This window comes from Natronorubrum bangense (assembly GCF_004799645.1).
Taxonomy (GTDB): domain Archaea; phylum Halobacteriota; class Halobacteria; order Halobacteriales; family Natrialbaceae; genus Natronorubrum; species Natronorubrum bangense.
The window spans coordinates 2416211-2870683 of record NZ_CP031305.1; the positions used below are offsets into that span (position 1 = coordinate 2416211).

Consider the following 454473-nt stretch of genomic DNA (forward strand, 5'->3'; position numbering starts at 1 on the left):
ACGGCGATGATTGCCAGCGCGGGTGCAAGCATCGAAAACGGCGCGCCCTGCACGATCGGGTAGCGGTTCCCGAACGTCGTCTGTGCCAGCGTCGCGATCCCCGAGACGACGAAAAACGTGCCGATAAACTGGGCAGTCACGTCGGCCGGCATCTCCATCGCACTCGCCAGAATCAGCGGCACCGCGATGTTCGCACCGACCATCGTCAGATAATGCTGGATGCCAAGCACCGTCGACTCACCCAGCGGCGGTCGGTCGTCGATTCCGTACTCGATCTGGTCGCTGACGTCGCGATCAACCTCGTCGCCAGCGCCCCTGTCTACGTCTTTGTCCCCCTCATCAGTCATAGACTCGTCGGATAACGTGCGAGGGGGGTCAAAGACGTATTGATCCACACCGGCGCTGGCACGCCGTAACGCGGTTCGGCGTCACTCGACCGCCAACGTTAGGACTCGTCCGTGGCAGCCTGGTTCGCCGCCGTCCGAACCGTCTCGACCGACAGCGACTCGAGATTGACCAGTTCGCCGTCCGTTTCGTCCGCGACCAGTTTCGAGAGGCCAGCCCGGCTGTCGTCGCCGGCGTCGACGACGATCACCGTCGCCTCGTCGGCCGCGAGCCCGCGTGCAGCCTGCCGTGTCGCCGCCGTCGGGCTCCCGTCGGCGACGTTCGCCCGTCCGTCCGTCACGAGCACGACGACCGAGGCATCCGTCTCCGCGCGCTCGAGCACCCGTCTCGAGGTCTCGAGCCCGGCGGGGAGCGGCGTGCGATCCCCTGACGGTAGCTCTTTGAGGTGGCGTGCGGCGAGCGAGACGCTGTCGGTCGGGGGCAACAGCACGTCGGCGTCGTCGCCCGCGAAGGCGACGAACGCGACCTGATCGCGCTGCTGGTAGCTGTCCCGAAGCAGTTCGAGGACGACGCCTTTGGCGGTCTCCATCGCGGGTCGCATCGAGGCGCTGGCGTCGACGGCGAAGACGATGGTCACCGACGTCTCACCGGCCCGAACCGACTGTCGGAGATCCGCTTTCTCGACGCGCGAACTCCCACGGGCGGCAGCCGATCGGACCGACGCCGCCGCGTCGATGGCACCGTCGCCCGAGGCGGGTTCAGTCCGGACGCGTGCCCCGCGGTTGTCGACGCTTGGCGTCGTACTCGCGCGTGAGCCACCGGCAGCCGTCGAGTCGCGGCTCTCGACGGCCGGCGACTCGAGGTCGGGTGCTCGAGCCTCGCCGACGTCGGCGATTTCGGCGCGCTGCTGGCCGGGAACCAGCGGCTGGGCCTCGTCTTCCCTGTCGCCGTCCTCCCCCTCCTGCTCACCCGAGTCGTCAGTCTCGTCGCCATCGCCATCCCCGTCAGGACCAGTGTCGGCGGGTGACGGCTCGCCACCGGCTGTGTCGCCGCTGTCGTCGGGGCGCTCGTCGTCACCAGCGCCGTCGGGCCCGTCGCTCGAGCCATCACCACCATCGCTTCCGTCCGCAGGCCCCGAATCGGCGTCGTCGTGGCCGTCGTTACGATCCTCGCCGCCGGACTCGTTTCCCGTCTCACCGTCCCCGTCGACCTCCGAATCGCTCTCGCCGTCGGCGTCGTCAGCCTCGTTCTCATCCCCGTCCGACTCCTCCTCGTCAAAGCGGTCCTCGAGGATGTCCTCGAGCTCCGGCTCGTCTTCGAACGGCGTGCTCCGCAGGCGGTGGGGCAGCGCGTAGCGGGCGGCTTCGTAGACGTCCGACTCGATGACTGTCGTCCGCCCCTCGAGTGCGGCGATCGTCTTCGCAGCTCGGGCCGTTGCGACGTCGCCACGGTGGCCGTCGACGCCGGCCTCGAGACAGAGCCCGGCGATCTCCGTTTTAAACTCGGCCGGGAGCGTCACGCTCGAGAGCCGATCACGGGCTGTGGCAAGCTCCTCGCGGCGCGTTTCGACTGCGTCGGTGCACGCCATCGGATCGTCGTCGCCGCGGTCTCCAAGTGCTCGATCGATGATCTCCACGCGGTCCTCGAGGTCTCGACAGCCTTCGACAGTCGCCTGGAGGGCGAAGCGATCACGAAGCTGCGGACGGAGGTCGCCTTCCTCGGGGTTCATCGTCCCGATGAGGGTGAACTCGGCCGGGTGTGAGCGGCTGATCCCATCGCGTTCGACGGTGTTGATGCCGCTCGCAGCAGCGTCGAGGATGACGTCCACGAGGTGGTCGTCGAGTAAGTTCACCTCGTCGACGTAGAGAATGCCGCGATTTGCACGCGCCAGCAGGCCGGGGTCGAAGTCGGCCTCACCGGCCAATGCGTCCTCGACCGAGAGCGTGCCGACGACGCGGTCTCGAGTCGCCCCTAGGGGGAGCGTTACGAGCGGGACTGGTCGCGTCTCGACCGGCAGTTCTGCGGGATCGCGCTCGCGACAGTCCGCACACTGCCGGCTCGGGTCGTCGGGCGAACAGCCGTAGGGGCAGTCGGCAACCGCTTGCTGTTCGGGGAGCAGATCGACAAGTCCCCTGACGGCAGTCGACTTCGCGGTCCCCTTCTCGCCACTAATAAGTGCGCCGTCGAGCCCGTCGTTGGCCGCGACGGCGAGCAGCACGCGTTTGAGCTCGTTTTGCCCGACGATCGCCGGAAAAGGAAGTGACGACAACTTTTTGTCCCCAGCGTCTGCAACCATATTTGAGCTAACACAACAGAGGTTTAAAAACGCGATGACACGGATTGGGATCTACACCGCGACGGAGAACGAACTCGGCTCGATTGGACGGGCCGCCGAGCGCCTCGAGGACGTCGAACTGGTCGTTCGGTCGGAAAGCGACCTGGATGACGAGGCCGACATCGAGGAGTTCGTTGAGGAATTGACCGACGCCACGGCAGCGATTTTCTGGCTGCACGGCGCCGAAGACAGCATGCCGGGCTACGAGTATGCGACGGCTACCCTCGAAGAGGCGGGGGTTCCCCTGATCGTCAAGGCGACCGGCGACGCCTACGCCATCGAGGACACGACGGTCAGTGCGACCCATCGTGACCTCGCCTACGAGTACCTCGAGAAAGGCGGGACGATCAACACGGCGAACCTGTGTCGCTTCCTCATCGCCGAGTACGAGGGCCGCGACGTCGACTACGACGAGCCGGCGACACTCCCAACGGAGGGAGTCTACCACCCCGACCATCCGGGCATCGAGTACGAAGGCCTGCTCGAGACCCACGACCCCGACAAGCCGACGGTCGCGGTCTGGTTCTACGAATCCCACTGGACCCACGAGAACACCCGCTACGTCGACGCCCAAGTTCGGGCGCTCGAGGAGCAGGGTGCGAACGCGCTCCCGATCTTCTGTAATCCGGCGACGGATACGGACGAACAGGAAGACGCTGAGTGGGTGACCGACACGTGGCTGATAGACGACGCGGGCAAGCCGATCGTCGACGCCGTGCTCTCTTCGTTTATGTTCTCGCTCTCGATGGACGAGCGCGGCCGCAGCGCCAGCGATGAGGGCTCGAGTGCTGAGGACGTCTTCCTCGACCGGCTCGGGGTGCCGGTCTTGCAGACGGTCACCACGATGCGCTCGCGCTCGCGATACGAATCCAGCGACACCGGCGTGATGGGCTTCGAACTCGCCCTCTCCGTGGCACTGCCGGAGTTCGACGGTAACGTCATTACGCACCCCATCTCGGGCAAAGAGCGCACCGACGACGAGGCCGGCATCGGCAGCGCGCCGAAACACCACTACCCGATCGATGACCGTGTCGACCACGCGACCCGGCTGGCAGTCAACTGGGCACAACTACGACACACGCCGAACGAGGACAAGCAGATCGCTGTCGTCCTCCACAACTACCCACCGAGCGACGACGGGATCGGGACCGCCTTCGGACTCGACTCGCCCGAGTCGACCGTGAACCTGCTCGCAGAACTCGAGTCTCGAGGGTACGAGTTAGGCGGCGATATGCCCGAGGACGGCCAGACACTCGTCGAGAAACTGACCGCCCAACTCACCCTCGAGGACCGTTGGGTCGCGCCCGAGGACGTTCGCGACCTGTCGGTCGACGTGGTTTCCGCAGACACCTACGAGCAGTGGTTCTCGGATGCCGACGAGCGATTTCAGGAGAATATTCTCGAGGAGTGGGGTGACGTTCCGGACCGGCCGTTCGCGATTCCGGGCGTCGAGTTCGGCAACGTGCTCGTCACCGTTCAGCCCCCACGTGGGTTCGGCATGGACCCTTCGAAAGTGTACCACGACTCGGACCTGCAGCCACCCCACGACTACTACGCCTTCTACGGCTGGCTCCGAAACGAGTTCGAGGCCGACGGGGTCGTCCATCTGGGAACCCACGGCAGCCTCGAGTGGCTCCCCGGCAAGACTGTCGGGCTCAACGGCGCAAGCGCGCCGGATCAGCTGATCGACGACATTCCGAACGTCTACCCCTACATCGTCAACAACCCCGGCGAGGGGACCCAGGCCAAGCGGCGCTCGTATGCCGCCATCGTCGACTACCTCACGCCAGTTATGCGAAACGCCGGCACGTACGACGAGCTATCCGAACTCGAGGAACTCGCCAACCAGTACCGAGAGGCCGGGATGGAAGACGCCCGTGCCGACGACGGCGAACATCTCGAGGGTCTCATGCGCGAGACAGTCGAGGAGTTGGATCTCGCGGTCGAGTTGGGTATCACAGGTACCATCGACGAGAAAGCCGACGTTCGCGGCCCCGACGAGGCCGGCTCGACGCTCGCTGAAGGCGACGTCGAGGGCGATGCGCTCGAAATCGACGATCTCGTCGAACGGATTCACGAGTATCTCACCGACGTGAAGACGACCCAGATCCGACTCGGGCTCCATACGATGTCCGAGCCGCCGGAAGGTGAGCGTCTGACCGAGTATCTCGTCGCGCTGACCCGCCTCGAGAACCCCGGCGCGCCGAGCCTGCGCGAGAGCGTGGCGGGCGCACTGGGCGTCGACTACGAGATGATGCTCGACTCGCCGGGAACGTACGACGACGCGCTTGGCATGACGTATGCCGAGGCCGCCGACGTCGTCTACGAGACCAGCGTCGACTTGATCGAGACGCTCGCGGCGAACGAGTTCGACGTCCCCGTCTCGGAACGCGAGATGCGGTCCGACGACGTCTCGTCCGAGCGCCGCGAGGACGAGGCTCGTCAGACGAAGTCTGACGGTGAGGTCAACATCAACCTCCTGATCGTCGACCTCGAGACGATCGGCGACGCGCGGGCGAAGCCAGGAGCCCACGACGACCTCCGGAAGGCCCTCGCGTACATCTGTGAGGAGGCCCAGCCCCGCGTGCAGGGTGCCGAAGACGAGATCCCGAGAACTGCGGACGCACTCTCGGGTGAGTACGTCCCGCCAGGCGGGTCGGGCGCGCCGACTCGCGGCGGCGTCGACTTGCTGCCGACTGCGCGGAACTTCTACACGCTCGATCCGCGCAAGGTGCCGGCGAAGGCCGCCTGGCAGGTCGGAAGCGAGGTCGCCGAGGGCGTCCTCGAGCGCCACTACAGCGAAAACGACGAGTACCCCGAGGAGATCGGCGTCGTGGCGTGGGGGACCCCCACGGTACGAACCCGCGGCGAGACGATCGCGCAGGTGCTCGCGATGATGGGTGTCGAACCCCAGTGGACTGACGCCGGTCGCATCGACGACGTCGAGCCGATCTCACTCGAGGACCTCGACCGACCCAGGATCGACGTTACCACGCGCGTCTCCGGGCTGTTCCGGGATGCGTTCCCTGCCGCGGCGGGTGTTATCCACGACGCCGTCGACGCCGTGGTCGACCTCGACGAACCCCACGAGATGAACTACGTGAAGAAACACGTCGAGGAAGAGCAAGCCGACCTCGAGGACGACGGGCTGGACGAGAAAGCGGCCCGAAAAGCGGCGAAACACCGCGTCTTCACGACGAAACCCGGTGGCTACGGAGCCGGCACGAACAAGGCCGTCGACGAGGGCAACTGGGACGACCGCTCGGATCTCGCAAGCGTTTACGTCCAGTGGGGCGGCTACGCCATGGGGTCGCGCGGCCGCGTCTCCGACGCCCACGGCGCCTTCGAACGGCGACTCTCGAGTGTCGACGCGACGGTCAAACTCGAGGACACGATGGAGCAAGACGAGTTCGACTCCTCGGACTGGTACGCCTTCCACGGCGGGTTCATCTCCGCGGTGTCGGAGATCTCGGGCGAGGAACCCGCCTCGTACGTGGGTGACTCCTCCGATCCGGATAACGTGGACGTCTACACCAACGAAGAGAAGGTCCGCAAGGCCATGCGCGCCCGCGTGCTCAACCCCGACTGGCTCGAGTCGATGGAAGACCACGGCTACAAGGGTGCTGGCGATCTCTCGACGACGGTCGACGTGACGCTGGGCTGGGACGCCACGACCGGCGTCGTCAGCGACACGCTCTGGGAGGAGGTCGCCGGAAAATTCGCCTTCGACGAGGATCGCCAGGAGTGGATGCGCGAGGTGAACCCGTGGGCGCTCGAGTCCATCACGGACACCTTACTCGAGGCCATCGAGCGCGATCTTTGGGACGCCGACGACGAGACGGTCGATCGGCTGCGCGATCTGAACCTCGAGGTCGAAGGTGATCTCGAGGCGCGGACGACCAATCCGGCGATGGAGGTGACGAACGATGACTGAGCAATCGGAGTTCGAGGACGAGTACGCCGATCTGGGTGCGACGACCCAGAACGCGATGGATATCGCGGAGACGAGCATGGATATCGTCCGGCAGTTCGTGCCGGACGAGACGCTGGCCGACCGAATTCGACAGAAGTCGGTCCACTCGATGGGCGACATCGAGTTCCAGCATCTGATCAAATTTACGGGATGTGACGGGATCGGCGACGACGAGGACGCCCCCGTTCGCGCCGGCGCACGGGCCGTCCTCGAGGAGGCGACCATCGTCACCGATATTACGATGTCGAAAGCCGGGATCACCGGCCGCGGCCACAACTGTGAGAAGCGCAAGGCGATCGGTAACGGGGCCGAACTAGCGAAAGAAACAGGGATGACACGGACCGCAGCTTCGGTGCTCGAACTCGACAAACAGGGCGTCTACGACGGTGCGATCGCCGTGATCGGCAACGCCCCGACGGCCGCGTTCGCGCTTGCAGACTGTATCGAAAACGGCACACGCCCTGCGGCAATCGTCGCGACGCCGGTCGGCTTCGTCAAAGCCGAGGAGAGCCGCCAGCGCATCCGCGAGGTCAGCGAGGCCTACGACGTGCCGGCGATAACCAACGTCGGTCGCCGCGGCGGCAGCGGACTGGCAGCCGCGCTGACGAACGAGCTGATCCACGTCGCAAAAGACGCCCGGACCGAGGATCTCGAGTTAGAGCTCGACGCCGAGACGCGAGCGGCACAAGACGGAGACCACGCGACCGAGGGCGAGCAATGAGCGACGAGTACGATCTCGAGTCGGGGCCGGATCCGGCGACGTTCGCCGCGGCAGTGCCGGAGCCAGATATCGATGAGGCGACTGACGACCCAGTCTACGCCGTCGGCGTCGGGCCGGGAAATCAGGAGTTTCTCACGCCCCGCGGCAGGCGGGCACTCAGCGAGGCCGACGTCGTCGTCGGCTTCACGACCGTTGTCGAGTTCGTCGAGGACCTGACCGACGCCGACCTGCTGACCTGTGGCTACAAAGACGAGGCCGAAGCGCTCGAGGCGTTCGGCGAACGTGTCGCAAATGGCGAGTCGGGAACGGCCGTCGCGATGGGCGACCCCAACCACTCGGGGTATCAGTTCGTCGGGAAAGTCCAAGACGCCGTGGAGCGCGCTTCCACGAGCCCTGACTCGCAGGCTCGTCAGGACGCCATAGAATGTGAAGATCCAGAGACACCAGTTCGCGTCGTCCCCGGCATCTCCTCGATCCAGATGGCTGCAAGCCGTGCCCGAACGCCGATGGAAGACACCGAGTTCGTCACACTGCACAAAAGTGGCGACCTCGAGGCCGATATGGACCGGCTCGCCGCCGCCGTCACCGAGGACGAACGCCACCTGCTCGTGCTTCCACGGCCGTACGACCGGATGCCCGGCGATCTCGCCCAGTTCCTGCTCGAGGAGGGAGCCGAACCGGACCTCGAGGCGCTGGTCTTGGAGAAGCTGACCCACGAGGACGAGCAAATTCACCGCTTTACGCTTGCCGAGCTATCCGAACACGCTGGTGGCAGCGGCGAATCCGAGACGCCGTTTTCGGACCTGATCGTGCTGGCGGTTCGACAGCCAGTATCGGGGTAGTCCAGCGCGTACACGCGCTCTCCGTAATAAAAAGGCGAAACTGGTGAGTGGACGAGTTAGCCGTGAATTCCCATCGCTTCGATCTGTTCTTGATATCGATTCCGGATCGTCACCTCGGTCACCTGGGCCACATCGGCGACCTCGCGTTGGGTCTTTTTCTCGTTGCAAAGCAACGACGCGGCGTAGATTGCAGCGGCGGCGTAGCCGGTGGGTGACTTGCCCGAAAGCAGTCCTTCTTCGGCCGTTTTCTCGATGATTTCGTTGGCCTTCGTCTGGACTTCTTCGGAGAGTTCGAGTTCAGAACAGAAGCGGGGAACGTACTTTTTCGGGTCGACGGGACGCATCTCGAGGCCGAGTTCCTGTGAGATGTACCGATACGTGCGACCGATCTCCTTGCGTTCGACGCGGGAGACTTCCGAGATTTCTTCTAAACTGCGCGGAATCCCTTCTTTCCGACAGGCAGCGTACAGCGCGGATGTCGCGACACCTTCGATCGATCGACCGCGGATGAGGTCTTCTTTGAGCGCGCGGCGATAGATCACTGACGCGACCTCCCGTACCGAGCGCGGGACGCCAAGCGCCGAAGCCATCCGGTCGATCTCGCTGAGTGCAAACTGGAGGTTCCGTTCGCCTGCGTCTTTGGTTCGGATGCGTTCTTGCCACTTGCGCAACCGATGCATCTGGCTGCGCTTTTTCGAGGAGATAGAGCGGCCGTAGGCGTCTTTGTCCTTCCAGTCAATCGTCGTCGTCAGCCCCTTGTCGTGCATCGTCTGTGTCGTCGGCGCACCGACGCGGGACTTTTGTTGCCGTTCCTGGTGGTTGAACGCCCGCCACTCAGGACCGGGATCGATCTTTTCTTCCTCCACGACGAGCCCACAGTCTTCACAGATGAGCTCACCCCGGTCGGAGTCTTTTACGAGATTTTCCGATTCACACTCAGGGCATGCACGAACCCCTTCCTGATCCTCGGTCTCGTCCGTCTCACGCGTTCGCTCCCGCTGGCGGGTGGACCGTGTCATCGCACTTTTATAGTAGTATCACCAACGTATATAAACTCTTGGGTCGAGTTTTCATCCGTTGTCGCTAATTGCCCGAAATCAGGCCACACAGCGCTTCAAGGACAAGGTTTACAATTCGGAACCGGAAAGACTTTATCCGATTCTGGCCGACAACAGCCACGAATGCCGGTTATCGAGTGCGACGTCGAGGCCGCTCGAGAACGACTCGAGGATGCAGGAGTAGCTGTCGAATCGGGAAACACCGACCACGAGCGCTGGCGAGCAAGCCGTGAGGGCGCGACAGCGGTCGCCTACGACGATAAAATCGTCATCCAGGGTGAGAACCCACAGGATATCGAGGCACTGCTGCGCGAGGACGGCGGCCGCGCGCACGTCTATTTTGACGGTGCCTGTCGCGGCAACCCGGGCCCTGCAGCCACCGGCTGGGTGATCGTTACTGGCGACGGCATCGTCGCCGAAGGCGGTGAGCGGATCGGGACGACGACGAACAATCAGGCCGAGTACGCGGCACTGATCTCGGCACTCGAGACGGCCCGCGATTACGGCTACGACGAAGTCCACGTTCGCGGTGACTCTGAGCTGATCGTCAAGCAGGTCCGCGGAGAGTACGATACGAACAACCCGGAACTGCGCGAACAGCGTGTCACCGTCCACGAGCTGCTGTCTGCGTTCGATGAGTGGACACTCGAGCACGTCCCTCGTGAGATTAACGCTCGTGCCGACCGTCTGGCGAACGAGGTGCTCGATCAGGGATGAGCGCTCTCACGGCGCCTCACAGACGAGGCGGCGACGGCTCGGCGACGAGACCAGCAAGGGAAAAGTCCTCGAGCGCGTACGGATCAGTATGACCGATTCGAACGAGCGCCAAAGTGGCGCCGATGGGGCCGACAACCCAGAAGTCGATGCAGTCGACGCCGGCCACGAAGAGCTCCCTGCCGATGTCGTCGACGAAGCCGAACGACTCACTCGCCTCACGCGGACGACTCCCGATGAAAGCGAGGCACAGGCCCACGCACAGCGACGGGCCGAACTCCTCGAGGACCACGATTTTACAGCCCGTATTCGCGACGATGATGGTGACGACGTGCTCGTGCTCCATCCCGAGGAGTGGCACGACAAGGCAGAAGGCGTCATCAGGACCGATCGTATCGACGATCTCTCCCGTGCAGTCGAGGTCCCACTAGAAGGAACTGGCGACCCCGACGACTGGGACGTCGTCGACGCGCACAACCGAGAGCTTGTCAAACAGGTGCGAGCGAGCCACGGCGATATCCATGGCGACAACGCGACCGCACTGGCCGATTTCGTCGGCAACCATTATGCAAAACAGATCGAAGCGATGACCGACGAGGAGCTGTCGGAGTTTCGGACGGAGTACTTCGTGCGAAACAGCTGGCCATCGGACGAGCAACGAGCCGTGATCGACGAGTCGATCAGACTCGTCTACGAGACTGCCGAAGAGCCGATGCCTGACACACAGATCCGGTGAATCGCCTCGGAGTCACGTCCTGAGGGATTCTTCGATACCGCGTGATGAAAAACTGCTTCTGGTGGAGTTGGGGAGTCGCGTTCAGTAGCTGTTCTCGACGATCTCGTTGATCTCGTCGGCGCGGTCGTCGCCCGTGACGACCTTCGAGAGCGTCCATTCGATGCCGTCGAGGACGGCCTCGTAGCCGTCGTCGGTCAGCGAGTACTGGTTGGTTCGCTTGTCGAGTTCGCTCTTCTCGACTAGACCGAGGTCGACGAGCTCGTCGAGGTTCGGGTAGAGACGTCCGTGGTTTACTTCCGTTCCGTAGTAGTCCTCGAGTTCGCGTTTGATCGCCAGGCCGTACATCGGCTCTTTAGCGAGGATGACGAGGATGTTGTTCTGGAACGCTGTAAGCTCGCGTGCAATACTCTGTCCGTCGGTGATTGATTGTGCCTCTGACATACTTTTGCAAATGTCATCAGACTATTTAAGACTTGCCAACCATTCGCCACTCTCGACCAATTTATTTTCGATGTATTGGCTACGCTGTCGCCGGATATTGGTGGATTGTAACCGAACGGCGTCTTGTCGTAATCTGATGACCGTCGTCCCGAACATGACACTTGATTACGAAAGTACTTTTTGATCGACCGTGGACTGCAGAGCGATGGTCGGCCGCTGAGATGACCTCGAGCCCGGACCCAATGCGCCGGAAGCGATCGATGCCAGTGTCGATCGACCTGATAACGTTTTCCACGCCGGGGCTCCACTGTTGTTTTCGTCACGACCTGATTCACGGCAGTTATACGCTCGCGTCTGGCTCATGCATTATGAGCATGAGTAATTTTATCTGGTCGGACGGGGTATATCGACCTGTTATGGCAGCAACCAACCCGTCCCCACGAACGTCCCAGGCAGACGACACCGACGACGCCGGTGTCGGTATGGCCCACCTGACGGTCGTCCCCACGAACTTCGATGCCACTGTGGACGACGACAGCGACGAGTAGCCCTCTCACACCCGAAGGCGGCAGATCTCGCTGTTGTCTCGCTCAAGGCCGCGACGCCGGCAGTCATCCCGAGTCACGACTTCCGTGTCACGTCGATGCTGTTTGATCGATATCGTAGTCATGACTCCGTCGTAGACATTCTCAATAAAGTGTCCCGAAACGAACCTTCTTGTATACGGTTGAACTACGTCCGTCCATGGGTTTGTTCGATCGACTGCGGGGTGACGGTGCCCCCAGAGTCGCATTTATCGGGGTCGACGGCGTGCCGTACAGTCTTCTATCGGAAAACGAGGACCTGTTTCCGAACTTCGCAGCGCTCGCCGACGAAGGAACGGCAGGCGAGATCTCGAGTATCGTGCCGCCCGAATCAAGCGCCTGCTGGCCATCGCTAACGACCGGGATGAACCCCGGTGAAACCGGCGTCTACGGCTTCCAGGACCGGGAGGTCGGCACCTACGACACCTACGTCCCGATGGGGCGTGAAGTGCAGGCCGACCGTGTCTGGGACCGTATCCAAGAGGCTGGCCGACAGGCGACCGTCATGAACGTCCCTGTTACCTTCCCACCACAGCGAAACGTTCAGCGGATGGTCTCAGGCTTTCTCTCGCCTGGACTCGACAAAGCAGCCTACCCGGACGACGTCCGTGACCATCTCGAGTCGCTGGACTACCGGATCGACGTTAATCCGAAACTCGGCCATCAGGAGGATAAAGCCGAGTTCATCGAGGACGCTCATGCGACCGTCGATGCCCGCTTCGAGGCGTTCAAACACTACATCGAGGAAGACGACTGGGACCTGTTTTTCGGCGTGTTCATGACGACCGACCGGGTCAACCACTTCCTGTTCAAAGACTACGAGCACGACGGCGACTACAAAGACGAGTTCCTCGAGTTCTACCAAAAGATCGACGACTACATCGGTCGGCTGCGTGAGCTGCTGCCGGAGGACGTCACCATGATCGTGGCCTCCGACCACGGCTTTACCAGTCTCGATTACGAGGTCCATTTCAACGCATGGCTTCAGGAGGAAGGCTGGCTCTCGTTCAACACTGACAGTCCAGAAGAGTTAGGCGACATCGCCGACGACACCACGGCCTACTCGTTCATCCCCGGTCGGTTCTACCTCAATCTCGAGGGCCGCGAACCGCGTGGCTCGGTCTCCGAGGAGGAGTACGACGAGGTTCGCGATCAGCTCAAAGCCGACCTCGAGGCACTCGAGGGGCCAAACGGCAACAAGGTCGTCGACCGAGTCGTCGAAAAGGAAGCCGCGTTCCGCGGCGACCACGACGATATCGCGCCGGATTTGGTCGTCATCCCGAACAACGGCTTCGACCTCAAATCCGGGTTCAAAGCCGACTCCGACATCTTCACTACTGGTCCCCGAAACGGGATGCACAGCTTCGACAACACGTCGCTGTACGTCGACGACGCCGACGTGACGATCGATGACGCCGACCTGTTCGACATCACGCCGACCATCCTCGAGTTGATGGATATCGAGTACAGCCGCGGGGATTTCGACGGCGCAAGCCTGGTCTAGTACCCGCCCGCCGACTCGACCCTTGCCGTTCGGGCTTGGAATGCTCTCGACTCGAGCCCACCGTGTTCGACGACAGCGGCTTCGGCAGTCTCAGAAACATGGCGGACCGTTTATCATTCAGGAACGGGAATCGATCGCTATGCGCTCGTCCCGGACCGGCTCTCGGATCGCCGCCGCCGGAGTGGTCGTCGCGAATCTGGTTTCACTGGTCGGCGTCGTTTTCTTCGGCTGGACGCTGCACTCGCTGCTGGTGATCTACTGGCTCGAGAGCGGCGTCTTGGGGATGGCCTACGTCGCGAAGATCCGTCGTGCTGAGGGTACGGACGATCCCGACGAACTGCCCGCGTGGGAGATCAGTTCGGTCGGCGACACGGCCCCACGGACGCTCGAGTCGTTCGTCGGGAAGCCGAATCGGGCGATCGCGAGATACTTTGGGACCTATTTCGGCGCGTTCTGGCTCTTCCACGGCGTGTTCGTGTTGTACGGACTGCCAAGCGAGTTTCCGGATATGGCAACCGCGTCGCCGTCCGCGGTCGTTGTCGCGGCTGTCCCCCTCGCCATTTACCATGTCCTCTCCTACCGCCTCAACTATCTCGGTGCACGGGAGTTCGAGCGGAACGGCCCGGTAACGCTCATGGTCGACCCTCTCGAGCGCATCGTCGTCTTGCACGTGACGATCGTCCTCGGTTCGATCCCGCTCGAGTGGTTCGGCGCACCGACCGGCGCTGTCGCCGTGATGGTGCTCGTGAAGACGTCCTTCGACCTCGAGGCCCACCGGCGGGAGCACGAACGAGCCCGCCAGCGGACAGCGACGGCGTCCACGGCGAACTGAGACGGACTCCTGTACCGATGTGTCGGCACAACCGGGAGACGGGTCGCGATCGCACCGGCACTGACAGACACGTCCGAGATCGGTGTGCCCGGCCTCGAGCAGGGCGGCCGTGATTCGAGTCCGTTTTCCGCCCGGCACCGAACCCTCGAGCATGGAAGAAATTATCCACGCTCGAGGTCACGAGCACGTCACCGCCGAGCACTCGAGCACGTTCGAGGTCACGACCGACGACTTTCTCACCCCCGCCGGAGACTGCATCCTCGCAATCGAGGCCGACCGCGCACCCGCCGACTTCGATCCCGACTTTATTGCGGCCTGCCAGGATCGGGAGGCGACGATTACGGTTACGATCGAGGCCGGCGGCCACACGGACTCGGTGTCGGGACGGGGCGATCCCGACCTCGAGTTGACGAACGAGCGGAGTCTGGTCGGCCGAACGAGCGAGTACGTCGACGACCGGACGATCATGAACGACGCACCGTTCGCGGCCGAGGGATTCGATCGCGACCTCGTCGCCGCGTTAGCCGACGGCGCCGAGGCGACGGTGACGATCACCGTGGAGTGAGCGCGATCGCGGTCGATATGTCCGTGCTGTCACCGCGTCGTCACCGGTGACTGCCTACGGCCTGTTCGTGCAGTTCGTCTTCTGCCTGCCACGCGCGGGGTCGAAGCGCAATCCCGACGGCGACGAGGTAGAGTGCGACGACGATGCCAGTCACCAGCAGTCCCGGCAGCGGGCCGATCGCTGCGCTGTCCGGCCACGGCTGGGTCGCGAACGCGACGACGTGGATCCCCCAGGCCCCGAGCATGACTGTGAACAGAAACAGGTAGATCCGTCGCAGTCGGTGGGCGACCGACTCCTCGAGGGAGATCTTAATAACTGGTCTGCGGTAGTCCTGGCCGAGCTTTTGACGCCAGTCTGGATCCTCGAGCCCACCGGAGGCGTCGAGACCGTACGCGAAGACGTTCCGTTGGAGCATTCGGACTCGGCCTCGCCAGAGGTCGTAGCCACGATAGCGGTGGGCTTCGATGAACAGGAACGCGACGAGCGCTGTCGTCCCGAGCAAGACGATGTAGTGAGGGTTGGCCTGACTCGAGAACGCCCACGTGATGATCGCGCTCATAACGATCACCGCCCAGTTCGTCGTCTGATCGAGCCGTTCCCGCCAGACCTGCATCCGGTGGACCTCGCCGCGATAGAGGTGTGCCAGTGACGAACTCGGCCCCATCTGCTCCTCGAGCAGTCCGCCTCCGACTTCGCGGTGTTCGGCGTCGGTTGGATCGATGTCTTTCGTGGATCGCTTCGCCATCGTCTCCTATATGCGGCCGGAGTGCGAAAGAACGTAGTGATCCTGTCGGCTGGTCGACCACAACCGTTAGTTCGCCGGAACCACGAGACACCGCACGGATGGTCACAGACTCTCGTGCCGAAGCCGTCGTGAATCGCCTTGCCCATCGCTACGGCGATCGCGGGTTTCCCGAACACAACATCGACGGCGGACAGAACGCGGTCACGATCGATGACGATGAGTCGATATTCTGGGACCGGACCGGTGACAGACAGGATGCGTTCGACTGTCTCGTTCGGACCATTCTGAGCCAGAATACGAGCGACAAGGCGAGCCAACCAGCCCACGACGCGCTGCTGGCGACGTACGATGGCGACGACATCGACCTCGCCGAGTCGCTTGCAAGCGCCGACCAGTCGATGCTTGCCGAAACGATCAGTGGTGCTGGCCTGTACAACCAGAAGTCCGAGACCATCATCGATACCGCGGCGTGGGTCCTCGAGGAGTTCGGCTCCGCCGCCGCGTTCGATCGCTATGTCAAAGACGAGACCCCGTCGGTCGTCCGCGAGACACTACTCTCCGTTCGCGGCGTTGGTCCCAAGACGGCCGACTGCGTATTGCTGTTCTCGGGTGGCCGATCGGGTGTCTTTCCCGTCGACACGCATGTCCACCGTATCTATCGGCGCATGGGTATCGCCCCACCCGACGCCGACCACGAGGCCGTTCGCGAAACCCTCGAGCAAGACGTCTCCGCAGCCAAATGCGGCTTCGGCCACACGGCGTCGATCCAGTTTGGCCGTGAGTACTGTACGGCCCGCACGCCCGCCTGTCTCGAGGACCCCGACGCCTGCCCGATGGGGGATATTTGCGATCAGGTCGGCGTCTATCCCGAAACAGGAGAGGTCGTCGATCCGGCCGACGTCGGCGAGTGAACACGGCGCGATGTCGGTCTGGAGCTCCCGATCGTCGTCCGAACCCGATCACCGTCTTTATGCAACTCTGATTTATCCACTGAAATGATGGTTTCATTCACCGACGACGAGCGAGACGCAGTCTACAAGACCATCTACGCCCGTCGGGACATCCGCCGATTCAGAGACGACCCGATCCCTGAGGCTGTCCTCGAGCGACTCATTCAGGCGGCCCACCACGCCCCGAGTGTCGGCTTCTCACAGCCCTGGGACCTGATCGTCGTCCGCGACGACGAGACGAAAGTCGAGATCGCCGAGATCGCCGACCGCGCCATCGCGGCCGCTCGAGAAGGCTACAAAGAGCCGACGAGATCGGAGTTCGCGGCGTTGAAACTCGAGGGGATCCGCGAGTCGCCGGTCAACATCTGCGTGACCTGCGATCCGACGCGAGGGGCACCTCACGTGCTCGGCCGGAGTTCGATGAAACGGACCGACGTCTACTCGACGTGTCTGGCGGTCCAGAACCTCTGGCTGGCTGCGCGTGCGGAAGGTGTCGGCGTCGGCTGGGTGAGCGTGCTCTATCCCTACGAACTGCAAGACGTACTGGGTATTCCACCCCACGTCAAACCGGTTGCGTATCTCTGTCTGGGCTATCCCGAGGACGGCTTCCCCGAAGAACCCGTCCTCCAGCAGGAAGGATGGCGTGAGCGACTCGACGTCGACGCGCTCGTCCACGAGGGCTGCTGGGAGGGTGATCAGTCGACTGACACGACAGACGGTGCGCGATGACTGGCGACGGGTCGCCGTCCGGATCGCGTCGAACCGCGCACCCATCAGCCGATCTGGTGTGCAGTGACGTTCAGTGGCTACTATAGGCAACGGCGACTGGACTCTGGCGTTCGTCGAGGTCCACAACGGTTTTATGTCAGTATCCGGGTAGAACCGGGGCACCAATGGCTGCAGACCCTGATGGGGTTGCAGAGACGAGCGAGACAGTTTCCGAACCAGCCGATCGTTCGCCGACGACATCACGTCGACAGCTGCTTTCCGCGACGGCGGTCGGCTCGGCCACCGCGCTCGCAGGCTGTGCCGAACTGCTCGGCAGCGAGTCGGGCCTGCGTGTGATGGTCTGGAGCGGCAACTACGCCGACCGATTCGAGGAGGGTCTCGTCTCCCAGTGGGAGGCGGAGCACGACACCGACATCCATATCGAGCGCGGCTGGGACGGCGTCTTAGAACAGATTCGAAACGCACCCGAGGACGACCCACCGTTCGACGTCACCGTCGCGGAGGGGAATTTCTACTACTACGGGCGACAGGATGACCTCTTCGAGCCGATCGACCGGGATAACATCTCCAACGAGGACGAGATTATGGACTTCTTCACAGAGATTCGCGACCCCGAGTACGGGATGCCCGTCGACGGCGCGCCCTGTACGATCATCCACCGCGAGGACGCCGACGTCGACCCCGAGACGTGGGCCGACCTCTCCGGCGACGCCGTCGCCGACAGCGAGGGCGTCGGGATCGACACCGGCTTCTGGTGGTACCCGATGTACGCCGCGGCGCTCGGGATGGGCGAGGAAGGCGACGCAGAAGCGATGTACGACGACGGCAACCACGAGGAGATCCTTGAGGCTGTCGAGGACTGGGGCGTCGACGAGTGGGCCAGTTCCGGCGAAGACATCTGGCAGGCGTTCGACAACGGCGTCATCGACGTCGCCCAGTGGTACTACGACCAGACGGCATACGATATCGACGACGAAGAGGGACTGACCCACACCATGCCCGAGCAGACGACGGGCTGGATCAACAACTGGTGTGTCGTCCGCGGCACCGACAGACAAGACGAGGCCGAGGAGTTCATCGATTTCCTGCTCGACGCCGAGGTCCAATCGGCGTGGGCCGAAGACCATCCGATGATGTTCAGCAACGAGAACATCGAGTACCCCGCAGAACTCGAGGCGGACCTCCCGACGACCAACGAGGAAGCGAAGAACATCGCGTTCCCCGACTGGAGCTTCCTCTCGGACCACGCCGGTGAACTCTCCGAGGCGTTCGACAGTATGCAACACTCGTCATAACCGAACCACTTCCATACCACGCTATTTCAACTGTTATGTCCACCATCACCTTGCAGGGACTCGAGAAGCGATACGGTGAGACCACCGCAGTCGAAGACGTCTCGGTCGAGATCGACGACGGCGAACTGCTCTGCCTGCTCGGACCGAGCGGCAGCGGCAAGTCTACCACGCTGCGGATGCTCGCCGGCCTCGAGACGCCCACCGAGGGCGCGATCCGACTCGACGGCGAGGACGTTACCGATCAGCCCGCCTACGACCGGAACACTTCGACGGTGTTTCAGGACTGGGCGCTGTTCCCGCACAAGACAGTCCTCGAAAACGTCGCCTTCGGGCTCAAGATGCGCGGCATCTCGACCGACGAACGCCACGAACGCGCCGAGTCGATGCTCGAGCGCGTTCAGATGGCCGGCTACGGTGACGAGGATCCGACGACACTGAGCGGCGGCCAGAAACAGCGCGTCGCGCTCGCGCGGTCGCTTGCCGTCAATCCGGACGTCTTGTTGCTGGACGAGCCGCTGTCGAACCTCGACAAACGGCTCCGAGAAGACATGCAGATCGAGCTTCGCGAGATCCACGACGATCTCGAGGAGACGTTCGTTCACGTCACCCACGACCAGGACGAGGCGTTCACGCTCGCCGACCGTATCGGCATCATGAACGAGGGCGAACTGATACAGGTCGGCGATCCGAACGAGGTCTACGAGAACCCGAAGAACCGTTTCATCGAGGGTTTCCTCGGAGACACCAACTTCGTCGACGCGACAGTCGCGCGAACGAGCGGGGAGGCGGTCTACGTCGAGACGGAACTCGACGCCGAGTTGATCCTTCCGAGCGACGGCGACCACGGCCTCGAGTCCGGCGACGAATTGACGCTTTCGCTGCGACCGGAGATCCTCTCGATCGACCGGGGAGAGCCCGACGCGGCGACGACCGCCACCGCCGACCAGCGGGCGGTCACCGATGGCAGCACGACCAACGCCGTCGCGGGCACGGTCGCGAACGTGATCTACCGCGGCTCGACCGTTCGCTACTCCGTGTCGATCGACGGCACGTCGGTGTTCGCCGAGCGAACGGACGCGAGTTCGGGGTCGCTGTCGTCCGGCGACGACGTGACTCTCGAGTGGAACGGCGAAGACGTCCTCGCGTTCCGCGCGGACGGGAGCCGCATCTCGCTTCGTGAGCCATGACGGAGACACTGTCCACTTCGACGTCAATGCTCCAGAATCCGATCAGCGCCGCCCGGTCCCGTCTGGCCGCCCAGTCGGGGTCGCGTCGCGCGCTGTTGCTCATGGCACCGCTGATCGCGTTCGAACTCCTGATCTTCGTGATCCCGTTTGCGATCCTGTTGCGAATCAGCTTCGCCGCTCCCTCGAGCGACGGGGTGTACGTCAACGGAACGTGGTCGCTCGAGGCCTACCGGCAGGTCTTCGCCAGCGACCTGATCTGGAGCGTTATCGGCTACTCGTTCCGACTCGGTCTCATCGTGACGGTGCTGTCCGTCATGATCGGGTTGTTCTACGCGTACGCAATCTGGCGCTCGAGCGGGCTCATGAAGTCGTTGCTGCTGTTCTCGGTCGTCCTCCCGTTGTTGACGACGTTGGTCATCCGGACGTACGCCTTCGATCCGCTGTTGCAACCCGCTGGCCTGCTGTACAGCACGACCGGCGTCGTTATCGCACAGCTGTACATCGTCCTTCCGTACGCCGTGCTGGCGATCTACAGCGTCATGGCGACGACCGATTGGCACGTCGTCGAGGCCGCCCGCGACCTCGGAGCGAGTCGGCCGCGGTCGGTTCTCGAGGTTGTCGTGCCGCAGGTGATGCCGGGAATCATCGTCGCGGCAGTGGTCTCGTTCGCCTGGAGTGTCGGGGCGTACGCGGCACCGGAACTCCTCTCGAACAACATCACGTTCGCCATCTACGTCGAGAGCCTGATGCTCGGCGATATGAGCTATCCCACTGCAGCCGCGCTGTCGGCCGTCATGCTCGGGCTGATGTCGATCTGTATCGCCGTGATCTTCGGCGTCCTCAACCGATTCGGAGGTGAGTTCGAACTTGCATAGAGAACCCGTCGAAACCGTCGCGTTCCGCGCCGGCTACCTGGCGCTGTTCGCGCTCATGATCGCACCGCTGTTGGTCGTCATCGCAACCTCGTTCTCGGAGGGTGCCCGGATCGCGTTCCCACCCGAGAGCCTCTCGCTGGTCTGGTACGGCGAGTTCTTCGACAGCATCCGCTGGCTCGAGGCCTTTACGAGCAGCATCGTTGTCGGCGTCGGCACCGCCGCGCTCGCGACGTTGCTCGGCGTGCTCGGCGCGTTCGGCCAGGAGTTCGACGACGGGCCGCTCGGAACCGTCGTGGCGCCGCTGGTCCTCATCCCGCTACTGATTCCGCCGGTCATCCTCGGCATCACGCTGCTGATGTACTTCAACGAGGGTGGGTTTCGGGGCTCGTACGCGAGCATCATCCTCGCACACACCCTGTGGGCGACGCCACTGGTCTACTTCGTGATGCGATCGGTGTTCAGCCGCTTCGACTGGCAGCAACTCGACGCCGCCCACGACCTCGGCGCGGGTCCCGTCCAGTCGTTCGTCCATGTCGTGCTCCCGAACGTGAAACACGGCGTCTTCGTCGGTGCGCTGCTTGCATTTATTATCAGCCTTCAGGAGTTCGTGATGGCGCTGTTCCTCTCGACGTCCCGCACGGAGACGATTCCCGTCCTGGCCTGGACCGAACTCCGACAGGCAATGGATCCGATGGTGAGCGTCGTCTCGACGTTCCTCATCCTCATGTCGCTGGGCGCGCTCGTGCTGGCGGTGATCGCGACGAACCTCGAGTGGGTCTCGAAGCAACTGTCTTGACCAGCGCGCTCGGTCACGGACGTTCCGCCACTGTACTCGAGTCGGTCAGCGTCGCGTGGTACGGACTGCTGTGTCAGTACTGGGACACCCGCAGACGGCTCGCGGATGTGGAGCTTTCGCTACAGTAGACCGCACGAGGCGGTACCGAACTCATCTCGTCACGACGACGTCTGAAGAGCGTTCTGGTATCTGCCGGAGTGATCGGACTTTATTTCGCGTCGCCAAACATCGCCCATGGTCAACGTCGGAATCGGACTGGCGGTTGGAGCGCTACTGTTGTTCGGCGGCTGGGTCGTGACAGCGGGTCTCGCGACGCGGTCGGTTTCGGCCGTGAACGCGGTTTTTCTGTCCTACGTTGCGAGTCTCGGGATCATCGGGATCTACGTGTTGCTGGCTCGGCGACCGATCACCGGGACCCAGACGGATCTCGTCTTCGCGTTGCTTTCCGGAGTGTTCCTCGCGATCGGGACGGTGAGCTTCTACGGCGCGCTCACGCGGGGCGACATGGCGATCGTGTCGGCGATCGCGGCGCTCTACTTTATCGTTCCCGTGGTCGTCGACGTCGTGTACTTCGAGACGAATCTCGGTGCGACGAATCTCCTCGGTCTGGGACTCGCCGTCGTCGCTGTCGTCCTCATCACCGTCTGAATCGGGGGCGTGTTCACTCACCACGGCGCTCAGACAACGTCCTGCCCCGTTGTACCGAAAGTCCCGCTCGTCTTCGTTCAGCCCGGCACGATCGGCGAGCGTTGGAGCGGACAGCAGGCAAAACACGGCCGCAAGCGGTGTGTCCGCGCGGGTTCTATCGAGCGTTAGAGAAACCGGAACGTCTCGAGGTTCTTCGGCGCGAACGTCCGCATATTGTAGTCGTGATACAGCGCGCTCGAGAGATCTTGTGTCGAGCGTTCGTCGCCGTGGACACAGAGCACCTTCTCGGGGCGTGGGTTCATCGTCTTGACGAAGTTCTCGAGGCCGGCTCGGTCGGCGTGGCCCGAGAAGCCGTCGACGGTTTCGACGTCCATGTTCAGCGAGAGGGTCCCACGTCCACCGCCGTTGTTGCCCATGGCACCGACTTCGCTTGTTGGGATCTCGTCCCAGCCGCTCTGGATGCGTCGACCGAGGGTTCCCTGAGCCTGGTAGCCGACGAAGACGAGCGTCGAGTCCGGATCGGGGCCGATGTGGCCGAGCCAGGACATGATCGGGCCGCCGGTGACCATCCCCGACGTCGAGAGGACGATACAGGGGCCGCCGTCGGCGACGTCCTGGCGCTCTTCCTCGCCGGCGTCGATATGGTTGAACTCCTCGGCGAGGAACGGGTTCTCGTCGTCGTGGAAGATCCGATCTCGGAGGTCGTCACGCAGGTACTCGGGATAGGTCGTGTGGATCGCTGTCGCCTCCCAGATCATCCCGTCGAGATGGACTGGCATCGAGGGAATGTCGCCGCTGCGCATCGCCTCCTCGATGACGAGCATGATCTCCTGTGATCGACCGACGGCGAACGCCGGGATCACGACCTTGCCGCCCTTTTCGTGGGTCTTGTTGATGACTTCCTTGAGTTTCTCCTCGGAATCCTGCTGATCGGTCTGGTAGTCGTTGCGACCGCCGTAGGTCGACTCGAGGACGAGCGTCTCGACGCGGGGGAAGTCGTTGACAGCACCGTTGAACAGGCGGGTGTCGTCGTAGTGAATGTCGCCGGAGAACGCGACGTTGTAGAGGCCGTCGCCGATGTGGAAGTGCGAGACGGCCGAGCCGAGAATGTGGCCCGCGTTGTGGAAGGTGAGTTTGACGTCGGGAGCGATGTCCGTGACATCGCCGTACTCGAGCGGGATGGTGTGTTTGATCGCTTCGCGAACCTGCTCGCTTTCGTACGGTGGTGCACGGCCTTCTTTGGCCGCGACGTCGAGGTAGTCGAGCGTGAGCAGCCCCATCAGATCCCGCGTTGGCTCGGTACAGTAAATCGGGCCGTCGTAGCCGTATTTGAACAGGAGTGGGATGAGCGCGGAGTGGTCGAGGTGGGCGTGGGTGAGGACGACGGCGTCGATGGTCTGGGGTCCTGCGCCAAGCGCCTCGGGTGCGTGGAGATATGGGACCTCACCTTCTGCACCGGGCTTGTCGCCACAGTCGACGAGAATCCGTGTTTCGGGTGTCGAAAGAATAAACGACGCGCGGCCGACCTCGCGGCAACAGCCAAGCGTCGTGATACGGACGTACTCGTCGTCGGACATCTCCTCGCGGTGGATCTGCCGGCCGACTTTCTCCAAAATGTCCCGTCGTTCGTCACGTTCCTGTTTGAGGAAACTGCGGACGTTCGAGACCGTCGAGGACTCGATCGGCGGCGTTCGGACGACTTCGGGCGTCCAGCCAACGTTTTTCGTAATATCACGGAGTGTCGAGCCATGGCGGCCGATGACCATCCCGGGCTTTTCGGCCTCGATAACGACCTCGCCAGTGTCGGCGTGGAAATCGAGGTCCGTGACGCCTGCTTCCTCGGGGATGACACCCATGATCTCCTCGCGGGCCTCGTTGGGCCGTGAGAGAACCGACGGATCAGGTCGGATGGTAATCCGTTTCCGAAGCTTACTCGCGAGTTTCCGAACGAGGTCACCCTGCTGGGCGAACTTCTTCGGATCGCGCGTGTAGACCACCAGTTCGGGGCCTTCATATTTCACCGAGGAGACCGAGATATCGTTCGGTAACTCGCTCGTGATCTCTGCTTTCAAATCGTCAAGTTGCTGCTCTACAGTACTCATAATCGCCGATTGTGGCTTGCGTGAACTCGCCGCCGGGAGCCGGTGTCCGGTCGGTCCGACGCGACTAGGAACTGCGACTCGAGAACAGCCAAGCGACGATCGCTGTCTGCTGATCTCGATGTCAGTGATCCATGCTGTCGTTGTGTGACAACAGTGATCATATACCGTCCAGTATCCCAAATCATCGCGTTATACCGTGTGTACGAACACGCTCCCAGGTCGGTTATCCTGGTTCGTGCGGGAAGATTCCAGGGAGAACCCGCTTATTCGACGCTACTGCTTGCGCGGTATAAAAAGCTTCGCAAACATCAGGATGATCCGTCACAAACAGGGGGTATGGAGCTCACACCGGAGCGTGTCGTGACGGAGCGAAACTGGGTCGCAGACCGTGCTGAAACCGTCGTCCCGGTCATTAATCACGTCCGCGATGATCTCGGAGCAATCTTCGAGACCGATGTCGATCACGTGACCGAAACACAGTATCTCGAGGCAGTCGACGCCGTCTTCGCCGACGGTGATCTGGCGGTCAACGTCGCCGCGATGGTTGCGATCCTCCGAGACCTCGACGTCGAGGGCGACTATCCCGGCTTCGTCGTCGACGAGATCCTCGGCCGCGAGCTCGCGGCGACGATCGCCGGCACCCAGCCCCTGCGGACACTCGGCGAGGCGACCTTTCATTACGCAGACCTGCAGGTCCACGGCGACGAGGATGAGAACGCGGGTGTGGACGATCTCGAGGCGGCACTCGCAGCCGGCTTTCAGGAACGGCTCCCAGGCTGGAACTGGACCGAACGCGAGAGCCCGTTCAGCGTCGGCGACCGATCGGCGAACGCCGAGTAAGCGCCGGCTCGAGTCGATGGCTTGGCGAGAGAGTCAAGCGGTTCGCTGCGGGAGAGACGCGACGTTACTCGTCGTCTTCGCCGTCGCGTTCGTCGTCAGTGTCCTCCTCGGCGTCGCCATCGTCTTCGCCCTCTCCGTCTTCTTCCTCGAGTTCTTCCTCAAGTTCCTCTTCGAGGTCGTCCTCGTCCAGCTCGGGCTGTTCTTGTTGCTGTTGTTGCTGTGCCTGCTGTTCGAGGATCAGGTCGTAGGCATCGCTGCCGTACAGCACGGTGACGGGGCCGCTTCGGAGGGCGCTGAGGATCGCCTCGTCCGGGCCGTCGATCAGATACAGCCCAGCACCCTCAGTCGTGGACTCGTCGATCTGGATGTCTTCGGCGTCCGCATAGCTTTCGAACTCCTCGATCGGTTCTTCTTGCAGCTCCTGGGCGCGCTGTTGGAACTCCGCCTCGTCGATCTCGCCCGCCTCGAGGTCGTCGTAGAGTGCTTCGACGTCCTCTTGGTCCGGTTCGACGATGGCGGTCAGCCGCTCGTCGGCCTCGTCATCGCTCAAGAGTCCGAGATCGGTACAGCCAGCAAGTGATGCGGCAGCGCCGGTGCCGGTGAGTTGGAGAAATCGACGGCGGTTGTGTCCGTTCGTCATTGCGTCGAACGCATGGACGAACAGTCATAAGGGTTTTTGATATACGCTAACTCAGCGGTCGTCTCCCACTCGCTCCGCTGGTCCGGACCGCTTTTAGTTCCGCGACAGCTACCCCGTTGCAGTGACTTCCGGCACACCGACATCGTCAGCACGGGCCGTAACGCTCGAGCAACCCACACTCGGGGCGGCCTGTGAGGCCATCGCCGACGCGCTCGAGCGCGAGGCGTTGGTGACCGTCTTCGGCCGCTGTACCGTCGACTACGAGGGCCGTGCCTCGAGCACGCTCGAGGCGGGCGATCGCCACGTGATGCTCAAACCCGACGGGGCGGCGCTGGTCCACACTGACGAAGGCCAACAGCCAGTCAACTGGCAGCCGCCGGGCTGTACACACGACGTGTTCTGTGACCGCGCCGGCGACGATATCGACGCAAACGGTGCGGAAACGCTCGTCCTCGAGAGCGGGCGACCGACGCCCGACGAGCGACTGTGCGTTCGCTTCCAGGACGTCTTGCAAGTCTCGGCGTTTTCGGGAACCGACGAGAACGAGCTCACGCTGTCGGGAACTGAAGAGGACCTCCGACAGCGAATCCTCGAGGAACCGACGCTGCTCGAGGCGGGCTTCAGGCCGCTTGCGACCGAACGCGAGACGGCCGCCGGTGCCGTCGACATCTACGGTGAGGACGCTGCCGGCCGAACCGTCGTCGTCGAACTCAAACGCCGCCGCGTCGGCCCCGATGCAGTCGGCCAACTCCGGCGATACGTCGACGCCTTAGAACGCGATCTTCACGCCGACGCCGACGTCCGCGGGATTCTGGTCGCGCCCTCCGTGACGGATCGCGCCGATCGCTTGCTGGTCGATCACGGCCTCGAGTTCGTTTCCCTCGAGCCGACGAGCGAGTAGGGCGGCGCTGGCTGCGCTGGGCGCAGTGACGTGACGTATCGGTCTGTTGGTGGCCTTCCCTCGCGAGCAACAAAGACGTTACAATCAGCGCGACCCTGTCATGACCCCATCTGTCCGGTCGCCGCTTCACTCCTCGAGCAGCCGCTGCAATCGGTCGAGTTCAGTCAGCGCCTCGACCGGCGTGAGATGGGCGAGCTCGAGGTCGCGGAGTTCAGAAGCGACAGCGGGCGGGACCGCGCCGCCATCGGCTGTCGCCTGTGTCAGCGCGCTCGAGTCGGTGCCCCTGGCTGTCGGTTCAACGGTGTCGTCCGATGGCTCCGCGGCTGCTGAGACCAGTTCCCGCGACCGTTCGACGACGGCTTCGGGCACGCCCGCAGCGGTTGCGACCTCGACGCCATACGACCCCGTCGCCGCGCCGGGCGCGATCTCGTGGTGGAAGACGACCTTGCCGTCGTCCTGCTCAACTTCGAAGTGGAGCGTGAACGCGGCCTCGAGATCGGCCGTAAGCTCGGTCAGCGGGTGATGGTGGGTTGCAAACAGCGTCGTCGCACCGACCGCGTCGTGGATGTGCTCGGTGATGGCTTGTGCGATGGCGAGGCCGTCGGCGGTCGACGTGCCGCGGCCGACCTCGTCTAACAGGACCAGCGAGCGCTCGTCGGCTTCGCGCAGGATCGTCGCGAGTTCGTCCATCTCGACCATGAACGTCGAGCGCCCGCCCGCGATGTCATCGCTGGCCCCGACGCGGGTGAAGATTCGGTCAACGGGCGTCAGCCTCGCAGCTTTCGCGGGAACGAAGCTCCCGACCTGTGCCAGCAGGACAATCTGTGCGACCTGTCGCATGTACGTCGATTTGCCAGACATATTCGGCCCCGTGATCACCGCCAGCCGCTGATCGTCGGTCAGGTGTGCGTCGTTGGGGACGAACGACGCTTGCGTACGCTCGACGACGGGGTGGCGACCGCCCTCGATGTCGATCTCGATGTCGTGCTGGTCGTCCCCGATGATGTCGGGGCGGCAGTAGTCGTACTGTGCGGCGACGGTCGCAAGCGAGACGAGCGCGTCGAGCGTGGCGAGCGCGTCGGCAAGTCTCTGCACGCGTTCGACCTCCTCACCGATCGTTTTCCGAACGTCACAGAAGAGGTCGTACTCACGGTCGTCGGCCCGCTCTTCGGCGCCGACGATCTGGTCCTCGCGGTCTTTGAGTTCCGGTGTGACGAATCGCTCGGAGTTTTTCAGCGTCTGGCGGCGCTCGTAGTTCTCTGGGACGGCGTCGAGGTTCGGGTTCGTCACCTCGATATAGTAGCCGTGCACCGAGTTGTAGCCGACTTTCAGCGAGTCGATGCCGGTTCGTTCGCGCTCGCCGTCTTCTAAGTCATCGATCCACTGTTTCCCCTCGCGGGCGGTCGTCCGAAGCTCGTCGAGTGCGTCGTCGTACCCCTCCGCGATGATGTCGCCCTCGGTGATCTCGATCGGCGGCTCGGTGACGATGGCGTCGTCGATCAGCTCGCGCACGTCGACGAGCGGGTCGAGATCTGCGTGCAGTTCCTGCAGTCGGTCACAGTCGGCGTCGGCGAGTTGCTCCCGGATGTCGGGCACGACGGCCAGCGTCTCCCGAAGCGACCGGAGGTCTCTCGCGTTCGCCCGTTTGCGAGAGATTCGGCCGATCAGCCGCTCTACGTCGTAGACGTTCCGAAGCAGTTCGTGAAGCGTCTCCCGACGCTGGACGGCAGCGGTCAACTCCTCGACGGCATCCAGCCGTGTCTCGATCCGGCGGGGCTCGAGCAGCGGCCGGCGAAGCCAGTCTCTGAGCTTTCGGCCGCCGAGTGCACACGCCGTCTCATCCAGCACGCCAACGAGCGTCGCCTCGTCGTCGCCGTGGACTCCACGAGGCTCGAACAGTTCGAGGCTGCGCAGCGCGACGGCATCCAGCAGGAGGTACTCGCGAGGGTCGTAGCGAGTGAGGCGCGTGATGTACTCGAGTCGCTTTTGATCCGGTTCGTCGGCGTCCGTCTCGGTCGGCGTCTCGCGCTCGCCTTCGTGGTCGCCGCCGCGGACGTACTCCGCGTAGGCGAGCAGTGCGCCACAGGCTCGAATCTCGGTCTCGCTCGCGAGCAAGGCGTCGGGGTTTCGAACGTATCTCGAGAGCATGTCTCTTGCGCGCTCGTGGTCGAACGCGGCCGCGTCGAACGGCGTCACCATACAGTGCTGGTCGAAGACGTCAGCCGGTGCGTCCGGGCCCACGACTGCCTCCGACGGCTCGAAGCGGCTAATCTCGTCGGCGATGGCGTCGCTCGAGTCCGAACTCGTCGCTACAAAGTCGCCCGTCGAGACGTCGAGTAAGGCGAGTGCGAGTTCGTCAGTGTCGCGCCCACGAGCGAGCGCCGCGACGAAGTTGTTGTCGTCGTTGGCGAGCAGTTCGTCCTCGGTGAGCGTCCCGGGCGTGATGACGCGCGTGACGGCGCGCTCGACGATTCCCGGTGACTCGCCGGGCGCTTCGACCTGATCCGCGACGGCAACCCGATACCCCGCCTCGAGCAGCGTCTCGATGTACGATTCGGCGTTGTCGATCGGAATCCCGGCCATGGGATACTCGCCGGTGGAGTCCTCGCGGCTGGTCAAGGCAATCTCGAGCAGCCGTGCGGTCCGTTCGGCGGCTCCACAGAACGTCTCGTAGAAGTCCCCCACCTGAAAGAGCACGATCGCGTCATCGTAGCGCGCACAGAGATCGTGATACTGCGCCATCATTGGCGTCAGCTCGTCGCGTTTCTCGGCCATCGCTGCAGGCGGGCCAAGCGCCGGATCCATATGGGGAACCCACCTTCGAACGCGGAAATAGCTTGCTGGATCGACCGCGGTTGCAGTCCCGGTGAAACTGTTCTAATTGAGTTATTGTCACGAAACGAGAAACATGTATTACGCTCGACTGCAGAAAGGGACCTGCGCAGTATGAGTTACCGTTCGTCAGCCACGAGCCGGATTGTCGTGTGTCTCGTGACTGTGCTGCTCGTCGGTGTCGGGATGGCAGGTGTCGTGACAGCGGCGACACCTGCCAACGGCTCGATAGCCCTAGAGACAGACACCGACTCGGTCGAGGACACAGTCGACGGACCGACTGGTGCGCTCGAGAACACGACGAACGACACGACTGCGGATCTCAAAGAGGCGGTCGATGAAACGAGTAGCGATCTCGAGAAGACGACAGACGGCACCACAGACGGTCTCGAGGCCACAACCGACCGGACGACGGACACGCTCGAGAACACCACCAACACCCTCGATGGGACAGTCACTGAAACGACGGACACGCTCGAGACCACCACCAACACGACTGTTGCTGGCCTCGAAAGCGACCGTGGAGCATCGACCACGATCGACGCGCCAGTTGTCGGACTCGAGGCCAGCGTCGACCGTTCGATGAGCGACACACCCGAAAGAGCGGATGCCGCCGAGGCCGCAGCCGACAGTGGTGCTGACGGGATGCCAGCCGGTGGAACCGCACCCGCGACGGATGCCGTCCTCGTCGGCCTGTTGGGTGCGATTACCGCCGCTAGTGCTGGCGCGTCTGCAGGCACCGGAGCGGCAGCCGGTGCCGGCACGTCGGCCGGAGCGGCTGGCGCTGGCGGTCTGAGCGGGCTGGTGGCCAACTGGCTCACGCACTCGAGTGGGCTCCGTCTGCTCCGGCGTGTCGGCTCGGTCGTTCCCTGGGAGCTCGCCCCCATCTTCAAATACAGCCGGTACGACGATTCGGACCCACTCGAGAACGAGCATCGTCGAACCGTCTACGAAACGATCGCATCCCAACCGGGTGTGTATCTCTCGCAGATAAGCGACGACAGCGACGTCGCCCTCTCGACAGTCCGCCACCACGTCCGCATCCTCGAAGCTGAGGGACTGGTCGCTACGGCCAAAGTGCACGGCAAGCGCCGATACTATCTCGAGGCCGACGGCGAGAGAACAGTCACAACTCCTGATGGCACCGTCGGTGTCGAACTCCACGCTGCCCTCGCAGAACCCGCAAAGCGCGAGTTGCTCGAGACGCTCGCGGCCCTCGGACCGGTCTCCAACGGCCGACTCGCCGACGAACTCGAGTGCGACCCGAGCACTGTCTCACACCACCTCACTGCGCTCGCAGCCGACGACCTGATCGTCCGTGAGCAAGACGGACGATCGGTCAGCAACGACCTTACGACCGATGTCGAGACGGTGGTTCGTGATCCAGAACACGCACTCGAGGACGACTCGGGTGGAACGTCGGAAGTGCTGGCAGACGACTGAGACAGGCATAGATGGCTGCTGCTGTCGGTGTTCGTCGTGTCGAAAAAATCGGTGTCGTCGTTGTCTGCGCTTAGTCGTCCGTGGCGACGTCTTCTTCGTCGACGTCGACCGCGGTCGCCTCCTCTTCGGCGACTTCTTCGGGGTGTGCCTCGAGTGTCGTCTTCTGGATCTCGACGCGGCGCAGCGGGTAGATCGTCTTGGCTTCGCCGTAGATGCCCGAGGAGAGTCGTCCCTCGACAACGCTGTCGATGAGTTCCTCGAACGAGCGCTCGGCGGCGGCCTCTTCGATCATCTCGACCATCGTCTCGCGGATGGCTTTCTCCTGGCTTGCGTCGGCCTTTTTCGTCGTGAAGGCGACGGGCTGGATCTGAACACGGTAGTCGTCCGTCGTCAGGACGGTGACGTAGGCTTCGATCTTCGAGGCACCGCGGCGGACCAGCGAGCGAAGGTAGTCACGGGTCAGGGAGTGTTCCTTGAACTCCGTGTAGGCGCTGTCGCTGCCGACGTCGGTGATTTTGAAGGTCAGCTTCGTGTTGTTCTCGCTGGCGTTGTTGTTCAGTTCGCCAAGCGTCGTTTCGATGGTTCGGTCGTAGACTTTCTCCGGTTCGTCAGCGGGGGTTTCGCCGAGTTCCTGCCGGTCGAACTGCTCCGGTGCCAGGACGGTGTACCACCGCTTTTCCTGTTTTGCGCGTGAAACTGATCGTTCACTCATTGTTTGGTAGTGTCTCTTGATCGCTGTCGGACACAGGGCCCGTGTCCGTCGGTTGGTCGTGCTGTCCCGCTCGCGTCTGCTCGATGACGTCGACTGCGACCTCGAGATTGACGACGTAGTCGTCGACCGTCGAGTGGAGTCCGCCAGTGGTCTCGCGGTCGATCCGCGTGACGACGGCCTCACCATCGTCGGAGACGATAGTCTCCATCTCGTCTGTGTTGTCCGGGTCTATTGCCCGCACAACGAGTTCCGGCTCGTCGTGAGCCGTTCGAATGGTCGCGTGTCGGCTCATCGTAACTCCCTCACTGCCTCGATGATCGTCGCGTTATCCCTGGCTGAATCGTACCGAAGGTAGCCACGCCGATGGCCGATATCGTACTCGGCCCTCGAGTCGCCCTCGTCGCCGAGTTCCCGGGCAACACCCTCCACAGTCACGCCGAGCGGGTCGTCGCCCCGGGTCACGATCGCTGCCTCGGTGCTGTCGGCATCGGCCGACTGCTGTCGTCCCTCGCCGATAGCGAGGACGGTCGGCTCCGGCGAGCGACACGCTGCAGCGATCCGTGCGACTGCTTCGACTGGCCCGTCGTTGATCTCGACGACGAACAGTCCGTTATAACGACTCGTCGACGCCGTCTCGAGTGCCGTGTGAGCGCGACGGCCGTACTCGCGCCAGACTGCAAGCGCCGGCTCGTGGACATCGTGGCCCAGTGCGAGCGCAGCGCCCGTCCCTGGATCGGTTCGGGCCGTCGCCTCGAGCACGTCGGCGTAGCCGCCGACCGTCTCGAACGTGTGATCTGGCGTCGCATACGGGCGAAGCGCCCGCTGGATCGTCTCTGCGGTCGCCGCAGTCGCCGCTTCAGCACCGACGACGTCGAGTGCGACACTCGAGCCAATCGCTCGATGGTCGTCGGTCGTGAGCGTCTCGGGAGCGTCGAGGTCGATGCCGAGTCGCGAAAGCGCGTCGCGCGTCGCGTCTGGAGTACCCGACCACGATGCGTGCAACCGTGTCGTGTGGGCGAGTCCGTCGACTGGGTCTGCGGTCGGAACTGCAACCCCTGGTCGGCGGGACACGAGCCCGCGCTCTTGGGCGGTCTCGAGCACCCATTCGCTCTCGCCGGCACCCGGCTCGATATCGGCGGCGACGAGGCCGGCGAGTGCGAGCACGGACTCCGGATCGGTCCCGAGTTCGCGAACACAGTCGAGTGCCGCGAGTGTGGCTGGTCGGTCGGCCGTCTCGAGTCGCGTCACGTCCGTATCGATCGCACCGATTGCGATCGTGACGTCGTCTGCTGCCGGCGTTCGGTCGCGAACGCGTGCCGTCCGCGCCGCGACGGTCCGGTCAACGCTCACCTGAAACGGCGTCTCGTGCTCGGCCAGTGCCCTCGCGAGGAGGCCACTCGCCGCGAGCGCGTCGCCGTCGGCTCGCGCGACGATGTGGACGAAGCCCGCGCTCTCGAGTGTCCTCGAGACGGGGGCAGACGTCGATTCGACGGACCGGCCTTCGGTTGCCATGGAGCTAGTGCTTACTCTTCGATGAGTTCGACGGCGACGTCGTAGGAGTACGTGAAGTCAGGCTCAATCTCGTCACCACGGTAGTAGTCGACGAGGCGGCGAACCTTCGATTCCGTGTTCTGCAGGGCGCGTTTGTTCTGGTAGTCCTGCTGGTTCTGCTGGATGTGCTCGCGCAGGCGCACGGCACGTTCCATCAGGTTGTAGAGGTCCTCGGGAATGTCCGACTTCGCGTCGTTCTCCTCGAGAATCTCGGTGAGCTTCTTGCCGGTCGCCAGCTTGACGTCCGGAATCGGCGTGCCCGTGACACCTTCGTCACGCAGCTTCATGCCGATCTGGCTTGGCTCGTAGCCCTGCTCTGCTAGTTCGACGACTCGGTCTTCGATCTTGTCCGAGTCGACGTCGCTCCACTCCGGCGGTTCGTCTGCCGCTGGCTTGTCCGATCCGGACGAGCCACGACGGCGGGTGTGCATTCGTGCCATTGGTCGAGGATAGGAACCGCACTGACCGCTCCGTACGCAACAGTCGGGTCGGCCGACTGCCGGTGCACTTCCGCAATCCCAAGCCATCCGAAACAGTGGATGGCACAGTCGGATTTGCGGCCGTGCGCTTCCCATGCCTGCTTTCCGTCGAACGGACTAAAGGGTTTCTAGACCGTGCTCGCGACCACGACTCTGCCGTCGACAGCTCTCGGCTGGACGCTCGCGTTCGGTTCCAGCTGGCCTGTGGCCTCGCGTCGTTTCGGCGATGACCGCCGATCGTCTCGTATGTGTGGTAACGACAGGGTTGGCTCGAGCGTTTCGAGGGGTTTATCTATTCCCCGGAGAAACGATTGAATGCGAACGAGGGCTCGTAGATCAGGGGTAGATCACTCCCTTGGCATGGGAGAGGCCCCGGGTTCAAATCCCGGCGAGTCCACTATTTTCGCGGCGAACAAATTCGTGAGCCGCGCAACTCGTCGTCGAAGGTGGGATTTGAAGCCCTGGAAGTCGCAGCGCGAGCGAAGCGAGCGACCGTCTTCCTTCGGGTTCAAATCCCGGCGAGTCCACTTCTCTCCGCTCGCTTCACTTGCTCCGATCAGTAAACTCGCTGAACATCGCAAACAAAAAGTGGTTGCTCAATCCCGGCGAGTCCCCTATTCTTGTAGTGCGAACAACCCAGTAAACACTGCTTTTCCGATTCGGTAGTGGCCTGTTTCGGCGTATTCGGTGAGCCGAAGGGCCACGCTACTCGAGTCTCGAGCCGGCTGCAGTTGATCTGTTCGAGTGTTTCGACACCCTGATCGGAGACCACATCGCACGGATGCCGACCGGCAGCTCGTGGCGATGCACCGCAATGGTTCGGGCGACGTCGAACGGGTACTCGAGGCCGATCTGGATCCAAGTTCGGTGTCTCCGGTAGCGGTGATGGAGACGATTTCGACTGTGGCCGACCGCGAGCAAAAATTGTCAGCGGGCTAGCAGTAGTACACCCAGAAGGGATGCTCGTTCGTACATTCGACTTTCGTGTACTCACCAAATGCAGCGACATACGGGCTCACTTTTAGTTCCACGTCCGCTCCAGGGACGGTGATACTGATGGTTTCTGCACATTTCGGGCACGCAACGTCCTGTGTCTCTGTTAGTTGTGTCATGGTTCCACTGCTGGGGCTGGTTTGTCGGCACGCATCGAGATGCCCATCATACGGTATTTCTGACAGGCGTTCACCGCCTGGTCCGAAATGGACTCGTGTTTCTCGATTCCCACGCCGCGGGTGATGTGCTGGTCTGGACTCATTGGTCTGTCATTCCCCATCAACGGTTGCTACGAGAAGGTGGGTGAGGTAGCTATCTGATGACAGTTCAGCAGTTGCTGCCGTTCGTGCACCTGTTGCACACGTGTCACCAGCTGAGCGACAGCTCGTGCGTGAGACCACGTATCGAGAGACAAGATCCAGATCGAAAGTGAGGACTCGACCAGTGTAAGCCGACACGACCATCGCCGGAAGTCAGTCCACGATGCAGGCTGCTGTGAGTGGGCGAGCGTTGTCCCGGCCGGACGAACACTCCGATTTGGCCCACGCTCGAGTGACCGGTATGTCGGTCACGACTACCACTTGAACCGCCCCGCTATCGGCGTCGTAGCCACTGACTACGGTCCGGTCGTCCAGTAGGTCGACGCTGTACGGCGGCAGCTCGTTGTGGGCCGAGATGGAGAGAGGGCACTCGAGAGCCCCGGAAAATGGTCCTGATTGATCGCGTGGCTGTCTTTCACGACGCGTTGCGAATCGATGAGCGCCGTCTGCATACCCGCGTTGATCGACACGCAGATATCCCCGGTGGCGTCGCCTGTGTGGGGTTTTCCATGGACGATTGGCCTGTGATCCGACTAGTCGGACGCCTTCCTCGTCGAGTTCCGACTATTGCAAGCCTAGATCACAAACAGCTGCCGACAGGCCGCGAGCGCTCACTCGTCGTCTCGAGCCGCTTGCGCCCGCTCCCGTGCTGTTTCGATCTGTTCGTCCAACTTCTTCACGACAGTGTATTTGAATTCGTCGGGCATCTGGCCGTACTCGACGTCGACGGTCACCATCGCATCGCAGTCGTCGACGATTTCCGGAGCCCACTTCCCACGTGCGAGTTTCGACTCTTCCGTGACGACTGCGGTGCCGTCCTCGAGATCGATGAAGGCGGTCACTGTGTTCCAGATCTTGGGGTTGCTCGTGGTTGCCTCATCAAACAGTCCCTCGAGTCGTGATTCTTTGATCGGCTCGGCTGCGACCTCATCACGCAACCCCTCGAGGGCGTCGGCAAGCGCCTCGTACTCGGCTGCGGTCCCCTCGGAGTCGTCGAGAATCATCGACGCCACCCCGCGTCGTTGGTGCTGGTCTGCATCTGTATGAGACGGTTGTGGCTGGATCCCCAAGACTCCCGCCTTTCGGTCGACAGCCGCGCGTGACCGATTTGACAGCCACTGCACACCGCATCCTACGACAGCGATGGTCTGTTACTCGGTTCAGTTGGCACTCGTCTGCGTGCTGAAAGACAAGATGAGTGTCACGCCGGACAATATCTCGTATTTCATGAACGTAAATCGTGTCACACAGAATAGAATTTATTGAAACGAACCGGTCAGGTACACCGTACGCAGACGACGCGTGTACCGCCGGGTGAGTAGTGACAACGTAGTTAATACCGGTCCGCCCAACGAGAGAGAATATACTCGCGGCCACGACAACAGAGTTCGTCATGAATCCATCTCACTCGAGGTCGACTCGAACGGTAGCGGCACAGCACGGGCAAGATCGCCTGATCGTCGATGTGGTCGAGGCGTTGGCCGAGGCAGATCGGCTTGACCCCTACGAGGTCGAGTACACCCTCTATGAGCACATCAACCCGGAGGTCCTGACACAGTTAGCTGGTGACGAAGGTAACACGTGGGAGTTTACCTTTGAGGTCGCCGACCACGAGGTGACGATCACAAGCGATGGCCAGCTGTTTGTCGACGGTGTTCTCTGTCGAACCGACCTGACACTGCATCAGTCGACGGCGACGTGTACCTGCGGCTAACACGTCAACCCGGCGCAGGCTGTGAGTCAGACGGCGACTCACAGCAGCAGCGACAGGACTGCGAGGACGAGAAAGAGTACTACCAGCCACTTGGCGATGGACATAGTGACACCTGCAACGCCGGTCGCGCCGAGTGCGCCGGCGATGATCGCGATCACGAAGAACACTATTGCGAGTTCTAACATAGCTACTGTAAGACGCGTTCGACGGAAGTGAATTCGGCCTGAATACGCCAAATCGGATGCGCACTGGTCTGGCCGCGTGTTGTCACAACTGGTCCGATGGCGACACGCAACGCAGGGCTGTCGTGTGAACAGGGCCGTTCAACCGCTGGTTGTCACCACATGGGCGCTGTCGGAGTGCGCACACGACCGTGGAGAACACCGTCGGAACTCTCTGCGGGTAACGCGAAGACGAGAACCAACTGCGTGTTCACCTGCTGTAACGCTCGTTGTCTGTCGGCCGTGGCTCGTCACTCGCTGAGATGTGATCGGTACCCTTTCGGTTCGAATCCACGCCGACAGATAACTCGTTTCCGGCCGACAGAGATCGCACTGATCTGTCCGTCGTCTTCCATCCCGTTGATGACCTCCGCCAGATGCTCGTCCGACCAGCCAGTTGCTTCTCGAACAGTCGACTGATCGACACGGCCGCCACGTTTGACCAACAGCCTGAGAATTTTGTCCTCGTCCGGCAGGTCCTGTTCATCGACACCGTACTCGATCTCCTCTGCATAACTCAGTGTTTCGTCACCGGTTTCGTCGTCTGACTTCTCGGCCGTGGACTCGTCGTCCGCCGCTTCGTCCGTCGACTCCGACGACCAGAGAGACGAAAGCCGGGCCCAGAGTGCATTGAATACCATTGTTGATCACTTTCCGTCGAAACGATCGCTACTCGAACGCGTCTCTACGTTAATTTCGTGTTTCATATATTATCTATCCCTGTCGCTGGCGGTTACGGTATGAGTATCGTAATGCTTCTGTCGGCGAATAGCGACGGCCTTGCGACCCGCAAGTCAGTTATCACATCACCGATTCGACACACGCGGTGAGTCGGTATCGCGCTCACGATCGATCACGCATCTGATGGACGCCCTCGTCGACGGTAGACGCGTCTTTACGTGTGGTAACGACGACGTCGCTGTCGACTCGACCACCGAAGACGCCGTTGACACCGGTTGCAGGTGTAACTGCCTCGAGGTGGTCGCCAATCGCCGACAGGCGCGCGTACTGGTGTCTCTCGGTCTGCTCGAGAGACCCACACGACACGCAGTGTTCGAGTTCGACGCTCGTCATAGCTGAGGATTCACCATCCCAATACAAATCAGTTCGGTCGCGAATTCCGTTCTCGTGTCGATGAACAAGCAGCTTAGTGCTCGACGGCCGCCGGATACGTTTCTGCGAGTGCAGTCAGTGCCTCGTGATGGTTCGTCGAGTGGGGTGCTGTAAGCGGAGAGACGCTGATCCGTCCCTCGACGACGGCCCGACGATCAGTCCCGTCGGGGTCGGGCAGCGTTTCGGGATCCATCTGTTCCCAGACGCGGTCCTTGAGATGCACCCGATTCCCGTCGCGTTCGGCGTCCATCTCGTAGCGTTTCGAGGGTCGCGTAACCTCGAAGGGAGCGGGCTCGCCGTCGGCAAGCGGGACGTTGACGTTGAGATACGCGGCATGATCGAAGACGCCAGCTCCGAGGGCGTGGTCGACGAGATAGCTCGTCACGCGAGTGGCTTCGGCATAATCGTCGACGCCGAGATCGATATCGCGCAGCGACGTCCCGGGGGCGGGAACGTACATTGAGGTGGCGATAGCAGGGACGTCGAAAAAGGCTGCTTCGACGGCGGCGCTGATCGTCCCCGACCGGCCAAGGACGTACTCGCCCAGATTCGCCCCCTTGTTACAGCCCGCGACGACGATATCCGGAACCGGGCCGAGTTCGGCCAACCCAGCGACGACGCAGTCGGCGGGTGTCCCGTGGACGGCATACCCCAGCTCGTGGTCGCTGACGTCAACCTCGTGAGAGATCGAGCGCCCGCAGGCGCTGTGGTCGTTTGCGGGAGCGACGACGGTTACGTTGGCGTGTTCAGAGAGCACATCGTGTAACGCCCGGATGCCGGTACTGTCGATCCCGTCGTCGTTCGTCAGCAGGATCTCGAGGGGGTCGCTCATATCACCGGGTTGGTGTCTAGTGCGAAAAGCCCACCGCTTTTGGGAGTCAGCGGTCCGAAAACTGGGCCGTGATCGTCGAACGACGTCGGCAATGTGACGACCGGGTGAGTTGAGGTGGCGTCAGCCGAGCTGGTCGACGATCGTGTTCTCGTCGACGACCAGATTGTACGCCCCTTCGTCGTCGTTCCAGAGGGCGAGAATCTGTTCGAACGAACAGAGGTCGCCGTAATCGGCCTCGAGGAGCGGTCGATTGAGCTCGGTTTCGTTCGTCAGCACGGCGTAGTGGTCGATCGCCTCGCTCCCGTCGCTGATCTTGAACAGTGGGTTCGACCTGCCAGACCGCCCGCTGTAGTCGTCATCGCTCTCGCTTAGCGAGCGGCTGAGCTTCGCCGCGACGATGTCGATCCGGTTGGTGACGTGGCGTTCCATCTCGGCCATCGTCGCCCAGTCGCTGGTCTCGAGTGCGACGTCGAACCGTCGCTGGCCATCGAGACGTAGCTGCGAGTAGGAGAACTGGACGTCGACGTTGACGAACTCGCCGGGGGCGTGCTCGTCGTCGCCTTCTGGCGTCGCCGCGTCGAGTTTGCGCTGGAAGCGCGGCACCTCGAGGTCGGGGCGGACATCGAACGACCAGCCGCGGTCGGTGGGTCGCTTGCCGGACCAGAGCCGAACCGTGGGGCCGTAGACGGTTACCCGTCTATGCCGGCCGTCGGCGTCGTCGCTGTCGGCGAGCCCCAGTTCGTCGGGTTCCCACAACCGCTCGTCCTCGAGGTCGCGTTCGACCGCGCGAAGTCCGACGCTGGTGTTTTTGTCGGCGGGAGCCATCGCGAGGGCCGTCCCGTCCGGCGCGAGCAGTTCGAGCGCCGAGCGGAGCACGGCCGTCGGGTCGTCGACCTCGCTCAACACGTTACAGGCGAGGATGAGGTCGAAGCCGTCGTCGGGGGCCGTCGGATCGAAGCCGTCGCTGTTGTCGTCGGTGACGGCAGCCGGATCGAACGCTTCTGCGGTCGTCCGGTGGATCGTCGAGTGAACGTTTTGTCCTGTCTCGTCGAGGAGTTCCTCGAGGATGTCCGCGGCGGCGCTGGGTTCGACGGCGTGGTACTCGAGCAAGGAGTCGTCGGGGAGGTATTCACAGAGCCCGAGCGCTGGCCCGCCGACGCCAGCGCCGATGTCGAGGACGCGCATGCTGCGATCTAACAGCCCGCGCTCGGCGAGGTCGTCCAGCGTGTACTGGACGGCGGCGTAGTAGCCCGGCAGGTGGTAGATCGCGTAGCCCGCAGCGACGTCGTCGTCGTACTCGACCGGTCGCCCCTCGAGATAGTGAGATTTGAATCGGCGGACGGTCGACCGGAGGAGGTCGCCGGTTGCGTCTTCGTGCCAGTTGACGCCGTAGCGGTCGGCCAACAGGTCATCGAGTCGGCGTTCGTACGTCGTGGGGAGCTGTCGAACGGGCCCGTGACGTGGTGACACCGGCTCGTCCGAAACGGGGACGAACGTGCCGTCGTCGCGCTCGAGCAAGCCGAGATCGACCGCCATCTCTCGGAGATGCTGGCGAACGACTGCCGGGTGAGGCGAGCCTTCGATGTAGTCACAGATCTCCTCGGGGTCGATCGGTCTGACGTTGCGGAGATATTTGGCGTTCGAGCGGACGGCGTCGCGGTGATCACTCATTCAGTAGGTCCTCCATCTGTCTCGTCGGCAACGGGTTCTCGGTCCATGGTACCGGCGTCGCGACGGGTCCTCACATGGTCGCTCTCGCAGTCGTCAGCGGTGTGGTCCTCGCCGTGCCACTGTTGGGCAGCGTCTCGGTACAGCGACTCGAGTGTCGCCGGGTCGGCGTCGGCGATCGCCGATGCGGCGTCGGCGACCCTGTCGGCTCCATCGAACGTCTGCTGGATATCAGCGTAGACACGCGGCGTCCCGCCGGTTACTTGCTTGGTTAGCTGCCGGAGTCCCTGATAAATCGGTGTCTCGAATCCGTCCGGCACCGACTCGGCAGCGAGGGCAAACGAGAGTACGGCTGCGTGGGTTGCCGCCTGTACCGTCTCCATCGCCTCGTCGTGTTCGGTTGCCGTCGTCTCGAGGGGGTCGTTACCACGCGCGACGAGCGACTCGAGCAGCGCATCGATCGTTGGACCTGGCTTGTCGCTGGCGACAGCGATCGATCCGGGGGCCCGCTCGGGGGCAAACAGCGGGTGAAAACTCGCTCGCTCGAGCGCCGGTGCGTGGGTCGCCATCGCCTCGAGCGGTGGTTCCATCACGCCCGAGACGTCGACGATTGCGCGTTCGGCCCGGCCAGCGTGGTCGGCGATCGCTTCGACGACGTGACCAATCGGGACAGCGATACAGACGACGTCGTAGCTCTCAGTCCCCTCGAGATCGGTGGTTTCGGCGTCGTCTCCAACTGCACCGGCGGCTGCGACGGCAGCGTCTTTGTCCACGTCGGCGAACGTGACCGTGGCGTCCGTGGCCTGACCGAACCACGTCCCCATCTCGCCCGCGCCGACGATCAGTACGTCCATCGACGCCACCTACCTCCCGACGTTGCAAAAGCCGTTCGATCGATCGTCTCGCGGGACCGTCTGCTCGCATGAGATGTCGGCGACGAGGCAAACACCTCTCTCGAATGAGAACGATCGTGGTTATTGATATCATCACCCAATATCTAAGTCACTAGTCTGCATACGAGTCGTATGGGAGCGACCGAACGGCCAACGTTTACATCAGACGCCAAGCGGCGTCTCTACGAGTACGTCGAGCGCAACGGGACCGTCAAGCGACACAAGCTCCTAGACGTCGTGTCGCTCTCGTCAGACGAGTTCCAGGCACATCTCGAGGGGTTGAAAGCCGACGGCTATCTGCAAGAAGAGGGCGGAACGCTTCAGATCGCACTCGAGTTCGGGGCGGTGACGAAACACGAGCGGGACGGTGTCGAGTTCGTCATCCGGCCGGGCCGACAGTCCGACTTCGATGGGCTCATCGAGACGATCCGGGACGTCACGTCGGAGGAGACGTACGTCGTCGCAGAGACCATCGCCGAGGAACTGCTCTATGAAGACACCGTCACGAGACACAACACCGTCAAATCCAGAGTGTTCTTCGTCGCGACGATTGACGGGGAGGTCGTCGGCTGGACCCATCTCGATCTGCCACAGATCGAACAGATGCACGGCACTGCCCAGCAGACAGTCGGCGTCCGCGAGGCCCACCGCGGCCACGGGATCGGCAGCAAACTCCTGAGTCGCGGCCTCGAGTGGGCCGAAGCCAACGGCTACCGGAAACTGTACAACAGCGTGCCGATCACCAACGATCGTGCACTCGAGTTTCTGACCCATCACGGCTGGGATACCGAGGCGATCCGCCGAGATCACTACGCAATCGACGGCGAACTCGTCGATGAAGTGATGATGGCCCGCGAACTCTAACACACACCGCCACACGTCGCCGTTTGCCAACGCCGGCAAGCGACACAGGCTGGGCCGAACTACTTGGGAGGGGAGCCCTGAGTAGCAGCTATGACACGGATCGGGATCGTCGGTGCTGGTGTCGCCGCCGCGGCCGCAGCGGACACGATCGAAACGACACACGAAGACGCGTCGATCACAGTCTTCGAGAAATCTCGCGGCCTCTGCGGTCGCGCGGCCACGCGACGCCGTGACGGCATCAGGTACGACTACGGCGCGAACTACGTCAAATCCGCCGACGACCGGGTAGTCGACCTGCTCACGGAGACGCTCGAGACCGATGGGCTCGTCGATATCACGGAGCCGGTCTGGACGTTCGACAGCGAGGGCAGCGTTTCTGCGGGCCGGGCTGCAGACGAGCACAAGTGGACCTACCGCACGGGGCTGACCCAAATCGCAAAACGGCTTTTCGGCCGCACCGACGCGACGATCCATCGCGAGACACGCATCGAAACGCTCCAGCGAGACGACGACGCGTGGCGTCTCGAGGACACTGATGGCGACCAGTGGGGCCCCTTCGACGTCGTGCTCTTGAACCCGCCAGCGCCACAGACGGCCGACCTGTTGCGGTCGGCCGAGTGGGACAGTGACCGACGCGGGCCGCTACTCGAGGCCGTCGACGCCGTCCCTTACCGAACGATCTGGACCGGTGTCTTGCACTACCCGTTCGACCTCGAGGTGCCCTACTACGCGCTGGTCAACACGGACAAAGCCCACGAGATCGGTTGGATCTCACGCGAGGAGTGCAAGCCAGGTCACGTCCCCGACGGCGAATCCCTGCTGATCGTTCAGGCCAACCACGAGTGGTCGGTCGACCACTACGACGCCGATCCCGACGCGAACCTCGAGGCGCTTGCGGAACTGAGTGCGGACGTACTGGATGACGAGCGCCTGCTCGAGCCGGACTGGACGGATCATCAGGGCTGGCGCTACGCTCAGCCTGAGGCCGCAGTCGACCGGGAGCCGCTCCGGGAAGCCGAAGCCGAGGGGCTGTACTGTCTCGGCGACTGGGTCGCCGGCGAGGCGCGAGTTCACGCTGCGTTGCGCAATGGGCTCGAGGTCGGCGAGCGTGTTGTGAGTGATGAGTAGGACGTGGGCTGTCACGTCGGGCGACGACGAGCCACTGACTCGCCCACACCGGCACCACTGATTCCCACGTCCTCCCCAACCGATTCGCTCGCGCCGCTGTCGCTCGCTCATCCCTCGCACAGTGTCGGACCACGATTCGCTCGTCGCTCACCGTGGTCCAGCGCGCGCCACCGCAGCAGTCAACGTCGAACCCGCTTCGTACTCGGCAGTTGGCTCGAGGCCCGCGCTACTCGGCAGTTGGCTCGAGGCCCACGCGGTAGTCGGTCAGGTTCTCGTAGCCGTCCTCGGTGACGACGACCAGATCCTCGATCCGGACACCGCCAACGTCGGGGTCGTAGAGGCCGGGTTCGATCGTGATCACGTGGCCGACTTTGAGTTCCCCTCCAGCGGGCGAGACGCTCGGTGCCTCGTGGATATCGAGGCCGACGCCGTGGCCCGTGCCGTGGATAAAGCCGGTCTCGGCGCTGGGATCGCTCCGCAGGGTGTCGTAGCCGGCGTCTTCGATCACATCACAGGCGACGTCGTGGACATCTGCGCCGGTGACACCCGCCTCGACGGCCTCGAGGGCGGCCTCGTAAGCCGCTTTGGTCACCTCATACCGTCGTCGGGCCTCCTCGCCCGGGTCGCCGCGGGCGAAGGTGCGGGTCATATCCGCGAAGTAGCCCGTCTCTTTGTCCCGCGGGAAGATGTCGACGACGATCAGTTCGTCAGCCTCGAGCGGCCCACTCCCTCGGTTGTGTGGGTCTGCGCCGTCGGCGCCGCAGGCGACGATGGTGTCGTCGAGGCCACAGCCCTGGCGAAGCAGTGTCACCTCGATTTCGGTCTTGACACGTTCACTGGTGAGTGGCTCGCCGTCGTGGACGAGCACGCCGTCCTCGATGTCGGCAGTCGCGATCAGTGCCTCGGCGGTCGCCATTGCGGCCTCGTTGGCACGCTGGCTCGCCTGGATCTGCTCGCGTTCCCACTCGGTTTTCGTCGCCCGAACGCCTTCGATGATCCCCTCGGGTTCGACCGTGACCTCGAGGCCCTGTGCTCGCAACCCGTCCGCGGTTCCCGTCGGGAACGATCGCGGGACGGCGAGCGAGTCGACGCCGTGGTCGGCACAGAACGCCACGAGCATGCGACATTTCCCTTCGTAGGGGCCGTGGTCGGCGACGAGTTGCTGGTAGTCGTAGGCCGACCGGCGCGTCACCGAGTCGGCGCTCGCGTCTGCCTTCGCACGACCGTACTCAAGACCGGAGACGAGCAGGTGGACGCCCTCGGCCGTGACGAGCGTCTGGTAGGGATCCGGTGCGGTGAAGCCGGAGACGTACCGCTGGTCCGAGTCGGTCCCGTCGGCGTCGATACAGTATCCGTCGATGGCTTCGGCCTCGAGATACTCGCGCAGCGACGAGAGGTCGACGTCTACGTTCATGGGCGGGTGTCTAACGGGCGGCCACATATACTGTTCGCTGTCGTCGGTCACAGAGCCCAGTTCGAGGGCGGACACCATGGTTCGATTCAAACCCATATTCTTATCAACAAATGCGATTATCTGGCGTACATGAACCGTCGACGGGTCCTCGCAGCAGGGGCCGTGGCTGCACTGGCTGGCTGTGTGAGCTACACTGCCGATGGCGATGACTCACCCAGCAGCGACGAACTCGTTCAGGACGCAATCGAGACACGAAAGCGGATGACTGACCTCACAGCCCGTCGGACGATGACGGTCGAAACGCCCGACGAGACAACCGAGCGGACGGAGGCCGTCGCACGGCAGCCGCCGGCCAAACAGCGAATCGAGGTGCTCGAGTCGACCGATCCGAGCGTCTCGGGTGGATCGATCACGGTGACGAATCGCGCGGAAACGTGGGAGTACAATCCCGAGACTGAAACGGTCGACAAACAGTATCACCCGAACAAGGTCGACACCGATCGAACGCGGCTCGTCCTCGAGGCATTACTCGAGAACAACCGGCTGGGATATGAGGGTACGGCGACTGTCGATGGACGCGACGCACATATTATCGAAACGAAGCCGCCGGTCGACGATATCGGGCCGACGATCGACCTCGTCGTGGGGGACACGACGTTCGTCGTGCCGCTGCGAGCGACGGGGGATCTCGAGGAACTCGACGTCTCCCGGACCATCTGGATTGACGACGAGTATCGGTATCCGATCAAGGAGGAAAACACGATCAGCGACGACGGCGAGACGCGCCACCGCGTTGCCGTCACCTACGAGGAGTTAGCGATCGATACGGGACTCGATCCGGAAACGTTCACCTACGAGCCGCCGGCGGACGCGACCGTCGTCACCGACGGCCCAGAACCGGAGGGGGTCTTCGAGACCCGTGTGGCTGCCGAGGAGATCCTTCCGTACAGCCTGCCGGAGCCGGATGTGCCGGACTCCTACGTGCTCGACCGAATCACCGTCGTCACAAAAGGCGAGGGGTTCGGGACGACCACGACGCTGTGGTACAACGACCCGAACGTGATCGCTCGCGAACTGTTCGTCGTCGTTCGTAACGTCCAGCGGTTCAATCCGGACGCCCTCGAGGAGACCGAGATCGACGGCCGAACGGCCTATCGTCGAGACGGACGAATCCAGAGCGTCTTCTGGGTCTGTGAGGAGCTGAACTACGAGGTCTCGAGTCTGACCGACGACACACCGTTGCTCGAGATCGCGGCTTCGATCGGCTGTCCGTAAGCACCCGACCGGCCCGCAGCGAGTGTGCGGATCGGTACCGGTAAGGCAGGCCCATCCCACAGACAGAGCATGAACGTCACGATCACGCCCTCGAGCCTGCAGGGTACGGCACAGGCACCGCCATCGAAGAGCTACACCCACCGAGCGATCCTCGCCGCAGGGTATGCGGGCCAGACGACAGTCCGCGACGCGCTCTGGAGTGCCGACACGCAGGCGACCGCGCGGGCCGTCGATCTCTTCGGTGGGGCCGTTTCGCGGGCCGACGACGGCACGCTCGAAATTGAGGGCTTCGACGGCCAGCCTGACGTCCCCGCGGACGTCATCAACTGCGACAACAGCGGGACGACGATGCGGCTGGTCACGGCCGCCGCCGCCCTCGCCGACGGCACCACCGTCCTCACTGGCGACGAGTCGCTGCGCTCGCGTCCACAGGGCCCGCTGCTCGAGGCGGTCGCCGACCTCGGTGGCGAGGCGAAAAGCACGCGCGGGAACGGCCAGGCCCCGCTGGTCGTCACCGGCCCCATCGCCGGCGGCGAGGTCGCGATTCCAGGCGACGTCTCCTCGCAGTACATCACTGCCCTGTTGATGGCCGGCGCCGCCACCGACGACGGAATCGACGTCGTCCTCGAGACCGAACTCAAGTCCGCGCCGTACGTCGACATCACGCTCGAGGTGCTCGAGGCCTTCGGCGTCGACGCACACCAGACGGCCGACGGGTTCTCGGTCGAGGGCGGCCAGTCATACGATCCGGTGGGCGGCGAGTACGCCGTTCCCGGCGACTTCTCGTCGATCTCCTACCCGCTCGCCGCGGGGGCGATCGCCAGCGAGGACGGGATCCGCATCGAGGGTGCCAACCCAAGCGCACAGGGTGATACAGCGATCGTCGACATCGTCGACCGGATGGGGGCCGACGTCGACTGGGACCGCGAGGCGGGAACGATCGACGTCTCGAGTGCCTCACTGTCGGGGATCGAAGTCTCCGTCGAGGACACGCCGGATCTGCTGCCGACGATCGCAACCCTCGGGGCCGTCGCCGACGGCGACACCCACATCACGAACGCCGAACACGTCCGCTACAAGGAGACTGATCGCGTGAGCGCGATGGCCGAGGAGTTGGGCACAATGGGCGTCGCGACGACCGAGGAGCACGATTCGCTGACGATCCACGGCAGCGAGTCGACCCTCGAGGGCGCGACCGTCTCCGGCCGGGCCGACCACCGGATCATCATGGCGCTCGCGCTCGCGGGGCTGGTCGCCGACGGCGAGACCACCGTCGAAGGCGCTGACCACGTCGATGTCTCGTTCCCCGGCTTCTTCGACCTGCTCGAGGAACTCGGGTGTTCGCTCGAGCGCCAGTCCTGACTCTTCCGTTCGCTCGAGTCGCGATTCGATAAGTACGTGTGTCAACTGAGTGTTAAAGCTTATTTTACTATTAAACCAACCCATATTATGGTCGATGTGAATAGGTTTCAGTTCGTTGTAGTCTTCGGCATTGCTCTCCTTGGTATCGGGTTGGTCTTTAATCCGTTTTATTTGTATCCGAACGGCGGGGGTGAGTGGGAGAGGACGTATCACGTTACGCCGATAGAAAACGAAACGATGGCCTCCCAAGCGCTAGGTCTCTCCGAAGAGGTGCTGGGATGTCCGAGTGACCGACCGTGTGTGTTAGAGCAGCAGATTCTTGAGGACGGTTCCGTGGAATCCGACGTTCCAGTGTACGGAGACGATTCGCCGTGGTACTCCGTCGTACGAACCGCGAACGGAACGTACGTTCCGGAGCGGGGAGTGGAGGATAACGAAACCGTGCTAACGCTAGAAGAAGTTACTGCGATGGAAGCCGTCGAAGAAATCGCCGTCCCTTCCGATGAACGACCGGAAGAAGTCCGCGAAGCCGTTACAACCGGATCGGTCACCGTCTACAGTGAGACGGTTGAAACGTTCGAACGAAATGAGGTACTCGAGCACGACGGAGAATACTATTACCAGACGCGAACAAGGGGCAGCTCGCACTGGACGGGCGATGGCAGCCTCGCTCAAGTCAGAGCCCTCCTCTTTCTCATCGGGGGCGGATTAGTCGCCTATGCCGGGTGGCGGTTCAAAGAACTGTCTGACTGATAAGAGGCGATTCTTGATTGATAACTATGGTTCCTGAACTTTTGTTATTTTCACACGTTAATATAAATAAAGAGGTCGTATTACCAATAGCTGCTAACAGTGGTCGGCCTCGGATTCGGTTGTCGCCTCAAAGCCGTCCTCGAGGACGAACAGCTCTGTCGCCGGGCAGGGGTCGTCGAACGACGTGGCTTCGATGTCGGGGGCGTCGACGGCCGTGTCGTCGACGGTGACGGTCACGTCGAACTCGTTTCGCCCGTGGAGGAAGACGGCGACGTGGGCCTCGGGGGCGAGGTCATAAGAGCCGCCGGTGGAGATCGAGCCGTCAGCGGAGTCGACCTCGAGGCTGACGGCGTGGCGCTCGTCATCCAGATTCCAGAGTCGGATGCGATGGGGTGGGTCGTCGCTTGACTGCGAGCCGATGACCGAGCGGCCGACCGGGTCGTCCGGGTCCGACGGCGGTTCGACGGTCGTCCCGTCGCCAGTGTTCTCTGACTCCCGATCGTCGTCAGTTCGGTCGTCACCCGCTCCGTCGGCGGCGCTCTCGGCGTCCTGTTCGTCCGACGACTCGCTGAGGGAGAGACAGCCCGCGAACGCGGCAGCGACACTCGAGACACCGACGGCAGCGAGCAACGATCGACGATTCATAGTGTATCCCGTCAGACAGGGATCAGGATAAAGGACGTTGGGCAGGCCAGTGCCGGTGTGGGAAGTGTCCGTGGGCGCTCGAGTGTGTGCCGTGGTGTCCGACAGTATGAATCCTGCACCGCTAAGTGTCCCCGTCACTGAGAGTGCCGTAATGAACGGCAACCGCTTCGGTCGCCTCTTCCAGGTGACCACGTTCGGCGAGAGCCACGGGGAGGCGATGGGCTGTACAATCTCGGGCTGTCCCGCCGGCCTCGAGTTGACAGAAGAAGACATTCAGAAAGACCTCGATCGGCGTAAGCCGGGCCAGTCGATGATCACGACCAGCCGCGGCGAGCCCGACGACGTCTCGATCAAATCGGGGATTCAGGACGGCTACACGACGGGGACGCCGATCGGACTGGTCATCCAGAACAAAGACGCCCGCTCGGGCAAGTACGAACCTTTCATCACCGCGCCGCGACCGAGCCACGGCGACTTCACGTACTCGGCCAAGTTCGGCACGCGAAACTGGGGCGGCGGCGGCCGCTCCTCGGCTCGAGAGACGGTCAACTGGGTCGCTGCGGGCGCGGTCGCGAAGAAACTCCTCGAGCGAGAGGGGATCCAACTCAAGGCCCACGTCAACCAGATCGGTGATATCGAGGCGCCCGACGTGAGCTTCGAGGAGATGCTCGAGCACTCGGAAGAAAACGACGTCCGGTGTGCCCATCCCGAATCGGCCGAGAAGATGCAGAACCTGATCGCCGACTATCAGGAGGAAGGCGACTCCATCGGCGGCAGCATCGAGTTCGAAGCACGGGGTGTTCCTGTGGGACTCGGCGCGCCACGTTTTGACTCGCTCTCCGCACGACTCGGGCAGGCCATGATGGCCGTCCCGGCGACGACGGCGTTCGAGTTCGGCATCGGCACTGAGGCTGCCGAGTGGACCGGGAAGGAGCGAAACGACGACTGGGAGTTCGACGACGAGGGCAACCCCGTCCCGGTCGAGAACGACCACGGCGGCATTCAGGGCGGTATCTCGAGCGGCGAGCCGATCTACGGCGAAGTCACGCTCCATGCACCCACATCGATCCCAAAGAGCCAGCAGACGGCCGACTGGGAGACGGGCGAACTCAAAGAGGAGAAAGTCATCGGTCGCCACGATCCCGTGCTCCCGCCACGTGGCGTTCCCGTCGTCGAGGCGATGCTCGCGCTCACCCTCGTCGACTTCATGCTGCTGTCGGGTCGACTTAACCCCGACCGCGTCGACGGCCAGCCCGGCACGTACGACACGGACTACCATCCGAGCAACCCGCGAAACGAGTGAACGGCCGTACTAACACGACACACAGACGGGTCGATGACCTGACAGCTGTCGTACCGTGTCCGTGTCGCGGCTCTGTTAGGCTTCTCGAGTGACCACGTGCTTCAGTTCTCTCCTCCCGGTCGCTCATTTTCACGACGAACGTTCCGAACGGAGACACAATCCCGTTGTACCATGGTGTGGTAATTGCTAGCATTTATATTAGGGATTGTGGTACGGTATTATGCACCATGGCCGATTTCGACTTAGCAAGCCAGGAGGGCCGACTCGAGGCGCTACGACGGATGGTAACTATCCGGGCGTTCGACGAGGAGGCGGGGGATCGATTCGCAGACGGCGAGATACCGGGGTTCGTCCACCTGTATATCGGTGAGGAGGCGGTCGGAGTCGGCACCTGCGCCGCGCTCGATCCGGACGACTACATCGCGAGCACTCACCGGGGACACGGCCACTGTATCGCGAAAGGGCTCGATCCGAAGTATATGATGGCCGAACTCTACGGCAAGGCCGACGGCTACTGTAACGGCAAGGGTGGCTCGATGCACATCGCGGACGTCGACGCCGGGATGCTCGGTGCGAACGGCATCGTCGGCGCGGGGCCACCGATGGCGACCGGCGCGGCGTTGTCGATCGACTATCAGGACCGCGACCAGATCGCGGTCGGCTTCCTCGGCGACGGCGCCGTCGCCCAGGGGCAGGTCCACGAAGCGATCAACATCGCGGCGACGTGGGACCTGCCCGCCGTCTTCGTCATCGAGAACAACCACTACGGCGAGGGGACGCCAGTCGAGGACCAGCACAATCTCGACAACCTGAGCGACACGGCTCAGGCCTACGACATTCCCGGGCTGACCGTCGACGGGATGGATATTACCGCCGTCGCCGAAGCCGTCTCGGAGGCTCGAGACCGCGCCAGAGCGGGCGACGGGCCGACGATCGTCGAGGCCGAGACCTACCGCTACCGCGGCCACTACGAAGGCGACGAAGAACCGTACCGCGACGACGCGGAGATCGAACGCTGGCAAGAGCGCGACCCGATAGAGTCGTTCAGAGATCGACTGATCGACCGCGGCGAACTCACCGGCGAGGAGTTCGACGAGTTGCAGGCCGACATCGAGGCCGAAATCGATGCCGCGATCGAGTTCGCCCAGGACGCTCCAGCGCCAGAACCGCACGAGGCCTACGAAGACATGTTCGCGGAAATGCCACCGGAGATCGAACGCTTTGCCAGCGCCGCCCGCACGGACGGCGGCCGGCCAGGAGGTGACCGATAATGACTGCACAGGTAGAATCCGAACTCGAGACTGAAACCGAGGAACTGACCGTCAGAGAAGCGATCCGACAGGCGATGCGCGAGGAACTCGAGCGCGACGAGGACGTTTTCCTCATCGGCGAGGACATCGGCGTCTTCGGCGGCGTGCTCGAGGTCACGGGCGATCTCTACGAGGATTTCGGCTCGGAGCGGATCAAGGACACGCCGATCAGCGAAGCCGGCTTCATGGGGGCAGCGACGGGTGCGGCGGCAACCGGCACGCGGCCGGTCGTCGAACTCATGTTCTCGGACTTCGCCGGCGTTGCGATGGAACAGATTATGAACCAGATGGCGAAGATGCGGTATATGTTCGGCGGCAAAGCGGAGATGCCGGTCACCGTCCGCACCACCGAAGGCGGCGGCATGGGTGCAGCGAGCCAGCACTCGGGGACGGTCCACTCCTGGATCGCTCACTTCCCCGGCCTGAAAGCCGTCGCCCCCGGCACTGCGGCCTCGGCAAAGGGCCTGACGAAAGCCGCCATCCGCTCGGACGACCCCGTCTTCGTCTTCGAAAATAAGATGATCTACGAGCAACGAGGCGCGGTGCCGACCGACGAGGACTTCACCATCCCGATCGGCGAGGCCGCCATCGAACGCGAGGGTGAGGACGTCACCGTCGTCGCGACCCAACGGCTCGTCGGCGAGTCGCTCGAGACGGCCGAAAACATGGCTGACGACACGAGCGTCGAAGTGATCGATCCACGGTCGCTGTACCCGCTCGACATCGACACCATCGTCGAGAGCGTAAAAAAGACCGGCCGACTCATCGTCGCCGACGAGAGCCCGCTGTCCTACGGCACTCACGCCGAAATCGTCGCCCGCGTCCAGGAGGAGGCCTTCTTCAGCCTCGATGCGCCGATTCAGCGCGTCGGCACGCCCGACACGCACATCCCGTTCAGTCCACCACTCGAGCAGGAAGTCCTGCCCAGCGGCGACGACGTCCGTGAGGCGATCCGGCGGGTGACATAGCCATCGTGAGCCGCGTCGGACTGATCGTCAACCCCGCTGCGGGCCGCGACATCCGGCGGCTCACCGGTGGCGCGAGCGTCGTCGACAACTACGCGAAGCGTCGGGTTGCGACCTGTGTCCTCGAGGGGCTGACAGCGGTTTCCGAGCCGCCGGACGCGCTGGTTATGCCCGACAGACGAGGAATCTCCGACCACGTCCTCGAGGAGGCTCCCGACGACCTCACTGTCGAGACACTCGAGATGCTCGTCGAGAGCACCGCAGCCGACACACGCCGGGCAGCCACCCGGTTTCGCGAGGATGATGTCGACGTCGTCGTCGCGCTCGGCGGTGACGGAACGACTCGCGATGTCGCCTGCGAGATCGGTGACGTGCCCGTCGTCGCCGTCTCGACCGGAACGAACAACGTCGTGCCGACGGCCGTCGACGGCACCGTCGCGGGCGTCGCTGCGGCACTACTCGCGACGGGTGCGGTCCCGGCGGCCGACGCGACCACGCGCCACGGGATGATCGAGGCCCGCGCGGAGACCGCAGGCGGTACACAACGGCTCTCGGCGCTCGCGGCCGCCGAGGTGTCCACACAGTCGTTCATCGGAACGCGGGCGCTGCTCGATCCCAGTGATCTTCGCGGTGGCGTCGTCTCGAGGGCCCACCCAGGCGATATCGGGCTCGCCGCCATCGCAGGGGCCGTCGAGTGCCTTGAGCCGACCGAACCGGGCGGTGTCGCCGTTCGGTTGACCGATCCAGACGGCGCCGCGCGGACCGTCCGTGCAGTGCTCGCTCCGGGCGTCACTGCGACCGTCGGCATCGAGTCACTCGAGCGCCTCGAGTGGAACGAGCCCGCCGAGTTCGACGTTCCCGACGGCGTCGTCGGGGCCGACGGCGAGCGCGAACTCGAACTCACCGAGACGACGGTCGAACTCACGCCCGTCCCCGACGGCCCGCGACTCGTCGACGTCGATGCAACGCTTTCGGCCGGTGTCGAGGACGGCGCACTCGAGCACGCCGGTCGGCTGCAGTCGACTGAGGACTGATCGCTGATAGAACGGTTCACTCACTCGAGAGTACTGAAAACACTATTTTACCCGGTGTGGACAGCCAACTATGGTTGGCAATTCCATACCACAGTTAGACGTCGAGATCCCGGAGCTCTCACAGGTCGCGTTTGTCGTCGAAGATCTCGAGGATGGGATGGACCGTTTCGAGGGGCTGCTCGGGGTCGGCCCGTGGCAGGTGTACCGGTTCGAGCCGCCGGCGTTGACTGACCGCACCTTCCGTGGGGAGTCCCACGAGTACTCGATGCGGTTGGCGCTGGCCCAGCTCGGCGAGACGATGCTCGAGCTCATCGAGCCGCTCGAGGGGCCGAGCATCTACACCGAACACCTCGACGAGCATGGCGAGGGGCTCCACCACGTCGCCTGTTTCGCGTTCGAGGACCCACACGCCGTCGTCGAGACGTTCGAAGACGCCGGCATGCCCGTGATCCAGAGCGGGAACTTCGACGGCGTCGAGTACTGGTACTTCGACACCGCCGACGAACTCAATGGGACGATCTTCGAGACCGCGGCCAACGTCGATTCGATTCCCGAACCGGAGATGACCTATCCCGAGTGAGCGGACGACGGCGTCAGACCCGTTCCCAGCTGATTTCGACCTCGAGATCGTCTCGAACCAGCTGTGAGACGTGACAGCCCCGTTCGCCGAGATCAATGAGTCGATCAAGGGTGTCGTCGTCGGCATCGGACTCGAGTTGAACCGTCGCTTCAAGCTGTTCGACACCGCCGTGTTCTGGCTCAGCCGTCGTCGTGACGTCGATCGCGCCGATCGGCGTGTCGCGCTTGCCGGCCTGGAACCGGATGCTCAGTGAGAGACACGCAGCGAGCGAGCCGAGGAAGACGTCGACCGGCGTCGGCCCCGTTTCGGTGCCGCCGGCCTCCTCGGGCTCGTCGTAGCCCCACTCGAACGAGCCGGCTTCGATCGTCCCGGCCATGCCGTCGGGGTTGCGTGCCGTGACCGTGCGCTCGGGCATCTCCGTTGGCGCGCCCGCTTCTGTGCCGGCCCCGGCGCTGATTTCATCGGGCAGCAGCGCCCATGGCTCCTCGAGGTGTTCGACGAGGCTCTCAAGGAAGCGGGCGGCGTCAGCCCCGTCGACGATGCGGTGGTCGAAAGAGAGATCGAGCGGAAGCTGTCGTCGCCACTCCACCTCGTCGTTCGACCCACGTGTGGGGACCTCCGAAATCGCGTTGACGCCGAGGATGGCGACCTGCGGCGGGTTGATGACCGGGTCGAACGACTCGACGCCGAGGACGCCGAGGTTCGTCACGGTAAACGTCCCACCCTGGAGGTCGTCCATCGTGTACTCGCCCTCGAGGGCCGATCCAACGAGGTCGCGCCGTTCGTCGGCGATCGTTGCGAGTGACTTGCTCCCCACGTCACGCAACACGGGTGCGATCAGCCCGTGTTCGACGTCGACGGCGAGACCGACGTTGTGTTCCGCCCAGAGCGTGTGGACCTCGTCCTCGAACGTCGCGTTGAATTCGGGATGGTCCTCGAGCGTCGCCGAGATGGCGAGCACGAGCAGATCCTGAATCGAGACATCGGTCTCGAGGGCGTCGTCCGCGGCGTCGGTGGCGTCGAACAGCGCCTCGGCGTCGGCCTTGCGGTGGACTGTGACGTGCACGGCTTCCCGATAGCTCTCGCCGAGGCGGGCGGCGATGGTCTGGCGCATCCCGCTGAAGGGGCGTGTGTCGACCGGCGTTCGATCGCCGCTGCCGGCCGCATCTTCCACGTCGTCTTCAGTGATCGACCCCTGATACCCCGTCCCCTCGACGGTCGTCAGATCGACGCCGAGTTCGTCGGCGCGCTTGCGTGCCCGCGGGGAGGCGTTGACGTCCGCTTCGGCGGCCCCACCTGATTCGGCGGCCGCCTCGACGTCGTCTTCGGTGATCGAGCCCTGATACCCCGTCCCCTCGACGGTCGAGAGGTCGACCTCGAGTTCAGCGGCGCGCTCGCGAGCCCGTGGCGAGGCCTGCACCTCGCTGTCGGCCGTGTCCGTCGCGGCTGCCGTCTCGCTCGCTGGACCGCTGTCGGCGCTTTCGGCCGCCGATTCGTCGGCTGCTGGCTCCTCGGCCGCTGTCTCGCCGGTCGCCTCCTCGATATCAGACGACGCCTCCGCCTCGAGGTCGGCAATATCAGCGTCTTCGGGCGCGACGATTCCGATCGGCGTGCCGGGTGGGACCGTCCCACCCTCCTCGAGATACGTCTCTCTGAGGACGCCGTTCTCTCGAGCCTCGACCTCGGCGATGCTCTTTTCGGATTCGACTTCCGCGATTACCTCGCCCTCCTCGACGGTTGCACCCGCGTCGATCCGCCACTCGAGCAGTTCGCCTCGCTCCATCTCCAATCCCAGCTTTGGCATCCTGACGATATAAGCCATGAAATACCATACCATAACAATCACATAAAGCGTGCCGGTAGCTCCGTGGTCGCGAGACAGTCCTGGCGGCGCTGGTCGAAGTGGCCAGTATGGACTCGACACTCGGTTATCGAATACGCATAGTTTCGCATGATCTTTCCATAAGGTTCACACAGTCGTGCTGGGTACTGGATGATTGTTCATTCTTCACGATAGATATATGGTAATGTATAGCAAAGGCTTTAGGTTCAGTAGGGCAAAATTCCGGTACGGTTGGCCCACAGGCCACTGATTTACCTATGAGCGACGACGAACTCATCTGGCGAATCGCAGGCGGTTCCGGAGACGGAATCGACTCGACGAGCCAGAACTTCGCAAAAGCGCTGATGCGCTCGGGGCTCGACATCTTTACTCACCGCCACTATCCGTCGCGGATCCGCGGTGGCCACACGTACGTCGAGATTCGGGCCGCAGACCACGAGGTACAGTCACGCGGGGACGGCTACAACTTCCTGCTCTCGCTGGGCGACTCCTTCGCCCGCAACCCGCAGGAAGAGGCCTACTACGGCAACGAAGAGATCAAGCCACTCTCGGAGAACCTCGACGAACTCCGAGAGGGCGGGATCATCGTCTACGACGAGGGCCTCATCAGCGAGGACGACGTCGAGGCGATCAACCTCGAGGAACGTGCCGAGGAAAACAACTGGCACGTCTTCCCGGTCGACCTTCGTGGCCTCGCCAAAGAACACGGCCGAGAAGTCATGCGTAACACCGCTGGGGTCGGTGTCACGGCCGCGCTGCTCGATATGGATCTCGAGCACATCGAGAATCTGATGTCGGACGCGATGAGCGAGGACATCCTCGAGTCGAACCTCGAGATTCTCCACGAAGCCTACGAGATGACCCTCGAGGAGTACGACTTCGAGCACGAGCTGCGTGCCCCCGAAGGCTCCCACGAGACCGAGCAGGCGCTGCTGTCGGGCTCGAACGCGATCGCCTACGGTGCGATCGACGGCGGCTGTCGGTTCATCTCCGGCTACCCGATGACGCCGTGGACGGACGTCTTCACCATCCTCAGCCAGAACTTCCCCGACATGGGCGGGATCTCCGAACAGGTCGAAGACGAGATCGCGGCCGCCGCACTGGCCGTCGGTGCCAGCCACGCTGGCGTCAAGGCCATGTCCGGCTCCTCCGGCGGTGGCTTCGCGCTGATGTCCGAGCCGCTCGGCCTCGCCGAGATGACCGAGACGCCGCTCGTGCTCGTTGAGTCGATGCGTGCCGGTCCCTCGACCGGGATGCCGACCAAGCCCGAACAGGGCGACCTCGAGTTCGTGCTCTACACGAGCCAGGGAGACTCCTCACGCGTCGTCTTCGCACCCGGCACCATCGAGGAGGCCTACGAGCAGACACGACTCGCCTTCGACATCGCCTGGGAGTACCAGATCCCGACGATCATCATCTACGACCAGAAGCTCTCCGGCGAGAACACGAACGTCGACGTCGAGTTCTTCGACCGCGAGCCCGAACCCGGACTGGGCACGACGCTGACCGAGGACGAGCTCCTCGAGGCAGCCCACGACGCTTCCGGCAAGTTCGAACGCTTCGGCTACGATGACAACGAGAAGAACGTGAGCAAACGGTCGCTGCCCGGCCAGAAAGGCGGGCGCTACCTCGCGACCGGGAACGAACACTCGCCCGTTGGCCACATCAGCGAAGATGCGGACAACCGGGTCTACCAGATGACGCGCCGTATCGAGAAACTCGACTCCATCCGCGAGGAACTCGACGAGGAACACCCCTCGAACCAGACCTACTACGGCGACGAGACGGCCGACTACGGCATCATCACGTGGGGCTCGAGCCACGGTGCCGTTGCCGAGGCCGTCGAGCGCCTGAACGATGACGGCCACTCGGTCAAAGGCATCACCGTCTCCGACATGATGCCGTTCCCAGAGGCCGAGATGACCGAGTTCTTGGAGAGCGTCGACGAGGCGATGGTCGTCGAGATGAACGCGACTGCCCAGTTCCGCGGCCTCATCCAGAAGGAACTCGGTCGCTTCGGCGAGAAACTGACCAGCCTCCTCAAGTACAACGGCAACCCGTTCGAACCTGCCGAGGTCGTCGAGGGCTACGAGGTCAACGTCGCCGAAGAGGAGCGTGAACCGACTGCACAGGTCCGAATCGAACCCGCAGCAGGTGACTAACCATGAGTGCATTCAACGCAATCGGAGAGGAGCGAGAGATCGACCGGGACGAGTTCACCCCCGGTGTCGAACCACAGCCGACCTGGTGTCCGGGCTGTGGTGACTTCGGCGTCCTGAAGTCGCTGAAGCAGGCCCTCCCGGAAGTCGGCAAGACGCCAGAGGAAGTGCTGACGGTGACCGGGATCGGCTGTTCGGGCAAGTTGAACAGCTATCTCGACACGTACGGGTTCCACACCATCCACGGCCGTTCGCTGCCCGTGGCCCGTGCCGCCAAACTCGCCAACCCCGAACTCGAGGTCATCGCCGCTGGCGGTGACGGTGACGGGTATGGCATCGGTGGCAACCACTGGATCCACACGGCCCGTGAGAACCACGACATGACCTACATCGTGTTCAACAACGAGATCTTCGGCCTGACGAAGGGCCAGACCTCGCCAACGAGCCCGAAAGGCCACAAGTCGAAGACCCAGCCATCCGGCAGCGCGAAGACGCCGCTTCGTCCACTGTCGATGTCGCTGAACGCCGGTGCGAGCTACGTCGCCCGCACCGCCGCGGTCAACCCGAACCAGGCCAAAGAGATCATCAAGGAAGCCATCGAACACGACGGCTTCGCCCACGTCGACTTCCTGACCCAGTGTCCAACCTGGAACAAGGACGCACGAGAGTACGTTCCGTACATCGACGTACAGGAGTCTGACGACTACGACTTCGACATTACGGACCGTCGTGAGGCCGCTGAGATGATGCGCGAGACCGAGGACGTCCTCAACGAGGGCACCGTCCTGACCGGCCGGTACTACGTCGACGAGGACCGCCCGTCCTACACCGAAGAGAAGAAGGCCATCGGCGAACTGCCCGACCAGCCACTCGCTGAGCGCTACTTCGACGACGACGCCGAGTGGGAGCGCAGCTACGACCTGCTCGACCGTCACAAGTAACGGTCGGCAGTACCCTCACTGGACGGTTCCATTTTTCGCGATGTGGACTGCTTGAGCGAGTACGTAGTCACAACTGCGCCGAAGAGTTGCCCGAACGGAAACTGCTCGTTACACGGTAAGTACAGACGAGGGTGCGACCAGGATACTTGATCGCAGTACCGGAGAATACCTCGGGGTCCGCCCCGAAGTATGTTACAGGAGCGGTGAAGTGCGAGACGGTCTCGATGACTGTCGTTCAGCAACTGGTCGAAACCTTCCGAACGCAAGCACTTACCCTCAACCCGACGCAGGGACAGGCCGTGTCGCCGGCCACGAGCGAGCCGACCACAGTAGTGTCAGCAGCAATCAGTGATGGGTCTGAACTGGTCGACGGCTTCGCTACCCTGCTCGAGTCCTTGGAACCCCACAGAGAGAGACTCTCGATCCGTTTTTCCGGATAATCAGAGAAACCGCCGAATTTATTCATTATCTTGCATAGCGTCGGTATGCCTACACCCATGCAATCGAGCGTGATCTACAGCCAAATCGTACAGTTTCTACCCACCTTCCCCGAGGGCCGCCGATGAGCACGTCCTCGAGGGCCGGCCGCGTCGGCAGCCAGATTCGCAGCAGAGCGGGCCACGGGACATCCCGTGTCCGAAAACCTGCGTTTTACCTTTTGACGGTCGCATTCGTGGCGTTCCTCCTGTTCGCCTTACGGGAGGCGATGGCGATGGTCGTCACCGCGTGGCTTGGCGGCTACGCCTTCCCCATCCATCGCGTCCATCACGTCATGATCGGCGGTACCCTGGCGGTGTTCGTGGCGACGGTCGCCGTGCAGTTGTACCGGCCGTCGAAGCGCGTCGGGGCGTTGCAGGCGGCACTCGCGTTCGCCGTCGCTGCGTTCGTACTCACTGTGATCGCGTCGGGACTCATGGCCGCCGGTGAGATACTGGTGTTCCTCGTTCCGGTCGTGCTGATCGCCCTGTTGCACCCTGCCCGTGGCGAACTCCTGCCCCGACTCGAGGGAGCCGACCGCCGCGTCCTCGCCGTCGCGGGCGTCGGCGCGATCGGATTCGCGGCGCTCGCCGTCACCGAGTTCGTCAACCACACCACGCTGGCCGACGAGCACGTCACTATGGGCCACTACGAGTTCATGCTGTTCGGACTGGTCTCGATCGGTCTGTTCGGCCTGCTCGGCGCACTGAAGCCGACTGGATGGCGGATCCCGCTCTACGCTGCCGGCGCACTGGCGCTTCTCTTTGCCGCCAGTTCGCTCGCATTCCCCGGCGGCGAACAGGGTTCGAGCCTCGGCACCGTCGGCGCGCTCGCAGTGCTACTCTGGGCGATCGCGCTACTCGGCGTGTCGGAGTACGTCGAGCGCGGCGACTCGAGTGAACCGCCGGCGGACAACGCGGCGTCGGCCTGAACGCGAGACGGGAAGGTTCAGCGACACCACACGTTTTTCCGGGGTCCGAATCACGAGCATTTCCAAGAGTATAGTAGCCGCTGACCGTCATTACACACCCCACCGCACGACGGGAGCGCGGTTCGGAGCGTGCGCGGTTCGGAGCGTGCGCGGTTCGGAGCGTGCGCGGTTCGGAGCGTGCGCGGTTCGGAGCGTGCGCGGTTCGGAGCGTGCGCGGTTCGGAGCGTGCGCGGTTCGGAGCGAACGAAGTGAGTGAGAACCGCGGATAGCGAACGGGGAGGAACGACCCGTGAGCGAACGAAGTGAGTGAGAACCGCGGATAGCGAACGGGGAGGAACGACCCGTGAGCGAACGAAGTGAGTGAGAACCGCGGATAGCGAACGGGGAGGAACGACCCGTGAGCGAACGAAGTGAGTGAGAACCGCGGATAGCGAACGGGGAGGAACGACCCGTGAGCGAACGAAGTGAGTGAGAACCGCGGATAGCGAACGGGGAGGAACGACCCGTGAGCGAACGACGTGAGCGAGAACCGCGGCCAGTTCGATGGGTGTGTAACCCGTTTCCGTTGTTACTATAGCGACCTGCTACTCATGGAGCCACTCCCATTCACTGTCTATCAAGAGCGGCGTGCTGACGACAACCCTCTATACTCAGCAGGCAACTCCGCTCGTCTATTGTGGATTTCAATTAACCGGTAGTGCGGAGTCGCTTTCTGCTCACGGCTTCGCCGTTCGTACGGTCGGCGGAACCTTCGGTTCCGCACTATCCTCGAGCGCAAGCGGGAATGTCCGTCCAGTCAGCCTACTAGGGATACCGGACTCAACACTCGAGGCTCAGCGACTCGCCGACTGCAAGCGCAACGTCTGTGTCGCCGATAGCGTCGCTGACGAACACCGAGTAGTACAGCCCGTCACACGACCACTGGAGTTCCGTCCCTTGTTCAGTGGTCTCGAGCGTGCCCGCCACCTCACCGACGCTGATCGAGTCGCCGTCGGTCGCGAACGCTCGAGGGCCGTCGCTCGTGGTGACCGTCACTGACTCGCCATCTCCGTTGGGATAGAAGAGCGACACCTGTCTGCGGTCCTCGTCGTGGAACTCGTAGCTGCTTGCGCCGTCGAAGGCAACGGCAGCCGGCAGCGCGTCGGCTGACGGCTCGGCGACCGCGAACGGGGCGGCCGTCTCGGCGTCGGCGACCGTGTCGTACTGCTCGATCGTAGGGAAAGCGAACCCGGTTTCGTCGGCATCGTCGTCATCGGCGACTGTTGGTGGCTCGAACAGGTCGTCTGCGAGGCCCCCGTCGATCGACAGATTTCGATACGTCGTCGTCAGTTCGATGCCGTCGCCGGCGATAGTGTGTTTGACGGGGAACAGCGTCTCCTGCTCGAGCCAGAGTTCGACTCGGTCGGCGCTTCGCTCGTCGGGGTCGGCTTCGGTTGTCTCGAGTGGGAAGACGTACTCCGTCTGGGCGACCTGAACGCCAACTGAGCGCTCGATCGTTTCGTTCGCTGGTGGCTCGAACTCGACGCGATAAGCGTCCTGACCGTCGAACTGCACCTCCTCGAGAGCGGTCACGTCGTAGGCGTCGAGATATCGTTCGGGCTGGGCGGAGAGCCCCTCGAGAAACGAGGCGTCCGGATCGCGCTCGTAGCTGCGGATGGCGTCGCGCTCGAGGTCGTGGACGTATCGGTCGGTGCCGTCGCTAACGATGACCAGTTCGCTGCCGTTTTCGGTGGTCTCGATTCGACTGGTGCCGTCCGCACGGAGCCAGACCGTTTCGGTACGCTGGCTCGTCTCCCCGTCGATCGTTTCGTTGATTTCGACGGTTGCTGAGAGCTCGTCCGGTGGTGTCGTTTCTGCGAGACGATCCTCGAGGTGGGCCTGTGAGGGACCGGCGTCCGGAACGGCAACACAGCCGGCGAGCACCACGGTGAGAAACAACGCAGCGGCGACGCGGAGGGGAATGTGGTCGGGAGCGGGAACGCGCATGTCAGGAACAATTACAGTCAACCCCTATTATGTCATCGGCTCGAGGGCGGCGGGCCGATGACGCAGCCCAGTGGCTCAGCCGTCGTACTCGCCGCGGTAGCCGACACCACGTGCGAACAGTTTCGTCAGGTAACTCAAGACGAGCAGCGAGACGAGCAGCCCACCGAGCGCAAAGGGGTGAAAGCCGTAGATCATCTCACGGATTGCATAAGCGACGACGAGCACACCCATGAACAAAGCGGTGCCGCCAGCCCACCGAGAGACGTACGCCGGATCAACCGATTCGTCGTAGTTGGCGTGGAGGTCAGCGCGTCCGCGGATGGCGATCACGTAGCCGAGATACAAAATGGCGAGGCCACAGAGCAACCAGACGGTCCCGCTGATGATGTTCGCATCAACCATGTCGTTCTCCCGAAACTGGGGTCACTGAGCGAATAAGTCCGACGGTCTCGCAAGTGCGGACTCGAGCAGATGCACAGACCGCTTGATCCCGGCGTATCCCGGCGCTTCCGTCGGGTTACCGGTCGTTTTCGTATACAAAAGATATTTTTCCGTCCGAGCAAAAGAGAGTAGCATGAGTACACAGGCGACAGAAGATCGCATCCTCGAGGTGCTCGAAGAGGATGCTCAGGCGTCTTACGCCGAGATCGCCGACCGGGCGAATGTCTCGAAACCAACAGTTCGAAAGTATATCAATCAACTCGAAGATGAAGGCGTTATCGTGGGCTACTCGGCGGATATCGATCCGAAAAAGCTCTCGAGCAAGACGATCGCGCTGGTCGGCTTCGACGTCGCAAGCGAACGCTACGTCGAGGCGACGAAAGCGCTCAGAGCGCTCGATGAGGTCGAAGCGCTGTACAGTTCCAGCGGCGATCACATGTTGATGGCAGAGGTTCGCGCCGAAGACGGCGACGAGCTGGGCGAGATCATCTCGGAGACGCTGCTCGAGATCGAGGGAATCACGGCCGCGCATCCCTCGTTCTTACAAGAGCGGCTGAAGTGAGCCTGATCGAAGAGCGTTGATCGCCAAAAGGTCGGGTTCTGAGACAGTGTATGGCAGTCCCGTTTTGACGCCAGCCGCCGTAACGATGGGTAATGGCAACGTACGAACGCCGGACAACGGTCGATGCACCGCTCGAAGACGTCTGGCAGTTTCACTCGCGGATCAGTGGCCTCGAGGCATTGACGCCGGACTGGATGGGGTTGCGCGTCGAGACGGTGGTCGGGCCTGATGGAACGCTGGATCCAGAACTGCTCGAGGAGGGAGCCGAAATCTCGCTCTCGATGCGACCGTTTGGCGTCGGTCCACGTCAGTACTGGACGTCACTGATCACGGAGCGCGAGCGAGCCGACGGGAGTGCGTTCTTTCGCGATGAGATGGTCCACGGCCCGTTCGACCACTGGGAGCACACACACTCGTTTTACGCCGACGGCGATCAGACGCTCCTTCAAGATCGCGTCGAGTACGAACTGCCACGTGGCGGACTCGAGGGAGTCACCTGTGTCGGCGACGGGATTACAGCGGCCTCGAAGCTCGGCTTCGAAACCATGTTCCGGACGCGCCATCGGATGACGAAAGCGCGCCTCGAGTAGCAGATACTGCCGGACACGATTCACGCACCGATCGTATCTCACGCGTCGTCTCTTTTGGCGCCGACTGGTTGCGTGCGGTCGGCCGTTCACTGACTGCTGTCTGGCAGTATGAACCACGCTCGTTTTGCCGATCGGGCCAGTACGAATAGCTATGGCGAAACTCGATGGACGGCCCATCGGACGGCGGGGCCTCCTTGGCACGCTTGTGGCAGGCACAGCAGCCGGTGTTGCGGGCTGTCTGAACGGGGACAGTGACGATGGCGATGACCATGTCGACGGCGAAACCGCTGCCATCTCCTATGATCCAAACATTGACGAGCACCCGGGCGACGATCCGATCGAGTTCGAGTCGTCCCACAGCTGTGCCATCTGTAACATGGCGACGACCGACTACCCTCGGTGGCAGAGCCAGCTCGCACACGAAGACGGGACAGGCGCTGTCTTCGATACACCGGGGTGTCTGTTTGCCTACCTCGTCGCAACCTCGTCTGACTCGTCGGTCGCTGGGGCGTGGGCCACGGAACACGAGACGACCGAACTCGTCGACGCGACCGACACACACTTCGTCCTCGTCACTGACGCGGACGCGGCCGACGACCCCATGGAGATCAACCCGCGCGTGTTCGCTGACCACGACGACGCCGTCGCCTACCTCGAGGAGTGGGATGCAGAGGAACTCACCGAAGACGACATCGTCGGCCTCGAGGACGTCGACCTCGAGATCGCGTCGATCTATCGCGGCAACCGGCTCTGAGGCGGGCCGTCGGGTGGTTGTTGCTGAACTCGTCTCACAGAGGCCTTTCGCAAGGGGTTTGAGTCGCTCCATCGTGTGCTGGTGACGTGTACGCGTCCGATCTCGAGGTAACGCCGGCTGTCGCCCTTGCCGGTGCGGTGTTTGCGGCGAGTACCAGCGCGATCTTGGTTCGCTGGAGTACTGCCCCGAGTTCGGTCGCGGCCTTCTACCGAGTGCTGTTTACGACGGCGATCGTCGCTCCTGTCGCGTTGCTATGGTATCGTGAGGAGTTTGCCCGCCTCTCGCGGCGTGATCTCGGCCTTGCTGTCGTGGCCGGTGTCGCGCTGGCGATTCATTTTGCCACGTGGTTCGAAAGCCTCAATCATACGAGCGTCGCGGCGAGTGTGACCATCGTCCAGTCCCAACCCATCTTTGTCGCACTCGGAGCCGGGCTCGTCCTCGGCGAACGGATCAGCCGCGAGACCGTGGTGGGGATTACCGTCGCGATCGGCGGCGCAGCCGCGATGTCGCTCGGTGATGCCGGTCAGGCACCCATCTCCGATGCAACCCTGTACGGCAACTCGCTGGCCCTGCTCGGCGCGATCACCGTCGCGGGCTACGTGCTTGCTGGCCGGTCGATTCGCCAGCGTGTCTCGCTGTTTCCCTACGTGACCGTCGTCTACACCGCCTGTGCGCTGACGCTGTTCGTCCTCGTCGGCACGCAGGGCCACGCGTACGTCGCCTACCCGGCTCGTGAGTGGCTGCTCTTTCTCGGAATGGCAATCGGCCCCGGCGTTTTCGGCCACACCGTCATCAACTGGGTGTTGAAACACCTCGAGTCGGTCGTGGTCAGCGTCGCCTGGCTGGGCGAACCCGTTGGCGCGACGCTACTCGCGCTCGTCTTGCTCGAGGAGGTACCAGACACAGTGACGGTGGTCGGCGGAGTGGTCGTCCTCACGGGCATCTACGTAACGACGATCGAGCGAGAACGACGCAGGCCGATAGACTGATACGGTCTGCTGTACCGATGTACCGCCGAACACCAGCGGCGGGTCGGTGATCGGCGGGACGTGACGACAGCAGTCCGTATGATCCGACGACTGGCGTCAGGAGCCGCTATCCCGAGCCCGTCGAGAGATGTGCTTTGCCGGCCGCAGTGATCGCGTACACGCCGCTCGAAACCTGGCGAACGTAGCCGTCCGCGTGCAGTTCGCGACACGCCGCTCGCACCGTCAGTGGATGAACTCCGAGCGCTGCCGCCAGCGATGAGGTGTCGACTGGCCCACGCTCATCGAGGATGGACAGGAGCTTTTGGCTCGAGCAAGAGCACATCGTGGGAGCAAAGAACACGATAACAGTTAGCGTAATGCTTTCGGTGGAGGCCCCTTCTGTTGACATCCTCCCCGTTCTGAAGGGCGAGGTTTTGGGCCTGTTCATCCCATAACTCCGAAATCGTGGTATCGTGTCCCTGCGATACGATACCGTACTGTCCGGTAGGGATCCGTTTTTTACCACGCAACATGTACAAACTGATATGAAAACCCGTGAACTGACACTGCACAAACAGCTGTGTGGTATGTCCACACTGGACACATCACGACAGCCGTTCGATTGGCTATGAGACGGCGTGAACTCCTCGCTGCGACAGCGGGTATATCGGTGCTGGCGGGCTGTCTCGACGATGGATCGGAGCCCGCTGACCAGCTGGACGACACCGACGAGAGCGACCCACCGTTCGAGATCCGGACCGTCGATGCGCCCGGAAGCGAGGCAGGGACAGTCCAGATCCCACAGGCGGGACGGGTCATGCTGCTCAACTTCACCCGAACGCGCTGTCCGACCAGCGAGGGGTTGCTGTCGGCTGTCGGTGACACAAGAGACGACCTCCGACGAGCCGACGTCGACGTCATCTCTGTCACCGACGGGAGCGCTGGCCCCCAACCGTCACCGGCGGAACTGGCCGATTGGTGGCGCGAACACGACGGAAGTTGGACGATCGGAATCGACGAACGCGGGTTGCTCAACGACCACTACGAGATCCGTGGCTTTCCGGTCGTCATGGCTATCGATGGCGCTGGCGAGGTTCACTGGCGCAACGACGGCCCGACGGCAGCAAACAACATGGTATCCGGTGTCCGGACGGCACTCGAGGCAGAGGAGGCAGAACGGCTACCGCTGTGAGGATGGCGACGGCTCACGCCCCGTGAGCTTCGGATACGACTGTGCGCCACCGCTCGAGTTCCGTGCTACGAGCGTCGCGACCGCGGCGGTTCCGCCGATAACTGGCCGTCGTCGCTCTTCGTAGGAGAGGATCGTCAGGTCGAGACACGCCCGAAGGAGGTCGTTCGATCGGTACCGATACCGATCACTCGAGGGGCCGACCTCGAGGGGATCACTCGAGCGAAGATGGTGTTCGTAAACGAGCACACCGCCCGGTGTAAGCGCCTCCTTGAGCGCCGGCAGATGCTCGAGTGCAGCGAAGAAACTCACCGTAATCACGTCATACTCGCCGACAGGCCAGTCGAACTCGTCCAGGTCCGCTCGCATCCAGTCCACCTCGACACCGCGCTCACCGGCACGGTGTCGTGCCTGCTCGAGGGCGACGTCTGAGATGTCGATCGCGTCGACGTCGTAGCCATGCTCGGCGAGAAAGAGTGCGTTTCGCCCGTTGCCAGTCGCAACGTCCAGCGCACGACCATCTGGCAGGGTCGAGAGCCGCCGCTCGAGTTCCGGGATCGGATCGTCGGGGAGTTCGAAGTCGACACCACTGTACTTCTCGTTCCATCGGTCGCGATCGTCGGTCATAGCGGTATGCACGGGCGAGACCTATTTGATCGTTGGCACCTCGAGACACGCTCCCAACATCGGACTGTGTGGTCCAGACACCACACTCGTTCGTCTGTTCCACAAATGAACCAGTGGACCCTTTGGCGTTGAGGACGTAGCTACGTGTATGCAACGTCTCTCGCCACACTCGCCTGAAACAGGCTGTCGATGGGCAGCGGTGGTGATCCGATGAACCGGCGTGAACTCATCGCCGGGATCGGCAGCCTTGGCGTCCTCGGCGGTGCCGGTGCCGTCCTCTGGAACGGGCTCCCATCGTTCGGGGACAACAGCCCGGGGTCAGCCGACGACGAGAGCACTGGCGACCCACTCGAGGTCGAAACGATCGATGCGCAGGGAAGTGAGGCGGGCTCGATCACCGTGCCGGACGACTCGGTCATGGCTATTATGTTCTTTTCGACCGGCTGTGGCAGCTGTCAGACCCAGATGCAAGAACTCGGCCCGGCCCGTGAGGAGCTCGCCGACCAGTACGGTGATGCCGTCCGGGTCATGTCGGTCACCTACCAGACGCCCGAAACGAAACCCGAAGACGAACTCCGCGAGTGGTGGACCACCCACGACGGGGACTGGCACATCGGCTACGACTCGGGACTTGCCACTTCGTACAACGTCGTTGGCTTTCCCGTGACGATCGTCGTCGATACGAACGGCGAAAAACAGTGGGAGGAAAACGGCGTCCAGAGCGCCGATCAGATCGTTGGGGCTGTCGAATCCGTCCTCGAAGCGGAGGCGGAAGCCGAAGCTGAGGCGGCTGACGAAGACCCGGACACCGACTCTGACGAGACGGGTGACGGGACTGCAGCCACGATTACGAGCGCGTAGGAACGCCCTCGAACGGAGCCGATTCAGGCGTTTGCCTGCCAGGTTCGGATTCGATCGGCGCTGACGCCTTCGACGTCGTCGGCGACGGCGTCGGGATCAGCCTCGCTCAGATCGTCGATACTTTCGATACCTGCGTTCGCGAGCTTTTCGACCGTCTTGGCACCGACCCCATCGAGTGCCTCGAGATCGGAGCCAGTCTCGCTCTCACGGGCCTGGAACTCCTGGTAGTTACAGATCGGACAGCCCAGCTCCCATGGTTCGTCGCCGCTGTGGATAACGAGCTCCGGAAGTCCGTGTTCTTCGCAGTGGTCGTCTGTAACCTCGATATCGCCACGTCGGGGCAGCGGTAGCGAGTACTCACAGTCGGGATACCGTGTACAGCCGACGAGACGCGAGCCGCTCTGGAGAGTCTTGATGGCGAGTTCCCCACCGTGCTCGTCACCACAGTCGGGACAGTCGCCCAGAATCGGCCCTTCGCCAGCATCTTCGGCCTTACAGAGCGGACAGCCGTGGACGAACGTCTGGCGACCGGCAAGCATCTTGATCTCGTTCAGACCATGCTCCTCACACTCGCGCTCCATGATCAGTGGCTTGCCAGTCGACGGCAGCGGCAGCGTGTACTCACAGTCTGGGTAGCCATCACAGCCGATGAAATGCGAGCCGTGGCGGCTCCGCCGGACGAGCAGGTCCTCGCCACACTCCGGGCAGGGGCCCAGTCGCTTGTCGTCTTTGAGCGACTTGCGAAGATGGTCGCCGATATCTTCTCGTGACTCCGCGAGATTCGCGAAGATCTCTTCTAACATCTCACGAGACTCGTCGGTGACGTCGTCCAGCGTCGCTTCGCCCTGTGCGATGGCATCCATATCCCGCTCGAGTTGGGCGGTCATCCCCTCGCTGACGACCCGGTCGGCGTACTCCTCTGCGGCCTCGACGACGGCCATCGCGAGCCGAGTCGGCCGTGGTGGATCGCTTTCGACGTAGCCTCTGTCGTACAGTTTTTCGAGGATATCGTGGCGTGTGGACTTCGTTCCCACGCCGAGATCTTCCATCGTCTCGATGAGCCGCGACTGGCCGTATCTGCGGGGTGGCTGGGTCTCTTTCTCCTCGAGTTCGACACCGGAAAGCGACAGCTCCTCGCCCTCGTCGACGTCGGGCACGAAGTTTTCGGTCGTACTGAAGTAGGGATAGACCTCGTGATAGCCCGGTTCGACGAGGCGCTTGCCGTTTGCCTTGAGTCGGTAGTCGTCGACCTCGGCGACGACTTTGAGGTGTTCCCAGACGGCTGCGTCGGCGACCGTCGCGAAAAAGCGCCGGACGACGAGTTCAAAGATCTCCCACTCGTCGTCGCTGACGTCGCCTCGAGTTGGAATCTCGCCGGTCGGATGGATCGGCGGGTGGTCGGTCGTCTCCTCGTCGCCCTCGGTGGGGACGATCTCGTCGGCCTCGAGCAGCGACTCGGCCGACTCGCCAAGCGTCGAGTGGCCGACGAAGTCATCAAGCAACTCCTCGGGCTCGAGGTCGTCGGGGTAGACGGTGTTGTCTGTTCGGGGATAGGTAACATACCCTGCCGTGTAGAGCTCCTCGGCGATCGACATCGCCCGTTTTGCTGTGTAGCCGATCGAACTCGCCGCGCGGATGAACTGGGTCGTGTTGAACGGCGTCGGTGGCGTGTCGGTTCGGGTTCGGCGGGTAACGTCGACGACCGTCGCGCTGTCGTGACTCGAGAGCGTGTCGTAGACTTCATCGGCGACGGCTTCCTCCCAGACGCGTTCCGCTTCGTTGTCGTCCTCGTCGCGATAGAAATACTGGGCTTCGAAGGCGTCGGTGTCGTCGTCTTTCTCGAGGTCGGCAAACAGCTCCCAGTAGGATTCGGGATCGAACGCTTCGATCTCGCGTTCGCGGTCGACGATCAGCTTGAGCGTCGGCGACTGAACCCGGCCGACCGAGATGAAGTCGTTGCCGAGCTGGCCGGCAGACAGCGAGAGAAAGCGGGTGAGCGACGCGCCCCAAATGAGGTCGATAATCTGACGAGCCTCGCCCGCGGCTGCCAGATCGAAGTCGAGTTCGTCCGGTTCATCGAATGCGCTTTGAACCTCGTTTTCCGTAATCGAGGAGAACCGAACGCGCTGGATCGGGACGTCCTCGTTGACGTCGCGGACGATTTCGTAGGCCTCCTTGCCGATGAGTTCACCCTCGCGGTCGTAGTCCGTCGCGATCGTGACCCGTGTGGCCTTTCGCGAGAGAATCCGCAGCGTCGCGACGATGTTCTCTTTCGTCGCCGTCTTCTCGACGTCCGCGTCGATGAGTTCGGCGGGTTCGACGTCTCGCCAGTCGGAGTACTCCGACGGGAAGTCGACGCCGACGACGTGGCCCGACAGCCCCACACAGCGCTTGCCACCCCACTCGTAGACGTTGACGCCGTTCTCACGGCTCGAGTCGTACGTGCCGCCGCTCAAAATGTCGGCGATCCGCCGTGCGGCGTTGTCTTTCTCCGTAATGATCAGTTCCACGGCGGCTCACCTCCGGTATCGGTCGGTCCCCCCGGCTGTGGGCGAGTAGTCTGCATCGTCGGCGGCTACGGCTGAAGTTCTGATAACGCTTTCGCCAAAACCCGCCGACAGCGCGGGTATGCGCGTACTCGAGCGGTCGCGCGTGTGCGAGATGATGTGGCTGGCTGTGAGAGTGGCAGTGCCGGCAACGGACCCGGGGAGCCAAGCGCTTTTCACGGAACCGGGACTCACTCGTAGCAGACACAACGTGGGAGAGACGGAGACAGACCGCAAGCGCGTCGATATGACTACGGGGGCGATCCCCCCGAAACTACTGGCGCTGGCCTGGCCGTTGGTTCTGGGCAACCTCCTCCAGACGTTCTACAACCTCGCCGATATGTTCTGGGTCGGTCGCGTGAGCAGCGAGGCCGTCGCTGCCGTCTCCCTGATGTTTCCGCTCTCGTGGCTGTTCGTCTCGACGGCGATCGGTATCACCGCCGCGACGATCGCCTTAGTCTCCCAGTACGTCGGCTCCGATGATGACCGACTTGCCGACAAAGTCGTCGGCCAGACAATCTTGCTTACGCTTGCCGTCTCGACGGTTCTTGCGGCGCTCGGACTCGCCTTTCGGCGGCCGCTGCTCACCCTCATCGGTGCGCGCGATCAGGTGTTCGTCGAGGCGCTTGCCTACATCGAGGTGATCTTCCTCGCGCTGCCGCTTACCTTCTTGTTCTTTGCGTTCCGCTCGTCGCTGCAAGGCGCTGGCGACACGAAAACGGCGATGTGGCTCGTGGTCGTCTCAGCGGGTATCAACGTCGTTCTCGATCCTTTTTTCATCCTCGGCTGGGGGCCGTTCCCCGAGATGGGGACCCGCGGTGCCGCCGTCGCGACGTTCATTGCTCGTGGCGTCGCCACCGTTGCCGGCGTCTACATCCTGCTCGACGGCCGGTTCGGTGTTCGGCTGCGCCTCGAGGATCTCACCCCCGATACGACTATTCTCCGACGGCTGGTCGACATCGGTACACCCTCGACGATCGACGGCTGGGCGCGCAGTTTCGCATCGGTTGCGATGGCCGGCTTCGTTGCCCGGTTCGGCGCAGCACCCACAGCGGCGTACGGGATCGGTGTGCGGCTGATGTCGGTCACGTGGGCCGTCTCGGGTGCCGTCGGAAACGCGACGGCGACCGGCGTTGGCCAAAACCTCGGCGCGAAGACACCTGACCGTGCCGCTGCTGTCACGCGAACGGCGACCGCGGGGACGATGGTCCTGATCGGTGCCGTCGTCGTCGTACTTCTTGCGTTCCCCGCACAGGCAATACGAATCTTCGTCGACGATCCCGATGTGATCGCCGAAGGCGTCGTCTTCTTGCGAATTATGGCTCCTTTCTGGGCGCTGTTTGCCGGCGTGATGGTCATTCAGGGGGCGTTCCGCGGCGCTGGCAACACGAAAGAGGCGATGGTCCTCTCGTTTCTCTCGCGGTGGGTCTTCCGGGTTCCCGTGGCGCTCGTGCTCGCCTTCGCCTGGAGCGTGACGATACCCGTTCTCGGCCTCGAGATCGCCGCTCTCGACTGGGGAGTCAACGGGATCTGGTGGGCCTACGCGTTCGGAATGGCTGTCTCCTTCGTCGTCGCCGTCGGCTGGTTCCGGCTGGGGACGTGGACCGAGAGCGTCATCGACGACGACACTGAGTCGGACGCGAGTGCACCATCCCGCCCTCGAGGCGAGCAGGCGGCGGACGACGGCGACGTGGAATCGATCGATGACTGATCAGCGACTGGGGAGCCACTTTCGCAGCGTCGGGCTGAACTCCGCGGCCATCTGGGCATCGGCGTCGGTAAAAGCATCCGTCGCGATCAGCGTCAGCAGATAGGTGCCGACGACGACGACCGGGAGCACCCCGGCTGTGACCGTGTCTGACTCGAAGAGATAGACGACGGGCACGCCGGCGATGGTCGCGGGGACGCCGGCACCGACGATTTTGGCGAAATCCCGCGTGAAGGGATGGATGCCGTCGAGATAGTAGATTTCGACGAGGGTCAGGCCGCCAACGAGAAAGAGCGCCGTCGCTGACCCGACCGCAGCCCCCTCGATGCCGATGATCGGGACGAGCGCGAGCGAGACGAGAAAGTTCGCGCCGAAGAGGACGAGTGTGTTGGCGAAGACGATCCGAGAGTAGCCCAACCCCTGGAGTAGCGAGCCGTCGGGGCCGCCGAAGGTGACGTTAAACAGGAAGGCCCCCGCGAGCAGGATGACGACGGTGCTCGCTTCGGCGTACTGGGGCGTGTAGAGGACGGCGAGATACGAACTCGCACCGAGCGAGAGGAAAATCGCAATTGGGAGTGTGATCGCGGCGATCCAGCGAGCCATGATTCGGAAGCGCTGTTCGACGAGGTCAATATCGTCTCTGGTTTCGGCGATCAACGGTTTGAACACGGGCGATAGCGAGTTGAAGATGATCATCAACCCCGAGCCAAGCATGTAGCCGACGCGGTAGATACCGACGTTATCCGACTCGAGGAAGTAGCCAAGGACGAAGTAGTCGACGTGGCCCATCAGCACGAAGACGACGCTGGTCATCGCCAACGGGAGCGAGTACGTGACCAGTGGCCCTGGCGCGACGAGTTCGATCTCGGCCGACAACAGGTTCCACGCCTTGTAGGTGAAGACGGCTGCGCCGACCGTGATCGCGACGAACAGGCCAACGACGTAGCCGCCGATCAGTCCGAGCAGCCCGAAGCCGGCAAGCAAGAGCCCCGCAGTGACGACAAATCGGACGATGGGCCGAACCAGATCGCGCATCAGCACCCGGTACTGGAGCTTCTTGATGCTGTAGTAGGAAGTCAACAGAATGTTGTAGATCGCAAGCATCGGAATCGTGACCGAGAGGAACAACAGCGCGACCCGCATCGATGGCTCCTGAAAGAGTTCGCTGATCGACGCCGCGCTGAACGCGAGTGCGAACGCAACCAGCGACGACGTGACCAGCACGGTCGCCGTCACCTGAACGATCACGCCCTTTGCCTTCCCGCGTTCGTCGTCGGCCAAATACTGCGGCACGAAGTAGTCGATCGCCAGCGGCAAGCCGAGGTTCGCAAACACCTGCAGAAACAGAATCACGGACGTCGCCAGCACGAACAGGCCATACACCGAGGGGCTGACGAACCGGGTCATCAACATGACGATCGCAAACCCCAACACCCCTTTGACAACGTTCCCGGCGAACGTGATGCTTCCCTGCTTTGCGAGCGTTGACACCCCTTCGTCGTGGTCTGGGTCGGCGTCCGAGTTGTGTGGCCCGTGAGCAGAACCAGCGTCTGGATCGATCATCGCAGCTCGTGTCTCCGTGTGCCCGCCCGGTCGTTCACGTCAGTCAACGGCGTCACCTGCTTACACAGATTCACCCACCCACGAGACTGATTCCATCGAGTCGAGACTATGCTCGGTGCCATCAGACCCCCGTTGCTGGCTCGAGTTCGTACGTCGAGACGTCGGCTGCGTCCTCGCCGAAGCGAGGGAACTCGACGTCGAATGCCCACTGCTCTCTTGAGTCGTCTTCGACAGTGACGCTCTCGATGACGGTCTCGAGTACCTCACCGTCTGCGTCCAAAAATGTGGCCCGAATCTCGATATATGAAAGTGTCCGATCCCCAATGTTTCTGACGGCACCCCAGACGACCACCCGCTCATCTTCAGTGTCGGGGTTTTCACGCACGAGATCGTCCCAGACAATCTCGACGTCGCCAGGTTCGGTGATCTCCTCGCTGTTATCCTCGAGGAAGTCGAGACAGCCAGAGACCGGAACGAGGACGGCACACGCGAGAAACGCACGACGATGCATCTGGCTACTGTAGACGAGGGCGAGTCTTCAGCGTTCGGGTCGTCGTGGCTCCGACTTCGTCTGTCGTCTCGTCGTGCCAGCCGATCTCAAAGGCCCCATTCATGTCAGGCTATCGCCTCGACAGACTTTTAACTACCCAATCATACCACCTAGTTGTATGAGCGAATTTGAACAGTTCAGTCAGGTCGGTGAAGCAGATGTAACGCGTGCAATCGGACAGGAGTGGACCGAGGAGTTCATGGACTTCTCGGACTCGGACGTCATCATCGTCGGCGGCGGCCCGTCCGGGCTCACGGCCGCCAAAGAACTCTCAGAGCGTGGCGTGAAGACGATGGTCGTCGAGAAGAACAACTATCTCGGCGGTGGGTTCTGGCTCGGTGGGTTCCTGATGAACAAAGTCACGGTTCGCGATCCCGCCCAGAAGGTCTTGGACGAACTCGAGGTGAGCTACAAACAGTCCCAGGACAGTGAAGGGCTGTACGTCGCCAACGGCCCCGAGGCCTGTTCCGGGCTGATCAAGGCCGCCTGTGATGCGGGCGCGAAGATGCAGAACATGACCGAGTTCACGGATATCGTTATCCGGGAGAACCACCGCGTCGGTGGCATCGTCATGAACTGGACGCCAGTCCACGCCCTGCCCCGCGAAATCACGTGTGTCGATCCGATCGCCGTCGAAGCGGATCTGGTGATCGACGCGACGGGCCACGACGCGATGGCCGTGAAGAAACTCGACGAACGCGGTGTCCTCGACGCACCGGGTATTGCCGACGCCGAAGCGAACGCGACGGGGATGGACCAGACAGGCGACGACAGCTACGGCGCACCCGGCCACGACTCGCCCGGCCACGACTCGATGTGGGTCGGCAAAAGCGAGGACGCCGTCGTCGAACACACCGGGCTCGTCCACGAGGGGCTGATCGCGACCGGGATGGCCACCGCGACGACCTACGGGCTGCCGCGGATGGGGCCGACGTTCGGTGCCATGCTCGTCTCCGGGAAGCGTGCCGCACAGGTCGCCCTGGACGAACTCGAGGTCGACGCCGACCCGGTCGAACTAACCTCGCGTGCAGCGCCAGCCGACGACTGACGAACGATGGTCGACAGCGTCGTCCTGTATCGTGCCCCCTCGACCGTCGTCGACGTCGACGAGCTCGGCGCATGGCTCGAGGCCCGGATCGATGCCGAAGTCCTGGTTCGAGACCGGTTTCTCGACGTCCATCGCACTGACGACCTCGCCGAGCGATTCGCCGTGGCACGGGTCACCTCGCCGTACGACCGCGAGACGGGCAATACGATGCTCGGGACGATCCGCTACGAGGAACGTGCCCTCGAGCAGCCCAAGCGTGAGGGCGGAGTGCTCTACGATGGCATTCAGGTGCAGCGAGCGCTCAACGCCGCCCTCCCCGCCGACGAACGCGGCCTCGAGACGCTGCACGTCCCGATCCTTGACCGAGCGATTGGCACGTGGGGTGACCACGACGGGCGCTGGCACAAGCGCGTGAACGTTCTCGGTTAGCCCGCGCTCGTCTCGGTACCGGGGCTGTACGAAGCGCCCGCCAAGCCCGAGGCCTACTACAAAGAAAAGCAGCGCCACGCCCTGCTGTCGGGCGACGCGCCGCCGCGGGAAGTGCTCGAGAATCAGGTCGAGGGTGATTTTCTGGTCGAGAACGATCCCCGATCGACGGACGCGCTGAAAGGCTACGTGTTACAGCCCTACCACTACCTCGAGACCGGCGAGGCGTTTTGTGACCGAGCAGGGTGTCGCCTGTTCAACGCCCACTACCACGAGGACCTGATCGAGGCCCAGTTGCGCGACCCACCGTTCTGTGCGGCCCACGCGCGCCTGTACGGCGACTCGTGATGACGCCCCGTCGGACGGAAACCGGTGCCCTCTTTTCCCCGACTCGAGTTCGACAACGTACAATGAGTGAACCGTTTACCGTCGACGTTCCCGTCCGATTTCGCGACCTCGATCCCCTGAACCACGTCAATCACGCCGTTTACGCGAGCTACCTCGAGACCGCCCGCGTCGACTACTTAGCGGACGTGGTCGGGATGTCCGGCGACGACCTCTCGTTTGTCGTCGCAAATCTCGAGATCGGGTACGAACGGCCGATCGTCGCCGGTGACGACCCCACGGTCGCGCTCTGGGTGTCCAGACTCGGCGACTCGAGTTGCACGATGGAGTACGAGATCCGTGTCGACGGCGACGTCGTCGCGACGGCCGAGACGACGATGGTTCATATCGATTCCGAGACGAAACAGCCGTCGACGATTCCCACCGAGGTTCGAGAGCCGGTGCTCGAGTACGAGGACATAGCGGAACAGCCGTCGACACAGTCCTGAAGATCGGCCGTCGATTACGACGCCTCGAGTCGGCCACCAGTCAACCGAACGACCCCAAAGACGTGTGTCTCGTCCGCGACAGCCACAGCCCGCTCGCGGAGGCGGGCGTGTGCCGCGTCGATCTTCTCGTCGAGTTGCAGATGTGGCTCGTTCTCGTAGCGCAGTTTCGTCGTCGGCGGCGTCGAGAGCACGACGATCGCTCGAAAAACGGCGTTGACCGGCGGCGCGTACCACGCCTCGCTGCGGGCGGCGTTGGCGAGGACGACGTGGCCCTCGGGGTCGACGAGTTCACACCAGTCGTCGACCGCATCCGCGGGGTCGGCAAGCATCCCGACGACGAACGTCGCGAGAACGGCATCGACAGACGCCTCGTCGTCGATACCCTCCAGTGGCGGCCGCGTGGCGTCACCTCGGACGACGTGGACGTTGTCGTACTCGCTCGTCAGCGCGCGCGCTCGCGTAAGAACTGGCCCCGTAAAATCGATCCCGATAACGGTTCCCTCAGGGCCGACCTGCTCGCGCAAATAGGGCAGGTTCGCGCCCGTTCCACACCCCATCTCGACGACGGTGTCGCCGGACTCGAGTTGACAGGCAGCGGCCGCTCGCCGCCGCAGCGCCGGAATGCCGGGCGTTCGACGTGCGATGACGTCGTAGAGGCGCGCCCAGCGGCCGTAAAACGCCTGTGCATCCTCGGGCTCCATGCGCGCCTCGAGTGTCGAGCGAAGCGAATCCATCTCAGATCAGCGAGCGAATCGTCTCCGCAACCGACTCCGCGTCCGGCCCCAGCACGTAGATCAGCGGCTCGATTCCCATCCCGCCGGTCTGGTAGAGCACGGTCGCTTCCGGTTGGTCTTCGATCACCGCACCGACGCTCGAGGCAACGTCGCCCTCCTCGTCGAACTCAGCGGTGACGTGGCCGCGTTCGGCCAGCGTATCGAGCAGTTCTGGATCATACGTGATGTTGATCGCCGCCGACGCATCCGCGCCGTGGCGACGCGCAGCGAGCAACACTGTCGCGACGTGTTCGGAGACGCCGAACTCGGGGTCTGCTGGCACCGTTGCCTGTCCTTTGACATCGAAGATTCGTCCCGGGACACCGGCGACGTCGTCGATATCGTCGACGTCATCTGCGTCGGGTGTACACGCGACCAGATTCGAGCCAACTGCCGGGACCAGCCTCGTAAAACCGCTTGCGTTCTCGAGACTGCGAAGGCCTCGCCGGAGCGAGGAGAGAACGCGCTCGCTGGTTCGCAACTCGCTGTCAGGGTCGTGGACGCGGAAACTCGAGCCGTAGTCAGCGAGTTCCGGGACGGCGTCTTCATGCAGCTGTGCTAAGAGGTCCCCGCCGGCCTCGAGGTCCCGAATCAGGACTTCAATCTCGATCAGTGCCTGCACGGGGGTGATGTCGCCGTCTGCGAGTCCGTCGGCGAGTTCGGTGACGAGCGCGTCAACGCGCTCGTCGGCAGCGATGCGATCGTTCGTGGTGACGTCGCCGTGGGCGTACTTCGAGACGGCGCTCTGGCTGATTCCGAGCATCCCGGCGACCTCACTCTGGGTCAGGCCGCGCTCGCGGAGTGCACCGGCGAGCAACGACCGAACAGTCGGTAAGAACTCCTCGACGACGATCTCTTCGACGAATTGCATCTGTTTGGTGTCGGTATGATCGCCTACCGGATAACTGTGGCCCTCGTCGCTGAGCGACGTCCTCGGCGCGTGCTGTTCGAGGATGTTCGACACGGACAACTAGACGGATTCATGCCGTCCTCAAGCCTGTTCGAGTTGCTGGTTCCCAGTACGCATACCGGCTGTCGGTCAGTGGCGGTACGCATTCGTTCGCACTGACAGTGACCAGCGCTTACTCGTTTCGCTCGAGTTGGTCGCCGCCGAACTCGTCGTCGCTCTGGATGCGTGAGGCCTGCGGGCCATCTTGATCCTGATACTTCGAGCCGCGGTCGCTGCCGTAGGGGCGTTCGGCTTCGGTCTTCAGCTCCGTAAACGTCAGCTGGGAGATCCGCATGCCGGGCGTGAGCGCGACGGGTGCGCTGCCGAGATTCGAGAGTTCGAGCGTGATCTGGCCGCGATAACCGGGATCACAGAGGCCGGCCGTGGCGTGGACGACGATGGCGAGTCGGCCAAGCGACGAGCGTCCTTCGACGTGGGCGATCAGATCCGCCGGGATCTCGACGCGTTCGTGAGTCGTCCCCAGCACGAAATCACCGGGATGGAGAATGAAATCGTCGCCGTCTTCGACGATCGTCTCGGTCACGTACTCGCCGACCTCGCGCTCGGAGGTGGGGTGGATACAGGGGATGTTCGTCCGCTGGAACTCGAGAAACTCCTGGCCAAGCCGGAGGTCGACGCTTGCGGGCTGAATCTGGAGTTCGGGATCGTCGAGGGGGTCGACGACGAGGTCGCCCTCCTCGAGCCGTCGCAGAATGTCTGCATCGGAGAGGATCATACCCGACGAGTCGAACGGTGGGTGTGTAAACCGTTCGATCCAGCTTACTCGAGTGCGGCGTCGATCTCGACCATCGGATTCGTCTCGGTGAGATCGATCTGGTCGCCGTCGACGAAGACGGCTGGTGTCCCCTCGACGCCGTTGGAGCTGCCGTAGGATTTGTCGTCTTCGAGCAGCGATCGGTGGCTTTCCTCCTCGGCTGCCTCGCGGGCCGCGGCACCGTCGAGATCCAGCTCGTTGGCGACCGTTTCGACTGCATCGTAAGAGTACGAGCCCAGATAGTCGTAGATGTCTGCCGCAAACGCCCAGAACGCGTCGTTGCCCTCGGTCTTGTAAATCTCGCGTGCTGCACAGGGGATCGCCCACGACCAGGTGTCATCGAGGAAGGGATAGTCCCGGTGTTCGTATCTGATCTGCCCGGTTTCGATATACGCGTCATCGATATCCGGGAAGACCTCTTCTTTGAAGTACCGACAGCTCTGACAGGAGAAGTCCTCGTAGACGGTCACCGTCACGTCGGCGTCGGGATCGCCCAGGACGGGTGGCTCCGGTGGATCCTCACTACCGAGACAGCCCGCAACTCCGGCTCCGATGCTGACAGCCGCGGCCGTGCCGAGAACCGTCCGTCGCGTGAGTTTCATGTCGCTAGCTATCGATTCGGCGTAGAAATACGTACCGCCATCCACTCAGGAGCCGGTCCTCCGATCGCCGACGCTTTATCGGTCGCCCTCGAGTGTCGGCGTATGAAACAGGCCATCGTCGCTCGCACCGACATCGGCATGGGACAGGGAAAGCTCGCCGCACAGGTCGCCCACGCGTCGCTGTCGGCCTACGAAAAGGCAGACAGCCAGCTTCAGAGCCAGTGGAAAAGCGGCGGCCAGAAGAAAGTCGTCCTGAAAGGTGAGAGTGAGCGGCAACTGCACGAACTCGCCGCAATCGCCGACAGCAACGGGATTCCACACGCCATCGTCAGAGACGCCGGCCACACCCAACTCGAGCCCGGCACTGTCACCACGCTGGCCGTCGGCCCGGCGGCTGACGACCGCGTCGACAGCGTCACCGGCGACCTCTCGCTGTTCTGAACAGCGCTGCCAGCGCTGTCGATCGATGCCGCCGGACGCCGACACTGTACTGTTTTCGTACTGTCACCACCAGTAGATACTTCTCGCCAAGACAACAAGTTACAGCCACAATGTCTGTGCTCTCAACAGAAGACGAAGGCAAGTTCCTGATGGATATCCGTGGCGAACAGATCGGGATCGTCACCGAAGTCGACCCGATCGAACAAATCGCCTACGTCGATCCCGAACCGACGCTCACGAACGCGTGGCTCCAGAGTCTCGGTCGTGGCGATGCCGGCGAAGACGACCTCGAGATCCCAGCCGAAAACATCGAGACGATCACCGACTCGGAGATTCGCGTCGACGCAGACCTCAGCAGCGAAGCCTGATTTCGGACCGACTCGTTCATGTGGGGGGTTGGGACTCGAGTAGCGCTACCTCGAGAACGAACCGATTTATTCCCGGCAGCCAAAGCGCAGCCAAGCATATGCGCCCGGCACATCCCACAGAGCAGGCCGTCGGTATGGAGCACTACGTCAGCGACACCGACGGTATCGGTGGCCACCTTCGCGAGGACGACGAGCACTTCCGCGTGCGCGAACTCGAGCGTTTTTCGACCGAGCCGGTCGACGCGAGCCTCGACGCCTACCCGCATCTCGTCTTCCGGGTGACGCTGTCGGGATGGGACACCAACGATTTCGCGAGCCGACTGTCGGACGCACTCGGCATCTCTCGAGAGCGAGTCAACTGGGCCGGCACGAAAGACAAGTACGCGGTGACGACGCAGCTGTTTTCGGTGTACGGAGCCGACCCTGCGGACCTCCCGGACGTCAACGGGGCCGAAATCGACGTGCTCGGCCGGGCCGGCCGCTCGCTCGAGTTCGGTGATCTGGCGGGCAACGCCTTCGAACTCGTCGTGAGCGATCCCGCCCAGCCCGCAAACGTGGCCCAAATCACGGACGAACTCCACGCCTTCGGCGGCCTCGAAGACGAGGACACTGAGGGCACCGTCGTCGGCGTCCCCAACTTCTTCGGCCAGCAGCGCTTTGGCAGCCGTCGCCCGGTCACCCACAAAGTCGGCCTCGAGATCGCTCGTGGTGACTGGGAGGGGGCGGTGATGGCGTATCTCGGCAACCCAACCGACGCGGAGCCGGAAGGGACCCAAGACGCCCGCGCGTTCGTGCAAGAAACCCGCGACTGGCAGGAAGCCCTCGAGCGCTTTCCCAACCGGCTGCGATACGAGCGTTCGATGCTCCACGGGATCACCGAGTGCGACGGCGAGCCGGGTCCCGAAGACTTCCGCGCTGCCCTTGAGCGCGTCCCCTCGAATCTCCAGCGGCTGTTCGTCCACGCCGCCCAGTCGTACGCGTTCAATCTGATGCTCTCAAAGCGCCTCGAGCGCGGGCTCCCGTTCGACCGGCCCGTCGAGGGCGACGTGGCCTGTTTCGCCGACACCGACGCGCCCGCGGGCCTCGAGTTACCCGACACGGATCGCCTCCAGCGCGTCGACGAGCGCCGCGTGCGATCCGTGACCCGCCACTGCGAGCGCGGCCGTGCGTTCGTCACCGCCCCGCTCGTGGGCACTGACACCGAGCTCGCCGACGGCGAACAGGGCGAGATCGAACGCGCCGTTCTCGACGACCTCGGCCTCGAGCCCGCCGATTTCGATCTGCCCGGCGAGTTCTACTCGAGTGGCACCCGTCGGGCGATCCTCGTCCGGACGCCCCTCGAGTACGAGACCGATCCGCTAACGCTCGAGTTTTCGCTGCCGAAAGGCTCGTACGCGACGGTGGTTCTGCGGGAGTATCTGAAGGTCGACCCGGTCGATCTGGGCTGATCACTCGAGACGGGATCGAATGGAACTGAACGGACGGATGCACACTAACGCCGACAACAGATCATGATTGGAACGGATCAGGAGACTGACCTCGTCGACTGGCAGAAAACGGAGCGTGATGGGACGACGGTGTACGAACTCGAGTACAGCGCACCAGTCTCGGAACCGACAGGTCGGCCACGGACGCTGTTCGGGGCCACCAGCGGCGGCACCGTCCCGGCCGCCGAGCAGTCCGTGCAGTTGCCCGATGGCGAGCGGATTCCCGTGACCGACGTGACGTTCGAGGCGGAGGGAACCACGCTTCGGATTCGGCTCGAAGAGCCGTCACTGCTGGCCCGACTCCGGCGAGCGCTTCCGTGGTGGACTCGTGCGTGAGACGATCTGCTGTACCGATCTCCAGCACGGGATCGGTGATCGACGGTCACTGACCCCAGCAGTCGTATGAGCGGTTCCGTCGAACGGGGCCGGTCGACGACGGCTTCAGCTCAGCCCCGATCGGAGCACGGTACCGAAGCCGGCAGCCCCGATACAGAACGCGATGAGGCCGCCGATCCCCGTCAGCGTGAGCACGCCGTTAAGTCCCGCAGCGACGAGCAGGGGTTTCAGCCAGCTGTCTCCGCGGCCGATGAGTCGCTCGGCGATCGCGAGGTAGGCGATCACCGACCCGATCGCCCACAACAGGTATACGACGAGCAACAGCGGGAGGGCAACGAGGATTCCGATAATGGTGATGAAGAAGACGAACGCTAGAATCAGCACGGCAACCAGCGCGATGAGACCGTAAACGAACGAGCCGATGGGTTCGTCAAGCACGTCACCCATCATCCGCTCGGTGTACTCGGGGACGACCGCGATCATGATCGCGCCGACGATCAGCGTCGTGAGGAACGCGCCGACGGCACCCCCGGCGAGATTGTCGGCTGTTCCGATGCCGATATCGACACTGGGACCTGCCTGTGCGACGAACAGCGCTGTCAGTGTGGACTGTGCGAGGACACTCATAAATACGAACAACTCCCCGCAGGAAGTTAAACGACCACGTTGATGATCGCCCTCGAGAACCAGTCGACGCGGTCGTGCTCACGAAACATCGGCTGCTCGCGCCCTCGAGAATATCGCATCCTGTCCGGCGTGTAAAGCGGTCGTCACCGAGAGTTCGCGATACGGCCGCGTGGGACGAAACTCGCAGATAGAAGGTGTCAGGAAACTAACAGCGTCGAATAGATACTCGTATCCAGTCCCATCCCTAACACGGACTGTATGGACGAGCAGCCGGACATTCTCCTGACGAACGACGACGGGATCGACGCGCCGGGCATTCGCGCGCTGTATGACGCGCTCACCGAGGTCGGCTCAGTCACCGTTATCGCCCCGGACCGAAACCAGAGCGCCGTCGGCCGGTCGTTATCCTACGGTCGCACAAGCGACGAGGCGGACGACCCGGACGGGTTCACGCTCGATCTCGAGGAGAGTTCCTTTACCTCGCCAGTTCCCCACACCGACCACGAACTGGGCTACGCCGTCAACGGCACCCCCTGTGACTGTGCCATCGTCGGCGTCAACGCCCTCGAGTCGTCCCCTGATCTCGTCGTCTCGGGCTGTAACGCCGGGGCGAACCTCGGGGCCTACGTCTTCTCGCGGTCAGGGACGGTTAGCGCCGCGATGGAGGCCGCGTTTCTCGGCACCCCGTCGATCGCGGTTTCGATGGACACACTCGGCATGGAAAGCGACCTCGAGCCCGCGGATTTCGAACACGCCGGCGAGATCGCTGCGACGCTGGCACGGGACACACACGAGACGGGCCTGTTCGATCGGATCGACTACCTGAACGTCAACGTTCCGCGGCCGGATCTGGAGGGCAACGGCGTCGCGTTGACGCGCCCGACCGAAATCTACGAAATGGACGCCACCTTCGAGGACGGCGGCTTCCAGCTGACCAACCGGCTCTGGCAGCAGATGGCCAACCGGGACATCCCCGATCCCGAGGACACCGACCGCCACGCACTGCTCGAGGGCCAGGTCTCGGTATCACCGATGCGAGTCCCCTACGATGTCGTCGAGACCGATGCAGTGCAGACCATCCTCGAGCGGGTGCTTTGACAGTCGTCTCGAGACGATCGAAAACACGTCAATTTTACACGCCCCGCACGAACTGGCAGTATGGAGTGTCGCCACTGTGCCTCGCCGCTCGAGAAACCCGGCGACTACTGTCTGGTCTGTCGGGAGCGAAACACCGAAGCGGTCGTTCTCGAGGCGGGGCGCGAGCGGGCGACGATGACGATGCTCGCGGGCGACGATGACGACGATCCGACGACGGCCACGCTCGACGATCCGGTGCTTGGTGAGACGACGATCACGACGACGCCCGAAGACGGCGAGAACGAGATCGTCGAACTGCGAAACTTCGCGGGCCGAATCGGTGACGAAATCCGGCGTAAACGACCCGAAGAGGTGTATGCGGGCGGCGAGCGGGACGTTATCCGGGCCGTCCGTGAGGACATCCACTTTCCGTGCTATCGCGTCGACGACGCAGAGCCCGTCGAGGCGGTCCTCGAGCGCCGTGGCAATCGCGCCCTCGACGTCGTCCAGACGCCGCCAGCCGAAAAGATCGGCGGCAGCCACACCACCCTCATCGGTGGCCGCACGGGGATGCGGGCGATCCACACCGTTGCGGACCACCCCCACGTGAAGAAGGTCATTCCAGGGCCGATCGACGCCGGTGGGAAGGGGTCCCAATCAGGGCTTCGCGCGAAGGTAACCCGCGCCGACGACGGCGGCAACGTTCGCATGCTCTTGCGAGACGGCTCGAGTGTGCAGGAAAACCGCGTCGTGACGACCGCCCGCGACCGGGAGATGGGCGAGATGATTCGGGACGATTTGAACGAGGTCCTGACCGACGCTGAGTTTCAGTAGTTGACGGCCGTCTCGAGAACGGCCCACTCGCTCGAGGGAGTGTCGTCGGTTACGGCGACTCGTCGTCGGGAGCTTCGTCGGGACCTTGGTCTGGTGGTTCGTCGGCTGGTTCGGCAGGTGGTTCTGTGGGCGGCTCTGCTGGGGGATCAGCCGGTGGTTCCCCAGGCGTGTCCTCAGGTGGCCCAGGTTCTTCAGGTGGCTCTTCGGGCGTGTCTTCAGGCGGTCCTGGCTCTTCTGGTTGCTCTCCTGGCGTGTCTTCAGGCGGCCCTGGCTCTTCTGGTTGCTCCTCGGGTGGGTCCTCAGGCGGTTCGGTATCCACTTCGGGTTCGGTCACGGTGATCTGAACCGATGCTGTGTCGTCGTCGGTTCGCACGGTCGCGGTTCGGTCGCCGACATCCGCCGGGGTCGTCTGGTATGTCAGCGATACCGAGCCTGTTTCGTCCGGGTCGAGCGACACCGACTGGCTGGCAACACTCTGTTGCTGGTCGAGATCCAGCACCACGACCGTCTCGCCAGCTTCGCCGCCGACGTTCGTCAGGTCGGCAGCAACCTCGAGCGTGTCCCCACCTTCGACCGAGTCGGGTGCGCTGACGCTCGAGATCTCGATCGTCGCCGGCTCGAGGGGTTCCTCGACGGTCACCTGTGTCGTCGCCTCGTCGTCCTCGCTGCGGACCGTCACCTCGAGGTCGCCGACGTCTTCGGGCTGGGTCTGGTACGACAGCGTCACGGTGTCACTCTCCCCACCCTCGAGGTCGGCCTGCGTGGTGTCCACGACCTGCGCACCGACCTCGAGTGAGAGTTGCTGAGACCCCGCCGCACCGCCGACGTTGTCGACGTTGACCGTCACCTCGAGCGTCTCACCGGCCACCACGGGGTCGGTCGCCTCGAGGATGGAGACCGAAAACTCCGGCTCCAGATCGAGATAGTCCCCGGCGGGCTCCGTTTCGGCCCGCAGCGTTTCGTCGTAGAGATACGACGAGAGATCGACTTCCCAGACGAGTCGCTCGTCGTCGGTCTCGGGCGTCCACTCAACGGTGAACGTGTGGGACCCAGGCTCGAGCGTGGGCGGTTCGTCCGGGGTCGTCCCGGCGACGAACGCGCCGCCGAAGAGGTCGAGGTCGTTTGGGTTCTCGTAGCCGAACGTCACCACCAGGCTGTCGTCTTCCTCGGGCGTGACGTCCTCGAGGTCGATCGTCGGCTGCTCGGGCCGTCGTTCGTCGACGCAGTCGTTCGGGTTGCTCTCGCGGATTTCGTCCGGGCCAAACCAGTTGACGATGATCGTTCCGATGGTCGACCCGAAGCCGTCATCCGGGAGTCCGACGACGACTTCGTCGTTGGTTTCGTCGACGACTCCGTCACCCTCACCGATCTCGAATCGGATCGTTCCCGAAAACGGGGCGTCGATTTCGTCGCCGACCGTGATCCCGTGATGAGCGTTCCCGACACCCGCCGAGTCGATGAACAGCGTTTCGACGGTCAGATCGTCGCCGTCGTCGAACGCGCCGGAGACGGTGGCCTGTGTACAGTCGGCGAACTCGATCTCGAGTTCGTCGTCATCTTCGTCATCGGTGCCGTAGACGAGAACCGTGCGTTCGTCCGCGGCGACGGGGCTCTCGACGCGAACCGGGAACTCCTGGTCGTCCTCGACGAGCGCCGTCTCGAACGACATCGTAACCGTCTCGCTGTCGCCTGGCTCGAGTTGCACCGAGGCGGTGTCCACAACGGTCGGATCGTGGCCGACGACGAACTCGAGATCCTGCGTGACGGCGACCGCGCTCGCGTTTTCGATCTCGGCGGTCACTTCGAGGACGTCACCGGCGTCAACGGGATCGTTCGTCTCGGTGATCGTTATGCTCACCTCGACGTCGTCCGTGCCGATCACCTCGACGTCACGGACGGCTGCGTCGTCGTCGCTTTCGACCCGCACAGGGAACGTCTGCGTTCGCCGGACAAGTGCCGTTTCGAACTCGAGATCGACTGTCTCGGTGTCGCCGCCGGCAACGGTCACCGACTGGCTGTCGACGAGTTCGGGGTCGTGACCGACGATCAGTTCGATCTCCTGGGTCGTCTCCGACTCGGCGGTGTTCTCGAGTGTCGCCGTCACCTCGAGGACGTCGCCGGTCGCAACCGGGTCGTTCGTCTCGAGGCTCGTCACCGAAAGCGGCGGCTCGTCGACGTAGACGAAGACCAGAACCTCGTCCGAATCACCCTCGGTTTCGATCCGAACTGGAAACCGCTGGGCGGTCTCGACGACGGCGGTCTCATAGCCCATCGTGATCGTCTCGCTGTCGCCCGGCTCGAGTGAGACGTCGACCGTCTCGACCACCGTCGGATCGTGGCCGACAGTCAGCTGTACCTCTCGGGTTAGCCCTGTGCCGTGGGTGTTCTCGACGTCGGCAGTCACCTCGAGAAACTCGCCTGTCTGGACCGGCGAATTCGTCTCGGTGATCGTTACGTCCAGCCCGACGTCGTCGGTGCCGATCACCTCGACGGTTCGCTCGTCGGTGCTGTCTTCGGCTTCGACCCGCACAGGGAACGACTGGGTTCGTCTGACGGCCGCCGTTTCGAACTCGAGATCGATCGTTTCGGTCTCGCCAGCGCCGACAGTCACCGACTGGCTGTCGACGAGTTCGGGGTCGTGGCCGACGATGAGTTCGACATCCTGTGTCAGTTCGGAGCCGGTCGTGTTCTCGAGTGTCGCCGTGACCTCGAGAACTTCGCCGGCGTCGACGGGATCGTTCGTCTCGGTGATCGTCACGGCCAGCTCCGCGTCAGGTTCGCCAACGTCGTCGATCACCCACGGGCTCTCGGACGTGTTGGACCCATGTTCGTCGATCACCCAGACAATGATCGGACAGCCGTGACAGCTGCTCTCGAGGGTGAGCGTCGCGGTGTCCTCGCTGCCGCTCACCGCCGTTTCGCCGAGAATGACGTCTGCGTGCCCGAGCCACCAGACCACCCGCTCGAGTGCACCGTCAGGGTGAGCGACGTCAAGTTCGAGGTCGATTGGGTCGTCGGGGTCGACCGCGATCGAGTCGTCGGCCGGCCGTTGCCCCTCGATGGTCGGCGCTGCGGTTCCGGTTTCCGCCACGGTGACCGTCCACATCGCTCGAGTGCGGTCGTCGTCGCCGACGGCGGCGGCGACCTCGTAGGTGCCAGCATCGTCGAACGTCGTCTTCCAGTAGTCGGCCCCTTGATTGCCGTAGTACGCGCTGTGCCAGGGTCCCATCGACCAGCCGGCGTACGCTCCGTCGACAAACCACTGCGTTTGACCACCGTACTCTCCCAGCGCATCCGATTCAACCTCGAAGAGTACTGTGGTTCCTGGCTGAACGGTGAGCTCTCGGTCCGGCCGCGTCTGTGTCGCGTCGAGTTCGTCGACCGCAAGGACGTCGACCGTCTGCTCGGCCGCGTCGCCATCGACCTCGAACCGGACCGTGACCGTCTCATCCTGCTCGACCGGAGACGTCCGGAAACTGAAGTAGTCGAGCGTTCGGCTCTCCCCGGGATCGACCGGCGTCTCGATCGTCGACCGATGCTCATCCTCGTAGAACGCGTCGACGACCACTCGAACCGGCGTGGTGCCGGTGTTTTCGACTTCGACCGTTACCTCGAGCAGCGACCCACCTTCGACGGGCGCGTTCGTCTCGAGGATTCGTACCTCGGTAGCGCCGTCGTCTTGGACGGCACGGCCCCGTCTGATCAGCCCCCGTTCGATCGCTTCCACACTCCCCGTAAGCGTCGCCGCCAGACCGCCACCGGCAGCGAGATAGCTGCGTCGCCGCATGATATCAGTTACCACGACAAACGATATAACCCATTGTGGGGGTTCTCCTGACCGTTATTTTTTGCGACGAGATGATCGCGAAACCGACAGGCGAACGGACCGTCAGACGACTGCGCTTGCCTCGAGCGACCGCAGTCGTGATCGGTGGCACTCCGACTGATCGAGTGAAACGGTGCGAATACTGTCAGTATCCGATGGAAGTGACACTGTCTGCTGGTTGTCAGTCCCTTATCTGGGCAGACGTAATGAGATATAATTAGCCATGCTCGAGCGACCAGATGCCGTCCTGGCTGCGATTCCGCTGCTTGCGGTAAGTGGACTCGTCGTTCGATCAGCGATCGCGATGACGGGCGTCGCGACGGGGCTTCTTGCGATCCCACTTGCACCCGTCGGCTATCTCGCTGCCCTCGTGTTCGTCTTTCGGGAGCTACTTACCGGACCGGTCGCAACGGCAGCGGCCGAAACCTGAGACGTGTTCGCTGGCGGCCCCGCCGCGACTCAACAGGTTTAAGAATCCGCTGGGGATAGCTAGTCCTACTATGGCCAAGAAAGGAATAGTCGGTAGCGCGGGCCGCTTTGGCGCACGCTACGGTCGCGTTGCCCGACGTCGCGTCAGTGAGATCGAAGACGACATGCAAAACGCCGAGGTTGACGGCGACTCCGTCACCCGTGTCGGCACCGGTATCTGGAAGAACGAAGAGACCGGTGAAATCTTCACCGGCGGTGCCTACCGCCCGGAGACGCCTGCCGGCCGCACTGTCAAGCGTTCGATCCGCGCCGCACTGGCAGAAGACGAATAACGACCACGGATACTGATTCAGTATGAGTTACAAATGCTCTCGCTGTAAGCGCGACGTCCAGATCGACGAGTACGGCGGCGTTCGCTGCCCCTACTGTGGTCACCGCGTGCTCCTGAAAGAGCGCAGTCGCGACGTCAAGGAAGTCGGCGTTCAGTAACCGCGCGTGTCTTCTCACGACGCGACCCTCGAGTTCGAGTATGAGACCCCGTCTCGTGCTCAACTCGTCGCCGAAAGCGTCAGCCGCGAGATCGGCGAGATCGATGACGACCGCTCCCAGACAACCATCGAGCACCAGCAGTCGGTCGTCCGAATCGAGATCGCCGCCGCGGACGTAATCGCCCTGCGAGCAGCACTAAACACCTGGTTTTCGCTCGTCGATGTCGCCGAACGGACGGCTACTATCGGCGAACGCACACTCGAGTCGTCGTAAGCAGAGTGTCGATTCGAGTCACGCTGTGTGTCCAACTCAAATCGCAGTCGCACCGCACTGACCGGCACTGGGTGCCGGATTGTGGTTTTTCTGCGCTCGCCGGACAGGACGGTCGCGACAGTCGTTATAGTAACAACTGAAACGAGTGACACACGCATCGCACAGCCGTCGTGCGATGCGGTGTGCAGTGGCGTTCAGTGGCTACTATCGCCTGTGCTATCAGTCGCCACATCACGGCCGCGACGCCAACATCCGAATACGCAGTTGGACTGTGCTTGCTGGGGCGCGCTGATCGACGACAAAGCTTGGCTTTATCCGTCCGGAGGGCGACGGTCGAGATATGCAAGGTAATCTACCGCCGGAAGCACAGGAGAAAATCGAACAGCTGCAGGACCTTCAGGAGACGGCTCAGACGGTCGCCGTCCAGAAACAGGAAGCTGAATCGAGCCTCACCGAGGCCGAAAACGCCCTTGACGAGCTCGAGACCATCGACGAGGAGACGCCAATGTACCGTAAGGTCGGCGAACTGCTCGTCGAGACGGAGTACGACGAGGCCGAAGACGACCTCGAGGACAAGGTCGACTCCCTCGAGATCCGCCTCGAGACCCTCGAGAAACAGGAAGAGCGCGTTCAGGACCAGTTCGAAAGCCTTCAGGGCGAGCTCGAAGAGCTCCTCGGCGGCGGCATGGGCGGCGGCCCAAGCCCGGCAGGCGGCCCAGGCGCTGGCGGCGCATAAATGCAGACTGACGAGCCGACGGCCGACGACGTCGTCCAGACGGCGTCGGATGCTGCGGAAGGCTACGTCTTCTCGCAGTACAAACAGTCGGCCGTACGCGATCTCGACGTCACCGTGACGTTCGAGGACGGCGTCCTCGAGGTCGACGTCTATCTCAACGCACCCGGTGACGAGGAGACGGCCGATCCCGAACAGGTCGCCGACGACGCCGCACTCGCGGCGCGGGAAGCGGTCGACGAACTGTTCGGCGAATAAGCGAGTGGTCGGTCGACGGCCACACATGCCGTTTTCGGCACAGCACTGAACCAAGAGCGCGCCGCTTGTGGAGCCGAACGGACTCGCTGCGGTGCCGTTGAAAGACAGCTCGAGAGCGACTGCACCGAGAGCGATGTCGCCGGTTACAGCCAAACCGATGGGCACACCGATCGCATCGCCGCCGTGCGATGGACCCGTACCGTGAGTTGCAACGGCGACTGGAGCCCGCAGGTAAACTCAGCGCGGCGGGGCCAGCAACTCGATCGGATGCGGAACGTCGCGCTCGAGCAGCGTCTCGAGCTGGTCGCCACACGATGTCCCGGAGGCGACGACGGTTTCCGCCGTCTCGAACTCCTGGGCCAGTCGGTCGCCGACGTCCATACTTAGCTCGTAGTACTCCTGTTTGTATCCGAACGAGCCGGCCATCCCACAGCACTCCACACTCGAGGTCCGTGGGTCGTAGCCACAGCGCTCGAGCAGCGCCGTCGTCGGGGCCTCGAGGCCGAGCGTCCGCTGCTGGCAGTGGGAGTGGTAGGCGATCGACATAGCTTGCTCGTCGGTCCCGCCATCAGCGGTCGCAAGCGCGTCCGCGTCGGCTCCGTGCTCGAGGAGGCCGTAGACGTAGTGACACACCTCGTAGCTGTTGTCCCGGAGGCGCTCGAACGAGCGGTCGGGCAGCAAGCGCTCGTACTCGCGGTGGAACGCCGCCAGCTCGGACGGCTCGATGACAACGAGATCCCGGCCGGCATCGAGGTCCTCGACGACGGCGCCGTAGAGGCGACTGGCCTGTCGATCTGCCGTGGCGACCATCCCCTGTGACAGCGGCGCGCGGCCGCTTTCAGGGAGATCGGGAACGCTGACCGGGACGCCGAGTGCCTCGAGTGTCCTGACCGCGGCTTTCCCGCGGCCGGTGTCGACGTAGTTCGTGTAGACGTCGGGGTAGAGGACGGCCTCGCGGTCGACGTCGGCCTCGCTGGCTTCGGACGTGGCGCGTTCTGCGCGGCGTCTCGAGGTCGCCACGCCACCTCGAGCCTCGAACCAGTCGACGAGCGTCTCGCGCTGGAAGCTCGGTAGGTCGCGACGCTGGTCAATGCCGAGGGTGGACTCGAGTACTCTGCGAGCAGGGCCAGTCTGGGCCAGCCAGTTCGAGACGGGTGCCGTCGCGGAGCCGAGTTTCGCGACGGTGCCAATGTTCCCGAAGAACCGCTTGCCGAGGTCGAGGCCACCAGTCTCGGCGTCAGGTGTGAGACCATCGACGAGGAAGTCGTACGACTCGCCATTGCCCTCGCGATTGATGCGATCTCTGACGACGGTGTTCATCCACGGGATATCGATTTTTACCGGACAGGCGTTGACACACTGTGAACAGCCCGTACAGAGGTCGTTGAACTCAGCGGCGCTCTCCTGACCGTGGACGCCGGCTTCCCAGCCAGTGGCGATGCCGCCCGAATACGTCTCGCCGCCGAAGGCGTGACCGCCGACGGCCTGGAAGTTCGAACACGAGTTCGAACAGGCACCACACCGAATACAGTACAGCGTCTCGCGGAGCAGATCGTCCTCGCGCATGTCCATGCGGCCGTTGTCGAGCAACACGAGGTGGAACTCGCGGTCGGGCTCGGTGCCTGCAGACGATGTATTCGCGTCCGCGTCCGTGCCCGCGAGGGGCCGGTCTGGGGCGTCGAAATCCAGTGTCGGCGACGCAGTCGGCGGCGTCAGCATCGTCACGTACTGGGAGATGGGCTGGCCTGTCGCGCTTTTTGCGATCAGGTCGACGAACGGCTCGAGGTCCCGAACCGACGGAATCAGCTTCTCCACGCCGGCGATGGCGACGTGTGTATCGGGTGTGACGGCACACTTGCGGGCGTTGCCCTCGTTCGTGACGAGCGCCATCGTTCCCGTTTCGGCGACGACGAAGTTCGCACCCGTGATCCCGACGTCGGCCTCGCGGATGCGTTCGCCCAGATAGTCGCGGGCGAACCGCGTGAGCGATTCGGCCGTCTCGAACGGCTCGTCGGGGTCGAAGCGCTCGGTGAACAACTCGGCGATCTCCGGCTGGCTGATATGCATCGCCGGCCCGACGATGTGGGAGGGTGTGTCGTCTGCGACCTGCAACACCCACTCGCCGAGATCCGTCTCGTAGACGTCGGTGCCGTTGGTCTCGAGTGCCTCGTTGAGGTCGATCTCTTCGGTAGTCATCGACTTCGATTTGACGACGGATGGCTGGTCGCCGTCCACAGGAGTCGATCGGTCGGCAACGACATCCGAAACGTAGGCGTTCGCGTCCGCAGCGTCGTCGGCGACGTAGACCGTCCCGCCGTTTGCTTCGACTGCTTCCCGAACCGTCTCGAGCAACTCGGGGAGTCGGTCGATCGCCTCTTCCTTGATCGCTCGTGCATCGGCCCGCAGCGTCTCGATATCGTCCGTCTCGGCGTAGGTCTGTGCCTGGCGTGCACTCATCGCACTCGAGTGGGCGTGGACGGCCTCCCCTTCGGTCTCGAGGAGCTGTCGGATCCGCGCGGCCGTCTCGCTTCGGGAGCCGGGCTGGTGGGTTCGCTCTGCCATCGTGCTCACCGATCCTCCAGAACGATGACGCTGACTGTCCCAGGACCGTGGACCCCGTGGACGAGGTCGCCCATGTCCGCCGTTGCGCTCCGGCCAGTCGCGAAGACGATGCTCTTTCGATCGGCGAAGCAGTCCTCGAGGCGGTCGAACCCGGCTCCGAGATCCGGGACGACGTCGCTCGCAGCGACGACCGCGACGTGGTGGTCGGGGTAGAGGCTGATCGGCTCGTCGCCCACAGCTCGAGATTCGATGGCGACAGTGCCGTACTCGGCGATCCCGAACGTGGCAGGCGTGACGCCAGTTCGTGCTGCCTCGAGGTCGCCGGCAGTCGGTCGCGTCGTCACTGATTCCGGTTGCGAGGCGCCGTCAAACGGGAGGGGGACACCGACAGCAGGTGCCTCGAGGACGGCCGCGATTCGCTCAGTCGCATCGACTGCCGGCACTCGTTCGACGCCGACCTCGAGAGACTCGAGGGCGCGTTCGAACCGGCCGACGGTATCGATTGTCATCAGATACCACATTCGAACCGATGATAAATAGACTGGCGGTCGCCGACACTGACTGACTCGGGCAAATCGATACGCGCCGCTCGGGCCGAATGATCGCGTAGAAAACAGTCGTGATCGGCGGTGGCTACGCGCTGTCAGTCACTGCATCGCTTTGACCCAGCCGGGAACGGACGCCATGCCGTCTTTGTCCTCCCAGCCGTGTTCGCGGAGATACGTCTCGAGGTCCGTAAACTCGAAACCGAGCTGCGCCTCGAGCGCGTCGATATCGGCGCTGTAGCCGACCTCGTTGAACCACTCGCACATCACGGTGAACTCCTCGCCGAAGCTGTCGTAGGCGTCCTCGATCGGGACATAGACCGGCTCGACATCGACACCGGTGACGTTCGAGAGCGTCTCGGCAGTCTCGGCAAGGGTCAACTCGTCGCCGGCGAGTTCGACGTGCTCGCCAACGAACGCGTCGGGGTTTTCGAACGCGACCGTAGCCGCGTGGCCGACGTCGTCAACGTCGATCATCTGGAGGGCAACGCCTTCCGCGAGTGGCAGCGCGAGCTGACCGTCCTCGACGATATCCTCAGCGAACGCCTCGAGGTTCTGGAAGAAGAACACAGGCTGGAGGACGGTCATCGGCAACTCGAGGTTTTGGGCGTGCTGGTCGATTTCGTCGGCCGAATCGAAGTGGGGGACGCCGGTGTCTTTCTCGTGGCTCCCGACGCCGCTGAAGACGAACTGGTCGACGCTCGCCTCGCTTGCGACGTCGGCGATGTTCTTTCCCTGCTGGACCTGCGTCTCGTAGCCTTGGGTCCAGAAGTTGGTGACGGCGAAGACGGCGTCGACGTCGGCGACGTGAGGTTCCAGGGACGATTTGTCGTTCAGGTCTCCTTCGACCACTGTCACACCCTTGTCGGCCAGTTCCTGTGCGCGGTCGCCCGAGGCGTCACGGGTCAGCCCGGAGACGTCGAAGTCGGTGTCAGCCTCGAGGAGGTGTTCGACGACCGATCCGCCCTGATTGCCGGTCGCACCGGTAACGAGGACGCTCGTGGTCATCTCAGTCCACCTCGCCGAAGCACGTGGCAGTGAGTGGAGACGAGACGACCGTGGTTGGAACGGGACGTGAAACTGGTTTCATTACGTTATCTGATTCGCCTTGAAACCTACATATACACTTGGCGACATGAGCGATACTAGCTTACACCGATGTTACCACATTTTGCTGAGAATACACGTTGGTGATGATTGCAGCTGTGGCTACGCTGGTGGACAATCCACTGAAAACAAAAAATCGGTAGCGAGTGAGTCGCTACTGTTCGCAGATCTCGAGGAAGTTCTCGAAGATCTCGTCGCCCTCTTCCGTGTGGGCAACCTCCGGATGCCACTGGACGCCGTAGAGATCACGGTCGGTATCGCTCATTGCTTCGACACCACAGACGTCGCTTTTGGCCGTGAGCTCGAAGCCGTCAGGCAGTTCTTTGACCTCGTCAGCATGGCTTGCCCAGACGCGGGTTTCGGGGTAGAGCGATCCCGTCAGTGGGTCATCCTCGTCGAGAATGTCGACGTTGACATCGGCGTAGCCGCCGTACTCCCCGCTGCCGACACGGCCGCCCAGTTCTTCAGCGATCAGTTGCATTCCCAGACAGATTCCGAGGACTGGCATGTCTGCCTCGAGGTAGTCTGCGGATTTCCCAATTCGGTCCATATCCGGGCCACCCGAGAGGACGACGCCATCAGCGTCGACGTCCTCGGGGGGTGTCTCGTTGTCGAGCAACTCCGTTTCGACGCCGAGGTCGCGAAGCGCGCGGCGCTCTAAGTGGGTGAACTGACCGTGGTTGTCCACCACGACGATCTTCGTCATTGACTGGCCATAGCCAGTCACCCGGTAAAAACGGTCCGGAACGCGTTCTGTGAGGGCTAGTGACCCGAATCGATCCGACCAGCGCACGCTCGTTGGCCCTGGAGCCAGCAAGTTTCGTCTGTCCACTAATCGCTCACGCTACTTCAGTTTCTCACTCATACTCTCTAAAATACTGGGTTTTTCAATCACTTTTGTGAGGTATACCAAAACGTTCATACATGCACCAGCAGTATTTGTAGATATGACACTCGAGGCCGAGTCGGTGGGCAGTCAGCCGGACAACGACGGCACTGTCGTCGCGGCAGTCGACGAGATCGATGGTCGATCACACCTCGTTATCGCCGATATTACGCGAGATGATGTGTGGCTCTCGATGCCGGAGCGAGCGGCTGTTTCGCTCGAGACGTGGCGATAGAGAGGAAGGTCAGTGTCGTCGTCTATGGTTCCGGTACGTTTATACTCGTTTCACCGGAGAATACACGTATGACAGTCGATCTCAGTGAGTTCAAGCATTCGTCGTGGATCACTGCGGGCGGAACAGTGGTCGGATATTTGTTGATTCTTGCCGTACTGACGGTGGCACTGTTTGTTATTCCGTGGCTGGTCTTCGCGGCGCTATAGCGCCACAAAACGGGTCGTAGCGCTCTGTTGTTCTCGAGTCGTACCGTCGGATCGAGCTGTCGCTCGCTCTTGACGGTGAGAGAACAGAGAAAAACGGCCGGTTCAGGCGAAGGTTTTCGAGACGTCTTCGGTTTCATCCGAGTCAGCCTGGACCTTCTCCCAGGCGTTACGGAAGTCTTCCATACGGATCTCGGTTCGCTCGTCGCGGATGGCGAACATCCCGGCTTCCGTACAGACGGCCTTGACGTCGGCACCGGAGGCCTCTTCGGCTTCTTCAGCCAGTTCCGCGAACTCAACGTCGTCGGCGACGTTCATCCCACGGGTATGGATCTCGAAGATGATTTCGCGGCCTTCCTGGTTGGGCTTTGGCACCTCGATGAGGCGGTCGAAGCGGCCAGGACGGAGGATCGCGCGATCGAGCATATCGAAGCGGTTCGTCGCGGCGATAATGCGGATCTCACCGCGTTCCTCGAAGCCGTCCATCTCGCTTAAAAGCTGCATCATCGTCCGCTGGACCTCGGCATCGCCCGACGTTTTGGACTCCGTTCGCTTGGCAGCGATGGCGTCGATCTCGTCGATGAAGATCACGGCGGGTTCGTGCTCGCGGGCGACCTTGAACAGGTCGCGGACGAGCTTTGCACCCTCGCCAATAAATTTGTGGACCAGTTCCGAGCCGGCCATCTTGATGAAGGTGGCGTCGGTCTGGTTGGCGACTGCCTTGGCGAGCATCGTCTTCCCGGTTCCCGGCGGCCCGTAGAGCAAGACGCCGCTCGGTGGGTCGATCCCGACATCGTCGAACATCTCGGGCTTCTCGAGAGGCATCTCGACGGTCTCGCGGACTTCTTGCATCTGCTCTTCGAGCCCACCGATATCCTCGTAGCTGACATCGGGACTCTCGGTGACTTCCATCACGCGGGCACGCACGTCAGTCTCGCTCGAGAGGCTCTTGACGATAGACAGCGAGTTGTTGACGGCGACCCGGGCGTCTGGGTCGATCTCTTCACGGAGTTCGTCGGTGACCTCCGTCAGCGCCTCCTGGTTGTTGCCGTGCTGTTTGATAATGACGCCTTCGTCCGTGATTTCCTGGACGGTGGCGACGAACAGCGGGGACTGCTTGAGTTTCTTGTTCTCGTGTGTGAGTCGCTCGAGTTTCTGCTGGTACTTGTTATTCTCGGCGTTGGCATCGAGGAGCTTGTCTCTCATCTCCTCGTTTTGCGCCTCGAGGATCTCCAGCCGTTCCTCGAGCGCCTGGATCTTCTCCTGTTGGGACGCCTCGTCCTCGTCGTATGGGAGGTCGACGTCGTCCACAGTGTCGCTCATCACCCGTCTCTTGGGTGTTGCTTCATAAGAGGCTTCGGGTAGGGGTGCACTTACTCACAAAATATAACCAATGTGCATTTATCGAAACAGAAAATATTATCACTCTGTATTCGAAACGGTGAGGTGATGAGTGCTTCAGAGTCGTTGGGACACGAGGCCGAACCGAGGGGAACGTGGGATGACGTCAGAGAGCTACCACCGAGTGCGAAACTCGTCGCAAAGGTCCTCGAGTACAACGACACGATGACCCAACAGCAGATCGCCGACGAGACGCTCCTGCCGTCTCGAACCGTTCGATACGCACTGAACCGCCTCGACGAGGAAAACGTCATCGACTCTCGATTTTCCTTTTCCGACGCTCGTAAACGACTGTACAGTCTCGACATCCAGGAGTAACGCGCGTTCTGTCCGAGGCAGCTGCCCCCCGTTTCACACTCGAGTCTGTCGTTCGTTCACTTTCACTCCAGTTACAGAATCCCTTTAGGACGCGCTTGCCAAACACATGGCAATGACGCGGGTACTACATACGGGCGATACCCACATCGGGTACCAGCAGTACAACTCGCCCGATCGACGCCAGGACTTTCTCGAGGCGTTTCGTGACGTGGTCGACGATGCGGTCGCCGACGACGTCGACGCCGTGATCCATGCCGGCGACCTCTTTCACGACCGCCGTCCGGGACTGGTTGATTTACAGGGCACCGTCGAAATCCTGCGAACGCTCGCTGACGCCGACATCCCCTTTCTCGCCGTCGTCGGCAACCACGAGGGTAAACGCGACGCCCAGTGGCTCGATCTCTTCGCCGACCTCGGCCTTGCGACGCGACTCGGTGCCGAACCCGAACTCGTCGACGACGTCGCCGTCTACGGACTGGACTTCGTTCCCCGATCGCGACGGGACGACCTCGAGTACGAGTTCGCCCCCGTGCCCGAGGCAGCCGACCACGCGGCGCTGGTGAGCCACGGCCTGTTCGAGCCCTTTGCCCACGCCGACTGGGACACCGAGCGACTGCTCACCGAATCGACGGTCGAGTTCGACGCCGTCCTGCTCGGAGACAACCACAAACCCGACACCGCGGAACTGCACGACACATGGGTCACCTACTGTGGCTCGACCGAACGTGCAAGCGCAAGCGAACGCGAGGACCGAGGCTACAACCTCGTCGACTTTACCGACGACGCCGTCTCGATCAGCCGCCGTGGCCTCACTGAGACCCGCGAGTTCGTCTTCGTCGATGTCGACCTCGAAGACGGTGAAGGCGTCGACCGCGTTCAAGAACGCGTTCGTGAGTACGACCTCGAGGACGCCGTCGTCATCGTGACGATCGACGGTGAGGGCCGACCGATTACGCCAGCGACAGTCGAGACGGCGGCCATCGACCGCGGGGCACTCATCGCCCGCGTCAACGACCGGCGAGAGCTGCCCGACGATGACGAGGAGCTATCGGTCCGCTTTGCCGACCCCGACGCCGCCGTTCGCGACCGTGTCCGCGAACTGGGGCTCAGCGACGCTGCCCTCGAACTCGACGAAACCGTTCGAAACGACGAGCTGGTGGATTCGAACGTCCGCGAAACCGTCGAACGACGCGTCCGGGAGATTCTCGAAGAGGACACAGCCGCATTCGACCCTGCTCCCGAGCGCGAGCCCGACGACGAGGACGTGACGACGGTTGCAGACCAGCTTGCCCACGGCGACGAAGACAGCGCGGAGACGACCACGCCAGAAGATGAGACAAGCGACGAGTCCGCAGACACCGCCTCGCTGGGTGATTTTGCATGAGAGTCGACCGTATCCGGCTACTGAACTTCAAATGCTACGACGAAGCCGAACTCGGGCTCGAGCGCGGTGTGACCGTCGTCCACGGCGTCAACGGCAGCGGAAAATCGACGCTGCTCGAGGCCGTGTTCTTCGCGCTGTACGGCTCGAAGGCGCTGGACGATCGCACCTTAGACGACGTGATCACGACCGGCGAAGACGAAACTGAAGTCGAACTCCGGTTTACCCATGACGGTCGCGAGTACCACATCGAGCGCCACCTCAAACTCAGAGGTGATCGCGCGACAACGGCGAAATGCGTCCTCGAGACACCTACTGAGACGATCGAGGGTGCACGCGACGTTCGCCGCGAGGTGACCGAACTGCTCCGGATGGACGCCGACGCGTTCGTCAACTGCGCCTACGTCCGCCAGGGCGAGGTCAACAAGCTGATCCACGCCTCGCCGAGCGATCGCCAGGACATGATCGACGACCTCCTCCAGCTTGGCGCACTCGAGGCCTACCGCGAACGAGCCAGCGACGCTCGTCTCGGCGTCAAGACAGTCCTCGACGGCCAGCAGGAAGTCCTCGAGGATCTCCGCAAACAGGTCGAGCAGAAAGAAGAGAAGGAGCTTCACAAGCGCCTGAACGGCCTCGAATCCCGTCAAAACGACGTTCGCGAGGATATCGATCACTTCGAAACGCAGCGTGAGCAGGCACGAACCACCCTCGAGAGCGCCGAAGACGTCCTCGAGCGCCACGCAGAAACGCGCGAGGAGGTCGCGACGCTCGAAGACGAGATCGGGGAGCTGCGCTCGAAGATTTCCGAAACCGAGCGCAAACGCGAGAGCGCGAAAGACGAGATTCGGGATCTCGAGGACCGACGCGAGGAACTCGCCGCGGAACGCGACGAGCTGCTGGCCGAGACCGATCTCGAGAGCCCCGACAGCGACGCCGTCAACGCCCGTCTCGAGACACTCGAGGCACGCGACGATGAGCTCCGTGATGAGCTCGAGGAGGTTCGAGTATCGATCACGGAGACCACGAGCGAAATCGAACGTCGCCGCGAGGCGGCCGCCGACCTCGAGTCTACGGCCGAGGCTGCCCGCAAGCAAGCCGACGACATCGATGCCAAACTCGAGGCCGACGCGGATGCGATCGAGGATCGTGAATCGAAGGTGGCGGATCTCGAGGCACAGATCACCGCTGCACGCGAGCGATTTACCGATGCGCCAGTCGACTTCGGTGAAGCCACTGCCCATCGCGACTCGCTCGAAGCACAACGGGAGCAGTTGACCGACGAGATCGGTGACGTCACCGCCGATATCAGGACCGTCAAGAACGCGATCGAGGAGGGCGAGCGGCTGCTCGAGGAGGGGAAGTGTCCCGAATGTGGCCAGCCCGTCGAGGACTCACCACACGTCGACGTGCTGGACGACAAACGCGAGGAACTCGCGGAACTCGACGATCGACGCGAGGCCCTCGAGGCCGACCGCGACGAGCTCGACGACCGACTCGAGCGCGCCGAGGAACTTTACGAGGCCGAACGGCAGGTCGATCGACTCGAGGAGAATCGGAACAACATCGAGCAACTGCTCGCGGAGAAACGCGAGACGCTCGCGGAGCGACGCGACCAGCGCGAGCAGCTACGCGAAGACGCCGAGGCGAACGAGGCCGACGCCGAATCGAAACGCGCCACTGCCGACGACCTCGAGGCCGAGGTCGACGACCACCGAGCCGAACTCGGCGCGATCAACACCGAACGCAGTGAGATCAAAGACGCTCTCGAGTCACTCCAGCGTCTCGCCGACATCGGCGATGAACGTGCCGACCTCGAAACCGAAATCGACACGCTGCGCGAGCGCCGCCAAGACTGGCAGACGATGAACGACGAGCGCCGCGAGGCGCTCTCGAGCAAACGCGACCGCAAGCGCGACCTCGAGTCGGAGTTCGACGATGAACGCGTTGTAAGCGCCCGTGAAAACAAACAAAACGCCGAGAACTACCTCGAGAAAGTCGACGCGAAACTCGAGGAACTCGAGGAGAAACACGCCGACCTCCAGAACGCGATTGGGGCCGCCGAACGGGAACTCGAGGAGCTCGAGGAACTTCGTGAGCGTCTCGAAGCCGCCGAGACACGTTGTGAGCACCTCGAGTCGCTGTACGACGAAGCCGAGACGCTACAGGCGACGTATGGCGATCTGCGAGCGGAGCTCCGCCAACAAAACGTCGAGACGTTAGAACGGCTTCTCAACGAGACGTTCGAGCTGGTCTACCAGAACGACTCCTACGCGGCGATCGACCTCGACGGCGAGTATCGGCTGACCGTCTACCAGAAAGACGGCGAAACGCTCGAGCCCGAACAGCTCTCGGGTGGCGAACGGGCGCTGTTTAATCTCAGTCTGCGGTGTGCGATCTATCGGCTACTCGCCGAGGGGGTTGAGGGAACCGCTCCGCTGCCGCCGCTGATCTTGGACGAGCCGACAGTTTTCCTCGATTCAGGCCACGTCACGCAACTGGTCTCGCTGGTCGAATCGATGCGCGACCTCGGCGTCGAACAGATCGTCGTCGTGAGCCACGACGAGGAACTCGTCGGGGCGGCGGACTCGCTCGTTCGCATCGAAAAGGATTCAACGTCGAACCGCTCGCGACTCGAGCGCGGTGAGCCACCCGAGACAGCGCTGCTCGCATCCGACTGACCGAGACACTGTCTTCCGAGAGCAGGGGTGAGTTTTAGCCCCGAGAAACCCGTCTCAATTGCTGTCAGCGGTCTCGCTCGAGTGCGCTGCGGTCGTCGTTGATTCGTAACCGTCACCCATCGAAACTCGTTCGAGCGCTGTCGCACATGTCTCGGTCGTCCGATACCCACGTTCGCCGCCAACTTCGACCGTTTCGAGCAGGCCAGCAGCCGACAGCACCGTGAGTCGGCCGTGGAGATCACTCTCACAGAAGTCGTACGCGTCGAGCAGTGTTCGGATCCCAAGTGGACCGCGGTCCTCGAGCTCGACCAGCAGGCCAAGTGTCGCCTCGTCGTGAACGTTCGTCAGGAGCGTCCGAACCGGCTCGGTGACGGTACGGGCAGCCGTCTCGAGAGCGGACTCGTCGACGGCCTCGAGGCGGTCGTTCTGGATGTAACACTCGTTGCCGTTCTGTGGATCCCGAACGAGACTTGCACGTTCGGAGCGTTTAAGAAGCAGATACCGTTTGCCGGTGTCGTCGTGAACGGTTTTCATGATCGGGTATGATCGTCCGGTGGCGGACGTTCGGTGACCGCCATTGAAGTAGTTTCGCCTGCACCCTATTCCATGGGTTCCGTGGGACGGTCGGCATCGTCGTCATCCGCTGGCGCAGTGGCGTCGTTCGTTCGTTGGAACACCCGATAACGATAAACCGCGAATCCTGTGAGGACGAGGCCGGCGGCCACCAGATAGGTGCTGTACGTGACTTCGCTCTCGAAAATGAAAAAGAGGAGTCCGAGTGCAAAGGCCAAGACCGCTGCGTTGACGACGAGTACCAGCGCCCAGAACTGTGTCAGCAGGTCGCTGTCGACATCGGTCTCGGAACCTGATAGGCCGGAGACGCTTTCATCTTCTTCGAATTCCGATTTGAGATCCGACCGCAGATCTGACCCTGCGTCTTCGGTCGAAATCCGGGGAATGGTAATGGAGTCGCTGTCGGGGTCTCTGAACTCCGCTTCAGGATCGTACTCGTCGGGTTCGTTCTCGGTCCGGTCGGATACCACAGGTGAACGGAGGACAACGATCCCAAAAAACGTTCGCGTTCGACCGTCTCGGCTGTAGTCGACTGACCGTTTCACACTGCTGGCTCTACTGTGTCTCGACGCAATCACACCCATCCGGCAGGGTGCGCTAGAATGGATGCCAGCCGACGGCGTCAGGCGACTTCTGCCAAAGAGAACGTCTGGGAGGTCTCAACCCACGCGAGCGGATTCTCGGCGTCATAGAAGACGACACCATCATCCGTTTCATAGGACTCGACCGTCGCGGTGCCCGCTGGTTCACTACGTGGCTCGCTTCGATCCGTCGTGTCGTCGTTGACGTGGGTGGACACTTCAATCACCTATACTCGTGGTATGTGTTACCACATTATATGTCTTGCTGCACCTGCAATACTCAGACAGGTCAGCGGAGTCAACGAATTGTGGGGGTTTTTATCCAGCCACTGCCAACTCCGATACCATGACTGAGGCGGGCCAAACCGGACTCTCGGAGTTTTCTCAAGAGCCCGACGAGCGACCGGACGAAGAGGCAGTTGCCGTCGCGGGCAACGGTGGATCGAACGCTGGCGAAGTGATCGACGTCATCGAGGAAACGCTCCCCGAAGCCGACGGCGACCTCGAGCTAGCCGTGATGCAGGTCGACTACACCATCGCCGGCTACGGCGACGAGGAACGACCGATCATGCACGTCTTCGGCCGGACGCCCGACGGCAGCTTAGAGCACGTCCAGGTCGTCGGCTTTCAGCCGTACTTCTACGCGCCGACGGACTCACTCGAGCGCCCACCCGAAGAGCAGTACGATCGGCTCACTGGCAGCCGCGACGTCGATGCAGACGGTGAGCCCTACGAGAGTATTCGTGGCGAGAAACTGACCAAAATCTTTGGCCAGACGCCGCGAGACGTCGGGCAAGTGCGTGATGAGTTCCAGCACTTCGAAGCCGACATTCTCTTCCCGAACCGGTTTCTGATCGACAAAGACGTCCGCAGCGGCATTCGCGTGCCCGACCGCCGGGCCGAGGACGGCTCGCTGGTCGTCCCCCACGACGAGGTCGAAGCCACGGACGTCGACGCCGACCCGCGCGTTTGTACGTTCGACATCGAGGTCGACGACCGCTCGGGTTTCCCAGAGGACGGCGAGGAGCCGATCGTCTGTCTCACCAGCCACGACTCCTATCGCGACGAGTACATCATGTGGCTCTACGAGGCCCCGATCGGCGACGGCCCGATCCCCGACGCGATCACCGACTACGAGCCAATCGAGGGCGAGCTCGAACACGAGGTACGGGCCTTCGAGGACGAAGAAGCGATGCTCGAGGCCTTCGTCGACTACATCCGAGACACCGACCCCGACGTCCTGACGGGCTGGAACTTCGAGGATTTCGACGCCCCCTATTTCCTCGACCGCCTCGAGGAGCTCCAGGGCCCCCACCACGACTACGATCTCGAGATCGATCGCCTCTCTCGAGTCGACGAGGTCTGGCGCAGCAACTGGGGTGGCCCCGATATCAAGGGCCGGGTCGTCTTCGACCTGCTGTATGGCTATCAGCGGATGGTGTTCTCGGAACTCGATTCCTACCGGCTGGACGCCGTCGGCGAGGCCGAGTTGGGTGTGGGGAAAGAGCGCTACGCCGGCGACATCGGCGACCTCTGGGAGGACGACCCCACCCAACTGCTCGCGTACAACCTTCGGGACGTCGAACTCTGTGTCGAACTCGATCGCCAACAGGAGATCATCCCGTTCTGGGACGAGGTGCGCTCCTTTGTCGGCTGTAAACTCGAGGACGCCCCCACACCCGGCGACGCGGTCGACATGTACGTCCTCCACGAAGCTCACGGCCGTTTTGCGCTGCCCTCGAAGGGCCAACAGGAGGCCGGCGAGGAGTACGAAGGTGGCGCGGTGTTCGACCCGATTACGGGTGTCAAAGAGAACGTCACCGTCCTCGACCTGAAGTCGCTGTACCCGATGTGTATGACGACAGTCAACGCCTCGCCGGAGACGAAAGTCGACCCCGACGAGTACGACGGGGAGACCTACGTCGCTCCCACCACCCCCAAGCCGATCCACTTCCGCAAGGAGCCCGACGGTGTCATGCGCGAGATGATCACCGAGTTGCTCGCCGAGCGTGAGGAGAAGAAATCGCTGCGAAACGAGCACGAACCGGGTTCACTCGAGTACGAGCAGTACGACCGCCAGCAGGGTGCCGTAAAGGTGATCATGAACTGCTTTACGCCGGACACGGACGTCTTGACTCCCGACGGCGTGCGCAATATCACTGACCTCGAGATCGGCGACGAGGTGTATTCACTCGACCCGGAGACGGAGCAACTGGAGATCAAGCCAGTCGTCGAAACCCACGCCTATCCCGACTACGACGGCGAGTTGATCGACATCGAGACGAGCAAGATCGACTTCCGTGTCACGCCGAATCACCGAATGCTCGTCCGAAAGAACGAGACGAACGGGATCACCGAAGACGAATACGACTTCGTCGAGGCCGGCAATCTCGATCGGGCGACGAACTACGAACTGCCCCACGACTGGGACGGGCCGGATGGTGAGGAACTCGAGCACGTCGATCTCACGGAACTGATCGACGGCGAGTACGAAGTCTGGGTTCGACCGTCCGTCCACGGCCACACGTTCACCGCCGAGCTCGGGTGGACACCGCGTCGCGTGCCGAAGGCTGATGTCGGGAAGACGGGCTACGTCTTCACCGCCGAGGAGTTCGAGGAACACCGCGAATACATCGAAGAGGTCTGTGAGATGAGCTACATCCACCGTGAATCCGGCCGAAAATGGATCCCACGGACCTACGATGGCGACGACTTCCTCGATCTGCTCGCGTGGTTCGTCACGGAAGGGAATATCTACACCTCCGAAGACAAACAGTTCGGCGAGAACTTCCGCGGGTCGGCGACGACGATACAACTCGCACAAGACAAACTGCCTGTCACTGACGGTGGTGTCGACCACCACACGACGATCGGCACCCTGCTCGACGAGATGGGATTCGATTACTACGTCGACGACCGCTCGTATTCGGTGACGTCGAAACTCCTCGGAAACCTCCTGACATCGCTCTGTGGCGATGGCAGCTTCGAGAAACAACTCCCCGGCTTCGTGTTCGAGTGCAGCCGTCGGCAGAAACGACGATTCCTCGAGGTCCTGATCGACGGTGACGGCGATCGACAGACGAACGCGTGGCGATACACGACCTCGAGTGAGCGGCTTCGCGACGACGTGCTTCGGCTCTGTGCACATCTCGGACTGACGGCCAACTACAACCGCGATAGCGGCTCGTGGCGAATCTACGTGACCGAAGGTTCGAAGAACACACTTCGAATGCACCGCAGTTCCGCCCAAAGCACGGCCGAAAACGGCGTCTACTGCGTCACCGTTGCGGACAACCACACGCTGCTTGCAGGCCGGAACGGCACGTTCCAGTTCGTCGGCCAATCGTTGTACGGCGTGTCCGGGTGGGAACGATTCCGTCTCTACGACAAAGAGGCGGCAGCCGCGATTACAGCCACCGGACGCGAGGTCATCGAATTTACCGAGACTGCCGCAAACGAACTGGAGTATCAGGTTGCATACGGTGACACCGACTCGGTCATGCTCGAGCTCGGCCCCGACGTCCCGAAAGACGACGCCCTCGAGCAATCGTTCGAGATCGAGGAGTACATCAACGAACGCTATGATGACTTCGCGCGCGACGAGCTCAATGCGGAGTTCCACCGCTTCCAGATCGAGTTCGAGAAACTCTACCGACGGTTCTTCCAGGCAGGCAAAAAGAAACGCTACGCCGGCCACATCACGTGGAAGGAGGGCAAAGACGTCGACACGATCGACATCGTTGGCTTCGAGTACCAGCGCTCGGATATCGCCCCGATCACCAAGGAGGTCCAGCATAAAGTCATCGAGATGATCGTCAAAGACGGCGACGTTGAGGGGGCAAAAGAGTACGTCAACGGCGTCATCGAGGACGTCCGTACGGGCGACATCTCGCTCGAGGAGATCGCCATCCCGGGCGGAATCGGCAAGCGACTCGACAACTACGATACCGACACGGCACAGGTTCGCGGCGCGAAGTACGCGAACCTGCTGCTCGGCACGAACTTCCAGCGTGGCAGCAAGCCCAAACGACTGTATCTGGATCGTGTCGATCCGCGCTTTTTCGAGCGACTCGAGGCCGAAGAAGGGTTCGATGCCCGCACCGATCCGCTCTACGGCGCGTTCAAGCGCGACCCCGACGTGATCTGTTTCGAGTACGACGACCAGATTCCCGAGGCGTTCGAGGTCGATTACGACACGATGCTCGAGAAAACGCTGAAAGGGCCGATCGAACGCATTCTCGAGGCGCTCGGTGTCTCGTGGGAGGAGGTCAAAAGCGGCCAAGAACAGAAAGGCCTGGACAGCTTTATGTAATCGAACCGGATTTCGGAACGCAGAGACCACCGACGACGACCCACTTCTACGCTGCAACTGTCGCTCTACAGGAATCCCCCAATACGACGGGTTCTACCTACCTATCACGGTCAAAATACGCCGAAACGCAGCTTCAGTTTTCGTTTTCTTAAATAATCTTCTCCAATCGGGATCGTATCCAACCGGATACGAAACCGTTATGAGTCATACGACCCACGGTTTAGATGACAGAGTACTATGGCACGTCTCGAACTAAACAACCTGCACGCGGAAGTAGCAGAAGGCGACGAGAAGATCCTCGAGGGCGTTAATCTCGAGGTTAAGTCGGGAGAAATTCACGCTCTGATGGGGCCAAACGGCTCCGGGAAGTCAACAACTGCGAAGGTCATCGCTGGCCACCCTGCCTACGAGGTCACCGAGGGCGAGGTCCTGCTCCATCTCGAGGAGGGCGAGTTCGGCGAGGAGATTGAGATTGACGAAGACCAGCGAACCTGGAACCTGCTCGACCTCGAGCCAAACGAGCGTGCCGCGCTCGGGATCTTCCTTGGCTTCCAGTACCCAGCCGAGATCGATGGCGTCACGATGACGAACTTCCTCCGCACGGCGCTCAACGCCAAGATCGAAGAGCGCGAAGAGCTCTTCGAAGGCGAGGATGACGACGCAGATGAAGAAGAGGACGAAGGCTTCGAAACCTCGCCGATGGAAGGCCCCGCAGACGAGGGCGAAGTCGGCGTCGCCGAGTTCCAGCAGATCCTCCAGGAGAAGATGGAAGCGCTCGACATGGATGAGCGATTCGCCCAGCGGTATCTCAACGCTGGCTTCTCTGGCGGTGAGAAGAAACAGAACGAGGTTCTGCAGGCCGCCATCCTCGAGCCGTCGATCGCCGTGCTCGACGAGATCGACTCCGGACTCGACATCGACCGTCTGCAGGACGTCTCCGATGGCATCAACGCACTACGCGACGAGGAAGGCACCGGCATTCTTCAGATCACACACTACCAGCGTATCCTCGATTACGTCGAGCCCGACCACGTCCACGTCATGCTCGACGGCCAGATCGCCAAAAGCGGCGACGCTTCGCTCGCGGCGGAACTCGAGGACAAGGGGTACGACTGGGTCCGCGAAGAGGTCTACGGCACCGCGTAACCGACTTCGGCTAGAACAACGGTAATAACCCTACAGCCGTAACCATATACACAATCAAATTATGAGTTCCGAACAAGATCACCTCAAAGAAACTGACACTGAAGCGCGGTTCGAGTTCAAGAAAGAACAGAACGCCGCGGTGAAGTCCGACAAGGGACTGACCGAAGAGGTCATCCGTATGATCTCCGAGGACAAAGACGAGCCAGACTGGATGCTCGAGCGCCGCCTGCGCGCGCTCAAGCAGTACCAGAACATGCCGCTGCCGACGGACTGGCCCGGCCAGCCGGATTTGACCGAACTGGACATCGAAGAGATCGTCCCGTATATCCGCCCGGACGTCGACAAGCGCGAAGGCGTCGACGACTGGACGGAGCTGCCAGACGAGATCAAAGACACCTTCGACAAACTGGGCATTCCGGAAGCCGAGAAGAACGCGCTCTCGGGCGTCGGTGCGCAGTACGAGTCGGAGGTCGTCTACCAGAACATGCAAGAACAGTGGGAGGAGAAAGGCGTCATCTTCATGAACATGGACCGCGCGGTCCAGGAGCATCCCGAGCTCGTCAAGGAGTACTTCATGACGACCTGTGTCCCCCCAAGCGACAACAAGTTCGCCGCGCTGCACGGTGCAGTTTGGTCCGGCGGCTCGTTCGTCTACGTCCCAGAGGGCGTCACGGTCGAGATGCCGGTCCAGGCGTACTTCCGGATGAACTCGGAAGGGATGGGCCAGTTCGAGCACACGCTGATCATCGCCGAAGAAGGCTCCGAAGTCCACTACATCGAGGGCTGTTCGGCACCGAAATACGGTGCACACAACCTCCACTCCGGCGGCGTCGAGGTCTTCGTCGGCGAAGACGCTCACGTTCAGTACTCGACGGTGCAGAACTGGTCGAAAAACACGTTCAACCTCAACACCAAACGCGCGATCTGTGAGGCAAACGGGACGATGGAGTGGATCTCGGGCAGCATGGGTTCGAAAGCAACCATGCTCTACCCATGTACGATCCTCAAGGGTCGTGGCTCGACGGACACCCACATCACCATCGCCTTCGCTGGCGAGGGCCAGAACATCGACACCGGCGCGAAGGTCTACCACAACGCGCCCGACACGAGCTCGACCATCGAGTCCAAGTCGATCTCGAAAGACGGCGGCCGCACTAACTACCGCGGGCTCGTCCACATCGCCGACGGTGCCGAGAACTCCTCGACTGCGGTGGAGTGTGACGCGCTGATGTTCGACAACGAGTCGACGTCGGACACCATGCCGTACATGGAGATCGAAGAGTCGAAAGTCGACGTCGCCCACGAGGCGACCGTCGGCAAGATCGGTGACGAGGACATCTTCTACCTCCAGAGCCGCGGGCTGGACGACGACGACGCCAAGAAGATGATCGTCGCCGGCTTCATCGAACCAATCACGGAAGAACTGCCGATCGAGTACGCCGTCGAACTCAACCGTCTCATCGAACTCGAGATGGAGGGAAGCCTCGGATAATACATGAGCGCAGGAACACAGGCACACGCCAATCTAACCGACGAACAGGTACGCGAAATTAGTGGGAACCTCGGCGAGCCCGAGTGGCTCTTAGAGATCCGTCTCGAGGCCCTCGAGGCCCTCGAGGAGCTCGATATGCCTGACGTCATCCGGACGCCGGGTCGAGACTGGACGAACCTCCACGAACTCGACTTCGAGTCGCTCGTGGACCCGCTGAACGCGGCCGAGAACAAAGACCAGGTCGGTCCCGATACGGTCGAGGTCCTGTCGTGGGCCGAAGCGGTCGACGAGCACGAGGCGCTCCTCGAAGAGCACTTCGGCTCGATCGTCGATCCCCAAGAGAACTACCTGACGGCGCTGTCGACGGCACTGTTTAGCACGGGAACGGTCGTCTACGTCCCAGAGGGCGTCGACGCCGAGGACGTGACGATCCGGACCGAGCAGAACTCCCGCTCGCTGTTCAACTACACGCTCGTCGTCACCGAGGAATCGTCCTCTGTGACGATCTTAGAGCGCCAGTCCACTGGCGAGGAAGCCGAGGAGCAGTACTACAGCGGCATCGTCGAAGTCGCCGCCGGCGAGAACAGCTACGTCCAGTACGGCAGCCTCCAGAACCTCTCGGAGGACGCCTACAACTTCACCGTCAAGCGCGGTGTGACGGACACGTACGCGACGATCGACTGGATCGAGGGCAACCTCGGGACCAAGCTGACGAAGACCGAGGTCTCGACGGAGCTCAACGGTGACTCCTCGGAGACCCAGATCGTCGGTGCGTTCTACGGTCATAACGACCAGCACTTCGACCTCGATATCAAGGTTTGGCACCGTGCCGAGCACACGACTGCCGACCTCGTCACCCGCGGCGTCACCGACGACGTCGCCCGCTCGGTGTACGAAGGCGTCCAGGACGTCGGCCGAGATGCCTGGGACACCAGCTCCTACCAGCGCGAGAACACGCTGATGCTCTCCGACGAGAGTGAGGCCGACGCCTCACCGAAGCTGATCATCAACAACCACGACACCGAGGCCAGCCACTCCGCGACGGTCGGCCAGATCGATGCCGAGGACCTGCTGTACATGACCTCCCGCGGTGTCGACCCCCGTGCCGCACGCAACATGCTCGTCGAAGGCTTCTTCGTGCCCGTTCTCGAGGAAATCGACGTCGACGAACTGCGCGAGGACTTGTCAGACCTCGTTGCTGCGCGTCTTCGCAAGCGAGCGTAGTCGACGGATAGGCGAAGCAGTTCGCCCCAGCGAACTGTCTTCGAGCGAGAAACGACGCGAGCCGCGAGTAACGAACGCTTCTTTCTGACCGAATGATGCTACTGTTCGAGTTCACCTTGGCATAGGCGAACGGCTGTATCTCGACCATCGTCAGCCGGCGCTGTCTGCCCAACGTCGTCGCTACGTCTGACGACGACTTTTGTATGATGATCTGGTACTCTGGAATGATGCGAGCCCTCTCCGTCGAACTCGAGGACGATCTCGTCGACGTACTCGAGGCCGAGCGAGAACTGTTCGGCTTCGAAAGCCGTCAGGCGTACGTTCGCTGGATCATCGAGCACCGCGGCTCGATCGAGGCCGAACAGACGCCTGATAACGACGGCGATCGAGACCGGCTCCTGGCAGAACACGGCGATCGACTCAGCCGACTCGAAGAACGTGTGGCGGCGATATCGTCACCGGCCGATCGAGATGGAGCGCAGACGACTGGCAGAACGGAATCAGACGACGAGACGGCAACGGAAGCCGACACGAGCAACTCGGATAGAGACACAAACGCAAGCGACGAGCACCGCGGCTGCCAACGCCAGCACGACGTGGCACCGAAAACGACGCCACAGACACCCGAATCGGTGCTCGAGGTCCGTGGCTCACCCCGAACGGTTCGACACGGTCCCAGTTCGACGGACCAACAAGACGACGCGATCACTGCGACGGAAGACCAGCCCCCCTCGAGTTCGGATGATGGGACAGACGACGGTTCGGCGGCGGAGTTCGAGCGAACAGCCACCACCGCCTCGACGCTGTCACCGGAACGCGTCGCACGCATTCCGGAGGACCCGGTGATGGAGGATGCCGGTGTGCTTGGCACCGTCGAGTCCGAGCGACTCGACGAACTGTCTCGACGAGCGGTTGCAACGACACGCAAGCGTCTGAACAGGGAGATCCAGACTGGCCTTGAGTACACCGCTTCGACACAGCTCGCTGGGGATGGGATCCGTCCCGGCGAAGATCTCGCCGACCTCGAGGCGCTATCGATTCCGGGCCGTTCAGCCGAGATACTCGAGCAACGTCGCCGCGCTGTCGGTCGAGCGCTCGCGTACGTGCGAGACGAAGGATCGGCGCGCCGATCTGACTTCGTCGAGGCGCTCTATTCGGAGTGTTCGGCTGGCTACGAGACGGCAGATGGCTGGTGGCGATGTATCAAGGCAGGGCTGAAACAGGTCGATTGCGTCGATGGTGGTGAAGGCACACGCGTCTGGCGGTACCAGCGGTGATTCGTCAAGGCACCAGACCGTGTTCAACACGGACGCCCCCTCTCGAGTCGGAGATGGCCTAAATGAGTGCCGGCAGACCCGGGCGAAGACACCGAGTAGGGACGGTTAAGTATCAGCGGCCCGGACAACGTGGTATGAGTTTGGGACAGCGCGTCTCGAGCGACAACCAACTGACCCGACTCCTCCAGATTGGGGTCGTCCTGGAGGAACTCGTCGAGTCACGTGCCGCCCACCATCTCGACTCGCTCCCCCCGGAAGAGCGGGCCGCAGTCGATGAGGCGGTCCGAGAGTTGCTCATCGAGGCCGCAGCGGAGTCGGCCGACCATCGCGAGCGACTCGAGACGCTGATCGAGGACCTCGAGGCCGAGACGGTCCCCTACGAGGAGATCAACACGCTGGTCGATGCCCGATATGGGCCACCAGAGGACACCGATGGCGTCCTCTATGATCAGCTGGCAAACGAGGAGACGGCGTACAAGTTCTATGACGATTTGATCGAAGCGATCGAGGCCTCCGACACCGAGTTCGCCATCGATCGTGATCGACTCCTCGAGACCCTCTCTGGAATTCGAGAAGAGGAACGTGAGGGTGTCGAAGAAGTGACCAAGATCATGGAGCAACGAGCATGAGCGTGCGGCTGACAGAGGCGGCTGATGCACCAATCGCGGTGCGCCGAACGATACCGCAGCGGACACGCTTCTGTATGGACGCCCGGATGCTGTCGCCCCGGCGAACGATTACCGCGACAGGCGGTCTCAACGGAGGGACACAATGAACACCGCAGATCAGTATCTCAAGGCGATCTACCTCGCACAGCGAATTGAAGAGGGCCCCGCATCGACCGGTACGCTCGCGGACTTACTCGAGGTCAGTCCAGCCAGTGTTAACGAAATGATCGGCAAACTCGAGGACCGAGGGTTTGTCGACCACGAGAAGTACAAGGGTGCGAGCCTGACTGACGAGGGGATCGAACGCGCACACAACGCCCTCCAGACGTACTGTATCATCGAACGCTTCCTCGCGAACGTCCTCGAGGTCGATGAGTTCCGCGAGGAAGCCCGCGCGTTGGAGAGCGTTATCGATGATACTGTCGCGGAACGCCTCGACACGATTATCGACCGGCCCTGTGACTGCCCGGACTGTTTCGACCCCGAACTGGACTACTGTGAACGGCTCGAGGTCAGTCCTGACGGGCGTGCAGACTGAGTCGCTACCGATCGTCCGCGCGCTGAACACGCTGCTCTCTTTGACTTGTGCCTCGAGCGAGTCTACGACTGACCGAACCGTACGTATCGACGGCCAACGAGCGCTGCAATAGCGAGTGCAGCGACGACGGTGAGACTAACCTCGAACGGGAGTGTCCACAGCCCGCTGTCACCATCCCAGTCGGCGTCGAAGACGGCTGCATAGTAGGCTGCGATCGCCGCGCCGTGGACTGCAAGGAGAATCTCACGGTTGTTCTCGAACGCATTTTCGTTCCAGTTGGCGCTTCCGACGACGGCAACCTCCCGATCGATCACCACGCCTTTGGCATGGATCTTCTCGAACTGGTCGGTTTCCTCGACGAGTCTGGCCTCGAGCGGGAGCGAGTCGTCGGCAGCCAGCTGTTGTAGCTCCTGTGCAAGCGCTTCGTTCTCGGCTTCGTGGTACCACGCCGAATCAAGGAGGATCTCGACGTCGACACCACGACGAGCAGCGTCGATCGTTGCCTCGAGAACGGCGACGTCGTCGCCGATACTGGCCTGCTTGACGAGTATTTCGTCGTCGGCTTCGGCCAGTAGCTCAGACAGTCGTCGTTCGGCGTTGTCCGGCGCAACGAGGAGTTCGACTGTATCGACAGGGGCTGTCGTCGGCTCGTGTTCGGTTGGCAGTGAACGAGTTGCCGTCCCGTCGCTGTCATCGTCGACGAACGAAGTCGTTGCCCGGTGGCTCGAACCGGATTCGGTGTCCCATCCCTCGTGGTCGGCTCGAAAGACCGTCGCGAGATCAGCCGCGAGACGCTCGTTTTCGAGTCGGATACCCCAGCCGCGACTCGAGGCGCCGCCGATACCCGAGGGCTTCCAGTTCTCGCTCGTGACGAGGACCGTGTCGTCGGCAACAGCGTACTTCGGGTGATGGTACCGGTACCGAGCACCCTCGCCACCGATGACGCGGACGTCGACACCGCCAGCCTCGAGTGTCTCGAGGACTGGTTCGGTCGCCTGTGGCGTGCCCCCAACGGGGCCAGACTCGAGGAGGACCGCGACGTCGACGCCGCGGTCGGCCGCCGCGACGAGTTCGTCTGCAATCTCACTCGAGGTGAACGTATAGCCCGCAAGCAGCAGTCGATCGTCGGCTTCCGCGAGCGTCTCACGTGGGATGCCGGGCGCGTCGGGGAGGACAAACGCCGTCGCCGCATCGGCATCGACACTCGACACCGGGAGACAGGTCGCGTCTCGAGGGTGCCAGTTGCCGTCGGCTGGATCGGGTGGCTGTGAGTCAGCAGCGACCGCGCCGCCGTCGGTTCGGTACCACCGCTCGGCTGTCGGTGCACGGTCGTACGAAACCGCGTCGACTGTTGTCGTTCCGTTTCGAAGCGTGAGGTCGTCGCCGTCGACGGCGAGGCGGAGTGTGCCGTCGAACTCGAGCACAGGGTGGTCAGTGAGCCCATCGGTCGCGTCCGGATCGGCACTCAGTGCGATGGGTCCAGAGACGGTTTGGTTGGGAAGGGCAGCGGTCGTGTGTCCATCGGTGATCGTCCAGTTCTCGAGTGACGTCGCTTCGGGCGTCTCGAGGACGAGATACTCGCCGACGTTGCCATCGGTGGTTGGATTGGGGTAGAGTTCGACGATTCGGGGACCAACAGCGGTGGTGTTCGTCGCTGTTGCCGTCTCGTTTGGCGTGCTTGTCGGCCCGGTTACGCTGGGCGGACAAGATCGGTTGGTTTCGAGTGTGTGGGTTGGTTCGGTCGACGAGTGCTCGTTCGTCGCAGGCTCGGCCGCCGTGAACCCGACTCCCGCAGTCACGGTGATGACGAGCCCGACGGCACCGACCGCGGCGAGAACGACGTAGGCGAGCCGTCGGCGTTCCATTGGGCCGTCTGGCCGCTCTTTCTGATATAAACCCTTGGCTCAGTGGCGGATGGTGAACGCTGTCCGTCGAACGGATACGCGAAAAATCGATTCGATTCCGACCGTCAGGCTGCCGGCTCGGGAGAGACCTTCTCGGCTTCGACCTGGACGAGGTACGCGCGGTCGTCGCTGTAGCCGGCGACGACCTCGAGGGCCTCGGCCGTGCCGATCGTGTTGAGTGCCCAAGCAGCGCTGGCGCGAACACGGTCTTCGTCGTCGTCGGCCAGCACGTCGGCGAGTGGCTCGATGGCACGGGTGTCGCCGATCAGGCCGAGTGCGCGAGCGGCCCAACTCCGGACGTCCGGATTCTCGTCGACCAGCTGGTTGGCGATTGGCTGAACCGCCTCCTCGGACCCGACCTCACCGAGCGCTCTGAACGCTGGCTGCTGGAGGTTCGGGTTTGAATCGACGTAATCGAGCAGCGTTTCGACGACCTCGTCGTCGTCGACGCCGATCTTGCCGAGGATGCTCATTGCGGCCGTATCTCGGCGGTTAGCCTTCTGAAGCATTGGCTCGATCGCTTCTTCGGGACCCATTCGCTCGAGCGCCTCGAGACAGTGTTCCTCCATGAAGTCGGAGTCGAACGTCTCCAGGGCGAGCAGGATCATCTCGACGTTGCCACGCTTTTCGTGGACTTTCAGCGCGTGCCACTCCGGTGGGAAGTCTTTGATGTGGTCGAGCACGTCGTAAAAGCCCTCTCTGCGCATCTGTTCGCGGACCTTGAGGTCGGTCCACTCGGTGGCGTCGTCGATGTCAGACTGGAGGTCGTCACAGCACTCAAGGAGGCCGGCGATCGTCTCGGCGTCGTCGTCGGCATCGAGTGCGGCGGCCTCGACGGCGTCGACCGCATCCTCGAGCGTCGCCTCGAGCTGGTCAGGGACATCGTCGCCGTCGGCGGCTCGTGTCACGGACGCGTCGAGCAGGTCGTTGAACGTCTCGAGGAAGTCGTCGACAGCTGCGAGCAGCTCCTCGTCGCCTTCCTCGGTCCAGCGGGTGCCGGTGATCGTGCCGCTGGCGCTTTCGATTTCGCTGACGACGTCTTCGCCGTAGGGACCGCGCTGGTCCTCGAGGTCGGACTCGAGATCCGAAACGTCGCTGTCGATATCGTCGTAGCGCTCTTGTAGAACTTCTTCGGGCGCTGGCTCCTCGTCTTCCTCGTCTTCCTCGTCGTCGGTTTCGGGTGGCTCCGGAATCTCGAGGTCGTCGAACGCGTCGCGAAACGTCTCGAGATCGGCTTCGACGACGTCCAGATCGTCTTCGGTGTCGGCTGCCTCGAGGTCCGCGTCGAGGCGTTCGACATCGTTCTCGAAGGACGCGAGCTCGTCGCGAATCGCCTCGAGGTCGACTGGTTCCTGTTCCTCTTCGGCGTCCGCTCCGTTGTCATCTGCTGACTCGTCGTCGCTCATGACATCACCCGGGTGCTGAAACGACGTCGACGCGTAGCGGTGTGCATACATTACGGTCGTGTCAGGACCGTCCTAAGCGTTTCCATGCAGTTCGGATGTCTCCGGCTGTGTGTCCTCACGCCAGTAGAGCCACGGACTGAGTGTCATGTAGGCGATCCCAAGCGTCAGCAGGGCGTACGGAAACGTCCGACCAGCAAACGACGGGATGAGTATCGCGAGTGCATGGACGACGCCCATGATCGCGGCGTCGCGGGCGAAGAGGTCAGGGTATCGGATTCGCGAGACCATCAGATAACAGAACGCGCCCGTGACCGCGAGGACGAGCCACGGCTCGGTTTCGCCCGCGAGAATTGCCGCTCCGAGAATCGTCGCCGCGAGTGTCGTCTGGACGCCTTCGGTACAGCTCCCGCTGACGTCGTACGCGGTGTACATGCCGAGCCGGGTGACGGCCATGGCGACGAACAGCCCACAGATCGCAGTGACCAGCAGTAACTCGGTTGTCACCGCATCGAAGCCGATGTTGAAGCCGTCGGTAATGACGACGAAGGCGAGGACGGCAGGGGCGACGGCGAAGGAGGCGACGTCGGCAAGCGAGTCGAGGTAGGGGCCGGCGTCGGTGCCGCCGTACCGCCGCGCGAGTATCCCGTCTAACCCGTCTGCAATCGCGGCAAGCAAGATCAGTCGCGCGGCAAGATCGATGTCGACAAAGGCGATGACGACGGCCACAAACCCCAGTGCAGCGTTGGCGATCGTCACCGCGTCGGCGACACCCAGTCGCCCGACGAACCGGGGGAGCATACTCGCGGATTCGACGTGCAGCTACCTTACGTGTTTTCGTTTGCGAACGCAATCGCTCGAGTTGGGTTGGCGTTCGACGATCGAACCGGGGCCGTTATATCGCGACTCTCCTAACGCGTTCACATGAACAGGCGCGTCTATCTTGCCGCCGTCGGGACCGCAGTCTCCGCCGGCCTTGCGGGCTGTTCGGCCGTTCGTAGCGCCTTCGAAGACGAGCCGTGTGGTGGTGACGAGTGTACGATCGGCATGAGCCGAAACGAGTTCCTGCCCGACGAGTACGAAGCAGACGTCGGTGAGACCGTCGTCTGGAAGAACACGAGCGGAGCCGACCACACCGTCACTGCCCTCGAAGAAAACATGCCAGACGAAGCGGAGTACTTCGCAACTGGTGGCTACGAGGACGAGGAGACGGCGCGAAACGCCTGGCACGACAGCACCGGCGGTCGGCTCGGCACGCGCGAGACGTTCGCACACACCTTCGAGGTGCCCGGAACGTACACCTATATCTGCGAACCACACGTCAAAGGCGGCATGATCGGGCGGATTATCGTCTCCGAGTGAGTGTCGCAGCTCGATTTTCGCGAGCGTACTGATGCCGATCCTCGGGTAATCAGTCCCTTCTGTCCCGACTCTCGTTGCTGGTAATGACCTCGAGTAACAGCCGCTGACTCGAGTGCAAACCACCGCAGTCTGTCGATGAGTATTATTCCTTTTTCGAGTATATTTCCATATGTATATGATTTGAGACAGTTAGTTGCTGGATAACAAATCAGCCGTTTAGGCCGGCTTCAGGGCATAAAATGCCGTATGTCATCTGGTCACTGGGTAGGATATGACATACGGCGGTCAGAATCCTCCATGTTTATACATCGGGCTAACGGTGGTCTATGTATATGTCCGAAACCGGGGCTGAGACCCGTCCGCTGGTCCGGCAGCTTCCCGATCCAAAGACAGCGTCGAACGTCCGGTACAATCCATCGCTTGCAGAACTTCGAGAACTTGCGGCCGACGACGAGACGACGACCGAGTTCGGTTCGCCGTCGTACGTCAGCGAGTATCGATCACGGAGTTCTGATCGGACGAAAAACACCATCGATCACGAGTTTTCCGACCACGATCACGAACTTGTCGACGAAGCAATCGAGCTCGCCGGCGATCGTGAACTGGTCTGTGTCGACCGTCTGATGGGCCGTCATCCGGAGGCGTCCTTCTGTTGCCGTCTCTTCGTCCCTGTCGAGCACGCCCGGATCGCGCTGGCGTGGGCGAACCTGTTCGAACCGACTGACGGCCGCGAACCCGATCTGTACACGGTCCAACTGCCCGACTACGACGAAACGGCGATCCGCATCCTGCCCGATGAAAGCTTCACTGCGGTGTTAGGCAGCGACTACACCGGTGAGGCCAAGAAGTCGTTCCTCCGGCTGTTTATGCGCCGGATCAAAGAGCAGGGCGGGCTCGGCCTTCACGCCGGCAGCAAGCGCGTTCGCGTCCGCGATGACGACGACGAACTGCGTACTGTCGGGCAGGTGTTCATGGGGCTTTCGGCGACCGGAAAATCGACGCTGACGTCTCACGGCTGCTGGCTCGAGGAGCCTGAAGACGCCACCATGCTTCAGGACGACGTCTGTGGCCTCCTGCCGGACGGCTCGGTCCCCGGCAGCGAAGGAAAAGGGCTGTTCATCAAAACGATCGGCCTCGGCGAAGACGAACAGCCTGAACTCTACGAGGCTGCAACCGACGAGTCGGCAATCCTCGAGAACGTCGCCGTCGACGACGATGGGACGGTCCACTTCGAGGAAGACCGCTACACTGCAAACTCCCGTGCGATCATCCAGCGCGATCAACTCGAGAGCGCCGACGAAGAGATCGATCTCGAGCGGATGGATCAGGTCTTTTTCATCACGCGAAACCCGCTGATGCCGCCGGTCGCGAAGCTCAACGACGAGCAGGCAGCCGTCGCCTTCATGCTCGGTGAGTCGATCGAGACCAGCGCTGGCGATCCGTCTCGAGCGGGCGAGTCGATCCGTGTCGTTGGCACGAACCCCTTCATCATGGGTCCTGAGGGCGAGGAAGGAAACATCTTCCAGGATCTTATTGATGAGCTCAACGCCGAGTGTTTCGTCATCAACACGGGCTATCTCGGCGCGAAATCCAAAGATATCGGCGTCACTGAATCCGTCACGGTGCTGACCGAAACTGCACGCGGGACGATCGAATGGACCGACGACGACCGAACTGGGCTGACGATTCCCGAATCCGTTCCCGGACTGGACATCGAGGAGTACTACGTCCCCGACCACGTCGAGGACTACGACGATGCGGTTGCAGAGCTGCGCGACGAGCGACGTGCGTATCTCGAGCAGTTCGACGAACTCCGCGACGAGATCAAAGACGCCGTCTACTGATCGACACAGCGAGTTCGTGTCGCGGACGATCCCTGTTTTGACGTGTTGACCGTCTCTTTCGGAGGATATGTGGCGTTGCCGAACAGGAATACTGTTATATGAGTGCAGTTCTCACCTCCAGTAATGAGTCCACAGGTACGAACGCCGACGGCCCGCGTTTGCGAACGGTGTGGTCGAGCAGAACAGTGGGATAGCGACCTCGAGGCCTGGCAACTCGCCCGTGAAGATGGCGAGAAGCAGGTCGGAAACCCACACTGTCTTCACGAGTGGGATATCAACGGAACGTTCAATCCAGTCGCTGAAAGCGACGGCTGATCACACGAGTAGCGGTCGACGAGAGACAGCAGATCAACCACCCGACAGCTGTCTTTGCCGCACGCGATGGGAGCGACGCGCGGATCTTTTTTGCAGTGTCGTGCGTATTCAGCAGTATGCCAACCGTCTATATTACGGTCCCACCGGCTGCTGCCGACGAAATCGCGGAAACACTGGTCGAGGAGCGGCTTGCGGCCTGTGTCAACAGTGTCTCGACGACCTCGACCTATCGCTGGGAGGGCGAGATCCACCACGACGACGAGATCGTCTTGCTCGCAAAGACGACGGATGACGCCTACGGCGAACTGGTCGACCGCGTCCAGACGCTCCATCCACACGACGTTCCGTGTATCGAGCGATTCGACGAAGCCGACGTCCTCGAGTCGTTCGCACAGTGGCGAGCAGAAAGCATCGACTGATCGCCTGTCCGTCCCCACACACCGACCGCCACGGTACGCCGTCACAGGCGGTGACTGCCCGAAAAAGCAACCCTTAAAACTCGCGCACGGGTTATCACGGATATGGCTGGAACCATCGAAGTGCTCGTTCCGGGTGGCCAGGCCAACCCTGGCCCACCGCTCGGTCCCGAGCTCGGACCGACCCCCGTCGACGTGCAGGCAGTCGTACAGGAGATCAACGACCAGACGGCCGCGTTCGACGGCACAGAAGTGCCCGTCACCGTCGAATACGACGACGACGGCTCGTTCGACATCGACGTCGGTGTCCCACCGACGGCCGCACTCGTCAAAGACGAGGCTGGATTCGAGACTGGCAGTGGCGAACCACAGAAGGACTTCGTCGCTGACCTCTCGGTCGACCAGGTCAAAAAGATCGCCGAGCAGAAACACCCAGACCTGCTGGCCTACGATACGATCAACGCAGCAAAAGAAGTCGTTGGCACCTGCGCCTCGATGGGTGTTACCATCGAAGGCAACGACGCTCGAGACTTCAAGCAAAAAGTCGACAGCGGCGAGTACGACGACGTGCTCGCGGCAGACGCGTAATCGGTTCGGACGTCGACGCCGGACGAGACCGTTTTTTGACGTCAACCGTCGAGCCGCCGGTCTGTGCTCCCTTTGAGACGGACCCCTGTCCGTCAGTTGTGACCTAACCCGGCGCTTTCGGTCGCGTGCAACCGATAGCGGAGGCCGTCTCACGACAGGCAGTGGCTACGCAGCCGTCACTGCATGATCGATGTCGCAGGGACTGTTCACTCGGCCTGGTTCTGGGGGCGTCAGATCTTGTTTGCGGGCGGGACGGTTCGCTCGTCAGGACTGGTCGAGCTACCGGACCCGAACAAGACGCGGACACCAGCGCCGACACCAAGTGCCCCAGCAAGAACGGCAGCGGCGACGGTTGCAGCTATCGAGAAGCCAACGAGACCGCTAAGAACGCTCCCAGCGATAACGCCAGCCCACAGCCGGTCGACGCCCACACGAGCTGCGATAGAGTGGCCAATCGCGACGATACCGAGTACTGTCAGTATCGGGATTACAGTGAGACCGATGACAACCAGAACAATGCCGAAGAACGTCCCGAGACTCGTCCCGATGATGAGATACCCCGTCGCAGTGACGCCAGCAAGAACGAGCAGGCTTGGCAGTCCGATGCAGAGCGAGATGACTGGGCTCCGTCGCGATTTCGTCACCGTTCTCGGACCGTACCCCTGAAGCAATCCGAGAACGACCAGAGCGACGACGAACGTCGCGACGAACTGTACACCCGCCCGCTCGAGCGCGCCGAGTGAGTGGTACGTCTCACCGTCGATTCCACTGAGCACGAGCGGTCCGACCGACTCGAGTGTCATCGGAACGATGGTCGTATATAAATCTAACGGCCACATAGTTCAAATCTATACCTTCATGTTCAATAATATTTTCGGTTCTTAGAGTCATTTTTATGCGCGATCAGCGCAACGGACAGCGTCTCGAGTGTAGAGCCAGAGATGTGTCTCTCGGTAGCAGTCATCGACCGTGTCGTTCGGTGTCAGCGCCCGCTCCGGAGTGTCGCTGCAGGACAGTTCGACGGGTTTAAGTTCGACATGCCACTTCGTTCAACAGAGACAGGCATTGCCTGTTTCACTGACCCGTAGGAGCATTCCTGCGTACTACGGAGGTGAACGATGGCAGATTCGGATATTAAAACCGCAGTGGCTCGCGCACTCGAGGAGTCGCCCGATCGGAACTTCACCGAAACGGTAGATCTCGCGATTAACTTGCGCGACCTTGACCTGAACGAACCGTCGAACCGTGTTGATGAGTCTATCGTCCTGCCGTCCGGAACCGGCCAGGAGACAATCATTGTCGTTATCGCTGAGGGCGAAACCGCTGTCCGCGCCGAAGAGGCTGCGGACGACGTGCTCTCGGTCGACGATGTGGCCGATCTGGACGATGACGAAGCCAAGGATATGGCTGACGAGACGGACTTCTTCATCGCTGAAGAAGCGATGATGCAAGATATCGCCCGGCACCTGGGTACCATTCTCGGTCCTCGAGGGAAGATGCCGGACCCGCTCTCGCCCGACGACGACGTCGTCGAGACTGTCAACCGGCTCAAAAACACCGTGCAGCTTCGCTCCGGCGACCGACGAACGTTCCACACGCTCGTTGGTGCCGAAGACATGGATGCCGAGGACATCTCGGACAACATCGACGTTATCTTGCGTCGCCTGCACGCTGACCTCGAGAAGGGGCCCCAGAACATCGACGCCGTCTACGTGAAGACGACGATGGGGCCGTCCGTGGAGGTGGCCTAGAATGAGCGCACAGGCTGAACGCAAAACCGAGAACCTTCCCCAGTGGAAGAAAGAAGAAGTCGACGAGCTCACGTCGCTCATCGACAGCTACGAGAGCGTCGGTATCGTCGGCATCGCTGGCATTCCGAGCAAGCAGCTCCAGGACATGCGCCGAGACCTGCATGGCACTGCTGAGTTGCGCGTCAGCCGCAACACCCTGCAGGTCCGTGCCTTAGAAGAGACTGGACTGGACGACCTCGTCACCCACATCGAAGGGCAGGTCGGCCTGATCGCGACGGACGACAACCCGTTTGCCCTCTACAAGGAACTCGAGGCGTCGAAGACGCCCGCTCCGATTAACGAGGGCGAAGTCGCCCCGAACGACATCGTCATCCCCGAGGGTGACACCGGTGTCGATCCGGGGCCGTTCGTCGGCGAACTCCAGAGCATCGGTGCAAACGCACGCATCGAAGAGGGTTCGATCCAGGTCATGGAGGACTCGACGGTCTTAGAGGCCGGCGAGCAAGTCTCCGCGGACCTGTCGAACGTCCTCAGCGAGCTTGGGATCGAACCCAAGGAAGTCGGGCTCGACCTGCAGGCAGTCGTTGCCGAAGGCGTGCTCTTCGACCCAGAGGACCTCGATATCGACATCGAGGCCTACGAGAGCGACGTGGCGACGGCCGCCGCTCGCGCTCGAAACCTCTCGGTCAATGCGAGCTACCCGACCGAAGCAACTGCACCAACGCTCATCGCCAAAGCCACGGGCGAGGCCAAGAGCCTCGGCCTGCAGGCGGCGATCGAGGACGAAGCCCTAATGCCCGACCTCGTCTCCAAGGCCGACGCACAGCTGCGTGCGCTTGCGGCCCAGATCGACGACGAGGACGCCCTGCCTGAGGAACTGCAGGGCGTCGAGGCCCCTGCCGCACCGGCAGCGGCCGACGAGGGCGAGGACGAATCGGCAGACGACCACGACGACGCTGAGGCCGACGACGCCGACACCGACGATGACGATGACGACGAAGACGGTGGCGGTGGCGAAGGACTCGGCGCAATGTTCGGATAATCAACGGAGGATTTACCAATGGAATACGTATACGCTGCACTCATCCTGAACGAAACGGACGAAGAGCTCAACGAAGACAACATCACTGGCGTGCTCGACGCTGCTGGCGTCGACGTCGAAGAATCCCGAGTCAAGGCGCTTGTCGCCGCACTCGAGGACGTCGACATCGACGAGGCAGTCTCGGAAGCCGCTGCCGTCCCCGCTGCAGGTGCCGCCGCAGGCGGCGCAGCCGCAGGGGCTGCAGACGACGGTGAGGAAGCCGAAGAAACCAGCGACGTCCCAGACACGACGGACGAAGACGAAGACGACGACGAAGACGACGACGCCGGTGGCGAGGGCCTCGGCGAACTCTTCGGCTAAGTCGCGACGCGACGACACAGTTCAATCCTGATTTTTTTGGCCCAGCGTCCGTAGCGGTCGCTGTCAAGAGTTGAACCCGAAACGAGTGCCATCTGAGTGTCACGAAATGCCACGAGACAGCCGCTAGCGGAACAGGTAGTCCATGACCAGTCGCTTGAGGAGCCCGTCCTGACGACCCTCGTGGGTCTGAACCATCACCGCGGTGCAGTCGACGGAGTCGATCAACTGGTTTCCGGGGCGACCGAGGAGACGGCCGCTGATGCCCGTTCGGTCGGCACCGATGACGAGCAGGTCGGCAGGGCGGGCAAAGCGAGCCAGTCCTGCTACCGCGTCGTCGGCCTCGACGATCGTCGATCGCGTGGGAACGGTACAGATCGAGATCAGTTCGTCGTGATACTCCTCCATCGTCCGTCGCTGTCTGTCGGGTGGATCAGCGGGGATCGCTTGCAGGAGGTTGATCTCGGCACCCGTCTCCTCGGCGATCGCGTCGGCCAGGAGTAGTTTGAGCGGGTCGTAGGGACCGCGGTTCGCGACGACGGCAATCTCGTCGGCCTCGTCGAACTCGTCGTCATCGACCAACATGACGTCACAGGGAGCGTTCTCGAGGATCCACTCGGTTTCGCCGCCAAAGAGGCGGCTGTGGAACTCGGCGACGTTTCGCTCGAGGACGAGGAGATCGCAGTTCTCGTAGGTGGCGAAGTCGACGATCGCGCGTCGGTGGTCTTCGCTATCGATTTCGCGATACTCGATGCGTGTCGGTAGCTGCTCGAGAGGGGCGTCCGTCTCCGAGGGAGGGAGGTCGACGCCGCCGGACGTTCGAGCGGGTGGGTCGAGTTCATCCGTCGGGAACCACGACGGCGCGTCCTCGGGATCCGACGGAAACCACTCGGGAAGGTCTCGGTCGACGATTTCGGGATGTCGCTCGGCGAAGACCCGGTGTGGGACGTCGACGAACTCGACGACGGAGACGGCAGTGGTTCGGACTCGACCCAGGTCCGTCGCCATTCGGAGCATATCTCGTTTGGCGTCGGTGGAGGTCTCCTCGGTGATCGCGACGAGCGCGTCGTACTCGGCGTCGCTCTCGAACAGTGCTCGAGTTCGCTCGACCGCGGATGCACCGATGTTCCGTCGGACGGCGTCACGAGCGGCACCTTCACGATCGACGTTGTGGCGCGCATAGACGAGGTAGTAGACGATCGAGACGACGGTAATGAAAATCGCACCGGCAAGCGGGACCAGTCCCACTTGCGTGAGGACTACGAGCCCGCTTCCCATCCCGAATAGCTGTATCCAGGGGTACCACGGGCAGACGAAGGCGGGGTCGTAGTCGTCGACAGCCCCTTCGCGAAAGCCGATTACGGTGAGATTCACCAGAATGAACACGATGATCTGGAACGCGCTGCCGAACTTGGCGACCTGGTCGATCGGCAGGAAGGTGATCATCACGACGATCACGGCGCCGGACAACGAGACAGCAAGCGCTGGTGTGTTGAACCGGGCGCTGATCCGCTCGAACTGGGGCGGGGCGAGTCCGTCTCGAGCCATCGCGAAGGGAAAGCGCGAGGCCGAGAGCAGTCCGGCGTTCGCCGTCGACGCGAGAGCTAAAAGCGCAGCGATGACGACGGCAGTCACGCCGATCGTCCCGAGCGTTGCCTCGGCGGCCAGTGCCATGATCGGTCCCTCACCGTCGCTTTCGAGTTGGCCGGCCTCGATCGCACCGGTGACGTCAACGATGCCAATCGCAACGTACACGACAAGCACGTAGAGCACGGTGGTAATCGCGAGCGAGCCGATCATCGCCCGCGGAATCGTTTTCCCCGGGTCTTTGACCTCTTCAGCGACGGCAGCGATTTTGATCACGCCTGCATAGGAAATGAATACGAGTGCGGTCGCGGCGAGAAAGCCGCCACTTCCGACGTCGAAGGAGCCGGCAGTTCGCTCGGGGGCGCCGCCACCGACACCGCTCACGACGAACCAGGCCATCACGAGGAGCATCAGGCCGACGATGACGAACTGCAGACTGCCGGTGCTTTTCGTACTGACGACGTTGATGGCGGTGAAAAACAGGGCGAGTCCGACCGCAAGCGGGAGGATGTAGTTGCCCAGCTCCGGTGCGACGAACACGAGATACGGCACGCCGCCGATGAGCGCAAGCGCTCCCTTGAACGAGAGCATGAACCAGTTGCCGACTCCGGCAATCGTGCCCAGCAGCGGCCCCATTCCGCGTTCGACGTAGACGTACGAACCGCCGTCTTCCGGCATGGCCGTCGCCATTTCGGAGGCGCTAAGTGCCGCCGGCAGGACGAGAATCCCCGCGAGGAGAAACGCACCGACAACGGCCGGCCCGTCGACAGTGACGTAGGCAACACCGGGAAGAATGAAGATGCCGGAGCCGACCATCGCACCGATCGCAACAGCCATCGTCGCTGGCAGACCGAGGTCACGGTTGAGTTCGGTCGTCACGGATCGATCACCCACTTCGTGTCGCGACTGTGAGTACGATCGTTGATCTGTTCAGGGATATCGTGAAACGGAGGCACGTGCTGTATGTGCGAACTGAGTGTGTAAGGGACTCACACCTTACTGTGTTAACATATTCACGGTCGGTGATCAGTTGGGGCAACCAGCCGGAGAAAACGCGCCTCGAGCGAGTGCAAACGGCCCTGTTTCGGGGAGAGAACAGTCAGCGCGGGATACAATCAGGCGTCGTTAGCTGAGAGATTCGGTGAGAACGCTGAGAAGGAAAACGGCGATTGCACAGCAGAACGCAATGCCGCTGGCCACGACGACTGGGACCGCGACAACCGCCTGCGAGTGATACGGGTCGACACCGGCGGCGACGAGCGTTTCTACGGTCTCGACACCGGCGTAGCCGACGCTCGCGAGGACGAGCGTGGCGACGACTCCGAGGAAGCCGCTCCCGAAGCCGATCCCGGAAAAGAGCCCCTCGATTCCGACCAGCGACCACGCCTGCTGCTCGGTGATGCGATCGAGCCGATCGCGGTACGTGGCGGTGGCGGCGAGGCCGACGCTCGCCACGACCAGACAGCAGACGCTAAACAGCACCAACGCCGTAAGCGCAACGCGCGAAGAGATCGGATCGACCCCGAGATGCTGCTGGCGGACGGCAGGCGGTAAAAAGAACAGGATTGGAAGCAACGTCGACGACGCGAACAGGAGGTAGCTACAGCGGCGGATTTTCTGCGGGATCGACCACCCACTCAGTAGCCCGCGGCGGGCGCGGAGAAACTCGTACTCCGATCCCTCCAGAACGAGTTGCGTGTACTTGTCATGATCGTGCATGCGGCCTGAGCGGCCGATGGATAGTGCCGATTATAGCCTTTTTGGATCGGCGACAACCGACCTGGCGTCGGTCGAGCGAAAACAGACGAAGAGGAGATGATGCGTGACGAAGGCGGTGTTCGCGAGGAGGACAGACAGTAGTTGAGAGCAGATCTCACAGCGAGGACGGGCCATGACAGGGACGCACGACTCGAAAAATGGAAGCGACGCGATCGCGGAGCGGGTTCAGGTCCGGATACGGACCGCTGTACGTCCGTTCGGCCCAACCGTGGCGTCACGGTTGGGCTGACAGATCGGTACAGCAGACCGGCTCAGTCGTCAGCGGGCGTTCCGGCTCCCGATTCCGGCCCTGCACCAATGGTGAACGTCGACGGCTGCTTTGCGATCACCGCTTCGTTCGCGGCGACCCAGCGCAGCAGGAGGAACGCGAAGACGTACTTTGCACCGATGTCGAGGAAACTGTAGCCCCACGACGTGATCGCCACGTCGAGGATTGCCAGCCCTTCCGCGCCGAGCGCCCAGAAGATCGGGTAACCGAACCAGAGCACCACCGTCAGGATCTTCAGCAGGTTGAAGATCTCGGCGGTGTTCGCAGCCTCGGCATCTTTGGGCCACTCGACCAGCAGGACGTAGAGCACGACGATGAAGAACGTACAGCTGATGAAGTACCAGAACCACCGAATGGCGTAGGAAGACGTGGTCATCGCGGCCGCAAGGCCGGTCACGCACATCGCGATGTCAGCGGTGATGATCGTAAAGAGCTTCGTCAGGTTCGTCCCTGCGAGCAATCCGAGTGCAAGCAGGATCATCGGGGTCGAGAGCGTCCACGTGAGATACCGTCCCCACATCGTGAGTACCTCCTCACCCGCCAGGGCGTGTCCGCTCGGCATCTCCAGGAAACTTATGGTCAGCCCGGAGGCGAGTCCGGTGTAGCTGGCAATCGAGACCAGCGGCACCATCAGCGTCGCTACCCAGATGAGCTGGGCTCGTGGGTCTTTGACGTTCCGACCCATATAGACGAACAGGAGGATCGCGATCCCCGCGAGGGCAATGTTGGCCCAGAACGAAGCGTTCAGGAGCGTATCGTCCTGTACGCTCTCGTAAATCTCCGTCTGGGTCATCTCGAGCGGGACAAGCTGTGCGTACGTTGCCATCTCTGCCGCGATCGTTTCAATCATGCTACAACAATACTGACGACCCGACGGTGGATAATAGTAAATCCATACTAGTAAGGGACCGCTCAAGCGGTGGCAGCGGCCTCAATCGCTGCCGATAATACCAGAGAACAAGACATTTCACATCTCCTCTCCGTGCGTGTCTCCGGACCAGTGATAGCAAATTTCTCGAAAACACCACCAGGATTCGTGACGTCGGGAAAGACACTCCTGAGACACCGTCGAACGGATCCCCAGCGATGCTGTCTCCATACAGGGAGGGCTAACTAGTATGGTATCCGTTTGTTAGGTCTCCATCACCTACGATAAGTATATGAGTAACCAGTTGGTCGGAGCCGGGGGAGTCGGTGTTAGGCCTGACGTCACGGCACCGAACGAATATCACTCCGACCGATCTGCAGCCGACACGAACACCGCGTTCGCCCCCACTGTATGAGCGTCGCACTGACCTATCTGGGCGTCCACGCGGTGTTCGTCCTTCCGCCGATCATCGTCCTCGGTTGGCTCGGCCTGCGCCGAGACGGGTTCTGGTGGAATAGACGGGCTGCCAGCGGGCTCGCGATCATGCTCGTCCTCGCGGTGACCTACACGACTCCTTGGGACAACCTGTTGATCGCGGAGGGGGTCTGGTGGTACGGAGACGGAGCCGTGGTGGCGACCATCTGGCACGCCCCGGTCGGGGAGTACCTCTTTTTTATCTTACAGCCGATTCTGACCGCACTCTGGCTCTTTCACGTCCTCCAGATACCTGATCGCTCGCTGTGGATCCCCTGGAAACACCGCCTCCTCGGTGCTATCGCGGGACTAGCTGTGGGCGGACTCGGCTGGATCCTTCTCGGGACGACGTCGACGTTCTATCTCGGCGCGATCTTGCTCTGGGCCGGTCCGATTCTCGCGATCCAGTGGGCGTTCGGACTCACGGCGCTGTGGGACGTCCGCCGAAGGACGCTGCTCGCCATCGCCGTGCCGACGCTGTACCTCTGGATCGTCGATCGGATCGCAATCGGGCTCGGCGTCTGGGTCATTTCCGACACGCATACCACGGGCCTGACGCTTCTCGGGCTCCCGATCGAGGAGGCGCTGTTCTTCCTCGTGACAAACGTCTTCCTCGTTCAGGGGCTCGTCTTATACGTGTGGACGCTCGATCGACTCGACAGCGACACGACCATTCAGGACGTCCGGAGCCGTCTCGCAGACCGGAGCGATGCCGGATAACACGACGACGCTCGAGCGGGCGACTGGTCCAGTGACGTGGTCCCGGGCTCGAGACTGGGCCAGCGTGGTAAGCCTCGCAGCCGGCGCGATGACGGTTCTCGCCGGACTCGCGATCGTCGCGGTAGCCGGCTCGCTTCCGCTCTGGGTCCAGTTCCTGCCCCTTCTCGTGAGCGTGCTTGTGCTCGGGCTCCCCCACGGAGCAGTCGACCACCTCGTGCTTCCGCGAGCCCGTGACGAGCCGGTTACTCGTCGATCGCTCGCAGCGATCGGCCTGTTGTATCTCACGGTTGGCGGGGCCTACGCCGTCGTCTGGGTGTTCGCTCCGGCGACCGCGTTCGTCCTGTTTATTCTCCTCACCCTGTTTCACTGGGGACAGGGCGATGTCTACGCGATGATCGAGTTGATCGGCGTCGACTACCTCCAAGGTCGGGGCTCACGTTCGCTTACCATCCTCGTTCGGGGCGGACTCCCCATGATCGTCCCGCTAATCGCCTTTCCGGAGCAGTACGCGCTCGTCGCGGAAACGCTCGTCGGACTGTTCGACCCTGCCGCCGCGACGGCGCTCGAGCCGGCGTTTCAACCGGGAGTCCGCCTCGCCGTCGGCCTCGGGTTCGCGCTCGCGATCGTCGCCGCACTCGGGCGTGGGCTCGCCCACTCGGGAGTGTCGGCCCCGTGGCTGATCGACGCCGGAGAAACCCTTGGGCTCGTTGCCCTGTTCGCCTTCGTGCCGCCGATTCTCGCGATCGGGCTCTACTTCTGTCTGTGGCACAGTCTCCGGCACATCCTTCGAACGATGCTCATCGACGACCGAGCCGTGGCGGCGCTGTCTCGCGGTGCAGTGGGCAACGCGAGCCGTCGGTTCATCAGGGACGCAGCCCCGCTAACCGGCGGTGCGATCGTCGTTCTCGCCACGATTGCGCTGCTGGTTCCGCAGACGCCCGCCACCGTCCCGCAGATCGCGGGGCTGTACCTCGTCACCATCGCAGTCCTGACGGCCCCACACGTCGTCGTTGTCTCGCTGCTCGATCGAGAGCAGCAGTTCTGGGCCCCCGAAACTGCGTGACTGGTCACGATCGAATCCGCTTCGGGTTTAAATCCGATGGGGAAGCCAGAGTGATCGATGGCCACACCCGGAGTCGAGTTCGTCACCGATCCCGCCACGACGCTGCAGTTGCTGGCCTGGATTCTCGGCGGTGCGGCGCTTGGTGGCCTGAGCGGCCTGGTTCCCGGCCTCCACGCGAATAACTTCGCGCTCTTGCTCGCCGGCTTCGCGCCGTCGATTCCCGGCCCACCGCTGTTCGTCGGCTGTGCGATGCTTGCGGCCGGCGTTGTCCACACCTTTCTGAACGCCGTCCCCGCGATGGCACTCGGCGTCCCCGACGCCGAGATGGCCGTCACTGCGTTACCGGCCCACCGGATGGTTCTCGAGGGACAGGGCTACGAAGCGATTCGACTCTCGGCGCTCGGCAGTATCCTCGCTGTCCTCGCAGCCGTTCCGCTGGCGTTACCGATCACGTGGGGTGTGACGGCTGTGTACCCGACGATTCGGGATAATCTAGCGCTCCTGCTGGCGATGGTCGTCGTCGCGCTGATCGCCTCCGAACGGACGTGGCGTGGCCGCGTTGGTGCCATCGTTTCGTTCGCCCTTGCCGCTGTTCTAGGACTGCTCACGCTTGATTTCTCTCCGGACGCGCCGCTCGAGGCCGGCGGGATGCTTGCACCCCTGTTTGCCGGGCTGTTCGGTGCGCCGGTGTTGATCGATGCGATCCGCGGAAGCGGGATCCCGCCACAGCACGGCGATGCCATTGCGATGTCCCACCCGCTCGTCGGAATAACGGCGATCGCCGGTGCGCTCGCGGGTGCCGTCGTCGGCTACATTCCCGGGATTTCGGCGGCGATCGCTGCCGTCGCGGTCCTGCTATTCGTGCCCGGGCGCTCCGGCGACAGGGGCTATATCGTTGCGACGAGCGGCGTCGATACGGCGAACACCATCTTCGCGCTATTCGCGCTGGTCGCGATCGGCCAGCCCCGAACCGGCGTGATGGTCGCCTTCGAGAGCGTCGACGCCCCGCTCGAGGTACCGATCTTGCTCGCGGGTGTCGTCCTCGCGGGGCTGCTCGGGTTCGTGCTCGTGATCGTCGTCGGGGATGCGTATCTCGAGGCTGTCGGCCGGATCGCCTACTGGAAGATTTCGGTCACTGTCCTCACCCTCCTGTTAGCCCTCTCGTATCTGTTTACCGGTGTCATCGGGATCGTCATTTTCTGCGTCGCGGCCGCGATCGGGATGGTCCCGATCCGCTTCCGTGCGCGGCGGGTCCACCTGATGGGTGTCTTGATCGGCCCGTTGCTGGTCGGCTTCTAACACCGTACAGGGCCTGTTAACGGTGTGTGTTTACACGCCAGCGCTGGCTGCTCGAGAGTTCGGCACGACGGTGTGCGTTCACGGCTGACTCGAGTCCCGTGTGGCCGATACGAGGGTCTCGACACGCTGACGTGAGACCGGGTTCGTCGTTTCCCCGCCTGCTTTGAGCGCTGTACCGACGATGACGCCGTCAGCACCCGCCTCGAGACAATCGCCGACCGTCTCGCTCGTCACGCCGCTGCCGACAAAAACGGGGGTCCGCTCCGGTGTCGATGTTCGGTCCGCCAGCACGTCCGCGACTCGCTCGACGTCCTCGAGTGCAGTCTCGACACCAGTTCCGGGTCCCGAGACGATCACGCCGTCAGCCATGCCACGTTCGGCTGTCTCGAGTGCGGCCTGCTCGAGATCCCCCTCGCCGACCGGCGTCGCGTGTTTGACATGAACGTCCGCGAGGATGGCGACGTCGGCCTCGAGCCGATCGCGAAGCCGGAGCGTCTCGTGGGCCTGTCCCTCGAGGAGGCCCTGATCGGTCGCCGCAGTGCCGACGTGGACGTTCACCCGGATAAAGTCGGCCGCAGTGGCGGCGGCGATCGACAGCGCCGCGTCGGCGTCGTTTCTGAGCACGTTGATGCCGAGCGGGATGTCCACGGTTCGCTGCAGCGCCGACGCCAGCGCAGTCATATCTGCGACGACGTGGGCCGGAACGTCTTCGGAATAAAACGGTGTGTCGCCGAAGTTCTCGAGCACGATGCCGTCGGCTCCGCCAGCCTCGAGTCGGCGGGCGTCCTCGAGCGCGCGAGTGCGGACGGCATCGCGGTCGCCGTCGAACCCCGGCGCGCCGGGGAGGGGTGGGAGGTGGACCATCCCGAGAACGGGTCGATCGGCGTCGAAGCGATCGCGGAGGGGTGTCGGTGTGGGCATAGCGGTGGTGTGGGCTCGAGGGCCAAAAGCCCGCACGATAAGTGACCAGACGAGATCGGTTCCTCAGCCAGTCGACGGCTCAGACGACAGCTGGCTGTCGTAAAACCGGGTTCGTGCGACCAACAGATACGCAAGGACGACGAGCGGGACGGCGACGAGTGGCACGTAGCTGAGACCGAAGACAGTCACCCCGAGTGCCTGATTGAGAAGCAATAGTCACGAGGGACACGACCATCCAGCAGTCGTTCGCGGGCTCTACGTCCGTGATCTCGAGTATACGCACCGGGTCCAACTCGCACCCCGGTGTAGTGACGCGTGGTGGATTCAGACGCGAGGAACGCCCGAAGGGTGGGCCAGCTGTCACCGTTGATAGTCGAGCCTACGACACCCCAATGGGTAGTCAATAGTCCAACACCGGGAGCCAGCATCACGAACAGCTCCGCTCGAGCCTCGAGGCGGCAAGGCCGGCCCCGTCCACGACCGTTTTGCCGTCGCCATCGAAACACACGCGCGATGACCGATTTGTTTACGCCACTCGAGTTGCGCGACCTCGATATCCCCAACCGGATCGCCGTCTCACCGATGTGCCAGTACTCCTGTGAGCCCGACGGGCTCCCGACGGAGTGGCACCGCGTCCACCTCGGGAGCCGCGCCGTCGGCGGTGCCGGCATCGTCATGACTGAAGCCACCGCCGTCGAACCGCGCGGGCGAATCACGCCTCACGATCTGGGTATCTGGAGCGACGAACACGCCGACGCGCTCGAGCCGATCACCGCGTTCATCCGCGAGCAGGGTGGCGTGCCGGGGATTCAACTGGCCCACGCGGGTCACAAGGCGAGCAAGTGCCGTCCGTGGGATGGCAACCTCCCGATTCAGCCCGGCGAGACCGACCCCGACGGCGCGTCGGGCTGGGAGGTGCTCTCGCCGTCGCCCGACGCGTATCCACCGTTCGACGGCGACCGACCCGCAATGAAACGAGCCGACGCGGACGACATTCAGGGTGTGATCGACGCCTACCGGGCCGCAGCCGAGCGATCGCTTTCGGCCGGCTTCGAAATCGCCGAGGTCCACGCGGCCCACGGCTACCTGCTTCATGAGTTCCTCTCACCCGTGACGAACCACCGGGCGGACGAGTACGGCGGGAGCTTCGAGAACCGCACGCGCCTGCTCCGTGAGGTCGTCAACGCGGTCCGAGACGTCTGGCCCGAGGACAAGCCCGTCTTCGTCCGTATTTCAGGTACCGACTGGCTCGAGGGACAGGACGCGTGGGATCTCGACCAGTCCGTTCGACTGGCTGACGATCTTGCCGACCGTGGCGTCGATCTGATCGACGTCAGTTCGGGCGGACTTCACCCTGATCAAGACGTTCCCGGCGGGCCGAACTTCCAGGTGCCACTCGCCGAAGCGGTCCGCGAGGGTGCAGACGTCGCCGTCGGTGCAGTCGGCGGCGTCACCGAACCCGAGCAGGCCGACGCACTCGTCCGCAACGGCCGTGCCGATGTCGTCCTCGTCGGCCGGGAGTTCCTCCGCGATCCGTACTTCGGGCTCCGAGCGTCCGACGACCTCGAGGACGATCCGATGGCGTGGCCGGAGCAGTACCGACGGGCGGTTCAGTAACGCACTGACTGCTGGGCGACTCTCTCAGTCATCAGTCCACTTGATCGAACAGCCTTGCGAGGGCTGCCACTCGAGGTCGACTGACTCGCCCGCGAGCACCGCCTCGATCGCCTCGCGAATGTGGAACCGCGTCGGCTCGTCGTCGGGATTGAGCGCATCGTCGAGGCGGCCCTGATAGACCAGCTGAAATCCATCCTCGGTGTTTTCGAACAGGAACGGATCCGGCGTACAGACCGCGCCGTACGCTCGAGCGACCGCCTGGCTGGCGTCGCGCAGGTAGGCGTCGTACTGGATCGTGCCGTCGTCGACGTACTCACGCATTGCCTCGAGGGAGTCGTCGGGGTACTCCTCGGCGTCGTTGGGGTTGATGCCGACGACGGCAACGTCGTCGTACTCGTCAGCCAACTCGTTTAACAGATCGAACTTCGCTTTCGCGTACGGGCAGTGGTTGCACGTAAAGACGACCAGCAGCGCCTCGGCGTCGGCGAACGACTCGAGGGAGTGGGTCTCGCCGTCTGCCCCCTCGAGTTCGAACGCGGGGGCCGCGTCGCCGGCCGCGAGTTCGGAGTCGGATTCTTTGAGTACCATGGTCGTCGGTTCCGGACCTGCGGTCTTAAGCACCTCGCTGGGCTGTGGATTCGAGCAACAGGCTGTGCCAGCGGACGGTCAACACGACCTACATATTTGTACCCTCCGTGAGATCGATCTCATATGCAAACGCTCGAGGTCACAGACGACCAGTACGCTGCCATCCAGTCGCTTCGCGAAGCGATCTCCGAGGACGTCGTCGGCGAGTACGGCTTCGTCCGCGAACGCGATGCCGTCCAGTTCCTGCTCGACAATCTCGACGACGACGCGGCTGTGTCCGTCGAGACGACAGTCGAGTCCTCGGCGACCGACGACGTCGCCGCTTCCGTCGGGGCCGCAATCGAGGGCGAGACGGATCCACACGCCCTCGAGGAAGTCTCCTACGTCGAAGACGAGTCCGTCACGGACGACGCCGAAGTCGAAGTCGAAGCCGACCCGGACCCCGAGACCGAGACTGGCAGTGATTCGATGGGCGAGTTGAAAGGCGACTCGAGTGATAGCGAAGCCGACGCCGAGGAGCGTGACGACGAGAGCGATGCTAGGAACGAACCCGACTCCGGTACCGACGGCGATGAGATCGGTGTCGATGCGTCCGGCGGTGCCAGCGGTGATGCCGACGATGACGATATGTTAGACGAGATGATGAGCCTCCTCGAGACCCACGACGACAAGTGGGGCGAGGCCACGTCGGCGGACTACCGCTACAGCGTCGAGTTACCCGACGGCACGACGGAACAGGTCCAGACGAAAGACGACGTTCGGGCGCTGTTGTTCAAAAACTACCGGTAGGCTGTCGGTGTGCGATCCGGATCGCACGCGAGTCCAACTGTTCAGTGACGATCGAACAACGGTAGAACTTTACTCACGCTTGCATTTCTGGGAGATATGAGCGAACGCGAGGTACTCGAGTTGCTTCGTGAGAACGCGCGCTATTCGACGGCGGATATCGCGCGAATGACCGGCCTCAACGAGTCTGAGGTCGAGACCACGATCGAGGAACTCGAGGCAGCAGGTGTGGTTCGTGGATATCAAGCGGTCGTCGACTGGGATAAACTGGAAGACGAACGCGTCCGAGCCGAAGTCGAGTTGAACGTCACGCTCGACCGCGAGACGGGCTACGACGACATCGCAGAGCGCCTCGCACGGTTTCCCCAGGTCAAAGCCTTACGGCTGGTCAGCGGCGACTACGACTTCGATATGGAAGTCGAGGGCGACTCCATCCGCGAGGTTTCTCAGTTTATCAGTGAGAAGGTCGCACCCGTCCCCGAGATCACCCAGACGGTCACACACTACGTGATGACTTCCTACAAAGAAAACGGGATCGAGCTCGGTGACGGCGAAGACGACGAGCGGCTGTCGTTCTCACCCTAATCATGACGTTCGAACTGTCCGAACGCGTCCAGACGGTGCCGCCGTCGGGGATCCGACGGTTCTTCGAGATCGCCGAGGAACGCGACGACGTCATCTCGCTTGGAGTCGGTGAGCCCGACTTCTCGACGCCGTGGGCGGCCCGCGACGCCGCGATCACCTCTCTGGAGCAGGGCAAGACGTCCTATACCGCGAACCGGGGGATGCGCGAACTCCGCGAGTCGATCGCCGACTACGTCGCTGACCGCTTCGAACTCGGCTACGATCCCGACGAGGAGATCATCGTCACCGCCGGGGCGAGCGAAGCCGTCGACCTCGCCTTCCGGGCGTTCGTCGATCCTGGCGACACGGTCGCGATCGCCCAGCCATCTTACATCTCCTACGAGCCCGGCGTCATCTTCGCCGGCGGCGAGGTGTTGTCCGTGCCGACGACGGAAGAAGACGAGTTCCGACTCACCGTCGAGGGCCTCGAGCAAGCGGGCGCGGACGAGGCCGACATGCTCGTGCTCTGTTACCCCAACAACCCGACGGGCGCGATCATGACCGAGGCTGACCTCGAGCCGATCGCGGAGTTCGCCCGCGAGCACGATCTGATGGTCCTCTCCGACGAGATCTACGCCGAACTCACCTACGACGGAAACGAGCACACCTCGATCGCGACCCTCGAGGGAATGCGCGAGCGAACCATCGTCTTCAACGGCTTCTCGAAAGCCCACGCGATGACCGGGCTGCGACTGGGGTATGCACTCGGCCCCGCCGAGGCCATCAACGCGATGAACAAGATCCACCAGTACACGATGCTGTCCGCGCCGACGACGGCCCAACACGCCGCCCTCGAGGCGCTCGACTCCTGTGAAAAGGACGTCGAGGACATGGTCAACGAGTACGACCGCCGTCGCCAGTTCGTCCTCTCGCGATTCCGCGAGATCGGCATGGACGTCTTCGAGGCGAAAGGGGCGTTCTACTGTTTCCCCGAAGTGCCCGAGGGCTTCACGGCAGAGGAGTTCGCTGAAGGCGTCCTCCGCGAACAGGGCGTCGCAGTCGTCCCCGGCGACGTCTTCGGCGCGGGTGGCGAGGACCACCTGCGGATCTCCTATGCGACCGGGCTCGACGATCTCCGGAAGGCCTTAGCCCGGATCGAAGCGTTTGTCGAGGAACACGCATAGTCCAGCGCCCTCGAGAGAGCGCGGTTTTTGACTCGACCTACGTGTCCGGATAGTGCTGTTCCCAGGGTCGGGCGCGCTCGAGTGCCCTTGCAGCAGCGAGCACGTCCGACTCGGCGTAGCGGCGGCCAACGACCTGCAGCCCGACCGGGAGCCCGTCGTCGGTGAGGCCGGCAGGAACCGACGCGGCCGGGTGGCCCGTGAGATTGAACACCCACGTGAGCATCGCGTCAGTCGGAATGCCGGCGACCTCGTGGCCGTCGATCTCCGTCGGGTAGCGATCGCGCAGGTGTTTGCCGTACGGTGGGACAGTCAGTGTTGGTGTCACGAGGATGTCCGCGCCCTCGAGTGCCGCCTCGATCGCGTCGTAGGCTTCGACACGGGGCCCGTTCGCGAGTCGTTCCTCGAGCGGGTCCAGATCGGCACCCAGCGAAATCGTCGAACGGACTGTCTCCTCGACGTCGGCCGTCTCGAAGTCGATGCCGTACTGTTCTTCGACCCGGGTCGCGACCGCCGCGAAGTAGCCGCCGACCTGCGTGTAGTAGGCCCGGCGAAGCACGTCGACGTCGGGGAGCGAGACGTCGACAGTGTCGACCGCCGCGCCGGCAGCCGCGAGGTCATCGACGGCCGCCTCAACCGTCTCGCGGACGACGGGAGCAACGGGCTGGAGATTCAGATCCGGACTGTACGCGACCGAGAGGTCGTCTGTCGGTCGCTCGAGCGCCTCGAGGACGTCGTCGTCACCACGGGGGACGCTCAGTGGATCGCGATGATCCGGCCCGGCCATGATCTCGAAGCCGAGCGCGACGTCCGCGGCACTGCGGGCGATGGGGCCGCCGACCATGAACGGCGAGTGGCTGTCGAACGACTCGAGCCGTGAGTTCGAGGGGATGCGTCCGAACGAGGGTTTGAGTCCGATGACGTTACAACACGACGCCGGAACCCGCAGCGAGCCGCCGATATCCGAGCCGGTCGCGAGTCTGGCGAGGCCGGCGGCGACTGCCGCTGCCGACCCGCCGGAAGAGCCACCCGCCGACCGCTCTCTGTCGAACGGGGTCGCCGTCGCGCCGACGAGCCGGTTGTCGGTTTTGATCGTGTGGGCAAGCGCCGGCGTGTTGGTCGTGCCGACGATCACCGCACCGGCGGCCTCGAGGCGTTCGACGGTGATCGAATCCTCCGTGGCGACGTTCTCGGACAGGGCAGCGAGTCCGAGCGTGTTTCGGACGCCGGCCTTGCGGTCCCGGAGGTCTTTGATCGCGACCGGCACGCCGTGAAGCGGGCCGAGATCCTCGCCGGCGGCGGCCGCACGGTCGGCTTCGCGGGCCCGTTCCCGGGCCGACTCCTCGAGCACCGTGACGTACGCGTTCAACTCCTCGGTGGCCCCGATTCGCTCGAGCACGTCGTCGACGACGGCTGCCGACGACATCTCGCCGTCCCTGATCGCCGCCGCGAGGTCGCGGAGAGAGGTAGTGATAGTATCAGCCATGATGAGTGTGACCATGGCCGTCGAGATAAATCCACGGACAGCGACGTAACTGGCTGCCGACGCAAACGCTCAGACGACGTTTCGTTCCACTCGAGCCGACGATGTCTTGAAGCGGTCGCTCGAGAGCGCCGTGGGATCGACCAGCGACAGTTCGCCGTCGGTGACGAGTTCGGCGACAAGCGTCCCGGTTGCGGGAGCGTGCTGAAAGCCGTGGCCCGAGAAGCCGGCGGCGGTAACGAAGCCAGGAGCCGTCTCCTCGACGATCGCAGTTTCGTCCGGTGTCACCGCATACAGGCCCGCCCAGCCGCGCTTGATCGCCGATTCGGGGCCGAAGTAGGTCGTCCAGTCGGCAACGGTCTCGAGAGCCTCGACGGCCCAGGGGAACGCCATCGATCTGTCGTAGCCGTCGGGATCACAGGCGGGATCGGCGTCGCCGACGTGGCCGCCGACCAGCGCGTCGCCGTCGCGATCCGGCCGGAAGTACGTGCCGCTCTCGAGGTCGATCGTCAGCGGATCGGTTTCGGGAACAGGCTGACCGGGCTCGACGACAGCGATCTGACGGCGTTTCGGGGTGATCGGTAGCTCGCAGTCGGCCATCGCCGCAACCTCGCCGGCCCACGGCCCCGCGGCGTTAACCACGAACTCGGCCTCGAGCCGGCCGTCAGGCGTCTCGACACCGGTTACCCGACCGGCGTCCGTTCGGATCACGTCCACGACCGGCGTCTGTGTCCGGACGTCGACACCCTCGTCGGCCGCTGCCTGCGCATAGCCCTGCAACGCGAGGTGTGGGTCGGCAACGCCGTCCGTCGGGGAGTACGTCGCTGCGACGAACTGCTCGTGGTCGACTCCGGGGCAGTGGTCCCGTATCGAATCGGGCTCGAGCACTTCGCTTGGAACGCCGCGGTTGTTTTGCATGGCGACCGCCTCCTCGAACCGCGTCGCCGCCGCCTCGCTCCGGGCGAGAAAGAGATAGCCGATTTGTCGGTAGTCGATGTCGATGCCGAAGCGCTCCTCGAACGTGTCCCAGACGCGCATGCTCTCGAGGGATAGCTCGACGTTGATCGGCGTCGAAAACTGTGCGCGAATGCCGCCCGCGGCCCGTTCTGTGCTCCCCGAGCCGATCGAACGCTGCTCGCAGACGACGACGTCGACGCCGCGGGTGGCGAGTTCGTACGCAGTTGCCATCCCGACGACGCCGCCGCCGATCACGACTACTGTCATGCTATGACGAATCACACGTTTGTGGATAAGCGTTCGGTCGAGTCTCGAACGCGGCGGCGAACGGTCCGGATGACGTCGGGACTGGCTCCTCGAGCGCCGATCGATCCGCAACGGGTCCGGTTCGATCGGTCGAGGATGGTCAGACGACTAAAGTAGCCGACCGAGTATGTGCGCGTATGGTTCGCGTGCTCTCTGATGCAGATGTCGCGTCGGTACTTGATCTCGAGGCGCTGCTCCCGATCGTCGCCGACGCTTTCGAGAAACAACGAGCGGGCGCGGTCGAGCGCCCTGAACGACCCCACTACCCGATCGGGGCGGGTCTCGACCCCGACACACCTGACGAGCCGACTGGCACCGGGCTCTGTATGCCCGCCTATATCCACGGCAACGCCTACGTCGCGACGAAGCTCGTCACCGTCTGCGAGGACAACCCCGAGCGCGGGCTGCCGACGGTCACGGCACAGCTGACACTTGCCGACGCTGAAACCGGCCAGCCAGTCAGCTATCTCGCGGGCAACCGGATCACCAGTGCCCGAACGGGCTGTATCGGTGGGCTCGCTGCCCGCGAACTCGCCGTCGACGGGCCGCTCGAGTTGGCAGTGATCGGCGCGGGCACGCAAGCGCGTTGGCAGACGCGAGCGATCGCCGCCGCCGTCGGCGTCGGCCGACTCGACTCGATCCGCGTTTACTCGCCCAGTGACTCCCGACTCGAGTGTGCTCGTGACCTCGAATCGGACCTCAGTGTCGACGTGACGCCAGTCTCGAGTCCACGCGAGGCCGTGGCGAACGCCTCGGTCGTCGTCACGACGACGACGAGCACTGAACCCGTATTCCCGGGCGAGGCCCTCGCTGACGGGGCGCTCGTGGTTGCCGTCGGGGCGTACACGGCCGAGATGCGTGAACTGGACGATACGACGATCGAACGCGCGTCTCACATCGTCGCCGACGTTCCGGAAGAGGCCAGCGAGACCGGTGATCTTCGAGGCCACGACGACCTCGAGATCCGCTCGTTCGGCGATATGTTGGCTACCGACGACGGCCGTCAGTCGCCGGACGAGATCGTCGTCCTCGCAAGTGTCGGGAGCGCGGTCTTAGACGCTGCAACTGCCGAGTTCGTCTTCGATCGATCCGAAGACGCCGACCTCGGCACGACGGTACCAGTATGAACGTCATGGGCTCGAACACCATCGCAAACTGATGAGTGGTGTTGCGTACCATAGCGGCTCCCGGCCACGACACTGAAATAGCCACTCCGCAAAGTGGGGTCCGAGTAGCTGCCGATGAGTGATCTGACAGTGCGACCCCACAGCAACCATCTCGGAGGGGGTGTCCAACGGGTGCCGAACGGCGACGGAGGGCGAGACCGATGACGATTCGCTCAATTCCTGTTGCCGATCGTGTCACCGACGCCTTCTTCGCACTCGATACGGACTTTCGCTTTACTTATCTCAACGAGCGCGCCGAAACCCTGCTGAAACGCCCTCGTAAGGAGCTGATCGGCCGCGTGATGTGGGATGAGTTCCCACAGACTGTCGAAACTCAGTTCCCCGATGGGTTTCATCGCGCGATGGACGAGCAGATCACCGTCTCGTTCGAGGTGTACCACGCCCAACTCGAGACGTGGTTCGAGGCCCGCGCGTATCCGTCCGAAACCGGCCTCTCGGTCTACATGCGCGACGTCACCGAGCGAAAATCACAGGAGACGACGATCGCCCAGCACGCCGCCGTCGTCGAGGCGGTCTACGATGCGATCCTCACGCTTGATCGCAACCGCGAGCTCGTCACCGTCAACAGCGCCATCGAGGAACTTCTTGGCGCTGATCGTTCGGACCTCATCGGCGAACACGTCGAAACGCTGACCCAGCAAGCAGGGATCTCAGACGACGATGCCGTCGAAATCGGTCGTGCGATCACCGACGTCGACGTCGGCAACGCCGACAGACGCCAGCTCGAGGTGGCGTTTACTGCTGCTGATGGGAGCGATCGAGTCGGCGAGTTTCGGTTCGTCCCGATCGAAGACGACCACGCGACCGTCGCGGCCGTTATCCGGGACGTCACTGACCGCCACGAGTACGAACGCGTCGTCACGTCGCTGCACGAAGTCACTCGGTGGCTTCTCGAGTCGGACGACCCCGAAGAGATCTGTGCAGTCGCCGTCCACGCCGGCAGCGACCTGCTCGATCTCCCGATCAGCGGCGTCTGGCTGCTCGACGACGAGCAGGGGTATCTCGATCCCGTTGCCGGAACCGCCGGCGCACACGACGAGTTCGGTGGGCTTCCGCGATTCTACCCCGGCGAGGGACTCGTCTGGGACGTTTTCGAAGGCGGCTCGGTGGAGCGCTTCGACGACCTCGAGTCGATTGCGGAGCTCTACAACCCTGAGACGACGCTTCGATCGGAGATCATCGCTCCCATCGGAACCCATGGTGTCCTCATGACTGGGGCGCTCGAGGCCAATCAGTTCGACGAGACCGACGTCGACCTCGTCTCGACGCTCGTCGAGAACACGCGCGCAGCGCTCGACCGAGCCAATCGTGAGCAGGTTCTTCGGAACCGAACAGCCGAACTCGAGCGTCAGACAGAACGGCTCGAGTCGGTTGCCGAGATCCTCTCAACCGACTTGAAACAGCAGCTGTCTACCGTCGCAAACGCACTCGAAGACGATGCCGACGAGTGGGAGTTCCCGCTCGCGGAGGATTCGGTCGAAACCACGCTCGATCGCGCTGAACGGCTCGTCGACGACGTCCGCGAGTTCGCCCGAAACGCCTCGGCCGTCGGCCCTCGGTGTCGGATCGATCTCGAGGAAGCAATCGAGAGCGCACTCGAGCAGTCACAACTGGACAGCGCCCACATCGTCGTCGAACGGCCAGCAACGCTTCGGGCCGACGCAGACCGATTTTCCCACCTCCTCGAGACAGTGTTCGACGATGTGGCGGCTCGCGCCGACGGCGAGGTGACGATTCAGGTGGGGCTTCTTGGCGTCGACGAGACAGCGTGCTCCCGTGGTGTGTTCATACGGGACGATGCGACCGAGATTCCGCCGGCGGCTCGTGAGCCACCGGCCGAGTCGACGACCGGAGGCGCAGTCAGTGCGCCAGCCAGTCCTATCGACGGGCTGGGGCTTACCCTTGCCAGAGCGATCGCCGAGGCCCACGACTGGACGTTGACCGTCGATACCGGCGAGAATGGTGAGACACGGTTCGAGATCCGTGACGTGACGACCCTCGAAACGCAGTCCTGAATCGTACTACGGTGTGGGCTCGCACGTGAGGTCCTGATAGAGTCGCCGATAACAGCCCTGGTCGAACAGCTCCGTCATCGTCTCCTCGACACGAACACGACACACTGCGAGTTGGTCCTGAAGACGCGCGTACTCGTCGCTCGATTTGCGTTCGGCAGCGGTTTTTTCCGCATCGAACAGGGCCTTTGTCGAGGCGAGTGCGAAAAACTGCTGGAGCTGTTCGTCGTAACTCGAGCGCAACACCAGTTGCTCGACAATCCGGAGCAGTTCGTCTTTCGAGACTGGTTTGACGAGGTAGTCGTCGACCGCCGCCTCGATGATGTCGAACGTCGGTTCGACAGCGGTGATCATCGCAACACGACACTCGAGGTCGCGCTCTTGAAGCATCGTCAAAAGCGCCTCACCGGATAATCCGGGGATCCGTCGGTCGAAGAGAACGACGTCGATCGTCCCGTCGATTACAGCTCGCGCCGTTTCACCATCGGACGCCATCTCGACGTCGTACGTCTCCTCGAGCCAGGTCGTATACAGGCTCGCGAGGTCGGGTTCATTTTCGACGATCACGACGGACGTCGTATCAACAGTCATTCTACAGTCATCCCCAAAGAGTAGTTCGTTTCCTGAATGTGACTGATAGTATATCAAAATACCGGGCATCGGAAATTGCCGATCCGAGCAGCGCTTACTCGAGGCCGTTTTCGATGGTCGAGCGGTGTTCGTCGACCGTCGCGGCGTCCGTCGTGATCGTCTCCGATCCAACGTCGATCGTCAACTCGCCGTCGTCGGTTGCCGTCCCGAGTTCGACGACCGGGGCGACGCCGTCGAACGCGTCTGTGACCGTTTCGGGCGACTCGGTCTGAATCAGGACTCGACCCGGCTGTTCGTGGAAGAGGACAGCCGATTCGTCTCCAGCGTCGGGGACGGGAAGCGAGACCTCGAGACCGGCTTTCTCGGTGACCATCTCGGCAAGCGAGACGGCGAGCCCACCGTGGCTAACGTCGTGAACCGCAAGCGTCGACTCGTCGTTCGCCACGTCGGCGAGTGTCTCGACGACGGCTGCGGGGTCGGCCGGCAGTTCGGGGAACCCGTCACTGCCGTCGAACTGGGCGAGATACTCCGAGCCACCGAGCCGAAGGTCGCCGGCCTCGAGGCCGACGTCGCCGACGAGCAACAGCGTGCCTTCCGATTCGACCGACAGCGGCGGGGCGTCGTAGCCGTCTTTCGTCCCGACCATCGCCAGCGTCGGCGTCGGCGGGATCGGGCCGGCGACGGAGTCGTTGTACAGCGAGACGTTCCCGCCGACGACCGGAGCCGAGAGCGTCGAACACATGTCCGCGAGCCCGTCGACGGCGCCCTTGAAGCCACCGTACACATCGGGTTTCTCTGGGTTGCCGCCGTTGAGACAGTCGACTGCGGCAAGCGGTGTTGCGCCTTTGGCTGCGATGTTCGTCGCGTTCTCGAGGGCAATCGCTTTGGCACCTTCGTAGGGCGCGACGGCAGTCCAGTTCGGTGCCGCACCGGAGGAAATAGCCAGCCCTTGCCCGATCTCGCGGCTATCGCCGCTCGATTTATCCGCGGAGTGTGGCTCCGCGCTCGCTTCTCGGACGGCGATAATCGCCGCGTCGTCGCCCGGCCCAACGCTCGTGCGGACACCGACTTCGTGGTCGTACTGTCGGTAGACCCATCGTTTCGAGGCCGTGTTCGGACTCGAGACGACAGCGTCGAACGCCTCCTCGAGGTCGACTGCGGGCAGGTCGGTCTCGGGCTGGTCGACGGGTTCGCTCTCGAGGTCGTTCATTGGCGCGCCTTCGCCAAGGAAGTAGGCGTCGACGTCGACGACCGTCTCGCCCTCGAACGTGCAGGTGTAGTTCTCTTCGGTGACCTCACCGATAACCGAACAGCCGAGGTCGAAGCGTTCGGCGATCTCGCGGACACGATCGACGTTGTCGGGGTTGACCTCGTAACACATCCGCTCTTGAGATTCGGCCAGCAGGATCTCTAAGGCGTTCATGTTCGGCTCACGCTGGTGGACGCGCTCGAGTTCGATGTGTGCGCCGAGGCCGCCTTTGGCGACCAGTTCGCTCGAGGCACCGCCGAGGCCGGCGGCACCGAGGTCGCGTGCGGATTCGATTAGCTGCTCTTCGACGAGCTGTTCGTTGGCCTCGATCAGCAGCTTCTCGGCGTAGGGGTCGCCGACCTGGACAGCCGGTCGATCCTCGGTTTCGGCGTCCTCCGCTAAGTCCTCGCTGGCGAAACTCGCACCGCCAAGGCCGTCACGACCGGTGCCGTTGCCGACGAGCACCAGCTTGTTGCCGGGCTCTTGAGCGACGGCGGTGACGAGGCGTTCCTCGTCAGTGAGGCCGACACAGGCGACGTTTACGAGCGGATTGCCCTCGTAGTCGGGGTGGAAATCGACGCTGCCCGCGACCGTGGGGACGCCGATACAGTTGCCGTAGTGGCTGATCCCTTCGACAACGCCTTCAAAGAGGTACTTCGAGTGTTCGTCGTCGAACTCGCCGAAGTACAGCGAGTCCGCGAGCGCGATCGGATAGGCACCCATCGAGAGGGTGTCCCGGACGATCCCGCCGACACCCGTCGCGGCCCCATCGAACGGATCGACGTAGGAAGGGTGGTTGTGGCTCTCGATCCCCATCGTGATGTAGGTGCTCGAGCCGTCCTCGTCCTCGTCCTCGTTTCCGGGCAAGGCAACGACCGCCGCGTCGTCACCCGGCCCGATGACGACCTGGTCGCCCTCGCTGTCGAACGCGGAGAGCAGCGGTCTCGAGGAGCGGTACGCGCAGTGTTCACTCCAGAGGTTCTCGAACAGCGCCGCCTCTGCCGGCGTCGGCTCTCGCCCCAGCTCAGAAACGACGAGCTTGTGGTCCGAATCGGCAAGACTCATTCATGTCGGTGATGGAAGTCGGGTAGTAAAGGGGTTTCTATATACACGTTCGTGTATCGTTTCTGCAACTGTGAGTGGTGTGCAGTAGCAAGCCATTGCTCACACGTCGCTCGTGAGTAAGTCGGTCAACTGTCTCGAGGCCGACGACTGCCAGTACGAACCGCTGTGGACCACCTGGAAAACAATTGGCGACGAAACCAGTGGTGTCAACTCGCGTTCGCTCGGCGCAGACGGTCTGTGGTCACTGTCTCCCGGCACACCCGCGACCCGCCATGCGGGTGCACCAGAACTGACCGACAGTACTCCGTCTCAGTGCTCGAGTTCGGCGTCCTCGAGCCACGAGCCAGCCCAGCACTCGATTTCGTCAAAAACCGGCTCTAAGGACTCTCCTTTCGCGGTCAGGCTGTAGTAGGTGGCGATCGGGGCGTCTTCCTCGATGCGACGTTCGACGAACCCCATCTCCCCGAGATCGTCGAGCACGCGCGAAAGCGTGCGTGCGTTCGCCCCAGTCGAGCGCTTGAGTTCGTTAAATCGCTGCTCGCCAGCCAGCAGTTCGTGGAGGACGGCAAGTCGCCACTGTGAACCGATCTGCTCGAGCGATTCGATGACGGGACAGGCGGCGTTCTCGTCGCGGGGTTCAGTTTGTGGAGAGGACATTGAGACGTTCTATCGTGACTACGTCGTGGCCGTCTTTAGTGGTTCGGGTCCGAACCAGCTAACACGGCGTTAGCAGGACACACGGGAAGGCGCGTTCAGTCGGCGTCGAGGACTGACTCGAGTCTCTCGAGTGCCCGAAGCGAGATCGGCGCGGAGCCGACAGCGTGCACCGGGAGTTCGAAGATGACTCGACATCGATCCGCAGTGAGTGCTTCGACCCGGTGGGTCGCGGCAGGAACACCAGCGACACACCAACTCCATCGACGATCCGAATCCGAGTAGTCGGTGATCCGAAATGGGACCCACACGCCGGACACCAGCACGTGGCCAGTCGTCCCGAGTTGTATCCGACGCTCAGTCGCCTCGACACCGGTTACGAGCGGTGCCCAGTCTGGCCATCGAGCGGTGTCGACGAGGAGATCCCAGGCGTCAGCTGCGGGGACAGAAAGCACGTGTGATGCCTCGAGACGGCGACCGTCCCGCGTGTGTGCGGTCTGGAGGCGAGTCATGTGTACCGACTGGTACGTCGGCCGTGGACATGGAGGTTTGCACCGCCACGGATACTGTCTCGTCTGGCGGCCCGCTCGTCGACGCGTCCACGACGCATACTGTTTTTTGACCGGCGCGCATCCGTCCGGTATGGAGTATACGACACTCGGTTCGACCGGGATGGAAGTCAGCCGGCTCTGTCTTGGCTGTATGAGCTTTGGCTCGAGTGACTGGCGCGGGTGGGTGTTAGAAGACGAGGAGAGCAAAGCCATCATCGAGCGGGCGATCGATCTCGGAATCAACTTCTTCGATACGGCGAACATGTACTCGAAAGGCGAGTCCGAGCGGATTCTCGGCGAGGCACTCGAGGGCTACCGCGAGCAGTCGGTCGTCGCGACGAAAGGCTACTTCCAGATGCGCGAGGACGACCCAAACTCGGGCGGACTCTCCCGAAAGGCGATCGAACAGGAACTCGACGCCAGCCGCGATCGGTTAGGGATGGATACCATCGATCTCTACCAGATCCATCGCTGGGACGACGACACGCCGATCGAGACAACGCTTCGGGCGCTCGACGACGCTGTTCGGCGGGGCCACGTTCGCTACATCGGTGCCTCGTCGATGTGGGCCCACCAGTTCGCCGACTCGCTTTATACGAGCGACCGGCTGGGACTCGAGCGATTCGTCACGATGCAAAACCACTACAACCTCGTCTACCGGGAGGAAGAACGCGAGATGTTACCGTTCTGTGAAAACGAAGACATCGGCGTCATGCCGTGGTCGCCACTGGCGCGTGGCTATCTCACCCGGCCGCACGCGAAGATCGACGCGACAAAACGCGGCGAGACGGAAGAACACATGTACGACCACCCCTACCGCGATGGCGGCGGCCAAGAGATCAACGAACGTGTCGCCGAAATCGCCGCTGATAAGGGCGTAACGATGGCCCAGATCTCGCTTTCGTGGCTGTTGCACAAAGAGTGGGTCGACGCACCCATCATCGGCACGACGAGCATCGAACATCTCGAGCAGGCCGTCGACGCCCTCGAACTCTCGCTGTCGTCGTCGGAGATTGCCTACCTCGAGGAGCCCTACGAGCCGGTGGCGGTTTCTGGCCACGACTGAGACGGACTACTGTCGGCAGTGACCACCGATCACCGACTTTGCCGCTGGTGATCGGGACAGCACACCGTATGACTGACCCGCTTCTCGAGGACAGGATCTCCATTGAAAACGGAAATCCGAAACGCGTGCTCGAGTGACGACACTGCTTCGGGTTTTCCGATGTGATATTTGTCATCGGTAAACTGATTCTGGTTACACGGACCCAGCATATTGGGAAAGAGTAATTAGAGTTCGTTACAACAGGTCGACCAGCGACGACCGGATCCGCCGTCCACGCAACCGAGACGTCAGGCGTCCGGTCAGCGAAGCCACCCCAGCATAATGCCACACACGAAATTCGATTCGACATCGTCGACCGCAGAGGGAACGAAAGCGCAGTCCGCGAGCGAGGGAACTGATCAGTCTACCGAGACAACCACGACCTGCCCCGAGTGCGACGGCCGACTGATCGTCCGGGACGATCAGACACACTGTGAGGACTGTGGTCTCGTCGTCGACGAGGACCGCATCGACCACGGCCCGGAGTGGCGTGCGTTCAACGCCACTGAGAAGAACGAAAAGTCCCGGGTTGGTGCACCGACGACGAACATGCTGCACGATCGCGGTCTGTCGACGACGATCGACTGGCAGAACAAAGACGGCTACGGGAGCACCCTCTCCGCCCGAAAGCGACAGCAGTTTCAGCGGCTCCGAACCTGGGACGAACGGTTCCGCACGCGTGATGCCACCGAACGGAACCTGAAACACGCCCTCGGTGAGATCGACCGGATGGGCTCGGCACTCGGGATCCCGGACGCCACCTTAGAAACCGCGAGCGTCATCTATCGCCGCGCACTCGAGGAAAACCTGTTACCCGGCCGATCGATCGAAGGGATGGCGACAGCCGCGCTGAACGCTGCCGTTCGACAGACGGGCGTCCCGCGGTCGATCGACGAACTCGCAACCGTCAGCCGGATCGACTACCTCGAGGCAGCCCGCGCGTACCGATATCTCGTCAGAGAACTCGAACTCCCAATGGCACCGCCGGACCCGCTCGAGTATCTCCCGCGGTACGCGTCGGCGCTCGAGATCACAGCCGAGACGGAACGGCGCGCCCATGATCTCCTCGAAGGCGGAATGGAGGCAGGGCTCCACAGTGGGAAACATCCCGTTGGTCTCGCCGCTGCTGCGATCTATGCGGGGAGCCGACTGACAGGGGAAACGCTCACACAAGACGACGTCTCGGATGCGATCGACGTCAGCAAGGTGACGATCCGGAACCGCTACCAGGAACTGCTCGAACACGAGATCACGACGTCCGACTCCACTGCTGCGGACTGATGCGACAGCAGCCACAAACGTGTCGCTCGCAGATCACGGGCCGTCGGTCCACAACCACCGACTGGGCCCACAAGAGCTGAGGCGGTTTGCCACCCCGAACAGCACACCGTAACGAACGAGTCGGCGTGAGCGAGACGGCCCTCGAGACGCGCCCACGCGTAGTTCGCAGTGTTTTGGAAAACGCGGCCGCACGCGCGCTCGTGCTGATCAGGAAAACCGAGAGGCGATATCCGCTTCGGTGATGATACCGACCGTTTCGCCGGCTTCAGTGATCATCACGGCCTTGTAGTGCTCGAGCAGATTACTGATCTCGTCCAGGGTCGCATCTTTCGAGACCGTCGGAAAGCTTTCGCTCATGTGTTCTTCGATGGACTCGTCTCGCACTTCGGAGTCGAGATGGACGAGGTCGCTCTGGCTGATCGAGCCGACGGGGATCCCATCCTGAATCACGGCCAGCTGCGAGTAGGCTTCCTCTTCCATCTTTCGGGCGGCTTCCTTGACGGGGTCGTCGGGCGAGACGTTGACGACGGCTTCGTTCATCAGGTCGTCAGCGCGGACGACGTCGCTCTCGGCTTTCTCGAGTGCGTTGACGATTCGACGAAGCGTCGAGAGTCGCGGGTCAACGTCTCCGCCTTCGATCCGGGCGATCAACGGCTGTGAGACGTCGGCCTTGTCCGCAAGTTCACTCTGGGTGAGCCCGAGTTCGGTTCGGCGCTGGCGGAGATCCGCGGACGTCGGGAGTTCCATACGGTTGGATAACTGCGGGTTATAGAAAATCCTTTGGGTCAGACCCAAATTCGCTGCCGTCCGCGACACGCGGGCGTGCGTGCCTGCGATGGAACACTCAGTCTTCGTCGGGAACTTCGATAACCTCGACGACCGACAGCGGAACGTCCCGCAGTGCGCCGCCGACTTCGCTCTTTGCGATCCGAGAGGCGTGCTCCTCACCATCGGCGTTGAAGACCTCCATCTCGAGGCCAAGTCCGACGAGTGCGGTGTCGGCCGCAATAAACGCCGAGTCGAATGGCTCGCCACAGGCCGGACAGCCTGTCGCACCGACCTCGACTTCGACGTAGTCCATATCTTCGCTGTTGAGTCGTTTCCCGGCTTCGCTGACGGCGACGCCGATCGCGTCGTCGATCTGCTCGACGTCACGAACCAGCCATGCCGCTTCCATCGCGACGATGTAATTGGTCATATGTCGTCGTCGGCCCGGGGGACCACCTGTCTTGCGATTCGTCTCGAGCAGCGATTCCACTCCACGCTGGCGATGCCGTTACTGTCGTGTGTCGAGTCCATCGACAGCCGACGCTGAAAGCCGGCACCGACGTGAACGAGCACAGTGTGCCATTCGAGTTCGACGCGCTCGCGGTGCGCACGTGAGCCGGATAATGCTCATACGTTATGAGAATTGTGCGAGTCGATTGTCACCTGCTTAGTCGGATCTCAACTCGAGTCCGCCTCGAGTTTCCGAAACTGAAAGTAGATCTTAATCGCATGACTGCGTCGACCCGATTCAACGACACTGATCGGTATGCTCTGCACGAGTCAGTAATGTTTATATACACCCCTCGATTGGGCCACAGTGAACGTCGATGATATCCCGCGTGTACCACGCGACCCTGTTCGCACTGTACCAGCTGTGCATTGTGATCGGTATCGCCGCAATGCCACTCGCAATCGCCGCCCGCCAAGCTGGAGTCACCCTGCCGATCCACCGCATCCTCGCAACCATCGAGGAAGCCTACGAAGCAAACAGCGCACAGATGGAGTAGTCACGCCGGGTCACAGGTCGGAACGACGCCGCGATTTTTCTCGTCGACTGACGCCGAGAGCGAGCGGGCTGTCGGTCTGGCCGCGGAAGAAAACCGGAAACCCCCGTGGTGACCGCCGGTGTTTTATACCGTGCCGGTCGTAACGTTCGGTCAATGCGAGCACCTCAACATAACTCGGATTTTTCCCGCACCGTCGACCAGTTGGCCGACGACCCGAACCCCTACGAGCCCGAAATCGGTTCGATGCCGAAAAACGATCTCTCGCGTGCTGATCTGGACAATGTCAACAAGACTGGCACGACGACGATCGGCATTTCGACCGCCGACGGCGTCGTCATCGCGACGGACATGCGCGCCAGCCTCGGCGGCCGCTTCGTCTCGAACAAGAACGTCCAGAAGGTCGAACAGATCCACCCGACCGCTGCGCTGACCCTGGTCGGCAGCGTCGGTGGCGCCCAGTCGTTCATCTCGAGTCTCCGTGCCGAGGTCAACCTCTATGAGTCCCGTCGCGGCGAAGACATGAACATCGACGCGCTCGCAACGCTCGCCGGGAACTTCGCCCGCGGTGGTCCGTTCTTCGCCATCAACCCGATTCTGGGCGGCGTCGATCACGAGGGCTCTCACGTCTACAGCATCGATCCCGCTGGCGGCGTCATGAAAGACGATTACACCGTCACCGGCTCGGGGATGCAACTCGCCTACGGTCACTTAGAGCAGGCCTACGAAGACGACATGTCCAACGAAGAGGCAAAGACGGTCGCCGCTCGCGGCATCAAATCCGCCGTCGAGCGTGACACCGGCTCCGGGAACGGTGTCTTCCTCTGTGAGATCACCGACGACGGCGTCGACATCCACGGCCACCACGACTTCGACGAAGTGCTGTAACTCGGCTCCAACCGACCGATTTTTGCGTTCATGTACTGGCCCAGCGTTTGCTTCCCGTCACGAGAGTCCCTCTTCTCGGCGTCAGGAGAGCGAAAACAGGTGACTAGTAAAGCGGCCCAAAAACAGCCGTCAGTCGCGACCACGTGACTCGTTACGCTCAGTCCAACTGTGTTGCCTGCTCGAGTTGTGCCTCGGAAACGTTGGCCTGCTCGAGTTGGACTGCCTGTCCCGTCTCGCCCGAGCGGTAGATGGCATCGATCACACGCTGGACTGTCAGTGCCTCCTCGACGGTGTTCGTCTCGGGAGTGTCTCCCGTGGCGACAGCCTCGAGGAACTGCTCGTCCTGTTCGCTGTAGCCGGTCAGCGACGAGTCACCGGTGAGCGTCACGTCAGCGTAGTGGTCACAGCCAGCCGTCCCCGTCTCTAAGATCTCGAGGTTGGTATCGCCGATGTCGAACTGGGCGCCACCCTCGGTGCCGCGGATCCGAAAGTCCATGCTCTCTTCGCGGTTGGTCGCCCACGCGGCCTCGAGTGAGATCGTCTGGCCATCGGCGGTGCGGATGAAGGCGCTGACGGAGTCGTCGACCTCGTAGGTCTCGGCTTCCGCGTCCCAGTTGTCGCCGAATCCGTCAGGGTCGGCGTACCCCTCGTCGCGTCCGAACGTCGTTCTGGTGGTGCCGGAAACCTCCGTGATCTCTGGGAAATCGAGCGCGTAGAGGGCGAGGTCGAGTGCGTGGACACCGATGTCGAGCAATGCGCCGCCGCCAGCGAGTTCGGGGTCGGTAAACCACGAGCCGGGGCCGGGGACTCCACGTCGTCGAACGTAGTTTGCTTCGACGTGGGTGAGCGTGCCGAACCGTCCGCGGGCGTGGTGTTCGTCGAACATCGCCATCGACGCGGCGTGGCGATTGTGAAAGCCGACCATACAGATGCCGTCCGCGCTGGCTGCCGTCTGCACGATTCGTTCGGCACTCTCGAGGGAGTGAGCGAGGGGTTTCTCGACGAGGACGTCACAGCCAGCCTCGAGTGCATCGACGGTGATCGGTTCGTGAAACCGGTTTGGCGTCGTGACGATGACGGCATCGACATCGTCGTCGGCGACGAGTCCCTCGTGTGTTTCATAGGTCGTCGCACCGAACTCGTCGGCAAAGCGCTGGCGTTGCTCTTCGACGAGGTCGGCACCGGCGACGACGGTCGCGCCGAGATCCGTGATGCTGCGTGCATGGAGATGCCCCATCCCTCCAAGGCCGACGATCCCGACACCGATTCCGGTCCGACTCGCGCTCATCGAGAAATCACCGATTGTTGATTGACCACCGCGAATGTGTCGTAAGAAACTATCGTTTGCGTGCGATCCCAGTCCATATGGAGAGGCAGTCGGCGATCGAAATAAGAGTTATGACTGATTAATCTGCACTATTGGCCAGGAGTTTGCATCATGACGGATTGTAATGAATGTATTTGGCCCATTAGTTGTTATAATTGTATATTTTAAACTGACTCTCACGGTTGATTACCAGCCGGGCTAAGCGGCTGGCCGTCGACAATAGGGGTAATGGCGACAGTCACGATTTGGAATGAGTTCCGTCATGAACGCGAAGACGAGGATGTCGCGGCAGTCTACCCGGATGGCATTCACAAAACGATCGCAGATGGACTTTCCAACGACAAGGAGATCGATCACCACGTTCGTACGGCGACGCTCGAGGAACCCGACCACGGCCTCACCGAGGACGTCCTCGAGGAGACGGACGTCTTGCTGTGGTGGGGCCACGAGGCCCACGACGAGGTCGATGATGCCGTCGTCGACCGCGTGCAAGAACGGGTGCTCGAGGGGATGGGGTTGATCGTCTTGCACTCTGGCCACTACTCGAAGCCGTTTAAACGGCTCATGGGAACCACCTGTAGCTTACAGTACCGCGAGGACGGCGCGACCGAACGGCTCTGGGTCGTCGATCCCGGTCATCCGATCGCCGACGGACTGGATGAGTCGTTCGAGTTGCCCCAAACCGAGATGTACGGCGAGCCGTTCGACGTTCCCGAACCCGACCGTCTGGTGTTCGTCAGCTGGTTCGAAGGCGGGGAGGTGTTTCGCAGCGGCTGTTGTTACAGACGCGGCAGCGGCCGACTCTTTTATTTTCGGCCTGGTCACGAGACGTATCCGATTTATGAGGACGACAACGTCCGGCGAGTGCTTTCTAACGCCGTCGACTGGGCGAGTCCGACCGACGGCTCGCCGCGAACGTTCGGCGAACAAGAGTGACGACGGCGCGATGTCGATTACCCACTTCGCTGCGTGTCGACCAGTTCGACGACCATCTCGAGGTCGACTCCAGTCGCTGCCTCGAGTCGCTCGCGCACCTCGTCGACGAACCCGGACGGCTCCCGTTCGCCCGGTGGCCGCTCGACGAGGACGGTGACCGACGGCTGCCCGCCGGTGTAGACGTCTACGAGTTCGTAGGCGACGTCGCTCTCTCGGAACTGCAGATCGCCGAACGCAGGGTCGTCGCTCATCGCCTCGAGTTCGGTCTTGACGTCGTGTTCGACGGCGGCAGTCTGGTAGGTGCCGTACGTGACACCGCCGAGAACGACCGACAGCAGCCCGATCGCGACGAGGAGCACGACGATCCGCGAGCGCAGCTGTCCGTAGGCACGCTGGATACGATCAGATCGGTCCGGACGGTAGCCCGAGACCCACAACAGGATCAGTGCGGTGAGGTTGATCGACAGGAGGTTCACGAGAGCGAGCGTGCCCGCGGTGACGACCACCATCGGATGCCCCCAGGCGATACCGAGTCCAGCGGTGGCCGCAGGCGGGACGAGTGCAACGGCGATCGCGACGCCGACGAGCACTGACCCGACGTTGCGGGTGAGACTGACGACCCCGGCCACGCCGGAGCCGAGTGCGAGAAAGAGCGCGAGCACGTTCGGCGTGATCCGTTCGGTGATCTGCGGAACGGTTGTGATATCGAACCCGGGCGGGAGCAACACCGTCCCCCTGAGCGTCCAGCCGATCGCCGCTGCGGTGGCAACCGAGACGACGAGCCCGGCGACCTGCAAGCCGACACCGCGCGTCGCGAGCCCGTTGTCGTCGACGACGACGCCGACGCTTGCAGCCAGTGCCGGCCCCATCAACGGAGCCACGACCATCGCCCCGATGATCGTCGCTGCGGAATCGAGTAACAACCCGGCCGTCGCGATGGCCGTACTCACCACGAGCAAAATGAAGTACGTCGATGCGGCAGGCGCGAGATCCGCTGCCCGTGCCTGTAGTTCCTCTCGAGAGATCCTGGTCCCGGCGAACTGACCAGTCAACTCGTCCGTGCGGTTCGAGACGACCGTCTCCGTAGCCGTGACGACCGTGTACGAATCCTCATCGAGGCCGGCGGTTCGAAGTGACGAGAGAAACGGCTCGACAGCGGCTGGCGGCACGGGAACCGAGACGAGCGCCTCGAACTCCCCGCGACTCGTTTCCTCGGTGACGGCGTAATCGAGGCCCATCGCCGTCGCCGTTTCGAGGACGAGATCGAGTTCGTCCTGTGGGACGAACACCTGTACGAGACGCATACGCCTGCTACGACGGATGCGGACATAGGCTGTCGCCACCATTGACATCCTCCTCCGCGTAAACGCGGAGGAATCCCAAGCGGTGGGAGTTTCAGGTTCGCAACCATGACTCCGCCACTTTGCGGGAGTCCGCATCTAACCCAGCCGTCGTGACGGTGGCTGCCTGGCCATGCCAAGTGGCCGTTACTCCTATCCTCGGCGTCGTCGACGTTCGTGGTTGTTTTTGCCCGGCGAACGCTGAGTCAGCGTCAACAGACTCGGAGGTATCGTGGGCTTGTTGAAACAGGAGGCACGCGACCGCACTCTTCTGGAATGCGGTGTTCACCGCCTGCCTTTCGGATACTGCCTCGTTACATGGGCGGACAGGCCGTCGTCCGAGAGACTGTATCTCTCGTGATCACGAAAATCTCCGATTTTCGAACGACCTCCGAAGGTCGTTCGGAATCCGCTTCGTTCCGACCTAACCTTACCGATGTATAGCGATTCATGTAACTTGAACGTTGGGATTGAAAACTCGGCTATGTTCTTGACGGTGGAACGTGGCACTAAGTGATGGCGCGTATCCACGGCCTGAAGGCCGTGGTATTGCGCCTGTTCAGCGTATAAAAGAGTGTCAGGACTCCGTGTCAGTGCTTTCGGCCACAGGGTTGTGCCGAGGGTCGGCCGCATCGTTCGTCGGGCCGTCACCAGCAGCGAGAAGTGAGCGCGTCTCCGCCGGAGCACGCACAGACGCGACGCTATCAGAACTCGTGGTGGCCTTCGTCCGTGATGACACCCTCGAGCAGCGAGGTCGGTGTCGCGTCGTAGGCTGGGTTTTCGACGGCGAAGCCGTCGGCTGGTTCGGGCATGACCTCACTCCCTGTCCGGTATTCGTTTTCGAAGACGAATCCTTCGGTGACGATTTTCGACGCCGATCCGAGGACGGTCACCGGGACGTCGAGTTGACTCGCCGTCGCCGCGATCGGGAACGTGCCGACACGGTTGTACAGCGTCTCGTCGACGATACAGTCCATGCCGACGACGACACGATCACACTCCTCGAGATAGACGCCGTGTGCGCTGTCGGTGATGAGCGTGGTGTCGACGGCGTCGATTTCGGCTAACGCTCGCGCCGTCTTGCGACCGATGTAGCGCGGGCGAGCCTCCGTAACGTAGACCTCGAAGGACTTGCCATCTTCGACCGCTTGCTCGATCGCCTCGAGCACCGTCGAGGAGTAGTCGTGTGTCAACAGCGTCGCGCCGTCCTCGAGATGCTCGACGGCGTTTTCGGCCGCGAGTCGCTTTCCGGATTCGACCCGTGAGATGACCGTGTCAATCGTCTCCTGTGTGCGCTCTTTCGCTGCGTCGACGCTCTCTACGTCTGCATCGCTCACGTCGCTGACGACCTCTCGCACTGCGTTCTGCAGTGACGCATGCGAGGGGTTCGCTCGCCGCAACACTGTCCCGTTGCGCTCGAGCGCTCGAACGTACTCTTCGACGGTAGCAAACTCCCGATCGAGCAAATCCTCGAGCGCCCGTGTCGCGTTTACGGCCACTACTGAGGAGCTGTGCGTCTGCATTTCTTGGATCTCCTCGACCGTCTCGTCGATCATACCTGCATGGATTCCCGTGACCGCAAAAGGTGTTCCGGGTATCGTCAGCGACCGCTGTTGACGATCGCTTGCAAACGACTCATACGAAATGCTGTACCGGTGTCCCGGCACGACCGCAGAACGGGTCGGGGTCGCGCCGAAACTGACGGACAACGGTTCGTCTCACACAAACGGGCGTTTTCATGCGGACGAGCCACGACATCGGAGGGCCCGCCCGGAACCACACCCGGTTTCGCGTCTCCCGACAAGGGCCGTGGCTCCGCGCTCGCCTCTCGAACGCTGGTCAGCATCCAGCACCGGTCTACTGTCGCCAGTACGGAGTAGGATCAGTGATCAGTTCGAATAGCATCACGTTGCACAGATCAACGATATTCATGTGTTACAATCACAACCCCTGTACGGTCAGTATACTATCCGCTCAAACGGATACCGTGGCAGACTCACGGCCTCTTGGCAACTAGTTTGACACATCGTCGTCGAACCCCTCGAGCAGACGGACCCGTTCACGCGTTGCTCCCGTTCGGTCAGATTACTTCGATTGACTGTCACAGGAGCGATCGACGGGCTGTGCTATTCCACATATAACAAATCGTCAGTGTGGATTCAAACTGTGACGTACCGATGGACCGACGAAGCTATCTTGCGTCAGGATTGTTGGTTGCCCTCGCTGGCTGCACAGAACTCGGCAGCACAGACGAAGCAGATGCCGAAGACGACCCAGGCGAGGCCGACGACGACAACGATCACGAACCGAACGGTGACGACACCGACAGTGAAACCCCCGGACTGACCGGCACGTTCGACGATTTCGAAGACCTCGACGAGTGGGAAGCGTTCCAGGGCATCGGCTCGATCGAAGCCGATACCGACCGCTCTTACAGTGGCTCACAGTCGGCACACCTCGAGCCCGATGAGGAAGGACAGGTCCGTGTTCGCCGAAGCCTCGACGAGCCGATCGACGTCTCGGACGTCGTTCCTGGAATCGCTATGACTGCCGAAGATCGGAGTATCGTGCGAATCCAGCTTCAGGACGAAGACGGCGACTACATCGAGTACAGCCAGCAGGTGCTCGGCGATATGCCACTGGCTCGGAAGAACTTCGGTGTTACTCGCATTCGGGGCGATCCCGACCTGAGCGAGGTCATCGTGTTGCAGGTCATCTGCTGGTTCGGTGATGACAGCGACGGAGAGCTGTGGATCGATGACTTCCATTTCGTCCCCAACACCGACTCGGGGAAAGTCATGCTCCAGTTCCACGGCGGGTACGAAACACACTACACGGAGGCGCTGCCGCTCCTCGAGGAGTACGATCTCACGGGGACGACGTTCGTCCCGACAGACCGAATCCGTGCCGACGTCGCCGTCGAGGGAGACCGACTCACTCGTGATCAGGTCGGCGAACTCGCCGACGCTGGCTGGACGATTGGCAGCCAGTCGGCCAGTGGATCCCAGCTCAGCGACACCGAATCGTACGGCGACGACCTCGAGTCGAACATCACCGATCCGATCGACTGGCTCGAAGACGAGGGGTACGACGACGGCGCTCGATTCTTTGCGTTCCCCGGCTCGACGTACACCGAACAACCGTACGAGCTCGTTCAGGAGAACTACGACCTCGCGTTCGCCGGAAATGCCCCTGCGCAGGGGTATGCGGGGAATCCGCATCTCTGTTCACTGGCCACCAGCCCCGACCCTGGCGAGGCAACGGAACTGCTTGACTGGACTGCCGAGTGGGGTGGAATCACGAGCATCGCGTTCTATCAGATCGACGACGAGAGTGTGCTCACTGCACTCGAAGAGACTGTGTCCTACCTGAGCGAACTCGAGGAAGCGGGTGAGATTGAGGTGATCACGCCCGCGGAGATGGCCGACAACTACGTCTACTCCGAGTAACGCGCCGAGAGCCTCGCACCACCCCGGCGAACAGTATACGGTCTCGAGGAACCTAGGGCCGGTGATGACCGTTTCTGTCCGATACACCTGCCCCCACTGTGACGCTGTCGTGACTCTCGAGCGACCGCCAGATCTCGCCGATCGATCGGTCACGAAGCTCTCCCAGCCGGGTTGGGAGTATGCGACACCCGACGACGACGAGCGCGAGTCAGCCGATGGTATCGCCTTCGTCTGTGGCGACGACGACGTCACCGACCGCGAGGGCACCCCAATCGAGGGCTGTGGCCGCCCCTTTTACCTCAACTTCGTCCGCTTCGAGCAGGGCGTCGAACTCGAGCCGGACCCGGCGACCTACGGCGGCCCGCGCTTCGACTTTAACGGGTAACGGTTTCGGCCCTCGTCTCATGCGAACACAACCCTTTTCGACAGCGGGGCCTACCTCCGGGCATGGACGAAACCGCCGTTCGCGACCGCCTCCGGACGGTCGACGATCCGGAACTCGGCGACGATATCGTGTCGCTCGGACTGGTCAACGACATCACCGTCGACGGCGAGCAGGTCGACATCGATCTTGCACTCGGTGCGCCGTACTCGCCGACAGAGAGTTCGATCGCCAGTGAGATCCGTGAACTGCTCGTCGAGGACGGCCTCGAGCCCGACCTCTCGGCCAGTATTCCAGACCGAGACGACTTCGACAGCGAGGAGCAGGTCCTCCCGAACGTCAAGAACGTCATCGCCGTCTCCTCCGGGAAGGGAGGGGTGGGCAAATCGACCGTTGCGGTCAACCTCGCTGCCGGTCTCTCACAGCTGGGGGCCCGCGTCGGCCTGTTCGACGCTGACGTCTACGGGCCGAACGTGCCGCGAATGGTCGATGCCGACGAACCGCCGATGGCGACCGAAGACGAAACGCTCGTGCCACCCGAAAAGTACGGCGTGAAGCTGATGAGCATGGCCTTCCTGACCGGAAAAGACGACCCCGTCATCTGGCGTGGGCCGATGGTCCATAAGGTCATCACGCAGCTCACCGAGGACGTCGAGTGGGGCCATCTCGACTATCTCATCGTCGACCTCCCGCCGGGCACGGGCGACACCCAGCTGACGATGCTCCAGACGATGCCCGTCACGGGCGCTGTGATCGTCACGACGCCCCAAGACGTCGCCCTGGACGACGCGCGAAAGGGTCTCGAGATGTTCGCCGAACACGACACCATCGTTCTCGGTATCGCGGAGAACATGTCGACGTTTGCCTGTCCCGACTGTGGCGGCGAGCACGATATTTTCGATGCCGGTGGCGGCGAGCGGTTCGCCGATGAACACGAGATGCCGTTTCTCGGCTCGATTCCGCTCGACCCCGTCGTCCGCGAGGGTGGCGATGGCGGCGAGCCGACTGTCTTACGAGACGACAACGATACTGCCGACGCCTTCCGGACGATCACCCAAAACGTCGCGAACAACACCGGGATCGTCCACCGACGCAACGTCTCTCAGACGAGACGCAACGAAGCCGTCTCGAGCGATCGATGACCACGGACGGCAACAGCGACGCTGCTGACGGGGCAAAAGAATCAGACTCCAGCCCACCGTTGGAAGCCGATTCCGAACGGGTCGGGCAGTTGCGTGCCGTCGCCGACGACATCCGTGGCGACACCAGTGAGAGCAAACAGCTCGCAAACATCCTCTATCGAACCAGCGATCTCTACGACCCCGACGAGGAGATCACGCCCGAAGAGATCGTCCGAAATGTCAAATTCATCCTCGAGGTCACCGAACGCGGCGGCCTCGATCGCTGATTCCGCCAGTTGGCCGTCAGTTTCCCCAGGTGGACGACGCTCATGGGCGTCTCAGTCCCCGCCACACGAACGGGGCGGCTGCCTCAGCCGCGTCATTTTTGCGAGCGCGCTGCTACACTCGAATGTGGACGCAAATCAGCGAACTCGAGCAAACCCCTACGGCATGGACGAGTCGTGTCGGAACTGTCCGGCACTCTGTGAGACACGGACGCAAGTCGTCCACGGCTACGGCGACGTCGGTGCGGACTTCCTGTTCGTCGGCGAGCGACCGACTGAAAGCGCAGACGACGTCGGCGTTCCGTTTGCAGCTCTCCCTGGCAGCGAGGCGACAGCCGACGACACGGGAACAACTCTTCGACGACTCCTCGAGCGACTCGGCCTCTGTGATTCGACCTCGCCGATCGACCAGCCCATCCTCGAGAACGCCTATCTGACACACCTCACCCGCTGTCGCGACTCCGACCGAACGCCGACTGACGGGGAAGTCGGCAACTGCGAGCCGTTCCTCAACGCCGAAATTCGGTCGATCAATCCACACATTCTCATCCCTGTCGGGGAACGAGCGTTGCAGGGACTCGGTGACGAGTATACGACGACACCCACCGACGAACTCGCGTTGCCGGACGACCACGGGCGGCGAATCCGTGGCCGCGGCTTCGAGCTCGTGCCGATGATCGAGCCACATGAGCAGTCTGCCGAGCAAACGCAGGCGTGGCTCGAGGCGTTCGTCGAACTGATGGCGTCGGATTATCGCCAGACGAAAGGACAGCGGAGTCGATAGGAACGGACGAACCGTGACGAACGGTCGCAAAAAGCGGTGGCCGGTTACCAGTACGGCCCCTCGCGCCACTGTTTTGATCGGGCACCGAGAGCGATCAACGCGCCGACGACAACGACGGTGACCGCCAACACGGCGACCGTTGGTGCAAGATACGCGCTGGTTGACTCGAGTACGACACCGTCGACGAAGCCCCAGCCGCCAAGCACTGCTAGCCCGGCGACGACCAGCGCTCCGAGGAGCCCGACCGAGCCGGGTACTGTTCGTGATACTGCGTGGTCCTCCATAATCGACTGCAGACACCGCAGTAGTATAATTCGTCCGGCGAGGCGGCTGGTCGAACATTCCGGTGGCGCTATCGCGCCGCCAGAAGCGCCGCGTTCAAGAGTCACGCAGCCCGAACACAGCACATGATCGTCGTCGTTCCGGTCGACCCACCTCGAGACGGACTCGCGTTGTCGTCGCTCACCGAGCAAACGCCTCTCACCGCTGCCGAAGCGGTCACGCTCTACGAGGCCGCCGTCATCGACGTCTGTCGAGCCGTCGATGCCAGCGGCGGCGAGTTGCTCGTCAACTACCGTGACGAGACAACCCTCCCCGACGAGTTCGCCGGCGGCGACCCCGAAGCCGAGGTTCGTGCGCTCGTTACCGACGCGCTTGGTGATCTCGAGACGGAGTCCAACGACGGCCCACACAGCGACGAGCGTGTTCGATTCGAGAAACAGGTCGGCTCGAGTCGCAGCGCTCGAATCGGCAACACCGTCACCCACTTACTCGAACGCGAAGACGCGAGTAGCGTCGGTATCCTCGAGCCGACGGCTGCGCTGGTCGGTCGAACCCAGATCGACGGCGCGGCGATGTCGATCCGCCGCCACGACGTCGTCCTCGGCCCATCTTCGGGCGGGCAGCCGTACCTTGCAGCGTTTAGCGAGCCGATTGACTTCACTGACGCCTACGCTGGTTCCGAACTGGCGACGCTGGCCACCCGCGCAGACGAAGCTGGACTCGGAGTCGGTTTTGCCCCGATGCTCCCAACCATCGCAACGCCGGCTGGCCTGCGATCAACGCTTGGGCTCCTCGAGGCACGCCGAATCGCCGGCACACCGGGCGCTGAGGCAACGGCAGCTGTCGTTGACGACCTCGGGCTGACGATTGGGGAGGATGGTTCGCTCGAGCGATCGTAACCGACAACCCTTTTTGACCGGACGGAAAAGGAAGCAGTGAGGTGGGGTGGCAGAGCGGCCCAACGCGGTTGCCTTGAGAGCAACTGGCTGACAAGCCTCATGGGTTCAAATCCCATCCCCACCGTTGCTGTCGCGAACAAATTCGTGAGCGACAGCGACGTCAGTGGGATTTGAATGAGGGAAGTCGCAGCCCGGGAAGCGAACGAAGTGAGCGACCCGGAACGTCTTCACGTGGTTCAAATCCCATCCCCACCGTTTTTCGCGAACAAATTCGTGAGCGACAGCAACGTCAGCGGAATTTGGGGGAGATCAGTCGCGCGCAGCGAGGGTGTCTGGGCGTGGTTCACATCCCATCCCCCAGTTAGACAAGACTCGAGCAGTTTGACATCCACCCACCTGAAGTCGTGGGCGTTCTCTGTGTAACACAACAGATCTCTTCGCATCGCTATCGGCTCGAGACAGCACAAAAAAGACGACTCGAGAAGGAAGCCGTCGGACCGTGGTTACTGGTAGGAGAGTTCGAGGGTGCGAGCGCGCTCGAGTAAGTCCGCGTCGTAGTACTCTTCAGTCTGCTCGGGTCGGGTGTCGTCGATCGCTCGGACCTGCAAGATCGTGTTGCGGAAGACCTTGAACGTGGCTTCGTCGACCATCTGGCCGTCGAGGGTCACTGCGCCAGTCCCCTCAGCTTTGGCTTCGTTGAAGCGCTCGATCTTGCTCACGTCACGCTCGAGTTCCTCGGGCGTGGGCATGTGAACGGTGTTGGCCTGAATCGTCTGTTTCGGATACAGCGACCACGAGCCGTCGAGGCCGAGGTGGGCTTCGTGTTCGACCTGGTCGGCGTAGGCGTCGGCGTTGTAGTAGGTCAGACCAGCGCGCTCTTTGAACAGGTCGTCGAACGGGCCGCCGATCGAGAGGAGGCCGCCAGCGCTGGCTTCGTTCGAGAGCGCCTCGAGCAGGCCGTCCCAGCGTGGCCGACCGTCGCCGAGGTCTCGAGCGCCGAGTTCGGCGGCGTAGTCGACGGGACCGAAGACGAGCGCGGTGAGCCGGGACTCCTCGCCGAACTTGGCAATCTCGCGCAGATCCGAGCGAGCGCGGCCGGTTTCGATGATGATCGAGAGCTTGATCGAGCCGTCGGCGTAGCCGTGTTCGGCCTCGGCTTCCGCGACGACTTCAGCGGCTCGTTTGACGTCCTCGACGCGGCCGACCTTGGGGACGACGACGCCGTCGAGCTCGTCGCCAATCTCGCCGACGAGCTGATCGATCTGTTCGCGACCGCGGTCACGGAAGGAGGCGTCCTCGTAGCTCCACTCGACGCGGGGCCAGATCTCGCCGGGGAAGTCGTACTCGGGAACGAGCTCGATCGTGTTCTCGAGCCCTTCGTCTTTCATATTCGGCGCGGTGCCGTCTTCCATGTCGGGGACGAGCCAGTCGGGAGCCTGGAACCCCTCAGCTTCGAGGCCCGAGCGGAGGTATTTCGCCGAGTCGTCTTTTGGAACGGCGGCCGGTGCAGTCTGGAACGTTCGGCAGAGTCGGATGTCGTCAGTCATGTCTGTGAGTTCGTAGTTGTCTGCGTGCGATTATGATGTTCGATCGTGTTAGTTAGAACGCTTTTGGATTTCCGCCGTGCGTGTCCCCGAGTAGACAGGCTCGTCGTCCTGATTGAACGCGATGTGTTCGAAGGTGACAGTGCCTGCCTGCTCGCTCGAGGCGTCGTCTTCGGCCGAGAGCACACGCGTAAAGGCGTAGACGGTGTCGCCGACGGCGACGAACGTGTGGAACGATTCGTCGTCGAAGCCGACCTCGCGCCAGGTCTGCTCGTCCGAGCGAGCGTGACCCAGCGCCGTCGAGCGGGTGACATCGCCATAGGTGACGATGTCGCCGGATGGCGAGTCGCTCATCACGTCGACGTTGTGGTGTTGTTTTGCCGTGTTGAGCGTCGACAGTGGAAGCTGGGCGACGGTGACGTCGTCCTGTGTGCGGCCGCGTTCGTGGCGGTAGGCGACGGCTGCGTTTTCGCCGTCGGCTTCCTCGAGTGCGGCCTGGAAGTCCTCGAAGTAGCCTCCATCTGGCGTGATGAACTCCTCGGGGAGGTCGGGGCCGTCGTCGGCTTCGGCAGCTGCCGCGCCACTTCCGTCGGTCGCAACGGGCTCGCGACGTGGGATCATGTTCGTCCGTTCGTACGAGCACAGCACCTCGCCGGTCTCGGCGTCTTTGCCGCGAGTGCGCCAACTAACGATGCCGTACTCGGGACGGGAACTCGAGGTCGCCGTGTTGACGACTTCGCTTTCGACGTGGAGTTCGGTACCCGCATACACCGGCGCTTCAGGGAAGCGGACGTCCGTTCGGCCGAGGAAGTAGCCGCCTTTCTCACTCAGGTCCTCGACGGTGATGCCCAGCGTCGCCGCCGTCAGGTAGTCCGGATGGATCGGTGGCTCGTCGTAGCCACGGGCCTCGGCCGCATCGGTTCGCCAGTAGGCTGGGTCGTGGTTGAGCGTCTGGCCCATCCACTGTTCGTTGCCAAACCGGGTGAGCGTGAGTCCGGGGTCGTGCTCGATGACGTCGCCGTCCGCGAAGTCCTCGAAGCAGTTGCCCTTCTCTTTGGTTTCGACCTGTTCGAGTGCCTGTGCAAACGTGTCGGGATCGGTCCAATCAGTCATCTGCAGTAATCTCGTCAGTCTCGGTCTGTTGGTCTCGCTCGCGGCGTGCGATCGTGCGTCGCATCTCGTTTTCGACGATCATGTAGCCCTCGTCGAAGCCCATACCGGGCTTTGCGAGTGTCTGTGCGGCGTCCGTCGCGAGGGCGACGTGGGCACAGGCACGCGCAGAGGTTTCCGTTTCGTTGCAGGTCCCGCCGAGATAGGCACGGGTGTCGGTCCCCTCACAGTAGCGAACTGCCTGTCCGCTCCGGTGAATGCCACCAAGGTCGGGAGTTTTGATCTGCACGAGGTCGGCTGCGCCGGCGTCGACGAACGCTTGGACGTCCTCGAAGGTGTTACACCACTCGTCGGCGACGATGTCGACATCGACACCGGCCGCCTCGAGTCCCTCGCGAAGTTCGACCATCGCTGCGATCTGATCTTCTCGGTTGCCAACGTCCATCGGCCCCTCGATCTGAAGCGGGTACGGCGCGGCGGCCTCCTCTAAGGCGGCGAAGTAGTCGACCACTTCGTCGCGGTCATAGGGACCGTCGAAGATCTCTCCGATCATGCCGTAGACGTCGATGTGGAATCGGGGATCGTAGTCGTCGGGGCCGAGCTCCTGAGATCGCTCGACGAGCCACTCGACGTACTCGAGTAAGGTCTCGCCGTTTTCGCCGATCTTCTCGACGCTGTTGATGAGCGCGTGGGGCAGGACGGGAACGCCCTTGACGAACATCTTCTCAGTGTTGTTGTAGCGGTCGTCACCGGACTGGCCGAAGACGGGCACCGGTTCGGTTGCCGGCTCCGTACCGAGTGCATCGGCCATCACGTCTGTCTGCGTGGTCTGTTCGGCTTCGGCGGCTGCGGCGAGCAGCGCCTGGGAAACACCGTATCGGATCGCCGTGTGCAGACGGTCGCCCTCGACTTCCATCTCCTCGAGCGTCTCAGCGTTGTCGAGGAAGTCGGTCGCATCGCGGCCGACGAGTTCGTCGGCAACAGGGCCCTCGATAACGGGAGCGTACTCCTCGGCTTTGAACAGCGGATCACGCCCGCCGGCACCGGAGTACTGGACGGCGGTACAGTCACCGCGGACGACGGTGCCGTCCTCGAGTTCGATGTCGACGATGATCGACTCGCCGGCTTGTCGGATTTCGTCGAAGCCCTCGGTGACGGGCTCGCCCACGTAGGTGAAGCCGTCGTGTTCGGCACCTTGCTTGATCGCGCGCTGGTCGTCGAAGAAGAACCCGGAGTAGCCGGGCGTTGCGTATATGCCTGTAATATTCATAGTTTCACGTCGCCCTGTGGGCGACCGATGAGTTTGCCGTCGCTGATCGCGTCGACGTCGTCTGCAACCATCCGGAACGACTGTTTGCGGCCCTCGGTGTCAGCACGTTGGGCGAGTCGCGCCTTGTGAATCTCTTTGATATCGTCGTCCATCGCGAGGTCGGCCCACTCGAAGATGCGGACGCGACCGTCGTCGTCTCGGGCCGGTAACACAGCCCCTTTCGCACTGTCGCTGGGTGCGAAGGGAACGTCGAGGGCACCGGAGTCGAACGCCTTGAGCGTCCCCTGAACGACGTCGCCGTCGCCGTGTTCGAAGACGGTGTCCATCAGACACCGGGTCTCGCGCTCGATGAGGTCCTGTTCCTCTGCGATGCCATCGATGTCGATCTTCTGTTCGATGGCCATATCGATGACCTGGCGTGTGGTGCGCAGGCCGGCGGAGTTCGCCTCCATCGTCGGAACCCCTTGGAACTCCTGTGGGGATTTCGTGATGACCTTATCTGGCTTGGCGATCGCGGCGGTCATCCCGCCGAAGCTGATGACTCCGTTGGCGCGGGCTTCGTCCGGCGGGAACCCGCCCATCCACTCGTGGAAGACAGTGGTGACGACGACTTCGTCGGGCAGATACTCGTTGCCCAGCTTTTTCAGCGCGTTCAGGGCGGCGACGTCTTGGACGACGTTACCGACCTGTCCGTAGCCGAGCGTGATCGAGCGCACGCCCTGTGTCGCTGCGAGCTTGCCTTCGATCAGCATGACCGCGATTGCGATCGATGGTGGGACAAGCGTCCCTGTGAGCGGACCGAACGGCTCGCGGTTGATCCGCACGCCGCGTTCGGTGTAGGCCCCGGCTAGCCGGTCGACGAACTGCCAGCGCTCGATCGTTTCCTCGAGCCCATGGCGTTTCGTGTACGGAATGTTGTAGGAAATCGGGCCGCCTTCGAAGCTCTGGAAGCCACCTGCGAAGGTGATCGCCGCCAGCAGCCGGGCGTCCGGGGTGCCGTGGCGAACTTCGATCGGCGCGTCGACCGCGTCGATCAGCTTCCGACAGCCATCGACGCCATGGTTGACGGCCGGGAAGCCGTTCAACGTGTCGTCGCCCGTCTCGCGGGCTTTCTCTAAGCCCTGCTGGGCTTTCTCGTACTCGTTGTCTCGCGTGTACGAGTCGATCGTCGTCGGGAGGAGGTCTGCCTGTCCCTCTTCGTGAAGATATCTCAGGAGCTCGATCTGGTCGTCAAGCCGGGGAACGCCGGCTCGAGGCTGCAAGAGCGGCTTGTCAGCCGACTCGAGGACATCCGCGAATCGCTTGTGGTCGGGCAGCGACTCGTGGTATGCGATGGCGTCCTCGAAGTCGACGTCGTCGCCGGTGTGCCAGTTAGACCGGATCTCCTCGTCAATACGCCGTAGCTCGTCGGAGGGAATACGTTCGTCTCGTATCATCTAGGAACTGATAGTGGCGCGTTCCGACTCAGTCGGTGTAATCTGCAGGTCCTGGCGAAGCGCTTCGATCGCGTCTTCGGAATCTGTCTCGGAGTCGAAAACACGGTCGAATCCAAGCTCCCGGAACGTCTTTCGGGTTTGCTCGAAATCGTCCTGACCGACGGCGAGGTTGCCACCGATGTAGGTGACTGCGTCGACGCCTGCTTCCTCCAAGACGTGATGGAATCCCTGACAGTCCTGCTCGGCGTGGCCGTAGAGCGAGGAGACCAAGACGGCGTCAGCGTCGTGGTCTACAGCTGCCTCGGCGAACTCCTGCTGGGAGGTCTGGACACCGAGGTTAACAACGTCAAAGCCTGCTGCACTGAAGGCCTGCTCTAGGATTGTGATTCCAACGACGTGGGCATCGGAACCAATCACGCCGAGGACGACCGTTTGGGACATCGTATGCAGAACCATGAGGAACACCACTATAAACCTAATGATCTTCCATGATCATACTCCTTAAACATCCTAACAGCGTCCCTATGTTACGATCTAACAAAGTTCATGATCAATAGTAAGGATTTAGGTGCTGGTATCGCAAGGACTCGTACATGGGAGCGCTTTCGAATCTCCGTGTGCTCGATCTGACCCAGGTGCTTGCTGGGCCGTACTGTACGATGTTACTCGCGGACATGGGTGCAGACGTGGTCAAGATCGAACGACCGGGCGGCGACCTTATCCGCTCGAATCCGCCGTTCGTCGACGACCCCGAAGCGGAAGCCTACGGTGGGTACTTCCAGAGTGTCAACCGCGGAAAAAAGAGCATCGAGCTCAACTTCGGTGACGACGAGGACCGCGAGGATTTCCTCTCGCTCGTCGAAGAGGCCGACATTGTCGTCGAAAACTATCGTGCGGGGACGATGGAGAAGTACGATCTCGGCTACGAAACGCTCACCGAGTACAATCCAGAGCTCATCTACTCCTCGATCCGTGGCTTCGGTGACCCACGCACGGGCGAAACACACCGCCAGGGACAGCCCTCGTTCGACCTCATTGCGCAAGCACTCGGCGGCGTCATGGAGATTACTGGACAGGAAGACGGCCCACCGACGAAAACCGGACCCGGCGTCGGTGACCTCTTTACTGCGGCGCTAAACTGCGTCGGCATTCTCGCGGCGGTCAACCACCGCGAACAGACTGGCGAAGGCCAGTACGTCGACACCGGCATGTACGACTCGATGCTGAGTTTCACCGAACGCGCGATTTACCAGCAGTCCTACGCTGGTACCCCTCCGACTCGACAGGGCAACTCCCACCCCACCCTGTTCCCCTACGATGCCTTCGAGACGGACGACGGCTACACTGTCATCGCCGCCTTCGGCACCAACCACTGGGAGGAAGTGTGTGCGGCGATGGGACGCGAAGACCTTGCCGAGGAGTACCCAACCGCGGCTGACCGCCTCGAGAATCGCGACGCGCTGCGCGAAGAAATGGCCGCATGGACGGCCGAATTGACCAACGACGAACTCATCGACACACTCGAGGGCCGAGTTCCCGTTGCGCCGGTCCAGACGACCGAGGAGATCTTCGAGGATCCGCACGTTCACGCGCGTGACATGCTCGTTCCGGTCGAACAACCCGGTGCTGACCGTGACGTCGAGATTGCCGGCAATCCGATCAAGATGTCCAAGACGACGCCCAAACCACGCGGCCGCGCGCCGCTGCTCGACGAACACCGCGAGGAAGTGCTCGGCGACGAAGCCGAAACGACAGCCGACGACTGAGAGACGGTCCAGCTGGGCGGATCAGTAGACCGCCGAACACGTTTTCTGGTGGGCAATTGCCACGGCGCTTGAGCAGTCCAGTCTGACCAGTGACCTCTGTAGGTGACAGTTCGAGGCGGACTCGAGGAACTCGTGATCGACGAACGTGCTGACGAACGGATGGACAGACTGAGGAGGAAATCGCTCTCGACGGGTGAACTGCTGAGAATCGTACCCGATCACACGACCACGAAAACCCACTTGCAGCGGCCCGCTCTGTCAGCCAGAACCAGGAGGCGAAAACAGCACGTTCGTAATCTCGACAACCGCACTCCACGTCGCTGGTAGCCAGTCGGATTCGACTAACGACATCCAGAGCGGACTCGTCTACGAGGACTCGAGTATATCGGGTGGGGCATGACAGCCACAGGGCGACGCAATGGCTTCATCCGGCCCGATCACGGTCACCATCGACAGCAGCGAGCCACAGACCGAACAGCGAGGCCGCGACGAGTCGGCCGACTCATCGTCGTCGCTGGCCTCGAGATCGGTGGTCACCTCCATCGATCCCACTGTTTGAGGCGGCTCATCGGTAGACGTTTGGGGCAAACAGACCGTCGCGCGGGATGGGAGACTCCCGCTGAGGAGGATCCAATCATGATATGTCTCGTACACAGTCAGCGATGGCCGTCGACTCGAGACGGCCGATAATCGCTTCGTTGGGCGTTGAACTACCCACACCGGGTGGAACACACGTGCGGACGTGTGTGCCTTTGGGCGCAGGGTTTCGTTCGCTATATTCGTTTACAGCGACATATATCTGACGGTGATTATTATAAGCAACTGAATGACACCCTCGAGCTAGCTCTCAGATGACCGACACGGACATGATGCTCGAGATTCCAGACGAAAGCCACTCCTCGTCGGAACCGCATCCGAACATCGTTCCCGCTGTTGTCCACCAGCCCGATGTTATCGCATTATTAACCATTATATCAATATCGTAATGCTTTAGCCAGATCAGATGGAAGGCGTTCGTATGACTCGACAACGAGTTACGGAAGAGCCACAGCCAGTGAGGAAATGGAACGACGTGTTCACAGCCATCTCGGCTGAGCCACGCCGTCAACTCGTCGCCTCACTGCTGGATCAACCGACAGCTCAGTCCGTTTCGTTGCCGGACGGCGCGACGCCAGCGACGTCGTTCGGTGATCGAGACACACTTCGACAAGAGCTCCACCATCGTCATCTGCCACTGCTAGCAGACATGGGATTTATCGAGTGGGACACCGACCCGCTGGTTGCCTCTCGAGGCCCACGATTCGAGGACGTCGCCGTCGTGTGCAAGTCCTTACACGCCAACGCAAGCGAGATCCCTGAGTCGTTGCTCGAGGGAAGCCACTGGCTTGAGTGAGAGTCACAGCAAACGAAACAGCGCACGTTCTGGTGGCCTTGGAACGATGTTGGACGTGCTACTGACAGCACGTGTCCCCCGTAAAATGAACCCGCACTCGAGTCACAGCCTGCGGCGATTCACCGGGCCGAAAATCCTACTCCGCCTCAGTCTCGTCCGAAAGCTGGCCGGCAGCACACGCTTGTAGCACCTGCCGCACGTGAAAGTCCTTTTCCGCAGGGTCAGTTTCCGCTAGCGCTTGCTCGAGATGTGCCGTGCATTCGGGACTGAGTTGCCTGTTTGAGGTCATCTCGTCCGGTCATATCGCATCGAATGTAAAAAAGATAGTCCCGTCAAGTACCGGATCGACCCCCGGCATCTCGAAGCGATATAGTAGCCACTGCACGTCACTGCACATCTGATCGCACGATGGCTGTGCGATCAGCGTGTACATAGTTGCAGTTGTTACTATCGCTGACCGACTGCGACCACCCACCCACACGGCTGCGGTCAGAAACCGACCCAGTCAGGCGACCGCGCCGTACCGAGGCGACGATGGAGAGTAACCCTTTTGCGGGACCCCTACACACGTTCCCATATGGACTGGCCACACGATCCCGACGGAGAGCAAGGGAGCGAAGGAATGCGAAAGTTCGACATGCGGATCATCGCTGACAAAGTCGACGAGGAGGAGGACTTCCCGCTCAACCGTGACGAGTTCGTTGCCGAGCACGGCGACGACCCGATCCGGATCAACCACGAGACGGTCGTGCCGATGAGCGACATCTTCGAATACATCGATGACGAGGAGTTCGAGACGATCCTCGACATGCACAAAGCAGTCGGCGCCGCAATGCGGGCCGGTGACTTCTGGGACTACCACCCACAGGGTGCAGACCCGGAGAAGAAACACGCCTAACTGTCGGCTCGAGCCGATCGACTGTCGCGTTTTCGACTCCCATCACGAATCTGGATTACGTATCACTTATACGACGCCGTTCGAAAGAATCGATCACCGTGACTAATACGCAGGTGACGCTCTTTCAGATCGACAACTACGGGCCGTGGACGGTGACACCAGAGCCACGCAGGGAGGCAGACCTCCAGACGCTGCAATCCCGGCTCTATGCCGACATCTCCCAGTTCGTCGGCAACCGTGACGGCTACGTCTTTTTCACCCGTTTCGATAACATGGTCGCCGTCACGAACGGCTGCTCGTTCGAAGATCACGAACTCCTTCAGGAGTCCGTCGGCAACCGCTACCCCGTGACACTCAGCCTCGGTGTCGCGACCGGTACGAACCCGGTTCAGGCACTTGCAGACGCAACAACACGTATTCAGGACGCCGGTAGCGCACAGGACAAAGACCGACGAGAGTGTCTCGAGGGACGGGTCATCGATGACGTCCACCGAACCGACGAAGACGTCCAGATCGCGCATTTCGACGTCGTCAACGCGACTGGCCAGTACACTGATGAGCTCAACGCCTTCGATACGTTCATCGAGATCGAGCAGGGGTATGCGGAGCTCATGCGCCACATGCGCTACGCCCACAACAGCCTCTCCTTTTTCGTTGGCGGCGACAACATCATCGTCGTCTGCCCGGATCTCGAAGAAGCCGACTACGAGGAGGCGATTACCCATGTCGAAGAAGCAGTCGATGTCGAGTTGCAGGTCGGCGTCGGGCGTGGAAAGAGCGCACACGATGCTGGCTTCGCAGCGAAACACGCGCTCGAAACGTGCCGTGCCGACGGCACCCGCGTCGAACTCGAGTGGTAGGCTGCTCGAGACGGTGAGTCACGGATCTTCGTGGCGAATTTGCTTAAGTGTAGTGGAGGTAGCTTTTAGCCCATCTATGGGTATTGTTCACATATGGAATCGGAACTGTCCGTCAGGGATATCCTGGCGACTGAATACGTCGGTGTGAGCGAGTCAGACTCCGTCCGCGGCGCAGTTGCGCTCATGCGCGAGGAACGCGCGAGTTGCGTGCTCGTCGTCCGCGGGAGCGAACCAGTTGGTATTATGACCGAATGGGATGTCCTCGGTGTCGTCGGCGACGGCCACGAGCCCGATGAGACGACCGTCGGTGACGTGATGACCTCGCCAGTCATCACGTTCGGTCCGGATCGGTCGCTCACCGATGTTGCCAGCACGATGGCTCGTGAAGACATCCGCAACGTCGTGGTTGAAGACGACAGCGGCGTGGTGGGGCTAGTGACTCAACGAGACGTCATCGCCGCTGCGGGATCGTTCCAGGCGACGATGACGCCGCCACGGTCAGGCAATCCGACACTCGAGGAGGAACGGCCGATCGACGAGCGTTCCCCCCAGTCGACCACTCTTGCCGGCTCCGACCACGAGTCACCGGTGCGTTCCAACGGCGACGAGTACTCGACGCAGGGTGTCTGTGAGGCCTGTGGCTCGCTTGCGGACTCGCTGTGGGATGCGAACGGACAGTTAGTCTGTACGGACTGTCGAGCGGTTTGAACGCCCCTGTCGACCCGCTCGCGCCAACGGTGGCGCTGTCCTTCCGCTGGCTGCGCCGACAGACACCTGTGCTATGCTAACAGTCATCGACATCGATCTCTCCGATAGAAAGACCTTTCGGGGGCCGCGGTGGACTGGTCGATAATGACCGATACCCTCGACGACCTCGACGTCGAAGGGACCACCGTCGGCGTCCGCATCGACGTCAATAGCCCTATTGGTGACGACGGCATGCTCGCCGACGATGCCCGACTACGCGCCCACGTTGACACCCTTTCGGAACTGATCGAGCGAGGCGGCCGAGTTGCCGTCCTCGCCCACCAGGGTCGTCCCGGTGGTGATGAGTTCGTCTCCCTCGAGTCACACGCCGACCGACTCTCTGAACTGCTCTCACATCCCGTCGACTACGTGGATGCCACGTTCAGCAACGCTGCTCGCGAGGCCGTCAGCGCGCTCGAAAATGGCGACTGCATCGTCCTCGAAAACACGCGTTTTTACAGCGAGGAGTATATGGAGTTCGAACCAGAACGGGCCGCTCGAACCCATCTCGTACAGGGACTGGCCCCGGTACTTGACGCCTACGTCAACGACGCCTTCGCCGCGGCACACCGATCACAGCCGTCGCTCGTCGGCTTTCCAACCGTTTTGCCCGGCTACGCCGGCCGCGTGATGGAGTCCGAACTCGATACCCTCGGCTCGATCGAAGAGACACCTGAACCACGCATCTACGTTCTCGGTGGCGCGAAAGTTCCCGATTCGATCGACGTCGCCTGGAGCGTCTTGGAGAAGGGGCTGGCCGATCACGTCCTCACTGCCGGCGTTGTCGGCAACGTCTTTCTCATCGCCGACGGGGTCGACCTCGGCGACGCGAGCTCTGACTTCATCTACGATCAGGGCTACTGGGACGAGATCGATCGCGCCGCTGACTTGCTCGATGCCTACGGCGAACAGGTTGCACTCCCGCGTGACGTTGCCGTCGAACGCGACGGGCAGCGACACGAAATCGGCGTCAACGCCTTGCCACCACAGGACGGCGAGGCCGCGATGGACATCGGCAGTTCGACGCTTGCTTACTACGAGCGACTGCTCGAGGATGCGGGCACGGTGATCCTCAACGGGCCGGCCGGCGTCTTCGAGGACGAGGCTTTCGAGACGGGAACACGGGAGCTCTACAACGCGGCGACAGCTGTCGAGATGAGTATCGTCGGCGGCGGTGATACGGCCTCGGCGCTGCGCCAACTCGGCGTCGACGGCTTTTCGCACGTCAGCACCGGCGGCGGTGCCGCGTTGCGGATGCTCACTGCGGAACCGCTCCCTGCCGTGACGGCACTCGAAAATGGACCCACACAGCAACAGCCAGCCGACGATTGAACACGCGTCTCAAGACGACATCGAAGCAGTCACGACGCTCTGGGTTCGGCTTGCCCGTGACCAGCGCACCTACGACTCGTCCGTCCGAGCTGCTGCCAACCGGGAGACGATGCGCGAGACGCTCACGGCCCACCAGATCAACGACGGCCTGCTTGTTGCTCGCCTCGGTGGCAATGTTGTCGGCTTTGCGTCGTTTGCCGTTGAACACGGCTCGCTCGAGCTCGATGCCACCCGTGGCCACCTGTCGAATCTCTACGTCGACCCCGCCTTTCGCAACCACGGGATCGGCACCGCGTTGCTCGAGGCCGTCGAGAACGCGCTTGCCGACCAGGGTGTAGACATCCTTCTCCTCGAGGTGATGGCCGATAATGAGGCTGCACGGCGATTTTACGCCCGAAAAGGGTACGACGATTTCCGAGTCACAATGCAGCGCTCACTCGAGGGCGAGGACTCATCGGAAAACGATACACATTCAAAGGAGGACCGCTAATCGAAAACTGCGCCAGGGGAGCATGGGTGGTTCATGCACTCGACTTGTAATCGAGACTCCCGGGGTTCAAATCCCCGCCCTGGCTTTTCAATTCGCGAGCGACGCAACCGACATTCCGGCGATTCTCTCTGATCGTTCGACGCGCAAGCAGCCGTAACCGAGTGAAAACCGGAGACGTTTCGACTGTACCGCGTGGCTGTCCACGACCACCAGGAGTGTCATCGCTGGCGAGCGGTTTGGTCAGGGTTGAGACGCGCCGTTGTGCTGCGTGACCGGCGTGGTCGCAGGACGGTTCATGATTGTGTCGGCGCTGGCCGGTCGTCGCCGTCTAAAAGACGAGGGGCGATGTCTCAGAGTGAGAACTCCATTCGTGGCAACGACTGGTGTTCTGCCCCCGTCCTCAGCACGAACGTGATAGACCCTGATAATTCCACATCCAAAGCATGTTGGGTCGGCCGTTTAGAAGGATTCGGTCTCGAGGCCAGCGCCATCGGGGTCGATGCCGGGCTCCACGAACTCCCACAGCGGTTCGGCGGTGAACGTTCCATCAGCCGTGATTACCCAGGGAATGAGCTGACAGGAGTGACAGCGACCGCTGTCGACGGAGAGCGTTGCTGTATCTGACGCGCCCGAGACGTCACTCACGCCAAGGATCCGATCCGCCTGGGTGAGCCACCAGACGACACGCTCGAGGTTTCCATCTGGGTCACTGACGTCGATCTCGAGAGTCATTCCCCCGGGACTGATCTCGAGAGGGCCAGGGGCTGGTCGCGCGGTGTCGATGGTTGGGTCTTCGAGCCCTGTCGGCGTGACGGTGATCGTCCAACTGGCTCGGTACTGCTCGCCGTCGACGTCGACACCAGCGACCACCTCGTAGGTCTCGTCACGCTTGTCGTGTCCGTCACTCTCGAACGTCTCCTGCCAGTAGTGGGCTGCCTGTTCGACGTAATAAACTCCCTGCCATGGATCTGCCAGCGTGTCGCCAACGTTCTCGCCGTCGATCCACCAGGTGGTCGTCTGAACGGCATCGGGGTCGACAGCACCGACTTCGAAGTGGACTGTCGTCTCCGGCTGGACGGCTGGTTCGGGGTCGGGAAACTGCAGTTCAGGGTCCAGTTCGTCGGTCGCACGAATTCCAACGGTGCGTTCGTCTGTCTCGCCGTTGGCGTCGGCCCGAACCGTCACCTCGTCGTCTTCCGGGACGGGTTCGGTCCGGTAGCTCGAGGGAAACGGTCGCTCGGTCTCGCCGGGGCCGACGGTGAGTGTCACGTTCCCTGCCGGCTCGCCATCGACGGTGTACTCGATGGTTGGACGGATCGACTGATCGGTCGGGTTCTCGACCTCGACGGTCCACTCGAGTACTGCACCTCCCGTAACGGTCTCCGGAATTTCGACGATACGGACGGCGACTGGGGTGTCCTCGTGGTCAGCTGTCGTGTCACTGTCGGTGGTCATATCACTGTCGGCTGCAGTGGTGTCGGCTGGTTCACTGGCAACTGTTTGCTTCCCGATGTGTGCTGCTGGGACGATACTCCCAGCCGCAACCGTTTTCAAGATCGTTCGTCTGTTCACAGGTCTGCCCTCATATCGGTTCCCAACCCGAAATCACAGCATAAGTGCGTGCCACCGTTGTACAGTCAAATCGGACATTTGAATCATGTGATCACTCCTGTATCTTCGATGGTGGGGCCTACTGGACTGTTGTCCGTGCATAACACTGGGGACGACGGGCAGCTGTTCGACGGCGCAGTCGGTGGCTGATTCAGACGAAACAGCCGAGAAAACGGAGCGGAGAGCGGTTTTTGATCAGCCTACACGTCATCTCTCGACTCGGGCCTCTCCCGAGAGCGCGTCGACGTGGACCTGCACCGTCTCCGAATCGGTCTCCAGAGAGACGGTCCAGACGGCACTGATTCGATGTGGCTTCTCGAGCAGCGTGATGTCGTCCGCCTCGAGTTCCTCGACATCGGCTGTCAGGGTCGCTCGAGCGATCCGTTCGGCATCATCGGCGTCGTCGATCTGGATCTCGTCGGTCAGGCGCACGGTCACGACGGGGACGTCGGCCATTCGGACGACGCGTTCGGTGACGCTGCCGACCAGGAGTCGATCGAGCCCCGTCCGGCCCTGTGTCCCCATGATGATCATGTCGATATCGTGGTCGTCGGCGTACTCGAGGATCTCCTCGTGTGGGACGCCCTGCTCGACCGCCGTTACGGCCTCGGCACCGCCCCGGGACGCTTCGGCCTCGATTCGATCGACAGCGCGATGGGCAGCGGGTGTCGCTGCATCGCTCTGGAGCGTTCCGAGCGGCCCCTCCGGCACGATCGAAAGTGCGTGAATCGTCGCATCGAAGCGATCTGCGATCGTCAGGCCATGGGTGATCGACTGACGAGTGCCATCGCTCCCGTCCGTCGGAATGAGAACGTCCTGATACATTACAACGACGTTTGGTACACAGACATAAATACACCGCCGGCTGTTGCTGTTGGTCGCTCGAGCGGAGAGCACGAGGGCGGACGGCACCCCCGACTTACTCGGGACGAGCAGGTCGAGCGCCAGTCGACAGCAGCGTCGATATCCGCGCGTTCTCTTTGATTCGCAAGCCGCCGTCGGCGACCGTTAGTGGGATCAACGGCAGATGTGTGGTGACCAGTACCGAGGGGTGTGAGCCGCCACGAGCCAGCAGTTCGTTCCGCGGCTGAAGCTGCAGCGGTTCCTCGAGGCCGGTCAGAAACTCGTTGTGCTGGATGACGTACTGGCCGCCCTCGAGGTCCCACCAGCCGAACTCGTCGTCGGGCTGTCGGAGGTCGGTCGCCACTGGCTCGAGGTCGGCATCCTCGAGTTCGTCGCCCCCGAAGTCCAGCTGGCCGGGAGCAGCGACCTCGTAAACTGCGCTGACGGTCAGATCGATACCGTGTTCGTGGACCTGTTCCGGTTCGTAAACGAGGTTATCGACGACCTCGGCGAGGGGGTTTTCGACAGACATTTCGGTTGTCCTGACGGTTCCGAACGGGAAAAACGTGTCCTCGAGTAGCGGCGTGAAGCCTCGATTCGAGCCGTGGCCACGATCGGATTCGACTGAACAGATACACATATGCATCGGCGAACCGACGGCACGAACGATGCCACAGCTCGAGTCCATCCGTGTCTATCCGATCAAATCCCTCGACGGGGTGTCGATCACCGAGGCCGAGATCGTCACGAACGGCGGGCTGTCGTGGGATCGGCGGTATGCGATCGTCGAACAGTCACCGGATGCGATGGCAGCGACCGAGCCGAACGACCGGTATGTCAACGGCAAGCGAGAGCGTCGACTCCATACACTCGAGGCGACCTACGACTTCGAACGGGAGACGGTCACGGTCGGTGAGCACGGTCACGACGAGCGACAGACGTTCCACCTCGAACTCGACCGAGACTGTTTCACGGCATGGCTGTCAGACTACGTCGGCTACCCGGTCGAACTCGTTCGCAACGACGAGGGCGGGTTCCCGGACGATACGGATGCCTCGGGGCCGACGGTGATCAGTACGGGCACACTCGAGGCAGTCGCCTCGTGGTACGATGGGATCGACGCTGGCGAGATGTGTCGTCGGCTGCGGCCGAATCTCATCCTCGATGCGCCCGCGTTCTGGGAGGACCGACTCTACGACGCTCCCGGACGGGTCGTCCCGTTCGATATCGGGTCGACCACGCTCCAGGGGGTCAACCCGTGTCAGCGGTGTGTCGTCCCGACGCGGGATCCCGAGACAGGCGAACCGACCGAGGACTTTCAGGAAACGTTCGTCGAACGTCGGGAGGCGACCCTGCCCGAGTGGGCCAGCGAGGCGTGGTTCGATCACTACTTCCGGCTGATGGTCAACACACGCGTTCCCGACGACTCCCTTGGGGCGATACTCGCACTCGATGAGTCGGTCACTGTCGGGGACTCGGTGACGGCACACTCGGCGGAGTGACCGAGAACTCGGTTCCGCTGTCGGACGAGCTGCACTCCCGGCGTCTCGGTGCACCTGCGACCGCCCTGCAGGCACACCGGCACTGACTGACAGCAGTCCGTATCAGTCTGCCTCGAGCAGCCACCGATAGCGCGGATGAAGCCACGACCAGTCCTGCTCGACGATCCAGTCGCGAAGCTGTCTTCGGTTAGTGATTCCCGGGACAGTGTCGGCCAGTTCGGATGGCGACCCCCCTGTAACCGGCTTGTATGCGATCGATCGTGTGGCTGTACAGTAAAACGAGGCCCGCGTACAGTCGTTTTGGAGCCCGATCAGATAGCGATTGATCTGATCCTCCCCGAGGAGATACGCACTCACTCGACCGGCGTCAAGGCCGTCGCCCTCCTGACGGACAGCCAGAATCGCCGACTCGAGATCTGTCTCGAGCTGGCGCTCGTACCCGTATCCCGGCACCGGTGTACGTCACGCGGGTGGGCCGGAACTGATACCCAGCCGACGGGAGCAGCTCACGGCTGGTTTTCAGTTCTGGTATTCGAGGCCAAAACGCAAAGAGGACTGTCCGATTTGCCGTTGCCATGGAATACGGTCTCGATATCGGTCCAGAGGCGATCCGAGCGGCTGTCGAGGCGTCAAACGGGGTGGCGATCGAATCGGTTCGTCCGATCGTCGTTCCAGCCGACGAGGAGAAAGCCGAGTCAGCAGGGACGGAAACGGGTGATGAACTGTTCGTCGAGCAGGACGAGACGCGGTATGCGGTCGGGCCGACTGCAAAAACCCTCGCCGATGCCGAGGGTGAGACGCCTGCAACACTGTTCGCAAACGGTGTCCTGTCGGAAGCTGGGTACGCCGGACCGGCACTCGAGACGCTCGTTGACGATGTCCTCGAAATCGACGATGCAGTCGATGGGCGGCTCTGTTATACGACTCCGGGACCGCTGGTCGACGCGGACGATCCGACCGACACGCATCGCGATACTGTCGCGTCGATCCTCGCCAATCGCGGACTCGATGTCACACCGATCAGCAGCGGGTTTGCCGTCGTCTACGACCAGTTCACTGACGACAACTACACTGGACTCGGCATCCGTCTCGGCCCCCAGACCACGAGCGTCACACTCGCATACTACGGCGTGCCTGCACTGGCGTTCTCGCTTGCAAAAGGGAGTGCGTGGGTCGTCGAACAGGCAGCCACCGAGACAGGGCACGAGCCAGCACAGGTCGAAGCCACGCTCGAGCAGTTTGCCCTCGATCCCGACGCGGCAGCAGGCGAGATCGAGGCTGCGCTTGCCGCGGCCTTCGACGCGTTGATCAGTGACCTCGCAGCAGCGCTCGAGACAGAAGCCAGCGAGAACGATGTCCAGCAAGGGTTGGCCGTCCCGGTCGCACTCGCTGGGTCGGGCGTAGTCGATGGACTCGAATATCTCCTTGGCGGTCGGTTCGATGCGGCACCGCTGCCGTTTTCGATCCGGGGCGTGCGACTCGCCAACGATCCAGCCACAAGCGCTGCCAGAGGCGCACTCGCGGCCGCCAAAGACGGTGTCGACGCCCACGAGGCTGTGACGTGGTCGCCAGCCGACGTGAACGACACCGGTGGCGACGTCTCCACGGCGATACCCGCACCGACCGGCGAGACGACGCTGTCGTTCGACGATCCACTCGACGACGGCACCGACACAGAGCGCGCTCGAGCGGATGCCGCGATCGATCAGCTGTTCGCCCGTCTGGCCGACCGAGACGATGAGATCCAGTCGGTTCGAGCCGACCTCGAGACAGTGTTCGACGATCTCGAGTCCATCGAAGCGGAGACGGCCAGCGCCGAGACGGTCGACGCCCTCGAGGACGACCTCGAGTCGGTCACGGACGGGCTGTCGGACCTCGAAGCCGAACGTGAGCGTTACACGAGCGACCTCGAGACTCTGGAGGGCGAACTCGAGGGCGTATCAACCGCGTACGACGCTCTCGAAGACGACGTCGATTCTCTCGAGTCGGCGCTAACAGACGATTTCGACACGCTCGAGGCGACGATCGAAACCCTCGAGACAACAACCGCGGACGAACGGGCAGCGCTCGACGATCGAATCGGCGACCTCACGGCCGATCTCGAGGCAGTTGCTGAGCGCACTGACACGCTCGGGGACCAGTTCGAACGGCTGCAGGCGTCGGTGGAGACACTCGAAGAAACAACTGCGTCAGCGACTGCCCTCGAAGCGGTCTCGGAAACGGTTTCGGAACTCGAGGCCGAACTCGACACTGTCGACCGGCACGGAATTCGAATCGACGGCCTCGCGGGCCGACTCGAGGAGCAGGCACTCCGGATTGGCGATGTCTCGGATCGATTCACAGCCCACGCAGAGCGAGCTGACGAGGAACGTGCACAACTCGAAGGCGATCTCGAGTCGATCGACTCAACACTCGAAGACGAACTCGAGGCCGTCGATAGCGGCCTCGAGACCATCGATGAACGGGTCACCGAACTCGGTGTCGACCTCGAGGCGACGACCATGGCTCTCGAGGACGCCGAAGAGCGACTCACATCGACGGCTGGCCACGTCACGGCGCTGGACGACGAGCTGGCTGCCGTCCACGACTCGTTTCGCGACCGCACTGCCGACCTCGAGACCCGTCTCGAGACCACACAGGAGACGGTCGGTGGCCTCGAGACGACGGCAGCTGACAGCGATCGGGTGACTGCCATCGAAGCCGAACTCGCGACCCTCGAGACGGAACTAGACGATCTCACGCAGACGGTGTCGGCCGTCTCGGAGACCGTGGCTGGACTCGAGGAACGAACAGCACCCGCAGAGACGGTCGACGCCCTCGCTGCTGATCTTGACGCGATCTCAGACGACCTCGACAACCGCCTCGAGAGCGTCGATGATCGCATCGAGGCTATCACAGGGAAGCATGACGGCCTCGGCGACCGAGCCGAGCGGCTCGACGACCGGACGAGCGATCACGCGAACCGACTCGAGGCGCAACGCGAGACCATCGACGACCAAGAGAGGCGACTTGAGACGGTGCTGACCGAGGTCGACGATCTCAGGAAACTGCTCGAGGATGGCGCTGACGAGCCGGTCGAGACCCAGCTGTCGACGCTCGAAACACGTGTCGACGCCATCGAATCAGGGCTGGAGACCAACCGGGATGACGAACTCGAGGCAATCCAAACAGCCCTTGAGACACTCCAGGATCGAATGCAGCGTCGAGAACAGACTGCGACAGACGAGACGCAGGCTGTCGTCACTCCGCTCGTTGCTGGCGGAGGCGGTGCCGGCGTCGTCGCTGGCAGTTCGCTCGTTCTCACCGGTGCTGGGGCTGTCGGTGCGGGTGCAGTCCTGCTCGGACTCGTCCTCATCGGTACTGCGGTCGCACTCGAGCGCTGACCGACGCTGTGGCTGCCCTCACCCTCGCTCCCGAGAACGCTGTCGGCACTCCGGCTCGGCGCGTCGCCGACTCGACTACTCCCGGATCAGTTCGACGTTTCGCATCTCGCCTCCACATCGCCGACAGGTGCTGAGGAGTGCATCCATGACCGTCTCTCGATGGCCACAGCCGACACACTCGTACTCGAGTGGTTCAGTAACAGACATGAGGGTATCTATGTAATGGGGTGTGTTAACTCTTTTCGTGGTAAACTGGGAAACAGCGGGTTCTCGACGCCAGCTTACGCACACACTACTCGAGCAGCCAGAGCAGCGTTGCGAGTCCCGTGGCTGTGATGAGCGACGCTGCGAGCAGCCAGAACGCGGGCTGGAAGCCGGCCGTTTCCGATAGCGTGCCGACGATCGCGGGTGCGACGGCGCCGGCAGCCATCAACATCGTGCGGACCACTCCGAGGCCACCGCCGGCGACGTCGTCGGGGATCGTAGACATCAGGTACGCACCCCGTACAGGTCGAAAGCCGTGCGAACCCACCCCGACGGCAACGAGTGCAGCGCCGAGGACAACCGGACCGGCGATTCCAGTCAGCGAGATGAACGCAACCAGTGCAACGGACGCGAGACCGAGCATCGCGACAATGATCGGGAGCCGGCCGATTCGATCGCTGAGGTCGCCGGTGGCGAGCTGGACCAGGCTCGCAAGAAAGAGCGCGCTGTAGAGCAGTCCTGCGGCTGCGTTCGTCAGCCCGGCCTCCTGTGTCAGATACAGCGGTGCAAACGCCACGAACCCGTTGTAGGTAAACGAAAACAGGATCGTCAGGAGTGCAAACACAGAAAATCGCCAGTCTCGAAAGAGCGTTGCATACTGGCCGACGCCGGCAGCTGAAGCTGCGGTCGGCGCAGCGTCACCTTCGGACTCAGTTGGCATCCGTCGTGGGACCCGAACCCGGAACAGCACAGCAAGGCCGACTCCCGCGAGTCCGGCGAGCAGGAAGATGAGCCGCCAGCTCTCGCCGAACGCAAACGAAAGTCCCGCAACGGCGACGACTGCAGCGGGTGCAAATACGCCGCCGAAGGCACCGAACGTGTCGAGGACCCCAAGCGCTCGGCCCGTCCGAGACGGGTAGGCTCGAGACAGCAACCGGACGGCGACGGTCTTGTGAGCGCCAGTTCCAGCACCCATGACGAGCATCGCCCCGACGAGGACGAGAAACGGGGAGTCGACGACCAGCGCGAGCGACGCGACCGCTGCGACGAGTGCACCAGTGGTAATGACGACAACCGATCCGAGTCGGTCTGCGAGCACGCCGGAGGGAAACTGCATGGCAGCGTAGACGAGCATGAAGCCGGTGAACGCCATCCCCAGAACCGCGTTTGACACGCCATAGCTCGCCTGAAACGGGTCAAACAGCGGCGGAAAAGCGTACCGAAGGAACTTCCCGAGAAACCAGATCGCTGCTGTCACCACGAGGACGTCGTAGTGGGCGAGCCGGCCGGCCACCCCTCGACTCGTGTCGTTCACGTTCAACAGTAGATCGGTGGGGGAACGAGTACGCTCCGATTCAGCGACTCGAGTCTCGCCTTCGGTCGACAGCGTGGACTCGAATCCGTAGCTGCCCTGCCGCCTGTGACACTGCCCCGAGCGGCCGACAGCCGCGCTCTCGGGAGCGAGATCGAGAGAGAGCACGCCGAATAATAGTGGTATTAAATACCATATACAGGTACTAGTTCTTAACCGAGTACACTTATATGGATTCTTCTGCCAAGAACGGATAGCATGGCAGTGAACACCACCGCAGACTGGAACGACCCGATCAGCTGTCCGTTCTGTGGCGACGAACTCGAGTCACCTGGTGCCGGATTCGTCGATCATATCGATGCCAACGCAGACTGTGAGGACGGGTTCGAGCAGTGGCGATCGAACATCGCGAGCGATCTCGCTGGCGAGTGGTCCGGGTAGAGGCGTTGCATCCAGCCCGGCGGCGACAACTGCTGCGTGCTGACCGCTTTTTTGTTCACCGTCCTCGAGACGGATACGCCACCAGCGCTCAGCCGTACCGCTTCACACGTGGACGGCGTGTTGGAACCGAAATCGACCAGCGACTCCAGCCATCGGGCAACGGGTGACACTACCAGACAACCGTCAGTACCGGCCCGATCGCGCCTCACGGCTCGTCGCCGACGGCGACGATCGTTCACGTACGATCGGTTCGTGAATATAGTATGTCGGTTCGGCTGGCGCCCCATGTCGCCCCATACTGAACATCTGTCCAATACATTAGGATACATCTGCTTCTCTATCGAGATAAGTGCGCTAGAAGAATACCAACGCAACCGTTTTTGTGGCATGAGTTAACAACCCACTATGACTCAGATCGACCCGTACACGCCGTCCCGACCGTACTACGAATGCACCGTCTGTGGGTTTCGAGACGTGGGCGATTCAAACTAGGTAGCGAGGCGGATTCCCCGCCCCACCGTGGGCGGGGTTGAAGCCGACACCCAACCCTGCCTTTTATAAATCAATAGCACTTTATTGAACATGTGGCGTCGGACGAGTACCACCGTCGAACACTCATCACTCGCCTCACCCTCCGTAATGACGAGGATGAGCAACTGCTCCTTGACACAATCGAAGAGTGGCTCGACGGCTGCAACATCGCAAGTACCCTCGCGTGGAACACTTGCCACACCAAGTCCGACGTGCGACAACTCGCCAAACAACAAATCAAGCAGGAAACCAAGTTAGGCGACCAGCACGCCACGCTCGCCTGCCACGAAGTCGCAGGCGCAATCAAATCCTGCATCGAATGCCGCAAAAACGGAAAGAAAGCCTCACAACCACAGTTCACAAGCCGGTCGATGACATTCGACCGCCGCACACTCACCGTCTTCCCCGACCAAGAAACGGTCACACTCACCACGCTCGGAAACCACAGTCGCGTCCACGCTGACTTGTCTCTTCCCGAAGCCGAAGATGGATACCAGCGTGTGTATCTTGATAGTGATGAGTGGGAGTACACAGAATCCACACTCCACTATCGAGACGGTGATTGGTACATTCATCTTGGCTATCGAACACCAAAAGAAGACGACGATTCCGAGTCACCGACCGAGAACGGAACGGTTCTCGGTGTTGATCTCGGCGTCAACCAAATCGCTGTGACGAGTACAGCTCGCTTCTTCGACGCAGATGAACTCAACCACTACCGCCGCGAGTTCGAGAAAACACGTGGCAGTCTCCAGCAGACCGGGACGCAATCCGCACACCGAACCATCGAATCCCTATCCGGCAGGGAAGAACGATACGTGAAACACGTTTTGCACAACGTGGCGAACGGTATCATAGAAGAAGCACTCGAACACGACTGCGACGGTATCGTGTTCGAGGAGTTGGACGGGATTCGAGAGGACTTGCCAGAAGCGGCGTGGCATTCGGAGTGGGCGTTCCGCAAGCTGAAGGACTTCGTGGAGTACAAGGCGGAGTTTGAGGGCTTGTTCGTGGATACGACGAATCCTCGAAATACGTCGAAGCGGTGTAACGAGTGTGGGTTCACGCACGACGATAACCGGCACGCTGGGCAGTTCGAGTGCCAGTCGTGTGGGAGGACGAATCACGCGGATTACAATGCGGCGAAGAACGTTGCGGAGTTGTATCTCCGGCGGGGCCATCAGTCGTCCGGTCGGAGGAGCGTCAGTCAATACGCTCTGAAGTCAGGAGCGAGGACGCCGAGTTAGCCAGATACACTGGCTCCCCCACTCTTGGGGTAGAGGCCGAGTTCACTGACAAGCCCCGCGCCACCGTGCGCGGGGCAGTTGACTCGCGTTCTGTCCGGACTGTGGTGGCCGCACGCAGAATATCGCAGTCCCTCGAGAGTAGTCGCCTGTCAACAGAAGTTCTCCCACCGCCGGCTCCCATCAGTACCGGAGCGACCGCGTCCGTCGGATGGGTGCAAAACCCGTTTCAGTCGAGTGACTCAGTCGAAATCCGGCAGATCCTCCGGCGGTTCGTACTCGGCCTCCCAGTCGATATACTCGTCTTTGAGTATTTCCGAGACGATCTGTCCGAACTCGGTTAGTTCGGCGTTGATCGAGGAGACAGTTCCCCACGTGTCGAGGTCGGGATGGTACTCCCGCGCCTGCCAGTCTTCGGGGATGCCGGGGGCGTGATAGCCGACGCGGTCAGCGAAGTCGTCCCAAAAGAAGTCAAACCCCGCGAAAAGATCGAGGTCGCGGGCAATCTCGTACGCCCGTTCCTCGAGATCAGTATCCACAAGCCACTCTTCGAATGCCTCCTCCCAGGCCCCTTCCTCGAGAAACTCCTGCAGTTCCTCGCGGCGGTAGTCGATGTCGGCTCCGTCTGCACTGATCGTTGCGTCCTCGTACTCGTTCGGATCGACGTACTCCAGTTCCGGTGGCTCGGGGGGTTCGACCTCGAGTGTCATAGACAGGGGTACGGACGGTTTGCGGATAAGAATTCCCTCCCCGGAACGACGCGTTTTCGAGCGACCGGTCAGCAGCCAACGTCCCGCTCCTGGCGAATGTAGCCGATCCCCACAGTTATTCCGACACAGTCCCAACACGTCACTATGGGCAGCGAGCGCGGCGGAACGAACTATAGCCTCACGGAGATCTTCGCCATCAAGTTCGTCCTTGCCGATATTCTGATCATTGCCGTGTTGCTGTTTGCCGGCCCGCTGTATGCCCTCGCGATCACGGCGCTGCTCGTGGTGAGTGTCTTTCTCGTCTGGTATCTCACCCAGCGCGTTGGTCCTGTCGGCACCGACACGACCGACTCGAGTCGATCGGACCGCGAACGCGACCCCGTCACGAAACTCCAAGATCGGTATGCAGCCGGCGAACTGTCCGACGCCGAGTTCGAAGCCAAACTCGAGCGGCTGATCGACGCCAACGAGCGGGCCGACGCCGCCGGCATCGAGACGGCGGACCTAGAACTCGAACGCTCGGAGTGACCGCGGATCCCCACGGCTGATTTCCCCGAACCCAACACTCAATCGACAGCCAGCCCTAGCAGTATACAATGACGAGCTACGAGGCGGCGATCCTCGACGTCGACGGCACCATCGTTCGAGGCGAGGAGCTGCTCCCGAACGTAACCGACGGCCTCTCTGCCCTCGATGACGCCGGCATCGATCGACTGCTGTTCTCGAACAATCCGACCCGTGGAAGCGACCACTACGGCGAGAAGCTCGAGCCACACGGAATCGCGATCGATTCCGACAGCGTCCTTACCTCAGCGACGGTCTCGGCGACGTATCTCGCAACGACCCATCCCGACGAGCGCGTGTATCTCGTCGGCAGCGAGCGACTCGAGACGATCCTCGCGGACGCGGCCGTCGAACTCACCGACGACCCCGAGCGCGCCGACGTCGTCCTCGGGTCGTTCGACAAAGCGTTCTCCTACAGTGCGCTCTGGGAGGCGTTGCGTGCACTCGATGATGACGTGCCGTTTTATGGAACCGACCCCGATGCGACGATTCCGGTCGACGGTGGGTTGATTCCCGGCACTGGAGCGATCCTCGCCGCAATGGAGGCCGTTGCCGGCCGAGAGCCCGACGCGATCCTCGGCAAACCGTCCACGATCGCCGCCACGGCCGCAATGGACCGTCTCGAGGCGGCGCCCGAACAGACGCTGGTCGTCGGCGATCGCCTCAACACCGATATCGAACTGGGGAACCGAGCCGGCATGACGACCGCACTCGTTCGGACTGGCGTGACAGATCAGACGACACTCGAGACGTCGCCGATCCAGCCGGACTACGTTCTCGACTCGCTTGCCGACATCGAGACGCTGCTGTAAGCGAGCCAATCGCCCGCTTGTGACTGGCGGACAGGCGTGGGAGCGCTGCACAATGTGGGTCTGAGAGACATACTTATCCGTGATAGTCTCGATAGTCGTCATATGGACTTTGCGGACACGAAAGCCCACGTCAAACACGTACTGCTTCGAGCGCGATACGCAGCGATTGGAGCCGCAGTCGGGGCCGCGATCGGTGCCGTCTTCAGTCGAAACGCCGCGAGCACTGGCGGTGCGATCGGTGCGCTGGCCGGTGCGACAGTCGCAGATACGCGCGATACTGCGAGTACGTTCCTCGAGGACGCCAAGGAAAAAGAGTTCGTCCCGCTGTCGAACGGCGACGACGAGCAGAACTGACAGCGTCGGAACCAGCGCCATCCGCCACCGGTGGTGGCAACAGTCGTCAGTAGACGAGAAACGGCGTGACCGTGGCCGATTCGCACTCGAGTCGGCGGTCGACGATCTGTCCGTCTTACTTCCTTTTGGTCCGATACTGGTAAAAGTCCACGTCGAGTTGAATCGTTAATGAGCGATGCAGGCGACGCCGGCGTGCCAGAGCCCCCGAAGCCGCCAACGGACGAACAGGGGTCTGTCCACGTTCTCGGGACAGCACACGTCTCGCAGGCGAGCGTCGATGACGTACACGAAACGATCGATCGTGAAGACCCAGATGTCGTCGCCGTCGAACTCGACGAGGGTCGATATCGACAGATGCAAGGCGGGACACCGGACGATATTGAAGCCAAAGACCTCCTCTCAGGCAACACCGTCTTCCAGTTTCTGGCCTACTGGATGCTTTCGTATGTCCAGTCACGCCTCGGCGAGCGGTTCGACATCGAGCCCGGAGCGGACATGCGGGCCGCCATCGAGGCCGCCGAGCGCAACGAAAGCGGTGTTGCACTCGTCGATCGAGATATTCAGGTCACGATCCAGCGGTTCTGGCGTCGGCTATCTGTTAGCGAGAAGCTGAAGATGGTCGGCGGACTCGCCCTCGGAATTACCGATCCCCGGACGATCGGGCTCACCTTCGGTGCCGTTGCCGGGCTCTTGGTCGGCTTTGTCTTCGCTGCCTTTCTCGCACCGCTGCTCGGGCTTGGCGACCTCCTCTTGCTTGGTGTCACCGGCTCGACGACGCTTCAGTATGTGGGCGCGACCATAGGTGGTGCCATCGGCGGTGCGTTCGTCGGGTTGCTCTTTCTCCCCTCGCTTGAGACGAACAGCGGGTCGGCTGGCGGGCTTCTCGACGGGCTTTCGATACGGATCCTCGCAGGCGTCGGTCTCGGGATCAGCGCCTGCCTGGCACTGGTCGCAACTGGAACCTTCATTGGACCGTTTTCAGCAGGCGCGTTCGAAAGCGCCGGCATCTACGGGATCCGCGGGACAGTTGGTATCCTCGCCGGGCTCGGCGTCGGTGTCGCCATCGGTGGCCTCCTCGGCCTCGTTCTCGATGCCGGCAGCAGCGACGTCGAAGACGTCGACGAGATCGACATCGAAGAGATGACCGACGGCGACGTTGTCGCCGCGATGATGGAGGAGTTTCGCCGGTTTAGCCCCCGCGGCGCAAACGCCCTGATCGACGAACGTGACGCCTACATCGCGAATCACCTCCACGAGCTTCGCGACCAGGGGTACGACGTCGTCGCCGTTGTCGGTGCCGGCCACAAAGCCGGGATCGAACGCCATCTCGAGAACCCATCACAGATTCCTTCCCTCAAGTCGCTTTCGGGGACTGCGTCCAAGCGACGATTCTCGCCACTGAAGATCGCCGGCTATCTGGTGATGATCGGCTTCCTCGGCTTTTTCTTCCTGCTGATTATGGCGGGCGTGCAGGATACGTTCTTGCTCAAGCTGTTTGGAGCCTGGTTTCTGTTCAACGGGTTCTTTGCGTTTACACTCGCCAGACTCGCTGGTGCACGCTGGACCAGTGCCGGCGTCGGCGGCTCGATTGCGTGGCTAACCAGCATCAATCCACTGCTGGCCCCCGGCTGGTTCGCTGGCTACGTCGAACTCAAACACCGGCCAGTCAACATTCGAGATATCCAGACGCTCAACGAAATCGTCGGTGACTCCGAGCGGCCGGTGAGCGACGCCATGAGCGACATGTTCGATGTCCCGCTGTTCCGGCTCATTATGATCGTTGCGTTGACCAACATCGGGAGTCTGATCGCGACCCTGCTGTTCCCGATCGCGGTGTTGCCGTGGCTCGCTCCCGAAATCGGCGGCGTCGACGCTCTCTTTGGTGAGCTTCTCACCGGTGCTGAAAACACCCTCGAGTTACTCAGAGGGCTGTTGACATGAGCGTGCGAACACGCCGGCAGCCGGAGCCGGAACTCTCTTTCAGCGACAAGGAACTGTTCGACCTCGCGCTGGCCTGGATTACACTGAGTGTCGCGTTCGCGCTGTTGCTGGCGCCGATTCACCGCTCACCGGTCACTGTCGGCTACTTCGGTGCGATGGTCGGGCTGAGTTTCGTCACCGTCGGCGTCGCCTTTCTGTTGCACGAACTCGCTCACAAAGTGGTCGCGATCGAGTACGGCCAGGTCGCGGAGTTCCGTGCAGACTACCAGATGCTGTTTCTCGCGGTCATGAGCGCACTTATTGGCTTTCTCTTTGCCGCACCAGGGGCTGTCTACCACCGGGGCCGGATCACGACGAAACAGAACGGGCACGTCGCGCTCGCAGGACCCATTACAAACCACCTGCTTGCACTGGTGTTTTTCCCGCTTATGTTGTTTCCCGGCATTATCGGGACCGTTGGTCACCTCGGCGTGCTCATCAATCTCGTCCTTGCCGCGTTCAACATGATCCCGTTTGGCCCCCTCGACGGGAAAACGGTCCTCGAGTGGAGCAAGCCAGTGTTCGGCGTCGTGTTCGGCCTGAGTCTGGTGTTGGTCGTCGGCTTTTATTTGACGTTTGGGTTATTCTGAGACGCGCTCGATGGGCCGGCGGCCGACCATGCAACCGGTGATCTTTTGCTCACCCCGAGAGGTCGTTCAGACATGACCGATCCAGCGGACGACGATGCTGCAACGGAACAGCTCACTTACGCCGACACCGGCGTCGACATCGAAGCCAGCGAAGACGCGACTGCAGCGCTGCTCGAGGCCTTTGGAAGCGATCTGACGACCGAGTACGCGGGCCTGATCGACATCGGCGATCGCTATCTCGCCCTCGCGACTGATGGCGTCGGCACGAAGCTCATGGTCGCCGAAGCCATCGAAGACTTCTCGACGATCGGCATCGACTGCATCGCGATGAACGTCAACGACCTCGTCGCCGCGGGCGTCGAACCCGTTGCGTTCGTTGATTACCTCGCGATCGACGAACCCGACGACGACCTCACCAACGAGATCGGCGAAGGGCTCGCCGTCGGTCTAGAGGAATCCGGCATGACGCTCCTCGGCGGCGAGACAGCTGTCATGCCCGACGTCGTCACGGGCTTCGACCTCGCAGGCACCTGTGCCGGCCTCGCCGGCAAGGACGAGATTCTCGAGGGAGAGGCACAGGTCGGTGACGTCCTCGTCGGCTTTGCCTCGAACGGCATCCACTCGAACGGCCTCACGCTCGCTCGCGAGGCAGTCACGCGCGACCACGAGTACACCGACGCGTTCCCCCACGACGACGATCGGACGATCGGCGAGGAACTGCTTCGGCCGACGCGGCTCTACACGTCTCTGCTCGAGCCAATGCGTGAACACGGTGTTCGTGCGGCGGCCCACATCACGGGTGGTGGCTGGACGAACCTGCTCCGGATGGGCGACCACGAGTACGTGATCGAGGATCCGTTCCCGGCCCAGCCGATCTTCGAGTTCGTGCAGGCTGAAGGGAAGGTGACGGACGAGGAGATGCACCGAACGTTCAACATGGGCACCGGCTTCGTCGTCGCCGTTCCCGAAGACCGTGCCGAGGCGCTCGTCGCCGACACCGACGGGCAGATCATCGGCCACGTTGAAGCGGGCAACTCGGTCGAGATCCGCGGGCTCTCGCTGAGCTGAGCCTGCGCATACGACGATCGCACAAAGCCGTTTCCGGCGCTGGCGAGGCCTAGTTGTGTCCAGTTGCAACCGAAACGGGCCGTCTGTCCCCGCTATCGAATTATCTGTTCTTCGACACCATCGTGCTCGAGGATACCGCAAACGCAGTCACAACAGCCGGTGCGACGAACACAGCAGCGAGGGGAGAGACAGCAAAAAGCCGCGGAGTGCGCTGCCGTTCTCGCTTGGGGGTGCGGTCAACCGTCAGGAGACCGTCTGGCTGCTGTCACGAGTCATCTCCGGTCTCTGAAAGTGGAGAAGCAGTTGGAACGGACTCGAGACGGCGATCCTCACTTCTGACGGACTGCTGCCCGTCAGTTCCGACGCGACCGCGTGCAGTCTTGCGATTGTGCTGGGAAAGAGGGACGGCAGACCGTGTTAGACCGCCTGAACGGGTGTCTCGGTGAGACGGATGACCCGGTCGGTGACGCTCCCGAGTGGCGTTGTCCGGTCGTTGGTCGCTCCCCGACGGCCCATCACGATCAGGTCGGCGTCGTTTCGTTCCGCATGGGTCGTGATCTTTTCCCACGGAAGCCCTCGGCAACACTCACAATCGACCTCGAGGCCGAGTTCATCGGCACGTGCTTTGATTTCGTTGAGCATCTCGGTGGCGTCGTCCTCGAGTTTTTCGTGTTCGGCCTCGACGCTTCCAAGCGCCGGCGGTCGTCCGTGGCGACGTTCGTCGACGACGTAGAGACACACTACTTTTGCGTCGTACTGGTCGGCGAGGTTGAGGCCCTGTTCGACGCCGCGGGCTGCCTGTTCGCTGCCGTCGGTCGGAATGAGGATTGTATCGTACACTATTAATCACCTGCGTAGTAGTTGGTGACCGTACATAGTAAAACTACTACCAGTTCTCATCTCATAGAAACAAGAATCTAGGTTCACGCCACCGGTTCCGACGGACTCGCAGGCCACCGTGGGGTAGAGTGCCAGTCGAGGAACGCGGTTTCTCAACTCGACGCCGCGGTGTCGGCAGTCGCTGCGCGGATCGTCTCGTACTCATCGTCGCTGTATGCGATCAGACGCACATCCTCGAGTGACGCTGGCTCGTATACGTCGATCGTTTCGCCGATGATCTCGGCACCGTCGGCGAGGTCGAAGCCGGCGACGCCACAGCCAAGCGCTGGGATCACGAGCGATCGGCAGCCGAGTTCGTCAGCTCTCTCGAGCGTGTTCTGGGTCGCATCGCGGATGCTCTCAGCGGTCGCCTGGCCGTCGCCGTAGTGAGGCATTGCAACCGCATGGATGACGTAGTCGGCGTCGAGGTCGTAAGCGTCGGTGACCGCGACTGCACCGAGTTCGATCGGTCCGTTCTCCATGGCCTCCTCGTTGATCTCTGCGCCTGCGCGCCGCCGAAGTGCGCCAGCAACACCAGACCCCATTCGGAGACTCGTGCCGGCGGCGTTGACAAGGACGTCGGCTGACTGTGCAGCGATATCTCCCTGAATGACGTCGAACTGCATACATGGGGGTACGAGAGCGACTGATTTCAAGCTGGGCCGTGAAATCGTCTGCGCGTCGGCCCCACCGTGAAGTTAGGCCAACCAAAACCTTTTTAGATTTAGGCTCGCCTAACTCCTCCTAATGGACGCACCCGTCCGCAGAGAAGATACCGAATCCGACGAGACAGCCGAGGAGCCGACGGCGATCGTGACCAGTCACGAAACCCGACCCGGCAAAGTCGTCTTTACCGAACGCGACAACACCGACGGCTGGATCGCAGCCGATTGCGTTGTCGACCTCGAGCGCTGAGCCGTTTCATCGATCGAGAACGACTCCCCGACGCGTGAGGCCCCCCATAGCGGACGGTTTCTGACGGTGGCTTGTATGTAACGCCGTGGATTCGTGATCGATCTGTCGTTCGGCCAGTGACTGTATCCATGTTCAATGTTCTCGAGTCGCATCCAAACGAGAAGCCGTCGTCGGTGAATTCATGCGATAAATACCATAAAATGTCTCGCGATAGAGTATGACTGATACGCCAACTGGTAAAAACAGCGTGTGACATCCAAGTGAAGAACATACCGTTCAGCACAGGAGAAAGAATGGGCACACTGACTGTCTGCTATTTTTACTGAACCAGCCCGCTTATTCGGGGTTGCCGAGCAGATCTGACCAATAATAAAATAGCAAGATGATAATTGCCATTAGAAACCCGGATAGAACTCCAGAGACGAGGGGGTCACCGAAGAGACGAGAGACGAATCCTATTGCTATTGGCAAAATCAGTAGAAGTAGAATTGATTGCTTGAGGGTGAGTGCAGTATCTATCTCAGTCATCATCTGATAATAACTACTCTGCTACGTATTCTCTTCGCCGTTCAGTTTGCACTGTCATTGATCTTTAGCTAAACCTCAGCGGTCGGTTGGATGGTGGTAGCGAGTTGTTCTTGGAGGATTGGTCGTTGCTTGTGGATCTTCTGAGCGTCTTCGATCAGTCGTTGTAGCAGTGGCGGCGGTGAGTAGGCGAGATATTCTCTCAGTTCACGGAGGATGAGCTGGGCGTGCGACCGAAAGGTCGCCGCCCAGCGTTCCGGCGGGAACACGATCCCATCATCAGCGTGCTCGATGACCAGCCCGAGCAAATCACGACTCACGACCAATGATAACAACGCTGCGTACAGCAGAATCTCTACGATATGCTTCTTCGTTGTGTCGAACTTGTCTAGCTCGTACTGAGTCTTGAGTTCTCGAAACAACAGCTCTACTTCCCATCTACATCGGTAGATCGTCGCTAGATCGGCCGGGAGAAACTCTTCCCGAGACAGGTTCGTGATGTACAGATGATAGTCGTCGTCGTCCTCGTTGCGGACGCCGACGACGCGGAACCGTTTCGTATCATGTGACTGCGTGCCCGCGTACTCTCGCCGGTCGAACTCGACCTCGACTTCCACGTCGATGTATTTGCGGGAAAGGTCGTCGACGATGTCAAAGATTTTCTCGCCTTCCAAGGGAATGGCGCGGCCGCGCCATTCCCGTAATTCCTCGGTTACAACCGGGTTTGCGCTCTTTTTCAGCCGGCTAACAAAGTAGCCGTCGTTCTCGTCGATCAACGCGAACCGCCGGTACTTGAAGTAGGCGAGATCGAAGATCGCTAATCGTTCTTCCAGCCACGAACCTGTGTTGAACAACGTGCTGTCATGCGTTTTCTCGTCTGTGACGCTGAAGTGTTCGACCGTCTGATCAGTGACGTTGTGGAGCAGGTGGAGCTTCGCTCCAGCCTGCTCCTCGTGACGTGCTTTGTACTCTTCAGAGAGCAACTCGTGCAACCGCAGGACGGTTCCATCAGCGATCATCACGTCCCGAAAGCGGTCGAACTCATCAGAGACGGTGTGAGGCACAGCGACCTCGTCGAACCCGTATTCGACGAGGTCGCGGAGGTACTCTGCGAGTGTCGGAGTCAACCGCTGATAGAAACCACCCGGAGAGATCGACTCGTCAGCAGTGGAGTTGTAGGTTCGTCTGAAGGCTGCAAGCGTTCGGCTTTCGCCTGCGGCGAAGCCGAACGCAAACGACCAGACAAGTGGCGGGAGCTGAAGCTTCCCCTCGCGCTCGACCACGCCGACACCTTCGGCGTGGTCTTCGAGTGCTTCAGAAGGAAGGAGGTTAGTGAGACGACGTTCAATATGACGTGAGGAGGGTTCTGTGTGCACAGCTGAATCCTCCTCATTCCTTCCGAAAAGTTGTCCCGATAAGCCGCCGCAGTCATGCGATTCTTCGCTTAGCTAAAGACGGATGAGTTTGCACTGTCTATTCAACACGACTTCCGAAACCGATCACCAACCAAGGGTTTCAGTCAGTCTGTTGCTACGTCCTCTAACCCTACTGAACAGTTGTTTCGATAGCTTCCAGTTCATTTTTCCGGAATGACGACGGTGCCGCGTTCGGATTATTCTCTTCTAAAGCGCCGATTTTCCACAAGATTCCGGCCCGCATTTCTGCTTTCGGAGGCAGGCGTCCGCTCGTCTCAACCTCATACTCCACCGCATCACAAATTGCGGCTAAGTCCTCTTTCGTGAACGCTGCCGATCCCTCTCGCTCGAATCGCCCTACAGCGACCCTGATTTCATTTCGGAGTTCATCAACGGTTTGTGCCATACCTGTCACGACACGCACCGACATTGTCTTTGTTCCGGTCAAACCCCGTTACAGACGATGGCCCCGGAACCGGATAGAACGTTCAGCCGTTGTTAAACACAAGCAACAGCCGTGGTTCAGCTGTTGTTAAACACAAGTAACAGCCGTGAGTCGAGTCTCTGCTGGCTCGGTTCTCTAACTCGTAGAAAAACAACCCGTGAGCGGTCGCCGTCCGACTCGTTACTTCGTGGCCTCTTCGAGCACCAGCGTGTCGTCTTCGAGGTAGTGCTCGAAGTGGTGGCCGTCTTCCTCGAGCGTCACGAGGATTTCACGCAGGATTTCAACGGTGGCGTAGTCGCCGAGGTTTTCTGCGAGTTCGATGCTGTTGCGCATCGACTCGATAATGTCGCCGTACATCTCGAGGTCGTTTTCGAACATCGTGCGGACATCGTAGACGTCCTCGCCCTCGAACTCAACGGTCGCTCGCCGCTCCTGAGCGGTCGGCCCGGAGACGGGGACGCCGCCGAGAGCCTGTGCGCGCTCGGCGATGATGTCTGCGCCTTCCTCGACGTGTTCGTAAGCCTCTTCGAGGAACTCGTGAAGCGGCAGGAACTCTGCCCCCTCGACGACCCAGTGGTGCTTTTTGAGCTGGTGATACAGCACGTATGCGTTTGCTAGTTCCGTGTTCAGCGCGTCGACGATCTGTTCGGCTTTCTCTTGCTCGAGTCGAAGGCTGTTCTCTTCGACGGAGTCGGCCTGTTGGCGGACGGTCTTCTGGGTGCTCATCGTACGTTATCGATACACTCGCATCACACTTAAACGTTGCCCATGACAGAATAATTTTTCTGTATATAGAAACTGCCCTTCGTGGCTAAGAATACTATGTTGTTCTTTCTGCAAGAGAAACGAGTTTCGGAGTGGTAGTATACACTCGTTTGTATTTTTTCAAGTATGAGTAAACATTTTTAGTATGGAGGTCCAAGGAGTGAGTATGGCAACGAGAGTCGCACAGCGGAGAGAGCGGATCTACGTCGATGGGGAGTGGCTCGAAACCGAGAGTGTCATCTCAGTCTCGGATCTCGCAGACGGCGGTTCCTTCGCACAGGTCGCCGCCGCGGATCCAGCCACGGCACACGCTGCACTCGAGGCGGCCCACGAGATCAAACCGGAACTGCGCGAGACGACGGTCGTCGAGCGCGCGAAGTGGTGTGAAACGATCGCTGAGGGCCTTCGCGAGCGCGAAGAGGAACTCGCAGAGATCATTGTTCGCGAGGCTGGCAAGCCAATCTCGTCGGCCCGCGGCGAGGTCGAACAGGCCGCGACGCGGTTCGACCGTGCAGCCGAAGAGGCGCGCAACATCGTCAGCAAAGGCGAGTATCGCGAAGGTTCGACCGAGGGCCACGAGGGCTGGCAAGCGATCGTCAAACACGAGCCGATCGGTGCGGTGCTCTGTATCACGCCGTACAACTACCCGCTGGCGACGACGGCATTACAGGTTGCCCCTGCACTTGCCGCTGGGAACAGCGTCCTGCTCAAGCCCGCGAGCAAGACGCCCATCTCGGCAGCGGTCCTCGCCGACGTCATCGCCGACGTCGACGGCATTCCGGACGGCGCGTTCAACTTCGTCCCCGGCGAGGCAAGCGAGATTGGTGATCTCCTCTCGGGCGATGACCGCATCAACGCGATCGCCATGACCGGCTCTTCGGGTGCCGGCAAACACGTCGCCCGCGAAAGCGGCATGGTCAACTTGCATATGGAACTCGGCGGCAACGCGCCCGCGATCGTCTTTGACGACGCCGACCTCGCCGACGTCGCAGGCAACTGCGCGAAGGGGTCGTTCAAGTACGCCGGGCAGCGCTGCTCGGCTATTTCGCGCGTACTCGCACACGAAGACGTCCATGACGAACTCGTCGACCTGATCGACGGGCAGATGGACGCCTGGCAAGCCGGCGATCTCTTCGACGAGGACACCGCGCTCGGCCCGCTTATCTCCGAAGACCAGGCCGACTGGGTCGAGGAACTCGTCGAGGACGCCGTCGAGAAAGGCGCCGAAATCGTCCGTGGCGGCGAACGCCGCGCCCCCGAGGGCGTCCCGGACGATCTCGGAGATCAGTTCTTCGAGCCGACGCTGCTCGCGAACGTCCCCCACGACGCCCGCATCGTCGACGAAGAGCAGTTCGGCCCCGTTGCCGCCATCACGACGTTCGCGGACGAGGACGAAGCCCTCGAGATCGCCAACGGCTCCAACCTCGCACTCGACGCGGCAGTCTTTACGAGCGACTACAAGCGTGCGATGCGGCTGGCCAACCGTATCGACGCGGGCGCGGTCCGGATCAACGGCGCACCAAGCCACGGGCTTGGCGACGTCCCCTTCGGCGGCAACAAAGACTCCGGCATCGGCCGCGAAGGGCTCGACGCCTCGATCCACGAGATGATGCGCAAGAAGAGCATCGTCCTGTAACCGACCCCACTCGAACCCGCTTTCCCCGTTGGCTGCGCGGCTTTGCACCTCCGCTCTCTCGAGGAGCGACCAGCTCCCTCCATCGTGCTTTTCGTTGCATGGTGCTGCCCATGCCGATGACCTATAGTAGCCACTGAAAGTCAATGTACACCTGATCGCACGATGGCTGTGCGATCAGTGTTAAATCGTTTCAGTTGTTACTATACCCGTCCGTGACGTCGTGACTGCGCTGACATCGAACGAGACGATACACAGCAAACAGACACTCAGCGCTTCTGTCACTGATTCTTACAATCCCATGTCGCATAGCACGACCGATGAGTAGGGAATCCGAGATTCTGTCGAGCGGTCTCACAAGCCGATTCCGTGGAAGGGGACAACGACGAAGCCACAAGCACCGCGAGGGCGACATTTGGATTCGAGCGACGAAATGAGAACCGCGGCTGGGGCAGACTCGAGTACGTCGACGGAGGATGAGGACGAACCGGATGTGCTGACGCGTGAGAATCTGGGGCTGCTGGTGGGGCCGCTCGCCTTCGTGATCGTCTACGTGGGAACGCCGTTTGCCATTCCGAGTGACGCGAACGCGGTGTTAGCCGGGACGCTCTGGATCGCGATCTGGTGGATGACGGAAGCAGTCCCGATCCCGGTGACGAGTCTGCTTCCGGTCGCGTTGTTTCCGCTCACTGACGTTGGAACCGTCGCGGATGCCACCACGCCGTATGCTGACCCGATCATCTTCTTGCTCCTCGGTGGGTTCCTGCTCGCGCTCGCGATCGAATACTGGGATCTCCATCGGCGTATCGCACTGACGATCGTGAATCTCGTCGGTGCTAGCCCCGGACGGTTGCTGTTCGGTTTCATGCTTGCAACGGCCGTGCTCTCGATGTGGATCTCGAACACGGCGACGGCCATGATGATGGTCCCGATCGGGACGGCAGTCGTTACGCAGTACGTCACGATACAGGAGACGGACGGGGACGGGCAGACGGAAACAGCGGACGACGACACAACAGCCGAGCACCGCGACAACCCGAATCAGGAGGCGACGATGGCGACAGCAGAGACGGTCCCGGATACCGAGGACCTTCCCCGATCACGGTTCGGGATCGCGTTGCTGCTCGGTATCGCCTACGGCGCCTCGATCGGCGGGGCAGCGACGATCATCGGCAGTCCGCCCAACGCCGTTTTCGCTGGCGTGGCCGGCGCGAGTCTCGGCGTCGACATCGGGTTTTTCGACTGGATGCTGTTTGCGCTCCCCGCTTCGGCGATCCTTCTGGTGGCGACCTGGTATCTGTTGCTGGTGTTGCTCCGGCCGGAACGCGTCCCCGAATCCGGGATCGAGGACGTCGTACAGGCCGAACTCGAGGCGATGGGAGCACTCGGACGCGGCGAGCGCCGCGTGCTGGCCGTCTTCGCGATCGTCGCCGGCGGCTGGATCCTTCGGCCGTTCATCCTGGAACCGATCGTGCCGGCACTGACCGACGAGACGATTGCCATCATCGGGGCGATCCTGTTATTCGTCGTTCCAGTCGATCTCCGGGAGCGGGAGTTCTTGCTCGAGTGGGAGGCGGTTGCAGACCTTCCGTGGGGAGTCCTGTTACTGCTCGGTGCCGGGTTCTCGATCGCGAACGCGTTCCAGCTGAGTGGCCTTGACGAACTGATCGCCAACGCGTTAGCCGTCTTCGCCGACGTGCGGCTGCTCGTGTTGCTGCTCATCATCGCAGGGGTCGTCGTCTTTCTGACCGAGATCAACTCGAATACGGCGACCGCAACGGTGTTCATGCCGATCATGATCGGGCTCGGCGCAACGCTCGGGATCGACCCACTCGGGCTAATGGCGCTCACTGCGCTTTCGGCGTCGTTCGCGTTCATGCTCCCGGTCGCGACACCACCGAACGCGATCGTGTTCGGAGCCGGCTACTTGACCATCCCGGATATGGTGCGAATCGGGATCTGGCTGAATCTCTTGGGAATCGGCGTCACCGCACTGCTGACCTTTCTCTGGTTTCCGTTCGTGTTCGGCTAGGCGTCTCTGGAATCGCCGAAGAACGATCGAATGCGACGTGCTGTCCGTAGATTCGTCCGGACCGCTGTCAGTCATGCCGGTGCACCCGCGACCCGACCGGGAGGTTGGGACCGCAGACCGTATCAAGGCGGCTCAGTCGAGTTCAAGTGGGTCGATCCTCGCCCGCCCGCTCGAGCCAGACAGTCTTCATCTGGCTTGACTCCTCGAGTCCCTCTTCATCGGTTTTCCGACCGAGGCGGGAGGATACCCACCCTGCCGACACGGGGGCCGTCGAATCGACGCTTGAGGGTATCGAAAAGCCGTAATCGAGAGTCGGGGCCAAAAAGCAACACGGGTGTTGCAAGCCGACGGCCTATTTTGGTTCGGTCCCCTTCGTTTTCTATGTTCAGCGACCTTCGGGACGGCCTTTCGTTCGGGAAGACGGTCGTCGATGGGATTCAAGAGAAGAACGTCCCGTTCATGGCCGCGAGCATCGCGTATCAGGCGTTTATCTCGTTACTGCCGTTGCTCGTGCTGGTGTTCTTTCTCGTCACGATCGTCGGCGACGAGACGTTTGCGGCCGAAGTCACGGCAACGACTGAAGACTTCCTCCCTGAAAGCGGCCAGCTGTTAGTCGAAGAATCCCTCGAGGAGTCACCTGCGACGGCGGGATCGTCGATAATCGGACTTGTCGTGCTCCTGTGGGGGTCGCTGAAAATATTTCGTGGACTGGATACAGCCTTTTCGGAGATCTACGGCACCACGAACGAGGGTTCGTTCGTCGACCAACTCCGTGACGCCATGCTCGTCTTCGGCGCGATCGGTGGCGCACTGTTCGTGGCGGCCGCGACGGGCATCCTGTTCGCGTTTCTTCCCGCGATTCCAGGGCTGGGTGTGGTCCAATCGCTCCTGCTCGTGGTCGTCCTCGCAGTCGCGTTCTACCCGATGTACTACTACTTCCCCGACGTCGGCACCTCCCGGCGAGAGGTCATCCCCGGCGTCGTGCTCGCGGCTGTCGGCTGGATGGCACTCCAGTCGCTGTTCCGAGTGTACGTCTCGTTCGCCGCTGATTCGGAGGGCGCAGGCCCAGTTGGTGCCATCCTCCTACTGTTGACGTGGCTGTACTTCGGCGGGCTCATCCTGCTTTCGGGCGCCGTCGTCAACGCGGTCGGGACCGGGTATCTCGAGCCCACTGACGACGCCGAGACGGATGACGATTCAATCGCCACCACCGACCGTGACGCGTTCGTCGACGACCGGACGCGGGAACGTGAGCGTCTCACCGACCGTGCCGACAGGCTCGAGCGTGAACGCAATAAACTCCAGCATGACCTGCACGCCCAGCGCGAACGCCGCTATCAGCTCGAAGACCGAGTGACGGCTCTCGAGGAGACCGCCAGCACGCTCGAGGTCGAAAACGAGCGGTTGCAAAACGAACTCGAGGCCCAGACGCGACAGGAACCGGCGTGGCGACAGTTCGTGCAAGCGGTGCTCAATCGCGTACAGACGTTCAAGATCGCGGTCATCAAACGAGACTGACGGTGATCCCGACGGCGGTGGACTCGATGGGTGGTCATTACGCTCGTTGACGGAGTCGGGACAGCTTAGTAACTCCCGCTCGCACGCACAGTCGTGTCGCGCCCGGTACGAGACGCTCGACGACGGATCGAAAACGAACATCCCGACATCGTTGCGGGCATCTCTCATTGTGCGGATCACGTCGCCGAGCCCTGGGACACCGCCCGGACCACCGATAGCGATGCGGTTTCCAAACGGCTGCAGTCGGCACTCGAGGCGACGGGCCTGCTCGAGCAGCTGCCACTGGTGCTTGCAGACGTCGTCGCGGCGATGGGGTATGAGTTGCGCGCCCAGCCAGTCCCAGCGCCGCCGTACGTCGTCGTCACGAGTCGCGGCCCGATACTGCGAGCGACGATCGAACCGGGGCGGCTCGTCGTTCGGTTCGACGCCTTCGAGGTCGTCCGTGATGACGACCTCGAGCAGCCACCGGCGTATCGACGGCGAGATGGTATCCGACTCGATATATCACTCAGATGATGTTCGGGTGCGGATATTGGTGAAATCTCGCGGCGAGCATTCAGAGTAGCAGTGTTGTCAGAAATCAAGGAAACTATCGTTAGCAGCCGCGCCGACCGACGGAGTCGCTTGGGTTAGTCACTGACACCTCTTCTATACCAGTATCTGTTAGTGAACCGTATGGCATTGTTTCCTGTTAATAATATCGTCAAGTTCATTACCAACAAGTCATAACCAACTGCTGGTAACTCCTCATGACGACAAACCCACACTCGACATCCCGCCGAAAGCTGCTTGCAACATCCGGTTCGATCGCGCTCATTGGCGCCGCGGGCTGTCTCGGTGACGACGACGGAGACAACGGCGATGAAGACAACGGCGGCAACGGCGACGAAACGACAGCGTCGACCATGACTCTTCTCGTGGAAGGCGTTGGTGGCCACGATCACGACGACGGTGACGATCACGACGACGGTGACGACCACGATCACGACGGTGACGATCACGACGACGGTGACGACCACGATCACGACGGTGACGACCACGACGGCGACCACGACGACGACCACGGTCACGGTCTGAGCGACCACGATATCGAGCATGCCTGTGGCCACATGGATTACGACGAGCGCGAGGACCTTACCGCAGGCTCCTCAGAAGACGACGCACCGACGATTTCGGACACCCACCAGCCGTTCGAGGTCACAATCGAAGGTGACAACGGCTACGTCGTCTTCGAAGTTGACGACCACGACGACGATCACGACGACGACCACGACGACGACCACGATCACGATCACGACGACGACACGTTCGCGTTCTTCAGCGACGTTGTCGATTCGATCGAGGTCACCGACGGCCACGTCGAGTACGAAACGGAGGACGTCGACGGGTGTGACGGGATCGAAGAGTACGCCATCGTCGAACTCCACGACGGACGTGCAGTGCTCCGACTTACCGGCGAGTAACGATCTGTCGATCTTCGACTGTCAGTCTCGCACTCGAGCGGCGATTTGCTAACGACTGAAACGCCGGCACCACGCCTTATTAAATCGTCTCGCTGATATAATAATACTTTTAACCGCGTACCACCACCTACTGGTATGAATCTGACACGGCGGTCAGTGCTTGCGGGTACTGGTGCCGTCTCGCTCGGTGCGGTCGCCGGCTGTCTGAGCGAGCCCGATGAGATGGGCAACGAGGGTGGCTACGCCGCCTTCTTTTCGCTCTGGGATTGGGCGAATCAGGTCGCCGACGGCGAACTCGAGTTCGAGAACCCGGTCCCGGCCGGCGAGATGGGACACGGCTGGGAGCCCGACTTCGACCTCACCGCAGACGTCGCCTCGAGTGAAGTGTTCATTTACATGGACACACCCGAATTCTCGTGGGCTCAGGACATCGTCTCCGGCCTCGAGCGCGACTACGGCGACAGCGTCACCGTGATCGACGCGATGAGCGGGATGGGTCCACACCTCATCCCGTTTGGTGGCGCAGACGACGATGACGAGACTGAAGGGTTACCGGAACCGGACTACGACCACGAGTTCGACCCCGACGATATCGTCAGAGAGCGGTTCGACTTCTATGATCTGCGCTCGGAAGACCAACTCGGCTACTGGCACATCGACCACTGGCATGGTGGAGTTCCAGAGGTGCCGGTCGATGGCAGCGTGCCGATCGGAGCCGTGTTCCGAGATTCGGACGATCGGATCGTTCCGCTCGGGCAAAACGAGGCGTTCCAGTTCGACGCGCGACTGGCCGAAGGCGCTCAGGAGGGCGTCATCGAGATCACGTCCTACGGCGACTACGTCGAACTGACGGGCCTCGAGACAGGAAACACAGAGATCATTTTCGAGCTTCGTCACGAAGGCGAACTCGTCTACGACACCGACGCGGCTCCGATGAGCGTCGACGTGGTCGAAGGAGAGGGAGCAAGCGAGTTCCACGACCCACACGCCTGGGTCGATCCAGTCCTCGCACAGGACGCTGTTTCGAACATCGCCAACGGTCTTGCCGAGATCGATCCAGACAACGCCGACCTGTTCGAGGAGAACGCCGAGGCGTACAACGAGCGACTCGCCGAGGTCGACCGGCAGTTCGAGCAACTCGTCGAGGACGCAGACCGCGAGATCGTCGTCTTCGTCGGCCACGACTCCTATCAGTACATCGCCCGGCGATACGGGATCGAGTTCCACACGCCAACCGGTGCGACACCTGACGCCAGTGAGGATTTCGCTGCTGTTGCGAACTTGATCGATATCGTCGACGAACACGACATCGACACCATCCTCTACGATCCGTTCGAGTCCAGTGATCCAAACGACATGGACGACCTCCCGAGCGACGCCGAACAGCTCCTTGAGGGCAGTTCGGCGACTGACGCAGAGCCGCTTAGTCCGGTTGAGGGGACGACGGGCGAATGGAACGAGGACGATTGGGGATGGGTCGAACAGATGGAAGAGATCAACCTCCCCTCGTTGCGCAAGGCGCTCGATGCCGAGTGAGTCCATGCCAGAACCGACCACGTCGGTATCGGCCGAGAGGCCGCCGCAAGATGGAAGAATTAAACGTTCGGACGCTCGACGCTCAACGGAGAAGACAGTGACACCGATCGTCGACGTACAGGACGTGACGTTCGCCTACGGCGAGAAAGTCGCCGTCGAAGACATCTCGCTGACGATCGAGCAGGGGGACTTTCTCGGATTGATCGGCCCAAACGGGTCGGGCAAGACGACGCTGTTGCACCTCATGCTCGGTCTCCAGCGTCCCGATAGCGGCACGGTCGAACTGTTCGGCCAGCCCATCGAGGAGTTCGAGGCAGGCGAGCGGATCGGCTACGTCTCCCAGCGCTCGACCGATCGGGGTGAGACGATGCCCGTGACCGTCCGGGAGGTCGTTCTCATGGGTCGGTTCGCCCATGCCGGGCGCTCGAGGCTCACCGAGGAGGATCACGAAATCGTCGATGAGGCCCTCGAAACGGTCGAGGTCAGTGATCTGGCCGATCGACAGATCAACCAGCTCTCAGGTGGCCAACGCCAGCGGGCCTTTATTGCCCGTGCGCTCGCCTCCGAGGCGGATCTGCTCGCACTCGACGAACCAACAGTCGGCGTCGACGCGGAGTCGCGCGATCAGTTCTACGGACTGCTCGACGAACTCAACCAACAAGGGATCACGATTATTCTCATCGAACACGACATCGACATCCTCACCAAACACGTCAACAAGATCGCCTGTATCAACAAGGAGCTCTACCACCACGGAAAGACCGTCTCGTTCCTCGAGAGCGATGCACTCGCAAAGGCCTACGGCGCGGCCCATGGCGTCGTCGAGCACGATCACCAATGAGCCACGACACGAACAATCCAGCTGAGGCCACGGACGCCGCCGGCGAGAGCGTAGGTGTTCGTGCGCGTCTCCACGCGGTTGGCCCCTCGAGGACGCAGCTCGAACTCGGCGGAATCGCCGCGACCGCGCTGCTCGCGATGGCGATGATTGCGTTTATTACCCTCGACTGGCTTCGTGGCGCGCCCGCTTGGCTCGGCGTCGCGCCCCATGCGGAGTTCCTGTTCAGTCAGTTCCTCATCGTCGGGATGTGGATGGATTTCTACCTCGGAACGAACATCTTCCAGCATCCGTTTATGTGGCGGGCGATCGCGACAGGTGTCCTTATTGGCATCGTCGCCCCGCTCGTCGGGACGTACCTGGTCCATCGGCAGATGGCACTCATCGGCGAGACGCTTGCCCACACCGCCTTTGCGGGCGTCGCCGTCGGTTTGATCTTCGTGGCGTTCGCCGAGGGGACGATGTTGCTCTCACACGTCAGCAATAGCGGCGCGTTGATCCTCATCGCGATGGTCGTCAGCGCGCTTGGGGCGATCGGCCTCCAGTGGCTTACGGCAAAGACGAACACCTACGGTGACGTGCCGATCGCAATCGTCCTCAGTGGCAGTTTCGCCGTCGGAACCCTCCTCATCAGCTGGGGCCGTGAACGTGTCTCGATGGCGATCGACATCGAGGGCTTTCTCTTTGGAAGCCTGACCATCGTCACCGTCGAGGGGGCCCGGATGGTTGCGTTCCTCACCATCGTCGTCGTCGCCGTGATCGTCTTGACCTACAAGCAGCTGCTGTTCATCACGTTCGACGAACAGGCGGCTCGTGTCGCGCGACTCAACGTCGACGGCTACAACACCCTGTTGATCGTCATGACGGCGGTCGTCGTCGTCGGCGCGATGCAGATCCTCGGCGTGATCCTCGTCGCCGCGATGCTCGTCTTGCCGGTGGCCACGGCTTCCCAGATCGCCAGAAGCTTCCGTGAAACGTTGTATCTCTCCGTGCTGTTCGGACAGGCCGCAGTAATCGGTGGGCTGGCGTTTGCGATCTGGGCGAGTCTTCCACCTGGTGGCTCCATCGTCGTCGTCGCCATCGGCTTCTACCTGCTTGCGATCGTCCTCTCGGATCGCTCCGGGATGTCGATCTCGATGCACTGAGTCCGTCGGTCGCTATCGCCTCCCGATTGTCTCGAGGATGGCGCTCCGACGTGACGTATCCGTGCCCAACAGACGGGAGGAGGCCACGGCTTTAATTCCTCTCGCGTCGACCCAGTGAACGATGGGACGGTTATCCGCGTTATTCGACCCCGAGACCGTCGCCGTAGTTGGCGCGACCGACCGCGACGGTGCTGTCGGCCGTGCGATCGTCGAGAACCTCCGTGACGAGTTCGTCGGGGAGGTCGTGCCGATCAATCCGAAACGTGACGAGATTCTCGGGCTCGAGTGTTATTCAGCTGTGTCGAGTGCGCCGCCGATCGATCTGGCGGTCGTCGTCGTCCCGCCCGATATTGTGATCGAGTCGATCCATGATATCGCCGAGGCGGGGACAAAGAACGTCGTCGTCATCACCGCCGGCTTCTCGGAGACTGGCAGTGAAGGTGCCAAACGCGAGCGCCGGCTGCGCGAGATCGCCACAGAGTACGATCTCAACGTCGTCGGGCCCAACAGTCTCGGGATTATGTCCACGCCGAACGATATGAACGCCTCCTTTGGCCCCGAAACCGCGCTCGAGGGCTCGATCTCTTTTATGAGCCAGTCGGGAGCGTTCATCACGGCCGTCCTGGACTGGGCCAACGAACAGGAGATCGGCTTTCAGGACGTCGTCTCGCTCGGGAACAAGGCGGTGCTCGACGAGACGGACTTCATCCGCGAGTGGGGTGCCGATTCAGAGACGGACGTTATCATCGGCTATCTCGAGGGGATCGACAACGGCGACGAATTCATCCGGGCGGCCCGTGACGTGACCGACGAGACGCCGATCGTCCTCGTCAAATCCGGTCGTACTGATGCCGGCGCACAGGCAGCCTCCTCACATACTGGCGCGATCGCCGGCAGTGAGCGGGCGTATGAAGCCGGCCTCGAGCAGGCGGGCGTGATCCGTGCTAACTCCGTCCAGGAGCTGTTCGACTACGCACGGGCGCTGTCAGGACTGTCAGAACCGGACTCGGACGGTGTTGCAGTCGTCACGAACGCAGGTGGCCCTGGCGTGTTGACGACTGATGCAGTCGGTGACGTGCGCCTCGAGATGGCCGACTTCACGGACGAAACGATCGATGCGTTGAGCGAGGCGATGCCCGATGAGGCCAATATCTACAACCCGATCGACGCCATCGGCGATGCCGACGCCGATCGCTTTGGCGAGGCGCTCGATATCGCACTCGCGGATCCGAACGTCGGCAGCGCAGTCGTAGTTAGCGCGCCGACTGCAGTCCTCGAGTATGATACACTTGCCGAGACGGTCATCGAGAAACGTGCCGAACACGAGACGCCCGTCGTCACCTGTCTGATGGGCGGACAGCGAGCACGTGCTGCCGAAGAAGTCTTGCGCGAGTTCGGGATCCCGAACTACTTCGATCCCGCCCGAGCAGTCGCTGGACTCGATGCGCTGGCCCGATACCGCGGCATTCGCGACCAGACGAGCGAGGAGCCCGAACGGTTCGATGTCGATCGCGAACGCGCCCGAGAGATTCTCGAGCGCGCGGCCGGCCGTGACGACAACCGACTGGGCGTCGAGTCGATGGATCTCCTCGAGGCGTACGGCATCCCAACCCCGGATGGCGAGATCGTCGACGACCCAGAGCGTGCACTCGAGGTCGCCGAGCGGATCGACGGCGACGTCGTAATGAAGATCGTCAGCCCCGATATCTCGCACAAATCCGATATCGGTGGCGTGAAAGTCGGCGTCGCCGACGCGGACGTCTACGATGCTTACGAAGATCTCGTCGCTCGAGCGCGCAACTATCAGCCTGACGCGACGATCCTCGGCGTGCAGGTCCAAGAGTTGGTCGATCTCGACGTCGCCACCGAGACGATCGTCGGGATGAACCGCGATCCGCAGTTCGGCCCGCTCTTGTTGTTCGGCCTCGGCGGCATCTTCGTCGAAATTCTCGAGGATACGTCGGTACGTGTGGCCCCAATCGGCGAACGCGACGCTCGAGAGATGATCGACGAGATTCGAGCAGCACCGCTGTTGCGCGGCGCTCGAGGACGTGAACCCGCGGATATCGAGGGGGTTATCGAGACGATCCAGCGACTCTCACAGCTGGTGACTGACTTCCCGGCAATCCTCGAACTCGATATCAACCCGCTCGTTGCCGGCCCCGATGGCGTACAGGCGATCGACCTTCGACTCACCGTCGACACGGAGACCCTATGACCAACACTGAACCCACGGCGACCGACCAGACCGACACCGACAGCGAACCGACCGACGACAGCACCGACACGATCCTCGTTAGCTCGCTAGAGACCAGCACCGGCAAGACGGCTATCACGCTCGCACTCGCCCGGCTTGCACAGCGCGAGGGCGACAGCGTCGGCTACATGAAGCCAAAAGGAACCAGCCTCCAGAGCAATGTCGGGAAGACCCTGGATGAGGATCCGCTGCTCGCTCGCGAACTCCTCGACCTCGACGCGGAGATGCACGACTTAGAACCAGTTGTCTACTCGCCGACGTTCATCGAGCAGGCGATCCGCGGGCGCGAGGACCCAGCGGAGCTCCGAGAGCGCGTTTCGGAGGCGTTCGAAACGCTCGCAGACGGCACCGATCGACTGTTCCTCGAGGGCGGCGGCGAGTACGACATCGGCGGCATCGTCGATCTCACGGATGTTGACATCGCAGCGCTGTTGGACGCGCGTGTTGTCCTCGTCGCATCCTATACCGTCCCCGGCGACATCGACGACGTGTTGGCCGCGGCCGACGCCTTCGGCGACCGTCTCGCCGGCGTAATCTTCAACGACGTTCCAGACGCTGCATACGATCCGCTCGAGACCGATGTCGTCCCCTTCCTCGAGGGGCGAGGGATTCCGGTCTTCGGTGTCGTGCCGAGCGAGCAGGTACTCTCGGGCGTGACAGTCGACGAGCTGGCAGCGGAGCTGGGAGCATCGATGCTCGTCGACGCCGGCGCGGACGCGTACATCGAGCGGTTTACTGTCGGTGCGATGGGCGGCGATAGCGCCCTGCGCCATTTCCGCCGGACGAAAGACGCCGCCGTGATCACCGGCGGCGATCGCGCCGAGATCCACCGGGCCGCACTCGAGGCACCCGGCATTCGGTGTCTCATCCTGACTGGCGGCCACCGGCCGTCGGGAACGATTATCGGGCAGGCAACAGAACGCGGAACACCGATTCTGACGGTGCAGACGGACACGCTGACGACTGTCGAACGTGCTGAAGACGTCGTCCGAAGTGGGCGTACACGCAACGTTGAAACTGTCGACCGGATGGAACAGCTCCTCGGTGACCACGCAGCCATCGATTCGATTCTAGCCGCCGACAGCGATCGCCAACAGTAACACAGCATCGGCAGGTATCTAGACAACACGTTCGGTTTCAGTCTGCAATGACTGTCATGTCTGACCAAGAATTAAGAGTCCACCCTGCATGAGGCCAGACATGGACGATACTCCTCAAGAGATCACCTCTCTCGTCGGACGCGAGGTTTACTCAAACAACGGCGTCTTCGTCGGCGAAGTCGAGGACCTGCGGCTGAACGTCGACGGCGAAGCGGTGACCGGACTCGCACTCGGAAACCTGAACACTGAGCTGTTTGCAGACGCCGCCCACGGCGGACAGGGCATCATCGTTCCCTACCGGTGGGTCCGATCCGTTGGCGACGTGATCCTGATCAACGACGTCGTCGAGCGTGTCCGCCAACCCGACGATGAAGAAGACGAACTGATCGCGTAGTGGCGCGCTAGTTCCCGTTTGACCCTTCGCTGCCATCGACGCCCATCGCGTCGAACAGCGTCCGCTTGACCGCCTCTTCAGTCAACTCGAGCAGTGTATCCCGGGTATCCTCCGAGATCTCGATGCCAGTGAAAATGCCGAGTGGGATCTCTGCACTGGCCTGTGTCGAGTGGCCTGCTGTCTCGCCCATCTCACCGTAGGCGTCCTCGAGCACTTTGCCGATGTTGATGCGGATGTCCTTCGAGCGCCCGGCGAGGAAGATGGTCTCATCGGCGATGCCGAAGACGGCAGTCGTCGTGACGCCCTCGAGATTGAGCAGGTGGCTCGCGGCCTGTGTCAGCGCCTCCCGATCACGGACCAGGCCCGCGTTGGAGACGAGGTGACTCCCCTGCACGTCGCGGTTGGCGATCGCTTCGGCGAGCACATCGAGCGTCTCGGGTGACATCGATGGCGACTCGACTTGTTCTAGGGTGTCGTGGTTCGCAAAGGGATACAGATAGGCCGCGGCGGTGAGGTCGGCGGGGGTTGTGTCGCGTTTGAAATCCAGCGTCTCTGCACGGATGCCATACAGCAGTGCCGTCGCGACTTCCTCGGAGACGTTCATGTCGAACTCCTGAATATATTTCGTCATGATCGTCGACGTCGAGGACATGTTGGGACGGATGTCGACGAACTCGGGTTCGAACTCCACGTCGGATTCGTGGTGGTCGATCACGATGTCAACGGGGAGTTCCATCTCCGACGAGGTCGCGTGATCCACGAGCGCGACCGTATCGTACACCGATCGATCCTCGACTTCGTCCCACTGAACCAGATCGATCCCCAGCAGATTGACGAACGCGCGATTCTCCTGATGACCGACATCGCCCAGATAGATGATGTCCGACTCGATTCCGAGGTGGTCGGCAATCGCCTGAAGCGCCGCCGCACTCGCGATCGAGTCCGGGTCCGGACTGTCCTGGGTGACGATCGCCAGCCGCTCGTCGGTCTCCTCTAACAACTGGGCGAGTTTGCCCGCGTTGTACTCGAGTTCACCCGACTCGAGGGCTCGAAGCGCCGATTCGGCGATCACCGACGACGGGTTGATGACGATGTCCGCGCCAAGTTCCTCGAGTTCGTCGCCGGAGACGGGATCGCTCGCGCGGGCGACGACGAACTGGGTGTTGTCGGCGGCGCGGATGTGTTCGACGGCGCGTTTGTTCGATTCGACATCCGAGGCAAGGATGAGGACGACGTCGCGGTCAGCGACGAGCTCAGCAGCCTCGGGCTCGCGGATGTCTGCGGTACGGGCGTCCAAGTCCTGATCGCGAAGCGACTCAACGCGGCTCTCGTCGCGGTCGATGATGCGGACGTCTTTGCCTTGTTCGACGAGCTCCTCGGCGACGGCGTAGCCAACGCTACCACAGCCCAAGATCGCGTAGTCAGAGATCGACGAGATCGTAACCCCCGTACTCATTGACCGAGTGGTCGGCCCGACCACACTTAACGCTCCCGAAGATTGTTACATCGCAACAGACGGTCTAGGTGACGGGAAAGACGTCCCAGATGTAGTAACGCCTGGTTCTCTCTGCCACAACGCCGACCAAGGGAAACGTATTTTAGGTCCCATCCGAAAGTCGAAGGTACAGGGCCGGTAGCTCAGTCCGGCAGAGCGTCTGACTCTTAATCAGACGGTCGCGTGTTCAAATCGCGCCCGGCCCGCTTTCTTCCTTCACGACTTTGAGTCGCGCTACCCAGCAGACAGCGGGGCGATCGGCTTCGCGCCGACGTTATCCCCATTTTATTTGAGTCACTTAGTGAACGGCACTCGACGGCGTCTGGCATCTACAGTTTAGTTCTCGCGCGCAGACTTCATTCTGTTGATTGCTAGCATTCATCTCTTTGGTCAACGGTGACTCTTATCATTTGACTATAACAAAAGTTTGTACAAAGTGGTTTTGTGTCTCCCACTCCGGCGAGTCCACTACAATTTCACTCGTTTACAAATCGCCTGAAAGCGTCCGGTTTCACCACCCTAAGTCGGTACTGAGGGGGACAGTGAATCCGGCTACCACTCGGACTGTTATCTGAGCGGACAGTATTGCATATATTTGCGTACTACTTCATTCTATCGGGGGCGACAACCGCGTGCGGGATACTACCCAAGAGACCTAAATTATCGGCAGAACTAATGCCACAAAGTTTCCCCATCTAATTTACTAAAAATGAATTATTTAGAGATGTAGTCGGTATTCTGCGAATCAAACATCTATTGTAGACTCACGATCGGCTGTCTTGCATCAGCCGATCGATCGCCCGAACCGCCTAAGGATGTGTCCCACTGCTATATTTGACAAGTAGGCGACGACAATCGGGGATCCCCAAAAGCGGACGATCATGCGCTAGGCTGAGTTCAGATTACGTAGTAGTCTTGGGAGTGACTCGTCCATCAATGAGATAGAATGAAATCGCGCCCGGGCTGCTTTTCTTCGTTCTCAATCAGAGTCACGCTAACCAGATACGTCATGGGGTCAAGGTCCGTGCCGACGTTGTTCTCGTTCTATTTCGTTCGCTAAGTGAACGGCACCTGACCACGTCTGGCATCTACCGTTAATTTATTTCACGTGACGATTTCGTTCCGTTGGTTGTTAGCATTCCACTGTATCAGCATGGGAGACGGTGAAGTATCAGACTTGTTAAGAAATACGATAATCATTCCCTGGTTGTGCGGATTGTGGAAAGTTGATCGATATCCTAGTCCTCATTGACTAGCGTAACTCCTCTAATAAGATCTCAACTGAACTCTCTGATCGAAGATTACCCACTCCAACTTGAGTTATTCTGTTCTCTCGGATTGAAGTTGACACTGGTCTGCAACGCGTTCCGTATCGAACACGAATGTTTCCGTGACCTCATTAGGTACCTCTGTGGCGAGACAGAGTGGCGGAAAGATACAATCAACCCGTGACGGCATTAACTCGTATCACCACACTTGCTACGAAGATATGGGAGAGAAATATCATGGTGAGATTTTCAAATCCCGAATTTAGCGTGTCACTTGTTTGCCTAGCGTGAATACAAATAATGCAACAAAGAATGGACCTAATAGGGACTCAAATGCCATGAGTAATGCCGACCAAAACGTTGCCGGAGAGTAAGAACTTGATCCAATTGTAGAGAATGTTAAAATGCTAAAATATAGGTTTGCTCCGACTACATCGATTATTATACTTGGATCAAGCGATCCATTGATATCGAAGGTAAGCTGACGACCTGATTCCGTCTCATGAACTCCTCCTAAAAGAGGGTACAGAATAAATCCAGAAATCAATGGAATACCAGCAGCCCATGCTGCTGCTTTCCACGGTTGTTCACCATATCCACATGTTATGTCCAAAAATTTATTCTTCCATTGAGAAAGCTTCAAACGCCATTTCTCTCTAGTTCTTAATGTAGATGTTGAGAGATGATGAGCTCTTTTCTTTCTTTTAGCCCTCATCTCATTTATTAGAAACTGTGATGCCGATTGACTATCGCCTTGTCTGGAGGCTCTCTCTTTTGCCTTAATATATGTTTCTACGTTATTTCTCATTTCGAAAGTGTGATCATACAGACTATGTGCTTTACCTGCTTCTGGCCCTGATATTTTTTCTTTTATATATGAATTCACAGTCTTATTATCTATGGAGAAATTATGAAGTTGCCAATCTGCATTCCTGAGTTGATTGTGCATCTGCGTAAAATCGAAATCTGAATAATTTGTATCATTAAAATAAAAATCAGAAACATTATTACTAGTAAATTCAAATCGGACATCCCCTAATGTGGATTGAGATAGGTCATATAGCGTTTTGGCCTTCTCTTGTTGTAAAAGCCTGCCTTTTTTCAGTTCCGAACGAAGAATCCTGACTAATCTATCTGAATTACCCTCGTTAAATACATGGATGTTTGATATATTGCAGTCAGATATATGGATTAGAAAATCGGTTAGAATACAATCCATTCTAAGTTCTTCATCTACTGAAACATCATTAAGAATAATAGATGTCCAAAATTCACAGTCCTTAAAAATCAGATTGCTCCTGAATTCCGATTCATTAATATTAATCAAGCCACCAAACCGCGATCCTGAAAAATCAACCTCTTCATCATAGACCCCCTTCAAATAACTATCTCCCCAAACATCTGTATTTAAAATTTTAATTTCTTCTGACCAGTTTGATCCTGTGAAATGGAATCCTCCTTCTATAGTGCAATTACTGAATGATAATTCAATAGAGGTGTTAACGTCAATTATGTTGACGTGGCCAATAGTTCCACTTTCGATAGTGAAGTCATTGACAAAATCACAGTTACAAATACTCAATTTGTCATTGATAATTGGATGTATGAGTTTAGAAGTATGAATTGACCTCTCTCCAATTTCCCTATCATTGAGGTCTATACTCTTGAATTTCGGTGCGAATATGTCCTTATCTTCACTCAGCAGATCAAGAAAGACTTCTTCTTCTGTCTGCTCATGGTATTCTGGCTCAGAATGGTATTTACAGTAATCACTATTATCTAAAGAATCCTTAGGACATGGAACTCTATCTTCGGTAATTGGTATAGTTCCCCGTTCATGACGCCACTTATCAGGCTGAAATACAGCTTCACACTCAGACATTAGGATATCAGTAGTATCATTTTTATATTAACTTTCGGAATAAGATGGGACTGTTATGGCGATCGTGATCGTCAAAAACGAGCGATCGAACTTACTAGCAAAGTTGCAGCAAGCGAGGGTCTGACGCTTGAACATATAGCTCATACTTAACATCTCGACAACTGACAAACTGGCTGGTGTGTCATGGTATCCGTCGCCAGATCACGTGTCACAGGCGACCTTCTGAACTCGCCTCTCTTCCCGTACCATACCCCCGACATTGTTCCGACGTCAGTGTCGACGATGTCTTCGGGAACGAAATCAACTGCTTCGTGCGATCAGATCCTGCTGCGAGCTCTGAGTGCAATTACGATCCGCTGCTATGTTCCGTCGGTCGCCTTGAGAAGTGCTGTCACTTCGCCTTAACTGAGCTACATCTTCACCAAGTCGTACTTCTCGTGCTGTGGCAGATTCATACTGGTCACGATGACCACATATCGGCCAAAGACCGCCAGCAATCTAGGATCTTACCACCGATCAAGGATCGATCATGGTGATTCTGTGCGGGACTACCGCAATTCTCGGATCCGACCACCACGGCAAGTACGTCTATGAATATAGCGTTGGAGTCATGCAGCAGGCAGACACAAAACCAATAATGGAAGATATTCCGCAACCGTCGAGTGATTCTTACTCAATCGGTGATCGGGTCCGAATCTATATCGGTTCTGACGATTCAGATTCAAGATATCATGGGAAAGTCTGTGAGATTGTCAAAGTACTCAAAGACGATCTTGATGCAGAAACTGGTCGAACCATAGATGCGTACTCGTACATTCTTCGAGATATAGAATCCAACAAGGAGCTTCCAATCTCATTTCGCCATCACGACTTGGTACCAACTAGTGACGGTCAGTAGTTGCGACGACGTTGTTGAAACTCTCAACAGATGACAGGAGCTGGCTGCTGAATACAGAGAATGAGTTCAGCACAGCACCCGTTTTATTTCGCACTACTAATTCAGAACTATCTGAAAGAGAACGTACATACTTAGCGAGTCGGCATGTCCGAGATCATCTGGTTGCTATACATTCCTCTCAGTACATTCTCTCACAAATCCCATATTCAATAGAGATAGGAACCATAATAGGGCAAACTGGATGTACTTTAATATTTGATCGGAGAGTATACCTGTGTATGAGTGATCCTACCGATGGCGAATTTATGTCATTGAACGAGGTGACAGTCAGTGGTGATAGTGATGACCGCACTTTCTCTTTCAATAATTGGAAACCAAAATCACCAGCTATTGATAAGGATGTTTGGAGGTATCGATGTTTAGAACACTACACATCGATATTAGATCAACAATGCCTTTGGTTTTCACGTCCCGACCAATTTGATGATCCATTTGAAGGATCTCTTCCTCGGAAAAATATTGAAGAACGACGCGACAAATATTCATCATTTGTGAAAAAGGATCGTTCTGCGTTTCGTTATATATACCGTTTTGTGACATATTTGAATTGTTGGTATAGTGAAGAGCACGAATCAGATGCTATGTGGCGACTTTATTCTGATGAAGGTAATGCATTAGCAATTAAATCTACACCTTCGAAAATTGAAGAATCTATAAATGCTCCTGATGAATTGATATTTGGGGAGGTAGATTATCGTAATTACGATACCTTCAAAATTGAAACTGAAAACCCAATAGCCCCATTGTTTTATAAACGGAACGCTTTTGAATTTGAGAAGGAATTTAGGCTGCTCACTCACTATCATAGTAGTGATCTCCCAGGCAGCATGTCTGGAGAAATTAAAGAAATACAACCAGAAGGCATCCCTGTTCCAGTTGATGTTGAGAAGATGATTGAGGAAGTGATTATCTCCCCAACTTCCTCAGAGGAATTTATAAATAATGTAGAATCAATAACTGAAGAATATGGATATGATATAACTATAAACTCATCAGATCTATTAAATAAAGAATATGCATTTTTCTAATGGACGTATAGTAGGTCAGACCATATATTGAACTCGTATTATTGAATCCACGTCGTAGTCAGTACAGGGAATCTACTGACCGATCGCCACTTTCGTAGATTGAGCCGAAGCTTGTGCTGCATTCGCGCCCTGTATTCAGCACGACTTGCTGGACGTAATCTGGACCCGATAGAAACTTCAGTGGGATCTTCGCGACGAGTGTGTGACAGACCTCGTGTCTTCTCGAGCGACCCAGACAATAGTTCTCTTGGAGTCAACGCTGAGTTCGACCTTTGCGTTCGGAACTCAATCGCTCTGTCGAAGATCTTCTCCTCTACTCTCGTCGAGCCAGAGAGGACGATCAAGACTACGATCTCGGTATTAGATTGAATCACTTCTCCAATCCTATATAAACAATCAAACAATTTATATCTCAGATGGTTTTGATGGAGACGTAGTGTGCTTATCATCTATCAACGGGCTGTTCTGTCATTGTCAGCATAACGTTTAAGCTGGTAGAGCGCATACGTATAGTCGCATACGAATTTCTCACCCGGAAGCCATTACGCCTCTTCCGTCCCGTCGGAATGCCGCAGTAAGTCACCAACGCCAAAAGCTCTCTCATCCACTGGGTGTCAGAGCTACGGACACAACCGGAGTAGGGAATTTTCCCAAAATACTGGAGACAGTAGCACTCGACCGAGGGTTCGGCTCATTTGATTATGAGGATCAGCGTACTGTTGATCGATGGACGGTGTGGTACGTGAGGGTCGTGAAATCCATCTGGACGAGTTTGCAGCTGTCCTGAACGAACACGTATTGTGTTGTAGTGGGCGTCGTTCTTCTAAAATTGTACGGCTCCGCACAGCAAACGACTCGAAGAAATATTCTATCGAATATTTCCGAGTCTTGACTCACGTTTTCTTTCTTGCCGAAAGAAAACGATCGTCGAAACCGCAGAAGGATGGGTTCCCAGGAGGGTTGAACAGCTCCGCAGCAGACTATAGTAGTTCGAAAACCATCCGTTGATTTCAACTGGAGCGTGTCATAGAATCCAACTCATAGCTTGAGCATCTCACGTCCCGGACCGTGTCCTCGCTCGTAGTTGGTGATTGCAATGACGATCCGAAGACACAGCGCAACGAACACTTCTGTTCGTGCGTGGACGCGGCCTCGGGCGCAAACGTGCCCGAGGCCGCAGTCCTTGACTGCATCGTTGGTTCGTTCGACTCCTGTCCGGTTGTTGTACGTCTCGTCCAGAATGGATTGTTTCAGCTGAACGTCCTCGCTGTGTTCCTCGATTCGGTCTTCGACCCTGTACTCGATGTTTTTCGGGTCGTCAGTGTTTCGCGGATTATATGGTGCGATTGGTACGACTCCCGCGGCCAGCAGGTGGTCGTGCCAATCGAGGATGTCGTAGGCACTGTCTCCAAGCATCCAGATCGGTGTATCGACGGCGAGCGCGTCACGGGTGACGCGCATCGCCGTCTCTTGGTCTGCTTGTTTGGCCTGGGTGAACTCCGCCGCGATCGGGATCTTTGTGCCGGTTGAGACGATCGTACAACCGAAGCCGTAGTAGTACTCTTCGGCTGTTGGATCGTAGTTCCATGAGGCAGCGTCGTTGTACTGGATCGCTTCGACGTGGGTCGAATCGATGGAGTACGTCGAGTCGAGCAGGCCGCGGGCGGCGGCCTGCTCGACGAGCCTGTCGAAGACGTCGTCGATGACGTGTTCGAGGTCGGTGAGAAACCGATCAATCGTGTCTCTCGATGGCGGTTTCTCAAGTCCGCAGTAATACCAAGCGAGGCCGTGCTGGAGTTCTCGTGCAACCGGTCGTGTGCCGTAGATATCCTTGTAGTAGCAGTGCAGAAAGCCGCGAAAGAGGTCTGGTGGCTGGTGAACTCGTGTTCGCCCCCTCGAAGCGGGGGCGAACACGTCGTACTCCAGTAGAAACTCGAACTCAAGGTGCTTGAACAGCGGTACTGTCTCGGTAGCCGCGACATTCAAGAAGTCGTCTACCGAAGCTACGTCTTGCAGGGTTGCGCTGGTGCTGGACACACTTTCCGCACCCTGCTGCTTCGTACGTGACGCTTTCTATGACACGCTCTTCAACTGAATAATAGACTACTCGTTCCGTGTTACGTTTCTACGGTACGAGAAGTGGTTGCTTCCAACTCAGCATATTTTTCTAGTACGAGTTTGTCCGCGCCGACTGGATACCCGATTGGCTATGACAGCGTCAACGTCAGCCTCAAGTGAGGTCGTTTTGCGCCGATTAATTGATTTAACCAACAATCACAATCGTAGTCTACTGTGTTGGTTAAATTCGAACGGATCCCACACTTCACGACTAATAACATCGAGGTTCATTTTGAACAGGACTGGATCTACAACGAGTGCGATCACTTTCCTAGCGACACGAGTATCCAATTCGATTCATTATCCTGCTAAATGACACAGCCCTGAAGATGGTACAGTCGTGAATGGGAGCAATGGACGAAGAGAAGAAGGGAGCTCTGGTAGAGATGCTCGTCGCAAATTCACTCCCAATTCGTATGATGGAGAGTGAAACCGGGAGCGACGAAGACGATTCCCACGATTTTTCCACCCTCAAGCGCGATTCACTCAAAGATCTGAAATACAATTATGCGATGCAGCGCCTCATCGTCGATTACTTCAACTACGACTCGATGCAGGTTACTGTCAACGATCTCCAGCAATCGGTGATGACTGCACTGATGGATTTGGCGAACGATCCATTGGTACTTGAAGAGTTCACTGGGAGAAAGACGAGCGAAAACTCGGATAAATCGAACCAGGTGCCACCAGACCTGCCCGTACAAAAGACGGTAGAAGATGACGGACTTGTCGAGGTGTTCTCGGCCAAAATGGATGTTCTCAAACGGAGCTGGGGAGAGACGTCGTCTCGTGAGTTCACCATCTGGTTCCCCTGGCATATCTGTTGGGGTGACGATCCGTCGGCGTTCGAGATGTACGGACATACGTTTGAATCCGCCGACCAGTCCGAATGGCGTCCCCGTCTCGAGGAAATTGCACGTGGACCGGACGTGAGCGGTGGTGGATACATCCTCAAAGAAATCGAAAAAGGGAATTACGACGTGTGGAAGACGACGATCTCAAGTCGAACTCCGCGGTGGGCGATGCTTCGGTTCAAGAATGCGCTCAAAATTCTCTCGGCACAATTGAATCACTCAGCGTACTTTATGAAATCCCAGACGAGGGCTAATCGGTTGGGACGAATGTCGGGAGATACGAGGGGTGGTGGCCGATGGACGGCGATCCAGCGCCCGTTTGGGGTGTTCTACGTTGATGAATACGTCGACGAACGCCCCTACACCCCTCACTGGGGAGCAAACGTGTATCATCGTGGCGGACACCCTGAGGTTCCTCTCGACTACTCATCGCTCATTGATCGCTTTGATACCCATCTGCCTTTTGAGAACCTCCGGGTTGGTCACGAACCGTTGCTCCATGACGTCTTGGTCGACTATCAGCAGGGACTCACAGAAACTGACCATCGACGCTCGTTCATCAATTTCTGGCGAGTCATCGAGGAATTGTCGCTGGCCGGTCAGGGACAGAAGGAAGTGACAGTTGAGCGCGCCCTATTCGCGTTAGAGTTGGTTACAGACGGGGATTACGATCCGATTTTCGAACGGGTTGCCAACGAAATCTGGGAGGTTCGAAACACTCGAACCCACGAGACAGGGTGGATTCACATCGGTACTGAGCACGAGATTGTCGCGAAAGTGCTTGCCGATGCGATGATCGGGCTATACCTGACCGAGTTCGTAGACACGGACGGCGACATTGATAGATCAAAGACACGTCGTGTCTTCAAATGGGCAACGAAGTCAGATACGACCAGAGAAGAGACTCAAAAGGCGTTGAACACCCTCAACCGCCTTCATGATGAGTGAGAGACAGGTAAGGGAACGTACTTGCTCGGATTAGTGCCATTCCTACCACAGATTCAACTCTGATAGACTTACGCCGGGCGTCTATCACTCCGAATCCTTGTGCGACCACGATTGGCTCATAACCGACACTCGCTGCCTATTCAACACGAGTGCTGAGACCTATTATCAGCTGGTGGTTCCACAGATCCGGTGGTATACTCTGGCATAACTAGCAGTCGAGCTCGTAGTAGCCTCTGGGCCACGATACCTACCGTTTCAAAACCTAGAGACTCCGGCGCTTGATCGATACCCACGTCTTGATGATGCGTCTGCGATCGCTCCAAACTGGAGTTCTGCTTTAGTCATGCCATCGTGCACATTCACCTCTGGATCAGCGCTGCCGACATGGGGCAGTTGGTTACCCACGTATCTTGCAATTGGATTTGCAGGCTCTCTATTTTTATCAGCCGGAAATACCTTGAGATCTGTGTTCGGTGAGTCATCAACACGGACTGCACCAGACGGTAGCTCGTTTATATCTGGATCAAATTCCCGAAGGTTTGATGGGAGTTTCTCCTGTGCCCGACAGACTATCGCTTCTAAATCCGTCCGGAGTCCGTTAGCATCAGTCTTGTCTGCCCAGACGATTAAGTGCCAGTGTGGCACACCGTTCGTCCCAGTCCCTGCCTCGATTAGCGCATACTCTGAGCTTCGCTTCTGTCGAAGTCGGTATTTAATCGTTTGAGCTGCCCCATCTATTGCCTCCGCAAGAACCTGCTCATAATCCAGTATCGGTCCATAATTGGGGTCTACAGGACTATATTTCCCAAAAATAGTGGCCAGTCCGACTCGAGGGTTGTCAAATTCCGCGCGGAACGTTCTGTCGGCTTTGTAGATCGTGGCCATTTTCGACTTAGCCCTCTGCCGAAGCCCGCCCGTGTATCCATTTGCGTCCGAACTTGCTTCCTCACCTATGCGGTGGTTCTGATACCTCTCCAAAGCTGTCTCCCAAGATACGGGACAGCCATCATCGGAAAGGTACCGATCTGGGAGCCCATCTGCGAGCGACTCTGAGGCGAATGAGATCTTACTTGGATATACGGATGTGCCTGGGGAGGCAACGGCAGTATCGACTCCGACGGTATCCATCTCAGACTCAGACATTGATCATAACCCAACCAATCCTTTCGGCGTCTTGTCACTCGAATCGAGTACTGATTCGATCGGGACCGATGTGTGACCGTCGCTGGCGTGTAACCTTCGGTGTTTTGACGTTTCTACTACACGAACAGTACTGGGAAGATCCAGTTTAATTCCCAAACTTTCCGGAGTTGAAAACAAATGGTGTATCTCCGTATCTTCACAAAAGACGTCGCGAGAGTCGTTTTCAACAAGGGCTACGAGTTGGTGTTCACGGACCAGCGTATCGCTCTCTGTATCAACGTAGGTAGTGTAGCCTCTCTTATCAGTAAATTTTCGAATCATTGCGACAAACGGCTGGCCACGATCGGATAATAATCGACGCGCGGTATTTGATCAGTCTGCAGTCTGTACCAGTGGGGTCCTGAGAAGAGCACTGCAGTACCGTGGCCCAGGATTTTGTGTCTGTACTTTTCGCTAATATTCTATCTAGTATTTTGTAATTACCATGAATCTGTTTTCAAATATCGGGTTTGTTCAGTTTTCATTGGCAGACGTCTCAGATAGCAAATCTAGCGCATCGGAAATAGTCACATGGAGTGCTGTTTTAGCCGGTAACTTCTGATACTTCCCATGTACGCGGTGAATTTCTTCCAGTTTGTTAGCTGGCACGGTGATAGTCGATTTCGAGTTGTCAGACATTGCGACAGCGAAGAGGCGATCTACGGACGAATCTCCGCGAGATTGGTGTCCTGTTATCTCACTATTACATCTGTAGTCCAAGCGACTAATAAATGCGAACCATGCAGGTAATTACCCCGGCGTTGGGTTCCGTGGTTGGTGATTTTCGCGAGTTTTCACCCCCGACCTGCTCCATACGAATTTCAACTCTCTTTAAAAAAACGAGGCGGTGAATTCTAGTCCCAGAATTAGAGAACAGTCACCTGGAAGAGGGCCGAAGTTGCGGAACCCGATCAATTTTCACCTCGATCTCTAATTGAGCTCGGACAGATTCTGATCTCCCAAGAGGGTCGGCCGACTGGACGTCCTCTTCCGTCTGGACCCACCACTCGGCCGTCTCTCAAGAGCCTCAGGCCGGTGTAAGACGGCCTGCTGTCTCGAGCGGACCAACCTGCCGACTTAGTCCTCAACCGCCTTAGACGGCTCTTATTTCCGTCACAAACCTCTCTCAATGATATCGGGGTCGATCAGGCCCACCCCCTATAGCACCTCTCCTTTCTGCGGTTGCGGTGGGCGCGAGTGCCAGATGGACGGTAGCCCGGAACCCGCAGCGTGAGCGAAGCGAAACGCGAGGGAAAGCCCGGACCGTAGGGAGCACAGCGCAGCGAGCGACCGGCCTCGTTCTGGCCAGGGAGCGCCCAGTACCGTTGAATGTATACAATTAGCTATTCCCGAGTGTGTCAAACACCACCACAGTCAACCCGAACTATATGCACATGAAGCACTATATTATTGCAATATTGAATTTACAAATCTGATATATGTCTCGAGGTCTATTCTATCATCATGGGTCAAAAAGCAGAGCAAGACAACCCAAAACGGAAGACTGACCGAACAACTGATCTTGTGGTTGTAACTGATGGAGCATCGAAAAATAATCAGAATCAAGAAGATCGTCGAGGCGCTCTCGGCTACATAGTTGAGGAGAATAACGAGTGTGTCCAAGAGCACAGTGAGCTGTTAGGGCAAGATCCTGAGTGGACGAGCAATCGTGCCGAGTATCAAGCAGCTATCGAGGCACTCAACTGGGTTCTCTCGAACTATGACCCAACTAGTTGCTCGGTTCGGCTCCTATCTGACAGCGAGTTCATGATCAAACAGATCGAAGGAGAGTACAACGTAAACACCCCGGGTATCAAGCCCTACTTTCGGGAAGTCACCGCACTCATCGAAGAGTTCGACCAGTTTGAGCTGGAACATCGGTCAGAAGAGCCCGGAAACCGAATCGAGCGGGCTGACGAGCTCGCTGGTTTGGCTTTCGATGATTAATAGGAGGACCGAGGGTGTCATAGACATCTTCCTACAGCATTGATTACACCGACGTCTCGGTGAATTACCTATTTTGGACGGACGCCTTCAAGTTCACCTGGGTCACCAAGTGAGTCAATTAATCGAGATTCCCAATCCTCAGCGTTGGCACCTTGAACGATGCCCACAAGATCAAAGTCACCTTGAGTACTGATACCCTCATCTATCAGTTCGACACCTTGATCAGCGTAGTCTAACACTTCTTTCCAAATCTCAGATTCATCAGTTTTTTCACTTTCGACTTTCACCATTTGGTAGACCAATTCGATAGTCTGACGGTGTTCTTCTGGAGTAATGTCGGATAGCTTTATGAAATCCTGGCTTCGTTCTTCTGCATTAACCGTCTTCTGTTCTCCATGGAAGTATCCGTAGATCACACCGAGACTGAACAGTTCATAGTTATATTTGAAGATAGTATTATCCTCATCGCCATCTTCAACCAAACGTTTGTAGATATCCTGTCGAGCAGTTTTGAGTGTTCGAGCCATTAGTCATCCCCCGTGATCATTTTAGCCGATAGTTCTACCTCATCGATCTGAGAGGATTCCTGATCACCATCTCGATGATTGATCTCGTAGTGTTTAGAGGTCCGCTTGGCAATATGGTCTATGTCACTTCCTTCAAGTTCGTTTGGTTGATAGAGAATCATCACCTGGTCACTGAAGTTATGATAGTAACCGAGGAGGTTATTCTTGTGTGTCGGATCCAAACGACCGATCGGTGTATCGACCACTACTGGGGCATTTCGGGTAGCGTATTTGCTTAGACCGGCAATGAACGCATACGCAATTATCTGCTTTTGACCCTCACTAGGTCGCTGTTCGGCAATTGAACGGGACGATTCTTCTGTAAGAACGCGAAGTTCGTAATTCTCTGTGATTCTGAGTCCCCGGTAGTAGTTCGGCCGGTTCGTGAGTTTCAGGAATGTTTCAGAAGCATGTTCTTCAACCGTTTGACGCCGGTTATCGACCAACTCGCCACGGATGTCAGACATAGCATCACGGCAACGCCCGGTAAGTTCGATCAGTTTCTGATAGCGTTCTTCTTCCTCAGATGCCTCTTTTTGTGACGAAATCCGTTTCCGCAAGGAATCTCGTTTATTATTGAGTTCGCCAACCCGTTTTTGATAGCTCTCGACTTCACTTTCTAATTCCTCGATTTCCGCTTCAAGTTCCTCTTCTTGATCTTTGTAATCTGAGAGGTGCTTACGCTCGATTGTCTCAAGTTCCTGTTCAAGAGTTTCTTTGCGGTCTTTAAGATCGCTCTTACGAGTTCTAGCTTGGCGGATATCCTTCTGAAGACGTTGATACCTGTCAAGTTCCTTTCGAACACCGAGATTAAGCCCCTCACTTGCTTGGTCCAACAGCCCCGCAATCTTTCGTCGTTCTGAGGACTGAAGTTCCTTATATCGGTCAAGTAAATGCTCGCGGTGATCTGAATCACCGTCAAGTGGTTCTCCACAGATACAGTGGTCTCGTCCTAGAACGTCATTGATCACATCCGCTTCATCGGTTGTTCCTTCCACATCGTAGAGTTGCTGAATAGTCCCGGCACAGACTGCTGCCATTAATGGTCCGGCCCGCCGGCGAAGTGTGTTCCTTTCGGTGAGTTTATCATCGAGATCTTTATTAACAGTCTGTAAATTCTCGGTAACTTTTTCAAGATCCTTGCGCTTGTCATCTCCTTCCTCGATCGTCTCTAGTTCCGACTGAATGTCTTGAAGCTTCTGGCGTTTTGTACTGATCTTATCCTTTGTCTCTTGTATTTTACCGCCGTCCCCGTTCGGGCCCTCCAGTTCTTCCTTTTTATCGAGTATCTCCGTTAGGTCAGACTGGAGTTCTTCGACTTCGGCGACCGTAGACTCTATTTTTGCGTATTCACGTTCATAGTTCTTTTCTCGCTTCTTCAGATCGCTGACCGCATTTTCAATCTCTTTGATTCCTAGGACAGTCTCGATGGCATCTCGAACCTGTTTATCATTTGCCTCCTCAAATTTTTCAAGTTGCTCAGCGTCAAAGAAAAAGAAATCAGCGACGTTCTCCGGAATGAATTGGTTGATGAATCGACTATAATTGTCCCGTCGGTCGTCATTCCCTACAACTGTATTCCCATCAGCATCTGATACTCGAATAAAGAATTGGTCAGCTGACCGATCATCTTCGTTTGCTACCTGACTAAATTCGACACCACGTTCGATGGTGTATACGTCCCCACTATCATCAACAAACGATATTTCTACTTTTGAAACCCCATCTCCATCGGTTGCAGCTTTCCGGTTGATAAATTGGTCTCGCTGTGAACGTTCGTCAACTCCATGTAAACAATATTTGATTGCAGTATGGAAGGATGTCTTCCCAGTGTCGTTTTCCCCTTTTACCAACACCAATGGCTTTTCCTCTTCGGTATACGGTTCGACTTCAACCGTCCCATAGAACGGCATGAAGTTCTCAAGTCTTATTCGTGTAATTTTCATATTAGTCTTCGCTCACGTGAGATTCGATCGCTTTTTGCACGTCCTTGTGAATCGATGAGCGGCGGTCCATTCCCACAACTTGGCTTTCCGCTTCGTAGATCTCAGCCAGTAAATCAGCAGGCACATCGTGCTTCTGTGCATATTTTTCAATTAAGCGATTGATCTCCCCACCATCCACCTCATCGTTGTATTCCATATCACGACTAATTGTCCTGACCCCTTCTAAACTTTTGTCACATATACCGGCTGTTATTTCCGTTCCATACTGAGCTCCATTGTCTCGTCTTAGCTTGAAGAAGATTCTGGCAGACCATTCTCAAATGGGTCTGGTGGCTCAGTTGTATAAATTAGTGTTTTGAACTGTTCTCCATAATTTGCGAGTTCTTTTGCGAGCTGTACTTCTGCTTTTTCACCGTTTCTAGCAGCGTCCATGAGTAATTTTGCCCGACGAAGCTCCTGTTTGACAAGTTTCAGGGCAGTTTCATCATCAGGCTGGGCATTGATCCCAGGGAGAACCAGCATATCGTATATCACAGCATGGTCTTTACTATCTGATGTTCTTAGCACCCTTCCCCTTCTCTGAATGAATTCACGTGTGTTTGTAGAACTAGAGATAATGACCGCTGTCGGACAGTCAGGGACATCAACTCCCTCATCCAAACACTTGATTGCTAATAGATAGTCAATAGCTCCTGTCTCGAACTTGTGAAATGCGGAAGCCTGCTCATCTGCTCGATCCGAGACGTATACGCCGTAACTCTTGTTTCGATGTTGTAGCTCCTGTTCTAGTTCGTCTATCTGGCTATTATCTTCACAGAAGACGATAGCAGGTGTTGGATGGTCGGTATCGAGAAACGCACCAAACCGGCTGGGCTTTCGGATAGCACTCTTTTTAATTTGGGCACGCTGTCTGAGAAGTTGTTCACGCTGGTTATAGAGATGTTTTGGTGGTGATTCAGAGGATTTGAGTTGTGCCTCGATACTTCCAAGTTGGTTAGAATACTCGAGATATTCGTCAAACTCCTCTGTCGTTAATTCACACAACAGCGGATGGTATTCGTACTCTGCCAGATATCCATTCTCGATGGCGTTTTGTGTGCTAAATCGAAACGGTTCATGGTTGCCGAAGTAATTGTAGATCGCTTGGGTACCTTCCTCGTCCCACTGCCTGTTTGGTGTTGCTGATAATCCAAGCCGACGTCCAGCTTCGATCTCTAAGGTTTTGCGGAACTGAGATGAACCTATTCCGTGGACCTCATCAATTATTATCTGTAGACGTTTTGATGGGATGTGATCAACAGCACGACGGAAGGCATCGCTCGATGCAGTGTGTGGGGTCGTAATGAGGACTGTTCGGTTCTCTTCAGCGATTTCGTTCAAATCACCGATACGGTACGGATCAACGATGCTCAGTATTTGACTACGCCAATCCTCTCGACCGGTACACTCGAGAACCGATATATCGGGACCGAACACATCCGGCAGTTCGTCTAACCACTGGTCAACTAATACCTTAGTTGGAACCACGATCACTGTGAGCCGGGTATCTGCCTGTAATCGGGCTGCTCGGAGAGCTGTGTAAGTTTTTCCTGTACCGGTTGCCATAGCGAAGATGCCACTGTAATCATGATTTTTCCACCAGTTGATCGCATCTTCCTGGTGGGGCCAGAGATCTTTTTGATCATTATCTGTATAGGTGTCCCGTCCTTCTTCGGTGAGAAAGAGGTTGATTGCTGGCAAACCATCGATAGTGTCCGGGCTTCGGGCAGTAACACTCTTTTCTACGGCCTCAGGTAGGTTATAGACCTCTACTTCAGGATCCTCGTTGTTCCACAGTCGGTCAAAAGCATCCTGTTTGTCCTGAATCCGTTTGTCTTCACGACCGATCCACGAACGGAATACCTCAAACGATTCGTAGTTATCTGTCCAGCCAGACTTAGTTTCATTAATTGATCCAGCAAAAGCTATCCGGTTACAGTCATGGTCTTCGATTACCCCGATCTTCTCATGATATAACCGGTATGGGTTTTTCTGTTCATCTTCTGGCATATATGCAACTTTGATGTCAAGATAGCCTTGTTCAAGCATCCAAGCCATACATTTGAACCGATCCGTCTGGAGATACTGATCTACATCCTCTCCTTCGATTCCTCTTTTCAAAGCGTCTTCAAACACCTCTGTATTGTCAACACTCTTGGTGTACTCTTTGAGGATCTCTAAGTCATCATTGCTGAAACGAGGGCTAGTCAGTAAACGCATCTGACCCTCATTCTCAATGAGACCGGCAATACCCTTACCCGCTATAGCAAGTGACTTGCTGTCGAAAAAACCAGCTGCACGATCATACTTGTGAGCTACTGATAGACAGGGGATATAAAACCGATCTAATAGCTCACCTCCCGTACGATAGCTTCGCTTAAGAGAAAGATCTGCTAACGACGACGGGGTTGTATCATCCGAAACCATTAATTTCCAATGGACAATCCCTCATGCTGTCCAATAAATACTTGGTGAAAGATATCTTCTACCAGGATCATACCCATTAGAACTCTATAACTGAGAAGTATGTTATAGACGAGGCGCGTCACGACACTCGGTCAACTAATCTTCACTTTCGCCTCGGTTTCACAATCTTATAGGGGAAGGGCAAATTGGCTTATAATAATGGGAACTCGATCGAGCAGTGATGAGAACGAGCAATCGGACCCCCACAAAACTTCTGTGTGGGAGTACCGATCCTTAGACGACATCTACCAAGAAATTCGAGAAACATATCTAGCAGATAATCGGCCTTGGGTCATCGGTTACAGCGGGGGAAAAGACTCGACAACAACCGTACAACTGATCTGGAAGGCGATTAATGAACTTCCCGAAGACAAACAAACCAAACCAATATATGTCATTTCCAGCGACACTCTCGTTGAAACACCCAAGATTGTAAACCATATAACTACCTCATTGCAGAAGATTAACGAGTACGCTGAAAAAGAGGATGTACCTTTCTCAGCTCAGAAGGTCTATCCAGATGTAGATGATTCTTTCTGGGTCAACCTCATTGGTCGCGGATATCCAGCACCGAACCAGACCTTCCGCTGGTGTACTGAGCGACTGAAGATTGATCCCGCAGACAACTTCATCATGGACAAAGTTTCTGAACATGGTGAAGTCGTCGTCATCCTGGGTGCCCGGAAATCGGAAAGCGCCACCAGAGAGCAGGTGATGAACCTTCACAGTATTGAGGGAACAAATCTTGCTCGCCACTCGAAGTTCGCAAACGCGTTCGTCTATACCCCGATCGAGGACTGGCTAACCCAAGACGTGTGGAAGTACCTGATGAACGATCCATGCCCATGGGGGAAAGATCACGATGAGCTAGCAACACTCTATAACGAAGCCGACGATGAGTGCCCGATGGTGATCGATACCAGCACACCATCCTGTGGTAACAGCCGTTTTGGCTGTTGGACCTGTACTGTCGTTGAAGACGACAAAGCGATGGAGAATATGGTTGATGGAGGCGACGTCTGGATGCAACCGCTTCTCGAGTTCCGTAACTTTCTAAAATCCACACAGGTACCGGAACAGAAATCCAAGTACAGAGAGCCAAAAGGGCGCCAACATGGCCGTGTGAAAGCCAAGACCAATGGAGGAGACGGCATTATTCCCCGGGCATACAAGCACGAGTTCCGAAAAGACCTCCTCCGGAAATTGCTCGAAACAGAAAAAGAGGTTAATGAGCTTCGAGAGGATAATGAAGAGTATCTTGATCTTATCCGGGATGAAGAGCTAAAAGAGATCCGGCGACTCTGGCGCACCGAGGAGGCTGATTGGGAAGACTCTGTGCCGAAAATCTATAACGATGTCATGGATGATGATCTCGACTGGGTTCATGATGACCTCGGTTCGTTCAGCACTGAAGAGGCAGAAGTGTTAGAAGAGGTCTGCGCACAGTATGATGTTCCCGAGAAACTTGTGAAACGACTCCTCGATACAGAACTGCAACACCATGGAATGAAACGTCGTGCTGCGATCTATAACAAAATAGATAAGATCTTCCGGGAGGACTGGCGCTCTATTGAAGAGATCACTGATGAATATGAGAGTGAGGATCCTGAGAACTGGCAGTACGATATCGAATATGAAGAGATGATGGGTCAACTCGATAGATGAAGCTCAATCGCTTGGTTATTACTGATTACGGGCCGTACAATGGGACAAATGAGCTGGCTCTCAGCACGACTAACGACGAGCCAATCGTATTGTTTGGTGGGATGAACGGTGCTGGGAAGACGACACTATTTAACGCAATTCAGATCTGTCTCCATGGTCGAAGTGCGTTTGAGGATCGCATTAGTCGACAGGAGTATCATAACCGGGTCAGATCAAAACTTCATTCGTCAAATGGTGAAAAAGCGGACAAGGCATCTATCAAGCTTGCATTCGAGTACGGAAATCTCGGCGACACCGAAGAGTACGTTGTAGAACGGAGCTGGCGAAACCGTGGTAAGTCTCTCGAAGAATCGCTTAGTATTATGCGAAATGGGAGCAAGCTCACCGATCTTCGTGAAGACAACTGGGAGGACTTCCTAAAAGAGCTTATTCCCCCCGGAATCTCACAGCTCTTCTTTTTCGATGGTGAGAAGGTACAACAGTTAGCGAGTGCGATTGAGGAAGGCGACGACTTTGAGGAAGCACTTCTCTCCCTTCTTGGTTTAGATCTCGTAGAACGTCTTGATGCTGACCTCTCGATATATCTCTCCAGCAAACTCGACGAAAGTGGTCACGAAGATCTCGCAGAGGAAATCGAGTCTCTCCGACACGAAAAAGCCGATCTTGAAGCAGAGTACGAGCAACTCGAGGCGAAAATAGACCGGCAGCGTCGCGAGATGGACGAGATCACAGAACGTATCGAAAAGAAAGAAACCGAATTAGCACAAGAGGGGGGTGCATTCGCAAAAGAACGTGACTCGTTGAAACAACGGCGGAAGGACCTGGACGAGAAAATCGATGACCTCGAAGAACAAATTCGGGAAGTCGGACGCAACGCCTACCCATTCGCGCTCGTTCCGGAACTTTGCCAAGAAGTTGTTGACCAGCTCAAAAATGAACAGAAGGCCGAAACAGAGGCTGCAGCAAAAGCACGAGTCGTAAACGAGCTTGATTCCCTGTCGACCGAAGAAGAACTATGGACCGACTTCGATATTCCAGACGAACAGAGAACTGATGTGGTCCAAAAATTGCAACTCGAACTTGCACAGCGATTTGAGCCTGAAGACGACTCTGAACCTCGGCTCTCAAAAGATTTCTCCGACCGTCAGCAAGAGCAAATGCACAGAGTTGTTGACGATGCTCTGAATGATGTTCCAGAAGAACTTCAAAAGTTGACTGGAAGGCTTGAACAGCTAAACCGGGAGAGACAGGATACGGTTCAACAGTTACAGCGTGCTCCTGAACAGTCCGTGATCTCACCGATCCTGAAGGACATTAACGATCTGAATCAAGAACAAGGGAAGCTGCAGAACAAGATTGAGCAGCATGTTGATCGGCTTGAAACGCTTGAAACAAAGATTGGTCAGCTCGAGAGTGATCTCCAGAAAAGAGAAGATCAACTCGAGAACTTAGAAGATGTCTCCGAACGTGCGGAGCTCGCAGGACGCACTCGAAAAGCAGTACAAGATTATCAAGAAGCACTAGTCCGGAAGAAACTCCGACGACTTGAATCAGTTCTAACTGAGCGGTACCTACAGCTCACTAATAAGAACGAACTCTACGACAACATCATCGTAGACCCTGATGAGCTTACAGTCGAGATTGAGACGGTAAACGGTAACCGGAAAGACCAGTCGGAGTTATCTGCTGGTGAACGGCAGATATTCGCAACGGCGATGCTCTGGGCACTTGCTGAGATCTCCGATCGGCCACTCCCCTTCATTATTGATACACCATTGGGACGTCTTGACAATGAGCATCGAAGCAATCTAGTCGAACGGTTCTTCCCGGCTGCATCACATCAGGTCCTTCTGTTCTCGACGGATACCGAAATCACCGAAGAGTATTACGATCGTATTAGCGACGATATTGCTCACGAATATCACCTTCGACACGGCGATTATAGTGGTCAGACAGAAATCAAACCAGGATACTTCTGGTCCGACTACGACGATGAGACAGAAATATCCGAGATAGAGAAAAACTCCCAAAAACGTCTTCCATTCAACAATGAGTAAAGACCTCAACCGCGTCCAGATCGATGAAAGTGTCAGTTACAAACTTCGGAATCTGGGGAAAGCAACTGGTATGACACCAAACTATATTGCCCGGATCGGTCTGACATACTCACTTGGTGAGGATAGGCCACCCAGTATGGAAGAGTATGATAAAGAAGGAAAGGAGTTCAACCGGTATACGCTTCTGGGAGAGCACGATGCAATGTACATTGCACTTGTCAAGAAGCGAATGTTGAACGAGGGGTATAACCCAGAAACTGAGTTGGAAGATTACTTTCTTGCCCATCTCAACCGCGGAATCGAAACACTGTCCGGGCGAATAAGCAACCTAACCGACCTCTATGACTTGGTTCCAGGCGAAATAAAGGATAGAGAGGTGTCTGCGACGGAATCATGACTACAGATTCCGGTCGAGAAGTCTACCTCGATCATCACGCGACAACGCCGGTGGACAAACGGGTTGTAGAAGCGATGCAGCCATACTTTACCAAACACTACGGAAACCCGGCCAGCAAAGCTAACCACTCGATTGGACATACCGCTAGCAAACGTATCGAACAGGTCCGCGAACAGGTTGCCGAAGGAATCGGTGCCCGGACTGGGGGCGAGCCCGTTGCTAAATCGATTATCTTTACCAGCGGTGCGACTGAATCCAACAACCTTGCGGTCAGGGGGTTAGCCGAACATGCACAAAAAAACGACGCAGGATCACACATCATCACTTCCAAGATAGAGCACGAGGCAGTTATTGAGCCGTGTAAGTATCTGGAAGAGAAGGGGTTCGATGTGACGTATTTGTCCGTCGATGAGTACGGACAGGTGGATCCGATGGCAGTACGTGATGCGATTCGAGACGAAACATTCCTAGTCTCAATCATGGCTGCAAACAACGAAATCGGAACGATCAATCCGATTAAAGAGATCGGTTCTGTTGTCGACGACTATGAAGATGTGTGGTTCCACACGGATGCTGTACAGGCTATCGGTGCGGTTGACATCAATATAAACGAGATGGGAATTGATCTAATGTCAATATCTGGGCACAAAATCTATGGTCCCAAGGGGATTGGCGCTCTCTATACAGATCTTAAAATCAAGAATAAGATTGAGCCACTCCAGCTTGGCGGTGGCCACGAAAGCGGGAAGCGCTCAGGAACACCGAACGTTCCTGGGATCGTTGGACTAGGGAAAGCACTCGAGTTGGCCGTGGAAAACCGCGAAAATCGTGTTAAACACGTTGAACATCTTCGCGATCAACTGTGGAACCGTCTCTCCAACGAGCTCGATAACATAATCTTGAACGGTCATCCTGAGGAACGACTTCCCAACAATCTAAACGTGAGTTTTCCGAACGTGAATGTTAAAGAATTGGTACGTATGTCTTTGACGGAACATGGTGTAATGGCTGCTCTTGGCTCAGCCTGTGCAAGCGGTGAAGATACCTCACATGTACTAGAACAGATCTCGGATGATGAAGATCGGATCAAAGGGGCAGTTCGTTTCGGTCTCGGAAAAGACCTTACCAAGGAAGACATAGAATACGCTGCTGATGTAATAATCAAAGAAGTAGAATTGACAGAGTCTATCTTCGGGTGAGGGTTTGCTAACGGATCACTGCCCTCTCCTATTATAAAATTTACAATAACCCAAAACTTCGGGAGACTGAGACGCCCATATATTTCCGTTTAGTAGAAGCAATGAGCGGTCCATTAGCCTGATTCAGTAATCTTCAAAAGGTATTCATCATTTTATAAAAGAAACTCTTCTGTTGGCTTGCTAGAGACATCTACACCGAAACTGGTGGTGGCGGTTTGAGGCAAAATTTATAATATTGGGTAATTCTCACCAAGATACAGTATTATTGAGTACTGTTTACTCTCAGTAGAATTAATACCGTTACTTGAATTTGATCAAGTAGTACTACTTTGTATGCCAGGTACAAAGACAGTACAGTTTACTGGTGAATCAAATCAAATTGAATTGCATAACAAGTAGTCATTCTATATGAACAGTCTCGTTGGATATAAAATCAGATTACATAGGGTCACTAGGTAAATATTTCTCGTCGATATCAGACTTTGGTACCGAAGACCTGAATGGGTGCCCACCCCATGCGTCGGTTGTGGCTGAGTGGAGTAGTTCGTCACGTGCCATCTTGTCTACGTCACGTAGATGGGGTAGTTGGGTAAGGATATAGACGGCACCTTGGCTATTTTGCCCTGTATAGCTCTTTTCGCTCAGTAGTGTTTCCCGATCGGCATACGGGATCGATTCATCACCGTTTCCGCGGATTTCGACCGCTCCTTCGTCGGGCCGATTTCCTCTTCCGTCGTCAGGTGCGTATTCGCACGAACTAACGAAGGTGTCCACCACAGGATTGAACAGACTTTCAGAGACGTCGCCATCGATATAGACCAGTAGGTGGAAGTGCGGAGTCGCTCGCTCATCAGTTCCAGCGTATACACCAATATATTCCCATTCATCGGGGTCAAACGGTGCATCCGGTGCGTCCTGAATGCGATAGCGTAGTTGTCTGATCGTCTTGTCAACGGCCTCTCCGAGAGTAGTGAGCATCATAAGTCGGCCATCAGGAATCGGAGATATACGAAGCGACAACAGAGCAGTCGTCGGGTTGCCATACGAATCAAGCAACTGCCGATCGATAGCCATTCCTCGCATATACTGGTGTTTCGCGTGATGTTGTCGTCCCTTGTTCCATCCGTGTCTGCTTGCTGTTGTACTCTCCCCATGACGTAGCTCGATATATGATCCGACAGCCTTGAAGTGAGTGAGTGGTGATCCATCTTCGGCAAGATATCTGTCTTTGTCGACCACATCAGCATCCGGTGCGATCGGTTCGTATAGGGAATAACAGTCAGATGTTTCTCCCTCGAGTGGTTCCGCAGACCCATATTTATCGTGAGTAACAGGACGATCTTCCCACTGATCCAGCTCGGCATGCTCGTTTTCGACTGATGACCCTACGTAATCTGATTCGTCAGTTTCGATGTCCTCTGAGTCAAAACACGAACTGTCTTGATCACTCTGAGAAGTGTCTCTCGAATCTGGATCTGGAGATCCATTGCCCGGTAAATTATTATCCATGCGACAGTCCGCGAAGCCGGGCAGTCGGCGTCTATATGTAATAGTTCGCCAATAATGAATTACTCGGTTACACTCATGTATTCCTTGGGGGAATAATAGACTCAGTAAATCCAAGAGAATTGACTCGAGCTCAAGTCCCTCTATTTATTCAAAAAGGAAAGTACGCGAGAACGGAGGAGCTAATAAATATCATCGGTATCAGACGATCGTATGCAAGTGACCAATTTAATTTTAATTTTTTGTAGTTCCATAGGTAATTAATACGCTCCGGATAGTCGTCTTACTCACATGTACTTGTCACATGATGCTATAAAAGAGGAAATGAAGCGCCAACTGATTGAACATGGGGGTATCCCTGAACCATTGATTGAGACTGAAACGGCAATATTCCGTCCTCATTCCAGTGGGTGGCGTCGACCAGATATCAAGCTATTTGGATATCCACATGAGTTTAATGGTATAGCATTCGAAATAAAAACGGAAACGTCGAAGGATGCCAGATTAAGCGCCCTACGACAGTTGATTACTTACCGGCTCGGTAATTGGCACCCCGTTATTGTCGCTGAAGAGGATATATATGAAGGAAAGTTAAGTGGAAAGATAAATCATCGAGATATTGCAATATATATTGGGGCAAGCTATGTCGAGTTAATATCTAAAAGTCCTCCAGAATTTAGTATTAGAGTTGATCGCACGCCTAATTCTATTGGGCTGCCCCATCCAATTGGAAAAGATGACTTTGCGGAATGGTGTCTGTAAATATCTGAAAATCATCTCGATGTCCACTCGAGTTCAAACATAACAGAATAACTAGAGATGTCGACCGGTTGGGCGTCCCTTCTGTTTGGCCCCATCACTCAACTGCCCCCCGAGAGTCTCAGGCCAGCGTCAGACGGCCTGACGTCTCAAGCAGTCCCACCCGCCAACTTTCTCTTCGATCGCCTCAGACGGCTCTTATTCTCGTCTCAACGTCTTTGGTATGGACCACAAGCGACTCTGTCGGCGAAACCGTAATGTGGGATCGTCACAGTGGTTCGCTTCTTGAACTGCTTGGCGACGACAGCATCCACCGGAACAGGGCTCGTACTGTGGAATCTGGAGAATGTCCATTGAGGGTTAGGTTGGCGGACGTAACTACGCAAGGCCTTCTCGACCAGGAGTCAGGTATGAGCTCAGCATTGCCCGAATAGTTACAACCAATCTTTCAAATTCAAAATACCCGAAAGCAGTATGACGGCAGTGAAGAGAAGAGCAAACTCAGTCGAGACGACAAAAAGTTGGACTGTGAAGCCCGCGAGGAAGGCCGTCAGCCCGGCCATCGTCCGCATGGTCCGCTCGGCCTGAATGTCCATCTCGTCGCTCCCAGGCTCGCTATTGTCCGTCCGCTGTGCGATGAGATACCGGCCATGCCAAGAATTCGTAGCGATGATGACAGAACCCTGGAGATTGAGTAGGATGCCGTACGTTTGCAACGGCACCGGCCGGATAAGCCAATGAACTGCACTGCCGAGCAAGATGGCAATCACCAGCAACCGGCCAATCCGACGGAAAATATACTCACTAAAGGTAGTTCGGAAGTGGAAAACAAGCCGATCTTCGGCTTCGTGTACCGTTCTCTCTTGGCCGTCATAGCTCTCTCTGGCCTCAGTGTAATCCATGTTCCGAATCAAGCGTCTGATCGCCCTATCTCTGGCATCAAAGGCTCGGGTGAAGAATCGGGCCATGGGACCAGCGGATTCGCCGTTATCCGACTCCCCGGCACTCGTGTCTGCATTTTCTTGAGAAATTGTAGTCATGGATATACCGGAGTTACTGAATAATTTACCCTCTGATATGAAGGCCTGTAAACCAGAGGGCTGTGTTGAATCGCCATACGGCGTTGAATTTCATTGTTTGACGGCCTGCTTGATGTTATAGACGACACACATCATGGTAATTTCACGAAACTCTCGATACCAGGTACGTGCTCGCACGGCGTAGCCGAGCGAGCGCTTGACGGATGAATTGACGGTTTCGGTCATTGACCGCTGAGCGTACCGATCTTCGTCAATGCGGGCGTTGTGTGCGTGATCGTACGGAGCGAAGATCCGGTGTTTGATCAGTGGGCGAATGTCGAGTTCACGTAGTCGTTCTCGGAGCTGTTGCTTGTCATAGCCTTTGTCAGCGGCAAGTGACCGCAGATCGCCCGCATTTCGGCGGGCGATCTGCTCGGCGAGGTCTGCGTCGCTCCCTTCTAACGTCGTCGAACAGTGGAGATCGAGAACGGCTTGCGTTGCTGTATCGACGAGTTTTGTGACTTTGAGCGTTTGAACGCGGTAATTCGTTCGTTGGCAATAGTGGCGGCTCGCACGATCACGTTCGTAGAATGTTGCGTCGATAGCAGCGTGTTCGGATGGATCGTGTAGCTGCGCCGACTGGCGCAGCAACACTCGACAGACGCTCATACTGATTCGGTCGAACGCCTTACACAACGTGGATGGTGAGGGGAGATCGGCCGCGCTGAGGCCGATCTCCCCGGTTATTTGTGGCATCTCCTTGAGTAGGTCAATCGTCATTCGGTAGGACGCATCGAGGTAAATCCGCAGACAATGTAGGGAAACGAGGGCATAGTCGGCGAATCCGCCGCCCCGGAAGGTGGCGGCGGATTCGTCTCCATCACCAGTGACTCTTTGAGCGACCGGCACAACTTCCCCAATGAAGCGGGAGATTTGGGTCATGGACAACTCGACTCTCCCGCTTCAACTCCTTTGATTTAGCGAACCATTCCGCCGCCGTCTAGTGATTCAACATAGCCAACCAGAGTGAAAATGAAAAGTGACAACTCGGCTGGACAATCGTGAGTTGCTCTGTGATACGAGACTGCTATAGAACGATTCACATGGCGTTCCTTTCGCTCCATCTGGATTGAACTGTCCGTTCACTACAGCTGCGAATCTAACGCTGGAGATTCTATCAGCTATCTATGATTTTGGCAGAGTCATGTTGAACATACAGCGCGTATCTCGCATGGACGAGAGTGGAGGGGACGAGATCAGCAGGTCGGTCAATACATTCACTGGTTTTATTTTCGATTTGCCTCCTATGACACCAAAAGGAAGCGGGAAAATCATATACTTGTTTTACACTAATTCATTAATAGGCACTAGCTGGCCGTCGCCCCATTACACCAAGATTAGAAATGACGTCAAATAAATCTCTAGAGGATCTAGAAGAACAGTATAACGAGAGCAAAAATGAATCACTCACCGATCTTGAAAACTCATATCAAGAGTATAAGATACTTGGGTCTGACGAAGATTTCTCAGCGAAGATCACGGATGCTTGTGTCGATGAAAACATATATTTAGAATTTTCACTCACAGACGGAAGCAAAATAGTAGTCAATATTGAGAGAAACCTAGAAGGGCTAAAAAATCTCTACAGAATTTTTGAAGCAGTTGGACAACCTCTTCGTGACGATCTTCGATTACTCATAGGAGAAACTGTTAATGTGCAGTTCGAGAGTAAACAGATGGAACACATCTTCGTCGGCGACAAACGAGAAGTCAAATTAGATGTGCTGGACACTCCGAAAAATCTCGATCTAAATAATGAGTCCACTCTACCAGATGAGATCATAGCAGCCACGAAACGTCGTGTGAGATACGAAAGGGAAGAGGCCGAGATACTCCGGTGTGACGTGATTTCGGCATATCCAGAGGATAAAAGGTTAGTTCTAGAATTTGATTTATTGGGGGAAACTGCATTATGGTCAACTCCGGTACCTGATGGTCAGAATATGTCTGGTTCTACGTTTGAGTCCGTCGTAGAAATGGTGGGACATGGGAGTGTTCAACAAGTTGTAGAAGGAGAGGTGTATGTAATCGAAAAAAAGAAGATCCCCATTCCACTTGTTGATGCACCGAATATAATAGGAAAGTTTGAGGAATGGAAGAGTACGTGGGTCATTTTCGGCACGCGAAGTGATGCAGAAGAGTGTCTAGAGTTAGATGTGAGTTCTGCTACTGCGGAATCATCCGAACAAGCGGACCAATCGGCAGCAACGCAGGCCGAACACTATGTCCCCCGTGGTAAAATCAAAGCATTCCTAAATGAACTTCAACTCGGAGAGAGCATCCGATACGTCGGTAAAGGCGGTCCAATAGAAATCGAAAGAGGCGGAGATACAGAAATAGTCACAAGTATGTCTGGTCTTGAACGGATTGCGATTACTAGCGACAGAGTGATATTAAAAAGCTCGCAGGTTACTGGAGACGTCTATTACAAACTGTCCTATGACGAATTACGAGGAGCCGACCTCAAAACAGGGATAATAAATAAGAAGATATCCCTCAGAACCGGATATGGGACATATCATATTAAAATAAGTAATCCAGATAAAGAGAGTTGTAGAGAGATGGTCGATTTTATCAAGAAACAGGTCTGCTAAGCAGAGGAGTCAGCGGTTTTAAAGTGAAACAAGCGTGGTAACCGTGCTGAACCTCTGTATTCAGCACGCGATTCCTGCCAGTTGCTGAGGGTCTCAACAGAGCCTGGGAAGACTATGTCGATGACTTCGAGTCTCATTTTCATGAGTGAGAATGCTCAATTGGCGCTGATCGACGTCTTAGTAGTGGATAGCAAATTCGATTCCCCAGCTAAGATTGATCATGTTGACTTTGGATGGAACCAAGACAAGCATAAGAGTGAATCAATAACAATTCATTTTTGTATCTAATCTCGCAGCATACTACTGGCATAAGTCGTAGCTGGATCTGAGAACGCCTGATACGGTTTGCTGTAACGATTTACCCCTGATCACCGACCCGTCACTGGTGATCGGCGGTAAATGACTACAGCAGTCCGTATGAAAGCCTGAATTCTGAATTATTTGAGTATATGTTTAGAGTCGCTCGAGATACTGCTCTCTATTTTGCCTGCGTTGTTCCTTATCTCGTGCGTCATAGTGCAGATCCAACGTCTCCGTTGACAGAGACATGCGTTGAGAGCAAATCTCGGCCGGAACGTCCTTCGAGAGATGATGCGTGATCGATGACCGTCTCACTGGGTGACTCGATATAGAACTAGGACACTTGCTGTAACCACCGTACGTCGTCGCTTCGCATTCCTCTGGATCTCGATCGTGTGGGCACTCGGTTTTTATCCAACAGGGACGTGTAACTTTGTAACAAATCTTCGTCACACTCTGATAGTGCATTCTCCCGTGATTCGAGGCGATCAGCGGTTCTCGTCCGTGATTGTCTGTAACACTTGGACGCTGGTTCTTGGTCCAGTCGTTGAGCGCATCGACAAGTCGCTCGTCTTTTACCGTAACTTGACGTTCCCCTCGCTCTCCTAGCTTCAAACGAGTCCCCTGCTCAGGACGATGCTGAAGGTCGAGATAGCGCTCATTTGGATGCCAGTCTGAGACGTCCAACGCTCGTAGCCCACTCCGTCGCATTCCACAGTGATACAGCGTGTGGAAGATGATATGTGCTGTTGAGGCCCACTCGTAGCGACAAAGGTAGTTGATTACATCTTTGGCTCGTTCACGCGAGATAGCGATGTCTCGAGCTTTATCCTGTGAGCTCACATTGGGTATTACAACCTTGTCGGCGGTGCTCTCCGACACGAGATCAGCCTGTTCAGCCCATCTGAGAAACACTCGGAGTGTGTGGAGATGTTGTTCGATAGTAACGAGATTGCAGTCAGGTGCGGACTCTCCATTTGTCCTCCAGTTCTTGTACCGCTGAAGGTCGAAGCCGTCGAGTTCGGTGAGAAACTCGATTGATTCCTGTTCGGCCCACTCGACGAAGTATTCGAGCCTATAGCGATGATTGTCTAGCGTCGACTGTGCTACGTCGTGGCGTGATGATAGGTACTCTTCTACGGCCGTTTCGGGGGAGATTTCGTGCAGCCTTGTCATACCGGATCCGTCCGCTCGCGTCCGGCAGATGGTGATCGCCTCAGGTGATTGGCGGAGTTTGATGAACTCGGGGGGAAGCAGGGCCAAGTTGTCATCGACAGGCCTAGAGGCCCTGGGTTTTTGGCCGTCTTCCGCGACGCGGAAACGGCCCTACCGATCGGCCCGCGCAGCCCTCGAGCAGGCCGATTATGCATCCCGGCGAGTCCACTTCTAATTTACTCGCTTGGAAATTACCCGACAGCGTCCGGTGTTATGCGCCGGTTTTGATGGGCACAATGAATCCAGCTATTACTCAACCGATTGTGCGAGTGTCCGCATAAATCAAATTAGTAGGACTATTAAAATCTATCACCGTGTGATGATTTCAACAGAGCCTCAATTCTATTTAGCAGCGCTCCGAGCAGGATTCGACGATGATAAACTGCTTCTCGAGGAAATGTGTGAGGCTGGATACGGGTACTTCGATTAAATCGTCTTCAAATACCCTCGTCGCTTTTCCATCTTCTCTTTTTCCGTCATCTCATTGTAGTGCTTGTCAAGCACATCTGAGCTCACGTCAGCGCGGTCAGACACTACCTCCTTTGGTACGTCTGATCGGATCATATGTGTGATAGCCCCTCTACGAAGTGCGTGTGGGCTGACCGCGTCGTCACACTCATGGATAGAGTTGTACGCGTGTGGTGACGAGGAGCACGAGCATTCCTCGTTGACAAACTGGGGTGCAGTTACCCAGTATGTCTGTTTGCGGATGTTGCTTTTACTGATCCGGCCATAGTTTGTCGCGACGAGAGGTGTCCGGTCGTGATCGTCTCGTTTGCCAGGGTGGAGATGCTCGATCCAGTCCTCAAGAACATAGCACGTCTCATCTGAGATTGCAACATACCGTTCCCCACCAGACTTGTTTTTCAGTGGGGTACCGTAGTCCGCGCGGTGAACGACGCGGATATATCCTTCTTTCAGATCGACATCGTCGACGTCAAGGGAGCGGAGAGTACCAGTGCGCATCGCCGTGCGCCACAACAGGAGAAAGATAACATGCCGTCTGCTCGCATGCTCAAATCGCTCGAGGTGCTCGAGGATAGCATCAGCTTGATTGGCCTCGATCATCACGGAGCGAGCGTTTTCGCCCTTATCGAGCTCAGGGATATCTACCTTTTCGTGGAGATCAGGCTCAACAGCGTCGATTGACTCCCATAGTTTGATAGCTTGTTTGATCGTGCTCAGTTGCGTTCGGACACTAACCCTGTTGAGATTGCCATCTCGCTTGCGCCAAAGGCGATACTGGTGGAGTTTTCTTCCAGTAAGCTCGTTGATATTATCTATCTCCTGTTCATTACACCAGCGGATGAAATGTGAGAGTCGCATCCGATGTGCGCGCTGACTCGATTTAGCGAGCTCATCCGCGCGGTGGTTGTGATACATTTCGACACCTTCTTCTGGATCAAGTGGCTCGAGATTTGTCATTTGCTAATCCAGATGCCAGCGATAGCCGACTCGGTGCGCGCGTGAAGTGAACGTCGACGGGGAAGGTCGCCGTAGTCAGCATCAACTAGACTTCTGCCTCGCGCACGACAGTGATCAAACGCGATGTTCCATTGCGGGGCACCACTGTGTCCCGCAGGTACTCTGGCACGGTGTCGGGCCCCCGCGCCCGAGCACCGCGCCCGGGTGAAATCGCGCCCGGCCCGCTTCTCGCCGCGAGCAAATCCGCGAGCGGCGAGCATCGGAACCGGCGGGATTTGAACTAGACCAGAAAGGCGCAGCGCAGCGAGCATTTCTGGGCGTAGTTCATAATCGCGCCCGGCCTGCTTTTGCGATACGCAAACCCGCGGGCAGCAGCGATCCAACTCAGCCTCCTTCGAGGACAATGAGTCGCCGAGTTATAAGACCGCCCACACCGTACGTCTCGAGCGAGTATGACTGTCACCGACGAGGGAATCACGTTCGAGCGACTCGGCCACGCAAGCAAGCGACTCGAGACCGACGACGGGCGCGTCATCTACGTTGATCCGTGGAGTGACGTCCTCGAGGGCGAGCCGGGCGACGGCGATGTCGTCTTTATTACCCACGACGATTTCGATCACTACGATCCGGACGGGATCGAGGCCGTTGCGGGGCCGGACGCTACGGTCGCAGTCTACGAGGCCGTCGACACCGACGAGCTCGCGTTCGACGTCGTCGACCTGCCCCTCGAGGGCGAGACGACCGTCGACGGGATCGACGTGCAGACAGTGCCCGCCTACAACGATCCTGAGGGCGACCATGTCGACGACGACGGGAACCCGTTCCATGCTGAGGGAGAAGTGATCGGCCTCGTCCTCGAACTGTCGGGGACGACCGTCTTTTTCCCGTCCGACTCGGACGCACTCGAGCACCACGAGACGATCACCGCGGACGTCCTTGTCCCACCGATCGGCGGCCACTTTACGATGGATCGCCACGAGGCCGCGGACCTCGCTCGACACATCGAGCCTGAACTCGTGTTGCCAGAACACTACGATACGTTCGAGCCGATCGAAACCGACGCCGAAGCCTTCGCCAAGGAACTCGAGGCCGATGGGATTCGCGTCGAACTGTTCTGAGGGCGACTGCTGCGTTACGGCATCGACCGCCCGGTCGCGCGGTCGAGCGTTGAATAGTGCTGTCCGACAGCATGAAACGCAACTGACCCAACGCGTCTGCGGCCGAGCTGAGCCTGGTCGAACAGCTCTTGTATCCACTGCGTGAAGCCAACCGTAATGAATCGAGAATCGACGCTCCGGGTTGTCTGTCTCGCCGGCTCGAGCGATTCGGGAAAAACCACGCTCGTCGAGCAACTCGTCCCGAAACTCGCCGAGTACGGACGCGTCGCAACGGTCAAATCGATCCACCATGATATCGAGATCGATACGCCGGGAACCGATACCCATCGCCACCGAACGGCGGGTGCTGAAACCGTCGTCGGCATTACTCCCGAGCTGATCTTCGATATCAGCACGCACGGAAAACGGGACCCACCGTCAGCACCCGACGGTGACCGGCTGCTCGAGTCCGATGACCACGAACTGCAGGCGCTTGCGAGCACGCTCGCCCGACTCGAGCGACGGGGGTATGCGTTCGTCGTCGTCGAGGGCTTCACAAAAGCTCCACTGCCGACGATTCTCGTCGGTGACCGCGATCCGGCTGCAGTCGGCGGCGAGATCGTCGGCCGCGGAACGGACAGTCTCGACGAGCTCTTGGAGACGATCCGGACACTCGAGCCACAGACGACCCTCGAGTGAGCCACCACGAATCAGATCGGACCGACGGGTTCGGCTGACCAAGACATGATCGCGCTCTAACATCAGATGTCGAAGCCAGCTGACTTACCGTCTCAGCACTTCTCGGAGCGGTGTTCTCGTCTACGTCGTCATCTCGTCGGTGGCTATCGAGACGGCCGTCGACATCGAACGAGCCGTCCGCTCAGGCATCTGTCGAGGCAAGCGACTCGAGGAAGCCGTCCGGACGAGAGCATGATCGACCCGGACGACGACTCCGTGAAATTGACAGCAACCGTGTCATTCGCTACTGTCGTTGCTAATCTCTTTGGAAATGGGATTATGTGGATCCCGCTTGTACCATTGTTTGAACTCATGACCTCAATCGCAGACATCGAGATTCCGGCCGATGGAACCGGAACTGGCGAACTGTTCGAAGCAGCCCCGTCATTGACCTGTGAAATGGAGCGGGTGATCGCCTCGAGTGGGCACGGACTGTGGCTCTCAGGGCCATCACAAGACACGATCGAAACCGCGATGGACGACGCGAGTGCCATCGGCGCATACTCAGTGATCAACAGCGACGACGACAACGACCGGTGGTTGTACGACATCGCGTTCGAACCCGACACCATCGATCTCTTCGAGGTCGTCCTCGAGGAGGGTGGAACCGTACTGAGTGCCTCGGCCTCGAGCAACACGTGGTTGCTGAGCATCCGGTTCGCTGATCGTGAAAGCGTCAGCTCACTTTACGACCGGCTCGACAACGACAGCCTCACCCCAACGGTCGTCCGGCTGTTCGATCTGGCCGAAGAAACCAACTCGCAGTGTGGGCTCACCCCTCGACAGTACGAAACGCTCGTCGCAGCGATCGACCACGGCTACTTCGAGATCCCGCGCGAAGTATCGATGCAAGAGCTCTCCAAAGAACTGGATATCTCCCATCAGGCCCTCTCGGAGCGGCTTCGTCGGGCCTATCGCGCCCTCGTCACATCGGAACTAAACGTCTCCGAAGACGAAACTGTCGCGCCGCCGATGCCGTCGGACTGAGGCGAACGCGGCTGTTGGCCACCAGTCGTATCGAGGCCATCACACGGCAGCTCGTGACGGTTCAGGCACCGTCCTCAGTTTCGCCCCCACTCGATGTTTTCATGATAGTTCCTTCCCTCCCGACATCAGCCGCTGGAATGGCTTCACTGACGAACGGCTGCTCGCTCAGGAGCCAACGAGTACCATTATGTGTGCTGACAGTAATCAGACAGTCGTGAACGTCGACATCGAAGACGGAGTCTGTCAGATCGCATTCGACCGACCGGGGGCGCTCAACGCGCTGACGAAAGACACCGCCGTCGCGCTGGCTGAGACGATCGAAGACGCCTCAGTCGAGGAGTATCACGCGATCGTTATCACCGGTGAGGGCGATGCCTTCAGCGCCGGCGGCGATCTGCAGGCGCTGTCACAGGCGCCTGAATCAACACGAGAGGCGTATGAATCGATCACCGACACGTTCGGCCGCGTCGTCGAGGCGATGCTCGAGTGTCCCGTTCCGATCGTCGCGAAGGTCAACGGGGACGCCATCGGCGCTGGGTTGGCAATCGTCGCCCTCGCGGACATCGCCTACGCTTCCGAGGACGCGACGTTTTCCTGTGCGTTCGTCCGCGTTGGGCTGATCCCGGACACCGGCGGCACGTTCATGCTGCCACAGATCATCGGCCTGCGCGCCGCAAAGCAACTCGCCTTTACCGGCGAGTTCTTCGGTGCCGAGCGGGCGGCCGACCTCGAGTTAGTCAACGACGCGATCCCTGCCGCAGAACTCGACGACCGGGTCGAGGAAACCGTCGCCCAACTGCGAAAGCGGCCGACAGAGATCATTGGCCTGATGAAACAGGCCATGCACGAGAACATGAGCCGCCACTGGTCGGAGGCCATCGACTACGAGAACCTGTTGCAGGTACAGGCTCGAACCTCCGACGACCACGAGGAGGGCGTTAGCGCCTTCCTCGAGGGACGAGATCCAGAGTTCAACACGTAATCGTTCGGTCCGTACGAGCGGATGTGAGAACGGACGCGTCACCACTCGAACCGCAAGCAAGCCACCGCAAGCACCACCATCTTCCTTTTCTTTGGCGTTATCTATACTGCAATGTCTCCAGAGTTCACTGACGACGACATCGGCAAGACTGTAGTTAACGCAAACGGCGAGGAGGTCGGCATCGTCGCGGACGTCGAACACGGGACGGCTCACGTCCAGCCGGATCCAGGAGTGACAGACACGATCAAGGCGAAACTCGGCTGGGGCGGTACCGACGAAGACGCGTATCCGCTTCAGGAGAGTTCGGTAGCGCAGGTGACGGATGATCAGATCCATCTCGAGAGCGACCTCTCTGGAAGCGGCGGTGGTGCAATCAGCGCCGGTGATTCCGCCGGGAGAGAATCAGACACTCGAACGGAGAGGGACCGCGACACAGATATGCACGATGACGATCTCATCGGCGACGACGATGACGACCTGATCGGCGACGATGATGAGGGACTCACCGACGATGATGACGACCTGATCGGTGACGATGACGAGGGATTCACCGACGATGATGACGACCTGATCGGTGACGATGACGAGGGATTCACCGACGATGATGACGACCTGATTGGTGACGATGATGAGGGATTCACCGACGATGATGACGACCTGATTGGTGACGATGATGAGGGTCTCACTGACGACGATGACGACCTGATCGGCGACGACGATGACGATCTGGTCGGCGACGATACCCGGTGAACCGACACGGAACTCGAGTACACGGCTCCTGAGGCGTGTTCTCTGTAAGCCGAATCAGGGTCAAATGGTTCGAGACGCCAAGGCGTCTCGCTAGTCACAGACGTTCCGTATCGATCGACAGTCTGTTTTCGAAAGTAGAGATCCCGTTACGCTGAACAGTTCTCGTCGTCGAACTCGTTATCGGACGGTTGACGGTCATACTCGGACGAGACGTCCTTGTCTTCTCGTGGCATCTCGTCCTGTTCGGCGTCGTGGTCAGCACCCCGTTCGGAGCCGCCGGACTGTTTGATTTCCGTGGAGCGTCGAGGACCAGTGGATTCGCTGCGGCCACCTTGTTCCCGTCTCATTGACTGCTGCTGTCGATACTGATGACGGCCGTTGCGTTCGCTGTCGATCCGCTGTGTGGACCCGTCCTGTGAACGGATTCGGTCGGAACGTGGCTGTTCAGACTGTCGCCGCTGAGGTGGTTGACTGAACTCTCGACCCCGGTTTCGCTGTTCCTGCTGTCGTCCACTCGGTGGCTGATCGATTCTCTGCTGGTGCTGTCGTGGAGGTCGTTCCCCCTGTCGGGGCGGCCGCCGACCTTGCTGTGTCTCGTGGCCAGCTTGTTCACGCTGTAGACCATACTCCGACCGAGGATGCTGGGGCTGGGGCCCAGACTGTCTCTCCGTCGCCGTTTGTCGAGGCCGTTGCTGAGGAGGTGAACCGGACGGCTCTCCGCCGTATGAGTCTGCCTGTGTGACCCACTCGCCGGTCTGTGCGGGCAGTGGCCGCTGTTGGGTCTGGTCGCTCATCTGCTGGGCCGGCTGTTGCTGGTCTCGCATCCGTTGGTCATCCAGCTGCTTACGGGGCTGTTGACTCGTCATCTGCTGGCCGCCAACCGACTGCATCTGCGATCCCGACTGGCCACCCTGTCGTGTCGACTGCGGTTGCGATGTTGCGCGTAGTCCCTTCTCGAGGGCCTGTTCCATCTCCAGCATGACGGTCTCGAGGCCCTCCAGATAGCGCTCTATCATCGACTGTGTGAGTTGCTGGCCCACCATGCCCTGTAGCATCGACCTCGTCATTTCGAACCCCTGCTTTTGGGCCGTCTCCTGCCATTGCATCGCACTCAGGGTCATCTGTGCCATGTTTCGCTGCAGCTCCATCGCCTGCTCGATCGCTTCCTGGCCCTGATTCATCTTCGTCTGTTGAATTTCTGCGGTCGGCGCTTGCTGTGATTGCTGGTGGTCTGTCATTCAACTCACTCGAGGATGGACTGATCCTCGTTCGTCACGCACGGGGGCAAAGAGTGGTATAAAGACCCCTGTCAGTTCCGTTTGGAAGGCCACACCCAACGTCTGAAACAACAACACACATTCAATCGGCTTCGAGAAGCAACGGCCAGCACAACGCTGCTTGCGTGCGCTTGTCTCCGACCGACCGATCAGCGTGTTTCTAGAGTAACAACTGAAATGGTTTGCACACCGATCGCACAGCTGTCGTGCGATCGGGTGGGAACTGACAGTCAGTGGCTCCTATCGGTGGCAATCGACTCTCCATCGAACACCAACTGGAGTAACCAGTTCTTAGAACAGCCACTGCGCGGCGTCTCAAGCGTCTGTATCAGGATCGCCGTGTGTTACACCATCTCGTTCGTCGGCCCGCATGCGCCGTAGTGCTCCCCGTGCGTTGCTCGCCTCATAGCCAAAGAACACGTCGTTCCCGTAGGCTTCGGCGACCTCAGCGGCGTGGACCAGGTTGTCGATATCGATGTTTATCGCGTACAACTCGATATTAAACGGCGTCTCGAGTGCGCTTTCGAATCCCTTCGCGATCGTCTCGAGCCAGTAGGTCGTCTCGTAGGCCATATCGTACAGCGGCACGACGAACTCGTCGACGTGTTCTTCGACGGCCTCGAGGTCGATGCCGGCGCGCTCATAGAGATGGCCGGGATAAGGGTCGGGGTAGAGCGTCATGTAGACGCGGCCGGGGATGCGGTCGGCGGCTTCCTCGACGAACTCGGTGATGACGCTGGCGCGCCACTCGAAGCGGTCCTCGTACTCGCTGGCCTTGAACGACTCCTCACAGACGCCACACCGACAGTACTCCGGTCGTGGGAACCCGATGTCGTCGAGTCGAACGTCCTCGTTGGCCTCGACGCAGTCGTCGATAATCTCGAACAGACCCTCACGATAATCTGCACGGCTCGGGCAGATGTAGGCCCAGTCGAAGTATTTCCGGTCCCGCGTGGCCGGGCGGCCGAAATCGTCGACGGCGACGAGCGACGGATCAGCGTCCGCGGCAGCGTTGTCGCCGAAACAGGACACCATGTTCACGCCGTCTTCGATCGGTTCGGTAGACCGGCCGGTCACGTCTTTGACTTCGTAGAACCCGCGGTCGAACTCCGGCCACCGGACTTCTTCAGCGTTGCGCGTGACGACACCGTACATAGGCTACACTACGGTGGCACCGCCGTAAGCCGTTCGGAATCGTGACGGGTGCTATCGATGCGACCGACACTCGCTGTACACCGCATCGCACGACGGCCACACGTACGTCTGGATTACTGTCGAGGCGCTACTGTGTCCGGTGTCGGTCGCACAGATCACGAGCGACTACGAAAACGGGATAGAACTATCGGAGATTGCTCCAAAACGTGTCTGTCTCGGTGGCCGGCAGTCGGTTGCGAACGGACCCGGCCACGCGGTCAGAACTGTCGTGCCACGGATCGTGGCCGACGAGACGTTATTCGACTGGTTCGTACTCGATCTCTTCGATATCGACGTCGGAAGAGCCGCCGGAGACGACTTTCCAGAGGACAGCGATAACGAACAGGGCAACCAGGATTTTGACTGTACGTGACATGTACGTTCGACTGGTGGGCCGGTGCACACTTAGATATTCTGGATGGTTCTCTGGGAGCGAACAGCGGACGGGCCATGACAGTCCCAGCACCCGAACAACGGCCTCTCGAGGGAACGCCGTATCCGAAATCGAGAGCCGTCGGTGACGGCTGACAGCCACGCCGGCCGCAGTCAGGTGTCGATCAGCGACGGAATCTCGTCCCTGACGATCGTCCCGCAGTAGGCACACCGGACACCATCGTCGAGCACCTCGAACCGGGAGGCGACCGGTTCGTCGCCGGTCGAGATACACGCCATGTTCGGACACGAAAGGACGCCTTCGACGACATCCGGCCGTTCGACACGGTGTTTCTCGACCACTTCGTAGTCGCGGACGATGTTGATCGTTGCATCCGGGGCGATCAACGAGAGCACGTCGACTTCGTCCTGACTCAGTTCGCGGCCCTCGACTTTGACAATGTCCTTGCGGGCAAAGCGATCCGACGGGACGTTCATTCCGACCGAGACCTCCTCGCCATCGCTGCCGTCGATGCCGAGGATCGCCAGTACGTTCAGCGCCTGCCCGCCACGCACGTGGTCGATGACGGTCCCGCTGCTGATCTTGCTCACTCGCAGTTCGTGGTCGTCGTGGCCGTCGTGGTGGTCGTGGTCGTCACTCATCAGTCTCACCTTGAGTGTGGTTTTCCAGCAGCAAATCAAGCAACGCCATCCGGACCGGGATGCCGTTGTGAGCCTGCTCGAAGTAGGCCGCGTGGTCGGTGTCGTCGATCTCCGGGGCGATCTCGTCGACGCGTGGCAGCGGATGCATCACGGTCAGTTCGTCGCGTGCGTCCTCGAGCGTCTCGAGGTCGATCTGATACTCGCCGGCGATCTTCTGATACTCGTTTTCGTCGGGGAACCGCTCGCGCTGGATTCGGGTCACGTACAGCACGTCGAGCGAGGGGAGAACCTCCTCGAGCGAATCGTGTTCGCGGACCTGTGTCCCGTTGCCCTCCTGATGGAGGTCGTAGACGACCTCGCGTGGCAGCTGGAGACTCTCTGGACTGATGAAGTGCTGGCGGGTATCGAAGTTCGTCAGCGCGTAGGCAAGCGAGTGGACGGTACGGCCGTATTTCAGGTCTCCCATGATTCCGATAGTGAGATCGTCCAGCCCGGCGTTCTCTCGGATCGTATACAGGTCGAGCAGCGTCTGCGTCGGATGGTGGCCTGCCCCGTCGCCGGCGTTCAACAGCGGGACGTCGACGAACTCACTGGCCATGGTGGCCGACCCCTGTTTTGGGTGGCGCAAGACGAGCGCGTCGGCGTAGCCTTCCGTGACGCGGACGGTGTCAGCGAGCGTCTCGCCTTTCTTGACGCTCGAGGACTCGATCGAGCCCATGTCGACGACGCTGCCGCCGAGGCGTTTCATCGCGGTCTCAAAGCTCATTTTCGTTCGCGTACTCGGCTCGAAAAACAGGAGGCCAAGTACCGAGTTCGCGTGGCGATCGGCGACGGCCGACGGGTCGGCATCGATCTCGGCTGCTCTGTCGAGGACGGTCTCGATGTCCGCCCGTGAGAGTTGTTTGCTCGTGATGAGGTGGTCGTGGCGCATTCGTTCGTGTTGGCTCTTGCCGAGCCCTTGAATCTCTCCATTCGAACTCGCCACGACTCGAGTGACACGTGATGGCAACGACACAGAGCGGGTTCCGGTACCACCATTGGTGTCGGTCGAACCCATCGTTGTCTGCACACAGTATTCTTAAATAACCGATTCAACATGAAACCAAAGAGTTATTCGGGCGCTGCAGTAACTGGTCACAATTGAATGGTCGGGCGGCTAGATACCGGAATCGACGTGCTGGATCGGAAGCTCGACGGCGGGTTGCCACCGGGATGTATCGTCGCCTACAGCGCCGATCCAGCCAGCCAGTCCGAACTCCTGTTATACGAGCTCACGGCCGCTCGCGGCACGCTGTATCTTACGACCGAACGATCCGACGACGCCGTCCACCACGCCATCGATGCCTCCCCATCGGTCGTCGGCAGTCCGACCGTCCGACAGGTCACCAGCGATGATCCACTCGAGGAAGCAACCCGGCTCATCGGCGCGTTACCCGACGGTGCGAACCTGATCATCGACACGATGGATGTCTTGGAGCGAACCGACAGGGACGACTACATCGACTTCTGCAACGAGCTCAAATCCCAGATGCTCGAGACCGGCTCGATCGCGGTGTTACACTGCCTGAAAAGCGGGCACACGCCGGCCAACCGAACCCGAACCATCCACGCGGCCGACGCCGTCTTCGATCTCCGGACGAAGATCGCCGGCAGCGAACTCGAGAACCATCTCACGATCCCGAAGTTCCGCGGTGGCGGCCAGCCGACTGAGGCGATCAAACTCGAACTCACGGAAGAGGTGGCGATCGACACGAGTCGAGACATCGCCTAGTCTGGGGCCGGCTACAGCAACTGTCTTGCTATCGAGAGCGGTCGTGTCGACGACTGCTGGTGCTCGTCGCTGGTTATCGAACGGAGAAGAACGGAACTGGAGTTACTCGTCTGCGCCTTCGAGTTCGTCGACGATCTCGTCGGCATCGATGTCGGCGTCCTCGAGGGCTGCCTCGATGTCCTCGTCGCCCATGCCACCCATGCCGCCCATCATGCCGCCCATACCGCCCATGCCCATCCCGTCGATGGTCTCCTGGACGATGACGCGGTCGACACCGATCTGGTCGATGATCTGCTGGCCGATCTGCTGTTTGCCCATCATCCACTGCTGGTTCATGGTCATCTGGGGCGTGGCCTCGAGGTAGACCGTCTCCTTCTCGACGGTTTCGGTCTCGAACTCTGGCTCTGCGTCCTCGTCGTCCTCATCGGGCTCGACGGGGACCTCCTCTTCGACTTCGTCCGTCTCGATCCAGAGCTCGGGCTCCATCCCGAGGTACATCTCGAACAGGCCGGCGGCCTGCTGTTCGCGGTCGTCGACCTCGTCGAGGATTTCGTACTCGTACTCGACGTCCTCACCCGCAAGCGGGTGGTTGAAGTCGACGCGAGCGCGGCCGCCGATGATCGTGCTGATGTAGCCCTGCTGGCCGTCGACCTGCACGTTCGCACCGGGGTAGCGGTCGTCCTCGTCGATCTTCTCGGCGCTAACGGTCTGGACATCGTCGGCATCGTACTCGCCGAAGGCCTCTTCGGCGGGGATCGTCACGGTGCCGGAGTCGCCGACCTCGCTGCCGACGAGTGCCTCTTCGACGCCGTCGAAGATGTGGCCCTCGCCCAGCACGATCGTTCGTGGCTTGAACTCCTGGCCCTGGTCGTCGACACCCTCTTCCTCGGCGACGTCGGGGTCGGTCGTGTCGACCAACTGGTCGCCGTCGGCGGTGTATGCGGTGTAGTCAATCTCGACGAAAGCGCCGTGTTGAAGCCCCTCGGCTTCCTCAGCGTCTTCGTCGGCTGCTGCTTCTTCGACGTCATCGGCCTGCTCCTCGAGCTCGGCCTCCTGATCCTCGGTCATACGTTGTACGTCCCGCCGTCTACATTTAAGGTCGACGTTTTTGCCCCGGAACGACCGATACTTACGACCGCTTCCCGTGGCCTCGGCCATGTACGAAGTCGAAACGAAGGTTCCTGCCGATCTCGCAGCCGTTCGAACACAACTCGACGAACTGGGCGCAACTCGAGAGCGGACCGTTGTGCAGGCGGATACGTACTACGACGCCCCCCATCGCGAGTTCGTTGAAACCGACGAAGCACTGCGGATCCGCCGGGAGTCGACCCCCGAAGCGGGCACCGACGAGACGTGTGTCACCTACAAGGGACCTCTGCTGGACGGCGAATCCAAGAGCCGCGAAGAGTTCGAGACCGCAGTCGGCGATGGCGAGACGATGGACGCCATCCTGACGAATCTGGGCTTTGCGCCCGCCGCGACGGTCCGCAAAGAACGCGAACGGTTCGCGCTCGAGGGGTATACGATCACGCTCGATGCCGTCGACGACGTCGGCGAGTACGTCGAAGTCGAAACCGACGTCGAAGCCGAATCAGACCTCGAAGCTGCCCGCGAAGGAGCCTACGACGTCCTCGAGCAACTCGGTCTCGAGCCGGATGACCAGCTTCGGACATCGTATCTGGGGCTGTTACTCGAGTCCTGAGTGGAGCGTCCACACTGCAGGCGTATTACTTGTAAGCATTTTTCACACCTATTCTGTTTCCGCAAGTTATAGAACCACGGTCCGCCAATTCCCGGTAATGAGTGAGCGGAACATCCGAGTCGAGCCGATCGACCGACAGGCAGTCGAAGACCAGGAAGTAGAGATCGTCGAGCGGAAGGGGATCGGCCACCCCGACTCGATCAGCGATGGAGTCGCCGAGGCCGTCGCCGGGGCGCTGGCCCGGGAGTATCTCGACCGCATCGGCAAAGTGCTTCACTTCAACACCGACGAGACTCAACTCGTCGCGGGCGAAGCCGCACCTGCCTTCGGCGGCGGCGAGGTCGTCGACCCCATCTATCTGCTGATCGTCGGCCGCGCGACCAAACATTACGACGGCCAGACCATCCCCGCCGAGACCATCGCGCTGCGAGCCGCCCGTGAGTACCTCGAGTCCGAGATTCCACAGCTCACCGTCGGCGAGGATATCGTCGTCGACATCAGACTCGGCGAAGGCAGCGGCGATCTGCAGGACGTCTTCGGTGAGGATGAGGTAAGTGTCCCGATGGCCAACGACACGAGTTTCGGCGTCGGCCACGCCCCACTGACCGAGACCGAACAGATCGTCCTCGAGGCCGAGCGTCGACTCAACGGCGAGTTCGCCGATGAGAACCCATACGTTGGAACGGACATCAAAATCATGGGCAAACGCGAGGGCGACGAGATCGACGTCACCGTCGCGGCGGCGATGGTCGACGAACACATTGCCGACCTCGATGCGTACGCCGAGGCCGTCGAGTCCGTTCGCGAGTTCGTCGCCGAGGTGGCAAGTGAACACACCGACCGCGACGTCACCGTCCACGTCAACACGGCCGACGACTACGAGGAGGGCTCGATCTATCTGACCGTCACCGGCACCTCCGCCGAACAGGGCGACGACGGCTCCGTCGGTCGAGGCAACCGCGCGAACGGCCTCATCACGCCCAACCGCTCGATGTCGATGGAAGCGACGAGCGGGAAAAACCCCGTCAACCACATCGGCAAGATCTACAACCTGCTCTCGACCGAAATCGCCGAGGAAGTCGTCGGCGAGGTCGACGGCATTCGTGACCTGCGCGTGCGCCTGCTCTCCCAGATCGGTCGCCCAATCGACCAGCCCCACGTCGCTGACGTCCACGTCGTCACCGAAGCGGGCGTCGAACTCAGCGACGTCGAAGCCGAGATCGAAACGATCGTGGACGCGGAACTCGCAAACGTCACCGACATCACTCGTCGCGTGATCGACGGCGAACTGACGACGTTCTGAGAACGGCCTGATCGACGGGGTTCGTTTTTCGGCGAGCTAGAGCAGCCAGTCGTATCCCTCGAGGACGGCTCGTTTGCCGCCAGTATCGATGATCTCGCCGTGACCGGGAACGACCCGATCGAACTCCCACGCGAGGACGTCCTGAATCGATCGGCGAAACGACGCCTCGTTTGCGATCGTGAGTCGGAACTCGAGCGGCGGGCCGATCTGCTTGTACACTCTCAGTGCGCGAGCCACGAGCCGAGTCGTGAGCGGGCTCCCCTCGCCGATGTGGAAGCCGACGTCGCCGAGAATCACCGTTCGACTCGGGCGATGGACGTAGGCGAGTTCGGTGAGCCACCGGTGGCCGACGATCGCGACCTGATCGATGTCGGGGGCCCACCGTGGGTCGGGCGTGTCACCCAACAGCTGATCGAACTGGAGGTCGGGCCGCCGTGCGGGGAGTCCGGGTGCAGCCAGCAGTTCGGCATTGGGGTAGACAGCCCGGTACTGTTCCATGTAGAGATGCCCGTGGAGTTTGCTCGCCGGTGCAACGAAGCGAACGTCGCCGAGTTCGTCAAGCGCCGATTGCAGTTCAGGGGTCAGTTCAGCCGGTGACTGGACGAAGAGCCCGCCGCTCGAGAGTCGAATCACGGTCATGATACGGCCGATCTCGAGGCCGAGAAACCGGAGCGGTTCTTCGTACGTCCAGCATCGGTCGCCTCGCTGCTTGAGCATGCGTGTTCTCCCTCGTCACACGCGGATATACGTGTTCGCCGACTCACTCGAGGTGGACAACAGGCGAAAGGGAAGACAGCCACAGGGGTCGATGCACGCGTGCCAGGCTACGGATTGCGGTCTGGACGTTCGATGACCTTAGCGACAGTGAGAATGGCGTCCACCTCAGGGGGTGTGCCGGTGACTTCAACGACCCCCTCCTTGGGGTCGTACTCGATGTATTCTGCTTCGGACGCTTTTGGCAGATCTGTATGACGGAGGCTACATTCAACGCGTTCGAACAGTTCTTCCGGAATCGATGCTCGGACGCCATCAGTCTCCCACTCAGCAACTTTCTCAGCGACTTCATCTATCGGAACTGGCCCATCTTGTTGCTCGAGATAATACAACGCGTACCGTCGCCGTTCTTTGCGTAGCAGTTCAAACACCCGGTCTAACGATACCACGTGGATTACTATGCGTCTGCATATGATAACGCTTGTCGCGGGTAACTGTCTCAAGTAGTCCGCAGCCGATCGAGGCTGGCCTGCGGCGTGGGGGCTCCACGTTCGAGTGCGGTCTCGAGACGGGAGCGGCGTGTCGTGTCGTGACCGAGTGATCACCGCTTTCGATAGGCCCATTATTCCACGCCTGTCAGAGACGCGTAGCGAGTTTCGACTCGAAACAGCGCTCGAGAGCGATTGCCAGTGTCCCTGCCATCAGCCAGTTCGAACCGGATCGTCCTCGCCGTCGTCGCGAGTACCTTCTTTGTCGGCTTCGGCGGTGGCGTCATTTTCCCAATCTTGCCGAATCTGGGCGAGGTGCTCGGTATCTCGGCGTTCATGGTCGGACTCATCCTGAGCGCGAACCGATTTACCCGACTCGTCGCCAACGCGCCAGCCGGTGTCCTCATCGATCGCATCGGCACCCGAAAACCGTTCATCGCCGGGCTCGCGATCGAGGCCGTCGCGACGTTCATGTACGTCGTCGCGATCATCTCGCCGCTGCCCGAGTTCTGGTTTCTGATCGCTCGGATTCTCTGGGGGATCGGCAGTGCGCTCGTCTTCGCGACCGCGTACACGATCACGGCCGATGTTAGCGAGGCCGACTCGAGGGGGACCAGTATGGGCATCGTTCGCGCCGGCATCACGTTCGGCTTTCCCGCGGGCCTCGTCCTCGGCGGCGTCGTGAGCGACCTCTGGGGGAACGTCGAGGCGTTCGTCCTCGCGGCTGCGTTCGCCGGCCTCGCGAGTGTCATCGCCTATCTGATCGTCCCCGAAACCCACGTCGAAGACGAACAGGAGTCGGTCAAGCCGTGGGATCTCGAGACGAGCGTCCCGGCCCTGACGATCGGGCTCGTCAACTTCGGGCTCTACTTCGCATACATCGGCGTCCTCTTTTCGACACTCGTACTCTTGCTTGGCGAGCGCGGGATCACCATTTTCGGCCTCGATGCACAGGGCTCCTCGGGAATGTTGATGGCTATTACGGTACTTTCGGGTTCGGTATTTACCCTCGGTGGCGGCGCGTTGAGCGACTCTGTCGGCGCGCGCGTTCCCGTCATGCTCGCCTTTCTGGTGACCTCGTGTGTCGGCTTTGCCGTGTTAGCCTTTGGCTCGAGGTTCGAGGTTCTGGTGCTGGCGTGTCTCCTGATCGGAGCCGGACAGGGCGGCGTCGGTGGCCCGCTAACGGCGCTGCTTGCAGATCTCACGCCCGAAGAACGCATCGGTCGCGCGATGGGGACGAACAACGTCCTCGGCGATGTCGGCGGTGGTCTCGGACCGCTCGTCTCGCTGCCGCTGATCGACGTCATCGGATTCGAGGCCATCTATGCGATCAGCGCCATCGTGCCGATGCTCGCCGGAATCGTCCTCGTTGCCGGAATATACGCCCACACGGGTCGTCTGAGTCCGACGATCAGTGAGTCGATCAACTAACCGTGATGGGTTCTCACACGCGGTTCTCGGACGCTCGCCTCGTAATCCCCTTATAGCCCCGATCATCTATGCCAGTTCATGCACCCGCCGGGAGCCGATACCGTCCTCATCCGCCACGGGGACGTCAACACGAAAAGTAATGCGGTCAAGCGGTACATGGGAGAGTTGCTCGTCGAGAACATCGAAGCGCTCCTCGAGGACCGCTCGATCCCCGGCGATGTCGAAAAGGGCTGGAACCGGCCGCTGATCTACACGACCGAAGCCGCCGTCGAGGACGCGACTGCGGCCGCAGCGGACGCGTTCGGCGTCGTCTCCGCAAGCCCCACGCTGACCGTCAGCACCGAAAAGGAGCAGATTATCGAGGCGCTCGTCGAAACCGCCCACGCGTGCTACGACGGGGGGACGTTCGCCGTCGACGCGCGCCGAGCCGACAAGACGCTGCCCTACGACAGCGAGGACCTCGCTCGAGACGCCGGCAGCGCGATCTGGGACGCCGTCGAGGACGAGTTCGAGCCCGAAGTCGACCTCGATGACCCGGATCTCACCTTCGGCGTCGAAGTTCGGGAGGAGGGTACGTTCATTTACCTCGAGCACGTCTCCGGGCCGGGCGGCCTCCCGCTTGGCGCACAGGAGCCGGTAATCGCGCTGATCAGCGGCGGCATCGACTCACCCGTCGCAGCCTATGAGATGATGCGACGTGGCTGTCCCGTCATCCCAGCCTACGTCAATCTCGGCGACTACGGCGGCATCGACCACGAGGCTCGCGCGATGGAGACCGTGCGAAAACTCTCGCGGCACGCGCCCAACTACGATCTACAGGTCTACAAGATCCCCGGCGGCGAGACGGTCGACCTGCTAGTCGAGGAGATGAATCAGGGACGCATGCTCTCGCTGCGGCGCTTTTTCTACCGGGCCGCCGAAACGCTCGCCGAGCGCGTCAACGCTAACGGGATCGTCACCGGCGAGGCAGTCGGCCAGAAATCGAGTCAAACTGTCCGCAACCTCGGCGTCACCAGCAGGGCCACCCGGCTGCCGATCCACCGGCCGCTGCTCACCTGGGACAAACAAGATATCGTCGCCAAAGCCCGCGAGATCGGCACGTTCACCGATTCGACGATCAACGCCGGCTGCAACCGCGTCGCCCCCGACCGCGTCGAAACCAACGCCCGCCTCGAGCCGCTGCTTTCGGCCGAGCCTGACGACCTGCTCGAGCGCGCTGCAGACGCAGCGAAGAACGCGGCCCTGATCGAGCCCTGATCCGTAACCGACATTACACAGACGCACCGACCACAGACTAGAATCGTGACTCGCGTCTGTCTCATCGGGAACGACAACTGCAATCTCCAGTACGAACTCCTCTCCCGGGAGACGTCCCGCGAGGCCCTTGCAACGTACGATCTCACGCGCCCATTCGAGAACACAATCGCTCTCAGAACAGTCAGCGTCGGCGCTGCCGTCTCACTATTGAACGACCTGAACTGGTATCTCACCCGCTTTGTCGACGAGGCCCTCGTCCAGGAACCGAGCATCAGCGACGACGAGTGGCTCTCACGGTCACTCGCCGAGCAACTCCGGAACGGGGCCGTCGAGCCGGACGAGACGGCCGAGTTCTGCAAGATCTACGGCCTCGAGCGCGTGGCCGACACCGACAGCGAGGACGAACCGAAATCAGCTGCGACCGACGGGGATGACTCGAGCGAGACCGAGCGTGCACGGAGCGAGCCATCCTCAAGACTCGTCGAACCGCTGTACGTGCGCCGAACTGCGGGCGAACTCCCCGACTACGATCTCAGAGACGTCGACGAGACGCTCGTCGTTCGGCTTACCGAAGCCGAACACTCGCCCTAAAAACCACACAGTCGAGTGGATGCGAGATCAGGCTGTCTCGTGGGCAGTGCCGTCTTCGCGCTCGCTCGCGGTGTCGGCAGCAATCGCTATGCTGTGTTCCTGACCATCACTGTCGACGATCGTCACCGCTGCGCTAGGTACTTCACCGTCGAACGTGGCCCGCACGAGCTGGCCAATGGTGATCAGCTGTGTGCCACCGAACCCGTCTGACCCCGACGAGATCTCGCGGACTGCTGCCGCAACGACGAGCTCTGGCTCGCTGTCGTCCTCGTGTGCGACTGTAACTGTCTCGAGGGCCAGTTCGTAATCGAGACGAGGCGCGTCGGCCTCGAGTGCGAGCAGGGCACTCTCCTCGAAGTCAGTGTCGTCGACGAACTCGGTTGGCTGCTCATCGTCGAACTCACGAGCGTCGAGCCACCGTTCAGCGCGGGTCGAGCTACTGAGAAGCGTCGCATCTGGCTCCGTCGGAACGTCGGCGTGACTGAACGAGACGGTCTCGTATGCGTCGTCCTCACCGCTCGCTGTGTCGTCGGAAGCTGTCTCATCGTCGCCGTCGGTGTCGGCCCCATTGTCGTCCGACGAGGCGAGGCCGGCGTCGTCGAGACAGCCAGCGGCGAGGGTAAAGAGACCCGCAGTGCCACACAGGAGCGTTCGTCTGGAGGGATCAGTCATTACTCGAGAGAAACACGACGGCAGATAAAAGGGATTTGTAAGCTGAAAGGATGATTTCCGCTGCGTGGGTTTCAGAGACGCTCCAACTAACGTGGGGGATACGCCGTTTCGTCAGTCGAACAGCCCGGTCGAGAGATAGCGCTCGCCGCTGTCCCAGAAGACCGTCACGACGAGCGGACAGTCGTCGGCCGTCTCGCCGCCGTCAGCTTCGGGCGTCGTCGGCTCGTCGAACGCGCTCGAGATTTCGGGACAGGTCTGGTCAGGGTCGGCGAGTTCCCGGGCGATCCGCTGTGAGACGAGACTCGTCGCCCCACTCGACTGGCCGACGAGGACACCTTCCTCGCGGGCGAGACGTCGACACTCGTCTTCGGCATCCTCGAGGCGAGCCGTCTCGACGCGATCGATCAGGTCGAGATCCAGGTTGTCGCTGACGAAGCCGGGACCCATCCCTTGGAAGTCGTCGTCGCCGGCTTCGCCCGTCGAGAGGACGGCGTTGCGCTCGGGTTCGACGGCGATAATCTCCATCTCGGGGAACTCCTCACGGAGCCGACGGCCGGTGCCCGAGAGCGTCCCGCCGGTGCCGACACCGGCGACGAAAGCGTCGATTTCGCGGTCGCCGACCTGCTCTACGATCTCCTCACCAGTCGTCTTGTAATGTGCCTCGGGGTTGGCCGGGTTCTCGAACTGGCCGAGCTGGGTTGCGCCCTCTGCCTCGAGTTCGTCGGCACGCTCACGGGCAGCTGTCATGTCGCCGTCGACCAACTCGAGGTCGGCTCCGTAGGCGGCCATGATCTGGCGGCGTTCTTTGGACTTGCTCGCTGGCATGACGATCGTCAGGTCGTACTCTCGAGCAGCACAGACCAGCGCGAGACCGATCCCCGTATTGCCGCTGGTGGGTTCGACGAGCCAGTCGCCGGGTTCGATCACGCCGTCGCGTTCGGCCGACCGAATCATCTCGAGGGCTGGGCGGTCTTTCGCCGAGCCGCCGGGGTTGAAGGATTCGACCTTCGCAGCGACGGTCACGCCCTCCGGCGAATCGACCCGGACGAGCGGCGAGCCGATCGTGTCCAGAATGCTTCCCTTCATTACGGATCGCTAAACAGTCGAGACGTATACTGTTTGCTGTACCGGGTGCGATACCGTTAGCTTGCCAGCAGTTATTTATTGAAGATACCTTATCAATCATAATGTCTTGGAGAACAGTACCAGAAGCGCCCCCCGGAGAGATACACAGTGAGAGTAAAACTAATTTGATATTTCATACCTCTCTAAGTGGCCACCACGTATTTATCATCTACATCATAGTAACCAGCATGAATAGTTCTCAGCAGTTCGGGTCCGTGGGGTATAGTAGTGGGGTCGACGCGACGGAACTCGTCGATCGAATCGGACTCTCCGAGAACGAGATTGAGTGGCGAAAACAGTTCATTGAGTTCTCAGACGAGGACGTCGAGCGGTTACGCCGCTACGAGGAGACGTTCACCCGGCACGGCGACGACGTTGCGGATATGTTTTATGAAAAAATCGAGGAGAATCCACAGGTACTCGAGATCCTCGAGCGCTCACCACGGAGCATCGAACAGCTCAAATGGTCCCAACAGATGTACCTGGTGACGCTTGCAACGGGGACGTTCGATCAGGAGTATTTCCAAAACCGGGCGCGGATCGGGAAGCTCCACGACATGCTCGAGATGCCGGTGAAACATTACATCGGCCAGTACGGTATCTACTACAATCTCCTGTTGCCGATCATCTCCGAACAGATCCAGGACGATATTTCCGCGGCGATCCGTGACGCGATCGAGCGTCAATCAGAGCTTCGAGACGACGAGGACGACAGCGGCGGCCGACTATCGTCGCTGCTCGGCCGCGGCGGCGACGATGAGGGCGAAGACGAGGCGTTTGACACCACGATTTCGGAACTCGAGGACGAACTCTCGGTTCGGATCGACGAGCGCATTGACGAACTGCACTCACTGTTGAAGATTATCAACCTGGACATGCAGGTCGCGATCGATACGTACATTGACTCCTACGCCGACGTCGAGGGGCTGTTAGACCACCAGCAAGACGTCACGAGTAGAGTGTCCCACGCGCTGCAAGATATTTCACTGGCGGGCGAAGCAGTTGCGACGAGCGTCGACGACATCAGCGAGTCGGTCACTGCACAGTCCCAACAGACGAGCCAGGCGTCGACGGAGATGCAAAACATCAGCGCGTCGATCGAGGAGCTGTCGACGACAACCGATACGATCGCTGGCCGTGACGACGAACTGCTCGACGCCGTCGAAAGCAGCGAGGACCACTGCGAACAGGCAACGGAGTCGGTGGTCGAACTGCGCGAGTCCGAAGCCGACATTCGCGAGGAGGTCGACGCGTTCAAATCGATCGTCGCCGAGATCGAGACGCTCAACGACGAGATCGCCGACACCGCAGAGAAGACGCGGATGGTCGCTGTCAACGCGAACGTCGAATCCAAGCGATCGGGGGAGACTGGGAACTTCAACGTCGTCGCCGACCAGTTCCAAGAGCTCTCCGAGCAGATGACACGCCGAACGAAACAGATAGACGAACGGGTCGAAACGCTCCGCGAGCGGGCCGAAGAAACGCTCAGTTCGATCGAGACGAACCAACAACGGGTCGACACCAGCCAGCAGGAACTGTCGGAACTGACCGACGACCTCGACGACGTCCGTGAGAGCACGAGCGAGTTCATGCTCGACGTCGACGAACTCTCGTCGCTGATCGATGCCCAGGCCTCGAGTACACAGGAGATGACGACCCGAATCGAGACGATCGACGACGAAGCACAGTCGATCAACAACGACGTCGAGACCGTCACCGGCGAGATCGAAGAGCAGTTCTCGAAAGTGGAGATGATCGAAAGCGTCCTGACGGAACTCACTGAAGAAAGCCAACAGCAGACGGCTCGCTACGACCAGCGGACGGCATACAGTAACAACTGAACCGATTCACGCCAGATCGCACGAAAGCGCTGCGATAAGATTGGAGTGATGTAACTATCGGACTCGAGACCCCATCAAACACTGTGGAAACAGGACGGTTAAGCCGCCGGACACGCTACCGGCGGGTATGAGTCTCGAGACCATGCAACCAAATCCGACGTGGGACGCCGCGTCCTACGAAGCGGCTGTCGACACGCTCACAGCGCACAACGACGAACTGGTGTACAAAGTCTGGGGTGGCGACTGGTGTAAGGACTGCCGGAAACTGCTGCCCGATCTGGGCGCGGCACTACAAGCTGCCGGCGTTCCCGACGACCGAATCGAGGAGATCGCCCTCGATCAGGACAAGCAGGGTCCCGGTGTCGAAGAGTACGACATCGAGTACATTCCGACGGTCGTCGTCGAAACCGACGATAGCGAGGAAGTCGTCCGATTTGTCGAGTCGGAGGACCTGCCGCCGGCCATCTGGCTCGCCGAGCAACTCGACGACGCGCTGTAACCGGCCCGAAACGGTTTCGACGCGGATTTTTCGACGCCGATGTGTCGGCGTTAGAACGGACTTTCAGGTCCGTCGCTTGTCGTCTCGTCAGCCGTGGTTGCGCTCGTGTTCCCACCCAGCCACTCGAGGGCGTCCTCGACATCGCGGGTCGGCGGCGAACACGTCCGGCCACGACAGACGTATAGCGTCGGTTCGCCGTCACGCGCCTCACGGCCGGCCCAGATCGCCGGCGCGTCCGCGAGCCCTAACTGCTCGAGCCACGCCTCGAGTCCGTCTTCAGTCGGTGGCCGGCGTGCGAACAGCCGGTCTGGACGGTACGTCTCGGCGAAGCGGTCGCGCCATGCGTCGGGCAGTTCGTCGGCGGCGACGGTGATCTCGAGGGCACCCGACTCGAGCCGATCGGCGGCCAGACAGAGCGAAGCGTGCTGGAGCGGGTTCGCCTCGATGCGGTTGGCGTGGGTCTCGAGGACGGTCGACGCGATTGCCTCGAATGCCTCGCTGTCGCCGGCAAAGCCGTCGAGGGCGAGCAGCGTTTCGACGGCGACGCCGGCTGCCGAGGGCGTCGGCTGGTCGTTCAATTCCTGTGGCCGCGTGACCAGCGACTCGCCGCTTTCGGGGGTGAAGTACAGCGTCCCGGCCTCGGCGTCCCAGAACTCCGCTTCGATACTGCGAGCTAACTCGAGTGCAAAGGCGAGGTGGTCGACCTCGCCGGTGGCCTCATAACAGCCCACCGCAGCGCGCGCGAGGAACGCGTAGTCCTCGAGATAGCCATCGACGGCGACGTCCCCGTCCTTATACCGTCGCGACAGTCGCTTTTCGTCGGCGTCCCAGAGTCGGTCCCGGACGAACTCGAGGGCGTCGACAGCGGTCTCGGCATATTCGTCGTCGCCCAGCACCAGCGCTGCCTCGGCGTAGGTCGCGATCATCAAGCCGTTCCAACTTGCGAGGACCTTCTCGTCGCGGTTCGGTCGCGGCCGCTGCTCGCGGGCCTCGAACAGCCGTTCGCGAGCGGCCTCGAGTCGCGTTTCGACATCCGATTCCTCGAGGTCGAACTCTCCGGCGAGACTCGAAATAGACTGTACGCGATTCGGCTGATTCTGCCCTTCGAAGTTGCCAGACTCGGTGATGTCGTAGCGCGCACAGAAGAGGTCGGCGTCAGTTTCGTCCGCGAGCACCTCGCTGACCTCCTCGGGCGTCCAGACAAAGAACGCGCCTTCCTCTCGCTCGCCTGTCTCCGAATCCTCGCTCTGGGCGTCGAGCGTGCTGAAGAAGCCGCCCTCGTCGTGGGTCAGTTCCCGCTCGACGAACTCGAGGGTCTCGGCGACGGTCTCGGCGTAGCGTTCTTCGTCCGTGAGCTGGTAGCCCGCAAGCAGGGCGCGGGGGATCTCGGCGTTGTCGTACAGCATCTTCTCGAAGTGGGGGACCGTCCAGTCCCGGTCGACGCAGTACCTGTGAAAACCGCCGCCGACGTGGTCGTAGAGGCCGCCATCGATCATCGCGTCGAGAGACTCCTCGAGTACCTCGAGATACTCCTCTCGACCTGTCCGATCGAACGCGCGGGCGAGCACTCGGAGTCTGGAGGGCTGTGGGAACTTCGGCCCGCCGGAGCCGAAGCCACCGTACTGGCGGTCGGCGCTGCGCACGGCCGTGTCGGCTGCCGCCTCGAGGGCGTCGCTCGAAGGGGGCTCGGCGGCCGCAACAGTGTCTGGCGTCTCCTCGAGTTGATCCGTCGCTGCGTCGGTCCACTGCTGGGCGCGGTTTTCGACCTCGTCGCGATCCGTCTCCCACGTCTCGGCGAGACGCTCGAGGATATCGAGGAAGCCGGGCTGGCCGCGTTTCGATTCCTTGGGGAAGTAGGTCCCGATGTGGAACGGTTTGCCCTCGGGCGTGAGCCACGCCGAGAGCGGCCAGCCACCCCGGCTGGTGACGAGCTGGCAGACGGTCATGTAGATGCTGTCGACGTCGGGGCGCTCCTCGCGGTCGACTTTGATCGGGACGAAGTTCTCGTTGAGCATTTCGGCGACCTCCTCGTCGGCGAAGCTCTCCGACTCCATGACGTGACACCAGTGACACGCCGAGTAGCCGATCGAGAGGAAAATCGGCACATCGTGTTCCTTGGCCGTCTCTAAGGCCTGTTCGTCCCACGGCTGCCAGTTAACGGGGTTGTCCGCGTGCTGGCGCAGATACGGACTCTCCTCCTCGTCGAGGCGGTTTCGCTCGGTTGGCTGGTCCATACCCTCGGCTACGGTTGGCAATAATAAAAGTCCGGCGTATATTACTAGGAACGCCCGTTCTGAACACGAAACCAGTCGGGTCGGCGGCGACAGTGTCGGCCGCCGAAACCGATGGTTCGTTACTGCGTCTCTTCCTGAAGCAGTTTGCGGAGCACGAGGTGGAGCACGCCACCGTTCTCGACGTACTCGACAGCCATCGGCGTGTCGACCTGTGCGGTCACGTCGAACTCCGTGGTCTCGCCGTCGTCGTCCTCGGCGGTGACGGTCAGCACGGCGTTTGGCTCGAGGCCATCCTCGAGACCCTCGATGGAGTAGTGCTCGTCGCCCTCGAGGCCGAGTTCTTCCCAGCCCTCACCGTCCTCGAACTGCAGGGGCAGGACGCCCATGCCGATGAGGTTGTCACGGTAGATGCGCTCGTAGCTCTTGCCGATGGTCGCGCGGATACCGAGCAGGTCGGTTCCTTTTGCGGCCCAGTCACGGCTCGAGCCAGTTCCGAGCTCTTCGCCGGCCATGACGATCAGCGGCGTCTCCTCCTCGCGGTAGCGCTCGGAGGCTTCGAAGACAGTGGTCTCCTCGCCGGTTGGGTGGTGGATCGTGTAGCCACCTTCCTTGCCGTCAAGCAGCTCGTTTTTGATGCGGACGTTCGCGAAGGTGCCACGCATCATGACTTCGTGGTTCCCACGACGGGAGCCGTACGTGTTGAACGCGTACGGTTCGACGCCGCGCTCTTTGAGCCACTGCCCGGCAGGCAGGTCCTCGCTGAACGGTCCAGCGGGGCTGATGTGGTCGGTGGTGACGGTGTCACCGAGCGTCAGCAGCGCACGAGCGCCGTCGACGTTGTCGACGCCGGGTTCCTCGAGCGGGAAGTCCTGGAAGAACGGCGGCTCGCGGATGTACGTCGACTCTGGGTCCCAGTCGTAGACCTCGCCGGTTGGGGCGTCGAGCGATTCCCAGCGCTCGTCGCCGTCGTAGATGCTCGAGTACTTCTCCTCGAACATGTCGGGGGAGACGCTGTCGTGGATCGTCTGTCGGACTTCCTCGGTGTCCGGCCAGATGTCCTCGAGGAAGACCGGCTCGCCCTCGTCGTTCGTGCCGATTGGCTCCTCTTCGAGGTCGATGTCCATGCGACCTGCGAGGCCGTAGGCGACGACCAGCGGTGGGCTGGCGAGGTAGTTGGCCTTGATTTTCGGGTGGATACGGGCTTCGAAGTTCCGGTTGCCAGAGAGGACGCTCGTCGTCCAGAGGTCGTGCTCGTCGATGGCTGCCTCGACTGGCTCCGGCAGTGGGCCGGCGTTCCCGATACAGGTCGTGCAGCCGTAGCCGACGACGTGGTAGCCGAGTTCTTCGAGGTCATCGAGGAGTTCCGCACGCTCGAGATACTCCGTGACGACGCGGCTGCCGGGTGCGAGGCTGGTCTTGACGTACTCGGGCACTTCGAGACCCTGCTCGGCGGCGTTGCGTGCGAGCAGACCGGCCGCGACCATCACGGACGGGTTCGAGGTGTTCGTACAGGACGTGATCGCGCTGACGAGGATGTCGCCGTGGCCGATCTCGATCTCGGTGCCGTCCTCGAGTTCGACGGGAACCTTCTCGTCGAGCGATGGAGTCTGCTCGGCGACGAGGCCGCCGTCGCTTTCAGCAGCGCCCGATGGGAGGACACCCTCTTCCTCGAGCAGCGTTGGGAAGTGTTCGTCCAGATCGCCCATTGGGATACGGGCGTGGGGCTTCTTGTGGCCGGCAAGGCTTGGTTCGACTTCGCCGAGGTCGAACTCGACGACCTCGGTGAACTCGGGGTCCTGCTTGCCGAAGAGGCCCTGTGCCTCGAGGTATTCGCGAACGAGGTCGATATGATCCTCGTCTCGACCCGTGAGTTCGAGGTACTCGAGGGTCTTCTCGTCGACGGGGAACATGCTGATCGTCGAGCCCTGTTCGGGGGCCATGTTCGAGATGGTCGCACGGTCTGCGACCGACAGCTCGGCAACGCCGGGGCCGAAGAACTCGACGAACTTGTCGACGACGCCGACCTGGCGGAGCTTCTCGGTGATGTGAAGCACGAGGTCAGTCGCGGTTGCGCCCTCTGGGAGTTCACCCGACAGGCGGACACCGACGACTTCCGGCAGGCTCATGTTGATCGGCTGGCCGAGCAGTGCGGCCTCGGCCTCGATGCCACCGACACCCCAGCCGACGACACCGATGCCGCCGATCATTGGGGTGTGGCTGTCCGTACCAACGAGCGTGTCGGGGACGAGCCACTGCTCGCCGTCGACTTCGCGCTCGTGGACGACGCGGCCGAGGTGCTCGAGGTTGACCTGGTGGACAATCCCAGTTCCTGGGGGCACCACGTTGAACTCGTCGAACGCCTGCTGGGCCCACTTGATCGCGCGATAGCGCTCTTCGTTGCGCTCGTATTCGATCTCGACGTTTTTCTCGTAGGCGTCCGAGGTGCCGAAGTGGTCGACCTGCACGCTGTGGTCGATCACGAGGTCACAGGGGACTTCGGGCTCGACGACCGTCGGGTCGACGCCCTTGCGGTCGGCGGCCGAGCGAAGTGCTGCGAGGTCGACGACTGCGGGCACACCAGTCAGGTCCTGCAGGACGACACGCGACACCGTAAACGGAACCTCGGCGTCCGGCACGTCAGGTTCCCACGACGCCGCTGCGCGGATCGAGTCGGCGTCGATCTGGTCGCCGTCGGCGTTTCGAAGCACCGACTCGAGCAGAATCCGGATGCTCACCGGCAGTTTCTCGAGGTCACAGAGGCCCTCCTCCTCGAGGACCGTCAGGTCGGCCATCTTGTACGTCTCGCCATCGTGTTCGAATTCCCGGATCGCATCCGAGAACGAATCGGTTGCCATAGGTGACTTTCGAACCGGGGGGTTTTCAATCTCCCGAGAATCTGCTGTAGAATCATTATATACTCTTCAGTATCACCATGTGTTGTAGTATCATGAACTGGGGCTCGAGCCCCGAGAACGTGTGTGCCAGTCCAGCACACACTCATGATCGTCGGTTAGTGTGTGCCGGTCACCGGTGACAGGGAATCCGCAACAGAGTCACTACACACTCGCCGTCTGGGGTGTGCAGCGTCGGTCAGTGATGGCTGCAGCGGCAGCAACGGACCCACTGCTCGCTGTACACGCTCTATCGCGCGCAAAAAAGGAAGGATCGACGCGCCGCGTTAGCCTATGATACCGTTGTCGTTTTCTTCGTCCTCGGGTTCGTCCTCGGGTTCGTCCTCAGGCTCGTCCTCGGGTTCGTCCTCAGGCTCGTCCTCATCTTCCTCATCTTCCTCATCTTCCTCGGCGTCGTCACCGGTCGCACCGAGCGTCACCTCGACCAGGTTTAGTTGCGTGTCACGGAAGTCGCCGTCTTCTCCCATCGTTGCCGTATCGCCGGCGCTGAGGTCGGCATCCTCCGTGAACACGAGTCCCCACATTGGGGCTTCCGTACCGAAGTCGTAGTTGATGACGAAGACGTCCCAGTCGTCCGGATCGTCGAACACGTCGTCTTCCGAGCCGGACTCCTGGAGCAGTTCCTCTCTCGAGGACGTACTCAGTTCCGTGACGACGTCGAAGTCGGCACCGGGGTGGTAGTCGTCGCCGTACACGAGCACGTCGCCCTCAGCCTCACCGTTATCGTCGTCGTCGTCTTCCTGAGCAGCGACAGAACCGGATGTCGCGCTTGCTCCGAGAGCGGCCGCCGTCGTGGCGAGCGCTCCTTTTTTCATGAACGAGCGTCTGGAGTCGTCGAACAGTTCGTTAGTTTCTTCTGTCATGTCTCTCACCTAAGTCCCCTGTTGGGGGTAGACGTCCACTTGTGCCAATTCTCGCATAAGTGAGCCCCATTGTTTCACCGTATAAGACGAACTGAAATCGAAGGATATACCGCTCATACACCTCTGAGGCTGTATTTCAGCAGTTCACGACACGGCGGAAAATCGTGTCAGCAATGGTTGTTTATTCGGGGAAACGGGACTCATGCGGACGGTTCGGTTCCGTTGCTCCTCGTGACTGATAACGGTCAAATACGATCCATTTCGATCGTACTGTACTCCTGCGTGTCGATGTCCGATTCCTCGCTCTCAGGGTCTCCTTCCCGGTTTTCCGGTAGCAGCGGTACGATCCTGAACGCCTCATACAGTAAAACAAATGCTTTCCTCAGACTGTCCACGAGAAAATCATCACGGAGGACTAGTCACAGTCCAGTACTGTCCGTCGTCCCGAACGGCTCTTTGACTGGACCGCTCGAGCAGCGACGGCAGTCGGCACAGCGGACGTTGCCTGGGCTTGACAACGAGCGTCTCGCTGTTGAAACGGGCGGCTGTACCGTCGCAAGGAAAGAAAATCTCTCGTCAGGGCCAGTTCGGCGTTACATCACGATCCGCATCAGATGCAGTTCGGGGTCACGGATATCACCATCCTCGCCCATCGTCTCGCTGTCACCGGCACTGAGGTCGAGGTCCTCTGTAAACAGGAGGCCCCACGTCGGCGCGTCCGAGCCCAGATCGTGATTGATGATGAATACATCCCAGTCGTCCGGGTCGTCAAACACGTCATCTGCTGACCCCGACGCCTCAATTATATCCAGTTTCGCTGACGAGCTCAGCTGTGAGACGACGTCAAAGTCGACGTCGGGTTGGAAGTCGTCACCGAACACGACAACCTCGTCTTCGTTCTGAGCGACGGCGGCCCCCGCCAACGCCCCTGCGCCGAGAGCGGTTGCCGTCGTGGCGAGTGCCCCGTTTGATACGAACGAGCGTTTTGAGTCGTTGGATTGTCCGTCACTGTTTTTTATCATATCTCTCACGTTGGTCCCCAAGTTGGGACAGCCAACCCTTGCTTTAATTTTTCATAAATGAGTCGTATTGTTCCATCACTCAATCCGAGCTATAATCGAAGACCAACGCTAATGGCGAAAATATACGGACGCATGTCCACATATATCTCTTTTGATCGATCTCATACTGTTCGGTCGGAACGTGCTTTGAGCACGCCTTTCGCTCTATCGAATGCGTTGCCAGCGGGCGTCGAGTGCCGGTTGACCTGTTCGCGGTAGCTGCCGCCTGTGGAACTCGACTTCGGAACGCCACCGGTGCATAAACGTTTGCTAACACGTGACTCAAACTCCTTCAGCGAACGAAACAACTGGTTTCCTCGGACCGTCGCTCAGCAACTCGAGCAGAAATTCGAACGTGTCTCTGCCTTCGCCCACGGCTTCAGTCGGTGGGGTTTTGCTGGTGACAGACCAGCGCCCGGTACAACCGGTCATCCCCACGTCGGGGGTTCTTCGACCGGCTGCCGGGGTTCGGGCCGACCCAGTAGGCCTCCGACCGGGACAGTGGCTTTGACAGGCTCGTCTCGGACTCGGTATCCAATCTTTCGGACAGAATACCGATCGAGCTTACAGGCTTCAGCCGTAGGCTTTCGCTGTAATCCTGAGCTTGCGTCGTTCGGGCTCTGGGATTCGCCGCTAAAACAGAAAATTGTGTGGCCAGAAAGAGAACACAAGTCCGGTGGCAATCCCATGAGAAGCGTGAAGGAGCCACCGCTGTCTCACGACGACCCCATCACGCTGTGTCCAGTGTGAAAGAAAGAACCAGCCGCTGCCCGTCACAGTCCCCGGTCCGGTCACTCGTGGCGGGCGTACTCCACGAACGCGAACCCATCGCGTTCGTCACGCGAAACCGCCCGAAACGATTCCCGGTCCCAGTCAGGAAACACGGTGTCGCCGTCGGGTTCTTCGTGAACCTCGGTGACGATTAGTCGGTCGAGGGCGGGCAAGAACTGCTCATAGATGGTCGCGCCACCGGCGACGAACACGCGGTCAGTGTCGTCGTGGCGCTCGCTGGCTGCCCGGTCGGCCGCCTCGAGTGCGCCCTCGAGGCTGTTCGCGACGATAGCGTTCTCGGGCGTCTCGAGGTCTCGACTCGTCAGGACGATCGTCGTCCGCCCCGGCAGCGGTTCGCCAAGCGCCTCGAGAATACCCTCATAGGTGACCCGGCCCATGATGACCGGGTGGTCCATCGTCGTCTCCTTGAAATGCTGCAGATCCGCGGGAATATGCCAGGGCATCTCGTCGTCCTTACCGATAACGTCGTTGTCCGCGACGGCAACGATGCCGACGAGTTCGCGGTCGCTCTCGAGGTCGCTGTCCCCGCTCATTCGGCCACCGAAAACGTGAGCCCGTCGTGGCAGTCGTAATCCTGCAACTCGACGTCCTCGTAGGCGAGGTCGTCGATCGTCGCGTCACCGATCTCGAGCGTTGGGCGCTCGAGTGGCTCTCGAGACAGTTGCTCGAGCAGACCGGGGACGTGATCGAGTCGCTCGTCACCCTCGGCTTCGGCTGGCGCGTTGGCCTCGAGCCACTCGCGGACGGCGAGATAATCCTCGCGCTCGTCGACGTCGGCCAGACGAGACTGCAGCGCCTCGAGGTTGTCGGCATACCACTCCCCGCGCGCGCCGCGGCCGCAGTAGATGTGGGCGTCGACGACCGTGTGGGCGAAGGTTCCGGGTTCGAAGCCCGTCTGCTGGGCGACGACTTTCGTCAGGAGTGCGTAGGCCGCGATGTTGAACGGGATTCCCAGCGCAGTATCGCCGGAGCGCTGAGTGAGATGGCAGTTCAGCCGGTCGCCCTGAACGTTGAAGACGAACGAGTAGTGACACGGTGGCAGTGTCGAGACGGCCGCGTTCGCGGGATGCCAGGCGTTGACGACGAGTCGACGCGAGTTCGGGCTGTCAGAAAGGGTGTCGACGACGTACTGGAGCTGGTCGAACGTCTTCCGCCCGTCTGCCTCTTCGGTGACCCAGCGGTGTGCCTCGTCGGGCCACGTTTCACCCTCGAGTTGCGCGTCGCCGTCGGGAATCGGATACCGTCGCCAGAACCGGCCGTAGGCGGTGTCGAGTCGCCCCTCCTCGTCGGCCCACGCGTCCCAGATCTTGGTCTCTTCGCGGAGGTTTTTCACGTGTTCCTCGCCGGAGAGATACCAGCACACCTCGTGCAGCATTGAGTTCCAGCGGTAGCCGTCCATCTGTTTGGTCGTCAGCAGGGGGTACCCCTCCTGGAGGTCGACCTCGTAGTGCTCGCTGAACGACGAAATCGTGTCGACGCCGGTCCGATTTGGCTTGTAGGTGCCATCGGACAGGACCGTGTCGACTAACTCGAGGTACTGTTGCATTGTCGCTGCATTCGTATTCCGCAACTAAAACCCACCAGTCTTAACGTTTCAATCTGCCTTCGTATCGACCGGTCCTACTTTCATCACGCTGTCCAGACCGTCTTTGACCCTTGCGCCTCCCGACGACGAGTACGGCAGGGATCGACGAACCCCGCCGCGTAATTCGTTCGCTCGGCCGCGTTCGGGTCAGGTTGTGGCTGTGTCTCGCAGCCGCCATACGTCGAACAGACCGCGGAAGAACAGCACAAAAAATCCGACCAACAACAGGACGGCGAGATTGGCTCCGACGAGGCGAGGAACGGCGACGAGCGTTCCGTCCCGAAGAGCGATGACGAGCCGAACCCCCGCCCAGCAGCAAAACGCGGCAGCGATGTACTGCCAGCTACGGTTCGTCTCGGTGATCTCTCGAAGGGTCACGAGGAGAGCCAGACCGAACAGCGGGATGGTGAGATTGACGACGTTCGAAACCCCGCCGAACCACTCGAGCATCGGCATCAACTGATCGTTCCACCATCAGTACTCTTCTGACATCTCGAGTGCTCACCCGTCCGGATCAGCGTCGAAATCGGCGTCGGCGGGGAACACTCGCTCGGTGATCGAGAGATCGCCATACGTCGCGTACACCCAGACACAGACCAGCACAACGCCGAGGAGCAACCTGACGGTCCACAGCTCGACGCTCACGAGGAGCGACGGGGTTCCGACCCACTCGGCGACGACGACCGACGGCAGCGTTAGTTCGGGATCAGCGGCGAGCGGTTGCTGCTCGAGGCTGAGGGCGGCGATGCCGCCGAAGTGGACGCCGATCGGCAACCCCAGTCGACCGGTGAGGACGTAGGCCGTTGCGAACAGAATCCCGCCGATCGCGCTCGTAACGATGGCCGCGAGACCGCCGCCGAGAACGTGGAGCGCACCGAACACGGGGAGGCTGACCGCGACCGCGACGACGACCGTCGCGCCGATCGATCGCGAGCCGAAGCGAGCGTACAGTCCCGCAGCCGCGTTCGGGATGAGGATCGCGCGAAAAACTACTTCTTCGAACACGTTGTTGACGAGGAGAAATACCAGCACCACTACGAGGACGAGCCCACCAAGCGCCGCTGAGTCGACGCCGACACCCGTCACCGATACGCTGAGCGTTAGATCTCCTCGAGCAGCCTGGTACCCGACCGCTCCTGCACTGGCGGCGACGCCAATGAGGATGCCCGCGGCGAAGTCGGCGATCCACCCGCGGGAGCGGGCGAAGCCGTAACTCGAGACGGGTCGGTGGTCGAGCCGCGAGGCGACGAGCAATCCCGCAACCGCCGAGAGCGCGATCGTGATCGACAACCCAATAAAAAAGCCCGCTGTCGCGACGACTGCCGAGGTTTCGCCCGTCTTCATCCAGGTCTCGAGAACCGATGTGACGACGGTCTCGAGCAATGCGTGACCGGTAACGTAGAGCGCGATGGCGACGATGAGCGGGGCGAGTACTCGCCACGTCGCGCGCAGGCGGGTATCGCTCGAGCCGTACAGAAGCGTGTCGCTGGCGGATCGATTCGATTCCCTGTCGACAGTCGATTCAGCCATGGGTACGAATACCAGATTAACTGCCAAAGACCGTCCATCGCGGCTTCAGAAGGTGAATCAACGCTTACGAATCCGCTCCGTCTCCGTCAGTCTTGTCGGCGAAGTCAGCCAACGCGGCCGCCACGGCCTCGAGTGCAATCACGGTTCCATCGTGATTGCATAGAGGATACAGCAAAACGCGAAGACGTTCGTGACCTGGTAGGTGGTCACGATCCAGAACTGCGAAATCTCGACGAGTCGCGTGACGACCGTCATCGCGAGTTCGGGGACGATGATCGCGGCGAATCCGAGCGCGAGGAATAACATCGGTCGGCTCTGATTCCGTCGATAGCCCTGAAACGCGAGGTAAATGATGGCGAGACCGAGAATGGTCAAGATGATAAAGAGGCTTCCCTGTACGATCGCTTCGATGGACGGGTCGATAGTTGGGATCATGCTCACATCTCCTCTATTAGTCTGGTGAATCGGTCGGCGGCCGTGTCCGTGCGTTCGATACTCAGCTCGAATCCGTCGTCGGTGAGATCGACGGTCAGGCGACGCACGTTCGTCCGGTACACCTTGTAGTGGTTTCCGTCGCGCTCTGGCACCGTCGATGCCACGACGAGGTCGTGCTCGCGAAGCGTCTCGAGGCGCCGGTAGATCGTCACCGTCGAGACGTCACACCGGTCGGCGAGGGCGTTCGCCGACAGCGATTCCGTGCGGGCGTGAACAAGGATGGAACGGGCGACGGAATCTTCTAGAACGCCTCCGATCGTTTCGACATCGCAGTCCTCGCCCATAGTTGACACATCGTTTGCGTGTTCGTAAGGTAAAACCCGCAGCTTCAGGATTTGAAGTCGCGAACGTCAGTAACGAATTCGGCTCGCATCGGAACCCAGCACTTGGAACCAGGGTCACTCCGCACTCGGATACGCCAGTCGCCAGAGTCCCCACGCCGGAACCAGCGCGAACGGAAGGATGTACACGCCCTGAATGACTGTCCCGACCGACGGCGTGGCCGCGACCGCTAGCACGAACCCGAAGACGGCACACCCGGCGAGGGCGACCGCAGCCCCAGCCAGCCGTCGGTCGATCGGTTCCAATTCCGTCGATCGAACGAGCAAATCGAACGTCGTTGCGAACGCCTCGCCGTCTGAGACAGGCCCGAGATCGCGTTCGAACTCGTCGTCGCCCCAACCGATCGTCGCGGCGAACGTCCGGGTGTTGAGCAGGTGATCCGGAAGATTATCGCGGACGACCGTGACGTCCCGAACCTCGTGGAGTGGGACCGACCACTGCGGTTCGTCGACCCACGTATCGTACGCGACGAGTCGGTCCTCGTCCCGGTCGTCGTCCTCGTACCGCCGATACTCGAGCGGGCCGTATCTGAGGACGAACTTCAGAAACTCCACTGCGGGTTGCAACAGGAGCAAAGAGCCGAACGCGACAGCAGTCGCGACCACGACGGATAAGGGCGTGCCGTCGCCGGTAAAAACTGCGAGCAGGACGACCCACGAGATGACGATCCAGGGTGCGAAAAAGAGGCTCCTGAACAGCGTGTGCTGGACGGCAGTGTAGCGCACGGCGGTGTTGTCGGTCGAAAACCGAGCGGTGGGCTCGCCGTCGGGGACGATCGGCGGCTCCGTTGGCTCCGTCGGATCGTCGGGGCCGGCGAGCCAGCCGAGAATGCGGTTCGGGCCGCCGTCCCTGTGGGCGGCGCGAAAAGAAGCCCACTCGACGAGTACCTTGGCGGCGACGAAGCCGACGAGCAGCGCCACTCCGCTGACGTCCTCCGGTATCGTGACCACCATGAGGACGAACACGACGAAAAGCGTCTGTCCGACGTGTGTTTCGGCGACCTCGTAGGCGGAGACCGTCTCGTAGCGGCCGCCACGAATATAGTCGAACCAGCCGTCAGCCGCGCTGGCGGCCACCAGCGCGAGGATGCTCACCAAAACCTCGGGTCGCGTGAGGACGTCCGCGACGGGAATCGCTGTCGCGAGGATGCTCCCGACGGCGACTGCGACCCACGCGAACCCGGTGAAGACGGTGCTAACGAACGGGACGTTCCGCGGATAGATCGGCGGAAGCCACGAAACCAGTTGCGCGCTGCCGCGTCGCTCCTTCAGTTCGTCCGCGACGGTCGGGTCCTTGTGGTCGTTCTCGTCCGTTTCGACTTTCGACGGCTGCTGGGCGAACAGCGCCTTTACCGCTGCCAGTGGGAACGACAGGAACACCTCGAGTGCGTAGACCATCGCCAGCGTCGCCGCGTCCCACCCGAACGCGAGGACGCCCACGAGCGGAAGCAGGTTCGCAAGCAGAATCGGGACGAACCCCGCCCGGGGATGGGTGGACTCGAGGGTGGATGGTGCACTCATCGCCTGTAGCCGTCGCCATCGTCGTCGAGTTTGATAACTTTTCTGAACTGTTTATCGGCCTCAGACGACGATTTCGATGGCCCGACTCTCGAGCACGTCGGGGGGAATCTGGTTTACCTGCGCGAGAATATGCCGAGACCGGCTGTCGACTGGCCGGCGATCGGCACGCGTTCGTACTCGAGTTCCGCAAGCGGTTCGAGCGAGAGTGGTTCGGCAAGGTGTAGCGACTGGCTACTCCGAAGCCGATGTCGTGTCGGGACAGGCCGCAGCCTCGAGCCCATCTTCGAGCGACGCTGGCTCGCCCTCGAGTCGGTACGTGAAAGTGTACGCGGCACTGCCGCCGGAGCCGTGAACGACCGCGACGGTACCGGTGCGTTCGTCGCCGTTGCAGTCCGCGGCGTCGATCCCGTCGGGAAATGCGAACGGGGCGTACGTCGTCTCGAACACTCTCGTTTCCTCCGGCGGGATGACGAGATCGGTTCTGAATTCGGACAGCGGTCGATTCGCGGCGGCGCCGACGACACCCGGACCGAGAACGGACGAGTGATCGAACGAGTCGCTCTGGGGATCGAGCGTCGGGTTCGGAACGTCGCCGTAGATACCGACGAATCCGACGAGCACCGGGGCCGACGTCTGACTCTCAATCTCGAGACGCGCGCGGCCGTCCGGAAGCGCCTCGACGGTGTGGACGTACGCGTGAACCGGCTGTCCGACACCCAGTCGTGCCGACCCTCGGTCTGTTTCGGCGTTCACACGAAGCGAATGCGAGACGCGCGACTCGAGGCGGTCGGGAAAGACGACCGGGAACCGGACGGAATCGCCAGGGTGGTCGACGGTTTCGTACTCCTCGTCGATGCTCGAGTCGGCGAGCATCGCTTGATTCACATCGACATCGTCGTGGAACTCGACGACGAGGTCACGGTCCTCGTACCGGTAGCCGTCGAACACTTCGTTCGAATCTAGCCGTGTCGTCGAAAACGGAACCGATTCAGCACAGTCAGCAGAAAGCAGGATTCCGCCGGTCGCAAGGGTCTGGAGAAACGAGCGGCGTTGCATATTTCGAAAATTGACAGTCGGAAGACGTGTACGTTCCGGTAACACGATCGGAAGACAGATCGTCGGAGTACACACGGCCGTGCATACTTTCACTCGAGGAAAGAGCAACGCTTACAGGTTCGTGCGTTCCGCTATCGACCATGCGAGAGAACGTACTCCTGATCGGCGGCGGTGGCCGCGAACACGCCATCGCTCGCGCACTCGAGGATAGTGAGGCCGACCTCTATGCCTGTGCCGGCAACAAAAACCCGGGCATCGCCCGGATCGCGGCCGGATTTGAGACGCTCGAAACGACCGATCCGGACGCAGTCGTCGACTACGCCGAAGACGTCGAGGCGACGATTGCCGTCGTCGGCCCCGAGGCACCGCTCGACGCCGGCGTCGCAGACGCACTCGAGGACGCGGGCATCTACGCGTTCGGGCCGAAAGCCGACGACGCCCGCATCGAGACGGACAAGGCGTTCCAGCGCCGCTTCATGGCCGAAAACGACATCCCCGGCTGTCCGGACTTCGAGACGTTCGACGACATGGACGCGGCCTGTGACTTTATCGACGAGTACGACGGCGACCTCGCGATCAAACCCGCCGGCCTCACGGGCGGTAAAGGCGTCAAGGTCATCGGCGATCAGGTCACCCCCGAGGAGGGCAAGGAGTACATCCGCGACTCCGATTACGACCGGATCGTCCTCGAGGAACGCCTGATCGGCGAGGAAGTGACGATTCAAGCCTTCGTCGCCAACGGCGCGTTCGAGACGGCCCCCGCAGTCCAGGACCACAAACGCGCCTACGAGGGCGACGAGGGACCGAACACGGGTGGCATGGGCAGCTACTCCGACGCAACCCCGTCCCTGCCCTTCATGACCGACGAGGACTACGAGGAGGCCGTCTCGATCATCGAAGCCACCGTCGACGCCTTAGACGATTACCGCGGCATCCTCTACGGTCAGTTCATGCTCACGAGCGAGGGCCCGAAGGTCATCGAGTTCAACGCCCGCTTTGGCGACCCCGAAGCGATGAACACGCTGCCCGTCCTCGAGACGGACTTTATCGACGTGCTCACGGCTGCGCGTGACGGCGAGGCCCCGCCGGAGCTCGAGTTTGCCGAGCAAGCGACGGTCTGCAAGTACGCCGTGCCCGAGGGCTACCCGACGGACCCCAAAGCTGGTGCGAAAGTGCAGGTCGATGAGGAGAGCGCGGGTGACGCCCTGCTCTACTACGCCAGCGTCGAAGAGCGGAGCTCTTCGGGCAATCAGAACTCGAAGAGTTCTGATGACGTCGACGAGCGCGACGACGGCATTTATACGACGACCTCCCGCTCGTTCGCCGTCGTCGGTGTCGCTGACTCGATCAGCGAAGCCGAGGCGATCGCCGAGGACGCACTCGCCGTCGCCGGCGATGAGGGGCTGCACATGCGCCACGACATCGGCAAAGCCGACCTCGTTCAGCGCCGGATCGACCACATGAACGAGCTTCGCGGCGAGTAACGGCTGCAGCTTCGGTTTGCAGGACCTGTTCCCAGTGTGTGAGAGCGAACGCACGTTTTCATCGATGCGACGAGACAGCGGTGTCGTATGGTCTCCACGGAAGGACCGACGGTCCGAACACGAGTGCAACGGACCATCGAGCGCTCGCAGCCGTGGGCCTTTCCGACGCTGTATCTGGGCTGGGCGTACTTGTTCTGGCTCCCAATCGTCGCCTCCGGCGAGTCGGTCTGGTCGCTCCCGAACGTCGGCCTGTTCCTCGTCGGCGGGCTGAGCCCGCTGCTCGCAGGACTTGGCCTGCTGTGGCTCGAGGACGGCCGTGCAGGCCTCGCTGCGCTCCGACGGCGGCTGATCGACCGCGATCGTATCGCGCCCCGCTGGTGGCTGGTGATCGGCTGCTTCTATCCGGCGTTCAATCTAGCCGTCGCCGGCGTCGCGTTCGTGATGGGGGTCTCGTCGCCGCTCGAGGTCATCACAGTCAGTCGACTGTTCGATCCGACAGCGGTCGTCCTGCTCGTTGCCGTTGCGCTCGTGTTCCCGGCGATCGAGGAGATCGGCCTTCGTGGCTACTGGTTCGATCAGCTACAGGCGCGCTGGAGCGCACTGGTGGCAAGTCTGGTTCTCGGGAGCGTGTGGGCGGCGTGGCACGTGCCGCTCGTCTACATGGCTGGCTACTTCGAGGGGACGACCTTCGATCCTGAGCTGTGGTGGTGGCTCCCGAGTATCGTCCTCACCGCGATCATCGGCACGTGGGTCTACAACAACACGGAGCGGAGCGTCCTCGCCGTGATCGGACTTCACTTCGCCGGCAATCTCACCGGCGAGACGCTCGGCTTCAGTCCGGAGCTGTATCCGTACGCCCATCTCGGGACGCTCCTCGTGGTGGTTGTGCTGGTGGTCGGGTGGAGCCCAGCATCGCTTCGTGGCTGGGGACAGCCGCGTCCCGTTGCGACGGACGCGTCGACCGGTCGTTCTCGTGCTCACTCCAAGTGATCCGAAGCGCTCGAGTCGTCTGTCTCGCCCGTGAACTCATCCGTTACCTCGCCCACCGACGACGAGACATCGGTTTCGTCGACGGCCGAGCGCAGCTGCTCCTCGTCGATCACGTCGTCGAGTGTCTGAACGTCTGTCACCGCCTCCAGCCCCTCTTGTTCGACCGCGTCCGTGAGCGACTCGGTATCGATGGCTGACTCGAGCGTGTCTTCGTCGGCGTTCGTCGCCGACCGAAGCGCTCGCCGGACGGCGACGTACCCTGCCAGTGCGACTCCACCTGATGCAATCGCGCCCGGAACGCCGTAGCGTTTGTAACCAAACGTCACCGCTTTCTCGCCGAGCGAAAGTGCCCCAATCATCGTCTCTTGATTTGGCTCGGCCGGGAAAAGAGGATGGGGCTTTCGTACGACGACAGTCAGGAATCCGACGGCGTAACGGCCTCGATCGATTCGATGAGCAGTTCCACGCCGAGGCCGATCTCTCGCTCGGTGACGTCGAGCGGCGGCAACAGTCGCAGTGTTTTGTATCCACAGCCAAGCGTCAACAGGCCCCGCGAGAACGCTGCCTCGAGGACGGCATCGCGGCGTGCTTTGGTGTCGAACTCGACGGCGAGCATCAGTCCACGACCGCGGACGTCGACGATGGGCTCGAGGTCGCGTTCCTCGAGGCGGTCACGGAGGTTCCGGCCGCGAATCCGAACGTTCTCGAGAAGGCCCTGTTCGTGGATAATATCGATTGTGAGCACGCCCTGCATCGCGGCGATCAGGTCGCCAGCGCCCCACGTCGAGGAGAGCCGGCCCGTCTCTTCGGGGAACAGATCCGAGCGGGAGATCGTCGCACCGACACGTAGCCCCTTCGCACTGGTGATGACATCGGGTGTGAGATCGAGGTGGTCGATCGCCCATAGCTCGCCCGTACGGCCGATTCCCGACTGGATCTCGTCGGCGATGATTCTGAGATCGTACCGTTCACGCAGTGTCTCGAGGTCGCGGGCGAACTCGGGGTGGGCGACTCGATAGCCACCTTCGCCCTGGATCGGCTCGAGGATCAGGAAGGCGATTTCATCAGGATCGATCACGCCGCGGTCTGGGTGGAGCTTGTCAGCGACGACGTTGCCGCCGGGGCCGTCGGTGAGCCAGCGGCGTTCGTACTCGTCTTGCGTCGCTGGGTAGGGGAGACTGATCACGCCAGGCACTTCGGGAAAGCCGCGTCGATGGGCGGCTTTCGACCGATTGAGCGAAAGCGCGCCGAGCGTGCGGCCGTGGAAGGCACCCTCGAACGTAAACGCGCGGTGGCCGCCTGCGGCATAACAGATCTTGATGGCGTTTTCGATGGCTTCGGCCCCTGAGTTCGAGAGGAAGACTCGGTCCATCCCGTAGTGGTCAGTCATCGCAACCAGTCGGTCCATCAACTGCGTTGGGCCGGGAAATTCGGGATCTTCGGGCGGCCCGCTCCCGCTGACGTAGAAGTCCTGGCCAGCGATCTTCAGCGGATCAACGAGATCGAACTCCCGGAGTTTCTCGCGAAGAATCGGGTTGTTGTAGCCAAGCGGGGCGGCAGCGACGTGACTCGTAAAATCCAGCAAGACGTTGCCGTCGACGTCGGTACAGAACGGACCGACCGCGTCTGCGCCAGTATCCCAGACGAACTCGTAGACGTACGTACTTGGAGCGGCAAACTGGTGGTGGTAGTCGACCCACCGTCTGGCTCGCTCGTTGGGAATCGTCTCGACCTGGGGTTCCACCGTGTCGCGGTCCATACAGTGTGCTCTATGGTAGCGTGGCTGATATACTCGCTGGCCGAGCTCAGAGGATGATGAGAAGCGATGCGAGCCCACCACCGAGCAAGAGCAAGCCGCTGTAGACCGCGACCTGCTTGCGAAAATCGTGATTCGTCGACGTTGATGCGAGCAGCGCCTTGACGACGATACTCGAGACCGTCGCCAGCAGGATGGCGATCGTCGCCTCGGCAGCGCCGAGTTGGCCACCCCGATAGAGGACGACCGCCGACGTGGTTGCGCCCGCACTCGAGACGAAGCCACTCGCGACGGCGGTCGCGTAGAATCCCAGCGTCCCGAACCACGTCTCAGCGAGCGATCCGAAGACGAGAACGACGAGGAAGACGGCACCGAACGCCAGTGCATTTTTCATCGAGAACGGGCTCTCGAGTTCGATTGGTCCTGATTCACGCCAGTCAGCGGTGATGACGGCGATCGCGAACGCGATCAGGATCACGGCCCCGAGTGGAACGATCGCCTCGAGGAGGATCGCTGTCTCCCCACCCATAGTAAACCCCACTGCGATCGCGAGGTTTCGTGCGGCCATCGCTGCGTTTGCGAGCAAGATCGCTGCGACGGCATACGAGGCGGCTGCCGGTCGCTGGCGGACGTGATCGAGCATCGTGCCGACGACGGCCGTCGACGAGGCGAGTCCACCAAAAAATCCCGTCACGGCGATCCCTCGGCCGCCGTAGGTCGAGACGATCGCATAGTTGGCGATGCCGATCCCCGCGACGGCGACGACCATCAGCCAGATCACCTGTGGCTCGAGCGGGAGGACCAATCCACCGAACTCGAGGGCAATCTCAGCGGGCAACAGCGGGTAGATGACGAACGCCAGAATGGCGAACTCAGTGGTCGAGCGCATCTCTTCGCGGGACAGTCCCCACGCGAACTCGTGGAGTTCTCGTTTGAGGACGAGCAACAGCGACGAGAGCACGGCGACGGTGACACCTTCGATGATGAATCCGGAAGCGACCAGCACACCGACGCTGTAAGCGACGAGCATCGAAACGGAGGTCGTCAGCGAGAGTCCGGTGTCATCATCGCTCAACAACCCTTGAACCGCCAGCAACACACCCTGGATAATGACGAGCACACCGCCGAGGACGAGGAGCCCTTCACCGATATCCGTCTCGATGGCAAACAGCGTAAACACTGCTCCAAGGAGACTGATCAGCGAGAACGTCCGAATGCCGGCGGACTTCTGGGACCACTCGCGCTCTAAGCCCAGAAACATACCGAGCGCGCCAGCAAGCGCGATCCGGACGACTGTATTGTCTAGCGACGCATCGACGAGTTGCAACGAGACCTCGCTCACTGTGGCCAGTTCATCACGATCATATATAAGCAGCGTGTCGAAGCTGGGGATCCGTCCTCAAGCACGGTGTCACTGGTACCGTGGGGTTCGAGCTCCATCACTCTCGGCGCTCACGAAGACGACGGCCATCCCGCGGGCAGTAGTCGTACGCCGACTCAGTCGTCTGAAACGAACACTCAGGACAGTCTTTCACGGTCGATATCTGGCGCTGTTCGTCGTCATCTCCCGACCGTCCCCAGCCGAAGATGATCGGGACGAACGGGAGAAACAACAGGAACAGCGCCGTCTCGAAGAAGATCCAGGCGGCGGCGCTCACCGTAACGCCGACTGCCAGCCCCGCAAGCGCGGTAACCGTTCGTGACCGAACCACGCCCTACAACTCGACGTACTGCGCTTCCCACTCTCGACGTGCCTCGAGCTCTCGGCGGCCACGACGGGTGAGCGTATAGAAGTTCGTTCGGCGGTCGCGTCGTCCCTTCTCGACGAGGCCTTTGTCGACGAGCGTGTCGAGGTTTGGGTAGAGGCGGCCGTGATGGATCTCTTTCTCGTAGTAGTTCTCGAGTTCCTCTTTGATTGCCAGTCCGTGCGGTTCTTCCTCGCCGGCGATCACGTACAGCAAGTCCCGCTGGAATCCTGTCAGGTCGTACATTGGGAAAGTACCAATCGCACTTACTGTCGAATTTTAATAAGGCTATCGGGTTGTTTCGATCGAAACCGGGATATTACCGATGAGAATCGGCGTCTCGACCGTTCTCGAATGATAATCATGATGAGGGGTTCGAAGCAGCGCATGCATAATGCGGAAGTCATGTTTACAGTCCATCTGGATCGTTTCTGGAGAATTATAACAGCAGATTTCGTACACGAGGCTGCCGAATCGAGACTCAACGAACGTATCGATAGCACAGCCGCTACGCAGTAGTTTTAGTTGGAAACAGGAAAGCAGATCGCGTGACGGAAAAATGTCACGCGATCGCTTGCCGCCCTGAATTGGTCCCCGCTGACGCTTCGGCCCTCCAAGCGAAGCGTCACGTGACAGATTCTGCCGAGTGTACTTAAAGCTAACGACACCGGACTGAGTTGTGATACGTTTCGTACGTGACTGGATTCAAATATGCTCTTCCTCGAGGACCCAGCCAAGCGCACGTTTGTAATACGTGAACATCTCTCTAACGCCGTCGTGGCGCATCTCCTCGCTCTCGAGGTGTTCTTTGAGAAACTCGTACTGCTCGCGGATTTCGTCTTCGTCTCGCATATGCGCTGTTACACGCCGAAAGCGCAAAAAAGGTCGCCGAAACGAAACCACAGGAACGCGATACATCAGTGTCGTGGATGTTCCAGACGAGATTAATGCCTCAACACCCAGTGCAGTCGGCAAAATAATACGTAATTGGGCGCTTGTGCTGTCGCTCACGCTGTCTCTTTCACGGAGAAGCCGCTGGTTTGAATCGACAACAGTTGTGTAAACAGTTCACAGGGGCAGAGCTGGTCCCCCTACCTGTCCCGGCGGAACAACCACTCGTGTCGCTCGAGTGCCCTCGGCGCTGACTAACCGTCCATCCAACAACTCCACACGTTTGAAATGTCGTTCATTACGGGCCGATGATCCAAGACTCTGGATGATGGCAGCGTCTTCGATCGCAGCCGCTATGATGATATCGCGTCGGAAAAAGGGGCACGGCAGCCGATCAGCCGATCAGCCGCCCGGCGTTCGTTCGATCACCGCGTCGCGCTCGAGGAACGGAACGATAGCCGATTAGATGTCGTCGTCGTTATCGTCCATCTCGTCGTTGTCGTCCATCTCGTCGTCTTCGCCGAGCGTGAGCGTCAGTTCCTCGTCGTCGCCATCGATTTCGACTTCGTCTTCGGCCTCTTCGCCTTCGAACTCGGCGGTGACCATGTACTCGCCGTCCTCGAGGTCGTCGAATTCGACCTGACCGTCTTCGTCAGTTTCATCTTCTCGTGGGAACTCGTCATCGTCCATCTCTTCGTCATCGTCCTCATCATCCATCTCCTCGTCATCGTCTTCATCTTCCATCTCGTCGTCGTCATCCATCTCCTCGTCATCGTCTTCATCTTCCATCTCGTCGTCGTCATCCATCTCCTCATCGTCCATCTCGTCGTCTTCCTCGTCCATCTCCTCATCGTCCATCTCGTCGAGTTCGACCATCGCACCCTCAACGGGCTCTTCGTCCTCGTCCTCGACGGTCACCGTGAGCATGTACGTCCCGTTTTCGTCGTCGTCCACCATGTCGTCGTCTTCGTCATCCACCATGTCGTCGTCTTCGTCTTCGACGGGATCTTCTTCATCCACGTCATCATTGCCGTTATCTGCACAGCCAGCGAGTACGAGTGCACTTGCGGTACCTGCAGCGGCAACGAACTTGCGTCGGTTGAGTCTTGGATCGGACATATCTCTGGATAGGACGTTCCCGCTGGTTTCATTGCGGCCTGCAACTGCCGTCCGTTAATGACCTATTGAACAGCATGACTGGCTGCATGATACTCACTGATTTTGTACCGTTTGATGGGTAAATCCCGTGTAGCTCCGAGTAACCATCAGCCGTCGTTGGATTTCGGCTTATCGTCTATTCATAAAGCAATTGTAGTATCAGGACCATGTTCACGTGTGAAACGACGGATCGCCCTCGGGTTCGCGTTTGCCCTCCTCCTCCTCGTCCTCCTGATCAACGCGATCGGTGGCCAGAACGTTCTGGATGAGCTTTCGAAGGCTGACTATCGAGTGCTTGGTCTCGGTCTCCTTTCGGGCGCGCTCGCGCTGACGTTCCGTGGCCTGGTTTGGGCACGGTTCATCGCACTGATCGACGAAACGATGCCACGCAGACGGATTGGTGAAGTCTTTCTGACTGCGATGTTCGTAAAGTACGTCACTCCCTACGGACAGCTCGCAACCGAACCGTTCGTTGCCTATCTGGTCTCGCGCGACGGAGAGATGGCCTACGAAGACGGCCTCGCCAGTATCCTGTCCGCAGATCTGTTAAACTACGTCCCCTACTACACGTTCGGCTTTCTGGCTCTGGGAATGATCGCAGCCGGCGGCACCCTCAGAGACGGCATGGGCACGCAGTTTGTCGCGTTCGCCTCCTTGTTTCTCGTCGTCGTGGGCGTCGTCTACATCGCCGTTCAGCAGCCAGCGATCGTCTACCGACTCGTTCTCGGCATCACCGGCCTCTGCCGTCGCGTCGTCGGCCGGGTTACCACCCGGTTCGACGAACAGCTCTCTCCCGACGCCGTCCGGCCCCGGCTGGATGGGTTCTACACCACAGTCGAAACGATCACAGCCGATAAACGCACACTCGTGATCGCAACCGTCTACGCCCATCTCGGGATGGCTTTCCTAATGCTTCCCATCTATATCGGTGCACTCGCGTTGGGCTATCAGCTCGCCTTCCCCGTAGTCGCCCTTGTCGTCGCACTCGGAAAGCTGGGCGCTGTCGTTCCCGCCCCTGGCGGCACCGGCGGCGTCGAGGTGATTGTCACGGCTGGACTCACCACACTCGGTCAGCTCGAGCCAGCTGCTGCAGTGACGATTGCACTCATCTACCGGCTCTGTACGTACTGGCTCACGATCGGAATCGGTGGGCTCTCCGCCGCGAGACTGCTCGTCGCGCGTCCCACGGACAACTGAGCCACTGGCAGCCATCGGTCACTCGCTCTCGTCATGGAACTCCGGTGTGGTTTTTGGGCACCCGCCCGTAGTGACACCCATGAAAGTCCGGGGTGAGCGCGAGTGCAAGGAGTGTGGGACTCGATGGTCGTACTACGAAACCGGCAGCGTGGGCTGTCCGGCCTGTGGAAGTCTCCGGAGTGTTGGCATCGACGAACGCACCGAACACACCGATCTGCAAGTGTCGTTCGATCTCACGCAGGTTCGCAACGCGATCGACGATATCTCGACCAACGATCTCGCTGCTCGAGCCCGTGCGGAGTGTCGTGAGTACATCCGCCGCCGTGGCTTCGTCAACGCCGGCACGCTTCGAGAACTCGACGACACCTACCTCGCTGCCAGCGAACTCCGACACGTCGCCGACATCGTCGGCCGCGATCGCCGTCTCGAGGAGCGCGAAGAACTCTATTTCCTCTCGTTGCTTCGTGACGCAGACACGGGTGAGCGGCCGCCTGCCGCCGAAATCCCGCCGACCCTCCAAGGTGCCCGTGGACTCGCTGCTGCAAACGCCGTCCGCGAGTACCGCCGCGACGTCCGAACGTGGGCCGAGGACCGCGAGTTGACGAGTGCCGAGCGAAGCGCGCTCGAGACACTTGGGGAACACGTCACCCGCATCCGAATGCTCGATGGAGACGTCGACCCGCAGACGGCCGACCGGCTGATTGAGGCGACTCGTGACCTCGCAAACGGGCTTCGAGGTGACGAGCTGGCGTTTACGCAGGCCCAAAACAGGCTCGAGAGTCTCGAGTTCGACGAAATCGCGTAGAAACGGCGGCTCAGGGCAGGTCGACGTCGATCTCTTCCTGCAGGCTTGCGGCTTTGACCGTGTTGTAGAGCAACATCGCGCGCGTCATCGGCCCGACGCCACCGGGAACGGGGGTGATCGCGCTGGCGGGCTCTTTCGCGCTTTCGAACTCGACGTCGCCGACGAGTTCGTAGCCTTTCTCGGTGTCGGCGTCGACGCGGTTGACGCCGACGTCGATGACGACCGTTCCCTCGCTGATCATCGAGCCGTCGATGAGTTCGGGGACGCCGACAGCAGCGACGACGACATCCGCACTGCGAGTCTTCGCGGCGAGGTCGTCAGTTCGGGAGTGACAGACGGTCACCGTCGCGTTGCCGTCGTCGGCTTTCTGGATCAGTAGGTTGGCGAGGGGTTTGCCGACGATATCCGAGCGACCGACGATCGTCACGTCTTTGCCCTCGGTGTCGACGTCGGCGGACTCGAGCAATTTCTGGACGCCGTGGGGCGTGCAGGGGCGGAACCGGGCGTCGCCAGCGACGAGTCGGCCGACGTTTTCGGGGTGGAAGCCGTCGACGTCCTTCGCGGGGTCGACACGGCGGATAACCTCCCGATAATCGACGTGATCGGGGACGGGGGCCTGGACGATGTAGCCGTGAACGTCGTCGTTGTCGTTGAGATCGGCGATGGTGTCGTACAACTCCTCGGCTGGGGCGTCACCGGCGACGTCGACGTGGTGGCTCTCGATGCCGACCTCCTCGCAGTCGCGCTGTTTCATGTTGACGTACGTCTGGCTGGCCGGGTCGTCACCCATCAGGACGGTCGCGAGGCCGGGTCGAGCGCCTGCGTCGGCGAGCGTCTCGATTGCGTCTGTCAGATCGTCACGAATTTCGCTTGCGACGGCGTTGCCGTCGATGATCTCGGTCATTACTCGAGTGGGTGGCCGCGAGGCTAATCAACCCTCGGGTTCGTGCGCAGAACCGGTGTCGAAACCGGGGTTAGTACCCACGAACGTGGATATGTTTAGCCGAATCGTTCCTCAAGGAACGCAACGGTCGTCTCGGTGACCGGGCCAGATCATCCGAGGGGAGACGTGTAGCCCGTTGCCGCGCGGCGATCCAGCCGGGCGCTGAGCAGGTTCTCGAGCGAGCGATGGGCAGGTCACGTGAGTTCGGATCGAACGGTCTCGGAGAGTATCGAGATCCGAGCGTCGTGTTCGTAGCCGTCTCGAATCCCGTTTACGACGTACGCAAACGCCAGATCCGATTCCGGATCGGCCCAGGTCATACTACTGCCGAGTCCGCCGTGGCCGAACGTCACTTCCGGAGCGGGAACCCCGCGACGGTCGGGAACTGCCCCGCCACGCTGGAACCCGAGGCCGTACCGTGAGGCAGTTCCCACGCCGTCCTCGGGCGGTTCTTCGACGTGCAGATCGGTCACCGTTGTGACCATCTCTTCGCTCAGTACGCGCGTGCCGTCGAGCTCACCGCCGTTGAGGTAGCAGGCGTAGAATCGAGCGAGTTCTCGAGCCGGACCGATCCCGGTCCAGGCGGGATTGATACCCTCCTGAACCGTCTCTCGGTTGTAGGTCTCGGCGGCTTCCTCAGTGGTGTAGCCAGCCATCAGTCCCGGCTCGCCGACCCGATCGTAGGGCTCGAAGCCGACGAGCGTCGCGACGTCAACGTCCTCGTCCTCGGGCCGACCGATGTGAGTTCGGTCCATCCCCAGTGGCTCGAAGAGATTCTCGCGTGCGAAGTCGTCGATCCGGTCGCCCGTGACCTGGCGAACGAGTTCGCCAGTGATCCAGCCGAAGCTGTAAAACTGGTAGCTGGTCTCGTCGCCGGGTGAAAACTGGAGTTCTGCATCCTCAACGGCGGCGGCCAGCGCGTCGGGGTCGGTCCACTGGTCGTACTCCTGATCGATATCAGTCTCCGGAATCCCAGACTGATGCGTGAGGACGTGCCGAACCGTCACCTCGGCTTTCTCCGAGTTCTCGTCGGCGAACTCGGGCCAGTGGTCGACGATCGGATCGTCGAACGCGAGCTCTCCGTCGTCGGCGAGCACATGGACACAGGCCGCCGCGAGCGGTTTCGTGTTCGAAAAGAGGACAAATCTCGAGTCCGGTTCGGTCTCGACGCCGTCCGGATCGGCTTCCGCTTTCGTGAGTTCGTCGTCGCCTTCGACCCCGGTGATACCGCCGGCGAGGTCGACGACGAGTTCGTCTCCCCGATAGACGGCGAGTTGCCCACCGTGGTGGAGTCCCTGCTCGAGATGATACTCAAAGACCTGTTCGATCCGTTCTTCGCCGCGAGCAACGGTCTCTGGTACGTCGTCCTCGTTTCGGACGCCAGTTGTCGCACGCGTTGCTCCCGCCGAGGTCGGTTGCCCGGCGAGTGCGAGCAGTCCCGTGCCGACCGCCGAGAGCATCGATCGTCGACCGACGTTCGAGTTATTCGACACCATACTGTACGGATGCGTCGGTCGACGGCAAAACCACTGCGTGCGTATTCCGGGAGAGAAACAATCTGCGCCAAAAACCGTCTGCGAACCCTACTCGTCTTCGTACAGCGGGTTCGCGTCACACAGCGACTCGACGTCCTCGCGGACCTCGGCGAGGACGGCCTCGTCCTCGGGGTTGTCGATAACGCGCGTGATCAGGTCGGCCACGGTGCGACAGTCGTCCTCGTCGAAGCCACGCGTCGTCAGGCCGGGCGTGCCGGCGCGGATGCCCGAGGGGTCAAAGGCCGAGCGCGTCTCGCCGGGGACCGTGTTCCCGTTGAGGACGATCCCGGCGTCCTCGAGCGCTTCTTCGGCGTCGCCGCCGGAGGTGTCGGGGTGACTCTCGCGCAGGTCGACGAGCACGAGGTGGTTGTCGGTGCCGCCCGAGACGAGCGAGAAGCCGTTCTCGACGAGTTGCTCGCCGAGAGCCTCCGCGTTGGCAACCGTCTGCTCGGCGTACTCCTCGAACTCAGGCTCGAGTGCTTCTTTGAAGCCGACGGCCTTGCCGGCGACGTTGTGCATGAGCGGGCCGCCCTGTCCACCGGGGAAGACCGCTGCGTCGATGTCGTCGGCGTACTGTTCGTCGCACATGACGATGCCGCCGCGGCCGGCGCGGATGGTCTTGTGCGTGCTGCCGGTGACGAAGTCGGCGATGCCGACCGGCGAGTCGTGGACGCCGGCGGCGACGAGACCCGTGATGTGGGCGATGTCTGCGAGGTGAAGCGCGTCGACGCTGTCGGCGGCTTCCTGAATACGTGCCCAGTCGATCTCGCGTGGGTACGCGGAGTAGCCCGAGACGATGATGTCCGGCTCGAACTCCTCGGCCTGCTCGGCGAGCCCCTCGTAGTCGACGTAACCCGTCTCGGCGTCGACTTCGTACTGCTCGACGTCGTAGAGCTGACCGACGAAATTCGCCGGATGACCGTGGCTAAGGTGGCCGCCGTGGGTCAGATCCAGCGAGAGGATCTTGTCGCCGGGCTCGAGCATCGCAAAGTAGACGGCCTGGTTGGCCTGGGTCCCTGAGTGTGGTTGTACGTTGACATGTTCTGCACCGAACAGCTCCTGAGCGCGGTCGATCGCGAGCTGTTCGACTTCGTCGGCGTACTCACAGCCACCGTAGTAGCGCGAGCCGGGATAGCCCTCGGCGTACTTGTTCGTTAGGGCGCTGCCCTGTGCATCGAGGACGGCCTTGCTGACGTGATTCTCGCTGGCGATCATCTGCAGCGACTCTCGCTGGCGATCTACTTCTCCCTCGAGTGCATCAGCAACGGCGGGATCGACATCCCGGACGTGGTCGTGTTCCATGTCCGATGTGCCGGCTGGCGGCAGTATAAGTGTACCCGTCTTCGATGAGCGGTGTCACTGCACCGCACCGACGGGTCATATGTCGGATTGGAAACAACCCGATACAACTAACTTCCCTGCGTGACATTCAGCATCTCGAATGATAGAGTGGGCACTCGACGGCAGCCACCTCCGTCTCGTCGACGCCGACGACACCGTGTTGTCTATCCACGGTGTCGAACACGTCGAGGAGTCGGGCCACGAGATTCCCCGCCCCGTCGAGGAGACGCTCGTCGTCACGACGAGTGAACTCCGGTTCCCACACGCGGCCGTCTCCGCGTTTGCACTCGGCTCGAGCGAGCATCACGAACTCGACCCGGACGACACGCCGCTTTCGTTGTCTGCTGGCGAGTATATTCTCAGTATCAAAACAGCGCTCGAGACGTGTCTCCAGTTTTCGGACGCAGCGACGATCAGCCACACCGAAGGCGACGAGTCGCTCGTCGTTTCTTTCCCGGACCGTACCCGCGTGACCGTCGGCATCAAGAGCCACCACGACCTCCCGACGGAGACGATCACTGTTCCCGACTCGCCCGACGGGATCGCAACCGCCATCAGCCACCTCGCTGCAGCGCACAAGACGGACCGTTCGGACCGAACCTATCCCTCCCTCCGTGGGCATCCAGCGCTGCTCGAACAGGGCGATTCCCTCGAGATCCCCGACCAGCTGCGAGCGACACGCCCCGATTCCGGAATCGAACTCGTCGTTCCACCAGCCTACGAATCGCTGTTCGTGGCCGCGCCACTGGCATACCATCTGCAAGCGACTCTGCGGACTGCTGACGGCCGTGGTCGTGGTTCCGGTCGAGCACGACTCCGGATCCCGGATTTCGGAATCGAGAAACGGCTCTCGCCAATGCCCGACCTCGAGCACGACGTCGAGCGGCTGTTGCGAAAGACGTTCTTTCTCGACTGTCTCGTTCGCAACGCCGGGCCATACGGCACGACGCTGGCGGAACAACACATTCTCGAGGCACTCGACCTCGACGCTGGGGCGCTCTACGACGACAGTCCACAACAGCGACTCGCAACGTATCTCGACGTCCCCTACGATGCGATCAAACACCGGCTGCCGGACTGGCATCTTTCGACGTACGTTACGCCTGAGTACGACAGCGTCGAGTTGCTCCCGTTCTTGCTCGACCGGATGAGCATGGTCTACATGCCTCGAACGTCCACACTCGAAGGCAAGGAGCTGATCGAGCGAGCGCTCGAAGATTTCTACCGTAGTGGGAACGAGACAGCCAGCACCGGACTGAGTAGAGCAGGTGCCAGAAACGTCGCCGCTGTCGACATCGTCAAACCCGACCTCCAGAACGGCCGTGCTCACGGCTGGCTTGCGGATGGTGTCCCGATCGACGTCTTCAAAACCACCCCGGATGCCTACCAGAATCGCCTCGACTATCTCGAACAGCCGAGCGAGTCGATGTCGGTTCGTATCGTGTTGAACGATCCAGAGATGGCCGGTGAACACGACAGCGTCGCCGAAATCTATCGCCAGCGCGCCCAGGAGTTGGCAATGGATGTCTCCGTCAACGAATCGCTGACGACGGCCGAACTCGCACGTGTTTTCGAACGGGAGTCCGAGTTCGTCCACTACATCGGTCACTGTGAACGCGAGGGGCTGTGCTGTCCGGACGGCTTGCTCTCGACCGCGAGTCTCAGCCGCTGTAACGCACAGACGTTCTTTCTGAACGCCTGTGGCTCATACCACGAAGGAAAGCGACTGATCGAGAGGGGGAGTGTCGCCGGTGGGGTGACCTTTCGCGAGGTGTTGAACGACCACGCGGTCAAGGTCGGCTCGACGTTCGCAAAGCTCCTGATCAACGGATTCAGTATCGAACGCGCGCTGGATCTCGCACGCAGCCGGATTATGATGGGCAAAGACTACGCCGTCGTCGGTGACGGCACCCATTCGCTTATCCAGAGCGAACAACAGCTCCCGACGACCATCACCGTCGAAGCGCTCGACGGGGACGAGTATCTGGTAACGCTCGACTGTTATTCAACACGGATGACCGGCTCGTACTACGTTCCACAGACTGCCGCCAACGAGTGTGCCTATCTCTGTGGAACCGAGTCGAGTTTCACACTCGAGGAGGCAGGTGTTCGCTCGTTGCTCTGTGAAACCGATGCGTCAGTCATCTACGACGGCGATCTCTACTGGTCGAAAACGCTAGCACAGCAGTTTGGGAACTGACCACCAGTCGGCAGCACCGTCCCATCTCTGTGGGGGACATGCGAAGATAGTGATGAGTGTAAACACGGCAAAAAGAGAGATAGTACGGTCGGGAGCCGGGCCAGTAGCGTGCCCGTCGCGCGGCGTGGTCGGTCTGTCGTCCGGCTCAGGAGAACAGCCGACCGAGTTTTGAGCGGAGCCAGCCCAAGAACCCACCAGCGTGGTCATCATCGTCGGCCGTGGTTGCGGGCACGCCAGTCTGGTCGTCATCAACGAGCGCGAGATCCGTCGTCGCAGCCGTTTCGTCGTCCGAATCGGCGTCGGACGCCTCGTTCGGCTCGGCTGTGTCGGTCGTAGCCGTCTCTTCGCGGCCGTCAGCAGTGACAGCAGTTGGTGCGTTCTCGTCCGGCGTTTCGTCACTCGAGGGCGACGCTGCAGCCGACTCCGGACCGGCTGTCTCGGCTGGACCGTCTTCGGAGACGTCCGTCTCGGTATCGACGGCGTCGTCGTCGACACTCTCGGACTCCGGCGACGCCTCGGCGTCGGGTGCTGTCTCGGTAGTCTCGGACTCGTCTGCATCGACCCAGAGGAATTCCTGGTCTTTCGTCCGGTCGGTCAACAGGAGTTCCTCAAGTGCCCCCTCGTCGACGAGCAGGTCGTCATCGGCCGATTCCGGCTCCGGATCGTCCGCACTCGCGATGATATCCTCGGGACTCTCGTCGTCGAGAACGTCATCGATGTCGTCGGTCGTGGATCCACTCTGCTGGAGATTTCCGAAGACGGTCGCAGCCGTCTGGTCCTCGACACCCCCGTCGGACGGCTCTGGCTCATCGTCAGTCGGCTCCTCATCGCCTGTCGATTCCCCGTCGACTGGCTCCCCCTCTGGCACCCCTTCGTCGATCTCTCCGAACAGATCGTCGGCCGTCCCCCCAACGTCGAGTGAGCCGTCACTCGAGTTCGTGTTTATCGTACTATCAGTCATAAACTCCTTCTATGATAGTAGCTAATCATATGACTTTAACTTTCGGAATTTTTTCATTGCTAGTGACAAAATCCGATACCGTATTAGTGTGACGGCCGTTTTCGGGCGACAACAGCAGAACAGGTTGACGAACGTCCAAAAATAGTGTCGAGGGAGTGAATTGTATCTATTCGAGTCCGAGCGAATACGATCGAGAACGTAAATCCGCTCGTCATACCGCCGAAGCGACCGATGAGCCGGTTTTCGGTCGATCGGAGATCGCGCTGGTTTTCTGTGGTCTCTCCGGCCAGACAATGCAGGCGGTGAGGAGGGGTCTCAGCGAGTCGAGATCGGGACAAACGCTATTAGTCACCACATTGAATATTAGAAGTTGCTATGACCGGAATCGAATACGACGACTTCCTTGACCTCGAGTACGAACCCACAGACACGGATCTCGTCTGCGAGTTTACCATCGATCCGGCCGAGGGGATGTCGACCGAGGCGGCGGCGAGTCGAGTCGCCTCTGAGTCCTCCAACGGGACCTGGGCGGCGTTACACGTCGACGAAGACGAACTGACCGATCTGAGCGCAGTCGCGTGTGCGATCGACGGCCATGAGATCACCGTCGCCTACCCTGATGCCCTGTTCGAAGCGGGAAGCATGGCTCAGATCCTCTCGTGTATCGCGGGCAACATCATGGGGATGAAAGCGGTCGAGACGATCCGCCTCGAGGACTGCTACTGGCCCGAGCCTCTCGTTTCCGGCTTCCCCGGCCCGCAGTTCGGGACCAGCGTCGCCCACGAAAAACTCGACGCGGGCGACCGCCCAATCCTCGCGACGGTCCCCAAACCGAAGGTTGGGCTCTCAACGGACGCCCACGTCCAGATCGGCGAGGACGCCTGGCGCGGCGGCATCGACCTCCTGAAAGACGACGAGAACCTCACGGACCAGGCGTTCAACCCCTTTGAGGACCGACTCGCCGACAGCCTCGCCGCTCGAGACCGCGTCGAGGAAGACGTCGGCGAGCGAAAAGATTACCTCGTGAACGTAACCGCGGAGACCAACGAGATGCTCGAACGCGTCGACCTCGTCGCCGAACACGGTGGCGGCTTCGTCATGGTCGACGTGATCACCTGTGGCTGGTCGGCCGTCCAGACGGTCCGCGAGCGCTGCGAGCGACACGACCTCGCGATCCACGCCCATCGTGCCATGCACGCCGCCTTCGACCGCCTCGAGCACCACGGCGTCTCGATGCGGGTGCTCGCCCAGATCGCTCGCCTCTGTGGCGTCGATCACATCCACACCGGCACCGCCGGGCTGGGCAAACTCGCAAACGAGGACACGCCAGGGATCAACGAGTGGCTCACGTCGGATCTGTATGGCATGAACCCAGTCCTGCCCGTGGCCTCCGGCGGCCTCCACCCCGGCGTCGTCGACCAGCTGCTCGACGCACTCGGCACGAACATCATCGTCCAGGCCGGCGGCGGCATCCACGGCCACCCCGACGGCACGCACGCCGGCGCAAAAGCGCTCCGCCAGTCCGTCGAGGCCAGCCTCGAGGGCGTCTCGCTCGAGGACGCTGCCGACGATCACGACGAACTGGCGACGGCACTCGAGAAGTGGGGCGCGGAGACGTCGCGATAGCGTCGGTAAACACCACCGAAACGAGACAAAACACTTACCAGTTCGCGTCGAACGGGTCGTATGAGCCGCCCGTCACGCCGCTCTCTCCTCGGCCTCGTCGGAAGCACCGCCGTCGCCGCCAGTACCGCGGTCGCCGGCTGTCTGGGTCGCGTCGAGCACTCGACGCTGGGTCGATTCGAGGACCCGACCGACTCGCTCCCTCCAGCCGGCGAGAACAACGCGGGCTGTCCCGACTCCGACGTCGACCGGCTCGTCGCGTACCGGGAGATCGATCCCGACGAGGCTCCGATCTCCCTCGAGCCGTCGGCCGAATCGATCGCCGAGGGCGAACGGATCACGTTCACCCTGCGAAACGAGTCCCACAGCGAGTTCTCGTACAATCAGTACAACTGGCGACTGCACAAGCGCGTCGACGGGGACTGGTACTTTATTGCCCCTCGAGAGATTCCACTGCCGTTGCACACGCTCAAGCCCCGCAGGCGTTACGAGTGGGAGCTGACAGTCGACAACGACGGCGTCGAGGACGGAACCGCTATCGGCGGCCCGGGATCGTACGGGGACCGCGACCCGATCCAAGGGCTCGGCGGCGGCACGTACGCCTTCGGGACGGAGGGCTGGTTCGACAGCGCCGACGAGAAGATCGGCTTCTGCGCCCGGTTCAAACTCGAGACCGACGCCCTCGAACTGACGCCGACCCGCGCCGTCGACGAGACCGAGTGGAAAGACGACATCCTCGTCGCTCGGTCGATGCGGGGAGATCCGGAGAACGAGCACTCCCGGCTCGGCGCGTACGAACTCGAACGCATCGTTGCCAACACCAAGAGTGACGACGATCGTGCGAACGACGAAACCGCCGAACCGCTGATCACCGAAACCGTACTGCGAAACGACCAGTTGCGGGACGTCGTCGCGCTGGCCCGCGAGTACGACGCCGACCGGGTTCGTCTCGAGGAGTACGACGCGAGCTACCCGATCTTCGGCAGCCACGAGGACGGCGTTTACGAGTACGACGGCGAGGTCTACGAGATCACGACCCGAGAAATAGCGCCGAAAGGCGACTGACGTGCCGAAACCCCTGATGTCGCAAAAGACGTGAGTATCCACAACAATTATATTCTCGTTAACCGCCATTCGAATCGTGGTTTACGAGACGGACAACAAGACGGTCGACGACGCGCTCGAGCGAGTGTTCGCCGGCGAGCGGCTCGATCGAACCGATGGGATCGCGTTGCTGGCCCAGCCGGTCGACGCGCTCGCAGAAGCCGGCGCAGCCGTGCGCGATCACTTCGGTGACGGCACGGTCGACGCCTGCTCGATCGTCAACGCAAAGGCGGGCAACTGTGCCGAAGATTGTGGCTTCTGTGCGCAGTCGGTCCACTTCGACACCGGCATCGACACGTACGATTTCATCGGCCCCGAGAAGGTCTTAGAGGCCGCAAAGCGGGCCGAACGCGACGGTGCCCAGCGCTTCGGCATCGTCGTCGCCGAGAAAGGCGTCTCGAAAGAACACCGACCCGAGGAGTGGGCGGAGGTGCTCGAAGGCATCCGACTCGTCAGAGACGAATGTGACCTCGAGATCGACGCCTCCCTTGGCATCCTCACGGAGGAGGAAGCCGAAATCTTGGTCGAAGAGGGGATCAACCACTACAATCACAACATCGAGACCTCACCACGATACTTCCCCGAGATCGTCGACACCCACAGCTTCGAGGATCGGGTGCAGACGCTCGAGGTCGCCAAAGACGCTGGCATGGACCTCTGTGCCGGGGTCATCCTCGGGATGGGCGAGACGCCGACCGACCGCGTCGACGCGGCGATCGCGCTCCAGGAGATCGGCATCTCTTCGCTTCCGGTGAACGTGCTCAACCCGGTCGAGGGGACGCCGCTGTACGAGCAGGGGGCCGCCATCTCGACCGAAGAGATCATCAAGACGGTCGCGGTGTACAAACTCCTGCATCCCGAGTCGCGCGTGCGACTCACCGGCGGCCGCGAGGTCAATCTCGACCCCGACGAGCAGCATCTTCCGCTCGAGGCCGGCGCAGACGGCCTGCTCACGGGCGACTATCTCACGACGGAGGGCCAGTCACCTGGCGACGACATCGAGATCATCGAACGTGCGGGCCTCGAGCCAAACCAGGAGACAAACGAGTTCGACCCTGAGGCGGTCAAAGCTCGCCACAGCGACGCCGCGGAGTCGTCGACCGACTCGACAGCGAGTACCGGCGCAGAACCGAGCGACGACTGACCAGTAAACAACACAACAGACAGTATGGACGAAATTACGTTTGCAGTAGTTGGAACCGGTGGTATCGGCCGACGAGCACTCGAAGTGAGCCAGCACAAAGATGCGCTGACCCCTGTCGCGGCGTGTGACCGCCACGGCACCGCGATCGATTTCGATGGCCTCGACGTCGACGAGTTGCTGGCAGCGACGGAAGGCAACATCGATAACGAGGTCGCGACGGACGGCGGTGAGCGGACCGACGGTCCGCGATCCTCGACAGGGCTCCGCTCTGATGGCGGTGTGGGTGCGACGGCCGCCGAGGGCGGCGTCAAACAACACGGCAAGGACAAAGGCGTCGTCGCTTCCGAGCAGGCCCACCCCAGCGAGGATTCGATTCAGGATATTATCGACCACGGTGACGGGATCGACGCCGTCTTGCTAGCGCTGCCGAACTACGAACACGACTTCATTCCCCGAACCGCTGATCGCTTCCTCGAGGGCGGCTACTCGGGTGTCATGATCGACGTGCTCAAACGCTCGCGCGTGATCAGTATGCTGGACGAGCGCCGCGAGGCGTTCGAGGACGCCGGTATCACGTTCATCTGTGGCGCTGGAGCGACGCCCGGCCTGCTGACCGGTGCGGCCGCACTTGCAGCCCAGTCGTTCGTCGAGGTCACTGACGTCGATATCCACTGGGGCGTCGGCCTCAAATCGGGCTACGAGGACAACCGCGGCACCGTCCGCGAGGACATCGCCCACCTCCCCGAGTACGATATCGATACTGCTCGAGAGCTCTCCGACGAGGAGATCGAGGCGATCATCGACGACCACGACGGCGTCATCGAGTTCGAAGAGATGGAACACGCCGACGATATCCTGCTCGAGCGCGCTGGCATCTGTGCTGCCGAAGACGTCTCCGTCGGCGGGATCTTAGACGTTCGCAGCGACGAGAAGCCGACGACGACCACTGTGTCCGTGACGGGGCGGACGTTCGACGGCGAGACGGCGACGAACACGTTCCAACTTGGCGACGAGACGAGCATGGAAGCGAACGTCAACGGGCCAGCGCTTGGCTACTTGCAAACCGGCGTCCGACGGAATCGAGCCGGCGAATACGGTGTCTTCGGCCCCGCCGAACTGATGCCCGGGTTCTGAGCCACGTGTGTCGAACCGACGGCAGACGGTCCAGGACGGGTGAAATCGTCTATTGCGAAGTCGCTACGAGACGACGAGTGCAGGCGAGCCGTGCAAAACCGCGAATCCAGGCAGAACCGTGAAAGTAAAACCATGTCGATGACACCGTTCACCCGAATGGAAGACCGCGGGTTCGACCTCGAGGCCCGACTCGAGACCCTCGAGGACGCAACGCTGAAACGATCGTTATCACCCGTCGACCGGGTCGCCGAGCGGGGCTACTTCGCGGCCCCCGCCGGCGGCGGACTCCCGGTCCTCGAGTCGGACGAAGCGCTGGTGTTCGCTGCGAACAACTATCTCGGACTGACCGACGACCAGCGCGTCCAGGACGCGGCCCGACAGGCCGCAGCGACCGTCGGCACTGGTGCTGGTGCGAGCCGGCTCGTCACCGGTGATACGATGGTACACCACGACTTCGAGCGGCTACTGGCCGAGACGAAAAGCACCGAGCGCGCGCTCGCCTTTTCTTCGGGCTACGCCGCGAACGTCGGCACGATCACGGCCCTCGAGCCGGACGTGATCTTCTCGGACGAGCTCAATCACGCGAGTATTATTGACGGCTGTCGGCTCACAAGTGCCGAGACAGTCGTCTACGACCACTGTGACGCTTCGAGCCTGCGTTCGAAACTCGAGGCACGGGCGGCCACGGCCGAGGGCGCTGGCGAATCGTGGCTGATCGTCACCGACTCCGTGTTCAGCATGGACGGCACCGTCGCGCCGCTGACCGAAATCTGTGACCTCGCCGAGGAGTTCGGTGCGTGGGTGATGGTCGACGAAGCCCACGCCACTGGCCTGTACGCCAATGGCGGCGGCGTCGTGCAGGCAGAGGGGCTCGAGGATCGGGTCCAGATCCAGCTGGGAACGCTTTCGAAAGCACTCGCGAGCCAGGGCGGCTACGTCGCGGGCAGCGAGGCGCTGATCGAGTGTCTAATCAACGACGCTCGCTCGTTCGTTTTCTCGACGGGACTTGCGCCGCCGGCTGCCGCGGCCGCGAGCGAGGCCTTACATATCGCCCGCCACAGCGACGCTCGAGAACGGCTCTGGGAGAACGTTGCCCACCTCCGGGACGGCCTCGAGTCGATGGGATACCGGGTGCTCGGCGAGTCACAGATCCTCCCCGTGCTCGTCGGCGACCGCGAGGACGCCCTCGCCCTCGCCGATGGGCTTCGGGAGCGAAATATCGTCGCGCCAGCGATCCGGCCACCCACGGTGCCCGAGGGAACCAGTCGGATTCGGGTCGTCCCGATGGCGACCCACGACCAGAACGACATCGTCACTTGCCTCGAGGCGTTCCGGGCGGCTGGCACCGACATCGGGCTGCGCTAAGCGATGAGCGTTCCAATCGCCGTCGTCGGCACTGATACTGGCGTCGGCAAGACCGTCGTGACTGCGGGCCTGACGCGCTGGCTCCGCGAGCAGGGGATCGACGCGCGGGCGATCAAACCCGCCCAGACCGGGTTTCCGCCCGATGACGACGCTGGCTTCGTCGCCGAGGCGTGTGGCGATCCCGACGCCGCGACCTGTTGTCGATATCTCGAGCCACCGCTCGCGCCACGTGTGGCCGCCGCCCGGAGTGGCGAAGAACTGACGTATGAGTCGATTCTGACGGCCTGTCGGGAGGCAATCGCCGAGGCCGAACAGCCGATCGTCGAAGGCATCGGTGGTCTTCGCGTGCCGCTTTCCGGCGACCACGAGGTGGTCGACCTCGTTGCCGACCTCGAGGCGACGGCGCTCGTCGTCACGCGATCCGGACTCGGCACGCTCAATCACACCGCACTCTCGGTCGAGGCGCTCGAGCGCCGCGGAATCGACGTCGCTGGGATCGTCTGCAATGAGTACGCCGGTGAGACAGTCGCCGAGCGAACCAATCCCGCCGAACTCGAGCGCATGACCGGCCACGACATCACGACGGTGCCACCGCTGGAGGGTGAGACGCCACGAGCGATGGCCGATGGCGTTGCTGATGGGCTTTCGGCGACTGTTTTAAAACAGATCGTAACGGACGACTGACGCGTCTCAGTCGGCCGATGGAATCAGCTGTTTTTCGCTGGCTACCCCTGGCCTGTCGTCGATCGAACTGTCGATCCCAGTGTCGTGTAGTTCGATGAATTCGGTGACGATTTCGGATTTCCGGTGTTCGACCTCGAGGTGCACGTGGAGGGAGGTCCGTTCGTCGTACGTCTCCGTACAGAGGGGGCAGCGATGTCGGTTGTTCATTCGTTACTCACCGTCACGTGTTACCATGGCTCTGCAGAGTAATAGTGTTGTTTGTCGGGTGCTTCGACACGTTCATGGCGATGAACGGTTCGGCAAGCCGACACACGTTACATGAAGTCGCTCAGTCCCGACTGCCCGTCGTCGGTGTCATCGGCCGCGGTCTCTGACTCCGTCGTTGTCGTGTCCGTCCCTGCATCTGCCGCTGCCGTGAGCGTCTCCTGGTCGTTCGTCTCGTCGTCTCCTGCAGCGGTGTCAGCAGCTGTATTCCCGTCGCTCGAGTTGCCAGCATCGAAAAACGCACCCCCCGAGTGCTCGACCGTTTCTTCGGCGATCAGTTCTTCAGCGTCGGCGACGATCGACTGGACCTTATTCGTGTCTTTGCCGCTCCCGGTGACGAAGGAGACCTCCGTCTCGTCGAGTTCGTAGACGGCGGCCATCCGGACGGTCAGTTCGCGGTTTTTACAGTGGTGAGTCATCGCCGAGAGAAACGGGAGGATCTCCCGCCGGGCAGTCGCGACGCTCGTTCCCTCGCGTTCGGCGATGCGTTCGGCGATTGCGTCACGGGTGTTTCGGGTCCCCTTCGTACGACCGAGTTTCGACCAGTAACTCGGCGGGCCGTAGCGGGTCCAGCCCCCTTTCGAGCCGCGCCGGGAGGCAGCGACACCGGCGGTCATGTTGTCGGTCGCATACCGCCAGTAGGAGTAGTTCTGGGTTGCTCGCACCCGACCAAGCCAGCGGTCGGCGTTCGAGAGGTACCCGTAGGCATCAGCCAACTCTGCCCCCTCGTAATCTTTCGGGACGTTGTCTTCGATCCAGTTCAACATCTCGTCGGGGTTCTCGTCGACGTCGTAGGATGCCCGCAGCGCGCCTTCGGCGTCTTCTTCCTTGATCAGCGCATCGAGGAAGTCGAAGATTCCCTCAGTGGTGTCCCGGTCGCCCGTGACGACGTCGTCGACCGTCAGCCGTTCGGCCGTTTCGGCGACTGCCTGCAGGTCGTTGACCGCAGAGCGAAGGTCGCCGCTGGTCGCGTCGGCGATTTTCTTCAGGGCGTCCTCCTCGAACTCGATGCCCTCGCGCCGGCAGATATCTCGCAACACCGGGACGATCGACCGCTTCGAGACGTCGCGGAACTCGACCGTCTCACAGGCGTTTCGCAGCGACTGGCTCATGTCGTAGAACTCGTTTGCCACGAGCACGATCGGCTGGTTTGCGTTCTTGACGACCCGCGTGACCTCCCTCGAGCCGCCGTAGTCGGCGTTGCCGTGGAAGTTGTCGGCTTCGTCCAAGACGACGAGTCGGCGGCCGGCCCCGCCTGCGGTGAGCGTTCCGCTTTTTGCAGCCTCGCCCGCGATCCGTTCGATGACGTCGGCCTTCCGATTGTCGCTGGCGTTGAGTTCCATCACGGGCCAGCCCAGATCGTTGGCCAGCGCGTGGGCAGCCGACGTTTTCCCGACACCCGGACTCCCGTGGACGATCACCGCTTCCCGGTGGTCGTCCCACGTCTGTGCCCACTCTTTGAGCTGGTCACGGGCTTTGTTGTTCCCACGTACCTCCGACAGCGTCGTCGGACGGTACTTTTCGGTCCAGTCGCTCATTGGACACTGATTGGGGTGAGTCGCGTTTAGTGGTTGCGGAGCGTCACTCCTCGGAGATCGTCTTCAGGTCGAGACGTGGTGTGACTCCCTCGTATGTGTCGTCACTGGAGACGATGGTATTGCCGTCCGATTCGACACGGTCGAGTGTGTCGAATGGCGTGACTCAGTGGTCTTCCACGTATGTCGCCGCCGTAACGACTGTCTCCACGTCACCGCGTCCCTCGACGAGGGTCGCGGCGTTCGAGACGACGCGTTCGGTGCGGGCACACCTACTTCTAAGCAACTGGGACGGGTTTGTATCGGTGATGGCGGATCGCATCGACCTCGTCAGACGATCGCTCGAGGACACGACACAACGCGAGTTCAACCGTCGCGTCGACGAGCAAGCCACCCGTCTCACCGACGCTGTTCGCGCGGGCCGACTCGACAACCCCAGCTTCGGGCTTGGAATCGAACTCGAGGCGTACGCTGTCGATGACACGGGTCGGCTCACTCGAGTGCCTGATGCCGTCCTCGAGGGACCCTGTGAGAAAGAACTCGGCCGACACAACGTCGAGTTCAACACGAGTCCGAACCGGTTCGATGGGGACGAGGCCACTGTGCAGGCGGCACAGCTCCGGCGTCGCTACCGACGCGTCCAGCAGGCTGCTGAGCAAGCGGACACGGAGATCGTTCTGGACGCGATGTGGACGATACCGCCACGAGAGGGCACCCAGGCGTACCTCTCGGACGTCCGCGAACGTGACGGGGTGACCATCGCCGAAAACATGACGCCGTCGGCCCGATACTGGGCGATCGACAACGACGTGCTGGGCCAGACAGAGGGAGCGATCACTCTCTCTGTTCCGGGGGCCGAGCGTGAGTTCCCGTCGATCCTGTTCGAGTCGCTCGCCAGTTCGATCCAGCCCCACGTGCAGGTTCCCGACGTGGAGGCGTTTCCCCGCTACTACAACACCGCCATCCGGACCCTCGGTCCGGTGCTCGCAGTCGCGACCAACGCACCGCTTCTCCCACCGGATCTGTACGACATCGAGGATCCGTACCGCGTGCTCGAGGAGACCGATCACGAACTTCGGATCCCGGTGTTCGAACAGTCGATCAACCAGGCGTGGGAGAAAGTGTGCTTCCCCGCGGAGATACAGCGAACAGCCGAGACGATCGACACCCTCGTCGCCGACCCAACGTGTGCACCGTTTCTCCGTGAATGGCTCGCAGACGGTGACCGTGAGACGCTTACGGACCGGTTCTGGGAGCTCAACCACAAGCGGGGCACCTACTGGCGGTGGCTTCGAGCCGTCATCGGCGGGCAGCCGGTCGGGCAGGGCGACCACTGGTCGATCCGTATCGAGTACCGACCGCTCCCAACACAGCCGACGATCGCCGAGAACATCGGATTCCAGTGGCTGGTCGCCGGCCTCGTCCGCGGGCTGTGTGCGGCCGATCATCCGCTCGTGAGCCTCGAGCACGACGCTGCCAAGCGGAGTTTCTACAGCGCGGTCAAAAACGGACTCGACGCCGACCTCGTCTGGGTGACTGCCGACGGTGATCGAACGACCGATCGAGCCGTGCTCTACGAGGAACTCTTCGCGTTCGCTCGCCGCGGGCTCCGTATGCAGGGGATCGCCACCGAGTCGATTGAGGAGTATCTCGCACCGCTCGAGGCGCGCTGGACGGCCCGCACGACGCCAAGCCGATGGAAACTCGACCGCGTCCGCGAGCAGCTCGACGCAGGCATGCCGTTCGACGACGCCGTCCACGAGATGCAAACCGAGTACATCCGTCAGGCACGGACCGGTGAGCCGATCACGCAGTGGCCCTGAACTCGGTGCCGCCCGACGGTGCTCGAGCGAGCGGAGCGGCTAACTGGGCTGATCCCGAACACGTCTCATGCACGTCGCACTCGTCACCGTCGGCGACGAACTCCTCGCAGGGTCGACGACGAACACCAACGCCGCGTGGCTAGCATCGGCGATCACCGACCGGGGGAGTTCCGTTGAACGCATCCTGACGATTCCTGACGACCGCGACCTCATCGCCGACACCGTCTCCCGCTGGGCAGCGGCGTTCGACGCGGTTATTGTCACCGGTGGGATCGGCGGCACGCCTGACGACATCACCGTCGAGGCCGTCGCGGACGGGCTAGGACGCGACCTCGTCGTTCACAACGGGATCAAAGACAGACTGCTCGAGAAAGCAGCCGCCTTCCGTGCGGAAAACCCGGAGCTGGTCGCGGAGTACGATCTGCAGCTTGATTTCGACGCCGCGGCATCGATTCCCGAGGGTGCGACGCCGATCGTCGTCGACGAAGCCTGGGCACCGGGCTGTCTCGTCGAGAACGTCTACGTCTTCGCCGGCATTCCAGACGAGATGCGCGCCATGTTCGACCACGTCGCCGAGGAGTTCGCCGGCGACGGCGTCGCCCGAACGATTTTCACACCGGCACCCGAGGGGGCACTCCACGACGCCCTCGAGGGCGTGACCGAGGCGTTCGATGTGACCGTCGGCAGCTATCCACGCAGCGAGCACCGCCCGGGTCGAATCCGAGTCACGGGAACAGATGAGACGACCGTCGAGAACGCGGTCGAATGGCTCCAGCACCGGGTCGAAACGATTGCACCGCCGATGGCCAACGATTGATCCACACGTCGATGGGTCTCGAGTACAGCCGTCCGATGTTGTCTGGTCACGCGTCAGCTGGTGGCCAGTTTTCCCAGAGAGGCAGCTATCTACGAGCTTCGATGACCGTCGTCACGTCGGCCACGGTCCAGTAGCTACTTGGGGTGGCCACGCAACCGTCGCATATGAGCGGCCGTGGGCCAAAACGGGAACTCGCAGAGAAGATCGCCGGGGAGATCACGCTGAGTGACAACCCCGGCGCGACGCTGCGAAAGTGGCGAACCGACTTCAGCATCTCGCAGACGGATCTCGCGGCGGAGTTGGAGATTTCGTCGTCAGTGATCTCCGACTACGAGAGTGGGCGGCGAGAGAGCCCCGGCATTGGCGTCATCCGCCGACTCGTCAGGGGGTTGCTCGCAATCGACGAACGACGGGGCGGCGATCGAATCCGGCAGTACGGCCGGGTGCTTTCGGCCGGCTTCGAAAGCGACATCGTCTACGACCTCCGGGAGTACGCGACATCGATCCCGCTCGTGAAACTGTACGACGATATCGATGCGACCGAGATCACGCCCGGCAACACCGACCGCATCAGCGGGCACACGGTTATCAACAGCATCGAGGCAATCACTCGCCTCTCGAGTGAGGAGTTCTTCCGGCTGTACGGCCAGAGCACGAACCGTGTGCTGGTGTTTACGGGCGTCACCCGCGGTGAGTCGCCACTCGTTGCCCTGCGGGTCGTCAACCCGACGCCAAACGCCGTGATCCTCCACGGAATCGACGAGGACGAACTGTGGGATCACGCAGCCGATCTCGCCCGGATCGACGGCTACTCGCTTGCCGTGACGAACACGGATCTCGACGATCTGCTCGAGTATCTCGTCAGTCTGGAGTAGATCACGAACGGTGGTGCACAGAATGCTGACCCGAATGGAACAGCTGACGGTCGCGCTGACGGGCGTCTTTCTCGGGACACTGGCAGTAGCAGTCTCTGTCGGCAGTCCGGTGGTCTGGCTCGCCTGGGGGGTGACGATGGTGCTGCTCGCGGGAAGCGCCCTCGTCTACGCCAATCGGTCCGACCCGCCGCTGGACGACTGAGACGGACACCTGTCAGTCGGTGCCAGCGCGAGCGATTCTGCGATTGTACCGGCCACTCAGAACAGCAGCTGTAAGCGCGAGTGCGTCTCCAAGCGGTGGCGATCGAAGACCAGTTCAGGCGATCTGGTCTTCGTACTCCGCGGCGGTCAGCAGGGCGTCGAGTTCGTCGATGTCGTCGGCATCGATCTCGAGCATCCACCCCTCGCCGAACGGATCTTCGTTGACGAGTTCGGGGGCATTGAACAGCTCCTCGTTGACCGCCGTCACCTCGCCGCTGACGGGGGCATAGAGGTCCGAGACGGCTTTGATCGATTCGATGACGCCGAGTTCGCCCTCCTGATCGAGGGAGTCGCCTTCGTCGGGGAGTTCGACGAAGACGACGTCACCGAGTTCGTCCTGTGCGAAGTCGGTGATGCCAACGCGAACGACGCCGTTTTCCTCGAGTGCCCACTCGTGCGATTCTAGATACTGTCTGTCGTCTGGAATGTCGAAGCTCATTATACTGTGTCGATAAACGGTGTGGTCTCAACTCTTGCTTTTTTCGACTGGCCGCGGACGACGACCTGCAGGGTCGTCCCCGGCTCTGCGTACTCGGTCGGAACGTAGCCGAGTCCGATCGGTTGATCCAGCGACGGACTCATCGTCCCGCTGGTAACGGTGCCGACGACCCGCCCGTCGGTGTTCGTAATGTCGTAGCCGTGTCGGGGAACGCCACGATCGATCAGCTGGAGGCCGATCAGTTTCTCGTCGACGCCCTCCACGTCGACTTGCTCGAGGGCGTCCCGGCCGACGAACTCGGTCTCGAGGTCGACCGTAAACCCGATGCCGGCCTCATAGGGTGTCCGCGGATTGGACTCGAGGTCGAAATCCTGCCCGGAGAGCAGGAAGCCGGCTTCGATCCGTAGCGTGTCTCGAGCGCCCAGTCCACACGGGAGACAGTCGATAAGTCCCCAGATGTGCTCGGCTTCAGACCACGGCACGATCAGTTCGAACCCGTCTTCGCCAGTGTAGCCCGTCCGGGCGATCCAACAGGTTACGCCGTCGATGGTCGCGTACTGGGCCTCGAACCGAGCCAAGCTGGCGACGGACTCTTCGGTAAGGTCGTCGACGAGTGTGGGTGCGTTCGGTCCCTGCACGGCGAACATGGCATACTCGTCGGTTCGGTTGTCGACGGTCGCCTCGAGATCCCACTCGTTGCGGTAGCTGAGCCAGCGCTCGTGGGTCTCCTCGTCGGTACCAGCGTTTGGAACGAAGAGATACGTCGGCTCGTCGTCCTCGTCTGGCAGCCGGTAGGTGACGGTGTCGTCGATGATGATCCCGTCCTCGTTGGTGATCGCAGCGTACTGGGAGTCACCGACCTCGAGTCGGGTGACGTCGTTTGAGGTGAGCCGTTGCATGAGTGTCGTCGCATCCGGCCCGGTGACGTGAATCTGGCCCATATGCGAGACATCGAAGATGCCGACGTCCTCGCGGACGGCCGCATGTTCGGTCTGGATCGAATCGAACTCAACCGGCATATCCCAGCCGCCAAACTCCGTGAACTTCGCTCCGCGCTCATCGTGCGCCCCACGTAACGGCGGCGTCTGAAGCGGCATACTCTGGAGGACACTCCCGGAGTAGTAATGTCTTTTCGTCGGCCACGCATCCACGGCGCGTGACATCGCCACAGGCCAGGCTACTCGCCCCGAGAGGGCGCGTGTTTCGTCACATCTATCTCGCGGCCGTCGGAAAGACAGGACATGTTCGACCACGTTCGCGCCCGTCTCGCCCGCCTCGTCGGTCCCGACACCGACCGCGAGACCGAGCCGACAGTGGGCCTGTTCGTCGACGGACCGAACGTCTTTCGCGAGGAGTTCGACGTCGACCTCGATGACCTGCGAGACGTCGCCCGCACGCTCGGCCACGTCGGCGTCATCCGGCTCTATCTCGACGAACACGCCACACCCGGGCTTATTCAGGCCGCCGAAGCCCGTGGCTTCGAAGTGATCATCACCAGCGGCGACGTCGACGTCAAACTCGCCGTCGACTCGACCGCCCTCGCCGGCGACGGCACACTCGATCGACTCGCGATCGTCTCTCGAGATACGGATTTCAAGCCCGTCCTCGAGCACGCGGGCACCCTCGGCGTCGAAACGATCGCCATCGCCCCGGGCGAGTACGGCCGCTCGGACGCGCTGCGAAACGCGGCCGACGAGGCGATCACACTCGAGTCTTGAGGTAGATTCTGTCATACCCTCTGGTGCGCATCGGTTCTGATCTTGACTCGGCAAGTAGAGGGTACGCATGTACCAACGAAAGCGACCGTCTATCTGAATTTTAGCAAAAATAACGTGCGGAACAGTGAACAAGATCACACTATATCCAGATCAAATCAGTAAAAATATTCACAAATTAGCCGACGACATGTATTATGGGCTCTGAAAGTTACTCTCCGGGACCAGTCGTTCGATCTCTTGGGGCCGTCGCCTCTCGCACGGATAAATGGTGGTATCTTCCAGTACTGGCTGGTGCTAGTTCCCTACTTTTAACGCTTGTAACACCTCTTACGACACCACAGGCGGATGATGCAATTTTGGTGTTCGCCTTTTTGGCGGTTCTTCCCACCACACTTCTTTCAATTCCCGCAATCATTTTTGATATACTCAATAAGTTTGAGGAGACTCCGCCTCCCGGAATTTTTCTTTATCCACTTGGGCTGATTATGGCTCTGTTTACAAGTACTATGTTTATCATTCCAACAGTTAGCATTTATATCCTCATCTGGGTATGGCCCGGCAAGAACTGTAAACCGAGATTATCGGCTTTTAGATAGCATCACCGACTTTTAACCTGCCGAGTACACTCTCCGACTTATTAATTCACGGCACGTATACCGGGAAAATAGAGCCGGTTTGCTGCACACATACTCTGTACTCATCATGTCTCTTTGGAGATGTGCGCTGATTGATGTAGGTCTCGTCGGTCAGCGCGTACCCGCAGTGAACGCGCACCTCGAGTACAGACACATCTACGCTATCAGCGCTCGAGGCCACCGAAAGCGGGCCCGTAGTTGCACTCGTCCCACAGCCGAGCCGTCCGAAGTCGGTGACTTTTCCCTCACGGCAGCCACAGTAGCGGCTATGACCGAGGAGACGCCGATTCTCGACAACCACCTCCACCTCGATCCGGACCACCATCGCGGTATCGACGCCGTCCGAGATTTCGCCCACGTCGGCGGCACCCACCTGCTCGTGGTGAACAAACCCTCGTGGCATCTCGGCGTCGAAGCCGAGACGGGCGAGGATTTCAGGGCCGTCTTCGAGCGCACCATCGAGGTCGTCGAGGAGGCCTCGAGCGAACTCGAGGGACGAGCCTGGCCCGTTCTCGGCATCCACCCCGGACTCATTTCGCGGCTCGTCGACGACCGTGGCTTCAGTCCCGACGACGCGCGCGACCTGATGCAGGCCGGGATCGACGTCGCGGCCGAGTACGTCGACGCGGGCGAGGCGCTGGCGCTGAAATCCGGCCGACCCCACTACGAGGTCGACGACGCGGTCTGGGCGGCCTCGAACGCCGTCATGCGCCGCGCGTTCGAGCGCGCAAGCGACCTCGAGTGTGCCGTCCAACTCCACGCCGAGGGGAGCGAGGAGATGACCGAGGTGACAGCGTGGGCCGAAGACGTCGGCCTCCCGGCGCACAAGGTCGTCAAACACTACGCCGGCGGGCGACTCGAGGGGCCGATTCCGAGCGTGATCTGTGACAAAGACGAACTCGAGACGGCGGCCGAACGCGGCGAGCCCTTTCTGATGGAGACCGACTACATCGACGATCCGGACCGGCCGGGGGCCGTGTTGGGGCCGAAGACGGTGCCACGGCGGGTAGCGTGGTTACTTGAGAACGGGCACGAGGATGCCGTCCGGAACGCACACATCGAAACACCCGCGCTCGTCTACGGCATCGATACGGAAGCAACCCTTGAGCGGCCCTAAAACCGGCGATTCGGTGTAACTCGGATCAACGCACAGTAGAGAAAGGCATTTCAAGCGGCCGGTGTAGGTGTCTGTATGAGCAATCCCCCGACCGAGTTCTACTCGGAGGAACGCTGGCAGAACTGGATCGACCGCATCAAAGACGAAGAGCTCGATCCGGAAGACGAGGACTCGGCCCGTCTCCTGTTGAATCTCCAGGACGACACGGCGATCGCGATCGCCAAGATCGTCGCCGCCTACGACGATGGGAACCTCGAGCAAGAGGAAGCGCTCGCGGAGATCGGTGACGTTCGTGAGATCGTCCTCGACGAAGTCGACATCGAGGACGAAGAGAAACTGATCCTCGTCGACGGCGTCCAGACGAGTCTCGTCTGTGTCTTCTTTGCCGCCGAGGAGTTCATCGCCGGTGGCCCCGCAGAGGAAGGCAGTGTCGGCGACTACCTCGGCGCGGCGGCCGACGCCGAAGCCGAAGAAGACCTCGATGCGGCACTCGGCTACGCCGCACAGGCAGGTACACTCGTCATCGACGGCGACGAACTCGATATGTCCATGGCCGAAGACCTCGAGTACGGACTCGTCACCGAGTGGATCAACGGGCTCGACAGCCTCCAGAGCGCGATGAGCGATCCGGAAGTCGTCGAAGAAGACGAGTAGGAGTATTCGAACGCACACCTCGTCGGAGCTGTATTCTACGCGGTGTCAGAAGCGACCCACACAGCATCAGCGACCGCCGGCGACGGCCGGTTCTGGTCTCGCCAATACTCGCCGCTTCTTTCCGACGCCGACCGCAGACGTGTCCCGCCAGTTGAGTGACTACCTTGTGACTGTTTTACATAGCTCTCGAGATGAGCAGTCAGTTTCCAACTCGGCCTGAGACGGCGACAAACCAGCAGTACAGACGGAGGTGCAGCGTCGGTTACAACACTTCGATGGTATCGTCTCGAGTTTTGCAACCGAGAGATAGTTTCAAGCCATCGTCGCAGCTTGCGACAGACGTTTCCGCTCCCCCAAAGCGTTTAAATGTGGTAATTATATCTAATTACACCCTATGACAGCGAACTTCCCCGAGTACGTCGACGTCGACTACGACGATGGCGCTGGTGAGAACCCTGAAGACTACGCACACGTCCACGACCGGATCGAGAAAGCGATCGAAGTGACCCGACAGGGACTCGAGCAGTACGAGAACCCGGCCGTGATGTGGACCGGCGGCAAGGACTCGACGCTCGTCCTCTACTTCGTCAAAGAGGTCGCCGAGCGCTACGATCTCGAGGTGCCGCCGGCGATCTTCATCGACCACTACCAGCACTTCGACCAGATCCACGACTTCGTCGACCATTGGGCCGACGAGTGGGATCTCGAGGTTATCTACGCGCGTAACGAGGACATCGGCGACTACGTCGACGAACACGGCCTCGAGCCCGGCGACGAGATCGATATTACGGAACTCTCCGAGCACAACCAACACCACGTCGAGAACATCCTCGAGTACGAAGAGGACACGTTCCCGTTCCTGCTCGACACCTACGTCGGCAACCACCTGCTGAAGACGGTCGCGCTGAACAACGCCCTGGAGGAGTACGACGTCGATGGCGTCATCTCCGGCGTCCGCTGGGACGAACAGGAAGCGCGTGCCGACGAGACGTTCTTCTCGCCGCGTCACGATCCCGACATTTACCCGCCCCACGACCGCGTCCAGCCCATCCTGCAGTTCGACGAAGCCGCCGTCTGGGAGGCCTTCTGGAACTTCGTGGTGCCGGACACCGTCGCCGAGTTCCCCGACGACGGCTACGTCCCACAGAGCGACACCGACCTGCCGAACGACCTGAGCCAGGACGACATCCCCGTCTCGCCCAAATACTTCGCCGGCTTCCGCTCGCTCGGTAGCGAGATCAGCACCGAAAAGAGCGACGAGGACCCTGCCTGGCTGCAGGACCTCGAGGGGACGACCGAGCGCGCGGGCCGCGCCCAGGACAAAGAGGACCTGATGGAGCGCCTGCGCGACCTCGGCTACATGTAAGCGCGACGGTCTGGTGTCGCATCGCTGTTGATCGATTTTTCTGAGGTTGTCAGTAAACTCGAGCGACGGCAACTGCATCAATGCTCGAGTGAGGCCGCAGAAAGGACTCTCGGACGCGTTAGTGCTGTGCGCGGTACTCGCCGTGTTTGACGCCGATCGCGAGCATGATCGCGCCGAAGATCACCATCGACGGCAGTACCATCATCATAATGCTATCCGTCGTCATCATGTTCGATCCGATCATGCCACCAACGCCGAGAGCGATCAAGGCGATGAACACGCCTGCTGTCGTCGTAAGGTCAAATTCCATACGTGGTCGTTGGGAACCGGACACCTAATGCTGCCGGGAATCGGCAGTCCGTACACGTCGACCAGACAAGAGCGAGGAAAACGAGAAATTATTGCGACGGCCGAACCAGGTTCGCCAGCGCGGTGACGACACCCAGGAACCAGCCCAGTGGGAACGAGATACCGGTCCACATCGCCGCGTAGGCCGCCCCCTCGAGGTCGAAGTTCCCGCGCAGATACTCGTTGATGCCGCCGACGAAGAGGACGTTATCGAGTACCCAGACGGCGAAGTCGTAGCTGGGCTCCAAGATGACGCCCTCGAGCGATGGCGTGACGAGCGCGGCGACGACAGGCGGCAAGAACAGCGCCGTCATCGCGAAGGGGTAGGCGAGGGCGACCGTGAGCCCGCGGCCGCCGAACTTCGAGCAGGTAGCGGCGAGCGCGGTCGACACCGTCGCGACGCCGCTGGCTGCGGCGACGGCCAACACTGCGTCGAACGGAATATCGACCTGTTCCATGTACGCCATCGCGCCCCAGGCAAGCGTCAACAGCCCCCAGCCGAGCAAGGCGATACCCGTGACGCCGACGATGCCGAGGCGGGTCCGCGTCGAGTCGAGTTTCGCCGCGTAGTAGCGGGTGCCGAGGCCGAGTACGGTCAGTGGATACAGGACCAGCAAGCCGAGCAGTCCGAGAATGCTCCAGCCCCGGTAGGCGATGCGCTGGGGGAGCGTCTCGGGTTGCCATTTCCCCATGACGGAGTGGCCGCGGCCACGTTGGCGTGGAAAGACGAGTTCCATCCAGGCACCGTGTAACCGCTGGACGTCGGTTTTGATCGCCCCGACGACCCCACCACCGCCACGTTGTCGTGAACGGGTGGACATACGCGAGCCAAAAAGCCGGTGTACCGTAAACTTTCCTGCTTTTCTGGATCTGCTAGATGTTACTCGAATTGATTGGAAAACACAGACACCGAGCGGCGACGTCAGTTCCAGGGTGCGAAGTCGGGATCGACTTCCCGGCTCCGCTCCTCGATCGCGTCGATCGCATCGATATCGTCCTGCGCTAACTCGAGTGCCAACGACGCCCAGTTGTCCCGGATGTGTGCCTCACCGGTCGCTTTCGGAATCGCGGTAACGCCCGCCTCGCGCAGCCAGGCGAGGCTGATCTGAGCCTCACTTGCGTCGTGTTTGTCCGCAATCTCCTGTATCTCGGGCTGGTCGAACACCGCGCCGCGGGCGAGCGGCGAGTAGGCGACCAGTTCGACATCGTGTTGCTCGCAGGTCTCTCGAAGCTCCTGCTGGGGCAACATCGGATGCAGTTCGACCTGATTCGCCAGAATCGGGACGTCACAGCTCTCGATGGCTTCCTCGAGTTGTTCAGGTTCGAAGTTGCTCACGCCGACGTTCTCGATCAGACCCTCATCGTACAGCTGGGAGAACGCCTCGAGGGTCGCTTCGGGATCGTACGTTCGGGCCGGCCAGTGGACGTACAGCAGGTCGACGTACTCGACACCGAGTCGGTCGAGGCTCTCGCGGGCCGTCTCGAGGACGTCGTCGGGCTCGAGGTTCGAGATCCAAATCTTGGTTGCGAGAAAGACCTCCTCGCGGTCGACGTCGGCTCGAGCGATTCCCTCACCGACGGCGGCTTCGTTCTCGTATATCTGGGCGGTGTCGATGTGTCGATACCCCGTCTCGAGGGCCGTCCGAACGCTTTCGGCACACTGCTCGGGGTCTTCGTTCTGCCAGGTGCCGAGGCCGAGCATCGGCATTCCATCTACGGTTGGACACGTTTCAGGAGCGGCAGCTGTGGCGTCTTCTGTTCCCATAGCCAGGAGAACGGCCAGCATGCGAAAAGGGATTTGGGTTGCGGCTAGCGGTTCGGTTTCCGTTCGTGGCGGCCGTATATCGAGTCGCCCACACGGCCGATACGTAGCGCTCAAGACCGTCGCAACCCTCGCCAGAACCAGTGGCTCGAGACCTCGTCGTTGTCCTGTTGGCCGATCCGTTCGTCGTAATGAACACGATCGGGCTGGTCGCGTTCGCGCTCGTCGGAGCGACCAAGGCGATCAGAGAAGAGTTCGACCTGTTCGGGATCGCCGTCGTCGGGCTGGCGACGGCGTTTGCCGGCGGCGTCACACGGGACCTGCTCGTGAGCCGCCTTCCGTTGGCGCTTCGGTCGCTGGGTGAGATCAGCCTCGGTGTGCTCGGCATCGCTCTGGCGATCGGCCTCTATCACGTTCTCGAGTCCCCGGATGATCACCCGATCACGCTGGTTTCCGACGCCGTCGGCCTCGCCGCGTTCACGACGGCCGGAGCCATCGTCGCGACCGACACCGGCGTGTCGGCGTTCGGCGTCATCGCAATCGGGACGATCAACGCCGTCGGCGGCGGCGCACTCGCGGATATCCTGCTGGATCGCGCGCCGTTCATCCTGTTCGAGGACTTCTACGCGAGTTGTGCGGTGTTAGGAGCCGGCACCTACTGGCTGGTCGGCACGCTCGGCGCGGGCGGAAGCACTGCCGCGGCGATGTGTGCGGCCGTCACGGTCGGGACGCGACTGGTCGCCGTCACCTACGGCTGGCAGCTCCCGACGGCACAGACACTCGAGTCGGTCGGTGGCGACGTCGGCAAGCAGTAGTCGGCCGAAGTGGGGCCTCTCGAGCGACGAGGACGACCGGAACGATTACCACAGTTCGGTTGACACGTTCTCCTAACGATGGCGAACGAGACGGACATGGATACCGAGCCGAGCGACGAGCCCGAATACACAGTCGGCCGGAGTGTGGTTCGGGACGCGATCTTCGACGCAGTCGGCACCGTCGCGTTGCTCGGCTTTGCGCTTGTGTTCCTGTTTATCGGCGTCCGTGGCTTCGTCGTTGGCTCGTCGCTGCCACTCAGCGCTGCGTTCGTCGCTGCCAGCCTGCTCGTGGCCGGGGCAGCGCTGGATCTCGTGCCACCGTTTCGCGGCTAAGTGGCCCACTTGGCTCCGAAAACGGACCTGCTACTGGTACATTCGCAGCGGCTGGGCCTGCGAACTTTCTTCTTGTCCGATCGCCTGCATCTGCTTGGCGAACGCCTCTCGTTTTGCTTTGATCTCCTCGGCTTGCTCGAGGAGTTCGTCCGTGTCGATCGAGACGTCGGCGATCGGTGCGACGGCATCTTCTAAGAGCACGCTCGCGGCTTCGGGGTCGGGGAACTGGGGACTGCACTCGACGACGAGGCCGAAGCTGTCGTGTTCGCGGTGGGCTGCGCGGTTGAGCAACGCCCCCGTCGGCCCGGTGATGACGCCGTCTTCAGGCGGGGGTGAGATGTCGTGGGTTGCGAGCGTCTCGCCAACGGTGCCGGTCGCGATCCCGCAGAGCTCCGGTTTCGTCTCGCGCTCCGCGGGGAGGCCACTGAGATAGAGCGGCGTCGCGTCGTGGTCGACGACCCACTGTGTCACGCAGTCGGCGACGTTGTTGACCGCAGCCGAAACGATCGGCACGTCGCTCTGGAGTGCCAGCAGGTCGTGGTCGTCGCTGACGTAGAGGCGAACCGGCGGGCGAGCGGTTCGGTCGCCGCTGCGGTAGACGCCGATCCGAGGGAGCCCCTCGCAGTCGACGCTCGCGTAGTAACGCATCTCGAGTTGGTCGATGAGGTGGTCGGTCGCGATCTTGCCAACGAGTCCCACGCCGGGGAAGCCCTCGACGAGCGTCGGCTCCTCGAGGTCCGGTTCCGGCCCCTGAGAGCACAGTCCAGTCATATCTAGATTTAGCACGCAGTTTGCATAAAGACGATGGCGAGCAGCTCGGATAACGGCGACAACCGCAAGCGGGATGTGCAGGACGACTCCGACGTACCTTCGAAACCCACAAACGCCGGGCGCTCGAATTTCGGTTCAATGGAGCCATTCGAGCGGTATCGACCGATTATCGACGATTTCGAGGCGTTTCTCGCCGCGTGCGAACGGCCACTCGGCAACGCTGCCCGCATCAATACGATCAAGGGGTCCGTCGAGCGAACGCTCGAGGCCTTAGATGAGGAGGGCGTCGCCTACGAACAGGCCGACTGGGACCCGCGCGTGGTGCGTCTCGAGACGGACTCGCCGGGCTCGACGTGGACGTCGTTTCACGGCTTGACCCACGGCCAGGAGGAAGTGTCGGCGGTGCCGCCGGTCGTCCTCGACCCGCAACCGGGAGAGCGCGTCTGGGATAGCTGTGCCGCACCGGGCGGGAAGGCGACCCAGCTCGCCGCGCTGATGGACGACCGCGGAACTGTGGTCGCAAACGACAACAACCTCGGCCGAATCTCGGCGCTGCGGTTTAACGCCGAGCGACTCGGCGCGACGAGTCTCGCCGTAACCAACGCCGACGCCCGAACCTACTCGCTCAAGCGCTTTCCGTTCGACGAGTTCGATCGGGCGCTCGTCGACGCCCCCTGCTCGTGTGAGGGAACAATTCGGAAGAACCCCGACGCGCTCGACAACTGGAACGAAGGCCACATTCGTTCGGTCTCGGGCATCCAGAAAGGCATTCTCCGGCGGGCCGTCCAGGCCACACGCGAGGGTGGCACCGTCGTCTACTCGACGTGTACGTTCGCCCCCGAGGAGAACGAGGCCGTCGTCCAGCACGCCCTCGATAACGAGGCCTGTCGCGTCGTCGACTTCGACCTCGGCCTCGAGCACTCGCCGGGACTGTCCGAGTGGGACGACGAGACGTTCGACGACTCACTCGAGCGCGCCGCCAGAATCTACCCACACCAGAACGACACCGGCGGCTTTTTCGTCGCGAAGCTGGAGGTGACCGCCGAATGAGCGACAACGACGGGCAGCGCTTCGATCGACTCCCCGAAACGGACGCGGAGCGAACCGTCGAGGGCCGAGCCAGCCGTAAGGAAGTGATTGACTACTTCGAGGACCGCTTTGGCATCCCGCCGGAAGCGTTCGCCGACTACACGTTCTGGGAGAAAGGAGCCGGGAAGATCTGGATCTACGCGGGTGAAGCACCGACGCCGATCGAGATCGAAGCGATCGGGATGACCTGCCTCCGGACGCGACAAGAACACTGGAAGCCAACGACGGACTTCGTCCAGCGCTTCGGCCAGCACGCCACCGACTGCGTGATCGAACTCGAGCGCGAGCAGGCGCGAGCGTTCGCGGCTGGCGAGGATCAGGACCTCGAGTGGTGGGACGGCGACTGGGGATACCTCATCGCCGCCCACGACGTGGCAGGCGACCTCGAGCCGCTCGGGATCGGCCTCTACGTCCACGGCGAACTGCGCTCGATGGTGCCGAAAGGCCGCCAGCGAGACATCTGAACGGCCGCCACTCGAATATCGGCAGTATCGTTTTTCTTGCTGTTCGTGGCGACGCAAGAACAGCCGGGAGACTATCGCTCACGGATCGTCCCGCCAGCCAACCCCTCCCACTCGACTCGGTACCCCAGTTCGGCGAGGGTCGCACTCGAGTCCCCGATGCTGACGTCCTCGAAGACGGCCTCAGCCTCCGAAAGCGTCATCCCGGCCTCGATCTCGTCGGCGAGTGCCTCGAGCACGGCTGGCCGAACGAGCGTCCGTCCGACCTGCTCGTGGTCGGGAAACGAGATGTCCGCGAGGGCGTCCTCGCTGACGCCGTGGCGGTTGGCCAGCGACTCGAATGAGGTGACGTCGTCGTCCGGTCGCAGCTCCGCAGGAAGCGTGGCCGCGCTCTCGGCGACGAGCTGGCGTTCGTACTCACGGAGCACGTCGGCGACGGCTTTCAGCCGAACCGTCCCCGAGTAGGGGATCGCTCGGAAGTCACGGGCGGCGATCTCCTCGCCGACGCCGAGTGACTCGTCGACGGCGACGATCAGTTCGACGTCCTCCAGCTCGGCCAGTTGGGCGAGTTTCTTCTCGACGTACTCGGGTGTCCAAAAGCCCATGATCTCGAAGTAGACGCGGAAGTCGCTGTGTTGGTAGTCGAACGCGAAATCGGGGATCATCACTCGCGTGCCCGTCGCGAGCGGCTCCGGTTCGCGCACGAGCTCCCACTCGAGGTCCAGATTCGAAAAGCGGGCGGCGAAGTCAGCCTCGACGCCGCTGTCGAACGAGACGCCCGCGACAGGGTCAGCGTCGGGAGCGCGGACAGGGTCGGCGTGGGAAAGCGAGAGCGTGCGTTCGGTCCCGCGGTCATCGACCGTCGCCTCGAGGGACCACTCGTCGGCGCTCGTCACCGTTCGCAGAAGTCGGGCGAAACGAGTGCCGTACCGACGGCTCGCCCGGAAGAGGTGGGTGGGGCCGGTGACGATTACCTCGCGTTCGGCGATCTCCGTGTATTCGTCCTCGAGGCGGCGAATCTCGTACATCAGCCGGAGGCGTTTGATCGCCGAGATCAACGCCTTCGGATCGCTCGATCGAACCCGCAGTTCGGTCGCGTCGAACAGCGCCGTCTGAGAAAGCGAGAGGTTGTACTGGGCGACGAGTCCGTCGGGGCCCCACGGCGAATCGAACGCGGTGAGCACCTGTCGCTCCTCGAGGTCGGCGTACAGCGCTCGCTCGAGGGCGTCCGCAGAGCACGACAACGACTCGCCGGCCCGGATGAGCGCCATCGTCCGGTCGTCCTCGCTGACGACGCCGACCGCTTCGGCGGCCTCGAAGGCAGCTCGGCGGGCGCGTTCGGGATCGATTGCGGCGTCCGTCTCGAACGTCGCCTCGCGCTCGAGCAGCGCCGCGAACCCGCGGACGAGCTTGAAATCCGACGCGTCGGCCTCGAGGTCGGCGAGTGCGTCCTCGAGGTCGGCTCGTGGGGTGCCGACGTGACCCTGATACGTACCGATCACGCGGGCCGCCAGTGGCCGGTGTTCCCGACCGGCGAACTGGGGATGGTAGCCGCCCCCGGCCCTCGAGACACGAAGCAGGTCTTTCGTCAGCATGCCGGGCAGTCGGCGCGGGAGGGGCAAAAAGACCCCGTTGCTGTGCCAGCGCGAGTGGGTCCCGAAACTCGTTCGGCCGACGAGATTACGGCAACCGATGGTGACCGTTCCATATGGACGAGACGGAGCTCCGGATTGCGTATGAATCTCATGACGGGGTCCAGACACTGATCGATCAGCTGCAGTACTCGCTCGAGGCGATCAGCTTGAGTTTCGATCGCTGGGGCGAGCAGTACGTCAAGGGGCCGGGAATGTATATCGCCGTCGTGACGGGACCATCGATCGCGGCGTTTGCCGATCCGATGGGTCGAAACCAGTGGCCGACGGATCGCTGTCGAAGCGTCGAACACGACTGCGAGACGTTCGTCGAGGCTGCACAGGACGTCGCACTGACACGGGACGGAGCGGTGGTGTTCGGTGTCGATGGCGTCGTCGAAACACAGATGGTTCGGTTCACTGGCGGCATGCCAAACGATCTCGATTCGGGCGAGACCGCAGCGCCGACGTATGAAGATTGGATGGGGTCGCGCCATATGAGCGCGCTCGATATCTCACAGCGTTCGAACGTGGTGGCAACACTGACGTTGAGCGAGGAAACCGGGCGTGTCACACGCTTCGAAGCGGGCTCGTTCGAGACAGCCACGCGAACGGAACTCGGTGGCGAGTGGAACCCACAGGCGGTCGCTGAACAGTACGAATCGACTCGAGAGTGAGTCATACGGTCTGCTGTCCCGATCACGGGCGGTGGGGTCGGTGATCGACAGTCAGTGACTCCAGCAGTCCGTATTAGTCGTCAGCCGGATCGACACGCTGTGGGGTCGGTTCGGGAACGTCGGCGACGCCGGCGCCGTCTGCTGCGGTCACGAGTGTGACGCCGACGATGACGATGAGACAGAGCGGCCAGACGAGGATTGGGAACAGATCGGGGACCAGATAGAGGTTGCCGATCGAGGTAACAAGTCCGGTGATGATGCCGGCGAGAACGGCTTCACCGGTCGTTCGTTCCCAGAACAGCAAGAACAACAGCGGAAGGCCGAACGTCGCGCCGAGGCCGACGTAGGCGAACTCGATAATCTCGAAGATCGTTCCGGGTCGGAGGAACGCGAGCGCGATCCCGCCGATGGCCAGCACGCCGATCACGCCACGACCGAGCAGGATGAGTTCGGTGTCGCTCGCTTCGGGGTCGATCCGTTCCTCGTAGAACCGCGTCAGATCCGACGAGGCCACGAGAAGCATCGAGTCGGACGTCGAGAGAATCGCAGAGATGATCGCAGCCAGCAGGATACCGGCGATGACCGCCGGGAAGAAGTCGACGATCGCCACCATTGCGACGCTTTCGGGGTCCTCGACGGAGCCGTAGATGATGCGACCAGCCATCCCGATAAGCAGCGGGACGGTCAGACGCAGCGACTGGAAGGCGACAGCGATAACGGCTGCGCCGCTCAGATGGCGTTCGGAGCGGATCGCCTGCAGGCGCATCAGCGAGTGGGGTTGGCCGATCGTCCCGAACGCGAAGGTCACCCACGCAAGCGTTGCGATGAGCATCGCCTGTCCGGCGAGGCCAGCGTTGAGATCGAGCAACGCGGCGTCGTCGACCGCAGCAGCCTCGGAGAGAAACACCGACCAGCCGCCGACCTCCATGATCATGAGTACGGGTAACGTCACCGCCGCGACGAAGATGAGAATCCCCTGAAAGACGTCCGTCCAGATGGAGGCGTTGAAGCCGCCGAGGGTCGTGTAGAGGCCGACGACGACGCCACCGACGGCGACCGCAGCGAGATAATCGATTCCGACGCCGGTATCCATCGCCTCGCCGACTGCGATGATCTGGGCGCCGATGTACGCACCCATGAAGACGAGAATCGACAGCGTTGCGACGACCCGAATGTAGAAACTGAGCCGTTCGTCTTCGACGGCAAGCGAGAGGTGGTCAGCGATCGTGATGCTCCCAAGACTCTCGGACTGGCGGCGAAAGCGCGAGCCGACGTAGCGGTACATGAAGACAATGATGAAAATCATCGTCACCGAAAACCAGAGCCCGTTGAGTCCCACGGTAAAGCCGACACCGACCCACGCGAAGAACGTCCAGCCGCTTGCGACTGAGGACACTTCGGAGATGGCAATCGGCCACGTCCCGACGTCTCGGTCCGCAAGCAAGTACTCCGAGAGTCGCTGTGTCTCGGTGGTGAAATAAAAGTAGAGTCCGATCGCGAGCAAGATCAGCAGGTAGACACCGAACGTCAGTTGCAGCGTCGCCATCGTTATCGCCTCCCCAAAACGGAGACGTAGCCGTCGTTTCGTGTTCGATCAAGCCAGTACAGCGCAAGCGTTCCGACTGGAACCAGGAGCATCAGCAGGAGAGCGATCGTGCTCCCAGCTGGCAATCCGGATAGCATGCCCATCCATCACAGCCATTTCATTATATACGTACCGACTCGAGAACGCCGCTACGGAGCCCATACCACACGTTGGGAGAGAAACAGGACGGCGCAGACGGCGGTGTCACGCTCGCTCGAGCGGAAGGCAAACCGCGAGGACAGCACACTCACGCCGTGGAACTAAGTCGCGTTTCGTGGTGTCTGAGACCGTGCTGACCGATCACGAACGCGATTTCGATCGCCATCACGACCGGGGGTGGGCAGTCACATGACCGACCTCGGCTACCACGCCTCTCACGAACAGTTCGCACCGAGTGCGCTCCTCGAGTACGTTCAACTCGCCGACGAGCACGGGTTCGACCACGCCCTTGCGTCGGATCACTTCCATCCCTGGAGCGAACAGCAGGGCGAATCCGGGTTCGTCTGGTCGTGGCTTGGCTCGGCACTCGAGGCGACCGAGCTAACGTTCGGGACGGTCAACGCACCTGGCTATCGCTACCATCCCGCGATCGTCGCCCAGGGCGCGGCAACGCTGCGCGAACTGTACCCTGAGCGGTTCTGGCTCGCCGTCGGCAGCGGCCAACTGCTGAACGAAGGCATCACGGGCACCGACTGGCCGGTCAAGCGCGAACGGAACGCCCGTCTCGAGGAATGCGCCGAGCTCATGCGGCGACTGTTCGAGGGCGAGGAGGTGACCCACCACGGCCGCGTCGACGTCGAGCAGGCCCAACTCTACTCCCGACCCGAGACCGCACCGCCGCTGATCGGGGCTGCACTCTCCGAGGAGACGGCGGCGTGGCTCGGCGAGTGGGCCGACGGCATGATTACGATCGCCACTCCCGATCACGAGGCCGACACCGCCCGCGTTGAGGCCTTTCGCGAAACGGCACCCGAGAAACCGGTCTATCTCAAGGCCCAACACTCCTACGCCGAAAGCGACGCAGACGCACTCGACGGCGCCCACGAGCAGTGGGGAGCGAACTGCATCCCGGGTCCCGTGACCCAGGAGCTTCGGACGCCCGAACAGTACGACGAACTCGCCGACCAGATCACCGCTGGAGAGGTCGAGGAGAACGTTCGCGTCTCCGCCGACCTCGACGACCACGTCGACTGGCTCGAGGCCGACGTCGGTCTCGACGTGGACAGGGTGTTCGTCCACAACGTGAACACGAATCAGACGGCGTTCATCGAGGCGTTCGGCGACGACGTGTTGCCGTCGTTCCGGTAGCGACGCAGTCTCTGATAGCGCGCTCGGGATGACGAGAACCGACCGACGAGATCCTGATGAATGACGTTCGTCGCCTCGTGGCGCGAATTGACCATCCGTTCGCGCCTCTACAGACGGATTCGTGTTACAACCGACACTCCGTCTGGGGCCATCAAGGGGGAACGGAGTTCTGTAAGAACGACGTTCTTATCTTCCGTTACCTACTCATAGCTTGCATGAATTCTCGACGTGGTTACACAGATCGTCCTCGACGGCGGCAATTTCTTCAGCTAGCTGCCGTTGGAACAATCGGTGGGTTTGCTGGCTGTCTGGACGGCTCCGACGACGAGCCGACTGATGACGAACCGACTGATGACGAACCGACTGATGACGAGCCAACGAGCGAGCCGGAACTCCGAGACGTCCTCAACTGGGAATCATCCTACGTGATGGAACTCACCGTGCCGCTGGGGAGCGGGACGATAACCGTATACGACGGTGACACGTACACCGCCTGGACAGTCAACGGGGTAGAGATGGAAGCCTACAGAATCGGAACGGATGAGTACATCGTGGTAGACGAAGAGTGTTTCATCCCAACCGGGAGTTCGGACGAGGATATTTTCGAGCCAGAACGACTCAGAGACGAGTTTGGTTCTGTCACGGCAACAAAAGCGGAGCCCATCGACGATCAGGACGTATACCGGTTTGAAGTGGACGACGGATACCTGTACGTCCGTACTGACTCTGGCTACCCGATTCGATTCGAGTCCAAGGACGCCAGTGGAGCCACCGACTTTCACTCGTGGGGAGAGCCGGATCCGATCTCGCCACCGGACATGGAATGTGTCGAACAGTAACAAGCGTCGCCTTCCGATCTTCCGTGGAATTTGCAGGCACGCCGATCGAGTGATTCGGCGCAGTTCAATGGCAGTACCGAACTCCGTTCGCTGCATTCGTTCTCTCATGCAGTTCGTGACCGGGCGCTCGAGAACTGCGTGACGTCCGCGCCGAACGTCGTCGTGACCAGCGCAGGCCGAGACAGCCCGGATTCGAGCGAACCACCGAACGTCGCAGCTTACAGCGAGCCGTCGCGTCGTCGCTCGGCCACTCGTTTCTCGCCCGTGTTTTCGGAGACGACCTCGTAGAGGATCGCTCGCGTCCCGTCTGCTTTCGGCCGGAGAATCCGTCCGAGTCGCTGGATGAACTCGCGTTCGCTCCCGCTGCCCGAGAGCACGACCGCCACCGATGCGTCGGGAACGTCGACCCCCTCATCGAGGACGTTCGAGGTCGCGATGCGCGTGTAGGTCCCCTCGCGGAACCGCTCGAGAATTTCGCGACGCTCTCCAGCGCCGGTCTGGTGGGTGATCGTCGGGATCAGAAACCGCTCGCTGACGTCGTAGGCGAGGTCGTTGTGGGCCGTAAAGACGATCGTCCGCTCCCCGCGGTGATCGTCGAGAATGTCGGCGAGGGCCTCGAGTTTGGCCTCACTTCCAAGCATGATCTCGCGTGCGCGCTGGCGCGCGAGCAGCGCGTTGCGGGCCTCGGGGTCGTTGCCCGACCGTTTGACGAGTTCTTGGTAGTCCGAGCCGCTTTGCATCCGGATGTTCGAGCGCGCGAGGTAGTTCGTGAAGACGTCCTGATTACGTTCGTACACCTCGCGTTCGTCGGGCGTGAGTGTCACCTCGAGGCGCTTCAGATCGTAGGCCGCGAGGTGGTCGCCGGCCAGTTCGCCGACGTCGACGCGGGAAACCAGCGGGCCGACGATGTCCTCGATCACCTCGTGGGCATCGTCGGGACGTTCGAAGGTGGCAGTGAGCCCCAGCCGTGCGGGGGCAGCGAGCAGGCGTGCGATCTCGCGATATCCCTCACCGCCGAGGTGGTGGACTTCGTCGAAGACGACGAACCCAAACCGGTCGCCCACGGCGTCAGCTTTCAGATACGCCGAGTCGTACGTCGAGACGGTGATCGCCTCTATGCGTTGCTCGCCGCCGCCGAAGCGACCGATCTCACAGTCGAACTCGGATTCGAGTTCCCGTTGCCACTGCTCGAGCAAGTCGATCGTCGGCACGACGACAAGCGTCGGCACCGAGAGCCGTTCGATCGCTTTCAGGGCGATGACAGTCTTCCCGCTGCCGGTCGGGAGTTCGAGGACGCCCGCAGGTGCACGCGCGAGCGAGTCAGTACCGTTGCTGTCGGTCCAGCGATCCGTCTCGAGCCACGCCTCGAGGGCCTCCTGTTGGTACTCGCGGAGTTCGTACGCCGACTCGAGCGCCGGCAGCGACTCGAGATCGAGGACGCGGTCGTCGATTCGGCCGTGCTCGGCATCGAGCGCGCGTCGAAGGGCAGCGTAGCGAAACGCTGGCACCCGCCAGCCGTCGGTTCGGGGATCGGCCTCGAGGCCGGAGACCGACTCACGAACGGCGGCCAGCGCGTCGGACTCGAGGCCGTCGACTCGGACGGTGCCGTCTTCGTACCGGAGCGTCGGTGCCGAACTCGTGGCGTCGTCGTGGGACCGCGTCACGCACGATGCTCCGGACGGGAGCGACAAATACTGTCTGGTGTCTCGAGCGGCGGTACCGTCGGCTGCCGATGGAGTGCCCGACTCGAGCGGCGCAGACGGGAACCCGGTAGTGCCCAGCGCACCGTACCTCAACCCTTTTATTACCGCTGTTCGTTGACTGGCACATGAGCGAAGACGAGGGCACGAACGCGACGGCCCAGGGTGTCCCGTCCGAGGAGCAATCCGACGACGGCGAGACGGCCGACGTCGAGTCCGACGCGGCCGGCGACGCTGACTCGCCCGATACGGACACACCAGCCGAGGACGAACCACAAGCCGAACCGGCCGTTTCAGACGACGAGGCGGCCATCGCCCCGGAAACGAGCGACGACATCCAGGAACTTCTAGAGGAGATCAGCGAGCACGACGACGACCTCGCCCACCAGGTCAGCGCTATCGTCGAGGATGCTCGCGAGGTAAACGCCACTGTCACTGACCAGCGCGAGGAACTCGAGGATCTCTCCGAGCGCGTCGAGGAACAGGCCGAAACCATCGGCGAGTTGCAGGACGACCTCGAGGCAGCCGAAGCTGAAGTCGACGACCTCAAGGGTCGGCTCAAGCGCAAACAGGCCGACTTTCAGAACTACAAGAAACGCGCAAAAAAGCGCCAACAGCAGATCAAAGACCGGGCCACCGAGGATCTCGTCGAACGACTGCTTGGCGTCCGCGACAACATGAAACGCGCCTTGGAGGAAGAAAGCGGTGACGCCGACAGCCTCCGTGATGGTGTCGAGATGACGCTTCGAGAGTTCGACCGTGTGCTCGAAGACGAGAACGTCTCGGAGATCGATCCCGAGCCTGGCACCGAGAGCGACCCACAGCGCCACGAAGTGATGATGCGCGTCGACAGCGCGCTGCCCGAGGGGACCATCGCCGACGTCTACACACCCGGCTACGAGATGGGCGAGAAAGTCATTCAGAACGCACAGGTAACCGTCTCGAACGGCGAACTCGAGGCCGATGTGGACGAAGACTCCCCGGCAGCGGCCGACAGCGACGATAGCGACGCCGGCGACGAAGCCGCGACCGAAGAAACCGCCGACTGACGGACGGTACCGGCTTCTGACAGTTTCGACCGAATTTTTCAGTATTTCGTTTCGGCCGTCTTACCCCTCGAGAGTGGCTTCTATCGCCGTTTCCGAGTATTTTATTCGGCTCACGAAACGCCCTAGTAAGCTTTAAAACAAAGTGCGCACAATAGCCCCCCACGATGGCGAGCAACAAAATTCTCGGAATTGACCTTGGGACGACAAACAGCGCGTTCGCGGTGATGGAAGGTGGCGACCCAGAGATCATCGTCAACGCCGAAGGTGAGCGGACGACGCCCTCCGTCGTCGCGTTTACCGACGACGACGAGCGACTCGTCGGCAAGCCGGCAAAAAATCAGGCGATCCAGAACCCCGAAAAGACGATCGCTTCGATCAAACGCCACATCGGCGAAGAGGATTACACCGTCGAGATCGACGACGAGGAGTATACGCCCGAGCAGATCTCGGCGATGATCCTCCAGAAGATCAAACGCGACGCCGAAGAGTATCTCGGTGATGAGGTAGAGAAAGCCGTCATCACGGTCCCCGCATACTTCTCGGACCGACAGCGCCAGGCGACCAAAGACGCCGGCGAGATTGCCGGCTTCGAGGTCGAGCGCATTATCAACGAGCCAACCGCCGCGTCGATGGCCTACGGCCTTGACGACGACTCCGACCAGACCGTGCTCGTCTACGACCTCGGTGGTGGCACCTTCGACGTCTCGATTCTCGACCTCGGCGGCGGTGTCTACGAAGTCGTCGCAACGAACGGCGACAACGACCTCGGTGGCGACGACTGGGACGGAGCCATCATCGACTGGCTCGCCGAGGAGTTCGAGGCCGAACACGGGATGGACCTTCGCGAGGACCGACAGGCCCTCCAGCGGCTCAAAGACGCCGCCGAAGAGGCCAAGATCGAGCTCTCCTCTCGCAAGGAGACCGAGATCAATCTGCCGTTTATTACGGCCACCGACGACGGCCCGATCCACCTTGAGGAGTCGCTCACGCGAGCGAAATTCGAGTCGCTCACGCAGGATCTGATCGACCGCACCGTCGAGCCGACCGAACAGGCACTTGAGGACGCCGGCTACAGCAAAGACGACATTGACGAGGTCCTGCTAGTCGGTGGCTCGACCCGGATGCCACAGGTCGGCGAGAAGGTCGAAGAACTCACCGGCAAGGAGCCCCAGAAGAACGTCAACCCCGACGAGGCCGTCTCGCTCGGCGCGGCGATTCAGGGTGGCGTTCTCGGCGGCGAGGTTGACGACATCGTCCTGCTCGACGTCACGCCACTCTCGCTGGGTATCGAGGTCAAAGGCGGCCTCTTCGAGCGACTTATCGAGAAGAACACGACGATTCCGACCGAAGAGTCGAAGATCTTCACGACCGCGGCGGACAACCAGACCTCCGTGCAGGTCCGTGTCTTCCAGGGCGAGCGTGAACTCGCACAGAAAAACGAGATGCTCGGCGAGTTCCACCTGACCGACATCCCGCCAGCGCCGGCAGGCACCCCACAGATCGAGGTCACGTTCTCCATCGACGAAAACGGCATCGTCAACGTGAGCGCAGAGGACAAAGGCACCGGCGCAAGCGAGGAGATCACCATCGAGGGTGGTGCCGGACTCTCCGACTCCGAGATCGAGGAGATGCAGGCCGAAGCCGAGAAACACGCCGAGGAGGACAAGCAGAAACGCGAGCGCATCGAGGCCCGAAACACGGCCGAAGCGACGATCCAGCGCGCCGAGACGCTACTCGAGGAGAACGAAGAAGAAGTCGACGACGATCTGCGCGGTGAGATCGAGGCAGCCGTCGAGGAACTCGAGGAAACGATCGACGACAGCGATGCGGACGCCGAAGACATCGAAGCCGCGACTGAGAGCCTGAGTAAGGAGCTGCAGGAGATCGGCAAGCAGATTTACCAGCAACAGGCTGGAGCCGCAGGCGCTGGCGGTGCAGCCGGTGGCGCTGGCGCCGCAGGTGCCGGCATGGGTGGCGGTCCAAACCCAGGTCCTGGCGGCGCAGCAGCCGACGAGGGCGAGGAGTTCGTTGACGCGGACTTCGAAGACGTTGACGAAGACGACGAGTAACGAGTCTTCGTCGGCTCGGAAGGTGAACGAAGTGAGCCTTCCGTCGTTTCGAAACGTGAGCGAAGCGAACGTTTCGAAGTGAACGAAGACGACGAAGACTGAGTCGTTTCTTCGGCGATCTTGCCGTCCCGTAAGCGGTACACCGTGATATCGGTGTACTGCATCGTCTTGCCGGAGGCCTCTCACCCAGTCGAAAATATTCACATCAGTTACGATCGTCCGCAGGTTCGTGGTGCATTCGCGCGCTGCATCTTCTAGAATATCGCTCGCACTACACCGACCGCGACAGCGACGATGGCCGCGTGATAAATCAGCGTTGACGTAAACGCGAAGAACACGAGCTTCGCGACGGGGTAGCGAGCGATCCCTGCTGGAAGGAGGATCAGCCCGCGGAGGTACGGAACGAAGTTCGTGACGAACACGCCGACACCGCCGTACTGCTTGAACCACCGTTCCGCTTGGTCGATTCTGTCGGGGGAGATACGAATCCGCGGCGACGATTGAATCGTTGACAATCCGTCGCGACGGGCGATATAATAAATGATGAGCTGGCCGGCGACGTAGCCAGCCGTCGACACAGAGATGATCACAGCAGTTTCACTGCGGCTTGCGGAGATTGCCAGCACGTATCCAGGAAGGATCACCGTCGTAGGGATCGGCTTCCCTACGAATGCCCCCTTCAACAAGAAGAATACGAACAGAGCCGGCAAGCCGACGCGCAGGAGAAGATCGAACAGCGCATCGACGATCGCTTCAAACATTCGAAGTCTGCCCGTGGTTTGGGACAGAGCATGTAAAACATCATTCATCGGTAGAATCCTGTCGACATCGCAGAACCGTTCGTCCCGCTTACATTTCCAAGACGAAGCCGACTCCGTACCTCGACGTTGCAATCGATGTGTGCAACTCGAGCCAGCTCCAGAACTCACAGAGAGCGGACTCACCGTCGCCGGCGAGTAGACAGCAGCCAGCGAGCGATTCCGTGTCAGTGAAACGAAATAGCATCGACACAGCGGCGTCCACGCGGAACGTTCGTTTCAAGTGGCTCAACCGAGTATCGGTGTGACAACGAATGAGCGAGGACTTCTATGACGTGCTCGGTGTGAGTTCCGACGCGTCGGCTGAGGAGATCAAACAGGCGTACCGGACGAAGGCCACGGAGTACCATCCGGACGTCAGCGACGACCCTGACGCCGAGGAGAAATTCAAGAAGATCCAGAAGGCAAAGCAGGTTCTGACCGACGAGGAAAAACGTCAGGCCTACGACCGGATGGGTCACGACCGCTACGAGCAAGCCGAAAAGCACGGCTTCGACGCCAGCGACGCCGGTGCCGGCGGGATGGGTGGTGGCCCGTTCGGTGGTATGGGCGGCGGTGGCGGCATGGGTGGCGGCGGACTCGGCGATATCTTCGAGCAGGTCTTCGGCGGCGGTGGCGGCCGCGGTCGGCGTCGGCCACGGAAAGGTCGGGATCTCCGAACCGAACTCGAGATCGATCTCGAGCAGGCGTTCGAAGGAGCCGAAAAACAGTTTACCGTCGAACGACCCGAGGAGTGTGAGTCCTGTGATGGAAGGGGCCATCCAGCAGATGCGGACGCCGAAACCTGTCCGGAGTGTCAAGGCCGGGGGCAGGTCACACAGGTCCAGCAGACGCCGCTGGGGCGGGTCCAGCAGACGACCACGTGTCCACGCTGTGATGGCGAAGGGACACTGTACTCCGAAACCTGTGACGACTGTCACGGCGAGGGCTACGTTCGCAGCGAGGCAACGCTGACCGTCGAGGTTCCGCCGGGCATTCAGGACGGCCAGACGCTCCGGATGGAAGGCGAGGGTGCGCCCAGTCCCGAGGGCGGCCGTCGTGGCGACCTGCTGATCGACGTCTCGGTTCGTGACCACGAGTTGTTCGAGCGCGAGGGCGACGATCTCCGACACCGACTCGCCGTCTCGTTCCCACAGGTGACCTTCGGCGACACCGTCACGGTGCCGACACTCGATGGCTCCGTCGAGTTCGACATCCCCAAAGGAACCCAGAGTGGGGAAACCTTCCGCCTCGAGGGGAAGGGTATGCCTCGACTCCGCGGCCGCGGACAGGGTGACCTCTACGTGAAAGTCCAGATCGTCACCCCCGAGAATCTGAACGACGAGCAGCGCGACGCGCTCGAGGCCTTCGCCGAGGCCGGCGGCGACGAGATCGACGTCAAGGAAGGCTTCTTCGAGAAGATCAAGCGGGCGTTCTAAGCCGTCGTTCGTCCGCTAGCCTGATACTATCTGTTGGCAGTCAGTTCCGGCGCGACCGCGACCCGTCCCGCGGTCGTGCCGGGACATCAGTATAGCAGACCGTATGGCCCGTTTGACGGGCTGTCTCGATATCGTGCTGTTTTGTCTACACGTCGCGTCTCGAGACGCAGCGATCGGTCCCGCGTTCGAGTGACGGTACGTTCGCCAAAGAGAGTGTCATGGTAACGTTCAACATTGACTATGGCCGATGCGGCCGTACTGTCGGACGGAGACCCATGTCAGCACAACAGATCCTACTCCTCGCCGGCGACTACGTCGAGGACTACGAGGTAATGGTCCCGTTTCAGGCACTCGAGATGGTCGGCCACGACGTCCACGCCGTCTGTCCGGAGAGGTCGGCCGGCGACACCTGTCCGACCGCCGTCCACGACTTCGAGGGCGACCAGACGTACACCGAGAAGCCAGGGCACAACTTCGAGTTGAACCACGACTTCGACGCCGTCGACCCCGCCGAGTACGACGCGCTGGTCATTCCTGGTGGCCGCGCGCCCGAGTATCTCCGAACGTACGACGAAGTGCTCGAGATTACTCGCCACTTCTTCGAGGAAGACAAGCCCGTCGCCGCGGTCTGTCACGGCGTCCAGATCCTCGCCGCGGCGGACGTCCTCGAGGGACGCACCTGTACCGGCTATCCGGCGCTCGAGGCGGACGTCCGCGGCGCTGGTGGCGACTGGACAGGCGAGGTAACTCGCGACGAGAATCTGGTGACGGGACAGGCGTGGCCGGACCACCCCGAGTGGCTCGCGGAGTTCTTAGCGTGTCTCGGCACCGAAATCGACCACGCCGACACTGCCCCTGCAGCCGCGGACGACTGAGACGGTCTGCTGTACCGATGTCCCGGCACGACCGCGGGACGGGTCGCGGTCGCGCCAGAACTGTCTGACAGTAGACCGTATGACACCGACTCGAGCAGCCGACGATCAGCGCGGACTCGCCGTCGTATGAGGGGATGCCGTCGGCCTCGAGTCGGCGCGCTTTTTTTGGCTGGGTACTGAGTGGCACGTATGACCGCCGTGACAGTCGACGAGCTACTCACGCGTGAACTTCGGGACGATCGCACGGCACTCGTCGATGCGACGGGCCGGGAGTTCGACCACCACTGGCTGTGTACGACGTCCTGGAAAGCCGGGAACTTCCTGCGACATTCGGGCGTTCGAAAGGGTGTCACCGTCGGCATCGTCGGCGAGAATCCGCTCGCCTTACTCGCCTTCTTTGGCACCGCGATGCTCGAGGGGACCGCACAGTTCGAGCCGCCGACCGACCTCACGGATGAAGACGGTTTCCGGGCGCTTGTAGCACCGGTCGACGACCTCGAGGCCGGGATCTACGACCTTCCGCGTGGTGCCCAGCGGGTGGGCTACGGGTCGAAACCGAACGAACCCGATATCCATCACTTCGATGCGGGTGTCTGGAGCGAGAACCCTTCGTTCCCACCGCTGGATATCGACCCCGAGACGACGATCCTGACCGACGGCGATCGGACGATCAGCCACGAACAGGCACTCGAGGCCGCGAGCGAACTGATCGACGAGTACGGTATCGAGGCCGGCGACCGCGTCGTCGTTCGGGAACCGCTGTCGGATCCTCGAGCCACGGTTGCGGGTGTCCTCACACCGCTGCTCGCAGAGGGTGTGATCGTGCTGGCAGACGAGGAGACGACAACGAAACAGGGTGTGTATGCGGTCTCGAGCGAGTCGGCACCTGAGCCGAACCGAGTCGAGCTGGACGACGTGTCGCTTTCGTAAGACGCGATATCGCTTCGTCGGCGGGCGACTCCGAGAACGATCCGTTTTTGCCGCGATTCCCCCAATCGCTTCCATGGAGAGACTCCTCGAATCGCTGGATGACGCGCCGATTATCGACAAAGACGGTTACGAGTACCTCGTACACCCAATCAGTAACGGTGTGCCGAGGCTCGATCCCGATCTGTTGCGGGAGGTCGTCGTCGAAGTCATGCGAACGATCGACCTGGACGTCGACAAGATCGTCGCCCCCGAGGCGATGGGTATTCACCTCGCGACCGCACTGTCGCTCCAGACCGACATTCCGCTGGTCGTCATCCGCAAGCGACCGTACGGCCTCGAGGGCGAGGTGTCCTTACATCAACAAACCGGTTACTCGGAGTCTGAAATGTACATCAACGACATCGAGGAGGGTGACCGTGTCGTTATCGTCGACGACATGCTCTCGACGGGCGGGACGCTGGCGGCCATCTGTAACGCCCTGGATGATATCGGTGCCGAGATCGTCGATATCGCGGTCGTCATGCGAAAGGTTGGGCCGTCCGAACTGGACGACACCGAGTTCGAGGCGACGAGCCTGATCGATATCACCGTCGAAGACGGTGACGTGCTCGTTCACTGATTAGTTCGCGTCTACCGAGACATGCGACTGGCGAATCGAACGAACGCCTCGAGACGACGAACCGAGAAATCGAGCTGCGGGACCGACCTGTGGGCGACGACCCGGAAATGAATACACATACGTGTATAATATTGCCGGTTAGTGCCCCTCCAATAAGCGTATATACGAGACTTTTTGTAAGTCAACTCGTTACGGGTCGCGTATACATGTCGAACGAGACGGACGGGAGCATTCAACTCGAGTACGAGATTGACGATAGGCCGCCGTGGCCGAAATCGATCCTTCTAGGATTACAACATGTCGCAGTGATGATCGTCCCGGCGACCGCCGTGGCGTTCGTCGTCGCCGGCGGTGTCGGCCTCGATGCTGCCGACACGGCCTATATCGTCCAGATGGTGCTGCTGTTCTCCGGTCTGGCGACGGTCGTGCAGGCCTACACCGTCGGCCCGGTCGGGGCACGGCTGCCGATCGTGATGGGCTCGAGTTTCACGTTCGTCGGCGCAGCGATCACGATCGGTGTCGACTACGGGATGGCCGCGGTGTTCGGGGCGATTCTCGTCACCGGGTTCACGGTCGAGGGACTCATCGGCTGGCAGTTCAAGCGCATCAAACCCTTCTTCCCGCCACTGGTGACCGGCCTCGTCGTCGTCATCATCGGGTTGTATCTCATTCCGGTCGGTATGGATTACGCTGCAGGTGGTGCTGCAGCGGAGGAAGCCGGCGAGTTCGGTGCACTCCACCACATCGGGCTGGCTGCGCTCGTGTTGGCGATCGCTGTGGGGCTCAACATGTTCACTGCGGGCGTCACACGACTGTTGAGTATCCTCGCCGCCATCGGTGTCGGCTACGCGGTCGCCGTCGTGGCTGGACTCGTCGATTTCTCGCCCGTCGGCGACGCAGCTTGGGTCGCCGTTCCCTCACCGACCCGGTTCGGCTTCGAGTTCGAGCCGGTCGCGATCGTCGTCTTCGCCTTCCTCTTTCTCGTTTCCGCGATGGAAACGGTCGGCGATATGTCTGGTGTGACGGCTGCTGAGGGTCGTAACCCGACAGATAAAGAGTTCCGCGGCGGGCTGTTCAACGACGGCATTCTGAGTTCGCTCGGCTCAATCTTCTCTGCGTTCCCGATTACGTCGTTCTCACAAAACGTCGGTATCGTCAACTTCACCGGCGTGATGAGCCGCCACGTCGTCGGCATCAGCGGCGTCATTCTCGCGGTTCTCGGCCTTAGCCCGAAAGTCGGTGCCGTCGTCACGACCATCCCCAGTGCGGTCTTCGGCGGTGCCGTCTTGCTGATGGTCGGCATGGTCGCCGCAAGCGGCGTCCGGTTGATCGTTCTGCACACCGAACTCGACCGACGAAACATGGTCATCGTGGCCGTCTCGCTTGGCCTCGGACTCGGCGTCGCGACGACGCCTGAAGCGCTCTCGGGGCTTCCGAACGCAGCCGAGACGTTCTTCGGGGAACCCGTCATTATGACGGCGCTATCAGCACTCCTGCTCAACACGTTCGTTCCGGGCGAACAGAGCCCCCTGTTCGACGCCGTCTCCTCGAGTCCGGCGCCAGAGACCGACGCCGCCGCCGGTCCCAGCGACGATTAACCCCGTTGTGTGAACCGCTTCGGGCGGAGGTCCCGAGGGACTCATCTCGTTTATCTGTAGCTGACTCCGATCGTCCCGGCAGATTCAACGTCAAGCCTGTCAGCTGTCGCTGCAAAAACGGTTCGTTCGCTCGCCGGTCGACTGGAGCCGGGGGCTCGAGTCCGACGACTGTCCGCGGGTGCGACTGGGCACAACGCCTGCATGTTCGGGGCCGACGACTATGCAACTGCCTGGTACGGGTTCCAGTATGGAGACCACTGTCGACCACATCGACGACCTCGAGGAACTGTTCCACCACAAACTCGCCCAGCAGTATTACATCGAAGAGGAACTCGTCGGGACGTTAGACGAGATGGCGATCAATGCGACCAACGATCGGTTGAGTGACGGCTTCGCCGACCATCGCGACGAAACCCGAACGCAGGTCCGGCGACTCGAGGACGTGTTCGCCGCGCTTGATCGACCGGCAGAACGGCGCGATGCCCCGATCCTCGACGCGCTCGAGGAGGAACGACCGATGCTCGAAAACGCCATCGAAGACGACGACCTGCGCAACATGGTGTATCTGAACGCGGGGATGATGACCGAGCGCATCGAGATGACGGCCTACGAGGGGCTGACGTCGATCGCGGGCCAGATCGGCTACGATGACGAGATCCGAAAACCGCTCGCGTCGAACCACGACGAGGAGAAGGCGGCCTACCGCGAGCTGTCGGCGATGGAGACCGCGGCGGATATGAAGCCGCTGTGGGATCGGCTGACACCATCCTGATCTGGGGCTCACGTTTCGGTGTGTCTCGTCCCTCGCGGCTGGACGTGACACGTGTCGGAACCAGCGGCTACAAGATCAATCACGTCGAACCCGAGCGCGTGCAACTCGAGTGCGTCTTCTTTGGGCCGTTTCGAGACGTTACTGGCGAAAAGACCGTCATCCACGAGACGGATGCCGAGACCGTCGGTGAGCTGCTCGTCGAACTCGAGCGAGCGTACCCGGCCCTCGAGGGCGACCTGGTCGACGAGGATGGAGCCGAACTGGCCGGGAAGACGGTCGTCACCAAGAACAAGCGAAACGTCACGCACATCGACGGCCTCGAGACGGCCCTCGAATCGACGGACGTGATTCGGCTGGTGCCGTCAGTGTACGGTGGGTGACCGACCTCACCAGACACACCGCCGTTGATAGCGGTGTACGGACAGCGACTCGCCTCGGCTCCCGCTCGACTCCGCTCACTCGTCTTCAGTATTCTTTGCATGAGTATGCCACCCACGGGTATTATTTCTTCGAGAACGTACGCTGATCGTACTGCCGGACGATAGCAAGTTCGGCAACCGACCCAGCACCGTTTCCGAACACGATTGGTGGGTCACGCACGCTCGAGGGAGAGAACGCACCCGGATACCTGACCCACGTCGTCGAGTGTCACGCCTCGACGACCCGCCGACGCGTTCATACTCCTGTTCGCGTGGCCCCTTCACTGTGGTTCGATCGCGGCTGTTTTTTGCGACGGCTGGACAGGCTCTCCAAGCTAGATGCGACCAGTCAAACTGAGCTAGCGAGAACAGCCATCGCGCGACCGTCGTGTGATGGCGTCGTAGTGATGTTCACTCACCACTCTCGTCTGTGGCTGGTCCGAGCGACTCGAGCGCTGTCTCGGGAACGAGCCCGTCTTCGGACCAGCCGCGTGCATCGTAGTACTCGGTGATCGAATCCTCGAGATCCGGGATCTCGTAGGGGAGTTCGTCGTCGTCACGGTCGAACCCGCGCTGGTTGTTGAAGTGACGCTCGAGCTGGACGGTTCGAGCACCGACCTCCATAAGCGCTGCATAGTCGGCATCGAAGAGCGTCTCGAGGCGTTCGTCGGTGACGTAGTCGTCGCCGAAGGCACAGACGATCCCCGTATCGCGAAACGCGTTGTGATTTTCCTCGGCGACGAGCGTTTCGGCTTTGCCGACTGTGCCCTTCGGGTCGAGTTGCCCGCTGTACTCGAGACTCAACAGGCTCGCATACATGTGGTCTGCGCCGCGATTCGCAACGGCGTAGGATAGTCCCTGCCCGTGGAGGACGCGTCCGTCGTGGGCGGCAAACTCCATGCCTTTGACCGTGTAGTCCTCGACACCGAGCTCGTCGTGACAGCGGGCGACACCCTCCGCGAGTGGATCACCGACTCCTTCGCGGGTGGCGATTTTCTCGGTGAGTTCCCGTGCGAGGTCGGCATTTCCGAACTCGCCTTTGCTTGCGAGATAGGCAGCGACAGTGACGCCCGCGGAGATGGTGTCCATGCCGAGCGTATCACAGAGTTCGTTCGCTCGCATGACGTCGACGATATCGCCGACGCCCTGCAGCGAGCCGAAGGCGTAGACGGTCTCGAACTCCGGCCCTTCGGTCTCGACGCCGGTTGCCTCGTCCCGCGTCGGGAGCTTGCAGGCGTACGCACAGGCCGAGCACGCTCCTTTGGTGTACTTCTTTTCCTCGACGGCGTCGCCACCGATGGCAGCGGCGTCCTCGAACTCGTACCCCTCGAAGTACCGTGTTGGGAGCGAGAAGTTGTCGTTGATAAACTCGGTGCCACCCGTCGTTCCCTGTCGGCGCATTCGGTCGTCCGACTGGGCAGCCTCCCGATGAATCTCCATCTCCGGTGGGTTTGGAATCTCGAGTGGCGGAGCCACGTCGCCGTCGAACGTGACGCATTTGACGTTCTTCGAACCCAGAACGGCACCGAGGCCGCCACGCCCGAACGCTCGCGAGTCGAACGTCATCACGGATGCAAACCGAACGAGGTTCTCGCCTGCCGGGCCAATGGCGATGCAGTGTTCGGGGCCGAGGTCGTGATGGTCGCTCATATAGTCGGAGGTTTCGGGAACAGTCGCACCCTCGAGTTCCGGCACGTCCTCGAACTCGACGCCGGTGTCTGTGACGTGGATGGCGAGCAGTTCGTCGCTCTCGCCTGTCACCTCGAGGACGCTGTATCCCGTCGCAACGAAGTTACGTGAGAGGTACCCTCCGGCGTTGGTCGAAACCAGCCCGTCAGTCAGCGGCGAGAGGCCGGTCATGTTCATCCGCCCCGTAAAGGACATCTGGGACTGCTGGAGCGGCCCCGTCGAAAGATAGGCCCGGTTCTCGGGACCGAACGGATCCGCATCGAACGGGATTCGCTCGTGGGCGAGTGCCGTCGCCGTCGCGCGACCGCCGACGGTGGCTTCGAGGACGTCGTCGATTACCGTCTCACGTGTGGTCCGTTCACCGGCATCGACGGTAAGCAGTGGCCCGGTAGCAGACAGCATACTCACACGGTTCGAGACCGTGCTTCTTAGCTGTACGCGCCGCTTTCAGCCGGTTGACGACACGGATAGTCAGCAAGTTCAACATTCCATAGCCGCCCAGTACCAGAACGACCGATAGCAACAACTGAACCGATGTCCACACGCATCGCACAGCCGTCGTGCGATGCGGTGTGCAGTGACGCTCAGTGGCTACTCTAGTGACAGTCGACAGTCAGTAGCACCGACCGCTATCGCCAGCTAGAAAAAGCTTTGAGACCGGGGCAAATACAACCCCAGCGATGCAGTACGACGCGGTCCTGTTCGACTTCGATGGGGTCGTAGTCGAGACGCCCTCGTCCCAGCGGATGTACGACGCACTTGGACGAACATACGAGAAGCTCGGACGCTCTGGCCCCGTAGCAGCGACGCTTCAGGAACTCATGCACGGCGACTTCGAGTCAATCGCTGACCGCTGTCGACGTCTCGAGATCGACACCGACACGTTCTGTACCCAGGCGGCCCGCGAGATGGTTCGAGCCCAGCTCTCGGAGGTCGAGAACGGGCTGCGGTCGATGTACGACGACGTCAGTACCGTTCGCTCGCTTTCGGTCCCACTCGGGATCGTCAGCGACAACCACCCAACCGTCGTCTCGCGGCTGCTCGATCGCTTCGGCCTGCGATCACGGTTCGAGACCGTCTACGGCTGTCCCCTGACGCCGGAAGGGTTCTCCCGCCGGAAACCCGACCCGACGAACATCGACCGCGCGATGGACTCCCTCGGGGCCGAGTCGGCGTTGTACGTCGGCGACCGGGCGATCGATGTGCAGGCCGCCCACAACGCGGCGATCGATTCGGCGCTGCTGACGCGCTCGAGTGAGTCGCCAGCGGACGACGCTGCCGACATCGAGCCGACGTATCGGCTGTCGTCGCTCACGCAACTGCCGGCAGTGCTCGAGTAGCCGGCTGTCAGTTTCGAGCGCGCAAGCGAGCAGCCGCGAGTGCTGTGGGGTCGTCAGTCCTGATCGACCGGGACAGATCCTGGGACCGAGCCAGTTATACACGCTGATTGCTGAGTTCCGATGTGGTCCCTGCCGAATCGAATACGTCCGCAGAATCCGACTCATTGCAGAGTCACAGCTATCGTATCACCGTCGATGACGGTCGTGAGTCGTTTTTCGCACTGAGTATCGAAGACGCCTCGAGTGAAGAGGCGTGGCTTATGTCTGATACCGTCGTCGCACTGGAGAACATGCGATAAGTACCGATCGAACCATCAGTGTTCCGTCTGCTTCTCTCGAACCACCCACAACAGCTGTCACCGGCCTCGAGACGTGACGGCACGACAACACTCGGTTCGCCGATAGAAAACCGCTTCAGAACGTACGCCGTTGCTCCACTCGATGAGGCGTCGGATGTTTCTGACCGCTGGTGGCGTTCTCGCGGGGACAGTTACAGCAGGGGTCGTAAGCCGGCCGTCGGCGAACGAACACCTGCTGGGAGCGGCACGCGAACCCAACAGCGAAGACGAGCCCCAGCGATCGACGGAATCGATTCTTCCCGGCACTGCTCACGAGACGCAGCTGTACGAGATCGATGCACCGCAAACTGGTCCGACGGCGATGGTGTTCGGGGGCGTCCACGGCGACGAGCGAAGCGGGATCGACGTCGCCCACGAGGTCACCGACTGGTCACCCGACGCAGGGACACTCGTCGTCGTCCCTGAAACCGACCGCGTGGCCGTCGACAACGATGAGCGCGAGGGTGTCGACGGCGACCTGAACCGTCATTTTCCGGCCGACCGCGAGCCAGTGAGCGAACTCGCGCGTGGGATCTGGAGCGCCGTCGAAGCCTACGATCCCGACGTCGTTCTCGATCTCCACCGATCGCTCGGGATCTACGGATTGCACCGAGAGTACGTGGGACAGGCGATCTTTCACTCGCCGAACGCCCACGGTGGCGCACTCGCCGACGCGCTCAACGACGACGGCGTCCCGTGGTATCTGCCGTTGCATCGGTTTACTGCCCGGGAGACGCCGCTCTCGGGCTCGTTGCTCTTCCAGAAGGCGGCCCGCGAACTCGAGACGAGTGCGTATCTCTTCGAGACGACCGAGTTCCTCCTCGACCGCGAAACGAAAGTCGACCTCACGCGACTGGCAACGGCGCACGTCCTCGCGCTGCATGGGCTGCTCGAGGTCGAGGTGAAGCGATGACGGGGCTGTTTCGACGGGCGCTTTCGAGCCCGGCGACGATCGCGACGTGGCTGTTGCTCGTCGTCCCGTTCGCGCTGGGCTCGCTCTCGACGGCGCTGTACTCACCGCTTGCGCTGCCGGGTTATCTGCTCTATGGCCTCGGGACAGCGGTCGGCAACGCCATCGCGCCGCGCTTTGAGTTCTGGCTCTACTGGGTTCCGTTTCTCGCTGGCTGTTGTGCGGTTTCCGTCGTCGTCGGCGTCGGCTACGAGTGGTGGCGCGACTGGACGGATACGGGCTCGAGTGGTCGTAGGCGACAGTGAGTTGACCGCCAATCGAGTGCCGCTGATCGGTCGTGCTGGCCGCCAGCATCGGGTCGCTCGAGACAGCCTTGCCGCGAATCAGTCCCTTTTTACGCCGTGGTGGGGAATCATCGGGTATGAGTTTCGAGGAAGACGACCACGTCGTCCTGCACGACGAGCACAGCGAGTTCGACGGAGAGACCGGGACCATCACGCAGACGATGGAGTCGATGTTCGGTGACGTCACCTACACGGTCAGCTTCGAGGACGGACAGGAAGCCGGCGTCGCCGAGGATTCCCTCGAGGCAGCCGACGTAGACGACGAAGACGACGAATAAGCGAGTTCCAAGGAGCACGACGGGCTCCCACCGACTCGAACCGCACCCGTATCACACAGATGCCACAGATCCCGCTTCACTACGTCGATTTACGCACGTTCTGTTACGCCACCGAGGACGAGAAACGCGTCGAGGAGGCGCTCCGAACCTTCCTCCCCGAGGAGTTAGAGATCGAACGCGTCGAGAGCGAAGGCCACTACGGCGACCGCATTCTCGTTCTCTCGGCACGCGTCGAGAACGCCGACGACGTCCGTCACGTCCTCGCTCGGCTCGCCGACCTCGAGTCGTTCGACCAGCTGATCGACGAACTCGACGAGCGGGTCACCGAGAACACCGAACTCTTCTTGCGACTAGACAAGCAGGCGGCCTTCGGCGGCGATGTCTGTCTGGGTGATGGAATCACCTTCCGTGGCAAGGTCGAGGCCTACCCGGCAAAGAAAGAACAGGCCGTCGAAAACGCCGAGGACGTCCTCGAGCGACTCCGAGACGAGTCGTAGATCGGCCGGCTGTCGGCCGCTATTCCTTTACCGGAGCCGACGGTACAGCCGGAGCAACGCCGAAGTCGCCGTTCCAAAGCCCGGAACTCGAGACGAGACGGCAGCAGCACCGAGCAACAGAAGCCCGCTCCGTTTGCGCCCCTTCGCAAACTCCATGACGGCGTCGAGAAGCGTCGTGACGACGCTTGCGTTTTTCAGCAGGTCCGTTCGGTCGTGTGTCACACTCATTGTGATCGTTCCGACGGCGGCCGTCGACAAACGATGGGTGCTTGCAGGTGTCGGCCAGCCTGGAGCAGGGTACGTTCGCGTGTCGGATCTTTGAGAGCGAACGATCGAGCAGGCACTCGGGCCCTCGAGTCGACCAGTGAGCGCGGCGCTTTTCAGCCCAGCCTGCGACGGCTTTCGTATGCACATCCACGTCGTCGGTGACGATCCGGTTCGGTCAGCCGTCGTCGCCGCGCTCGGAGACGTCGATATCGCCATCGAAGACGCCAGTCCGGACGACCTTGAAGCGGCCCGGTTCGCAGTCGTCAGCGACGTCGCTGGCTCGGCGACGTTCACGCGGGCGAGCGAGGCTGCACGGGCGGGCGGAACTCCGTGGATCGCCGTCGAAATCGGCGGTGTCGGCGGCTACCCGATCGCTGACGTCGACGCGGCTGTCTCGGGCTTTGCCCCGGCGACGGGCTGTTTCGACTGTCTCCGCCAGCGTGTCGCGTCGAATCTCGAGGACGGGGCGACGAGCGACCGACCACAGGCGGATCGCAGCGCTGTCCGACTCGCCGGCGCAGTTGCCGGCCGGGAGTGTGTGCGCGTCCTCTCGGGCGAGGACCAGTCGGTGATCGGGCAGACGGTCGAACTCCCACATAACAGACGACGATTCCTCCCGGTGCCGGGCTGTGACTGCCAGACCGAGCCGCGATCGCGGACGCTCGAGCGTGACGACGACTCGCTCGGTCTGGATGCGGCCGTCGAACGCGCCGAGGCGGCGATCGACGACCGGGTTGGGATCGTCAGGAGTATCGGCGAGGTCGAATCGTTCCCCGCACCGTACTATCTGGCGACGACAGCCGACACGTCGGGCTTTAGCGACGCAAGCGCGCCGACACAGGCCGCCGGCGTCGCCGACGACTGGAACGCAGCGTTGATGAAAGCCGTTGGCGAGGGCCTCGAACGCTACTGTGCTGGCGTCTATCAGAACGACGAGTTCGTCCACGCAAGCGAGGCCGAGTTGGAAACGGCAGTCTCACCGACCGATCTCGTCCGGCCGGACGACGCCCCCGAATACGACTCGAACGAGACGTACCGGTGGGTTCGTGGTGAGGACCTCGCGACCGGCGAGTCCGTCCATCTGCCCGCCGCAGCCGTCCAGTTTCCCCAGCCCGGCGAGTCGCTCGTGCCATCGATCACGACCGGGCTCGGGCTCGGCTCGTCAACTGTCGACGCCCTGCTGTCAGGGCTAACGGAAGTACTCGAACGCGATGCGACGATGCTCGCGTGGTACTCGACGTTCGACCCGCTCGGGCTGGCAGTCGACGACGACGCCTTCGCGACCCTCGAGCGCCGTGCCCGAAGCGAAGGGTTGTCGGTGACGCCGCTGCTCGTCACCCAGGACGTCGATGTCCCCGTCGTTGCTGTTGCCGTGCACCGAGAGCCGGCTGCGCTGGATGGCGACATTGAGCCGGGCGACGACGCGTGGCCCGCGTTTGCCGTCGGCTCCGCAGCCGGACTCGACGCCACGGCTGCCGCACGGTCGGCACTCGAGGAAGCCCTCCAGAACTGGATGGAACTCCGGAATTTGGGGCCCGAGGAGTCCGCCGAGGCGTCGGGGGCGATTGGCGAGTACGCCGCCTTCCCCGACGCTGCTCGAGCATTCATCGACGTCGAACAAACGATTCCCGCAGCCAGTGTCGGCCCCGACCCGGCCCCCTCGGGCCAGGAAGCCCTCGAGGCGCTCGTCTCACGGACGACCGACGTCGGCCTGACGCCGCATGCGGCCCGACTGACGACGCGAGACGTCGAAGAGATTGGCTTCGAAGCGGTCCGGGTCGTCGTCCCCGGCGCACAGCCGCTGTTTACCGGGGCGCCGTACTTCGGCGAGCGGGCTGAGCAAGTGCCAACCGATCTCGGATTCGAGCCACGACTCGAGCGGGCGTTTCATCCGTATCCCTGACTCGCTCGACTCGAGCGCGAAGAACCCCGTAGCCGATCGCGTTACTCGTCGGGGTCGCTGTCGGTATCGGCGGTTTGGTTTCCGTCAGGATCGACCGGTTCGCTCGGCGTACCGTCCTCGCCGTCGACGGTCACGTTGTCTTCGTCGTCGCCCCGGTCAACCTCGATCACGAGCTCGTCATCGGTAAACCGGACCATCACGAGTTGGGTGTTCTCCGTCACCGATACTTCTCTGACCTCCACTGCTTCGTCGTCATCGATTCTGGAAACCCTGAAGCTTTGCTCCGTTCGATCTAAGTGCGGTGGCCCAACGGTTTCGTTCGGCGTGATGGAGTAGCTCTGCTCGTAGCTTTGCCGACCCGTCTCACGCTCACGGGCCTCGAGATGGAGGTTGTGTGTGCGCTCGGCTTCGCTTTTGATCTCGATCGGGATGACACCCTGAAATCCGAAATGCTCTTGGACCCCATCGAGACAGCCTGCAAGCCCAGCGGTAGCAGCCACCCCGGCGAACTGAAGTACCCTGCGACGATTCACGCTCGAGAGTCAGGGATGAACGAACGTAGGCGTTACTCTTCAGCTATTTCTCTCGAGCAGTCAGCACTGGCGTATGGTAGACCAGACCGTGTGTTTTTATCCCGTGATAGAGAAACACCCGCGTATGGAGAAAGTCACGATCGACGAGATCGATATCGAACGCAATCCGATGGAGGTCCACTCGGTTCGGCGGCCGATCTCACAGGCACTCGGGATGACGGATTTCGCGATGAACTACTTCGAGCTCGAACCTGACGAGTCGTTTTCGGGTGGGTTTCACACCCATCACGATCAAGAAGAGGTGTTTTATATTCAGGAGGGTGTCGCCACGTTCGATACGGAAGACGGCGAGGTGGCCGTCGAGGCCGGTGACGTGATCCGGTTTGCACCGGGAGAGTTCCAGCATGGATACAACGATTCCGACGAGCGCGTCGTCGGGTTTGCCTTCGGCGCACCCGGTGCTCGACACGACTGGAGCGAGATCGAATCACTGATCTACTGTCAGGAATGCGAGGAGGAAGTCGGCCACGGGCTCGAACTCATCGACGGGAGTGCCTTCCGGATGACCTGCACGGCGTGTGAGAACACGTTCACGCTCAGTTGATCGCCATCGCGGACCTCGAGCGTCTCGCAGCGTGGTGGCGGGGTGCTGTTCTGGCCACCAGTGTTGAGCGAGTGTCGCAACTGAGACGGGTTCGACACAGACACAACGGCGTCGCTCGATCGGGTGTGCACTGATAGACGTCGCTGACGAGGTCGCCGTCGAAGTGCAGTGGTGTCTCTGTTCAAGAGACAGTTGTTGACATGTTAACGGTCACCTTCTCATCCACAACGAACATGTTACCTAGTATTGCGGCGGACAAGAGCGCTGCAGCGATGGGGAGGCGTCGAAAGAGGGCATGACTGTTCCCTAAACCCAGGCGACTGTCCTCGAATGGGTCGTTGCCGATCCATGATCAAGCCGACCGCAAGACGACTTCGATACGAGCAATCTAACAATGGCACGAAACGTTACAATGAGCCTGATCGGTGTACTCTCAGTGGGTGCACTGGTGACGGCAAGTCTCGGGTGGTACAGAACGTTCTCGTTTATCGGCGGGGCGATCATCCTTTCGGTGATCGCGACGTCGACGATCGAGCGAAGCGATAGCGACCCCGACCTGGCTCCGTACACGGGGCTGATCGGTGGGCTGGCAGTGTTTTTCCTGATCGGCCTGACCGGGATCTGGCTGACGTGGGACCCCTCGGTCACCGAGTACAGTTACATGCTCGGACTTCCGGTTCCGACGCTGATCTACTTCGGGTTCCTCTGGCTGTTGCCGCTGACAGCGGCGATCTACTACTCGGTGATCTTCGATCGGATCGCCAGCGAGGAGATCGTCAACGACGTCATCGACTCCGCGCGCAAACAGCAGCGACAGGAGTCGTTTCCGCTGGCACCGAGCAGATCGAAGGCTCCCGCAGAAGCGACCGACGGTGGCGAGGTGACCGATGAATAATTTCCTCTCGATGCTGGCGCTCCCGCTCCAGCAAGACGGCATTCCCATCGCTGACGATCCCGTCATCATCGCTTTCGGGGCAGCGTACCTGCTGATCGTTCTCGCGATCGGTGCCTGGGGATGGATGCAGACCGAGTCGACGAGTGACTTCCTGATCACCGGAAAGAGTATCGGAACGTGGGTGCTTGCGATGACCGCGTTCTCGGTGATCCAGTCCGGCTTCGGCTTCGTCGGTGGCCCCGAACTCGTCTACTCGTTCGGGACGACGGCGCTGTGGATCTTCTTTACTGCACCGCTTGGCTTCCTGCTCACCTGGATCGTCCTGGCAAAACGGATGCGCTTGCTCGCCGACATTCGGAACGTGTTGACGCTGGCTGACGCGACCTACGTTCGCTATGAGAGCGAGTGGGTCCGCGGGCTTACCGGGTTCGCCGTCGCCCTCGGTGTAGTGGCCTACCTCGCGGTCAACCTGGCCGCACTCCAGTTCGTCATGCGGGCGATCTTCGGCATCCCCCTCATCTGGGGACTGCTCGGCGGCGCGTTGATCCTGCTGTTGTACAGCATGCTCGGCGGGATGATCGCGGGTGTCTGGACCGACTTCCTGCAGGCGATTACGATGATCATCGGTGCTGTGTTCGTCTTCGCCTACGCGATGTCGTTCGGTGGCGGTATGGAGAACATCTCCCAGAACCTGGCGAGTGCAGATCCTGCCCTCGTCTCGCCGTTCGGCGCACTCGGTGGTCCAGAAACGGCCATCCTGGTCGGCGTCGCCTGGTGGATCCTGTTTTCGGTCGGTGCGGCCGGCCAACCCCACCTCATCACGAAGTTCTACATGAGCCGTGATATGACGATCCTGAAATGGGGCGCGCCGATCGCCGCCATCTCGTATGCCATCTCGAGTATGATCGCGTTCTCCGCTGGGTTCTCGATGCGAGCGATGGTCGAGGCTGGCCAGATTTCGGAGACGTTTTCGCCGTCTGAGGTCGGTCCCGTCTTCGTGCTTGATCACACGGGAAGCATTATCGCTGGCCTGATCCTCGCAGCACTGCTCGCGGCGATCATGTCGACGAGTGACTCCTTCCTCAACATCGGCGCTGCCGCGATCTCGCGTGACATCCCGCGAGCGCTGGGACACCCGATCACGGACGACCAGACGGAACTTCGCGTGACCCAGGCCGCACTCGCTGGACTGACGGTTCTCGCGACGGTCGTCGTCTTCTACTCACAGGCACTGGTCGGCATTCTGGGTGCGATCAGCTGGGGCTTCTTCGCCGCCGCGTTCGTTCCCGTCGTCGTCTTCGGACTGAACTGGAAGGGGGCGAGAAAGGAAGGCGCGATCGCAGCCCTCGTCGTCGGGATGATCTTCAACATCGTCTACAACGCTATTCCGGAGATCGCAGCCGTCACCGGAACCGAATGGCTCAACGAAGCGATCATGGCGACGTACCCGTACCCTGCTGCGGTGCCAGCTGAAGCGATCGCGCTGCTGGTCGCAATGGTCGTCTTCATCTTCGTCTCGCTGCTCACACAGGCGACCGAGGATGAACGAGCCGTCCCAGCCGACCTGCACGCGCTGTTCGAACGATGACGACCGTCGCCCAGTCCCAACCCATGACCGACACCGAAACCACGATTGCACGACTCACTCGCTGGCTCCGCCAGCGCCCGAACTCGATCGAGTTCTGGGAGCTGGTCATCACCGACGAGCGAGTCGTCTGGTGTTACGTCGGCCAGTCCTACCGATCGATGCTGCTGCGGGCTGATATGGGCGAACGCGATCGGGCGATCGTCGACGACAGCAGACTGGACGAACTCGAGGAGTTAGCCGAGGAGAACTTCGCCGTCCCGCTCGAGGCCCTCGAGTCGATCCGACTCGTGGAAGGCACGCGGTTTCGGCGCGCGAAACTCGAACTCGAATGGCGAGACGACACCGACAGCCGCTACAATGGCCAGATGACGCTGGTCAGTACCAGCGACGCCGACTCACAACGAGACATCGTCGCCTCCCTTGAGGAGGATCCACGCCTCGAGCACGTCGACATCGAATTCGACACGCGGCGCTGGCCGTTTTTCTGACGGCGCGTTTGGGAACGTACGTTCCCGACCGCCGACGTCGGGGACAACACATCAATCGGTGTCAAGCCCCGTACGCGGCGGCAGCCGGATATCTTTTTACACTGAACGGAGAGTGTTCGTGTATGTCCATGGATGCTCCATCGGCCGAGATCGACACGACACTCTTCATTACCGTCTCCGGACCACCGGGATGTGGAGCAACGACACTGTGTACCCAGCTGGCCGAAGCGATGGGCTGTCCGTACGTCTCTGGGGGCGACATCTTCCGCGAGATCGCGGACGAACAGGAGATGACGCTCAACCAGCTGACGGCGAAGGCGGACGAATCCGACGAGATCGATCGGGCGATCGATCAGCGCTTGCAGTCGATCGCCGAAGAGTGGGGGATGGCGAACAAGCCGTTTATCCTCGAGTCCCGGCTTGCTGGCTGGCTCGCCGGTGAGCGTGCCGACCTTCGGATCTGGCTGGATGCCCCTGAAGACGTCCGACTCGCCCGTATCGAAGACCGCATCGAAACCGAAGCCGAGATGCGCGTCCGAGAGGTCAGCGAAGCCGGCCGATACAAGTCCTACTACGAGATCGATATCGACGAACGCGAGTTCTACGACCTCAATATCAACACCGCACGCTGGAGCAAACGCGGCGTGTTCGAACTCGTTCGGGCCGCCTTAGAAGAGTACGATCCCGAAACCGACGAAGGTGCGTTCTCTACCCCGACCGTCGATCTGTAACTCGAGGTCGCGTTCGGTCCAGTCTACTGCTGACTTGTGTGGCTGATGACGCCGGTTCTTTCTTGTTGTATGTCGACAAACATCATGGTATGTCATACTACGTCACGGTTACTGGGGAGACGTACGCGGACGCACGCGAGTCGTTTTCGTGGGACGTTCCAGACGGCTTCAACGCAGCTGTGGATCTGGTCGGGAAACACGACGGCGACCAGCCTGCGCTGGTGCAACTAACCGACGACGGGTCGCGGACGACGTACACGTTCGGCGACCTCGACGCTCGGTCGAACGCCGTCGCAAACGCACTCGAGGCACGTGGTATCGAACACGGCGACCGTGTCGCTGTCGTCGTCCCGCAAAAGCCGGCGAACGTGCTCACCCATCTCGCCTGCTGGAAATTGGGAGCGATCTCGCTTCCGCTCTCCGTGCTGTTCGGTGACGACGCGCTCCGATATCGGCTGACCGACAGCGACACTCGCGTGGCCGTCGTCGATGCGAGCCAGTTGGCGACGATTCGCGAGGTCGCCCCCGACTGCCCGGCGCTTGAGTCCGTTCTCGTGGTCGATGACACGAGTTCCGAGACTGTCGACCAGCAGCGAATCGATGGGGTCACCGTGGAGCCGTTTGACACCGCCGTCGACTGGACGGCGACGGCGCTCGAGCCCGCCGACACCGACGTCGACACGCCTGCGATCATCATGTATACGAGCGGCAGCACCGGCGAGCCCAAAGGCGTCCTCCACTCTCACGGCGTCTGGCTCGGCCACTGTCCGGCGTTTCAGCTCTACTTCGAACACGACGTCCGCGACGGCATCTACTGGACGCCCGCCGACTGGGCCTGGATCGGCGCACTCGGCGATCTCGTCTTCCCCGCCTGGCATTACGGCCAACCGGTCGTCGGCTACCCGATGGGGTCGTTCGACGCCGAGCGCGCGTTCGAACTCATGGCGACCGAAGCTGTGACGAACACCTTCCTTCCGCCGACTGCGATCCGGATGCTGATGGACATCAAGGAGCCGACAGAACGCTACGACCTCTCGCTCGAGTCGATCTGTTCCGGCGGCGAACCGCTCACCCCGGAGATTCTCGAGTGGGCCGACGAGACGCTCGAAGGCGTGGTCGTCAACGAACTCTACGGGCAGACGGAGGCGAACCTGCTCGTCACGAACTGTCGGCAGTGGTTCCCGGCGAAACCGGGAAGTATGGGGAAACCAGTGCCCGGCCACGACGTCGCGGTGCTCGAGCCCCAGACGGGCGAGCGGGTCGACTCGGGCGAGGTCGGTGAAATCGCGGTGCGCCGCGGTGAGGATCCCGTGATCTTCGAGTCGTACTGGAACGACCCGGCGAGGACGGATGCAGTAACGCTCTCAGACGGGCCGGATGGCGACCGCTGGCATCTTACTGGCGACCTCGCCGAACGGGACGAGGACGGCTCTCTCTGGTATATCTCTCGAGACGACGACCTCATCATCACGAGCGGCTATCGCGTCGCGCCGCGAGAGGTCGAGGAAACGATGCTCGCCCACGAAGCCGTCGCTCAGGTCGGTGTCGTGGGTGTCCCTGACGAACGACGTGGTGAGATAATCAAAGCAGCCGTCGAACCCGCATCGGAGGCGTCTGCAACCGACGAGCTACGGGCCGAGCTTCGCGAGTTCGTTCGCGATCGGCTAGCAGCCTACGAGTATCCGCGCGAAATCGAATTTCGTGATGAACTCCCGACGACGACCACCGGCAAGATCCGGCGGACGGAGCTCAAACCGGAGTGATTAGCTGTTGTCGGGCGAGTAGTTCGGCGCTTCGTCGGTGATGACGACGTCGTGGGCGTGGCTCTCTGCCTGGCCGGCCGAAGAGACACGGACGAACTCCGAGCGCTCTTTGAACGCGGGGAGCGTCTCGGCACCGACGTACCCCATCCCCGACTGCATCCCACCGGCGAGCTGGTGGAGTTCGGATTTGAGCGTGCCCTTGTACGGCGTCGCGGCCTCGACACCCTCTGGCACGTACTCGTCTTCCTCGTCAGGTTCGTCCTTGAGATATCGGTCGCTGTCGCCCGACTTCATCGCGCCGACGCTTCCCATGCCACGGTACTGCTTGTACTTCTTCCCGTTCATCGTGACGACACGGCCGGGGGCCTCGTCGGTGCCAGCAAAGTACGAGCCGAGCATGACCGCGTCTGCGCCAGCGGCAACCGCCTTGATCGCGTCACCGGAGTAGCGAATGCCGCCGTCGGCGATCACAGGAATGCCGTGTTCGCTTGCGACGTCTGCGACCTGTGCGACGGCGGTGATCTGGGGCATTCCGGCACCCGAGACGACACGCGTCGTACAGATCGAACCGGGGCCGATGCCGACCTTGATTCCGTCCGCGAAGTCGACGAGATCCGCTGCTGCCTCGCGGGTCCCGACGTTGCCGACAACGACGTCTGCGTCGACGGACTCTTTGATCTCTCGAGCGCCGTCGATAACGTTCAGGTTGTGCGCGTGGGCGGTGTCGATAAACAGCACGTCCGCACCAGCCTCATCAGCCGCCTCAGCCCGGTCCTGTTCGAAGGGACTGACAGCGACCCCACAGCGAAGTCGGCCGCCCTCGTCACGGACGGCCTCTTTGTACTCTCGGCGCTGGAGGATGCCCTGCATCGTCACGAGCCCGACCAGCAGGTTCTCGTCGTCGACGACCGGCACACGCTCGATCTTGTGGTCGTACATCAGTTCGAACGCATCGCGGGGGTCGATCTCTTCGGGTGCCGTGACGACCTCGTCAGTCATCGCCGCGGTAACCGGGTCCTCCTCGTTGACCTCGAGGTGGGGCCGGATGTCGGTACTCGAGATAATCCCGAGCACTTCGCCGCGGGTGTTGACAACGGGTGCGCCACCGACACCGTTGCGGGCCATCCGTTCGTCTGCCTCACGGACGCTCATCTCGGGGTCGACGGTGACGACCGAGTCGAGGGGGATAATGAGTTCGTCGGCGCCTTTGACGCGCTCGATCTCCTCGACCATCTCGTCGATGTTCATATTGCGGTGGAGCACACCGAGGCCGCCGTGGCGGGCCATCGCAATCGCCATCCCGCTTTCGGTAACAGTGTCCATCGCCGCCGAAAGGATTGGGACGGAGACCTCGACGTTTCTGGAAACCTTCGAGGTGAGATCAGCCTGGTCCGGTTCGACGCGACTCTCCTTTGGCCGGAGGAGTACGTCGTCGAACGTTAGCGCTTCCGGTACTGCTAGTTTCGAAGAATAAGTCCCATGTTCGGGAACGTCGTTCGCCATGTAAGCCGTCGGAACCCACGAGCAAAAAGCGTTGCGAGATATATTTGGGTGTGAACGGTTGACGCGGCCGGCGACGGCCGATTCGGCGGATCCCGTGCTGGTACAGTATATCAATGATCACCGGTTGCTCGAGTGTGGGCTGGCCCCAGTTCGTTGGTGATCGGTAGACACCTCGCGCCGACAGCGCTGGTGAAGATTACGTTCACTGTGGTCTCCTCGTAGACGTTTTCAGCGGTATCTGCAGTGGCCACGAACACAGTCAAAAGAGGACAATCGTCTACCAGATAGCGATTGTCTCTCCGATGTGCAACTACAACTCCGTACATTCCCTCGCAGATATGGGTGTCAGTGGCGAAAACACGTCAGCTTGTGCAACCGCTTCCCACGCAACGTTTATTGACACTCCTGTGTATTCTCTGGGTATGTACGCTGTGAGTTTCAGTGAATCCCGAATCGGTGGTTGGATGAGTCATCACTCCACCTCCAAATTTACATTCGGGAATCAGAATACACCACTCACAGCACGAGGTCGCAATCGGACGAACTGGTGGCTCACCCACCATGCCCTTCGGGATCGTCCACCCTATTGCCCGCCGGCCTCGGGTCATGGCCATCGACCCTGACCGATGAGTACGTCACAACACCCGGTTGCACTCCGTCTCGAGCAGATAGTCGGTGGTGACGCGCGCCTGTTGGCGCTGGTGATGATGCTGCCGCTGATCGACGGCGTCTTTCCAGCACTGATCCTCGCGGGTGCGCTCGATGATCCGTTAGGAGCGATTCAGGTCGGGCTACTGATCTTCGGCGGGAGCGCCACCGTTGCGGTGATCCTCGCCGAAATGTCCGGCACGCCGCGTGAACAGACGGCGATCGTCTTACTGGTCGGCATCCCACTGATACTGCTTGCGGCCGTTCAGGCCGCTCTCGCGCCAGCGATCGGCAGCGTCCTCGACAACGTCATCATCACCCGCTTTGCGGCGCTGGTGATTCTCGCCATCGCGGCCAAAACCGCGAGCGCGACGATCGGCGACTACCTGCCAAACCCCGTCGTCATCATCGGGCTCGGGCTCATCGCGAGTTTCGACCCCTCTGGTGCGTCCATCATCCTGATGGACGACCCTGCCCTCGTCGCCAACGCCGTTCTCGCCGCCAGCGTCGGCGTTGGCTTCGCGCTGGCGATCGCCCTCGGTGGCCCGTATCTGCGCGAGTACATGGATATCGACCGCTTCCGCTTTGGCAGCGCCGTCGCACTCGGCTTGCTGCCACTCTCGATGCTCGGCATGGCCTTCGGTCAGGCCCCCCTCGCAGCCCTGATCGTCGCCGCCGTCTTCGCGATCGACTTGCCACTTGAGCGAGACTCGAGCGCCTCGGACACGTCCGCGGACAGCCCAGTGGCCAACGGCGGCGACGAGGAGGCACTCGAGCAGGTCGACGAACCTGAGCCGGACACGTATCCAGGCGACGACTCGACGGATACCGAGGGCCGTGCTCCGTGGCTGTAATCCGGTTCCGAATCGAAACCACTTTAGGCAACATCCCCCAACTGGATGACGAGGGGTCGTGGCCAAGCCAGGGATGGCGACTGACTCCAGAGGCAACGCGCCCGGGACGACACTCCAGAACTGATATACTGATCGGACACCTGATCAGTGTCCGTGTGATGACCCTCTGGAGTTCCGAGGCGCACCGGAGATATCAGTCGATCGGGGGTTCAAATCCCTCCGACCCCACTTTACCGCTTCTGGATTTATAATCGATAGACGTGAGCGGGTTCGCTGTCATTCAGGGTAAGATATCACCGTTTGATTTGAACCCCTGATCGACTCCGCATCCACACCGTACTGCGATCGTTTAGATATCACAAGCGGCAAATATAGCTGCAAGCATTCCGGCAAGCCTGTTTATACCTGATTGACAGTATTCGCTGCCCTACTGTAACGACGATCGGCCATGCCATACCTCAATGTGCCATGCTATACTAACACAGACGGCATATATGAGTCACCTTATAGGATACAGTTAATAGGATGCGCAGCGAAGCTGCGGGTGAGAACAAACAGCCGAATAACTGTACTAATTAGTGACAGTGGTGGCTGATAATCAGTGGTAAATAGTGTTCTACAGGACTTGGTTCGAGAAGGCGGCGGACAACAACTACCGCAACAGACCGCTACCGAACCGCTACAGCAACTGTTCCCAGTGAGTGATCGGTGACTGTATCCAGAGAGTGACTGGCGGTGCTGGAAACGGTTGCTGTATGTGGTCTGCCGCCTTCTCGAAACAGAAAGTGTAGTCACTAATCACCACTAATCACTGGGAGAAGAGAGACAGTTATTGGTGGTCACTCATTAGTGACACGCGAGACTTTTCGACGAGCTATCTCTTTTGCTCGAGAAGGTCGGCACACTCCTCATTCAGCCGAGCAGCCGTCTGACGCTCGCTATGGTGGGCTTTCTCGTCTTCCATGACCTCTTTGCTGGTTTCATAGATCATGGCCAGCTGACGGACGTCGACGACGAGAAGAGCCTTGGATTTGAGCATTACCTGATTTACCATCGCAGAGAATGAATAAATATCGTTTATGATCTGATATGCGCTCAAAATACCTTAGTGTCTCCCAGACTTTGATGTCGTGAATTTGCGTTTAAGAAAACTCAATAAGCATACCTTCTTTTTGCTTGACTCGAAAAGGGGGATCAGAGAATGTCGGAAGAGAGCTTTCAACCAGAGTTTGATATAGAGGAGTTCGAGACACAGGTCTCACGAAAAGATGAAGATCGAATCATTGAGGCCATCGCGCAGTCAGTTCGCAATCTTCGCGATCAGATCGACGATGATATTCTCGATGAAACTTTCTCGCGTGGTCGGGGAGAGTATGTTCTTAAGACCAAGTATACGAAAGATCGACTTGATCCTGAGCCAACTACCAAGGATCGTGTGATCGAACCTCTACTGGATGAACTCGGGTACGAGGATTATGGGTATGAAGCAGGGAGCTTCTCTACTACTCGAGGAGAGCAAGCTGACTATGCAGTCTCTCTTCGGGACATCTCTGGTGTTGATTCATCTCGGCTCTTGATCGAGGCCGAGCCTCTAAAAAAGAGACTCGAAGGAAGAGGTCATGGTCTCGACCAAGTAAAGTCGTGGCTTAGCCAGCGTGAGTTTGAGTCTGATTTCGGTTTTGCGACCGATGGACTTGTCTGGATTTTTGTCCGATATGACCCAGACTCATATACTCATAATATTATTAGCAGAGTCGATCTTCAACCAGTCTTCCGTACTCTCTATGAGAACCAGACGACTCGCCAAGATCCCCCTCTTGAAGTCGTCTCTGATGAAGACCGTGAACGGATTGCCGAACTGATCAGGACATTTGATTTCCAGAACTTCTGTTCAATCATTGATGATGCACAGGAAGTTATCAAACGTAAACAGAAGGAAATCACTGGCGAGTTCTACGACGACTATATCAAGTATGTCTTTGGTGTTGCTGAAGGCGAAGAGGAGCGCCGAGCGCGGAGTCTCGTTGGAGATGGTGTTGACGCGCCCCCAGATGCAACGGGTGACGACACTCGTCTGTTCTCTGTCGACTTAATGAATCGGCTGATTTTTATCAAATTCCTTGAAGACAAACGTATTGTTCAGCCGGGACTCCTAAGCACGCTTGCTGAGACCTACGACCCGAGCATCCACCCACAGTCCCTCTACAAAACGTACCTTGACCCGCTGTTCTATGAGGTTCTCAACAAGAAGGAAGAAGATAGATCGGCACAGGTTGAAAACATCGAATTTTATAACGATATTCCCTATTTGAACGGAGGTCTGTTCCGGCCAGATTTGGGTACTGAGAACGATGTTGACGAGCGTGAGTTCGATGTTCAGGACAGTGTGCTGATGTCTATAATCGAGTTACTGGAGCAATACCAATTCTCTACCGACGGTGGACCTACGGATATTGACCCAAGCGTACTGGGATCGGTGTTTGAGAAGACAATTAACTACTTGACTACTGATCCTGGCGACCAGAACGCCGATTTGGGTGCATATTACACTCCTAAGGAGATCACACGGTTCAGTGCCGAACAAACGGTTCGCCCTGCTCTCAAAGAACAGCTTCAGGAAACTCTTATCGAAGAGCGAGATTGGCCAGAAGCTGAAGTCAATCAGTATGAAACCATCTACGAGCTGATCGATGATCTGCCAGGATCTACCAACTTAATCACTCGGCTCTTGTCTGATATAGACGAACTCTATGTAGTTGATCCCAGTATGGGGAGTGGTCACTTTCTCACCTCTGTTGTTGAGGAGATAACCAATATACGTCAGGAATTATGGGCGAAGACGGAAGAGTATCCTAATAGACATCGGGTGAAGAGAACTACTGTTCAGAATAATATTTATGGGGTTGACATTATGGAACCTGCGGTCGAGATCGGTAAGCTCCGACTTTGGCTCTCAATCATCGCCGAACTTGAGGAAGCAGACGTTGAAGAACTAAACACTGAGGAATTAGCACTTCCCAATATTACATTCAACGTTCGGCAAGGCAACTCTCTCATTGGATATGTAGGATTCCCAGAGGAGACAGAGGACGGCCTCTCAACCTTTGAGCGGTGGACGGAGGACAGCGTTCGTTCTCGCTATGAAGACGTAATTGAAGAGATCGAACTCTATGAGGAGTACAAAGCTTTCCCTGAGAAATCTGAGAAGCACCGCCAGAACGCGCTTGAACTACTGGAGCAATATCGTGAAGAACTTGACGATGACATTCTCAACGACTTCCAAGATGTTGTTGAAAATGTTACCCAAGACGATCTTGACAACTACACCCCTTTCCATTGGGTACTGGAATTTGCTGAAGTATACGCTGATGGAGGATTTGACGTCATTGTAGGCAACCCACCTTGGGATAGACTACGGCCAACACGAGACGATTACTTTGTCCGATACGATGAAGAGTTCCCATCGTTGTTACCAGAAGAAAAGGAACAGAGACAATCTGTTCTTCTCGATGACCCCGAGATTAACGAAGGGTGGGAACAGTACAATCACGAAATTGAAGTTGTCACAGAATATTTTCACAAGTCTGGCGAGTATCAAATGCAAAAACCGACTATTGGTGGAACAACCCAGGGCACTGAAAATGATCTCTCGTCATTATTCCTTGAACGGATTTTCCAACTCACGAAAGAGGGAGGGTATGTATCACAAGTACTTCCCGGCATGGTATTCGGTGGAGCTGCAAACAAAGATCTCCGTACTCATCTCTTAGATGGAACTACGATTGAGTCCTTAGTAACATTTGAAAACAAAGGAATCGTATTCCCAGAGATCCATGACCAATTTAATTTCGGAGTTGTTGTATTCCAAAACTCTGGAAGGACTGATGAACTCAAAGGGATTTTTCAGCAGGTTGGGATGGATGTCTTGGGTGATTTTGAGAATAAGGCTCTTAGAATCACCCGACAGGCACTCCGGGAATACTCTCCAGAAGCCCGCATCTTCCCTCAGCTTCAATCGCAGGAGGAGGTTGAAGTCTTGGACACTATTGTCCAGTACCCACCAATTGGAGAAGAGCAAGAGGATTGCTGGTATGCGAAACCGTACGCTGAACTACACCGGACAAATGACACCGACCGGTTCGTTGAAGATCAATCGAAAGGTGACTATCCAGTCTATCAAGGAAGCAATATATACCAATTTATCTATGATAGCACTTTCTTTGACGTCGAACCCCCCGAGTTCTGGAGTGTTGAGGAGGAGGTAGATTCTGAGTTGAGCGCAAAGGCGCGTATCCGTCAAAAGAATAAACGGAAATTAAAGAAGGCGCTCTTTACGGCATTCGATGGAAGTGGTTCGCAGGTACAATTCGTTAATAATCTACTCGAGGATCATCGTGGGAGTGAACTCTCCGAAGATGATGTCCTTCTCGACTGTACTGAATATCGAATTGTATTCCGCGATATTACTAAATTTAGTAACGAACGGACAATCGTCGCATCCGTAATTCCTCCAGAAGTTGTCTGCACAAATACTCTTCATACAATACGGCCATACGAGATTAACCCAGTCGAGGATGACCTCTCAAGTGAACCTCTACACTCCGTGTACGATCGAATATTTACTGACGAATCACTCTTCGCTGCTCTTGGCCTAATCAACAGTGTACCATTCGATTATCTAATGAGAACGAAGATTAACACACATATTCAGAAATATAAATTTGTTGAATCCCAAGTACCTCGGCTTACTAAGGGAGATGAGTGGTTTGAACATATCTGGACTCGCGCAGCTCGTCTGAATTGCTACGGAGAGAAGTTTGAGGAGATGCAAGAACGGCTGGGTGGGATTGAACCGGTCATCGAAGAACCTGAGCGTCGGGAAACACAGGCAGAGCTGGATGCAGCTGCCTTCCATGCGTATGGTCTTAATCGCAAACAGACCGCGTTCATCTTAGAGGACTTCTATCAAGTGCAGAATCCTCGACTGATGGATGACAAATATCTCGAGATGGTTCTCAACAAATACGAGGAGTTAGCAGAACAAAAAGAGGAAGATAGAGCCACTGCCTGACGTCAGTCTAAGGGCGGTCGCAAATCCCGACCTCGAAAGTCCATTGTGTCACCAGAGTCAAACTCAATTCTGAACAAGAAGGCGTCCTGTTCTCGACCTGTCTCCTCAGCTGCATCATCTTCTAATATCTCGACGACAGTCCCATGCCGACCGTGGTAGCGATCGTGATCTGGGTCTGCCTCGTTCGGTATGTCCACCCGAACGCGGTCGCCTTCCGTGAATCGTGGCATCTGGTATCTACTAAATAAAGTCGCTCTGTTTTAGTTAGCTACGTTTCGTCATCTCTGACCACTCACAGCCGCACGAGTGACAGGTATAACACTTCTTCACCCTCTCCCCTTCATCTTTTTCGAACACCCATACATCACTGTCATCGTTACATCGAGGGCAGGGTTCTTCGACTCGCCATGCTGTTTCCATGTTCTTAGCTCACGAAATCGCTCAGACTGCTTTGTTCTCGTTTTGGTTCGAGAAGGGCGGCCTTCTCTTCAAATCGTTCTGGATGGAGCCGCTTCTCGATAATCGGCCAGCGACACTCCCAGCACAGGAACTCGTCTTCCATGTCTGGGAAATGTGTAAACCGGCTAATGTTGTCACTCGAGGAGCAGCGTTCACAGTACAATGTCATTAGACGAAGGCTTCGAGACCAACTTGATGCTGGTTTTTGATTGCGGCATCCACGTCAACATCCACCGCTTCGATAATCTTCCCGAGCGGATTCACGATGACTGTATTCGTCATGCGCTGTGTATCGAGTACGAGGTCGTCTGGAAGCTCTCCAGGCTCATCGAAGCACAACACGTCAATTTCGTGTTCAAACCCATCCACTCTGTACACTTTTGTGTAGATACGCTTCGGCTTCGATCCGCTACCGAAGTTCGTGCCCAGGGTTTCGTTCGAGAACCAGCAGCCCCTCGGGTGAGCTGCCTTCGGTGTCCCGTCCGTCCAGGCGTAGTTCTCGATCGGCTTCGAGAGACCACCGGGGATACCAAGGCGCTCGAGGTCAGCACCGGTAGGTGTTATCTCCTGAGCGGCCTCGTAGATCGTCTGGCCAATCTCTACCTCGGTCGCACCGTGGAGGATCTTCTCGAGGATCTCGTCTTGTAACTCCTTCGTGAGCATCGAGATGTCGCTGCGAGTGAAGCCCGTGATCGACACCTTCGGGTCGCAGTCGTTGCCATCCTTCCAGGTGCAGAGGTAGGCGTAGCGCTTCTTCTTGCCCGCCTGGAAGTACCTCTCCATGTACGCTTCCACTTCGATGTTCCATCGGTTGTCGGCGGCAGGGATTCCGTGCTCTTCGGCAAGCTTCGGGTACACTTCTGTGTTGAGTTTCTCAGCTATCTCAGCGGCCTTCTCGAGACATTCCGCTTTCGACCAGTCGCTGGAGAACTTCACGTAATTTGAATTGTGAACGATGATGTTCCCGGCACCAGCGTGGAAGTGATGATTCTCGGTTTCCAAGTCGTAAACATACTCTCCGTCGTACTCGTAATCAACAATTTTCTTCACTTCGTTCGGGTCGCCACGGTGACTCGTCTGACACCGGAGCTTATAATACTCGGTCACGCCGCCGTCACGCTCGACCTGCCGAACGTTGATATTGAACGTATATCCGATCCGTTGAAGCAAGAACACAAGCCCCGACGCAAGCGGCTGATGCCTCGTGTCGGCCTCATGGAACCGTTTTGAGTAGCGCGATCCGACGTGTCCATCGGCGGCCATATATCCGTCAAGGAACGCCTGGATTGCCTGTGTGTCACCGTTCAGAACATCTTGTGGAACGCGTTTCTGTCGGCTCGGGGTGTAGCACGTTTCGTTGAAGTGTTTAACCAGTGATGGAAGCATACCATTTGACCCCGCCCCCCTCTTGCCATTGTTCGAAGGCTGAAGTTTGTACGTCCCTGAGGATTCCAACGTCTCGTTTATCCGTGAATTGACCCCAAACTCTTTCGACAGCGCCACCGCAGCCCGCTGCAATAGTTCTCGGTTATTATTATTCAGGGACCACGACGTTTTTCGAGTATCCCAATCTGTGTTCTTGGGGTGATCGTATGCGTAGTCACCGGAGGAACCGTCGCCACAAAAGAACCCATACAGCCACGCCCGATCGAGTGAAAGGTCCGTCTGTACATCGGTTGAAGCGTCAGAGACGTTTCGATGTAGTAGGGACTCACCCTCTTGCAACTCTCCCGGTTCCACTTCGGAACCATCCGCTCGAACAAGCGAGTGGTCTTCGGTGGCGTGGACGACTCCTTTCTTTGTGCGAATCGTGTAGAGTTTCTTTCGGTTCGGTTTTCGGATGACACGCTTGACGCGAGTAAATCCCTTCTCAGTCCAGACTTCAACGTCTCCGTCGCGTCCGTCAAGTTCCTGAATTTCTACAATATCTATGCTCCCATTCTCGTCTCGGATGAGTATTGGTTCGTTCATTGGAACTGAATCCGTATCCCCGTAGATCACCTGGCCTTCGGTGTGCTCGTTGATGTACTTCTGAGTGGTTTTGATGACTGCCTGTCCCATCGTCGTGACGCCCTCTGCAACGCGCTCGTCGTACAGGAAGAAGCGAGGCCACCCCGAAACGCCGTAGACAGAATTAGTCTTTGTCTTATTTACATCATATTTCTCGCTGTATTCTTCGTATTCGGGAGTGCCAGCTTTGTATGAGTCACGTAGCTCCTTGTAGTCGGCCTTCAGGTCAATCGCATCGTCAACTAACTCTTTGAGGATGCCATCTTTCTCGAGCGAGAAGCGAGCGCCATTCGGGGCGATCGAGTGTGGTCCCTCGTGGTTTCCTGGCGGCAGCACCATTTCGGGGCTGGCATTTAGCATGGCCATCGTCATCGGGTACAGCGACGACAGGTCCATCCCAACCACGTTTTTGGCCACTCCCGTGTACGGCGGGAACACGTACGCTCCCTCGTACTTCTCGTCCTTCTCGACGTGCTTCGCGTCCGGCGCAATGAGTCCCTTTTCGTGGAGTTTGCGCCGCGCCATCATGTCGATGAACTCGTGGTTAGCCGTCGTTCCCTCGAGATCGACGCCGATCTCATGACGCAGTGCCTGTTTGAAGTCAAGCACACCGGATTTCCGGTCAATTTCCACGACGAGGCGAACGTCTTTCGCGTTGTAACGAATCAGCTTGTCCACATCGTCGCACCACATCTCGTAGATCGACTCCCCACTGTGGTCCAATTTCTTCTCGCCAAGTTCGGCTTCTGCCACTGCATCGAGCGAGAAGGAGCGCAGCTCGCCCCGCTTCGTCGACTTGTAGGCGATCAGCATATCGTGAATGCTGTGGCCCTTCATCCTGGCGTGGCCACGCTTTGTCACTCGAGCGTATCCCTCTCGGCTCATCCGATCGGTGTCCACGTCCAAGGCATCCATCCGAGCGAGAAGATACGGCATATCGAACGATTCTATGTTCCACCCGGTGATGACGTCAGGACAGATTTCTTTGACCCAGCAGGCGAAGCGGATCAGCATTCGCTTCTCGTCTCTGTCGTAGTGAACGGCATCGACTCCCTCCGGCTTCCCGTTCGGGAACGCTTCTTCTACGGGGCGACCCGCGAGATCAACGAAGGCGATCGTCTCGTCGGTGTAGCTGTCGTGAGCCACAATCGAGAGAATTGCTCGCTCTCCCAGTTCAGGGAACTCGCCACGATCGTCCGTTTCAATGTCGAACGTCATGACGCGGGTCGGGACCGTGAAGTCAACCGACTCGAGTTCGCTGTAGTGAACTTCGTATGCTGGCGCTTCAACGCCCGTGAACAGCCCCCATTCTACCCGTGCTGTGTTTGTCAGGTAGGGGTCCGTCTGGAACGTTTCGTCGAATAGGCTCGCAACCTCGTTGACATCCCAGTGGTTACGGACCTCAATGCGGCCCAGTTCGTCACCAAACAGGGATTCGTAGCCAGACTCTTCGACACCAGTCACTTCTTGATGTGTGAACAGCGTGCGGCCCAGCTTCTCGATCTCGTGCGTGGGCGCGTAGAAGTGTGGTGAAAACCCGAAAATCTCAATCGATTCGTAGCCGCGATCCGCCGCCCGCCCGTGTAACCTAATCGTCTGCTCGTTTCGTTTTTCGTTCCATGCTGCTGTTACATTCGTTACGTATAGTTTTACCATTCTCTTGTTTTTCTTGATTCTGTATCTCGTCGAGAACACTCTCAGAGAAGTCCAGAACGCCGTTCGCTCTGTACCATTCCTCGAGTTGGATGTTGTTCACTTGCGTGACAATCCAGGCATGGCCACCCCTGATTTCCTTCGAGTTGAAATTCGCGAGGAGGTTCGGAATCCGATAGTACTCAACTTGATAGTACTCGCGAACAGGCTTGATCTCGCCACAGCACATTCTGTGTTCGACTACCTCGTAGAAGCACGACTGCAACGGGCTACCAGGATACCAGAGATAGCACTCCAGATGGTCGTCCATCTGCCAGTTACCATCTTCATCGAGTCGGACATGTTTGTAGCGTGCATCAGGCTCTTCAGAGCAACACTTCTCCTTCAACAGCCCTGCAAGACCAGGCGATAAGGGAAACTGATCGGTTTCTGCCACCTTGATCTGTGGAGTGTAGTTACGCTTGTCCATAGGGAATCCACGTACCAGAGCAACCCGGTCATTTACTGTTGTCCCCATAACCCCGTGTTGCCCCAGTAACTGACACCAATAGATTTTTATTGGTAATAACCTTGCCGCTAATACAGACAGTCACGTTCTCTATAGTTTAATTCTCCATATGCCACACGCGACCTGGGAATGGAACATCGTCACCGGGTGCGAGCAGGGTCTCGTCCGGGAAGGGGGCGGGATCATAGGCACTTTCGGGCTTTCTGTATCTCATTCTCTCTCGTCGACCAAGCGTGACATCCACTCCATTCCACTCAGTCCAGATATTCCCAAAGCTCCGCTGGATGCTACCGTAATAGCCGCGATTCTGTCGCAAGAACTTCCGGTCGGAGAACGACCAGACGTCGCCCCAGCGTGCCCTCGAGATCGGCACAGCCGTATCTACGGAGCGAACGGGAACGTAGTATTTCTCGGTCTGGAACTGCTTCGTTGGGTGGCCACCCAGGACGTGAACTTCGCGACAATCGCGGTACTCGCTCCAGGGGTGTGGCGTTCCACCGAACCGTTCCTGACACGGCATACCGACACGGAACCGATCGGGAACGTCCAGCGGATGAATGCTCTTCGGCACAACGATCACGGTCTCGCAGTACTCGTCGAGCTGCACAGCGTAGCGGATTGCCTCGGTGTAACCAACGTTCTCGTCAATATCTGGTGCTACTGCGTACTTCGGACGTTCTCTCTTTACTACCTCGAGATGCTTCTCAAAGGTGGCTTCTACGTCGTCGGGACTCTCTACTTCTGTGAACGGCCAGTCAACGAAATCAATGGACACGTCTCTCGGTGGTCGGCGGTAGTTCGATCGTATTCCGATAATGACGCCAGAGCGAGCTGCGGCATACGCTGTGTCAGTGCCTCCATTGACCGTCGTGATGACGTCGACTATGCGTAACCGCTTCAGAAGCGGTCTGTGTGAATCGTTATAGCTGTCGCTGAATAGGGTCTGTTGTACTTGGCTCATATTCCTCTCAGTCGTAGGTGGGTCCGGGTCCGTCGAACTTCCCCCAACGCGAACTACAGATGGAGTAGAAATCGCACTGTTGGTCGTCGTCCTTTCCCCACTTACACAATGGCTGTTCACATATGGGGAAGTCTTCGCGAATCTTTCCCGTGGTCATCTCTTCGATATACGTCTTGATTCGAGAACGGCGCTCCGCATTCAACTCGCTGACGAGGAAGTCGTCGTTCATCGGGAAGTACCCGGCAACCGCTGCTATGTCCCAGTCATCCGAAAAAAGCATACTGTAGTACTCTCCTTCCAAGAAAATCCCGTCATCGCGGTACTTCTTGTCTGGTGTCTTCCCAGTTTTGAAATCCACGACTACGACTCCTTCATCGGCTTGTACTTCAGGTACACTCGAGGCATTCAGGATTACATCAGCGTAACCCATGAGCGGCGGTGCCTGTTCCCAGTCCCACCCCTCCGCTTCCACTCCAACTGGTAGGAAGGACTCGGCGTCGGGAGCTGCTTCGCGCCGCGCTTCTTCGAACATTATGAAGTTCGAGATGTACGGCTCGATCCAGTCAGCCCACAACGACACGTCTTCGGGCAACAACTCAGTGAGATCCTCGGGGATCTCCCCGGTGTCGGCGTAGTGCTCGAGAAGGTTCTCGTAGTACAACTCGTACGCTTTGTGGACCTGCCGACCGCGCTTCGTGTAGTAGTTATCCGGGGTCCGAAGCCCCAGCACATACTGATAGTAGAAGCGACGTGGACACGTCTTGTATGTCGTTACACGCGACTTCGATATGTACGGTAACTCGCCATCGGCGGCGTTCTCGCGCAGATCCCCGAGCACGTCACTCTGATCGGGCATCTGCTGTCTCCTTCCAAGACTCATCGCCTTGTGACTCTATGATCTCATCCAGATACTCGGGGGAACCCATAGCCCACTCGAGCATCAAGTCGTCCGGGTTCACTGCCACGGTCTCATCGTCGTAGATCCACGTTCGGAATCCTACGGGCGATCCTTCAATTGGATGGTCAAACGTAATCCAGTGCATCAGTTCATTTCCTCTAATTGCTTTACGTGACTCGTGATGTCGGCTACCGTCGTCTCACCATCTTCGTCGGTGGTAAACTCAATGACGCACCGAGGTTGCGATCGTGCGTGCGTCAGAATTTCAACGAGCACCTCTCGGTTCGAGAAGGTCATCACCCAGCCTCCACGTCGGTTGAATATGTTCGGGATACCCCCCACCCTGGTGATTTAATACAGCATACCCGGTATATTTTTGATATGATAAACTGGGCATTGATTCCGTTGCTGCTACCAGTTTTGACAGTCGGCATTTTGGGGATCGGATATTGGCTACTGAAGGCCGAGGACATTCTGTGAACGCTCACAGCAATGCCTCGCCGGTCGCCTTCTCGAACGTCAACGCTCGGTAATCACGATCGGCTTTTGATCGGTTGTAGACAGAGAGAACAGCCATGTTCGCACCGATTTGCTCGTCGACGCGAGCGATCATCTGATCGAGATCGGCGCTCATGATTCGTCCTCCTCTTCGTACTCAGCAGTCGGATCAGATTCCGTGCGCTCGGGATCGACGACATAGACGTGTTTCTCAGCCTTCTTTGCCAGCCGCCGCTTGTCGTACTTGTTCTCTGCTTGCATGGCAGCGTAGACTGACTCGTCTTCGTCGGCATCGGTCGCCGCTTCGAAGTTCGGATCATGATCGAGTAGATCCATGTTGAAGCTGCGGGCGATCTTGTCCAGGCGTCGGGTGAATAGCCCGACTGCGATCCAGTCTTCTGGTGTCTTGAGAACGACTGGCTGCTCGTTAGCGAGCGTGTGAAGGACGTGACCGATGTTCTGCCAAGAACGGCCATAGTCCGCGTTCTTCATCTTGTAGGTTTCCGCGCTCTCTTCCAGAATTTCAGTTACCGTCTTGTGGTTGTCACTCATGTTTTTGTCAGTCAAGGTGCTCTTGGCGCATTCGTATGATCTCTCCTCCGCGTTCTGACACCACGCCGTCGTGGTGTGCTATTTTGATTGTCCCGTTCGGGAGTTTCAGTACGTCTACAACGCCAGTGTACTTCGTCGGCTTATCGTCTTCATCTACACCGGGGTAGAGAATCCAAATGGCCCACGTTGTATCTGGCGTTGGCTCTGGTTCGTGTATCTCTTGTATTGGCATTTCTCTCTGTAGTGGTCACTCCCTCTTTCATCTCCTTTTCATGCGCTACGGGGAGCTATCCGCTTATTTCAGCTCATCTAACCGGCACTGATCTTCATCACGCTCTGACGGCTGATCGACGAACTCGTACGGTCGCATGGCCTTATCATCCACGTACATATCGGAGCCACCCTTCGCCATCATGAGACCGTGGAATGGAACTCCCCACAGCGTCAGCATACCGGCGACTTGGGAGGCGTCTGACCACGGTCTGGCCGTCCAGACGATGATCGTCTTCCCGTCGTAGTAGGCGTCGTGCAGCTTCTCGATCAGATCAGTGTTCGGTTCCTGCTCACAGGGTGGCAGGTACTCGTCGGTTGTCCTATCCGTGATCGTGTGGTCGAAGTCAATATTCAGCGTCTTCACATCGCTCCACGGAATCGAGGTAGTCACCCGATCACCCGGAGCAATATCTGGTGTCCAAGGAACAGTCCGAGAACGGTCCCAATTACGCCCATGACGCCAGCAAACGTTGGTGGCGCGGGAATTGGGAAGTCAAGGACGGTGAACAGTACACCGACGAGGAGGCCGACAGACAGTGCTGCAAGGAACGAAAGAACGATGATGTTCATTCCTCATTCTCCAGCGTGTGCTGCCAGCAGCGATCTCCGCACTCTTCAACTTCCCTGGTACACTGCTCTCCGTCTGACGTTTCTGCGTTACAGAAGAAGATCAGCTTCTGAGGGGACTCCTGAGTGTCGTCACTTACTCGTTCGGGAAGCGGGGCGGTCTCTTCAACAACGAATTGTGGGTCCGCCTTCTCGACCAGTACCGTGACGCTGCTACGTAGCTCCGAATGGTTGAGCACCTCGATGATGTGTCCATCAACGTCGAAACCATCACCACTGTAACAGTGAGTCTCCCGAACATATCGAGTCATTCGCTCCCCTCGGAATCGTTGGCAGCCTCGAGAACGTCGTCGACGCTTTCACCAGCCTCTTCGATTTTCTCTTCTGCGTCTGGCCGAACGGACTGATCCCCGTACTCGATCCGAAGGAATACGGTCTGGACGTACAGCATGAGATCGTCAAGCTCTTCGGCGATCTCGGTCTCACCTTCCTCTTCGAGACGTTCTTGCTCATCTGCAAGCCAGGTCATTGTGTCCAGCGAGTACTGCTTCATTTCATCCATCGACTGATGGAGTGCGTTGATGTCTCGGGCAATGTCTGCTGGGGAGACGCTTTCTTCAACCGATTCCTTTCCGAGTAGACCTTGGAGCTTCTCAAACATAGTGAGTCTTAGATTAGTGGTGTCCGTATTCTGGGCCGACCGTTCCCTCAGATTCACCATCTCTGCTTGGGATGGCAGACGGGTACATCGGTGCCGCGTCGTTCAGAGCGGGCGCATCGATTCCCTCAAATCCGCCTCGAGATCCGAAGTTGAAGTCTTCTGGCCACATCTGCTTGCGGTTCCCGTTGCAGATGAATCCGCATATCGGACAGATTTCATCTCCAAGATCGTCAGTCCAGGCCGCAATCGTGTTCTCTCCCTCGTGGTCTTCGCACTCTGGACACATCGTGGTCGTGTACTCGATCGTCTTCGAGACGACCGTGCCACCGGGTAGCGACAGCATGATGGGGCTTCCATCGCCGCGAAGGTCAACATCGGTAACTGCGAAGTGGTCCGCTCGGGTGTTGCGTCGGTCAACGTGCATTTTCGATTTAGGGTTAGGTAGATTTCTCTCAGGGGGTATTCTCAGACGTACAGCTCGACGGGGTGCAGCTCAACCTGGGCAGGATGAACTACACCGAACGTCATTCCAATGTGCTGCGCTCTCAACCACGCCTCAGACAGTGAATCTGCCCGAATGTAGATGTACGTGGGTGTTAGATCAGCACCGGGAACCTCGGCGATCCACAAATGGTAGACCCGATGATCCCCGGTGTTCGTCTCAATTTCACTGGGCTGCGTACCTTCGACCTCCTCGAAATTAGTGGGAATAGAGGTCGAGTGGTTGTCAGCACCCATGAGACACCTCGTGTGCCTCGACCGACCCGTCGACCACACGACGGAACTGCTTCCACTCTTTGTAGAGAGCACTGATTGCACCCTCTCGAGTGGCGCTTACCGTATCGAGAAGCGGGGCATCCTCGCCGATATAGTAGGCGTAGAACACTCCGTCCGCTTCCCGAACGGCCACGTTGTCGGTCTTCATAGTGCCGACCCCGTGGTGGTTTTTCCTGCTTCGATTCCTGATTTACTGGATTCACTGATAGTCTTCATGTCGTGGTAGATAATAGCTCTTACGTAGTGAGTCTTAGAGACCAGCAGTCAGAAGTTCTGTATCTACGGTCTTGCTGTGTTGTTCGTGTCCAAACTGTACTGGGTACAGCCATGCCAGCGAGTACTCGTCGGTCACGCCGTGGATCGTTGCCGCCGGTTCGCTCCACACACTCAGGCTCTCTTCATACTCACCCGGTGGGCAGATCGAACCAGACATCAGAACAGGACGGTTCATGACGTGTTCCAGTTTGAACTCGTGGTAGTGACCCCGGTAGGCGACGTCGTACTGATGCTGCATCTGCCATCCGCGCCACTTGTTCTGGGCGCTGGGCGTTCCGATGTGGGCCGAGCAGTTCTGTCCGTGGCGCAGGTGTCCACGATGCTTGCCGTTGCGCATTTCGAAGTTCACGAATCCGGTCGGGCCGGATCGAATGAACGTGACGTTCTCCATGTCGCTTTCACGGACCAGGAGATCGAGCATCATGTAGACGATCTGGTCAGCGTTAGCCATCTGGCTCATCCCGTTTGCACGAAGTTCGCCGTGATTTCCAGGCTGACAAACCACCTGAACGCTCGGGAAGCGGGCGGAAAGACGACGGATCTGCTCGAGGTACAGCTCGCAGGCCAAGTCGATCTGCTCGTCGAGCGTGAGATCGATCTCGTGGGGCTGGTGGCTGTAGATGTTTTCTCCAGTCACCGTATCCCCGCCCAGTAATAGATGAGCGGTATCGAACTTCCGATCGGCTTTCTCTTCCCGATCGATCAGGTTCATCACCGAATCAGTGACCGACCGGATTCTCTCAGCAGCAATGTCCTTGTTGAACACCACGTTGCCGAACTCGTCTTCAACGACAGCACCAATGTGGTCGTCAGATCGGTGAATTACGACATCTTCGTTGCTGGGATTGTACTCGAGGCCACCGTCAGCAATTGCTGGGAGGCTTTGGTTGAGCAACCGGACGAGGCGGTCGTTCAGCTCACCAAGGTGAGCATTTGCTGCTTTGGACTGTGCGGACTTCGAAGCGTGATTCGCCGGGCGGTTGTAGTTCGTCGGATGCGACTCGAGCGTTCGAAGCTCAGTCGCTGGGTATCGAACACCGTCGCGATTCACAAGTGGAATCTCTGCGTTGATAGCCCGCAAGTGGTCTCTCACCGTCGATTCGGAGATCCCCAACTCGTCGGCCACCTCTGCGGTGGTCGCGGGGAGTAGCTCGTAGACGGATCTCTGTGCTGGTGTTAAGTTGTAACTCATGTAGGTGTAGGTAGTGATAGCGAAGATGTGCGAGAAGGGCGCTATTCGCGAGTGGCTTCTATCTCGGGTTCGCTATTATATTCACAATCGCATTCCCCGCAGAACATCGGAGCCTGCTCCTTGATCGTCTCACAATTGAACTCGCTGTAATTGTGTGCGATGACCTTCTTGATCTGTTCTCGGGTATATGCTTCATCGAACTCATCGTCGCCGCTAAACAACTCCACGATCACGTCGACCGGGACGTTCTTCGCAGTGAGATGGGCGATGACGTTTAATTCCATCGCGTGACTTGCCGCCCCGTAGCTGAATTTATCAGCTCGGTCTCTGTATCCACTGATACACGGCTTTCCGTGCATCAAGAAGGGCAAGTCGTCGATCGTAATGTTCTCGTTCTGTTCCTTCTCGTACCGCTTGACTGCCTTCGGATCATAGTTACTCGAGCTGAACGAGTGTCCGCTGCTTGCCTCTCGAATATATTGAGTAAGAATTGAGGCCGCCTTCTCGGACGGATTACGGTGGCAGTCTTCCGGTACAACTCTCGGTGAACGAGTGAGCTTCACGTACTCGTTAGGCGTGATATTGGCAAGTTCTCTGATCGATACGGGAACGCAGTACCGATCTTCATTGAAGGCTCGAGTTGCCCCAAGATGCAGCGTATTTGGCATCCGGCAGAGCCGGGCCAAGTCGCTACTGTCAACGTCCACCCACGGCTCCAGATCAAGATACGTCTCTGACTCGAGATAAGAGATTAGCTCGTCAGAGTACGTTCTCATGCCGCTCTTGAACTGGCGCATCGTCCCTTCCTGGGAATCGAGTACGGGGAAATCCAAGTACAGGTGGACGCCTTTGTGTCCCGACAGTGCACCTCGGAAGTGTTTCGCCGAACCTTCTGTTTCGAGAAGGCGGCAGACCTCCCTCACACGGGTTAGGAGCGCCGACATATCCCGATACCACGCTTGTGGGTCTGGGTCCGAACTGCGGTACTCGCCGCCGCTCGGTATGTCGAAGTCAATGAACAGCGTATCAATGGCTGGTATCGCGCCGTCCGTCGTATGTCCGTCCGGGAAGCCATACACGCTCACAAACGGGGGATGTCTGTTCCTTCTGCGTTATTCAACTGTGCTGCTATCTTAACCGGTGAATCGCATTCGCGCTGGTGAGCTGTTACTCGGCGTGGATATGTCGAACACCAGACGCCAATTGCTGACGTCAATTCTTTGCTCATCCATGCTCACAGCAGTGTTCCCTGACCGGATTCGCTGCCTTCAACCGTCTCGAAAGCAGTCGCCTCAGCTTCAGCGGCACTCTGGGGTCTGTCGCCGCTAAGTTCGATCTCATTTTCCTCCCTTTCTTCTTCGTCGTCCGCCTTCTCGGACTCATCAGTTCCCCACAGAGGCGTGTTCAATACATCCTCGAGTTCTTCTTCGGCTTCTTCAAGCTGCTCGGCGAAGCTGGTATCCTCAGCGATGTTCACCTGTTCGCCGTTGATCGGATCGGTGACGATCAGCCCCTCGCCGCGACAGAACCGGTAGATGTACTCTTCCGCTTCTCCGGCAGGGAGAACCTCTCGAGCAATCTTTTCAGTCTGATCGACGAGCGCCTGGTAGTCCACAGCAGCCGGGTGGTCAACAACAGAAGCGAATCCCGTTGCGTACCACGTCTGTGGGTTATCTGCCTGATTCACGTCGACGTACGCCTTCCCTTTCATCGATTTCAGCGCACCGTGGACATCTCGATCGGTCACGTTGTACCCGTCAGCACGGATCTTCGCCTGAATCTTCGAGACCGTGAACGCCGACTTCTCTTCGCGAAGGAACTCGAGAATCACCTTGTCGATCTCCTTGAGGTTGAGTGCCGACATAATCATCTGATTCCCGAAGATCCGCATCCCGTGCCAGACGTCGGCTGGTGTAACCAACAACGCGGGCTGACCGTCATGCAGGATCTCCATGCGATCGGCGTAGTGGAACAGCGTGACGGACTCAATGAAGTCGTTCAGCCTCATGTAGTCGTCACGTGCCTCCGTGAAGTGCGTCGGAACTGGGTCCTGTTCGCGAAGTGGGCGACCACCAGGGATATTTAGAATGGTTCCCAGAGAGTCGTCTCGAGCATACCGCGAAATGGGTATGTCCTTGACGTACTCGTGAATACCAGCCAGCTGCTCAGGAGTCAGATGCATTTTCTTCAGTCCACTGAGCGTGTCAGCCTGACTGTCGAGAATACGCTCGGTCTGTTCCTGGCTGGCGTCACACGAGACGATCAGGCCCCTATTTCGCAGCTCGGGGTAGTCGTTGAGATCGATCTTCTCGTTATCGCTCGCAATCCCCACGATGATACAGTCTGGGGGATTGATCGTCATGCGAACCGTGTCGCCGGACGTAATGTCGGTGACTTCTCGAGAGGCCGGTAGCCCCTCGGCGTTCGCCTTTAGGACGCCTTCGATGTGGTCAGGAAGGCTCGCCAGGTCCTGATAGATATGGACCCGACAGGCGTTGATCTCATCAGCGGCGTAGTACAATGCCGTAGGCGACATTGTAGTCGACATTTCGTACACATCGCTGTCTGGAATTGCCCGACTCATTCGCGTGACGGTGAAGGTCTTTCCGACCCGCGAGGGGCCGTTCATGATGACCATGCCGCCACGGATCATTGCCGTGAAGACTGTCAATGCAGTCTCTTCTTCGCCAACTAATCCGCCGTCCTGCGCTGCCTGAAGTACTTGGAAGAGTTCTGGTTTCTCAGTTTCAGTCATCGTCCTTCTCGTCTTCCATCTTCTTCTGAAGGACGCGCTTCAGGACCCGGCGCTCCACGTTCTCGCGGATTACTGTGTCAAGTTCAGCGCTCACTTCTTCGAGATCATCGCCCTCCTCTAACTGGACGGTAACGCTCTCGTGGACATCAATCGGCTCGTACTGCTGGAGCATGACTTTGCGACCGTAGCTAACTGTGTGTTCTTTTAATTTCATGAAGTGTGCCGCTCGCTGTCTCTCTCCCACCGCTTTCATGCATTTTCAAACTGGGAAGGGGTCGCTTCTATTCGAGGATCGTCGCCACGATCTCGTCTTCGCCAACTTCGTCGACCATTTCACCGGTCAGCGAGTTTCCATCCTCTTCTGCCATCTCGGTGAGGTTCGTCCGAATCTGATCCTCATCGGTGAGACCGAAGTCCTGGCAGAACTCAATGAAGTCAGCAACTGGTTCGGGAAGGTCGGACACCAAATCACTCGTGTCTACAGACGACTCCTTCGTGGCGGGTTCTGGAGAACTGCTTTGAGACTCAGAAGAAGCAGGCGAGCTGCCCCCGTTCCCGATCCGAACCTGTTCACCGGTCTTGGTGTCAATCACCACTGGACTGTGGAAGTCGTGCTTATCGCCCTGTTTGACGATTTTAAACACCTCAAGCTCTCGGCCAAGCAGATCCTCGCGTGCCTCGATCCGGTTGACGGCCAACCAGTTCATGATGTCGTTGCGGTCAACGATCGAATCACGACCGAGGTTCGTCAGCATCTGAGCAAGCACTTTTGCAGTGGACGATGGCTTCTTGCCACCGTCTTCCCACATGATGAAGTCGCCAAAATCAATGGTATCTTCTGGGTCGCTGCTTTCTTCGCCCTCGACTCGAGCACCCACGAGCTGGTACTTGTAGGTCTTACCCACGATCTCCTCCGTGAAGACGTCAGGAGCGTCATCAGCAGACAGGTTCTTGTCGAGGATGACAGGCATCTGCTCCCAGGCGAACAACTTCAGCGTACCATCAGCTTCGCCGCTCTCGTCCAACCGCTCCATCAGCACACCGTCGACGAGCTTGCCATCAGTGAATTTGACACCGAGCGACTGTCCCCATTTGTTGTCGCCTGCGTACACCGAGTCGAGGACGCCCCGGAAGCTGGCGTTCGGCTTCCACTTGAGTTGTGCATCGCGGTCGTAGCCGTCGTCGCTGCCGCTGCTGGTGCTGGTGGTGCTGGTAGTGCTGGTGTTGGACTGGAATGCGCTGTATTTCGAGTTCATGTAATGAAGTTTCTCTCTATGTTTTTCTTATGTTATTTTTCTTATGGACTATGCGGACAGGGTGGTGTGTCTCTGTTTTGTGTCACCACCCTCAGACCTCGAGCCGGAGTTGAACCGGATATGGGCCTTGAACCCCGAAGTATCTACCCACAATATTTTTTGGTAATTATAGATTGGCAATATATAGCTGTAAATACGAACAAAAACATCACATAAACATGAAACTCAGACAGCCTACCGACTTTCTAATTCTCGAAGCACTCGAGGAGACGGGACGAAACGTTGCGACAAATCTGAAGCATCATACCGGAAAATCCCGGAAGAATATTAATACCCGACTCCCGATTCTCGAAGATTATGGATTGACATCCAAAATCGGCCCCGCAAAGCGGTCTGGACTATATGAGATCACATCTCTCGGCAAAGCTGCCCTTGTCTATCAAGATCAGTACGATGAGGTAGACGATTTTGAGGCCCTAATCAAAGAATAGGTGATTCAGAACGTGGTGGGTGGCGAGTGGCCGACCCCCACGAGCGCGTGGTTTCCCCAAACCAAGCGGTAACTACGGTGTGTGCCTTACGCTGGCACTCCGAGCGCTAAGGCTCGGAAGCGACATAGTGGAATCGAACCACTCGTGGACCAGTTGTCGTCTTAACAGAAGTTGTAGAGAGTGTTAGTGCGGACGTTATGCGGTGGGATTCCGCCGGGGATTCCGACCCCGAAAGGCGAGAGAGCCAGTTTTCCTCTCTCCCCAATACAATTCGCTGAGGTCATAATAAGTGTTTCCTATAATGTAATTCCTAAGTCATAAGGAAAACTTTCTAAGAAACGCTTATTGTATCGTAGAGTGAAGACACACGTATAATGAGCGGGAACCAGAGCGAGAAGGCCAAATACCAACAACATACACACGACGAGGATCTCGTCAAATGTCCGTACTGCGGCGAAGAGAAGCGTTCTCGAGGCCTCTACCTTCACGTCTACCGATCGAGTGACGAGGCCCACGGCGGCCACAAAGATGTCCCAGAAACGTGGGAACAGGACAAGGAGAACCTCGAAGTGGTTGGACAAAAAGAGCTGACACTCAACGTTCCGACCTCGAAAGAGTACGATCACGAGCTGCTGCTGTGCAAATACTGTGGTGAGAAATTCAAAGGCACACACGGCCTCTCCGTTCACCTGTCCCGGATCGATGACAGTGTGCATCCGAAGGACGCCGATCTCGAGACTGCTGGCATTCGTATTCCTGTTGGCCCCGATCTCGACGAGCAGCGCATCGAGGATGTCAGTGACAAGTTCGATCTGGACCTTGATCCCGACGACTTCTCGGACGAAAAGGTATTAGAGCGAGAAGGCAAGCAGACGACCGAGGAGCCGTCCGAAGTCCCCGATGGCTACATACCCATTGCTGACCTGACGGCGCTGGCAGCGCACTACGAGCGGCGCGAGAATGAGCAGGCAGCAGACGATCTCCGATCGCTCATTGAGAAGTACCGCTAATACACTTCTTGTTCAGCACAGAGCCATCTCTTGACTTTTAGTATAACCCAATTCGGTCTAACTCTGCTTCGCCATAGTTCGTAATTTCGTACACATAGTGGCTCCCAGACGCATCACTAACTCGTTCTCGATCTACCAAACGACGCTTATACAGTTTTGATAAGGATGCAAACGCCGATCCCTCTTTGATATCGTTCGACTTCTCGTAGACTTCGTTGCCAGATACCGCACCATCATCTTCTAATTGCTTAACAGCCGAGAGAACTTTGTGATGATTTGTCCCCGAACGAATCTGTTTCAGCTCTCGGTCATCATCTTCTTTAGTACTTTCCTCATCGCTGGTAGCATCTTCTGTTTCATCTTCAAATGTCTCTTCTACTTCAATTGAGATTTTCTCAACCTTTCCTAAGTCGTAGCTGCTAAGGACATCCTTTGCTCGCTGGAGCGAGTGCGGCCCCTCAAATTCGACTGACGTAGTACCTTTAGTCATGCAAATTAGCGTTTTTGCTGAGGGTGGATAAATATGTCGGTAAAAACGACTTTGGGAAACAAACGGGATACAATCGCCGATAGAGAGGGCATACTGTGGATTCTGGAATAGTGTTATGTTCCAACCATGATTAAATCGGTCGATGTGAAACAAGGAATTAAAAATCTATAGTGACGATTGTCTGTTACTGATTTCGTCTTCCCACAACTCTTCGAAGTATTCTCGGTCATACTTACGTTGGCTCACTGCCGCTTCATCGCGGATCATGTCGACGTACTCCATCGTCTCTAAGAATCCTTCCTTTGTCCGGTGCGTTCCCGCCTCGAGTCGTGGGAGCAGCTCTTCCAAGACGAGATTGGCAACGTTGTCGTTGACGATTAGGTAGGGCTGGAGCGCTTGTAAGAACGTTCTGACGTCTTCTCGATTCTCGAGCGTCCACATGGTCGAGTCGGATTTCTCTTCGATACGACCACGGACTCCATGTTCCCTGGCCCAGTCGTCAATCACGTAGAGGACTTCCTCATTTTGGCGCTGTAAACTAACCTGTGGCCGGATCTCATAGCCAAGGAGTGCGCTCTTTTGTTTCCAGACCACTGCTGTAATGGAACTACCACCGTCGATCACTCCGGCGACGTAGGCCCCGGCCAACTCGAACTCCTCTTCCATTAGTTTCTGATACGATTCTAACCATCTTGCCGCTTTCGGGTTTTGTGTGCTATTATCTCTCATATTAATATTCGTGACGCCGATAAGTCGTTCCAAGACGATATGAGTCACTTTATAGGATAGACTTAATATGATGCGTACCGAAGGTACGGGGGAGGAAGGAGGCAGACGAACAACTGTCTCCACTAATTAGTGATAAGAAGTGTTCTACAGTACTTGGTTCGAGAAGGCGACAGACCAAGTACAACCACTAAGCTTCCCAGTGTGATACCCACTGAGTTACTCGGTGTTACTGTAACCAGTTACTGGGAATAGTTGTAGTAGTCTGGCCGCCTTCTCGATAGAAGTAGTGTAGAACCACTCACTGTTACACTTCTTATCACTAATTACTACACCTCTTATTGACACTATTTGGTGTCCTTTGTCTTCCCACAGATGTGTCTCCAATGTGATTTGCTATGGAATATGACGAACAATCTGACGAGCCGATTATCTCTCCTGATACCGAAAATGCGACCCACTTCCATACTTCTGAAGCACCACCGGAACTCCACGCGAAATTCAAGCGATTCCACGGATACAATACCGGTGTTTACAACGGCCACTGGGCCGATAACAAAGAACTGCGCCGCCTCGACAATCTGGCTCTGTATGACGCTATCTCGAGCCAACTCGAACTAACGAATCACCAGAAGCGAACCGGTCGGCAGCTCTTCGATGCACTTGACCTGAAAGATATCGGTGGCGGTGCTGCACTGATCTCGTTCTGTGTCTGTGCTCTTGTCTGCCGTGATGATGGGCGGATCTACCACCCATATCGCAACGATCGAAACAACGACGATCTCTTCGTGAAGTTCGGGAACGAACTCGGATTCCGACGCAAGATCGTCGCTGCGTGCTACAACCGAGTCTCAGACGCTCTCAACTGACCATGAGCGACTTTACAATCGTCATCGACACTCGCGAGAAGCTTCCTTACGAGTTTGAGGGCTACGACACGGTAATCGACAAACTGGATACCGGTGATTACAGCATACAGGGATACGAGGATGTCTTTGCTGTCGAGCGGAAGTCGCTTCCCGATCTTCTCAAGTCCATTACGTGGGATCGAGATCGCTTCAAAGAAGAGATCATTCGAGGTGACGAGCTGCTTGGATTCGTCGTCGTAATCGAGGATAGTGTACAGAACATCCTCGAGTGGAACTACAAGCGAAAGGTGCATCCCAACAGCGTCATGGGGACGATTGAGAACTGGTCTTCATATCATAACGTCGACTTCGAATGGTGTGGAGATCGGCGAGGTGGCGAAGAGGAAACGATCGAAATTCTTGAACGGTGGCACAATGCTCATAAAGCGATGTATCCGTAACTAATCGATTTCGTTTGGATGTTCGATTTCGATAACAGCATTAAAGACACTTCGAAATAGTGAAATGAGTAATGTCTATAAAAGAAGATGATCTTACGAAAGTTCTAATAAAAAATCATGAAAGTGATGCTGAATATTTTGAAGATTTGGGTGAAGTGAATATCTTTCCCGAAGCACATTACAGCCATTATGGAAATCGTGGTGTAGCTGATTTGTATGTATATGTAGATCCCCCAATGAGAGCACCATCTCGTGGGGATGTTTATGAAATAAAATCTGAGGCAGCAGTACGACAGGCAACTGGACCAAATGAGATTGTTCGTCAATTTAATCGGATGCGTGAATTTTTCTTTGAAGGTAGTTCACACACCCCCCCTGGTGAAGTAGCGTTTGAACTCTGTTTTATAGCGACTGAGAAAAACATCCGACACATTGCGGACTACGCAGATATATATTCATATGCTGTAAGTAACAAATTAACCAATATAGACGTGAAAGCACCCTCATATATTGATCCGACAAGAGAGACTGAACTTCATCACGTATTTATTAGTTTGAGGAAACCAGATTGCGGAGATGTCAGCCCAATAATTCTGTTTTCAGGCGGCGAAAATTATTTGGAGGGGGTTGATGGGAGTACGTTTTCTGAAAAGGCAAAAAGCGATAATAGAGACCTTTATTTTGAATTCCAAGAAGTGATTGACGAAATATCTGCATGAAAATATCATGTTCAGAGGTAGCGTATGACTAAGAGTTTCGACAAAGTCAGCAAACGTCAGGTCCGCCTTCTCGCATCTTTTCCTACCAACTCGCCGCGCCTAATTATATCGTGGTCACACGTATCTATGCTCGTCAGAATGCGCTGCTTGTAGCAGCCCTGGAGCTGTATGTAGATCACGAACTGATCACCAAGTCCGTGTAGCGTCAGCTCTTCAACTTTGGCGTAGCCGCTTTTAGAACTCATACAGTTCCTCGTGCGTCTCTTCATCGATCAGGACTCTGCGTCCTTGGTCCTCGAGTTGAATCGCGAATTGTAGCGGCGTTCCCGTATCAGGATGATCGAAGTGTATGACCATCCAAGCGCCTTCTGTCTCTACCCAGTTCACCGATCTGTTCGGTAGTCTTGCCAGTATGTCGTGTGCTTCTTCCCAGTTCATAATTCTCAGTTGTGTCGTTAGTAATCGGTGTGCTTCTCGCCGTAGAACGATCGGATCAGTTCGTCTAAGCCGTTCTCGTGGGGGCGGAACTCAGTGAAAGCGTGCTGATGATACTCACCGTCTTTGTACTCGTAGTCGCTGACTCCAGTATAGACCGGCATAAAGCCGTTCTCGGACATGAAGCGCAGCGTGTCAGCTCTCACTTCGTCATCGTCCCGATCGACGACGCCGATGTGTAACTCTCTGTCGTCGAATACGGTGACGAGAACGTTCGCAAAATCTGTTCTGAGCATTTCGACGAGCCACCGAAGGTATCCGTCCTCGAAGTCGTCGGGGTTGCTACAGCGGCACATCATCGCTTCTCGAAGGCTCCCAGTGCTCAGTCGTCGGTCCAACTCTGTACTTTCTCTCTTTGTAGTCTCGGTCATGTTGAATCACCTCTTCCGTGCCCAGCTTCCCGAACTCGGTCGAGACACTCGTCACAAATCGAGTTATTGTGTGGCATCTGGTTCCCGCACTGTTCGTAATAGATGCAAGCGTCTGGTGGAATCTGAGCGACTCCAGGCAGCGTCGACTGCGTGTCACTCATATCTGACACTTGCTCCAGCCACAGGCCATACAATTCGCGCAGCCGCTCTGGAAGGCCAGTGCCGGAGATCCGCACTTTGGACACCTGTTCTCTCCGTTCATCGCACCTGTGACTCCTTGAAGACGTTCAGTAGTTCGAAGACGAGTGCAGTGTCTCCCTCAAACATCTCGTCAGCAAGTTCGAAGAACTCTGCTATGCACTCATTCGCCCGATCATCCATGTTGATAACTCGGTAGTTGTTCGACTCGAAGTACAGCTCAACGAGCATCGCGAGCTGTTGCTGTTGCTCAATGGGGTTTTCTGTAGTTGCCATAATATCGTGGATTAGTTGTCTCTGTTCAGTGACTGACGGATTCCAATGATCCCGAAGAGGATCAGAAGCGGGCCGACGAGGAACATGATCTCGAGGTCTGGATTGTCAAACGCAAAGACGAATCCCAGTAACCCGATCACAACCAGTACAACGCCCACTCCAACATCGTCTCCTTTGCTCATAGTATGAGATCCTCCATGTTAGCCCGATTCACGTCATCTGCATTACGCAGCGCTTCCTCGAGATCACCGCCCCACAGCACATCGAAGAAGTAACCGCCACTGTGCGGTTTTCCTGCGGTGGCGTTGTCGTCGGTGAGCAGGCCTTCTCGAACCCAGAACTGCACCATCGACGAGACAGTACTGTCTGGATAGGTGATCGTGTATTCAATGAACAGATCACTGGCACCTGCTCGTGCGAGAAGGGAAGCCAGCGATTCCTCTGATTGTCTGGTTTGTACTTCAGTCATGGTTCTACGTGGCAGTTCGGGGATGCCAGCCCAGGCCCGGTGAGGTCGCGACTCCTCACTGTAACGCTACGGGTACAATTCCGCCCTCAGCGATGCCGCGTGGTGTGTTATTGCTCGAGAACGACTTCGCTGACCTTCGCACTTTCAACACAGCCAATGTCTACTAACTCTCGAGCAGCGATGCTTGCGTCCTTCTCGAACCGATACGGTGGAAGATAGACAGATCCCCCATCGCAGTCTTGACTCCACTCAACAGAAATAACGTACTTCACAACTCGCGGCATTGACTCAGTTCTCCGCCGGGTTCGTCAGAAGCCCGTTCATATGATTCTCGAACTCTTCGAACTCCTCTTTCCGATCGTCAAGAGTGACTTCGTACTGTTCGATCATGGCGATGTTCTGTTCCAGCGTCCGCTCGTCGACTGCTTCGTCCTGGCGTTGCTGCCGTTCGTAGGACGATTTGACTTCGCCGATCATCCGTTGCGGATTGAATAACAGCTCTTTGGCGATTTGGCTGTACGTCTCAATGGAACCTACTTCGCTGGTGCCATTGAAGTCGTGAGTCAGTGCCGACGTGAGGCCACTGTGCAGCGTCCAGAAGCTCATGACCGTACGAGTACCACCTTCTTGTGGCGAGCGATTACGGGCCGTGGTAGCCGCTGCTCGAGCGAGGTAGCTTGGAAGGCCGAGGTGCTCGTAGAACTCTTCGGGATCGTAGGGCTGGTTCAAGAAGTCAACCTCTACCTCGAGTGCTTCTTCGATGATCTCACCGAGGATGTCGCGAAGCGCCGTCATCTGGATGAGTACTTCGTCCCACCACTCAGCGACCTCCGAAGGCTCGCCGATGTGCTTTCGACTCTTACGATCGGTGAGCGACCTCATGCTGTTAGTGCACGTAGTATCCATAGCATATCCTTGTGCATACATCGCACAGGTTCCATCGTAGCTGTTCCCGACGCTTAGTCCGACGAACAATGGATCGCGGTCGTCGGGGAGATTCAACTGCGACTCGGCGTCTTGGAACATGACTTCGCCGTGAACCTGAGCACCGTTATCGTAGCAGCGGAACTCGCCAGACACATCTCGAATATCGGCATCGAGAAGCGCCTTTGCCATTGGAAAGAAGAACTCATAGTGAGGGACGGCGGCGTAGCCGTCAGAGTGAGTGGCGTAGCTCATGAAGTCGCCATCGTCTTCTGATAGCTGTTCACCAGACATAGATCGGCGAGCTAAGTCGATAGCAGTGTCCGGATTGATGGTCGCGTTCGAGAAGCTGATCGGGATCGGCTGGCCTTCTGGATCGTATGGGTTCCCCACGAATAGTGGAGCAATCTCGACCGGATCGAGTTCCTGAATAGCGCTCGAGAGGCTGTGCTCTGGCTGCTCTTCGAGACCATATTTGTCCATGACTCTGGAGGCCATTTCGATGTTATCCGCACTGGTCAAACCGCTAAAGGCGATGCTGTAGTCACTGTTTGTGTTCATAGGATTCTCTCTCTAATCCACAGATCGAGCTGGTTTGTACTGGGTGCTCGAAGGCCGCGCTTCAGACTTGAACTGAAAGAAAGGCCGTTATCTTACGCGGTTCGTCTTACAGATTCGTTGCTGGTAATCTCAGAAATGTCGGTCAGCTCTTCGCCAGATGAGTCGAAGACTCGAGCCTCTGGGTCGTCGAGTGCACTCAGAATGAAGTGCGTGATGCTGGTCTCGCGTTCCACCCCGTTCTCGAACTTGAGAGTGTAGGATTCAGTCATACTATTCACGGCAGTTGTAGGTATCTGCCAAGAGCCTTGATGGGGAATTGAACCCCAAACAGACCAATCAAGGCTAAGTTATTCTTTAAGAGTTAGTCTTATACGCTAATTTCAGATAAACGCTGTTTCGATACTGTCAGTCTCAAAGGCGACAGCCTCCTCTCCGAGCGATTCCTTGATGTCCAGCGCAATCTGAGTCAGTTCGGCAACATCAATGTCAGTCGTAAACGACTCGACGAGGGTCACGGTCTCCTGACACAGCTCGCCGTCATTCATGACATAGGAGCCTTGCCCTGGAATTGTCGTTGCACCACCGAACCGGTTGCACAGTCGTTTCACGACATCATCGACGACAGTTTGGCTGCCCTCCTTCTCGATCGGAATATAGAACCGAACCTTCTTCGATCGGTTCATCACTGGTTCGTAGATCGTTGCTGTGCTCTCTGCTTCTGTTGAATTTCCACTCATAATTCCACCGTTTGGCTAAAGCCAATGTTCCGCTTTGCTTCGCGTTCTCTTTCGCACTGTGGGCAAACGTATCGACGTCTACCACTCGAAGAGGACAAGGATCGCTGCATCTCGAGACCGTGTTTTCTACACGTTCTCGTCATACAATCCGGGTTCGCATGGAGCAGCACCGAGGACATGGTGCAGTTGGCATACCGTTACTTGTCCCACCGAAGGTGTCTCCGCAGCTGTCACACTTCCACTTCATTTGATCTGGAACCGGCTCTTGCGTTCGTCGTCGACGTTCTCGTTCCATCGAATGATGAGGAACTCAGTGTCACTGTCAGGGTTGTAGATGATCTCCGATCCGTTCCCGAACACTCCGTGTCTAAGTCCGCCTTCTCGAACTGGTCCTTGTAAAGTCATTTTCAGTCACTATTCTCCTCGGTACTCTCCCAATCCCAGACGGCAGTCTGGGCGTTACTGCTGGTGCTCATTGTTTTCTTACAAAGCTACTCTTAAGTTGTCCCTCCTATAAACTGAGTCTTATAGCATATAATTATCGGTCACTCTCCGAAGGTGTTGGTTCACCGTACAACAGTTCGTTGGCGGCGTTCTTGACGGCCATTGGTGCATGGCGCAGCGACGACCAGCCACCAAGGACTGCATCTTCGGTCGTGAAGTCCTCCGACGCACGGAGCTTCGCTGATTCGCGCACTTCGTCGACGGTGATCTCGAGTGTGACGTCAGCTTCGCTGAGATCGAGTTCCCACTCTCGCCCCTGAATCTTCACTCGAGTGTAGTACTCCATCCACTCGTTGGAGATGAAGTAGTAGTCGAGGTTCGCGTTCGGCATTTCCACGTTCACTTCTTTGGTGACTTCACCATGAATGGTGACTGCTGCGCTGTTTTCGTATTCGGTGCAAGTCGCTGGTGCTGTGATTTCAAGGTACATTGCTGTAATCAGTTGAGGATAACACCGAGATCACTCGGTGCAACAATCGTGGCTTCGTTCTCGATTCGGTCAACGAACTCGACTTCATCGAGGTCGAAGTTGCCGAAGATCGCGGCGACCATGTAGGCCACCTGCTCGTATTCGAACTCGGGGTACACCCCGAGGAGGTCGCTAATTACGACTTCTCGAGGTGGAACCTCGAACTGTGCCGCCAGTGGATTTTTCGCCAGAACGGGTACTTGATACCCGCCGGGGATCGTCGTTAGCTCACTCTCGTTGAACAACTCTTCGAGGTATTGTGGTTTCATGCTAACACCTCGTCGTCGGCAGGATCTCGTTCATCTATCCCGAGCGAGAAGGCCAACTCTTCATCTACGATGAACTCAGGCTCTTCTTCGTCGCGGTCGTCGTACGTGTAGTCCCAGTTCATGTCGGCATCGTAGTGGTAGCTCATGGCAGCTCACCTCCAGTCTCCTCGGGGTCCCACTCTTCGAGTGAGCCGTTTCGTCGCTCGTCTGCCGCTTCGCCGTGTGCCTGTTCCTCGCGGCTCGGAGAGCCGCCGATCTTTGCGTGTCCGTCTTCGCTCTGGTATTGGTATGCCATATCTTCGATATGAGTGGCCCCACTCTCGTCGGGGTCGTACGTGATAAGCGTTTCTTAGGTTGTGACTCTTACAGAGTCTCAATAATTTCAGTCGTCTTGGTCAGCGTCTCGGTCAGGGCTTTCAGCGCTTCGACCTTCGCCTTCTCGATCTCGTCAGTGGTCTCAGCTTCGCTGACCGCTTCTTGCTCGTCTTCAAATTCGCTCTCACCGTCAGCTTCGCTGACTGCACGAAGTCGTGCCTCGATCGCTGTGATGGCAGTCTTTCGTGGCTTCTCAGAAGCCTCTTCGCCGTTCAGCATGGCTTGGAGCGTCTCGACGTCTTCGACGTTGGTCACAGTCTCGCGGATCTCGGCGACGGTCAGCCCGTCGATCCCGAACTCAGGTTCGCTGCCAGACTCGGTTTCCTCGGCACTCTCGGCTTCGCCGCCTTCGACGTAGGTGGCACGTCCGAGGCTCAGGCTTGGCATCCACTCTTCCCCGTCGATAACGGGGAACAGCAGGTGATCTTCGCTGTCGTAGTCGATGCCGACCTTAGCTGCCTCTGCCGAAGGCAGGACGTAGAAGCCCAGCTCGGTGCGGTCTTCGACCGGGAAGGCTGCACGGAACATTGGCAGGTTGCCGGGCAGTTCCTCGCAGGCTTTGCCTGCCTCTTCTTTCTGGTCAACGATCCATTCCATTAGCTTCGCTAAGTCGTCGCTCTCGTCGTGCTTGCGCAGCTTCGCCACGTACCGGCCCATGTCGACCGCCGCTTCGTACTCGGTGTACGCTTCAATCTGACCGGAGGTCAGCTCGAGGGTCTGCACTGTCTCACCCTTACGGGTGTCGTTGCTGCCGCTGCCGCTGTTGTTCTCGCTCGATTCACCGAAGGTGGGGATAGTCTTGATTGACATTGGTGTTCTCCATAGTTACCGCTAAAGCGGTATTCGCTCGCTTCGCAACTCGCTTTCAACTACCAGCAGACCAGTTTCACTGGTAGGGGGCCGACCAGCTCACACACGATCCCGAAGGGATTCATACGCGAGGCTGGTCTGTGACCCCGAAGGATCAACACCCCAGAGGGGTGTAGTTGGTTTTCTGTGCCACCGAAGGTGGTGGCTTCCGTATCCAGTCAGGTGACACCTTTCGGTGTCCGGTTTCGATGGCCTTCCACGACCACATCCCAAGGGATGTGTGTCACTCGTCGTGATAGCTGCACCTTGTCGGAGATCCCCAAGGGGATCTGCTTCGCTCGTAACTCGTTCGTCCTCGAGTCCATAGGACTCGTTCCTGATTTTGTGGCGTACCTCTCGAGAGAGGGACGGAACCGTTGAACATCGTAGATGTTGCCCGTGGTTGCTCGATTTCGCTTGAGCGACTTCGCACCCCGGAGGGGTGGAGCGGTCTTGAGCTGCACCGTGTAGGCCGAAGGCCTCCACCGCTCGAGATATTTGCCCGACCATCCTGTGATCGGGGTTCACCTTCTTCGAAGGTCCCGGTTGCTCGCTCCTTCACGCCCTCGTAGGTGTACGTCGCTTGCTATTACCACCGAAGGTGGGGTGGCGCTCGGCGACTCGGATTCAGGAACCCGTTGGTTCCTGCAAGGCCGGGGGGCGTGCTTTGGCCAGCGCTGCTGCTGTCCGAGCGAGCACTTCGACGCTTCGCAGGCCCCGTGTGGGGCGTCTCAGACCCACGCCTCTCGAGAGGCGCGATTGTGGCGCTTGAGGGAACACACACGCCTATTGAGCATGATGTGTGTGTCCGAATCCCGTGCTCGCTTGCTGTCGTGCCTACAATGTGAGGCACCACGACCGTACTACCCGACCGACTGTCACCCGATCGGTTTCGAATCGATGATAGTGGGGATAGCCCCGGAGTATATAAACTTGTCGAAGTGCTGAATAATGGTGTTTCAGTGTATCGAGACCGCTGTTTAGAGCATTTGGGGTGTGAATGTCTGTGGACTGTTGTTAAGTTCACTTTCACTGAGCTTTATCTGGCGTTGCTGGCCTTCTTGAGCGTTTTGGTGCCAGATTTACTTTTTGTTAGTGCTATTTCGCCGATTTCGCTATTTTGAGCCTTTCGCGGCGCAGCTCGAATACCGGGGCTTTGACCTACCCAAACCGCCGATTTCTGCACGTAACCGATCTCGAGGATCAACACCTTTGGAGGATTACCCGCAGTTATTTCTATCTTAAAGCTATCTGTTTCTCGAGTGAGTGCTACTACCCAGTGTTTGGCCGATCGGCTACGGGTACGTGTGCAGGCTTGCGTGCGAGAACGGGTGGTGGATGGTGGGCCGCCTTCCCGCACGCTCGAGTGCGCCAGCGATGCGTGCACGCATTATGCGCTGATGTGCGACGGGTTGCGACACCACTGGACGGGCATACCCGCTCGCGTGAGAGGGGTAAGTTGCTCAGAAATTTTCAAAATCATCTATATATAATGAGCGACTCAAAATGCCGACGATGGTTACGTTCACGGATCTAATGTGGTTGCTTGCGGTTGTCGGTGTAGTGTGTGCAGCAATGGTAGGAATTGCACTCCTAACGAAGCGGTGGATAATGATTGAAGCAAGTGTGAAGGGTATTCGGTGGCTTTCAGTCACTGTTGTGGCAGTAGGTTTATTGGACGAAGGCTACGGAGCTGACTCTCTGGAAACCAACGCTATTGTTGTCGGTGTCGCAGTAGTAGTCGTCATCGCCAGTGAGGCTGGAATGCTTTGGGTTGAAAATAACAAACCATAGTTGGGTATGCTACTATTCAGAGATACCGGCAAACGCGCCCGAAAGTCGTTACAAGATTGATCTGCCACTATCCGATTAGTAAATATACACGGGCGTGTATACTTCGGTAAAATATATACACAGATATGCTGTGAGTGTGCTACGCACGAGTATATGAACCCTCGACCCCCTATATATACCGTTGTCTATTACTAAGGGTGGAGGAAGTGATTTCCGGGGTTGGCATGATACCCTTTTCAGTGTCACCAAAGAGTGACCGCGCCAGCTCCTCTTGATAGCTTCCTCGAGTTTTCTCTCTTTGAGGTAGCTGGTTTATCTCTTTTCAGCTACTGGGCGTGGCGGACAGGCTGTTGCTGGGTCTGCTGGCCTTCTCGTACGAAGAAGCTTTTTCACCAGATCCAGGCGGACACGGACTGGGCACTGAGGGGTGTCCACCACTACGTGTCACTACTAACGGTATGGGCAGGGTTGGCAAGCTCTCCAAACAGCACTTGACAATTTCCATACATGGCATCAAACGAAGTTACCGGTAAGACAAAGACGGAACTTCGAGAGATGCGGAGAGGCTACGATCACCCGTACATACCGTTTGAGGATAAATTCTGCTTGGCAAAAATTCCGCGACAGCCGGAAGAGTATGATGGGCCGCCACGGTACTGTGTCTCCCAGAACGTCAAGAAGAACGGTCGCTGCAAACACCACGGAGGGAATGTCATTCCCCGTCCTGAAAACATGGACAAAATGGCGAATCTAAAACACGCTATGTATGCGAAAGACGAGCACCTTCGTGAGAACATGGACGAGCGCGAGGAGGAACTCTATGACTGGGTTCTCTCGTGGCCAGACGCCTATGGGATCGACCTCGAGTCAGATCCCTCAACAGCCCACGACTTCCAAACACTGGCAATCGAAATCGTTCGAGAAGCGAGGGGCAAGGACTACCAGCTCCGTCACGGCGAGGTAACGCAGAAGGCTGTGTATCTCCCGGACGGGCAGCAGATCGACTCCGAGACAGTCCCCGAGGCGCTGACGGAAGTCATGCAGTCTCAGGTCCGTCTCATTCAGAAGATCAAGGACAGCCTGGGGATCACTCGTAAGCAACAGATGAAAGACGAGAAGGCCGAGTCCGCCAGCGAGCTGATGGATGACATCGTTGGCGTGATGGGAAATCTCGTTGGCGATCGAGAAGGCTACGATCCCGATGCGTTTGACGACCAGGACGAACAGGACAAACAGGACGAAGAGTAGCATATAGCGGTTTTAGTACTCGAGAACGGCCTGCCCGCCTTCTCGTACGAAATATCTCAATCTATCTATGGCACAATTACACAACTACGGAGAGGAATTTATTCTCAAGGAAGCATTCGGTTCTGGGAGTGGTGCAACCACTTTCAGTGTCGGTCTCTACGACTACACTGGCAACGTTCTGTCTGACTCTGACGACGTTTCGGCGATCACTTCTGAACCCAGTGGTTCGGGCTATGCTCGTCAGTCAGCTACTCGAGATAGCAATTTCACGTTCAGCCTTTCGGGGGGTGACTGGCAGACTGTTATCGACGATCTCGTCTACGATACTGATGACTCGACTGAGAGCGTTGACGGTTATTTCGTGACGGCAACCTTCACGGCAGACGGTGACGGGAGCGCCACGGAACATCTGCTGTTCTCTGGCCAGCTCGACCAGACCTACGACCTTGGCAGCGTGACCACGTTCACGATGCAGGGTAGCGGTATCTCGCTCGACTAACTCTAACTGATTTACACTCCCTATGGCCCAAATTTATGACCGGTGGTACATCCTCCCCATAGCGGAGACAGACGTTGACGGATCGACAGAGCGCTCCCCTGAGTTGTTCGGCCAAGAGGATGAGATTGTGGGGTGGGCCGGGAACATCGTTGATATGACTCCCGTGACGGCCTATCCGACCTTTGACGGGGAGTATTACATAGCCCGTGTCTACGGCTCTTGGGCCGCCGTCAACCACATGAGCGTCCAACATGACCAACTCACCCTCTCTACAAGCGACGGGGAGATCGACGTCATACTCAGCCAGCGGTTCCCGGAGATCGACGTCGGGGAGATACCGTGGGAGGAGCGATTCAAGGTGGAGGTCTAAATGGCTCAATATTACACCGATTTTAGTGAGTACGATCATGCTGACACCCCGGATGACGGGATGGACGATTGGACCAATTGGGAGGAGGATTCAGTAGACACGGACGAAACGCGACGGCGTGTTATCAGCGACTCTGAATATGCCGGAGGTCGTGCTTTCGAACTAAGGACTTTCTTTGAGTCCGGTCTTTTGGGTGCATATTGGAACGTTATACCCGCCACGACGTCCGATTATGAGGTCCTCCTTCGGTTTCAACCTACCAACAATCCGTTTACCCAAGGCGTCTTTGTGAGGCTTGACCCGGATAGCGCTCATACGTATGTCAGCCAAGTGGCGGGGAGTGACTCTCCACGTTTAAGATTACACACAGAGGAGACTACGAATTTTGGACGGGGGGGTGTCAGCCTAAGTAGGGATGATTGGTGTCATATGCGGGTCAGAATCCACGGAGACACCTTTCAAGCCCGTTTGTGGAAGGATGAGGACCCTGAGCCGTCGACTTGGCAAGTTACAACGACCGATAACACTCTCACGTCGGGTAGAGTGGGCGTGGGGCAAAACAGTAACTTGCGCTCCATAATTGTAGACACGATTGGGGTGGGAACCGCCGGAGACCCCGCGCCCACAGAGCCGGTATCTGGCGGTGAGCCGGAACCGGAGGGCGAAGAAATCACAGCAAGTGCTGTTAGAACCCTCGCGTTGGGTACACCAAGCATTTCCTCGAGTACGACCAACTCGGTGTCTGGAAGCTCTGTAGTACCTTCCAGTTCCGCAGTGTTTCAATCGAGTACGATTACTCAGACAACAACTGAAAGCGGGACTGTGGGCGCTGTGGCTGCTCCTATGGCAGCGTGGGGTTCATCCGAATCCCAGATATTCGCGATCGGGTCGATCGTTGAATCTGCCGCCGTTCCCGAGCAGACAGGTGCGATCTCAGAAGCGTCCTCGAGCGTAGATTCCACTGTCTCTGGAGCCGCTTCAGCTCGAATTAGTTCGGGAAGCGCCGCGACAGTTAGTTCGGCGTCCCGATCGACGTTCTCGACGGTAGCGGAACAGAGCAGTGGATCTGGATACACGGAAGCGATCTCAGCTATCCCCACAATTCAGGCATCTCCGCTCTCTGCCGTCGTAATTGACGAAAATGTCACTTACGGGGCAGCATCGATGGCGCTCTCGAGTGCCACAACAGCTCCCTCTGGGGCTGTAACTGAGGGTATTTCGGGCGCAATTGCTACTGAATCGGTCGCTGAAACCCTTCTTGGGCGCGTTGCAAGCGAAAATGACGCTCAAGCACAGGTCTCGGTGGTCTCGTCTACCGCGTTCCCGATCGAATCAACTGGAACAACGAGTTCTGTCGCTGATTCAGCGATTCTGGGCGCAGTTGCGTCTCCAATTGACCCAATAGCGGTCTCGTCGGCTGAATCGGGTGCAATTATCACCGAAATGCAGTCGAGTGAGACAGATGTGGGGACAATCGGTGTCTCGAGCGCGATCTCGAGCGGATCGACGGTCAATTCGACCGCTGTGCCGCTAATTTCGGTCTACACGACTGAGAGAACCGGTCAGGCAGCGACCATCGAGGCAGCTCTAACCTCTCTGGTCGGTCGGAAGAAGATTACAGACCGACGTGTGGACGTTTTCACTGCATCGAGTCGGAACTCTGTGGACGTTAGAAAGCGGTACTAATCACACATCATGGCGACATTTACAATCAAAACAGGAGATACGTCTCCTGCAATCGAGTCCACGCTTCGAGATGGATCGGGATCTCCAGTTGACCTGGAACAATCCAGTGTTCTGTTTCGGATGCGTGACGAGGACGGCGGCCTCGTATTCGACGAGACGGCATTTATCGATCTTGAAGAGACCGGTGTCGTTGTGTATGAGTGGCGACCCCAGGATACAGCCAGCCCTGGCGTGTATAGGGCGGAATGGCGAGTAACGTATGACGACGGCGCGGTTGAGACCTTTCCAAATAGCGGTTATCTGACTATCTATGTCACCAGCAATGTTGAATAATGGTTGAATCTTTCTCGAGCAAATACTACCTGACACAAATCAATGTAATTCCCTACAGCGGCGATCGGGCGGTCATTGATATTGAATGGGCCGAACAGCTGCGGAGGAAATACGCTAACACGTATCCGCTTGTATTCAAACTCGCTGTCGGTAGCGCTCACATTCCCACGTATGGCGAGGCTGGCGTTCCCGCACGGACACTTGCCGTCCCAAAAGAGCTGTTCGAGTCTCTGAACGTCGACGAAACCGAGCCTACGAACGTCCTTCTTGCCAAAGAGCGGACTGTCGATCAGCTCATCTCACTGAATTTGGTCGACTGTCATGCCTGAGAAAAGCGAAATCTCAGTTGCAGGACCCGGAGAGGGCGTTAACGATCCCGAAAAAGTCTCAAATTATCGAATTCGGGCCGGTGGAAAGCAAACTGGCCTCATTATTCGATGGAATGGTAACGAATACGACCGCGACTGTTGCTGGATTCGGGCTGATCTCGATTCTCTGATTGATTTAGAAGAAAATGAATGAATTGGTCGCCCAGTTTGCCAAACAAGCTGGCATCTCTGAGGATGATGTTATTCAGCGCTGGCGTGGGCGACCAGATCGGATAGCAGAAGACCTCTTTCAAGTAAAAGACACTGACACGGGACAGATCGGGGATCTCGAACTGTTCGATCCGTACCAGCCGAAGATCGTTCACGCCTATTTCTACGGCGATTCGAGCACGCTGAACATCTACAAAGGACGCCGTATCGGGGTGTCTTTCATTATCGTAGTCTGTTTGGCGCTGGACGGCATGATGAACGGGAACTCGTTCTTCCCAATCGTGTCCTCGAAGGAGGAACAGGCGCAGGCACGTATTCGTGACCTCAAGAATCTGTTCGAGAACGCCCGCATCAACATTCCGTTCGCCAAAACACCGACGCAGAGCGAAATTGTGCTCTGGAATGGAACGCGCTACAAAGCGTACACAGGGAACCCGAAAGGTGCTCGAGGTGACGACAGCGCAAAGACTGTCTTCATCGACGAGATGGCGTTCCTTGAAGACCAAGAGGCGACCAGCCGGGCGTTCAGCCCCTTCGTCTCTCTGGGCACTCAGGGCCTCATGGTGGAGGTTTCCACTCCCGAGGCACAGAACGACCTGTTCATGCGAAACCACGCTCGTGGGACGCCCACGGGCTTCGACGAGGACGGTAACAAGATAGGAACGATCTCGATAAAACAGCCGTCGTTCAAGAACGCGGACGACATCGAGGTTGAAGTCCCATTGTACGAGCAGGACGTAGTGCCAGCTCGTCCAGACCTCAATCTTGACGTTGTGGAAGGCGATCGGCTCAAGGACCCTCAAGGGTTCGCTCAAGAGTATCTCTGTCGTCCTATTGATGACAGCTACCGATTCTTCAACGAGCAATCGATCGTTGAGGCACAGGATCGATCTCTCGATCCCTCGTACCAATACGGGATCTACACCCGGAAGCAACCGGGCGTCATGCGGGTGATGGCAGTAGACATTGGCATCGATCACGACGATACTGTGGTCACGGTCTACGATCACTTGGGAGAGAAGCGCGATATGCGCTACTGGGAGATCGTGGATAACGATGTGCTGCGGGAAGCGGGTATAGAAAGTCCAGATCGAGGGAATGCCGTTCATGTTGCTCACCGGTTGGCTCAGATCCACTCGACGATGGACGTGGATTACCTCATTCTCGATAGCACCGGGCCGGGTGAAACGTTCGATCGGATCATCCGAGACAAGCTTGGTCGCGGTGTGATCGGATTCAACTTCTCCAATCAGGATGCCGTGAAGGACATGATGGGCGACATGAACGCCGCCCTGCGCAACGGCCAGGTGACACTGGCGAAAGATGACGAAATGTACGATCAGCTCGCTTCGATCGTCAAAGAGCAGAAGCGTGACGGCCAGAAGCCGAAGTTCTCCGGTAAGGACACTTCTGAGAGCGGGAAGGACGACATCGCAATTGCCTGCGTTCTGGGCGCGTTCCCTCCAGGTCTCTCGGTGAAGCCGGGACGCCAAATGGCGACCAGAAAGCCAGCACCAACGGGTGGTGAAGCGCTCTCTGTCAACGAACAGCCCGATGAACAGCCCGAAAAGGAACCCCCAAAGTCTGCGAAAGTGGCCTTCGGTTCTCGATCCGTTTCGCGAGATCGACGACGTTCCTATTCGCCCCGTTATGCACGGCGGCGCTCGCGAGTCTAACGGTAAGTACAGGGGAAGCAGTTACCGGGCAAGGAATATGCACTCAGTTATTTGAACCACTCACTATTGAGTCTTCCATCCCCGTTCCAATACCAGCGAATATAGGTATAGAAAATAGCGAGTATAACAGCAAGGGAAACGACTGTTCCTATGGGTTGCATAATCCCCTGTACTAATTTGTTTTACATATAACTGGTGGTCACTTCGCATCTGTAGTGATCGTGCGGACTCTCGGATAATCCTCTAAATTTAACCCAATCTGATATATGAGTAATGTAAAAGCGGCCATGATGAGACGTGCCGCTGACGGGCGCGTCGGATTCGCTTTAGATGCGCCGCGTGCCGTCATCAAGCGTCCTGCGGGCGCTGGTGGCCGTCCAGAAGTCAGTGAGCCTCCAGAACAGAAGATCAGCGACTATCGGCTTATCGCTAACATGGACCCCCACATCGGGGAGTCGATCGATACGCTCGTTGATTACCTCGTGGGGTCTGGCTTCTCGATCCAACCCGCGAATATCCCATTCACGGATCAAGAACAGACCGACGAGGATATTGCAGCGTTCAAACTGCTCATTGAGACGTCTGAGTTTGAAACTGTTCTCTACGAATGGGTGTGGCACGCGCTCGTCGACGGGACAGCATTCCTCGAGATCGTTGTCGAGGACGACGTATTCAAGCCGAAGTTGCTGCCCACGGAGCGGATGAAGATCCAGACGGACGACAAGGGTGAGATCATCGAGTATCTCATGGAGCGAGAAGACGGCGGCGACGATATCAAGTTTGGACCGTACGACATTGCTCACCTGACGTTCCACAAGCACCCCGGCGAAGACTTCGGTCACTCACTGATTGAGCGGATCGAAGAGCAGGCGAACTTCCTGCGCGACATGGAAATTGATCTGGCACGCTTCATCTCGACGAAGGCGTACCCGCCCGTGATATGGAAGTGTGGCACTGAGGAGCGCCCGTGGAACGACACGCAGATCGAGGAGTGGCTTGACACCGTTGAGATGATCGAGCCGGAATCGATGATTGCAGTCGGCCACGATGTGGATCACGAGGTCGTCGGTGTCACCAGTACGTCCACTTCGGCGGGAATGTTGAACCTGGACAGCACGTTTGCGCACCTTCAGAAGCGCATTGCAGCTGGTCTCGGCATTCCTGCGTTCTTGTTGAACATGGACGCTGACGTTGGTCGCAACGACTCGATCACGCTGATGCCTAAGTTCGATAGGCGGATTCAGCGCTATCGTTCCATCATCAAGAACGCAATTCGATACCAGATTTTCGTCAGCATTCTCGGGGAGAACAACCCGGAGGATTACGATGAACTTCCCCCCGACTACGTGTTCGGAGAGCACTCGAGCGATGAAGGTCGCTTAGAGATTGACTCCGCTATTAAGCTCTTCAATGAAGGGTTCCTCACTCGCGAGGCCTTCGCACAGCGCGTTGGCATAGACCCCGAGACAGAGCTTCCCGATGAAAGCGAGTTGGTTGAGATCGTCGGACTCTTGCAGGACCTGCGAGGGGCTGGTGACTCGATTCAGAATCCCAACGGTGGTTCACCAACCAGTACGGGAAGCGGGGCCGAATCCGCTGGCCGCGAAGTCCGATCACGACAGAATCCCGAGCGGGACTCGAGTGGCGGTCGCAGGCAGCGAGATGTATCGAACGAGTGAGAATTGAGGTAACTACGAACACGAAATGGACGTCGACGAAGATGTAATCAGACAACTTCTTCAGAATACTGCTCGCACCGAAGAGCGAACCAAAGCGATCCAGCGTGAACTTGACCGCATGAAAACGCGCTCCGTTCAGGAGAATGCGAGGCGTGACAAGCGCCTCTCTGAACTGGAGGCCCGCGTTGACCGGAATAGCGTTATTCTATCCGGTGGTCTGTTCACTGTTGGATCTGCCATCGTTGCGCTTTTTGCGAAGATGAGCGATCTTCTGAGGTTTTAGCATGAATAGACTATGAGTCAGGAATATACGATTGATGAGGAGCTGGCGTTCAACGTCTCTTTCTCTCTCCCAGACGAACTTGGGCGGCCTGATGGCTTCAACAAGTACGGCGTAAAGGAGTACGAGGACGGTTCGATTGACGTGATTTTCGCGGCGATGGAGCCAGGTCTACGAAAGGGCATCCGAATCACAGACGAGTTTCTGAGCAGTGTGTCTCAGAATTTCTCTGAGACGTTGCCTCTCCAGTTAGACCACGACAAGGGACAACTGTCGAACGTTGGGCACCTCAAGGACGTGCGATTCTCGAACGGCTTCCTGCGGGTTCTCGCACACATTCCAAACACCGGTAACACCGTCCGCAGCGACGTGATTGCCGACTTTACACATGAACCACCAGCGATCAATGACGGCTCTGTCGGGTTCGGGAACGACTACCGGATCGAGCGCAACGACGCAGGGGAACCCGAGTTTGTTGACGCGACGATGGTAGAGTTCTCGCTGACACCCTTCCCGGCTGGGTATGGTAGCGATGGCGGGCTATCTCCCCAGTTCGCGAAGGCGGCCAGAGAAGCTGGCGTGTTTAGTGAACAACTGGAAGCTGAAACTCCGGTGTCGCACCTCAAAGGGTCGTGCCGGGCGCGATTTACCGAAATCTAATCTACATATGAAGAAGATTGAACTTGAAACCCCGATCGATGAGATGAGCGAAGCAGACCTCCGCGAGACCTTCTCGCAGGTCATGGACGCTCACGAAGAGAACATCACGGCCTACAGCGAACTCGAGGAGACCGCTGGGAAGGCCACCGAATACGCCGAGCACATCGAGGATCTTGAAAGCGATCTCGAAGCTGCTCGAGCGTATTTCTCCGAGAAGGCTTCTACGGTCACGAACATCGACCAGGAGCTTCTCGCACAGCGCTTCTCGATGGGCGAACTCGTTGAGATGACTGGCCGCGCTGACGAAGCTGCTGAGGCCCGCTTCTCTGAGGAACAAGAGGCCACCGAACAGGAAGCCGACGAAGGCGCTGTCGATGAGCCGGAAACCGTGTTCGCCGACAAGCCTCAGAAGTCGCCCGCCTTCTCGAGCGATGCCCTGGAAAGCCGAAAAGAGGCTGCCCGTGCTCGTCTGAGCAGCGTTGGCGGCATTTCTCTCTGAACCCCCTACTACACAATTTACTGATATTCTATGGTCGACATTGGAATTGCTACTGCTGGTGCTGAACAGCCTATTAACCGACACGGAGCCGTTGCTGGCGAGACGATGCATGAGGGCGACCTCGTTGGAATCGACGCTGACGGCCACATGGTCAAGGCCGATGCGGGAGCTGGTTCGGATCAGCTCATGGCGATCGGCGCTCTTCTGACTCCCGCTGACGATCTCTCGAACTACGATCAGGAGGAAGTTAAGCTCGTCATTGAGGCTAACCGTGCTCTCGTTGGACGCGACCGCGTGTCCACGATTGCGTACGGTGTCGAGGTCGAGAACGGTGACGGCGACTGGGCGTTCACTCCCGGACTTCCCGTCTATCTCGATGTTGGTGGCGGCTACACGCAGACGGCACCCTCGAGTGCTGGCGATCTCGTTCAGGTTGTCGGTACGGCGCTGACTGAAGACCGCATTATGCTGGCCGTTCAGCCGCACACCCACACCGCCTGATCTGGCGAGTAACTCTCTGCTGATAATTTAAATTCTTAGATATTTCTATGGCAATCTACCGCGAAATCACCACCAAGGACGACGTTCCGCTCTCTGACCTTCTGCTGGACGCCGTTGCTGAAATCGATCTGTTTAACGAAGCGGAACGGCCTTTCCGCGAGCTTCTGGCTCAGACGGTCACTGAGCGCACCTTCCGTGTCCACACGGGGGACATGACGTGGGAAGAACTCGCTGAGGGTGAGCACGCTCGCACCGGGCGACTCGAGTCCACTGAAATGGCGTTCTCCGTCAAAAAGTACGGACGCTCTCTCGGTTTCTCCCAGGAGTTCATTGAGGACAACACGGCTGACATCGTTCGCCGACAGTACGAGACGCTCGTCAAGGGCGCTCTCCAGAAAGAGCACGAAGTTCTCTTCGACATTGTTCGCGATGGCTGGGCGGACGGCACCAACCTCTGGTTCGAACCAGAAGACTACGGAAGCTACACGTTCACCAAGAGTCACAACCACGTCTTCGCCGACACCGAGGCGCTGTTCGGTGACGCCGATCAACACTCGGCCACGGCCCACATCCGTGAGGCCAACAAGGAGATTCGGCACCACGGCAAGCGCCCCACCATTGCGCTCATGAGCAGCGACATGGCGGCTGAGTTCGTCGACGAACTTGCGTACGACGCGCAGTACCTCATTCCCGAGGCGGAAGGGCTTGTCAGCACTGCGCTCCCGGACACCACGATGCGCGTTGATGGTGTCTATCTCATGCAGACGGCGTGGCTCACCGACGACGAAGTTCACGTCATCGCTGCCGACGAGAAGCCGATCTACTTCCACGAGGCTCGGCCCGTTCAGCTCACTCAGGGTGAGTTTGGCGGTCCCGTTGGCGACCCTGGACAGCTGCTCGGCAGCTACGGATCTGTCCGCTACGGTGCGGTTATCGCTGACCCACTCGCTGGCGTGAAGTTCCACATGACCAACGTCGCCTGATCCACTAATTGGATCAGTTCGGAGGACACCGGATACCGGATGATTTTCTTTAGTACGATATGGCAAACAGTGACACAGAACTAATAATTGAGCTACGATCTCTGACCGGGTACTCCGATGCAGTAATGGCTGATGAGACGTGGCGCGAAATGATCCAAACTGCAAAACACGAGGTTCGTGCTGAGGCAGCCTTGGACATCTCCAACTTCTACGAATACGAGCACCGGAGCGCCGAACGTGCGCTTTTCTGGACTACTGCGCTCTTCTCGAAAATTTACATGGGCGAACTCGAGGGCCTGGACTTCAACATTGGATCAGTGAAGATCCACCAGCTTCCCGTTCGTGACATCACCCGTGTTTGGTACGAGAAGATTGACACGCACATAGCAAACCTTCGTGCTCGGACAAGCGGTCATGGTATTCGTTCAGTTCGTCGCATGGATCGGACGTACGGTGACAACTAATGTCTCGAATTATTGATGCCCGACTCAACGTCATCAACCTGATCTTCGAGCGTGCTGCTCGAGAGGTGAAAGTATGGCGTGAAGTCGATCTTGGTTACAATGACCCGTACGGGAAGGGGGAGGATGAGAAGATCCTCGTCTCGGATGACGAGCTTGCGGTCATGTACTATCCCGGCACGAGTCCGGGTGGTGCGCGTCCCGATCGATACGAAGAGCGCTACGGAGAGCGCGTCTACTGGGAGCCGCACATATTCTTCAAGCACGACTCTGTTGTGCAGGAGAAAGATATAATCGAGATCCCTCTCGAGCGCTATCCAGAGAACCCAAACGCTGACAAGCAGTTGTGGGAACTCGAGACGCTGGTCCCGTACGAGACACACATCGAGGGACAGATGCAGCGCTTCGTCGAGCAATAATTTTCGAGGTAGTGGATGGCAAAGAGGCTCAGATTCAACGTTAGTGTCGACGACGGCGGCGTTCCCCGGACAATAAAACGCTCTATTGAGAAGGGGATGCGCGATGCCTCGTGGCAGATCGTTGAACGTGGCGAAGACGTTGCCACCGATCGGATCGTCCAACGCGATGCCATCTGGCAGTGGGATCTGATCGGTTCGTTTCAAACGAACTCGAAGAAGGACCCCAGAGGCCGCATAGCAATCCTCGCGAACACATCTGACCACGCGGCCCCACTCGAGCACGGAGCGCAGTACGGAGCGCGTGGGCCGCCGCTCGCACCTCTGATCCTCTACTTGATGACCAAGTTCGGGACGAGTGGGTTCGGGGGAAGTCCAAAACTTCGTCCCGGTCCTGGTGGCGGCACCGGTACGCAGAGCGCAGACGTTCCAGAAGGCTACCGCATTTTCAATCAGGATAGCCTGAAGGGAGATTTTGACGAGTTCTTCTACGGGCAGAAGCTGCGTGTTCTGGATCTCGAGTCCTCCGCGTTCTCGAACGGAATCGTGCGCGGAAAGTTTGACTCCCACCTTCTGATTGAAGTTGATGGACAACTCGTCGAAGTGCCGTGGGACGGCAGCTCTTCATGGCGACTACTGGGCGGGCAACTGTGGGATGATCTCGCACCTGCCGATCAGATGGATCTCATTCGGTCTCTGTTCGATCAAGTGAATCGAGGTCCAGGCATGGATGCACCGTACGGCCTCGCGTACGAGCAACTGCCACAGGCTGATCTTGACGCGATTGACGACACCTATCTGAAATTCGTTGATGCGAACAAGAATCCCCGTTCGGTCATGCGTGCCACTGAGAGGCTTCGACAGATCGGTCAGTTACCCTCTGATCGGAGCGAGAACGCGCACATTCTCGAGGCTGGTCCGCCACAATTAGACGGAGACGACTACTTTGGTACGCAACCGTTCGTGGAGCAAGGCGGTCTGTACTACGAGCGGAACAGACACCTGGATGTGTGGAACCACGAGTTAATGCACCTGTGGATCAACGCCCAGGGATACGATTACAGCAGCGACAAAGATCACTCACAACTGGGGACGTACCGGCGTGGTAATCTTCTCGAGTGGACCGTCAATCCAGATGGATTTACTGACGACTACCAGTTGCACAGAGATCCCGAGCTGTTCATGCTATACAGCCATGATAACAGGACTACACCGATAGAGTGGGATCATATTGTTGAGACGGTCCCCGATTACGTTGACGGTCTCGATCCCACCCCTGGGAGTGAGATCGTGGATCAGCCCGGACCCGAGGTATTCGACCCGAGTAACCCACAAGTTCGGGAAGGCGACCAGATCGACATCATGTTCGACGATGCGGTGTTCCCGACCACGTACGAGTTTACCAACGACCAGCCGTTTCAGGTTGGACCGGACGAGTGGCAGTACGAGGTCAGAGACACTGAGGTGAACAACCCGGATTTCTTCTCTGTTGACTCTGAGGGCAATCCAGTCGGTGCGACGGTCGATGTTTGGGAGCGAGTAGGGGGCAGTGCTTCGTTCGAGGGGCCGTTAGACGGTCAGCAGTACTTGACGACGGATATGCAATCAAATCCCCGTCTGGCGTACGCAGAGGCGCTGAATCGGACGCTGTATACACACATCTATGCGAGAAGCCAGGAGTACGGCACTGGCAATGAGGATCTTGGCTGGTACACAGCATTGTACGATGGCTACGGAATGACGAATACACATGAGACGGCTGCGGTCATGACGCAGATCATGCGTACACAGGTCTCAGAAGCCGGAGATCGTCGATATGTGGCCGATAACATTGAGCGAATTGCCACCGTTCACCCATATCTGATGGAAACGTGGCTGAATCTCTTCGAGCCGTCTGATCTGGCAAAGGCTGAATTAGACAGAATGGGTATCAACTACTAATGAGACTCGAGTTTGTAGACCGCGTTGGTGAGCAGGGCGTCGTTCACGGCGATCCCTGGGAATTTGACTACGACGGTCGATACCGCACGCAACTCGAGCGCGAGATAGCGCCGTACGAAGAGGTGGACATGGAGGTTCCGATCGACGACGGCGACCTTCCCGAACAAGTCCGTACCAACCTTCATGAAAGCGAATCAGCGCCACCAGAGCGCCGCTTGAAGATGCTCCGTAGGAAGTTGGTATCCAGTCGCTACATCAAGGAGCTGAATCTGGTATTGGACGACAGCGAATAGCAGGACATTATGGCGAGTTATGGACATTGACAGTTTAGATCCCGAGCTTGTGGATCGAGCGTTTAAGCTTCAAGAGAAGATCAAGCGCGAAGGTCTACAGGGAATTGGGTACATGGAAGCTGCACACTTCTATATGGAGCGGAATGCGGCTGACACGGTATCGAAGCACATTGAGAAGGAATTGAGATCCCAGTTCGGGGGTGGGAAGTGAACGAGAAGGAGGCCATACAGCGTACCGTTCAAGTTCTCAGCGAGAATTTGCCTTCTGACGTTACTGTTCGAACGGAGGGTGGCGGCGAGTTCCAGAACTTTCCGTGTGTCATTGTTTCGTGGACTACCCGGCGTCTCGATCGACTGCAAGGCAACAATCCGTATGCCGGTGTTACTCGTGACGAGAACGGGAACGCCGTCTCAGAAGTCCTTCACGCATATTTTGAAATGCGGTTGGATCTCTGGATCAAGACGTACGACGACGAGCAGATCCGCATGGCCGATGAACCCCACTGGGGCGAGGAAGGGCGTGACGAGCTGGTGAACATGGTTCACGAGGTCTTTCTCCCCTACGAATATCGACCCGAACAATTCCACGAGGATACGTTCGAGTGGCAGGTTGGCGACGGTCTCTCTCGTTCGAAGCCAACTGAAGAACCCAACTGGTTCGAGACGGACCAGACGGTGACATTCCGCTACGTCAAGGAAGTCACCAACGACGACGTTGACACCCTCGAGTCGATCGAGCGCAACGTCAACGCGGAGTAGCTCTCTCGCTCTCCGTTTTTGCGGTTTATCTAATCTACAATATGGTTACTATTGGAAATACTATTCTACCCGGCGTACAGACTACTGTCCAGAGTTCGCGCTCTGTTGGCGTCAATGTCGGTTCCCCCGGTGAGACTGGTCTGGTTGGTCAGGCTGATCTCATCGATGGGACCGCTTCTGCTAATGAAGTTCACAGAATTACCAGCGCACCAGCTGCTGAGACGGTGTTCGGTCGAGAAAGCCCGCTTGCTGTGAACATCGGAAATGCGCTCGCAGAGGGCGCGTTCCCGGTCTATGCAGTTGCACCCAGTGGGTCGCTACCAGCAGACTATGAATCAGCGATCGACGCGCTGATCGAAGAGGAAGGCGACCGTCTGGATTTCATTGGACTTGTGGAAACCGACGAAGCAGTTGCAGGCTATCTCCATGACGCGGTGAAGGACATGGAGTCCAACGGAGATTTCGCTATTGCCATTGCTGGAGCAGACGTCGATCAAAACGACGTTTCGTCATACAGCAATTCGTTCGACTCCTCTCGAGTACAGCTCGTGTATCCAGCCACTGATGCTGACGGTGAGAGTATCATTGGTTCTTACATCGGCCTTCGATCCCGACTCGGCATGAACGCCAGTCCGATGCGCAAGCGCCTGTCGACTGTGCGTGATCTATCTGTCTCTCTGAGCCGTGACGAAATGGAGTTGCTCTCCTCGGAGCGAGTTAATCCGATCAAGAACGAGCGGGCTGGAGCGCTCGTCATCGACGATATGACGACGGTTGAGGATTCCAACAACGAGGAATCCGAGTTCCGACAGGGGATCTCCCGACTTGTCACTGACTACGTTACCGTGGTCGTGAACGATAACTCGGACACCTATATTGGCGAACTTCACACTCAGTCGTCTCGGAACGCGCTCCGAGAGACGATCAAGTCCGAACTCAAGGCACTTCTCGAGCTTAACGCTATCACCGGCTACAACATTGAGGTTGAGCCGATCAGCGCGATGGAAGCTCGCGTGAACGTGGGCATTGAGACGGTCAAGCCTCTGCGCAACATCCGCGCAGTGGTCACGGCAGGCGAGGTCGAATAAGCCAATCTCGTTTTTGAGCGCTTTTCGAGCGATTTGCAGTTACTACTTTAATCTTCTATGGTTGACAGAAAAGAATCAGCGGCAGACATTCGTGTGAACGTCGGTGAGGAACAGGTCCCAGTGGAACAGCTCAGTGTCAGCAAGGACATTGAAATTGAGACGATCTATGGTGCGGGCAACATCATCCCGTCCGGGTTCTCTATTAACCGGATCGAGTACGGTGGCAACATGACGATCAAGGGCAACAAGAAGGATCTCGAGCCGAAGTTCTTTGATGAGAACGGCGTTCCCAAAGTCCTGCCTGCCATCATCATTACGCACCTCGATGGCAGCCCAACGTCGTATGACACGGTTTTGGTGACGAATCAGGGCTACGAAGTTACGTCTGGTGAGACCACGGAAACGGCGTTCGAGTTCGTGGCAATGTCGAAAGACGGCGACACGAATCCACAGTAGGCGGTTCTGAACAGTAGCACGTCTTCGCTCCAGAAGGCGGGCGATCCCGCGTTTCCCCATTCAAGCGGTCTCTATATACGCAATTTAATTTACTATGAGTGACACTAACGAGTCAGAAAAGAGTCGATCGAAACTCTACGATATGGTTGTTCGCGGGAAAACCTACCGCGAGACACTGGATTTCGAAATGTTCGGCGAAGAGGTTGAGGTTGTTCTCCGGCCTCTCGTCGATGCAGAGTTCTTACCGATCACGGCGCTGATGCAGGAACTTCTCGACATTGACGAGGAGGAAGCTATTGAGCAGATCCGTGAGGCGAAAGAAGAGGCAGAAAAAGAGCACGGCGAAGGCGCACCCATTGACATTTCAGTGTTCGATGAAGATTTCGTGCTCTTGATGCAGAAGGCCGCGAAGCTCGGTATCGACGGAGAGTCAATGGGACACACCCAGGAGGAAGTCGATTTCATGGTTGAGAACATGGTCGGCGGATACTCCGTTGAGTTAGGCGGCGAGGTTCTCGATCTGGCGGGTGACATTCGAGACGCTGAGCGCTTTCGTGGAAGAGGGGCCAGCCGCTAACGTCTATCTCCTTTCAGCAAAGGCTGGCGTTCCCCTTGCGGTGACGCAGGCCGAACTGACGCCGCTCCAGCGAATGGTGCTGGAACTGAGCATGGTCAAAGAGCAGGAAGAGCAGGAGGCTGCGATGAACAGCGCCGGTTCCGGTTCTGGCAGCGGTCAGTTGAACAGTATGGCACGACCGAACGGCGGTGGCCGGACAGAGACAACTACTTATGTTAACGTAGGATCAGATGACCAAGAATAACGTACGAGTCACCGTCAATCTTATCGATAATTTCTCGGGCACTCTCGAGCGTCTTGAGCGGCGACTCGATAAGATTAGCAAGAAGACGATCACTCCCGAGTTCCACATCAAGGGCAAGGGAGACATCGAGAACCTGAAGCTCCGAATGGAGTCGATCGATGAAGTCATCGAGACGATGCTCCAGATTTTCGGTGACAGGAAAATTACGGAGACAAAGGCGAAGATTGAGAATCTGAGTGGCATCGAGAACGTCTACATCAAGACACACGACCATGAGCTGAACAAGACGATTGCCAAGATGGAGGCGCTGAAACGGAAGCGCCAAGTTCAGAATACACTGGCTGCACAGGACGACTTCTTAGGAAACATTGCTCGATCTAACCGTCGTGCTCGTCGAATAGAGGGAAGTGCGGTGCAGCCAACTCGAGAGTTTAATGTTGGGGATACGTCCGTCTTAGCGGCAGCTCAAAGACAGAGACGCCGACAAGAGGTTCGTAACCGCAACCTTGCGGCGAGCATCATTCCGAATGAACTGTTCGAGAATGTCATGTCTCGAGGAAGAGGCTCAGGTGGCGGTGGTCGTGGTCCAGGCCTTCCGGGACTTGGCGGTGGAGGCCGCGACGATGATGACGGTTCCATTTTCCGTAGGCTTGGGAAGGGCGCTCACAAATGGCTGATCCCGAAAGGGCAGCTATCGCAAGACCTCTTCGCGTTCATCATGCCGTTCATGGCGGTCGCATACACGGCCATCATGGGAATGGCTGCGACGATGGGTGCAACGGCAGCAGCGGGGCTATCCGTGGGCCTTCTTGGAATAATTGGCTTCGGCGAAAACGCTGCGGATAGCCTGCACTTGGCACAAGTCCGCTTACGCCTGTTCGGTCGTGAGCTGTTCAAAGTCTTCAAGCCGGTCACGAAGACGTTCGCGCCTGTCATGGATTCGTTCTTCCGACAAGCGCCTCACGCACTCGGTCGCTTAACCGGGAGCTTCCAACAGCTCATGGTCTTCGTCCCCGCGCTCCGTCGACATGGAGAGGGAATTATTAGCTGGATTGATGCGCTGATTCTGAAGACAGTTCAACTTCAGCCTCAAATCTCACAACTAACCTCTCGGTTCGGGCAGCTCATGGGACAGAAGCTTCTCGACTTCTTCGGGTGGCTCGTCGACGAGCTGTACGAGAATCAGAACGCGATCGTTCAGGTGCTGAGTGTCGGTAAGTCGTTCCTGATTCTGGTCTACCGTATCTTCATGCTCTGGGGCCTGTTGATCGGTGTACTCCAGCCCGTTGCAGATGTCATCTCGAGAATCGCGAACCTTCTGACTAACAAGTGGGTGGCTGGAATGGCCGCCTTCTTGGTCGTATTCACGGTCTTTATTGCGGCAATGACGAAGGCGCTGGCGCTCATGGCGGTCATGAAGACGATGGGACTCGCTGGCGCGTTCATTGCGATGATTGCGCCGATCCTACAGGCAACCGGCGCGATCTACGCTTACACGGCGGCCCTTGTGGGTGCGGCGAAGGCAAAGGCGCTCTTACTCGGTCTGACCGGTGTTGGTGCCGTTCTCGCAATTGCGGGTGCAGCAGCAGCCATGTCTGCTGTTGAAGGATTCACGTCCGACATTGACACTGGTGACCGGGGCGCTGGTTCTGGCTTTGGTGGCGGTTTCGGTGGGGCACCTGCGGGTGCCGTTGCTGGCGGAACGACGGTCATCAACATTCAGGGCGACGTTGGAAAGGACGAGTACAACAAGATGAAAGACGACTTCCCCGGACTCTACCGGCAGGAAGCTGACTACGATGTCGGCACGAAGAGACCGACCTTCTAAACCTAATATATGATCTCAAGCGCAATTAATAGCTTCAATTCAAGATATAACACGGCCCTGGATATACTAAGGAGTCAGTCTCCGTTTAGTATCTCAGGAAACGGCATCTATTTTGGACCCCATTTCGTTCCCGAGCGTATTCAGATCGGGAAGGAGCGGAACCTTGTGCGACACGCCAACTTCTGTGGTCTCGAGGATGTTTTCGAAATTCATGGAAAGAACCGTGAGATCCATGTCTCTGGCAAGTTGCGTCAGAACGAGCTGCAGGCATTTGAAAACGTACTCGACCACAATCAGACAGCGGACCTAATCACACCGGGATTCTCCGGTGAGATCCGCGTCGTAAAGGGCGAATACGAAGGACCGATCGGTTGGGACCCAATGACTGAGCAGTATTTGTGGAGCTATAATCTGGATCTCGTCAGTACCGGTCTCGACGAGGCTGGGCACCTCAGATTCTACAACAAGGGTGTCGTTGACGATGGGCGCTCTTCTTCTTCTTTCACTCCTGCCTCTGGTAGAACGATGGGCTACGGAAGGAGCAGCTAACTATGACTCAGAGTTGTGACTTTCAGAACGGCCTCGAGCTACGCTTCTTGCGGACGGGCGTCAAGCTTCGTGCGTACGAGGCAAGTGTTCGCCTTAGTCGCGACCGCTTCTCGTACGCCCGTGTGAAAATCTCGAGAGAGGCGGCGGCTCTGCTCGTCGATCGGCACGAAGAGGAGGGCCTCGAGTACGAGCCTGTAATCATCTCTGTTGGTGGAGTCGATCAGGGACGATACGTCTACGATCCAGAAGAGGTTCGAACGGTTCAGGGCGACCAGCAGGCGTGGGTGACGCTCAGTGATCCACTGACCCGACTTAATCGAACGACGATTACTCAGGTCTGGGACAGCGTGACCGTCGACGACGCTATCCAGAAGATCGTGGGTATGATCGATGATCCCCACAACGCAATTACACGGGTTGACTACATCGACGAAGGCGTTGAGGGCGCTGATTCATTCAACAATCGGGCGATCATCAACCAACTCGTCAATCTGAGTGAGGATGCGATGACAACCGCAGAAAGGACGCAGGGCAGCAACAGTCGCTTATCTCGGTTGCGCCGATTCGTTGAGAACTACAATGTATGGAAGATCGAGACGGCGATGGATCTCATGCCCTACGTCGATGCTCCCGATTATCAGGGCGGATTCGAGTTCGAGGATACTCCCCTACTTGATGCCTTATTCCAGGTATGCAATGAGTTTGGCTTGGTTCCGTGGGTGAAGACTGACGGAACGTTGTGGATCGGCCTTCCCGAACTCGCTGATACCCGAGTAATTCCGATCTACGGAGATCCCTCGATAGACAAGTACGTCATTCAGCAGTACAACGTCACTCGAGGGCACAGCCACGCTCACAAAGTGACGGCAAGGGGGTCTTCGTGGAGATACCGCAGCGCTGACCGGTCTACTGCAAATCTCTATCCAGAGGCTGAAGCGTGGGTGGGTGACGGAGACAAAGTTATCTCGTTCGATGAACCAATCAGGGTTCGATCTGCAACGGCGCTCGAACGATACGTCCGGGGTGTTCTCATCAATGAGTATGCTCGGTACAAGAACGGCAACATCGTCTTCAACGGAATTGCATCAACGGACAGTGTTCACTTGGTCGAGCTGGGGATCGGCGATTCGATCTTCGTGTCTCCCCAAATCGAGCAGCACTGTGACGACAACGTAGACGGCGGACACTTCGTCGTCAACGAGATCCAGCACGACATCAATACCAGGGTCGGATGGCAGATCACGGCGACGGTAGGCGGCCTTCCAGACGGTGACATTCAGTCGAAGGCTGTGATGGTTGATCGTCGTCGTGACATTGTGTACGACTCGATAGCGGACTTCGTGGAGGGATAAATGACGACATTAGGTAGAATTACATCTGTTACCATAGAGGAAGAGAGCAAAGACATCTACGTGAACGTGGCCGTGACGCCACGTAGCGAAGGTCGTCGGATGCGCTTCCTGACACCGGCCTCTGGTATGTGGATAGTGCCGAGGGAAGGCGACATCGTGGAGGTCACTGAAACAGACCGCGAATTTGTCGCTCGCTTCCCGCACAGTCCACCTTCGTTTAGTATTCCCACGGATTTGGGTCAGGGTGATTTCTGCTTCAAGTTCGACGATGAGACCGAGATTCGTGTACAGCGATCCAGTGGCAGTTACGATGTTCATATTACAGCATCTGGAAACGTGACTGTTGACGGTGACTCTATTTCACTCGGGAACGGGGGTGTCCCGCTGATAACGGATATTGTGGTATCGAAAGACGGCGATGGGAAAGTCACGAACGTGACACCCGAATTTACGCAAAAGACGAACGCAGAATGAAGGATATAGCGATTGACGAAAACTTTGAGATCATCATCGGGGCACGGAACGACCTCGAGATGGTTGAAGGACGGAAGCAGTTCGAACAGTCACTCTCTATCTGGCTAACTACGTTTTTCTATGAGGAAATTGGCACGTTCAACAGCTCTGAAGCGCTGAGTCGGGTAGAGTTACAGGTTGACAGAATTGCGAGACAGAACGGTAGACTCGAGGATATTTCTTCTGTGGTCGTTGAGCCAAGCGTTGATATTCCCGATGCAATTGACGTCTCTGTCGTCTACCTGACCGGAGAAACGTTTGGTCTAAATTTACAATAGAATGACAATCATAGACGGACAATTTCAGTCCGACAGTGCCAACGATATTCTCGATGCACTGTTGGAAGACGCAAAGGACTATTTCGGCGACGATCTGAACGACGAACAGCTGGCTGTTATTCGGCTCTTCTACCAGCCCATTGCGAACAGGCTGGCAGAAACTCAGGACGACATTGGACTGGTTCTCAGTTCTGCACAACTCGAGTATGCAGAAGGTATGGCACTGGACCTTCTCACGGCTCTAATCGGTGTTCGGCGTCGTGAAGCGCTCAAAGCAACTGGTGAGGCGACCTTCTCGCGCAATTCCGTGGGCGGCGTTGATTACACGATTCCTTCGGGAACGGTCCTCCAGACAGATGAGATCGACCCAGTTCGCTTCGAAACCACTGAAACGGCAGTTCTACCTGCTGGAGACCTGGAAGTCACTGTATCGATTCGCGCTACGGAGGGCGGTGCTCATGGAAACGTTGGCGCTAACTCGTTGACTGTCATGCCGTCGCCGCCGACTGGAATTGACGCGGTTACGAACTCACAGACCACTGATGGTGGTCGCGAAGAAGAGCTTGATGAGGACCTTCGAAACCGAGCAAAGAAGGATCTTGCTGAGGGATCTGCGGCCACTGCGCCAGCACTCCTCACGGCTATTGGTTCAGTTCCAAATGTTCGAAGTGTTAGCATTTTCATTAACGACTCTGGTGTTGACCTCACGGCAGCTGGCGGCCTTCCCGATCATTCGTTTGAATTGGTCGTGGAGGGCGGAGACGAACAAGAGATCGGCCAGATGATTATCGACAAAAAGGGTGCAGCTGATACGGCATATGGCGGTGCAAATGGCACTCTCGTCCAAGTGGAAGGTGAACTTCCGAACGGGCAGACGCACGAAGTCATGTTCTCGAGGCCGAACGTGGTCCAGGTGTACGTCGATATAGAACTCGAGGTTGACGACGAGTACGAAGGCGATGAAGCTGTTCGTGATTCGGTTGTCTCGTATATTGGCGGCTTGGCTTCGTCCGGGAATCCAGTTGAAGGAGGACTGGGCGTCGGTGATGATGTTCTGATCGGCAGGGTCCAGACCGCGATCTACAACGTTCGAGGCGTCCATGACGTAACGTCGCTGACCGTGGGCACTACAGATCCGCCGACTGGAACCAGCAACGTTGAAATTGCGTTTAATGAGCGAGCAACCAGTGACGCGCTGGATGGCTCGATCTCGATTACTCGGAGTGAGGCCTGATGTCTGAAAAGGAATTAAGCAACAACGGAGATGAAATGGCGCGGGAACTCCCCCCGTTCATGCCGAACGATCCCTCCAGCCCTAACTACGAACTTCTCGATGTAGTTGGACACGCCATTGATGCTCTCGAGGAGGACATCGTGGAAGTCACAAATGCAACGACTCCACAGAACGCAACTTCGATCGATCAGCTATTCGAGTTAGCGAAACTCGTCGATGTCAATCCAAAATCTGAGGACTGCATCGATAACTACCGTCCCCGTGTTCTGAATCGGTTCTCTCTCATGACCGGTGAAGGGACAATATCTGACCTTCTCGAGTCTATTGCGCTGATTCTCGACGTTAACATTTCAGCTCTTCAGTATAGCGAAGATTTAGAGAACGGTGTCGTCGTCATTGAATTTCCCCAAGCGGCGCTGGATTCGACAAATCTTGACCAAGATGAGCTTCGAGAAATTTTCAACGAGACAGTCTTTGCTGGCTACCGAGTCGATCTGACGTTCCGAGGCACATTCACGTACATTACGCCGGAGGACTACGACGACGCAGGCTTCTCGCACGACTCCGAACTCGGATACGATGGGTTAGACGAGTTTGGTGAACCGAACGGTAACGGTGGCACTTACTCTGGAATCTTAAACTGACATATGGCAAACTACATTTCTAATCTGAAAACCTGGGGTAGCTCTGGGGTGGAATATCCCACCGGATACAGCTACACAGATGGCGAACAGCCCGTTGATGAGTGGGATAACTTCTTCAATCACCACGCACAGAAGGATCTCGACCACTTGGTTTCTCTGACGAACACGCGCCTCGAGTCCGGCTCGGGATCGAACTATCCCGGAAGCCCAGAAGACGGCGAACTGTTCTGGCGTTCCGACAACAGCAGGCTGGCGATCTATGACCAGAGTGCCGCTGACTGGCGCGAAGTTGCATACCTATCTGAACTGGTGCAGACAGAAGCCGAGTTACAGTTGCTCAGTGATCGAGTTGACGACAACGAAATTGACATTGACAACATCGGTAATCAGATCAACAATCACGAGACGAGAACGGACAACCCACACAACGTCACGAATACGCAGGTTGGTGCGCCGAGTACCTCGAATTTCAACGCCCTTGGAGATGCTCACAACAGCGTTGCAACTGCTGTCAACGACCACCTGCCAGACTACAGTAACCCACACAACGTGAATGCGACTCAAACGGGTGCACTGCCTCTTGGTGGCGGCATTGTGACCGGCGATATTCAGCATGAGGGAATTTTTCTGAACGAGAACCGGGTCATCACGCCGCAGGTCTTCGTCGACGCGCCTGTTACTCACGACAAGCACGCAGTCACGAAGGAGTACGTCGATCTCAAGACGACTAACGGCGGCGGTGGCCCGTGGATCATGTCTGCTGGGGATATTAGCCGTAGCCCCAATACGTGGTATCAGAATCAGACAGATCATCCGACCGTTGTCTACGCATCGTTCAGCGATCGAGGAGGGTACGAGATTTCAATTTCACCCACCGTGGAACAGAACAACCTGATTCACTGGGACCTCAATTCGACCAACTCAGGTTTCAAACTGGGTACGCCGTTCATTGTTCCACCAGGGTGGTACTACGCGGTCGTGACTAACGAAGACATCACGAATCTCGTGGAATGGATTGAGTATGCGCTCATGATCGGACAGGATGTTGTGTACAACTGAGACGATTGAAGCGATAATTAGCGGCTATTAAATGGAGTTATTCAAATGAAGGAATACAATTCTGAAACTGGACAGTTCGTCGTTGTCGACGTAGATGGAAACGTCATTGGAAAAGCAGATGTTGGTTCGGGAACCCACCCCGTTTCCGATGAAGTGGACACGGAGAAATCGTTTGATGTTCTCGAGAGCGAAAACGAACACGTAGCAGAGTATCTCGAGTACAGCCCGGCTAACGCTAATCTGAATCCTGGTGGCGTAGGTGGGAAAGAGCTACTCGATCAGATCATGTTAGATACGCAGTCTGTTGAGGACGAAGAGTAGCAACTATCTCTCCAATGATTGACGACATTCTCTTTCAACAGGTAGCGTTAGGTATAGCGGTATTCGCAGCGTTCTACGTTTTCTATTACGTCTTTGACGGGGCGCTTCTCGGACCAGAACATTCCTACTGGAATGGATTCCGGGCAGCTGTGCTCCCTTCTCTTGACGGGAAGGCTCGAGAGTTGGGCCTCTTCACGGTCAACAGAGCTGTAAGCGCTGAGTATGCCTGTACGGTCAAAGCGCCACTCGAGGAGATTGAGACGTTCTTGCACGAGGCAGGATACGACAGAAACGTGCTGGCTGGCCTCAAGTATCGCGGTGATCGTGCTGACGAGGACTACGAAGTTACCTCGTGGGCGAAACGAGTCAGCGGCAGCCCACTGATCCCAGATGCGCTTGCCTTCTGGCAGACGCACGTCTGGGTGTTCGACAACCAGGATGGTACGTTCGATCTCTACGCGCACTATGAGTACAGCTCAATGAATCCCACAATCGCGTATCAGCATCTCCGTGCGATCGGAATGGATCGAGAACGGGGCGTCAAAGAGATCAAGCAGGATCTTATCGGTGATCCGTTCACTCACTATGTATTATAACAATTCCCGATTGACAATATTCTATGGCAAAATGCAGTGTCTGCGGAGAAGGTACCAATATGCCCTATACGTGCAACTACTGTGGGCGAGTCCATTGTAAGAAGCACAAGCTGCCGGAGAACCACAATTGTCCAAACATCGCTGAAACAAATACGCTCGGCCCTGAACTCAGACGGGGGCATCAGACTGCTCCTTCGAGTTCTAAATCAAAATTAAAGGACAGACGGGTGTGGATTACGGTTGCAGTCGTTCTCGTGGGACTTCTAACGGTTTTTCTACTGCTGTGAGGTTACAGGTCTCGTCAACCGAGTTGAAATTGGAATTGGCTTTTATTCTCAAGAACCAAGGCCGCGTAAACCCCGTGGTCGCGTTTTTTCCGAACCCCGAAAGTGATAGATCCTGAGTTCACGGTTTCCCCTACAAACTCCCCAGATACCTGGTACTCGGCTCTGTTGAAGTCCTCAAGTGATGATAGGTTTCGCGCGTCGTGCTGCATACAGAGGATGTGGTCAACGGTTAGTCACCGTTGATTTCACACCCTGAATCAGCTAATGGCCAGCTTCAGGATGACTATAGCGACAATGGCGGATAAGAAAATTTGCCAGTAGTTGATGAGGAGGAAGATACTGGCCACGATGATCAAGATCCCGACGGCATATGCAACAACACCGGGTTCTTGATCAGGATCAAGTTCAAACACAGAGGTCGGCTCGCGCTTAGATGGAAGAAGGTCGTCACCACCACAGTTATAACAGCGCTTGAGCTCGCCAGTTATGTTAGAGTACTTTAATGCATACGGCTCCGTTACGAGAACCTCACAGTTATCACAAGGTGTAGTTTTTGTGCGGTGCTTCTTCTCGCGTTGGTAGCGTTCCCAGTCAGACAAGGTCGACGATCTCCTCTTGGAATTTGAAGAGTTAGTCCAGGCAAGGATGTCGTGGTCGTGTTGATCGTTGTGACAGCTTGGACAGAGGGTAATCAGGTTCGAAAGCCGGTGGGATCCACCCTCAGAAACAGGCGTTTTATGATGTGCATGTAGTCTTGTATTCCCACCCGGTCCTCCTCTGGTTCCACAGATTTGGCATTTGTATCCGTCCCGTTTGTAGACGCGTTGGCGTCGTTCATCCCAGTCGTCTGGATATTGGTCGGTAGCGCTCACTCCTATAACCAATCTGGATGTTCTGACTGAAATGATATAATTCTTGAGGCCCTCGATGCCACTCTATTGGCTCAAATAGACACCGGATAGCCGTTTGATCAGTCCGTGGTTACGACCACGAATAGAGCGATCCCTCGTGGACGATACGCGCTGTGTATTCAGCACGCAGTTCGTATCCGCTCTGAAGGATTTCAACAGAGCCTGGTACTCCGTTTTTCTTGAAAGTGCGAAATTCAGGAGTTTCGGGCCACTATTCCTTACGCTGGCCTCCGGGCCAACTTACAACCGATCGACGTACTTCATTCGAGTCTCTCTCTCGTCCTCTTTTGTCTGCTCGTTATAGTGTTTCTCGAGAGTTTCGATACTGACGTCGCATCGGTCGCTGACCTTATCTTTGGGCCATCCGCTATTGAGGTGGTGTGTTATTGCTCCCCGGCGAATGGGATGCATTGATGTTGACGACGGACAGCCGAAGGCTTTCGCTTTTTTCTGAGCTGCTTCGCACGTCTCTATGTCTTTGTTATGCGGGCAGTCGTTCGTGTACACGCACGGGCGCGAGAAGGCCACGACGTTCTTGTACGCCCGCTGCCGCGTGAGGCGTTGGGTTCTCGTAGTGAAGAGTGGCCGCCGGTTGTAGTCGTCTCTCGCGTCCTCACGATGGACCTCGATGTAATCGTTTAGGACGCCAATCAGTTCTTCGGAGATCGTGACGTTGCGTTCTCCCTTGGGTCCGTTTTTGAGCGACGTTCCCTGCTCCTTCCGGTCGACGAACTCGAGCTTCCGTTCTGCGGGATAGAAGTCACCAATGTCGAGAGCGATAGCTCCTGAGATTCGACAGCCAGTCTCCCAGAGCGTGTAGAACAGCGCGTGTTGTCTCGAGGCATACTGGTAGGTTTCAAGATAGCCAAGAATCTCCTGTGCCGTCTGGAGCGTTATGTGTTTGTGGCTGGCTTGATCGGCTTCTGGGATCTGCGGTATGTCGATCTTCTCACCGATGCCCAGCTCGACGAGGCTGGAACTCTCGCACCAATTCACGAACGTTTTGATGTGCTTGACGTTGCTTTTGAACGTGGCGGGTGCGAGATCATCTTTTTGCCTGTTCAGTTTCCACTGCTCGATTAGGTAGCCGTCCATCTCTTGCATAGATTCGACGCCTTCTCGCTCGAGGTATTGGACGAAGTGTTTGGTTGGGTATTTGTAGGCGCGGTAGGCTGAGTGTTTGAGGGTAGCCTTTTTTGCTGTCAGGAAGTCGCGCCGTGCTTTGCGCGGGTGAACGTTTCGGTTGGGTGTCATTGATCGGGTTCTCCGATCACAGTCGGTCGTGTGTACTCACGCTGGGGTGTAGCGGTCGCACCGAGTGGCCACCTATCTGAGATTATGAATCCTGAAGGGGTAAAGTGGAAACGCCGAGCGACGGTTGCGAGGCGTTGGGTCGGGGGTTTATTTCGTGAGCCGTTAGGCGAACGAAAGGGTTCAAATCCCTCCGACCCCATTTCCTCACCGCACTCAACTTCGTGAGCGAGAGGTAATTCATTTACCGAATATGCACACGAGAACGGAAACGCTGAGCACTCGAGCTGGTAGCTTTGATGTCGAGTGCAACGTGTCTGCTCAGACTAAAGAAGAGATGTGAGTGATCGCATTCAGTGACTATCAATTGAACCACTAACCGGGTCTTTTGGCCCCAGATATGGCACATAGTCACATGCTGTCAGATATGGCAGATCAAATCGAAGAGGGGGGCATTGGTCGTAGCCGCCGGAGTGTGCTGGCGAGCGGTGGTCTGGTCTTAGCAGCAGCTGTTGGGGTGCCAATCGGAAGTACCAACGAACACGAAGATGCGTTCACCGAGGACGAGATCCTCACACTGTTCGAGATCGTAATCGAAGACGAGGGTGTTGAGGTGGCCGAACTGGAGGTTGAAGAAGAAGAGACGCTGGGTGCGGAGGTCCTTTCGTTCGACTACTACCCACTTGGTCCGACCGAAGATGAAATCATAGAGGAGATGGGCTACGTCACTGGAGCCTTCGCCGAGGCGGTCAACATGGGGCTTGAGGTTGAACGATTGGAAGCGACAGCGCTCGACATCGCAGGCGAACCCATCTCGGAATGGTATGTCGAGACTGAATGGACCGAGGAGTACAATGCAGGCGAGATGACTGCGAACGAACTAGCACTGGAAACGATGATGACGCTTGAAATGATCGATGAGTAGCTAGAACACATCTGCAATGGAGATATTCGCCCGCTCGGTTCCGCGGTGATCGCCACCGGAGCAGCGGGAGATCGCTCGAGCAAACCATCTTCTCTTTCAGCACAGTCAGTCCGCTGCGGCCGTGAGGCTTGGAGACGACGAAGCAGTACCAGCCGTCCGCCGGACGAAGCTTCCCGTGGTATGCTCGAGAGATCTTGAACTTGCCCGGCTGGCCGGTGACGTGCTCGAGCAGCGTCGATTTGATCTCGACTGGCGTATCGTTTCCGAATCGAGCATCGTGCCAGCTGGCGCTCAGAGCCGATGTTCAGTGTCTCAAACCGGTATGCAGCACCAACAGCTATCAGAAATACGTGCAGTTGTGTAGAACACAGTTGAGCTTGTGTAAAGCAAACGTTGTGAGGCACGGAAGGCGAACAAACAGCTGCCGTTGAGCCGTGAGCAGTCGTGAGACGACGGGTGTCGAGCCATCGAACGCTGGCTCGCTGTCCGTTCGTTCTGAAACTCGAGTCGCGAAATCGCTCAGCGTGCGTCGTTCTCGTTTCAGTTCCAAAAGCGATTCCGTGTCCGCATCTTCGAATCGACTCGAGTGAATGCGGCTCGAGAATCGGCCATAGACACGTCCAGCAGCTGGAGTGGGCTGTGGGAGCGATCGCAATCGGTAGCGTTCTGTTACTCTTGAATGTGTATGCTGAGTATATCACAGATTCAGAATTTGGGATTTATATGTGTTCGGTGAAATTTACAAGGCTGAGCTAGCCGTCTCGGACGGAGCGTTGGTGAGTAGCAAGCCTCCAGAACACGGTTTGACTGCGGGTAGCAGGAGCTTTTGAGTGATCGCAGAGAGAGACTGTACGCTGTAGCCAAATAAATCATATAAGAGCAGCAGTCGACGAGAGAGTGCCCCAGATGACACTCCAGACCATCGTGGAACGGTCACTGTCGATGCTCGGCTATCCGGCCGCGACACACGAACTGTTCAACCGGTATTCCGATTCGACGCAGCTGGATATCGCCCCATCGGCGCGAATTTCGATCGGGTGTTTGCTCCGACGGCAGGTAGAACTCGGTCCGCACACGCGACTGAGCCGTGGGTGCGTGCTCGACGGAGACGTGACTATTCGGAAGCGGACGAACCTCGAGCCGAACTGCGACCTCGTCGGAGATGTCGAGCTCGGAAAGTACTGTGCGATTGCCAGGGAGACGACGTTCCAACAAACGAACCACAAGACGTCGCAGCCGTCGATGCAGATCCGATTTTACGACGAAGTTCTCGACAGCGATCTACCGCCAACGGCGGAGGGACCGATCACAGTCGGCAACGACGTCTGGATCGGTACTCGAGCGACGATCCTTTCGGGCGTGTCAATCGGTGACGGCGCCATCATCGGTGCCGGCTCAGTCGTGACTGACGATGTTGAACCGTACGCCATTGTCGCTGGCGTTCCAGCTGAACGGGTCAAATGGCGATTTCCCAAAGCCATCAGGGAGAAGCTGCTGGATCTCGAGTGGTGGGAGTGGGACAGAGATGAAATCCTCGATAACCGCGAGTTCTTCGAACGCGAACTGCGAGAAGCTGAGGATATCCCGACGGTATCGATATAAATTCTACGTCTCGACACCGCGACGCTACGCACTCGAGTCGTCAGCGGTAATCTCGCGAGCGCAGCCATGCCGACGGGGCGACGAACGCATCGGCAACTGCACAGTCACGCCGACTGTACGCCAGGCGGACTGAACAGCGAACAGTTTGGACACCAGGTAGAGTTGTCGGTGCGTATTTTCTGTCTGCCACCACAGTCGGAGCAGCGCTCATCCGAGTAACGAACCATACACACCCGTGAGAAAAGCCAGCATATATCCCTTCCGGTTTAAATTCCGCCCCATCCAGACTGCATATAAGTTCAGATGCGATGACTAACACGAATGCTGATAACAGTCTCGATGACGGGTCTGCGGAGCGCCAGCCTGGTTGAGGTCGATACCACTCGGCAGTCCACTGTTGTCTCACGACACTGCCAAGCGATCACAATGGGGCTGCTTACCACTCACTCGAGACGTGGGCGACCGCTGTCTCGCTCGGCCTTGAGGCATCCGGAGACGACAGTTACAGCCGTGAACGAAGTGGTCGATGAATCGCGGCGACGAGTCAATTCACTGAGAGCGATCTATATAGCTGCTGGTCGCGTAACCGCCTCAATGAATCCTCGAATTCCCACGCGGATTGACGACCGCCAGCGGGATCACAGACCAGTCCGTACACGACTCGAGGACGCGACGACACGCCTCGAGCGGGCGGAGTCCCAGTTACAGGAGATGACCGCGCGACTGGATCAGGTCGAGTCCCGGCTGCAGTTGCTCGATCGGACAGTCCACGCCGTTGCCCGCCAGTCAGGTATCTCAGTTGGAGGTCCGTGTAACCGCTGTGAACGGAGCTGCCTCCTGATCGCTGATGGGATGATGCAGTGTCCGACCTGTGGCTACCAACGGTCGATATAGCGAGCGTCGCGACGAGAAAATCAAGACTGCTGGCCGTGCATTCCCTGTCGACCAAGTTGCAGGACTCGGTCAACTGAATATATGGCCACAAGACTCTTATAACTTTTTGGCACTGTCTATCACTGAGAACGATACAGCGTCTCACGGAGCGTAATCACAGGTGGATAACACGTTCGCTGTGAATAGGTCGCGAGTACAGTCCACCAGCCCTTCCCCGTGTTGTTGGACGTGCTCGTGACGTTCAGATTCCAGAAAAAGTCATCAAAACTGGATGGCGGGAAAGGCTACCGGAAACACAACGAGTCTATACGTCTTTGTGGTGGGTTGTCCTGATGACGACAGTCGTCGAACTCGAGATTCCGGCTGATCGACTCGGGGCTGCCCGGACGTTCGATCGGGTCCCGACGTTCCAGTGCCAGATCGGTGGAATGATCGGTGAGTCACCGCCGTTGGTTTGGGTGATTGGTCCGGATATCGACACCGTCCACGAGGCACTCGAAGCGGATCCATCAGTCGACGTGATCGCGAGTGTAACCGACAGCAAGCAGGGAGATCGGACTGTTGACGCGGACGACCGCGACCGCTGGTTGTTCCAACTCGAGTTCGGGGATGGTTTTAAACTGTTCCAGCAGATCGTCGCAGAAAACGATGGGGCCATTTTAGCAGCCCGCGGTGAGAGCGGCACATGGACAGTAAAACTCCTTTTTCACGAACGAGCATCGCTCTCGGAGTGTTACACGCTGTTCGGCCAGTACGAGTTCGACGTGGAGGTGACGCGACTTGCCGGAACGAACGAGTTTACCGGTGCCCAGACACCGCTGACAGAGACGCAGTACGAGACGATCTGTAAAGCCCACGAACTCGGCTACTTCGACATTCCTCGACAAATTACGCTCAAGGAACTCGCCGCGGAACTCGACATCTCACACCAGGCGCTCTCGGAACGGCTCCGACGGTGTCACGCCGCACTCGTCAGCGCAGAGTTGACCGATCGGATGAAACCAACAGCGATCGATCCGTAGCTTCTGTCCCCCGGTCTCGAATGCACATGCTCGGTGCTGAGCGAGAGGTGAACACATCACGGATATTCCCGGCGGCACACATGCATGACTGACAGAGACGCAATTTTCACAGCCCGGAAGCAAGATAATGAAAATCATCCAAATTAATGCGACGTTCGGTGGGCTTCTCAGAAGTCTTCTGTAGAAGAAGCACGTATCTACCGCAAAAGGTAGCTTTATTATTGGACAGATAGAAGTGTGTATCGTCGGCGTGGTAGCCGACCCCGCGATGCATACCGAATAACGGTACGCGCCGGAAGATCACTCGTACTCAATCACTGTGGCCACTCGTGGCTGTGTGGCCATCAACAGACGATCAGGAGGCCGTTCCCCACGGCCCACCCCTGTTTTCAAGACGCTTAGCGCGTCGCATCAAGACTGATCAGTTCGATGATTCACTAGACAAAATACTTACTTGTTCTCGCAGAGACAGTACTGACAATGGCGATTCTCATGTCCCGAACACAAGAGATCGATGACCAGCGCGTGTCTCGGGACGCCGAACCGGACGATCACCAACTCGACCTCGAGCCGGACGATATCTACCACATCTTGCAAACCCGTCGTCGTCGAGACGTGATTCGTTATCTCCACGCCGCTGATGGACAGGTTCGGCTGCGTGATCTCGCTGAACGGATCGCAGCCTGGGAATCAGAGACCGATGTCGAACACCTGACCTCGAGTCAGCGCCAGCGCGTCTATATTTCGCTGTACCAGACACATCTCCCGAAACTCGACACACATGGGATCATCGACTACGACAAGGACCGTGGTACAATCGAGTCGACACCGCGTGTCACCCAGCTCGTGCCGTATCTGACTGGACTCGAGACAACGACCGAACACGACCCCTGGCCACGTCGGTATGCAGGAACGGTGGGCTGTTGTGGGCTCGTACTCGCAGCGATCGCAGGAGGCATCGTCTCGCTTTCGTGGTTCGTCGCAGCGGTGAGCATTACCGTCGCCGTCACCGCAGTGACAGCGCTCCACGCCTATTCGGTTCGGTGAGTGACCTCCTCGAGGACGCGACTGAGACTGCCAGACAACACGATTCACGTACCGATCGCATGCGAACGGTCGTCGCCGACGGCGACGAGCCGTGAGACGCGAGCGGGCGGTTACTGACTGTTGTCTGGCAGTCTGAAACACACGGCGACAGTGCGACGACCGTCAATCGGCGCGGGAAACAGGGGTCGCCGTGTTCGGTTTGTCGCTGGTTGTCTCCTCGAGCGCACGGTGTGCGTAGAAGGCCACCGAGAAATCCTGTGGACTAGGAAGCGCACAGGCGAGCCATCCAATTCCGACTGCCGTCACGACCGGTGACTCGACCGGCACGAGACCACTGGCTCCGAGCCCGAAGGCGGGGACAGCGAGGAGCAATGGCGCGAGGGCGGCCACGCGAAGGATCGTGGTTGACTCGCGGCCAGTCGGTCGCGGGTGGACGGCTGCCCACGGACAGCTCGCCAGCAGACCGACAACACCGCCGGTCCGACCTGGAAAGTAGGTGATCGTGTACTCGACACCGGCGAGGCGCAAGACCGCTGCGTGAGCACACTCGTGGGCCACCAACCCAACGACGACTGTGATGGCAAGCACACACCCAGCAACGACCACAGCAGTTCCACTCATTGAGGTGCGGAAGATGGACACCGATTGGCACGATCGGGAGGAGTCATCTTACGCACTCGGTGGGAGGAGACGAAACTCAAAACCTGTCCGGCTTCATTCGTTCGGCTATTATACGGTCGCCCGGTGTGTCACCGAGCGCGGGAATCGAAAGACAGTTTGAACGGACGATGCTACAGGAAGGCATGCTTTCGATTGCGCTTGCCGGAAAGCCAAACGCCGGCAAGTCCACGTTCTACACCGCGGCGACGATGGCGGAAGTCGACGTCGCCAACTACCCCTTTACGACTATCGACGCGAACCGGGGCGTCAGCTACGTTCGAACCGACTGCCCCTGTCTCGAGCGCGACGAGCGCTGTAACGCCGACAACTGCGAGGACGGCAAGCGCTACGTCCCGATCGAGCTGTTAGACGTCGCCGGGCTCGTTCCCGGAGCCCACGAGGGGAAGGGGCTTGGTAACCAGTTCCTCGACGAACTCACCAACGCGGACGTGATCGTCAACGTCATCGACGCCTCCGGTGGCACCAATGAAAAGGGCGAACCTGTCGACATCGGCGCACACGACCCACTCGAGGACATCGACTTCGTCGAGGAGGAGATGGACCTCTGGCTGGCGGGCATTGTCGAGAACAACTGGGAGTCCGTCGAGCGAAAGTCCCGCTCGCCCGATTTCGACATCGACGACGTGCTTGCGGACATGCTTTCGGGCTTCGGTGCGTCGCCGACCCAGATCGCCATCGTCTTGCGAGATCTCGACTACCCAGACGACCCCATCCAGTGGGAGGACCACCATCGCGAGGCACTCGCCCGTGACGTCCGCCAGCGCACCAAACCGATCGTCGTCGCGGCGAACAAAATCGACGTCGCTCCCGAGGAGAACGTCGAGAAACTGCTCGAACTCGACAAACCCGTGATCCCCACCACCGCGGAGGGCGAACTCGCGCTCCGCCGGGCCGCAGAAAACGGCCTCGTCGACTACGACCCCGGCGACGAGACGATCGCAATCGGCGACGACGTCTCCGACGCCCAGCGCGAGGCCCTCGAGGGGCTCGCCGAAACGATGGACGCGTGGGACGGCACCGGCGTCCAAGCGGCGCTCGATTACGCCGTCTACGACCTCCTCGAGCATATCACCGCATATCCAGTTGAGGACGCCTCGAAGTGGTCCGACGGAAGCGGGAACGTCCTCCCCGACGCCTTTCTCCTGCCCGATGGCTCGACGCCGGTCGATCTCGCCTACACCGTCCACTCCGACATCGGTGACGGCTATCTCCACGCCGTCAACGCGAAGTCGAGTCGAGAGGTTGGGGAAGAGTACGAACTCGAGGAAGGAGACGTAATCAAGATCGTGAGTACTAACTGAAGCCCTTTCTAATAACTGGGCTCCGTTTGTTGTGTTTTAGTCGGATGCGGTGATCAGTACAGACAGCACAGTTTTCGGGTCAGAACGCTGTTTCTCCGAATGTTGTCAGGATTGGCCTGCTGAAGACAGGGGATAGATGCAGCAGAAACCCTTTCGAGGCACAACTGATTCCTCTCAGAAACGGTGTAGTGTTGCGCAGAGTAGTTACTTGTCGAGAACACCACCTACACAACCAATGTGTGGTAACATATACCACATTCATGGATGAGACAATCGATGATATCGAATACCTCGTCAGTTCGGAACATCGCGTCGGGGTGCTCGACGCACTGGCCGACGGGCCGAGCGACCGGGATGAGCTGCGCACCACAACGGGAGCGTCCTCCCCAACCATGGGACGAATCCTCACCGACTTTCAGAACCGCCACTGGATCGAACGAGATGGAACGCTGTACCAGCTAACCGGTCTGGGCGAGTTCGTCGCCAACCAGTTTGGAGAGTTTCGGAACGCGATGGCGTACCAACGGCAACTCCACGAGGTCTTGTCATGGTTGCCCCACGAACTCGAAGGATTCAGCATTGAGCTGCTCACCGACGTGGTAGTCTCCCAGACAGGATCTGGCTATCCCTACGAGCCTGTCGAACGTCTCACGGAATTCATCACGACGACGAGAACGATGCGCGGGTTCGGCATGGCACTACTCAAGTCGGGGAATCTGGAGCCATTTTTCGACCACGTCCTGGATGGCTTGGTGTGTGAATACATCTATCCGCCCGCCGTTTTTGAGGATCTCCTCAAGTGGGACGAAAAAACAGTCCTGAATGCAGTGAGACGCGCCAACTACACTGTCTTGCTACACGATGATCTTCCGCTTGACGAGCGGTGTGGTATCTGCCTGTTTGATAGCTATGTTAGCATCTGCTGTTACAATCCGGAGACAGGGACGCTACAGTCACTTGTCGACACTGGGAGCGACGAGATGCGTGCCTGGGTGGACTCCTATTACGAACAGTTCCGAGACGAGGCTCAACCGCTCAATGACGCAACTGACCTACTCTCGGTCGATTCAATTCAGTGACCAATGTCGTTCGACTCGGATTCATCTCGGTGATCATGTTTTCACAATATGAAATATTTCACTAGGCATTTACACTTTCATTCGAGCCGTACCTGTCTCGTGGTGAACGCTCATGACCAATCACGCAAGTCAATCAGCTGGCTGGCAGGTCGAACAGAGCGCTTCCGAAGCCTATGAACAGTATCTCGTGCCGCCCATGTTCGCGCCATTGGCTGACCGAAAGATCGAGACTAGTGGTGTTAACGAGGGTGATAGAGTCTTGGACGTTGCGCGGGACCGGTATCGTGGCACGGCGTGCTGCGTCCCGGGTGAGTGAGAGTGGATCCGTCGTGGGACTCGACATCAACGAAGGAATGCTTGCAGTAGCTGCGGAAATCGCTGCAGACCTTCTCCATTCGATCGAGTGGCGACAGGGCGACGCAACCGAGCTTCCGTTCTCCGACGAGAGTTTCGACGTCGTTTGCTGTCAACAAGCCCTCCAGTTCTTCGACGATCCTGGCGCACCAGTTCGGGAGATGCGTCGGGTTCTCGAACCAGGCGGACGCGTGGTATTGAGTGTCTGGCGACCGCTCGACTACCAGCCTCGCCGTTAGCTGAATCGATCACGGCCGTCAAACGGGAGGTGCGAGACGAACTGGTTGGTGAGATCGAGGATGCATTACAGACGTATCTTGACGACAAAGGAATCGTCTCGCCAAGTGAATCATACGTCGTCATTGCAGATCGGTAGCAGAGGCAGACGATTTATCCGTACTTTCTATTCAGCCCTACCCTATCAAAATAATTGGAATACGTCGAACTCGCCGATCAATCGGCCCCACTCTCTCGCAGTTTCGATGTTACCCGAGTCCCGCCAGCGGCTCGAACCAGACGGCAGCGACGAGGACGGCCAGAAACACGTACGAGCCCCGAATGAGTAACATCGTTGCGATCTCGGGCGTGGCCCGGCGGGCGACAAACCCAACCGCGGCAAAGGCAAGCGCCGCGAGCATCGCCGTCGGGGGGAAAACTCGAGTCACGGCGAGGCCGACAACGGCGAGCAACGCGGCCCCCATTAGGCCGTAGGCGAGCGTATACGCTCGCTGTGGGCCAATCAGTACCGCGACGGTTCGTTTGTCGATCGAACGGTCGTACGCGTAGTCCTGTGCGTCGTCGATCACCTTGATTCCCGAGAGAAGCACGAGAAAGACGAGCGCGAAACCAAGCGGAACAGCGGCGAGCGTCTCGGTTTGGACGTAGAACCCACCAAGCAAGGAGAGGGAAATCCCGAGCGGGTAGCCGATCGTCGCTGTCACGGGGTTCATATCGAGCTGGGGGGCGTGATAGTAGGCGATCACCCACGTCGGCACCACCAGTGCGACGGCAAGCCAGTCGACGAAGACGAACAAGAGGAAACAACACAGCGCGAACACCGCTGTCGACAGCACAAGTGCAACCCAACAGCCGCGTTCGGTCAGCGGATGGTCGTCGTCCTCACCACGAATATAGAAGTCAACGTAACCGTCTTTGACGTGAGCGGTGTAGACCGCCGCGAACATCGCGACGACGTGGATCACTGCGAGCGTCGCCTCGAGACTCCCCGCCAGAATCGCCCCGAACAGCGACGCTGCAAGCGGCGGCGTCATGAAGACGGGATGGACCTGCGACCAGAACGCCCGCGCGGTCGCGTCGATACCGCGGTCGGCTCTCGCGAGGGCCATGGCTCGAGCGACAACGAACGGCGATATAATACCCTGCCCGGTATGGCACTCGATGCAATCGGCAGCCGACGATCGCGGGTCGTTCTCCGAAACACACAGGTTGATGTGCGGTCACGTATCACAGTCTGCCATGACGGGTAACTACACTGGTGCCGATCTCTTCACTGACGCACTCGAGTCCTACGGCGTCGACTACGTTTTTGGCAATCCGGGGACGACGGAACTACCGATCATCGAGGCGATCGGGACGAGTGACCTCGAGTACGTCCTCGGATTACACGAAGACATCGCCGTCGGGATGGCATCAGGCTACGCCCAGACGCGACGGTATCACGCCCACCACGACGACTCGATCACGCCCGTCGGCGTAGCGAACCTCCACATTGCGCCGGGACTGGCTCACGGCCTCGGCAACCTCTATGCTGCCAAGATCACCGGCGCGCCGCTGGTCGTCACTGCGGGCAACCACAGCACCGACTTCCGTCACGAAGAGCCCATTCTGAGCGGCGAACTCGTAAGTATGGCCGAGCAGTTCTGCAAGTGGTCCGACGAAGTGCTAAACGTCGCTGCACTGCCGACGATGCTCCGGCGAGCAGTCCGGGTCGCGATGACGCCACCGACTGGCCCCGTCTTCCTCGGTCTCCCGCTCGACGTCATGCTCGCCGAAACCGACGCTGAACCCGAACGGCTCGGCGCGATCCCCAACGCCGGCAGCGGCGACCCTGCCCAGCTCGAGCACGCTGCCGACCTGCTGGTCGAGGCCGACAACCCAGTGCTGGTCGTCGGCGATCACGTTGCACGATCGGGTGCAGCAGCCGTCGACGCGGCGGTCGACCTCGCGGAAGCGACCGGCGCTCGTGTCCACGGCGAAATCCTCGCCTCCGAGGTCGACTTCCCGACCGACCACGACCAGTGGGTGTCTTACATCCCGCCGGACGAGGACCTCGCCAGGATGTTGCTCGAAACCGACACGGTCGTCTTCGCCGGCTGTTCGACGAACACGACGCTGACGCGCCACGAGGAGGCGCTCGTCGACTCGGAGACGACCTGTATCCACCTCAGCGACGACGACTGGCAGGTCGGCAAGAACCAGCCCGCCGACGCGGCCATCGTGGGCGATCCCGGCCTGATCCTACAGGGGCTGCTCGAGCGCGTTCAGGGTCGTATTTCCGAGGCGACAGTCGATGAGCGACTCGAGCACGTCGCGGGGGTCAAAGAGATGGCAGCCACAAAGCTGGGCAGTATCGGCACTGGCGACGCCGAGGACGATCCTCGAGTTTCGAAAGCCGAACTCGTCGATGCGATGGAACGCGCGGCCGGAGACGCGTACGTCGTCGACGAGGGCATTACCTCGAAGTACGCCATGCTGGCCCGCTGGGACCTCGCCCCCGAACAGTACATCTCGAACAAGGGTGGCGGCCTCGGCTACGGCCTCCCCGCGTCCGTGGGTGCAGCCATTGCCGAAAGCCAGCGCGACGACCCTCGCGACGTCGTCGGCTTCATCGGCGATGGCTCCTACCTGTACTACCCCCACTCAATCTACAGCGCGGCCCGCCACGGCGTCGATCTCACCGTCGTCATCTCGGACAACCGTAACTACCGCATCCTGAAGGACAACACACTAAAGCTCATGGGCGGCGCGGAGGACGACTACGCGTTCACCGGCATCGACTTCGAGCCAGCCGTCGACTTCGTCCAGAACGCCCAGAGCCACGGGGCTCGCGCCGAGCGCATCGAGACGCCCGACGAAATCGAGGGAGCGCTCGAGGAGGCACTCGCGAACGACGGCGTCGACGTGCTCGACGTGTTGGTCCACGACTGACTCACGGCATCTACTTCGGCACGTGCCAGTTTCGGGGCGACAGCTCCGATTCGCTACTCTTGTCGGTCGCGCTTTTGCTCGAGCGCAGCCTGTGCAGTCTCGGGGAAGATCTTTCCCGGGTTCAACGTGCCCGTTGGATCGAGCGCGCGCTTGACCCGCCGCATCGTTTCGACCGCGCCAGCGCCGTGTTCGGCCTCGAGATACTCGCGTTTGCCCTGGCCGATACCGTGTTCGCCGGTTGCCGTGCCGCCCACATCGAGCGCTCGGTTGACGATCGCTGCGTACAGTTCCTCGCCGCGCTCGACCATCGCTTCGTCGTTTGGATCGACGAGGACAGTGTAATGCAGGTTGCCGTCGCCCGCGTGGCCGAAACAGGGAACGAGCAGGTCGAACGCCTCGCCGAGTCGTTTCGCCTCGTTGACGATTTCTGGATACCGGCTGATCGGCACTGTCACGTCGCCAGGGTGGAGTGGCTCGAGGGCGGGGTCGTAGCTGGCGACCGCGTAGGCCAGTTCCCGGCGCGCTTGCCAGAGGGCGTCCATCTCGGCGTCGTCGTCGCTCATTTCGAAGCGAGCGACGTCGTGGTCCTCGAAGATCGTTCGACAGAGGTCGATCTCCTCGTCGACGCCGTGGTTGGCGTGGAACTCGAGAAAGACCATCGGCGCGTCCGGCAGGTCGGTGTCGAGATACGCATTGGCCATCCGGGCGCTCAGTCCGTCAACGAGTTCGATTCGGGCGACGTCGACATCGGTTCGAATAGCGTCGAAGACAGCCTCGGCAGCGTCGTCGAGCGTCTCGAAGATGGCTCGTCCACCACGGATCTGGTGGGGTCTGCCCGCCAGTTCCAGCGTGGCCTCAGTGATAACTGCGAGCGTGCCCTCGCTGCCGACGATGAGGTCGGTCAGGTTGTACCCACTCGAGGTCTTGACCGCTCGCGAACCCGTCTGAACGATGGTGCCGTCAGCCAGCACGGCCTCGAGACCGAGCACCCAGTCAGCAACCTCGCCGTATCTGACGGTTTTCATCCCGCTGGCGTCGGTGGCGATCATCCCGCCGACCGTCGAAATGTCGCCCGAGGAGGGCAGCGGCGGAAAGAACAGGCCGTCATCGGCGACATACTCGTCGACGGCCGACCCGATGACCCCGGAGCCGACATCGATCTGGAAGTCGTCGGGTCGGTAGTCGATGACGTCGTCCAACCGGGTCAGATCGAGGCTGATCCCGCCGTCGGCGGGCACGGCGTTGCCCTCGAGCCCGGACCCTGCGGCGTACGGCGTCACGGGGACGCCGTGGTCGGTCGCCGCAGCGAGAACTGCAGCAACGTCGGCCGTGGACTCGGGCCAGACCACCGCGTCGGGCTGGACCCCACGTCCGCGCTGTTCTGCACCCCAGTCCGCAGCGTGTGATTCCCGTCGCCCCTCGGCAAACGATAGCTGGTCGTCCTCGAGGTCGAGTGCCTCGAGAAACGAGCAGTCATGTGTCATAGGCCTACGTTGGAGACGTTCGGTATCAACGCTTTCTACCGCCGGGCGTCGGCTGTCGGCCACCCTGTGGCACTCGAGTCAGCGACCGAGCGGATAGTCACTGGCTGTTGGCCAAGCGTATACCAGTCGCGCCGTCATAGCTTCGCCCATGACCGACGAGTCCACCCCACCGACGGCCGACGCCGACAGCAGTGGTCGATCACTCACCGAGCGAACTCGACGGCTCCATCGACAGCTCGAGGCGACCGCCGAGTTGCCCATCGACCGGGAGGCAAACCGCTGGCTCGGCGAAGCCGAAGCCATCGCCAGCGACGTCGCGACGAGTGACCTCGAGGCGGCGACGGTTCACGAACGCGTCGAGAAAATCAACCACCTGCTCGCGGCAGTTGACGAGACCGGCCACGACGAGGCCGACGACCACCTCGAGGCGGCAACACAGGTCGCTGCGGCCATCCTCGAGTCGTCACACGACAATCAGTGACTGTACTCGAACGTGGCGTCTTTCGAGACCGCTGCATTTTATGAGAGTCGGTAACGCGATAGCTGATAATGGAAGACAGTCACACGATCCGACAGCCGCCGTGGAGGGATGTCTCGTGAACGCCGAACTGGACCTGCTGGTGAGCCTCAACGACTACGATCGGCCACAGGATGTCGCTGATCGGGCTGTTCAGGCCGAGGAGATGGGATTTGACCGGATCACCGTCGGCGAGACGACCGGCTGGAACATCGTGCCGCCGCTGACGCTTGCGGCCGACTGCACCGACGAACTGGGCATCTCGAACGACGTCATCTCGCCGTTCGGGCGCTCACCGGCGATGCTCGCTCAGACAGCGCTGACGCTGCACGACGCCTCCGACGGGCGGTTCCGACTCGGGCTCGGGCCGAGTTCACCCGCGATCACCGAACGGTGGCACGGCAAAGCCTTCGAGCGCCCGCTGCGACGCACCCGCGAAGCCGTCGAGATCATCCGCGCGGTCTACGAAAACGGCTCACCAGCTTACGAGGGCGACATCTTCGATATCGCCGGCCTCAACTACGAACGCGACGTGCCCGAGAACCCACCACCGATCGACATCGCCACCCTCGGACCGAAAGCGACCGAGATGGCCGGCCGTTTCGGCGACGGCTGGGCACCACAGATGTTCACGAGAGACGGCCTCGAGGAGCGACTCGAGGATCTCGCTCGTGGTGCGGACCTCGCGGACAAGACGCTCGAGGACCTGCGTGTCGCCCCGATCGTCCGTGGTATCGCAAGCGAGGACCGCGAGGCGGCACGCGAGAAAGCTCGCTCGACGATCGCGTTCATGCTCGGTGCCTACGGTCCCTACTACGGCGATTCGGTCGCCGAGCAGGGGTATCCCGAAGTCGTCGCCGAGATTCGAGACGCGTGGAGCGAGCGCGATACCGACGCGATGGCTGCCGCCTTACCAGACGAGGTGCTCGATGAACTGGCGCCCGCGGGGACGCCCGACGAGGTCCGCGAATGGGTCGCCAACTACGCTGCCCTCGAGGGTGTCGACGCCGTCCGTGTCGGCTTCGTCGACGGGATGTCCGAAGATGAAAAGACGGCGACGATGCACGCGGTCAGCGAACTGGCGTAACTGTCTCGCGCGCCGTCGCTGCCTTCATTATCCTTCCCCTTCCGACTGAAACGGCTCCCCGACGGCGTTTCGGGGCAGTAAGTTGAACACCTCCGTTTCCAGATCGTCCATCGACGCGAACGTATCGCCACTCGAGTCAGCGACGGTCTCGGCGAGGTTCACCTCACCCTCGGCGAGAATCAGCGTCACGTCGTCACACTGATCGACGACTGCCGCCTGCGAGATCGGATAGTCGAGTTCCTCAAGCACCGTCTCGAGGGCATTGAGCTTGACAGCTTGTGCCATAGAACAGCCACGACTGCCGTCGGCTTAGCGGTATGGATGGATCAGATTTCGTGATCATCTGGTGGCTCTTGATCGGGATTCGAAGAGATCGATTCGACGTTTACCTGCAGTATTCGGCCGTCTTAGGGCTCGATAACGAGCTTTCCGAGGACGCTCTCGGTCATCACGTCACGCTGGGCTTGTCCGGCTTCCTCGAGGTCGTAGCTTCGGGCGATCTCGATCGACAGCGCGTCCGTCGCCATGAGATGGGCCACGCCCCGCAGCGGAACGCGCAGATCCGGCGTGTTGAACATGCTCATGAACTGGTAGTTGACGTCTTTCGAGCGGGCGACCCCGTCGTTCGTAAACGCCGGGTCGGGACTGTTCTCGCCGATGCCGACGACGCGGGCCCCCGTCGCGGCGACGTCCGCATCGAACTGGAGGTAGTCGTCCAGCCGGTGGTCGAGGATCACGTCGACGCCGCCGTCGCTGGCCTCGAGCGTCGCCTCCGTGAGGTCGTCGCGCGCGTAGTCGAGGACAGTTTCGGCACCGAGGGCCTCGAGGTCGTCGTGATAATCCTCGGCGGCGGTGGTGAGCACGCGGGCACTAACTGCGGCCCCGATCTGGACGGCAGCGTGGCCGACGCCGCCGGAGCCGCCGTGGATGAGACAGTACTCGGCGGGGTCGAGGGCGGCGTGGTCGACCAGCGCGCGCCAGGCGGTAACGGCGACGACGCCCGCCGCGCCGGCCTCAGTCAGATCTGCATCGTTGGGCAGGTGGACGACGCGGTCGGTTGGAATCGTCGCGTACTCGGCATACGCGCCCTGAGCGGAGGCGTTGCCGATGCCGGTGCCGAAGACGCGGTCGCCTTCCTCGAACGCCGTGACGGCCGAGCCGGTTTCCGCGACGACGCCGGCGATGTCGACGCCCGGCGTGAACGGGACCGAAACCGGCTCATAGGAGCCATCCCGGAAGTAGGTGTCGACAGGATTGACCCCCGCCGCGGCCACCTCGACGAGCAACTCGTCGCTGTCAGGCTTGGGTTGGTCAACCTCGTCTACTTGCAGTACATCCGCGTCACCGTGTTCGTGAAGGCGTACAGCTCGCATGACGTTCGAGCACACGCCACAGAACCGTATAAGCGTACAGTTCCACACCTCTTGGCAGGCATATTTCAGCTGTCGTCCGACTCGTCGGCGTCGTGATCCTCAGCTGACTGGTTTGCGGTCCACCAGTCGATTGCGAGCCACGGAAGCGAGAGGGTGACGAGCCCCGCGATCAGCGCGAGTGCGAACACCAGCGATTCGATGAGACTCTCGGCCATGTGCGACTCGAGGTGTTCGATTCCATGAATGATAGTCTTCCCGAATCGAAAAATCGTCACTCGGTTCGGTCGTACTCGCGTCTATCGCACCGCCTGTGTCGCCTCGTCGATGATCTCGAGCGCCTCCTTCAGCTCGTCCATCCCGGTCGCATACGAGAGGCGAGCGTAGCCCTCGCCGTTTGCGCCGAAGGCATCGCCAGGGACGACGACCACACCCCGGTCGAGCACTTCCGCACACCAGCCCTCGGGCACTTTCGGCATGACGTAGAACGCGCCTTCGGGTTTCGGAACGTCGAGGCCGGCGTCCTCGAGACCATCGAGCACGACGTCACGGCGATCCTCGAACGCCGCGACCATCTCGTCGACCGGGTCCTGTGGCCCCGTCAGCGCGGCTTCAGCGGCGTACTGGGCGGGTGCGGAGGCACAGGCTTGCCCGTACTGGTGGACCCGAAGCATGCGTTCGATGCGCCGATTGGAGCCAACGACCCAGCCGAGTCGCCAGCCGGTCATCGAGTAGGTTTTCGAGCAGGCGCTGACAGTGACGACGTTGTCCGTCTCGGCGAACTGCATCGGCGGATGATGTGTGCCCTCGAAGACGATGTGTTCGTACACCTCATCCGAGAGACAGAGGACGTCGTGTTCGTCCGCGATGCGGGCAAACTCACGCATATCGTCTTCGCTCTGGACCGCGCCGGTCGGGTTGGCTGGGCTGTTGACAACGAAAATGGCGGTGTCGTCCGTAATGGCCTCCTCGACGGTAGCGGGATCGAGCGTCAGATCCTCACGCAGCCCGACGGGTTTGGGCGTCCCACCGGCAATCTTCGTCAAGGCATCATACGAGACGAAGCCCGGGTCGGGAAAGATCACTTCTTGACCCGGATCGACGTGGGCCTGAAGAACGAGATGCAGCGCCTCGCTGCCGCCCGACGTCGCGATTAGGTCTTCAGGATCGATCTCGAGGCCGTAGTCGCGGTCGTACTTCGCCGAAATCGCCTCTCGGAGGCTGTGTGTCCCCTTGTTCGAGGTGTACGCGTCGGTCAGGCCGGATTCAATCGCCTCGATCGCGCCGCGGCGGGCGTGGGCGGGCGTCGGAAAGTCCGGCTGTCCGATGCCGAGGTTGATCGCGTCGTCACCTGCAGCCTCGAACACTTTCCGAATGCCACTGATCGATACCTGCTCGACCCGATTTGCGAATGTAGTCATGTCTATACGGGTGGTGCCGATCCCGATAACTCTTGATGTGTGTCCATTCCACCAGCCGCCCGCACATCTAGACGGTCGCGATACTATTGTCTACGGAACTGAACGTGACGAAACCGATATACGTCCTCCAGCGCAGTAGTCTGGTAATGACGTACTCTCGACGGCGCCTTCTCGCTGCCGGCGCGACCGGAACGCTCGCGTTGACAGCCGGCTGTCTCGATTTCGTCCGTGGCACTGGCCCGCTCGAACTCGAGGCCCAACGGGTCGCCCCGACCGACGAGGCGCTCGCCGAAACCGGCTACGAGGAATCGGAGATCACGGACCGATCGATCGATGAAACGATCGAACTCGGCGTCGAGCGCGACGTTCGGGCAACGGTCTGGACGTCGATCTATTCGAAGACCGTCGACTATCAGGGCCACGAGTACGAGGGCAGTTCCTTCGTTGCCGTCTCGATTCCGGACTACTCGGTGCTTGGCTACTCGGCGAACCCGGTCGGGAACATGGACAACGAGGAACTCCTCGAGGAGTTTCTGGACGAACTCGACGATGATCACTCGGTCGAGAACATCACCCACCAAGAGTCGTTCTCCCTCGATATCTTGGAGGAGAGCCGAGACGTCGACGTCTTCGAGGGTGAAACCGAGTTCCGAGGAGAGCTGCTCGATATCGAGATTACGTTGACCTCGTTCAGCCACGAGGACGATATTCTCGTCTTGATCGGCACCTACCCCGCCCCACTCGCCGAGGAATCGGCCAACACCGAACTCCTCATGGAATCCGTCGAACACCCCGTATAGACAGCAGCGAGTAGAACTCAAGTCGGACCCGGGCCGTAGTCGTTTCGTCTGTTGATTTCACGAGGAGCGCCGTCGCTGCTCGATCGAACCACTCGAAAAATATCGACTCGTCGTGTGGCGAGTTAGTAGAACTCGCGGACGAGGTCCATCGCGTCGTCAGGAGCGCCCTCCGGAATTTCGGACATATCCTCGGTGACGCCGTGTTGTTCGTGGTACGGGACGGAGTTTTCGTCCTGGTACATGACGCCCTGGTACTCTTTGTCGCTGTCGAGGATGACCTGTTTGGCCGCCTCGTAGTCGGTTGGGTCGTGCCCCTCTTCTTTGAGGTCGACTAAGTTGTCGCGGAAGTAGTCGTAGGTGTCGACGTCGTTGAACGTGACACACGGGCTGAAGACGTTCACGAAGCCAAAGCCGTCGTGTTCGACGGCCTTCTGGACGATTTCCTGATGGCGAAGCGCGTCGGAACTGAACGACTGCGCGATGAAGGATGCACCGGAGGCAAGCGCGAGCGCGAGCGGGTTGACCGGTGGCTGTTTCGATCCTTCTGGCGTCGTCGAGGTCTCGAAGTCCGAGCGCGAGGTCGGCGACGCTTGTCCTTTCGTCAGGCCGTAGATACGGTTGTCCATGACGACGTAGGTCATGTCGACGTTCCGGCGGACGGCGTGGACGAAGTGGCCGGCACCGATCGAGTACCCGTCACCGTCACCACCGGCGACCATCACTTCGATGTCCGGTCGGGCCATCTTGACACCGGTTCCAACGGGGAGTGCACGGCCGTGAACCCCGTGGAGGGCGTAGCTGTGCATGTAGGTCCCGATCTTGCCGGAACAGCCGATTCCGGCGACCACGAACGTGTTGTCGGGGTCGTTGCCGGTTTCGGCGAGGGCTTTCATCATGCCGTTCATCGTCCCGAAGTCACCGCACCCGGGACACCAGGTCGGCTGCTTGTCGGATTTGAAGTCTGTGAATCGGACGTCGGAGCTCATTGTGCTGGCACCTCTTCGGAGAGTTTCTCGGTAATCTGTTCGGCGAGTTCGTCCGCTTTGAAGCGAACGCCCGTGTATTTGTTAATGCGTTTCACACGGGTAAGGACATCGTGTTCGATAAGATCAGCGAACTGTCCCGTGGCGTTACACTCGACGACGATCACGTCGTCTGCAGCTTCGATCTCGTCGGTGAGATCCGGTCGTGGGAAGATGTACGGAACCGAGATGACGCGGATGTCGATGCCGTCTTCCTCGAGGTAGTCGAGTGCTTCGGCGAGTGCGCCTTCGTTGGAGCCCCAAGAAATGATGAGGTTGTCGGCGTCTTCGTTGCCGAACTCTCGGTAGTCCCAGTTCTCGTTTTCTTTTGCGGTCTCGACCTTTCGAGATCGCTTGTCGACCTGTTCGACACGCTCGTCCTGTTCTTCGGTCCGGCGACCGAGTTCGTCGTGCTCTAAGCCCGTGCTCATGTGTGCGCCGTCAGTCGTTCCGGGGATCGCACGGGGACTGACACCGTCGTCGGTGACGGCGTGGGCGCGGAAACGGCCCTGTTCGTCGAGCCACTCGTCGATGTTGTCCTCGTCGACGAGCTTGCCGCGGTCGATCTCGACGTCGTCCATGTCGAACGCCTCCGGCGGGAACGTCTGTTCGGTAACAGACATTGCCAGGTCGGAGATGAGGAACACCGGCGTCTGGTATTTTTCGGCGAGGTTGAACGCCTCGACCGTCTTCCAGAAGCACTCGGTGATCGACGTGGGCGCGACGACAAAGCGTGGGACTTCGCCGTGGCCAGCGTACAGCGCCATGTTGAGGTCGCCCTGTTCCTGTTTCGTCGGCATCCCCGTCGAGGGACCGGATCGCTGGACGTCACAGATGACCAGCGGCGTCTCGCTGGTTGCGACCAGGCCGAAGGTTTCGGTCATGAGGTCGATCCCGGCACCAGATGTCGCGGTCATCGATCGGGCACCGGCGCGTGCGCCACCGAGAGCCATGTTGATCGCCGAGAGTTCGTCTTCGGCCTGCACGACGTGACCGCCGTAGTCCTCGATTCGGCCCGTCAGATACTCCATGATCGACGTCGCGGGCGTGATGGGGTAGCCGGCGTAGAATCGGCAGCCAGCGGCGAGTGCGCCCATCCCGATCGCTTCGTTACCGTTGAGGAGGACGTAGTCGTTGTCGGTGGTCTCGAGGTTGTAGCCGAGGTGATCCAGGTCGTAGTGCTCCTGGACGTACTCCTGTCCTGCACGGGCGGCGGCTTTGTTGTTCTCGACGATCTTCGAGCCTTTGCCACCGAAGCGCTTCTCTAAGGCTTCGTCGAGGTACTCGACGTTGAAGCCAGTGATCTCACACGCGGCACCGAGGGCGACGATGTTGCGCATGATTGCGCCACCGGCGTCTTCGGCGAGCGATTTCAGTGGGACGTCGACGGCGTTCATCTCCTCAGGGATCTCCGCTTCCCAGGACCGTTCGCCGTCGTAGATGATCGCACTGTCCTCGTGGAGTTCGTCGAGGTTTTCGTCGATCGTTCGCTGTGTCAACGCGACCAGAATGTCCAGTCGGTCGACGACGCTCTGGACCTGATCGACGGACGTGCGAATCTTGTAGGCTGTGTAGCCACCGCGGATTCGCGACGCGAAGTCTTTCGACGTGAATACGTGTCGTCCGGCTCGGGAAAGTGCCTGAGCGAAGATTTTTCCGGTGGAGTCGATACCATCACCGGCTTCGCCTCCGACCGCCCAGTTGAGATCCTCAGCCATGTTATGCAGAACGTTGCTCCCAGTAAATGAAAAGGCTTCTGAAAGCTTGAGCAGTTTTTCCGGTTCTGAAAAGAGGTTTTTACTCTGGGGTGAGTATATCGGACGAAAGATCGAACGGAACGGCTTTTCATGCTCCCGCCGAACCGGTTCGATATGGAAGGGACGCCAGTTACCGTCAAATCAGTACGTGAAGTCGGTCCCGGAACCGTTGCGCTCGAACTCGAGACGCCCGACGGGTTCGATGCTGCACCCGGCCAGTTCGTCTTGCTCCGAGCCATCCCCTGGGACGTCGCGGACGACGAGGAGGTCGACGAGGACGACGTCGTCATGCGCCACTACACGCTCTCGTCACCGTCTGTCAACGAGACGTTCGAGATCACGGTCGGGATCGACCCCGACGGCGACCTCTCGCCATGGCTCGCTGATCTCGAGGGCGGCGAAACCGTCCACATCGACGGGCCGTTCGGGACGATCACATACGAGCGCGACGAAGACGTCGTCGCTGTCGCCGGCGGCCCAGGGGTTGGCCCTGCAGTGTCGATCGCCGAAGCAGCCCAGGAGTCGGGCCACGACGCAGTGGTCATCTACCAAGACGACGAGCCAGCCCACGCCGAGCGACTCGAGGCCCTCGAGGATGCAGGCGCAGCCGTCGCGACTCTCGATGCCGACGACAGCGATGGACTGGCCGAGGCGGTCGAAACACACCTCGCGGACGGCCAACTCTACGTCTTTGGCTTTGAATCGTTCGTGACAGCCGTTGCGGACGCAATCGAGGACGCCGGTGGCGATTCCGACGAGGCGCTGATCGAGAACTTCGGCTGAACGCTCACCGTTTGCGTTCACCCGCAGTTTCCCGTTGTTCGCAAGCACATGTTTCTCCCGCGCTCCTCCACTACTCAGTCGCATGGTTGACGACGACCTTGAACTCGAGCGCGAACTCGGCAATGCAACCATCGTCTACGACGACCCCGATGAGGGGGCGGTCGAAAAGACGGTGCCGAACGAACACGTCGCCTACTTTCAGGATCACTGGATCATCAAGACCGACGAGGACGACCAGGGCCACGACATCGTTCGGCGGATTCCGTCGGGGCGGGTCCACTACGTCGAACGGTCCGTCGAACAGTTCGAAGACGAGGTCGAGACCCTGGTCGATCGGGTCCAGTCGTTTGCCAGCAATCTCCAGACGAAGATCCCGGTCGGTGGCGACAGCGACGAACGAAGCGAACAGCGCGAGCCACACCGCATCGACGTCGGGTCCGGGGCCATCGACGAGCGCGACGAGCCGGATCGGTAACTCGAGTCGCGTCGGTGCACAGTCGGCCGCGAACTCAGTGCTCGACGAACTCGACCAGAATGCCGCCTGTGTCTTTTGGATGTAAAAAAGCGACCTCGTGGCCCCACGCACCGGGTCGTGGCTCCTCGTCGATCAGCGTCACGTCGTGCTCGCGTGCGCGCTCGAGTGCGCCCTCGATGTCGTCCGTCGCGAGCGCGAGGTGGTGTATCCCCGCGCCGTTAGACTCGAGATAGCGCGCGATCGTGCCGTCTTCGAGCGGTTCGAGCAACTCGAGGTAGCTCTCGCCACACTCGAGGAAAACGACGCGCATCCCGTCGAACTCCTCTTCATGGACGGCCTCGAGGCCGAACAGGTCTTCGTACAGTGTTGCGAGTTCTCGTGCGTCTTCGGTCGCGATTCCCGCGTGATCGAAGTGCATGGGAGACCGTTTCGTGGGGGGCGACAAATATCGCGGTGATATCGATCGCTAACAGTAGGCCGGCGAATATATCGGCTGCGAGGACGTACAGTACTGCGTATATGCAGATAGCGAACACTGAAACGGTCCCCGACCGCGACATCGTCGACGTTCTCGGAATCGCCCGCGGAAACACCGTTGAGGCGCGAAACGTCGGCCGGGACATCACACAGTCGATTCGTAACGTCTTCGGCGGCGAACTCAAGGCGTACTCCGATCTCCTCTCGAAGGCGCGAGACGAGGCGATCGACCGCATGGTCGCAGACGCCGAGCGGATGGGTGCCGATGCCGTCGTCAACGTCCGCCTCGAGACCTCTCAGATCACCGACGGCGGCTCCGAAGTGATGGCCTACGGCACGGCCGTTCGACTTCGATAAGATCGCGGACCGACCGCGGAATCGACGCCTCGAGTTCGGCCGTTACCGAAGCCCGAGCGTGGCCGCCAGTCGGTCCCAGCGACTATCGCCGACCTCGGCGACGGCCGCCAGTTCGTCGGGCGACAGCTCGAAATCGAAGACGTCCGCGTTCGCCTCGATATGTCGGTGGCTCGCTGCTTTCGGGATCGCCGCGACGGCTGGCTGCTGGAGCAGCCACCGCAGCGCGACCTGTGCTGCTGACTTCCCGTACGGTTCGCCGATCGCCTCGAGTCGATCATCGCCTGGCACAACGCCCTCCGCGAGTGGGCTGTACGCGGTGAGACAGATCCCGTGGTCGACACAGTACTCGAGCAGCTCGTCCTGATCGTGATAGGGGTGGTATTTCACCTGATTCGCGACGATTGGCGTCTCGGAGTGCTCGCGGGCGGCCTCGAGGCCATCGACGCCGAAATTGCTGACACCGATCTGGTCGACGTGACCGTCGTTCTGGAGCTCGTTCATCGCCGCCAGCGTCTCCTCGAGCGGGGCCTGCTTGCTTGGCGCGTGGAGCAAAAGGAGGTCGACGGTCGACAGGCTGAGTCGCTCGAGGCTCGCGCGCGTCGACTCGAGAACGTCGTCGAAAGCGGCGTTGTCGGGATGGACCTTGGTAACGACAACGACGTCGTCGCGGTCGACCTCGCTTGCGGCGACGGCTGCGCCGACTGCACGCTCGTTGTCGTACATCTGGGCGGTGTCGATATGGCGGTATCCGACCTCGAGGGCCCGTTCGACGGCCCGCTGGCACTCGTCGCCGGTTATCCGTGCAGTGCCGAAACCGAGCGCCGGAATCTCGGCATCGCCGACCGTCACTGTTGCTGTCGACACCGTCGAACGTGAATCCATACGCCAACAATCACTGGCCCGGCTCTTCAAACCGATCCAGCACCGCCTCGAGAACAGCCCGCGCTGCCGGTCAGGATGTGTTGGACGTCACACGAAACAGACGCTACCGGTAATCCGGATCGACGCCGTCGACGAGCCAGTCGACGGCCTGCTGGTGCCAGTCGTCGCTCGTCCCGGCGTTGAGATACCGTTCCCATTCGTAGATTCCCGACTCCTTGGCGAGGCGGCGAAACTGCAGCGTCAGAATCGCCGAGTCGAGAACAACGCTCGAGCGAACCATCCCTGCGTCCTGGTAGTGTTGCTGTCCCGCTCGCATGACCTGCTGTTCATCGTTGCTAAGCAAGTTCAACTCCCGCATATCGACGAGGACACCGAACTCGTCAGGTGCGTCCTGTAACGCCGTTCGAGAGTCGTCGGTCCACTCCTGAAGCTCTTGTTCGTCCATCTTCCCAGCAAACGTAATCTTGAACCCGAACTCCGTCTGTTCAATTGTGTACATTAGTGAACTATTTCGACGGGAGGAAATCTCATACTATTATGATTCCGATGTTCGCTACCCTGTGCCCGACCTGTGAACGCCGTCGCAAAAACAGCTGCTTCGACTCGAGGACAGCCCCGTCTAGACCGCGCTGCCGGGCTGGTACTCGCCGAACTCCTCGCGGAAGACGTTACAGACCTCGCCGACGGTCGCGTACGCTTTCACCGCGTCGATGATGTACGGCATGAGGTTCTCGTCGCCTCGAGCCGCTTCACGCAGGGCCTCGAGTTTCGCCTCGGCTTCCTCGTCGTCGCGCTCGCTGCGGGTCGCCTCGAGGGTTTCGATCTTTCGTTGTTCGTCCTCTTTGGTGACCTCCTCGACGTCCATTTCGACGTCTTCCTCGACTTCGAACTCGTTGACGCCGACGATGATTCGGTCTTTGTTCTCGATTTCTTTCTGGCGGTCGAAGGCCGTGTCCTGGATCTGGCGCTGGACCCACTGCTGTTCGATGGCCTCGAGCATGCCGCCGCGTTCGTCGACCTCCTCGAGGAGTTCGTAGGCTTCTTCCTCGACCTGATCGGTGAGACTCTCGACGTAGTAGCTGCCGGCCAGTGGATCGATGGTGTCTGCCGCGCCGGATTCGTGAGCGAGGATCTGCTGGGTTCGCAAGGCAGTGCGGACGGACTCTTCGGTTGGCAGTGCAAGCGCCTCGTCTTTGCCGTTGGTGTGAAGACTCTGGGTGCCCCCGAGGACGGCCGCAAGGGCCTGATAGGCGACACGGACGACGTTGTTCTCGATCTGCTGGGCGGTCAGCATCGAGCCAGCCGTCTGGGTGTGGAACTTGAGCTGTTTGGATTTCGGATCCTCCGCATCGAAGCGCTCGTCGATGATGTCGTGCCACATCCGACGGGCTGCGCGGAACTTCGCGACCTCTTCGAAGATGTTGTTGTGGCCGTTGAAGAAAAAGGAGAGCTGTGGGGCGAACTCGTCGACGTCGAGTCCGGCGTCGATCGCCGCTTCGACGTACTCGATCCCGTCGCCGAGCGTGAAGGCGAGTTCCTGTGCTGCCGTCGCACCTGCCTCGCGGATGTGATAGCCCGAAATGGAGATCGTGTTGAACTTCGGCGTCTCTGCCGAACAGAACTCGAAGATGTCCGTGATGATCCGCATCGACGGCTTGGGCGGATAGATGTAGGTGTTCCGCGCGCTGTACTCTTTGAGCACGTCGTTTTGGATCGTCCCACGCAGCTCCTCACGGTCGACGCCCTGCCGGTCACCCACGGCGATATAGAGGGCGAGCAACACCGAGGCGGGTGCGTTGATCGTCATCGACGTCGAGACCTCGTCGAGTGGAATGCCGTCGAAGACCGTTTCCATGTCATCGAGCGAGTCGATCGCGACGCCCGCTTTGCCGACCTCACCGGCAGACATCGGGGCGTCCGAGTCGTGGCCCATCTGCGTCGGCAGATCGAACGCCATCGACAGCCCGGTCTGTCCCTGATCGAGCAGATAGTGGAACCGCTCGTTGGTGTCTTCCGGCGTCGAGAAGCCGGCGTACTGGCGCATCGTCCAGAGTCGACCGCGGTAGCCCGTTGAGTACACACCGCGCGTGTACGGTGGCTCTCCCGGAAAGCCGAGGTCTTCATCGTAGTCGATATCAGCGACGTCCTCGGGCGTGTAGATCCGATCGACTTCCTGGCCCCCCGTGTCCGTCGTGAACGTCTCCTTTCGTTCACCGAACCGGTCGATGACTGGCTCTACTTCGTCTTCGTGCCACTCCTCCTCGTTGGCACGAATCTCCTCGAGTTCGTCAGAGTCAAACATTATGGTTACAGTTGGTGGGGTGGGGCTTGAAGTTTGATGAACGCGTCCGCTGTCGCCTCGAGTTGTGGGTCACCGATTACACAGTCGAGCGCTCGATCTGACCGCACAGTCGATCGACTAAACCTCATCATCCGGCGTGTGCTCGTCGGCCATTCTGGTTGCCTCCGTCGCGTACCGTGCTTGAGTCTCGGGATCGTCGACGGTGCCGACCGCGTCGGGTGAGACGCATAACCCGGCTTTCGTCGCTCGAGCAGGGCCGGTAAAACTCGTCAGCGCACGCTCGCGGCGGTGGTAGTAGCGACCGTCTTCGGTAGCGTACACCAGAATAATCAGGTTCAGTTCGTCGTCCGAGTACGTCCGCTCGACGAGCCAGACACGGACGCTGTCGTCGTCTCTGCTCCTCTCGGTGTCGGGTTCGGTCATCGAGTTACCGGCCAGTGTCGTACTTGTACGTCGCCGTCTCGGGGTCGATGCCGAAATCTTCGGCGGACTCCTCGTCCGAGGTTTCCCCACGGTCTTCAGGAGCGCGTTTGAACGCCTCTCGACGCTCCTCGGGCATCCGGAATCGATCGACGCTGATTTCGAGGGGGACCGCATCCGGATCGACGCTATCGCGTTTCTCAGTCAGACGCTGCTGAAGAGGGGCTGGGAGCTGTGAGGTGTCGATTCGCCGGAAGCCAAACTGGGCGAGGTAGCTTCCTGTGCCCGTCAACGCGTAGACGGTTTCGAACCCTTCGTCGCTGGCGTATTCGACGAGTCGCTCAATAACGTGGGCACCGACGCCCTGCTCTCGCCATCCCTCGAGGACGCCGATGCTGGTCAACTCACAGACATCGCCGTCGTCGTCCCTGTGAATGCGAATACGTCCGAAACCCGCCTTCTCGCCGGACTGTTCGTCGATGGCGACGACGTAGTCACGTGAGCGAAACGCCGTCTCGTCGAGCCCCATCGCCTCGATATGGTCGAGCAGCCAGACCTCCTCTCTGTTTTTCGCGTCCCGGACGTACATGATCTGAAGTACGGGCTGTGCCGATAAAAGAATACTGTCGGCTGTCACCGGGAGTCTCGCAATGATGGAGGTCTGAAGTCGCTGCGTTCGTCTCGAGTCGGCTCAGCCGGTGAGTCGGCGACTACGGCGTTTTGCTGACGACCAGAGCGCATGCGTGGGTGCAATCCATGGAACGGCGACGACGGCTGTGAGAAACAACGCAGCCCAGAGGACGATGAACGGTCGATTTCCGATGCCCAGGTCCGTCACGAACCAGGTACCGACGACGATGGCAATACCCAAAAGCGGGAGGAGGGACTCCCAGACAGAGTCTTGGATCGTCGCGACGAGCACTGGGGTGTAGTGCCAGGCGAGTAGGCCGCCGAGACCACCACCGAAGGCGATGTGTGCGTTGCGGCTCCCGACGTAGATGACTGCGATCAGGCTGACGACGAACCCGACTGCGAACGCAGCGGTCGCCGTATCGATCGACAGCCGACGCGCAAGGACGTGTCTGACCAGATAGTAGCACGCCAGAAAGCCAACTCCATACGCAATCCCGCCAGCTACGTCACCGGGATAGTGGACGGCCAGTCCAACTCGCGTAAAGCCGACCCAACCGATGGCAGCAGTTCCAGCGAGAGCCCGTCGACGGACGGTGCTCACCGGCAGATCGACGACGAGCATGCCGACAATGATCGTCGCCGCCATCGCGTGGCCGCTGGGAAAGCTCGTCGTCGAGATATGGGCGGCGTGTTCGTACCACGGGACGAACCACGCGGGGAACGCATCGGCGCTGACTGGCGGGCCAACAGTCGGTCGGGTTGCCGTGTGAAAGGATTTTGTGATCGACATCAGCCCATAACAGCCGATGACGCCACCGAGCCACGGTGCGACGAGGTCACGGTTGGCCCAGTAGGCGGCGATCATTGCGGGTGCGATCAGGTAGATGCTCCCGAGATACGAGAGCACAACCATGATGACACCGAGCCACGTCGGCACGGCATCTCGGACGGCTTCGATAACAGCGGGGTCGAACCACATCGCCAGACTGTTCAATTTTCTAATCAGTATTTCTTTCGGTTGTATTACATTCGAGTGGCGGGATCCGCACCCAGCTGCGGTCTCGAGGCGAGCGTCGAACGACAGTCACCGATCGTCGTCGAGGTTCAACGCATCGAAAAACCGGTGGACGAGTCGACCGCCGACGAACGCGAGCAACACGTCCGTGTCGTTTGCACTGTCGGCGAACAGGCCGAGTCCGATCCGTCCACCGGCCATATCGTGGTGGCCGCCAACCTGACCGAGATCATCGAAGCCATCTTGCAACGTCTCACCGATATGGATCCGGGGATCGATAGAGCGAGCGCTCAGTCGGATCACATCCCCGACGATGCCGTAGACCAGGACCGTATCGACCCCCTCGAGATTCAGTAGATAATCCGCCGCCTGCGGGAGTGAATCGGTTTCAGCGGTCTTGCCAGCGCTTGCAGCCAGTGCGGAGCCCCGTCGTTCGCGAGAGCCGATTGCCTGTCCGATCGCATCGAGTGTCTCCGAGGAAAACGCGCTGCCATACAGCTGCTCAAGCGTCTCAAGATCCGCATTTGGATAGACTGCAAGTGCAGCTTCGTACTCTCGTCTGGTCGGCTCGCGGACGAAGTCCAGTCGCTCACGGTGGAGCGCAAACAGGAGTGCTGATGCAAGCCGCGTCGTCAGTTCGACCTCGAGCGCATCGAGATACTCGACGAAGATCGTGGCTGTCGCGCCGATGCTGGTTCGGACATCTTCGAACGTGGCTCCGACCGGCTCACCGGGGTGGTGGTCGACGATGATGTCGGGCGTGATCCGGGCGGGAAATTCCGTGTTCGCACCCGGCTGTGAGTGGTCGACGAACCCAACACAGTCGTACTCACTGATATCAGTATCGGCGAGCGGCTCGAGAGAGATATCGAGCATATTGACGAACGCACGGTTTTGTTGGTGTGAGATCTCACCACCGTACGCGATCGTCACCTCGTCGACGTCGTAATCACTCGCGATTGCTTCGAGAGCCAGCGCGCTGGCGAGACAGTCCGGATCCGGATTGTCGTGACAGACAATCACCAGCGACTCGGTCGTCTCGAGGATGGACGCGAGTTCAGCCGCACGGGACATAGCTCAAAATACGGGGACGAGACGCTTGAATGCCCTGTCAAAACACAAAAATCGAGGCATGTTTCCTCACAAGTGGTGTCAGCCCTCTGTCTCGGCGTTTCCGAACCTCGTACCGTCGATTATCGGACCCGCATTCGGCTCGATGATGATGTCAGCTAGGCCGGTGTGCGTGTTTACTGCGTTAGGGCTGGGATGGTCCGAAGACACGCCTGTGGAGACTGCGCTCCTTACGGACACCCATTCGGTGTCTGCAAAGCGCGTTTGTCGAGGTTCCCTCGACAGGCTGTCAGACGCAGTCTGACAACGTCATCGAAGCAGGAAGCCCCACCCTCAACGAAGCCGCACCAGCGGCTGAGTAGGGTGTGGGGTAGTTCACTGTGTGGAGATATCGATCTACTCGAACAGATAAGGGTGCAGTAACAGTTTCGGCAAGACGAAACAGCGAGATTGTCACGACAGAAAACGACCGCGAAGAGAGAGAGAAGATCCGGAACGAGTCAGTCTGCGTTGAGGGGCGGACGTGCAGAGCGAGCTTCGTCGGAACCGTCGGCCGGGCCGTTGACGAACATCGCGTGGCCCATGATCGCGATTGCGACGATCGAGCCGATCGGAACTGCTGCGGTTAACGACACACCCACGACGGTCAGCGCTGCAGTGATACCGAGCAGTGCGACTGGGATCAGGCCGAGAACAATGTCGTAGTATCCAGTCATAATCTATGCTATAGTATGAGGAATATGTATATAAGCGTTTCCCATAATCGCTCTGTACTGGACTTATTTCTAACACGTATTCAACTGAGTGCATATCCATAACTTATGGGTGGGATATTTGTCTCGATGCGTGTGGAATAATAACCCCAAAATTGCTTGAATCTCCCCCAGTGAACACATATTATTCTACCAAACAAATTTGTTAACCGCAGTACTGCAAGGTGGTATTCCACATTTCTGACGTGGATGTTTAACCATGTATGTATAATTATTGTTCATTACTATCTCCTAGTCACGACAAAGGCCTGTACGAATGATGATACATCATGAAACGGAACAACTGTCAGACGCAAAGATCGTACCGGCAAAGCGACTCTCACACGATCACCCAAGACCGCGGCGCGTCTCGTACTGCATGAGAGGGGCTGCTCACGGGAGGGCAGCGAAATGGCTGTCCTGTCGTAACAACGGAGCCGATTTCCACAGCCGTCGTTCGACCGGCTGTGCAGTGACGACCAGTGGCTGCTGTAGACGATTCGAGCGCCAAAAACCCAACAAGTTTGCGTGCCAGTAAAAATCTACGGCTCGTTCGAACCACCCGACTCGAGGCAGTTCACTGCGATGTTCGATACAGAACCGCAGTGTAGCCGACGCGCCAGCCAACGATCAAGAGCAGTCCAAACCCCGTCATGACAAGCGGAAACGGCCACGCTGCCGTGTCACCGAACACCGACTGGCGAAGCAACAGGCCAACGTTCGCCGCTGCAATCCACGTGACCGTCGTCAGCCGCGCGACTCGAGTCACCGACGAGACGACGGTGTGCGCATAGACGCCCGCCAGCACCGCCACGACGAGCCAGCCGATGACGAAGGGAGCAATCGCCTCGAGCGATGCGATCGGCTGCTCGAGCGGATTCACACCGTGACTGCGTTGGCCGACGAGGACGAGTCCTGCGAGCAGCCCAACGTCTCCGACACCGAGGATGAGGGTCTCTCGATCGACCAGCCGAGAACGGCCGTCCGTTCGAACTGCTGTGTCCATAGCGTCAGTTCGGGACCGAACACATATTGTAGTCCCGATTCGGTTCCACTACAGCCTCGAGTGTCGTCCGTTCAGACTCTATCAGAAGAAGAACTAATAACGAATGAATACAAAGATGCGACCAATGGCTGTGGCTGATGACCGTCATGCAGGCTGTGATGGCTGTGGCCGCGCAGTTCCACTCGAAGAGCTTACAGTAGTGACGATGCCGGACGGCGAGCACGTCGCGTGTTGTCCCCGCTGTGAGCCACATGCCCGCGAGGCTGCACGAAAGTGTTCATCGCTCGACCAGCGCCGTGGGACCTGTGATGGGTGTACTGAAACCGTCCTCGAGGTCGAACTCGAGGATATCGTGTTGAACGACGGCACTGTCGTCTCCTGTTGTCCGGCCTGCGTGGCTAAAGCGCCGGACAACGACTCAGAAGCAACCGCCACGAGAGCGGACGCCGACACGACAGCAGAACCGACTGACGGAAGCGACAGCGACACGGACGACGAGGAGACACTCTGTACGCAGTGCAACGAGTGGGTTCGCGCCGAACTGTTCCACGTGACGACTATCGACGACCGAACCGAGCGGCTGTGTCCCACCTGCAAGGACAGTGCCGAGGACGACGGGATCATTAAAGACGTCGAGATCAGGAAAACGAAAGCTCGCGAGGTTCTCGGCGTCGAACCCGGTGCCACCGACGAAGAGATTCGAACGGCGTTTCATACGCAGATAAAACGTGCCCATCCGGACCAGCAAAGCGGGAGTCGGTCGGCGTTCCAACTCGTCAGAGACGCCTACGAACGGCTCACCGAAGCGACGTAGTCACTCGTCGCTGTCAGCGGCCGCCACCGTCACGACGGACGTAACCGATCGTCGCCGGATCGAACGCGTACGTCGCTCCACAGCGCTCACACGATGCGGTCAGTAACTTACCGTGTTTGGATCGTGTCCAGAGTTTTGTCTGCTCCTGTTCGATCTCGAGTGTGACTGGATGCCCACAGTCAGGGTTCGTACACGGAAACCGAATGTACCAGTTTGGGACCGACAGCGCACCGAGTGGTGCGAGTTGTGCCCGGAGCCGACTCAGTAGGTTGAAGATCGTTTCCGACGGGTTCTGCGGGTCGATTTCCACGCCGTCGACGGCATCGATGAAGCCGCCACGATGGTGTTCATCGTCGTACAGCGGGATCACGGGAATCCCTTTGGCCACGGCGTACCCGATCTCCTGGTTGATCCACTGGCTGTCGGCCGACGCCGCCGTCAGCACCGCAACCACGACATCGCTGTTTGCGAGTCGTCCCTCGAGCCGGTTTCGTTGCCGACCGGATTCGACCGCTTCGAACGTGATGTGGACGCCGAACGGGAAGTTCTTGACCGTCGAGAACAGCTCCTGGACGAGTTCGAGATCACCGGGCGCGTGCGAGACATAAATCTGCTCTCTGGTCATCAGTTGCTCTACAGGAGTTGGGTGTGGGAATCGATATTATACTATCGAACAGCAGTCGGTGACGCGAGTCGAGTGCTCGCTCGGTCGAACAGCGGGTACTCAGGCTCTAGTAGCCACTGACCGTCAGTGCGCACCCGATCGCACAGCTGTCGTGCGATCGGTGTGCAACCAGTTTCAGTTGTTACTATAGTTGATAGTCTCCATTCACTCCTGTTGGGCCGCCTCCGACTGGATCGTCTCGAGCACTCGCTGTGAGAACTCGAGATCGTCGAGTTCGAGACCCAGTCCGTCAAACCACGCCTGGTCGACGTGCCAGTGGCCGCGGACCGCGCCGTCGGTCGTCACCGACGTCGCCTCGAGCCGTCCCGGTGCCCACCCGTGCTCGTTGGCGATGTCGAGCAGCGTCCGGACGACGGTGCCGACCTCGTCGCTCCCGATGCCCGACGTCTCGGTGACGGTCTCGTACTCGAGGACGAGGCCGGTCCCGTCGGGGAGGTCGTCGACCGAATCAAGTTCGGCAGCTGTCACATCGTCGTCCGATAGCAGCGTACACTCGGTGACGTAGATTCCCTGGCCCATGAGTCGGTTCTCGAGTGCGACGTCGATGGGACGAGTTTCGGTCATGGGTGGCCCTATCACGCGAGATGTGAAAAGCTGCCGGCCGAATCGGGTCACGGCAGTCGAAAAACGGATGCGGCTTACAACGGCTCGACGAGGTCCTCGAGCGCTGCCGTCGGATCGTCGGCTTTCGCGACGCCGCTTGCGAGCAAGACACCCTCAGCACCGAGCTCGCCAGCAGCAACCGCGTCTTCGCCCGTACTGATACCGGCGCCACAGAGCACAGAGACGTCCGCATCGACGGCCTGAGCTGCCTCGACAGCGCCTTCGACGATGTCCGGATCGGCCTGGCTGACCGGCGTCCCGGTGCCG

General features: G+C 59.8%; 456 protein-coding genes, 5 tRNA genes and 6 pseudogenes (2 of these 467 only partly in view). 257 read left to right on the plus strand and 210 right to left on the minus strand.

Going from position 1 to position 454473, the window contains the following annotated elements:
* Nucleotides 1–347, minus strand: the beginning of a protein-coding gene (locus DV706_RS12080) for a uracil-xanthine permease family protein (protein WP_006064356.1). Its footprint begins 1336 nt before the window's first position; only the first 347 of its 1683 coding nucleotides appear in the window; its start codon is at nt 345–347; the stop codon falls past the left edge of the window.
* 98 nt (nt 348–445) lie between these two features.
* Nucleotides 446–2641 carry a VWA domain-containing protein gene (locus DV706_RS12085; RefSeq protein WP_006064357.1) on the minus strand — a complete coding sequence of 732 codons (2196 nt, stop codon included), beginning with the start codon at nt 2639–2641 and terminating at the stop codon, nt 446–448.
* A gap of 34 nt (nt 2642–2675) precedes the next feature.
* Between DV706_RS12085 and cobN the strand changes: the two genes are divergently transcribed.
* The 3 genes from cobN to DV706_RS12100 are packed head-to-tail and all read left to right on the plus strand — an operon-like array spanning nt 2676 to nt 8216.
* A complete protein-coding gene (gene cobN, locus DV706_RS12090; protein WP_006064358.1) occupies nt 2676–6614 on the plus strand; it encodes a cobaltochelatase subunit CobN in 3939 nt (1312 codons plus the stop codon).
* Entirely contained in the window at nt 6607–7374 is a 768-nt protein-coding gene (locus DV706_RS12095) for a precorrin-8X methylmutase (RefSeq protein ID WP_006064359.1), read from the plus strand. The genes cobN and DV706_RS12095 overlap by 8 nt, the downstream gene beginning before the upstream one ends.
* Entirely contained in the window at nt 7371–8216 is an 846-nt protein-coding gene (locus DV706_RS12100) for a cobalt-precorrin-7 (C(5))-methyltransferase (protein WP_006064360.1), read from the plus strand. The genes DV706_RS12095 and DV706_RS12100 overlap by 4 nt, the downstream gene beginning before the upstream one ends.
* Nucleotides 8217–8272: 56 nt before the next feature.
* Here the strand turns inward: DV706_RS12100 and DV706_RS12105 are convergent, their stop codons facing one another.
* On the minus strand, nt 8273–9235 hold the full coding sequence (locus DV706_RS12105; RefSeq protein ID WP_006064361.1) for a transcription initiation factor IIB: 963 nt from the start codon (nt 9233–9235) through the stop codon (nt 8273–8275).
* A 162-nt stretch (nt 9236–9397) separates the two neighbouring features.
* Here DV706_RS12105 and rnhA point away from each other — a divergent pair, with 162 nt between their 5' ends.
* Both rnhA and DV706_RS12115 read left to right on the plus strand, forming a co-directional pair.
* Entirely contained in the window at nt 9398–9991 is a 594-nt protein-coding gene (gene rnhA / locus DV706_RS12110) for a ribonuclease HI (RefSeq protein ID WP_006064362.1), read from the plus strand.
* Nucleotides 9992–10079: 88 nt separating this feature from the next.
* Nucleotides 10080–10724, plus strand: a complete 645-nt coding sequence (locus DV706_RS12115; RefSeq protein WP_006064363.1) for a DUF7108 family protein — start codon at nt 10080–10082, stop codon at nt 10722–10724.
* An 81-nt stretch (nt 10725–10805) separates the two neighbouring features.
* Here the strand turns inward: DV706_RS12115 and DV706_RS12120 are convergent, their stop codons facing one another.
* The gene (locus tag DV706_RS12120) at nt 10806–11165 is read right to left on the minus strand and encodes a PadR family transcriptional regulator (RefSeq protein ID WP_006064364.1); all 360 of its coding nucleotides are present in this window, start codon (nt 11163–11165) and stop codon (nt 10806–10808) included.
* Between the two features lie 416 nt (nt 11166–11581).
* On the opposite strand from DV706_RS12120, the gene DV706_RS22315 reads away from it, so the two are divergent.
* The 4 genes from DV706_RS22315 to DV706_RS12135 all read left to right on the plus strand — a co-directional run bounded on the left by DV706_RS22315 (nt 11582) and on the right by DV706_RS12135 (nt 14650).
* Complete coding sequence (locus DV706_RS22315; protein ID WP_006064365.1) at nt 11582–11713, plus strand: hypothetical protein; 132 nt, start codon at nt 11582–11584, stop codon at nt 11711–11713.
* A gap of 196 nt (nt 11714–11909) precedes the next feature.
* Nucleotides 11910–13253: an alkaline phosphatase family protein gene (locus tag DV706_RS12125; protein WP_006064366.1), complete on the plus strand. Its 1344-nt coding sequence runs from the start codon at nt 11910–11912 to the stop codon at nt 13251–13253.
* A gap of 139 nt (nt 13254–13392) precedes the next feature.
* On the plus strand, nt 13393–14085 hold the full coding sequence (locus DV706_RS12130) for a DUF6498-containing protein (protein WP_240756762.1): 693 nt from the start codon (nt 13393–13395) through the stop codon (nt 14083–14085).
* Nucleotides 14086–14236: 151 nt separating this feature from the next.
* On the plus strand, nt 14237–14650 hold the full coding sequence (locus DV706_RS12135; protein WP_006064368.1) for a DUF371 domain-containing protein: 414 nt from the start codon (nt 14237–14239) through the stop codon (nt 14648–14650).
* A 40-nt stretch (nt 14651–14690) separates the two neighbouring features.
* Here DV706_RS12135 and DV706_RS12140 read toward each other — a convergent pair whose 3' ends face one another.
* The gene (locus tag DV706_RS12140) at nt 14691–15395 is read right to left on the minus strand and encodes a DUF2270 domain-containing protein (RefSeq protein WP_006064369.1); all 705 of its coding nucleotides are present in this window, start codon (nt 15393–15395) and stop codon (nt 14691–14693) included.
* A 98-nt stretch (nt 15396–15493) separates the two neighbouring features.
* Between DV706_RS12140 and DV706_RS12145 the strand changes: the two genes are divergently transcribed.
* The 7 genes from DV706_RS12145 to DV706_RS12175 all read left to right on the plus strand — a co-directional run bounded on the left by DV706_RS12145 (nt 15494) and on the right by DV706_RS12175 (nt 21875).
* On the plus strand, nt 15494–16306 hold the full coding sequence (locus DV706_RS12145) for an endonuclease III domain-containing protein (RefSeq protein ID WP_006064370.1): 813 nt from the start codon (nt 15494–15496) through the stop codon (nt 16304–16306).
* Between the two features lie 87 nt (nt 16307–16393).
* On the plus strand, nt 16394–17074 hold the full coding sequence (gene bluB, locus DV706_RS12150) for a 5,6-dimethylbenzimidazole synthase (protein WP_049889596.1): 681 nt from the start codon (nt 16394–16396) through the stop codon (nt 17072–17074).
* A 164-nt stretch (nt 17075–17238) separates the two neighbouring features.
* A complete protein-coding gene (locus DV706_RS12155; protein WP_006064372.1) occupies nt 17239–18369 on the plus strand; it encodes an ABC transporter substrate-binding protein in 1131 nt (376 codons plus the stop codon).
* A gap of 35 nt (nt 18370–18404) precedes the next feature.
* Nucleotides 18405–19556, plus strand: coding sequence for an ABC transporter ATP-binding protein (locus DV706_RS12160; RefSeq protein ID WP_006064373.1), 1152 nt, complete (start codon nt 18405–18407; stop codon nt 19554–19556).
* The gene (locus DV706_RS12165) at nt 19553–20431 is read left to right on the plus strand and encodes an ABC transporter permease (RefSeq protein ID WP_006064374.1); all 879 of its coding nucleotides are present in this window, start codon (nt 19553–19555) and stop codon (nt 20429–20431) included. The genes DV706_RS12160 and DV706_RS12165 overlap by 4 nt, the downstream gene beginning before the upstream one ends.
* Nucleotides 20424–21227, plus strand: a complete 804-nt coding sequence (locus DV706_RS12170; protein WP_006064375.1) for an ABC transporter permease — start codon at nt 20424–20426, stop codon at nt 21225–21227. The genes DV706_RS12165 and DV706_RS12170 overlap by 8 nt, the downstream gene beginning before the upstream one ends.
* Before the next feature lie 234 nt (nt 21228–21461).
* Nucleotides 21462–21875, plus strand: coding sequence for an EamA family transporter (locus tag DV706_RS12175; RefSeq protein WP_006064376.1), 414 nt, complete (start codon nt 21462–21464; stop codon nt 21873–21875).
* Nucleotides 21876–22039: 164 nt separating this feature from the next.
* Here DV706_RS12175 and DV706_RS12180 read toward each other — a convergent pair whose 3' ends face one another.
* Complete coding sequence (locus DV706_RS12180; RefSeq protein WP_006064377.1) at nt 22040–23977, minus strand: beta-CASP ribonuclease aCPSF1; 1938 nt, start codon at nt 23975–23977, stop codon at nt 22040–22042.
* 336 nt (nt 23978–24313) lie between these two features.
* On the opposite strand from DV706_RS12180, the gene DV706_RS12185 reads away from it, so the two are divergent.
* Nucleotides 24314–24817 carry a hypothetical protein gene (locus DV706_RS12185; RefSeq protein WP_006064378.1) on the plus strand — a complete coding sequence of 168 codons (504 nt, stop codon included), beginning with the start codon at nt 24314–24316 and terminating at the stop codon, nt 24815–24817.
* 64 nt (nt 24818–24881) lie between these two features.
* Here DV706_RS12185 and DV706_RS21470 read toward each other — a convergent pair whose 3' ends face one another.
* Nucleotides 24882–25457 carry a hypothetical protein gene (locus DV706_RS21470; protein ID WP_006064379.1) on the minus strand — a complete coding sequence of 192 codons (576 nt, stop codon included), beginning with the start codon at nt 25455–25457 and terminating at the stop codon, nt 24882–24884.
* Between the two features lie 121 nt (nt 25458–25578).
* Here DV706_RS21470 and nucS point away from each other — a divergent pair, with 121 nt between their 5' ends.
* Complete coding sequence (gene nucS, locus DV706_RS12195; RefSeq protein WP_006064380.1) at nt 25579–26358, plus strand: endonuclease NucS; 780 nt, start codon at nt 25579–25581, stop codon at nt 26356–26358.
* A 126-nt stretch (nt 26359–26484) separates the two neighbouring features.
* Here nucS and mutS read toward each other — a convergent pair whose 3' ends face one another.
* The gene (mutS, locus tag DV706_RS12200) at nt 26485–29163 is read right to left on the minus strand and encodes a DNA mismatch repair protein MutS (protein ID WP_136350868.1); all 2679 of its coding nucleotides are present in this window, start codon (nt 29161–29163) and stop codon (nt 26485–26487) included.
* Between the two features lie 177 nt (nt 29164–29340).
* Between mutS and DV706_RS12205 the strand changes: the two genes are divergently transcribed.
* Entirely contained in the window at nt 29341–30633 is a 1293-nt protein-coding gene (locus tag DV706_RS12205) for a winged helix-turn-helix transcriptional regulator (protein ID WP_006064382.1), read from the plus strand.
* A gap of 70 nt (nt 30634–30703) precedes the next feature.
* On the opposite strand, the gene DV706_RS12210 is transcribed toward DV706_RS12205, so the two are convergent.
* From DV706_RS12210 to DV706_RS12225, 4 genes are read right to left on the minus strand one after another with little or no spacing between them, the layout of a single operon-like run.
* Nucleotides 30704–31345 (minus strand): 30S ribosomal protein S3ae, encoded by a 642-nt coding sequence (locus DV706_RS12210; protein WP_006064383.1) that lies wholly within the window; start codon nt 31343–31345, stop codon nt 30704–30706.
* Complete coding sequence (locus DV706_RS12215; RefSeq protein WP_006064384.1) at nt 31338–31637, minus strand: KEOPS complex subunit Pcc1; 300 nt, start codon at nt 31635–31637, stop codon at nt 31338–31340. The genes DV706_RS12210 and DV706_RS12215 overlap by 8 nt, the downstream gene beginning before the upstream one ends.
* Nucleotides 31634–32857 (minus strand): hypothetical protein, encoded by a 1224-nt coding sequence (locus DV706_RS12220; RefSeq protein ID WP_006064385.1) that lies wholly within the window; start codon nt 32855–32857, stop codon nt 31634–31636. The genes DV706_RS12215 and DV706_RS12220 overlap by 4 nt, the downstream gene beginning before the upstream one ends.
* Nucleotides 32858–32868: 11 nt before the next feature.
* Entirely contained in the window at nt 32869–33336 is a 468-nt protein-coding gene (locus DV706_RS12225) for a 30S ribosomal protein S15 (RefSeq protein WP_006064386.1), read from the minus strand.
* A gap of 364 nt (nt 33337–33700) precedes the next feature.
* On the opposite strand from DV706_RS12225, the gene DV706_RS12230 reads away from it, so the two are divergent.
* Nucleotides 33701–33772, plus strand: a tRNA-Ala gene (locus DV706_RS12230).
* 538 nt (nt 33773–34310) lie between these two features.
* Here DV706_RS12230 and DV706_RS22565 read toward each other — a convergent pair.
* Nucleotides 34311–34487: a hypothetical protein gene (locus DV706_RS22565; RefSeq protein ID WP_449406813.1), complete on the minus strand. Its 177-nt coding sequence runs from the start codon at nt 34485–34487 to the stop codon at nt 34311–34313.
* Nucleotides 34488–35299: 812 nt separating this feature from the next.
* Entirely contained in the window at nt 35300–35692 is a 393-nt protein-coding gene (locus DV706_RS12235) for a hypothetical protein (RefSeq protein WP_006064388.1), read from the minus strand.
* A gap of 389 nt (nt 35693–36081) precedes the next feature.
* Between DV706_RS12235 and DV706_RS12240 the strand changes: the two genes are divergently transcribed.
* The gene (locus DV706_RS12240) at nt 36082–36402 is read left to right on the plus strand and encodes a HalOD1 output domain-containing protein (RefSeq protein WP_049889590.1); all 321 of its coding nucleotides are present in this window, start codon (nt 36082–36084) and stop codon (nt 36400–36402) included.
* 38 nt (nt 36403–36440) lie between these two features.
* Here DV706_RS12240 and DV706_RS12245 read toward each other — a convergent pair whose 3' ends face one another.
* The 6 genes from DV706_RS12245 to DV706_RS12270 form a co-directional block, all read right to left on the minus strand.
* Complete coding sequence (locus DV706_RS12245; protein ID WP_006064390.1) at nt 36441–36587, minus strand: DUF1328 domain-containing protein; 147 nt, start codon at nt 36585–36587, stop codon at nt 36441–36443.
* A 287-nt stretch (nt 36588–36874) separates the two neighbouring features.
* The gene (locus DV706_RS12250; protein WP_006064391.1) at nt 36875–37264 is read right to left on the minus strand and encodes a helix-turn-helix transcriptional regulator; all 390 of its coding nucleotides are present in this window, start codon (nt 37262–37264) and stop codon (nt 36875–36877) included.
* Nucleotides 37265–37466: 202 nt separating this feature from the next.
* A complete protein-coding gene (locus tag DV706_RS12255; protein WP_006064392.1) occupies nt 37467–37697 on the minus strand; it encodes a hypothetical protein in 231 nt (76 codons plus the stop codon).
* A 73-nt stretch (nt 37698–37770) separates the two neighbouring features.
* Nucleotides 37771–38568, minus strand: a complete 798-nt coding sequence (gene surE, locus DV706_RS12260; protein ID WP_006064393.1) for a 5'/3'-nucleotidase SurE — start codon at nt 38566–38568, stop codon at nt 37771–37773.
* Nucleotides 38569–38688: 120 nt separating this feature from the next.
* A complete protein-coding gene (locus DV706_RS12265; RefSeq protein WP_006064394.1) occupies nt 38689–40239 on the minus strand; it encodes a small ribosomal subunit Rsm22 family protein in 1551 nt (516 codons plus the stop codon).
* Nucleotides 40236–41090 (minus strand): prephenate dehydrogenase/arogenate dehydrogenase family protein, encoded by an 855-nt coding sequence (locus tag DV706_RS12270; protein WP_006064395.1) that lies wholly within the window; start codon nt 41088–41090, stop codon nt 40236–40238. Before DV706_RS12270 ends, DV706_RS12265 begins: the two co-directional genes overlap by 4 nt.
* 171 nt (nt 41091–41261) lie before the next feature.
* Here DV706_RS12270 and DV706_RS12275 point away from each other — a divergent pair, with 171 nt between their 5' ends.
* Together DV706_RS12275 and DV706_RS12280 are read left to right on the plus strand one after the other, a co-directional pair.
* Nucleotides 41262–41993, plus strand: a complete 732-nt coding sequence (locus tag DV706_RS12275) for a GNAT family N-acetyltransferase (RefSeq protein WP_006064396.1) — start codon at nt 41262–41264, stop codon at nt 41991–41993.
* A 90-nt stretch (nt 41994–42083) separates the two neighbouring features.
* Entirely contained in the window at nt 42084–43121 is a 1038-nt protein-coding gene (locus DV706_RS12280; protein WP_006064397.1) for an NAD(P)/FAD-dependent oxidoreductase, read from the plus strand.
* A gap of 226 nt (nt 43122–43347) precedes the next feature.
* Here the strand turns inward: DV706_RS12280 and DV706_RS12285 are convergent, their stop codons facing one another.
* Nucleotides 43348–44535, minus strand: coding sequence for a M24 family metallopeptidase (locus tag DV706_RS12285; protein ID WP_049889598.1), 1188 nt, complete (start codon nt 44533–44535; stop codon nt 43348–43350).
* 129 nt (nt 44536–44664) lie between these two features.
* On the opposite strand from DV706_RS12285, the gene DV706_RS12290 reads away from it, so the two are divergent.
* The 3 genes from DV706_RS12290 (at nt 44665) to DV706_RS12300 (ending at nt 47925) form a co-directional block, all read left to right on the plus strand.
* Nucleotides 44665–45810, plus strand: coding sequence for a LolA family protein (locus tag DV706_RS12290; protein WP_006064399.1), 1146 nt, complete (start codon nt 44665–44667; stop codon nt 45808–45810).
* 69 nt (nt 45811–45879) lie between these two features.
* Entirely contained in the window at nt 45880–47172 is a 1293-nt protein-coding gene (gene aroA / locus DV706_RS12295; RefSeq protein WP_006064400.1) for a 3-phosphoshikimate 1-carboxyvinyltransferase, read from the plus strand.
* Between the two features lie 87 nt (nt 47173–47259).
* Nucleotides 47260–47925 carry a hypothetical protein gene (locus DV706_RS12300; protein ID WP_049889591.1) on the plus strand — a complete coding sequence of 222 codons (666 nt, stop codon included), beginning with the start codon at nt 47260–47262 and terminating at the stop codon, nt 47923–47925.
* A gap of 93 nt (nt 47926–48018) precedes the next feature.
* Here DV706_RS12300 and DV706_RS12305 read toward each other — a convergent pair whose 3' ends face one another.
* The gene (locus tag DV706_RS12305) at nt 48019–48570 is read right to left on the minus strand and encodes a hypothetical protein (protein ID WP_006064402.1); all 552 of its coding nucleotides are present in this window, start codon (nt 48568–48570) and stop codon (nt 48019–48021) included.
* A 151-nt stretch (nt 48571–48721) separates the two neighbouring features.
* Between DV706_RS12305 and aroC the strand changes: the two genes are divergently transcribed.
* The 5 genes from aroC to DV706_RS12330 all read left to right on the plus strand — a co-directional run bounded on the left by aroC (nt 48722) and on the right by DV706_RS12330 (nt 53762).
* Complete coding sequence (gene aroC, locus DV706_RS12310) at nt 48722–49873, plus strand: chorismate synthase (protein ID WP_006064403.1); 1152 nt, start codon at nt 48722–48724, stop codon at nt 49871–49873.
* Nucleotides 49874–50100: 227 nt separating this feature from the next.
* Nucleotides 50101–51144 carry a thiamine pyrophosphate-dependent dehydrogenase E1 component subunit alpha gene (locus tag DV706_RS12315; RefSeq protein WP_006064404.1) on the plus strand — a complete coding sequence of 348 codons (1044 nt, stop codon included), beginning with the start codon at nt 50101–50103 and terminating at the stop codon, nt 51142–51144.
* Nucleotides 51144–52151, plus strand: coding sequence for an alpha-ketoacid dehydrogenase subunit beta (locus tag DV706_RS12320; RefSeq protein WP_136350869.1), 1008 nt, complete (start codon nt 51144–51146; stop codon nt 52149–52151). The genes DV706_RS12315 and DV706_RS12320 overlap by 1 nt, the downstream gene beginning before the upstream one ends.
* Nucleotides 52152–52156: 5 nt before the next feature.
* Nucleotides 52157–53182, plus strand: coding sequence for an NAD(+)/NADH kinase (locus DV706_RS12325; protein ID WP_006064405.1), 1026 nt, complete (start codon nt 52157–52159; stop codon nt 53180–53182).
* Between the two features lie 70 nt (nt 53183–53252).
* Nucleotides 53253–53762, plus strand: coding sequence for a VOC family protein (locus tag DV706_RS12330; RefSeq protein ID WP_006064406.1), 510 nt, complete (start codon nt 53253–53255; stop codon nt 53760–53762).
* A gap of 13 nt (nt 53763–53775) precedes the next feature.
* On the opposite strand, the gene DV706_RS12335 is transcribed toward DV706_RS12330, so the two are convergent.
* Nucleotides 53776–55584, minus strand: a complete 1809-nt coding sequence (locus tag DV706_RS12335) for a 2-oxo acid dehydrogenase subunit E2 (protein ID WP_083901989.1) — start codon at nt 55582–55584, stop codon at nt 53776–53778.
* Nucleotides 55585–55862: 278 nt separating this feature from the next.
* Here DV706_RS12335 and DV706_RS12340 point away from each other — a divergent pair, with 278 nt between their 5' ends.
* The 3 genes from DV706_RS12340 to DV706_RS21775 all read left to right on the plus strand — a co-directional run bounded on the left by DV706_RS12340 (nt 55863) and on the right by DV706_RS21775 (nt 60113).
* Entirely contained in the window at nt 55863–57767 is a 1905-nt protein-coding gene (locus DV706_RS12340; RefSeq protein WP_006064408.1) for a 2-oxoacid:acceptor oxidoreductase subunit alpha, read from the plus strand.
* Nucleotides 57768–57769: 2 nt separating this feature from the next.
* Nucleotides 57770–58705 carry a thiamine pyrophosphate-dependent enzyme gene (locus DV706_RS12345; protein ID WP_006064409.1) on the plus strand — a complete coding sequence of 312 codons (936 nt, stop codon included), beginning with the start codon at nt 57770–57772 and terminating at the stop codon, nt 58703–58705.
* A gap of 562 nt (nt 58706–59267) precedes the next feature.
* A complete protein-coding gene (locus DV706_RS21775) occupies nt 59268–60113 on the plus strand; it encodes a hypothetical protein (protein ID WP_049889593.1) in 846 nt (281 codons plus the stop codon).
* 819 nt (nt 60114–60932) lie between these two features.
* Here DV706_RS21775 and DV706_RS12360 read toward each other — a convergent pair.
* A complete protein-coding gene (locus DV706_RS12360; protein WP_006064412.1) occupies nt 60933–62099 on the minus strand; it encodes a LolA family protein in 1167 nt (388 codons plus the stop codon).
* A gap of 75 nt (nt 62100–62174) precedes the next feature.
* Nucleotides 62175–62501, minus strand: a complete 327-nt coding sequence (locus tag DV706_RS12365; protein WP_006064413.1) for a hypothetical protein — start codon at nt 62499–62501, stop codon at nt 62175–62177.
* A gap of 172 nt (nt 62502–62673) precedes the next feature.
* Between DV706_RS12365 and lrpA1 the strand changes: the two genes are divergently transcribed.
* The 5 genes from lrpA1 (at nt 62674) to DV706_RS12395 (ending at nt 66606) form a co-directional block, all read left to right on the plus strand.
* Nucleotides 62674–63102, plus strand: a complete 429-nt coding sequence (gene lrpA1 / locus DV706_RS12370; protein ID WP_006064414.1) for an HTH-type transcriptional regulator LrpA1 — start codon at nt 62674–62676, stop codon at nt 63100–63102.
* A 92-nt stretch (nt 63103–63194) separates the two neighbouring features.
* Nucleotides 63195–63692: an SRPBCC family protein gene (locus DV706_RS12375; RefSeq protein ID WP_006064415.1), complete on the plus strand. Its 498-nt coding sequence runs from the start codon at nt 63195–63197 to the stop codon at nt 63690–63692.
* A gap of 151 nt (nt 63693–63843) precedes the next feature.
* A complete protein-coding gene (locus tag DV706_RS12380) occupies nt 63844–64446 on the plus strand; it encodes a nitrous oxide reductase accessory protein NosL (protein WP_006064416.1) in 603 nt (200 codons plus the stop codon).
* 86 nt (nt 64447–64532) lie between these two features.
* Nucleotides 64533–65435, plus strand: coding sequence for a DMT family transporter (locus DV706_RS12385; protein ID WP_006064417.1), 903 nt, complete (start codon nt 64533–64535; stop codon nt 65433–65435).
* 607 nt (nt 65436–66042) lie between these two features.
* Entirely contained in the window at nt 66043–66606 is a 564-nt protein-coding gene (locus tag DV706_RS12395; protein ID WP_006064418.1) for a TlpA family protein disulfide reductase, read from the plus strand.
* Here the strand turns inward: DV706_RS12395 and DV706_RS12400 are convergent.
* Nucleotides 66595–67230, minus strand: a complete 636-nt coding sequence (locus tag DV706_RS12400; RefSeq protein WP_006064419.1) for a class I SAM-dependent methyltransferase — start codon at nt 67228–67230, stop codon at nt 66595–66597. The genes DV706_RS12395 and DV706_RS12400 overlap by 12 nt on opposite strands.
* A gap of 210 nt (nt 67231–67440) precedes the next feature.
* Between DV706_RS12400 and DV706_RS12405 the strand changes: the two genes are divergently transcribed.
* Entirely contained in the window at nt 67441–68091 is a 651-nt protein-coding gene (locus DV706_RS12405) for a TlpA family protein disulfide reductase (protein ID WP_049889600.1), read from the plus strand.
* A 23-nt stretch (nt 68092–68114) separates the two neighbouring features.
* Here DV706_RS12405 and DV706_RS12410 read toward each other — a convergent pair whose 3' ends face one another.
* The gene (locus DV706_RS12410) at nt 68115–70601 is read right to left on the minus strand and encodes a DNA topoisomerase I (RefSeq protein WP_006064421.1); all 2487 of its coding nucleotides are present in this window, start codon (nt 70599–70601) and stop codon (nt 68115–68117) included.
* Nucleotides 70602–70884: 283 nt separating this feature from the next.
* Between DV706_RS12410 and DV706_RS12415 the strand changes: the two genes are divergently transcribed.
* Nucleotides 70885–72348 (plus strand): MATE family efflux transporter, encoded by a 1464-nt coding sequence (locus DV706_RS12415; RefSeq protein WP_049889601.1) that lies wholly within the window; start codon nt 70885–70887, stop codon nt 72346–72348.
* Here the strand turns inward: DV706_RS12415 and DV706_RS12420 are convergent, their stop codons facing one another.
* A complete protein-coding gene (locus DV706_RS12420; RefSeq protein ID WP_006064423.1) occupies nt 72349–73908 on the minus strand; it encodes a flippase in 1560 nt (519 codons plus the stop codon).
* 121 nt (nt 73909–74029) lie between these two features.
* Nucleotides 74030–74419 carry an FxLYD domain-containing protein gene (locus DV706_RS12425; RefSeq protein WP_006064424.1) on the minus strand — a complete coding sequence of 130 codons (390 nt, stop codon included), beginning with the start codon at nt 74417–74419 and terminating at the stop codon, nt 74030–74032.
* A 157-nt stretch (nt 74420–74576) separates the two neighbouring features.
* Between DV706_RS12425 and DV706_RS12430 the strand changes: the two genes are divergently transcribed.
* From DV706_RS12430 to DV706_RS12440, 3 genes and pseudogenes are all read left to right on the plus strand, one after another.
* Entirely contained in the window at nt 74577–75506 is a 930-nt protein-coding gene (locus tag DV706_RS12430) for a sulfide-dependent adenosine diphosphate thiazole synthase (RefSeq protein WP_006064425.1), read from the plus strand.
* A gap of 6 nt (nt 75507–75512) precedes the next feature.
* Nucleotides 75513–76280: pseudogene (locus tag DV706_RS12435) on the plus strand (DUF7001 family protein).
* A 62-nt stretch (nt 76281–76342) separates the two neighbouring features.
* Nucleotides 76343–76765, plus strand: a complete 423-nt coding sequence (locus DV706_RS12440) for an acyl-CoA thioesterase (protein WP_006064426.1) — start codon at nt 76343–76345, stop codon at nt 76763–76765.
* Between the two features lie 14 nt (nt 76766–76779).
* Here the strand turns inward: DV706_RS12440 and DV706_RS12445 are convergent, their stop codons facing one another.
* The 4 genes from DV706_RS12445 to DV706_RS12460 form a co-directional block, all read right to left on the minus strand.
* The gene (locus DV706_RS12445) at nt 76780–77499 is read right to left on the minus strand and encodes a class I SAM-dependent methyltransferase (protein ID WP_006064427.1); all 720 of its coding nucleotides are present in this window, start codon (nt 77497–77499) and stop codon (nt 76780–76782) included.
* A 1-nt stretch (nt 77500) separates the two neighbouring features.
* Nucleotides 77501–78409: a thiamine-phosphate synthase family protein gene (locus tag DV706_RS12450; protein WP_006064428.1), complete on the minus strand. Its 909-nt coding sequence runs from the start codon at nt 78407–78409 to the stop codon at nt 77501–77503.
* A gap of 211 nt (nt 78410–78620) precedes the next feature.
* A complete protein-coding gene (gene dcd, locus DV706_RS12455; protein ID WP_136350870.1) occupies nt 78621–79223 on the minus strand; it encodes a dCTP deaminase in 603 nt (200 codons plus the stop codon).
* 44 nt (nt 79224–79267) lie between these two features.
* A complete protein-coding gene (locus tag DV706_RS12460) occupies nt 79268–79864 on the minus strand; it encodes a DsbA family protein (RefSeq protein ID WP_006064429.1) in 597 nt (198 codons plus the stop codon).
* 102 nt (nt 79865–79966) lie between these two features.
* On the opposite strand from DV706_RS12460, the gene pth2 reads away from it, so the two are divergent.
* The 4 genes from pth2 (at nt 79967) to DV706_RS12480 (ending at nt 82496) form a co-directional block, all read left to right on the plus strand.
* Entirely contained in the window at nt 79967–80305 is a 339-nt protein-coding gene (pth2, locus tag DV706_RS12465) for a peptidyl-tRNA hydrolase Pth2 (RefSeq protein WP_006064430.1), read from the plus strand.
* A 110-nt stretch (nt 80306–80415) separates the two neighbouring features.
* The gene (locus tag DV706_RS12470; protein ID WP_006064431.1) at nt 80416–80673 is read left to right on the plus strand and encodes a hypothetical protein; all 258 of its coding nucleotides are present in this window, start codon (nt 80416–80418) and stop codon (nt 80671–80673) included.
* A 98-nt stretch (nt 80674–80771) separates the two neighbouring features.
* Entirely contained in the window at nt 80772–82121 is a 1350-nt protein-coding gene (truD, locus tag DV706_RS12475) for a tRNA pseudouridine(13) synthase TruD (RefSeq protein ID WP_006064432.1), read from the plus strand.
* 63 nt (nt 82122–82184) lie between these two features.
* Nucleotides 82185–82496, plus strand: a complete 312-nt coding sequence (locus tag DV706_RS12480; protein ID WP_006064433.1) for a hypothetical protein — start codon at nt 82185–82187, stop codon at nt 82494–82496.
* Between the two features lie 105 nt (nt 82497–82601).
* Here the strand turns inward: DV706_RS12480 and DV706_RS12485 are convergent, their stop codons facing one another.
* Complete coding sequence (locus DV706_RS12485) at nt 82602–83123, minus strand: hypothetical protein (protein ID WP_006064434.1); 522 nt, start codon at nt 83121–83123, stop codon at nt 82602–82604.
* A gap of 258 nt (nt 83124–83381) precedes the next feature.
* Here DV706_RS12485 and surE (DV706_RS12490) point away from each other — a divergent pair, with 258 nt between their 5' ends.
* Both surE (DV706_RS12490) and DV706_RS12495 read left to right on the plus strand, forming a co-directional pair.
* Complete coding sequence (gene surE / locus DV706_RS12490; protein WP_136350871.1) at nt 83382–84221, plus strand: 5'/3'-nucleotidase SurE; 840 nt, start codon at nt 83382–83384, stop codon at nt 84219–84221.
* Between the two features lie 60 nt (nt 84222–84281).
* Nucleotides 84282–85034, plus strand: a complete 753-nt coding sequence (locus DV706_RS12495; RefSeq protein WP_006064436.1) for a DUF2103 domain-containing protein — start codon at nt 84282–84284, stop codon at nt 85032–85034.
* 49 nt (nt 85035–85083) lie between these two features.
* Here DV706_RS12495 and DV706_RS12500 read toward each other — a convergent pair whose 3' ends face one another.
* Nucleotides 85084–88821 (minus strand): CARDB domain-containing protein, encoded by a 3738-nt coding sequence (locus tag DV706_RS12500; protein ID WP_006064437.1) that lies wholly within the window; start codon nt 88819–88821, stop codon nt 85084–85086.
* Between the two features lie 262 nt (nt 88822–89083).
* Here DV706_RS12500 and DV706_RS12505 point away from each other — a divergent pair, with 262 nt between their 5' ends.
* The 6 genes from DV706_RS12505 to DV706_RS12530 all read left to right on the plus strand — a co-directional run bounded on the left by DV706_RS12505 (nt 89084) and on the right by DV706_RS12530 (nt 91042).
* Entirely contained in the window at nt 89084–89290 is a 207-nt protein-coding gene (locus DV706_RS12505) for a hypothetical protein (RefSeq protein ID WP_006064438.1), read from the plus strand.
* Between the two features lie 70 nt (nt 89291–89360).
* The gene (locus DV706_RS12510; RefSeq protein ID WP_006064439.1) at nt 89361–89621 is read left to right on the plus strand and encodes an eL43 family ribosomal protein; all 261 of its coding nucleotides are present in this window, start codon (nt 89361–89363) and stop codon (nt 89619–89621) included.
* A gap of 22 nt (nt 89622–89643) precedes the next feature.
* Nucleotides 89644–89778 carry a DNA-directed RNA polymerase subunit P gene (locus DV706_RS12515; RefSeq protein ID WP_006064440.1) on the plus strand — a complete coding sequence of 45 codons (135 nt, stop codon included), beginning with the start codon at nt 89644–89646 and terminating at the stop codon, nt 89776–89778.
* A gap of 6 nt (nt 89779–89784) precedes the next feature.
* Nucleotides 89785–90051 (plus strand): KEOPS complex subunit Pcc1, encoded by a 267-nt coding sequence (locus DV706_RS12520; RefSeq protein WP_006064441.1) that lies wholly within the window; start codon nt 89785–89787, stop codon nt 90049–90051.
* Nucleotides 90052–90391: 340 nt separating this feature from the next.
* The gene (locus DV706_RS12525) at nt 90392–90787 is read left to right on the plus strand and encodes a prefoldin subunit beta (protein ID WP_006064442.1); all 396 of its coding nucleotides are present in this window, start codon (nt 90392–90394) and stop codon (nt 90785–90787) included.
* A complete protein-coding gene (locus DV706_RS12530) occupies nt 90788–91042 on the plus strand; it encodes a DUF3194 domain-containing protein (protein ID WP_006064443.1) in 255 nt (84 codons plus the stop codon).
* A gap of 237 nt (nt 91043–91279) precedes the next feature.
* Here the strand turns inward: DV706_RS12530 and DV706_RS12535 are convergent, their stop codons facing one another.
* The 4 genes from DV706_RS12535 to DV706_RS12550 form a co-directional block, all read right to left on the minus strand.
* Nucleotides 91280–93604, minus strand: a complete 2325-nt coding sequence (locus tag DV706_RS12535) for an LUD domain-containing protein (protein ID WP_006064444.1) — start codon at nt 93602–93604, stop codon at nt 91280–91282.
* 5 nt (nt 93605–93609) lie between these two features.
* Complete coding sequence (locus DV706_RS12540; RefSeq protein WP_049889603.1) at nt 93610–94113, minus strand: LUD domain-containing protein; 504 nt, start codon at nt 94111–94113, stop codon at nt 93610–93612.
* A 138-nt stretch (nt 94114–94251) separates the two neighbouring features.
* Nucleotides 94252–95157, minus strand: coding sequence for an NmrA/HSCARG family protein (locus DV706_RS12545; protein ID WP_006064446.1), 906 nt, complete (start codon nt 95155–95157; stop codon nt 94252–94254).
* A gap of 253 nt (nt 95158–95410) precedes the next feature.
* Entirely contained in the window at nt 95411–95962 is a 552-nt protein-coding gene (locus tag DV706_RS12550; RefSeq protein ID WP_006064447.1) for a GMP synthase subunit A, read from the minus strand.
* 241 nt (nt 95963–96203) lie between these two features.
* On the opposite strand from DV706_RS12550, the gene DV706_RS21780 reads away from it, so the two are divergent.
* Both DV706_RS21780 and DV706_RS21785 read left to right on the plus strand, forming a co-directional pair.
* A complete protein-coding gene (locus tag DV706_RS21780) occupies nt 96204–96377 on the plus strand; it encodes a DUF7556 family protein (RefSeq protein ID WP_006064448.1) in 174 nt (57 codons plus the stop codon).
* 68 nt (nt 96378–96445) lie between these two features.
* Nucleotides 96446–96583 (plus strand): hypothetical protein, encoded by a 138-nt coding sequence (locus DV706_RS21785; RefSeq protein WP_169331107.1) that lies wholly within the window; start codon nt 96446–96448, stop codon nt 96581–96583.
* Between the two features lie 102 nt (nt 96584–96685).
* Here the strand turns inward: DV706_RS21785 and pan1 are convergent, their stop codons facing one another.
* A complete protein-coding gene (gene pan1 / locus DV706_RS12555; RefSeq protein WP_006064450.1) occupies nt 96686–97903 on the minus strand; it encodes a proteasome-activating nucleotidase Pan1 in 1218 nt (405 codons plus the stop codon).
* Between the two features lie 126 nt (nt 97904–98029).
* On the opposite strand from pan1, the gene DV706_RS12560 reads away from it, so the two are divergent.
* From DV706_RS12560 to rad50, 3 genes are all read left to right on the plus strand, one after another.
* Complete coding sequence (locus DV706_RS12560; RefSeq protein ID WP_006064451.1) at nt 98030–98299, plus strand: MarR family transcriptional regulator; 270 nt, start codon at nt 98030–98032, stop codon at nt 98297–98299.
* 112 nt (nt 98300–98411) lie between these two features.
* Entirely contained in the window at nt 98412–99683 is a 1272-nt protein-coding gene (gene mre11, locus DV706_RS12565; RefSeq protein WP_049889604.1) for a DNA double-strand break repair protein Mre11, read from the plus strand.
* Nucleotides 99680–102358 (plus strand): DNA double-strand break repair ATPase Rad50, encoded by a 2679-nt coding sequence (gene rad50 / locus DV706_RS12570; protein WP_006064453.1) that lies wholly within the window; start codon nt 99680–99682, stop codon nt 102356–102358. Before mre11 ends, rad50 begins: the two co-directional genes overlap by 4 nt.
* Before the next feature lie 54 nt (nt 102359–102412).
* On the opposite strand, the gene DV706_RS12575 is transcribed toward rad50, so the two are convergent.
* The 3 genes from DV706_RS12575 to DV706_RS12585 form a co-directional block, all read right to left on the minus strand.
* Complete coding sequence (locus DV706_RS12575) at nt 102413–102892, minus strand: DUF7346 family protein (RefSeq protein ID WP_006064454.1); 480 nt, start codon at nt 102890–102892, stop codon at nt 102413–102415.
* A gap of 65 nt (nt 102893–102957) precedes the next feature.
* Complete coding sequence (locus DV706_RS12580; RefSeq protein ID WP_049889605.1) at nt 102958–103401, minus strand: DUF7322 domain-containing protein; 444 nt, start codon at nt 103399–103401, stop codon at nt 102958–102960.
* A 152-nt stretch (nt 103402–103553) separates the two neighbouring features.
* Entirely contained in the window at nt 103554–103739 is a 186-nt protein-coding gene (locus tag DV706_RS12585; RefSeq protein WP_006064456.1) for a DUF7331 family protein, read from the minus strand.
* Nucleotides 103740–103858: 119 nt separating this feature from the next.
* On the opposite strand from DV706_RS12585, the gene DV706_RS12590 reads away from it, so the two are divergent.
* The 7 genes from DV706_RS12590 to DV706_RS12620 all read left to right on the plus strand — a co-directional run bounded on the left by DV706_RS12590 (nt 103859) and on the right by DV706_RS12620 (nt 114169).
* Complete coding sequence (locus DV706_RS12590) at nt 103859–107824, plus strand: DNA polymerase domain-containing protein (RefSeq protein ID WP_136350872.1); 3966 nt, start codon at nt 103859–103861, stop codon at nt 107822–107824.
* A 237-nt stretch (nt 107825–108061) separates the two neighbouring features.
* Complete coding sequence (locus DV706_RS12595; protein ID WP_006064458.1) at nt 108062–108970, plus strand: ABC transporter ATP-binding protein; 909 nt, start codon at nt 108062–108064, stop codon at nt 108968–108970.
* A gap of 61 nt (nt 108971–109031) precedes the next feature.
* Nucleotides 109032–110462 (plus strand): Fe-S cluster assembly protein SufB, encoded by a 1431-nt coding sequence (sufB, locus tag DV706_RS12600; protein WP_136350873.1) that lies wholly within the window; start codon nt 109032–109034, stop codon nt 110460–110462.
* 3 nt (nt 110463–110465) lie between these two features.
* Complete coding sequence (gene sufD, locus DV706_RS12605) at nt 110466–111686, plus strand: Fe-S cluster assembly protein SufD (protein WP_006064462.1); 1221 nt, start codon at nt 110466–110468, stop codon at nt 111684–111686.
* Nucleotides 111687–111889: 203 nt separating this feature from the next.
* Nucleotides 111890–112963, plus strand: coding sequence for a hypothetical protein (locus tag DV706_RS12610; RefSeq protein ID WP_006064463.1), 1074 nt, complete (start codon nt 111890–111892; stop codon nt 112961–112963).
* Between the two features lie 134 nt (nt 112964–113097).
* On the plus strand, nt 113098–113592 hold the full coding sequence (locus tag DV706_RS12615; RefSeq protein WP_006064464.1) for a type 2 periplasmic-binding domain-containing protein: 495 nt from the start codon (nt 113098–113100) through the stop codon (nt 113590–113592).
* 142 nt (nt 113593–113734) lie between these two features.
* Nucleotides 113735–114169 (plus strand): metal-dependent transcriptional regulator, encoded by a 435-nt coding sequence (locus tag DV706_RS12620; protein WP_006064465.1) that lies wholly within the window; start codon nt 113735–113737, stop codon nt 114167–114169.
* A 62-nt stretch (nt 114170–114231) separates the two neighbouring features.
* Here the strand turns inward: DV706_RS12620 and DV706_RS12625 are convergent, their stop codons facing one another.
* From DV706_RS12625 to DV706_RS12635, 3 genes are all read right to left on the minus strand, one after another.
* Complete coding sequence (locus tag DV706_RS12625; RefSeq protein ID WP_006064466.1) at nt 114232–116034, minus strand: phospholipase D-like domain-containing protein; 1803 nt, start codon at nt 116032–116034, stop codon at nt 114232–114234.
* Between the two features lie 104 nt (nt 116035–116138).
* Entirely contained in the window at nt 116139–117479 is a 1341-nt protein-coding gene (locus tag DV706_RS12630; protein WP_136350874.1) for a HEAT repeat domain-containing protein, read from the minus strand.
* Nucleotides 117480–117551: 72 nt separating this feature from the next.
* The gene (locus tag DV706_RS12635) at nt 117552–118277 is read right to left on the minus strand and encodes a protein sorting system archaetidylserine synthase (RefSeq protein WP_006064467.1); all 726 of its coding nucleotides are present in this window, start codon (nt 118275–118277) and stop codon (nt 117552–117554) included.
* A gap of 123 nt (nt 118278–118400) precedes the next feature.
* Between DV706_RS12635 and DV706_RS12640 the strand changes: the two genes are divergently transcribed.
* The 5 genes from DV706_RS12640 (at nt 118401) to DV706_RS12660 (ending at nt 122001) form a co-directional block, all read left to right on the plus strand.
* Nucleotides 118401–118838 (plus strand): cupredoxin domain-containing protein, encoded by a 438-nt coding sequence (locus DV706_RS12640; protein WP_006064468.1) that lies wholly within the window; start codon nt 118401–118403, stop codon nt 118836–118838.
* A 332-nt stretch (nt 118839–119170) separates the two neighbouring features.
* The gene (locus DV706_RS12645) at nt 119171–120682 is read left to right on the plus strand and encodes a phosphoenolpyruvate carboxykinase (ATP) (protein WP_049889607.1); all 1512 of its coding nucleotides are present in this window, start codon (nt 119171–119173) and stop codon (nt 120680–120682) included.
* Between the two features lie 123 nt (nt 120683–120805).
* Complete coding sequence (locus DV706_RS12650; RefSeq protein ID WP_006064470.1) at nt 120806–120997, plus strand: HEWD family protein; 192 nt, start codon at nt 120806–120808, stop codon at nt 120995–120997.
* A 116-nt stretch (nt 120998–121113) separates the two neighbouring features.
* Nucleotides 121114–121416 (plus strand): divalent-cation tolerance protein CutA, encoded by a 303-nt coding sequence (gene cutA, locus DV706_RS12655; protein WP_006064471.1) that lies wholly within the window; start codon nt 121114–121116, stop codon nt 121414–121416.
* Between the two features lie 102 nt (nt 121417–121518).
* Nucleotides 121519–122001 carry a 50S ribosomal protein L11 gene (locus tag DV706_RS12660; protein WP_006064472.1) on the plus strand — a complete coding sequence of 161 codons (483 nt, stop codon included), beginning with the start codon at nt 121519–121521 and terminating at the stop codon, nt 121999–122001.
* Between the two features lie 230 nt (nt 122002–122231).
* On the opposite strand, the gene DV706_RS12665 is transcribed toward DV706_RS12660, so the two are convergent.
* Complete coding sequence (locus DV706_RS12665; protein ID WP_049889608.1) at nt 122232–122840, minus strand: hypothetical protein; 609 nt, start codon at nt 122838–122840, stop codon at nt 122232–122234.
* 279 nt (nt 122841–123119) lie between these two features.
* On the opposite strand from DV706_RS12665, the gene DV706_RS12670 reads away from it, so the two are divergent.
* Genes DV706_RS12670 through rpl12p form a run of 3 tightly spaced genes read left to right on the plus strand, consistent with a single transcriptional unit; the run spans nt 123120 to nt 125154 of the window.
* Complete coding sequence (locus DV706_RS12670) at nt 123120–123752, plus strand: 50S ribosomal protein L1 (protein ID WP_006064474.1); 633 nt, start codon at nt 123120–123122, stop codon at nt 123750–123752.
* A 1-nt stretch (nt 123753) separates the two neighbouring features.
* Nucleotides 123754–124794 (plus strand): 50S ribosomal protein L10, encoded by a 1041-nt coding sequence (locus DV706_RS12675; protein ID WP_006064475.1) that lies wholly within the window; start codon nt 123754–123756, stop codon nt 124792–124794.
* An 18-nt stretch (nt 124795–124812) separates the two neighbouring features.
* Entirely contained in the window at nt 124813–125154 is a 342-nt protein-coding gene (gene rpl12p / locus DV706_RS12680; protein WP_006064476.1) for a 50S ribosomal protein P1, read from the plus strand.
* A 123-nt stretch (nt 125155–125277) separates the two neighbouring features.
* Here the strand turns inward: rpl12p and DV706_RS12685 are convergent, their stop codons facing one another.
* The 3 genes from DV706_RS12685 to DV706_RS12695 form a co-directional block, all read right to left on the minus strand.
* Nucleotides 125278–127617 carry an amino acid permease gene (locus DV706_RS12685; RefSeq protein WP_136350875.1) on the minus strand — a complete coding sequence of 780 codons (2340 nt, stop codon included), beginning with the start codon at nt 127615–127617 and terminating at the stop codon, nt 125278–125280.
* Nucleotides 127618–127863: 246 nt separating this feature from the next.
* On the minus strand, nt 127864–128457 hold the full coding sequence (locus tag DV706_RS12690; RefSeq protein WP_006064477.1) for a hypothetical protein: 594 nt from the start codon (nt 128455–128457) through the stop codon (nt 127864–127866).
* 311 nt (nt 128458–128768) lie between these two features.
* Complete coding sequence (locus tag DV706_RS12695) at nt 128769–129635, minus strand: bacteriorhodopsin (protein WP_006064478.1); 867 nt, start codon at nt 129633–129635, stop codon at nt 128769–128771.
* A gap of 429 nt (nt 129636–130064) precedes the next feature.
* Between DV706_RS12695 and DV706_RS12700 the strand changes: the two genes are divergently transcribed.
* Genes DV706_RS12700 through DV706_RS12710 form a run of 3 tightly spaced genes read left to right on the plus strand, consistent with a single transcriptional unit; the run spans nt 130065 to nt 133209 of the window.
* Entirely contained in the window at nt 130065–130847 is a 783-nt protein-coding gene (locus tag DV706_RS12700) for a lycopene cyclase domain-containing protein (RefSeq protein ID WP_006064479.1), read from the plus strand.
* Nucleotides 130837–131910: a Brp/Blh family beta-carotene 15,15'-dioxygenase gene (locus DV706_RS12705; RefSeq protein ID WP_006064480.1), complete on the plus strand. Its 1074-nt coding sequence runs from the start codon at nt 130837–130839 to the stop codon at nt 131908–131910. The genes DV706_RS12700 and DV706_RS12705 overlap by 11 nt, the downstream gene beginning before the upstream one ends.
* A 57-nt stretch (nt 131911–131967) precedes the next feature.
* Nucleotides 131968–133209 (plus strand): tripartite tricarboxylate transporter permease, encoded by a 1242-nt coding sequence (locus DV706_RS12710; protein ID WP_006064481.1) that lies wholly within the window; start codon nt 131968–131970, stop codon nt 133207–133209.
* 78 nt (nt 133210–133287) lie between these two features.
* Here the strand turns inward: DV706_RS12710 and DV706_RS12715 are convergent, their stop codons facing one another.
* Together DV706_RS12715 and DV706_RS21475 are read right to left on the minus strand one after the other, a co-directional pair.
* Nucleotides 133288–134130, minus strand: a complete 843-nt coding sequence (locus tag DV706_RS12715; RefSeq protein WP_006064482.1) for a BtpA/SgcQ family protein — start codon at nt 134128–134130, stop codon at nt 133288–133290.
* Nucleotides 134131–134193: 63 nt separating this feature from the next.
* Nucleotides 134194–134343 carry a hypothetical protein gene (locus DV706_RS21475; RefSeq protein ID WP_161569802.1) on the minus strand — a complete coding sequence of 50 codons (150 nt, stop codon included), beginning with the start codon at nt 134341–134343 and terminating at the stop codon, nt 134194–134196.
* Nucleotides 134344–134643: 300 nt separating this feature from the next.
* Here DV706_RS21475 and DV706_RS12720 point away from each other — a divergent pair, with 300 nt between their 5' ends.
* Complete coding sequence (locus DV706_RS12720; protein ID WP_006064483.1) at nt 134644–135747, plus strand: NADH:flavin oxidoreductase/NADH oxidase; 1104 nt, start codon at nt 134644–134646, stop codon at nt 135745–135747.
* Between the two features lie 24 nt (nt 135748–135771).
* On the opposite strand, the gene DV706_RS12725 is transcribed toward DV706_RS12720, so the two are convergent.
* Nucleotides 135772–136335, minus strand: a complete 564-nt coding sequence (locus DV706_RS12725; protein ID WP_006064484.1) for a thioredoxin family protein — start codon at nt 136333–136335, stop codon at nt 135772–135774.
* A 123-nt stretch (nt 136336–136458) separates the two neighbouring features.
* Here DV706_RS12725 and DV706_RS12730 point away from each other — a divergent pair, with 123 nt between their 5' ends.
* The 3 genes from DV706_RS12730 to DV706_RS12740 all read left to right on the plus strand — a co-directional run bounded on the left by DV706_RS12730 (nt 136459) and on the right by DV706_RS12740 (nt 138869).
* On the plus strand, nt 136459–137124 hold the full coding sequence (locus DV706_RS12730) for a hypothetical protein (protein WP_006064485.1): 666 nt from the start codon (nt 136459–136461) through the stop codon (nt 137122–137124).
* Nucleotides 137125–137220: 96 nt separating this feature from the next.
* Entirely contained in the window at nt 137221–137706 is a 486-nt protein-coding gene (locus tag DV706_RS12735) for an Lrp/AsnC family transcriptional regulator (RefSeq protein WP_006064486.1), read from the plus strand.
* A gap of 2 nt (nt 137707–137708) precedes the next feature.
* A complete protein-coding gene (locus DV706_RS12740) occupies nt 137709–138869 on the plus strand; it encodes a pyridoxal phosphate-dependent aminotransferase (RefSeq protein WP_006064487.1) in 1161 nt (386 codons plus the stop codon).
* Nucleotides 138870–138906: 37 nt separating this feature from the next.
* Here the strand turns inward: DV706_RS12740 and DV706_RS12745 are convergent, their stop codons facing one another.
* Entirely contained in the window at nt 138907–140352 is a 1446-nt protein-coding gene (locus DV706_RS12745; RefSeq protein ID WP_049889612.1) for an amidase, read from the minus strand.
* Between the two features lie 69 nt (nt 140353–140421).
* Complete coding sequence (locus DV706_RS12750; RefSeq protein ID WP_006064489.1) at nt 140422–141573, minus strand: NAD(P)/FAD-dependent oxidoreductase; 1152 nt, start codon at nt 141571–141573, stop codon at nt 140422–140424.
* Between the two features lie 176 nt (nt 141574–141749).
* Between DV706_RS12750 and DV706_RS12755 the strand changes: the two genes are divergently transcribed.
* Nucleotides 141750–142739 carry an ornithine cyclodeaminase family protein gene (locus tag DV706_RS12755; RefSeq protein WP_006064490.1) on the plus strand — a complete coding sequence of 330 codons (990 nt, stop codon included), beginning with the start codon at nt 141750–141752 and terminating at the stop codon, nt 142737–142739.
* 200 nt (nt 142740–142939) lie between these two features.
* Nucleotides 142940–144814, plus strand: a complete 1875-nt coding sequence (locus DV706_RS12760; RefSeq protein WP_006064491.1) for a sensor histidine kinase — start codon at nt 142940–142942, stop codon at nt 144812–144814.
* Between the two features lie 6 nt (nt 144815–144820).
* On the opposite strand, the gene DV706_RS12765 is transcribed toward DV706_RS12760, so the two are convergent.
* The 4 genes from DV706_RS12765 to DV706_RS12780 all read right to left on the minus strand — a co-directional run bounded on the left by DV706_RS12765 (nt 144821) and on the right by DV706_RS12780 (nt 148882).
* Complete coding sequence (locus tag DV706_RS12765) at nt 144821–145402, minus strand: HalX domain-containing protein (protein WP_006064492.1); 582 nt, start codon at nt 145400–145402, stop codon at nt 144821–144823.
* Between the two features lie 94 nt (nt 145403–145496).
* On the minus strand, nt 145497–147716 hold the full coding sequence (gene purL / locus DV706_RS12770; protein WP_006064493.1) for a phosphoribosylformylglycinamidine synthase subunit PurL: 2220 nt from the start codon (nt 147714–147716) through the stop codon (nt 145497–145499).
* A gap of 309 nt (nt 147717–148025) precedes the next feature.
* A complete protein-coding gene (locus DV706_RS12775; RefSeq protein WP_006064494.1) occupies nt 148026–148373 on the minus strand; it encodes a winged helix-turn-helix transcriptional regulator in 348 nt (115 codons plus the stop codon).
* Between the two features lie 95 nt (nt 148374–148468).
* Nucleotides 148469–148882, minus strand: coding sequence for an SRPBCC family protein (locus DV706_RS12780; RefSeq protein ID WP_006064495.1), 414 nt, complete (start codon nt 148880–148882; stop codon nt 148469–148471).
* Nucleotides 148883–149012: 130 nt separating this feature from the next.
* Here DV706_RS12780 and DV706_RS12785 point away from each other — a divergent pair, with 130 nt between their 5' ends.
* Nucleotides 149013–149987: an aldo/keto reductase gene (locus tag DV706_RS12785; protein WP_006064496.1), complete on the plus strand. Its 975-nt coding sequence runs from the start codon at nt 149013–149015 to the stop codon at nt 149985–149987.
* Nucleotides 149988–150308: 321 nt separating this feature from the next.
* Nucleotides 150309–151307, plus strand: coding sequence for a transcription initiation factor IIB (locus DV706_RS12790; RefSeq protein ID WP_006064497.1), 999 nt, complete (start codon nt 150309–150311; stop codon nt 151305–151307).
* A 207-nt stretch (nt 151308–151514) separates the two neighbouring features.
* On the opposite strand, the gene DV706_RS12795 is transcribed toward DV706_RS12790, so the two are convergent.
* Entirely contained in the window at nt 151515–152054 is a 540-nt protein-coding gene (locus DV706_RS12795) for a CBS domain-containing protein (protein WP_006064498.1), read from the minus strand.
* A gap of 97 nt (nt 152055–152151) precedes the next feature.
* Complete coding sequence (locus DV706_RS12800) at nt 152152–152505, minus strand: DUF555 domain-containing protein (RefSeq protein ID WP_006064499.1); 354 nt, start codon at nt 152503–152505, stop codon at nt 152152–152154.
* Between the two features lie 397 nt (nt 152506–152902).
* Between DV706_RS12800 and DV706_RS12805 the strand changes: the two genes are divergently transcribed.
* Together DV706_RS12805 and psmB are read left to right on the plus strand one after the other, a co-directional pair.
* Nucleotides 152903–153082 carry a hypothetical protein gene (locus DV706_RS12805; RefSeq protein WP_049889609.1) on the plus strand — a complete coding sequence of 60 codons (180 nt, stop codon included), beginning with the start codon at nt 152903–152905 and terminating at the stop codon, nt 153080–153082.
* Between the two features lie 153 nt (nt 153083–153235).
* Nucleotides 153236–153967, plus strand: a complete 732-nt coding sequence (gene psmB / locus DV706_RS12810; RefSeq protein ID WP_006064501.1) for an archaeal proteasome endopeptidase complex subunit beta — start codon at nt 153236–153238, stop codon at nt 153965–153967.
* Between the two features lie 157 nt (nt 153968–154124).
* Here the strand turns inward: psmB and DV706_RS12815 are convergent, their stop codons facing one another.
* The gene (locus DV706_RS12815) at nt 154125–155255 is read right to left on the minus strand and encodes a Gfo/Idh/MocA family protein (RefSeq protein WP_006064502.1); all 1131 of its coding nucleotides are present in this window, start codon (nt 155253–155255) and stop codon (nt 154125–154127) included.
* 267 nt (nt 155256–155522) lie between these two features.
* On the opposite strand from DV706_RS12815, the gene DV706_RS12820 reads away from it, so the two are divergent.
* Nucleotides 155523–156230, plus strand: a complete 708-nt coding sequence (locus tag DV706_RS12820; protein ID WP_006064503.1) for a ThuA domain-containing protein — start codon at nt 155523–155525, stop codon at nt 156228–156230.
* A gap of 17 nt (nt 156231–156247) precedes the next feature.
* Here DV706_RS12820 and DV706_RS12825 read toward each other — a convergent pair whose 3' ends face one another.
* A complete protein-coding gene (locus DV706_RS12825; RefSeq protein WP_006064504.1) occupies nt 156248–157534 on the minus strand; it encodes a TIGR00341 family protein in 1287 nt (428 codons plus the stop codon).
* Between the two features lie 740 nt (nt 157535–158274).
* On the minus strand, nt 158275–159126 hold the full coding sequence (locus DV706_RS12830; RefSeq protein WP_006064506.1) for a translation initiation factor eIF-2B: 852 nt from the start codon (nt 159124–159126) through the stop codon (nt 158275–158277).
* Nucleotides 159127–159747: 621 nt separating this feature from the next.
* Here DV706_RS12830 and DV706_RS12835 point away from each other — a divergent pair.
* The 5 genes from DV706_RS12835 (at nt 159748) to DV706_RS12855 (ending at nt 163590) form a co-directional block, all read left to right on the plus strand.
* Entirely contained in the window at nt 159748–161019 is a 1272-nt protein-coding gene (locus tag DV706_RS12835; protein WP_006064507.1) for a polysaccharide deacetylase family protein, read from the plus strand.
* A gap of 64 nt (nt 161020–161083) precedes the next feature.
* Nucleotides 161084–161404: a hypothetical protein gene (locus tag DV706_RS12840; protein ID WP_006064508.1), complete on the plus strand. Its 321-nt coding sequence runs from the start codon at nt 161084–161086 to the stop codon at nt 161402–161404.
* A 62-nt stretch (nt 161405–161466) separates the two neighbouring features.
* Nucleotides 161467–162543 (plus strand): Mrp/NBP35 family ATP-binding protein, encoded by a 1077-nt coding sequence (locus DV706_RS12845; protein WP_006064509.1) that lies wholly within the window; start codon nt 161467–161469, stop codon nt 162541–162543.
* Entirely contained in the window at nt 162540–162809 is a 270-nt protein-coding gene (locus DV706_RS12850; RefSeq protein WP_006064510.1) for a hypothetical protein, read from the plus strand. The genes DV706_RS12845 and DV706_RS12850 overlap by 4 nt, the downstream gene beginning before the upstream one ends.
* A gap of 124 nt (nt 162810–162933) precedes the next feature.
* Nucleotides 162934–163590 (plus strand): uracil-DNA glycosylase, encoded by a 657-nt coding sequence (locus tag DV706_RS12855; protein ID WP_136350876.1) that lies wholly within the window; start codon nt 162934–162936, stop codon nt 163588–163590.
* A gap of 44 nt (nt 163591–163634) precedes the next feature.
* Here the strand turns inward: DV706_RS12855 and DV706_RS12860 are convergent, their stop codons facing one another.
* Nucleotides 163635–163874, minus strand: a complete 240-nt coding sequence (locus DV706_RS12860; RefSeq protein WP_006064512.1) for a hypothetical protein — start codon at nt 163872–163874, stop codon at nt 163635–163637.
* A gap of 123 nt (nt 163875–163997) precedes the next feature.
* Here DV706_RS12860 and DV706_RS12865 point away from each other — a divergent pair, with 123 nt between their 5' ends.
* Together DV706_RS12865 and DV706_RS12870 are read left to right on the plus strand one after the other, a co-directional pair.
* On the plus strand, nt 163998–164771 hold the full coding sequence (locus DV706_RS12865) for a hypothetical protein (RefSeq protein ID WP_006064513.1): 774 nt from the start codon (nt 163998–164000) through the stop codon (nt 164769–164771).
* 40 nt (nt 164772–164811) lie between these two features.
* Nucleotides 164812–164895 (plus strand) — tRNA-Ser (locus DV706_RS12870).
* Nucleotides 164896–165274: 379 nt separating this feature from the next.
* Here DV706_RS12870 and citE read toward each other — a convergent pair.
* The 5 genes from citE to glmS are packed head-to-tail and all read right to left on the minus strand — an operon-like array spanning nt 165275 to nt 170587.
* Nucleotides 165275–166318, minus strand: a complete 1044-nt coding sequence (citE, locus tag DV706_RS12875; RefSeq protein ID WP_006064515.1) for an L-malyl-CoA/beta-methylmalyl-CoA lyase — start codon at nt 166316–166318, stop codon at nt 165275–165277.
* Nucleotides 166319–166366: 48 nt separating this feature from the next.
* A complete protein-coding gene (mch, locus tag DV706_RS12880) occupies nt 166367–167428 on the minus strand; it encodes a 2-methylfumaryl-CoA hydratase (protein ID WP_006064516.1) in 1062 nt (353 codons plus the stop codon).
* Nucleotides 167421–168695 (minus strand): methylaspartate ammonia-lyase, encoded by a 1275-nt coding sequence (locus DV706_RS12885; protein ID WP_006064517.1) that lies wholly within the window; start codon nt 168693–168695, stop codon nt 167421–167423. Before DV706_RS12885 ends, mch begins: the two co-directional genes overlap by 8 nt.
* Complete coding sequence (locus tag DV706_RS12890; RefSeq protein WP_006064518.1) at nt 168692–170131, minus strand: methylaspartate mutase subunit E; 1440 nt, start codon at nt 170129–170131, stop codon at nt 168692–168694. The genes DV706_RS12885 and DV706_RS12890 overlap by 4 nt, the downstream gene beginning before the upstream one ends.
* Entirely contained in the window at nt 170132–170587 is a 456-nt protein-coding gene (glmS, locus tag DV706_RS12895; protein ID WP_006064519.1) for a methylaspartate mutase subunit S, read from the minus strand.
* 137 nt (nt 170588–170724) lie between these two features.
* Between glmS and mct the strand changes: the two genes are divergently transcribed.
* Nucleotides 170725–171897 (plus strand): succinyl-CoA:mesaconate CoA-transferase, encoded by a 1173-nt coding sequence (mct, locus tag DV706_RS12900; protein WP_006064520.1) that lies wholly within the window; start codon nt 170725–170727, stop codon nt 171895–171897.
* A 366-nt stretch (nt 171898–172263) separates the two neighbouring features.
* Here mct and DV706_RS21790 read toward each other — a convergent pair whose 3' ends face one another.
* Entirely contained in the window at nt 172264–172440 is a 177-nt protein-coding gene (locus DV706_RS21790; RefSeq protein WP_006064521.1) for a hypothetical protein, read from the minus strand.
* A 475-nt stretch (nt 172441–172915) separates the two neighbouring features.
* Between DV706_RS21790 and DV706_RS12905 the strand changes: the two genes are divergently transcribed.
* From DV706_RS12905 to DV706_RS12935, 7 genes are all read left to right on the plus strand, one after another.
* Nucleotides 172916–173290 carry a hypothetical protein gene (locus tag DV706_RS12905; RefSeq protein ID WP_049889613.1) on the plus strand — a complete coding sequence of 125 codons (375 nt, stop codon included), beginning with the start codon at nt 172916–172918 and terminating at the stop codon, nt 173288–173290.
* 577 nt (nt 173291–173867) lie between these two features.
* Nucleotides 173868–174188 (plus strand): DUF5785 family protein, encoded by a 321-nt coding sequence (locus DV706_RS12910; protein ID WP_006064524.1) that lies wholly within the window; start codon nt 173868–173870, stop codon nt 174186–174188.
* Between the two features lie 98 nt (nt 174189–174286).
* A complete protein-coding gene (locus DV706_RS12915; RefSeq protein ID WP_006064525.1) occupies nt 174287–175048 on the plus strand; it encodes a GTP cyclohydrolase III in 762 nt (253 codons plus the stop codon).
* 93 nt (nt 175049–175141) lie between these two features.
* Complete coding sequence (locus DV706_RS12920) at nt 175142–175756, plus strand: CBS domain-containing protein (RefSeq protein ID WP_006064526.1); 615 nt, start codon at nt 175142–175144, stop codon at nt 175754–175756.
* Between the two features lie 144 nt (nt 175757–175900).
* Complete coding sequence (locus DV706_RS12925; RefSeq protein WP_006064527.1) at nt 175901–177127, plus strand: phosphoglycerate kinase; 1227 nt, start codon at nt 175901–175903, stop codon at nt 177125–177127.
* Nucleotides 177093–177617 (plus strand): GNAT family N-acetyltransferase, encoded by a 525-nt coding sequence (locus DV706_RS12930; RefSeq protein ID WP_006064528.1) that lies wholly within the window; start codon nt 177093–177095, stop codon nt 177615–177617. The genes DV706_RS12925 and DV706_RS12930 overlap by 35 nt, the downstream gene beginning before the upstream one ends.
* A gap of 11 nt (nt 177618–177628) precedes the next feature.
* Nucleotides 177629–177702, plus strand: a tRNA-Thr gene (locus DV706_RS12935).
* A 374-nt stretch (nt 177703–178076) separates the two neighbouring features.
* On the opposite strand, the gene DV706_RS12940 is transcribed toward DV706_RS12935, so the two are convergent.
* The 3 genes from DV706_RS12940 to DV706_RS12950 form a co-directional block, all read right to left on the minus strand.
* Nucleotides 178077–179072, minus strand: coding sequence for a hypothetical protein (locus DV706_RS12940; protein ID WP_240756766.1), 996 nt, complete (start codon nt 179070–179072; stop codon nt 178077–178079).
* Nucleotides 179073–179435: 363 nt separating this feature from the next.
* Nucleotides 179436–180053: a universal stress protein gene (locus DV706_RS12945; protein ID WP_006064530.1), complete on the minus strand. Its 618-nt coding sequence runs from the start codon at nt 180051–180053 to the stop codon at nt 179436–179438.
* A gap of 94 nt (nt 180054–180147) precedes the next feature.
* Nucleotides 180148–180603: a dCTP deaminase/dUTPase family protein gene (locus tag DV706_RS12950; protein WP_049889614.1), complete on the minus strand. Its 456-nt coding sequence runs from the start codon at nt 180601–180603 to the stop codon at nt 180148–180150.
* Between the two features lie 136 nt (nt 180604–180739).
* Here DV706_RS12950 and DV706_RS12955 point away from each other — a divergent pair, with 136 nt between their 5' ends.
* Nucleotides 180740–181573: an MOSC domain-containing protein gene (locus tag DV706_RS12955; RefSeq protein WP_006064532.1), complete on the plus strand. Its 834-nt coding sequence runs from the start codon at nt 180740–180742 to the stop codon at nt 181571–181573.
* A gap of 102 nt (nt 181574–181675) precedes the next feature.
* Here the strand turns inward: DV706_RS12955 and DV706_RS12960 are convergent, their stop codons facing one another.
* Complete coding sequence (locus DV706_RS12960; protein WP_006064533.1) at nt 181676–182026, minus strand: hypothetical protein; 351 nt, start codon at nt 182024–182026, stop codon at nt 181676–181678.
* A gap of 122 nt (nt 182027–182148) precedes the next feature.
* Here DV706_RS12960 and DV706_RS12965 point away from each other — a divergent pair, with 122 nt between their 5' ends.
* Entirely contained in the window at nt 182149–184956 is a 2808-nt protein-coding gene (locus DV706_RS12965) for a disk-shape morphogenesis protein volactin (protein WP_006064534.1), read from the plus strand.
* A 75-nt stretch (nt 184957–185031) separates the two neighbouring features.
* On the opposite strand, the gene DV706_RS12970 is transcribed toward DV706_RS12965, so the two are convergent.
* Nucleotides 185032–185163 (minus strand): rubrerythrin-like domain-containing protein, encoded by a 132-nt coding sequence (locus tag DV706_RS12970; RefSeq protein WP_006064535.1) that lies wholly within the window; start codon nt 185161–185163, stop codon nt 185032–185034.
* Nucleotides 185164–185248: 85 nt separating this feature from the next.
* A complete protein-coding gene (locus tag DV706_RS12975; RefSeq protein ID WP_049889615.1) occupies nt 185249–186475 on the minus strand; it encodes an MFS transporter in 1227 nt (408 codons plus the stop codon).
* Between the two features lie 255 nt (nt 186476–186730).
* Between DV706_RS12975 and DV706_RS12980 the strand changes: the two genes are divergently transcribed.
* From DV706_RS12980 to DV706_RS12985, 3 genes are all read left to right on the plus strand, one after another.
* Complete coding sequence (locus tag DV706_RS12980) at nt 186731–186913, plus strand: DUF7501 family protein (RefSeq protein WP_006064537.1); 183 nt, start codon at nt 186731–186733, stop codon at nt 186911–186913.
* 405 nt (nt 186914–187318) lie between these two features.
* On the plus strand, nt 187319–187405 hold the full coding sequence (locus DV706_RS22570) for a DUF7129 domain-containing putative zinc-binding protein (RefSeq protein WP_449406816.1): 87 nt from the start codon (nt 187319–187321) through the stop codon (nt 187403–187405).
* A 92-nt stretch (nt 187406–187497) separates the two neighbouring features.
* Nucleotides 187498–188691, plus strand: a complete 1194-nt coding sequence (locus tag DV706_RS12985; RefSeq protein ID WP_006064538.1) for an RNA-guided endonuclease InsQ/TnpB family protein — start codon at nt 187498–187500, stop codon at nt 188689–188691.
* Nucleotides 188692–188930: 239 nt separating this feature from the next.
* On the opposite strand, the gene DV706_RS12990 is transcribed toward DV706_RS12985, so the two are convergent.
* On the minus strand, nt 188931–189398 hold the full coding sequence (locus DV706_RS12990; protein WP_006064539.1) for a hypothetical protein: 468 nt from the start codon (nt 189396–189398) through the stop codon (nt 188931–188933).
* Between the two features lie 144 nt (nt 189399–189542).
* On the opposite strand from DV706_RS12990, the gene DV706_RS12995 reads away from it, so the two are divergent.
* From DV706_RS12995 to purM, 6 genes are all read left to right on the plus strand, one after another.
* Complete coding sequence (locus DV706_RS12995; protein WP_006064540.1) at nt 189543–189926, plus strand: SHOCT domain-containing protein; 384 nt, start codon at nt 189543–189545, stop codon at nt 189924–189926.
* Between the two features lie 68 nt (nt 189927–189994).
* Nucleotides 189995–190774 (plus strand): HAD-IIA family hydrolase, encoded by a 780-nt coding sequence (locus DV706_RS13000; RefSeq protein WP_006064541.1) that lies wholly within the window; start codon nt 189995–189997, stop codon nt 190772–190774.
* Nucleotides 190775–190876: 102 nt separating this feature from the next.
* Complete coding sequence (locus DV706_RS13005; protein WP_006064542.1) at nt 190877–191128, plus strand: glycine zipper 2TM domain-containing protein; 252 nt, start codon at nt 190877–190879, stop codon at nt 191126–191128.
* A 168-nt stretch (nt 191129–191296) separates the two neighbouring features.
* On the plus strand, nt 191297–193069 hold the full coding sequence (locus tag DV706_RS13010) for a TraB/GumN family protein (protein ID WP_006064543.1): 1773 nt from the start codon (nt 191297–191299) through the stop codon (nt 193067–193069).
* Nucleotides 193066–193698 (plus strand): zinc metalloprotease, encoded by a 633-nt coding sequence (locus DV706_RS13015; RefSeq protein WP_006064544.1) that lies wholly within the window; start codon nt 193066–193068, stop codon nt 193696–193698. Before DV706_RS13010 ends, DV706_RS13015 begins: the two co-directional genes overlap by 4 nt.
* Before the next feature lie 72 nt (nt 193699–193770).
* A complete protein-coding gene (purM, locus tag DV706_RS13020) occupies nt 193771–194766 on the plus strand; it encodes a phosphoribosylformylglycinamidine cyclo-ligase (RefSeq protein WP_006064545.1) in 996 nt (331 codons plus the stop codon).
* A 417-nt stretch (nt 194767–195183) separates the two neighbouring features.
* On the opposite strand, the gene DV706_RS13025 is transcribed toward purM, so the two are convergent.
* Nucleotides 195184–195606 (minus strand): universal stress protein, encoded by a 423-nt coding sequence (locus DV706_RS13025; RefSeq protein ID WP_006064546.1) that lies wholly within the window; start codon nt 195604–195606, stop codon nt 195184–195186.
* 152 nt (nt 195607–195758) lie between these two features.
* Nucleotides 195759–196271 (minus strand): macro domain-containing protein, encoded by a 513-nt coding sequence (locus tag DV706_RS13030; protein ID WP_006064547.1) that lies wholly within the window; start codon nt 196269–196271, stop codon nt 195759–195761.
* A gap of 121 nt (nt 196272–196392) precedes the next feature.
* On the opposite strand from DV706_RS13030, the gene DV706_RS21795 reads away from it, so the two are divergent.
* The gene (locus DV706_RS21795) at nt 196393–196560 is read left to right on the plus strand and encodes a DUF7331 family protein (protein WP_006064548.1); all 168 of its coding nucleotides are present in this window, start codon (nt 196393–196395) and stop codon (nt 196558–196560) included.
* Nucleotides 196561–197156: 596 nt separating this feature from the next.
* On the opposite strand, the gene DV706_RS13040 is transcribed toward DV706_RS21795, so the two are convergent.
* From DV706_RS13040 to dpsA, 3 genes are all read right to left on the minus strand, one after another.
* On the minus strand, nt 197157–198434 hold the full coding sequence (locus tag DV706_RS13040; RefSeq protein WP_049889733.1) for an IS4 family transposase: 1278 nt from the start codon (nt 198432–198434) through the stop codon (nt 197157–197159).
* A 196-nt stretch (nt 198435–198630) separates the two neighbouring features.
* Complete coding sequence (locus DV706_RS13045; protein ID WP_006065520.1) at nt 198631–198906, minus strand: hypothetical protein; 276 nt, start codon at nt 198904–198906, stop codon at nt 198631–198633.
* Nucleotides 198907–199125: 219 nt separating this feature from the next.
* A complete protein-coding gene (gene dpsA / locus DV706_RS13050) occupies nt 199126–199671 on the minus strand; it encodes a DNA starvation/stationary phase protection protein DpsA (RefSeq protein WP_006065521.1) in 546 nt (181 codons plus the stop codon).
* Nucleotides 199672–199876: 205 nt separating this feature from the next.
* Here dpsA and DV706_RS13055 point away from each other — a divergent pair, with 205 nt between their 5' ends.
* The 11 genes from DV706_RS13055 (at nt 199877) to DV706_RS13110 (ending at nt 213626) form a co-directional block, all read left to right on the plus strand.
* Nucleotides 199877–201346, plus strand: a complete 1470-nt coding sequence (locus tag DV706_RS13055) for an aldehyde dehydrogenase family protein (RefSeq protein WP_006065522.1) — start codon at nt 199877–199879, stop codon at nt 201344–201346.
* A 430-nt stretch (nt 201347–201776) separates the two neighbouring features.
* Nucleotides 201777–203375 carry an SLC13 family permease gene (locus DV706_RS13060; RefSeq protein ID WP_006065523.1) on the plus strand — a complete coding sequence of 533 codons (1599 nt, stop codon included), beginning with the start codon at nt 201777–201779 and terminating at the stop codon, nt 203373–203375.
* A 381-nt stretch (nt 203376–203756) separates the two neighbouring features.
* Complete coding sequence (locus DV706_RS13065) at nt 203757–204893, plus strand: YhjD/YihY/BrkB family envelope integrity protein (RefSeq protein WP_006065524.1); 1137 nt, start codon at nt 203757–203759, stop codon at nt 204891–204893.
* A gap of 93 nt (nt 204894–204986) precedes the next feature.
* Nucleotides 204987–205409, plus strand: a complete 423-nt coding sequence (locus tag DV706_RS13070) for a hypothetical protein (protein ID WP_006065525.1) — start codon at nt 204987–204989, stop codon at nt 205407–205409.
* 233 nt (nt 205410–205642) lie between these two features.
* Nucleotides 205643–206356, plus strand: coding sequence for a hypothetical protein (locus DV706_RS21480; protein WP_006065526.1), 714 nt, complete (start codon nt 205643–205645; stop codon nt 206354–206356).
* Between the two features lie 135 nt (nt 206357–206491).
* Nucleotides 206492–207892 carry a metal ABC transporter solute-binding protein, Zn/Mn family gene (locus DV706_RS13085; RefSeq protein WP_006065527.1) on the plus strand — a complete coding sequence of 467 codons (1401 nt, stop codon included), beginning with the start codon at nt 206492–206494 and terminating at the stop codon, nt 207890–207892.
* Between the two features lie 97 nt (nt 207893–207989).
* The gene (locus DV706_RS13090) at nt 207990–208733 is read left to right on the plus strand and encodes a metal ABC transporter ATP-binding protein (RefSeq protein WP_006065528.1); all 744 of its coding nucleotides are present in this window, start codon (nt 207990–207992) and stop codon (nt 208731–208733) included.
* The gene (locus tag DV706_RS13095; RefSeq protein ID WP_006065529.1) at nt 208730–209875 is read left to right on the plus strand and encodes a metal ABC transporter permease; all 1146 of its coding nucleotides are present in this window, start codon (nt 208730–208732) and stop codon (nt 209873–209875) included. The genes DV706_RS13090 and DV706_RS13095 overlap by 4 nt, the downstream gene beginning before the upstream one ends.
* A gap of 121 nt (nt 209876–209996) precedes the next feature.
* Complete coding sequence (locus DV706_RS13100; protein ID WP_006065530.1) at nt 209997–212093, plus strand: acetate--CoA ligase family protein; 2097 nt, start codon at nt 209997–209999, stop codon at nt 212091–212093.
* Nucleotides 212090–213232, plus strand: coding sequence for a phosphotransacetylase family protein (locus DV706_RS13105; protein WP_006065531.1), 1143 nt, complete (start codon nt 212090–212092; stop codon nt 213230–213232). The genes DV706_RS13100 and DV706_RS13105 overlap by 4 nt, the downstream gene beginning before the upstream one ends.
* Before the next feature lie 100 nt (nt 213233–213332).
* On the plus strand, nt 213333–213626 hold the full coding sequence (locus DV706_RS13110; RefSeq protein ID WP_006065532.1) for a PRC-barrel domain-containing protein: 294 nt from the start codon (nt 213333–213335) through the stop codon (nt 213624–213626).
* A 7-nt stretch (nt 213627–213633) separates the two neighbouring features.
* Here DV706_RS13110 and DV706_RS13115 read toward each other — a convergent pair whose 3' ends face one another.
* Nucleotides 213634–215082, minus strand: coding sequence for a DHH family phosphoesterase (locus DV706_RS13115; protein WP_006065533.1), 1449 nt, complete (start codon nt 215080–215082; stop codon nt 213634–213636).
* Nucleotides 215083–215253: 171 nt separating this feature from the next.
* On the opposite strand from DV706_RS13115, the gene DV706_RS13120 reads away from it, so the two are divergent.
* Nucleotides 215254–215327: transfer RNA gene (locus DV706_RS13120), tRNA-Lys, on the plus strand.
* Nucleotides 215328–216651: 1324 nt separating this feature from the next.
* On the opposite strand, the gene DV706_RS13125 is transcribed toward DV706_RS13120, so the two are convergent.
* Nucleotides 216652–218271 carry a potassium channel family protein gene (locus tag DV706_RS13125; RefSeq protein ID WP_083902014.1) on the minus strand — a complete coding sequence of 540 codons (1620 nt, stop codon included), beginning with the start codon at nt 218269–218271 and terminating at the stop codon, nt 216652–216654.
* Nucleotides 218272–219447: 1176 nt separating this feature from the next.
* Here DV706_RS13125 and DV706_RS13135 point away from each other — a divergent pair.
* Nucleotides 219448–220257, plus strand: a complete 810-nt coding sequence (locus tag DV706_RS13135) for a hypothetical protein (RefSeq protein WP_136350879.1) — start codon at nt 219448–219450, stop codon at nt 220255–220257.
* 1038 nt (nt 220258–221295) lie between these two features.
* Here DV706_RS13135 and DV706_RS13140 read toward each other — a convergent pair.
* The gene (locus tag DV706_RS13140) at nt 221296–222294 is read right to left on the minus strand and encodes a transposase (protein WP_006065536.1); all 999 of its coding nucleotides are present in this window, start codon (nt 222292–222294) and stop codon (nt 221296–221298) included.
* A 434-nt stretch (nt 222295–222728) separates the two neighbouring features.
* Between DV706_RS13140 and DV706_RS13145 the strand changes: the two genes are divergently transcribed.
* Nucleotides 222729–224177, plus strand: a complete 1449-nt coding sequence (locus DV706_RS13145; RefSeq protein WP_006065537.1) for a hypothetical protein — start codon at nt 222729–222731, stop codon at nt 224175–224177.
* A gap of 255 nt (nt 224178–224432) precedes the next feature.
* On the opposite strand, the gene DV706_RS13150 is transcribed toward DV706_RS13145, so the two are convergent.
* Nucleotides 224433–225320, minus strand: coding sequence for a hypothetical protein (locus DV706_RS13150; protein ID WP_136350880.1), 888 nt, complete (start codon nt 225318–225320; stop codon nt 224433–224435).
* Between the two features lie 1503 nt (nt 225321–226823).
* Here DV706_RS13150 and DV706_RS13155 point away from each other — a divergent pair.
* Nucleotides 226824–227306, plus strand: a complete 483-nt coding sequence (locus DV706_RS13155) for a ribonuclease HI family protein (RefSeq protein WP_006065538.1) — start codon at nt 226824–226826, stop codon at nt 227304–227306.
* Between the two features lie 68 nt (nt 227307–227374).
* Here DV706_RS13155 and DV706_RS13160 read toward each other — a convergent pair whose 3' ends face one another.
* The 4 genes from DV706_RS13160 to DV706_RS13175 all read right to left on the minus strand — a co-directional run bounded on the left by DV706_RS13160 (nt 227375) and on the right by DV706_RS13175 (nt 232284).
* Nucleotides 227375–227833 (minus strand): hypothetical protein, encoded by a 459-nt coding sequence (locus DV706_RS13160; protein WP_006065539.1) that lies wholly within the window; start codon nt 227831–227833, stop codon nt 227375–227377.
* Nucleotides 227833–229818 (minus strand): AAA family ATPase, encoded by a 1986-nt coding sequence (locus DV706_RS13165; RefSeq protein WP_049889715.1) that lies wholly within the window; start codon nt 229816–229818, stop codon nt 227833–227835. Before DV706_RS13165 ends, DV706_RS13160 begins: the two co-directional genes overlap by 1 nt.
* 1 nt (nt 229819) lies before the next feature.
* Complete coding sequence (locus DV706_RS13170) at nt 229820–230014, minus strand: DNA modification system-associated small protein (protein WP_006065541.1); 195 nt, start codon at nt 230012–230014, stop codon at nt 229820–229822.
* 89 nt (nt 230015–230103) lie between these two features.
* A complete protein-coding gene (locus DV706_RS13175) occupies nt 230104–232284 on the minus strand; it encodes a DEAD/DEAH box helicase family protein (protein WP_083902015.1) in 2181 nt (726 codons plus the stop codon).
* A gap of 198 nt (nt 232285–232482) precedes the next feature.
* On the opposite strand from DV706_RS13175, the gene dndC reads away from it, so the two are divergent.
* From dndC to DV706_RS13195, 4 genes are read left to right on the plus strand one after another with little or no spacing between them, the layout of a single operon-like run.
* The gene (dndC, locus tag DV706_RS13180; RefSeq protein WP_136350881.1) at nt 232483–233988 is read left to right on the plus strand and encodes a DNA phosphorothioation system sulfurtransferase DndC; all 1506 of its coding nucleotides are present in this window, start codon (nt 232483–232485) and stop codon (nt 233986–233988) included.
* Nucleotides 233985–236045, plus strand: coding sequence for a DNA sulfur modification protein DndD (gene dndD, locus DV706_RS13185; RefSeq protein ID WP_006065544.1), 2061 nt, complete (start codon nt 233985–233987; stop codon nt 236043–236045). The genes dndC and dndD overlap by 4 nt, the downstream gene beginning before the upstream one ends.
* Nucleotides 236038–236442, plus strand: coding sequence for a DNA sulfur modification protein DndE (gene dndE, locus DV706_RS13190; protein WP_006065545.1), 405 nt, complete (start codon nt 236038–236040; stop codon nt 236440–236442). The genes dndD and dndE overlap by 8 nt, the downstream gene beginning before the upstream one ends.
* Nucleotides 236439–237641, plus strand: coding sequence for a cysteine desulfurase family protein (locus tag DV706_RS13195; RefSeq protein ID WP_006065546.1), 1203 nt, complete (start codon nt 236439–236441; stop codon nt 237639–237641). Before dndE ends, DV706_RS13195 begins: the two co-directional genes overlap by 4 nt.
* Nucleotides 237642–238079: 438 nt before the next feature.
* Here the strand turns inward: DV706_RS13195 and DV706_RS13200 are convergent, their stop codons facing one another.
* Nucleotides 238080–239150: a hypothetical protein gene (locus tag DV706_RS13200; RefSeq protein ID WP_136350882.1), complete on the minus strand. Its 1071-nt coding sequence runs from the start codon at nt 239148–239150 to the stop codon at nt 238080–238082.
* Between the two features lie 321 nt (nt 239151–239471).
* Here DV706_RS13200 and DV706_RS13205 point away from each other — a divergent pair, with 321 nt between their 5' ends.
* Nucleotides 239472–239909 (plus strand): hypothetical protein, encoded by a 438-nt coding sequence (locus DV706_RS13205; protein WP_136350883.1) that lies wholly within the window; start codon nt 239472–239474, stop codon nt 239907–239909.
* Nucleotides 239910–240340: 431 nt separating this feature from the next.
* Here DV706_RS13205 and DV706_RS13210 read toward each other — a convergent pair whose 3' ends face one another.
* Nucleotides 240341–240808, minus strand: coding sequence for a hypothetical protein (locus DV706_RS13210; protein ID WP_205849534.1), 468 nt, complete (start codon nt 240806–240808; stop codon nt 240341–240343).
* 228 nt (nt 240809–241036) lie between these two features.
* The gene (locus tag DV706_RS13215; protein ID WP_136350885.1) at nt 241037–241867 is read right to left on the minus strand and encodes an IS5 family transposase; all 831 of its coding nucleotides are present in this window, start codon (nt 241865–241867) and stop codon (nt 241037–241039) included.
* Between the two features lie 461 nt (nt 241868–242328).
* On the opposite strand from DV706_RS13215, the gene DV706_RS13220 reads away from it, so the two are divergent.
* Nucleotides 242329–243579 (plus strand): PH domain-containing protein, encoded by a 1251-nt coding sequence (locus DV706_RS13220; protein WP_006065550.1) that lies wholly within the window; start codon nt 242329–242331, stop codon nt 243577–243579.
* 453 nt (nt 243580–244032) lie between these two features.
* Here DV706_RS13220 and DV706_RS22495 read toward each other — a convergent pair whose 3' ends face one another.
* Nucleotides 244033–245055 (minus strand): tyrosine-type recombinase/integrase, encoded by a 1023-nt coding sequence (locus DV706_RS22495; RefSeq protein ID WP_136350886.1) that lies wholly within the window; start codon nt 245053–245055, stop codon nt 244033–244035.
* 465 nt (nt 245056–245520) lie between these two features.
* Complete coding sequence (locus DV706_RS13230; RefSeq protein WP_240756769.1) at nt 245521–246519, minus strand: tyrosine-type recombinase/integrase; 999 nt, start codon at nt 246517–246519, stop codon at nt 245521–245523.
* Between the two features lie 452 nt (nt 246520–246971).
* Between DV706_RS13230 and DV706_RS13235 the strand changes: the two genes are divergently transcribed.
* The 5 genes from DV706_RS13235 to DV706_RS13255 all read left to right on the plus strand — a co-directional run bounded on the left by DV706_RS13235 (nt 246972) and on the right by DV706_RS13255 (nt 251073).
* Nucleotides 246972–247637: an MBL fold metallo-hydrolase gene (locus DV706_RS13235; RefSeq protein WP_006065553.1), complete on the plus strand. Its 666-nt coding sequence runs from the start codon at nt 246972–246974 to the stop codon at nt 247635–247637.
* A gap of 156 nt (nt 247638–247793) precedes the next feature.
* Entirely contained in the window at nt 247794–248315 is a 522-nt protein-coding gene (locus tag DV706_RS13240) for a molybdopterin-guanine dinucleotide biosynthesis protein B (RefSeq protein ID WP_006065554.1), read from the plus strand.
* 351 nt (nt 248316–248666) lie between these two features.
* The gene (locus DV706_RS13245) at nt 248667–249341 is read left to right on the plus strand and encodes a helix-turn-helix domain-containing protein (protein ID WP_049889735.1); all 675 of its coding nucleotides are present in this window, start codon (nt 248667–248669) and stop codon (nt 249339–249341) included.
* A gap of 214 nt (nt 249342–249555) precedes the next feature.
* The gene (locus tag DV706_RS13250; RefSeq protein WP_049889736.1) at nt 249556–250323 is read left to right on the plus strand and encodes an enoyl-CoA hydratase/isomerase family protein; all 768 of its coding nucleotides are present in this window, start codon (nt 249556–249558) and stop codon (nt 250321–250323) included.
* Nucleotides 250324–250434: 111 nt separating this feature from the next.
* Nucleotides 250435–251073 (plus strand): hypothetical protein, encoded by a 639-nt coding sequence (locus tag DV706_RS13255; RefSeq protein ID WP_006065557.1) that lies wholly within the window; start codon nt 250435–250437, stop codon nt 251071–251073.
* A 146-nt stretch (nt 251074–251219) separates the two neighbouring features.
* Here the strand turns inward: DV706_RS13255 and DV706_RS13260 are convergent, their stop codons facing one another.
* The 4 genes from DV706_RS13260 to pyrB form a co-directional block, all read right to left on the minus strand.
* Entirely contained in the window at nt 251220–252311 is a 1092-nt protein-coding gene (locus tag DV706_RS13260; RefSeq protein WP_006065558.1) for a hypothetical protein, read from the minus strand.
* 354 nt (nt 252312–252665) lie between these two features.
* On the minus strand, nt 252666–253505 hold the full coding sequence (locus tag DV706_RS13265; protein WP_006065559.1) for a hypothetical protein: 840 nt from the start codon (nt 253503–253505) through the stop codon (nt 252666–252668).
* Between the two features lie 585 nt (nt 253506–254090).
* Complete coding sequence (pyrI, locus tag DV706_RS13270; protein WP_006065561.1) at nt 254091–254579, minus strand: aspartate carbamoyltransferase regulatory subunit; 489 nt, start codon at nt 254577–254579, stop codon at nt 254091–254093.
* On the minus strand, nt 254572–255510 hold the full coding sequence (gene pyrB, locus DV706_RS13275; RefSeq protein ID WP_049889737.1) for an aspartate carbamoyltransferase: 939 nt from the start codon (nt 255508–255510) through the stop codon (nt 254572–254574). The genes pyrI and pyrB overlap by 8 nt, the downstream gene beginning before the upstream one ends.
* Before the next feature lie 213 nt (nt 255511–255723).
* On the opposite strand from pyrB, the gene DV706_RS13280 reads away from it, so the two are divergent.
* Nucleotides 255724–256350 carry an RAD55 family ATPase gene (locus DV706_RS13280; protein WP_006065563.1) on the plus strand — a complete coding sequence of 209 codons (627 nt, stop codon included), beginning with the start codon at nt 255724–255726 and terminating at the stop codon, nt 256348–256350.
* A 102-nt stretch (nt 256351–256452) separates the two neighbouring features.
* On the opposite strand, the gene DV706_RS13285 is transcribed toward DV706_RS13280, so the two are convergent.
* The gene (locus DV706_RS13285) at nt 256453–257418 is read right to left on the minus strand and encodes an FKBP-type peptidyl-prolyl cis-trans isomerase (RefSeq protein WP_006065564.1); all 966 of its coding nucleotides are present in this window, start codon (nt 257416–257418) and stop codon (nt 256453–256455) included.
* Between the two features lie 88 nt (nt 257419–257506).
* Here DV706_RS13285 and cyaB point away from each other — a divergent pair, with 88 nt between their 5' ends.
* Both cyaB and DV706_RS13295 read left to right on the plus strand, forming a co-directional pair.
* The gene (cyaB, locus tag DV706_RS13290) at nt 257507–258052 is read left to right on the plus strand and encodes a class IV adenylate cyclase (protein ID WP_006065565.1); all 546 of its coding nucleotides are present in this window, start codon (nt 257507–257509) and stop codon (nt 258050–258052) included.
* Between the two features lie 97 nt (nt 258053–258149).
* Entirely contained in the window at nt 258150–259355 is a 1206-nt protein-coding gene (locus tag DV706_RS13295; protein ID WP_006065566.1) for a methionine adenosyltransferase, read from the plus strand.
* Nucleotides 259356–259391: 36 nt separating this feature from the next.
* Here DV706_RS13295 and DV706_RS13300 read toward each other — a convergent pair whose 3' ends face one another.
* Together DV706_RS13300 and DV706_RS13305 are read right to left on the minus strand one after the other, a co-directional pair.
* Nucleotides 259392–260072, minus strand: coding sequence for a DUF4336 domain-containing protein (locus DV706_RS13300; protein ID WP_006065567.1), 681 nt, complete (start codon nt 260070–260072; stop codon nt 259392–259394).
* A gap of 107 nt (nt 260073–260179) precedes the next feature.
* Nucleotides 260180–260518 (minus strand): DUF7344 domain-containing protein, encoded by a 339-nt coding sequence (locus tag DV706_RS13305; protein WP_049889718.1) that lies wholly within the window; start codon nt 260516–260518, stop codon nt 260180–260182.
* Between the two features lie 240 nt (nt 260519–260758).
* On the opposite strand from DV706_RS13305, the gene DV706_RS13310 reads away from it, so the two are divergent.
* The 3 genes from DV706_RS13310 (at nt 260759) to DV706_RS13320 (ending at nt 263836) form a co-directional block, all read left to right on the plus strand.
* Nucleotides 260759–261988: an MFS transporter gene (locus DV706_RS13310; protein WP_006065569.1), complete on the plus strand. Its 1230-nt coding sequence runs from the start codon at nt 260759–260761 to the stop codon at nt 261986–261988.
* A gap of 78 nt (nt 261989–262066) precedes the next feature.
* Nucleotides 262067–263245 (plus strand): tRNA sulfurtransferase, encoded by a 1179-nt coding sequence (locus DV706_RS13315; RefSeq protein WP_006065570.1) that lies wholly within the window; start codon nt 262067–262069, stop codon nt 263243–263245.
* A 45-nt stretch (nt 263246–263290) separates the two neighbouring features.
* Complete coding sequence (locus tag DV706_RS13320) at nt 263291–263836, plus strand: DUF5804 family protein (protein WP_006065571.1); 546 nt, start codon at nt 263291–263293, stop codon at nt 263834–263836.
* 27 nt (nt 263837–263863) lie between these two features.
* On the opposite strand, the gene DV706_RS13325 is transcribed toward DV706_RS13320, so the two are convergent.
* Both DV706_RS13325 and DV706_RS13330 read right to left on the minus strand, forming a co-directional pair.
* Entirely contained in the window at nt 263864–264508 is a 645-nt protein-coding gene (locus tag DV706_RS13325; RefSeq protein ID WP_006065572.1) for a hypothetical protein, read from the minus strand.
* A 111-nt stretch (nt 264509–264619) separates the two neighbouring features.
* Nucleotides 264620–265594, minus strand: a complete 975-nt coding sequence (locus DV706_RS13330) for a PLP-dependent cysteine synthase family protein (protein ID WP_006065573.1) — start codon at nt 265592–265594, stop codon at nt 264620–264622.
* A gap of 227 nt (nt 265595–265821) precedes the next feature.
* Here DV706_RS13330 and DV706_RS13335 point away from each other — a divergent pair, with 227 nt between their 5' ends.
* A complete protein-coding gene (locus DV706_RS13335) occupies nt 265822–267474 on the plus strand; it encodes a globin-coupled sensor protein (RefSeq protein WP_240756771.1) in 1653 nt (550 codons plus the stop codon).
* 127 nt (nt 267475–267601) lie between these two features.
* On the plus strand, nt 267602–267973 hold the full coding sequence (locus DV706_RS13340; protein WP_006065575.1) for a TlpA family protein disulfide reductase: 372 nt from the start codon (nt 267602–267604) through the stop codon (nt 267971–267973).
* Nucleotides 267974–268023: 50 nt separating this feature from the next.
* On the opposite strand, the gene DV706_RS13345 is transcribed toward DV706_RS13340, so the two are convergent.
* The 12 genes from DV706_RS13345 to DV706_RS13400 all read right to left on the minus strand — a co-directional run bounded on the left by DV706_RS13345 (nt 268024) and on the right by DV706_RS13400 (nt 282363).
* On the minus strand, nt 268024–270207 hold the full coding sequence (locus DV706_RS13345; RefSeq protein ID WP_006065576.1) for a thioredoxin domain-containing protein: 2184 nt from the start codon (nt 270205–270207) through the stop codon (nt 268024–268026).
* A gap of 119 nt (nt 270208–270326) precedes the next feature.
* The gene (acnA, locus tag DV706_RS13350) at nt 270327–273062 is read right to left on the minus strand and encodes an aconitate hydratase AcnA (protein WP_006065577.1); all 2736 of its coding nucleotides are present in this window, start codon (nt 273060–273062) and stop codon (nt 270327–270329) included.
* Nucleotides 273063–273385: 323 nt separating this feature from the next.
* Nucleotides 273386–273982, minus strand: coding sequence for a twin-arginine translocation signal domain-containing protein (locus DV706_RS13355; RefSeq protein ID WP_006065578.1), 597 nt, complete (start codon nt 273980–273982; stop codon nt 273386–273388).
* Nucleotides 273983–274575: 593 nt separating this feature from the next.
* Nucleotides 274576–275004 (minus strand): hypothetical protein, encoded by a 429-nt coding sequence (locus tag DV706_RS13360; RefSeq protein ID WP_006065579.1) that lies wholly within the window; start codon nt 275002–275004, stop codon nt 274576–274578.
* A gap of 830 nt (nt 275005–275834) precedes the next feature.
* On the minus strand, nt 275835–276368 hold the full coding sequence (locus DV706_RS13365; protein WP_006065580.1) for a dihydrofolate reductase: 534 nt from the start codon (nt 276366–276368) through the stop codon (nt 275835–275837).
* Nucleotides 276365–277381 carry a thymidylate synthase gene (gene thyA, locus DV706_RS13370; RefSeq protein ID WP_006065581.1) on the minus strand — a complete coding sequence of 339 codons (1017 nt, stop codon included), beginning with the start codon at nt 277379–277381 and terminating at the stop codon, nt 276365–276367. Before thyA ends, DV706_RS13365 begins: the two co-directional genes overlap by 4 nt.
* Before the next feature lie 186 nt (nt 277382–277567).
* Nucleotides 277568–277876: a hypothetical protein gene (locus DV706_RS13375; RefSeq protein WP_006065582.1), complete on the minus strand. Its 309-nt coding sequence runs from the start codon at nt 277874–277876 to the stop codon at nt 277568–277570.
* 45 nt (nt 277877–277921) lie between these two features.
* Nucleotides 277922–278950 (minus strand): CPBP family intramembrane glutamic endopeptidase, encoded by a 1029-nt coding sequence (locus DV706_RS13380; RefSeq protein WP_006065583.1) that lies wholly within the window; start codon nt 278948–278950, stop codon nt 277922–277924.
* 138 nt (nt 278951–279088) lie between these two features.
* Entirely contained in the window at nt 279089–279385 is a 297-nt protein-coding gene (locus tag DV706_RS13385; RefSeq protein WP_006065584.1) for a DUF7521 family protein, read from the minus strand.
* A 2-nt stretch (nt 279386–279387) separates the two neighbouring features.
* On the minus strand, nt 279388–279729 hold the full coding sequence (locus tag DV706_RS13390; protein ID WP_006065585.1) for a winged helix-turn-helix domain-containing protein: 342 nt from the start codon (nt 279727–279729) through the stop codon (nt 279388–279390).
* A 114-nt stretch (nt 279730–279843) separates the two neighbouring features.
* A complete protein-coding gene (locus DV706_RS13395; RefSeq protein ID WP_049889719.1) occupies nt 279844–281307 on the minus strand; it encodes a DUF6498-containing protein in 1464 nt (487 codons plus the stop codon).
* Between the two features lie 231 nt (nt 281308–281538).
* Nucleotides 281539–282363 (minus strand): hypothetical protein, encoded by an 825-nt coding sequence (locus tag DV706_RS13400; protein ID WP_006065588.1) that lies wholly within the window; start codon nt 282361–282363, stop codon nt 281539–281541.
* Nucleotides 282364–282503: 140 nt separating this feature from the next.
* Here DV706_RS13400 and purD point away from each other — a divergent pair, with 140 nt between their 5' ends.
* Together purD and DV706_RS13410 are read left to right on the plus strand one after the other, a co-directional pair.
* Complete coding sequence (gene purD, locus DV706_RS13405) at nt 282504–283847, plus strand: phosphoribosylamine--glycine ligase (RefSeq protein WP_136350887.1); 1344 nt, start codon at nt 282504–282506, stop codon at nt 283845–283847.
* 87 nt (nt 283848–283934) lie between these two features.
* Nucleotides 283935–284837, plus strand: coding sequence for a CPBP family intramembrane glutamic endopeptidase (locus DV706_RS13410; protein ID WP_006065590.1), 903 nt, complete (start codon nt 283935–283937; stop codon nt 284835–284837).
* Here DV706_RS13410 and DV706_RS13415 read toward each other — a convergent pair.
* From DV706_RS13415 to DV706_RS13440, 7 genes are all read right to left on the minus strand, one after another.
* Nucleotides 284825–285196 carry a hypothetical protein gene (locus DV706_RS13415; RefSeq protein WP_006065591.1) on the minus strand — a complete coding sequence of 124 codons (372 nt, stop codon included), beginning with the start codon at nt 285194–285196 and terminating at the stop codon, nt 284825–284827. The genes DV706_RS13410 and DV706_RS13415 overlap by 13 nt on opposite strands.
* 56 nt (nt 285197–285252) lie before the next feature.
* On the minus strand, nt 285253–286596 hold the full coding sequence (locus DV706_RS13420) for an aminotransferase class III-fold pyridoxal phosphate-dependent enzyme (RefSeq protein WP_006065592.1): 1344 nt from the start codon (nt 286594–286596) through the stop codon (nt 285253–285255).
* 46 nt (nt 286597–286642) lie between these two features.
* Nucleotides 286643–287935, minus strand: coding sequence for an MgtC/SapB family protein (locus DV706_RS13425; protein ID WP_006065593.1), 1293 nt, complete (start codon nt 287933–287935; stop codon nt 286643–286645).
* Between the two features lie 97 nt (nt 287936–288032).
* Nucleotides 288033–288305: a hypothetical protein gene (locus tag DV706_RS13430; RefSeq protein WP_006065594.1), complete on the minus strand. Its 273-nt coding sequence runs from the start codon at nt 288303–288305 to the stop codon at nt 288033–288035.
* 3 nt (nt 288306–288308) lie between these two features.
* Nucleotides 288309–288584: a PadR family transcriptional regulator gene (locus DV706_RS13435; protein ID WP_006065595.1), complete on the minus strand. Its 276-nt coding sequence runs from the start codon at nt 288582–288584 to the stop codon at nt 288309–288311.
* Between the two features lie 459 nt (nt 288585–289043).
* Nucleotides 289044–289190 (minus strand): hypothetical protein, encoded by a 147-nt coding sequence (locus tag DV706_RS21800; RefSeq protein WP_006065596.1) that lies wholly within the window; start codon nt 289188–289190, stop codon nt 289044–289046.
* Nucleotides 289191–289691: 501 nt separating this feature from the next.
* A complete protein-coding gene (locus tag DV706_RS13440) occupies nt 289692–290348 on the minus strand; it encodes a hypothetical protein (RefSeq protein WP_006065597.1) in 657 nt (218 codons plus the stop codon).
* A gap of 216 nt (nt 290349–290564) precedes the next feature.
* On the opposite strand from DV706_RS13440, the gene DV706_RS13445 reads away from it, so the two are divergent.
* Nucleotides 290565–291584 (plus strand): lysylphosphatidylglycerol synthase transmembrane domain-containing protein, encoded by a 1020-nt coding sequence (locus tag DV706_RS13445; protein WP_136350888.1) that lies wholly within the window; start codon nt 290565–290567, stop codon nt 291582–291584.
* Between the two features lie 79 nt (nt 291585–291663).
* Nucleotides 291664–292389 (plus strand): DUF7117 family protein, encoded by a 726-nt coding sequence (locus DV706_RS13450; RefSeq protein WP_006065598.1) that lies wholly within the window; start codon nt 291664–291666, stop codon nt 292387–292389.
* A 10-nt stretch (nt 292390–292399) separates the two neighbouring features.
* Here DV706_RS13450 and DV706_RS13455 read toward each other — a convergent pair whose 3' ends face one another.
* The 3 genes from DV706_RS13455 to glyA form a co-directional block, all read right to left on the minus strand.
* Entirely contained in the window at nt 292400–293293 is an 894-nt protein-coding gene (locus DV706_RS13455; RefSeq protein ID WP_006065599.1) for a bifunctional methylenetetrahydrofolate dehydrogenase/methenyltetrahydrofolate cyclohydrolase, read from the minus strand.
* Between the two features lie 233 nt (nt 293294–293526).
* Entirely contained in the window at nt 293527–294828 is a 1302-nt protein-coding gene (locus DV706_RS13460; protein ID WP_136350889.1) for a serine hydrolase domain-containing protein, read from the minus strand.
* An 87-nt stretch (nt 294829–294915) separates the two neighbouring features.
* Entirely contained in the window at nt 294916–296169 is a 1254-nt protein-coding gene (glyA, locus tag DV706_RS13465; RefSeq protein ID WP_006065601.1) for a serine hydroxymethyltransferase, read from the minus strand.
* 139 nt (nt 296170–296308) lie between these two features.
* Between glyA and DV706_RS13470 the strand changes: the two genes are divergently transcribed.
* On the plus strand, nt 296309–298408 hold the full coding sequence (locus DV706_RS13470; protein ID WP_006065602.1) for a hypothetical protein: 2100 nt from the start codon (nt 296309–296311) through the stop codon (nt 298406–298408).
* Nucleotides 298409–298553: 145 nt separating this feature from the next.
* On the opposite strand, the gene DV706_RS13475 is transcribed toward DV706_RS13470, so the two are convergent.
* On the minus strand, nt 298554–299369 hold the full coding sequence (locus DV706_RS13475) for a hypothetical protein (protein WP_006065603.1): 816 nt from the start codon (nt 299367–299369) through the stop codon (nt 298554–298556).
* Nucleotides 299370–299744: 375 nt separating this feature from the next.
* On the opposite strand from DV706_RS13475, the gene rbcL reads away from it, so the two are divergent.
* The 6 genes from rbcL (at nt 299745) to bioD (ending at nt 306423) form a co-directional block, all read left to right on the plus strand.
* Entirely contained in the window at nt 299745–300995 is a 1251-nt protein-coding gene (rbcL, locus tag DV706_RS13480) for a type III ribulose-bisphosphate carboxylase (RefSeq protein ID WP_006065604.1), read from the plus strand.
* Between the two features lie 60 nt (nt 300996–301055).
* Nucleotides 301056–302057: a hypothetical protein gene (locus DV706_RS13485; protein ID WP_006065605.1), complete on the plus strand. Its 1002-nt coding sequence runs from the start codon at nt 301056–301058 to the stop codon at nt 302055–302057.
* A 76-nt stretch (nt 302058–302133) separates the two neighbouring features.
* A complete protein-coding gene (bioB, locus tag DV706_RS13490; RefSeq protein WP_006065606.1) occupies nt 302134–303240 on the plus strand; it encodes a biotin synthase BioB in 1107 nt (368 codons plus the stop codon).
* A gap of 24 nt (nt 303241–303264) precedes the next feature.
* Nucleotides 303265–304374, plus strand: coding sequence for an EF-hand domain-containing protein (locus DV706_RS13495; RefSeq protein ID WP_006065607.1), 1110 nt, complete (start codon nt 303265–303267; stop codon nt 304372–304374).
* A gap of 156 nt (nt 304375–304530) precedes the next feature.
* The gene (locus DV706_RS13500; RefSeq protein WP_049889739.1) at nt 304531–305739 is read left to right on the plus strand and encodes an aminotransferase class I/II-fold pyridoxal phosphate-dependent enzyme; all 1209 of its coding nucleotides are present in this window, start codon (nt 304531–304533) and stop codon (nt 305737–305739) included.
* A gap of 3 nt (nt 305740–305742) precedes the next feature.
* On the plus strand, nt 305743–306423 hold the full coding sequence (bioD, locus tag DV706_RS13505; RefSeq protein WP_006065609.1) for a dethiobiotin synthase: 681 nt from the start codon (nt 305743–305745) through the stop codon (nt 306421–306423).
* Nucleotides 306424–306429: 6 nt separating this feature from the next.
* On the opposite strand, the gene DV706_RS13510 is transcribed toward bioD, so the two are convergent.
* The 3 genes and pseudogenes from DV706_RS13510 to DV706_RS22075 form a co-directional block, all read right to left on the minus strand.
* Complete coding sequence (locus DV706_RS13510) at nt 306430–306630, minus strand: hypothetical protein (protein WP_006065610.1); 201 nt, start codon at nt 306628–306630, stop codon at nt 306430–306432.
* Nucleotides 306631–306737: 107 nt separating this feature from the next.
* Nucleotides 306738–308225, minus strand: coding sequence for a replication factor C large subunit (locus DV706_RS13515; protein ID WP_006065611.1), 1488 nt, complete (start codon nt 308223–308225; stop codon nt 306738–306740).
* A gap of 43 nt (nt 308226–308268) precedes the next feature.
* Nucleotides 308269–308484: pseudogene (locus tag DV706_RS22075) on the minus strand (hypothetical protein); the annotation flags it as partial.
* Between the two features lie 46 nt (nt 308485–308530).
* Here DV706_RS22075 and DV706_RS13525 point away from each other — a divergent pair.
* The 4 genes from DV706_RS13525 to DV706_RS13540 all read left to right on the plus strand — a co-directional run bounded on the left by DV706_RS13525 (nt 308531) and on the right by DV706_RS13540 (nt 311939).
* On the plus strand, nt 308531–310045 hold the full coding sequence (locus DV706_RS13525; protein ID WP_006065612.1) for a hypothetical protein: 1515 nt from the start codon (nt 308531–308533) through the stop codon (nt 310043–310045).
* A gap of 67 nt (nt 310046–310112) precedes the next feature.
* Nucleotides 310113–310862, plus strand: a complete 750-nt coding sequence (locus DV706_RS13530) for a competence/damage-inducible protein A (protein ID WP_006065613.1) — start codon at nt 310113–310115, stop codon at nt 310860–310862.
* A 164-nt stretch (nt 310863–311026) separates the two neighbouring features.
* The gene (locus tag DV706_RS13535; protein ID WP_006065614.1) at nt 311027–311737 is read left to right on the plus strand and encodes a helix-turn-helix domain-containing protein; all 711 of its coding nucleotides are present in this window, start codon (nt 311027–311029) and stop codon (nt 311735–311737) included.
* Between the two features lie 22 nt (nt 311738–311759).
* Complete coding sequence (locus tag DV706_RS13540) at nt 311760–311939, plus strand: hypothetical protein (RefSeq protein WP_006065615.1); 180 nt, start codon at nt 311760–311762, stop codon at nt 311937–311939.
* 114 nt (nt 311940–312053) lie between these two features.
* Here DV706_RS13540 and gcvH read toward each other — a convergent pair whose 3' ends face one another.
* Both gcvH and gcvT read right to left on the minus strand, forming a co-directional pair.
* Nucleotides 312054–312437 carry a glycine cleavage system protein GcvH gene (gene gcvH, locus DV706_RS13545; RefSeq protein ID WP_006065616.1) on the minus strand — a complete coding sequence of 128 codons (384 nt, stop codon included), beginning with the start codon at nt 312435–312437 and terminating at the stop codon, nt 312054–312056.
* On the minus strand, nt 312437–313534 hold the full coding sequence (gcvT, locus tag DV706_RS13550; RefSeq protein ID WP_006065617.1) for a glycine cleavage system aminomethyltransferase GcvT: 1098 nt from the start codon (nt 313532–313534) through the stop codon (nt 312437–312439). The genes gcvH and gcvT overlap by 1 nt, the downstream gene beginning before the upstream one ends.
* 144 nt (nt 313535–313678) lie before the next feature.
* On the opposite strand from gcvT, the gene DV706_RS13555 reads away from it, so the two are divergent.
* The 4 genes from DV706_RS13555 to DV706_RS13570 all read left to right on the plus strand — a co-directional run bounded on the left by DV706_RS13555 (nt 313679) and on the right by DV706_RS13570 (nt 317927).
* Complete coding sequence (locus DV706_RS13555) at nt 313679–314155, plus strand: NYN domain-containing protein (RefSeq protein ID WP_006065618.1); 477 nt, start codon at nt 313679–313681, stop codon at nt 314153–314155.
* A gap of 903 nt (nt 314156–315058) precedes the next feature.
* Nucleotides 315059–315907, plus strand: a complete 849-nt coding sequence (locus tag DV706_RS13560; RefSeq protein ID WP_006065619.1) for a TatD family hydrolase — start codon at nt 315059–315061, stop codon at nt 315905–315907.
* Nucleotides 315908–315982: 75 nt separating this feature from the next.
* Nucleotides 315983–316561, plus strand: coding sequence for a DUF2150 family protein (locus DV706_RS13565; protein WP_006065620.1), 579 nt, complete (start codon nt 315983–315985; stop codon nt 316559–316561).
* Between the two features lie 394 nt (nt 316562–316955).
* A complete protein-coding gene (locus DV706_RS13570; RefSeq protein WP_006065621.1) occupies nt 316956–317927 on the plus strand; it encodes a phosphoadenosine phosphosulfate reductase family protein in 972 nt (323 codons plus the stop codon).
* A 118-nt stretch (nt 317928–318045) separates the two neighbouring features.
* Here the strand turns inward: DV706_RS13570 and DV706_RS13575 are convergent, their stop codons facing one another.
* The 3 genes from DV706_RS13575 to DV706_RS13585 form a co-directional block, all read right to left on the minus strand.
* Nucleotides 318046–318237 (minus strand): DUF7333 family protein, encoded by a 192-nt coding sequence (locus DV706_RS13575; protein ID WP_006065622.1) that lies wholly within the window; start codon nt 318235–318237, stop codon nt 318046–318048.
* 88 nt (nt 318238–318325) lie between these two features.
* Entirely contained in the window at nt 318326–319096 is a 771-nt protein-coding gene (locus DV706_RS13580; RefSeq protein WP_006065623.1) for a hypothetical protein, read from the minus strand.
* Nucleotides 319097–319197: 101 nt separating this feature from the next.
* Complete coding sequence (locus tag DV706_RS13585) at nt 319198–320040, minus strand: aldo/keto reductase (RefSeq protein ID WP_049889740.1); 843 nt, start codon at nt 320038–320040, stop codon at nt 319198–319200.
* A gap of 140 nt (nt 320041–320180) precedes the next feature.
* Between DV706_RS13585 and DV706_RS13590 the strand changes: the two genes are divergently transcribed.
* Entirely contained in the window at nt 320181–320852 is a 672-nt protein-coding gene (locus DV706_RS13590) for a trimeric intracellular cation channel family protein (RefSeq protein ID WP_006065625.1), read from the plus strand.
* A gap of 78 nt (nt 320853–320930) precedes the next feature.
* The gene (locus DV706_RS13595) at nt 320931–321185 is read left to right on the plus strand and encodes a hypothetical protein (protein WP_006065626.1); all 255 of its coding nucleotides are present in this window, start codon (nt 320931–320933) and stop codon (nt 321183–321185) included.
* 30 nt (nt 321186–321215) lie between these two features.
* Here DV706_RS13595 and DV706_RS13600 read toward each other — a convergent pair whose 3' ends face one another.
* Complete coding sequence (locus tag DV706_RS13600; RefSeq protein WP_006065627.1) at nt 321216–321956, minus strand: proteasome assembly chaperone family protein; 741 nt, start codon at nt 321954–321956, stop codon at nt 321216–321218.
* 138 nt (nt 321957–322094) lie between these two features.
* On the opposite strand from DV706_RS13600, the gene DV706_RS13605 reads away from it, so the two are divergent.
* Both DV706_RS13605 and DV706_RS13610 read left to right on the plus strand, forming a co-directional pair.
* On the plus strand, nt 322095–323006 hold the full coding sequence (locus DV706_RS13605) for an RsmB/NOP family class I SAM-dependent RNA methyltransferase (protein ID WP_006065628.1): 912 nt from the start codon (nt 322095–322097) through the stop codon (nt 323004–323006).
* Complete coding sequence (locus tag DV706_RS13610; RefSeq protein ID WP_006065629.1) at nt 323003–323509, plus strand: DUF7122 family protein; 507 nt, start codon at nt 323003–323005, stop codon at nt 323507–323509. Before DV706_RS13605 ends, DV706_RS13610 begins: the two co-directional genes overlap by 4 nt.
* Nucleotides 323510–323580: 71 nt before the next feature.
* Here the strand turns inward: DV706_RS13610 and DV706_RS13615 are convergent, their stop codons facing one another.
* Nucleotides 323581–325101, minus strand: a complete 1521-nt coding sequence (locus DV706_RS13615) for a DUF790 family protein (protein ID WP_006065630.1) — start codon at nt 325099–325101, stop codon at nt 323581–323583.
* Nucleotides 325102–325214: 113 nt separating this feature from the next.
* Between DV706_RS13615 and DV706_RS13620 the strand changes: the two genes are divergently transcribed.
* Nucleotides 325215–325814 (plus strand): diadenylate cyclase, encoded by a 600-nt coding sequence (locus DV706_RS13620; RefSeq protein WP_006065631.1) that lies wholly within the window; start codon nt 325215–325217, stop codon nt 325812–325814.
* Between the two features lie 73 nt (nt 325815–325887).
* Here the strand turns inward: DV706_RS13620 and DV706_RS13625 are convergent, their stop codons facing one another.
* Nucleotides 325888–327360: a sodium/proline symporter gene (locus DV706_RS13625; RefSeq protein WP_006065632.1), complete on the minus strand. Its 1473-nt coding sequence runs from the start codon at nt 327358–327360 to the stop codon at nt 325888–325890.
* Nucleotides 327361–327362: 2 nt separating this feature from the next.
* A complete protein-coding gene (locus DV706_RS22320) occupies nt 327363–327497 on the minus strand; it encodes a hypothetical protein (protein WP_275040530.1) in 135 nt (44 codons plus the stop codon).
* 250 nt (nt 327498–327747) lie between these two features.
* Here DV706_RS22320 and DV706_RS13630 point away from each other — a divergent pair, with 250 nt between their 5' ends.
* Nucleotides 327748–328707 carry a TIGR03885 family FMN-dependent LLM class oxidoreductase gene (locus tag DV706_RS13630; RefSeq protein WP_006065633.1) on the plus strand — a complete coding sequence of 320 codons (960 nt, stop codon included), beginning with the start codon at nt 327748–327750 and terminating at the stop codon, nt 328705–328707.
* 215 nt (nt 328708–328922) lie between these two features.
* Nucleotides 328923–329546 carry a hypothetical protein gene (locus tag DV706_RS13635; RefSeq protein ID WP_006065634.1) on the plus strand — a complete coding sequence of 208 codons (624 nt, stop codon included), beginning with the start codon at nt 328923–328925 and terminating at the stop codon, nt 329544–329546.
* Nucleotides 329547–329764: 218 nt separating this feature from the next.
* Here the strand turns inward: DV706_RS13635 and DV706_RS13640 are convergent, their stop codons facing one another.
* The gene (locus DV706_RS13640; RefSeq protein WP_006065635.1) at nt 329765–331210 is read right to left on the minus strand and encodes a DEAD/DEAH box helicase; all 1446 of its coding nucleotides are present in this window, start codon (nt 331208–331210) and stop codon (nt 329765–329767) included.
* A gap of 164 nt (nt 331211–331374) precedes the next feature.
* Between DV706_RS13640 and grpE the strand changes: the two genes are divergently transcribed.
* The gene (gene grpE / locus DV706_RS13645; protein ID WP_006065636.1) at nt 331375–332295 is read left to right on the plus strand and encodes a nucleotide exchange factor GrpE; all 921 of its coding nucleotides are present in this window, start codon (nt 331375–331377) and stop codon (nt 332293–332295) included.
* 164 nt (nt 332296–332459) lie between these two features.
* The gene (dnaK, locus tag DV706_RS13650) at nt 332460–334364 is read left to right on the plus strand and encodes a molecular chaperone DnaK (protein ID WP_006065637.1); all 1905 of its coding nucleotides are present in this window, start codon (nt 332460–332462) and stop codon (nt 334362–334364) included.
* Nucleotides 334365–334618: 254 nt separating this feature from the next.
* Here the strand turns inward: dnaK and DV706_RS13655 are convergent, their stop codons facing one another.
* Nucleotides 334619–335125, minus strand: coding sequence for a DedA family protein (locus DV706_RS13655; protein ID WP_006065638.1), 507 nt, complete (start codon nt 335123–335125; stop codon nt 334619–334621).
* Between the two features lie 311 nt (nt 335126–335436).
* Here DV706_RS13655 and dnaJ point away from each other — a divergent pair, with 311 nt between their 5' ends.
* The 7 genes from dnaJ (at nt 335437) to DV706_RS13690 (ending at nt 341774) form a co-directional block, all read left to right on the plus strand.
* Nucleotides 335437–336600: a molecular chaperone DnaJ gene (dnaJ, locus tag DV706_RS13660; protein WP_006065640.1), complete on the plus strand. Its 1164-nt coding sequence runs from the start codon at nt 335437–335439 to the stop codon at nt 336598–336600.
* Nucleotides 336601–336875: 275 nt separating this feature from the next.
* A complete protein-coding gene (locus tag DV706_RS13665; protein ID WP_006065641.1) occupies nt 336876–337475 on the plus strand; it encodes a DJ-1/PfpI family protein in 600 nt (199 codons plus the stop codon).
* A gap of 189 nt (nt 337476–337664) precedes the next feature.
* A complete protein-coding gene (locus tag DV706_RS13670; protein WP_006065642.1) occupies nt 337665–338405 on the plus strand; it encodes a hypothetical protein in 741 nt (246 codons plus the stop codon).
* Nucleotides 338406–338478: 73 nt separating this feature from the next.
* Nucleotides 338479–339024 carry a hypoxanthine/guanine phosphoribosyltransferase gene (gene hpt, locus DV706_RS13675; RefSeq protein WP_006065643.1) on the plus strand — a complete coding sequence of 182 codons (546 nt, stop codon included), beginning with the start codon at nt 338479–338481 and terminating at the stop codon, nt 339022–339024.
* A gap of 206 nt (nt 339025–339230) precedes the next feature.
* The gene (locus DV706_RS13680) at nt 339231–340622 is read left to right on the plus strand and encodes a uracil-xanthine permease family protein (RefSeq protein WP_006065644.1); all 1392 of its coding nucleotides are present in this window, start codon (nt 339231–339233) and stop codon (nt 340620–340622) included.
* A gap of 247 nt (nt 340623–340869) precedes the next feature.
* Entirely contained in the window at nt 340870–341394 is a 525-nt protein-coding gene (locus tag DV706_RS13685; protein WP_006065645.1) for a YciE/YciF ferroxidase family protein, read from the plus strand.
* 98 nt (nt 341395–341492) lie between these two features.
* Nucleotides 341493–341774: a ubiquitin-like small modifier protein 1 gene (locus tag DV706_RS13690; protein ID WP_049889741.1), complete on the plus strand. Its 282-nt coding sequence runs from the start codon at nt 341493–341495 to the stop codon at nt 341772–341774.
* A 450-nt stretch (nt 341775–342224) separates the two neighbouring features.
* Here the strand turns inward: DV706_RS13690 and DV706_RS13695 are convergent, their stop codons facing one another.
* A complete protein-coding gene (locus tag DV706_RS13695) occupies nt 342225–343904 on the minus strand; it encodes an aldehyde ferredoxin oxidoreductase C-terminal domain-containing protein (RefSeq protein ID WP_006065647.1) in 1680 nt (559 codons plus the stop codon).
* Between the two features lie 278 nt (nt 343905–344182).
* On the opposite strand from DV706_RS13695, the gene DV706_RS13700 reads away from it, so the two are divergent.
* The 6 genes from DV706_RS13700 (at nt 344183) to DV706_RS13720 (ending at nt 347209) form a co-directional block, all read left to right on the plus strand.
* The gene (locus DV706_RS13700) at nt 344183–344842 is read left to right on the plus strand and encodes an HAD family hydrolase (protein ID WP_006065648.1); all 660 of its coding nucleotides are present in this window, start codon (nt 344183–344185) and stop codon (nt 344840–344842) included.
* A 122-nt stretch (nt 344843–344964) separates the two neighbouring features.
* Nucleotides 344965–345141, plus strand: coding sequence for a hypothetical protein (locus DV706_RS21805; RefSeq protein WP_006065649.1), 177 nt, complete (start codon nt 344965–344967; stop codon nt 345139–345141).
* A gap of 142 nt (nt 345142–345283) precedes the next feature.
* Complete coding sequence (locus DV706_RS13705; protein ID WP_049889721.1) at nt 345284–346093, plus strand: succinylglutamate desuccinylase/aspartoacylase family protein; 810 nt, start codon at nt 345284–345286, stop codon at nt 346091–346093.
* Nucleotides 346090–346395, plus strand: coding sequence for a hypothetical protein (locus DV706_RS13710; RefSeq protein ID WP_006065651.1), 306 nt, complete (start codon nt 346090–346092; stop codon nt 346393–346395). Before DV706_RS13705 ends, DV706_RS13710 begins: the two co-directional genes overlap by 4 nt.
* A 116-nt stretch (nt 346396–346511) precedes the next feature.
* Entirely contained in the window at nt 346512–346712 is a 201-nt protein-coding gene (locus DV706_RS13715; protein WP_006065652.1) for a hypothetical protein, read from the plus strand.
* 59 nt (nt 346713–346771) lie between these two features.
* Nucleotides 346772–347209, plus strand: coding sequence for an RNA-binding protein (locus DV706_RS13720; RefSeq protein WP_006065653.1), 438 nt, complete (start codon nt 346772–346774; stop codon nt 347207–347209).
* Nucleotides 347210–347236: 27 nt separating this feature from the next.
* On the opposite strand, the gene DV706_RS13725 is transcribed toward DV706_RS13720, so the two are convergent.
* The gene (locus tag DV706_RS13725; protein WP_049889742.1) at nt 347237–347437 is read right to left on the minus strand and encodes a hypothetical protein; all 201 of its coding nucleotides are present in this window, start codon (nt 347435–347437) and stop codon (nt 347237–347239) included.
* Nucleotides 347438–347615: 178 nt separating this feature from the next.
* On the opposite strand from DV706_RS13725, the gene DV706_RS13730 reads away from it, so the two are divergent.
* Entirely contained in the window at nt 347616–349379 is a 1764-nt protein-coding gene (locus tag DV706_RS13730) for a YcaO-like family protein (RefSeq protein ID WP_136350890.1), read from the plus strand.
* 41 nt (nt 349380–349420) lie between these two features.
* Here DV706_RS13730 and DV706_RS13735 read toward each other — a convergent pair whose 3' ends face one another.
* Nucleotides 349421–349912: a hypothetical protein gene (locus DV706_RS13735; protein ID WP_049889722.1), complete on the minus strand. Its 492-nt coding sequence runs from the start codon at nt 349910–349912 to the stop codon at nt 349421–349423.
* A gap of 124 nt (nt 349913–350036) precedes the next feature.
* Here DV706_RS13735 and DV706_RS13740 point away from each other — a divergent pair, with 124 nt between their 5' ends.
* The 6 genes from DV706_RS13740 to DV706_RS13765 all read left to right on the plus strand — a co-directional run bounded on the left by DV706_RS13740 (nt 350037) and on the right by DV706_RS13765 (nt 355981).
* Nucleotides 350037–350516, plus strand: coding sequence for a cupin domain-containing protein (locus DV706_RS13740; RefSeq protein ID WP_006065657.1), 480 nt, complete (start codon nt 350037–350039; stop codon nt 350514–350516).
* A 394-nt stretch (nt 350517–350910) separates the two neighbouring features.
* Nucleotides 350911–351411, plus strand: coding sequence for a hypothetical protein (locus DV706_RS13745; RefSeq protein WP_006065658.1), 501 nt, complete (start codon nt 350911–350913; stop codon nt 351409–351411).
* On the plus strand, nt 351404–352999 hold the full coding sequence (locus tag DV706_RS13750) for a sodium:solute symporter family transporter (RefSeq protein WP_049889723.1): 1596 nt from the start codon (nt 351404–351406) through the stop codon (nt 352997–352999). The genes DV706_RS13745 and DV706_RS13750 overlap by 8 nt, the downstream gene beginning before the upstream one ends.
* Nucleotides 352996–353487 carry a hypothetical protein gene (locus DV706_RS13755; protein ID WP_006065660.1) on the plus strand — a complete coding sequence of 164 codons (492 nt, stop codon included), beginning with the start codon at nt 352996–352998 and terminating at the stop codon, nt 353485–353487. The genes DV706_RS13750 and DV706_RS13755 overlap by 4 nt, the downstream gene beginning before the upstream one ends.
* A gap of 122 nt (nt 353488–353609) precedes the next feature.
* Nucleotides 353610–354218: a (d)CMP kinase gene (gene cmk / locus DV706_RS13760; RefSeq protein WP_049889724.1), complete on the plus strand. Its 609-nt coding sequence runs from the start codon at nt 353610–353612 to the stop codon at nt 354216–354218.
* Nucleotides 354219–354307: 89 nt separating this feature from the next.
* Entirely contained in the window at nt 354308–355981 is a 1674-nt protein-coding gene (locus tag DV706_RS13765) for an AMP-binding protein (RefSeq protein WP_006065662.1), read from the plus strand.
* Here the strand turns inward: DV706_RS13765 and guaB are convergent, their stop codons facing one another.
* Nucleotides 355982–357484 carry an IMP dehydrogenase gene (gene guaB, locus DV706_RS13770; RefSeq protein WP_006065663.1) on the minus strand — a complete coding sequence of 501 codons (1503 nt, stop codon included), beginning with the start codon at nt 357482–357484 and terminating at the stop codon, nt 355982–355984.
* Nucleotides 357485–358110: 626 nt separating this feature from the next.
* Between guaB and DV706_RS13775 the strand changes: the two genes are divergently transcribed.
* A complete protein-coding gene (locus DV706_RS13775; protein WP_136350891.1) occupies nt 358111–358986 on the plus strand; it encodes a DUF5794 domain-containing protein in 876 nt (291 codons plus the stop codon).
* 52 nt (nt 358987–359038) lie between these two features.
* A tRNA-Trp gene (locus DV706_RS21360) sits at nt 359039–359214 on the plus strand.
* A gap of 646 nt (nt 359215–359860) precedes the next feature.
* Here DV706_RS21360 and DV706_RS21810 read toward each other — a convergent pair.
* Entirely contained in the window at nt 359861–360025 is a 165-nt protein-coding gene (locus tag DV706_RS21810; RefSeq protein ID WP_169331114.1) for a hypothetical protein, read from the minus strand.
* Nucleotides 360026–360187: 162 nt separating this feature from the next.
* Here DV706_RS21810 and DV706_RS13780 point away from each other — a divergent pair, with 162 nt between their 5' ends.
* A complete protein-coding gene (locus DV706_RS13780; RefSeq protein WP_006065664.1) occupies nt 360188–364057 on the plus strand; it encodes an Eco57I restriction-modification methylase domain-containing protein in 3870 nt (1289 codons plus the stop codon).
* Nucleotides 364058–364059: 2 nt separating this feature from the next.
* On the opposite strand, the gene DV706_RS22430 is transcribed toward DV706_RS13780, so the two are convergent.
* From DV706_RS22430 to DV706_RS13880, 20 genes are all read right to left on the minus strand, one after another.
* Nucleotides 364060–364287: a hypothetical protein gene (locus tag DV706_RS22430; protein WP_006065665.1), complete on the minus strand. Its 228-nt coding sequence runs from the start codon at nt 364285–364287 to the stop codon at nt 364060–364062.
* 397 nt (nt 364288–364684) lie between these two features.
* Nucleotides 364685–368182, minus strand: coding sequence for a DNA polymerase domain-containing protein (locus DV706_RS13790; protein ID WP_136350892.1), 3498 nt, complete (start codon nt 368180–368182; stop codon nt 364685–364687).
* Entirely contained in the window at nt 368115–368648 is a 534-nt protein-coding gene (locus DV706_RS13795; protein ID WP_136350893.1) for a hypothetical protein, read from the minus strand. The genes DV706_RS13790 and DV706_RS13795 overlap by 68 nt, the downstream gene beginning before the upstream one ends.
* A gap of 136 nt (nt 368649–368784) precedes the next feature.
* Nucleotides 368785–369648, minus strand: coding sequence for a DUF6610 family protein (locus tag DV706_RS13800; RefSeq protein WP_006065669.1), 864 nt, complete (start codon nt 369646–369648; stop codon nt 368785–368787).
* Nucleotides 369649–369655: 7 nt separating this feature from the next.
* Nucleotides 369656–370504, minus strand: a complete 849-nt coding sequence (locus DV706_RS13805) for a RecB family exonuclease (protein ID WP_006065670.1) — start codon at nt 370502–370504, stop codon at nt 369656–369658.
* Entirely contained in the window at nt 370488–370691 is a 204-nt protein-coding gene (locus tag DV706_RS13810) for a hypothetical protein (RefSeq protein ID WP_006065671.1), read from the minus strand. The genes DV706_RS13805 and DV706_RS13810 overlap by 17 nt, the downstream gene beginning before the upstream one ends.
* A 339-nt stretch (nt 370692–371030) precedes the next feature.
* Nucleotides 371031–371180 carry a hypothetical protein gene (locus DV706_RS21485; protein WP_161569803.1) on the minus strand — a complete coding sequence of 50 codons (150 nt, stop codon included), beginning with the start codon at nt 371178–371180 and terminating at the stop codon, nt 371031–371033.
* Nucleotides 371177–371596, minus strand: coding sequence for a hypothetical protein (locus tag DV706_RS13815; protein ID WP_006065672.1), 420 nt, complete (start codon nt 371594–371596; stop codon nt 371177–371179). Before DV706_RS13815 ends, DV706_RS21485 begins: the two co-directional genes overlap by 4 nt.
* A gap of 295 nt (nt 371597–371891) precedes the next feature.
* Nucleotides 371892–372233: a hypothetical protein gene (locus DV706_RS13825; RefSeq protein WP_006065674.1), complete on the minus strand. Its 342-nt coding sequence runs from the start codon at nt 372231–372233 to the stop codon at nt 371892–371894.
* Nucleotides 372234–372256: 23 nt separating this feature from the next.
* Nucleotides 372257–372439, minus strand: coding sequence for a XapX domain-containing protein (locus DV706_RS13830; RefSeq protein WP_006065675.1), 183 nt, complete (start codon nt 372437–372439; stop codon nt 372257–372259).
* Nucleotides 372436–372747: a hypothetical protein gene (locus tag DV706_RS13835; RefSeq protein ID WP_006065676.1), complete on the minus strand. Its 312-nt coding sequence runs from the start codon at nt 372745–372747 to the stop codon at nt 372436–372438. Before DV706_RS13835 ends, DV706_RS13830 begins: the two co-directional genes overlap by 4 nt.
* The gene (locus DV706_RS13840) at nt 372744–373097 is read right to left on the minus strand and encodes a hypothetical protein (protein WP_006065677.1); all 354 of its coding nucleotides are present in this window, start codon (nt 373095–373097) and stop codon (nt 372744–372746) included. Before DV706_RS13840 ends, DV706_RS13835 begins: the two co-directional genes overlap by 4 nt.
* A gap of 13 nt (nt 373098–373110) precedes the next feature.
* Nucleotides 373111–373521 (minus strand): hypothetical protein, encoded by a 411-nt coding sequence (locus tag DV706_RS13845; RefSeq protein ID WP_006065678.1) that lies wholly within the window; start codon nt 373519–373521, stop codon nt 373111–373113.
* 41 nt (nt 373522–373562) lie between these two features.
* Entirely contained in the window at nt 373563–373835 is a 273-nt protein-coding gene (locus DV706_RS13850; RefSeq protein ID WP_006065679.1) for a hypothetical protein, read from the minus strand.
* Entirely contained in the window at nt 373825–374022 is a 198-nt protein-coding gene (locus tag DV706_RS13855; protein ID WP_006065680.1) for a hypothetical protein, read from the minus strand. The genes DV706_RS13850 and DV706_RS13855 overlap by 11 nt, the downstream gene beginning before the upstream one ends.
* 102 nt (nt 374023–374124) lie before the next feature.
* Entirely contained in the window at nt 374125–375342 is a 1218-nt protein-coding gene (locus tag DV706_RS13860) for a hypothetical protein (RefSeq protein ID WP_006065681.1), read from the minus strand.
* Between the two features lie 41 nt (nt 375343–375383).
* Complete coding sequence (locus DV706_RS13865) at nt 375384–376427, minus strand: hypothetical protein (RefSeq protein WP_006065682.1); 1044 nt, start codon at nt 376425–376427, stop codon at nt 375384–375386.
* Between the two features lie 149 nt (nt 376428–376576).
* Nucleotides 376577–378097, minus strand: a complete 1521-nt coding sequence (locus DV706_RS13870; RefSeq protein ID WP_006065683.1) for a hypothetical protein — start codon at nt 378095–378097, stop codon at nt 376577–376579.
* Entirely contained in the window at nt 378090–378311 is a 222-nt protein-coding gene (locus DV706_RS13875) for a hypothetical protein (protein ID WP_136350895.1), read from the minus strand. Before DV706_RS13875 ends, DV706_RS13870 begins: the two co-directional genes overlap by 8 nt.
* Before the next feature lie 67 nt (nt 378312–378378).
* Nucleotides 378379–379353 carry a hypothetical protein gene (locus tag DV706_RS13880; RefSeq protein ID WP_006065685.1) on the minus strand — a complete coding sequence of 325 codons (975 nt, stop codon included), beginning with the start codon at nt 379351–379353 and terminating at the stop codon, nt 378379–378381.
* Nucleotides 379354–379571: 218 nt separating this feature from the next.
* Between DV706_RS13880 and DV706_RS13885 the strand changes: the two are divergent.
* Together DV706_RS13885 and DV706_RS13890 are read left to right on the plus strand one after the other, a co-directional pair.
* Nucleotides 379572–379838, plus strand: a pseudogene (locus tag DV706_RS13885) (ArsR family transcriptional regulator); the annotation flags it as partial.
* A 380-nt stretch (nt 379839–380218) separates the two neighbouring features.
* Nucleotides 380219–380854 (plus strand): hypothetical protein, encoded by a 636-nt coding sequence (locus DV706_RS13890; RefSeq protein WP_006065687.1) that lies wholly within the window; start codon nt 380219–380221, stop codon nt 380852–380854.
* Nucleotides 380855–380891: 37 nt separating this feature from the next.
* On the opposite strand, the gene DV706_RS13895 is transcribed toward DV706_RS13890, so the two are convergent.
* Together DV706_RS13895 and DV706_RS13900 are read right to left on the minus strand one after the other, a co-directional pair.
* Nucleotides 380892–381344, minus strand: coding sequence for a hypothetical protein (locus tag DV706_RS13895; protein WP_006065688.1), 453 nt, complete (start codon nt 381342–381344; stop codon nt 380892–380894).
* Nucleotides 381345–381509: 165 nt separating this feature from the next.
* Nucleotides 381510–382010, minus strand: coding sequence for a hypothetical protein (locus DV706_RS13900; RefSeq protein WP_006065689.1), 501 nt, complete (start codon nt 382008–382010; stop codon nt 381510–381512).
* A 458-nt stretch (nt 382011–382468) separates the two neighbouring features.
* Between DV706_RS13900 and DV706_RS13905 the strand changes: the two genes are divergently transcribed.
* The 3 genes from DV706_RS13905 (at nt 382469) to DV706_RS13915 (ending at nt 384098) form a co-directional block, all read left to right on the plus strand.
* Entirely contained in the window at nt 382469–382939 is a 471-nt protein-coding gene (locus tag DV706_RS13905) for a hypothetical protein (protein ID WP_006065690.1), read from the plus strand.
* Between the two features lie 2 nt (nt 382940–382941).
* The gene (locus DV706_RS13910; protein WP_006065691.1) at nt 382942–383379 is read left to right on the plus strand and encodes an ERCC4 domain-containing protein; all 438 of its coding nucleotides are present in this window, start codon (nt 382942–382944) and stop codon (nt 383377–383379) included.
* 71 nt (nt 383380–383450) lie between these two features.
* Nucleotides 383451–384098 carry a hypothetical protein gene (locus DV706_RS13915; RefSeq protein ID WP_136350896.1) on the plus strand — a complete coding sequence of 216 codons (648 nt, stop codon included), beginning with the start codon at nt 383451–383453 and terminating at the stop codon, nt 384096–384098.
* A gap of 56 nt (nt 384099–384154) precedes the next feature.
* On the opposite strand, the gene DV706_RS13920 is transcribed toward DV706_RS13915, so the two are convergent.
* The 15 genes from DV706_RS13920 to DV706_RS13960 all read right to left on the minus strand — a co-directional run bounded on the left by DV706_RS13920 (nt 384155) and on the right by DV706_RS13960 (nt 390556).
* Nucleotides 384155–384343 (minus strand): hypothetical protein, encoded by a 189-nt coding sequence (locus DV706_RS13920; protein WP_006065692.1) that lies wholly within the window; start codon nt 384341–384343, stop codon nt 384155–384157.
* Complete coding sequence (locus tag DV706_RS22325) at nt 384333–384455, minus strand: hypothetical protein (protein ID WP_275040532.1); 123 nt, start codon at nt 384453–384455, stop codon at nt 384333–384335. Before DV706_RS22325 ends, DV706_RS13920 begins: the two co-directional genes overlap by 11 nt.
* A gap of 98 nt (nt 384456–384553) precedes the next feature.
* Entirely contained in the window at nt 384554–384829 is a 276-nt protein-coding gene (locus tag DV706_RS13925) for a hypothetical protein (RefSeq protein ID WP_136350897.1), read from the minus strand.
* 393 nt (nt 384830–385222) lie between these two features.
* Nucleotides 385223–385438 carry a hypothetical protein gene (locus DV706_RS13930; RefSeq protein ID WP_006065695.1) on the minus strand — a complete coding sequence of 72 codons (216 nt, stop codon included), beginning with the start codon at nt 385436–385438 and terminating at the stop codon, nt 385223–385225.
* A gap of 11 nt (nt 385439–385449) precedes the next feature.
* A complete protein-coding gene (locus DV706_RS21490; protein ID WP_161569804.1) occupies nt 385450–385620 on the minus strand; it encodes a hypothetical protein in 171 nt (56 codons plus the stop codon).
* Nucleotides 385617–385907 (minus strand): hypothetical protein, encoded by a 291-nt coding sequence (locus tag DV706_RS13935; RefSeq protein ID WP_006065696.1) that lies wholly within the window; start codon nt 385905–385907, stop codon nt 385617–385619. The genes DV706_RS21490 and DV706_RS13935 overlap by 4 nt, the downstream gene beginning before the upstream one ends.
* Before the next feature lie 288 nt (nt 385908–386195).
* Nucleotides 386196–387392, minus strand: coding sequence for a hypothetical protein (locus DV706_RS13940; RefSeq protein ID WP_240756774.1), 1197 nt, complete (start codon nt 387390–387392; stop codon nt 386196–386198).
* Between the two features lie 92 nt (nt 387393–387484).
* Nucleotides 387485–387661 (minus strand): hypothetical protein, encoded by a 177-nt coding sequence (locus DV706_RS21495; RefSeq protein WP_161569805.1) that lies wholly within the window; start codon nt 387659–387661, stop codon nt 387485–387487.
* 111 nt (nt 387662–387772) lie between these two features.
* Nucleotides 387773–388129, minus strand: coding sequence for a hypothetical protein (locus tag DV706_RS13945; protein ID WP_006065698.1), 357 nt, complete (start codon nt 388127–388129; stop codon nt 387773–387775).
* Nucleotides 388130–388372: 243 nt separating this feature from the next.
* Nucleotides 388373–388534 carry a hypothetical protein gene (locus DV706_RS21500; RefSeq protein ID WP_161569806.1) on the minus strand — a complete coding sequence of 54 codons (162 nt, stop codon included), beginning with the start codon at nt 388532–388534 and terminating at the stop codon, nt 388373–388375.
* Between the two features lie 133 nt (nt 388535–388667).
* A complete protein-coding gene (locus DV706_RS13950; protein WP_240756776.1) occupies nt 388668–388964 on the minus strand; it encodes a hypothetical protein in 297 nt (98 codons plus the stop codon).
* A gap of 107 nt (nt 388965–389071) precedes the next feature.
* Nucleotides 389072–389371, minus strand: a complete 300-nt coding sequence (locus DV706_RS13955; protein WP_006065700.1) for a hypothetical protein — start codon at nt 389369–389371, stop codon at nt 389072–389074.
* Nucleotides 389368–389517 carry a hypothetical protein gene (locus DV706_RS21505; RefSeq protein WP_161569807.1) on the minus strand — a complete coding sequence of 50 codons (150 nt, stop codon included), beginning with the start codon at nt 389515–389517 and terminating at the stop codon, nt 389368–389370. Before DV706_RS21505 ends, DV706_RS13955 begins: the two co-directional genes overlap by 4 nt.
* Nucleotides 389514–389666, minus strand: a complete 153-nt coding sequence (locus tag DV706_RS21510; protein WP_161569808.1) for a hypothetical protein — start codon at nt 389664–389666, stop codon at nt 389514–389516. Before DV706_RS21510 ends, DV706_RS21505 begins: the two co-directional genes overlap by 4 nt.
* 68 nt (nt 389667–389734) lie before the next feature.
* Nucleotides 389735–390556 (minus strand): hypothetical protein, encoded by an 822-nt coding sequence (locus DV706_RS13960; protein ID WP_136350898.1) that lies wholly within the window; start codon nt 390554–390556, stop codon nt 389735–389737.
* A 1554-nt stretch (nt 390557–392110) separates the two neighbouring features.
* Between DV706_RS13960 and DV706_RS13965 the strand changes: the two genes are divergently transcribed.
* From DV706_RS13965 to DV706_RS14130, 33 genes are all read left to right on the plus strand, one after another.
* Nucleotides 392111–392389 (plus strand): hypothetical protein, encoded by a 279-nt coding sequence (locus DV706_RS13965; protein ID WP_136350899.1) that lies wholly within the window; start codon nt 392111–392113, stop codon nt 392387–392389.
* Between the two features lie 741 nt (nt 392390–393130).
* On the plus strand, nt 393131–393637 hold the full coding sequence (locus tag DV706_RS13970; protein WP_240756778.1) for a hypothetical protein: 507 nt from the start codon (nt 393131–393133) through the stop codon (nt 393635–393637).
* Nucleotides 393638–393704: 67 nt separating this feature from the next.
* Nucleotides 393705–394136, plus strand: coding sequence for a hypothetical protein (locus DV706_RS13975; protein WP_006065704.1), 432 nt, complete (start codon nt 393705–393707; stop codon nt 394134–394136).
* A gap of 22 nt (nt 394137–394158) precedes the next feature.
* On the plus strand, nt 394159–394506 hold the full coding sequence (locus DV706_RS13980; protein ID WP_006065705.1) for a hypothetical protein: 348 nt from the start codon (nt 394159–394161) through the stop codon (nt 394504–394506).
* Between the two features lie 1806 nt (nt 394507–396312).
* Nucleotides 396313–396525 (plus strand): hypothetical protein, encoded by a 213-nt coding sequence (locus DV706_RS13985; RefSeq protein ID WP_006065708.1) that lies wholly within the window; start codon nt 396313–396315, stop codon nt 396523–396525.
* Complete coding sequence (locus DV706_RS13990) at nt 396525–396854, plus strand: DUF5802 family protein (protein WP_006065709.1); 330 nt, start codon at nt 396525–396527, stop codon at nt 396852–396854. Before DV706_RS13985 ends, DV706_RS13990 begins: the two co-directional genes overlap by 1 nt.
* 185 nt (nt 396855–397039) lie before the next feature.
* Nucleotides 397040–398740 carry a terminase large subunit domain-containing protein gene (locus tag DV706_RS13995; RefSeq protein ID WP_006065710.1) on the plus strand — a complete coding sequence of 567 codons (1701 nt, stop codon included), beginning with the start codon at nt 397040–397042 and terminating at the stop codon, nt 398738–398740.
* 290 nt (nt 398741–399030) lie between these two features.
* On the plus strand, nt 399031–400419 hold the full coding sequence (locus DV706_RS14000) for a phage portal protein (RefSeq protein WP_240756779.1): 1389 nt from the start codon (nt 399031–399033) through the stop codon (nt 400417–400419).
* Between the two features lie 25 nt (nt 400420–400444).
* Complete coding sequence (locus tag DV706_RS14005) at nt 400445–400702, plus strand: hypothetical protein (RefSeq protein ID WP_006065712.1); 258 nt, start codon at nt 400445–400447, stop codon at nt 400700–400702.
* A 12-nt stretch (nt 400703–400714) separates the two neighbouring features.
* Nucleotides 400715–401359: a hypothetical protein gene (locus DV706_RS14010; RefSeq protein WP_006065713.1), complete on the plus strand. Its 645-nt coding sequence runs from the start codon at nt 400715–400717 to the stop codon at nt 401357–401359.
* 7 nt (nt 401360–401366) lie between these two features.
* Complete coding sequence (locus DV706_RS14015; RefSeq protein WP_006065714.1) at nt 401367–401858, plus strand: hypothetical protein; 492 nt, start codon at nt 401367–401369, stop codon at nt 401856–401858.
* A gap of 30 nt (nt 401859–401888) precedes the next feature.
* Complete coding sequence (locus DV706_RS14020) at nt 401889–402359, plus strand: hypothetical protein (RefSeq protein WP_006065715.1); 471 nt, start codon at nt 401889–401891, stop codon at nt 402357–402359.
* A 47-nt stretch (nt 402360–402406) separates the two neighbouring features.
* Nucleotides 402407–403342, plus strand: a complete 936-nt coding sequence (locus tag DV706_RS14025) for a phage major capsid protein (RefSeq protein ID WP_006065716.1) — start codon at nt 402407–402409, stop codon at nt 403340–403342.
* Between the two features lie 125 nt (nt 403343–403467).
* Nucleotides 403468–403806, plus strand: a complete 339-nt coding sequence (locus tag DV706_RS14030; RefSeq protein ID WP_006065717.1) for a hypothetical protein — start codon at nt 403468–403470, stop codon at nt 403804–403806.
* Nucleotides 403806–404222 (plus strand): hypothetical protein, encoded by a 417-nt coding sequence (locus tag DV706_RS14035; RefSeq protein ID WP_006065718.1) that lies wholly within the window; start codon nt 403806–403808, stop codon nt 404220–404222. The genes DV706_RS14030 and DV706_RS14035 overlap by 1 nt, the downstream gene beginning before the upstream one ends.
* 15 nt (nt 404223–404237) lie before the next feature.
* Entirely contained in the window at nt 404238–406160 is a 1923-nt protein-coding gene (locus DV706_RS14040; RefSeq protein ID WP_006065719.1) for a hypothetical protein, read from the plus strand.
* Nucleotides 406160–406453, plus strand: coding sequence for a hypothetical protein (locus DV706_RS14045; RefSeq protein ID WP_136350900.1), 294 nt, complete (start codon nt 406160–406162; stop codon nt 406451–406453). The genes DV706_RS14040 and DV706_RS14045 overlap by 1 nt, the downstream gene beginning before the upstream one ends.
* Before the next feature lie 438 nt (nt 406454–406891).
* Nucleotides 406892–407212: a hypothetical protein gene (locus tag DV706_RS22080; protein ID WP_240756780.1), complete on the plus strand. Its 321-nt coding sequence runs from the start codon at nt 406892–406894 to the stop codon at nt 407210–407212.
* A 251-nt stretch (nt 407213–407463) separates the two neighbouring features.
* The gene (locus tag DV706_RS14060; protein WP_006065723.1) at nt 407464–408300 is read left to right on the plus strand and encodes a hypothetical protein; all 837 of its coding nucleotides are present in this window, start codon (nt 407464–407466) and stop codon (nt 408298–408300) included.
* A gap of 57 nt (nt 408301–408357) precedes the next feature.
* Nucleotides 408358–408756: a hypothetical protein gene (locus DV706_RS14065; protein WP_006065724.1), complete on the plus strand. Its 399-nt coding sequence runs from the start codon at nt 408358–408360 to the stop codon at nt 408754–408756.
* Between the two features lie 94 nt (nt 408757–408850).
* A complete protein-coding gene (locus DV706_RS14070; protein WP_006065725.1) occupies nt 408851–409333 on the plus strand; it encodes a hypothetical protein in 483 nt (160 codons plus the stop codon).
* Nucleotides 409311–409577, plus strand: coding sequence for a hypothetical protein (locus DV706_RS14075; RefSeq protein ID WP_006065726.1), 267 nt, complete (start codon nt 409311–409313; stop codon nt 409575–409577). The genes DV706_RS14070 and DV706_RS14075 overlap by 23 nt, the downstream gene beginning before the upstream one ends.
* A complete protein-coding gene (locus DV706_RS14080) occupies nt 409564–411405 on the plus strand; it encodes a hypothetical protein (protein ID WP_006065727.1) in 1842 nt (613 codons plus the stop codon). The genes DV706_RS14075 and DV706_RS14080 overlap by 14 nt, the downstream gene beginning before the upstream one ends.
* A gap of 9 nt (nt 411406–411414) precedes the next feature.
* Nucleotides 411415–411954, plus strand: a complete 540-nt coding sequence (locus DV706_RS14085) for a hypothetical protein (protein ID WP_006065728.1) — start codon at nt 411415–411417, stop codon at nt 411952–411954.
* 122 nt (nt 411955–412076) lie between these two features.
* Nucleotides 412077–413306: a hypothetical protein gene (locus DV706_RS14090; protein ID WP_136350901.1), complete on the plus strand. Its 1230-nt coding sequence runs from the start codon at nt 412077–412079 to the stop codon at nt 413304–413306.
* The gene (locus tag DV706_RS14095; RefSeq protein WP_006065730.1) at nt 413307–413780 is read left to right on the plus strand and encodes a hypothetical protein; all 474 of its coding nucleotides are present in this window, start codon (nt 413307–413309) and stop codon (nt 413778–413780) included.
* Nucleotides 413777–414097 carry a hypothetical protein gene (locus tag DV706_RS14100; RefSeq protein WP_006065731.1) on the plus strand — a complete coding sequence of 107 codons (321 nt, stop codon included), beginning with the start codon at nt 413777–413779 and terminating at the stop codon, nt 414095–414097. Before DV706_RS14095 ends, DV706_RS14100 begins: the two co-directional genes overlap by 4 nt.
* A gap of 1 nt (nt 414098) precedes the next feature.
* The gene (locus DV706_RS14105; RefSeq protein WP_006065732.1) at nt 414099–415331 is read left to right on the plus strand and encodes a baseplate J/gp47 family protein; all 1233 of its coding nucleotides are present in this window, start codon (nt 414099–414101) and stop codon (nt 415329–415331) included.
* The gene (locus tag DV706_RS14110; protein ID WP_006065733.1) at nt 415331–415975 is read left to right on the plus strand and encodes a DUF4230 domain-containing protein; all 645 of its coding nucleotides are present in this window, start codon (nt 415331–415333) and stop codon (nt 415973–415975) included. Before DV706_RS14105 ends, DV706_RS14110 begins: the two co-directional genes overlap by 1 nt.
* A gap of 3 nt (nt 415976–415978) precedes the next feature.
* Nucleotides 415979–417034 carry a hypothetical protein gene (locus DV706_RS14115; protein WP_049889731.1) on the plus strand — a complete coding sequence of 352 codons (1056 nt, stop codon included), beginning with the start codon at nt 415979–415981 and terminating at the stop codon, nt 417032–417034.
* A 45-nt stretch (nt 417035–417079) separates the two neighbouring features.
* Nucleotides 417080–417355: a hypothetical protein gene (locus DV706_RS14120; protein WP_006065735.1), complete on the plus strand. Its 276-nt coding sequence runs from the start codon at nt 417080–417082 to the stop codon at nt 417353–417355.
* Between the two features lie 14 nt (nt 417356–417369).
* Nucleotides 417370–417951 (plus strand): hypothetical protein, encoded by a 582-nt coding sequence (locus tag DV706_RS14125; RefSeq protein ID WP_006065736.1) that lies wholly within the window; start codon nt 417370–417372, stop codon nt 417949–417951.
* A 59-nt stretch (nt 417952–418010) separates the two neighbouring features.
* Nucleotides 418011–418238: an AN1-type zinc finger domain-containing protein gene (locus DV706_RS14130; RefSeq protein ID WP_240756854.1), complete on the plus strand. Its 228-nt coding sequence runs from the start codon at nt 418011–418013 to the stop codon at nt 418236–418238.
* A 257-nt stretch (nt 418239–418495) separates the two neighbouring features.
* Here the strand turns inward: DV706_RS14130 and DV706_RS22085 are convergent, their stop codons facing one another.
* The 3 genes and pseudogenes from DV706_RS22085 to DV706_RS14140 form a co-directional block, all read right to left on the minus strand.
* Nucleotides 418496–418837: a hypothetical protein gene (locus DV706_RS22085; protein ID WP_240756782.1), complete on the minus strand. Its 342-nt coding sequence runs from the start codon at nt 418835–418837 to the stop codon at nt 418496–418498.
* A gap of 114 nt (nt 418838–418951) precedes the next feature.
* Nucleotides 418952–419110: pseudogene (locus DV706_RS22500) on the minus strand (HNH endonuclease); the annotation flags it as partial.
* A 279-nt stretch (nt 419111–419389) separates the two neighbouring features.
* Entirely contained in the window at nt 419390–420403 is a 1014-nt protein-coding gene (locus tag DV706_RS14140) for a tyrosine-type recombinase/integrase (RefSeq protein WP_006065739.1), read from the minus strand.
* Nucleotides 420404–420827: 424 nt separating this feature from the next.
* Between DV706_RS14140 and DV706_RS14145 the strand changes: the two genes are divergently transcribed.
* Nucleotides 420828–421325, plus strand: a complete 498-nt coding sequence (locus tag DV706_RS14145) for a hypothetical protein (RefSeq protein ID WP_006065740.1) — start codon at nt 420828–420830, stop codon at nt 421323–421325.
* Here DV706_RS14145 and DV706_RS22090 read toward each other — a convergent pair.
* Nucleotides 421326–421614 (minus strand): annotated as a pseudogene (locus DV706_RS22090) (hypothetical protein); the annotation flags it as partial. It lies immediately after the preceding gene.
* 617 nt (nt 421615–422231) lie between these two features.
* Here DV706_RS22090 and DV706_RS14155 point away from each other — a divergent pair.
* From DV706_RS14155 to DV706_RS14170, 4 genes are all read left to right on the plus strand, one after another.
* On the plus strand, nt 422232–422927 hold the full coding sequence (locus DV706_RS14155; protein ID WP_006065742.1) for a CatB-related O-acetyltransferase: 696 nt from the start codon (nt 422232–422234) through the stop codon (nt 422925–422927).
* Between the two features lie 594 nt (nt 422928–423521).
* Nucleotides 423522–423821, plus strand: coding sequence for a hypothetical protein (locus tag DV706_RS14160; RefSeq protein ID WP_006065743.1), 300 nt, complete (start codon nt 423522–423524; stop codon nt 423819–423821).
* A gap of 332 nt (nt 423822–424153) precedes the next feature.
* Entirely contained in the window at nt 424154–424843 is a 690-nt protein-coding gene (locus DV706_RS14165; protein WP_006065744.1) for a helix-turn-helix domain-containing protein, read from the plus strand.
* Nucleotides 424844–425323: 480 nt separating this feature from the next.
* Complete coding sequence (locus DV706_RS14170) at nt 425324–425890, plus strand: DUF7344 domain-containing protein (protein ID WP_006065745.1); 567 nt, start codon at nt 425324–425326, stop codon at nt 425888–425890.
* A gap of 162 nt (nt 425891–426052) precedes the next feature.
* On the opposite strand, the gene DV706_RS14175 is transcribed toward DV706_RS14170, so the two are convergent.
* Nucleotides 426053–426511 carry a hypothetical protein gene (locus DV706_RS14175; RefSeq protein ID WP_006065746.1) on the minus strand — a complete coding sequence of 153 codons (459 nt, stop codon included), beginning with the start codon at nt 426509–426511 and terminating at the stop codon, nt 426053–426055.
* 182 nt (nt 426512–426693) lie between these two features.
* Here DV706_RS14175 and DV706_RS14180 point away from each other — a divergent pair, with 182 nt between their 5' ends.
* The 3 genes from DV706_RS14180 (at nt 426694) to DV706_RS22395 (ending at nt 429544) form a co-directional block, all read left to right on the plus strand.
* Nucleotides 426694–427872 carry a redox-regulated ATPase YchF gene (locus DV706_RS14180; RefSeq protein WP_006065747.1) on the plus strand — a complete coding sequence of 393 codons (1179 nt, stop codon included), beginning with the start codon at nt 426694–426696 and terminating at the stop codon, nt 427870–427872.
* Nucleotides 427873–428132: 260 nt separating this feature from the next.
* Nucleotides 428133–428951, plus strand: a complete 819-nt coding sequence (locus tag DV706_RS14185) for a helix-turn-helix transcriptional regulator (RefSeq protein WP_006065748.1) — start codon at nt 428133–428135, stop codon at nt 428949–428951.
* Nucleotides 428952–429280: 329 nt separating this feature from the next.
* Nucleotides 429281–429544 carry a class I SAM-dependent methyltransferase gene (locus DV706_RS22395; RefSeq protein ID WP_006065749.1) on the plus strand — a complete coding sequence of 88 codons (264 nt, stop codon included), beginning with the start codon at nt 429281–429283 and terminating at the stop codon, nt 429542–429544.
* Between the two features lie 246 nt (nt 429545–429790).
* Here the strand turns inward: DV706_RS22395 and DV706_RS14195 are convergent, their stop codons facing one another.
* Nucleotides 429791–430651 (minus strand): UbiA family prenyltransferase, encoded by an 861-nt coding sequence (locus tag DV706_RS14195; protein WP_006065750.1) that lies wholly within the window; start codon nt 430649–430651, stop codon nt 429791–429793.
* Nucleotides 430652–430781: 130 nt separating this feature from the next.
* Between DV706_RS14195 and DV706_RS14200 the strand changes: the two genes are divergently transcribed.
* Nucleotides 430782–432473: a thiamine pyrophosphate-binding protein gene (locus tag DV706_RS14200; protein WP_006065751.1), complete on the plus strand. Its 1692-nt coding sequence runs from the start codon at nt 430782–430784 to the stop codon at nt 432471–432473.
* 53 nt (nt 432474–432526) lie between these two features.
* Here the strand turns inward: DV706_RS14200 and DV706_RS14205 are convergent, their stop codons facing one another.
* Nucleotides 432527–433957, minus strand: a complete 1431-nt coding sequence (locus DV706_RS14205) for an FAD-binding oxidoreductase (protein WP_006065752.1) — start codon at nt 433955–433957, stop codon at nt 432527–432529.
* 148 nt (nt 433958–434105) lie between these two features.
* Here DV706_RS14205 and DV706_RS14210 point away from each other — a divergent pair, with 148 nt between their 5' ends.
* Together DV706_RS14210 and DV706_RS14215 are read left to right on the plus strand one after the other, a co-directional pair.
* Complete coding sequence (locus DV706_RS14210; RefSeq protein ID WP_006065753.1) at nt 434106–434438, plus strand: hypothetical protein; 333 nt, start codon at nt 434106–434108, stop codon at nt 434436–434438.
* Nucleotides 434439–434553: 115 nt separating this feature from the next.
* On the plus strand, nt 434554–435561 hold the full coding sequence (locus DV706_RS14215) for a TIGR04024 family LLM class F420-dependent oxidoreductase (protein WP_049889744.1): 1008 nt from the start codon (nt 434554–434556) through the stop codon (nt 435559–435561).
* Between the two features lie 27 nt (nt 435562–435588).
* Here DV706_RS14215 and DV706_RS14220 read toward each other — a convergent pair whose 3' ends face one another.
* From DV706_RS14220 to DV706_RS14230, 4 genes are all read right to left on the minus strand, one after another.
* The gene (locus DV706_RS14220; protein WP_006065755.1) at nt 435589–435846 is read right to left on the minus strand and encodes a DUF5789 family protein; all 258 of its coding nucleotides are present in this window, start codon (nt 435844–435846) and stop codon (nt 435589–435591) included.
* 122 nt (nt 435847–435968) lie between these two features.
* A complete protein-coding gene (locus DV706_RS14225) occupies nt 435969–436934 on the minus strand; it encodes an NADPH:quinone reductase (protein WP_006065756.1) in 966 nt (321 codons plus the stop codon).
* A 65-nt stretch (nt 436935–436999) separates the two neighbouring features.
* Complete coding sequence (locus DV706_RS21515) at nt 437000–437149, minus strand: hypothetical protein (protein WP_161569810.1); 150 nt, start codon at nt 437147–437149, stop codon at nt 437000–437002.
* Between the two features lie 81 nt (nt 437150–437230).
* Nucleotides 437231–438352, minus strand: coding sequence for a pyridoxal phosphate-dependent aminotransferase (locus tag DV706_RS14230; protein ID WP_006065758.1), 1122 nt, complete (start codon nt 438350–438352; stop codon nt 437231–437233).
* 146 nt (nt 438353–438498) lie between these two features.
* On the opposite strand from DV706_RS14230, the gene DV706_RS14235 reads away from it, so the two are divergent.
* Nucleotides 438499–439152, plus strand: a complete 654-nt coding sequence (locus tag DV706_RS14235; protein ID WP_006065759.1) for a DUF6517 family protein — start codon at nt 438499–438501, stop codon at nt 439150–439152.
* Between the two features lie 122 nt (nt 439153–439274).
* On the opposite strand, the gene DV706_RS14240 is transcribed toward DV706_RS14235, so the two are convergent.
* Nucleotides 439275–440138 carry a 2-oxoacid:ferredoxin oxidoreductase subunit beta gene (locus DV706_RS14240; RefSeq protein ID WP_006065760.1) on the minus strand — a complete coding sequence of 288 codons (864 nt, stop codon included), beginning with the start codon at nt 440136–440138 and terminating at the stop codon, nt 439275–439277.
* Nucleotides 440135–441892 carry a 2-oxoacid:acceptor oxidoreductase subunit alpha gene (locus DV706_RS14245; RefSeq protein ID WP_006065761.1) on the minus strand — a complete coding sequence of 586 codons (1758 nt, stop codon included), beginning with the start codon at nt 441890–441892 and terminating at the stop codon, nt 440135–440137. The genes DV706_RS14240 and DV706_RS14245 overlap by 4 nt, the downstream gene beginning before the upstream one ends.
* A 153-nt stretch (nt 441893–442045) precedes the next feature.
* Here DV706_RS14245 and DV706_RS14250 point away from each other — a divergent pair, with 153 nt between their 5' ends.
* Both DV706_RS14250 and DV706_RS14255 read left to right on the plus strand, forming a co-directional pair.
* The gene (locus DV706_RS14250; protein ID WP_193787983.1) at nt 442046–442714 is read left to right on the plus strand and encodes a ferredoxin--NADP reductase; all 669 of its coding nucleotides are present in this window, start codon (nt 442046–442048) and stop codon (nt 442712–442714) included.
* An 82-nt stretch (nt 442715–442796) separates the two neighbouring features.
* Entirely contained in the window at nt 442797–443189 is a 393-nt protein-coding gene (locus tag DV706_RS14255) for a hypothetical protein (protein WP_006065763.1), read from the plus strand.
* 34 nt (nt 443190–443223) lie between these two features.
* Here the strand turns inward: DV706_RS14255 and mce are convergent, their stop codons facing one another.
* Nucleotides 443224–443607 (minus strand): methylmalonyl-CoA epimerase, encoded by a 384-nt coding sequence (gene mce, locus DV706_RS14260; RefSeq protein ID WP_006065764.1) that lies wholly within the window; start codon nt 443605–443607, stop codon nt 443224–443226.
* Between the two features lie 101 nt (nt 443608–443708).
* On the opposite strand from mce, the gene DV706_RS14265 reads away from it, so the two are divergent.
* Nucleotides 443709–444023: a YbjQ family protein gene (locus DV706_RS14265; protein ID WP_006065765.1), complete on the plus strand. Its 315-nt coding sequence runs from the start codon at nt 443709–443711 to the stop codon at nt 444021–444023.
* A 42-nt stretch (nt 444024–444065) separates the two neighbouring features.
* On the opposite strand, the gene DV706_RS14270 is transcribed toward DV706_RS14265, so the two are convergent.
* From DV706_RS14270 to DV706_RS14300, 7 genes are all read right to left on the minus strand, one after another.
* A complete protein-coding gene (locus DV706_RS14270; protein WP_006065766.1) occupies nt 444066–444905 on the minus strand; it encodes an aldo/keto reductase in 840 nt (279 codons plus the stop codon).
* A gap of 103 nt (nt 444906–445008) precedes the next feature.
* Nucleotides 445009–445404, minus strand: a complete 396-nt coding sequence (locus DV706_RS14275; protein WP_006065767.1) for a hypothetical protein — start codon at nt 445402–445404, stop codon at nt 445009–445011.
* Nucleotides 445405–445524: 120 nt separating this feature from the next.
* Complete coding sequence (locus tag DV706_RS14280; RefSeq protein WP_006065768.1) at nt 445525–447207, minus strand: acyl-CoA mutase large subunit family protein; 1683 nt, start codon at nt 447205–447207, stop codon at nt 445525–445527.
* A 117-nt stretch (nt 447208–447324) separates the two neighbouring features.
* Complete coding sequence (locus tag DV706_RS14285) at nt 447325–447630, minus strand: hypothetical protein (protein WP_006065769.1); 306 nt, start codon at nt 447628–447630, stop codon at nt 447325–447327.
* Between the two features lie 4 nt (nt 447631–447634).
* The gene (locus tag DV706_RS14290) at nt 447635–448216 is read right to left on the minus strand and encodes a GNAT family N-acetyltransferase (protein ID WP_006065770.1); all 582 of its coding nucleotides are present in this window, start codon (nt 448214–448216) and stop codon (nt 447635–447637) included.
* Nucleotides 448217–448318: 102 nt separating this feature from the next.
* Complete coding sequence (locus DV706_RS14295; protein WP_006065771.1) at nt 448319–449239, minus strand: phosphatase PAP2 family protein; 921 nt, start codon at nt 449237–449239, stop codon at nt 448319–448321.
* A gap of 105 nt (nt 449240–449344) precedes the next feature.
* Nucleotides 449345–450349 carry a DHH family phosphoesterase gene (locus tag DV706_RS14300; protein WP_006065772.1) on the minus strand — a complete coding sequence of 335 codons (1005 nt, stop codon included), beginning with the start codon at nt 450347–450349 and terminating at the stop codon, nt 449345–449347.
* A 172-nt stretch (nt 450350–450521) separates the two neighbouring features.
* On the opposite strand from DV706_RS14300, the pseudogene DV706_RS22435 reads away from it, so the two are divergent.
* A pseudogene (locus tag DV706_RS22435) lies at nt 450522–450650 on the plus strand (RNA-guided endonuclease TnpB family protein); the annotation flags it as partial.
* 196 nt (nt 450651–450846) lie between these two features.
* On the opposite strand, the gene DV706_RS14310 reads toward DV706_RS22435, so the two are convergent.
* Both DV706_RS14310 and DV706_RS14315 read right to left on the minus strand, forming a co-directional pair.
* The gene (locus DV706_RS14310) at nt 450847–451062 is read right to left on the minus strand and encodes a hypothetical protein (RefSeq protein ID WP_006065773.1); all 216 of its coding nucleotides are present in this window, start codon (nt 451060–451062) and stop codon (nt 450847–450849) included.
* A gap of 613 nt (nt 451063–451675) precedes the next feature.
* Nucleotides 451676–452104, minus strand: coding sequence for a DUF3054 domain-containing protein (locus DV706_RS14315; RefSeq protein WP_006065774.1), 429 nt, complete (start codon nt 452102–452104; stop codon nt 451676–451678).
* Between the two features lie 124 nt (nt 452105–452228).
* Between DV706_RS14315 and DV706_RS14320 the strand changes: the two genes are divergently transcribed.
* On the plus strand, nt 452229–452918 hold the full coding sequence (locus DV706_RS14320) for a J domain-containing protein (protein WP_006065775.1): 690 nt from the start codon (nt 452229–452231) through the stop codon (nt 452916–452918).
* Nucleotides 452919–452931: 13 nt separating this feature from the next.
* Here DV706_RS14320 and DV706_RS14325 read toward each other — a convergent pair whose 3' ends face one another.
* From DV706_RS14325 to tpiA, 3 genes are all read right to left on the minus strand, one after another.
* Nucleotides 452932–453543 (minus strand): toll/interleukin-1 receptor domain-containing protein, encoded by a 612-nt coding sequence (locus DV706_RS14325; RefSeq protein WP_006065776.1) that lies wholly within the window; start codon nt 453541–453543, stop codon nt 452932–452934.
* 204 nt (nt 453544–453747) lie between these two features.
* Complete coding sequence (locus tag DV706_RS14330; RefSeq protein ID WP_006065777.1) at nt 453748–454167, minus strand: hypothetical protein; 420 nt, start codon at nt 454165–454167, stop codon at nt 453748–453750.
* Nucleotides 454168–454241: 74 nt separating this feature from the next.
* Nucleotides 454242–454473: the final stretch of a triose-phosphate isomerase gene (gene tpiA, locus DV706_RS14335; RefSeq protein ID WP_136350902.1), read on the minus strand. The gene runs 413 nt beyond the window's last position; 232 of the gene's 645 nt are visible here — the last part of the coding sequence; its start codon lies beyond the right edge, outside the window; it ends in the stop codon at nt 454242–454244.

Coding starts and splice junctions, on each gene's coding strand:
- DV706_RS14195 (WP_006065750.1), bottom strand. CDS start 430,651: ATGGCCCTCGCGAGAGCCGACCGCGGTATCGACGCGACCGCGCGGGCG.
- DV706_RS13060 (WP_006065523.1), top strand. CDS start 201,777: ATGAGAACCGCGGCTGGGGCAGACTCGAGTACGTCGACGGAGGATGAG.
- DV706_RS12105 (WP_006064361.1), bottom strand. CDS start 9,235: ATGACACGGTCCACCCGCCAGCGGGAGCGAACGCGTGAGACGGACGAG.
- DV706_RS12155 (WP_006064372.1), top strand. CDS start 17,239: ATGGCTGCAGACCCTGATGGGGTTGCAGAGACGAGCGAGACAGTTTCC.
- DV706_RS12550 (WP_006064447.1), bottom strand. CDS start 95,962: ATGACGAAGATCGTCGTGGTGGACAACCACGGTCAGTTCACCCACTTA.
- DV706_RS22430 (WP_006065665.1), bottom strand. CDS start 364,287: ATGCCACGATTCACGGAAGGCGACCGCGTTCGGGTGGACATACCGAAC.
- DV706_RS14035 (WP_006065718.1), top strand. CDS start 403,806: ATGTCTCGAATTATTGATGCCCGACTCAACGTCATCAACCTGATCTTC.
- DV706_RS12840 (WP_006064508.1), top strand. CDS start 161,084: ATGACCGTTTCTGTCCGATACACCTGCCCCCACTGTGACGCTGTCGTG.
- DV706_RS13330 (WP_006065573.1), bottom strand. CDS start 265,594: ATGAAGGGAAGCATTCTGGACACGATCGGCTCGCCGCTCGTCCGGGTC.
- DV706_RS12120 (WP_006064364.1), bottom strand. CDS start 11,165: ATGTCAGAGGCACAATCAATCACCGACGGACAGAGTATTGCACGCGAG.
- DV706_RS13680 (WP_006065644.1), top strand. CDS start 339,231: ATGTCGAACGAGACGGACGGGAGCATTCAACTCGAGTACGAGATTGAC.
- DV706_RS21470 (WP_006064379.1), bottom strand. CDS start 25,457: ATGACGAACGGACACAACCGCCGTCGATTTCTCCAACTCACCGGCACC.
- DV706_RS21505 (WP_161569807.1), bottom strand. CDS start 389,517: ATGAGCTACCACTACGATGCCGACATGAACTGGGACTACACGTACGAC.
- DV706_RS12500 (WP_006064437.1), bottom strand. CDS start 88,821: ATGCGGCGACGCAGCTATCTCGCTGCCGGTGGCGGTCTGGCGGCGACG.
- DV706_RS13555 (WP_006065618.1), top strand. CDS start 313,679: ATGTTCGACCACGTTCGCGCCCGTCTCGCCCGCCTCGTCGGTCCCGAC.
- DV706_RS12715 (WP_006064482.1), bottom strand. CDS start 134,130: ATGCCCACACCGACACCCCTCCGCGATCGCTTCGACGCCGATCGACCC.
- DV706_RS14250 (WP_193787983.1), top strand. CDS start 442,046: ATGGAAGGGACGCCAGTTACCGTCAAATCAGTACGTGAAGTCGGTCCC.
- DV706_RS13965 (WP_136350899.1), top strand. CDS start 392,111: ATGGTTACGTTCACGGATCTAATGTGGTTGCTTGCGGTTGTCGGTGTA.
- DV706_RS13450 (WP_006065598.1), top strand. CDS start 291,664: ATGAAAGTCCGGGGTGAGCGCGAGTGCAAGGAGTGTGGGACTCGATGG.
- DV706_RS12525 (WP_006064442.1), top strand. CDS start 90,392: ATGCAAGGTAATCTACCGCCGGAAGCACAGGAGAAAATCGAACAGCTG.
- DV706_RS12795 (WP_006064498.1), bottom strand. CDS start 152,054: ATGGAACTCCCGACGTCCGCGGATCTCCGCCAGCGCCGAACCGAACTC.
- DV706_RS13110 (WP_006065532.1), top strand. CDS start 213,333: ATGGACGATACTCCTCAAGAGATCACCTCTCTCGTCGGACGCGAGGTT.
- DV706_RS13665 (WP_006065641.1), top strand. CDS start 336,876: ATGTCAGCACAACAGATCCTACTCCTCGCCGGCGACTACGTCGAGGAC.
- DV706_RS14015 (WP_006065714.1), top strand. CDS start 401,367: ATGAAGAAGATTGAACTTGAAACCCCGATCGATGAGATGAGCGAAGCA.
- DV706_RS14130 (WP_240756854.1), top strand. CDS start 418,011: ATGCCCTATACGTGCAACTACTGTGGGCGAGTCCATTGTAAGAAGCAC.
- DV706_RS12320 (WP_136350869.1), top strand. CDS start 51,144: ATGACTGCACAGGTAGAATCCGAACTCGAGACTGAAACCGAGGAACTG.
- DV706_RS13360 (WP_006065579.1), bottom strand. CDS start 275,004: ATGATAAAAAACAGTGACGGACAATCCAACGACTCAAAACGCTCGTTC.
- surE (WP_006064393.1), bottom strand. CDS start 38,568: ATGAGCGACCCCCTCGAGATCCTGCTGACGAACGACGACGGGATCGAC.
- DV706_RS12535 (WP_006064444.1), bottom strand. CDS start 93,604: ATGGCAGAGCGAACCCACCAGCCCGGCTCCCGAAGCGAGACGGCCGCG.
- DV706_RS13395 (WP_049889719.1), bottom strand. CDS start 281,307: ATGAGTGCACCATCCACCCTCGAGTCCACCCATCCCCGGGCGGGGTTC.
- DV706_RS13915 (WP_136350896.1), top strand. CDS start 383,451: ATGTCTATAAAAGAAGATGATCTTACGAAAGTTCTAATAAAAAATCAT.
- DV706_RS14140 (WP_006065739.1), bottom strand. CDS start 420,403: ATGACACCCAACCGAAACGTTCACCCGCGCAAAGCACGGCGCGACTTC.
- DV706_RS13705 (WP_049889721.1), top strand. CDS start 345,284: ATGAGGCGTCGGATGTTTCTGACCGCTGGTGGCGTTCTCGCGGGGACA.
- DV706_RS12910 (WP_006064524.1), top strand. CDS start 173,868: ATGGACTGGCCACACGATCCCGACGGAGAGCAAGGGAGCGAAGGAATG.
- DV706_RS14175 (WP_006065746.1), bottom strand. CDS start 426,511: ATGAGTGGAACTGCTGTGGTCGTTGCTGGGTGTGTGCTTGCCATCACA.
- DV706_RS21500 (WP_161569806.1), bottom strand. CDS start 388,534: ATGACTTTACAAGGACCAGTTCGAGAAGGCGGACTTAGACACGGAGTG.
- DV706_RS13910 (WP_006065691.1), top strand. CDS start 382,942: ATGAGCGACTTTACAATCGTCATCGACACTCGCGAGAAGCTTCCTTAC.
- DV706_RS14330 (WP_006065777.1), bottom strand. CDS start 454,167: ATGACCGAAACTCGTCCCATCGACGTCGCACTCGAGAACCGACTCATG.
- DV706_RS12115 (WP_006064363.1), top strand. CDS start 10,080: ATGACCGATTCGAACGAGCGCCAAAGTGGCGCCGATGGGGCCGACAAC.
- cobN (WP_006064358.1), top strand. CDS start 2,676: ATGACACGGATTGGGATCTACACCGCGACGGAGAACGAACTCGGCTCG.
- rad50 (WP_006064453.1), top strand. CDS start 99,680: ATGAGAGTCGACCGTATCCGGCTACTGAACTTCAAATGCTACGACGAA.
- DV706_RS12365 (WP_006064413.1), bottom strand. CDS start 62,501: ATGGTTGATGCGAACATCATCAGCGGGACCGTCTGGTTGCTCTGTGGC.
- DV706_RS13830 (WP_006065675.1), bottom strand. CDS start 372,439: ATGAACATCATCGTTCTTTCGTTCCTTGCAGCACTGTCTGTCGGCCTC.
- DV706_RS14080 (WP_006065727.1), top strand. CDS start 409,564: ATGACCAAGAATAACGTACGAGTCACCGTCAATCTTATCGATAATTTC.
- DV706_RS12980 (WP_006064537.1), top strand. CDS start 186,731: ATGGCAGTGAACACCACCGCAGACTGGAACGACCCGATCAGCTGTCCG.
- DV706_RS13900 (WP_006065689.1), bottom strand. CDS start 382,010: ATGGAAGAGGAGTTCGAGTTGGCCGGGGCCTACGTCGCCGGAGTGATC.
- DV706_RS13570 (WP_006065621.1), top strand. CDS start 316,956: ATGACAGCGAACTTCCCCGAGTACGTCGACGTCGACTACGACGATGGC.
- DV706_RS13170 (WP_006065541.1), bottom strand. CDS start 230,014: ATGGAATACAACGATGAGGTGGATGGTGGGGAGATCAATCGCTTAATT.
- DV706_RS13725 (WP_049889742.1), bottom strand. CDS start 347,437: ATGAGTGTGACACACGACCGAACGGACCTGCTGAAAAACGCAAGCGTC.
- DV706_RS12400 (WP_006064419.1), bottom strand. CDS start 67,230: ATGACCGACGATCGCGACCGATGGAACGAGAAGTACAGTGGTGTCGAC.
- DV706_RS13985 (WP_006065708.1), top strand. CDS start 396,313: ATGCGTGACGAGGACGGCGGCCTCGTATTCGACGAGACGGCATTTATC.
- DV706_RS13195 (WP_006065546.1), top strand. CDS start 236,439: ATGACTACAGATTCCGGTCGAGAAGTCTACCTCGATCATCACGCGACA.
- DV706_RS12725 (WP_006064484.1), bottom strand. CDS start 136,335: ATGGTACTCAAAGAATCCGACTCCGAACTCGCGGCCGGCGACGCGGCC.
- DV706_RS12615 (WP_006064464.1), top strand. CDS start 113,098: ATGAGTTTGGGACAGCGCGTCTCGAGCGACAACCAACTGACCCGACTC.
- DV706_RS14320 (WP_006065775.1), top strand. CDS start 452,229: ATGGCTGTGGCTGATGACCGTCATGCAGGCTGTGATGGCTGTGGCCGC.
- DV706_RS12705 (WP_006064480.1), top strand. CDS start 130,837: ATGCCGGATAACACGACGACGCTCGAGCGGGCGACTGGTCCAGTGACG.
- DV706_RS14025 (WP_006065716.1), top strand. CDS start 402,407: ATGGCAATCTACCGCGAAATCACCACCAAGGACGACGTTCCGCTCTCT.
- DV706_RS12670 (WP_006064474.1), top strand. CDS start 123,120: ATGGCAGATTCGGATATTAAAACCGCAGTGGCTCGCGCACTCGAGGAG.
- DV706_RS13005 (WP_006064542.1), top strand. CDS start 190,877: ATGGACTTTGCGGACACGAAAGCCCACGTCAAACACGTACTGCTTCGA.
- DV706_RS13980 (WP_006065705.1), top strand. CDS start 394,159: ATGGCCCAAATTTATGACCGGTGGTACATCCTCCCCATAGCGGAGACA.
- DV706_RS12265 (WP_006064394.1), bottom strand. CDS start 40,239: ATGAGTGATCACCGCGACGCCGTCCGCTCGAACGCCAAATATCTCCGC.
- DV706_RS12720 (WP_006064483.1), top strand. CDS start 134,644: ATGACCGATTTGTTTACGCCACTCGAGTTGCGCGACCTCGATATCCCC.
- DV706_RS14225 (WP_006065756.1), bottom strand. CDS start 436,934: ATGCGAGCTGTACGCCTTCACGAACACGGTGACGCGGATGTACTGCAA.
- DV706_RS14275 (WP_006065767.1), bottom strand. CDS start 445,404: ATGTACACAATTGAACAGACGGAGTTCGGGTTCAAGATTACGTTTGCT.
- DV706_RS13175 (WP_083902015.1), bottom strand. CDS start 232,284: ATGGTTTCGGATGATACAACCCCGTCGTCGTTAGCAGATCTTTCTCTT.
- DV706_RS12785 (WP_006064496.1), top strand. CDS start 149,013: ATGGAGTATACGACACTCGGTTCGACCGGGATGGAAGTCAGCCGGCTC.
- DV706_RS12290 (WP_006064399.1), top strand. CDS start 44,665: ATGAACCGTCGACGGGTCCTCGCAGCAGGGGCCGTGGCTGCACTGGCT.
- DV706_RS13975 (WP_006065704.1), top strand. CDS start 393,705: ATGGCACAATTACACAACTACGGAGAGGAATTTATTCTCAAGGAAGCA.
- DV706_RS13295 (WP_006065566.1), top strand. CDS start 258,150: ATGAGTGAGCGGAACATCCGAGTCGAGCCGATCGACCGACAGGCAGTC.
- DV706_RS12335 (WP_083901989.1), bottom strand. CDS start 55,584: ATGGCTTATATCGTCAGGATGCCAAAGCTGGGATTGGAGATGGAGCGA.
- DV706_RS12660 (WP_006064472.1), top strand. CDS start 121,519: ATGGCTGGAACCATCGAAGTGCTCGTTCCGGGTGGCCAGGCCAACCCT.
- DV706_RS14145 (WP_006065740.1), top strand. CDS start 420,828: ATGGCAGATCAAATCGAAGAGGGGGGCATTGGTCGTAGCCGCCGGAGT.
- DV706_RS13835 (WP_006065676.1), bottom strand. CDS start 372,747: ATGACTCGATATGTTCGGGAGACTCACTGTTACAGTGGTGATGGTTTC.
- DV706_RS12415 (WP_049889601.1), top strand. CDS start 70,885: ATGACTACGGGGGCGATCCCCCCGAAACTACTGGCGCTGGCCTGGCCG.
- DV706_RS12745 (WP_049889612.1), bottom strand. CDS start 140,352: ATGGCTGATACTATCACTACCTCTCTCCGCGACCTCGCGGCGGCGATC.
- DV706_RS12650 (WP_006064470.1), top strand. CDS start 120,806: ATGAGTCCACAGGTACGAACGCCGACGGCCCGCGTTTGCGAACGGTGT.
- DV706_RS12755 (WP_006064490.1), top strand. CDS start 141,750: ATGGTTCGCGTGCTCTCTGATGCAGATGTCGCGTCGGTACTTGATCTC.
- DV706_RS14040 (WP_006065719.1), top strand. CDS start 404,238: ATGGCAAAGAGGCTCAGATTCAACGTTAGTGTCGACGACGGCGGCGTT.
- DV706_RS13695 (WP_006065647.1), bottom strand. CDS start 343,904: ATGCTGTCTGCTACCGGGCCACTGCTTACCGTCGATGCCGGTGAACGG.
- DV706_RS14110 (WP_006065733.1), top strand. CDS start 415,331: ATGTCTGAAAAGGAATTAAGCAACAACGGAGATGAAATGGCGCGGGAA.
- DV706_RS12340 (WP_006064408.1), top strand. CDS start 55,863: ATGAGCGACGACGAACTCATCTGGCGAATCGCAGGCGGTTCCGGAGAC.
- DV706_RS14240 (WP_006065760.1), bottom strand. CDS start 440,138: ATGAGCTCCGACGTCCGATTCACAGACTTCAAATCCGACAAGCAGCCG.
- DV706_RS21780 (WP_006064448.1), top strand. CDS start 96,204: ATGACACTCGAGGCCGAGTCGGTGGGCAGTCAGCCGGACAACGACGGC.
- DV706_RS13495 (WP_006065607.1), top strand. CDS start 303,265: ATGGACGAAATTACGTTTGCAGTAGTTGGAACCGGTGGTATCGGCCGA.
- DV706_RS13355 (WP_006065578.1), bottom strand. CDS start 273,982: ATGACAGAAGAAACTAACGAACTGTTCGACGACTCCAGACGCTCGTTC.
- gcvH (WP_006065616.1), bottom strand. CDS start 312,437: ATGAGCTTCGACATTCCAGACGACAGACAGTATCTAGAATCGCACGAG.
- DV706_RS12185 (WP_006064378.1), top strand. CDS start 24,314: ATGGAGCTCACACCGGAGCGTGTCGTGACGGAGCGAAACTGGGTCGCA.
- DV706_RS13685 (WP_006065645.1), top strand. CDS start 340,870: ATGGAGACCACTGTCGACCACATCGACGACCTCGAGGAACTGTTCCAC.
- DV706_RS14265 (WP_006065765.1), top strand. CDS start 443,709: ATGCAGATAGCGAACACTGAAACGGTCCCCGACCGCGACATCGTCGAC.
- DV706_RS13600 (WP_006065627.1), bottom strand. CDS start 321,956: ATGACTGGACTGTGCTCTCAGGGGCCGGAACCGGACCTCGAGGAGCCG.
- DV706_RS13095 (WP_006065529.1), top strand. CDS start 208,730: ATGAGCCACGACACGAACAATCCAGCTGAGGCCACGGACGCCGCCGGC.
- DV706_RS12645 (WP_049889607.1), top strand. CDS start 119,171: ATGTCCGAAACCGGGGCTGAGACCCGTCCGCTGGTCCGGCAGCTTCCC.
- dnaK (WP_006065637.1), top strand. CDS start 332,460: ATGGCGAGCAACAAAATTCTCGGAATTGACCTTGGGACGACAAACAGC.
- DV706_RS14285 (WP_006065769.1), bottom strand. CDS start 447,630: ATGACCGAACCCGACACCGAGAGGAGCAGAGACGACGACAGCGTCCGT.
- sufD (WP_006064462.1), top strand. CDS start 110,466: ATGAGCGCAGGAACACAGGCACACGCCAATCTAACCGACGAACAGGTA.
- DV706_RS13455 (WP_006065599.1), bottom strand. CDS start 293,293: ATGACCGAGATCATCGACGGCAACGCCGTCGCAAGCGAAATTCGTGAC.
- DV706_RS14160 (WP_006065743.1), top strand. CDS start 423,522: ATGAATCCTCGAATTCCCACGCGGATTGACGACCGCCAGCGGGATCAC.
- DV706_RS12675 (WP_006064475.1), top strand. CDS start 123,754: ATGAGCGCACAGGCTGAACGCAAAACCGAGAACCTTCCCCAGTGGAAG.
- DV706_RS13845 (WP_006065678.1), bottom strand. CDS start 373,521: ATGCACGTTGACCGACGCAACACCCGAGCGGACCACTTCGCAGTTACC.
- dnaJ (WP_006065640.1), top strand. CDS start 335,437: ATGAGCGAGGACTTCTATGACGTGCTCGGTGTGAGTTCCGACGCGTCG.
- DV706_RS14210 (WP_006065753.1), top strand. CDS start 434,106: ATGACCGACGAGTCCACCCCACCGACGGCCGACGCCGACAGCAGTGGT.
- DV706_RS12255 (WP_006064392.1), bottom strand. CDS start 37,697: ATGACGAGCGTCGAACTCGAACACTGCGTGTCGTGTGGGTCTCTCGAG.
- DV706_RS13100 (WP_006065530.1), top strand. CDS start 209,997: ATGGGACGGTTATCCGCGTTATTCGACCCCGAGACCGTCGCCGTAGTT.
- DV706_RS14105 (WP_006065732.1), top strand. CDS start 414,099: ATGACAATCATAGACGGACAATTTCAGTCCGACAGTGCCAACGATATT.
- DV706_RS14280 (WP_006065768.1), bottom strand. CDS start 447,207: ATGTTTGACTCTGACGAACTCGAGGAGATTCGTGCCAACGAGGAGGAG.
- DV706_RS12460 (WP_006064429.1), bottom strand. CDS start 79,864: ATGAAACTCACGCGACGGACGGTTCTCGGCACGGCCGCGGCTGTCAGC.
- DV706_RS12990 (WP_006064539.1), bottom strand. CDS start 189,398: ATGACACTCGAGGTCGAACCCCCCGAGCCACCGGAACTGGAGTACGTC.
- DV706_RS13795 (WP_136350893.1), bottom strand. CDS start 368,648: ATGGACAAGCGTAACTACACTCCACAGATCAAGGTGGCAGAAACCGAT.
- DV706_RS12625 (WP_006064466.1), bottom strand. CDS start 116,034: ATGGAACGCCGACGGCTCGCCTACGTCGTTCTCGCCGCGGTCGGTGCC.
- gcvT (WP_006065617.1), bottom strand. CDS start 313,534: ATGCCGCTTCAGACGCCGCCGTTACGTGGGGCGCACGATGAGCGCGGA.
- DV706_RS12245 (WP_006064390.1), bottom strand. CDS start 36,587: ATGTTAGAACTCGCAATAGTGTTCTTCGTGATCGCGATCATCGCCGGC.
- DV706_RS13960 (WP_136350898.1), bottom strand. CDS start 390,556: ATGTCAATCAAGACTATCCCCACCTTCGGTGAATCGAGCGAGAACAAC.
- DV706_RS12140 (WP_006064369.1), bottom strand. CDS start 15,395: ATGGCGAAGCGATCCACGAAAGACATCGATCCAACCGACGCCGAACAC.
- DV706_RS13410 (WP_006065590.1), top strand. CDS start 283,935: ATGGTCTCCACGGAAGGACCGACGGTCCGAACACGAGTGCAACGGACC.
- DV706_RS14235 (WP_006065759.1), top strand. CDS start 438,499: ATGACGTACTCTCGACGGCGCCTTCTCGCTGCCGGCGCGACCGGAACG.
- pth2 (WP_006064430.1), top strand. CDS start 79,967: ATGAAACAGGCCATCGTCGCTCGCACCGACATCGGCATGGGACAGGGA.
- mre11 (WP_049889604.1), top strand. CDS start 98,412: ATGACGCGGGTACTACATACGGGCGATACCCACATCGGGTACCAGCAG.
- DV706_RS13530 (WP_006065613.1), top strand. CDS start 310,113: ATGCACGTCGCACTCGTCACCGTCGGCGACGAACTCCTCGCAGGGTCG.
- DV706_RS13155 (WP_006065538.1), top strand. CDS start 226,824: ATGGGTCAAAAAGCAGAGCAAGACAACCCAAAACGGAAGACTGACCGA.
- DV706_RS14290 (WP_006065770.1), bottom strand. CDS start 448,216: ATGTACGTCCGGGACGCGAAAAACAGAGAGGAGGTCTGGCTGCTCGAC.
- DV706_RS13740 (WP_006065657.1), top strand. CDS start 350,037: ATGGAGAAAGTCACGATCGACGAGATCGATATCGAACGCAATCCGATG.
- DV706_RS14205 (WP_006065752.1), bottom strand. CDS start 433,957: ATGACACATGACTGCTCGTTTCTCGAGGCACTCGACCTCGAGGACGAC.
- DV706_RS13810 (WP_006065671.1), bottom strand. CDS start 370,691: ATGCACTGGATTACGTTTGACCATCCAATTGAAGGATCGCCCGTAGGA.
- DV706_RS12510 (WP_006064439.1), top strand. CDS start 89,361: ATGGCCAAGAAAGGAATAGTCGGTAGCGCGGGCCGCTTTGGCGCACGC.
- DV706_RS13115 (WP_006065533.1), bottom strand. CDS start 215,082: ATGAGTACGGGGGTTACGATCTCGTCGATCTCTGACTACGCGATCTTG.
- DV706_RS12235 (WP_006064388.1), bottom strand. CDS start 35,692: ATGATTCTCGACGACTCCGAGGGGACCGCAGCCGAGTACGAGGCGCTT.
- cutA (WP_006064471.1), top strand. CDS start 121,114: ATGCCAACCGTCTATATTACGGTCCCACCGGCTGCTGCCGACGAAATC.
- DV706_RS13045 (WP_006065520.1), bottom strand. CDS start 198,906: ATGGCACAAACCGTTGATGAACTCCGAAATGAAATCAGGGTCGCTGTA.
- DV706_RS12740 (WP_006064487.1), top strand. CDS start 137,709: ATGACGTTCGAACTGTCCGAACGCGTCCAGACGGTGCCGCCGTCGGGG.
- DV706_RS12955 (WP_006064532.1), top strand. CDS start 180,740: ATGCCACAGCTCGAGTCCATCCGTGTCTATCCGATCAAATCCCTCGAC.
- DV706_RS12775 (WP_006064494.1), bottom strand. CDS start 148,373: ATGTCCTCTCCACAAACTGAACCCCGCGACGAGAACGCCGCCTGTCCC.
- DV706_RS13790 (WP_136350892.1), bottom strand. CDS start 368,182: ATGGTAAAACTATACGTAACGAATGTAACAGCAGCATGGAACGAAAAA.
- DV706_RS13800 (WP_006065669.1), bottom strand. CDS start 369,648: ATGAGCCAAGTACAACAGACCCTATTCAGCGACAGCTATAACGATTCA.
- DV706_RS12540 (WP_049889603.1), bottom strand. CDS start 94,113: ATGACAATCGATACCGTCGGCCGGTTCGAACGCGCCCTCGAGTCTCTC.
- DV706_RS12620 (WP_006064465.1), top strand. CDS start 113,735: ATGAACACCGCAGATCAGTATCTCAAGGCGATCTACCTCGCACAGCGA.
- DV706_RS12270 (WP_006064395.1), bottom strand. CDS start 41,090: ATGGACGTACTGATCGTCGGCGCGGGCGAGATGGGGACGTGGTTCGGT.
- cmk (WP_049889724.1), top strand. CDS start 353,610: ATGTCCATGGATGCTCCATCGGCCGAGATCGACACGACACTCTTCATT.
- DV706_RS13515 (WP_006065611.1), bottom strand. CDS start 308,225: ATGAGCGACTGGACCGAAAAGTACCGTCCGACGACGCTGTCGGAGGTA.
- DV706_RS13700 (WP_006065648.1), top strand. CDS start 344,183: ATGCAGTACGACGCGGTCCTGTTCGACTTCGATGGGGTCGTAGTCGAG.
- DV706_RS12395 (WP_006064418.1), top strand. CDS start 66,043: ATGAGACGGCGTGAACTCCTCGCTGCGACAGCGGGTATATCGGTGCTG.
- DV706_RS14185 (WP_006065748.1), top strand. CDS start 428,133: ATGGATGAGACAATCGATGATATCGAATACCTCGTCAGTTCGGAACAT.
- DV706_RS13325 (WP_006065572.1), bottom strand. CDS start 264,508: ATGACTGATCCCTCCAGACGAACGCTCCTGTGTGGCACTGCGGGTCTC.
- DV706_RS13580 (WP_006065623.1), bottom strand. CDS start 319,096: ATGTCCACCCGTTCACGACAACGTGGCGGTGGTGGGGTCGTCGGGGCG.
- DV706_RS12760 (WP_006064491.1), top strand. CDS start 142,940: ATGACGATTCGCTCAATTCCTGTTGCCGATCGTGTCACCGACGCCTTC.
- DV706_RS12480 (WP_006064433.1), top strand. CDS start 82,185: ATGATTGGAACGGATCAGGAGACTGACCTCGTCGACTGGCAGAAAACG.
- pan1 (WP_006064450.1), bottom strand. CDS start 97,903: ATGAGCGACACTGTGGACGACGTCGACCTCCCATACGACGAGGACGAG.
- DV706_RS12145 (WP_006064370.1), top strand. CDS start 15,494: ATGGTCACAGACTCTCGTGCCGAAGCCGTCGTGAATCGCCTTGCCCAT.
- DV706_RS13135 (WP_136350879.1), top strand. CDS start 219,448: ATGAGTGATCCTACCGATGGCGAATTTATGTCATTGAACGAGGTGACA.
- DV706_RS22320 (WP_275040530.1), bottom strand. CDS start 327,497: ATGCTATCCGGATTGCCAGCTGGGAGCACGATCGCTCTCCTGCTGATG.
- DV706_RS14230 (WP_006065758.1), bottom strand. CDS start 438,352: ATGACTACATTCGCAAATCGGGTCGAGCAGGTATCGATCAGTGGCATT.
- DV706_RS12165 (WP_006064374.1), top strand. CDS start 19,553: ATGACGGAGACACTGTCCACTTCGACGTCAATGCTCCAGAATCCGATC.
- DV706_RS12215 (WP_006064384.1), bottom strand. CDS start 31,637: ATGAGCCGACACGCGACCATTCGAACGGCTCACGACGAGCCGGAACTC.
- DV706_RS14085 (WP_006065728.1), top strand. CDS start 411,415: ATGATCTCAAGCGCAATTAATAGCTTCAATTCAAGATATAACACGGCC.
- DV706_RS13895 (WP_006065688.1), bottom strand. CDS start 381,344: ATGACTAAAGGTACTACGTCAGTCGAATTTGAGGGGCCGCACTCGCTC.
- DV706_RS21485 (WP_161569803.1), bottom strand. CDS start 371,180: ATGAGCGCCGATCTCGATCAGATGATCGCTCGCGTCGACGAGCAAATC.
- DV706_RS12595 (WP_006064458.1), top strand. CDS start 108,062: ATGGCACGTCTCGAACTAAACAACCTGCACGCGGAAGTAGCAGAAGGC.
- DV706_RS21515 (WP_161569810.1), bottom strand. CDS start 437,149: ATGGCCGAGAGTCTCATCGAATCGCTGGTGTTCGCACTCGCGCTGATC.
- DV706_RS12135 (WP_006064368.1), top strand. CDS start 14,237: ATGGAAGAAATTATCCACGCTCGAGGTCACGAGCACGTCACCGCCGAG.
- DV706_RS13285 (WP_006065564.1), bottom strand. CDS start 257,418: ATGACCGAGGATCAGGAGGCCGAGCTCGAGGAGCAGGCCGATGACGTC.
- DV706_RS13390 (WP_006065585.1), bottom strand. CDS start 279,729: ATGGGCGAGGACTGCGATGTCGAAACGATCGGAGGCGTTCTAGAAGAT.
- DV706_RS13730 (WP_136350890.1), top strand. CDS start 347,616: ATGCACATCCACGTCGTCGGTGACGATCCGGTTCGGTCAGCCGTCGTC.
- DV706_RS12530 (WP_006064443.1), top strand. CDS start 90,788: ATGCAGACTGACGAGCCGACGGCCGACGACGTCGTCCAGACGGCGTCG.
- psmB (WP_006064501.1), top strand. CDS start 153,236: ATGCGAGCACCTCAACATAACTCGGATTTTTCCCGCACCGTCGACCAG.
- DV706_RS12750 (WP_006064489.1), bottom strand. CDS start 141,573: ATGACAGTAGTCGTGATCGGCGGCGGCGTCGTCGGGATGGCAACTGCG.
- DV706_RS12995 (WP_006064540.1), top strand. CDS start 189,543: ATGGGCAGCGAGCGCGGCGGAACGAACTATAGCCTCACGGAGATCTTC.
- DV706_RS14070 (WP_006065725.1), top strand. CDS start 408,851: ATGAGTGACACTAACGAGTCAGAAAAGAGTCGATCGAAACTCTACGAT.
- DV706_RS14315 (WP_006065774.1), bottom strand. CDS start 452,104: ATGGACACAGCAGTTCGAACGGACGGCCGTTCTCGGCTGGTCGATCGA.
- DV706_RS13315 (WP_006065570.1), top strand. CDS start 262,067: ATGCACCCGCCGGGAGCCGATACCGTCCTCATCCGCCACGGGGACGTC.
- DV706_RS13860 (WP_006065681.1), bottom strand. CDS start 375,342: ATGAGTTACAACTTAACACCAGCACAGAGATCCGTCTACGAGCTACTC.
- DV706_RS13995 (WP_006065710.1), top strand. CDS start 397,040: ATGAATGAATTGGTCGCCCAGTTTGCCAAACAAGCTGGCATCTCTGAG.
- DV706_RS12505 (WP_006064438.1), top strand. CDS start 89,084: ATGCTCGAGCGACCAGATGCCGTCCTGGCTGCGATTCCGCTGCTTGCG.
- DV706_RS14165 (WP_006065744.1), top strand. CDS start 424,154: ATGACGACAGTCGTCGAACTCGAGATTCCGGCTGATCGACTCGGGGCT.
- DV706_RS13365 (WP_006065580.1), bottom strand. CDS start 276,368: ATGAGCGGGGACAGCGACCTCGAGAGCGACCGCGAACTCGTCGGCATC.
- DV706_RS13415 (WP_006065591.1), bottom strand. CDS start 285,196: ATGATTGGGGCACTTTCGCTCGGCGAGAAAGCGGTGACGTTTGGTTAC.
- DV706_RS12375 (WP_006064415.1), top strand. CDS start 63,195: ATGGCAACGTACGAACGCCGGACAACGGTCGATGCACCGCTCGAAGAC.
- mch (WP_006064516.1), bottom strand. CDS start 167,428: ATGACTGATTGGACCGATCCCGACACGTTTGCACAGGCACTCGAACAG.
- DV706_RS13780 (WP_006065664.1), top strand. CDS start 360,188: ATGTCGGAAGAGAGCTTTCAACCAGAGTTTGATATAGAGGAGTTCGAG.
- DV706_RS13235 (WP_006065553.1), top strand. CDS start 246,972: ATGACTGTCACCGACGAGGGAATCACGTTCGAGCGACTCGGCCACGCA.
- glyA (WP_006065601.1), bottom strand. CDS start 296,169: ATGGAACACGACCACGTCCGGGATGTCGATCCCGCCGTTGCTGATGCA.
- DV706_RS14325 (WP_006065776.1), bottom strand. CDS start 453,543: ATGACCAGAGAGCAGATTTATGTCTCGCACGCGCCCGGTGATCTCGAA.
- DV706_RS12345 (WP_006064409.1), top strand. CDS start 57,770: ATGAGTGCATTCAACGCAATCGGAGAGGAGCGAGAGATCGACCGGGAC.
- bluB (WP_049889596.1), top strand. CDS start 16,394: ATGGTTTCATTCACCGACGACGAGCGAGACGCAGTCTACAAGACCATC.
- DV706_RS21785 (WP_169331107.1), top strand. CDS start 96,446: ATGACAGTCGATCTCAGTGAGTTCAAGCATTCGTCGTGGATCACTGCG.
- DV706_RS13460 (WP_136350889.1), bottom strand. CDS start 294,828: ATGGTGTCGAATAACTCGAACGTCGGTCGACGATCGATGCTCTCGGCG.
- DV706_RS22570 (WP_449406816.1), top strand. CDS start 187,319: ATGACTCAGATCGACCCGTACACGCCGTCCCGACCGTACTACGAATGC.
- DV706_RS13575 (WP_006065622.1), bottom strand. CDS start 318,237: ATGGAATTTGACCTTACGACGACAGCAGGCGTGTTCATCGCCTTGATC.
- DV706_RS21810 (WP_169331114.1), bottom strand. CDS start 360,025: ATGCTCAAATCCAAGGCTCTTCTCGTCGTCGACGTCCGTCAGCTGGCC.
- DV706_RS12835 (WP_006064507.1), top strand. CDS start 159,748: ATGGACCGACGAAGCTATCTTGCGTCAGGATTGTTGGTTGCCCTCGCT.
- DV706_RS12765 (WP_006064492.1), bottom strand. CDS start 145,402: ATGACTGTTGATACGACGTCCGTCGTGATCGTCGAAAATGAACCCGAC.
- DV706_RS12890 (WP_006064518.1), bottom strand. CDS start 170,131: ATGATACGAGACGAACGTATTCCCTCCGACGAGCTACGGCGTATTGAC.
- DV706_RS12545 (WP_006064446.1), bottom strand. CDS start 95,157: ATGACCACGAGCGTCCTCGTTACCGGTGCGACCGGCAATCAGGGCGGA.
- DV706_RS22495 (WP_136350886.1), bottom strand. CDS start 245,055: ATGACAAGGCTGCACGAAATCTCCCCCGAAACGGCCGTAGAAGAGTAC.
- DV706_RS13870 (WP_006065683.1), bottom strand. CDS start 378,097: ATGACTGAAACTGAGAAACCAGAACTCTTCCAAGTACTTCAGGCAGCG.
- DV706_RS13500 (WP_049889739.1), top strand. CDS start 304,531: ATGGAAGACCGCGGGTTCGACCTCGAGGCCCGACTCGAGACCCTCGAG.
- DV706_RS14180 (WP_006065747.1), top strand. CDS start 426,694: ATGCTTTCGATTGCGCTTGCCGGAAAGCCAAACGCCGGCAAGTCCACG.
- sufB (WP_136350873.1), top strand. CDS start 109,032: ATGAGTTCCGAACAAGATCACCTCAAAGAAACTGACACTGAAGCGCGG.
- surE (WP_136350871.1), top strand. CDS start 83,382: ATGGACGAGCAGCCGGACATTCTCCTGACGAACGACGACGGGATCGAC.
- DV706_RS12430 (WP_006064425.1), top strand. CDS start 74,577: ATGAGCGAATTTGAACAGTTCAGTCAGGTCGGTGAAGCAGATGTAACG.
- DV706_RS12210 (WP_006064383.1), bottom strand. CDS start 31,345: ATGAGTGAACGATCAGTTTCACGCGCAAAACAGGAAAAGCGGTGGTAC.
- DV706_RS13255 (WP_006065557.1), top strand. CDS start 250,435: ATGTCTCCAGAGTTCACTGACGACGACATCGGCAAGACTGTAGTTAAC.
- DV706_RS12820 (WP_006064503.1), top strand. CDS start 155,523: ATGGCGACAGTCACGATTTGGAATGAGTTCCGTCATGAACGCGAAGAC.
- DV706_RS12970 (WP_006064535.1), bottom strand. CDS start 185,163: ATGTCTGTTACTGAACCACTCGAGTACGAGTGTGTCGGCTGTGGCCAT.
- mce (WP_006065764.1), bottom strand. CDS start 443,607: ATGCACTTCGATCACGCGGGAATCGCGACCGAAGACGCACGAGAACTC.
- DV706_RS13595 (WP_006065626.1), top strand. CDS start 320,931: ATGGCGAACGAGACGGACATGGATACCGAGCCGAGCGACGAGCCCGAA.
- hpt (WP_006065643.1), top strand. CDS start 338,479: ATGGAGAGACTCCTCGAATCGCTGGATGACGCGCCGATTATCGACAAA.
- DV706_RS12940 (WP_240756766.1), bottom strand. CDS start 179,072: ATGACCACCGACAGTGACACGACAGCTGACCACGAGGACACCCCAGTC.
- DV706_RS12630 (WP_136350874.1), bottom strand. CDS start 117,479: ATGAGCGACGACGAGTCAGCAGATGACAACGGAGCGGACGCCGAAGAG.
- DV706_RS12865 (WP_006064513.1), top strand. CDS start 163,998: ATGATCGTCGTCGTTCCGGTCGACCCACCTCGAGACGGACTCGCGTTG.
- DV706_RS13765 (WP_006065662.1), top strand. CDS start 354,308: ATGTCATACTACGTCACGGTTACTGGGGAGACGTACGCGGACGCACGC.
- mct (WP_006064520.1), top strand. CDS start 170,725: ATGGGAGCGCTTTCGAATCTCCGTGTGCTCGATCTGACCCAGGTGCTT.
- aroA (WP_006064400.1), top strand. CDS start 45,880: ATGAACGTCACGATCACGCCCTCGAGCCTGCAGGGTACGGCACAGGCA.
- DV706_RS12450 (WP_006064428.1), bottom strand. CDS start 78,409: ATGCAATTCGTCGAAGAGATCGTCGTCGAGGAGTTCTTACCGACTGTT.
- DV706_RS13715 (WP_006065652.1), top strand. CDS start 346,512: ATGAGTTTCGAGGAAGACGACCACGTCGTCCTGCACGACGAGCACAGC.
- DV706_RS21510 (WP_161569808.1), bottom strand. CDS start 389,666: ATGGCATACCAATACCAGAGCGAAGACGGACACGCAAAGATCGGCGGC.
- DV706_RS12665 (WP_049889608.1), bottom strand. CDS start 122,840: ATGTGGCCGTTAGATTTATATACGACCATCGTTCCGATGACACTCGAG.
- DV706_RS12590 (WP_136350872.1), top strand. CDS start 103,859: ATGACTGAGGCGGGCCAAACCGGACTCTCGGAGTTTTCTCAAGAGCCC.
- purM (WP_006064545.1), top strand. CDS start 193,771: ATGACCGATCCAGCGGACGACGATGCTGCAACGGAACAGCTCACTTAC.
- DV706_RS12845 (WP_006064509.1), top strand. CDS start 161,467: ATGGACGAAACCGCCGTTCGCGACCGCCTCCGGACGGTCGACGATCCG.
- DV706_RS12250 (WP_006064391.1), bottom strand. CDS start 37,264: ATGGTATTCAATGCACTCTGGGCCCGGCTTTCGTCTCTCTGGTCGTCG.
- DV706_RS14255 (WP_006065763.1), top strand. CDS start 442,797: ATGGTTGACGACGACCTTGAACTCGAGCGCGAACTCGGCAATGCAACC.
- DV706_RS13510 (WP_006065610.1), bottom strand. CDS start 306,630: ATGAACAACCGACATCGCTGCCCCCTCTGTACGGAGACGTACGACGAA.
- DV706_RS13560 (WP_006065619.1), top strand. CDS start 315,059: ATGACCGAGGAGACGCCGATTCTCGACAACCACCTCCACCTCGATCCG.
- DV706_RS14030 (WP_006065717.1), top strand. CDS start 403,468: ATGGCTGATGAGACGTGGCGCGAAATGATCCAAACTGCAAAACACGAG.
- DV706_RS13755 (WP_006065660.1), top strand. CDS start 352,996: ATGACGACCGTCGCCCAGTCCCAACCCATGACCGACACCGAAACCACG.
- DV706_RS21795 (WP_006064548.1), top strand. CDS start 196,393: ATGGACGCACCCGTCCGCAGAGAAGATACCGAATCCGACGAGACAGCC.
- DV706_RS13220 (WP_006065550.1), top strand. CDS start 242,329: ATGACGTCAAATAAATCTCTAGAGGATCTAGAAGAACAGTATAACGAG.
- DV706_RS13525 (WP_006065612.1), top strand. CDS start 308,531: ATGGCGGATCGCATCGACCTCGTCAGACGATCGCTCGAGGACACGACA.
- DV706_RS14245 (WP_006065761.1), bottom strand. CDS start 441,892: ATGGCTGAGGATCTCAACTGGGCGGTCGGAGGCGAAGCCGGTGATGGT.
- DV706_RS14100 (WP_006065731.1), top strand. CDS start 413,777: ATGAAGGATATAGCGATTGACGAAAACTTTGAGATCATCATCGGGGCA.
- DV706_RS12930 (WP_006064528.1), top strand. CDS start 177,093: ATGGACCCACACAGCAACAGCCAGCCGACGATTGAACACGCGTCTCAA.
- DV706_RS12285 (WP_049889598.1), bottom strand. CDS start 44,535: ATGAACGTAGACGTCGACCTCTCGTCGCTGCGCGAGTATCTCGAGGCC.
- DV706_RS12560 (WP_006064451.1), top strand. CDS start 98,030: ATGAGTGCTTCAGAGTCGTTGGGACACGAGGCCGAACCGAGGGGAACG.
- DV706_RS12610 (WP_006064463.1), top strand. CDS start 111,890: ATGATGATCTGGTACTCTGGAATGATGCGAGCCCTCTCCGTCGAACTC.
- DV706_RS13385 (WP_006065584.1), bottom strand. CDS start 279,385: ATGATCCCAACTATCGACCCGTCCATCGAAGCGATCGTACAGGGAAGC.
- DV706_RS14200 (WP_006065751.1), top strand. CDS start 430,782: ATGACGGGTAACTACACTGGTGCCGATCTCTTCACTGACGCACTCGAG.
- DV706_RS13030 (WP_006064547.1), bottom strand. CDS start 196,271: ATGCAGTTCGACGTCATTCAGGGAGATATCGCTGCACAGTCAGCCGAC.
- DV706_RS13990 (WP_006065709.1), top strand. CDS start 396,525: ATGGTTGAATCTTTCTCGAGCAAATACTACCTGACACAAATCAATGTA.
- DV706_RS22565 (WP_449406813.1), bottom strand. CDS start 34,487: ATGACACAACTAACAGAGACACAGGACGTTGCGTGCCCGAAATGTGCA.
- DV706_RS13145 (WP_006065537.1), top strand. CDS start 222,729: ATGGACGAAGAGAAGAAGGGAGCTCTGGTAGAGATGCTCGTCGCAAAT.
- DV706_RS12695 (WP_006064478.1), bottom strand. CDS start 129,635: ATGATTGAAACGATCGCGGCAGAGATGGCAACGTACGCACAGCTTGTC.
- DV706_RS13125 (WP_083902014.1), bottom strand. CDS start 218,271: ATGTCTGAGTGTGAAGCTGTATTTCAGCCTGATAAGTGGCGTCATGAA.
- DV706_RS13945 (WP_006065698.1), bottom strand. CDS start 388,129: ATGAGTGGAAATTCAACAGAAGCAGAGAGCACAGCAACGATCTACGAA.
- DV706_RS14155 (WP_006065742.1), top strand. CDS start 422,232: ATGACACTCCAGACCATCGTGGAACGGTCACTGTCGATGCTCGGCTAT.
- DV706_RS12700 (WP_006064479.1), top strand. CDS start 130,065: ATGAGCGTCGCACTGACCTATCTGGGCGTCCACGCGGTGTTCGTCCTT.
- DV706_RS12640 (WP_006064468.1), top strand. CDS start 118,401: ATGAACAGGCGCGTCTATCTTGCCGCCGTCGGGACCGCAGTCTCCGCC.
- DV706_RS13750 (WP_049889723.1), top strand. CDS start 351,404: ATGAATAATTTCCTCTCGATGCTGGCGCTCCCGCTCCAGCAAGACGGC.
- DV706_RS13485 (WP_006065605.1), top strand. CDS start 301,056: ATGAGCCGCCCGTCACGCCGCTCTCTCCTCGGCCTCGTCGGAAGCACC.
- DV706_RS12850 (WP_006064510.1), top strand. CDS start 162,540: ATGACCACGGACGGCAACAGCGACGCTGCTGACGGGGCAAAAGAATCA.
- DV706_RS21495 (WP_161569805.1), bottom strand. CDS start 387,661: ATGACTGAATCCTACACTCTCAAGTTCGAGAACGGGGTGGAACGCGAG.
- DV706_RS14065 (WP_006065724.1), top strand. CDS start 408,358: ATGGTTGACAGAAAAGAATCAGCGGCAGACATTCGTGTGAACGTCGGT.
- DV706_RS13720 (WP_006065653.1), top strand. CDS start 346,772: ATGCCACAGATCCCGCTTCACTACGTCGATTTACGCACGTTCTGTTAC.
- DV706_RS12445 (WP_006064427.1), bottom strand. CDS start 77,499: ATGGATTCGCTTCGCTCGACACTCGAGGCGCGCATGGAGCCCGAGGAT.
- DV706_RS12180 (WP_006064377.1), bottom strand. CDS start 23,977: ATGAGTACTGTAGAGCAGCAACTTGACGATTTGAAAGCAGAGATCACG.
- DV706_RS12920 (WP_006064526.1), top strand. CDS start 175,142: ATGGAATCGGAACTGTCCGTCAGGGATATCCTGGCGACTGAATACGTC.
- DV706_RS13260 (WP_006065558.1), bottom strand. CDS start 252,311: ATGACAGACCACCAGCAATCACAGCAAGCGCCGACCGCAGAAATTCAA.
- DV706_RS22080 (WP_240756780.1), top strand. CDS start 406,892: ATGCGGTTGGATCTCTGGATCAAGACGTACGACGACGAGCAGATCCGC.
- citE (WP_006064515.1), bottom strand. CDS start 166,318: ATGACTGACGACATCCGACTCTGCCGAACGTTCCAGACTGCACCGGCC.
- DV706_RS13150 (WP_136350880.1), bottom strand. CDS start 225,320: ATGTCTGAGTCTGAGATGGATACCGTCGGAGTCGATACTGCCGTTGCC.
- DV706_RS12515 (WP_006064440.1), top strand. CDS start 89,644: ATGAGTTACAAATGCTCTCGCTGTAAGCGCGACGTCCAGATCGACGAG.
- rnhA (WP_006064362.1), top strand. CDS start 9,398: ATGCCGGTTATCGAGTGCGACGTCGAGGCCGCTCGAGAACGACTCGAG.
- DV706_RS12440 (WP_006064426.1), top strand. CDS start 76,343: ATGAGTGAACCGTTTACCGTCGACGTTCCCGTCCGATTTCGCGACCTC.
- DV706_RS13375 (WP_006065582.1), bottom strand. CDS start 277,876: ATGCCGATGCTCGAGTGGTTCGGCGGGGTTTCGAACGTCGTCAATCTC.
- bioD (WP_006065609.1), top strand. CDS start 305,743: ATGAGCGTTCCAATCGCCGTCGTCGGCACTGATACTGGCGTCGGCAAG.
- DV706_RS12095 (WP_006064359.1), top strand. CDS start 6,607: ATGACTGAGCAATCGGAGTTCGAGGACGAGTACGCCGATCTGGGTGCG.
- DV706_RS12885 (WP_006064517.1), bottom strand. CDS start 168,695: ATGAATATTACAGGCATATACGCAACGCCCGGCTACTCCGGGTTCTTC.
- DV706_RS12905 (WP_049889613.1), top strand. CDS start 172,916: ATGACTCGACAACGAGTTACGGAAGAGCCACAGCCAGTGAGGAAATGG.
- DV706_RS12830 (WP_006064506.1), bottom strand. CDS start 159,126: ATGATCGACGAGACGGTCGAGGAGATCCAAGAAATGCAGACGCACAGC.
- DV706_RS13875 (WP_136350895.1), bottom strand. CDS start 378,311: ATGAAATTAAAAGAACACACAGTTAGCTACGGTCGCAAAGTCATGCTC.
- DV706_RS13630 (WP_006065633.1), top strand. CDS start 327,748: ATGACCGACCTCGGCTACCACGCCTCTCACGAACAGTTCGCACCGAGT.
- mutS (WP_136350868.1), bottom strand. CDS start 29,163: ATGGATCCGGCGCTTGGCCCGCCTGCAGCGATGGCCGAGAAACGCGAC.
- cyaB (WP_006065565.1), top strand. CDS start 257,507: ATGTACGAAGTCGAAACGAAGGTTCCTGCCGATCTCGCAGCCGTTCGA.
- DV706_RS13565 (WP_006065620.1), top strand. CDS start 315,983: ATGAGCAATCCCCCGACCGAGTTCTACTCGGAGGAACGCTGGCAGAAC.
- DV706_RS13300 (WP_006065567.1), bottom strand. CDS start 260,072: ATGCTCAAGCAGCGAGGCGACCGATGCTGGACGTACGAAGAACCGCTC.
- DV706_RS13670 (WP_006065642.1), top strand. CDS start 337,665: ATGACCGCCGTGACAGTCGACGAGCTACTCACGCGTGAACTTCGGGAC.
- rbcL (WP_006065604.1), top strand. CDS start 299,745: ATGACCGGAATCGAATACGACGACTTCCTTGACCTCGAGTACGAACCC.
- DV706_RS13420 (WP_006065592.1), bottom strand. CDS start 286,596: ATGGACCGCGACACGGTGGAACCCCAGGTCGAGACGATTCCCAACGAG.
- DV706_RS13950 (WP_240756776.1), bottom strand. CDS start 388,964: ATGCCGAACGCGAACCTCGACTACTACTTCATCTCCAACGAGTGGATG.
- dndE (WP_006065545.1), top strand. CDS start 236,038: ATGAGTAAAGACCTCAACCGCGTCCAGATCGATGAAAGTGTCAGTTAC.
- DV706_RS12360 (WP_006064412.1), bottom strand. CDS start 62,099: ATGCGCGTTCCCGCTCCCGACCACATTCCCCTCCGCGTCGCCGCTGCG.
- DV706_RS13380 (WP_006065583.1), bottom strand. CDS start 278,950: ATGGCTGAATCGACTGTCGACAGGGAATCGAATCGATCCGCCAGCGAC.
- DV706_RS13065 (WP_006065524.1), top strand. CDS start 203,757: ATGTTCAGCGACCTTCGGGACGGCCTTTCGTTCGGGAAGACGGTCGTC.
- DV706_RS22315 (WP_006064365.1), top strand. CDS start 11,582: ATGGCAGCAACCAACCCGTCCCCACGAACGTCCCAGGCAGACGACACC.
- DV706_RS14120 (WP_006065735.1), top strand. CDS start 417,080: ATGAAGGAATACAATTCTGAAACTGGACAGTTCGTCGTTGTCGACGTA.
- DV706_RS13710 (WP_006065651.1), top strand. CDS start 346,090: ATGACGGGGCTGTTTCGACGGGCGCTTTCGAGCCCGGCGACGATCGCG.
- DV706_RS21490 (WP_161569804.1), bottom strand. CDS start 385,620: ATGAGCAAAGGAGACGATGTTGGAGTGGGCGTTGTACTGGTTGTGATC.
- guaB (WP_006065663.1), bottom strand. CDS start 357,484: ATGGCGAACGACGTTCCCGAACATGGGACTTATTCTTCGAAACTAGCA.
- DV706_RS13855 (WP_006065680.1), bottom strand. CDS start 374,022: ATGAAGACCGACAACGTGGCCGTTCGGGAAGCGGACGGAGTGTTCTAC.
- DV706_RS14115 (WP_049889731.1), top strand. CDS start 415,979: ATGGCAAACTACATTTCTAATCTGAAAACCTGGGGTAGCTCTGGGGTG.
- DV706_RS14270 (WP_006065766.1), bottom strand. CDS start 444,905: ATGGATTCACGTTCGACGGTGTCGACAGCAACAGTGACGGTCGGCGAT.
- DV706_RS12175 (WP_006064376.1), top strand. CDS start 21,462: ATGGTCAACGTCGGAATCGGACTGGCGGTTGGAGCGCTACTGTTGTTC.
- DV706_RS13015 (WP_006064544.1), top strand. CDS start 193,066: ATGAGCGTGCGAACACGCCGGCAGCCGGAGCCGGAACTCTCTTTCAGC.
- DV706_RS12945 (WP_006064530.1), bottom strand. CDS start 180,053: ATGTATCAGGACGTTCTCATTCCGACGGACGGGAGCGATGGCACTCGT.
- DV706_RS14220 (WP_006065755.1), bottom strand. CDS start 435,846: ATGGCACAAGCTGTCAAGCTCAATGCCCTCGAGACGGTGCTTGAGGAA.
- DV706_RS12240 (WP_049889590.1), top strand. CDS start 36,082: ATGAATCCATCTCACTCGAGGTCGACTCGAACGGTAGCGGCACAGCAC.
- aroC (WP_006064403.1), top strand. CDS start 48,722: ATGAACGGCAACCGCTTCGGTCGCCTCTTCCAGGTGACCACGTTCGGC.
- DV706_RS12710 (WP_006064481.1), top strand. CDS start 131,968: ATGGCCACACCCGGAGTCGAGTTCGTCACCGATCCCGCCACGACGCTG.
- DV706_RS13340 (WP_006065575.1), top strand. CDS start 267,602: ATGAGTCTCGAGACCATGCAACCAAATCCGACGTGGGACGCCGCGTCC.
- DV706_RS13010 (WP_006064543.1), top strand. CDS start 191,297: ATGAGCGATGCAGGCGACGCCGGCGTGCCAGAGCCCCCGAAGCCGCCA.
- DV706_RS13890 (WP_006065687.1), top strand. CDS start 380,219: ATGAGCGGGAACCAGAGCGAGAAGGCCAAATACCAACAACATACACAC.
- purD (WP_136350887.1), top strand. CDS start 282,504: ATGCGAGAGAACGTACTCCTGATCGGCGGCGGTGGCCGCGAACACGCC.
- DV706_RS12950 (WP_049889614.1), bottom strand. CDS start 180,603: ATGTCTGTCGAAAACCCCCTCGCCGAGGTCGTCGATAACCTCGTTTAC.
- DV706_RS13215 (WP_136350885.1), bottom strand. CDS start 241,867: ATGACCCAAATCTCCCGCTTCATTGGGGAAGTTGTGCCGGTCGCTCAA.
- DV706_RS13205 (WP_136350883.1), top strand. CDS start 239,472: ATGAAGCGCCAACTGATTGAACATGGGGGTATCCCTGAACCATTGATT.
- purL (WP_006064493.1), bottom strand. CDS start 147,716: ATGAGTCTTGCCGATTCGGACCACAAGCTCGTCGTTTCTGAGCTGGGG.
- DV706_RS22325 (WP_275040532.1), bottom strand. CDS start 384,455: ATGGTCATACACTTCGATCATCCTGATACGGGAACGCCGCTACAATTC.
- DV706_RS13280 (WP_006065563.1), top strand. CDS start 255,724: ATGGTCGGGCGGCTAGATACCGGAATCGACGTGCTGGATCGGAAGCTC.
- DV706_RS13440 (WP_006065597.1), bottom strand. CDS start 290,348: ATGTCCGATCCAAGACTCAACCGACGCAAGTTCGTTGCCGCTGCAGGT.
- glmS (WP_006064519.1), bottom strand. CDS start 170,587: ATGGTTCTGCATACGATGTCCCAAACGGTCGTCCTCGGCGTGATTGGT.
- DV706_RS21480 (WP_006065526.1), top strand. CDS start 205,643: ATGACGACAAACCCACACTCGACATCCCGCCGAAAGCTGCTTGCAACA.
- DV706_RS14005 (WP_006065712.1), top strand. CDS start 400,445: ATGGACGTCGACGAAGATGTAATCAGACAACTTCTTCAGAATACTGCT.
- DV706_RS13815 (WP_006065672.1), bottom strand. CDS start 371,596: ATGAGTGACAACCACAAGACGGTAACTGAAATTCTGGAAGAGAGCGCG.
- DV706_RS12735 (WP_006064486.1), top strand. CDS start 137,221: ATGAGCGAACGCGAGGTACTCGAGTTGCTTCGTGAGAACGCGCGCTAT.
- pyrI (WP_006065561.1), bottom strand. CDS start 254,579: ATGAGTGACGACCACGACCACCACGACGGCCACGACGACCACGAACTG.
- DV706_RS14310 (WP_006065773.1), bottom strand. CDS start 451,062: ATGACTGGATACTACGACATTGTTCTCGGCCTGATCCCAGTCGCACTG.
- DV706_RS13230 (WP_240756769.1), bottom strand. CDS start 246,519: ATGACAAATCTCGAGCCACTTGATCCAGAAGAAGGTGTCGAAATGTAT.
- acnA (WP_006065577.1), bottom strand. CDS start 273,062: ATGGCAACCGATTCGTTCTCGGATGCGATCCGGGAATTCGAACACGAT.
- DV706_RS13335 (WP_240756771.1), top strand. CDS start 265,822: ATGAATAGTTCTCAGCAGTTCGGGTCCGTGGGGTATAGTAGTGGGGTC.
- DV706_RS14170 (WP_006065745.1), top strand. CDS start 425,324: ATGGCGATTCTCATGTCCCGAACACAAGAGATCGATGACCAGCGCGTG.
- DV706_RS13920 (WP_006065692.1), bottom strand. CDS start 384,343: ATGAGTTCTAAAAGCGGCTACGCCAAAGTTGAAGAGCTGACGCTACAC.
- DV706_RS13610 (WP_006065629.1), top strand. CDS start 323,003: ATGAGCGACAACGACGGGCAGCGCTTCGATCGACTCCCCGAAACGGAC.
- DV706_RS13475 (WP_006065603.1), bottom strand. CDS start 299,369: ATGACTGATAGTACGATAAACACGAACTCGAGTGACGGCTCACTCGAC.
- DV706_RS13605 (WP_006065628.1), top strand. CDS start 322,095: ATGGAGCCATTCGAGCGGTATCGACCGATTATCGACGATTTCGAGGCG.
- DV706_RS12800 (WP_006064499.1), bottom strand. CDS start 152,505: ATGACCAATTACATCGTCGCGATGGAAGCGGCATGGCTGGTTCGTGAC.
- DV706_RS13955 (WP_006065700.1), bottom strand. CDS start 389,371: ATGAAACCACAATACCTCGAAGAGTTGTTCAACGAGAGTGAGCTAACG.
- DV706_RS21790 (WP_006064521.1), bottom strand. CDS start 172,440: ATGGAGGTGACCACCGATCTCGAGGCCAGCGACGACGATGAGTCGGCC.
- DV706_RS13055 (WP_006065522.1), top strand. CDS start 199,877: ATGGCAACGAGAGTCGCACAGCGGAGAGAGCGGATCTACGTCGATGGG.
- DV706_RS14010 (WP_006065713.1), top strand. CDS start 400,715: ATGAGTCAGGAATATACGATTGATGAGGAGCTGGCGTTCAACGTCTCT.
- DV706_RS12790 (WP_006064497.1), top strand. CDS start 150,309: ATGCCACACACGAAATTCGATTCGACATCGTCGACCGCAGAGGGAACG.
- pyrB (WP_049889737.1), bottom strand. CDS start 255,510: ATGCGCCACGACCACCTCATCACGAGCAAACAACTCTCACGGGCGGAC.
- DV706_RS13085 (WP_006065527.1), top strand. CDS start 206,492: ATGAATCTGACACGGCGGTCAGTGCTTGCGGGTACTGGTGCCGTCTCG.
- DV706_RS12315 (WP_006064404.1), top strand. CDS start 50,101: ATGGCCGATTTCGACTTAGCAAGCCAGGAGGGCCGACTCGAGGCGCTA.
- DV706_RS13240 (WP_006065554.1), top strand. CDS start 247,794: ATGAATCGAGAATCGACGCTCCGGGTTGTCTGTCTCGCCGGCTCGAGC.
- DV706_RS13265 (WP_006065559.1), bottom strand. CDS start 253,505: ATGTACGGTGTCGTCACGCGCAACGCTGAAGAAGTCCGGTGGCCGGAG.
- DV706_RS13585 (WP_049889740.1), bottom strand. CDS start 320,040: ATGGGAACAGAAGACGCCACAGCTGCCGCTCCTGAAACGTGTCCAACC.
- DV706_RS13535 (WP_006065614.1), top strand. CDS start 311,027: ATGAGCGGCCGTGGGCCAAAACGGGAACTCGCAGAGAAGATCGCCGGG.
- DV706_RS12300 (WP_049889591.1), top strand. CDS start 47,260: ATGGTCGATGTGAATAGGTTTCAGTTCGTTGTAGTCTTCGGCATTGCT.
- DV706_RS13105 (WP_006065531.1), top strand. CDS start 212,090: ATGACCAACACTGAACCCACGGCGACCGACCAGACCGACACCGACAGC.
- DV706_RS13635 (WP_006065634.1), top strand. CDS start 328,923: ATGAATTCTCGACGTGGTTACACAGATCGTCCTCGACGGCGGCAATTT.
- DV706_RS12405 (WP_049889600.1), top strand. CDS start 67,441: ATGAACCGGCGTGAACTCATCGCCGGGATCGGCAGCCTTGGCGTCCTC.
- DV706_RS13775 (WP_136350891.1), top strand. CDS start 358,111: ATGAGTACGTCACAACACCCGGTTGCACTCCGTCTCGAGCAGATAGTC.
- DV706_RS14300 (WP_006065772.1), bottom strand. CDS start 450,349: ATGTCCCGTGCGGCTGAACTCGCGTCCATCCTCGAGACGACCGAGTCG.
- DV706_RS12220 (WP_006064385.1), bottom strand. CDS start 32,857: ATGGCAACCGAAGGCCGGTCCGTCGAATCGACGTCTGCCCCCGTCTCG.
- rpl12p (WP_006064476.1), top strand. CDS start 124,813: ATGGAATACGTATACGCTGCACTCATCCTGAACGAAACGGACGAAGAG.
- DV706_RS21800 (WP_006065596.1), bottom strand. CDS start 289,190: ATGCGAGACGAAGACGAAATCCGCGAGCAGTACGAGTTTCTCAAAGAA.
- DV706_RS13805 (WP_006065670.1), bottom strand. CDS start 370,504: ATGCCCGATCAGAGTGACGTGCTCGGGGATCTGCGCGAGAACGCCGCC.
- thyA (WP_006065581.1), bottom strand. CDS start 277,381: ATGCAACAGTACCTCGAGTTAGTCGACACGGTCCTGTCCGATGGCACC.
- DV706_RS13940 (WP_240756774.1), bottom strand. CDS start 387,392: ATGAACACAAACAGTGACTACAGCATCGCCTTTAGCGGTTTGACCAGT.
- DV706_RS13880 (WP_006065685.1), bottom strand. CDS start 379,353: ATGAACTCGAAATACAGCGCATTCCAGTCCAACACCAGCACTACCAGC.
- DV706_RS14000 (WP_240756779.1), top strand. CDS start 399,031: ATGAGACGTGCCGCTGACGGGCGCGTCGGATTCGCTTTAGATGCGCCG.
- DV706_RS12635 (WP_006064467.1), bottom strand. CDS start 118,277: ATGCTCCCCCGGTTCGTCGGGCGACTGGGTGTCGCCGACGCGGTGACG.
- DV706_RS13210 (WP_205849534.1), bottom strand. CDS start 240,808: ATGGATTACACTGAGGCCAGAGAGAGCTATGACGGCCAAGAGAGAACG.
- DV706_RS12160 (WP_006064373.1), top strand. CDS start 18,405: ATGTCCACCATCACCTTGCAGGGACTCGAGAAGCGATACGGTGAGACC.
- DV706_RS12575 (WP_006064454.1), bottom strand. CDS start 102,892: ATGAAAACCGTTCACGACGACACCGGCAAACGGTATCTGCTTCTTAAA.
- DV706_RS13200 (WP_136350882.1), bottom strand. CDS start 239,150: ATGGATAATAATTTACCGGGCAATGGATCTCCAGATCCAGATTCGAGA.
- lrpA1 (WP_006064414.1), top strand. CDS start 62,674: ATGAGTACACAGGCGACAGAAGATCGCATCCTCGAGGTGCTCGAAGAG.
- DV706_RS13435 (WP_006065595.1), bottom strand. CDS start 288,584: ATGTACGACCTGACAGGATTCCAGCGGGACTTGCTGTACGTGATCGCC.
- DV706_RS13615 (WP_006065630.1), bottom strand. CDS start 325,101: ATGCTGACGAAAGACCTGCTTCGTGTCTCGAGGGCCGGGGGCGGCTAC.
- DV706_RS12100 (WP_006064360.1), top strand. CDS start 7,371: ATGAGCGACGAGTACGATCTCGAGTCGGGGCCGGATCCGGCGACGTTC.
- DV706_RS13655 (WP_006065638.1), bottom strand. CDS start 335,125: ATGTTTGAAGCGATCGTCGATGCGCTGTTCGATCTTCTCCTGCGCGTC.
- DV706_RS12425 (WP_006064424.1), bottom strand. CDS start 74,419: ATGCATCGTCGTGCGTTTCTCGCGTGTGCCGTCCTCGTTCCGGTCTCT.
- DV706_RS12690 (WP_006064477.1), bottom strand. CDS start 128,457: ATGCACGATCATGACAAGTACACGCAACTCGTTCTGGAGGGATCGGAG.
- DV706_RS14045 (WP_136350900.1), top strand. CDS start 406,160: ATGAGACTCGAGTTTGTAGACCGCGTTGGTGAGCAGGGCGTCGTTCAC.
- DV706_RS12925 (WP_006064527.1), top strand. CDS start 175,901: ATGACCGATACCCTCGACGACCTCGACGTCGAAGGGACCACCGTCGGC.
- DV706_RS13470 (WP_006065602.1), top strand. CDS start 296,309: ATGATAGAGTGGGCACTCGACGGCAGCCACCTCCGTCTCGTCGACGCC.
- DV706_RS12280 (WP_006064397.1), top strand. CDS start 42,084: ATGACACGGATCGGGATCGTCGGTGCTGGTGTCGCCGCCGCGGCCGCA.
- DV706_RS12485 (WP_006064434.1), bottom strand. CDS start 83,123: ATGAGTGTCCTCGCACAGTCCACACTGACAGCGCTGTTCGTCGCACAG.
- DV706_RS13165 (WP_049889715.1), bottom strand. CDS start 229,818: ATGAAAATTACACGAATAAGACTTGAGAACTTCATGCCGTTCTATGGG.
- DV706_RS12730 (WP_006064485.1), top strand. CDS start 136,459: ATGCAAACGCTCGAGGTCACAGACGACCAGTACGCTGCCATCCAGTCG.
- DV706_RS12860 (WP_006064512.1), bottom strand. CDS start 163,874: ATGGAGGACCACGCAGTATCACGAACAGTACCCGGCTCGGTCGGGCTC.
- DV706_RS13620 (WP_006065631.1), top strand. CDS start 325,215: ATGGACGAGACGGAGCTCCGGATTGCGTATGAATCTCATGACGGGGTC.
- DV706_RS12495 (WP_006064436.1), top strand. CDS start 84,282: ATGGAGTGTCGCCACTGTGCCTCGCCGCTCGAGAAACCCGGCGACTAC.
- DV706_RS12330 (WP_006064406.1), top strand. CDS start 53,253: ATGGTTGGCAATTCCATACCACAGTTAGACGTCGAGATCCCGGAGCTC.
- DV706_RS12805 (WP_049889609.1), top strand. CDS start 152,903: ATGATATCCCGCGTGTACCACGCGACCCTGTTCGCACTGTACCAGCTG.
- dndC (WP_136350881.1), top strand. CDS start 232,483: ATGGGAACTCGATCGAGCAGTGATGAGAACGAGCAATCGGACCCCCAC.
- DV706_RS12275 (WP_006064396.1), top strand. CDS start 41,262: ATGGGAGCGACCGAACGGCCAACGTTTACATCAGACGCCAAGCGGCGT.
- DV706_RS13000 (WP_006064541.1), top strand. CDS start 189,995: ATGACGAGCTACGAGGCGGCGATCCTCGACGTCGACGGCACCATCGTT.
- DV706_RS12825 (WP_006064504.1), bottom strand. CDS start 157,534: ATGCGTCTCGTACAGGTGTTCGTCCCACAGGACGAACTCGATCTCGTC.
- DV706_RS12420 (WP_006064423.1), bottom strand. CDS start 73,908: ATGATCGATCCAGACGCTGGTTCTGCTCACGGGCCACACAACTCGGAC.
- DV706_RS13400 (WP_006065588.1), bottom strand. CDS start 282,363: ATGCAACGCCGCTCGTTTCTCCAGACCCTTGCGACCGGCGGAATCCTG.
- dpsA (WP_006065521.1), bottom strand. CDS start 199,671: ATGAGCACCCAGAAGACCGTCCGCCAACAGGCCGACTCCGTCGAAGAG.
- DV706_RS14295 (WP_006065771.1), bottom strand. CDS start 449,239: ATGTGGTTCGACCCCGCTGTTATCGAAGCCGTCCGAGATGCCGTGCCG.
- DV706_RS12305 (WP_006064402.1), bottom strand. CDS start 48,570: ATGAATCGTCGATCGTTGCTCGCTGCCGTCGGTGTCTCGAGTGTCGCT.
- DV706_RS13745 (WP_006065658.1), top strand. CDS start 350,911: ATGGCACGAAACGTTACAATGAGCCTGATCGGTGTACTCTCAGTGGGT.
- DV706_RS12780 (WP_006064495.1), bottom strand. CDS start 148,882: ATGACTCGCCTCCAGACCGCACACACGCGGGACGGTCGCCGTCTCGAG.
- DV706_RS13925 (WP_136350897.1), bottom strand. CDS start 384,829: ATGCTCAGAACAGATTTTGCGAACGTTCTCGTCACCGTATTCGACGAC.
- DV706_RS12380 (WP_006064416.1), top strand. CDS start 63,844: ATGGCGAAACTCGATGGACGGCCCATCGGACGGCGGGGCCTCCTTGGC.
- DV706_RS12965 (WP_006064534.1), top strand. CDS start 182,149: ATGGAATACGGTCTCGATATCGGTCCAGAGGCGATCCGAGCGGCTGTC.
- DV706_RS13345 (WP_006065576.1), bottom strand. CDS start 270,207: ATGGACCAGCCAACCGAGCGAAACCGCCTCGACGAGGAGGAGAGTCCG.
- DV706_RS13935 (WP_006065696.1), bottom strand. CDS start 385,907: ATGACTGAAGTACAAACCAGACAATCAGAGGAATCGCTGGCTTCCCTT.
- DV706_RS14020 (WP_006065715.1), top strand. CDS start 401,889: ATGGTCGACATTGGAATTGCTACTGCTGGTGCTGAACAGCCTATTAAC.
- DV706_RS13930 (WP_006065695.1), bottom strand. CDS start 385,438: ATGGCAACTACAGAAAACCCCATTGAGCAACAGCAACAGCTCGCGATG.
- DV706_RS13540 (WP_006065615.1), top strand. CDS start 311,760: ATGCTGACCCGAATGGAACAGCTGACGGTCGCGCTGACGGGCGTCTTT.
- DV706_RS21775 (WP_049889593.1), top strand. CDS start 59,268: ATGAGCACGTCCTCGAGGGCCGGCCGCGTCGGCAGCCAGATTCGCAGC.
- truD (WP_006064432.1), top strand. CDS start 80,772: ATGCGCCCGGCACATCCCACAGAGCAGGCCGTCGGTATGGAGCACTAC.
- DV706_RS12225 (WP_006064386.1), bottom strand. CDS start 33,336: ATGGCACGAATGCACACCCGCCGTCGTGGCTCGTCCGGATCGGACAAG.
- DV706_RS12085 (WP_006064357.1), bottom strand. CDS start 2,641: ATGGTTGCAGACGCTGGGGACAAAAAGTTGTCGTCACTTCCTTTTCCG.
- DV706_RS12470 (WP_006064431.1), top strand. CDS start 80,416: ATGTCTGTGCTCTCAACAGAAGACGAAGGCAAGTTCCTGATGGATATC.
- dcd (WP_136350870.1), bottom strand. CDS start 79,223: ATGATCCTCTCCGATGCAGACATTCTGCGACGGCTCGAGGAGGGCGAC.
- dndD (WP_006065544.1), top strand. CDS start 233,985: ATGAAGCTCAATCGCTTGGTTATTACTGATTACGGGCCGTACAATGGG.
- DV706_RS13625 (WP_006065632.1), bottom strand. CDS start 327,360: ATGGCGACGCTGCAACTGACGTTCGGTGTCTACCTGCTGATCTTGCTC.
- DV706_RS13850 (WP_006065679.1), bottom strand. CDS start 373,835: ATGGGTGCTGACAACCACTCGACCTCTATTCCCACTAATTTCGAGGAG.
- DV706_RS14125 (WP_006065736.1), top strand. CDS start 417,370: ATGATTGACGACATTCTCTTTCAACAGGTAGCGTTAGGTATAGCGGTA.
- DV706_RS13160 (WP_006065539.1), bottom strand. CDS start 227,833: ATGGCTCGAACACTCAAAACTGCTCGACAGGATATCTACAAACGTTTG.
- DV706_RS14095 (WP_006065730.1), top strand. CDS start 413,307: ATGACGACATTAGGTAGAATTACATCTGTTACCATAGAGGAAGAGAGC.
- DV706_RS12815 (WP_006064502.1), bottom strand. CDS start 155,255: ATGAGCGCGAGTCGGACCGGAATCGGTGTCGGGATCGTCGGCCTTGGA.
- DV706_RS13905 (WP_006065690.1), top strand. CDS start 382,469: ATGGAATATGACGAACAATCTGACGAGCCGATTATCTCTCCTGATACC.
- DV706_RS12130 (WP_240756762.1), top strand. CDS start 13,393: ATGCGCTCGTCCCGGACCGGCTCTCGGATCGCCGCCGCCGGAGTGGTC.
- DV706_RS13840 (WP_006065677.1), bottom strand. CDS start 373,097: ATGTTTGAGAAGCTCCAAGGTCTACTCGGAAAGGAATCGGTTGAAGAA.
- grpE (WP_006065636.1), top strand. CDS start 331,375: ATGAGCGAAGACGAGGGCACGAACGCGACGGCCCAGGGTGTCCCGTCC.
- DV706_RS13970 (WP_240756778.1), top strand. CDS start 393,131: ATGGCGAATCTAAAACACGCTATGTATGCGAAAGACGAGCACCTTCGT.
- DV706_RS13245 (WP_049889735.1), top strand. CDS start 248,667: ATGACCTCAATCGCAGACATCGAGATTCCGGCCGATGGAACCGGAACT.
- DV706_RS12125 (WP_006064366.1), top strand. CDS start 11,910: ATGGGTTTGTTCGATCGACTGCGGGGTGACGGTGCCCCCAGAGTCGCA.